This window comes from Arthrobacter sp. BG3, from assembly GCF_056680185.1.
In genome coordinates, this window is sequence record NZ_CM155270.1 from 4050252 (window position 1) to 4499353 (window position 449102).

A 449102-nucleotide genomic window follows, 5' to 3' on the forward strand; every position below is an offset into this window, starting at 1 on the left:
GCCGTCCGCTGCCGGTGCCCAGCATGTCCACCTCGGCCGCGGTGAACCAGCCCGCCGCCGCGTATTCCCTGAGCCGCTGGCGGGTGAGCCGGCGCTCGGCGACCCGCAGCAGCACGATGACCAGGACCGCCAGCAGGAAGATCGGCACCTGCACCAGCAGGTACTGGGCCAGGAAGTTCTGCCCCATGCTGTTCCAGCCGCTGTGCAGCAGCATCGCGGGAACGAGGCCGACGGCGAACGCGAGCACGGAGAGCCCGTTGTTCCAGCGGCGCGCGGCGAAACCCATGACCAGCCCGGTGGTGCCCGTGAAAATGGCGTGCGCGAACGGTGACATCACCCCGCGGAGGAAGAACACCACCGCGAGGTCCGTGCCCGGCTCGCTCGATTCGGCGATCGCACGGCCGAAGTAGAGGATGTTCTCGGTGAACGCGAAGCCGGCCGCAATCGTGAAGGCGAACACCACACCGTCCACCGGTCCGTCGAAGCTTTTCCGGGCGAAGAGCAGGAGCAACAGCAGTCCCAGGGACTTGGCGAATTCCTCCACCACCGGTGCCTGGACCGTCACGGCGAAGGTCTTGTAGTCCAGGCCGGACGCCGGTCCGGCCACGAACGAGAAGTAGGGCTGGAGCAGCATCGTCACCGCAACCGAGACCACGGCTCCCCAGACAAACGCGAAAAGCAGCAGCGCCCTGGGTTCGGGTTCCCAGCGGTCGATGAAGCGCACCGTCAGCAGGACTGTACCCAGCGGAACCAGCGAGGCGAGAAAGCCGATGGCGAATCCGGTAATCCCGGTGCTGCCCAGCAGGAACGGCAGCACCAGGAAGAGGCTGAGGAACGCGAGGAAACCGCCGGCCAGCGCGAGCCCGAGGACGCCGGCGGAGCGGCGGCCCCGCGGCGCCGGCGGGAGGGCGGGCAGGGGTGCCGGCCGGCCCGGGCCGTGGCGGCTGGCAGGAGCCGGCCGGTAATCCTCCGGCCGGACCTGCCCCAGCCACGTCGGGTTGGCCTGCTGGGGAAGCGGGGGCCGGCCGCCGGGGGAGAACCCCGGGTGGTCATGGCCCGGCGGCGGCTCGTTCGTCATCATGGTCCCGAGCCTATGTCCGTGTGAGGTTAAACGCATGCCGGCGGGGCCGGGGCGTCAGTCCCGCTGTGGTAATTTGGGAGGGCAAACCATCCTTTTTTAATTCCGTCCCGTGAGGCGGGGAAAGGGGAGACGAGCGTTGACTTCTGTTCCAGAAGCACCGGTTCCGGCCAAGGTTGTTCTTACCCGAGTGGTACTCAACCAGGCGGACATCGACCGTGCACTCACTCGTATCGCCCATGAGATTCTCGAGTCCAACAAGGGCTCCCAGGACCTGGTCCTGCTGGGCATCCCGCGGAGGGGCTACCCCCTCGCCGTCCGGCTTGCCGCCAAGATTGCCGCCGCCGATCCCACCGTGGACCCCGCAGCGATCGTGGGCCAGCTCGATGTGACGATGTTCCGCGACGACCTTTCCCACCAGGCCATGCGCCCGCCGTACCCCACGCAGCTTCCGCGCACCGGCATCGACAACAAGGTGGTAGTGCTGATCGACGACGTCCTGTACTCCGGCCGGACGATCCGCGCCGCCCTCGACGCGATCATCGACCTCGGCCGTCCCCGCATCGTGCGCCTCGCGGTGCTCATCGACCGCGGGCACCGGGAACTGCCGATCCGCGCGGACCACGTCGGCAAGAACCTCCCCACCTCCTCCGCCGAGAAAGTCCGGGTCCGGCTTGAGGAAACCGACTCCGTCGACGGCGCCCCGGTCAACGAAGTGGTCATCGAGGCCACCGCGTGAAGCACCTGCTCTCCACCGAAGACCTGAGCCTGTCCGACGCCGTCCGCATCCTCGACACCGCCGAGGAAATGGCGGCCGTTGGGGAGCGTGAGGTCAAGAAGCTCCCCACCCTGCGCGGCCGGACTGTGGTGAACCTGTTCTTCGAGGACTCCACCCGCACCCGCATTTCCTTCGAGGCGGCCGCCAAGCGGCTCTCGGCCGACGTCATCAACTTCTCCGCGAAGGGCTCCTCCGTCTCGAAGGGCGAATCCCTCAAGGACACTGCCCAGACGCTCTCCGCGATGGGGGCCGACGCCGTCGTCATCCGGCACTGGGCCTCCGGCGCCCCGCACCGGCTCGCCGCCACGGACTGGATCGACGCCGCCGTCATCAACGCCGGCGACGGCACCCACGAGCACCCCACCCAGGCGCTGCTGGACGCGTTCACCATGCGCCGGCACTGGTCGAAGCTGGCCGGCACCCCGTCCGCGGGGGCAGACCTCACCGGCATGCGGGTCGCGATCGCCGGGGACGTGCTGCACTCCCGGGTGGCCCGCTCCAACGTCTGGCTGCTGCGCACCCTCGGCGCCGAAGTCACCCTGGTCGCCCCGCCCACACTGCTGCCGATCGGCGTCGAAAAGTGGCCATGCAGCGTCAGCTACGACCTCGACGAGACCCTCGCCCGCGGCGTCGACGCCATGATGATGCTGCGCGTGCAGGGCGAACGGATGAACGCCTCCTTCTTCCCGACCACCCGCGAATACTCGCGCCGCTGGGGCTTCGACGACAACCGGCTGCGCGCCCTGGACACCCTGGGCTTCAAGGACACCATCATCATGCATCCCGGGCCGATGAACCGCGGCCTGGAGATCTCGTCCGCCGCCGCCGACTCGCCCCGCTCCACGGTCCTGGCGCAGGTCCGCAACGGCGTGTCCATCCGGATGGCGGCCCTCTACCTGCTGCTCTCCGGGGACACCCGCGAACCGGCCGGCCGCACGAGCACCACCTCTTCCACCCCCGCAGAGACCACCTCCGCCCACGCCCCCAAGGAGAGCCACTAATGGCATCACAGCAACAGGACGCAGGCACCGGCGCCTACCTGATCCGCGGCGCCGCCATTCTCGGCGGAGCCGCCGAAGACCTCCTGATCCGCGGCGGCATCATCGCCGAACGCGGCCAGAACCTCCCCGCCGACGGCGCCACCGTCATTGAGGCCGCCGGGCTCGTGGCCCTGCCCGGCATGGTGGACATCCACACCCACCTGCGCGAACCCGGCCGCGAAGACGCCGAAACGGTCGAGACCGGCACCCGCGCCGCAGCCCTGGGCGGCTACACGGCCGTGCACGCCATGGCGAACAGCACCCCGGTGGCGGACACCGCCGGCGTCGTCGAACAGGTCCTCACGCTGGGCCGCACCGCCGGCTGGGTGGATGTCCGCCCGGTGGGCGCCGTCACCGTCGGCCTGGCCGGGGAGCAGCTCGCCGAACTCGGCGCCATGGCCGACTCCCGCGCCCGGGTCCGGGTCTTCTCCGACGACGGCATCTGCGTCCACGACCCCGTGCTGATGCGCCGCGCGCTGGAATACGTCAAGGCGTTCGACGGCGTCGTGGCCCAGCACGCGCAGGAACCCCGGCTCACCGCCGGTGCGCAGATGAACGAGGGCGAAGTCTCCGCCGTCCTCGGACTCACCGGCTGGCCCGCCGTCGCCGAAGAGAGCATCATCGCCCGGGACGTCCTGCTCGCCCAGCACGTCGGCTCGCGGCTGCACGTCTGCCACGTCTCCACCGCCGGATCGGTCGAGATCATCCGCTGGGCCAAATCCCGCGGCGTCAACGTCACGGCCGAAGTCACCCCGCACCACCTCTGGCTCACGGACGAACTCGCCCGCAGCTACGACCCGGTCTACAAGGTCAACCCGCCGCTGCGCACCGACGCCGACGTCCAGGCCCTGCGCGCCGCGCTGGCCGACGGGACCATCGATGTTGTGGGCACCGACCACGCCCCGCACCCGAGCGAGCACAAGGAATGCGAGTGGGCCCAGGCCGCCATGGGCATGACCGGCCTGGAAACCGCGCTGTCCGTGGTGCAGCACACAATGATTGAAACCGGGCTGATGGGGTGGGCCGACTTCGCCCGGGTCACCTCCACCGCACCCGCCGCCATCGGCCGGCTGACGGACCAGGGACGCCCGCTCGACGCCGGCGAACCCGCCAACGTCACACTGGTGGACCCGGCTGCGCGGTGGACCGTGGACCCTTCTAAGATGGCAACCATGGGCCGTAACTCTCCGTTTGCCGGCCGGGAACTCCCCGGCAAGGTGGTGGCGACCTTCTTCAAGGGCCACCCCACCGTCCTGGACGGCAAGCTCAACACCCCGTACCGCTGGCTCCCGGAGCAGGCAGAGTTGCCCGGCACCGCAGCGGCAGGCCACTGATGGACAAGCTGCCCTTCCTCCTGATCATGCTGGCCCTCGCCGCCGGGGTTTTCGCCCTGCTGGCGGTCGGCTGGCGGAACCGCCTGCGCCGCCAGGCCGACGTCGACCCGCTGCCGGAGGTCCCCGCGGAACTGGGCGCGGCGCTGGCAGTCGCCGACGGCCAGTACGTTGCGTCCACCACCGCCGGTGACTGGCTGGACCGGATCGCGGTCCACAACCTGGGGCTCCGCACCAACGCCGAGCTCAGCGTCCACCCGGAAGGTGTGCTCTTCGACCGCGCCGGCGCCGGCCCGGTCTTCATCCCCGCGGCCCGGCTCACCGGGGTGCGGCAGGAGAGCGGCATGGCCGGAAAGTTCGTCGAAAAGGACGGGCTGCTGGTGCTCAGCTGGATGCTCGGCACCCGCGAACTGGACTCCGGCTTCCGCACCCGGCACGCCGGCGACAAAACCCTCCTCCTCAACGCCCTGCAAGATTTGATCCCCGCGGCCCCTCAGGCCGATGCCGATAGTGGAAAGTAACGACGTGACGGACTCCAACGAAGTTTCAGCAACAGCAGTTTCAGCAACAGCAGTTTCAGCACCAGCAGCAGCATCCACCCCCGCGGCCCTCGTGCTTGAGGACGGCCGGATCTTCCGCGGCACCAGCTACGGCGCCACCGGAACCGCGCTCGGCGAGGCCGTGTTCGCCACCGGCATGACCGGCTACCAGGAAACCATCACCGACCCCTCCTACGCCCGCCAGCTCGTGGTCCAGACCGCCCCGCACATCGGCAACACCGGCGTGAACAAGGACGACGCCGAGTCCCGGCGGATCTGGGTGGCCGGCTACATCGTCCGCGACGCCGCCCGCCGCCCCTCCAACTGGCGCTCCGAACGCAGCCTCGACGACGAACTGGTCGAACAGGGCATCGTCGGCATCCAGGGCGTGGACACCCGCGCCATCACCCGGCACCTGCGCGAGCACAAGACCATGCGCGCCGGCATCTTCTCCGGTGACGCCGCCCGGGCCACGGACAAGGAACTCGTCGGCACCGTCCTGGCCAGCGCCCCGATGGAAGGCTCACGCCTGGCCGAAGAAGTCAGCGTCGAGACGGCCTACACGGTGGAACCCAAGGACTGGGGCTGGGACGGCGAACCGCGCTTCAGCATCGCCGCGATCGACCTGGGAATCAAGCGGATGACCCCCATCCGCTTCGCCGAGCGGGGCGTCCGCGTGCACGTGCTGCCCGCCACCGCGACCCTGGCCGATGTCCAGGCGGTCAACCCGGACGGCTTCTTTATGTCCAACGGCCCGGGCGACCCCGCGACCGCCGACAACCAGGTCAAGCTGCTCCGCTCGGTCCTGGACGAGAAGATCCCCTACTTCGGCATCTGTTTCGGCAACCAGATCCTGGGCCGCGCCCTGGGCTTCGGCACCTACAAGCTGCGCTACGGCCACCGCGGCATCAACCAGCCCGTGATGGACCGCCGCACCGGCAAGGTCGAAATCACCTCGCAGAACCACGGCTTCGCCGTCGATGCCCCGCTCGACGGCGCCACCCAGGCCCCCGAGGAGCGCTTCGGCCGCGTCGAGGTCAGCCATGTCAGCCTCAACGACGACGTCGTCGAGGGCCTCTCGTGCCTGGACATCCCGGCCTTCTCCGTGCAGTACCACCCCGAGGCCGCTGCCGGCCCGCACGACGCCGCCTACCTCTTCGACCGCTTCATCCAGCTCATGGCGGACACCAAAACCTCCACCGATTCCAACACTGAGGACAAGAAGTAATGCCTAAGAGAACTGACCTTAAGAGCGTCCTGGTCATCGGTTCCGGCCCGATCGTGATCGGCCAGGCGGCCGAATTCGACTACTCCGGCACCCAGGCACTGCGCGTCCTCAAGGAGGAAGGCCTCCGCGTCATCCTCGTCAACTCCAACCCGGCCACCATCATGACCGACCCGGAGTTCGCCGACGCGACCTACATCGAGCCGATCACCCCCGAGGTGGTCGAGAAGATCATCGCCAAGGAACGCCCGGACGCGCTCCTGCCCACCCTGGGCGGGCAGACCGCGCTGAACACCGCCATCGCGCTGGACAAGAACGGCGTGCTGGAGAAGTACAACGTGGAACTGATCGGCGCCAACATCGCCGCGATCGAACTCGGCGAGGACCGCGAAAAGTTCAAGGGCGTGGTGGAACGCTGCGGCGCCGAATCGGCCCGCAGCCACATCATCCACACCATTGACGAGGCCCTCACCGCCGCCGAGGACCTCGGCTACCCGATGGTGGTCCGGCCCTCCTTCACCATGGGCGGCCTCGGCTCCGGTCTCGCCTACGACGAGAACGACCTCCGCCGCATCGTGGGCCAGGGGCTGCAGTACAGCCCCACGTCCGAGGTGCTGCTCGAGGAGAGCATCCTGGGCTGGAAGGAATACGAGCTCGAGATGATGCGCGACAAGAACGACAACGTCGTGGTTGTCTGCTCCATCGAGAACTTCGACCCGGTCGGCGTGCACACCGGCGACTCGATCACCGTCGCCCCGGCACTGACCCTGACGGACCGCGAATACCAGCGCCTGCGCGACATCTCCATCGCCGTCATCCGCGAGGTCGGCGTCGACACCGGCGGTTGCAACATCCAGTTCGCCGTCGAGCCCGACACCGGCCGCGTCGTCGTGATCGAGATGAACCCGCGCGTCTCCCGCTCCTCCGCCCTGGCCTCCAAGGCCACCGGCTTCGCGATCGCCAAGATCGCCACCAAGCTCTCCCTCGGCTACACCCTGGACGAGATCCCGAACGACATCACGCAGAAGACGCCGGCGTCCTTCGAGCCGACCCTGGACTATGTCGTCGTGAAGGTCCCGCGCTTCGCCTTCGAGAAGTTCCCGGCGGCGGACCCCACGCTGACCACCACCATGAAGTCGGTGGGCGAGGCCATGGCCATGGGCCGGAACTTCACCGAGGCGCTGCAGAAGGCGCTGCGGTCCCTGGAGCAGAAGGGCTCCCAGCTGGACTTCAGCCACGTCCCGGAATGGGAAGTCCCGGAGCTGATCGAGAAGTCCAAGCGGCCCACCACGGACCGCCTGCACCAGGTCCAGCGTGCCCTGCTCGGCGGCGCCACCGTCGAACAGCTCTTCGAAGCGACGAAGATCGACCCCTGGTACCTGGACCAGCTCCAGCTCCTGAACGAGATCTCGGTCGAAATCCGCCAGGCCGCCGCGCTGACCCCGGAGATGCTGAAACGCGCGAAGCGCCACGGCTTCTCCGACGAGCAGATCGGCGCCCTGACGCACAACTCCGAGGACGTCGTCCGCGGCGTCCGGCAGGCCCTGGGCATCCGGCCGGTCTACAAGACGGTGGACACCTGCGCCGCCGAATTCGCCGCGTACACGCCGTACCACTACTCCTCCTACGACGAGGAGGACGAGGTCGCGCTGCACGCCAAACCCTCCATCATCATCCTCGGATCCGGCCCCAACCGGATCGGCCAGGGCATCGAGTTCGACTACTCCTGCGTCCACGCCTCGATGGCGCTGCGCAAGGCCGGCTACGAGACCGTGATGGTCAACTGCAACCCCGAGACCGTCTCCACCGACTACGACGTCTCCACCCGGCTGTACTTCGAGCCGCTCACGCTCGAGGACGTGCTCGAGGTCATCGCCGCCGAGGAGCGGACCGGCGGCGTGATGGGCGTCTTCGTCCAGCTGGGCGGCCAGACCCCGCTCAAGCTCGCCCAGCAGCTCGCCGACGCCGGCGTGCCGATCCTCGGCACCTCCCCGGAAGCGATCGACCTCGCCGAGCACCGCGGCGCCTTCTCCCAGGTGCTCGACAAGGCCGGCCTGATCTCGCCGAAGAACGGCACCGCCGTGTCCTTCGAGGACGCCAAGAAGATCGCCGACGAAATCGGCTACCCGGTCCTGGTCCGCCCCTCCTACGTCCTCGGCGGCCGCGGCATGGAGATCGTGTACGACGAGCCCAACCTCTCGCGCTACATCGCCAACGCCACCGAGATCACCCCGGACCACCCGGTGCTGATCGACCGGTTCCTTGAGGACGCCGTCGAAATCGACGTCGACGCGCTCTACGACGGCACCGAGATGTACCTCGGCGGCATCATGGAGCACATCGAGGAGGCCGGCATCCACTCCGGCGACTCGGCCTGCGTGCTGCCGCCCATCACCCTGGGCAACAACGTGCTGGAGCGGGTCCGCACCGCGACGCTGGCGATCGCCGAGGGCGTGGGGGTCCGCGGCCTGATCAACATCCAGTTCGCCCTGGCCTCCGACGTGCTCTACGTCCTGGAAGCCAACCCGCGGGCCTCCCGCACCGTGCCGTTCGTCTCCAAGGCGACCGGTGTGCAGATGGCGAAGGCGGCGGCCCTGATCGGCACCGGCGTCACCGTCAACCAGCTCCGCACGGCCTACAAGATGCTGCCGGAAACCGGCGACGGCTCCACGCTGCCGCTGGACGCCCCGGTCTCGGTCAAGGAAGCCGTGCTGCCGTTCAGCCGGTTCCGCACCCCGGAGGGCAAGGTGGTGGATTCGCTGCTCGGGCCGGAAATGCGCTCCACCGGCGAGGTCATGGGCATCGACAAGCACTTCGACACCGCCTTCGCCAAGAGCCAGGCCGCCGCCAACAACGCGCTGCCCACCGAGGGGAAGATCTTCGTCTCCGTGGCCAACCGGGACAAGCGCTCGGTCATCATGGGCGTGAAGCGGCTCTCCGACCTCGGCTTCGAGATCGTCTCCACCGGCGGCACCGCCGATGTGCTGCGCCGCAACGGCATCCAGGCCACCCCGGTCCGGAAGGTCGCCGAGGGCTCCAGCGCCGAGGGCGAGGGCACCATCGCGGACCTCATCATCGCCGGCGAGATCGACATGGTCTTCAACACCCCCTCCGGCGGCGAGGCCCGCAGCGACGGCTACGAACTGCGCGCCGCCGCGACGTCGATCGGCATCCCCTGCATCACGACGGTGGCGGAGTTCAACGCCGCCGTCCAGGCGATCGAGGCGCTGCGCACCTACGAGTGGTCGGTGACGAGCCTGCAGGAGCACGCCGCGGCGCTGGCGGCATCGCAGAAAGCAGCCTCGCAGGAGCGCGTCGGGCAGGAAGCGAACTCGCATGCCTGAGGCCGTTGCCGCTGCCGGCCGGGAGTCCTTCGGCTCCCGGCTGGGCCGGGCCATGGCGGACCGCGGTCCGTTGTGCGTCGGGATCGATCCGCACCCGGCGCTGCTGCAGGGCTGGGGACTGAACGACGACGTCGCCGGGCTGGAGCGCTTCTCGCTGACCGTCCTGGAGGCGGTGGGGTCCCTCGCTGCCGCGGTCAAGCCGCAGGTTGCACTGTATGAGCGGCACGGCTCGGCTGGCATGGCCGTCCTGGAGCGCACCCTCGCCGCGGCGGCGGGGGCCTCGGTCCTGACCATCGCCGATGCCAAGCGCGGCGACATTGGCTCCACCATGGCCGCCTACGCCGACGCCTGGCTGCGGGACGGTTCCGCCCTGGCCGCCGACTCGGTCACGCTGAGCCCGTACCTGGGCTTCGAATCGCTCCGTCCGGCCCTGGACCTCGCGGCGGAAACCGGCCGCGGCGTCTTCGTCCTGGCGCTGACCTCCAACCCCGAGGGCGCCTCCGTCCAGCACGTCGGCGGCGCGGACTCGGTAGCCCGCCGGATCGTGCAGGCGGCAGCGGCGGAGAACCGCCGCTACGCGGGGAAGCTGGGGTCAACCGGCCTCGTGGTCGGCGCGACCGTCGGCTCCGCACTGACGGACCTTGGCCTGGACCTCGCCGCGGTGCGCGGCCCGATCCTCGCCCCGGGCCTCGGTGCCCAGGGCGCGACGGCAGCTGACCTGCGCCGGACCTTTGGCAGCGCCTACAGCCAGGTGCTCGGAACGTCCAGCCGGGACATTCTCGGCGCCGGACCGCGGGTCCAGGACCTGCAGGACGCTGCCAGGCGCACCCTCGAGGAGCTGCGCGCGGCCTAGTACTACAGTTGCGTTTAATTTTGGCTGTATCGGCGGTTTAACCGGACTTTCCGCTCGCGGCCTGTTAATCGTTGGTGGTGAGTGATGATATTTGTGTGGCGGACGTAGAAGAGTGGGCCGAAGGTCTGGAAGAAATCGGCGATCTGATTGGGCACCGGTTTGCCCGGTCCGAACCGCGGCGAAACGCTGTGGGGTATGTGCGAGGGCTGCTGTCGGACGAGGAACGCAAGAACTCCTGGACCCTGTCCGAACGCGCCGGGCACGGCACCCCGGATGGCATGCAACGCCTGCTCTCGACCACCGACTGGGACCCGGACGCCGTGCGGGATGACCTGTATGCCTACGTCAACCGCCACCTGGGCGATCCGGACGGGATCCTGATCATTGACGAGACCGGATTCCTCAAGAAGGGTGCCGCCTCAGCCGGGGTCGCACGCCAGTATTCGGGCACCGCCGGGCGCGTGGAGAACTGCCAGATCGGGGTGTTCCTGACGTACTCCGCCCCGGCTGGGCGCACCCTGCTGGACCGGGAACTCTACCTGCCTAAAGCCTGGGCCGATGACCGGGAAAGATGCGCCCGGGCCGGGATCCCCAAAACCCGGGAATTCGCCACGAAACCGGTACTGGCAGCGGACATGATCGACCGCGCCCTGGATGCCGGGATCCCTGCCCGCTGGGCCACCGGGGACGCGGTCTACGGGCAGCACACGGGGCTGCGCCGCCGTCTGGAAGCCAAGGGGTTGCACTACGTGCTGGCGATTCCCATGAACCAGAACGTCATCGCCCCCACCACCGGGATCGGCGAGCAATGGCGCGCCGATAGGCTCATCGCCTCGCTGCGCGCCAATGCCTGGCGGACCCGGACGGCCGGGGCCGGGACCAAGGGCGACCGCCGGTATTCCTGGGCACGCACCCGCATCAACGGACCCGCCGAAACAGGGGAACACTGGCTATTGGCCCGCCGCTCCCTGAAAGACCCCTCCGATCTGGCTTACTACATCTGCCATGGCCCGAACCGGGTCTCGCTGGCCGAGCTGGTGAGGATCGCCGGCGCCCGCTGGGCCATCGAGGAAACCTTCCAAACCTCCAAAGGGGAAACCGGACTGGACCACTACCAAGTGCGCCAATACACCGGCTGGTACCGCCACATCACCCTCTCCATGTTCGCCCAGGCCTTCCTGACTGTGGTCCGCTCCAAAAAAGGGGCCCTGCCGCCGGAGACATGGAACTGATCCGGCTCTCGCTGCCCGAAATCAGGCGGCTGCTCGTCCGGCTCGTCTGGCACCGCACCACCAGTCCAAAGCGCGTCCTGGAACACTCAACCTGGCGACGAAAACACCAACACCGCGCACGACATAGTCATTACAAAGCCCGCGGACATACCCCATAAACGCGACTGTAGTACTAGGGCGTGTCTCCCAATTGGGTCTCGTCTGCTTTGGCATGCTTGAATCATGTCGCGTACTGCCGTCCTGACCGATGCCCAATGGGAGCGGATTGAATCCTTGATGCCCAGCTCCGACGGGAGCCGTGGGAGACCGTTTCAAAACCACCGGCTGATCGTTGAAGGCATCATCTACCGTTTCCGGGCGGGAATTCCCTGGCGCGACCTGCCGGAGACCTTCGGCCCGTGGCAGACAGTCTGGAAACGCCACCGCCGCTTCAGTGGCGACGGAACCTGGGACAAAATCCACTCCCGGATCCTGGCGGAGGCCGACGCGGCCGGGATGATCGACTGGGAAGTCTCCGTGGACTCCACGGTCAACCGGGCCCACCAGCACGCCACGAACCTCACCCGCCACACAGGGGGACCTGTCGAATTACATGAATCTGTTAGAGGAACCGCCTGACCACGGGATCGGCAGGTCCCGCGGCGGGCTGACAACGAAGATCCATCACCTCTGCGACGGCAAGATGCGCCCGCTGGTCATGCTGCTCGGTCCCGGGCAGGGCGGGGACTCCCCAATGTTCCCGCACCTGCTGGACTCCCTCAGCGTTCCCCGGCTGGGTCCGGGCCGGGCCCGTTCCCGCCCGGCCCGGGCCCTGGCGGATAAGGCGTACTCCTCAAAGGCCAACCGGGATCTTCTGCGCCGGCGCGGCATCCAGGCGGTGATCCCGGAACGCTCCGATCAGGAAGCGAACCGCAAACGCCGCGGCAGCAAAGGCGGCAGACCAGTAGGGCTGGACACGGAAGCCTACAAGCGACGAAACGTCGTCGAACGGTCCTTCAACATCTTCAAGCAATGGCGCGGACTCGCCACCCGGTACGACAAGCTCGCCCTGACCTACCGCGGCGGAGTCGTCCTCCGCGCCATCACCATCTGGCTCAAGGAATTAGGAGACATGCCCTAGGCGCATTACCCGCGGAGGTGGGCGGCCCGGGCACCGCGGACAGCACCCGGTTGACGCAAAGGGCCGCCATTGGGCGCGCCGTGGCGGCCGGTCGTGTCAGCTGGCCGCCGCGTGCGCCGCGGACAGCGTCCAGTTGACGCAAGTGGCCGCTATTGGGCGGGGTTTGGCGGCCATTCGTGTCAGATGGCCGCCGCGTGCGCCGCGGACAGCGTCCAGTTGACGTAAGTGGCCGCTATTGGGCGCGCCGTGGCGGCCGGTCGTGTCAGCTGGCCGCCATGCCGCACCGCGGACGGCGTCCAGTTGACGCAAGTGGCCGCTATCGGGCGCGCCGTGGCGGCCGGTCGTGTCAGCTGGCCGCCATGCCGCACCGCGGACGGCGTCCAGTTGACGCAAGTGGCCGCTATCGGGCGCGGTTTGGCGGCCATTCGTGTCAGATGGCCGCCAGGCCGCACCGTCATTGACCCGCCGCCTGGCCGCCGCCGCTACGCGGACAGCATCCGGTTGACGCAAGTGGCCGCTATCGGGCGCGCCATGGCGGCCATTCGTGTCAGATGGCCGCCACAGCAACGTCGTGAGCCGCCGCCTGGCCGCCGCCGCACCGCCGTCGGCCGTTCCGGAGGGCTGCTGCGGCGAACTTGTCCATTGATTTCTGCCTCGCCGAGACGGTAGGTTCAGGACAAGGCCGCGGTGCCGGCCGGGGTGCTGTTCGGCCCGTCAGGCCGGGCCGTTTGCGCGGCCCGCCCGACAATGCAGGGAGGCATTCAGTGAGTTTGCGACCCCTCACTCCGCAGGAGCGTGCCGACGCCCTGGCCAAGGCGGCGGCGGCCAGGACCACCAGGGCGGAAGCCAAGGACCGGCTCAAGTCAGGCAAGCTTACGATCGCGGACTTACTCAGCGCCGGGGAGACCGACGATGCGATCGCCCGGATGCGGATTGTCGAACTGCTCGAAGCGCTGCCGGGCATCGGGCGGGTGCGGGCCGCGGCGATCATGGAACAGCTCGGCATTGCGGCATCGCGGCGCGTCCGTGGCCTGGGAATTCACCAGCGCCGGGCGCTGGTAGATTTTATAGACGACAAACAGCCCGGTCCGCCGCGCTGACCCCAAACCCCGCCTGAAGGAATATGTGAGCAAGAAACCGGGACTGACAGTCCTCGCCGGCCCGACGGCTGTTGGCAAAGGCACCGTGTCCACCTACATCCGGGACAACTATCCCGGCGTCTGGCTTTCCGTTTCGGCGACCACCCGCCCCCCGCGGCCCGGCGAGATCGACGGCGTCCACTACTTCTTCAAATCAGCCGAGGAATTCGACGCCCTGGTCGAGAACGGGGACCTCCTGGAGTGGGCCGTCGTCCACGGACGCAACCGCTACGGAACCCTGCGCAGCAGCGTGGACGCCGCGATCGCCGACGGCCGTTCGGTGCTGCTGGAGATCGACCTGCAGGGTGCGCGTCAGGTCAAGGAGGCTGTGCCGGAGGCCCAGTTTGTCTTCCTCGCACCCCCGAGCTGGGACGAAATGGTCCGCCGTCTTGTGGGCCGCGGCACGGAAACAGCGGAAGAACAGCAGCAGAGGCTGGAAACCGCTAAACTAGAACTTGCCGCTGAACCGGAGTTTGACCACACCGTCATCAATGATGACGTTCGACGGGCAGCGGACGAGCTTGTTTCACTCATGGGGCTGACCCCGAACCCACGCTAGGCGCCGGGACGTATCGGCCCGTTAGAATTTGGAGAATTCGTGTCCACGAACCTTGAAGGCATCATCAACCCGCCGATCGACGAGCTGCTGAAGGCTGCCGATTCGAAGTACGGACTGGTGATTTTCGGCGCCAAGCGCGCCCGTCAGATCAACGCCTACTACGCCCAGCTGCACGAGGGCCTGTTCGAGTACGTCGGCCCGCTGGTCGACACCAAGCTGAACGAGAAGTCGCTCTCCATCGCGCTGCGCGAGATCAATGAAGGCAAGCTGGTTTCCACCCCGATCCAGCCTGCAGAGTAGTTCCGCAGACGCAGACGGAGTTCACGTGCGCATAGTCCTCGGAGTCGGGGGAGGGATCGCCGCCTACAAGGTGGCGTCGCTCCTCCGGCTTTTTACTGAAGCTGGCCATGACGTCACAGTCGTCCCCACGGAGGCCGCGACCCGCTTCGTCGGCGTCGCCACCTGGGAAGCGCTGTCCGGCCATCCGGTCAGCAACAGCGTCTTCGACGAGGTGCACACCGTCAATCACGTCCGCCTCGGACACGAAGCCGAACTGATCGTGGTGGCCCCCGCCACCGCCGACCTGCTGGCTCGCGCCGCCGCCGGCCAGGCCAGCGACCTCCTGAGCAACACCCTGCTCATGGCCGGCAGCTGCCCGGTGCTGATGGCCCCCGCCATGCACACCGAGATGTGGCAGCACCCGGCGACCCGGGCCAACGTCGAGACGCTCCGCAGCCGGGGCGTCACGGTGCTGGAGCCTGCCTCCGGCAGGCTGACCGGATCCGACTCCGGGCCGGGCCGGCTGCCCGAACCCGAGGCCATCTTCGAAGCGGCACTGGCCCTCGCCGGCGCGCCGGCGGGGCCCGCGGCCGACGCGATGCCGGCGTCGGAAGCCGAAATGTCAGCGCATCCGCGTCCGCTGGCCGGGCTCACCGTCACGATCAGCGCCGGAGGCACCCGCGAGCCGCTGGACCCCGTCCGGTTCCTCGGGAACCGCTCCTCCGGCAAGCAGGGAGTGGCGCTGGCCGCCGCCGCCCGCGATGCCGGTGCGAAGGTCCGGCTGCTGGCCGCCCACATGGACGTCCCGCCGCCGGCCGGCGTCGACGTCGTCAAGGTCGAGACCGCCCTGGAGCTCCGCAAGGCGGCCCTGCACGCCGCCGCCGATTCCGACGTCATCATCATGGCCGCAGCCGTCGCGGACTTCCGTCCGGCCGATGTGTCCGGGACGAAGATCAAGAAGCGCGACGACGTCGCCGACCCGGTCATCTCGCTGGTCCGGAACCCGGACATCCTGCGGGAACTTGTTGAGGTCCGCGACGCGGCGTCCCGCAACCAGCTGATTGTGGGCTTCGCGGCAGAGACCGGCGACGCCGACGGCGACGTCCTGGACTATGCCGCGGCCAAGCTGCGCCGCAAGGCGTGTGACCTGCTGGTGGTCAACCATGTGGGGCAGGACAAGGTCTTCGGCGAGGACACCAACTCCGTAGTCATCCTTTCCCGCTCCGGCTCCGAACCTCAGGAGGCGTCGGGTTCCAAATCCGATGTTGCGGCCGCCGTGATAGACCGTGTCAGTGCCGAGCTGAGCCGGGTCGTCCCGCCAGCCTGAACCTGGCGTAAGCAACGTCTCCTTAGCACGGGGACACACGCCGCCGGACGTCCGTTTTCCAACCAGTAAGGTAGTTGAGTGACTTTACCGCTGCACATCCCTGATTTCCACGGGTCCACGCCCGCCTCGCTCCGGCTCTTCACGTCCGAGTCGGTGACCGAAGGACACCCAGACAAGATCTGTGACCAGATCAGCGATGCCATCCTCGACGCCCTGCTGGCGAAGGACCCTGAGTCACGGGTCGCCGTGGAGACGCTGGCCACCACCGGGCTGGTCCACGTTGCCGGCGAGGTCACCACCGACGCGTACGTCGAAATCCCGCAGATCGTCCGCGAAACCATCCTGGGCATCGGCTACGACTCCTCGGCCAACGGATTCGACGGCGCCCGCTGCGGCGTGTCGGTCTCCATCGGCCAGCAGTCCAACGACATCGCCGGCGGCGTCTTCAATTCGCTCGAGGCCCGCGAGGGACGCCAGGAGGACGACTACGACCTCCAGGGCGCCGGGGACCAGGGCCTCATGTTCGGCTACGCCAGCGACGAGACGCCGTCCTACATGCCGGTTCCGATCTGGCTCGCGCACCGCCTCTCCGAGCGGCTCACCGAGGTCCGCAAGAACGGCGAGCTCGCCTACCTGCGCCCCGACGGCAAGACCCAGGTCACCGTCGGCTACGACGGCGACCGGCCCGTCTCGGTCGAGACCGTCGTCATTTCCAGCCAGCATGCCGAAGGCGCCAGCCTCGACCAGCTCCGTGCCGACCTTGCCGCGCACGTGGTTGACCCCGTCATGGCGCTGTCCAACCTGGACATCTCCCGGGCCAGGAACATCCTGAACCCGGCAGGTGCCTTCGTCATCGGCGGCCCGGTCGGCGACGCCGGCCTCACCGGCCGCAAGATCATCGTTGACACCTACGGCGGCATGGCCCGCCACGGCGGCGGCGCCTTCTCCGGCAAGGATCCGTCCAAGGTGGACCGCTCGGCGGCCTACGCGATGCGCTGGGTGGCCAAGAACGTGGTAGCCGCCGGTCTCGCGAAGCGCGCCGAAATCCAGATCGCCTACGCGATCGGCCAGGCCCGCCCGGTGGGAACCTATGTGGAAACCTTCGGCACCGAGACCGTGGACCCGGCGCGGATCAGCGCCGCGATCGCCGAGATCTTCGACCTGCGCCCCCGGGCCATCATCGATGCCCTCGACCTTAAGCGCCCGATCTACGCCAAGACCGCGGCCCACGGCCACTTCGGCCGCGAGGATCCCGATTTCACCTGGGAGCGGCTTGACCGGGTCGATCAGCTGAAGGCTTTCTTCAACGCCTGAGGCTCGCCGACCCCGTGGTGGACTGCTGTCCTGGACTGCAGCCCTGAATTAATGTCACTGGCCTGTGATGTGCTGTAGCCAGGCCGCCGATCCCGGCGGCCTGGCTATTCTTCGTTGAACCGGCGCTTCCGGGCCGGCACTGACCCGTTGCTGAAGGGAGGACACCCGCGATGAACCCGATCCACGGCGCCCCCGCACAGGACGAGCCGTTCCAGCTGTCGCTGCTCCAGGGCTTTCCCGCCTCCGCTGCCGCAGCGCCCGGTCCGGCCCTCGCGGCCCGGCTCCCGGTGGCACGGGTGCGGCTGGAGTCCTCCCTCCCACATCTGGACCGGCCGTTTGACTACAGCGTGCCCGCCGCGCTGGACGCCGCGGCGCAGGCCGGCGTCCGGGTGAAGGTGAAGTTCAACGGCCAGGAGCTTGCCGGTTACCTGATGGAGCGGGTGGCGGAATCCGACGCCGGCCACTCCCTCGTCCCGCTGCACAAGGTGGTTTCCCCGGTGCCGGTACTGACCGGACCGGTCGCGGACCTGGCCTTCCGGGTCGCGGCCCGTTACGCCGGGAACGTCAGCGATGTGCTGCGTGTTGCGGTGCCGCCGCGGATGGCAAAACTCGAGAAGGACCTCGCCCCCGACGGGGTCCTGGACCCGGCCCGCTTCGCTGACTCGGCCGCCGAGGACGGGGCCGGGGCGGCCATTCCTGCCGGTCTCGAGGCCTCGAGCTGGTCCTCCTACCGGAACGGTGCAGCCTTCCTCCAGCATCTCGGCGCGGGGGAGTCGCCCCGGGCCGTGCTGGGTGCGCTGCAGGGCTACGGCCCCGCAGGGTGGCCCCGGATGATCGCCGAGGCCGTCGCGGCGGTCCGCCTGTCCGGCCGCGGCGCCATCGTCGTCGTGCCCGACTACCGTGACCTGGACCGGGTCGAAGCCGCGCTCCTGCAGCTCCTGCCGGCCGGGGACGTCGCCCGGCTCACCGCCGACGACGGGCCCACCCCCCGCTACCGCAGCTTCCTGCGGATCCTCAGCGGTGCCGCCGGGGTGGCCGTCGGCACCCGGTCCGCCGCCTATGCCCCCGTCCGCAATCCCGGCCTCGTGGTGTGCTGGGACGACGGCGACGACCTGCACATCGAGCAGCGCTCACCCTACGCCCACACCCGCGAAGTCCTGCTGCTGCGCGCGGAACAGGAGGGCACCGCCTGCCTGCTCGCCGGGCACACCCGGAGCACCGAAACGCAGCGCCTCGTCGAGGCCGGGTGGGCGTGGCCGGTGGAGGCGGACCGGACCATCGTCCGCCGGACCGTTCCGCGGGTGCTCAACACCGCGGACAGCTACGAACTCGAGCACGACCCGCTGGCCAGGATCGCCCGGCTGCCCGGCGCCGCCTGGCGCGCCGCCAAGGAGGGGCTCGAACGTGGGCCGGTGCTGGTCCAGGTGGCCCGGGCCGGCTACGCGCCGTCGCTCGCCTGCGAAAACTGCCGCGAGCCGGCGCGCTGCACCGCCTGCAGCGGGCCGCTGGCCATTGCCGGGGCCAGCGGGAGTTCCGCCGTGCCTCAGTGCCGCTGGTGCTCGACCCCGGCGCCGGACTGGCGCTGCGGTACCTGCAACGGGGTCCGGCTCCGCCGGGGAGCGACCGGGGCGCTCCGCACGGCCGAGGAACTGGGCCGCGCCTTCCCGGGTAAGCCCGTGGTCACCTCGTCCGGGGACCGGGTGCTGGCCACGGTTCCGGACTCGAAGGCCCTGGTCGTGGCCACGGTCGGCGCGGAACCGGTTGCGGACGGCGGCTACGCGGCGGCCCTGCTGCTCGACGGCGATTCGCTGCTGCGGCGCGAGAACCTGCGGGCGGGGGAGGACGCCGTCCGGCGCTGGTTTAACGCCGCCGCCCTGGTCCGCCCTGCGGGCGAGGGCGGACTCGTCGTCATCACCGCGGACGACGCGGCAGGCGTCGGGGCCCTGCTGCGCTGGGATCCGGCCGGCTACGCCCAGCGGGAACTGTCCCTGCGCCAGGAGCTCCACCTCCCGCCCGCTGTCCGGGTCGCCTCCATCACGGGCGGACGTACCGCTGTCGGACACTTCAGCGGCGCGGTCGAACAGCAGCTTGGCCCGCAGGGCATCGTGCTGCGGACCGCCGGACCGGCACCCCTGGTGATCGCCGGCGCGCCGGGCCAGGGCGGTGCAGCGGGGGCCGCCGTCGAGGACGTCCGGACGCTGCTGTTCATCCCCTATGCCCAGGCCACTCAGGTCACCCGGGTGCTACGGGCGGTCAAGGTCGCCGCCGCGGCCAAACGCACGGACGACCCGGTCCAGCTGCGGCTCGACGGCGTGGACGTGCTCTAGATACCTGGCCCCGATACGACCGGCCAAGCGGTGCACGTAGTGGCGTGCTCGCCGGTATGCTTCGGGGTCGCCGTTTCGTTCCGGCGACCCCGCAGCGTACCGGCGAATCCGGCGCGGAGGGTCGTCGTGCCGGCTACGTCCGGTCCGTTTCCTTGGGTTCCCCGGCACGGCGGGCACGCAGCGCCACGGCCTCTTCGGCGGCGGCCAGCAGCCTGCGGGCGGAGTCGTCCCAGCTGAAGTCCGCGGCACGTTCCACCGAGCGGCGGGAACGGGCCTTCCAAAGCCCAGGCTCCTCAAGAGCCCGGACCGCCGCGGCGAACTCCGCCGGCGAATCCGGATGCACGTAGCTGACGGCGTCGCCGCCCACCTCCCGGAAGATCGGGATGTCGCTGGCAATCACCGGCGTGCCGTGCGACATGGCCTCCACAAGGGGCAGACCGTAGCCCTCCGCCCGGGACAGGCTGATCAGGGCTGTGGTGCGCCCCAGCATGGCCTCATACTCGGCGTCGGTCACGCCGTTGTGGAAAACAATGTCCGCGCCGGCCGGGGCCAGGGCCTCGAGTTCCGCCCGGCGTTCCGGCGTGATCCGGCTGAGCAGGTGCAGGCTGAGGTCCGGGAGCTCCGCCATGCCCCTGATCATGGTCTCCACGTTTTTGTACGGCATGAAGGAACCCATGTACAGCAGCGTCTTGTCGGACCCCGCCCCGGGGTCCCGCGGGGTGTGGCCGTGCTGCGGGGCGTTGCCCACGATCCGGACGGGACGCCGGGTGAGCCGGTACTTCGAGATCAGTGCCGCCGTCGTGGAGCTGATGGTGGCGACGACGTCGGCGCGGTTCAGCAGGAGCCGCTGCGGCCAGAATGCTTTGTGGTACAGCCGCCAGAGGACCCGGACAGGGGCGGGCAGGAAACCGGGAGGGGCCGGGTGTTCGTAGTAGATCAGGTCGTGCAGTGTCAGCACCAGGGCGTACTTCCGGCCCCAGCTGCCCATGGTCTGCATCGGACAGACCACCACGTCGGCGCCGAGCTTGTTGACCTTGCCGGCGACGAACAGCTCCGCCGGGGACAGCGGGCTGTTGATCAGCGTGTACGGCACGTCCGGGAGCAGGGCCAGCTGGCGGACGTCGCTGATGAGCATGGAGACGTCGGCGATCTTGGCCGTGGCCTCGATCAGGCTGGAACCGTAGCGGCTGATGCCGTCATGGTGGTCCAGCCGGGTGAAGCGGGCATCGATGAGGATTTTCACGCGGAGTGGTCCTTCAGGAAGCGGCGGATAAAGCCCGCGGCGGGTTCCGGGGTTTCGTAATGGATCAGGTGGCCGACACCAGGGATCACGTCCAGGTGCGCGTCCGGCAGCAGGGCCAGCAGTGTGTGCTGGTCCGGCAGCGCGGCGATCTCGTCCATTTCCCCGGCGATCAGCAGCACGGGAAGGGTGAGCCGGCGGGCCACTTCCGCGACGTTGCTGCCGACCGAGGCCTTGAACGCCTCCAGCAGGCTCTCCCGGTCCGCGAAGGCGGAGAAATAGGCGCTGTGCTGGGCATGGACGAAGCGGCGGATCTCCTTGTCCCGGGTCTTCGCCATCGTCTCGCTCATGACCCTGACGATCAGCTGGCTTCGCAGCAGGCGCTGTCCCAGCCGGCGGGGAAGCCGGGCGGCCGCCTCGTAATACAGGATGGCGAGTTTGGTCATGAGCCCCTTCGGACCCTCGAGGGCGGGGGCGGCGATCGGGTTGACCAGGATCAGTTCCGAGACCGTTCCGGGGTGGCCGGCCACATAGTGGCTCGCGATGATGGAGCCAAATGAGTGCCCCAGCAGGACCGTGTCGGGGCCCAGGCCCAGGGCCGCCATGAAGTCGGCGATGAACCGGCCGTAGCGTTCAACGCTGTGTTCGGCACCGGCGAAAGCGGCAGAGCTGCCGAAACCGGGGAGGTCCGGCATGATGAGCCGCATCTCCGGGAGCTGGTCCGCCACCCGGAGCAGGCCATGGTGGTCGCCGCGGAAGCCGTGGATGACCAGGATGGTCCGGGTTTCCGGGGCCACGCGGACCGGCTCGTACGTCCAGTACGCGACCCTGGCGCCATCGAGGACTACCTCCGCGGCATGGGAGCGGGACTCAAGACCGCCGCTGAACAGGGGAGGGGTGGGGGAAGGCTCGGTGGCCACGTGTTCCATTCGATGAGTCCTAATTGACGGTGTCCGGGTGGGAGCCGGTGCGGAAGCCGCGTTCCAGGCCGGCCAAGGCGTCCATGGCGGCGCCGTCGAGGCTGAAGCCGAAGACGTTCAGGTTTTCCCTGATCCGGGCATAGGAACTCGCCTTGGGGATGGCGACGTTGCCGAGCTGCACATGCCAGCGGAGGATGATCTGCGCCGGGCTCCTGCCGTGCGCCGCTGCGAGGTCCAGCACCACCGGATCCTGCAGGACCTGGCCGCGGCCCAGCGGGCTCCACGCCTCGGTGGTGATGCCGAGTTCGCCGTGCAGGGTGCGCAGTTCCTCCTGCTGGAGCCAGGGGTGCAGTTCGATCTGGTTGACGGCCGGGACGACTTCCGCGGTCTGCAGGAGGCGGTCAAGGTGGGCCGGCTGGAAGTTCGAGACCCCGATGGCCCGCGCCCTGCCTTCCCGGTACAGCGTCTCCATGGCCCGGTAGCTCTCGGCGTACAGCCCGCGCTGCGGACACGGCCAGTGGATCAGGTACAGGTCCACGTATTCCAGTCCGAGGTTGGCCATGGACGTGTCGAACGCGCGCAGCGTGGCGTCGTAGCCCTGGTCCTCGTTCCAGAGCTTGGTGGTGACAAACAGGTCCTCGCGCGAGAGCGAGGGGGAGGCCTCGCCGGAACCGCCCCGGGCGCTGTCGGGGCTCACGAAACTGGACAGCGAGCCGATGCCCCGGCCCACCCCCGTCTCGTTGCCGTACATGGCGGCGGTGTCGAAGTGCCGGTAGCCGGCCTCGAGCGCCATGGTCACGAGTCCGGCGGCGTCGGCGGGTGGCACCTTGTAGAGTCCGAACCCCAACTGGTCGATCAGGACACCGTTGTTGAGGCTGAGCCGGGGCGAGGGTTTCATAACAACGACTTTACCGACTCCGCCGCCGGGGCTCCGCACGGCAGGCCGGCGCCCGCCGGTTGCGCCCGGGCGCCGGTCCCTACCGGGGCTGCCCGGTTCAGGACGCGCCCGGCACAGGACGCGCCCGGCTCAGGACGCGCCGTCGAAGCTGACCAGCCGCCGGGCGCTGGCCTCGTCGAGGATGAGGTCGGTGGCCAGGCCCGCGGCGAGGGCGCCGCGCAGGCCGTTGATCTTGGAAGCGCCGGACACCACGCAGATCCGACGGCGCACCTGGCGCAGCTGGGCAAGGTCCGGGCCGGTGGAGCGTTCGTTGAGGGTGATGCCGTCCGCGGAGCCGTCGGCGCGGAAAAACACGGTGGCCACATCGCCCACCACGTCGGAGGTCGCCAGCACGTTCAGGTCGTCCTCGTCGAGATAACCGCCCGCATAGACATGGCTGGGGTAATCGGCGTCGACCGATCCCACGCCGAAAATCGCGATGCTCATCCGGGCCTGGAGTTGGAGGATGCGCTGCACACTGCGCTCATTCCACATGGCCTTTTTCGTCGCGGCGTGGTCGAAGAACGCCGGGACCGGGAACTGTTCCACCCGGGCCCCATAGGCGCTGCCAAAGCGGCGCATGATATCGGAGGCGTAGGTGATGCCGGTGGTTTGCATGTTGCCTGCGCCGTTGAGCTGGACGATCACGCTGTCGTGGGTGATCTTGCGGGTCAGGTGCCGGCTGACGGCGCTCAGGGTCGAACCCCAGGCGACGCCGATGATCGCATTGGAGTCGACCAGGGGGCCGATGGTGCGTGCGGCCTGCATCGCCACGCGGTCCAGTGTTTCCGCCTCATTCAGGGTGTCCACGACCGGAACGACGTGCACATCGACCTTGTATTCGGCACGGATCATGCTCGCCAGTTCCGGGCCGGTGTCCAGCGGACTGCGGATCTGGATCTGCACCAGCCCGGATTCCCGGGCCGAGGACAGCAGCCGCGACACGGTGGACCGGGAGGTGCGCAGCTCGCGGGCGATCGCGTCCATGGTCAGGTCCTGCAGGTAATACAACTGGGCCGCGCGGAGGGCGTCCGAGCTTCGTGAGGGCGTCATCCCATTTCCCTTCTGCACGTTTGTGCATATTGCTTGACTCCATTTTCCATTAGTCCAAAGAATAGTGTTGAACGGCGCCGCGCCGCGTGGCGCGCCGCACAGGACTTAACCCAAAGGAGCAGTTCTTGGGACAGAAGGATTCAGCCCGCAACCAGGCATCAGCCGGCGAGCGAGCATCGGTGCACAGGCTGCGGACGCGGCCCCACGCCCAGGTGCTGATCATCGGCGGCGGCATCAACGGGGTGGGCACGTTCCGGGACCTGGCCCTGCAGGGTGTGGACGTCGCCCTGGTGGAGCGGGGCGACTACTGCCAGGGTGCCAGCGGCGCCTCCTCGCACATGATCCACGGCGGCATCCGCTACCTCGAGAACGGCGAGTTCCGGCTCGTCCAGGAATCCGTGGTGGAACGCAACCGGCTGCTGCGTATCGCGCCGCACTACGTGAAGCCGCTGCAGACCACCATCCCGATCTTCAGCACGTTCTCCGGCGTCCTCGCCGCCCCGCTGCGGTTCCTCACCCACAAGCAGCAGGGCACGCCCACCGAACGGGGCGCCTTCCTGATCAAACTCGGGCTGAGCCTGTACGACTTCTTTTCCCGCGACGGCGGCGCCGTGCCGCGGCACCAGTTCCGCGGCCGCAAGCGCGCCCTGGCGGAACTGCCGCGGCTGCACCCGGGCATCAAGTACGCCGCCACGTATTTCGACGCCTCCGTCCACAACCCGGAGCGCCTGACCCTTGACGTGCTGCAGGACGGTGAGAAGGCCGGGGCCGCGGGCAACAGTGACGCCCGCGCCAGCAACTACCTCTCGCTCGTCGCCGTCCGGGACGGGGCGCGGCCCGGGCAACCCGGCAGCACCGTGGAACTCCGTGACGAACTCACGGGCGAACTGTTCGACTTCTCCGCGGACGTCATCGTCAACACCACCGGTGCCTGGGTCGACCTGACCAACCAGGCGATGGGCGCGCCGTCGGCCTTCATGGGCGGCACCAAGGGCTCGCACATCGTGCTGGACCACCCGGAACTGCTGGCCGCCTGCAACGGCCGCGAGATCTTCTTCGAACACACCGACGGCCGGATCGTGCTGATCTATCCGATGGGCGACCGGGTCCTGGTGGGCACCACCGACGTCGACGCCGACATGGCCGAGGACGCCGTGTGCACCGAGGCGGAGATCGATTACTTCTTCGACCTCGTCGGCCACGTCTTCCCGGACATCGCCGTGGACCGGGAGCAGATCGTTTACACCTTCGCCGGCGTCCGCCCGCTGCCCAGGCACGACGCCACCCAGCCCGGTTTCGTCAGCCGTGACTACCGGATCGAACGCCACGCCGCTGCCGGCCCCGCCGTCAAAGCCGGCCCCGACGTAGTCGACGGCCCCGACGGCCCCGCCGGGACGGGCCACGGCGCCGTCGTGCTCAGCCTTGTCGGCGGCAAGTGGACCACCTTCCGGGCCCTCGCCGAACACCTGAGCAACGACGTCCTCACCGAACTCGGCATGGTGCGGAAGGTTTCGACGGCGAAACTCGCCATCGGCGGCGGCGCCGGGTTCCCGGGCAGCGAGGACGGCGTGCAGCGCTGGATCAAGGCGCACATGGCGGCCGGCCGCGACGCGGACCGCACCGCCGGTCTGCTGACCCGCTACGGCACGCGCGCCGGGGAAGTCATCAGCTTCCTCGACGGCGCCCCGGACCGGCGCCTGCACTCGACCCGCGAGCTGAGCGTCCGTGAACTGGAGTTCATGGCGCGGAACGAGCAGATCGGGCATCTGGTCGACGTGCTGATCCGCCGCACGTCCCTCGCTTTCCGGGGACTGGTGACCGGCGAGCTCCTGAACGAGGTTGCCGACATCCTCGCCGGCCCGCTGGGCTGGGACACGGCAACGCGGTCCTCCGAAATCAGCCACGCTCAGGAGGTGCTCAAGCGATTCCACGGCGTCCAGGTCCACAGCCTGGTCTCCTGATGGACCTCGGCGGCCGGACGGGGGACGTCCGGCCGCAAGGACTGCGTGGTCCCTACGGGGGACCGACGCAGTGGCCGGCCGGCAGCGCCAACACGGTGCCGGCCCAACAGCCCTTCAAACTCACGACGGGCTGACAACAGAAAATAGAGGAGTCAAAGATGTCTCTCGGAATAGTTTTCTTGTCCGAAGTATTCGGCACCGCGATGCTGACCCTGCTGGGTTGCGGCGTCGTGGCAAACGTTGCACTCAAGGGCACAAAGGGCAACAACGGCGGGTTCCTGATGGTCACCTGGGGGTGGGGCATCGCGGTCTTCTGCGGCGTCTACGTCGCAGCCAAGTCCGGCGCGCACCTGAACCCCGCCGTGACCTTCGGCCTGCTGCTCAACGGCAAGAAGGAGTACGCCCCCGGCGTCCCCGTCGATCTGGCCTCCACTTTCACGTACTTCGGCGGTGAACTCCTCGGTGCCTTCCTCGGCGCCGTGGTGATGTGGCTGGCCTACAAGCAGCACTTCGACGCAGAGCCCGAGCCCGCCAGCCAGCTGGCAGTCTTCTCCACCGGACCGGCCATCCGCTCCGCCCCGTGGAACCTGATCACGGAGATCGTCGGCACCTTCGTCCTCGTCTTCGTCATCCTGACCTTCGGCGGGACGCCCTCAGGTCTTGGCCCGCTCGCCGTGGCACTCCTCGTCGTCGGCATCGGCGCCTCCCTCGGTGGCCCCACCGGCTACGCCATCAACCCGGCCCGTGACCTTGGCCCCCGCATCGCCCACGCCCTGCTCCCCATGAAGGGCAAAGGATCCTCCGACTGGAGCTACTCCTGGATTCCGATCGTCGGACCGCTGGTCGGCGGCGGCCTCGCCGGCCTCGTGGCAGCAGTCGTGCCGATCATCGCCACCGCTGCCGGCTAACCCTTCCTAACTACGCACCCATTCACCTGCCAGCCCCAAGACAAGGACGTCAACATGAACCAGTATGTAATCGCCATCGACCAGGGCACCACCAGCACCCGCTCGATCGTGTTCGACCACAGCGGCAACATCGTCTCCTCGGGCCAGATGGAGCACGAACAGATCTTCCCGCAGGCAGGCTGGGTGGAACATGACCCGGCCGAGATCTGGAACAACACCCGCGAGGTCATCGCCTCCGCGCTGTCCAAGGCGAACCTGACCCGCCATGACATCGCCGCCGTCGGCATCACCAACCAGCGCGAAACCGCCGTCGTCTGGGACAAGACAACCGGCAAGGCGATCTACAACGCGATCGTCTGGCAGGACACCCGCACGCAGCCGATCGTGGACGAGCTCGCCAAGGACGGGGGACCGGAGCGCTTCAAGCAGAAGGTCGGCCTGCCGCTGGCCACGTACTTCTCCGGCACCAAGATCAAGTGGATCCTGGACAACGTCGAGGGCGCCCGGGCCAAAGCCGACGCCGGGGACCTGGTCTTCGGCAACACCGACTCCTGGGTGCTCTGGAACCTGACCGGCGGGACCGACGGCGGCGTGCACGTCACGGATGTCACCAACGCCTCGCGGACCATGTTCATGGACCTCGAGACGCTCTCCTGGGACCAGGAGATCCTGGACGCGTTCGGGGTTCCGGCCTCCATGATGCCGGCTATCAAGTCCTCCTCCGAGGTCTACGGCACGGTGCACACCTCCCAGCTGCTGCGCGAAGTGCCGGTCGCCGGCATCCTCGGCGACCAGCAGGCGGCGACGTTCGGCCAGGCCGCCTTCGGTGCCGGCGAAGCCAAGAACACCTACGGCACGGGCTGCTTCCTCATCTTCAACACCGGTGAGGAGATCGTGCACTCCAAGAACGGGCTGCTGACCACGGTCGGCTACAAGCTCGGCGACGCCAAGCCGCATTACGCACTGGAGGGATCCATCGCCGTCACCGGTTCGCTGGTGCAGTGGCTGCGGGACAACCTCGGCATGATCAGCAGCGCCGCGGAAGTGGAGACGCTGGCGGCCTCGGTCGAGGACAACGGCGGCGTGTACATCGTCCCGGCGTTCTCCGGCCTGTTCGCCCCGTACTGGCGCTCCGACGCCCGCGGCGCGATCGTCGGGCTGACCCGGTTCGTGAATAAGAACCACATCGCCCGCGCGGCGCTGGAGGCCACCGCTTTCCAGACCCGCGAGGTGCTCGACGCCGTCAACGCGGACTCGGGTGTGCCGCTGACGGAACTGAAGGTCGACGGCGGCATGGTCGCCAACGACGCGCTCATGCAGTTCCAGGCGGACATCCTCGGCGTCCCGGTGATCCGGCCCAAGGTCGTGGAGACCACCTCGCTGGGTGCCGCCTACGCCGCCGGGCTGGCCGTCGGCTTCTGGAAGGACCTCGGCGAGTGCTCCGCCAACTGGTCCGAGGACAAGCGGTGGGAGCCGAAGATGGAGCAGGCCGAGCGCGAACGCCAGATGCGCCTCTGGAAGAAGGCCGTCACCAAGTCCATGGACTGGGTGGACGAAGACGTCAAGTAGCCTTCCGCCCCGAATGGGGCTGGTGATCCCCGCCCGCCACACCCCGGCGGGGGTCACCGGCCCCTTTTCGGCCGTTGAGGAGTTTGGTGCGCTAAAGTAGTCCTATGCGTGCGATCCTCCTGCTTAGCTAGCCGCCCGGCATCCCGACGCGAACTCGGATTGCCGAGCGGCAGCCCCTCCGTGTCGAGGGGCTTTTGTGTGTCTGGACCCTTTTGGGCGGACGGCAGGGGAGCGGGCGGGGCAGGACAGCCTCCGCCTGGGAGATTTGACGGTACAAGACTTGACGGACCATCAGGCTTGACAGAACAGAAGAGGCCAGCAGTGAGCGTTCAGCCGGAGACAGAGACCGGAACACCAGCAGTCGCAGCGGAGACCCCGGAAGAGGGTGCCTACAGCTTCGCCGCCATGGAGGCCAAGTGGCCGCAGGTCTGGGAAGACCTCAAGGTCTTCACCCCCGTCGATGACGGTTCGAAGGAGCGGCGGTACGTGCTGGACATGTTCCCGTACCCCTCCGGGGACCTCCACATGGGCCACGCCGAAGCCTTCGCGATGGGCGACGTCGTCGCTCGCTACCTGCGCCAAAAGGGCTATGACGTGCTGCACCCGATCGGCTGGGATTCCTTCGGGCTGCCCGCCGAGAACGCGGCCATCAAGCGCAACGCCCACCCCAGCGAGTGGACCTACGCCAACATCGAGACCCAGGCGGCGTCGTTCAAGCGCTACGCCATCTCCGCCGACTGGTCCCGCCGGATCCACACCTCGGACCCGGAGTACTACCGCTGGACGCAGTGGCTCTTCAAACGCTTCCACGAGCGCGGCCTGGCCTACCGCAAGAATTCCCCGGTCAACTGGTGCCCCAACGACCAGACCGTGCTCGCCAACGAACAGGTGGTCAACGGAGCCTGTGAGCGCTGCGGCACCCCGGTGACCAAGAAGTCCCTGAACCAGTGGTACTTCAAGATCACCGACTACGCCGACCGGCTGCTCGAGGACATGGACGAACTGCGGGGCCACTGGCCCGAACGTGTCCTGGCCATGCAGAAGAACTGGATCGGCCGGTCCGAGGGTGCGCATGTCACCTTCGTGATCGAGGCCGACGGCGGCAAGGCCGCCAAGGACGTCACGGTGTTCACCACCCGCCCGGACACCCTGTACGGCGCGACGTTCTTCGTCGTCGCCGCCGACGCGCCGATCGCGGTCGAGCTGGTCACCGGGGAACACGCCGCGGCCCTGGACGCCTACCGCGAACAGGTCAAGGCGCTCTCCGAGATCGAACGCCAGTCCACCGAGCGGGAGAAGACCGGCGTCTTCACCGGCCGCTACGCGATCAACCCGCTGAACGGCGAGAAGCTGCCCGTCTGGGCGGCCGACTACGTGCTGGCGGACTACGGCACCGGCGCCATCATGGCCGTCCCGGCCCACGACCAGCGCGACCTCGACTTCGCCCGCACCTTCGACCTGCCGGTCCGCGCCGTGCTGGACACGGGCGAGGAAGATCCCGCGGTCAGCGGCACCGCGACCTCCGGCGAAGGAACCCTGATCAACTCCGGCGCCCTGGACGGACTGCCCAAGGCAGACGCCATCCCGGCCGCCATCGAGATCCTGCAGCAGCAGGGCACAGGCGAGAAATTCGTGAACTTCCGCCTGCGCGACTGGCTGCTCAGCCGGCAGCGCTTCTGGGGCACCCCGATCCCGATCATCCACTGCCCCGCCTGCGGCGAAGTCCCGGTCCCGGATGACCAGCTGCCCGTTACCCTGCCGGCCGACCTGCGCGGCGAGGACCTGTCCCCGAAGGGCACCTCGCCGCTGGCCGCCGTCGAAAGCTGGGTCAACGTCGAGTGCCCCAGCTGCCACGGCCCGGCCAAGCGGGACACGGACACCATGGACACCTTCGTGGACTCCTCCTGGTACTTCCTGCGCTTCGTCTCGCCGCAGTACACGGACGGCCCGTTCGACCCGGCGAAGATCAACGACTGGATGCCGGTCGGACAGTACGTGGGCGGCGTCGAGCACGCCATCCTGCACCTGCTCTACGCGCGGTTCTTCACGAAGGTCATCCACGACCTGGGCATGATCGAGGCCGACGAGCCGTTCAGCGCGCTGCTGAACCAGGGCCAGGTGCTCAACGGCGGCAAGGCCATGAGCAAGTCCCTGGGCAACGGCGTTGACCTGAGCGAACAGCTGGACAAGTTCGGCGTCGACGCCGTCCGGCTCACCATGATCTTCGCCTCCCCGCCGGAGGACGACGTCGACTGGGCGGACGTGTCGCCGTCGGGCTCCGCGAAGTTCCTGGCCCGCGCCTGGCGGCTGGGACAGGACGTCACCAGCGCACCCGGCGTCGACTACGCCGCCGGTGACCGGGCCCTGCGCACCGTCACGCACCGCACCATCGCCGACGCGGAAGCGCTGCTGGACCACAACAAGTTCAACGTGGTCGTGGCCAAGCTCATGGAACTGGTCAACGCCACGCGTAAAACCATTGACGCAGCCACCGGAGCCGGCGGCGCCGACCCGGCCGTCCGCGAAGCCGTCGAGACCGTCGCGGTCATCCTGAGCCTCTTCGCGCCGTACACGGCCGAGGATCTCTGGAACGTGCTGGGGCACCCCGCCTCGGTTGCCAACGCGGGCTGGCCGACCCACGACGAAGCCCTCCTCGTGCAGGACACGGTGACCGCCGTCGTCCAGGTCCAGGGCAAGGTGCGGGACCGCCTGGAGGTCTCGCCCGGGATCAGCGAGGACGAACTGCGTGAACTGGCGCTGGCCTCGGAGAACGTCCAGCGCGCCCTTGACGGGCGCGGGATCCGCACGGTGATCGTGCGGGCCCCTAAACTGGTCAACATCGTCCCGGCCTAGCCGGGGGTGGGCCGGCCGCCGGTGCGAACCGGCGGCCGGCCATCAAAGCGTGTCCCGACAGCAAGTGCAGACACCAGGAGGTGCTTCGTGCCCCACCGCGACCCCGCGGGGTGGCTGTGGCTGAAGGAGCGCCTCATCCCGCTCCGCCAGGCCAGGCGCCCCGCCGCGCCACCCGGTGCCGCCCCCGCCGCTGTCCGGACGGCCGTGGTGACCGACTCCGCCGCAGCACTGCCGGCTGACTGGGTCCGGGCTTTCGCTGCTGATGGCCTGCTCACGGTGGTTCCGATGCCCGTGATGGTGGGCGAGGAAATCTACGGCGAAGGCGAGGACGACATCGCCGACACGATTGCCGTGGCCCTGGCGAGCGGCAGGCCGGTGAAGACTTCGCGCCCTTCCCCCGGGCAGTTCGAGCAGGCCTATCTGGCAGCCCAGCGCCGGGGCTTTAAATCCGTCGTGTCCGTCCATATTTCCGGCGAACTCTCCGGAACGGCTGACTCGGCCCGCCTCGCCGCCGCGCGCGTGGGTATCCCGGTGGACGTAGTGGACTCGCGCACCGTCGGCATGGCGCAGGGGATGGGCGTCCAGGGTGCGGTCGTCGCCGCGTCCGACGGCAGGACGGCGGCGGAAGTGCGGGAGTTCGCTGAGCAGCAGCTCGCCCGCACCAAGGTGTACTTCTACGTGCCGAGCCTCGAACAGTTGCGGCGCGGCGGACGGATCGGCGCTGCGGCCTCGCTCTGGGGGACCATGTTTTCGATCAAGCCCATCCTCGCGGTCGAGGAAGGCAGGGTGGTTCCGCTGGAGAAGGTGCGGTCGGCGGCGAAGGCCATCGCGCGGCTCCAGGAGATCGTGGTGGCCGACGCTGCGGGCCGCCCCGCGGGCCAGGCCCGGCTCGCCGTCCAGCATTTCGGCAACCCGGCCGAGGCCGAACTGCTGGCGGCGCGGCTTGCCGGTGCGGTTCCGGGCTGTCCGCCGGTCGAGGTCAGCGCGCTCCCGGCCGTGCTGGCAGCCCATGCCGGACTCGGTGTGCTGGCCGTGATCGTGGGGGAGGGCGGCACCCCCGCAGACCCGGAGACGTCCGCCAGGTCGTAGCCGGCGCGGAGTCCGAAAATCCAGCCGGCGGTGAATCCGAAAATCCACCCGGCCGCGCCGGCCCCGGCACCGGGGACACGCGCGCGTCCCGTGGCCGAGGGCCGGCGCGCGTCGTGGTATCCACATAGGCGCTGCCGCCCCTGAGCCGTGCGTGTGACGCTTCGTAGGATGGGCGCATGGGGCGCCACGATCCGGGAGAACCACCCAGCGACGAACCGGGCCATGCCGGCCGCAGGCTGGCAGCCGCCGCGGGGACCGCCGGGCTTGACGGTCTTCCCGGAGGACCGCCGCTGATCCCCGGGCCCGCAGGGAGGGGTGGCGCGGGCGATTCGACGGGGAGCCGCGGATCTGACGATTTGCCTGTCCGGCGCACCCCGGATGATTCGATGGGGAGCCGCGGACCCCGCCTCCGGTGGCGCACCGGACGGCGGGCCGCCACGCTGTTGTGCCTGGTCGCCATGGCGCTGCTTGGCTGGTTCTGGTGGCAGGCAGCGAACGTCACGGCCGCCGTCAGCCCGCCGGGTTCCGTCAACGTGGCCGCAACCGGGGACGGGCCGGGGCCGGCACCCGACACCGGGCTGAGCCCTACGGCCGGCAGTTCTCCCGGCGGCAGCGGAGCCGGGGCCACCGGAAAGATCATCGTCCATGTGGCCGGCGCCGTGGTCCGCGGCGGAATTGTGGAGCTGCCGCAGGGCAGCCGCCTCCACGAGGCCATTGCCGCGGCGGGAGGAAGCGCCCCGGACGCGGACCCCGGCCAGCTCAATCTCGCGGCTGTACTCCAGGACGGGCAGAAGGTCCTGGTTCCGCGGCGGGGTGAAACTCTCCCGGCCGGGAGTGCCCCGGGCGGCGATTCCGGTGTTCCGGGCAGCGCGACGGGCGCCGCCGGACCCCCTGCCCCAGCAGGGAGGATCAACCTGAACACGGCCGGAGCCGACGAACTGGCCACCCTCCCGCGGGTGGGTCCGGTGCTGGCCCAACGGATCGTGGACTGGCGCACACAGCACGGCCACTTCCAGCGGGTCGAGGAACTTGACGCCGTGGACGGGGTCGGGCCCAAACTGCTCGCGGCCCTGTTGCCCCTGGTCCGGGTCTGAGGGGCCCGGCCATGGGACGGCGTAGCCACTGGCAACATTACATCGACGCCGCGGTGGGCCGGACGCCCGGTCCTCCCGGCCCTGCGGCGGACGCCCGGAACGTGGCAGACCGCCGGCACGCCGTCGGGCAGCACCGGGGGACCCGGCTCCTTGGCCGGCTCCGGTCGTTCGCCCTTCCGCAGCGCGCCCCCGAAGCCCGGGACGTGATCCTGCGCAGGACCGATGTGCGGCTGGTCCCCTCCGCCGTGCTGGTGTGGGCGGCAGCCGCTGCCGGATACTACCTGGATCCCGGAGCGCTGGCAGCGCTGCTTCTTCTTCTCGTGGCAGCTTCGGCGTTGCTCCTGCTCCGGGCCTCGTCCGGCGCAGGGGCACGGCCGTCCGGCGCCGGGACACGGGCGCCCGCCGCCGGGACACGGGCGCCCGGGGGACAGGGCCGCCGAAGCTTCCTCGCGACGATGGCCGCAGCACTGCTCCTCGCCGCCGCAGCAGGCGGGCACACCGCCGTCGACTCCTCCCGGCGGCACGAAGGTGCGGTGGCCGCAGCGGCCGCCGCCCAATCAGCCGTCGCAGTGGAGGTGGAGATCACGGGGGCGCCGCGGCGGCTCAGGAAGCCCGGCAGCTCCGGACTCGCGGACCGGTGGGCGGTACCGGCGACGCTGATCGAAATGAACGTGGGTTCACGCCGGGTGCAGGACCACGCCAAGCTGCTGGTTATGGGCGGCGCCGGCTGGGAACAGGCAGCCCCCGGGCAGCGGATCAGGACAACCGGCAAACTCGCCCCTTCCGCGCCGGGCCAGGCGGAAGCGGCTGTCCTCTCGGCCAGTTCCGCCCCGAACACCATCGGAGCGCCCGGGCTCTGGCAGCGGGGTCCGGGCGAACTTCGAGGCCGATTCGCCGCCGCCGCCGGGCAATTCGAGGGCGACGCCCGGGGACTCCTGCCGGGGATGGTCACCGGCGATACCAGCTCGCTGGATCCCGGGCTGGACGAGGCAATGAAGGCCGTCGGGATGACCCACCTGACCGCGGTCAGCGGGGCCAACTGCAGCCTCATCCTGGGCGCACTGCTGCTGGCCGCGCGCAGCCTGCGGCTCACTCGGGCGTTGGCGGCCGTCCTCGGCATCGTTGGGCTGGGACTGTTCGTTCTGATGGTCGGCCCGGATCCCAGTGTCCTGCGCGCGGCCGTAATGGGCGCCATCGGGCTCGTCGCCCTGTCCGGCGGCCGGACCGGACGGGGCCTGAGTCTTCTGTGCGTTGCCGTGATCGGATTGGTGCTGGCCCAGCCGGAGCTGTCCGCCAGCTTCGGATTCCTGCTGTCCGTGCTCGCGACAATCGGCATCGTCGTGACCGGGAGGCCGATCATGGCATGGTTCCCGGCAGGCGTGCCCCGCTGGGTGGCCGCGGGGGTGGCGGTTCCGCTGTCCGCCCAGGCCTTCTGCGCTCCGCTGATCGTGCTGCTCCAGCCGCAGTTCTCCAGCTATGCCCTGCCGGCAAACATGGCCGCCGCGGTGCTCGTCGCCCCGGTCACGTTGCTGGGGACCGCGGCCGTCCCGCTGGTGCCGCTGGCCCCGGTCCTCGCCGCCGCGCCGATGGGCATCGCTGCGGCCTTTGCCAGCGGGGTGGGAGGAATCGCCCGCTTCTTCGCCGGGCTCCCTGGCGCAGTCCTCCCATGGCCGGAAGGGGCATACGGGGCCAGCACGATGGCGCTGTTCACGGCCGTCTGCTTCGCCGCCTGCTGGCTGGTCTTCCACCCCGCCCGGACGGTAGAGCTGGTCCTGGCGGCGCACCTGCGGACGGTTGCCCTGCTCGGTCGGATGCCGCGGCTCCCCGCCGGCGTGCGGGCTGCGTCGGGGTTCCCCGCCGGTGTGGGAGCTGTACGGGGAAGGTACGGGTCCGGCTTGTTGCACCGCGCGGGGCGTGGCACGCTTAGAGCCTGCAACCAAACTTCCGGGAGGAAACCTCAGTGCCTGCTGCCCAGACTCCACGCGCCCGGCCCGCGGCATCGAAGACCGCCACCTGGCGTGATGTGACCCCGGCTGCCGTTGTGCTGGTCGGCGGACCGGAAGACTATCTGGGGTCGCGTGCAATGGACCGCATCCGGGTGCAGGTCCGGGCTGCAGCTCCCGATGTCGAAGTCACGAGGATGAATGCCGGCAACTATGAGCCGGGCTCCCTCGCCATGAACGTCAGCCCGTCTCTCTTCGGCGAACAGAAGCTCATTGAGGTGGAAGGCCTGGAGGGCATGAACGATGCTTTCCTGGCCGACGCGCTCAAGTACCTGAGCCGGCCCGAACCTGACGCTGTGCTGGTCCTCCGCCATAGCGGCGGCGTGCGCGGCAAGAAGTTGCTGGACGCTGTCAAGGCCGGCGGGTGGCCGGTGGTGGACTGCCAGCCGTTGAAGAAGGACGCGGACAAGATTGCCTTCGTGACGTCCGAGTTCAAGGCCGCGTCCAGGCGCATCGATCCCGACGCCGTGCACGCCCTGGTCAATGCCGTGGGCGCCCACCTGGCCGAACTGGCGGCTGCGTGCAGCCAATTGATCGCCGACGCGGCCACCGGAGTGGACTCCGCCATGGTGGACCGGTACTACGGGGGCAGGGTGGAAGCCACTGCCTTCAAGGTCGCCGATGCGGCAATGGCCGGGAATGCGCCACTGGCGCTCTCCACCCTGCGCCACGCCCTCGCGACGGGTGCGGACCCGGTTCCGCTCGTGGCTGCACTTGCCTCGAAGCTCCGCACCCTTGCCAAGGTCGCCGGCGCCCAGGGATCCTCGTCCCAGATTGCCAAGCAGCTGGGCATGCAGCCCTGGCTGGTGGAGCAGGCGCAGCGGGAGGTCCGGCGATGGACTCCCGAGGGACTCGTCCGGTCCATCCAGGTGACCGCCGAGGCGGATGCCCAGGTCAAGGGCCTGTCCCGGGATCCGGTCTACGCCGTGGAACACGCCGTGACAGTGATTGCGACGTCCGTGCGGCGGTGAGTGTGCCCGCTGTGTGTGCCTGAGTTTGCGGCTTAACTGGAAGTGGCCGGCACCCGAGGGTGCCGGCCACAATCATCAGTTCACTTGAACTGGAAACCTTTAGAGCGCGTTGACCTTCTTGGAGATGGCCGACTTGCGGTTTGCAGCGTTGTTCTTGTGGAGAACGCCCTTGCTGACAGCCTTGTCCAGCTTGCGGCTGGCAGAAAGCATTGCGGCAGCCGCAGCATCCTTGTCGGTGGACTCAACGGCGGTGTTGACAGCGCGGATGGCCGTCTTCAGCTCGGACTTGACTGCGTTGTTGCGCAGGCGAGCCTTCTCGTTGGTGAGGATGCGCTTCTTCTGGGACTTGATATTAGCCACGTGTGAACTCTCTTTTTCAATGCGGAAAATGGTCTAGAGGGCTTTCAGATTGGCCATTGACTGAGCGGCGTGGGGATACCTATGGCGACCAACCATATGTGGCCGTCGACCTGCACGGACACACAGCTGCCAATAATAGCAGAGACGCCGGCAGGGTGACGATTTTGTGGCCGTTCAGCGCCAGCCGTGGCGGGACTGCAGGCCGGCAGCGATGATGCTGAAGCTTCCGACGTCGAGGATGGCGCCCTCGCGACGGACATCCTGCGGGTTGATCTGGAGGATGCGGTCCATTTTCGCTTCGCTCGGGCGCCCCTGCCCGTCCCAGGGCCCGGTGCCTATGTCTACGTAGTCGTCTGCCCGGCGCGGGTCGCCGTCGTGGTCCTTGCTGGTCAGCATGAGGCCGAGCAGAAAGCGGCCGCTGTTGCCCACCAGTAGCACCGGGCGGTCCTTGCCGCGCGAGTGGTCCTCTTCATAAGGCACCCAGGTCCATACGACTTCGCCCGGCTCGGGGCGGCCGTTGGGGGAGGGTGCGTAGGTGACTTTGGCCGCTCCGCGGAAGTCGCCGGGATAGACGCCGGTCAGGCCGGCGGTGGCGCGCTGCCCGGCGCCCGGGCGTCCGCCGGTCGTCGTGCCGGTCCGCCGGGACTTCGCCCTCGTTCCGGACTTGCCCTTAGTGCCGGCCGGCCCGGCCGTGCGGGAGCTGCCGGGCGCGGAGCCGGGTCGCCCCTCCAGGAAGCGCAAGGTGCTGCGGATTGCATTGCCGATCGAGCGTAAGTTCCAAGCCATGGGGAAACACTACCGGCAGCCGGCCCCGGCAGCCGGCCCAGGCGGCCGGCTGCGGGCCGGCTGCCGGCCGGGAGGGGGTCGGTCCGCGGTCAGGCCTTGCGGGGAGGAACCGTCGGGGAGGATCGCGGCGGGAAACCAAGACCGCAACGGAGGGCGGGGATGCAATTCCACCGGCCCGGACGTGGGAGACTAGAGGTTCAGGGATGCGGCACGTCGCAGGCTGGGAAACCAGCCGCCGCGCCGATCTCTGGAAAAGCCAACAGTATTGCCAACAGTAAGGACCCTGCGTGTCTCCCATGGCCCGCACCGCCCCGGTGCCCGCGGCAACAGATCCGGCCATCATCCGGAACTTCTGCATCATTGCGCACATTGACCACGGCAAGTCCACACTGGCCGACCGGATGCTCCAGTACACCGGCGTTGTCCAGTCCCGTGACATGAAGGCCCAGTACCTGGACCGCATGGACATTGAGCGCGAACGCGGCATCACCATCAAGTCCCAGGCCGTCCGTATGCCCTGGGAGCTCGACGGCATCAGCTATGCGCTGAACATGATCGACACGCCCGGACACGTTGACTTCACCTACGAGGTCTCCCGCTCGCTCGCGGCCTGCGAAGGCGCGATATTGCTCGTGGACGCGGCCCAGGGCATCGAGGCCCAGACCCTCGCCAACCTCTACCTGGCGATGGAAAACAACCTCACGATCATCCCGGTCCTGAACAAGATCGACCTCCCGGCGGCCCAGCCCGAGAAGTACGCGGCGGAACTCGCCAACCTGATCGGCGGCGACCCCGACGAGGTGCTCCGCGTCTCCGGCAAGACCGGCATGGGCGTCGAGGTCCTGCTCGACAAGATCGTCCGCGACCTTCCAGCCCCCAAGGGCGACCCCAACGCCCCGGCCCGCGCCATGATCTTCGATTCGGTCTACGACACCTACCGCGGCGTGGTCACCTACGTCCGCGTGGTCGACGGCATGCTGCACCCCCGCGAACGCATCCAGATGATGTCCACCCGCGCCACCCACGAACTCCTCGAGATCGGCGTGAGCTCCCCGGAGCCCACCCCCTCCAAGGGCCTCGGCGTCGGGGAGGTGGGCTACCTCATCACCGGCGTGAAGGATGTCCGCCTGTCCAAGGTCGGCGACACCGTCACCAACCTGGCAAAACCCGCCACCGAATCGCTCCCCGGCTACGCCGATGCCAAGCCCATGGTCTTCTCCGGCCTCTACCCGCTGGACGGCACGGACTACCCGGTGCTCCGCGATGCGCTCGAGAAGCTGATGCTCAACGACGCCGCGCTGGTGTACGAACCGGAGACGTCCGCCGCACTGGGATTCGGCTTCCGCGTCGGTTTCCTGGGCCTGCTGCACCTGGAAATCACCCGTGAGCGGCTCGAACGCGAATACAACCTGGACCTGATCTCCACCGCGCCCAACGTGGAATACGAAGTGACCTTGGAGGACAAGAGGGTCGTCCACGTCACGAACCCCAGCGAATACCCCACCGGCAAAATCGCGGAAGTCCGCGAACCGATGGTCGCCGCCACCATCCTGGCGCCGAACGAGTTTGTCGGCGCCATTATGGAGCTGTGCCAGAGCCGGCGCGGCGTGATGGGCGGCATGGACTACCTCTCCGAGGACCGGGTGGAAATCCGCTACCGCCTGCCGCTGGCCGAGATCGTCTTCGACTTCTTCGACATCCTCAAGTCCAAGACCCGCGGCTACGGCTCGCTGGACTGGAAGGCCGACGGCGACCAGGTCGCCGACCTCGTCAAGGTCGACATCATGCTCCAGGGCGAACAGGTTGATGCCTTCTCCGCCATTACACACCGTGACAAGGCCTACGCCTACGGTGTCATGATGACCGGCAAGCTGCGCGAACTCATTCCGCGGCAGCAGTTCGAGGTGCCCATCCAGGCCGCCATCGGCTCGAGGATCATCGCCCGGGAAAGCATCCGGGCCATCCGCAAGGACGTGCTCGCCAAGTGCTACGGCGGTGACATCACCCGGAAGCGCAAACTGCTGGAGAAGCAGAAGGAAGGCAAGAAGCGCATGAAGATGGTGGGCCGCGTCGAGGTCCCGCAGGAAGCGTTCATCGCCGCCCTTACCACGGACGAGTCCAAGGACAAGGCCAAGAAGTAGCGGTGCTGGTGATGACTGTCCCCATGCAGGCAGGCGGGGCCCGTGCCTAGCGCCCTTCCGCTGGGCGACCCGGCGCCGCCGGACGGGCTGCTGCCCGGCCAAGCGCTCGACGGCGCCGCGGCCCGGGCCTTCGGGCTCTACGTGCACATCCCGTTCTGCGCCGTGCGCTGCGGCTACTGTGACTTCAACACCTACACCGCCACGGAGCTTGGCGGCGGTGCCTCCCAGGACGCCTACGCCAGTACCGCCGTCGCCGAAGTCAACTTCGCTGCCGCGGTCCTGAGAAACAGTGGCCTGCCGGCCCGGCCGCTCAGCACGGTGTTCTTCGGCGGCGGAACGCCGACGCTGCTCCCGGCGCAAGACCTGGCCCGCATCCTCACCGCCGCCGTCAGTGCGTGGGGCCTCGAGCCCGGCGCCGAGGTCACCACGGAAGCGAACCCGGACTCGGTTACGCCCGAATCCCTGCAGTTGCTCTCCGACGCCGGTTTCACGCGTGTGTCCTTTGGCATGCAGTCCGCGGTGCCGCATGTCCTGAAGGTACTGGACCGGACCCACACCCCCAGCCGGGTGCCCGAGGCCGTCCGATGGGCCCGGGAAGCGGGCCTCGCCGTCAGTCTCGACCTGATCTACGGAACGCCGGGCGAGTCGCTGTCCGACTGGCGCTACTCGCTGGAAACGGCGTTGTCCTACGGGCCTGACCACATCAGCGCCTACGCGCTGATCGTCGAGGAGGGCACCAAGCTCGCCGCGCAGATCCGCCGCGGCGAAGTGCCGGGAATCGACGACGACGACCACGCGGCCAAATATGAACTCGCCGACGAGCTCATCTCAGCCGCCGGGCTTTCCTGGTACGAGGTCAGCAACTGGTCCCGCACCCCGGAGCAGGCCTGCCGCCACAACCTCGCCTACTGGCGCGGGGACGACTGGTGGGGGATCGGCCCCGGCGCACACTCGCACGTGGGCGGCGTGCGCTGGTGGAACGTCAAGCACCCCACTGCCTATGCCAACCGCCTGGTTTCCGGGCTGTCGCCTGCCGCCGGACGGGAAACCCTCGATTCCGAGACCCGCAACGTCGAGCGCGTCATGCTGGAAGCCCGCCTCAACTCCGGGCTGGAGATCGCCAGCCTGGGGGGACTGGGTGACACCGGCCGTCACGCCGTCGCCGGACTCATCGCCGACGGACTCGTGGACCCCGCGTCCGCCTTCCACGGCCGCCTCGTTCTGACGCTCAAAGGCCGGTTGCTCGCCGACGCCGTGGTCCGCAGGGTGCTGCCGGACTAGAGAGCTCTCGACGTTTGTCTGCCCTGTCTGACGCGGCTCGCACGATTTGTTCAGGCGCAGTGGCGCAGGAAGGATTCGGGGTAGGCGTCCTCGAGTGGCTCTGGCCAGTAAAGGTCCTCCGGGTATACCGGATCTTCCGGTTCAGCGGCGGGGAATCCGTGTGCGGCCGTGAAGAGGTGCCAGTCCGGGAAGGGGTCTTCGGGGAGTGCCTGGTCCGCGTCCGCGTCCGCATCCAGGTCCGGGAACGTGAACGTGTTCGTGTCCGTGTTCGCGTCGGTGGGTGTGGTCAGGAGGCCGGGTGGCCAGTGAGGTGGCCAGTGGGGTGGTTCCCAGTCCTGTTCTTCGCTGGGGTAGTACCGTCCCGAGGGTGAGGTCCACCCCGGTGGTTTGTCTTTGCTGGCCCCGGAGGGTGTCCACGCCGAGCCGTGTTTGAGTCTGTGGTGTCTGGGGCAGGGCTGGCCGAGGTTGGAGATCCCGGTGGTCCCTCCGTCGGCCCAGGCCAGGAGGTGGTCCGCGTCGTTATCCAGGGAGGCGTTGTTGCAGCCCGGGAACGGGCACTTCCCGTCGCGCAGGCGCAGCCACCGGCGCTGGGCTTTGGTGAGGCGGTAGCGGGTCCGGCCGATTTCCATCGGGGCCCCGTCCCGCGGGTCGGTCAGGACCCGGTAGAACGACCCTGCACCGTCCGCGATGAGGCGCCGGGCCATCGAGGGCGGGATCGGCCCGTACCCGTCCAGGACCGCCGGTTCCCCGGTGACACCCAGCAGGGACAGGACCGGGACAGTGATCAGGACCTGCGCCCGCGGCACCGGAACACCCCCGCGCCCGGCCCCCGTGTCCCCGCCCAGCCCGGTGCCGGCGAGAAGCAGGGTCGCGGCGATGTCGGCGCGCAGCTGGGCCAGGGTGCGGGCCTCGTCCGGGCCCTGCAGGGCCCGGGCGGCCGCGGTGGTCCGGTCCCAGATCCCCGCGGCGGTATCCGCCGGCAGGTACGCGGAGAACCAGGCCATCCCGTCCCGGTCCGGGCGGAACTCGACCCGCCGGTCCGCGGCACCCTTGGTATGGCGGTGTTCGATGCTGACGGGGTGGTGGCGTTCCCGCCAGGCACGTGTTTTGGCCCGGAACCGTCCCGGGACAAGCTCCCCTACCGGGCACCCCCGGGCCGGGTTCGGTGCGTCAGGGTCCAGGAAGTGCGCTTCCAGCCCCGCCGCCCCGGCCGGGTCCAGGTTGGTGGTTTCATCGACCATGATCCGGGCGTGCTGCCAGGAGATGGTCCCGGCCTGCAGTGCCGCCAGGGTCAGCGGCAGTGACGTGGTCAGTGCCTGGCAGTCGCCCAGGAACGCGTCCGCGGTCCGTTCGCTGACGGTCAGGACACCGGCGACCTCCGCGGTCACGGCCATCTCCTGGACGGAGTCCAGCAACGACGGGGGCGTCAGGAGCCGGGCGGCCCGCACATAGTCCGCGGCCAGCCGCACCTTCAACGCCGCCGTCCCCGCCTCCAGCCGCGCCACCCCCGCCAACGCATCCAGGCAATCATCGGCCAGATCCCGCAACGGATCGATGCCCCGGAACGGATCCGTGTCCCGCGGCTTCGGGCCGTCCGCGCCCGCCCCGATGAACGCAGCAAGCGCAGCCGTGGACGCGGCGACAGCCGCCACGGCCGCCCTACTCTCCCCACTCCAGGATGTGCTTCTTTCCATACCCCAAGCGTAAATCTGGGCTCCGACAAAAAGATGAGGCATCGTCACGGGTTAGCAGTCCGGCGTCGGCGAGCCTGCTGAGGCCGTCAACGGGGATTTTCGAGGCGATCCGTTGTTCCGACCCGGCCTGGAACTGACGTAAATAGCCGCGGCCGCCAAGCATCACATCACGCTGCACCAGGAGGCTTCACCGGTCACCAAACACCTCAAAGGTGGATGAGCGGGCATAAGTTCGACTGCGGCTCCAGCACCACGCATCTCCCCGGACTGCTTGCAGGTAACCAGCTGCCTGCGCTACGGTCGGCGCAGCGGGTGCAGACTGCAAGCGGTTGAGGCTGACCGTTTCGCGTGCCGCCTCCAACGCCCGACCATGACCAAGGAGCCCGATGTCACTCGTTCGCGTTCACAACTTCTCCGTCTCGCTCGACGGATTCGGTACTGGTGAGGGGCAGGAGCTGGACGCACCTTTCGGGCACGCCGGGATGCGCCTGGTCGAGTGGGCTCTTCCGACGCACACTTTCAAGCAGATGGGGCTCCACGGCGAGGAGGAGGATGGTTCCAGCGGCATAGACGAAACCTTCGCAAGCCGATGGGCCTCCGGCATTGGGGTGGAGATCATGGGCCGCAACAAGTTCGGGCCTCAGCGCGGCCCGTGGGCCGACGAGGAGTGGCAGGGCTGGTGGGGCAACAACCCGCCATTCCACACCCCGGTGATCGTCCTCACCCACCATTCACGCCCGCCACTGACTATGAACGGCGGCACTACCTTCCACTTTGTGGACGCCGAACCCGCCGAGGCGCTCGAACAGGCACGCGACCTCGCCGGCGGCCTCGACGTGCGAATCGGCGGCGGCGTCACCACGATCCGCCGGTTCCTCGATGCCGACCTGATCGACCAGATGCACATCGTTCTTATCCCGATCTTTCTCGGACGTGGCGAACGACTCTGGGACGGCCTCGAAGGACTCGAGCAACGTTTCCACATCGAGGCAGCACCCTCACCCAGCGGTGTCATCCACCTGACCTTCGCCCGACACAACCGAGCCGTCTAGCTGCCACAGTGGGGGGAACCCCATAGAAATGTTCTTGATGGCCATTGGCTGATTAGTCTTCAATGCTGACAAAGTCGGGAAGTCACTGTCGCTGGAGTGGGTGCAGAAGTCCAACGGCCGTTCCCGGATCGGTCAGCAAACCATAGCGCTCCAGGATCGGCCGTGAGTATTCTGGCCGTTCTTAAAGGCCTGTCCGGCGGGCGTCAAGGGGTTCGGGAAAAAGAAGAACGTCACCCGGACGTAGGCGGCCGCGGACAGGGTCAGTAGCGCTGGGTCCCAGAATTCCTTCCCTCTCATCCCTGAGTTCCTGAGTTCCTGAGGGGTGCTTCCTACGAGGACGTTTAAGACGACCGACGCCGTCACCAGCCGCCACGCGTCGGCGTATGTCCCTTTCGGGCATCGTCGGGCATTGCCATTTCGGCGCGCACGCCCAGGAGTCGGATGGGACGGCCCGCATCGATTCCGGCGGCGAGGTCCAAGGCCTGCGCGAGGATTTCGTTCCGGTCGGATGTCTCGGGAATCTTCCGCCCGTGGGTTGTGGTGACGAACGGTGCGTACCGGACCTTGAGGGTCAGCCCCACCACGGGCCGTCCTTCGGCCACAACATCCTCAACGACACGCGCCGTCAACTCCCGCACGGCGTCGTCCACCTGGGCGGGCTCGGTCAGGTCCCGCAGGAAGGTGGTCTCCCGGCTGTGCCCGCGGGCAACCCACGGGGTGGCCTCCACAACGCTGGCGCCGTCCCCGCGTCCGAGTTTCGCGTACCAAGGACCCATCCTGGGGCCGAACTCAGGGACCAGGTCCCGGGGGTCGGCCGCGGCGAGCTCGGCGACTGTTTTGATGCCGAGTTTGGCCAGCCGGGCCGACACCTTGGTTCCGACGCCCCACAGTTCCCTGGTGGGCCGGCTGCCCATGACGTCGAGCCAGTTCCCGGCCGTGAGACGGAAGACGCCGGCCGGCTTGCCGAACCCGGTGGCGACCTTGGCCCGGACGAGGGTGTCGCCGATGCCCACGCTGCAGTGCAACTGCGTCCGCTCCAGGACAGCGGCGTGCACCTGCCGGGCGTAGGCTTCCGGATTCTCTGTCTCAATGCCTACAAAAGCCTCATCCCAACCCAGCACCTGCACGGTGGCGCCGGGCTGCGCGCGCAGGGTAGCCATAACTGTTTCGGACGCCGCGAGGTAAGCCTCCTGATCGACGGGAAGGATCACAGCGTCGGGCACTTTCCGGGCCGCAATGCGTAAAGGCATTCCGGAACCCACACCGAACGCCCTGGCTTCGTAGGATGCGGTCGAAACCACAGCCCGTTCCATGGGGCCGCCCCGACCGCCGACAATGATCGGCCTGCCCGCAAGCTCCGGCCGCCGGAGCACCTCGACCGCCGCGATGAACTGGTCGAGATCGACATGCAGCACCCACCGGATTCCGTTCACGCCACCAGTCTGCCCTAAACCACCGCTGCAAGCACCGGCTCTCCACCGGGATGGGCCGCCGGGCATGCAGCCTCTGCTGACCTTCGTTGAACCCCCGGAAGCGCGATGGATGTACTCAGGCGGAGCGGGCGTTTCGGCCTGCGTGGCACCGGACTGCCTGGACAGTCACGCCGACGCTGAGCACGAAGCTAAGGAACAGCGCCATGAGGCCGGCCGCAGCGGCGACGTAGAAGCTTGCCGGATCAGGCACTGTATCGGCCACCGGCTCCATGTAGAACCAGATGGTGGAACCGGCGCTCACACCAAGTAGTGCGATCACGACCGTCAGGACCCAAGCGGCTACAGCAAGAATGACCATTTTCGCAACAATAGACGACTTCCTGGCTCGGAAGCGGACCCGCTCACCGGCGGCGTCCCGGCTCGCGCCGTCCTACTTGATCCAGCGAAGGTTGAACTCGTAGCGGTGCGGCTGGCCGCGGTTGACGTGGATGCCTGCCGCCACCGAGAAGCACGTCACGGCAATCCAGATGACCGTGGCCAGGACGGCGAAGATGTTGCCCACCACCGGCACGAAGACCAGCAGGTTGCACAGCAGGGCCGCAATCGTGGGCGGCAGCGTGAAATTGAGGGCTTCCTTGGACTCCTGCGCCGTGAACGGGCCGCGGTCCTTGAAGATCAGGTAAATCAGCAGCGACGGAACGCAGCCCAGGATACCGCCGAAGTGTGCCAGCGTGGCCCACTGCCGGTCCTCGTTTGCTGTCAGCGGCAGTGCATTTGCGGGAACGCCGTGGTACGGAGGCTGGCCATGGCCGGCCTGGTTGCCAGTGTGTTCGCGTGCGTCATCTGCCACGGTGTCGTCCTTCGGATTGCGCTGGTGCGTTGGTGCCTGGAATTGCCAGGGCTGCGCCTGGAGCACAGCCGCCGTACCAAGAATACTTGCTCGGGCGCGGAATGAGGGATCGGCCCGCTGGCGGGCGGACCGCGGATGCCCGCCTCAGGGAACGGTCAGGAAGTCGATGACCTCTTCCACCCGCCCCAGCAGGGAGGGCTCCAGATCCGCATAGCTGCGCACCGCACCCAGGAGCTTCTGCCAGCCCAGGCCGATGTCCTCCTTGGTGCTGTGCGGCCAGCCGAACGCCGTCAGGATGCCGGTCTTCCAGTCCATGCCACGGGGGATGACCGGCCACTTCTCGATTCCCAGCACGGCGGGCCGGATCGCCTGCCAGACGTCAACGTAGGGGTGGCCCACGATCAGCACGTTCCCGGCGGCCCCGGGGGAGGCCATCACGGCCCGGGCAATCCGGGACTCCTTGGAATCCGGCACGAGGTGGTCCACCAGCACGCCGAGCCGGCGCCCGGGGCCGGGCCGGAAGGCGGCCACAGCGCCGGCGAGGTCGTCAATGCCGTGCAGCGGCTCGACGACGATGCCCTCCACCCGGAGATCGTCACCCCAGACCCTCTCGACGAGTTCGGCGTCGTGTTTGCCTTCCACCCAGATCCGGCTTGCTTTGGCGACCTGCGCGCGCTGGCCCTCCACCCGGACGGAACCGGAGGCGGTGCGTGTTCCTGCGGCCGCCGCGGCGGCCCGGGGCGCTGGCGGCATCAGCCGGATCGGCTGTCCCTCCAGCAGGAAACCGAAGCCGAGCCGGAAGGACCGGGACTTGCCGCGGCGGTCCTCCAGGGCGACGACGTGCATGCCGCCGGACTTCTCCACCCGGGTGACAGCACCGACCCAGCCGGACTGCACATCCTCGAGCACCATTCCGCGCTCCACGGGCACCTCGGGCAGTTGGGCCTTGGCAGGGGCGGACAGGTCCTGCGGGCCCCAGTTCTGGTACGACATCGGTTTACACACTGCTTTGCACTCGGATTGCTGCGGCGGGCTGTGCCCGAAAACACCAGCCCCGGGAAGAACGCCTGGAGCGAATCCAATGCTAACAACGCGGCGACTCATATTAGACTGGTTAGCACTTAGGCATGTCGAGTGCTAATAAAAGCGTATCCGGAGCGGCCGGCGAATGGCGGCATCGGATGCGGACAGTCGAATGGAGGTGGAACGTGAGCGAACCGCGCAAACTTGAAGTGCTGCGCGCCATCGTGGAGGACTACGTCCATTCGCGGGAACCCGTCGGCTCCAAGGCCCTTGTCGAGCGGCACCACCTTGGCGTGTCCAGCGCCACGATCCGCAACGACATGGCGGCCCTGGAAGATGAGGGCCTCATTACGGCGCCGCATACCAGCGCCGGGCGTATTCCCACCGACAAGGGCTACCGGCTCTTCGTGGACCAGATTTCGGCGGTCAAGCCGCTCTCACCGGCGGAACGCCGCGCCATCCAGGCCCTGCTGGAGGGCTCCGACGATCTCGACGACGTCCTGGACAGGACGGTCCGGCTGCTGTCGCAGCTGACCCACCAGGTTGCCGTCGTGCAGTATCCCCACCTCAGCCGGGCCAGGGTGCGGCACATCGAATTCGTCCTGCTGGCGCCGCGCAAGGTGCTCGCGGTGCTGATTGCGGACACCGGCAAGGTGGAACAGCGGGTCATTGACGTGGGACAGGACCTTCCCGAGGAAGCGCTGTCCGATCTGCGGACGCGGTTCCTCGGCGGCCTCTCCGGGACACCCCTGAACCTGCTGGGGCAATCGCTGAAGTCTGTCCTTGCCACCTGCCCGCCGGCCCGGCGCGCCGACGCCCAGGCGCTGGCCCGCGGCCTGGAAGCGCTGGCCGCCAGCAGCCGCGAGGAGCGTATGGTCATGGCCGGCACCGCGAACCTGGCCCGCTCCAACGTGGACTTCCCGCTGAGCATCGGCCCGGTCCTGGAAGCCCTCGAGGAGCAGGTGGTCATGCTCCGCCTGCTGGGCGACATGGCCGCGGACCCGCGGGGCGTGACGGTCAGCATCGGCCGGGAGAACCCGTACGACGGGCTCGCGGAGGCCTCGGTGGTCGCGACCGGCTACGGACCGGACGCCACCGCGAAAGTCGGTGTCCTCGGCCCTACCCGGATGGACTATCCGACCACCATGGCCGCCGTCCGGGCAGTGGCCCGTTACCTGTCCAGGATTCTGGGCCCGTGACGGACCGCGGCCAACCGTCCGGCACCGGCAGCTAAGCACCGCACGCCCACCCCCAAATGACTTCTTGCCCCTAACCGGCAGTACAACCAGGAAGAGATACAAACTTTGAGCAGCCACTACGACGTTCTTGGAGTCTCCCGTGAAGCCACGGGCGAAGAGATCAAGAAGGCCTACCGCAAACTGGCACGGAACCTGCACCCGGATGTCAATCCCGGGGATGACGCCTCGGACCGTTTCAAGGCGGTCACGCACGCTTACGAGGTGCTGTCCGATCCGCAGAAGCGGCGGATCTACGACACCACGGGCAACGAAAACGGCACCGACAACGGCTTCGGCGGCGGCAGCTACGCCGGCCAGGGCTTCGCGTTCCAGGATATTTTCGACACGTTCTTCGGCGCCGGCGGCCAGTCCGGCCCGGCCTCCCGGGTCCGCCGCGGCCAGGACGCCCTGATCAGCGTCCGGATCGAGTTGCGCGACGCCGTCTTCGGGGTCAACAAGAAACTCGAAGTCGACACGGCCGTCACCTGCCCCACCTGCGAGGGCTCCTGCTGCCAGGAAGGCAGCCACCCGGAACGTTGCGACATCTGCGGCGGCAGCGGCCAGGTCCAGCGCGCCGTGCGCTCCATCCTCGGCCAGGTCATGACGGCGGCCCCCTGCGGTTCCTGCGGTGGCTTCGGCACCGTCATCAAGGATCCCTGCAACGAATGCGCCGGACAGGGCCGGATCCGCAGCCGGCGTTCCCTGACGGTTAAGGTTCCCGCCGGCGTCGCCACCGGCACCCGCATCCAGCTCTCCGGCCAGGGCGAGGCCGGACCCGCCGGCGGACCCGCGGGCGACCTTTATGTGGAGATCCGGGTCAACAGCGACGCCACCTACGTCCGCGACGGCGATGACCTGCACGCCAGCCTCAACATCCCCATGACGGCCGCCGCACTGGGTACCGAGGTCACCCTCGAAACCTTCGACGGCCGGCAGGAGATCGATGTCAAGGCCGGCACGCAGTCCGGCGAGGTCATCACCCTCCGCGGTCTGGGCGTCACCCACCTGCGCGGCTACGGCCGCGGCGACCTCAAGGTCCACCTGCAGGTGGACACCCCCGCCAAGCTCGACGCAGCCCAGGAGGACCTGCTCCGCCAGCTCGCGAAGCTGCGCGGCGAACAGTTCACGGAGGGCAAACTCGCCGCGAGCGGCGGGGTCTTCTCGAAGCTTCGGGACCGGCTCGGTAACCTGTAGCGGTGAGCAACCCGGTCTTCTTCGCTTCCCCCGGCAGCCTGGACGGGCTGGCTCCCGGTGACGTCTTCGTCCTTGACGGACCCGAGGCCCGCCACGCGGTCACGGTCAAGCGCCTCGCCGTGGGGGAGGGTGTGGACATCGCCGACGGTGCCGGCAAGAGGCTGACCGGCACCATAACCGCCGTCGCGCCCAACGAACTGACGGTGGAATGCTCCGGGCTTTCCGAGGAGCCCCGGCCCGGGGTCCGGCTCGTCCTGGTCCAGGCCCTCGCGAAAGGGGACCGGGACGAACTCGCCGCCGAAACCGCCACGGAACTGGGGATCGACGCCGTCGTGCCCTGGCAGGCGGAACGGTCGATTGTCCGCTGGAAGGCGGAGCGCGCGGCCAAGGCCCACGCCAAGTGGCAGTCCGTCGTCACGGCCGCCGCCAAGCAGGCGCGCCGGGCCTGGATCCCGGAGGTCCGCCCGGCCGTTGACGGCGCCGGGCTGCAGGCGGCAGTGGCCGCTGCCGATCTCGCCGTCATCCTGCACGAGGACGCCGTGCGGCCACTGCGGCAGGTGCTGGAGGCCTGGCGGGGTGCCCTGCCGGCCGGTGAAGCAGACGGGGGACGCGAGGTGCTGCTGATCGTGGGCCCCGAGGGGGGCATCAGCCCCCGGGAAGTCACCAGGCTCTGCGACGCCGGTGCAGTGACGGCCCTGCTGGGGAACCACGTGCTGCGCTCTTCCACGGCCGGTCCGGCGGCAACGGTCCTCGCCAGCGACATCCTGGGCCGCTGGTAGCGGCTGCCGCGCCGGCCCGGCAGCTGCGAAGCGAGCCGGCCAGCCAGCCAGCCGGTTACTTAGCCGGTTACTTAACCGTGAACCCGCGGGTGTCGACGTTCAAATCCTCGGCCGGGTTGCCGTCCTCAAACTGGGAAACCCGCACCTCGTAGTTGCCCGGCGCCAGATTGACCGACAGGCTGAAGGCACCCGATTGTCCGGCCTCAGCCGAGGCGGTCATCGTCCCGTTCAGGTACGAGGTCTTGGCGCTGCCGTCGGTGCGCAGGACCTCCCACCGAAGCTTGCCGCCCGCGGCGGTGCTCCGGCCGGAGATCTTGACCGCGCCGTCCGCCACCGAAGTCCCTTCCTGCGGATCAATGATCCACACCGGGGCGACCATCCCGGCGCTGCGTGCGGTCGGGGAACCGAGGCGGACGTGGTTGAAGGCAACAAAGTCGGTATGCCCGTCCACCAGCACCACCACCTGGATCTGCTGGCCGGAGTCGATCAGTCCCGCGCTGGCAGCTGCCGCCGTGGCGGTGTAGACGAGCTGCTGGACCGCGCGCTCGGCCATGGCAGGATCGACGTTGCTGTTGAAAGCGTCCGCCGAGAGGTCCACCGTGATGACGTTCTTGCCCGAAATGGAGCTCGCCAGCTTTTTCGGGTTCTGCCACGGAGTGAAGAAATCCGGGTCAAGGGGTTTCTGGGACATCATGACGCGGAGCGCCCTCGTGACCGGGTTGTCCTGTTCCGGAACATCACGGAACTCCCGGTAAAGAAACGTTTTGTCGTTGCTTCGCCCGATCCAGTAGACCGGAGCCTTGTTGGACGCCTGCGTGGTTTCCAACGGCGCGCTCGTGGTCGGCGCCTGGGCGGACAGGACCTGCGAAGGAGAGCCGGCGTCCGTGATGCCGGGCTGGGGAGTGGCCACGCAGCCGGAGAGTGTCAGCGCGGCGGGCAGCATCAGAAGCAGCAGGGCCGGACGTAGCCGCCTGCCTGCTGTGATCTGGTCAACCCTGCGGTGCCTGATTGCGCTGCCCTTTCAGCTTGGTTTTCCTCTGGCCCAACTGTGTGCCGGCTGGCTGGAAATCCCATGCCAACGTCCGATTTCCAGCATGGCACACGGCCCCTGCGCCAAAGGGTGGATTCAGCCGGCAGACCGGAACTGCAACGGGAACGATATGAGGCCGATACGAAGTTGATACCTAAATGCGGGAATCCCGTCATGTGGGGGGTCAAAGGGCCGCCGGCAGCGCGGCGTGCGGAGGCCTCCACTGGCGTAGGATAAGAGGACCCGCTGACAACCGGAACCAGAAGGCGAGCACCGCCGTCGGGCCGGATCACGGGACAGACCATTTCCTTGACTGGAGGGGACCAGAGGCCCGCGGGCCAACACCATGACTGAAGCAGCGAACGGCAAGGCCCGGATCAGCGCCGGAGAGCGCTCCGCAGGGGAATTCCCCCACTCCCTACCAGGGCTGCGGACGGAGGTAGTCCTGTTCGACAGCTCCGACCAGATGGTCCAGTCCCTCGGCAGTCATGACGAAGCACTGCGTTTCATCGAGACCCAGTTCCCGTCCGTCGACTTCCATGTCCGCGGCAACGAGCTCGCCATCAGCGGGCCGGCTGCGGACGTGCCGCGGATCATGCGCCTGCTCAACGAGGTCCGGGGCCTCGTCGCCCGGGGCACCATCATCACTCCCGCCGTCCTGCAGCAGCTCGTGTCCATGCTCCGGAGCCAGTCGCTGCAGAACCCGGTCGAGGTGCTCACCCACAACATCCTTTCGAGCCGCGGCAAGACCATCCGGCCGAAGACGCTGAACCAGAAGAACTACGTGGACGCGATTGACGACAACACGGTGATCTTCGGGATCGGGCCGGCCGGCACCGGCAAGACGTACCTGGCGATGGCCAAGGCCGTCCAGGCCCTGCAGCAAAAGGAAGTCACACGGATCATCCTGACCCGTCCCGCCGTCGAGGCGGGGGAGCGGCTGGGATTCCTGCCCGGCACCCTCAGCGACAAGATCGACCCGTACCTGCGCCCGCTCTATGACGCGCTGCATGAAATGATGGACCCCGAATCCATCCCGCGGCTGATCGCCGCCGGCACCATTGAGGTCGCCCCGCTGGCCTACATGCGCGGGCGCACACTCAACGACGCCTTCATCATCCTGGACGAGGCCCAGAACACCACGCCGGAGCAGATGAAGATGTTCCTCACCCGTCTGGGCTTCGGCTCCAAGATGGTGGTCACCGGCGACGTCACGCAGGTGGACCTGCCCTTCGGGACCCGGTCGGGCCTGCGGATCGTGGAGGACATCCTGCAGGGCATCGAGGACGTCAACTTCACCATCCTGGACGCCTCCGACGTCGTCCGGCACCGCCTGGTGGGCGACATCGTCAACGCCTACAGCGTCTGGGACGAGATCCAGCGGAACCGGGTCAAGCATTCCGTGGCCCGCGACAAGCGGGGAGAGCACGCATGAGCATCGAGGTCAACAACGAATCCGGCGTCACGGTCGATGAGGCCCAGCTGGTGCAGCTCTCCCGGTTCATTTTCGAGCGGCTCTTCATCCACCCGCAGGCCGAGCTGTCGATCCTGCTCGTGGACGAGCCGGCCATGGAGAAGCTGCACCTCGAGCTGATGGACGAGCCCGGCTCCACCGACGTGCTCTCGGTGCCCATGGACGAGCTGACGCCGGGCACCCCGGACAAACCCACACCCCAGGGCATGCTCGGTGACATCGCCATCTGCCCGCAGGTCGCGGAGGTCCAGGCTATCAATGCCGGCCATTCCACCCAGGACGAAATGTTGCTGCTCACCACCCACGGCATCCTGCACCTGCTCGGCTTCGACCACGCCGAGCCGGAGGAGAGGGAGGAGATGTTCGGCCTGCAGCGCGAACTTCTCTCAGCCTTCACCGGCCGGGACGCCCCGTCCGAGACGATTCAGTGACGCCACTGATCCTTGCCGGCATGGCGCTGGTGTTTCTTGGCTTTGCCGCTTTCCTGACTGCGGCTGAATCAGCTTTCAACTATCTGTCGCGGCATGATGCCGAAGCCGCGATCCTGCACAGCCGCGGCAACGCGCTCAAGCGCATCATGGCCCAGCCCGTGGCGCACATGCGGTCCCTTCGCTTTTGGCGCATCTGGTTCGAAATGGCCTCCGCCGTCGCCGTGACGGTGCTGCTGACCAGTCTGCTTGACAACGTCTGGATCTCGGGGCTGATCGCCACCGGAATCATGGCGCTGCTCGGCTTCGTGATCGTTGGCGTGTCCCCGCGGCAGATCGGCCGGGTGCATCCGGCCGGCCTGGTCCGCTTCAGCGCCCCGCTGATCCGCTGGCTGTACTGGGTGCTGGGACCGATTCCCGGCTGGCTCGTCAACGTGGGCAGCGCCGTGGCCCCCGGCGCCCCGGCCGACAACGAGGCCTTCTTCAGCGAAGAGGAATTCCGGGAACTCGTGGACCGCGCCACGGAGTCGGACGTGATCGAGGACAACGAGGCCGAGCTGATCCAGTCGGTCTTCGACTTCGGTGACACCCTGGTCCGCTCGGTCATGGTGCCGCGGACCGACATCCTCAGCATCGACTCGGGATCAAGCCTGCACCGGGCGATGTCGCTGTTCCTGCGCTCGGGCTATTCCCGGATCCCCGTCATCGGCGAGAACACGGACCAGGTCCTCGGCATCGTCTACCTCAAGGACGTCGCAGCGGCCATCCACAACCTCGGCCCCGGCGAGGAGCCCCCGGTCGTTGACGAACTCGCCCGCGAGGTGCGCTACGTGCCGGACTCCAAACCGGTGAGCGAACTGCTGCGTGAACTGCAGAAGGAATCGACCCATGTCGCCATCGTGATCGACGAGTACGGCGGCACCGCCGGGCTCGTCACGCTCGAGGACCTGATCGAGGAAATCGTCGGCGAGATCGTCGACGAGTACGACACCGAAAGCGCGGAGGCGGTGGAACTCGGTGACGGAAGCTACCGGGTCAGCGCGCGGATGAGCATCGATGACCTCGGCGAACTCTTCGACCTGGAGCTCGACGACGACGAAGTGGACACCGTGGGCGGCCTGCTCGCCAAGGCCCTCGGCCGGGTGCCGATCGTCGGCAGCACCGTCGAGGTCCACGGGCTGTCCCTCCGCGCCGACCGGCTCGAGGGCCGGCGGAACCGCGTCAGCCACATCATTGCGGCCGCCGTACCAAAAGAAGAAACTGACCTTGAAGACCTTCTCGACGAGGCCGCACCAATCCAACAGGGAGTCTCACGTGAGCAAGCAGAATAAGTCCGACGGCGAAGCGGCCTACGGCGGCTACCGGGCAGGTTTCGCGGTGCTGGTTGGGCGGCCCAACGCCGGCAAATCCACCCTGACCAACGCCCTGGTCGGGCAGAAGGTCGCGATCACCTCGGCCAAGCCGCAGACCACGCGCCACACCATCCGCGGCATCGTGCACCGGGACGACGCGCAGCTGATCCTGGTGGACACCCCGGGGCTGCACCGTCCGCGCACCCTGCTGGGGAAGCGGCTGAACGAACTCGTCGCCGACACCCTCGCGGAGGTCGACGCGATCGGCTTCTGCCTGCCGGCCAACGAGAAGATCGGCCCGGGCGACAAGTTCATCGCCGCCCAGCTCGCCGCCCTCGGCAACAAGCCGATCATCGCCATCGTGACGAAGTCCGACACGGTGGACCGGCAGGCCCTCACCGAGCAGCTGCTCGCCGTCGACACCCTGGGCCGCGAGGTCCTCGGCGAGGAGGGCTGGAAGGACATCGTCCCGGTCTCCGCCACCGACGGGTTCCAGGTCGGGACCCTCGCCGACGTGCTGATCGGCCACATGCCGCCGTCGCCGCCGCTGTACCCGGACGGTCACCTCACGGACGAGCCGGAAGCCATCATGATCGCCGAGCTCATCCGGGAGGCGGCCCTCGAAGGCGTCCGCGACGAGCTGCCGCACTCCCTCGCGGTCGTCGTCGATGAGATTGTTCCGCGGGAAGGCCGGCCCGAGGACCGGCCCTTCCTCGACGTCCGGGTCAACCTGTACGTGGAACGCCCCTCACAGAAGGCCATCATCATCGGCAAGGGCGGCGCCCGGCTCCGCGACGTCGGCACCACCGCCCGCAAGGCGATCGAGGCGCTGCTCGGCGCCCGCATCTACCTGGACCTGCACGTGAAGGTCGCCAAGGACTGGCAGCGTGACCCGAAACAGCTTGTGAAGCTCGGCTTCTAGGCCCGCCGCCAGCCGCAGGCGGCGCCCGCGGCGCTCCGATGGGGCGCCGCCATCGGGGAATTCCCAGATTCGGCCTCTAAAATGGGCGGACCCCTTTCGTGAAAGAAGGCTCAACTGTGTCTCGACCCCGTGAAGACCGTGCAGACGGAACCGGAAACCCGGTTCGGTCAGGTTCTGCTGCCCGGCACACGGATGATCCGGCTCTCGGTCCGGCCCGGCACCTGGGTGCGCTCCGCGGCATGCCCGGGTGGCTGAAGATCGGCGCGGCCGTCGTATCCATCCTGCTCGTTGGTGTCCTTGCGTTCGGTGCCTACTGGGTTATCCGCCTGCAGGGCAATATCAGCAAGGAAGCACTCTCGGCCGGCAGCGGCAAGAGTGAGGGTGCGGTGGACGACTCACGGGACCGGATGCAGATCCTGGTTCTGGGCTCGGATACCCGTGACGGGAAGAACTCCCAGTACGGCACGTCCGACGACGCCACCGGTTACGGGCACTCCGACGTCATGATGCTGCTGGACATCTCGGCGGACAACAAGCGCGTCAACGTGGTCAGTTTCCCCCGAGACCTGCTCGTGGATACCCCGAAATGCACGGACCAGAAGACCAAGAGGGAATTCCCGGCGCAGAAGAACGTCATGATCAACGCGGCGATGTCTGAAGCCGGCATTGGCTGTGCCGTGGATACGGTCAACAAACTCACCGGCCTGGAGATCGACCACTTCATGATGGCGGACTTCAACGCCGTCAAGGAACTCTCAAACGCCGTGGGCGGCGTCGAGGTCTGCATCAGCGACGCCGTGTATGACCCGGACTCGAAACTGCGCCTGCCCAAGGGAACCTCCACGGTCCAGGGCGAGCAGGCGCTGGCGTTCCTGCGCACCCGGCACGCCTTTGCCGACGGCGGCGACCTGGGCAGGATCAAGGCGCAGCAGGGGTTCCTGTCCGCGCTGACGCGCAAGATGAAGGATGACGGGACGATGTCCAACCCCGGCAAGATGCTGGAAATCGCCGACGTCGTCACCAAGAACCTGACCATCGACGACGGGCTCGCCTCCATCCCGACCCTGCTGACGGTCGGGAACCGGCTGAAGAACATCGACCTCGGCAAGGTCGCCTTCGTGGCGGTCCCGACGGTTCCGGCGGCCAGCGACCCGAACCGCCTGCAGGTGGCGGAGCCCGCAGCATCCCAGCTCTTCGCCGCAATGCGCAAGGACATCGACCTGACGGACCCGACGGCGACGCCAAGCCCCTCCGCCTCCCCGGACGCCAGCGCCAGTGCCAGCGCCGCGCCGACACCCAGCGAGACGGCGCCCGCCTACGACAAGACGCTGCAGCCCATCACGGTGGCGAACGGTTCCGGGGCCCCGGCGCGGACCCAGGAGATCATCCAGGCCCTCACCGCCGGCGGGTTCACCCAGCTCGCGCAGCTGGCCGCCCGGCCGGCCACGGCCACTGCGGTCTACTACGGTGCGGGCTTCGAGGATGTCGCCGCCGACGTGGCCGCGCTGCTGGGGATTCCGGCGGCGCAGGTGCTGCCGGCCGCCGGAGTCGCCGGCGTCCAGGTCTACCTGGGCAGCGACCTCGTGGGAGGCACCCCGAGCGGGGACGCCCCGGTGGAACTTCCCTCGGACATCGTCAACCAGACCGCCGGTGACGTCGTCTGCCAGCAGGCCAACCCGGAGCTCATCGTCCGCTAGGGTCCATTACCAGGGACCCCGGACCCAAAGAAGGGCCGGCCGCGGGAACTTTCCCGCGGCCGGCCCTTCTTTGTGGCCGGCCCTTACTCGTAGCCGGCTACTTGTTGCTGAGGGTTGCCGCCCGGGACGGTTACCAGATGCTCACGCGCTCGGCAGCGGGCATCCACATGCCATCCTGCTCCGCCGTGCCGAACGCCTCGTGGAAAGCGTCGAGGTTCCTGGCAATCTGGTTGGTGCGGAACTCGTTCGGCGAATGCGGATCGGTGGCGAGCCTGCGGATCGCTTCCTCGTTCCGCATCACCTGCCGCCAGCCGGCAGCCCAGGAGGCAAAGAAGCGCTGCACTACGGTCAGGCCGTCCAGCACCGGCGCTTCCTGGCCGTCCAGGCTGATCAGGTACGCCTTGTACGCGATGGTCAGGCCGCCGAGGTCGCCGATGTTTTCACCCAGGGTCAGTTTGCCGTTGACGTGGTGCCCCGGCGCTGCGGTGGGGGAGAGCTCATCGAACTGCGCCACCAGCCTGGACGTCAGCGCCTCGAAGGCCGTGCGGTCATCCTCCGTCCACCAGTTGCGGAGCAGGCCGCTGCCGTCGTACTGGGAGCCTTGGTCGTCGAAGCCGTGGCCGATTTCGTGGCCGATGACGGCGCCGATGCCGCCATAGTTGACGGCATCGTCGGCGTCGGCCGTGAAGAACGGCGGCTGCAGGATGGCCGCCGGGAAGACGATCTCGTTGAGCAGCGGGTGGTAGTACGCGTTCACCGTCTGCGGCGTCATCAGCCACTTCTCCCGGTCCACGGGCTTGCCCACCTCGTCGAGGTGCCGGTCCACGTCGGCGCTGTGCGCCCGCTCCACATTCCCCAGCAGGTCCGAGGGGTCGATCCCCACCGCGGAATAGTCGATCCACTTGTCCGGGTAGCCGATCTTGGCGCGGAAGGAATCGAGCTTCTTGAGCGCCTCCTGTTTGGTTTCCTCGCCCATCCAGGCCAGGCTGGTGATGGATTCGCGGTACGCCTCGATCAGGTTCGCGACCAGCGACTCCATGCGCGCCTTGTGGGTTTCCGGGAAGTGCCGGGCAACGTAGATCTGGCCCACGGCCTCGCCGAGGGCGTTCTCGACGACGGCGACCCCGCGCTTCCACCGGTCCTTGTTCCGCGGAGTGCCGCTCAGCGTGGTGCCGTAGAAGGCGAAGTTCGCATCCACGAACGCGGCCGAGAGGTACGGTGCGGCGGCGCCCACGACGCGCAGGGCAAGCCATTCCTGCCAGACATTCAGCGGCACGGAGTCCAGCAACGACGCGGCCCCCGCGAAGAAATCCGGGGTGCTGACAATAAGTTCGGTGCGCTTGTCCGGAGCGATGCCCGCGGCGTCGAACCAGGTGGTGAGCAGCGGGAAGAGCTGCGTCGCCTCATCGGCGGATTTCAGGTTGTAGGTCTTCTGCGGGTCCCGCAGGGTGACCTTGTCCCAGTGGTGCGAGGCCAGCGCCGTCTCCAGGCTAACGACCCGGCTCGCGGCCCCCGCGGCGTCGGAGACTCCGGCGAGGCCGAGGACCGTCTTCACGTGGTCCGTGTAGGCCTGGACCACCGGAGCGAACTTCTCCTCGCGGTAGTACGACTCGTCCGGCAGCCCCAGGCCGCCCTGTCCGGTGTACAGCAGGATCCGGTCCGGGTTTCCGGCGTCGGGGGCGGGATAGATGTAGAAGAGGCCGCCCACGTCCGCGCGGAACAGCCGCCCGGCCAGCGCCACGAGTCCGGCGACCGACTCCGTGGAGAACACTTCGTCAAGCCGGGCCCTGATCGGGTCCAGTCCCTTGGCTTCCACCGCAACCTCGTCCATGAAGCTGTTGTAGAGGTCGCCGATCTTCTGCTCGATCCCGGTGGACTCCGCGCCGCGGGCGGCCGCATCCTCAATGATTTCCTTCACCGCGAGTTCCGAACCGTCCCGCAGAGCCGTGAACGTGCCCTCCAGGGGCCGGTCATCCGGAATTTCGGTGTTCTTGAGCCAGGTCCCGTTGACGTGCTGGTACAGGTCATCCTGCGGCCGGACAGAGAAGTCGATGTTGGACAGGGCGATCCCCGAAAGTGGCACGGATGCTCCTTTGAGAGGCAGCCCGGCGCAGCCTTGTTACGGGTTACCGGTCTGCATGGTGGACGTTACGAAGGTATGGCTCCTTCATCTTACGCACCCGTGTTACTGTGAAATGGTGCGCGCAGAACTGCTTCTTCTTAGCTGCCGCGGCGAGGCCTCAGACGCGATCTAGCGCAAGGCCCACCCTCGCTGCGGAGTTTGTGTTGCCCGGCCACCCTTTCACCAGGAATCACAGAAAAGGCCCCGATTGTAATGCGAAACGCACAGAAATCCTCAGGAATGCCCGTCCACCGCTACGTCCCGTTCCAGGACCTGATCACGGTTGAACTGCCGGACCGCACCTGGCCGGACAAGGTCATCACCAAGGCCCCGCGCTGGTGCGCCGTGGATCTGCGTGACGGCAACCAGGCCCTGATCGACCCGATGAGCCCGGCACGCAAGCTGAAGATGTTCCAGCTGCTGGTCCGGATGGGTTACAAGGAAATCGAAGTCGGGTTCCCGTCCGCGTCGCAGACGGACTTCGACTTCGTCCGGCAGCTGATCGAGGGCAACCACATCCCGGACGACGTCACCATCCAGGTGCTGACCCAGGCGCGCGAGCACCTGATCGAGCGGACCTACGAGTCCCTCGTCGGCGCCCGGCAGGCCATCGTGCACCTGTACAACTCGACGTCGGTCCTGCAGCGCCGGGTTGTCTTCAACCAGGACGAAGACGGCATCCTGGACATCGCCCTGCAGGGCGCCCGGTTGTGCAAGAAGTACGAAGAGACCCTCCAGGACACCCACATCACCTACGAGTACTCGCCGGAATCCTTCACCGGGACCGAGCTGGAGTACGCCGTCCGGGTCTGCAACGCCATCGCCGACGTGTTTGAGGCCTCCGCCGACAGCCAGGTCATCATCAACCTGCCGGCCACCGTGGAAATGGCCACCCCCAACGTGTACGCCGACTCCATCGAGTGGATGAGCCGCAACCTGCACCCGCGGGAGGGCATCATCCTGTCCCTGCACCCGCACAACGACCGCGGCACGGGCGTGGCGGCCGCGGAGCTGGGCTACCTGGCCGGCGCCGACCGGATCGAGGGCTGCCTGTTCGGCAACGGCGAGCGGACCGGCAACGTGGACCTGGTGACGCTGGGCCTGAACATGTTCGTCCAGGGCGTGGACCCGATGATCGACTTCTCCGACATCGACGAGGTACGCCGCACCGTGGAGTACTGCAACCAGCTGCCGGTGGCCGAGCGGGCACCGTACGGCGGGGACCTCGTGTTTACTGCTTTCTCCGGCTCGCACCAGGACGCCATCAAAAAGGGCCTTGAAGCGCTCGAGAAGGACGCAGCCGCCGCCGGCAAGGAGGTCGCCGACTACCCCTGGCAGGTCCCGTACCTGCCGGTCGACCCGAAGGACCTCGGCCGCAGCTACGAGGCCGTCATCCGGGTCAACTCGCAGTCCGGCAAGGGCGGCGTGGCCTACCTGCTCAAGAACGAGCACAACCTGGACCTGCCGCGGCGCGCCCAGATCGAGTTCTCCGGGGTCATCCAGAAGCAGACAGACACCATGGGCGGGGAAGTCAGCGGCGCCCAGCTCTGGCAGGCCTTCCAGGACGAGTACCTGCCCTCCGGCACGGCTGACGCGCAGTGGGGACGCTACGCCCTCGGCCCGTTCAGCACGGAGACGGACGAGGACGGCTCCATGACGCTGCACGCCGCGCTCAAGGTCGACGGCACCCCGGTCCAGCGGACCGGGACCGGCAACGGTCCGATCGCTGCCCTCCTGAGCATCCTGCGCGAGGACGGCGTCGACGTCCGGGTGCTGGACTACAGCGAGCACGCCCTGTCCGAAGGCGGCAGCGCCCTCGCCGCGGCCTACGTTGAATGCGCCGTGGGGGAACGCGTGCTGTGGGGCGTCGGGATCGACGCCAACACGTCCACGTCCTCGCTCAAGGCCGTCATCTCGGCCGTGAACCGGGCCATCCGGGACGCCCGCGCCTAGGCAGCCGGTCACTGCGCCGCCGGATCCTCCGGCGGCGCAGTGCTGCTTTCCCCAATGGCGGCGTTTCCCGTTAGACAGTGCGAAGATTAACCGTGGCCCAACCTTCCTCCTATGCCTCCCGCGCCTACCGCGATGACGGCGTCGTGCTGCGTACCCACAAGCTGGGCGAAGCGGACCGCATCATCACCATCCTGACCAAACACCACGGCCAGGTCCGCGCGGTGGCCAAGGGTGTCCGGCGCACCAGCAGCCGCTTCGGCGCCCGGCTCGAGCCCTTTATGGTCGCGGACCTCCAGCTGATTTCCGGCCGGACCCTGGACGTGGTCACGCAGGCTGTCGCCAAGGGCGCCTACGGCGGCAACATCGCCGCGGACTACGGCCGGTACACCGTGGCTGCCGCCATGACGGAGACAGCGGAAAAACTCACCGACGTCGACGGTGAGGCGGGCACTGCACAATACAATCTTCTCGTCGGCGCCCTGGCATCGCTGAGCCGCGGCGACCACACCCCTGAACTCATTCTGGATTCCTACCTGCTGCGCGCTCTCGCCACCGGCGGCTGGGCGCCAAGCTTTACCGGCTGTGCCCGCTGCGGGGCCCGCGGGCCGCACACCGCGTTTTCGGCACCGCTCGGCGGCATGGTCTGCGCCGACTGCCGGCCGCCCGGGTCCCCGGCGCCGGCCGCGGAAACGGTCCTGCTGCTCGGCGCGCTGCTGACCGGGGACTGGACGACGGCGGACGCGTCCGTCCCAATACACCGCCGCGAGGCCGCCGGCCTGGTGGCCAGCTACCTGCAGTGGCATCTGGAACGTGTCCTTAAATCCCTCAAGCATGTGGAGCGAACGTAACTGTGGCGTTGGGTAAGAAGAAGAGTCCGGTCCGGCAGCGGAGCACCCCCGTGGCGAGCCCGTACCCGCACCCCTCCGGGGCTGTCCCGCCGGCGATCCCGGCGGAGTTCATCCCGCGGCACGTCGCGATCGTCATGGACGGCAACGGGCGCTGGGCAAACCAGCGCGGCCTGCCGCGGATCGAGGGCCACAAGGCGGGGGAGCCCGCCCTGCTGGACGTGGTGGCCGGAGCGATCGAACTCGGCATCGAGCATGTCAGTGTCTACGCCTTTTCCACGGAAAACTGGCGCCGCTCACCCGAGGAGGTCCGCTTCCTGATGGGATTTAACAAGGACGTGCTACGACGGCAGCGCAACCAGCTGGATGAGTGGGGCGTCCGGATCCGCTGGTCCGGCCGGCGGCCGAGGCTCTGGGGCTCGGTGATCCGCGAGCTGGAGGAGGCCGAGGACTTCACCCGCGGCAACAGCACCTGCACCTTGAACATGTGTGTTAACTACGGGGGACGCGCCGAGATCGCGGATGCCGTGTCTGCGATCGCGGAAGAGGTGGCAGCGGGACGGCTCAAGCCGGGCGCCATCACCGAGAAGACGATCCAGAAATACCTTGACGAGCCGGACCTGCCGGACGTCGACCTGTTCCTGCGCAGCTCCGGGGAGCAGCGGCTCTCCAACTTCATGCTCTGGCAGTCGGCCTACGCCGAATTCGTCTTTATGGATACGCTGTGGCCCGATGTGGACCGGCGTACGCTGTGGGATGCCGTTGAGATTTATGCCCAGCGGGACCGCCGCTACGGCGGGGCGGTCGATGCGGCCCCCGCCGGCCCGGCCTGATCACCGACGGACAACGGCCTGACGCCTGGCTGATCCCGCCTGGTTCCCGTCTGACCACGGATTGCTTCCCGCCTGGTTCCTGCCGGGTCTCAGGGGCGGCGGGCTCCCGGCCGGGCGCAGGAACGGTCAGCCAGGGTAGAGGCTCAGCCAGAGGACGAGATCGTCGTAGGCTTCCTGCCGCACCGCGCGGCGGGACAGGAAGATATCGTGGATGGCCCCAGGGTACCGGAAGACGGCCGCCCGGCGGCCCAGCCCGAGCGCCCGCCGCGCCGTTTCCTCGACATCGATCACGGCATCGACTTCCATGAGTTCCTCGGACCACTCGGCCTGGATCCGGGTGCGTCCGGACAGCATCACCAGCACCGGCGCCTTGACGTCGAGCCGCTGCGCCACGGCAGCGTGGCCGGCCATGACAGCCTTCGTCCAGCCGGGCCTGACGGGGAACGCCTCCCGGGGCCGCCACACGGGATCCAGCAGCCATTCCCCGTGCGCCGTGCCGCTCACGCTGTCCCAGTAGCCGGGCATGCTGGGCAGCAGGAGCGGCCGGCGCGGGTCGGTCCGCGCCAGCGGTTCCACCAGGTGCATCGCGATGTTCCGGATCAGGCTGCTGCCCTGCAGCTCCAGCCAGGGCGCATTGAGGATCAGGGTGCCCAGCTGCCCCGGATTCCGGTCCGCCCACAGCGCTGCCACCAGGCCGCCGAGGGAGTGCGCCAGCAGGTGCACCGTCGGGGCCGCGGAGCCGCCGGAGCCGCCGGTGCGGCCGGCGATGTCTGCGCCGATCGCCGCCAGCGCCGCCGCGATGTCCTCGTCATAGACGGCCAGGTCGGCCGTGTAGCCGGGGGTCTGCCACTCGCGGAGGCTGCGCCCGAACTTCCGCAGGTCCAGGGCGTAGAAGTGGAATCCGCTGGCAACGAGGTGATCGGCGAGTTCGGCCTGCAGGAAATAGTCCGCCCAGCCGTGCAGGTAGAGGACCACCTTCTCCGGGGCACACGAATCCCGGTCGGCCGGGGCCTCCGCTGCCACCGCGGCAAGGTCCCGGCCCGGGCCGGTATGCCGCACCAGGGTTGCGGCAACAGGGCCTTCGTCGTCTGCGGCCAGGGGCAGCTCCAGGCTCTCAAAGCGGTCGCCCAGCGCATCTTGCCGCCACAGCGGCCGCAGCACGGGAACCCTCATGCGGTGCCGCTGTCGTCCAGCACATAGGCGCGGAGCCAGCGGGCCAGCCGGGCATAGGCGTCGGCGCGGACGCGCGGGGCGGACAGGAACACGTCATGCAGGGCGCCGTCGATCCGTTCCAGTGTGACGGTGCGGCCCAGGCTGAGGGCGCGCAGGGCGATGGTGTTGACGTCCAGGACCGCGTCGGTGCGCCGCATCGATTCCTTCCAGAACATCCCGTTGGCGCTGGCCCCGGAGATCAGCACGAGGATGGGGACATCGATGTTCAGCCCCCGCGCCACCCGGGACTGGCCGATGAGGACGGCGCTCAGCCAGCCGGCGCGGACGGGGAACGCCCGGGGCGGGCGGTACGTGTCATCGAGCGTCCATTCGCCTTCGGCCGCGCTGGAGATGCTGCGCCAGTAGAAGGAGCGTTCGGGGAGGCGGATGATGGCCTCGGGCCAGAACCGCGCCAGCGGTTCCACCATGGTCCGGGCGGCGCGGCGCACGGCCGGGCTGCCGTGCATTTCCAGCCACGGGCTGTCCAGGATCAGCTGCGAGACCACCCCGGGATGCCGGCTCGTCCAGAGCGCGGCGATCAGCCCGCCGGTCGAATGCCCCATCAGGGCCACGGAGGGTGGCGCATCGCCCGGGTGCAGGGAGGCGATGATGCCGATCGCCGCGGTGATCTCGGCGTCGTAGTCGTCCAGGTCTGCCACATAGCCGCCGTGTGTGTCCGCGCGGAGGCTTCTCCCGTGGTTGTGCATGTCCAGGGCGAAGAACGCGAAGCCCTGGCCGGTCCAGAATTCGGCGAGTTCCTCGTTGAAGAAGTAATCACTCCAGCCATGCAGGAACAGCACGGCCCGGGCCCGGTACCCGCCGGCCAGGCCGGCGCCGGCGCCGGGAACGTGCCGGACCAGGGTGGCCGTCCGCTCGACACCGTCCGGGCCGGCCGCCGGGAAGGCGCAGGCCTCGAAGTCGTCGCCGAGGATATCGGGTACCCATTCCATGGCAGGCTCCTAGGCTGACGAGGCCGCGGCGCGGCCGGCCGATCGCCCGGAAAAGAGGCAGCCGCCCAGGAAGGTTCCCTCGAGGACGCGGTAGCCGTGGATCCCGCCGCCGCCGAAGCCGGCAGCTTCCCCGGCGGCGAAGAGGCCGGGGACCGGCTGCCCGGATCCGTCCAAAACCCGGGACTGAAGATCGGTGTGCAGCCCGCCCAGGCTTTTGCGCGTGAGCACCGAGAGGCGCACCGCCAGCAGTGGCCCGTGCCTGGGGTCCAGCATCCGGTGCGGGGGTGCCACCCGCATGATCCTGTCGGTGGTGAAACGGCGGGCGGCGCGGATGGCGGCGAGCTGCGGGTCTTTGCCCAGGCCGCTGTCGAATTGCCGGTCCCGGGACCGGATCAGCCGGTCCAGTCCGTCCGGGTCAACCAGCCGCCGGCCGGTGAGGGAGTTCATTGCGGCGGCGAGTCCGGCGGGGGTGCCGGCCTGCAGGAAGTCGACTCCGTGGTCCAGGAAGTGCTGCAGGGGGCCGTCGCTGCCGGGCTTCAGCCGGGAAACCAGGAGCCGGACGTCCTTGCCAGTTAGGTCGGGATTCTGTTCCGAGCCGGAGAGGGCAAACTCCTTGAGGGCGATCGTCCTGTTGAGCACGAACCAGGAGTGGTCGTGGCCGGTGCCGAGGATATGGCGCAGTGCCCCCAGCGAGTCGAAACCAGGGAACAGGGGAGCGGGGAGCATGCCTCCGGTGGCGTCCAGCCACAGCGAGGAGGGTCCGGGCAGGATCCGGATGCCGTGCCTGGGCCAGACCGGCGAATGGTTGTGGATGCCTTCGGGGTAATGCCACATCCGGTCCCCGTTGATGAGGCTGCCGCCGGCACGCGCAGCGGCGGCCAGGAACTCGCCGTCGACCGAGGCCGGCACGCCGCTCAGCATCGTCCGGGGCGCGGGGCCGCCGGCCCACTGCTGGCGGACGGTGGCGTGGTTGCCGCCGATTCCGCCGGTGGTCACCACCACGGCAGCCCCGGCCGCTTCAAAGCTGCCGACGGCGGTCCGGGAGGAGGCCTCGCCGCGGGCCGCGCCGCTGGGCTCCAGGATCTCGCCCTGCACCCCCGTGACCCGCCCCGCTGCCGTGACGAGGCTTAACCCGCGGTGGCGGAAGTGGAACGTCACCCGGCCCGTGGCCTCGCCCTCGCGCAGCTTCGCCAGGAACGGCGCCACCAGCGCGGGACCGGTTCCCCAAGCGACGTGGAAGCGCGGGACGGTGTTGCCATGGCCGTCGGGGCCGTAGCCACCCCGTTCCGCCCACTGCACGAGGGGGAACAGCCGCACGCCAAGGGAGGCGAGCCAGGCACGTTTTTCTCCGGCCGCGAAGTCCACGTAGGCGGCGGCCCAGTCCCGTGCCAGGGCGTCCCCGGGCCGGTCGAAGGCGGCGGAAGACATCCAGTCGGCCAGGGCAAGTCCGGCACTGTCCCTGACGCCCAGCCGTCGCTGTTCGGGGGAGTTGACCAGGAAGAGCCCGCCGAAGGACCAGTGCGCCTGGCCCCCGGCCGAAGCCTCGGGCTCCTGGTCGAGTACAGCCACCCGGCGGCCGGCCGCGTAGGCCTGTGCGGCGGCAACGAGACCGGCCAGTCCCGCCCCGACCACCACCACGTCGGCGTTGATCACTGATCCGGCAGCCCGCATGGGCGTCGTGCCTGGGGTTCCGCCGTCGCTGGTCATGGCTTCATGCTAGCGCCCGCAGGCGCCCGGGTTTGGTCTGGACCGCCGGAACCGGAAAACTAGAGCCATGCGCGTATATCCGACTTTCTTCCGCCTGGCCTTCTCATGGATGGACGCCGAACGCGCCCACAAGATCGGCTTCAAAGCCATCCGACTCGTCCACTCCTGCGGGGCCGGACGGGTGCTGGAAAAGCTCACCGCGCCGGCGGCGTCACTGCAGACCCAGGCGTTCGGCCTGACGTTCCCTTCGCCGTTCGGCCTGGCGGCCGGCTTCGACAAGGAAGGCCACGGCATCGAGGCGCTGACCGAGCTGGGCTTCGGCCACGTGGAGGTCGGCACCATCACCGGCCGGGCCCAGCCCGGCAACCCCGCCCCGCGGCTCTTCCGCCTGGTCGAGGACCGGGCCGTCATCAACCGGATGGGCTTCAACAACGATGGGGCCGCCGCGGTGGCGCCCCGCCTGAAGTCCGCCCGGGCGGCCCTGCAGCGCCGCCACCCTGGGGTCCGCCCGGTCATCGGGGTCAACATCGGCAAGAGCAAGGCCGTGGAACTTGAGGACGCGGTGGCCGACTACCTCATCAGCGCCCGCAGCCTGGCCCCCGCCGCAGACTACCTCGTCGTCAACGTCAGCTCCCCAAACACCCCGGGCCTGCGGCTGCTGCAGGATGTGGAGACACTGCGCCCGCTGCTTACCGCGGTGGGGGAGGAGGCGGACAAGGCTTCCGGACGCCACGTTCCGCTGCTGGTCAAGATCGCCCCGGACCTCAGCAACGAAGACATCGACGACGTCGCGCGCCTGGCCCTGGACCTGGAACTCGATGGAATCATCGCCACCAACACCACCATCGCCCGCGCCGGTCTCACGTCCAGCCCGGAGAAAGTGGCCGCCTGCGGCGCGGGCGGGCTTTCCGGGGCCCCCTTGAAACAGCGGTCGCTGGAAGTGCTGGCCCGGCTGAAGGAAGCAACCGGCGGCAGGCTGACCCTGGTCTCGGTGGGCGGCGTCGAGACGGCACAGGACGTCCAGCAACGCCTCGACGCCGGCGCCACCCTGGTGCAGGGCTACACGGCGTTCCTCTACGAAGGTCCGTTCTGGGCGGCCCGCATCAACCGGCTGCTCGCGAAACACCCCTCCCGGCGCTAGGCACGGCGGCCCCAGGGCCCCCGGCCGCGCGACGTGGGACGACAGAGCCCCCGGCAGTCCTGCTGCCGGGGGCTCTCCTTGATGAGTGTGTGAATCAGGCGGGGTATTCGCCGCGCTTGACGAGGGGCTTGGGAAGACGCAGCCGGCGGTACTGGAGGGAGCGCATGGAGCCGTACCAGATGGTGCCGCGTTCCACGTCGCCGAACTTCTGCTCCAGGCGCTTCTTGAGCTTCCGGGACAGGATGAAGACGTCGACGAAGACGGCCAGGAACATCACCCAGAATCCGCCCAGGACGTAAACCATCTCGGGACTGGACGCCGGGACGAGGAGTGAGACGACCACGAAGAGCAGGGCGCCGAACATCAGGTACTCGCCGAGGCTGAAGCGTGCGTCCACAAAGTCTCGGGCGAAGCGCTTCTGCGGGCCCTTGTCCCGCAGCGGCAGGAACTTCTCGTCGCCGGTGTCCATGGCATGGCGCATCTTGAGCCGCTGCTCCTGGACCGCTGCGCGCTCTGCGGCCTTGGAGGCCTTGCGGTCCTCCGGCACGAGCGGCCGCTTCCGGGCAGCCACTTGCGCGCTGCGCTTGGGCGTGGGCGCGCCCTTGCCGGTGGCGGAGTCCCGGGCTGCTGCCCCGACCGCCTGCTGGTCAACACTGTCCTGCGCCGCTGGCGCTTCTTTTTTACGTCCAAACACCCCTAAAGAATACCCCGGGGCGGGGTGCGCGAGACCCGGCCCACACTAGGCAGGAGACGCGGCGGCCCTGTTTGAGGTGATCCGCGACACGGGTAGTGTTCTGGCCATGACTTCATCACCCGCGGGGAACCCGCAAACCGCTGCAGGCCGTGTTGGAAACGTCTCCACCGAGGCCCTCCGCCAGGCCGTCTCCGAATCCTTCGACACCACGATCGCCCGGTTGAAAGAGCTCGTCGCCATTCCGGGTATCGCATGGCCCAGTTTCGACCCCGCCCCGCTGAACGCCAGCGCCGACGCCGTCGCGGAACTAGTGCGCGGCAGCGGCTTCGGCGACGTCCGGATCCTGCGCTGCGACAAGGAGGACGGGACCCCCGGCGGTCCCGCCGTCGTCGCACGCCGTCCGGCCGCCGCCGGCAAACCGACGATCCTGCTCTACGCGCACCACGACGTGCAGCCCACCGGCGACCTGGCCTTGTGGGAGACGGAGCCGTTCACCGCCGTCGAGCGCGACGGGCGCCTCTACGGGCGCGGCGCCGCCGACGACAAAGCCGGAATCCTCGCCCACATCGCTGCCTATTCTGCCGTGACGCGGGTGTTGGGGGACGATCTTGGCCTCGGGGTGACCTTTTTCTTTGAGGGCGAGGAGGAAGCTGGCTCCCCGACCTTCCGTACCTTCCTGGAAACCCACCGCGAGCTGTTGAGCGCCGACGTGATCGTGGTGGCCGACTCCAGCAACTGGAAGGTTGGCATCCCCGCGCTGACCACCAGCCTCCGCGGCCTGGTCGACGGCACCATCGAGGTCAGGGTCCTGGACCACGCGGTCCACTCCGGCATGTTTGGCGGCCCCGTGCTGGACGCGCCGACTCTGCTGTGCCGGCTCATCGCCACCCTGCACGACGACGAAGGCAACGTCGCGATTGCCGGTCTGGTCAGCCGGGACGAAGTCTCGGTCGACCTGCCGGAGGAGGAATACCGCGCCGACGCTTCGGTGCTCGACGGCGTCCGGCTCGCCGGCACCGGCACGATTGCATCGCGGATGTGGACCAAACCCGCACTGTCGATCATCGGCTTCGATGCCCCGGCCGTGGACGTTGCGTCCAACACCCTCCTGCCCCGGGCGCGGGCCAAGTTCAGCATGCGGCTCGCTCCCGGCCAGGATCCGGCGGAGGCCATGGAGGCCGTCCGCAGGCATGTGGAAGCCAACGCGCCGTTTGGCGCCCACGTGGTCTTCACCCCGGGGGAGAGCGGCAACTCCTTCCGCACCGACACCTCGTCCAAGGCCGCCAGCGTCGCGATGTGGGCGCTCGGCGAAGCGTGGGGCGTCCCGGCCGTGGAGACAGGGATCGGCGGCTCAATTCCCTTCATCGCCGACCTGACCGAGCTGTACCCGGACGTGCAGATCCTCGTCACGGGCGTCGAGGACCCCGATTCGCGGGCGCACAGCGCCAACGAATCCCTCCACCTTGGGGACTTCCGCAACGCCATCGTGGCGGAGGCGCTGATGCTGGCCCGGCTGAATGAGGAAGGGCTGGCGTGAACGGCCGGGCCGGCCGTGTTCCGCAGGGAACATCCAGCCGGCCGGGACGGTTACGTCAGGAGTTAGAGCTACAGTGCCGATCGACGTAGCATGTAGCTATAGCCCGTACCGTTAAAGTAGGGGCGGGTGCCGCGGGAGCGGTGCCGCCACCACCGTCGTCAGAAGGTAGGCCATGAGCACTACAACCAATGAAAACAGCGCCGACACCACCGCCACGGCGGGCGAGGAACTGGCCACGCACGAGGTCAAGCTGACCGACGTCGCGGCCGGCAAGGTCCGCAGCCTGCTCGAGCAGGAAGGCCGCACGGATCTGCGCCTCCGCGTCGCCGTCCAGCCCGGCGGTTGCTCCGGCCTCATCTACCAGCTCTACTTTGACGAGCGGCTCCTCGACGGAGACGCCGTCCGCGACTACGACGGGGTGGAAGTTGTGGTCGACAAGATGAGCGTCCCGTACCTCAGCGGTGCCAGCATCGACTTCGAGGACACCATCTCCAAGCAGGGTTTCACGATCGACAACCCCAACGCCGGCGGCTCCTGCGCCTGCGGCGATTCCTTCCACTAAGGCCGGGCAAACTGCCCGGCCTTAGTGCCGCAGGATGCCCAACGAACGGGCGCCGCAAAAAGGTCCCGACGCACGGCGCGGACATGTGGGCGAAAACTCGCGCGGAGCGGTAAGCTCTACACCGAGTAGTAAAACTTTTAGTGTGCCCTGACAGCCAGTTTCCGGCCCGGGGCAACAGCAACAAGTAGGAAGGGCCGTCTGTGAGTTCGCAGAACCGAACCGGCAGCCGACGCAAACAGATCACTACGATCACTGGCTTGGCACTCGCCGGCGCGTTGGCTTTGACTGGATGTTCACCAGAGGTACAGAAAGGGTGGCTGCCCACCGAGCGTGGCACCACCAACCACACTGACCGCATCATGGACCTCTGGGTCAACTCATGGATTGCCGCGCTGGTCGTGGGCGTCATTACCTGGGGCCTGATGATCTGGTGCATCGTCGCCTACCGGCGCCGCAAAGGCACCGTGGGTTTTCCCCGGCAGAACAGCTTCAACCTGCCGCTTGAGGTCTTCTACCTGACGATTCCGCTGTTTATGGTCCTGGTGTTCTTCTACTTCACCGACCAGGACCAGCAGGCAATCGACAACCGTTCCCAGCCGGCCGACGTCGTCGTTGACGTCCGCGGCAAGCAGTGGGCCTGGGACTTCAATTACAAGCAGGGCGACGTGATCCCCACGGATGTCCACGAAGCCGGCGTCCAGGCGCACCTCACCGGCAACAACATCGACAAGGAAAAGCTGCCCACGCTCTACCTTCCGGTCAACAAGTCGGTTGACCTCGAGCTGAACGCCCGCGACGTCATCCACTCCTTCTGGGTTCCCGCCTTCCTGCAGAAGCGCGACATGATCCCCGGAAAGACCAACTACATCAGGTTCACCCCCACCAAGGAGGGGACCTACGACGGCAAGTGCGCCGAACTCTGTGGCGAGTACCACTCCGAAATGCTGTTCCGCGTAAAGATCGTCTCCGACGCCGAGTTCCAGGCGCACCTGGAAAAGCTGCGCCAGGACGGCAACACCGGCCTGCTCGGCGAAGAGTACGACCGCAACCCGGCCCCGACCGAAACCAAGTAAGGGGAGCGACGTGGCAACTACCTATTCCCAGCCCACCGGGATCCTTGAGGCTCCCGTAGTACCGAAATCCAAGGGGCGCATCGTCGTCAACTGGATTACCACGACCGACCACAAGACCATCGGGTACATGTACCTGATCGCGTCGTTCATGTTCTTCTGCTTCGGCGGAGTCATGGCGCTGCTGATCCGCGCCGAACTGTTCGAACCCGGCATGCAGATCCTGCAGACCAAAGAGCAGTACAACCAGCTGTTCACCATGCATGGCACCGTGATGCTGCTGATGTTTGCAACGCCGCTGTTCGCCGGTTTCGCCAACGTCATGATGCCGCTGCAGATCGGCGCCCCCGACGTCGCCTTCCCGCGGCTGAACGCACTGGCCTTCTGGTTCTTCCTCTTCGGCTCCACCATCGCCGTCTCCGGCTTCATCACCCCGCAGGGTGCGGCATCGTTTGGCTGGTTCGCGTACGCGCCGCTGTCCAACACGACGTTCAGCCCGGGCGTTGGTGGGGACCTCTGGGTCTTCGGCCTGGCGCTCACCGGCTTCGGCACCATCCTCGGCGCGGTCAACTTCATCACCACGATCATCTGCATGCGTGCCCCCGGCATGACCATGTGGCGGATGCCGATCTTCACCTGGAACATCCTCGTCACCTCCATCCTGGTCCTGATGGCGTTCCCGCCGCTGGCCGCGGCCCTCTTCGCCCTCGGTGCGGACCGCCGTTTCGGAGCGCACATCTTCGACCCGGAGAACGGCGGCGCCGTCCTCTGGCAGCACCTGTTCTGGTTCTTCGGGCACCCCGAGGTCTACATCATCGCCCTGCCGTTCTTCGGCATCGTCTCGGAAATCTTCCCGGTCTTCAGCCGCAAGCCGATCTTCGGCTACAAGGGCCTGGTCTACGCCACGATCTCGATCGCCGCGCTGTCCGTGACGGTCTGGGCCCACCACATGTACGTCACCGGCTCGGTCCTGCTACCGTTCTTCTCCTTCATGACGATGCTGATCGCCGTTCCGACCGGCGTGAAGTTCTTCAACTGGATCGGCACCATGTGGCGGGGTTCCATCACCTTTGAGACCCCGATGCTGTGGAGCATCGGCTTCCTGGCGACGTTCCTCTTCGGCGGACTGACCGGCATCATCCTGGCCTCCCCGCCGCTGGACTTCCACGTCTCGGACTCCTACTTCGTGGTCGCCCACTTCCACTACGTGGTCTTCGGCACCGTGGTGTTCGCGATGTTCGCCGGCTTCTACTTCTGGTGGCCGAAGTGGACCGGCAAGATGCTCAACGAGCGCCTCGGCAAGATCCACTTCTGGATGCTGTTCCTGGGCTTCCACGGCACCTTCCTCATCCAGCACTGGCTGGGCGTCGAGGGCATGCCGCGCCGCTACGCGGACTACCTGCCGGAGGACAACTTCACCTGGATGAACCAGTTCTCCACGTACTCCTCGTTCCTGCTGGGTGCCTCGCTGATCCCGTTCTTCTGGAACGTCTACATCACCTGGCGCAGCAACGAACGCGTCACGGTCGATGACCCGTGGGGCTTCGGAGCCTCGCTCGAATGGGCGACCTCCTGCCCGCCGCCGCGCCACAACTTCACCTCGCTGCCGCGGATCCGCTCGGAACGCCCAGCGCTGGACCTCCACCACCCCGAACTGTCCCAGTCCTACACCATCGACTCGCCTGCCCCGGCAGCGGCAGCGCTCGGTAACGCCGACCAGAAGGATCAAGCCAAGTGAAAATCGAATCAAGACTTTTCGGATTCGGAGCCTTCTTCTTCATCCCGGTGGCAGCGGTCTACGGATTCCTGACCGGCTGGACTGAATGGGTCGGTGCCCTCGGCATCCTGCTGCTTGGCGGCCTGGCCGGCATGGTCGGCGCCTACCTCGCCTTCACGGCAAAGCGCGTCGGAATGCGCCCCGAGGACCGCAGCGATGCGGAGATCCACGAGGGTGCCGGCGAGCAGGGCCACTTCAGCCCGTGGAGCTGGTGGCCGCTGGTTCTCGGCCTGGCCTGCGCGGCCGGATTCCTCGGCCTGGCCGTAGGATTCTGGATCGTCTACATCGCGGGCGGAATTGCAGTCGTCGGTCTGGTCGGCTGGGTTTACGAATACAGCCGCGGAGACCACGCGCACTAACGTCCGCAAGGACACCAAACGAGTCAGCAACGACGGCGGGCCCCACCAATTGGTGGGGCCCGCCGTCGTTGGTGCTTCAGGGAGTGGTGCTGCAGGCAGTGGTGCAGACATTTGCCGGCGGGAGCGCGCGGCTACCGCACCAGAGCCACCGGTGGGCGCTCAGCAGGAGCGGGCGGACTCCAGCAGGTCTCTCAGGCCGTCCAGGGCGTTCTCGACGTCGCCGGGGCTGTAGCGGGCCGGGACAGCCTCCGGAGCGACGGCGAGCTGCGCCACGCAGCCGCAGTGGAAGTCCTCGGTCATGACCTCGAGCAGGGAGCGGGCGTCCACACCCTGCCGGCCTTCCTTGCTGATCGTGACGGGCAGCCCGGATTCATGGACGGCGCGGACAAACAGCGCCGCAGGCCGTGCGTGCAGTCCGACGGCGGCCTGCACGATTGCGTTCCGAACTGGCAACGGGACTCCCTCGTCTCTCATGGGGTTCGACGGCCGGCGGGACACCGGCGGATTTAAGCGTAGCCGGGGCCGCGTTCAGGTGCGAACCAAGAGGGCCGTGTGGTCTAGACCTCTCCGCCGTGTGGCTTAACCTAGAGGTATGACTCATTCCGGAAGGCAGCGCAATGGCGCCCTCTGACGCGGCAGGCATGGCAGGCGAAATCGACCGGCACAACGGGACGCCCATCTACGTCCAATTGAGGGAAATCCTTCGGGCCCACATTGCGAGTGCCTGCCCGCCGGGTTCGGCGTTGCCCTCGGAGCGGGACCTCGCCGAGCGGTTCGGGCTGGCCCGGATGACGGTGCGCCAGGCCATCGATGCGCTCGTCGGCGAAGAGGTCATCGAGCGCGTGGTGGGCCTGGGGACGTTTGTCCGCAAACCCAAACTGGATCTGCAGGTCAAGCTGACCTCCTACAGCGAGGAAATGCAGCGCCGCGGCATGGTCCCGGCCGCCAAGGTCCTGAGCTTCGAGCAGATCGGTGCCAGCGCGTTCCTGGCCCGGGAACTCCAGCTGGAGGAGGGGACGCCGCTGGTGCGGTTCCGCCGCCTTCTGCTGGCGGACAACGAACCCATGAGTGTGGACGAGAACTTCATCCCTGCCCACCGGGTGCCCGGGCTGCTCGACGGTGAGCCGCCGACGTCGCTCTACAACGTCCTGAGCGAGCGCTTCGGGCTGGTGATGGAGTGGGGCGAGGACATGATCGAGGCGACGGCTGCGTCGCCGTCGACGGCCCGCCTGCTCAACGTCGAGGTGGGGTCGCCGCTGCTGAAGATCCAGCGCCACGCCTTCGTCGCCCGGGCCATGGTGGACTACTCGGTGTCCTATTACCGGGCCGACCGTTACAAGCTCTGGGTGCCCCTGCAGCGTCCGGGCGTCCGCCCGACACGAAACTACGCCTCCGGATACCGCCCCTAACCCCAACGCGGGGTCACATCGCGCCCATCCCGGACTCGCCGATGGGCGCGATGTGACCCCGCGTTGGTTGGTGGGTGGTGCCAGGGATGCAGAAAGGCCCGGTCCTAAGGGACCGGGCCTTTCTGGTGTCTACTGCAGCCGGTTAGTGGCTGAGCGTCTTCTGGCTCTCGCCAGATTCGATAGCCTCGTGTTCGCCGTGGTGGCCATGGGCCGCCGCGAGTTCAGCGGGCGTTGCCGGTGCAACCCGGTCCTCGAAGAACCACTGGGAGAGCTTCGCACGGCGCTTTTCCTTGCTGTCGACGACGCCGTTGGCGTTCGGCTCTGCAGGCAGCGGAGAGGGCGACTCGAAGCCGACGAGCTTGTAGCGCTTGTACTCGTCCAGCGGTGCGTGGACCTCGATGAACTCACCGTGGGGCAGGCGCACGATGCGGCCGGTTTCGCGGCCGTGCAGTGCAATTTCGCGGTCCTTGCGCTGCAGGGCCAGGGCGATGCGCTTCGTGACGACGAACGCGATGACCGGGCCGATGAAGAACAGTGCACGCAGCCAGTAGGTCACATCGTTCAGCGACACGTGGAAGTGCGTGGCGATGAGGTCCGAGCCGGCAGCTGCCCACATCACGCAGTACCAGACGAAGCCGGCCATGCCGATCGCGGTCCGGGTCGGGGCGTTCCGCGGACGGTCCAGTACGTGGTGCTCGCGGTTGTCCTTGGTGATCCAGCGTTCGATCCACGGGTAGGTGAAGAGAACGGTGAAGATAATGCCCGCAGGGACCAGGGCCGGGAGCAGCACGTTGAAGGTGAAGACATGCCCGAACCAGATCTGTTCGACCTTCCAGTCGCCGATGATGCCCGGCATCAGGCGCAGGGCGCCGTCCACGAAACCGATGTACCAGTCAGGCTGGGTGCCCGCCGAAACGGGGGAGGGGTCGTAGGGGCCGTAGTTCCAGATCGGGTTGATGGTGAAGAAGCCCGCCATGAGGGCGATGACACCGAACACGATGAAGAAGAAGCCGCCGGCCTTGGCAGCGTAAACCGGGCCGAGGGGGTAGCCGACGACGTTGCCGTCGTTGCGTCCCGGACCGGGGTACTGGGTGTGCTTGTGCACGACCACCATAAAGAGGTGCATCACGATCATCAGAAGGATGAGCGCGGGAACCAGCAGGATGTGGAGCATGTACAGGCGCCCGATGATGGCCGTGCCGGGGAATTCCCCGCCGAAGAGGAAGAACGAGATGTACGTTCCGATCACCGGGATGGACTTGATCACGCCGTCGATGATGCGCAGGCCGTTGCCGGAGAGCAGGTCATCGGGGAGCGAGTAGCCGGTGAAGCCGGCAGCCATCGAGAGGATGAGCAGCACGCCGCCCACCACCCAGTTCATTTCGCGGGGCTTGCGGAAAGCGCCGGTGAAGAACACGCGGAGCATGTGCACGGACACCGAAGCCACGAACAGCAGGGCCGACCAGTGGTGGACCTGGCGCATGAACAGACCGCCGCGGACATCGAAGGAGATGTTCAGCGAGGAGCTGTAGGCCACGGACATTTCAACGTTCTTCAGGGGCATGTAGGAGCCCGCGTAACGCGTCTCCGCCATGGAGGGGTCAAAGAAGAACGTCAGGAACGTGCCCGAGAGCAGCAGGATGACGAAGGAATACAGGGCCACTTCACCGAACATGAACGACCAGTGGTCCGGGAAGACCTTGCGGCCAAATTCACGGAGGATCCCGGAGCCGCCTACACGCTCGTCAACGAAGTTGGTAATGCGGCCGCCCTTGGTCTTGGCGACGAAGGCGGGGGCATCAGGCGTTGCGGTTGCGCTCATGCTCATCACGCTCCCAATAGCTAGGTCCAACAGGTTCTTTGAAGTCGCTCGTGGCGACCAGGTAGCCCTCGGAATCAACTGCGATTGGCAGCTGGGGGAGAGGCCGGCTGGCCGGGCCAAAGATGACCTTGCATTCCTGGGTCAGGTCGAAGGTTGACTGGTGGCACGGGCACAGCAGGTGGTGGGTCTGCTGCTCGTACAGGGCAACAGGGCAACCAACGTGGGTACAGATTTTCGAGTACGCGACAATTCCGTTGTAGCCCCAGTTTTCGCGGCCGGGTGACGGGTTGAGTGACTCGGGGTTCAGGCGCATCAGCAGAACGACGGCCTTGGCCTTTTCGTTCAACTTGCCTTCGTGCAGCTCGTTCAGGCCTTCCGGAATGACATGGAAAGCTGAGCCGATGGTGACATCGGCGGCCTTGATGGGGGTGCCGTCAGGGTCACGGGTGAGCCGCTTGAGCTTGCCGTCCTGGGGAGCCCACATGGTGTGTGCCAGTGTGTTGTCAGGACGCGGACCCAGGTCTCCGAAGACGGCGAGGGCCGGCAGGGGAGCCAGCGCCACGGCGCCCAGAAGGGTGTTGCGGATCAGCGGCCGGCGCTTGATGCCGGTTTCCTCAACGATGTCGTCGACGATCCGGACAGCGGCAAGGCGGTCTTCCTCGGTGCGGATGGCATGGCGCTCTTCCGAGACTTCATGGTCCGGCATGAGGGCCTTGGCCCAGTGCACGATTCCGGTGCCGATCCCGAGCATGGCGAACGCGGTGCCGATGCCCAGCAGCGCATTCTGCAGCCGGATCGTCGCGATCGACGTGTCATCCCCCAGATCGATGGCAAAGTACGCCACCAGGAATATCAGGGTGCCAACGACCGAGCTCCCGAAAAGAAGGGCTACCTGCCGTTCTGCTCGCTTTGCGGCCTTCGGGTCCGTGTCAGCCAGGCGCAAACGATGCGGGGGAATTCCAGGATCCTGGAACTTCTCCACCTCATTCTGACCAGCCGTAGCTACGGTGCCCGAGCGGTTCGGACTGCCGTCACTATGGTTGCCCATAATTCGCCTCATCCCTCTCTCGTCTCGGCAAGTGCCGAGTTAGCTTTCAATTCAGACTGCTGACGGGTCAGCAGAAAACTTTTACAGGTGCAGCAGGTGGGCTTAGGACGTCCGGGACGTAAGCCAGATGGTGAAGGCAATGATGACGCCCAAACCGGCGATCCAGATGAACAGACCTTCGGAGACCGGGCCCAGGGCGCCCAGATCCGCGCCGCCGGGTGAACCGTTGGCTTCGATCTGCTTCAGGAAGGTGATGATGTCGCGCTTGCCCTCGGGGGAGATGTTGGCGTCGCTGAAGACCGGCATGTTCTGCGGTCCGGTGACCATCGCTTCATAGATGTGCTGGCCGGACACCCCCGCCAGTGCCGGAGCAAATTTGCCCCGGGTCAGCGCACCGCCCGCAGCGGCGGCGTTGTGGCACATCGCGCAGTTCGTGCGGAACAGCTCGCCACCGGCAGCGGCGTCGCCCTTCTCGTCGAGAACACCTGCCTCCGGAATGGACGGGCCCGGGCCGAGCGAAGCAACGTAGGCTGCGAGCTGGCGCGTCTGCTCCTCGTTGAACTGTGCCGGCTTCTTGTAGGCCTGCGGGCCGTTCATCTGCATCGGCATGCGGCCGGTGCCGACCTGGAAGTCAACGGCAGCGGCGCCGACGCCAACCAGGGAGGGGCCGGACTGGGAGCCGCTGGCGCCCATGCCGTGGCAAGTGGCGCAGTTGGCCGCAAAGAGTTTGCCGCCTTCCTCTGCGTCATTTGCGTTGGTGCTGGTGGTGGCTTTGGCCTGGTTGACGGTGCTGGCAACGGCGTACAGCCCACCAGTGACCAGGAGGCCCATCAGCAGCAGCGCTATTGCTGCCAGAGGGTGACGTCGCTTCTGCGAGAGTGCCTTCACGTGGTGGTTCCTTTTTTCGATCCTGCGTTGGCTCCGGGAGCCGCTTCTTGAAATTCTGCCTCTTGTAGAAAAAGAGTCAAGTCTTGCTACTTGAGGACGTAGATGACCAGGAAGAGGCCGATCCAGACGACGTCCACGAAGTGCCAGTAGTACGAGGTGACAATCGCGGAAGTTGCCTCAAAGTGGCCGAACTTCTTTGCAGCGAAGGATCGGCCCATGATGAGGAGGAAGGCAACCAGGCCACCTATAACGTGCAGGCCGTGGAAGCCGGTAGTGATGTAGAACGCCGAACCATAGGCGTTGGAGGAGAGCGAGACATGCTCGGAAACGAGCATGGTGTACTCAGTCGCCTGGCCGGCCACGAAGAAGGAACCCATGATGAAAGTCAGGGTGAACCATTCGTTCATTCCCCAGCGGGTGAAGCTGAGGCGGCCGCCGCTTCGACGCGGCTGAAGCCGCTCAGCAGCGAAGACGCCCATCTGGCAAGTAAAGGAACTTGCCACGAGGACGATCGTGTTTACGAGCGCAAAGGGAAAGTTGAGCTTGGCTGTCTCTTCGGCCCACATCTGTCCGGAAGTCGAACGGAGTGTGAAGTACATGGCAAAGAGACCGGCGAAGAACATCAACTCACTGGACAGCCAGACTACGGTTCCAACAGAAACCATGTTCGGGCGGTTCAGCGTCGGGTGCGCCGGGGTACTGGGGGCATGGGTCGCAGATGTCACATAGACATTATGTCTATAAAACTCGCCCGTGCCCAACGCAAACCGCCTTTTCGGGGGACTTTTTCTACAAAGACGCGAATTCGCGCGGAAAAGTTCCCGGCCCCGTTCACATTGGTCATTGCACTGCGCACCTCGATAGCATCAGAAGGTGACTTCTCAGGCATCTGCACAGGCGGCAGGCAACACCTGGCCGCGGCTCATCAACGCACTCATTAACGGTACGGATCTCTCCACCGGCAATACGGAGTGGGCGATGAACTCGATCATGTCCGGTGAGGCCACTCCCGTCCAGGTCGCCGGTTTCCTCGTGGCACTGCGTTCCAAAGGCGAGACGGTGGACGAACTTGTCGGCCTGGTCGCGGCAATGATCAAGAACGCAAGCCCCATTGAGATCGCAGGCCAGAAACTGGACATCGTCGGAACCGGCGGCGACCAGCAGAACACGGTCAACATTTCCACCATGGCCGCGCTGATCGCCGCCGGCGCCGGCGCCAAGGTGGTGAAGCACGGCAACCGCGCAGCTTCCTCCACCTCCGGTTCCGCCGACGTCCTGGAGGCCCTGGGGGTCCGGCTGGACCTGCCCGTGCCGCGTGTGGCCCTCAATGCCGACGAGGCGGGAATTACGTTCTGCTTTGCGCAGGTGTTCCATCCCTCGATGCGCCACGCCGCCGTCGCCCGCCGTGAACTGGGCGTACCGACGGCCTTCAACTTCCTGGGTCCCATGATCAACCCGGCGCACGTGCAGGCCTCGGCGGTAGGTGTCGCCAATGAGCGGATGGCCCCTCTGGTGGCCGGGGTGCTGGCCAAACGCGGCAGCCGCGGGCTGGTGTTCCGCGGGGACGACGGACTCGACGAGCTGACGACGACGGGTCCGTCCCGCGTGTGGGAAATCCGGAACGGCGCGGTGAATGAGGAAATGTTCGAGCCGGGCGATCTGGGCATCCGCCGCGCGACCCTGGAAGAGCTGCGCGGCGGGGACGCTGCCGCCAACGCCGCCGTCGTGCGGTCAGTACTGGCCGGCGGACGGGGTTCCGCCCGCGATGCCGCCCTGCTGAACGCGGCTGCCGGACTCGTTGCGTTTGACCTGGATGCCGTCGGCCCGCTGCGTGAGCGGATGGCCGCCGCGTTCAAGCGTGCGGAAGAGTCCATCGAGTCGGGATCGGCCGCGGCCGTGCTCGACCGCTGGGTCGCGCTTTCGCGCAGCTGAATGCCGCGGCAGCGGGACGCTGCCGCGCCGCCCGCTGAGCCCTGAGGCCGACGGCTGTACCCTGCTCCTGAACCCTGCGGCCGAACGCTACTGTTCGAAGCCGAGGGCGAAGGCCGCGTCCAGGTCGTGCTGGGAATATGCGCGGAAAGCTATCTGCGTGGTGGTGTGGACAACGCCGGGTACCTTGGAAAGCTTGTCCGCGATGACGTCTGCGAGATCTTCATGCTTGGGGACCCGTGCGATCGCAATGAGGTCCCACTCGCCGGTCACGGAGTAGACCTCGCTGATGCCCGGAATGGCGGAGATTTCTTCCGCGGTCTCCGGGATGCGGGAAGCGTCTGTCTTAATCAGGACGAATGCGGTGACCACGTGTGACCTTTCCGGATCTGTTGCGCCGTTGCCGGCCAAGCAAAGCCGCCCTGGTGGTACTCCGGGGGCCTTGGCCATGTCCCTGCAAGCCTAGTCCATCAGGCCCCGCGGCGGCGTGTCTTGCGCCGCCGGACAACCGCGGCCAGAAGACGGTATCCGAGCAGGAAGAGTCCCAGGCTGAGCAGGGCCACGATGACGAACGGCAGGACCACGGTCTGTCCGGTGACGGCCCGCAGGAGCATGCCACCGGTGACCGCGCCGAGCCAGACACTGACTCCGGCGGGCCAGAGGGACAGGGGCGAGCGCCACAGCCGCAGCACCAGCCAGGACAGTGCCGCGCCGGCGAGGAAAGGCCAGGCGGTGGCAAACACGCCGGTGATGACGTCCCCGCGCTGATGGGCGTCGCGGCCAATCGCGGCAAACACCAGAATCAGGGCGGCGTCGGCGCAGAGGGCGAACACCGTGGCGCGCCTGGCCGCCTCCGTTTCCGCAGATCCGGTCGATACGGGGCGGGGAAGTGGCGGGGTTGAAGAAGGCATACCTCCAAGCCTAGCCGCGCATGGCCCGGGGGCCGTCGTGTCCGACCTGCCGGGACGCTGCGACGGAGTTGGCCGTTGCATCTTGCCGTCAGTTCGTTGCAGGGTGTCAAATCCAAATAGACAGCCGCATTCCAAGCGGAGGCTGGCGGGTTAGGCCGGCCGACGGATGCAAACCGGGAGGTTCACATGCCTGCGAAAGATGCCAAGGTTCCGGCGAAGACCGCTGCGCGGGGCACGGCTGAACTCCGGCGGTCCGACGCCGACGAGGCCCTGCCGCCCGAACGGCCGGAGCAGATCCGGAACGTGGCGCTGGTTGGTCATTCAGGATCCGGGAAGACAATGCTGGCTGAGGCGCTGCTGGCTGCAACCGGTGCCATTGCGCGGAAGGGTTCGATCACCGAGGGCACCACCGTCAGCGACTCGGAGCCAGCCGCGATCCACCAGCAACGCTCCGTCGCGTTCTCCGTGGTGCCGGTAATGGTTGAGGGCCTCAAAGTGAACCTGCTCGACACGCCGGGCTACCCGGACTTCGTCGGCGAACTGCGGGCCGGGCTGCGCGCGGCGGACGCGGCGCTGTTTGTCCTCTCGGCGGTGGATGATATTGATGCCGCGACCACGGCCCTCTGGGCAGAATGCCAGCGCGCCGGGGTGCCCCGGGCGGTGGTCATCAGCCGGCTGGACCACCCCCGGGCGGACTTCGATGCCGCCCTCGGGAGGTGCCAGCGGGCATTCGGTGACGCGGTGCTTCCGCTCTACCTTCCGGTCCGCGCCGGAGCGGAGGTCACCGGTCTTCTTGGGCTGCTCTCGGGCACTGTTTCAGAGCGCCCGACCGACGGCGCACCTGCCGTGCGCCGGGACGCCCTCGACGTCGAACTCGTCTCCTCGGAGCCCGCGCGGGGTGCGCTGATCGAAGGGATCATCGCCGAAAGTGAGGACGAGTCATTGATGGACCGGTACCTCGGCGGCGAGGAGATCCCTTTTGAGGTCCTGGTCGGCGGCCTGGAGACGGCGGTCGCCAGGGGATCCTTCCATCCGGTAATCGCGACCTCCGCCGAGACCGGGGTCGGGCTGGCGGAACTCCTGGAAACGGTGACGCGGGCGTTCCCCTCGCCGGCTGAACATGTACGGCCGCCGGTGTCCCACCTCGATGGCACGCCGGCCGCCTCACCGGACTGCGACCCGGCGGGGCCGCTGCTCGGCGAAGTGGTGCGGACCACGGTCGACCCGTTCCTGGGGCGGGTCTGCTTGCTCCGCCTCTTTTCCGGCACCCTGCGGGAGGACTCGTCTGTCCATGTGGCCGGCCACGGCCTGGCGGACCGGGGCCACCCCGATCACGACAGCGACGAGCGCGTCACCCACCTGTATTCGCCACTGGGGGCAAGCTTGCGGCCGGTGCCGTACAGCGTCGCCGGCGATATCTGCGCCCTGACAAAACTCGGGCCCGCCGAGACCGGTGACACGATTTCGGCGAGGGAGATGCCGCTGCTGATCCAGCCGTGGGAGATGCCGGACCCGCTGTTGCCTGTTGCGATCGAGGCCGCCTCCCATGGCGATGAGGATGTTCTGGCCCGCAGCCTGGGAAAGGTCGCGGCCGGGGATCCGGCGCTCCGCGTGGAACGGAATGCCGAAACCCATCAGCTGATCCTCTGGTGCATGGGTGAGGCCCACGCGGACGTTGTCCTTGGCAGGCTGCGCGAGCAGGGCGTGAAGCTGCAGACGGTTGACGTGATTACGCCGCTGCGGGAGACGTTTGCCGCGCCCGCTGCGGGCCACGGCCGGCATGTCAAACAATCAGGAGGCCATGGCCAATACGCGGTCTGCGATATTGAAGTTGAACCGCTGGAGCGTGGCAGCGGCTTTGAATTTGTCGACAAGACCGTGGGCGGGGTGATCCCGGGGTCCTTCATCCCCTCGGTGGAGAAGGGCGTCCGGGCACAGATGCAGAAGGGCGTATCCGCCGGCTTCCCGGTGGTGGATATCCGGGTGACCCTGCTTGGCGGAAAGGCCCACAGCGTGGACTCTTCGGACGCTGCCTTTCAGGCCGCCGGCGCGCTGGCCTTGCGGGAGGCCGCGGCAGGCGGGCGCATCCAGCTGCTGGAGCCCGTCTCGGCAGTGACGATCACTGTTTCGGACGAGCACGTGGGCGCGGTGATGAGTGACCTTTCGTCGCGCCGGGCGCGCCTGACGGGAACGACGTCGACCGGCGGAGACCTGACCGAAATCACTGCCGAAGTGCCGGACCAGGAGCTCTTGCGGTACGCAATCGAGCTGCGCGCGCTGACCTCGGGAAGCGGCCGCTTTGGCCGGCGCTACCTGCGTCATGAGCCCGTGCCTGCGGCCGCTGCCCGTGCCGCCACAAAGGACTGACGAAAAGTCCGGGGAGCATGGCCGCAAGGCCAGGAGCGTGCTATTTGAGGACTGAGCTTAGGGGCACGTATTTGAGGTTGGAGACGTGGCCGCCGGAGTTGGACTCGTCATGGACCACCAGAAGCCCCTGCTCGAACCCCGGGCCGGCGTTGTTGGTGGTCACGTCCAGCCCGTCCGTGCCCGTCGCGGCATCGACCGCGCCGTTGGCCCCCACGGAGAAGCTTTTGCGGAAAGTGTTGTTGCCGGACCGGTCGTAGATGGCGATGGTGGAGTTGCCCTGGCTGGATACGAAGAGGTACCCGGCACCGTCTGTGCGGTAGGCGATGCTCATTCCCTCGATGTCGGCTTCCAGATGGCCGGCCCCCACCGCATCCACTGAACTCCGTTCGTCACCGGTGTCAGGTTCGGCGCCGTATTTCCAGATACCGACGTCCTCCTGGCCGAGGTACAGGTGTCCAAGCTCGTCGTCAGCGACGCAGCTTTCGGTGATGCTGTCTATCGGCAGGGTTCGCACGAGGGTGGCGTCCACTTGTCCCGCTCCGTTGTCGAAGAGTTCGAATTGCTGGACCGACCCGGGTCCGTTGGGCGTCACGAAGGCGTAGAACTTACCGCTCACCTTGCTGTGGTAGCTGCAGAAGCCGTAATTGGGCGCGAACGTGGCGATGCTGCGTGCCGCCACTGGTGACAGGGTTCTGGTGGTTGTGTCCAGTGTCCACAATGCCAGCGTGTTCTCTGACCTGTTGTTGGCACCGACCAGGACCGTGGGTTTCCCGGACAGCGGGAAACCCGGCCTCAGGTCCACGTTGCCGATTTTTCCGTCCGGTCTGAACTGGAGGAGTTTGCCGCTCATGTCGAAGACACCGATGCCCCCGCCCGACTTCGCCTTGTCGTCAGCAATGACAACGCTGTTGGCAGGGGCGGCCGGATCAACCCATATCGCTGAGTCATCTGAGATGTCGCCCGAACCCGAAAATTCCTCCGTCTCAAGTCCGGGGAAAGCACTCGGATCGGTCAGTGCGGGAGCGGCGGGTTGCGCGGACGCGGGAGTTGCGGCGGTGTCCGGCGTGCGGGGAGGGGCGGACGGGGATGCGGAGGAGGGGGTCGTTGGGGAAGGGGGCGTGGATCCGCAACCGAACAGGGCCGGGACGGCCAGTGCGGCCACCGCGAGCAACATCACCGATGACCGGAGGGAGCTGGGCCGGAGACCGGACGCCCGCCTCCGCACGGTCAAGGCGCCCCCGGGGCCACCGGATGGCCGACCGGCGCAGCAGCGGCCACTGATTTAATGAAGGCCTGGTCCTGGGGGTCGAGGGCGAGCTGGCCGTTTCGGTCCACTCCTTCCAGGCGGCTGTCCGGGCCGCCCGCCCGAACGAGCGCTTCGGTCACACTGCGTGGAAGGATGACACTGCCGGGATTGGCGCGCAGCCATTCCTGGGTCTTGGAGTCCAGCTTGTCCCAAAGGTTCTCTAAGATCGGATTGCTCACTGTTCCTCCAACTGGGGACGACCGGAAGCCAGGAATCCCGGACCGGCCCCGCAACGGCTTCCAAGGATGTAAATACCGGTACCAGAAGTGCGCCAAAAGCTCTCAAACCATTCTTGCGCCTGCCGGCATGGTGCTCAAGGCCCGCGCGACTCATCCGGTCATGGGGCCCAACCTAATGCCGGGCACCCGGGCTGTCTAGGGGGCAGCCCGGTCCGCTGCCAGCGAGGCGTGGGCTGCGACCAGCGCCTGCGGGGCTGCCTGTTTCATCCGGGTCTGGAGCCAGCGCAACTGGGTGGCGGTTTCGCCGTCACACCGGGCGACGACGTCGAGCAGTTCGCGGTCTCGCAGGGCCGAGCCGGCTTGTTTGACCATGGTCCAGGTGACGTCGACGAAGCTCGCCAGCAGGTAAAGATCCTGAAGGTCCCGCAGCAGCCCCACCGGGCCCTGGCGTGTGGTGGAGAGGCCTTCCGCGTGGAGCCGTTCGGGTTCGCCGTCGGAACGGTCCTCGCCGTACCGCTGAACAACGGGGAGCAGCCGGCGGCTGTGCTCGTCGCACTGCTGTGCCAGCGTGCGGCACAGATGGTGCACGTCGGGTTCGGCGCCGTGGCCCTCCGCCACCTGGCGGAATGATTCCGCCAGGGTTTGTTCTGCCTGATGGAGCATGCCGAGATAGATGCTCAGGTTCATGGCCTGCCGTCCTGTCCGCTGCGGCCGATGGCTTCGGGGAAGCGGGGCGGCGGGGCCCCACCGATCCGTTCCGTGGCTTGACCTTCCCTCCCGCCGGCCGTGGGCTGCACGGACCGCGGCCCTGCTGCTGCGGCCGACGGCCGGGACGCCGTGGTGCTGGGCGCCGGGGCGGGACCGGTGGCGTCGCCGATCTTTTCCACTTTCACGGCGGCATTCTTGAAGACGGGCTGCTTGGACACCGGGTCCCATTCCGTGATGGTCAGTTCGTTGGCGGTCGTCGGGTGTTCGCCGGGTGAGCCGTCCCGGTCCCAGTAGCCGTAGTGGAACGGTGCGAAGATGGTGCCGCTTCGGATATCACTGATGCGGGCCGGGACCTCGATCCGGCCGCGCCGCGACGTCACCCGGACAAGGTCGCCTTCCCCGATCCCCAGCCGCCCGGCGTCGTGCGGGGAGAGCTCGACCCAGGCGCTGGGTGCGGCGCGCGTCAGCGGGCGTGATCTCCCCGTTTTGGTGCGGGTGTGGAAGTGGTAGGCCGTGCGGCCCGTGGTGTACCGCATCGGATATTCGCCGTCGGGCTCCTCGTGCGGGGGATGGTACTCCGCGGCCTTCAGGATGGCGCGCCCGCCCGGGGCGCGGGCGCGGAAAGCGTCCGGTCCCACCGTGGCCCCGGTCAGCAGATCGTGACCGTAGCTCTCGCAGTAGTCCGGGTCAGTGGGGAACACCCCGTCCCCGTAGAGCCTCACCCTGCCATCCGGGTTCTCGTCGTTGCAGGGCCACGGAATGCCGCTCCCGCCGCGGAGCCGCTCATAGCTGATGCCGGTGTAGTCGCAGGGACGGCCCCGGGAGCATTCCTTCCACGCCTCAAAGCCGTCCTCAGGACCGGCCCAGGACAGCAGGGGTCCGCCCTCCAGCGTGGTGAACTCCATCCTGCGCGCGTACTCGAGGAAGATCTCCAGGTCACTGCGCGCCTCCCCGGGCGGTTCGACCGCTTTGTCAGAGAGGTGGACGGTCCGGTTGACGTTCGTGAAGGTCCCGGTCTTTTCACCCCACCCCGCTGCCGGCAGCACGACGTCGGCGGCCAGCGCCGTCTCTGTGAGGTAAAGGTCCTGAACCACCAGGAAAAGGCCAGGCTTGGCCAGGATGTTCCGGATGCGGGGGAGATCGGGCATCGAAACAGCCGGGTTGGTTGCCGAAATCCACAGGAATTCGATGGAACCCTGTTCGGCGTAGCGGAAGATCTGCATCGCATGGGTGGGCGGCGCCCAGTGCGGGATGGTCAGGGGGTCCACGTTCCAGAGCCTTGCGAGCTCGCCGATGTGTTCCGGATTTTCCCAGTTGCGGAAGCCCGGAAGGTCGCCGTCGGCGCCGCATTCGCGGTTGTTCTGGGCGGTCGGCTGACCGTTCATCTGCAGAATTCCGCAGCCGGGCCGCCCCAGCAGCCCGCGCAGCAGGTGCAGGTTGTTCACCTGGCAGGACGATGCGGTGGCCTGGGCGGACTGGTAGAAGCCCTGCAGTACCGTGGAGAGCACCCGTCCGGAGGTGCCGAAGATCCGGGCCGCTTCCCTAATGTCGGCGGCGGGGACGTCGCAGATCGCCGCGGCAGCTTCCGCCGTCCACGGCTCGACCGTCGCCCTGAGTTCATCCAGCCCGAGGGTATGGTCCCGGACGTACGCCTCGTCGAGCCAGCCGTTCGCCAGGATCTCGCGGACCAGGGCATTCATCAGGGCGAGGTTGGTCCCTGGCCGGACGGCCAGGTGGACGTCCGCGTAGCGGGCGACCTCCGTATCGCGCGGATCGACGCAGACGAGTCTGGGCCGGTCCGGTCCTGCGATGCGGTCCAGCACCCGTGACCACAGCACAGTCTGCGTTTCGGCCATGTTGTGTCCGTAAAGGAAGATCGCGTCGCAGCTGTCGATGTCGGTGTAGTCGCCGGGCTGGCCGTCAGCTCCGAATGATTCCTTAAGTGCCGCCGCTGCCGTTGCGGTGCAGAGACGGGTGTTCCCGTCCATATGCGGCGTGCCGATCCCGGCCTTCCCGATGACAGCCAGGGCGTAGTACTCCTCGAGGAAGAGCTGGCCGCTGGTATAGAAGCCGTGGCTGAGCGGCCCGCGGTCGTGCAGCAGCTGCCGGCTCCGTTCCGTGATCCGGTCCATGGCGGTGTCCCAGTCGCATTCGACGAGCCGGCCGTTCTCCCGGATCAGCGGTCGCTTGAGCCGTTCCCCGCTGGACATGCCCTGCCAGCTGGCGAACAGGCCCTTGGGCCCCATCCGGCCGTGATTGACCAGATCGCCGGCCCGGCCGCGGACGCCGACCATGGCTCCATCTTTCACCGCGATGTCGCATGCGCAGCCGTTGCTGCACAGCACACAGGCGGACTGCACCCAGCGGTCGACGTCGGCCTCGGTGACGCCCTCCTGCAGGGCCTGGTCCACCCGGACCGGCCACAGCCCGTCCTTCGGATACGGGGTCCTGGTGCCCCAAATATCGGCGATCCGGTCAACCACGGTCATCCTCCTTACTAAGCACCCGCCGGCACTAATCACCTGCCGGCACTAATCACCGGCCGGCGCGTCCGGCGCTCCGGGGAGTGGCCGCTAATGGGGCTTCGTGCCGGTCTTGACAGCACAACAAATATCAGCATGCTTAGCAATAGTCCATAGGAAACCGGCTGGAACCGGCGGGGGAGTACATGCCGGGATACCCTCGGGCTCAATTAACCAGGCGTTCTCCCGGTTCTCCCGGTTCTCCGGCGAAGGCGACCGAGATCTCAGGGACTGATGTCAGTGAGTTGTGCACGGTGCAGTGGGAGGCGACGGCGAGCAGGGCCTCGCGCCGTTCGGCGGGCACGCCGTCGGGGATGGTGAGGCGCACCTCGATGCGGGCAACGCGTGCGGGGCGTGAGCCCATGCGGAAATCGGCCTCCACGGCCAGGCCCTCGGTGGGCAGGGCGTGCCGTTCCAGGTAGCGGCGGGCATAGAATGCGACGCAGCCGGCGAGGCTCGCGATGAACAGCTCCGTCGGGGTGGGGCCGGTGTCCTCCCCGCCGTCGCTGACCGGCTGGTCGGTCCGGATGACGTGGCCGCGGATGTTGATATCGAAGCGGTCGCCGCCCAGGTGCGCGACCCGGACCGGCTGGCTTCCCCCGGGCGCGGGGCCTCCGGTGGCCGTTGCGCTGCCGGCGGCTGGGATGACTGGTTCGCTGCTCAAGGTGTTTCTCGATCCGTCGGTGGGGCATGCCCGGGAAGCCCCGGCCGGGGGGCCGGGGCGGGGGTTCGTTTTATTTCGAGGAGGCCGGTGCGGCTGCCACTTTCGCCCGGACCTCTTCCATGTCCAGGTCCTTGATGCCCGTGATGAGCTGTTCCAGCCCGGCCGCGTTCATCGCCCCCGGCTGGGAGAAAACGAGGATCCCGTCGCGGAAGGCCATCAGGGTGGGGATGGAGGTGATGCGGGCGGCAGCGGAGAGGCCGGGTTCGGCCTCGGTGTCCACCTTCGCGAAGACGACGTCCGTGTGGTTCTCGGATGCTTTGCTGAACGTGGGGGCGAACATCCGGCAGGGCCCGCACCAGGCTGCCCAGAAGTCCACCAGGACGATGTCGTTGCCGGTGATGGTGTCGTTGAAGGTCGCTTCAGAAATGTCGATGGTTGCCATAGGGAAATATTATACCCCTAGGGGTATCGTAGCAACGGGGCGGTGTGTGGGGGGTTGGTTTGCTCTAATACCCCGTGGGGTATCATTATGGAAGGGGTACCTCAGTTCTTTCCTGCAGCGCAACAGCGCCGTCCTACCGAAAGGTCCAGTACATGGAAATCACCCCAGATCAGCTCGCGGAGCAGCTCAAGAGCGGCAGCGACGCCCAGATTGTCGATGTCCGGGAAACCGCTGAAGTTGCCGGGGGCATGATCGCCGGCGCCAGGCACATCGCCCTGGGCGAACTGGCCGGCCGCCTGGACGACCTGGACAAGGCCCGGCCCGTCATCGCCATCTGCCGCAGCGGACGCCGCAGCGCAGCGGCCGCTGACCAGCTCACGGCCGCGGGCTTCACGGCCTACACCGTGCCTGGCGGAATGCTCGATTGGACGGCTGCGGGCTTCCCCGTCAGCTGACCCACCAGACCGCCCGGGCGGCATGCCCCCCAGTTGCCGCCCGGGCTTCCACCTGCCCGGACCCGGTCCCTTTAACCCTGGGAACCGGGCGGTGGACGGCGGCTACCCGCAAACGCGGGGCCGCCAGCAGAAATGCTCGAAGATGTACCGAAATTGTTCCAAGATATTCCGAAAGAGATTATGACTTCCTTGAAGAGCACCCCCGTTGAATCAGCCCCGCAGTCCATCGATGCCTCGACCCTGAAGGCCTGGGAAGACAACCACGACGACCTGATGATCATCGACGTGCGCGGCGGCGCAGAATTCGATTCCCTGCACATCAAGGGCTCCTACCATGTGCCGCTTCCGATGCTCAGTGAGCACACCGAAGAATTCGCGGCAAAAATGGGCACCCGCGTGGTCCTGGTCTGCCAGTCCGGCAACCGCGCCGAGCAGGCCCGCAAACACCTGGACTCCGTGGGCCTGGCCAGCGCCAGCGTCCTGACCGGGGGAGTCCCGGCCTACGCCGCCGCCGGCGGCACCGTGGTCCGCGGCCGCGGGCCCTGGGCCCTGGAACGCCAGGTCCGGATGACCGCGGGATCCCTGGTCCTCGCCAGCATCGTCGCGGCGAAATTTGTCTCACCGAAGCTGGGACTGCTCGCCGGCGGCATTGGCGCCGGGCTGACGTTCTCCGCCGCGACCAACAGCTGCGCCATGGGCCAGATGCTCTCGAAGATGCCGTGGAACCGCTCCGCCAACGAGCCCACCGCGCACCAGGCCCTGCAGAACCTGGACGCCCGGGCATGATCCTCACCGCGGCGGCGTTCGGGCTGATCGTCGGCGCCCTGCTGGGCCTGGTCGGAGGCGGCGGATCCATCCTCGCCGTCCCCGCCCTGGTCTACGGGGTCGGGCTGCCGCTTGCCGCGGCCATCCCGACGTCGCTGGTCGTCGTCGGCGCGTCCTCCGCCGTCGCGGTACTGCCCCGGCTCCGGACCGGGGTGAACTGGCGGCTCGCGCTGATCATCGGCGCCGCAGGAACCGCCACCGCCTACCTCGGCGCGATGGTCAACCGGCTCCTGGACCCGAAGATCCTGCTCCTGGCCTTCGCCGCGATCATGGTCTTCGCCGGCATCCGGATGCTGCTGCCCTCCACCTCCGCGGGCGGCTCCTGCGCCCTGCCCGGAGGCGGGGTCAACTGGCGCAGCTGCCTGCCCAAGGCGATCGCCACCGGCGCCGTCGTCGGGTTCCTCACCGGCCTGCTCGGCGTCGGCGGCGGCTTCCTGATCGTCCCCGCACTGACCCTGGTCCTCGGGCTCCCGATGGCCGTGACGGTCGGGACTTCCCTGGTGATCATCGTCATCAACTCCGCCGCCGGCTTCGCCGCCCACCTGGGCGACCTGCAGATCGACTGGGCCGTCACCGCAGCCTTCGCCGGGGCCGCGATGGTCGCCTCCCTCGCAGCCGGCCGGATCGGCACCAGCATCCCGGACAAGGCACTCAAACGCGGCTTCGGCATCCTCGTCCTCGTCATCGCCGCCTACGTCGCCGTACAGGCACTCCTGTCCTAAGAGTGCCCGTGACGGGATGAGGAAAAACACCGGGGCCGGAAGCTTTCGCGCATCAGGGGAAGCAGTTGCACCTACAACAGGGTTGCCAGGGCCAGTCCGGCGGCCGTGGCGCCGACCGCGCCGACCGCGGTGCCGATTCCGTTAACGAGGGCCAGTCCGGTGCGGCGGGACTGGATGAGCCGGACGGTCTCGACGCTGGCGGTGCTGAAGGTGGTGTAACCGCCCAGGAAACCGGTGCCGGCGATGGCCTGCAGCTCGACGGGTGCCGCGTGGACAATCACGGCCCCGGCGACCAAGCCAAGCAGGAACGATCCCGTGACGTTGATGGCGATGGTTCCCACCGGCAGTGCCGTGCGGACTCGGGAACGGACCAGCCCGTCGACTACAAAACGGGTTCCGGCGCCGAGGCCGCCGGCGAGGCCGAGCAATAGTATGGTCAGGACGTTCACCGGCTGCCCTCCGCACGCCCGGAGCGTACGGCTGCTTCCCGGCGTCGGGCGTTCCCGCGGTGACGCCCGACGGCGACCCGGATTCCGGCCACTGTTGCCAGAGCGCCGCCGAGCAGCGTCGCGGCGAGGTACACCAGGGCGTCGGCCGGGCGTCCCGACCCGAGCAGGGTGTTCGTTTCCAGGGCCAGGGTGCTGTAGGTGGTGAAGGCCCCGATAAAGCCGGTGCCGGCGAGCAGGCGGGCCGCCCTCAGCCGTCCGGCGTCCGGACCGCGCCTGACCAGTGCCTCCAGCAGAACGCCGAGGAGGAATGCCCCGGCCAGGTTGATGATCAGGGTCGGCAGCGGCCAGCCTCCCGGGGACGGCAGGACGGTGCTGAGACCATACCGGGCCAGGGCGCCAAACACCCCTCCGGTGATGACGACCAGCACGAAGCCGGGGTGCAGGTGCACTGGGCGATGGGCGCGGGCCTCGCCCAGGGTGCCCGCATCCGTTTCGGCACTGGCGGTCGGCGCCGCATCAGCGTCGGCGGGCGGCCTTCCGGCGCCTGCCGCCCCGGACTTTTCGGAAGGACGGGTCTCGGAAGGACGGGCGGGGGCTGTGGACTCGGGGGAGGGCGGTTCCATCAGCGGCCCTCCTGCCGATGTTGTTTGCGGTGCGGGGCGAGCGGGACGACCAGGACCGGCCGGTGCTGGCGGTGGGTAAGGTGGACCGCCACGGAGCCGACGAGCAGCTCCTCCAGCCGGGCTCCGAGTCCGCGTTCGCGGGTGCCCACCACAATGACGGAAGCGTCGGCGGACTCTGCCAGCCGTCCGAGGGCCCGGGCCGGATCCCCGGCGAGGGTCACGAAGGACCAGTGGACCCCGCTGCCGGCCAGGGCTTCCTGCAGGCGTTCTTTGATGCCTGCGCTGATCCCTTCGATGTCGTCGTCGATCCCGTCCGGATCAATCGGCAGCGCGCCGGCCCCGCCGTCGGGCTCTTCAGCCAGGTAGGTGGTGACGTCCACGTACGCGCAGATCAGTTTGACGTTCAGGCTGTGGGCCAGTTCCGAGGCCCGGTGCACGACCGCCAGGGGCTGGCCAGGTACCACACCCATCAACACCGGTCCGGTGATTCGGCGCGGGACGTTGGGGGTCGCCCCGGTGCCGGCCTGGGCCTTGTCGGCTGGCTGATTCATGGCCCTCCTGTCGCTGGGTGTCGGCGTCGATATGGTCCGGGTGGTCCGCGGGAAACTGAAGCGGCGACTTCCAGCCGTCGGTTGTATTTGGCAGAGGGCTTCCGGAGCCGGGCCTGGCTGGCCGCTGCGGGATCCGCCACGAACGTATCACCTGTTCCCCGGACAGGCGCACTTCATCGCCGCGTACGTCGGGCCCGGGCCCAACCCGCAGCAGCATTACACCGTTTTCCGTTGCAGCGTGGTGCCACTGGACAGCCTGTGATCTGGGCCCACGAGTCACGGCGGCGCAGCCGTCAGGCAGGGCAACTCAATGTCTCCGGTGTTGAGATTGTTGAAGAACGAACCCAATGGAGTGAGCAGGGGCCACAGCACCAGGACGTTTCGAGTCAGGGCGAACGCAACCGCATAGAGGACACCGAGCCCAAAGAGGAAGATCATGCCTTCGCCGCTCATCCCGTAGCCGACGTGGTACGCAGCGTACAGTGCTGCAGCGATTGCAATGCCGGCGGCCTGGCCGAAACTGGCGCTGAGGCGGGTCTGGATGAAACCGCGGAAGAACACGGTTTCAAATGCGCCGACGGTCAGAGACATCACAAGCAAGGGCACCCAGGCAACTGGTTCCGGAAGAGGATAGCCGACGAGTGTGATGGCGAACTGAATGGCCGCCAGAATCAGTCCCAGGGCTACCGCCGGCTTCCAGTTACCGAGCCACAGCCCGAGGTCGGCGGGCGGCCGCCCCCGGCCAACCGTGTAGAAGACAGGGCCCGCTACCCCCACGACGAGCCCAGCGCCGAAGCAAGGAACAGGCCCAGCACGTTCGTAACAGTAAAGACGGTAAAGGCCACACGGAACAGCGCTGTGACCGCCAGATAGAGCGCCGCCACCACGGCCAGATCCAACCTGTCTATTCCCTGCCGCCGCAGGCAGCGGGCCCGGAAACCAGAGCCAGACAAAGCGCCGAAACGGGCACACCAGACCGTAAACCGTCAGGTCGAGGAGCGCCAACAGCATCATCGCCGCGACCAGCCACGAGCACCACATCCAGGTGCGCCAGCTTTGAACCCCCTGCACGCTCATCGGGGCCGTCCTTTCGCATCAACTTCAGTTTGGTGCCAGTGGGCCCAAGTCGGTAGAGGCATTCGAACGTGACGGTGTCCTTGTCGACAGCTGGTCTCGGGCAGCCGGGCGCCATCTCCGCCAGTCGTCGTGGATCCGCTAGAGGTCGCCCGTGAGCAGGATCGGCGACGGCAACCCGAAGCGGCAGCCGCTGAACGCCGTGGCTGGGGGAGCGTCGGCCATTTTCATGCCGCGGGGGAGAGGAACCTGGTAGCCGGGCTTCGTTCGACGGCCGACCGGCTGTTCCAGCGGCTCGCAGGTTGTGCATATTCGGCCTTGATGGGCCACCTTGGCATGGACATGGCGTACCGTCACCCTCATGGGGACAGGACCGGAAGGCAGCTACCGCATCCGGGGTGCGCCGCGGCGAAAAGGGAAGTTCACGGTCGGCTTGCTTGCCCTGATCCTGGTCATTGTGAACGCCGTCGTAACGACCCTCGCTTCCATCGCAGTAGGTCCTGGTCCGCAGGGGCTGGGATTGGGCGGCCTCTTCGTGTTTTTTACCATTCCGCTGACCCTGTATGCGGTCTTCCTGGGGATCCTCTCCATCACCGGGAAGCAAGGAAGGCTCCCCGGGGCCATCGCTTTGGTGGTCACCGCCGGGGCGTTTCTGTACGGCATCTACTCCATGGCGCTTGAGGGCATGTCCTGAAGTTTCTGGGCCAAGCAGAAAAGGCGGGTGCGATGATCCACGCCCGACTTTCTGTGGTTCGTATCCGTCCTGGTCCAGCCAATCTGGGTCGGCGGGGAGTACCGCGGCGCAAGCCTTTTCGGATGCTGGCCTGTCTCAAATATCCTGACCCATCAGGGCCTGCATTTACGCGGTTGGGTCAGTCGTGGTGAGACAGCATGACTGCCCTTGTCTCACTACAGCTGACCCAAATCGCAGAATCTTGCCTTCGTTATGCGGCTCCAGGCCACAGCTGGCGACCTTCGACGCTGTCTGCGCCCGCCGGCGCGTTGCCGAATTGGGTCCCGTTCGAGGTTATGCGCATTGGCGTAGTCGGCCAAAGCGTCCCGCACGAATGCACGACCTTGTCCAGGCCCCGGCAGCCGACGTAGGTGTGCCCCGGAGTTGGCGGGTCCTGCGCTTGCACTTGGGAATCGTCAACTGCGTGAACCTGTTCTTGGCGGACTTCCCCAACCAGAACACCCCATGTACTCGCGGACGCTCACGCACCCGGCATCCTGAGCGGGGCCGCAGCCGCCCGGGCAGTGAACCGGGGCAGCGGACCGTCGCAACGAAAGAGGACGACGGCGGGAGGTCCCGCCGTCGTCCTCTCCATCCCGTCGGTGCGTCAGACGAGGCTGTCTTCATTCTCGCGCTGGGCTGCCCGGATCGCATGGGCGGGCGCCGCCGTGTGCGTGGGGTGCGGTGCGTGGCCATGGTGCCCGAAGGGGTTGAACCGGCTCAGGGCGAGCTCGGCGAAGGCGTAGGCGCTCTCGGCGTGTTCGGAGCGGTCCACACCGGCGATCTCGTCCTCGTGGCTGACCCGGAATCCGAGTGTCTTGTGGATGGCGAGGCCGATCACGGCCGTTCCGAGCCCGGACAGGGCAACCGTGATGAGCACGGCGACAGTCTGCGCGACGAACTGGTGGAGGCCGCCGCCGTAGAGGAGGCCCCCGCCTTCGCCTTTGACCGGAAGGGCGATGAAGCCCAGTGCCAGGGTGCCGAGGAGGCCGCCGCCAAGGTGGACGCCGACGACGTCGAGCGAGTCGTCGAACCCGAACTTGTACTTCAAGTCCACGAACACCGCGCAGGCAGCGCCGGCGAGCAGGCCCAGGCCCAGTGCGGCGAGGGGGCTGATGTTGGCACACGAGGGCGTGATCGCGACCAGGCCGGCGACGGCGCCGGACGCTGCGCCGAGGGAGGTCGGGTGGCCGTGCCGGATCTTCTCCGTCACGAGCCAGCTGATCACGGCTGCGGCCGGGGCGGCCAGGGTGTTGACCCAGATCAGGCCCGCCTGCTGGACGGTGGTGGCGGCGCCGGCGTTGAAGCCGAACCAGCCGAACCACAGGATGCCCGCGCCCAGCATGACGAACGGAATGTTGTGCGGGCGGTGGGCCGGGTCTTTGCCGAAGCCGTGCCGGTTTCCCAGGATCAGTACCAGAACGAGTGCCGCGGTGCCGGAGCTGATCTCAACGACGGTGCCGCCGGCGAAGTCGATGACCTGGCCGAAAACGGAACTGACCGCTCCGCCGGCGCTCATGAGGCCGCCACCCCAGACCATGAAGGCGAGGGGGCAGTACACGGCGGTGATCCAGATGGGGACGAAGATGGCCCAGGCGGTGAACTTGGTCCGGTCAGCGATGGCGCCGCTGATCAGGGCCACGGTGATGATGGCGAAGGTTGCGCTGTAGCCGGCCTTGATCAGGTCCGGCGAACCGATGATGTTGCTCAGCCCGAAGCTGGTGAACGGGTTGCCGACCACGCCGAGGATGCCAGTGCCGGTGGTCATGGAATAGCCCCACAGGACCCAGACGACACCGACGATCCCGACAGAGACAAAGCTCATCATCATCATGTTCAGCGCAGCCTTGGCCCGGGTCATTCCGCCGTAGAAGAGGCCGAGCGCCGGGGTCATGAGCAGCACGAGTGCCGCCGAGACCATCATCCAGATGCTTCCCGCAGTGAATTCCACCTGCGTGTCCCTTCCTGTCGTACCGCCATACCGGGACATGTCGCCGCCGGCCCCCGATCCGGATTCAATTTTCGCCGAGCCATGTTTCGGTTAAGGGGGAGAAAAGTTGCGGGCACGTTACAGGAATCGCCGCGGCGTGAAGATCACGTGACAGCCATGTTTCGGGAATGTTAACGGGGCCTCTCCGTCAACCCTTACGGGTGCACCCACGCGGGGCCGGACCCCCGGAATGGCGGGGGCCGGTTCCATTAGACCTGCCCGGTGGGCGCGTTGCGTCTGAGCCGCGGAATCCTGGCGCCCACGCGGCGGCCATCAGGTGCCGACGGGGTCGAAGGGTCCGTGCGGGGACCACCCCCTTGGGTGATGTCGACGCTGGTCCGGTCCAGGAGAACTTTGGGGCGGCGTGAGCGGGCGGTTTTGGGCTAGTGCCTGTGCGCAGGACCCTGGTTGCCTGGAGCACGTCCTCGTCCGCTGGCTTCACCCGGGTGTCCGGGCGGGTATCGAGCACAACGGAGGACCCGTCACCACGGCGGACGAAGTAGTCCGGGACGCGGGGATGCTGGGGGAGTGGCGATGGTATGGCTTGGAGATCGGACCGGTGAAGGGTCTATCCGGGTTGGGCCCATGCCTTGAAGCGCCGTGCCGGGAGGATTTTTGGCTTGTTAGGTCAGTTGCCCTGTCGAGTACAGACCCGGCAACCATCGCGGCCCGCCCCACGATTCGGGCCTTTGAATGGCTTGCAGAAAACGTGCCGGGCAAGACTTGGATCCCCGTCGTTGATCTAATGGGGCGCCCGAATGCCAGACCCATGGACGCCTCGGACTGGTTCAACCGGAATCCGTGACTGGGGTCCGGTCCTAACTCCTGTAACGGCCCGGACTCAGGCGCCCCGGCACGCAAAACCGGGGAGAGCGTTCAGCGGGTCCCAATCTGCAGATTCTGCAATCAAATAACTTCTACTTTACATAATGTTGATTATCGGCGTTATTGAAGAGGGTGCGGAGAGGGCTCAGTTGCACCCGTTCCATGCGGCGGCAGCCTAGCGGCCGCAGCCCGGTTCCCATCCGGTTCCCGGCGTGGTCCATTGTCTTCTGGACCGCCCGCACAGAGAATGAACCATGACGGTCTACCTGAGGTCCCTGGAAACTGCTGTCCCGCCAACTGTTTTGATCCAAACCGAAGCCCGGGACGTTTTCGCGGCCCAGCCGGGGCTCAGCAGGCTTGGCACCCGGCTGGTCGGCACCTGCTTCGATTCCGCGGCCATCGACACCCGCCACACGGCTGTTGAGGAAATGACCAAGGACCACCGGGCCGAGAGCCCGGTGTTTTTCGACGCCGACACAGGCCTGCTGCTCAGTCCCAGCACGAAAGTGCGCAACGACCTCTTCGCCACCGAGGCCACCAAACTCTTCATCGAGGCCGCAAAGAAAGCCCTGGCGGCCTGCCCTGAAATCACTTTACTTGACATAACTCACCTCGTTACCGTGTCCTGTACGGGTTTCTTCAACCCCGGACCGGACTACAAAATCGTCCGGGCCCTCGGCCTGAATCCCGCGGTACAGCGCTACCACCTGGGGTTCATGGGCTGTTATGCGGCGTTCCCGGCGCTCCGGGCCGCGAAGTCGTTCTGCGAGGCGGACCCGGACGCCGTCGTGCTGGTGGTCTGCGCCGAGCTCTGCTCGCTGCACGTCCGGACCTCCAACGATCCGGACACCATCATGGGATCTGCGCTGTTCGCCGACGGCGCGGCAGCGGCAGTCGTGACCGCGCGTGAGTTCCCGGACGATCCTGCACTGCTGCGACTGGACCACTTCGAGACGGTCCTGACGCCGGTCGGCGAGGAATCCATGGCCTGGAATATCGGCGACGAAGGCTTCGAGATGGTCCTGGGCAACTACGTCCCGCACATCATCGATGACCACATCATCGGCGCCCTGGAGCCACTCCTCTCCCGGGAAACCTCCCTGCAGGGGCTCCCCTACCGCGATATCCGGCACTGGGCCATCCACCCGGGAGGCCGCAGCATCCTCGACAAGGTCCAGTCCAGGCTGGACCTCAGCGACGAGCAGCTGGTGCCGGCCCGCGAGACCCTGCGCAACTACGGCAACATGAGCAGCGCCACTGTGCTCTTCGTGCTCCGCCACATCCTTGATCTGCCATCGGCCGACCGGGCCGACGACGGCGGCGAACGGATCTGTTCCATGGCATTCGGGCCCGGTCTGACCGTGGAAACGGCGCTCTTCACCAAAATCAGCAGCCGCGGCATCGGGACGGCGGCCTTGTCCGGGGACGCGGCCGCCCGGTCCGCCCAGCCCGAATCGGCCCTGGCCTGAGAAGCAGAGGTGGACCTACTGCGGGACCGCGCGGCGCACGCCGTCGAGGAGATGGACCTGCCCGGCTGCGATCCGGTCCGGCTTGACCGCACCTACGCCCAATTTGCGCTGGTCAACCGCACCGTTTCCGGCTGGCGCGGCATTTATCTGCGCCAGCTCAGGCCGCTCCTGAGCCGCAGCACGCCGGCCACGTTGCTGGACATCGGCTGCGGGGGCGGCGATGTGCCGGTCATCATCGCCCGCTGGGCCGCCCGCGACGGCCTCCGCCTGAAAATCACAGCCATCGATCCGGATCCGCGTGCCAGCCGCTTCGCCGCGGAGCGGCACCAGGCCGCGGGCGTGACGTTCCGTCAGGCCATGGCAGCGGAGCTGGCCAGCGAAGGCCTGAGCTTTGACCTGGTGGTGTCCAACCACGTCCTGCACCATCTGGCGGAGCACGAACTTCCCGTGTTCCTGGCCGAATCCGCCGGGCTCTGCCACGGCCGGGTCATCCACAACGATCTCCGGCGCAGCCCCGCCGCCTACGGTCTCTTCTTCGCCTCCTCCTGGCCCTTCACCGGCTCCTACATCAGGCAGGACGGCCTCACCTCGATCCGCCGCAGCTACACCACGGCCGAACTCCGGGCCGCCGCTCCCCCGGGCTGGAGCGTCCGCCGCCAAGCGCCGTTCCGCAACCTGCTGATCCTGGACAAGGGCAGCGGCCGTGGCTGACGTCCTGGTGATCGGCGGCGGACCGGTGGGACTGTTCATGGGCGCCCTGCTGCTCCAGCACGGCGTCAGCGTCCGGATCCTGGAACAACGGACTAGCCCCGAGCCGCACTCCCGCGCCATCGGCATCCATCCCCCGTCGCTGGACGCGCTTCAGGGGATCGGCGTCGCAGAGGACCTCGTGGCCGAAGGGGTCCCGATCCGGCGCGGCATCGCCCTCGGCGGTGGCGCCCGGCTCGCCGAGATGTCCTTTGCCGGCGTCTCCGACCGCTTCCCGTTCGTCCTCGCCCTGCCGCAGTCCCGGACGGCGGCGGTGCTCGAGGAACGCGTCCGCCAACTCGACGCCGGGGCCCTGCACCGCGGTGTCCGGGTCACCCGGCTGCATCACGACGGCGGCCGTGTCACCGCGGAGGCGAGCACCGGTGGCACTGGCACCGCCATCCGGCACTCGGCGGCCCTAGTGGTGGCCGCCGACGGCGTCAGATCGACCGTCCGCTCCCAGCTGGGCACCGCCGTGCGGGCGAAGAACTACCCGGACAGCTACTTGATGGGAGACTTCACCGACAGCACCGGATTTGGTCCGGACGCGGCACTGTTCCTGGAATCTGCAGGAATCGTGGAGTCTTTTCCGTTGCCAGGAGGGCTGCGCCGCTGGGTGGTGCGCCTCGCAGGCCCCGGGATCGGGCGGGACGCCCGCTGGCTCGTGAAACGGATCGGGGAACGCACCGGGATTGACGTCGACCCCGCGAGCAACAGCATGCTGAGCAGCTTCGGCGCACGCGCACGGCTGGCACGCAGGATGGTGAACGGCCGGACGGTGCTGATCGGCGACGCCGCCCATGAGATCAGTCCGATCGGTGGCCAGGGCATGAACCTGGGCTGGCTCGACGCCGTCGCCCTGGCGCCGGTGATTCTCGCCTCGCTGCGCGGCGCGGACGTGGGGGCGGACCTCCGAAACTTCGAGGTGAGCCGCCGGGCGGCAGCAGCCCGGGCGGCACGCCAGTCCGAAATCAACATGGCGCTGGGGCGGCCGCTGCCGGCGGGGCCGTTGTCAGTGCGGAACCGGGCCATCGCCGCGGCCGCGGCCATGCCGGCCCTCAACGGACTCGTAGCCCGCCGCTTCACCATGCAGTGAGTGCCCCGCCGGGGCTGCGGGCCCTCCCGCCCGGGGTCGCTCAGGCGGGCGTGAAGTAGCAGTCGTAGCTGTCCTGGCTGATAATTCTGCCGTCCCGGACCTCAAAAACGGCCGCAATCCTGGCGCGGATGACCTCGCCGGTGTCCCAGTGCGGAAGATCCATCAGCAGCGTGGCTGTCCAGTCGGCTTCCACCACCACACGGGTGCCTTCACACGTCGTGCGCCGCACTTCGAAACGCTGCCCCGAGATGACGTCCTGGGCTGCAGCCGCCCCCGCCAGGACCTGCCCGCGGTTCCGGATTGCCCCGGCCGGTGCCAGCAGATGGGGCGCCTCGTGCAGGGTGTAGTCCTCGGCCAGGAAGGGCAAGATATCCTTCGCTCCGCCGCCCGCCTCGAGAGCGCGCAGCAGGGCCAGAACGGTGTCCAAGGGGGCCAGCGAAGTCATGGAACGAGACTAGCCGACGGCGCCCGGCACCCCGGGTACCCATGCTGCCGCCGGGAATACACTTTCCCCATGGGCTGCTCTTCCCCGCCGCTCCGGCTCCCGGCCGGCGGAACGCGAATCTTCACGGTATGCGGTCTGGCTGCCGCCGTGGTCGGCCTCGCCATGACGGTTTCCTGCAGCGCAGCTACTTCCGGCGCCGGCACACCCTCGGCGCCAGCCATGGCGACGCCGGAGGCAGTTCCTGCGGCCGTCCCGGTCACCGCCGAGATCAACCAGCTCCGCGACAACTACAGCAACCAAATCATCGCCATCCAGTTGACCAATACCACCCCCGCCCCGGTGACGGTCCGCGGCGCGGGCCTGGCCAGCCCGCTCTTCGCCGGCACCATCGAGTGGCAGGCGACTCCCGGCGGGATCGAACTCCCGCCGGGGCAGACCAAGATGCTGCCGGCGCAACTGCGCGCCCCGGAATGCGGACTCCAGACAGAACCCGTGGGCGAGGGGCCCGCGCTGGTCCTGCGGCTTGCCGACGGTCCGGGGACCGGGTCCACGGCCACAGTGCGTCCCACTGATCCGTACGGGGTGCTCAGCCGCAACAACGCGGAAATGTGCCTCAGCCAGGCGGTCTCTGCGGTCGCCGGAATCCGGCTGGAACCGGAACTCGAGGTGGCCGCCGGCGGGCAGAGCGCAGTCATGAAGCTAACGGTCACGCCGCGAAGCACTCCCGGCGCCGTGAATCCCGGCTCAACGGGATCCCTGACGATCAACTCGATCGATCAGACCACCCTGCTCGAAGAGGACGCGTCCGCCCCGTGGCCCCGATCCGTTTCGTTCAGCGCCGGCGGCACAAGCCAGCAGCTCCGGTTGGGGATCCGGCCCGCACGCTGCGATCCGCACGCCGTAGCGGAGGACAAGGTGGGGACGCTGCTGCCGCTCAGGGTGTCCGTGGGCGGCCGGGACGGCATCCTGAAGGTCGACGCCGGAGCCGTGCTTCGTGGACGCATTTACGAATTCATTACGGCAGCTTGCGGACGCCAGTAGTCTGTTGCCATGTCACCAGACGCCAGGCCCACTGACTTCAGCGCCGCCCGCATCCATGAAACCGTCCAGCACCTACTGGCCGCCGGGGTGCTCCCCTCCATCGTCCAGGCCGGACATCCGGTGCTCCGGCAGCTCGCCGCGCCCTTTGACGGCCAGCTGAGCGACGCCGAACTTGGCCAGCTGATCGACCTGATGCGCAGTGTTATGCACAAGGCGCCCGGCGTCGGTCTGGCGGCCCCCCAGCTGGGAATCCCGCTGCAGCTCGCGGTGCTCGAGGACCAGTTCGAGGTCGATCCGGAGGTCGCCGCCGTCCGCGGACGGGAGCCGTTGCCGTTCTTCGCCATGCTGAACCCGTCCTACCAGCCACTGCCCGGCCCCACCGCGGCGTTCTACGAGGGATGCCTCTCACTGAACGGAGTGCAGGCGGCCGTCTCCCGCCCCGAGTCGGTCCGGCTCGACTTCACCGCTCCGGACCTAAGCCGGCAGCAGCGGGAGTTCAGCGGCTGGCAGGCGCGGATCGTCCAGCACGAAGCCGACCACCTGCACGGCATCCTCTACCTGGACCGCGCCGAGCTGCGGTCCATCAGCACCAATGCCGAATACGCTGCGCGCTGGTCGCAGCCCGATATCAGCCTCGCCCGGCAGGAACTCGGGTTCCTGCCGGACGCCTGAATCAAGTCACCGGGCCGCAGAGGCCGGGTTCGCCGTGGTCGGAAGGTACCGGGCCCACCACGCCAGGATCTGGTCGAAGCGCTGTTTGCGGTGGTGGGGCGTGCCGGCGCGCGACAGCTCATGGTTCTCCCCTGGGAAGACCAGGAACGCGGCCTCCACCCCGAGCTGTTTGAGCGCCGTGAAATACCGCTGCCCCTGTTCCACCGGGCACCGGAGATCGTCCTCGCTGTGAATGACCAACGCCGGGGTGCGCACCTGGTCCACCCGGGCCATCGGGCTCTGCGCCGCCATCAGTTCGGCCGAACGCCCGGTGTACTCCCCGCCGAAGAACCAGCCGATGTCGGAGGACCCGATGAAACTCACGGGATCCAGGAATCCGCGTTCCACGATGGCGGCCCTGAAGCGGTGGTCATGGCTGATGGTCCAGGCAGTCAGGTAGCCACCATAGGAACCTCCCATGATGCCGAGCGACCCGGCGTCGAGCTCCTCGAACTTGCCGAGCGCGCCGTCGAGGAAGGCCAGGACGTCCTGCATGTCCAGGGTGCCCATCTTCTCCTTGATGGCCCGGCCGTGGGCCTGGCCATAGCCGGCGGAGCCGCGCGGGTTGCACATCAGGACCGCGTAGCCCGCCGCGGCATAGACCTGGGCCTCATCGAAAAGCGCTCCGGTGAACTGGGCGAACGGGCCGCCGTGGATGTTGAGCAGGACCGGGTGCGGGCCCTCGCCCGGCGGCTTCACGAGCCAGCCATGGACGGGGTAGCCGTCGCCGGAAGCGACCGTGAGCTCGAGCGGTTCGATGATTCCGGCGTCCGCACGCAGTGGGGCGGAAAAATCGGTCAGGGTGCGGGGTTGCCCGCCGTCGAGCACCGCAACATCCCCCGCGGTCGCCGCATCGGCGAAGCTGACCACGACCGATCCGCCGCCGGCCGCGGCACCGGTGACCACCCGTTCGCCCTTGACCAGACGCCGGTGGTTCCCGGCGGCCTGGAATTCTAGCAACTCAACCGTTCCCCGGGTGTTGTTCAGCAGCAGCGCCGAGCCAGACCCGGCCAGTTCGATCCGGCCGTTGCAGCCGAGGTCCATCGTCTCGGCGTCGCTCAGCCGCGCGGCGTCGCCGCCGCCGGCCGGCAGCACGTAAAGCGCGGTGTTGCGTGCCACGAAGTCCTGTCCCGACCCGCCCAGGTCCTGGGCGAGGAAAAACAGCCACTGCCCGTCCTGCGACTGCCGGACGGCGTGGACGCTCTGGCGGCCGGTGTTGGCCGGGGCGACGGGTTCCGGCTCCGATCCCCCGGTGCCTTCCCCCATAGCGCCCTCTTCCAGAGCGCCCTCCCCCACGGCGATGCGGTAGATGCCGCTGGCGAGATCGGCGTCGCTGCCCTCGTGCAGGGCTGCCGTGAAGTAAATGTTGTTGCCGTCGGTGCTGAAGCTGGCGCCGTTGTGGTCAGTGGCAGCGGAGGTGAGCTGCCGCGCGACCGGCAACAGGCCGGGCGGGTTGCTGCCGTGAACAGCTGAGGTGCGGTCCTTCAGTGCCCGGCCGGCCGGCGCCACTTTGGGTTCGGATCCGAGTGCGGGCAGCTCGAGCAGGAAAAGCTGCACCGGCTTGTCCGCGGTATAGCCGACGCCGTTCATCCGGTACTGGTAGTCGGTGATCAGCCGCGCGTCCTCGGATCCCGCGGAGACCCCAGCGGTATCGCCGTAGCGCCCCTCCTCCGGAGTCCGGGCACTGTAGACGACGCGCCGCGAGTCAGGCGACCATGCGAACGCCGACACCCCCAGCGGGGCATCGGTGACCGGCTGCGGCTCCCCGCCGCCCGCCTCCACGATGTGGAGCTGGGGTTTGCCGCCGGCAGCGGCGCGCAGGAACGCGAGCACCTGTCCGTCCGGGGAGAAATCCGGGGCCGTGTCGCGGAATCCGCGGGTCAGGCGGCGTGGAGGCTGGTCCGGGTCCAGCGGGACAGTCCACAGCTGGCCGACGTAGGCATCGGCGTCGAAGTCGGGCCGGAGCACGGACACCACGGCACGCGTGCCGTCCGGATGCACGGCGGGAGCGGAAACGGAATTGATCAGCGGGAGATGTTCTGATTTCACCTGTGCGAGCCTAGCCCCAGTTCCCCCGGCTGTGAAACAGCTCACCCCGGCGCGCCGGACGCCGTGGCAGCGCGCCCACGCCGTGCCGGGTGCGCCGCCCCTAGGATGGACACTATGCCCCCCGTCCCCGCCGCCGCCCTGCTGTGCCCGGTCTGCCGGAACCGCCTCGGATTCAGCGACGGCGCCGCCCGCACCTTGGTATGCCCGGCCGGCCACAGCTTCGACGCGGCGAAACAGGGGTACTTCAATTTCCTGGTGGGCAAAGGCACGGTGTTCGAGTCCGACACCGCCGACATGGTCGCCGCCCGCTTCGACTTCCTCTCCGCCGGCCACTACCGTCCACTCGCCGGCGCCGTGGCGGAGCTGGCCGCCCCGGTGCTGTCCGGCGGCACGGCGCAGAATCCCAGGACGGTGCTGGACGCCGGTACCGGCACCGGCCACTACCTCCGGGCCCTGCTGGACCGGATGGCTGCCGACGGGGCGCCCACGGCGGCCGTCGGCCTGGACATTTCGAAGTTCGCGCTCCGCCGGGCCGCCAGGCTGAATCCGGAGGCCGTGAACCTCGTCTGTGACGTCTGGCAGCCGCTGCCGGTCGCTGACGGCGCGGCCGACGTCGTCACCGTGGTTTTCGCGCCGCGCAACGCGGGCGAGTTCGCCCGGGTGCTTCGTCCTGGCGGCCGGCTCATCGTGGTGACCCCCCGGCCGGGCCATCTCGGGGAGATCGCGGGGCGCGCCGGGATGCTTGGGATCGACCCGGCGAAGGACGAGCGGCTCGCGGCGTCGCTCGAGGGACATTTTTCAGCGCTGTCCGCCGACAATCTGGACGTGCCGCTCCGGCTGGCCCCGGACGACGTCGCCAGGCTGGCCCTCATGGGGCCGGCCGGACATCATCTGGACCGCGGAGCGTTGGCGTCCCTCGCGGCCTCCCTGCCGCCGCTGACATCTGTGTCGGCCCGTTTCCGGATCAGTGTTTTCGAGCCGCGCCGCTAGTCCTGCGGTACTCCAGGTAACGGCTTGGCCACTTTCGCCGGCGGCCCTCCGCGGTCCTCGGCAGGCGTTGCCCTTCGGCTTAGGATGGAATCACAGTTACTGAGGGTCTGCGCCCGCAGCCCCCGGTGCGAAGGGGGAAACGATGTTTGAATGGCTGCCCGAAAACTGGTGGGCCCTGTGGCTCACGGTCTTCCTGGTGTTCGCTGTGGTGGAGATGCTCACCCTCGACCTGTTCTTCATCATGCTCGGCGGCGGGGCCCTGGCAGGTCTGGTGGCAGCCTTCGCGGGCGCGAACCCGGGCCTGCAGATTGTGGCCTTCTGCGTGGTTTCCCTCCTGATGATCGGCTTCGTGCGGCCGGTTGCGCTCAAGCACCTGCACAAGGGCCCGGCGGACCGCCGCAGCAACGTTGAACGGCTGATCGGCGAATCCGCCCTCGTGATGGAGCCGGTCAGCGCGAGCGGCGGCCTGGTCAAGATCGGCGGGGACGTCTGGAGCGCCCGTTCCGAGACCGGCGTCCTTGCGCCGGGCCAGCGGGGGATCGTCAGCGCGATCGACGGCGCCACCGCCGTCGTTGCCCCGCAGCCGGAAACCGCCATCCAGTAGCAGGCGCAAGAATTCCGGCGGCCGCCAGCGGTGCCGGGCACGCGGCGGGACACCGCCGCGCACCATAGCAAGACCAATCTGGGGAATAGGTGATGTATGGATATCGCAGTCGCAATCGTGCTGCTGGTTCTCGTTGCGTTCGTAATAATCGTGCTGGTCCGGTCGGTGCGGATTGTCCCGCAGGCCCGTGCCGGCGTCGTCGAACGGCTGGGCAAGTACCAGCGGACGCTGAACCCCGGCCTCACGATCCTGATCCCGTTCGTGGACCGGCTGCTGCCGCTGCTTGACCTGCGCGAACAGGTGGTCTCCTTCCCGCCGCAGCCGGTCATCACCGAGGACAACCTGGTTGTCTCGATCGACACGGTCGTCTACTTCCAGGTCACCGATGCGCGGGCGGCCACGTACGAGATCGCCAACTACATCCAGGCGGTGGAACAGCTCACCACCACGACGCTCCGCAACGTCGTCGGCGGACTGAACCTCGAAGAGGCCCTGACCTCCCGTGACCAGATCAACGGGCAGCTGCGCGGCGTGCTGGACGAAGCGACCGGCCGCTGGGGCATCCGGGTCTCCCGGGTGGAGCTCAAGGCCATTGATCCGCCCCACTCCATCCAGGACTCGATGGAGAAGCAGATGCGGGCAGAGCGCGACCGCCGCGCCGCCATCCTGACCGCGGAAGGCACCAAGCAGTCCGCCATCCTGACCGCCGAAGGACAGCGGCAGTCCTCGATCCTGAAGGCCGAGGGTGACGCGAAAGCGGCGATCCTCCGGGCCGACGGCGAGGCGCAGGCCATCCAGAAGGTGTTCGACGCGATCCACAAGGGCAACCCGGACCAGAAGCTCCTGGCCTACCAGTACCTGCAGACCCTTCCGAAGATCGCCGAAGGATCCGCCAACAAGCTCTGGATCATCCCCAGTGAAGTCGGCGAAGCCCTCAAGGGCATTGGCAACGCACTCGGCGGCAGCAAGGACGGCCAGTTCAACGACGGGCTGTTCGGCCCCGGATCCGACGCCGCGGCGGAACCCGCTGCCACCCGCCCGGCAAGACCCGCCACCGCTCCCGCGCCAGCCGCCACAACCGCTGCCACAGCTCCTGCGGCAGCGGCCGACGCCGGTCCGACAGGCTTCCCGGGGCAGCCGGAGGCCTAAACTCCCGAACGAAAGGGGAGGCAGCCGCGCCGCGGGTGCCTCCCCTTCCCCGTGGGCGGAACCGCCCGTGTTTCCGTGGGCGGAACCGCCCGCGCGGACCCAGCAGGCTTTACCAGAGGTGCCCTGTTCCCGTATACTTGAATATTTGTCCGGCTCGTTCAGTCGGGCGGAACAATTAAGCTTCGCGAAGCGTTTCATACAGTGACGATTTGTCCGGTATGGGTCCGGTTGAGACGGCGCAACGCAAACAACAGTCCGGTGCGGCCTCACGGCCCCCGGCAAACGCAGGGCATGACCCTGCGAACCGAATAGAGGGAGAAAAGATGAGCGATCGCAGCCTGCGGGGTATGCGCCTCGGCGCACAGAGTATGGAGACTGAATCCGGCGTCGAACCGGCTCCGCGCCAGCGGGTTGAATACCGTTGCGCGGACGGCGAGCAGGTATTCGTGACCTTCTCCTCCGAAGCGGAGATCCCCCCGGTATGGGTGTCGAAGACCGGCAAGGAAGCCTTGCTCGTCGACGGCGAACGCCCCGTGAACCTCAACGAGAAGGCAGTCCGCACGCACTGGGACATGCTCCTGGAACGTCGCTCACTGCCTGAACTCGAGCAGATCCTCGCGGACCGCCTGACGATCCTGCGCGAACGCCGCGGCGAACGGCGCTCAGCCTAGCCAGCCCGCGCACCCGCCACTTCAAACAACGCGGGGTCACTTACAGCCCATCCTGATGCCTCGGATGGGCCGGAAGTGACCCCGCGTTGTTTTGGTTTAAGGGCCGGCGCACTTATGCCGGCGCCGGCTAGGCCTTCTTGCCGGGGAGCTTCCCGGCGAGGGTGTTCCAGCGGGCGGTCAGGCCCCACCGGGTGACATTGATCATGGCTTCGACCACGATGTTTCCGCTCATCTTCGAGTCGCCCAGTTCCCGCTCGACGAAAGTGATGGGGCGCTCCACAATCGTGAGACCGAGCTTCGCCACCCGCCAGGCCAGGTCCACCTGGAATCCGTAGCCGACTGAATCGACGGTGTCCAGGTTCAGTTTTTCCAGGGTGCCCCGGCGGAACGCGCGGAAGCCTCCGGTGACGTCCTTAATCTTCAAGCCAAGCATGAGCCGCGCGTAGGTGCTCCCCACCCGGGAGATCGCCTGCCGGTACAGCGGCCAGTTCACGACGCTGCCACCGGGTACCCAGCGCGAGCCCATGGCGAGGTCGGCGCCCTGTTCCACGGCCTCGAGGAGCTGGGGAAGCTGCTCGGGCTGGTGCGAGCCGTCGGCGTCCATCTCCACGAGGACGTCGTATCCGGCCTCGAGCCCCCACCTGAAGCCGGCGATGTACGCGGCCCCGAGGCCGGCCTTGCCCGCACGGTGCAATACGTGGACCTGGCTGTCCTCCGCGGCGAAGCGGTCCGCCAGCTGCCCGGTGCCGTCGGGGCTGTTGTCGTCGACAACCAGGACATCGGAGCCCGGCACAGCCGCGCGGAGGCGCTCGAGGGTCTTGGGCAACGATTCCAGCTCGTTGTAGGTCGGGATGATCGTGAGGACACGCACAGCGAGGCCTTTCCTTGAAGGGAGCGGTCAAACGCCGGGCGGACTGTGGTGAGCTGACACCAGGCGCAGCTCTCCATTATAGGGAGTCGCCGGAGCGTCCCGGGGCCATCCAGGGCCCGTCCCCCGGCCCATCAGGGTCCTCCCGGGCGGGTCCACCCGCTGCGGGCCAGTTTCGGCAGCCCGTGAAATAAGCCGCCGGAACCGTTTTCTACTGCGAAGTGGACCCGCCCCCAGGGAGTACCCATGGCCACGACCAGGGAAGCTGCCGCGCTAGCGGCAACCTGAAGCTGACCGGGGGACGTCCGGAGGCTGCGGTCCCCGCAACCCTCCGTTGACCCTCAATGCTACGGGCAGGCCCTGATCTGTCAACCGCTCCGTGACCTGCCGTTTCATCCATCGTCGCAGGTCAGGGCCGTGTTGCGGCGGGAAAAGTTTCGGGACGGGCCCGGCGGCCGGGGTCCCGGCCGTCAGGCCCGGAGTGCGCCGCTGGAGTACAGTTCCCGGCCGTCCCTGACCGTCTGCAGGCAGCCCGGCTCGGCGCCGGTGTCCAGCGCCGGCAGCAGCGGCGTCCGGGCCCGGGGGTCCGTGCTCCACGACTGGACCCGGCCGTCGGACACCTGGACCATCAGCTCCTCGACCTGCCACACGGCGAAGCTCGCGGGGGCGCCGGGTACCAGCTGGCCCGCCATCGGGTTCCGGTACCGGGCAGCCCGCCAGCCCGCCCGCGTGTGTCCGAGGAACGCCGCACGGGCAGAGATCTGCTCCGCCGGGTTGTTGTGCTGCAGGCACGCCCGGACGCTTGCCCAGGGACGCAGTGGCGTCACCGGGCTGTCACTGCCAAAGCAGATCGGGACGCCGGCGGCGTAGAAGGAGGCGAACGGGTTTATCCCGGCGCGCCGGGAGCCCAGCCGCTGCTGGTAGAGACTGCCCTCACCGCCCCAGGCAGCGTCGAAGCCGGGCTGGGCACTGACGGAAACGGAGTACTTGGCCAGCCGGCTGATCGCCTCCGCGTCGGCGAGCTCGACATGTTCGAAGCGGTGGCCCGCGGCGCGGACCTTCTGCTCCCCCACCTCCGCAGCCGCCTGGTCCAGGGCGTCCAGCGCGGCGTCGAGGCCGGCGTCGCCGATCACATGGAAGCCTGCCTGGATCCCCAGCATCGAGCACGCTGCCAGGTGGGCCGCCGCTTCCGCGACCGAGAGGTACAGGCTGCCGCGTTCGCCCGGGGCGTCGCTGTAGTCCGCCCGCAGCGCCGCGGTCCGCGAACCGATTGAGCCGTCGATGTTCAGGTCCCCCGCGAGGCCGAGCACGGACACGCCCAGGCCCTCCAGGATCGACTGGGCATGTTCCGCCGAGTCGGCCAGCTGGCCCCAGTACGGCAGGATCTCCGGGACCGCGTCCGGCCCCGCGTTCCAGGCCGCGGCGAGCTGCAGGTCCTCGGTGCTGCCGATGTGCGGCGCCGCCATTTCAGCCAGGGCCACGTAGCCGTTGGCGGCCGCTTCGGCCAGGGCACGCTGCTGGTAGCCGCGGATCGCGGCGGCGGGCACCCGGCGCGCAGCCAGCCGCGCGGCGGTGTGCGCGGCACTTTTGACCTGGCCGCCCGCACCGGCGCCCTCGATCCCGTCGAGGCCGGCGGTCCCTGCCAGCGAGGAGGACACAAGGGCGGAGTGCACGTCGACCCGCGAGAGGTACACCTGGCGCCCGCCGGAGGCGCGGTCCAGGTCTTCCCGGGACGGCAGCGTGGAGTCCGGCCACTGGGTCTCGTCCCAGCCGTGGCCCAGCACGGTGCCGCCCGCGCCGGAAGCGGAGGCGCTGAAGCCGGCGACGGCGTCGAGCAGTTCCCGGGCGGAGCGCACCCCGCCCAGCTGCAGGGAGTCCAGTGCGATGCCGGTCTCGGTGAGGTGGACGTGGGAGTCGACGAAGCCGGGAGCCAGGAGCGCGCCCTGCAAATCGATGACCTCCATTGAGGAATCGGCAATCGAGGTCGCCGCCTGTTCCGAGCCAACCCAGGCGACGGTGTCGCCGTCGACCAGCATCGCCGTCGCGAAGGGGTCGGCGGCGGTGTAGACGGAACCGTTCCGGTACAGCGTCACCTTGTGCGGCGCGGGGGTGGCTGGTGAATCGGTCATGGGGCGGTGACTCCTTGGGGCTGGTGTCCGGCGCGGGCCGGACGGTTTCAACGGTGCTGGCATGGTCCGGTGCTGGCATGGTCCGGTGCTGGCCTGATCCGGTGGTGGCATGATCCGGTGGCGGCATGATCGGCGCGAGGGCCGGGCCGCGGCGGTCAGGCCACGGAGGAATACGCGACGACGCCGCGCTTGATGAGCTTGATGGCTTCGCCGCACAGCCGCGCCACCCGCGGGTCCAGCGACGGTATTTTGGCCAGCTGGTCCAGCAGGTCGATGACCTGTTTCACCCAGCGGACGAAGTCGCCCGCGGCAAGGTCAGTGCCGCTGAGGACGTCCTGCAGGTGCCGGCCCCTGGCCCACTTGAAGATCGGCCAGACCAGGCCGAGCTCGGGTTCGCCGGTGAGCGGTAGCTTGCTGGCCTCCTCGACGTCCTCCAGGGCGGACCATTCCTGCACCACGATGTCGATGGCGGACTCGAGGGACACGCTCGGCATCTTGGGCCGGAGCCCGCGGTCCTCACGTTTGGCCTGGTAGACCAGGATGCTGGCCAGGGCAGCGACCTCGGCGGCGTCAAGGTCACTGAAGGCCCCCAGCCGCAGGGACTGGGAAATCAGCAGGTCCTTCTCGCCGTAGATGCGGCGCAGCCGCTGCCCGTCGGCGCTGATGGTGAGCACCCCGGCGTCGGAGGTTTCCAGGTAGCCGTAGCTGGACAGGACGCCGCACACCCGGTCGAAGGTCTTGGCAATGGTGTTGGTGCGGCCCTGGATCTGGCGGACCAGCCCGTCGGTCTCCTGGCGGAGCTTCCAGTAGCGCTCAGACCAGCGAGCGTGGTCCTCGCGTTCACTGCAGCCATGGCACGGGTGGGCGCGGAGTTGGCGGCGCAGCTCGGTGATCTTCTTTTCAAGGTCCGGCTGGGCTGCGGCGCGGCCAAAGTCCTCGTTCCGGTTTGGCGGCGCCGGGGGCCGGTTCTCGCGCAGGGCATTGCGGACCGAGGACGCCAGATCCCGCCGTGACTTGGGCACCTTGGCATTGAAGGATTTCGGGATGCGGACCCTGGTGATCGGGGCCAGCGGCCCTTCCACGTCCTGGGTGCCGATCCGCCGCAGCTGGTTGTCCAAGGTCATCACGGCTGGCCGCGGCTCGCGGGAGTGGTGGTCGGAGCTGAGGACGACGGCGATGCCGGGTGCGCGGCCGGTGGGTACGTCCACCACGTCCCCGGGGAGCAGCCGGCTCAGGGAGTCCTCGGTCACGGATTTCCTGGCCCGTGAGCTGGTTTGGGAGGCGTTCTTCTCCGCGTCGGAAAGCGCACGGCGGATCCGGGAGTAGTCGGTGAAGTCGCCGAGGTGGCACGTCATCGCCTTGCTGAAGCCCGCCAGGGATTCCTCGCGGCTGCGCACCTGTTTCGCGAGCCCGACCACGGAGCGGTCGGCCTGGAACTGGGCGAAGGAGGACTCAAGGATCTCCCGCGCCCGGGGCCGGCCGAACTGTGCGAGCAGGTTGATGGACATGTTGTACGTGGGCCGGAAGCTGGAGTTCAGCGGGTACGTGCGGCGCGAGGCGAGGCCGGCGACGGCGGCGGGATCCGTGCCGGGCTGCCACAGGACCACGGCGTGGCCCTCGACGTCGATCCCGCGGCGGCCGGCGCGGCCGGTCAGCTGGGTGTACTCACCCGCGGTGATGTTGACGTGTGCCTCGCCGTTGAACTTCTCGAGCTTCTCCAGCACAACGGAGCGGGCCGGCATGTTGACGCCGAGCGCCAGGGTTTCGGTCGCGAACACGGCCTTGACCAGCCCGTCGACAAAGAGCTTTTCAACGACTTCCTTGAAGGTGGGCAGCATCCCGGCGTGGTGGGCTGCCAGTCCGCGCAGCAGCCCGTCGCGCCAGCTCCAGAAGCCCAGGATGTCCAGGTCATCGGAGGGGATGTCCTGCGCCGCCTCATCGACGCGCCGCGCAATGATGAGCTGCTCCTGCTCGGTGGTCAGCCACAGCCCGGCGGCGACGCACTGTGCCACGGCCGCGTCGCAGCCTGCGCGGGAGAAAATGAAGGTGATGGCCGGCAGCAGGTCCTGCCGGTCCAGGCTGGCGATGACCTGGGGGCGGCTGGCCTTCCGGACCGGGCTGCGCGTGCCGCCCTGGGGGGCCTCGTCGCGCTGGTTGTGCTGGCGCCGGACGTTCCGGCCACCCTTGCTGAAGCGGCCTCGGAAGTTCATCTGGCTCTCGGCGCGGGCCATGGAGAGCAGCTCGGGGTTGACCTCGAACCCCGTGCGGGCAGTCAGGTCCGCCGTTTCCGCGGTGGCGGCGGACGAGGCCGCCGCGCCGGCCGGGGCGATCTCATCGAAGCTGGTGTCGCCGGCGAAGAGGTCCACGATCTTCCGGCCCACCATCACGTGCTGCCAGAGCGGCACCGGCCGGTGCTCGGAAACGATCACGTCGGTCTGGCCGCGCACAGTGTCCAGCCAGGCGCCGAATTCTTCGGCGTTGGACACCGTCGCACTGAGCGAGGCCACCTGGACTTCGCTGGGCAGGTGGATGATGACCTCTTCCCAGACGGCGCCCCGGAACCGGTCCGCGAGGTAGTGGACTTCGTCCATCACGACGTAGCCGAGGTCGCCGAGGGTGCTCGAATCCGCGTAGAGCATGTTGCGGAGCACCTCGGTGGTCATCACGACGACGGGGGCGTCGCCGTTGATGGATGTGTCGCCGGTCAGGAGGCCCACCCGGTCGGGACCGTACTTGTCGGCCAGCTCCGAGTACTTCTGGTTGCTCAGGGCCTTGATCGGGGTCGTGTAGAAAGCCTTGAGCCCGCGCTGCAGCGCCAGGTAGATGGCGAACTCCCCCACGATCGTCTTGCCGGCACCGGTGGGGGCGGCCACCAGGACGCCCCGGCCGGCCTGCAGGGACAGGCACGCCTCGCGCTGGAAGTCGTCGAGTTCGAAGGCAAGCGAACGGATGAAGCCGCCCAGATAGGTTTTGGCTTCTGCGGCCCGCTCGGCGCTGGCTCGGTAGCGGTCAGACGGCGATTCCGGCCCGGGTAGTGAGGACATGCTTCCAGCCTAATGCGCCAAGGGCTAGAGATTCTCCAGCTCGGAGCTGGGAGTCCCCTGGTCCGCGGTCGCTTCGGTCTCGGCGGCCCTTTTGACGGCACGCCGTTCGCGGCGGCGGTCGTTCAACAGGCACAGGCCGATCGCGGCGAAGAAGAGAATGAGCATGGGTCCGGCGAGGTAGAACATACTCATCGCGTCCGCGCCCGGTGCCGCCATGGCGGCGAAGAGGCAGACCAGGAACACGGTGATGCGCCAGCTCTTGAGGAGCTGTTTGCCTTTGATGATCCCGGCCAGGTTCAGCCCGACGAGGACCACCGGCAGCAGGAAGGCGATGCCAAAGGCCAGCAGCAGCCGCAGCACGAAGGAGAGGTACACCTGGGCGCTGATGAAGTTCGAGCCGCCGGCAGGGGTGAAATCGGTCAGCACCCGGACCGCGTTCGGAAGCACCAGCCACGCCAGCAGGACGCCGCCCACAAACAGCGGAACGGCGGCAGCGACGAAGGACAGCGCCATCCGGCGTTCCTTCTTGTGCAGGCCGGGAACGATGAAGGCCCACAGCTGGTAGAGCCAGACGGGGCTGGCGACGATCAGGCCCAGGAAGACGGACACCTGGATCATCAGGTCAAAAGAACTGGCCACACCGTCAAAGTTCAGCGTCGCCTGCCGGCCTTCATGCGTGTTGAGGTCGCTGATGGGTTTGATCAGCGCCGCAAGCATGGGCTGGTAGACGAGGAACCCGACGACGGTGCCCAGGAGTACCGCGATCGCGGACTTGAAGAGGCGGTTCCGCAGTTCCTTCAGGTGATCGAGGAGCGCCATCCTCCCCTCGGGGTTCGACCGGCGGCTCATGGTTACTGCCACGCGGTGCTAGGCGCGGTTCGGCGGCGGAACGTCGGTTCCGTCTGCGGCGCGGGTTTCCGCGCCGTTGGACTTCGGGTGGTTCACGACCCGGCCCTCGACCGGCTCGGAGCCGTCGGCGGCGTCCGTGGAGCCGTCTTTTTTCATCTCCCGGACTTCCGACTTGAAGATGCGCATCGACTGGCCCAAGCTTCGGGCCATGCCGGGCAGCTTCGGTGCAGCGAAAAGCACCAGTGCCAGAACGATGATGATGATGAGATGCCAGCCTTCAAGCCTCATGACAGGAGGTCCTTTCGTTTGAATACATCCTATGTCTAACTGAATTCGATGTCGCGCAGCCGCTGGGGCTGGCCGCGGTCCAGTTTGCGCTGGACGCGCCGCTTGCGGCGGGCTTCCTGACGGGCAAACTTGGCGGCGCGGTAGTCATGCCCCATTTGCGCGGGTGAGGCAAAAACCGCGGATCCGGGTTCCGGCAACGGTCCCTGCGCGTCCTGAGTCCCGGCCGCGGCGCCCGCGTCCCCGGCCGCCTGGGCTGACGCCTGGGGGGCCGACGGGAAGGCGGAGAACCGCTCCCCCGCTTCCCCGAGGTCCTTGAGTGTCGCCATGAACTTCCGGAACAACCGGACGCCGAGCACAACGAAGAACAACAGCGACAGCGCGACAAGCGCTATCCAGATTACGATCCAGGACCACCAAGGCATGCTGAGTAGTCTAGCCGCCGCGCTGGCTAGTCTTCATATTGGGCCAGAGCGGCGGCCAGCCACTGGCGGGAAGCGTCGGCGAGTTCTTCGGGCTGCAGGATCCGGGCGGTCCCCCCGTGCTGGGCCACGAACATCGGCAGCCAGTCGGTGCTGCCGAAGCGGATTTCAGCCAGCAGCCCGCCGTCGGGCAGTTCCGCCGTCCGTTCCGCGTAATATTCGTCGGCGAGGCCGGCGCCGCGGCGGGTCAGTTCAACCACCACCACCGTGTCGTCGTCGTTGGGGGTGAAGAGTTTGACGGGGTAACTCCCGCCGGGCGTGGCCGTCTCCGAGACGGGCAGGCCGGTGGTTTCGAGGGCCTCGATCCGGTCCAGCCGGAAGTTGCGCAGGCCCTGCGCGGAATGGCAGTAGGCCTCGAGGTACCAGGTGTTGTCCAGCGAATACAGCCGCAGCGGGTCGATGCTGCGTTCGGAGACGCTATCGCGGAGGGGGGAGAAGTAGCGCAGCCGCAGCTGGGCGCCGGTCCGGATGGCTTCGCGGGCGGTTTCCAGGGCTGCCGAGTTGCCTGGGCCCACCTCGGGTCCGGACAGTGCCGCCGCCTTGAGCCCCTCCTCCCCCGCTGCTGCCATGAGCTTGAGCGTGACCGATTCCAGCGCGCTGCCTTCGGCAAGCTGAGGCAGGCCGTTGAGCGTTTCCAGGCCGGTCAGCAGGGCACAGGCCTCCTCCACGGTGAAGCGGACGGGGCGGTTCAGGTCGAGGTCCTGGCTGATGGTGACGTGGTCGTCGTCCCACTGGATGTCCAGCAGGTCGTCGGGGTAGCCTTCCGGCAGGCCGGAGCAGATCAGGATCCGCAGGTCCGCTTCCAGTTCGTTGCGGGTGATTCCGAACTTCGCTGCGACTTCGCTGATGTGGAGGCCCTGGTTGTGCACCAGGAACGGCACGAGCTGCAGCATCCGGGCCAGCTGGTCCTCGGACGTGCGTTTGCGGCCGCGCCGGGCCGCCGGGATAGCGGCCGCCGGGAAGGAGATCGCCGGGACCGGCGCGGCGGCAAAGTCGGCTGCGGCCGCCAGGCGGCGCCGCACGGATGCCACGAGTTCAGGCGGGGAGACCACCAGGACCCGGGGCCCGTAGGAGGCGAGTTCCTCGGCGAGGGTCTCGGCGTCCCGGTACGGCACGCCGAGACGGTCCCGGCCGGTGTGGGGCGGCCCGGCAGGGCCTTCCGGGATGGCGGCGCCGGGGGCGGCCCGTTGGCGCAGACCGTGCAGCCTGCCCGCCTGGACGTCGACGACGGCGGTGCGGACCGGCAGCTCCGCCAGCCCGGCGAGTTCGGCGCGGACGTTGAAGTCCGCCGGCGGGGCGAAGTGTTCCTTGTCCAGGACGGTCACGGCCGAGGTGAGGCGGGAGAGCCGGAAGAAGCGCTTCTCCCCGCGGGTCCGGTCCCGGGCAACGAGGTACCACTGGCCGAAGCGGCTGCCGAGGCCCCACGGCTCCACGAACCGCTGCTCCTCCTGGCCGGTGCTGCCGGCGAGGTAGCGGAAGCTGACCGGGTGCTGGGCGTGCATGGCGGCGACCAGGTCCTCGAAGGCCTGGCCGGCGGGGCGGATCCGCGGCTGGACCCCGGCGGGGAGTTCGGCGTCGACGAGGCCGCCGGAGGCCTGCAGCTTCCGGACCGCGTTGACGGCGGCGGAGCCCAGGGCGGCGTGTTCCCAGAGCTGGGCGGCGAGGATGAGCACGGTGCACTCTGCCGGGGTGAGGCTGACGTCCGGAAGCCGGTTGGAGTCCTTGCCAATCCGGTAGCGGGTGGTGGCCGGATCATCCGAACCCCAGCCCTTGTCCCGGACCGTCTCGACCTCGAAACCGAACTGCCGCAGCTCGCCCTTGTCGCGTTCGAACATCCGGCCGAAGGCGACGTCGGTGCTGGTGGTGTCGTGGTAGACCTTCTCGCGCAGCTCACCGCGGCGCAGCCCGTATGTGGTGTTGAGCAGGGCGATAAGCAGGTTCAGGAGGCGTTCTGTACGTGAGGCTGACACCCCGCAAGGGTACTAAAGTCCCTGCCCGAAACTGACAAAAGCGCGGCAACAGCCGGAAGAAGTTTTCCGATTGTTGCCGCGCTTTGTGGAGCCGGACGGCGCCGGGCCTGGACGGCCCGGGCCGGGGCCGGTGGGTGCTAGCGGACGCCGACGAGGTCGACGACGAAGATCAGGGCCTCGTTGGGGCCGATAGCCCCGCCGGCGCCGCGCGAGCCGTAGGCCAGCTCGGAGGGGATTTCCAGCCGGCGTCGGCCGCCGACCTTCATGCCCAGCAGGCCCTGGTCCCAGCCCTGGATGACCTGGCCGACGCCGACGCGGAAGTCGAGCGGCGCGCCGCGGCTCCAGGAGGCGTCAAACTCTTCGCCGGTGGACCAGGCCACGCCGACGTAGTGGGTGGAGACGGTGTCGCCGGCCTTGGCCTCGGCGCCGTCGCCTTCGATCAGGTCGGTGATGACCAGCTCGGTGGGAACGTCGCCCTGGGGGAAGTCAATTTCCGGCTTCTGGCGGTCAAGGTTGCGCTGTCCAAATGACATGGTTGCTCCTTCTGGTGTGGTTTGGGGTTGGTGCGGGTATGGGGTTACTTGACGCCGAGGATGTCGACGACGAAGACGAGGTCGCCCTGCGGACCCTTGCTCGGGTCGGGGTTGCCCAGGGGCGCAGGAATGACTAGAAGAACCCGGGACCCGACGGTCTTGCCTGTCAGGCCTTGGGTCCAGCCTGCGTAGACTTCCTGGAGGCTGAAGGACGCGGGCTTCCCCTTGTCATAGCTTGAATCAAATTTCTTGCCGTCAGCGAGCGTCACACCAACATAGTTGGCTGTAATCTTGTCGCTTGCCTTGACCTCCGGGCCCTTGCCCTTGATGAGGTCCTGGGACACGAGCGCGGTCGGGGCGGCTACCCCAGCCGTGGTGATCTCCGGGATGCCCTTGTCATTGTCCTTGACGGTCGGCAGTCCGGCCGGCGGGGTGACAGCCTCGCCTTCGGGCTTGGCCAGGACCGGGGGTGCGTCCTTGGCGGAGACCACCTTGACGACGAGGAGCTGGGTGGGCTGTGCCTCTGCGCCTTCAGCGGCTGCGTTGCCGGGAACGGCAAGGGCCAGGACGGAGCCGGTCTTGGCGCCGACGAAGGCGTTGTAGATGAAGCCACTGCTGGTCTTGAGCTCATCGTTCAATTCGAGCTCGTCGGGATCCTTGGGGAAGGTGTCCTCCAGGGTGGAGCCGTCCTTACCGCTGACAGCAAGAAAGGAGTAGAAGGCGATCTGGTTCGCCTTGACCCGGTCGCCGTCGCCCTCCGTGACCACCTTGACGGTGGGTTCCTTGACCTCGAGGGGCTGGGTGAATTCGACACCGGGGGCCTTCTTGTCGCCGTTCTCCGTCAGCTTGAGGGAGTCCAGCTTGGCGGTCTCGCCGGCGGACTGGCTGGTCGGTTCCGGGGCGGCCGGTTCGCCGCCGCCGCAGGCAGTCAGCAGCAGCAGTCCGGGAAGAAGAATTGCAAGTAGTCGGCGCACTTAAGAACTTTCGTCGGGGCAGGATGGACGCCTCGCCGGGCAGTTGCCAGCGGCAAAGCAAGCGTTGGCCGCGAACGGCAACCCCTCCAGAATAACGCGGAAAGCTGGGTATCAGCCCATAGAGCTCAGCAGGGCATCCACCCGCTCGTCCACACTGCGGAACGGGTCCTTGCACAAAAGGGTCTGGTGGGCGCGGTCATTGAGCTTCAGATGGACCCAGTCGACGGTGTAGTCGCGGCCCAGTTCCTGCGCGCGCCGGACGAAGTCGCCCCGGAGTTTGGCGCGGGTGGTCTGCGGCGGGGCGTCCACCGCGTCCTTGACCGCGGTGTCATCGACCACGCGGCGCACGGCGCCGCGTGACTGGAGCAGGTAGTAGAGCCCGCGGGTACGCGAAATGTCATGGTAGGTCAGGTCCAGCTGGGCGATCCTGGGTGCGTCGAGGCCCAGTTTGTGCCGTTCGCGGTAGTTGTCCATGAGCTTCTTCTTGATCGCCCAGTCCACTTCGGTGTCGATCCTGCTGGTGTCGCCGCTTTCGATCGCATCGAGCGTGCGTTCCCAGAGGTCCAGGATCAGCGGAACGTGCGCATTGTGGGCGCCCTGCTCGGCGACGAACGCCGTGACCTTGCCCAGATATTCGCGCTGGATTTCCAGGGCGGTGAGCTGGCGGCCGTTCGCGAGCCGGACGAGGGCGCGGCCGCTGAGGTCGTGCGAGATTTCCCGGATGCTGCGGATCGGGTTCTCCATCCGCATGTCGCGCATGATGACCCCGGCTTCAATCATCCGCAGGATCAGGTCAACGGTTCCGACCTTGAGCAGCGCCGTGGTCTCGGACATGTTGGAGTCGCCCACGATCACGTGCAGCCGGCGGTAGAACTCCGCGTCGGCATGCGGCTCGTCGCGGGTGTTGATGATCGGCCGGGACCGGGTCGTGGCGGAGGAGACCCCCTCCCAGATGTGGTCCGCGCGCTGGGAGAACGCGTACGTGGCCCCGTGCGGGGTCTTCAGGATTTTGCCGGCGCCGGCGATGAGCTGCCGGGTCACCAGAAAGGGAATCAGGATCTCGGCAAGCCGGGAGAACTCGCCGCGGCGCGGGATGAGGTAGTTCTCGTGGCTGCCGTAGGAGTTCCCGGCGGAGTCGGTGTTGTTCTTGAACAGGTAGACGGTGCCGTTGAAGCCCTCCGCCGCGAGCCGTTCCTGCGCCTCGTCGACGAGGTCATCGAGGATCAGTTCCCCGGCCCGGTCGTGCGCGATCAGCTGGGCGAGGTCGTCGCATTCCGCGGTGGCGTACTCCGGGTGGGATCCGACGTCGAGATACAGCCGGGAGCCGTTGGTCAGGAACACATTGGAGGATCTCCCCCAGCTGACCACCTTGCGGAACAGGTAGCGGGCCACCTCTTCGGGGGCCAGCGGGCGGGACTCCGGGCTCGAGTAGGAAATTCCGAACTCGGTCTCGATGCCGAAAATGCGCTTGTCCATCTCAGTTCTCCTCAGCCAGCAGTGCGGTGATGTCTGCGTCTTCGAGCCGGCGGAAGGCGCGTCGGGTGCCGCGGCTGCTTTCCGAGCCGCGGTCCAGCACCGCCACCTCCACGGCCGACGCCGGCAGCGTGGTGGTCTCCTTGTCGGCCACGAGGCCGGCCAGGGCAAGCCTGATGGCGCCGGCGAAGTCGAGGTCGCCCTGCCAGCCTGCGGCGACGGCCTCCGACACCTTGTCCGCCTGGCCGCCCATCACAACGAAGCCGTTTTCGTCGGCGATCGACCCGTCGAAGGTCAGCCGGTAAAGGTGGTCCAATTCCTGGGAAGGGCCCACCTCGGCCACGGCGAGCTCGACTTCGAAAGGTTTCTGTTCCGCAGTGAAGACCGCCCCCAGGCTTTGCGCGTAAACGCTCGCGAGGCCCCTGGCCGTGACGTCCTCCCGGTCGTAGGAATAGCCGCGCACATCGGCGTAGCGCACCCCGGCCTGGCGGAGGCTTTCAAATTCGTTGTATTTGCCCACGGCGGCAAACGCGATCTTGTCGTAGATCTCGCCGATCTTGTGCAGCGACGGGGAGGGGTTCTCGGCCACGAGGGCGATCCCGTCGCGGCAGCTGATGACAACCACGGAGCGCCCGCGCGCGATGCCTTTCCGCGCGAAATCCGCGCGGTCCTTCATCAGTTGTTCGGGCGAAACGTAGAACTGCTGGGTCATCTCAGGCCTCCCGCTGGGCCACGGCCCTGGATTCTATGATGGTGCCGGCCATGGCTGCGAGCTCGCGCTCCGGAACCCGGAAGGCCCCGGTCCGGTTGACGATGTATACCACCGGCCAGAGCTGCCGGACGGGGTCCGGGCCGCCGGTGGCGGAGTCGTCGTCGGCGGCATCGTAAAGCGCCTCGACGGCGACGGCGACGGCCTGCTGTTCCGTGAGGTTGGGCCGCCAGAGCTTTTTGAGGGCGCCGCGGGCGAACATCGAGCCAGATCCGACCGAGTGGTGCTCCTGCTCCTCGTACCGTCCGCCGGTGACGTCGTAGGAGAAGAGCCGGCCAACGCCGGCGGGACGGTCGAAGCCGGCGAACAGCGGCACGACGGCCAGGCCCTGCATCGCCATCGGCAGGTTGCTGCGGATCATGGCGCCAAGCCGGTTGGCTTTGCCGTCGAGGCTGAGGAGGGTCCCTTCGATCTTCTCGTAGTGTTCGAGTTCGACCTGGAAGAGCCGGGTGATATCGAGCGCGATTCCCGCGGTCCCGGCGATGCCCAGCACCGAGAACTGGTCGGCCGGGAACACTTTCTCGATGTGCCGGCTGGCGATGACGTTGCCCATTGTGGCGCGCCGGTCCCCTGCCATCAGCACGCCGCCGGCGTAGCTCATCGCCACGATCGTGGTCCCGTGCGGCACCTGCAGGGGTGTGGCCGGGTTGCCCGCCGGAAGCTGCTGGCCCTGGCTGAAGGGCAGTTGCTGGCCGAAAGGCGATTGGCCGAAAGGCAATTGGCCGAAAGGCAATAAGTCAGGCCGCTGGCGTTGCAGATGTTCAGTGAAGGAGGACGTGGCGTTGGCTGCTACCTGGTTGGCGGTGGTTTCCTGCACTGGTGCACTCCCTCAACGTAGTGAATCAACGGCTTCCGGCCCTCAGCCCTGTGTCGGCGCAACCCGTGGGCCGCCGCGGTCCGGCGGTGCTACTGGCCGCCCTTTTGGACAAATGCGCGGACGAACTCCTCGGCGTTGGACTCCAGCACCCCGTCAATCTCGTCCAGCAGATCGTCGACGCCCTGGGTGGCGGCTGACGCCTGCGCCTCCGCGGGGGCGGGAGGTGCGGCGGGGACGTCTTCTTCGACTTCGGTGTCCCGCGACTGCGGCTGCTGCTGCTCCTGGCCTGCCATTGTTTTCTCCTTTTGTCCGTCCCTTTTTCGCAAGGGACATCCTGTAAGCCATATTGCCACGCCCGGGGCTCCGGCGGGGCTCCGGCGGGGCCCTTTTCTTCAGGAACCGGGCGGGAGTCCCAGCAGTTCGGCGAGGAAGGGCCCGGCTTCCCGGTGCCGGGCAAAAAGGCCGCCGGTGAGTGCCTCGGTGCCACGCAGCGGTTCGCGTGTGGGGACCCGCTGAAGCCTGCCGCGGCCGGGCACATCGAAGATCACGGAGTCCCAGCTGGCGCCGACGACGCCGGACCCGAAACGGCTGACGCAGCGGCCCCGGAAGTAGGCGCGGGTGTCCGACGGCGGTTCGGTGACCGCCCGCTGGATCAGGCCGTCGTCGACGATCCGCTGCATGCGGTCCCGTGCCAGCAGGCGGTAATAGAGCCCCTTTTCGGGCCGGATGTCAGCCCACTGGAGGTCCACGAGCCCCAGCCGGGCGTGGCCCCAGTCGAGCCCGTCGCGTTCCCGGTAGCCGTCCAGCAGGGAGAGTTTCGCGAGCCATTCCACGGAGGACGCGGCGGCCGCCCGGTCGCCGGCCAGTTCGGTCAGCGTCGCCGACCAGCGTTCCAGCACTTCGTGGGTGTGCCCGTCCCCGTCCACGGCGTCGGCGACGCCGGTATCCTGGGCGTGCTTGGCGGCAGCCTCGTAGTAGATCCACTGCAGGTCCAGGGCGGTGAGCCGCCGCCCGTCGAGCAGCCGGACGGTGGCTGTGAGCGAGGTGTCGTGGCTGACGGACTGCAGCGCGGCGACCGGCTCGTGGACTTCGATTTTGGGGGCCAGGCCGGCCTCGATCAGGCTCAGGACCATCGCGGTGGTGCCGAATTTGAGGAAGTTGGAGGCCTGGCTGAGGTTGGCATCACCGATGATGACGTGCAGCCGGCGGTACTTGTCCGCGGTCGCGTGGGGTTCGTCGCGGGTGTTGATGATGGGACGGCGGATCGTGGTTTCGAGCCCGACCTCGGTCTCGAAAAAGTCTGCCCGCTGGCTGATCTGGTAGCCGTGGCGGGAGCCGTCCTGTTTCATGCCGACCCGGCCGGCACCGCAGATGATCTGCCGGGTGATGAAGAACGGGGTCAGGCCGCGGACAATGTCCCCGAACGGCACCGACCGTGGCATCAGGTAGTTCTCGTGGGACCCGTAGGAGACGGACTTGTTGTCGGTGTTGTTCTTGTAGAGGTTGACCGGCGGCAGATCCGGGTCGGCGGCCAGCCGCCGCACCGCCGCCAGCGCCACGAGGTCTCCGGCGGCATCCCAGGTGACGGCGGCGCGCGGGTTGGTCACTTCCGGGCTGGAATACTCGGGATGGGCGTGGTCGACGTAGAGCCGGGCGCCGTTGCCGAGGACCATGTTCATCAGCAGCGTGCCGGACTCGTCCTCGCCGTCGGCCTCGAGTTCCTGGCGCCCGTAGGCGAGGGCGACGGCCTCGGCGTCGAGGACAGGCGGCTGGTCAGTCAGCTGATCGGGGTCGGCCTGGCTGCGCTCCAGTGTCCAGCCGCGGGCGTCGTGCAGCGGTTCCTCGTCGGTGTAGTCCCAGCGGGTCTCGGCGCCGCCGGCGGCTCGCTGCCGGGTCACCTGGGCGTACGCCTGGATCACCCGGGCGGACATCATCGTGGCGTTGGCCCCGGGCGCGGAGGGCGCGTGGATGCCGTATTCGGTCTCCGAGCCCATCACCCGCATGGCTCCGCCTACCGGCAGGGCACCGGGAAGACCGGCCGGCCTGCCGGGAACAGCCGACGTCACAGGTACTGGCCTGTGCTCGGCATCGTCTCGATGGACTTGCCGGGCTCCTGCCCGGCCTTGCCCTGGACGATGGTGCGGATGTACGTGATGCGTTCGCCCTTCTTGCCCGAGATCCGCGCCCAGTCATCCGGATTGGTGGTGTTGGGCATGTCCTCGTGCTCGCGGAACTCGTCAACGACTGCCCGCAGCAGGTGGTCGATGCGGATGCCCTTCTGGCCCACGGTGAGCAGGTCCTTGATGGCGTACTTTTTGGCCCGGTCGACGACGTTCTGCACCACCGCGCCGGAGTTGAAGTCCTTGAAGTACAGCATTTCGGTGTCACCGTTGGCGTAGGTGACCTCGAGGTATTCGTTGGACTTGTCGGTGGAGTACATGGCCTCCACGGTGCGCTGGACCATCGCGTCCACGGTGGCCTGGACGTCGCCGTGGTGCTCGGCGAGATCGGACTCGTGGAACGGAAGGTCGGCGGTGATGTATTTGTTGAAGATGTCCGCCGCGGCCTCGGCGTCGGGGCGGTGGATCTTGACCTTGACGTCCAGGCGGCCCGGCCGCAGGATCGCGGGGTCGATCATGTCTTCGCGGTTGGACGCGCCGATCACGATCACGTTGTCCAGCCGCTCCACGCCGTCGATCTCGCTGAGCAGCTGCGGGACGATGGTTGTTTCCACGTCGGAGGAGATGCCGGTGCCGCGGGTGCGGAACAGCGAGTCCATTTCGTCGAAGAAGACCACTACGGGGCTGCCCTCGGACGCCTTCTCCCGGGCGCGGGCGAAGATCAGCCGGATGTGCCGTTCGGTCTCGCCGACGTACTTGTCCAGCAGCTCCGGTCCCTTGATGTTCAGGAAGTAGCTCTTCATGTCCGTCTTGCCGGTGCGTTCGGCGGCCCGCGCGGCGAGGGAATTCGCGACGGCCTTGGCGATCAGCGTCTTGCCGCAGCCCGGCGGACCGTAGAGCAGGATGCCCTTGGGTGCCTTGAGGCCGTGCTCGCGGTACAGGTCCGGATGCAGGAACGGCAGCTCCACGGCGTCGCGGATCTGCTCGATCTGCGGTCCCAGGCCGCCGATGTCCTGGTAGGTGATGTCCGGCACTTCTTCGAGGACGAGGTTCTCCACCTCGGAGCGCGGGATCTTCTCCAGGGCGTAGCCGGTGCGCGAATCAATGGAAAGGGCATCGCCAACCCGCAGCTTCTGCGCCAGCAGGGCGCCGGAGAGCCGGACGACGCGTTCCTCGTCCGCCCGGCCGACCACCAGGGCCCGGTCCGCCCCCAGCATTTCCTTCAGGGTGACGAGGTCCCCGGCCCGTTCGTAGCCCAGCCCGGCGACCACCATCAGCGCCTCGTTCAGGAGGACTTCCTGGCCGACCGCGAGCTGGTTCATGTTGACCAGCGGGCTGATCCCCACCCGCATTTTGCGCCCGGCGTTGAAGATGTCCACCGATTCCTCGGTGGCGGCTTGGCCGCCGTTGGCGGTGGAGGGATGCCGTTTCGGGTTCAGCTGCAGCACGGTGCCGAAGCTGTAAGGCGGCTGGCCCTCCTGGTCGAGGGCGTTCTTGAGCCGGAGAATTTCCGCTTTCGCGGTCTCCAGCATGCCCACAAGCTTGGAGTTGTTCTGCGTGGCGGCGGCGAGCTGGCGGTCAATATGCCGGAGTTTGTCCCGGAGGATATTGACCTGCCGCTCGGCCACGGAGAGTTCGCTGGCGGCGTAGCGGCCACCATCGGTGGCGTGCGCCTGTCCCGCGGCGGCCGCCGCGTCCTCTGCCGGCGTCTGGCCCGGATCAGTGTTCGGAGTCTCCATCGTGCATCAGCCCCTTCCTACGCTTCTATTAAGACATTAGCCCCAAGAAGCCGGACCCCGCTGAAGACTTCCGAAATGCGGACTACTTTGTAATATCCGGATCGTCCTTGACGTTGGTCCCGGCGATGGCGTCCCGGGCGGCCCGGCGCAGTTTCTTGTCCGAGACGGCGCGCTCCCCCACGGCACCCGGCGTCCAAGCGTTGACGTCCTCTTCGTTGAAGCCGGTCTTGGACGGGCGGCGCTTCACGGAGATGCCCGTGACGCCGTCGGCCAGCCGCCGGGTCACGAGGAGGAAGCCGGTGTGCGCGACCATGCGGTGGTCGGGGCGCACCGCCAGGCCCTCGAGGTGCCAGCCGCGGACCATGGATTCCCAGGCGTCGGGTTCGGTGAAGCGGCCGTCGGCGCGGATGGCCTCCGCGGTCCGGGACAGTTGTGTCACCGTGGCGACATAGTTGATCCAGACTCCGCCCGGCGCCAGGACGGTGGCGACAGCGTCGAGGCATTCCCACGGTGCGAGCATGTCCAGGACGACGCGGTCCACGGAGCCCGGCTCCTCGGTGCGGACCACTTCCTCCTGGAAATCGCCGATGGAGATCTGCCAGGCCGGGTGCGGTCCGCCGAAGATCGTCTCGACATTGCCGCGGGCGATGTCGGCGAATTCTTCCCGGCGTTCAAAGGAGTGCAGGTAGCCGTTATCCCCCACCGCACGGAGCAGCGAGATGGACAGCGCGCCGGAGCCCACGCCGGCTTCGACGACGCGTGCGCCGGGGAAGATGTCGGCCATGGTGACGATCTGGCCGGCGTCCTTGGGGTACACGACGGCTGCGCCGCGGGGCATCGAGAGGACAAAGTCCGAGAGCAGGGGGCGGAGCGTCTGGTACTGCTGGCCGACGTTGTTGACCACGACGGAGCCGTCGGGCTTGCCGATGATCTCGTCGTGGTTCAGGAAGCCACGGTGGGTGTGGAACGCTCCGCCGGCTTCGAGGCTGATGGTGTTCATGCGTCCGCGCTCGTCGGTGAGCTGAACGCGCTCCCCTTCACGGAACGGTCCACGGCGGCGTGCGGCGCCGACGGGGGCGGCGGCCGCGCGTGCCGCGCTGCCCGCCGGGGCGGCCGTGTGGATGGCTGCGCTGCCGGCTGTTGCGGCGTCGTCGGGGCTGGTGCTGGCGGCGGTGTCGCTGCTCATGAAGATGTTCCTCGCTTCTGTAAAGCTGGGTGGCCGTGCATGGTGCCGGCGGTCTGGCTGCTGGTGCCCGGGGCCTGGTGGCGGGGCCGGAAATACACGACCGGCAGGTAACTCTACCGGTTTTGGCCGAACATCCGCTTGCCGGCACCGGCGCCCTTGCCCGTGAGGGCGGCCAGGACAGCTGATTGCCGCAGAAGTCCGGTGACTGTGCCGTCGCGGTCCACGACGGCATACTCCAGTCCGTCGAGTTGGGCCAGGTACTGGATCAGCTCCTGCCCCTTGGACCACTCGGGCACATAGGCGCCGGTGCCGAGGGCGTAGGACACGGCCGTGAGGGGCGTGGCGGCGGCGGCGGCCGCGGAGACCGTGGCGACGGCCCCGGCGTCCACCACGGCAGTCGGCCGCCCGTCCGGGCGGTACAGCACGACGGCGGGACTCGCCCCCGTGGCGGGATCCGGGGCCAGTGCCAGCACTTCGGCCACGGACGCCCCTTCCGGGAGGCCCACTGCCGGTTCGGCCAACGCGCCGGCTTCCACGAACGGCAGCCGGCTCCGCAGCCGGGCCTGTTCGATGGAGGCGGTGGCCCCCATCCAGAGGAAGCTGCCGACGAGGACCGTGATGAGCATCAGGGAGATGTCCGGCCGGTCACCGCTGAGCACGGGCAGGACCACGAACCACGCCACGAGGGCGATCACGATGATCCGCCCGCCCCAGCCGGCCGCCACGGTCCCCTTTTCCTGGCTGCCGGTCAGTTTCCAGACGGCGGATTCAACCAGCCGGCCGCCGTCCAGCGGCAGCCCAGGCAGGACGTTGAAGATGCCGATCAGCAGGTTGGCCCAGACGAAGATGTTGGCCAGGATCCCAGGCACCCCGGTCAGATCGCCCCCGGTCCGCAGGAGCCAGCCTGCGCCGGCAAGGACGAAGTTCGCCGCCGGGCCCGCCATCGCAACCAGGACGGAGCGACCAGGAGAGGCAGTGAAGCTCTGGAACTCGGTGTGGCCGCCCCAGAGGTTGAGGACAATTTTCTCCGTGGGCCAGTGGAACAGCTTGGCTGTCAGGGCGTGCGCGAGCTCATGCACGAGGACAGAGATCAGCAGCAGCACCGCGTAGGCGAAGGCGACGAAGAAGGCGGTGACGCCGAGGCGGGGATAGTCGCTCTGCAGGACGGGCCCGAACGCGATCACCGTGAACGCGGCGATGATGAACCACGAATAGGCGAGGATCACCGGGATGCCGGCGATCCGCCCCAGCGGGATTCCCTCCTTGCGGCCCTGCTTCTGCGGATCCCGCCCGCTGCGGCCGCGGGTGTCGGTATCAGTCATGGACCGGCACCCTAGCCGCACCGCGTCCCGGCCGGCCGCCGGCGCCGGCGCCGCTGGCCAGGCCGAAGGTAGCGTCCGGGAATTCGTGGCGCAGCGCGACGAGTTCTTCGAGGTCGGCCACGGTGCGCCCGGCCAGGGTGTCCCACATGGCGTGGCGCGGATCATGCGGCAGCGGCACGATATGCGGGATGGCGACGGTCAGCACGCCGGAGGCGACGGCAGCCGCGACGCCCGGCCCGGAGTCCTCCAGTGCGATGCAGTGATGCAGGCCCAGCTCCGGGTCCTGCTCCTGCAGCAGCCCGACCGCCTTGAGATAGGCCTCGGGGTGGGGCTTGCCCTGCGTGACCGAGTCTCCGGTGACGAGGAAATCGAAGTAGGGCCTGGGCAGGCTGGCCACGATCTCCCGGGCCAGCGGGGCCTCGGACATGGTCACCAGCGCGCAGCGGATCCCCGCGGTGTGAAGCTCCTCCAGCAGTTCGCGGGCCCCGGGCCGCCACGGCACCGAAGTGCGGACCTGGCTGATGACGTGGGAAGTCAGGATGTCGATGATCTCCCGGCGCTCCAGCGCCACCCCGGCATCCTGCAGGATGCCCGCGGAGAAGACCAGGGACTGGCCCACCAGCTGCATGGCCTGCTCATGGGACCACTGCCCGCCGTGCGCGGCCACCAGGGCGTGTTCGGCCTCGATCCAGTACGGCTCGGTGTCGACGATGGTGCCATCCATGTCCCAGAGCGCGGCTTTGAGCAGGGGCTGGGGAGCTGAGGATTGCATGCTTTCCAGTCTACGGGGCGGCCCTGTGAGGGGCCTGATACTACGCCTACGGCGAATATCGGCCGCGGACCGCCGTTTTCCGGCGCTTCATTCCCTGCGGGGGCCGGGTCCTTGGACGTAGGGTGAAGGGATGAATAGCTTCGAGGTAGACCCCGCGGAAACGGGCGACGTGCCCGAGCCGGAACGGCTGCTGCAGCCCGTACCCGAGGGCCGGCGCATCACGGTGATGCTCGCCGCCTTTGAAGGCTGGAACGACGCCGGGGAGGCTGCGAGCGATGCCTTGCGCTACCTCAACAAGCTCTGGGGCGGCAAGAAGGTCGGTTCGGTCGACGCCGACGAGTACTACGACTTCCAGTTCACCCGGCCCACGATCCGCCGCACGTCCTCCGGTGAGCGGAAGATCAAGTGGCCCTCGACCCGTATTTTCAAAGCCAGCGTTCCCGACTCCAACGTGGATGTCATCTTCGTCCAGGGCACGGAGCCGTCCTACAAGTGGCGGGCCTACACGGCTGAACTGCTGGTCCACGCCGAGGCACTCCACGTGGACTACGTCATCCTTGTCGGCGCCCTCCTCGCGGACGTGCCGCACAGCCGGCCGATTCCGGTGAGCACCTCCACGGACGACCCCGCGCTACGCGAGCGGATGGACCTTGAGGCCTCGCAGTACGAGGGTCCGGTGGGCATCGTCGGGGTCCTCGCCGAGGTGGCATTGCTGGCGGGCCTGCCCACGGTCTCGCTCTGGGCCGCCGTGCCGCACTACGTGGCCCAGGCGCCCTCCCCCAAAGCGCAGCTCGCGCTGCTGCACCGGATCGAGGAGCTCCTGCAGGTTCCCCTCGACACCGCGGACCTCGTGGAGGAGTCTGACGCCTGGGAGCGCGGCGTCGATGAGCTGGCCACCGAGGATCCCGAAATAGCGGCCTACGTGCGTCAGCTGGAGGAGGCGAAGGACACCGCCGACCTCCCCGAGGCCAGCGGCGAATCCATCGCCCGGGAATTCGAGCGCTACCTCAAGCGCCGCGGCAAGGACAAGCCGTAACGTCCGGCCCCGGGGTTCGACGCCTAGAGTTCGACGCCGAGCAGCGCGTTGACGGCGTCGCTCACCAGTGCGGCGTCCGTCGGGGACCCGGCCCTGCCGTCCATGAGTGCCGCCCTGGCCCAGTCATCCACGGCCGCGACGGCCCCGGGGGCGTTCAGGTCATTCGAGAGTTCGGCCCGCAGCCGGGACAGCAGCCCGGCGGCGGAGCCTTCCGGGGCCACGGAGAGGGCGGCCCGCCAGGTGCGGAGCCGCTCCTTGGCCGCGGCGAAACCGGCGTCGGTCCAGGACCAGTCACTGCGGTAGTGGTGGGCCAGGATGGCCAGCCGGATCGCAGCCGGTTCCTCGCCGCCGGCACGCAGCCTGGACACCAGGACTAGGTTTCCCTTGGACTTGCTCATCTTTTCGCCGTCGAGCCCCACCATGCCCGCGTGGGCGAAGTGCTGCGCCAGCGGCACTCCGGACAGGGAGTAGGCATGCCCGGCACCCATTTCGTGGTGCGGGAAAATCAGGTCCGAGCCGCCGCCCTGCACGGTGAACGGCGCGGGAAGGTACTTCTGCGCAATGACGGTGCATTCGATGTGCCAGCCCGGCCGGCCCTCTCCGAGCTCGCCGCCCGGCCAGCTCGGTTCGCCCTCGCGGGCAACCCGCCAGAGCAGCGGATCCAGCGCCTGGCGTTTGCCGGCCCGGCCGGGGTCGCCGCCGCGCTCGGCGAAGAGTTCCAGCATCTCGGCGTCGGACAGGCCGGAGACGGAACCGAGCGTCCAGGCGTCGGTGGCGTCAGCGGAGTGCTTGCCGGCCGCTTCGACGTCGTAGTAGACATCGCCGTCCGGTTCGCCGGCACTGCCGGTGACCCGGTAGGCCAGACCCCGCTGCACGAGCCGCTCGATGGCGGGCACGATCAGGGGGATGGCTTCCACGGCGCCCACATAGTGGTCCGGGGCCAGGACGTTGAGCGCTTCCATATCTGTCTGGAAGAGTTCGATCTGGCTGGCGGCGAGATCGCGCCAGTCCACGCCGGTCGCCGTCGCGCGCTCCAGCAGTGGGTCGTCGACGTCGGTGACGTTCTGCACGTAGGCGACCTGCTGGCGGCCGTCGCGCCAGGCGCGGTTGAGCAGGTCGAAGGCGACGTAGCTGGCCGCGTGCCCCATGTGGGTGGCGTCATACGGGGTGATTCCGCAGACGTACATTGACTGTTCGCCTGCCGCCCCCAGGGTGACGACGCTGCCTTTGGCGGTGTCGAAGAGGCGCAGGGCAGCCATGCTGCCGGGGAGCTGGGGAACGGGGCGGGAGATCCAAGACTTCACAGCCCAAGCCTAGTGCTAGGCGCTGATGACGCCGAAACCGAGCAGCAGGTAGAGGGCCAGGCCCAGCAGAATCCGGTACCAGACGAAGAGCCGGTAGCTGTGGGTCGAGACGTATTTCAGGAACCAGCCGATGATGACGTACCCCACCACGAAGGCCACGGCGGTGGCGAGGGCCGTTTCCGGGAGGCCGTAGGGGCCGGTGATGCCTTCCTTGGAGACCACCTTGTAGAGCTGGTACAGGCCGCTGCCGAACACGGCCGGGATCGCCAGCAGGAACGAATAGCGGGCTGCCGCTTCCCGGGTGTAGCCCATCAGCAGTCCGGCGGTGATCGTCCCGCCGGAGCGGGAGACACCGGGGATCAGGGCCATGGCCTGCGCCAGGCCAAAGAGGATGCCGTGCTTGTAGCTCAGCTGGGTCAGGTCGCGTTCCTGGCGGCCGACCGCGTCGGCCACGGCGAGGATCATGCCGAACACGATCAGCATGGTGGCGACAAGCCAGAGGCTGCGGAGCACGGACTCGATCTGGTCCTGGAACAGCAGTCCGAGGACGATGATCGGCAGGCTGCCCAGGATGACCAGCCAGCCCATCCTGGCATCCGGGTGCTGCCGGGAGACTTTTCCGGCGAGGGAACCCGCCCAGGCTTTGACGATCCGCACGATGTCCCGCCAGAAGTACACGATGACCGCGGTTTCTGTCCCGAGCTGGGTAATGGCCGTGAAGGCCGCCCCGGGATCGGCGGCGTCGGGCAGGAAGGAGCCGACGATCCGCAGATGGGCGCTTGAGGAAATAGGGAGGAATTCTGTCAGTCCCTGCACGAGGCCCAGAAAGGCCGCTTCAAACCAGTTCACGTTTATAGACCCTACGTCATGAAGCAATCCGAATCCCCGTAAGCTTGCTGACATGCAGCAGCGTTATGTCGGCAACAGTGGGTTGCGTGTGTCCTCCCTTTCCCTCGGCACCATGTCCTGGGCCCGGGAAACCGATGAGCAGGACGCCTCGGCGCTGCTCCGCACCTTCGTGGACGGCGGCGGGACCCTGGTCGACACGGCGGCGTCCTTCGGCGACGGCCAGGCTGAGGCGATGCTGGGCGGAATGCTCGGCGACGTGGTCGCGCGCTCCGAGGTGGTCATCTCCACGAAAGCCGGACTGTCGACGTCGGAGGGCCGGCGCAGCGTCGACACTTCACGGAACGGGATGCTCTCCGGCCTGGACGCGAGCCTGGCCCGGCTCGGCACCGATTACGTGGACCTCTGGTTCGCGCAGGCCTGGGACCCCAACGTCCCACTGGAGGAGACCCTGTCCGCGCTTGATTATGCTGTGCGCTCAGGCCGCGCCCGCTATGTGGGTGTCTCCAACTTCAACGGCTGGCAGACGGCGAAAGCGGCCGCTGTTGCGGGGTTCCCGCTGATCGCGAACCAGTCGGAGTATTCCCTGCTGCACCGCTCCCCCGAGGCTGAGCTTATTCCGGCCATCGAGGACGCAGGCCTGGGACTGATGGCGTGGGGCCCGGTGGGGCGCGGGGTGTTGAGCGGCAAGTACCGCGGGCACATTCCCGCGGATTCGCGGGCGGCCCATTCGCGGCTGGCCGGCTATGTGGAGCCGTACCTTGAGGGGACCGCGTCCAGCGTGGTGGAGGCCGTTGCGATGGCGGCGAAGGGTCTGGGGCGCTCCGCCCTGGACGTCTCGCTGAGCTGGCTGTTGTCCCAGCACGGTGTGGCGACGGCGATCGTGGGCGCACGCACGCCGGTGCAGCTCAAGGAAATCCTGGATTCAACGCTCGCGCCGCTTCCGCCGCAGATTGCCCAGGCGCTCGAGGACGTTTCCAGCCTCGCCTAGGTTCCTGGCACCGCCCAATTTCCAGCACTGCCTCACAGGCCCTGTAGCCGGGCTGACGGCCGGGCTTAGTCCTGGAGGATCTCGAGGTCTTCCTCGTCGTCGACGTCTTCTTCCTCGTCCTCATCGCTGTCGTCTTCGATCACCTCAAGAGGGGTCACTTCGCCGTAGGCTTCGTAGAGCGAGTCGTCGTAGACTTCAAAGGCATCAGCAACTGCAAAAAAGGCTGCCTCGACCGCAGGGTCCCCGGGGCCCCGGCGCGCCGACGCCGCGACGAGATGCTCTTCGAGTGCAGCCGTCAAGGATTGAAGCGCGACACGCGGATCGATGCTCATGACTTCACGTTAGCCGGAAAAGGTAGAAAATGGAGAGCAATGAAGGAACATTTTCTCAGCAGTTCAGTCCGGCGGGAACGGGACTTTTTGAGGCAGTACGAGTACCTCGTACTGACGGTCGGTCCTGAGGATTCCCTGCCGGAAGCACGCCGCCGCCTGGTCGAACACTCCGAGTACGGGAAGTGGGAACTGGAACGCAGCGTGCTGTATCTTGGCGGCGGCCGCCGGTTCTGGCTCCGCCGCAGGGTCACCCAGGTCCAGCGGACCGTCTAGGCCCCCCGGGGGCCGGCGGACCGTCTGGCCCGTCCGGGACCTTGCGCGCATGGTTCAGCTTGTCTCGAGCGGTCCCAGCCAGGCATTGGCCACCGTGTTGTGCGCCGACTCGTCATCTGAGGGGTGGAACATTCCCGCCAGCACGTCCCGGTAGAGCCGTTCCAGCTCGGAACCACGGAAATAGCTGGATCCGCCGGACACCCGGATGGCCAGGTCCACGACCGTGCGGGCTGTCTCCGTCGCACTGACCTTCAAGCCGACCAGCTTCGGGAACCACTGTCCCCCATGATCGGCCAGCCCGTCGACGTCGGCGGTGACGCTCGACAGCTGGGGATAGAGCGCGTCCATCGCCATCGCCGCGTCGGCCACCTTCCACCGGATGTCAGGATCCTGGGCGTAGCTGCGCCCGCCGTTCTTGAACGAGGTCCGCCGCTTCACGGCCTCGATGCCGAGGGCGAGCGCCCGTTGGCCGATGCCCGTGTAAACCGCAGCCAGCAGCGTCTCGAAGCACGCGAAGATGGCGAAGATCAGCGTGTCCGCGTTCGGTCCCACCGGCAGTTTCCGGAAAATCCGCTCCGCAGGCACCACCGCACCGTCCAGGACCGTGGTGTTCGACTGGCTGGCCCGCATCCCCAGGGTGTCCCAGTCGGCCAGGATCTCGTACCCGGGGGTGTCCCTGGTGATGAACCCGTGGACCAGTTCCCCGGCACCGTCCCGGGCCGAGGCGTCCTTCCCGAAGATCCCCAGCCGGGTCCACGCCGGCGAGAGGCTCGTGAAGATCTTGCGGCCGGTGAAGGCGTAGCCGCCGCCGGCCAGCGGGACGGCTGCAGTGCGGGAGTCGAAGAGCACCGAGTCGTTCCCCGCCTCGGAGTTCCCGAACGCGAAGATTTCGCCCTGCCCGGCCTCCCGGAGGACAAAGTCGAGCGAGGTGTCGCCCCGTGCTGCCAGGACATGCGCGACGCCGGTCCATACGAGATGCATGTTGATCGCCAGCGCGGTGGCCGGGGCAGCCGTCGCGAGCCGGCGCTGCAACTGAGCGGCCGCCGCAAGGCCGAGGCCCAGTCCGCCGTCGGACGCCGGAACGAAGATCTTCAGGTAGCCGGCGTCCGCCAGTTCCGCCAGATCCTCGTGGAAGAAGGCGTTGTCCCGGTCATAGCCGGCGGCGCGCCCGCGGATCCGTTCCAGCAGGGCATCGGGCAGGACGTCTTCAGGGTTCATGGGCGGTCTCTTTCAGGCGTCAGTAGTTCGTGAGCAGGGTATCCAGGACCCGTGCACCAAATTTCAGGGATTCGGCGGGGACGCGTTCGTCCACGCCGTGGAACATGCCGGTGAAGTCCAGTTCGTCCGGGAGCTGGAGCGGGGCGAAGCCGTAGCCGGTGATGCCCAGCCGGCTCAGGGATTTGTTGTCCGTGCCGCCGGAGAGGGTGTAGGGCAGGACCTTGGCCCCTGGGTCCTCGGCGTGCAGCGCATCGATCATTGAATCCACGAGGTTCCCGGCGAACGGAACCTCCAGGGAGACGTCGTTGTGGATGTAGCTCACGTCCACGCCCGTGCCGGCGAGTTCGCGGACGATTTCGAGGACGTGCTGCTCCTGGCCGGGCAGGGTCCGGCAGTCGATGAGGGCCTCGGCCGATTCCGGGATCACATTGTGCTTGTAGCCGCCCTTGAGGAGGGTGGGGTTGGTCGTGTTCTGCAGGGTGGCGCCGACGAAGCGGGCCACGGTGCCGAGCTCCTTGAGGATCTTCTCCGGATCGTCCGGGTCGAACTCCACGCCCGTGAGTTCAGTCACACCGTCGAGGAACTGCCGGGTGGTGGGAGTCAGCTCGACCGGCCACCGGTACTCCCCGATCCGGGAAACGGCGCTGGCGAGCCGGGTGACGGCGTTGTCCGTGTTGATCTGCGAGCCGTGCCCTGCGCGGCCGTGGGCGACGAGTCGGAGCCAGGAGAGGCCCTTCTCGGCGGTCTGGAGCAGGTACGTGCGCTGACCGCCGATTGTGGCGGAGAATCCCCCGACCTCGGAAATCGCTTCGGTGGCGCCGTCAAAGAGTTCGGGCCGCTTCTCGATGGCATAGCGGGCGCCGTAGGTGCCGCCGGCTTCCTCGTCTGCGAAGAAGGCAAAGATCAGGTCCCGCTTGGGCTTGCGTCCGGTGCGGGCAAAATTCCGCAGCACGGAAAGGATCATGGCGTCCATGTCCTTCATGTCCACGGCGCCACGGCCCCAGATCATGCCGTCCTTGAGCTCCGCGCCGAAGGGGTCCACGGACCACTGCTCGCGGAGCGCGGGAACAACGTCCAGGTGCCCGTGGACCACGAGCGCGCTGGCGGACGGGTCCTCGCCGGCAAGCCTGGTCACCACGCTGGCGCGGCCCGGCGCGGCCTCAAAGATCTCGGCGTCCAGCCCCACTTCGGTCATCAGCCCCGCGGTGTATTCAGCAGCCGCCCGCTCCCCCGGGCCGGACCCGTCACCGTAGTTGGAGGTGTCGATCCGGATCAGTTCCTGGCAGATTCTGACGACTTCGTCCTCGGGCCTGATTTCAGTCATGTTTCACTCCTCGTGGGGTCGGCTCTTTTGCTGGCTTCAGCCTACCCACATGCCCGATCACGCCCCGATTATTTGTTTCGGGAAACTTCATGCTAGAGTCTTTCTCGCTGCTTCGGAGAAAACCAAAACGCTGAAAGGCGAAAAGGTTCACCGAATACCACCTGCGCGGGTGGCGGAATGGCAGACGCGCTAGCTTGAGGTGCTAGTCCTCGAAAGGGGGTGGGGGTTCAAGTCCCCCTCCGCGCACTAAGGGAAAACCCCTAGAATCCAAGGATTCTAGGGGTTTTTTTCTGTTCCCGCCCACGCGGGCTCCAGCTTCACCCACGCCGATGCCGAAAAGCGACACCCGCCGGGCCGACGTCCGCATAGTGGTTTTGTGGCTTACTTCGAAGATAGAAAATGCAAAGACGGATCCATTACCTACTACGTGCGGTGGATCGGTCCCGACACCAAACACCGTGTGGGCCAGAAAATGGACTCAAAGGGCAGCGCCAACTTGCAGCTCACGGTTCTCAAAGCGCACGGGAACAACATCGACGCGGCCCGCGACGGCGGCCGGCCCTACCTTCAGATACTGGTCGGGGCGAGGGGCAACCAAACAGCGTCGCGGATGCTGTTTTTCACCTGGTCCCGCCACACCGAGCAGGCGCGTCGCTACGCCGACGAAACGGACATTGCCCTCTTTCACTGCAAGCTGGACGGCGGAATGGAAGCGGTCAACAAGCCGGCCGCAGGCTTGCTGAAAGCCAAGGACCGGGCTGCGCGGAACCTGAGTAATGATGTGCCGATCGGGGCGAAGAAGAAGCCCGTTCAGTACCGGGTGACCCATCCGTTCACGCATGCCGCTGGCTGGTGGCTCGTCGCCCTCTCAGCACTCCTGTTCCTCATACAGTTGTTCGTGCCGGGGCATCAGGTCAACCTTCTTGTGGCATCCGTTCTCGGCGTGGTGCCTGTGCTAGTCGGGCCGGCATATCCTCCAAGCCCGTTTCAGAACCGGACACCCCGGTCTCTCCGGCAGTCCGGTCCGAATCCTCATAGAATGACGCCAATGGATACCGTCATGCCTGAATACGCCCGCCTGCGCGCCGCCATCACCGAGCGCCTGAACGCCCACGACCTGCTCGGCGTGATGGACCACGGGGCGCCGGAGACCGGATACGACCCGGAGATGGAGGACTTCGCCGCGCTGATAAGCGCCGGCGGTGCCATCACCCCGGAAGTCGTCGCGAGGGTCTGGCACAAATGGTCCGGCGACAGCCTCGGCAACATCGACAGCGGACCGGAAGAGCCCACCGCCAGGATGGCGGCGCTGGCCGCTGACCTGCAGACCATCCAGGACGGCTTTCTGCAGTACTAGCCGGCTGGCTCCGCCGTTCAAGGTGCAGCCCGCCGGCCGCCGGGGCGAGCATGCCGGTCAGTGCTGGGCGATGAGGCTGAGGGCTGCCAGATGGGCGGAGAGCGCGTCAGGCATCTCCATGGCCAGTCCGTCTTACGACCACCATGGGCAGCGCTGTCAGGACCGAGACCCAGACGGGCCGCCCGCTCAGTCGTGCCCACACGGCGGAGCCCGCAAACGCCAGGGAGCCGAGGAGGATCAGGCCGCGGCCTTCCGCTTCGATAGGTGAGAGGACGAGGAAGCTGGAGTTCAAGGCCAGCCCGCACGACATCAGCGCGGCAGCCAGCAGGACAAGCAGTGCCCATGCCCTGTCGGCCCAGCGGACGCGGAGCATCATCGGGCGGCCCGGGCCGGCTACGAGTAGTTCAGGCTGAGGAGCATGGCCTTCAGTTGCGCGTACTGCTCGGATCCCATCCAGGCTTTCGCTGCGGCGGGCGAAGCGAAGGGAGGCGTGGTCGCTGATCCGCCGAAGATGACCCGTGCCGTCATGACTCCGTTGGGCAGCAGCACCTGGTTGGTTCCTGAGTTGGTCTGGGTTGGCTGGAATTCGTGGGCGCGCCTGACGTCCAGGTGGTAGTACGGTCCATCGGAGGATCCCGGGAGCTCGTCATAGGCGAAGCCGACCTCGGTTGCCTCACCGGTCGTGTCGATGATCCCGGGCACCGGGGTGTGATCCAGGACGGTGCGCTTGACGGGGCCGGCCGCTCCGTCGCCGTACATGCCGCTGAGCACGTGAGCCATTTCAGAACCGGAGGCGTCGAGGACGGTCGCATCGAAGGAGGTCTTCTGGGCCTCCGGGTTGAGGGCGGGACCGGGCTTGACCGTGACGGTCCAACCGGCCGGGTGGGTGAAGGAAATGTGGCCGTCCGGGAACGTGAACGTCTCCGTTGCCGCAGCCTGCGGTGCCTCGGGAGCCGGCGCAGCATCGCTCGGAGCGGCCGGCGGGGTGGCAGAGGTGGTAACGCGCAGCTCGGGCGCTGTGGTGGCCGGCGTGGCGGCAGACGGCGTTGTGCTGTTTTGTGGTGCCGTACTGCCCTGAGGCGCGGCGCAGCCCGTGGTGAGCAGGAAGCAGGCCAGCGTCCCGGCGGCCAGTGTGGAATGGACGGTGTTGTGCTTCAAGTGTTCCCCCAATAAAAATGTGCTGATGCTGCGTCTACGGCGGTGCCGTGCGGACGGCTCCCCCGCCATCAAGCATGCGTAGACTAAGGCCCGGATGTCGAGACGTTCGCCGGAGAGTCGCGAAGCCAGCCGAGCAACTTTCCACGGTCCGGGACCGCATCGTGGGTCCCGCGGGCAGTTGCAGAACCTGGCATTCTCTAGGGCGAAGCCGAGTAGTGCGCTCTCCGGGGCGCGGGATGGGCGGGGCTAGCCTGCGCGGGCGATCGTCCAGAACCTTGACGTGCCCCTCATCCAGACGAACCTGGTCCACCCGTCGCGACCAACGGCACGGCCAGCTATCCGGTCACCGTCGTACAAACATCACCCTGGCGCCAGCCTCCAGCCAGATCTTCACCCTCGACTACCAGCTCCAGCCGTTGGACCCGGTTCAGCCTGGTTACCCGCCCAAACCGGTGCCCATCCGGTATCCCCTGGACTTCGACAGCGCCGGTACCGTCACCGAATACACTGCAGCGGCCGTCCGCACCTTCTGAGCATGCGGCAAGCCGCGCCACGCGGCGCCCAGAATTCCCTCAGATTGCGCGTGTAGGTTCGAATCATGTCGGCGGCGGTGATCGCCGCGAGGTTTCCCCCATTACTTCGAGGGCATCCCGCCGCCGGCTCACAGCCCAAGGTCCACCTCGCCGGGTACTGGCCCCATGACAAACATAGATCCTAGGGCAGCAATGGTCCTTAACATCGTGTCCGAGGGCGTGGCCAGGAACCGGACCGTCACTTCTCAGCTGTGAGCCCTCCGGCGTCCCGCGGAGGCGGGGCGCCGGCGCGTCCCGCATGTGCTGGCGGCAAAGCCCGTCTCCCGGCTCGCCGGAGTTAGTCGCAGCCGCCTCCACCATCTCCTCCTCCACTGTCGCACCCGCCGAAGCTGTCTCCGCCAGAGCTGGAACCGCTGTAGCCTTGGTCTCCGCCGGATCCGGTGCCCGTGCCACGCGTGGGCATAACCCCGAACAGCAGCACGCCGGCTGCATTGGGGTCTCCTCCTGATTTCGCGAACACTGCCCGATTCTGTCTGCCGTTGCCCCAGATGATCCCGAAAAATAGAGCGATCGACAGCCCAATGCCGGCGATCTTTTCGGCCGGGTTCCCGGAGCCGGACCCCTCGGTGTTGAAGACATGGGTCAGCGTCACACTGAATAACAGTCCGACGGGGACGACAAAGACCAGCCTGCGCACGAGCGCCCACCGGAGTTTCGAAACCGAAACCGGGAGCTCCCTGGGAGGGCGGCGGCGTGTGCCCTTGCTTCTGGATACCGCAATCTTCGACGTTGCCATGGCCTCCACCATACGGTCAGCGGTACGGGACGGAGACGTGACTGGGCTCAGAAGTTGCGGCGCTCCCGCGACAGCCCGAGTCCCATGACGATGAGAACCGGCCCGGCCAAAACGACGGCGGACAGAAGCAGCGCGGCGCCGTAGTACGGGACGGCCGAGCCGATGTGACCGAGGAGAAGGGTGAGGCCGGCAAAGCACAGCGATGTTACCGGAGCCCCTCGGCGGCGCTGGCGTTGGTGAGCCAGCAGGATGATGCCCGCCGTGATGTTACCCAGTGCTGCCACCAGGACAAGGAACGCCATAAAAACGACCCCGCCCTCTTTTTGGAAACCGGCGATGGACGGCACCAGGAACCAGAGGCCGCAGGCGATGCCGACGATTCCTGCCGCGACCCGGAATCCTGACGATTTGGGGCGGTGCGGATCCCAGCCTCGGGTCGCCCTGGCGTACATACCGTGCAGCTGCTGTGGGTAGGCAGCAAAGGGCTGCGGCTGTGGTTGCTGGAAGTATGGCTGCGGGGCCCGCTGCGGATAGGCCTGGCTGGCCGGGTGCTGGGGAGCGGACTGCGGCGGCCCGTAGCCTTCAGGAACCTGAGTGCCCCGGTACAGGGGCGCAGGCGGAATTGGCGGAATATTGTCGTTCATGGGTCCCCCAAAATGAGCAGTGTGCGGATCTGGGTCAGAATACAGCCGCTGCATCGGCTATTTCAGTAGCTCGGCCATGCCCGTGGCTTCCCGGTCGTTGTCCGTCAGCGGGTCCAGGCCCCAGGCGTCTTCAATCGTGCGCAGCAGGGAATAGTGGGTGAACCGGGTTTCCGAGGTGTAGTCCTTCCGCGCGGCGGGTCCGGCGAAGACCGTGGCAACCTGGCTGGTCGAACCGTCGCCCTCGTCATAGGTGACCACGAGGAGCGAATTCTTCGTGGTGAACGCCGGTGCGGCGAGGATTTTCGGGACCTGCCGGGACAGCCAGTCGTCGCCGGACTGCACCGGGCAGTCGTGGGTGTCGCTGCACATGTCGGGGGTGATGAAAACATAGTCCGGCAGGCTTCGGTCGGTCTTCAGGTCTTCGTCCAGCCAGCTGAAGGGCACCACGCGGTCGGTGCACAATGCCCGGTCCTCGGTCACCGAGGGGTAGTACATGAACGGGTTGTGCTTCACCGCGTATCGGCCGGAGTCCTCGGCCTGGCAGGGTTCGGGCATTCCGTCGGCGTACATCCGCCATTTCCGCCCCGAGTTGCTGATTTCGTCGGCAATGGTGCGCACGTCCGCCTCGCAGCTGTTTGCCTCGGGGGCGCAGTTGCTCGTGATGCCGGCGGTGGTGCCGCTGGTCAGGGCGAGGTAGTTCGGCAGGCTGGGCCGGGTGATCGCATGGTAGTTGGCCGCCACGGCGTTCTCCCGCGCGAGGCTGTTCAAGTAGGGCGCGTCATCGGCTCCCAGAATGCGGCTGGCGGCTTTGTTCTCCATCACGATGATGACGACGTGATCGATCGCGGCCGCCTGAGCCGTTCCGGTCGGTGACGGACTGGCCGACGCCGCCGGGCTGTTCGACGACGGTGTGGCCGTCGGGGGCGGCGACGACGGTGTGGCCGTCGGGGGCGGCGAGGGCGCCGGGCCCGGTGCCGTGCAGCCGGCCAGAGCCAGCACCAGGATGACGGCCAGGATGGGTCTGCCCACTCGCCTCATCGCCTCATGCTAACCGGGCACGGAAAGCCCTGCCATGGGCCGGTAGTCCGGGACCGCCTCCGGATCATTGGGTGCCCCAATCCCTCTACCCGTCCCGGTGCAGCGCGGACTTGATGGTGCCGACGAGCGACCGGAAGCCCGGGTCGTCCTGCAGCGCGTCAAGCAGGACGGGTCCCCGCGGACCGGCCAGGGGGATCCGCCAGTTGGGGTACTGCGTGCTGGTCCCGGGCTGGTTCTGGGTCCGGGTCTCGCCCACCGCATCCACCAGCGCGACGCCCAGCAGGGATGAGGGCGTCAGGGTGGTGAAGGCGTACAGCGCCTCAACGGTGCGCTGCACATCCTGGTGCCCCGTCCCGGGCAGCAGACCGCGCTCCCGAAGGAGTCCGAACACCGCCTGCTGCTCGGCAGCGGCCTCGGCGCGTTCCTCCGCCACCGGCCGCTGCAGCAGTCCCAGGGATTCGCGGAGCGTGACGTGCTCGCCGGCCAGGTACCCGGCCGTCGGCGGCAGATCGTGGGTGTTGACACTGGTCAGGCACTGCTGCCGGTACAGTTCCGGCGCGATCGGGCCGTCGGCGTCATGCTCGAACCAGAGGATCGAGGTGCCAAAGATCCCGCGGCCCGCCAGGTAGTCTCGCACCCACGGCTCAAACACCCCCAGGTCCTCACCGATCACCACCGCTCCGGCCCGCTGCGCCTCCAACGCCAGGATTCCGATCAGCGCCTCGTGGTCGTAATAGACGTAGGTGCCCTCCTCCGGCCCGGCGCCCTCCGGGATCCACCACAGCCTGAACAAGCCCAGGATGTGGTCCACCCGGATCCCGCCGGCATGGCGCAGCACCGTGCGGAGCATGTCCCGGTAGGCGGCATACCCCGATTCCGCGAGCCGGCCCGGGTGCCAGGGCGGCTGTGTCCAGTCCTGGCCCTGCTGGTTGAACATGTCCGGTGGCGCGCCGACGGTGACGCCCCGGGCCAGGACACCGGCCAGCGACCAGTCGTCCGCGCCGCCCGGTTTCACGCCGACCGCAAGGTCGTGGATGACGCCGATTTCCATGCCCGACCGCCGGGCCGAGCGCTGGGCGGCTTCCAGCTGCTGGTCGCAGAGCCACTGCAGCCAGCGGTGGAATTCGATCCGCCCGGCGAGCAGGGCCCGCTGCTCCTTGCAGTAGGCGGTGTCCGGTGCGGACGCGGCCCCGGCCCATTGCGGGGCGTCCGGGGCGAGTTTCTCGGCCAGGGCGCACCAGAGGGCGAAGTCGTCGAGCCCCGGCCCCTCCCCGGCGCAGAATTCGGCAAAGGCGCGTGCGCGGGCGGGGTCGCGCGGAACGGCGAAGATCAGCTCGAGTGCGCTCAGTTTCGCCCCGTAACTGGAGTTGCGGTCCAGCAGCCCGGTGGAGTGGTTCGCGGCGTGCTGCCGGGCGGCCAGCCGCTCCACTTCCGCCCGGCCGGCCGGGTCGAGGTAGCCGTATTCGGGGATCTCCTCCACCCGCAGGTAGAGCGGGTTGAAGTAGCGCCGGGTTGTGGGCAGGTACGGCGAGTCTTCGACCGGCGGCCGGGGCTCCGCGGCGTGCAAGGGGTTGACCAGCAGGAAACCGGCGCCCTCCTGCCCTGTGATCGTTGCGAGGTCCGCGAGGTCCGCAAAGTCACCGATGCCCCAGGACCGGGAGGACCGCACGGAATAGAGCTGGGCGGTCAGTCCCCAGTTCCGCCGTCCGGCGAGCGCCTCGGTCGTTTGGAGCCGCTGCGGTGTGACGACGAGCGGACACTGGGTTTCCGTGCCTTCGTTCTCTGCCAGCAGGGTGTGCCAGCCGAGCGGAACCCGGTCCGGGACCGTGAAGGTCGCCCGTCCCGTGAGGACGCCGTCGACGGCGACCGGCGCGTCCCAGTTCTCCTGCTGCGTTAACTCGTACCGGCTGCCGTCTTCTGCGGCGATCCACACGCTGACGGCCGTGCCGTGCGGGACATGGACCTGGACGCGGAGTTCCTGCCCCTCACGGGCCACGGCGACCGGCGGCAGCATCCGCCGCCACGGCGCCAGCCTGGCTTCAGCCAGGGAGTGTTGCATGTCGTCCGGGTCCCCGGCGGGGACACCCAGCGCGGCGAGGACGCCGCGCAGTGTGCGGTCCGCAACGGAGCGTTCGACGCCGTCCCAGCCCCAGTAGGTTGTCCCCACGCCGTGGGCTGTTGCGAGTTCGCGCAGCAGTGCGGCTGAGCTGGTCGTATTATCCTGGTCCATTCCATCCGCCATGGGGCCACTCTAGACGCTGTCCCCGTGCACCGTCCCGTGTTGATGGACGTGCGTTTCCCCGACCAGTTCGTGCAGGCCCTCGACTGCGCGTGCCAGGGACAGGTCCGGGGATGCCGCGATGAACGGCATCAGGAGCCTGTTCTCCTTGTCCAGATGCAGGGCGAAGATGTTCCGGATGGAGCCGGCAGCCACGGCGGCATCCACCCCGCTCGAGCCCCGCAGTTCCTCGAGCAGGCCCACAATCACCTGGTGCTCGGCCAGCATCCCCTCCACCAGCAGCCGGCCCTGTGGCATGTTCCGGGGCCCGCCGTACAGTGGACCCTCCTCTGCCAGCGCATGGGGAACGAGATCGTTCTCGCACCACTCCACCAGCACCTCATGGGCGTCGTGCTCCGCCACGGTGTCCCCGGACCGGACAGCATGGGTGAGCGTCGCCGTCAGCGCGTTGAGCCGCTTGAGCATGCCCGCATGGTGCTGCTCCACCGCCGCCAGGGCTCCGGCTTCCTCGTCGGGGTTTTTCAGGGTGTTGGCCGCTGGCTGATCCATGACGCCTCCTGGGTCTGCTGGATAGGGGCGCGCAGTAGGGCACGCAGGCTCCCCTCCCACTGTACGGCGGAGACTCCCCCGGACTCCCGGGCCTTTCGGCCCACCGCGGCCACCGCCCACCGGGGCTCCGGCCCACCCCGGTTCCGGCCGGCTGCGGCCCACCCTGGTTCCGGCCGGCTGCGGGTTTCGGCGGCGGATTTAGGCACGGCCGCGGCGTCCGCGCTAGCCTTGCAGCCTATGGTCGACGTCGAACGGTTCCGGAATCTCCTGCACGAGGAGCGCCGCCGGAAGCTTGCCCTCCTTCCCGCGCTGCGCCAGGACATCACCTCGGTGAACCTCGCCCGGCAGGACTCGAACGTCGACGACGAGCACGATCCCGAGGGCGCGACGATTGCCTTCGAGCTCTCCCAGGCTGCGGCACTGCTGGAGCAGAGCCGCCAGGGCCTGGCGCAGATCGAGGCAGCCCTGGAGCGGATCGACGCCGGCCGTTACGGCAGCTGCGAAGTCTGCGGTGAAGAAATTGCGGAAGGCCGGCTGGAGGCCAGGCCCTGGACACCGTATTGCATCAGGCACAGCTCGGGCCCTTCCGGCCCCTCCAGAGCCACTGCACGGACCACACCATGACCGGCGCTGCCGAAACCTGGTGGGACCGGATCGTTGCCGGATTCACCCAGTCCCCGGTACCGCAGGTCACCGGCACCGAACTCGCCCTGGTGGTCCTGATCGCCGTCGCGCTTTCCCTGCCGCGGGTGAGCTGGCGGTACTTCGGGCTGCTGGCCACCGTAACCCACGAGCTCGGCCACGCCTTCGCCGCGCTCATGACCGGGCAGCGCCTCGGCGGCATCCGGCTGGGCCTGGACCACTCGGGCACCACCACCACCTACAGCCGCCGCCCCCTGGCGGCTGTCTGGTCCACTTTCTGGGGCTACCCCGTCCCGGCCGTCGTCGGCGCCGCCATGGTCTGGAGCGGCTTCAACGGCTGGGGCCCGGCGGCGATGTCGGTCGGGACCCTCATCCTGCTGGCCTCGTTCCTGTTCATCCGCAACGGCATCGGGCTGCTGATCACCGCCGGCGCGGTCCTGGCCGCCGTGCTGCTGGTGCTGTTCGTCCCGCCGGAATTCACCGGCCATGTCATGATCGTGCTCGGCCTGGCACTGCTGGTCGCCGCCGTCCGTGACCTCGGCAAGCTGGGCAACGTGCACCTGCGGCACCGGGACCGGCTGGCGACCTCGGACGCCTATCTGCTCGCCCGTGCCACCCACCTCCCCGCCGCCGTGTGGATCGTGCTGTTCGCCGCCGTCGTCGGTGCCGCCTGGTGGTTTGCCTGGCAGCCGGTGTCGGAAGTGTTCGCAGCAGCCCAGGGCGCAATGCTGCCATGACCCCTCGGGATCCGGGCATAGGCTGGGACCATGAGCCAAACACACACGGACGACCCCGGATTCAGCACGAAGGGTTCCTACGTCACCGGCGGCGAGGAGTTCACCCGGGACACCAACTACATCGAGGACCGGATCACCCGCGACGGTGCCCCCGGCCGGAACGGTGAGCCCGGCTGGCCGGTCGAGCCGGGACGTTACCGGCTGGTAGCGGCCCGCGCCTGCCCGTGGGCCAACCGGACCGTGATCGTGCGGCGGCTCCTTGGCTTGGAGGACGCGATTTCCCTCGGCCAGCCCGGACCCACCCATGATGCGCGCTCTTGGACGTTTGACCTGGATCCCGGCGGCAAGGACCCGGTGCTCGGGATGGAGCGGATCCAGGAGGCATACTTCCGCCGCTTCCCGGACTATCCCCGCGGCATCACCGTCCCGGCCGTCGTCGACGTCGCAAGCGGCCAGGTGGTGACCAACAACTTCCCGCAGATCACTCTGGACTTCGCCACCGAGTGGACCGCGCACCACCGGCCGGGCGCGCCGGAGCTGTATCCGGAGGCCCTGCGCGGGGAGATCGACACGGTCAACAAGAGGGTCTTCACCGAAGTGAACAACGGCGTCTACCGCTGCGGGTTCGCCGGCTCGCAGGAGGCCTACAACGCCGCCTACGACCGGCTCTGGACTGCCCTGGACTGGCTGGAGGAACGCCTCACCGGCCAGCGGTACCTTGTGGGCGACACGATCACCGAGGCCGATGTCCGCCTCTTCACCACGCTGGCGCGCTTCGACGCCGTCTACCACGGGCATTTCAAGTGCAACCGGCAGAAACTCAGCGAAATGCCCGCGCTGTGGGCCTACGCCCGGGACCTGTTCCAGACCCCCGGATTCGGCGACACCACCGACTTCGTGCAGATCAAGCAGCACTACTACATCGTCCACGAGGACATCAACCCCACCGGGATCGTTCCCGCCGGGCCGGCGCTCGGCAACTGGCTGACCGCGCACGGCCGCGAAGCCCTCGGCGGACGCCCCTTCGGCAATGGAACGCCGCCCGGCCCGGTCCGGGCCGGCGAGGAAGTGGCCCCGGGGCACGGGGCGGACTGACCGGAACACCCCGCCCGGCCGGGGTTCGTCCACTTGTCGCAGCAATATCTCCAGCCTAGGGTGAGCCGGGATGACTAGAACAGAAGAGGAAACGCGCACCGGAGGGCCGTCCCTGTTCCGGCGGCTGTGGCGGATGGTGGCCGGCAATGTCTCCACGGCGCTGCTGTGGCCACGGCTGCAGCTGGCCATGAAGGCAGGACTCGCCGCGGGCATTGCCTTCGCCATCGCCCCGCTGATGCCCGGTTCCGCGGCCGATTATCCCTACTATGCTCCGCTGGGCGCCCTGGTGGCGATGTACGAGAACGTCGCCGGCTCCATAAAGCAGGGAGCGCAGACGCTCGCGGGCCTGGCGATCGGGATAGGACTGGCCTTCGTGCTGTTCATCCTCGGCAGCCCGTCACCGCTGACGGTCGGCATCGTGATGGCCTTCGGCGTTGTCCTGGCCGGACTCCCGAAGATCGGCGCGGGCCGGGACTGGATTCCGACGGCGGCGCTCCTGGTGCTGCTCGTGGGCGGCCACAACCCGGACCAGTTCTCCTTCGGCTACCTCCTGCAGATGGGGGCCGGCGTCACCGTGGGCATCCTCGTGAACCTGCTGGTCTTCCCGCCGCTGCACTTCCGCGCCGCCGAGCTCAGCATCGCGGAGCTGCGCCTGGCGCTCGCCCGGCAGCTCTGGGACATGGCCAAGGCACTGAAGGAGAGCTGGCCGCCGGAACACGAGGACTGGTCCAGGCGGTCCGACTCTCTCGAAGCCTCCGCCCGCGCCGTCCGGCTGGCCGTGGAAAAGGCGGACGCCAGCCGGCGGGCGAACCCCCGGCGCCGGCTCCACCCCCGTGACATCGGACTGGACTACCGCAACCTGCGTGACCTCGAAAGGTTGACCTTCCACGTCCAGGACGTGACGCAGGTGCTCTCGGATGTCATCTGGGCCACGGACACACCGTTTGTGGTGCCGGACGAATATGCTGCACCGCTTGCCGACGCCATGTCCGCCGTCGGTGACATCCTGCGCTCAATCGAGGAGGAGAGCCCGGAGAAACAGTTGGAGAATATCGAGGCGGCCGACACTGCCGTCAAAGCGCTGACGGGACGGATCGGCGCCGAGCAAACGGCCACCGACGCCCCCAGCGCGGTCGAGTCGATCCTGATGAGCCTGCACAGGATGCTGCGCGTGGTGAAGACATCGGCCGTCAGCGCCTGACCGTCTACAGTGCGGCAACCGCCCCGCTGAAGTGCCTGCGTCCGGACCGTGAGTTCCAGGCGACGTAGTCTGAGCGTTCCCACGCCCCGTCGGTCCCCTCCACGGTGCTGATGTCCAGCGCCACACTGGCCGGCAGGAATACCGGCGCCTCGAAGGCAACCGTCCAGCTGAACGCGTCGCCCTTGGCGGTACCCACGTCCGCCAGCGCCCTCGATGCCAAGTACATGCCGTGCGCGATCGACCGGCGCAGCCCCAGGGCCCTGGCCGAGAGGACACTCAGGTGGATCGGGTTGAAGTCGCCGGACACGGCCGCGTAGGCGCGCCCGGTGTCCACACCCAGCTGCCACAGTGCGGTGGGATCCGGCGCCGAAAAAGCCGCCGGGACCGCAGCAGCGGTGGGCTTGTCGATCCCCGGCAGGAACACGCCCTTCGCCAGATAACTGGAGACGCCGCGCCAGCGGAGGTCGTCCTCCCCCGCCCCGCGCACCTCGGTGACGAGGTCCAGCTGGCTGCCGGACCGGTGTCCGCGCAGGTTCTCCGCCCACGCCCGAATGTCCAGGGCCTCGGTGAAGCGGCTGGGCGCGGACTGCACCACTCGGTTTTCCAAGTGGATCATCCCCAGCAGGGGCAGCGGGAAATCATCCCGGTTCATCACGCTCATGGCCAGCGGGAACGCCAGCGCATGGATAAAGCCGGCCGGCAGCACATCACTCGCGGTCTCGCCGATGAGGTGCTGGTACGCCGTGAGGTTCTCCACTGCCGCCTTCACGTCGCGGACCTCATGCCGGGTTTCCGGGAGTCCGGCGCCCGCGTCCGTGCCCAGTACCCGTCGGCGGGCCGCGGCCGCTGCCGCATTCAGGTACAGCTTCGACAGCGACGGCATCTCGCCCAGGATGACCGGCTGCGAAGGGGTCATGCTCCCACCAGGTTCTGCCCGCAGACCCTCAGTACCTCGCCGGAAATGCCGCCGGCCGCGTCACTGGCCAGGAACGCGATGGCCTCGGCGACGTCGCCCGGCTGGCCGCCCTGTTGCAGGGAGTTGAGCCGGCGCGCGACTTCCCGGGTGGCGAACGGGATCTTCGCGGTCATCTCGGTTTCGATGAAGCCGGGGGCGACGGCGTTGATGGAGCCGCCGTGCGTGCCGATCAGCGGTGCCGTGGCCCGGACCATGCCCATCACGCCGCCCTTCGAGGCGGCATAGTTGGTCTGGCCGCGGTTGCCGGCGATGCCGCTGGTGGAGGCGACGGAGACGATCCGCGGGGAGTTCCGGAAGTGTCCGGACGCCAGCAGGGCTTCGTTGATCCGAAGCTGCGCGGCGATATTGACCGCGATCACCGGGGTCCAGCGCCCTTCGTCCATGTTGGCCAGCAGCTTGTCCCGGGTGATGCCGGCATTGTGGACCACGATGTCCAGCCGCCCGTGGCGTTCCACGGCGTGGTCGATGATCCGCTGCCCGGCATCCGTCCGGCTGATGTCCAGCTGCAGCGCCGTGCCGCGCACCTCGTTGGCCACCGCGGCGAGGTGGTCTCCGGCCGCCGGGATGTCAACGACGACGAGCGTGGCGCCGTCGCGGTACAGGGTGCGGGCAATCGCCGCGCCGATTCCGCGCGCGGCGCCGGTCACGACGGCGACCTTGCCTGCGAGCGGCTTCCCGGCATCGGCCGGCAGTTGCCCTTCGGCGGAGCTGACGGTGAGGAATTGACCGTCGACGAACGCGGAGCGGCCGGACAGGAAGAACCGGAGTGCGCCGAGGGTGCTGGGGCTGGTGGTGCGCACGCCGCCGGCCAGCAGGATGCCGTTGCCGGTGGCCCCGGCCCGGAGCTCCTTGGCCAGCGAGCGGAGCAGCCCGTCCACCCCCTGGCGGGCGGCCGCAACGGCCGGGGATGCCATGTCAGCGGCGGTGCGGGAGACGGTGATCACGCGGGAATTGGGGGCCAGGTCCCGCAGCGAGGTGGCTGCGGTGAGCACCGGCCGGGCGAGGTCTTCCGGACGGCCCAGCTCATCCAGCACAAGGATGATGGCGCCGAGTTTTTCCTTCGGCACCGCGTGGCGGCGCACATCGAGGTTCCAGGACAGCAGGGTCGCGGCCAGCTCATCCGCGCCGGAGCCGGCACCCTGGACCAGAACGGGTCCGGTGACCAGCGGCTGGTCCGGCTGGTAGCGGCGCAGCACCACCGGCTGGGGCAGCCCAAGCTTCCTGGCGATATCCCTGCCGGGGCCCTTGCTCACCAGCTGCGTGTACATATCAGTCATCGGATCCCCCTAGTGTGCTTCAAGAATAGCGACGACGCCCTGGCCGCCTGCGGCGCAGATGGAGATGAGTCCGCGGGCGGGGCGGCCGTCGACCCGGCCCCTGCTGTGCAGCATTTTGGCGAGCGAGGCGACGATCCGTCCGCCGGTGGCTGCGAAGGGGTGGCCGGCCGCGAGCGAGGAGCCGTTGACGTTGAGCTTGGAGCGGTCGATGCTGCCGAAGGCTCCGTCCAGGCCCAGCCGGGTGCGGCCGAAGTCCTCGTCCTCCCATGCGGCCAGAGTGCTGAGCACCGTTCCGGCGAAGGCCTCATGGATTTCGAAGAAGTCGATGTCGTCCAGGCTGAGCCCGTTGCGGGCCAGCAGCCGCGGCACCGCGAAGGCCGGCGCCATCAGGAGGCCGTCCTTGCCGTGGACGAAGTCGACGGCCGCCGCCTCGCCGTCGACGACGGTGGCCAGCTTGGGCAGGTCGTGGGCGTCCGCCCACTCCTCGGACGCAAGCAGCACGGTGGACGCCCCGTCGGTCAGCGGGGTGGAGTTGCCGGCCGTCATGGTCGCCGCCGAGCCCAGGTTTTTGCCGAAGACGGGCTTGAGGGTGGCCAGTTTTTCGAGGCTGGTGTCGGCCCTCAGGTTGGAGTCACGGGTGAGTCCGCGGTAGGGGGTGAGCAGGTCATCGAAGAAGCCCGCGTCGTAGGCGGCTGCCAGATTGCGGTGGCTGTTGAAGGCCAGCTCATCCTGCGCCTCGCGGGTGACCTTCCACTGCGCCGTGGTGAGCGCCTGGTGCTCGCCCATGGACAGGCCGGTGCGGGGTTCGCCCGTGTTGGGCGCGTCCGGGGTGAGGTCCTTGGGCCGGAGGCGGCTGAGGACTTTCAGCCGCTGCGGCATCGTCTTGGCACGGTTCAGGTCCAGCAGCACCTCGCGCATGCCCTCGCTCACGGCGATGGGGGCGTCCGAGGCGGAGTCGACGCCGCCGGCGATGGCCGAATCGATCTGTCCGAGCTTGATCTTGTTGGCCAGGCCGAGGACCGTTTCCAGTCCGGTGGCGCAGGCCTGCTGCAGATCGTAGGCCGGGGTTTCAGCGGACAGGGCGGAGCCGAGCACGGCTTCACGCGTCAGGTTGAAGTCACGGGAGTGCTTGAGCACGGCGCCGGCGCCGACTTCCCCGATGCGCTCGTCCTGCAGTCCGAAACGTGCGATCAGCCCGTCCAGGGCGGCCGTCAGCATGTCCTGGTTGGAGGACTTGGTATAGGCGCCCCCGGTCCGGGCAAAGGGAATGCGGTTGCCGCCCACGATGACCGCCTTGCGCAGCTGCGCCGCTGCCGGAGCTGCAGCGCTCCCGCCGACCGGACGGGCCGCCGGCGCGGCTGCTGCGTGCGGGGCAGCAGGCGCTGCCTCGGGGGTCGCTGCGGGGGTTAAATCCTTTGGTCCGGATGCGGACTGTCCGTTGACGGACATGGGCTGTCTCCTTCGATCAAAGCGGGTTACCGATACCCAGCGTACCTGATACGCTGGGTATCGTGAACATCCCCCAGACAGGTCTTCCCGGTGGTAACCCGGCCGGCTCCGCTGCCGCCGGTGGCGGCGGCGTGGACGGCCGCGACTCGCGCTGGCAGTCGCACCGGGAGGAACGGCGCCGCGAGCTGATCAAGTCGGCCCGCAAGGCCGTGCACGCGCTGGGCAGCGACGCCTCGATGGAGGAGATCGCGGCAGCGGCCGGAACCTCCAAATCCGTGTTCTACCGCTACTTCGGCGACAAGGCCGGGCTGCAGCAGGCTGTCGGCGAGGTGGTGCTGAGCCAGATGCAGCGCCGGATCCAGGAAGCCGCCCAGAGTGCCCAGACTCCCCGCGAGGGGCTGTTCGCGATGGTCTCCGCTTACCTGCAGATGGCGGAAACCAGCCCCAACGTGTACACGTTCGTCACGCGCTACACCCCCGGGGAGGCGGACGCCACCAACGGAACCATCGCCACTGCGGGTGCCCTTGGTCATTTTTTTGCGGCGATCAGCGACATGATCGCCCGGCCCATGCGCAGCCACCTCGGGGACTCCGCCGGGCGCGAGGCCGTGATCGGCTACTGGCCGAACGCGGCGATCGGCCTGGTCCGGAACGCCGGCGAACAATGGCTCGCCAGCCCGGCCTCCCCTGCCAGGCCCGACCAGGAGGCGATGGCGCGCCAGATTACCGACTGGCTGTGCCTTGGGATTGCCCCGGAGCTCCGCACGGTCCCCGTCCCGGAGCGGCCCGCCCGGTCATCCGCGGGGCCGGACTCCCCGGGGCCGGACCAGGCTCCAACCAGCCACGACGCCACTACCGACTTGTCAGAACCAGAGAAGGAAACGACATGACCGAAACAGTCGATCGCACTGCGGGCGCCACTTCGAAGAAGACTGCCCAGACGCGCGCTGCGTCCCCCAAAGCGGCAGCTCCCAGAGCGGCAGCTGCCGAAACGGCCGCCTCCGGAGCGCCGGTCCCCGTCGTCGACGTCGCGGCGCTGGGCGAACTGCTCCTTGGAAAGTGGGCCGACACGCGCCGGACCGCACGGGCGCTGGCGGCGCGGCCGGAGCTGCACAAGACAGAGGGCCTGACGCACACCGAACACCGCCAGCGCGTCTTCGGCCAGCTGAAGATCCTGGTCGAGAACGGCGCCGTGCACCGCGCCTTCCCCGCGTCCGTCGGGGGCGCCGACGAACACGGCGGCAACGTGGCCGGCTTCCAGGAACTCGTCATCGCCGACCCCTCGCTGCAGATCAAGGCCGGAGTCCAGTGGGGCCTGTTCGGCTCTGCCGTGAACCACCTCGGCACCGCGGAGCACCACGCCAAGTGGCTGCCCGGCATCATGAACCTGGACATTCCCGGCTGCTTTGCCATGACCGAGACCGGGCACGGCTCGGACGTCGCCAGCATCGCCACCACTGCCACCTACGATCCGGCGACCGAGGAATTCGTGGTGCACACGCCGTTCCGCGCGGCGTGGAAGGACTACATCGGGAATGCCGCCACGGACGGCCTCGCCGCCGTCGTCTTCGCCCAGCTCGTGACGGGCGGCGTGAACCACGGGGTCCATGCCTTCTACATGGACCTCCGCGATCCTGAAACGAAGGCGTTCCTGCCCGGCATCGGCGGCGAGGACGACGGCGTCAAGGGCGGACTGAACGGCATCGACAACGGCCGGCTGCACTTCACACACGTCCGGATCCCGCGCACCCACCTGCTGAACCGCTACGGCAACGTCGACGCCGACGGCAGCTACAGCTCCCCCATCGCCAGCCCGGGCCGCCGCTTCTTCACCATGCTCGGCACCCTGGTCCAGGGCCGCGTCTCGCTCGACGGCGCTGCCGTCACCGCCTCGAAGCTGGCCCTGAAAACGGCGATCCAGTACGCCACGGAACGCCGCCAGTTCAATGCGTCGTCGCAGACCGACGAGGAAGTGCTGCTGGACTACCAGCGGCACCAGCGGCGGCTGTTCACCCGCCTGGCCAGAACCTACGCCGCCGGTTTCGCGAGCGAACAGCTCCTGGAGAAATTCGATGACGTCTTCTCCGGCCGCGCCGACACGGACGAGGACCGCCAGGACCTGGAGACCCTCGCCGCGGCCCTCAAACCGCTCAGCACCTGGCATGCCCTCGACACGCTGCAGGAATGCCGCGAGGCCTGCGGCGGCGCCGGGTTCCTGATCGAGAACCGCTTTGCCTCGCTGCGCGCCGACCTCGACGTCTACGCCACCTTCGAAGGTGACAACACCGTCCTGCTGCAGCTGGTCGCCAAGCGGCTGCTGGCCGACTACGCCAAGGAATTCCGGAACGTGAACTTCGGGGTGCTCACCCGCTACGTGGTCGGCCAGGCCACCGGTGCCGCCATCCACCGGACCGGCCTGCGCGGCGTCGCCCAGTTCATGGCCGATACCGGGTCGGTGCAGAAGGCGGCCATCGCGATCAAGGACGAAGCGAGCCAGCGCGCCCTGCTGACCGACCGGGTGCAGACCATGGTCGCTGACGTCGGTTCGGCCCTGAAGGGCGCCAACAAGCTGCCGCAGCAGCAGGGGGCAGCCCTGTTCAACAGCCACCAGAATGAACTCATCGAAGCTGCCCAGGCGCACGCCGAACTGCTGCAGTGGGAGGCCTTCACTGCAGCCCTCTCCAAGGTCACCGACCCGGGAACCAGGAAGGTGCTGACCTGGCTGCGCGACCTCTTCGGGCTGTCCCTGATCGAGGAAAACCTGTCCTGGTACCTGATGAACGGCCGGCTCTCGATGCAGCGCGCCCGGACCCTGGGCGGCTACATCAACCGTCTGCTTGTGAAGATCCGCCCGCACGCCCTGGACCTGGTGGACGCCTTCGGGTTCGGCCCCGACCATCTCCGCGCCGAGATCGCCACGGGTGCCGAAAGAGTCCGCCAGGACGAGGCGCGCGGGTACTTCCGCGCGCAGCGGGCCAGCGGCGACGCCCCGGTGGACGAGAAAATCCTGCTGGCCCGCAAGAGCCACGGGTCACACGGGTCCAAGGCGCGCGGCGCCTGACCCTGCCGGAGTGCGACGACGGCGCCGCCCCCTTGGCCGGGGCGGCGCCGTCGTCGTCTGCTCTTTTGTGCCTGTTTTTCCGTGCCGGCCCTTCCGGTGCCGGCCGTCAGGAACCCGCGGGGAGCACCGAGCGGTAGACCTCGAGGGTGGTTTCCGTGATGGATTCCCAGGAGAAGTGCTCCTCAGCCCGGCGCCGGCCGGCCTCACCCATGGCGCGTGCCCGCTCGGGATTGGACACCACCTCGATCAGCGCCTCGGCGAAGTCGGTGACGAATTTCTCCGGGTCCAGGGGGATGCCCGTGCCGTCCGTGACCTGCTCGATCGGAACCAGCAGTCCGGTCTCGCCGTGCTGGACCACTTCGGGGATTCCGCCGGTGGCGCTGGCCACTACGGCAGCGCCGCAGGCCATCGCCTCGAGGTTCACGATGCCCAGCGGCTCGTAGATGGACGGGCACGCGAACGCGGTCGCGTGGCTGAGCACCTGGACGACTTCGTTGCGGGGCAGCATCCGCTCGATCAGGATGACTCCGCTGCGCTGGCTCTGCAGCTCCTCGATCAGGCGGGCCGTCTCGGCTGCCAGTTCCGGAGTGTCCGCGGCACCCAGGCAAAGGACCAGCTGAACGTCGGCCGGGAGCTTGGCGGCCGCCCGCAGGAGATACGGTACGCCCTTCTGCCGGGTGTTCCGGCCCACGAAGACAACGCTGGGCCGCTCCGGATCAATGCCGAGTCCGCGGATGATGTCATCACCCTCATCCCGGTTCCACTGGCTGACATCGATGCCGTTGTGCACCACCTTGACCTTGGCCGGGTCCACCTCGGGGTAGCTGCGCAGGATGTCCTGGCGCATGCCCTCGGACACGGCGATGATCGCGGCCGCTGCCTCGTATGCGGTTTTTTCCACCCAGGAGGACAGGGCGTAGCCGCCGCCGAGCTGCTCGGCCTTCCACGGACGCAACGGTTCCAGGCTGTGGGCGCTGAGCACATGCGGAATGCCGTGCAGCAGGGAGGCAATGTGCCCCGCCATGTTGGCGTACCAGGTGTGGGAGTGCACCAGGTCCGCGCCGGCGATGTCCGGGACGATTCGCAAATCAACCCCCAGGGTCTGCACTGCGGCGTTCGCCCCGCCGAGATCCTCGGGCACGGCGTAGGACGTCACCGTGGCACCGTGGTACTCCGGCTCACGGGGCGCGCCAAAGGCGCGCACCTGCAGATCCACGTGTTGGGCCAGCACCCTGCTGAGCTCGGCCACGTGGACCCCGGCGCCGCCATAGATTTCGGGCGGGAATTCTTTAGTCACAATGTCTATACGCACAAACCCCAAGGTAGTCGTTACGGTGTAACTGATCTAGTGTGAAGACGTTCGGGCGTGCCGGACAGTTTTGGGGAAGTACAAAGGCGTTCAGGAGCGATCACCATGCCGAATAAAAAAGTTCTGGCCATCGTCCTCGCAGGTGGCGAGGGAAACCGGCTCATGCCACTGACGGCGGACCGGGCCAAACCCGGCGTGCCGTTCGCGGGAAGTTACCGGCTCATTGACTTTGCGTTATCCAACCTGGTCAATTCCCGCTACCTGCAGATTGTCGTCCTGACCCAGTACAAGTCGCACAGCCTGGACCGCCACATTTCCGAAACCTGGCGGATGTCCACGCAACTGGGCAACTACATCGCTTCGGTCCCCGCGCAGCAGCGGGTGGGCAAGAGCTGGTTCCTCGGCAGCGCCAACGCCATCTACCAGTCCCTGAACCTGATCCATGACGCCAACCCGGACATCGTCGTCGTCGTGGGCGCTGACCACGTCTACCGGATGGACTTCGCGCAGATGGTCGACCAGCACGTCGCCAGCGGCGCCAAGGCCACGGTGGCGGCCGTCCGCCAGCCGCTGCACATGGCGGACCAGTTCGGTGTCATCGAAGTGGACCAGAACAACCCGGAGAAGATCGCGGCCTTCGTCGAGAAGCCGTCCTCCACGCCGGGACTGGCCGCCGACCCCAGCCAGTTCCTCGCCTCCATGGGCAACTACGTCTTCAATGCCGACGCGCTCGTCGAGGCCCTGCACGTCGATGCCGAGCGGCTGGACACCAAGCACGACATGGGCGGGGACATCATTCCCTACTTCGTCGACAAGGGCGAGGCCGGCGTCTACGACTTCACCCTGAACGAGATCCCCGGCTCCACCGAACGCGACCGCACCTACTGGCGCGACGTCGGCACCATCGACTCGTTCTACGATGCGCACATGGACCTCATCTCGCCCGTGCCGGTGTTCAACCTCTACAACTCGGAGTGGCCGATCTACACGCGGCAGAGCATCTCCCCGCCGGCCAAGTTTGTCCGTGGCCCGAAGAACACCGTCGGCACCGCCCTGGACTCGATCGTCGCCAGCGGCACCGTGATCTCCGGCGGCATCGTGGAAGGCTCCGTGCTCTCCAATGACGTCTACGTCGGAACCTCCAGCCGGGTGCTCGACTCCGTCCTGATGGACAAGGTCAACATCGGTGCGGGCGCCGTCGTCAAGCGCGCCATCATCGACAAGAACGTCAAGGTCCCCGCCGGCGCCGCGATCGGCCTCGACCACGAACTGGACCGGGCCCGCGGTTTCAAGGTCACCGATTCCGGCATCACGGTGCTTTCCAAGGGACAGCTCGTTCCGGAGCCCGGCGATGCCGAGCGTGAGTTGTCGGCCGCCAACCTGATCCTGGTGCCGGATGCGGTCAGGGCCGCCACCGAGCACTGGCCTGCCCTGCGGGATTCCGTGGACAAGGTCGCGGAAGTCCAGGCCGCCGCCGTCGGCGTCATGGGCCCACGGTCCACCAACGCCCTCCAGGGCTGATCTGCCGCAGCGGGGGCCCGGCGTCGGCCCGGGCTCCCCGCAGGCTGTAAAATTGGGGCAATGAGCTCCCCCGATCTGCCGTCCGATCTGACACCCGAGGAAATCCAGGCCTGCCTGAAGGTCCTGAACACCATCCACGTCTACGACGAGGAGCACCCGGACTACGTCTCGGTGCGTCGGGCCACCGGAAAGATGTTCAAGGCCGTCAAGCGCCACCGGCGGGTCAGCAAGCGGGATCTGATCGCGGACGCGGACCGCGCCGTGATCGCCCAGACCGCGACGGCGGCCCCGGACCGGATCGACGATGAAACCCGCGGCAACAAGCTCGCCCCCTCCACGACGGGGAGCATCGCCGGGCACCTGATCAAGTCCCGGCCGTGCTATGTCTGCAAGCAGCACTACACCCAGGTGGACGCGTTCTACCACCAGCTCTGCCCGGACTGCGCGGCCTTCAGCCACAGCAAGCGCGACGCCCGCACGGACCTGACCGGGCGCAGCGCCCTCCTGACCGGCGGCCGGGCCAAGATCGGCATGTACATCGCGCTGCGGCTGCTCCGCGACGGCGCCCACACCACCATCACAACCCGCTTCCCGAAGGACGCCGCCCGGCGCTTCGCCGCCATGGAGGACAGCGGCGACTGGCTGCACCGGCTGCGGATTGTCGGCATTGACCTGCGCGATCCGTCCCAGGTCATGGCCCTGACCGATTCCCTGGACGCCGCGGGCCCGCTCGACATCATCATCAACAACGCAGCCCAGACCGTCCGCCGCTCCGGCAACGCCTACAAGCCGCTGGTCGACGCCGAGGACGAGCCCCTGCCCGCCGCCCTCCAGGCCGCCAACGGCGGCCCGGAACTCGTGACCTTCGGCCACGCCCACGACAAGCACCCGCTGGCCCTGGCGAGCACCGTGCTGGAGCACCCGGTCCTGGCCGGGGACGCGATCACCTCGCTGGCGCTGTCCACCGGCTCCGCGTCGCTGGAGCGCATCGCGTCCGGCACCGCGATCGACGCCGGCGGCCTGGTTCCGGACGTGGCCAGCATCAACAGCTGGACCCAGGTGGTGGACGAGGTGGATCCCCTCGAAATGCTCGAAGTCCAGTTGTGCAATGTCACCGCCCCCTTCCTGCTGGTCAGCCGGCTCCGCGGTGCGATGAAACGCTCAACCGCGCGGCGGAAGTACATCGTGAACGTCAGCGCCATGGAGGGCCAGTTCTCGCGCGCCTACAAGGGCCCCGGCCACCCGCACACCAACATGGCCAAAGCGGCGCTTAACATGATGACCAGGACCAGCGCCCAGGAGATGCTGGACGCCGACGGCATCCTGATGACCGCCGTCGATACCGGCTGGATCACGGATGAGCGCCCGCACTACACGAAGGTGCGCCTGATGGAGGAGGGCTTCCACGCTCCCCTGGACCTCGTCGACGGGGCCGCCCGGGTCTACGACCCGATCGTTATGGGCGAGGCCGGCGAGGACCAGTTCGGCGTCTTCCTGAAGGACTACAAGCCGAGCCCCTGGTAGCCCGCTGCCATTACCAGAGTCCGCCGGGCGCGCGCTACGGGCCTTATGGCCCTAATGAGGGGACCGGACAGAACGTAACGTGGGTCCACATGAACACAGAGACGACTCCTGCGCCCGAATTCGGGCTGTCTATTGACCAGTGCTGGGTGCTGCTGGACACCGAGGTCGTGGGGCGCATCGCCCTGATTGTGGACGGCCATCCGGAAATCTTTCCGGTGAACTTTGCGCTGGAGCGCCGCTCGATTGTCTTCCGCACCGCCGGGGGCACCAAGCTGTGGGCGGCGATGACGGCCAAACCCGTCGCCTTCGAAATCGACGGCTACGACACCCACGAAAAGCAGGCCTGGAGCGTGGTGGCCCGCGGCGAGGCCGTGCTGATCGAAAGCAAGGAAGAGAAAGCCACCGTCGACGCCCTGCTGCTTGAACCGTGGCAGCCGGGAGACAAGGACTACTACGTCAGGCTTTCCCCCAAGGCGCTGACGGGGCGCCGGTTCACAGTCAACAACCCGGACCTGTGGAGCACCCGGCTTTCGGATCCGCGTCGGGCGTCGTTCGAATAGGGCGTCCTTCGAATAGGCGGCGCTCGAACGAATAGGCAGCGCTCGAACGAATAGGCAGCGCTCGAAATAGAACATCCTTTGAAGAGGGCAGCGCTCGAATCGGGGCTGCCCGGGCGGACCGCCCGGGCAGCCTTCGAACTACTTGTCTGCCTTGGCTGCCGGGGAATGGACGACCAGGACCGGGCAAAGGGCATGGGCCACCAGGGCCGAGCTGACGGAGCCGATCAGCATTCCGCCGAAGCCTCCGTGTCCGCGGCGTCCCACCACCAGCATGTCGGCGTCCCGGCTGGCTTCGATCAGGGTGTGCCGGGGGTGTCCCTGGACGAGGCGGGACTCGACATTGGCTGGCTTTTCCGCCCCGAAGGCCTTTTCCACCGTCTCCTGCAGGATTTCCCCGGCCCGCACGTCGAAGTCGTCGATGCCCATGGCAACATAACCGTCGTAGACCGGAGGAACGTCCCAGCTGGCCAGCGCCACCAGCTTCGCTGAGAGCGGCACGGCCAGGCTCTGGGCCAGCCGCAGCGCCTCCACCGATGCATCGGAACCATCAACCCCCACCACAATGGTCCGGATGTCCCTGGCTTCGGTCATGGCAGATCCCTTCGTCATACAGCTGGCGCGTCCAGCCTACAATGCCGCTCCGGCCAGGGGATGAGGTAGGGCCAAAGGTCATGGGGAAACGGCTGGCTCCTGTCCCGGCAGGACCAAGGACCCTTGTCGGGGCCCCGGGCAGGGAGGATTATTGCAGTCGTCGGTAACGCAGCCGGCTGCTGGACGGCCCACACGAGCGGACGGCCGCATGACCGGCCGGGCCGAATGAGGGGACAATGGGGAGCACGGGGTCAGCTGGAGTGGCGAAGGAGGCAGCTGCGCCAGCAACAATGAACGACAAATGGAATTGCGTTGGCGACAATGAACGACAATGGATTCAGCAGGCATGACCCGCTGCCGGGATCCGTTGAGCAGGCTGGGGAGCACCGCACCATAAATGGCAGCGCAAGCTGCCGGACAGGAGAATGATGATTGCCTGGGCAGACGCAGGTCTCGCTGCACCCGACGGGGCGCCGACCGTCATCCGTGTGTTCATCCTGGATGACCACGAACTCGTCAGGCGCGGACTTCAGGAGCTCCTCGAGGGCGAGGGCTTCGTCGTGGTGGGAAGTTCCGGTTCCGCCGTCGAGGCGACCCGCCGCATCCCCGCCCTACATCCGGATGTCTGTGTCCTCGACGCCCGGCTGCCGGACGGGACCGGAATTGAGGTCTGCCGCGACGTACGCTCGGTGGACCCCTCGCTGAACTGCATCATCCTGACAAGCTTTGACGACGAGCAGGCGCTGCGCGGGGCCGTGCTGGCCGGCGCGAGCGGCTATGTCCTGAAGGAAATCGGCGGCACGGACCTGATCGGGGCACTGCGCCGGGCGGCAAAAGGTGAGTCACTCTTCGCGGAAGGCGTCGCCGCGGGCATCGTCGACAGTCTGGTCGAGGCCGACGAAGTGGACCCCCGGACCTCGGCCCTCACCCCCCAGGAGCGGCGGGTGCTGGAGCTGGTGGGCGGCGGGCTCACGAACCGCCAGATCGCCGCGGAAATGTTCCTCGCAGAGAAAACTGTCAAGAACTACGTCTCCTCGCTGCTCGCCAAGCTGGGCTTCGAACGGCGGACCCAGGCGGCGGTCTTCATCGCCGGCCCTTCCTCCCCCGCGTCCCCCGGGGGCCATGGCGAAGACAGCCGGGCCCACAGGGTCCGCTAGCCGGCCTCCGTCCCGGTCCGGGACGCGCTGCTAAAGCGGCACGGTCCACTCGAGGCTTGTGCCGGCGTCGGGGGCGCTGGTGATGGTGCATTCCCCGTCCAGCATGCGGGCGCGGTCCTCCAGGTTGGCCACTCCCCTGCGTTTCTCCGGTTCGGCGAAGCCCGCACCGTTGTCCGTGATGACCACGGTCACCTTGCCCTTCACCACGCCCACCGACACCGAAATGGCGTCCGCGCCGGAATGCCGGATGGCGTTGCTGAGGCCCTCCGAAACCACGGCCACCACATTGTCCGCCTTGTCCGGCGTGACGGCGTCCACCGGCCCGGTAATGATCAGCCTCGGAGTGAACGGCATGGACTTCGCCGAGCTGCGGGTCACCCGCCGGATCCGGCCGCTGAGCAGTTCCGTTTCGCCGCTGCTGCTCTTGAGCGAGTAGATTGTGTCGCGCAGACTCCTGATCGCCTCGTCCAGCTCGCCGGTGATATTGCGGATCCGCTCGGTGGCCAGCTCATCCTTGGTGAAGCGGGTCAGGCTCTGGACACTCAGCCCCGCCGCGAACAGCCGCTGGATCACGAGGTCGTGCAGGTCGCGGGCGATCCTGTCCCGGTCCGTGAACACGAGCAGTTCCTCGCGGAGCCGGTGGACCCGGGCGAGTTCCAGGGCGAGGGCCACATGGGAACCGAAGACGGCGCCCATTTCGATGTCCGTCCGCGCGTAGCGGAGCGCGTCCGGATCCCGGACCAGCAGGAGGAGCCCGTGATCCGCGCCCTGCGTGCTCAGCGCCACCGCCAGCAGCGGTCCGGTGATCCCGCCGTCGATCTCCCCGAACAGGGCCGAGGCGCTGTCCAGGACCACCGGCTCGCCGCCGTCGAGGACACTTTGAAGTACGGGTGAGTCCATCGCCAGCGACCGCCCGGAGAACTGGGAACTGAGCTTGCCGGCCGCGCCGATGACAACATGGCCGGCGCCGTCACCGGCCGGGGCCACCAGCAGTGCCAGCTGCGAGGCTGACTCCTGCAACGCCCGGCTTGCGATGGGATCCAGCCCGCCGGAAGTGTAGTCGCGGTCGCTGCTGAGCATCAGTCCCGAGACGTCCATGCACGCTTCCAGCCAGCGCGCGCGCCGGCGGGCGTCGTCGTAGAGTCGGGCGTTTTCAATGGCAACCCCGGCGGCGGCGGCCAGGGCCACGGCCAGTCCCTCGTCCTCGGTGGTGAAGTCGCTGCCGTCTTCCTTCTCCGTCAGGTAGAGGTTGCCGAAGACCACGTCCCGCACGCGCACCGGGACGCCGAGGAAGGACTGCATGGGTGGGTGGTTTCCCGGGAAGCCGTAGGATTCCGCATGTGTGCGCAGGTCATGCAGCCGGAGCGGCCGGGGGTCGGAAATCAGCAGGCCCAGGACGCCGTGGCCGGTTGGCAGCGGCCCGATCCGGTGCGCCAGTTCTTCGTCAATGCCGACCGTGATGAAATGGCTGAGCGCAAGGTCGTCACCGATCACGCCCAGGGCGCCGTAGCGGGCATGGAGCAGCCGGCAGGCGGACTGCACAACGCGTTCCAGGACGGCGTCGAGGCTGAGGTCCTCAGCGACTGCGACTACCGCTTCAAGCAACCCCGCCATGCGCTCCTGGGACTGGAGCAGTTCCTCGGCCCTGGAGACAAAACCCTTGAGCACACTGTCGATCTTGTGCTGCGGCTCATTTTCGGTCTGGTCCGGACGTTCCTGCATTGAATGCATGCTCATGGCCCCAATTCGATACTACGGACACAACGATCGTCGACACTGACGATGGTCTTGCCAGAATACCGCGTAGCGGCAGCAAAGGACCTAGACCGGGGACCATATTGCCTTGGATTGTGACCTTCTGCCCTACCAAGGCGACACGGGCTTGGCGTAGGCTCGGCCCCATGAGTACTGATCCGAACCCGGGCGCACACCCCCAGAAAAACCAGCGGCCACATGACGTCGAGAACCTTGACCACCACGAATGCTGGCGGCTGTTACGCAGCGTCTCCGTGGGCCGGCTCGCGGTGTGGGTGGATGACCACCCCGACATCTTCCCGATCAACTACAAGGTGGACCACGGTTCCCTGGTATTCCGCACGGCGGACGGCACCAAACTCCAGGCGGCCACCGGCGACACCCCGGTGGCCGTGGAGGCCGACGGCGTGGACGCGGACAGCGGCATAGCCTGGAGCGTGGTGCTCAAGGGACAGGCCGCCCCGGTGCAGAACCAGCAGGAGGTCCTCGACACCGTGGGGCTCCTGCTGTTCCCCTGGCAGGCGGGCAAGAAGGAGCATTTCGTCAGGATCACCCCCGAAACCGTCACCGGTCGCCGGTTCAAGGTGGTCCCGCCGCTGACCTGGTGGACACCCCTGGACGACGCCACCCGCTCCGGACTCGAATAACAAGAGCGGAAACACCGATGCGCTGTCAGATTGCGTTGCCCTGAGACCGGCGGAACCGGGTCAGAACAGCAACAACTGACAGCGCATCGGCGGGCGCGGGCTGGGCGCCGGAGGTCAGGCCAGCCGGGTGATTTCCACGCTCACGCTGAGGGCGGAGCCGCCGCCGCCGGACAGGATCCCCTTCAGCGGCGGCACGTCGCGGTAGTCACGGCCCCTCGCGACGGTGACGTGGAAGTCGCCGGCCGGTTTGTGGTTGGTGGGGTCCCAGCTGCGCCACTCGCCGTCCCACCATTCCAGCCAGGCGTGTGACTGCCCGGCAACCGTCTCGCCGAGTTCCGCCGTCGACCGCGGGTGCAGGTAACCGGACACATAGCGGGCCGGGATGCCCCGGCTGCGCAGCGCGCCGATCGCGAGGTGCGCCAGGTCCTGGCAGACACCCTGGCGCTGGTTCCAGGCTTCCTCGGCGTTCGTGGTGACGCCGGTGGAGCCCTTCATGTAGGTCATTTCCCCGCGCATCCATTCAAAGACCGCCATTGCGGCTTCGTGCGGGTTGCGGCCCTCGACGACGCCGGGAATGATTCCAAGCACTTCCGTGCCCGGCCCGGTGAGCTGCGACTGCGGAATCCAGTCGCTGAACTTGTTCAGGGTCTCCGGGGCGCCGAGCTCCTCCCAGCCGACGATGTCCGCCTCCGCCGGGATCCGTTCCGCCCGGTGCACTTCGACGGTGGTGGTGGAAAGCACCTCAAGGTGCTCGTGCGGCATCTGCATGTCGAAGCCGGTGACCCGGGTGCCCCAGTAGTCGCGGTAGCTGCTCAGGGCGGCCTGCGAGGGCGAGACCTTCAGGGAAGACTCCAGGACCACCTGCTGGGGATCCGTCAGCGGGGTCATGCGGGCCTCGTTGTAGGAGAGCGTGACCCGCTTGTTGTACTTGTACGCGGTCTTGTGGATGATGCTTAGCCGGGTCATGAAACTTCTCCCACCCAGGCCAGTTCGTCTGCCTGATTGAAGTACTTACGGGAAATGGCGTCCGAGGCCTGCGAGACGGCCTTCTGCACGCGTTCCATGTGCTCGGGCAGTTCAGCCATCAGGTCGTCGGTGCGGTGGAACTCGAGGAAGGTGCGGGCCTGGCCGACAATCCGCCGGGCGTCGTTGATGAAGCCGACGCGCTGGGCCGAGGGGTCCAGCATGGCAAGGCACTCGTCGGCATCCCGCAGCGCGTACACGATGGACCGGGGGAACAACCGGTCCAGCAGCAGGAACTCGGCGGCGTGCTGGTCGCCGAAGGCCGCCCGGCGGGTCCGCAGGAACGATTCATACGCGCCGGCGCAGCGGAGCATGTTGACCCACGACATGCCCGCGGAGAGCACATCCCGGGTGGAGAGCATCCGTGCGGTCATGTCGGCGCGTTCCAGCGAGCGGCCCAGGACCAGGAACTGCCAGCTCTCGTCGTGGCTCACCGTGGTGTCCGCGAGGCCGCTGACCATGGCCGTGCGCTCCAGCACCCAGTTGCAGAAACGGTAGGTGCCGACGACGTCCTTGCGGTGCTGGTTCAGCCCGTAGTACGTCGTGTTCAGGCTCTCCCAGAGACCGGAAGACACGGTCTCGCGGGCCCGGCGGGCGTTCTCCCGCGCCGCCCCGAGGGAACCGGCGATGGAGGTTGCGCTCTGCTTGTCGTAGGCGAGGGCGTTGAGCAGTTCGGGCAGACCGAAGTCCTCGCTCTGCGCCCGGGCGCCCATGACGGCCAGGAGTTCCTGCGCCACGCTGCGCTGTTCCTCCATCGGCAGGTGGTTGAGCCGCTCGAGGTGGACGTCGAGGATGCGGGCGGTGCCGTCAGCCCGTTCCACATAGCGGCCGATCCAAAACAGTGACTCGGCGATACGGCTAAGCATTCGCGGTTACCTCCAGCGCATGGGAAATCTGAAAAAAGCTTGTCAGCGGATAAGTGCAGGACGTGGTGCCGCGGCTCATTGCTGCTGCTCCTTCTGGCTGTCGCGCCAGTTGCTTTCCACAGGCCAGACGGAGACGCGTTCGCGGACCGTGATGGCCGGACGCGGAAGGGCCTCGACCGGGACCTGCGGGGAATCGGCAAGGACCCAGGTGTCCTTGGAGCCGCCGCCCTGGCTGGAGTTCACGATCAGTGAGCCCTCCTTCAGAGCCACCCGGGTCAGGCCTCCGGGCAGGACCCAGACGTCGTCGCCGTCGTTGACGGCGAAGGGGCGCAGGTCCACGTGGCGCGGGCCGAACCTGTCGCCGCTGAGCGTGGGCACGGTGGACAGCTGCAGGACCGGCTGCGCGATCCAGCCGCGGGGGTCCGCGATGACGCGCTTGCGCAGGGCCTCGAGCTCGTCCTTGGAAGCGTCGGGGCCAATCACCAGGCCCTTTCCGCCGGAACCGTCCACAGGCTTGACCACGAGTTCGGCCAGGCGGTCCAGGACCTCTTCCCGGGCCTCTTTTTCTTCGAGCCGGAAGGTGTCCACGTTGGCGATCATGGGCTCTTCGTTGAGGTAGTAGCGGATCAGGTCCGGGACGTAGCTGTAGACCAGCTTGTCGTCGGCGACGCCGTTGCCCACGGCATTCGCGATGGTGACTCCCCCGGCGCGGGCGGCGTTGACCAGGCCCGGGCAGCCGAGCATGGAGTCGGCGCGGAACTGCAGCGGATCCAGGAACTCGTCGTCGATGCGTTTGTAGATCACGTCCACGCGCTGCTCCCCCGCGGTGGTGCGCATGTAGACGCGGTTGCCGCGGCAGATGAGGTCGCGCCCTTCGACGAGTTCCACGCCCATCAGGCCGGCGAGCAGGGTGTGCTCGAAGTAGGCGCTGTTAAAGACACCTGGGGTCAGGACCACCACAGTGGGGTCGTCGACGCCGGATGGTGCCGTCTTGCGCAGGGCGGACAGCAGCCGGCGGGGGTACTCTTCGACCGGCCGGATGAGCTGCTGGCCGAAGGCCTCGGGCAGGCCCTTGGCCATCGCCCGGCGGTTCTCCAGGACGTAGCTGACACCGGAGGGGACGCGGACGTTGTCCTCCAGGACGCGGAAGGTCCCCGCAGCGTCGCGGACGACGTCGATGCCGGAAATATGGACGCGGACGCCCCCTGCCGGCTCGAAGCCGTGCACCTGGCGGTGGAAGTGGGCGCTGGTGGTGACCAGCTGGCGCGGGATGACGCCGTCTGTCACCACGGTCATCTTGTCGTAGACATCGTTGAGGAACGCCTCAAGCGCCCGGACACGCTGCGCCACGCCCTTCTCCAGCACCGCCCACTCATCGGCCGGGATAATCCGGGGCACGATATCGAGCGGGAAAGGCCGTTCTTCCCCGGCGAAGTCGAAGGTGACGCCCCGGTCCAGGAAGGTCCGGGCCATCGAGTCGGCGCGGGCAGTGACATCAGCAAGGGAAAGTTCACGCAGTGCGTCGGCAACCTGGCCGTACGACTTCCGGGCCTGTTGCCCGGGGGTAAACATCTCGTCGTAGGCGCCGGATCGTTCGGCGGCCACGGAGTAATCCTGGAATAGGTCAGACATGGTCACTAGACAACCACCTTTTTGTTGCGAAATCATTTCCGAGCCCCCGGCAGCGTGGCGGCGGCGGGCAGCCGGCAACGACCGCTGCCGGCCGCAGGGGTGCGGGGCAGGGCGCAGAAGCTGCCGGCCACCGCGCCGATGGCGGCTTTTCCGGGCCGTTGCGGCAAGGTAGTTGGGTGCCCCCGTTTACTCTCAAGCCGCTGTCCGGCGGCAGGCCGCTGTCCGGCGGCAGGCCGCTGCCGGACCTGCTGCCTGGCCTGCTGGCCGCCGCGGCCGCCGTCGTGCTGGCCCTTGCCGTCCACTCCCTGGTTCCTGTGCTCCCGGCCATGACGCTGGCGGTGGCAGCCGGGCTCCTCGCCGCCAATGTTCCGGGGCTGGCCGGCTGGACCGCCGGACCGGGCCGGACGGGCCTGGATTTCGCCGGCAAGCACCTGATGCGCGCCGGGATCGTGGTGCTGGGCCTGAAGGTCAGTCTCGTGGACGTGCTCGGTCTCGGCTGGCCCGCGCTGCTGCTGATCACCGGGGTGGTCCTGGCCGCTTTCGCCGGAACGTACGTGATCAGCAGGCTCTTCCGCCTGCCGCCGCCGGTCTCGCTGCTGATTGCCACCGGCTTTTCCATCTGCGGGGCCTCAGCCATCGGGGCGATGGCCGCGGTGCGCCGGATCCGGCAGCCCGACACCGTGCTCCCGGTGGCCCTCGTGACCCTGTGCGGCACCCTCGCCATCGGTGTGCTGCCGCTGCTTATCCGCCCGCTGGGGCTCAGCCCCGAAGTGTTTGGTGCCTGGGCCGGCGCCTCCGTCCACGACGTCGGACAGGTGGTGGCCACCGCGCAGACCGCGGGGGCCACGGCGCTGGCTGTCGCCGTCGTCGTGAAACTAACCCGGGTGATCCTGCTGGCGCCCATCGTCGCCGCCGCAGCGCTGCACCACCGCAGCAGCACCGACGCCGGCGACGGACTGAAGCGGCCGCCCCTCGTCCCGTTGTTCGTGCTCGGCTTCGTCGCGCTGGCAGCCCTGCGCACCACCGGCTGGCTCGCCCCCGCCGTCCTCGACGCCGCCGCCGTGCTGCAGGACATTCTGCTGGGGATGGCGCTGTTCGGCCTCGGCTCGGCCGTACGGGTGCGCCAGCTGCTGCACACCGGAACGCGCGCCCTCCTGGCGGCGCTCGCGTCCTGGCTGCTGATCGCCGGGCTGGGGCTGGGCGCCGCGTTCCTCATGATTAGATAGCGGGGTGTCGAACCAGAACCTGCGCCGCGATGAAGCCGCCACCCGCTCAGCCCTGATCACCACTTACAGCTACGACGTCTCCCTGGACGTCCGGCAGGCGGCGGATCCGAAGGTCGCCGGTTACACGAGCCGCAGCGTCATCAACTTCTCCGCCGGCGAACCAGGGTCCGCGACGTTCCTGGACTTCATCAGCAGCGAGGTGCACAGTGTCATCCTCAACGGTCAGGAACTCGCCGTCGCCGATGTCGTGGACGGTTCCCGGATCCGGCTCGACGGGCTCCAGACGGAGAACCAGGTCACGGTCACGGGCACCGCGCTGTACAGCACTTCCGGCGAAGGCATGCACCGCTTCTTCGACCCCGCCGACGGCCAGTGCTACCTGTACACCCAGTACGAGCCCGCCGACGCCCGCCGGGTCTTCGCCAATTTCGAACAGCCCGACCTCAAAGCGGAATTCACCTTCCACGTCACGGCGCCCTCGGCCTGGCAGGTGTCCTCCAACGGCATCGAAACCCGGCGGACGCTCCTCACCAGCGACCCGGGCTCGAGCCGCTGGGACTTCGCCCCCACCAAGGCCATGTCCACCTACATCACGACGGTGCTGGCCGGCCCGTATTTCAGGGCCGAGGACTCCTGGAGCACGACGCTCGACGACGGCACCCGGCTGGAGGTCCCGCTGGCCCTTTACTGCCGCGCCTCGATGGCGCCGTCCTTCGACCCCGACGCACTCTTCACCCTCACCCGGAACGGCCTGGACTTCTTCAATGAACTCTTCGACTTTCCCTACCCGTGGGGCAAATACGACCAGGCGTTCGTGCCCGAGTACAACCTCGGCGCCATGGAGAACCCCGGCCTGGTGACCTTCACGGAAGGCTACGTCTTCACCTCCCGCGCAGCCGATTCGCAGTACCAGGCCCGCGCCACTACCCTGTTGCACGAGATGGCGCACATGTGGTTCGGCGACCTCGTCACCATGCAGTGGTGGGACGATCTGTGGCTCAAGGAGTCCTTTGCGGACTACATGGGGACCCTCGGCGTGGACCGCACCACGGACTGGGCGACGGCGTGGGTGAACTTCGCCAACAACCGCAAGGCCTGGGCCTACGTGCAGGACCAGCTGCCGACCACGCACCCGATCGTCGCCGACATTCCCGACCTTGAAGCCGCCAAACAGAACTTCGACGGCATCACGTACGCCAAGGGCGCCTCGGTCCTCAAGCAGCTCGTCGCCTACGTGGGGTTCGAGGCCTTCGTTGCCGGCTCGCGCCAGTACTTCAAGGACCACGCCTACGGCAACACCACGCTGGCTGACCTTTTGGCCGCGCTCAGCGACGCCTCCGGCCGGGACCTCGCGGACTGGGCGCGCCAGTGGCTGCAGACCGCCGGCATTTCCACCCTCAGCAGCGAGATCGAGGAGCGCAACGGCGTCCTCGGCACAGTCACCGTCATCCAGGACGCCGAGGACCCGGCAACGGGCCGGCAGGAGCCGCGGCCGCACCGGCTGAGGATCGGCCTCTACGAGCACGTCGCCGGGGCCCTGGTCCGCACCGACAGCATCGAGACCGATATCAGCGGGGCACGGACCGAGGTTCCCGCCCTGTCCGGCAAGGCCCGGCCTGCCTTGATGCTGATCAACGACGATGACCTCAGCTACGCCAAGGTCCGGCTGGACCCCCGCTCCGAAGCCACCGTGCGGAGCTCCCTGGGCGCGCTCAGCGATCCGATGGCGCGGGCCCTCTGCTGGACCGCACTCTGGGATTCGGCCCGGGACGCCGCCACACCCGCGGCCCGCTACGTCGACGCCGTCCAGCGTTTCGGCCCCACGGAATCCGGCATCGGCGTGCTGCTGAACGTCCTGGGCAACGCATCCATGGCGATCGAACGCTACGTGCCCGTGGCCGGGAGGGCCGGCGTCCGCCTGGGTTTCCTGGCCCTCGCGGCCGATGAGCTGCACCGGGCCGCACCCGGCTCCGACCAGCAGCTGGCGTGGGCGCGCACGCTCGCCGCGAGCAGCCGCTTCGACGGCAGCCGGCTGGACCTTCTCCGCGGCATCCTGGACGGCAGCACGGTCATTGCGGGCCTGTCCGTGGACGCAGAACTCCGCTGGAACCTCTGGCATGCCCTGGCCTCCAACGGGAAAGCCACCGTCGCCGAGCTTAACGGGGAGCGGCTCCGGGACAACACCGCGGCTGGCAAATCCGGGCATGCCACCACCCTCGCTGCCCGCCCCGATCCGGCCGTCAAGGAAGCAGCCTGGCAGGAGGCGGTGCACGGGACCTCGCTGTCCAACCAGCTGCTCAGCGCCACGATCGCCGGTTTCAACACGGGGCCGGCGCCGCTGCTGCGGGGATTCATTGAACCCTATTTTGAGCGCCTGGAGGAGGTGTGGGCAGGGCGGAGCATCGAAATCGCCAGCCGGATCGTCCGCGGGCTCTACCCGGCAGGGCAGGACCTGGACGGCGGCAGCCCGGAAACGCACCCCGTGATCGTGCGGACGGACCACTGGCTGGCCGGGCACAAGGAGGCCCCGCGGGCGCTGCGCCGCATCATCATCGAACAGCGCAGCCACCTGCACCGTGCACTCAAGGCCCAGGCCCTATAGACGGGCTTCAGGGCACCCGGTGCAGCCACTCCGGCGTGCCAAACTTGGCCGAGACCCGGTGGTGGGCGGCGGCGAGCTCAGCCTCGGTCAGCTCCGAGGGCGTCGCCGCATAGCGTTCAGCGAAGACCTCCATCATGGCCGCAACGATCTCGGCCCGAGCCAGTCCGGTCTGGCGCCGCAGCGGATCCACCCGCTTCCTGGCGCTCCGGGTGCCCTTGTCGGAGAGCTTCTCCTTGCCGATCCGCAGGACCTCCACCATCTTGTCCGCGTCGATGTCGTAGCTCATGGTCACGTGGTGCAGCATGCCGCCGTTCGCGAGCCGCTTCTGCGCGGCGCCGCCAATCTTGCCCTGCTCCGTGGCGATGTCATTGAGCGGCACGTAAAAGGCGTTGATCCCCATCTTCTCGAGGGCCGCCATCACCCAGGCGTCCAGGAAGCCGTAGGAGTCGGCGAAACTGAGGCCGTCCACCAGGGTCTGCGGGAGGTACAGCGAATAGGTGATGCAGTTGCCGGCCTCCATGAACATCGCTCCCCCGCCGCTGATCCGGCGGACCACGCTGATGCCGTGGCGTTCGACGCCGGCGGGGTCGAGCTCATTGCGGACGGACTGGAAGCTGCCGATCACCACTGACGGTTCCTCCCAGTCCCAGAAGCGCAGGGTCGGGTTCCGTCGCCCTGCGCCGACCTCTTCAGTCAGGACCTCGTCCAGGGCGACGTTCACGTGGGTGGGCAGCACGGAGGGCGCAATGATGTTCCAGTGGTGGTCTGCCCAGCCGGTGGCCTTCGCGAGGGCGCGCCGGACGGTGACCGCCACGGCGTCGGCCGAAAATCCGAACAGGACGGCTCCGGCGGGCAGCGCCGCCGACACTGCGGCGGAGAGATCCGCGGCGGTGGCGTCCGCCGGGAGGCCCGTGAGCGCCCGGTTGATCACCGGCAGTGCCTCGTCCGGCTCAAGGAAAAAGTCCCCGCTGAGCGAGACGTTCGCGAGCACACCGCCGACGACGTCGAGATCGGCGACGACAAGTTTTCCGCCGGGGACCTTGTACTCCCCGTGGTGGCGGGCGCCGCCGTCGTCAGTGCTGCTGGAGCCGGGGACCGGGGGAAGGGATGTCATGGCCTTAATCCTGCCACGCAGCGGCCCCGCCGGAGTTGCCGCACGGAGCGGTTCAGCGCAGGACGCAAAAAGCCCGCACCGTCACCGGTGCGGGCTTTTCCAAAAGACCTTGGGGAGAAGAAGTTACTTCTTGCCGCCGAAGCCCTTGAAGCGAGCGTTGAAGCGCTCGACGCGGCCTGCAGAGTCCATGATGCGCTGCTTGCCCGTGTAGAACGGGTGCGACTCGGAGGAGATTTCGACGTCGATGACCGGGTAGGTGTTTCCGTCTTCCCACTCAATGGTCTTCTTGGAAGACACGGTGGACTTGGTCAGGAACTTGACGCCGGAAGCCAGGTCGTTGAAAACAACAGCTTCGTACTTCGGGTGAGTATCAGACTTCATAATTGGACCTTTGTTCGCACAACTGGATTTTGCCAGTTGCCAGGTATGAATGGGATGGCCGGCGGAATGCACCGGACGGCCAGCTATCAATCATAGCGGAAAGTCGGTGCCCCCGCCGCCTGACCAGCGGCGCGGTCAGTCGCGCGGGCGCAACTCCCAGAAGGCGACGGCGGACGCCGCGGCGACGTTGAGCGAGTCAACGCCGGCACGCATGGGGATCTTCACGGCGAGGTCGACGGCGGCGAGGGTGGCCGCGCTCATCCCGGCGCCCTCGGTGCCGAGCACGAGTGCGAGCTTCTCCGGCCGGCGGGCCGCCAGCTCATCGAGGTCCACGGCGTCGTCGGTGAGCTCCATGGCGGCCACCGTGAAGCCCTGCCCGCGGAGCCGCTGCAATGCTGCCGGCCAGTCCTCCAGCCGGGCCCAGGGCACCTGGAACACCGTCCCCATGCTGACCCGGACACTGCGCCGGTACAGCGGGTCCCCGCAGCGCGGCGAGACGAGGACGGCGTCGACGCCCAGGGCCGCGGCGGAGCGGAAGATCGCGCCGACGTTGGTGTGGTCCACGATGTCCTCCAGGACGGCGACCCGGCGTGCCCCGGCGAGAAGCTCGTGCAGCGGCACAGGTTCCGGCCGCTGCATGGCCGCCATGGCGCCGCGGTGCAGATGGAAGCCGGTGATGTCCTCCAGCAGCGCGGCGGAACCGATGTACGCGGGGACATCCGGGAACTGTTCAAAGACGTCAGCGAGGTCGTCCAGCCATTTTTCCGCGAGAAAGAAGGAGCGCGGCCGGTGTCCTGCGGCAAGGGCGCGCCGCAGCACCCGGGAGGACTCCGCGATGTACATGCCTTCGGCGGGTTCCCGGAGTTTGCGCAGGTGCACGTCGGTCAGCCGGGTGTAGTCGGAGACACGGGGGTCGTCGGCGGAGTCAAGGCGGTGGAAGGTCATGGGGAGGCCGTTTCAGCGGTGATGTGAGCGGTCATTGGAACAGGTCGCCGGAACGGGTCACTTGAACAGGTCGCCGGAACGGGTCACTTGAACAGGTTGGCGATCATGAAGCCCAGGGCGACGAGGCCCAGGACGAAGATGACGCCGCGCAGGACCACCGGGGACAGCCGGCGGCCGACCTTGGAGCCGACCAGGCCGCCGATCAGCGAGCTCACCGCGATCAGCCCGACGACGGGCCATTCGATCCGGCCGAAGGCGAAAAGCAGGTAGGAGGCCGCGGCCACGACGTTCACGCCCAGAACCAGGATGTTCTTCATGGCGTTGGCGTTCTGGATGGTCCCCGTCATGAAGATGCCCAGGATCCCGACCAGCAGGATGCCCTGCGCCGCGACGAAGTAGCCGCCGTACACGCCGGCAAGGTACACGAGGACCACGAGGATGATGCCGTGGCGGCGGTCCCGGATGGCGTGCTCGGGGTTCTGCTCCCGGTTCCGGACCCACTGCTGCAGCCGGGGCTGGAAGGCCACCATCAGCAGTGCGAGCACGATCAGGACGGGGGCGGCGTAATAGAAGACCTTCTCGGGGAGGTGCAGCAGCAGGTAGGCCCCGGTGATGCCGCCCAGCAGCGAGGCGGGCAGCAGCTTGAGCAGCTGGTTGCCGCGACCCTTCAGCTCCTTGCGGTAGCCCCAGGCTCCGGCGGCATTGCCGGCGACCAGCCCCATCGCGTTGCTGATGGACGCGGTGACCGGTGCGTAGCCGAGGGCGATCAGCACCGGGAAGGTCACCAGGGTGCCGGAACCGACAACGCTGTTGATGGTGCCGGCCCAGAGCCCGGCGAAGAAAATGAGGACGCTATTGAGGAACTCCATGCGCGGTCAGCGGCCGGCTCAGCGGCGCGCGGTGGCCGTGTACCGGCCGGCGGTGACGCTGACATCCAGCGGCAGCCCGAAGGTCTCGCTCAGATTCCCGGCGGTGAGGACATTTTCGATCGGGCCCTGGGCGACCACGCCGCCGTCGCGCAGCAGCATGGCGTGGGTGAATCCCGGCGGCACCTCTTCGAGGTGGTGGGTGACCAGGACGATGGCGGGGGCCGCCTCGTCGCGGGCGAGTTCACTGAGCCGGTGCACGAGGTCCTCGCGGCCGCCCAGATCGAGTCCGGCGGCAGGTTCGTCGAGGAGCAGCAGTTCCGGGTCCGTCATGAGTGCCCGGGCGATCTGGACGCGCTTGCGCTCCCCCTCGGAGAGCGAGGCGAACGGCCGGTTGAGCAGCGGTCCCATGCCCCACTCGTTCAGCAGGGCGAAGGCTCGGCGTTCGTCGTCCTTCTCATAGCCCTCGCGCCAGCGCCCGGTGACGCCGTACGCGGCCGTCACGACGACGTTGAGGACCTTTTCGTGTTCCGGGATCTGGTTGGCCAGCGCGGCCGAGGACAGGCCGATCCGCGGCCGGAGTTCGAAGACGTCGACGGCGCCAAGAATCTCCTCAAGGATGCCCGCCATCCCGCTCGTCGGGTGGATCCGCGCGGCCGCCACCTGCAGCAGAGTGGTCTTGCCGGCGCCGTTGGGACCCAGGATCACCCAACGCTCGCCTTCCCGGACCTGCCAGTCGACCTTGTCCAGGAGCGTCTTCGCCCCACGTACAACGCTGACGGCGGCCAATTCAAGAACATCACTCATAGGAGTAGACACTAGGACAAAACAACGGATGACTGATAACCGGAACCCAGGAGCCGTGCCGGGTGCGCGCTGACGGGCGGCCGGGTGCGTCACCGGAGCGCAACGAATTCGGGGCCTCCTTTGCCGGATCGCTAGGATTGCACCCATGACCCTGAACGTGACTGCAGTGAGCTATGCCCCGAAACTGACCCTTCCCGAGGTGCAGCAGCTGCGGTCGCTGCTCAACGCAGCGGGACTCGCGCTGGAGACAGAAGCCCGCACGGGAGACGCCCGCTTCGAGGTCTACACCGCTGACGGCAGCTTTGACCCGGACTCCACCCCGGATCACTCGGCGGCGCTGGCCGAACTGCGCCGGACGGCGGCAGCCCAGAGCCCGGCCGGAGTGGACACGGCAATCGTCCCGGCCGCCCTGCGCAGTGCGCAGCGGAAGTTCCTCATCATGGACGTGGACTCCACCCTGATCCAGCAGGAAGTGATAGAGCTCCTGGCCGCCTATGCGGGCAAACGTGAAGAGGTGACGGCCGTGACTGAGGCCGCCATGCGCGGGGAGCTGGACTTCGCCCAGAGCCTGCATGCGCGGGTGGCCGTGCTCGCAGGGCTGCCGGCCGACGTCATCGATTCCGTCCGAGCCGAAGTGAAATTGAGCCTCGGGGCGGCGGAGCTCGTGGCCGCCTTCCAGGCGGCCGGGCATGTGGTGGCCGTGGTCTCCGGCGGCTTCAACCAGATCCTTCGCCCGATCGCGGAGGGCCTGGGCCTCAAGTACTGGGTTGCCAACGAACTCGAAATCGCCGACGGCGCACTGACCGGAAAGGTCATCGGCGAGGTGATTGACCGGGCGGCGAAGGAGAAGTACCTGCGCGAGTGGGCCGCCAGGGAAGGCATCCCGATGGAGCACACGATTGCTGTCGGCGACGGCGCCAACGATCTGGACATGCTCGGTGCGGCGGGGATCGGTGTGGCGTTCAACGCCAAGCCTGCTGTCCGCGCGGTGGCCGATGCCGCAGTGAACCTGCCGTACCTCGACGCCGTCCGGTACATCGCCGGCGTCTGAGGCGGGGCATCACACGGAAGGCCGGGGCAACAGCCCCGGCCTTCCATGTGATCCGTAGATAACGCTGGTGCTTAGTTGTTGCTCTTGTCGAAGTAGTCGGCCCCGCCGACGTACTCAGTGTGGCCGCTCTCGACGTCGGCGGTGACCATCTTGGCGACCTCCGCGGCGAACTCCTTGACCGAGTACAAGCGTCCGGCCTCGGCGCGGCGGGCCTCGATGGCGCCCGGGTTGGAGCGGTCCAGCAGGGTGGCGGTGACGGTGCCCTCAATCATGTCGCCGGAGACGACGACCAGGGAGATGCCCTTCTCGGCAAGGTTCGGAATAAGTTCGCGGAGTGCGTCCTCCCCAGCGCGCTTGCTGCGTGCCACCGGCTCGTAGTTCTCCATGGTGGGCACCGTGTTGATGAAGTGGGCCTGGTGGCTCGTCACGAAGACCACGCGGGAGCCCTCGGGCATCAGCGGCACGGCAGCGTTGAGCATGTTGATCTGCGCGTCGCGGTTGAGCTTGAGCGCGTAGTCCTCCGCCATGCCGGATTCCATCCCGCCGGAGGCGTTGAGGACCAGGACGTCGAGCGAGCCGAAGTTCTCCATCGCGGCGCTGGCCAGGGCCTGGACGCCTTCCTGGGTGGTGAGGTCGGCCCCGACGGCAGCGGCACGGCCGCCGGCCGCCTCGATCTCCGCAACAACCTTGTTGGCGCGGGGTGCCTTCTGGCGGTAGTTGACGACGACGGCGGCGCCCTCGGCGGCGAGGAACTTGGCGACTTCAGCGCCGATGCCCCTCGATGAACCGGTCACGATTGCGGTCTTGTTGTCCAGCAGTCCCATACGAGCTCCTTTGTTCCAAACGTCCAAAAACGGTGGGTCTGCAGTCCATCATGCCAGCGGTGCAGTGGTTTTCCGTTGTTCGTGTTCCACAAAGAAGCCGCGGCAGCCTAGTGGCGGCCCGGCCAGCGGTGGCAGGCTCGCCGGCATGGAAGCTCCGCGCGGCAGTCGCCGGGAGGCTGTGCATCAGGAGACCCGGTGCCGCGGGGCGTGAGCGGGGAATCCACCCCGGAGCTGGTCTTCAGCGGCTCCCCCCGCGGCCTGGAACTCTTCCGTGCGGTGGAGAGGATGCTGGCCGCGCACACCCCGCCGGCGATCCGGGCGACGAAAAGCCAGGTGGCCTTCCGTGGCAGGCGCGGCTACGCGTACGTCTGGTGGCCCGGCCGTTATCTGGCCTCCGAAGTGCCCGCCGTACTGTCGATTGCCCTGCCGCGGCGCATCGACTCGGCCAGGTTCAAGGAGGTAGTGAGTCCCTCCCCCGGCCTGTGGATGCACCATCTGGAGCTTCACGACGAAGAGGAACTCGACGCCGAGGTTGCCGAATGGCTGCGTGAAGCCCGCGCGGCAGCGGGCTGACGCCGGTTCCGGGCGCCGGACGCCGGGTGGCCCCGTTAGGAGACATAACGGGGCGGACGGACCGATTCTGTCCGCCCGCCGGGGGCGTCTGTTGCTACATGTGCTCGATCCTGATTTTTTTGGTCGTGGTCTCCGGGGCAGTCACCGGTGCTGGCGCGCGGACCTCAAGAACGCCGTCCTTGTACGTCGCGGTGATGTCCTCTTCCTTGGCACCGGGCGGCAGCGCAACACTGCGCGCGAAAGAGCCATAGCGGAACTCCGAGCGGTAGCCGTCCTTGCTCTTATGCTCGGATTTTTCCTCGCGTTCCGCGCTGATGTGAAGCATGCCCTCACTGACGGAGACGTCGACGTCCTTGTCCGGATCGATCCCCGGAACCTCAGCGCGCACCACCAAAGTGGTTCCGTCGAGGAACTGCTCCACCTTGATGGACGGTGTCATTGTCAGGTCGCCGTCGAGGAAACGCTTGATCGGCTCCAGCACGTCCGACGGCACCCACTTGTTAAGTTCAGCCATGATTGTCCTCCCGGATCCATGCCCTTGCCTTTGTGTGGTCAGGGCTGTAGCCCCATTACATACCCGGGCGCATCTGGTGCGCAGGGCTGAAAGTCCCATCGTTTGCCGCACCAGGGTGGTCGGACAGCGCAGGCCGGCCCCCGCCGTCGTCGGCATGCGGGGGGAACCTGAGGCTTCGGACACAACGACCCGGACACCCGTCTTTTGCAGACGGGCACTCCTTGGGGTGTTGTCCGTTCCGGCGTCGCACCGCTACGCGGCCGATGCCGAAATTTTGTCGGTGGCCCGTTCTATTCTGAAAGCATGGGAAGCAGCACATCCTGGAGTGTGGAGAGCAGGGCGGCCGTGGCGGCTGTCTCGGCGTCCACGGCTGCGCTTGCTGCCTTCATCGGGGCCGGTGTTGACTGCCCGGAGCTTCCGGGCGCCGATGCCCTGCGGGACGCGGACCTGCTTCGGGATGCGGTGGCCGTCCGGGACACGGATCCGTTCCGGGGCATCGATCCGTTGCGGGATCTGGCCGATGATTGCCTGGATGCGTTGGCGGGGGTGGCGCGGCTGGAGGCGGGGACGGCGGCGTTGAAGGTGCGGCTGGCCGCGGAATACGTGCAGGCCACCAGGGCCCTGACGCCGGCGTCGTTGCTGGACTCCGTCCAGGATATGGCCGTGACCGCGGAGGTCGCCGGTGTCCTGACCGTCAGCGAACGGACCGCGGATGCGTTCCTGGGCGACTGCCAGGCGCTGACCACGTCTCTGCCGCTGACCCTGGCGGCGCTGCAGGCCGGGACGATTTCCTGGCAGCACGCCCGGATCATGGTCGATGAAACCACCAACCTGGACCGGGCCGGGGCGGCCGGGCTGGAAGCGCACTTCCTGGACGCGCACGCACCGAACCCGGCCCGTGGGTGTCCGGCCGGGGAGCTTGTCCCGGGACGGTTCCGGGCCAAAACACGTGTTTGGCGGGAACGCCACCACCCCGTCAGCATCGAACACCGCCATACCAAGGGTGCCGCGGACCGGCGGGTGGAGTTCCTCCCGGACCGGGACGGGATGGCCTGGTTCTCCGCGTACTTGCCGGCGGATACCGCCGCGGGGATCTGGGACCGGACCACCGCGGCCGCCCGGGCCCTGCAGGGCCCGGACGAGGCCCGCACCCTGGCCCAGCTGCGCGCCGACATCGCCGCGACCCTGCTTCTCGCCGGCACCGGGCTGGGCGGGCACACGAGGGCCGGGTGCGGGGATGTTCCGGTGCCGCGGGCGCAGGTCCTGATCACTGTCCCGGTCCTGTCCCTGCTGGGTGTCACCGGGGAGCCGGCGGTCCTGGACGGGTACGGGCCGATCCCGCCCTCGATGGCCCGGCGCCTCATCGCCGAGGGTGCAGGGTCGTTCTACCGGGTCCTGACCGACCCGCGGGACGGGGCCCCGATGGAAATCGGCCGGACCCGCTACCGCCTCACCAAGGCCCAGCGCCGGTGGCTGCGCCTGCGCGACGGGAAGTGCCCGTTCCCGGGCTGCAACAACGCCTCGCTGGACAACGATGCGGACCATCTCCTGGCCTGGGCCGACGGAGGCACCACCGGGATCTCCAACCTCGGACAGCCCTGCCCCAGACACCACAGACTCAAACACGGCTCGGCGTGGACACCCTCCGGGGCCAGCAAAGACAAACCACCCGGCTGGACCTCACCCTCGGGACGGTACTACCCCAGCGAAGAACAGGACTGGGAACCACCCCACTGGCCACCCCACTGGCCACCCGGCCTCCTGACCACACCCACCGACGCGAACACGGACACGGACACGGACGCAGATATGGACGGAGACGCACTCCTGGACCAAGGCTTGCCCATGGACCCCGGCCCGGATCCCGACCAGGCACTCCCCGAGGACCCCGTCCCGGACTGGTACCTGTTCATGGTCGAGCACGAGTTATCCGCCAACGAGCCGGAAGATCCGGAAGACCAAGACTGGACAGAGTCCTTTGTGGACCCACGCCGGGAATCCTTCTTGATCCACTTCGCGTGAACAATTGCACGCCGTTCCAGCGCGGTAGCAGCACCGCGCTGGTGACACACCTGGGCCTGATGTGTCCGCGCCGAGGACCAGTTTCAGGCGGGGGCGGTGGAGGTGGCGTTCCTTAGTGACCCATGCCGAGGCCGCCGTCGACGGGGATGACGGCGCCGGAGATGTAGGCGGCTTCGTCGCTCGCGATCCAGCGGACCACGTTGGCGACCTCCGAGGCTTCCGCGAAGCGGGCGGCAGGAACCTTCGACAGGTAGTCCTTCTGGGTTGCTTCGGGCAGTTCTGCCGTCATGTCGGTGTTGATGAAGCCGGGAGCCACCACGTTCGCGGTGATGCCGCGGGAACCCAGTTCGCGGGTCAGGGAGCGTGCGATGCCGACGAGCCCGGCCTTGGACGCCGAGTAGTTGATCTGGCCGGGCGCACCATAGAGGCCGGAGACGGAGGAAATCAGCACCACGCGGCCCTTGCGGGCCCGGATCATGCCCTTGGACGCCCGCTTGATCACACGGAAGGCACCAGTGAGGTTGGTGTCGATGACCGAGGTGAAATCATCCTCGCTCATCCGCATCAGAAGGGTGTCCTTGGTGATGCCGGCGTTCGCCACCAGTACCTCCACTGCGCCATGGGCGGCTTCCACTTGAGTGAATGCGGCGTCTACAGAGGCCTCGTCCGTGACGTCGGCTTTGACGCCGAGGATGCCCTCCGGGAGCGCCGATTCACTGCGGAAGGTGACGGCTACCTTGTCGCCGTTGGCGAGGAAGGCTTCGGCGATGGCGAGGCCGATTCCGCGGTTTCCGCCGGTGATCAGAACACTGCGGCCGGTGGTTGCTGTTTCAGTCATAGTGGAGCTCCGGAATTCTGCGGCGGGACGGCGCCGCGCTGTGGGCTGGATTTTTCCTGCCTCCGATCTTAGCGCCCGGCACCGCCCCGTTTGGGCGGCTCTGCCGATGGTGAGAGAATTGCCTTAAGCCTTGGGAGCGTGATCTGACAGCCTTGACACTCAAAAACAGACCCGGTGTACCTGTGCCCGGGAACCCGGACCTACCCTCCGGTGATTCCGAGGTTCACAGCATTACGGACGCCGCCGCCGCACACTCCGAAGAGATGCGCCAGCGGATGGTCAAGTACGCCGTGGCGATGGGTATCCGCATGGTGTGCCTGATCCTGATTTTTGTGGTGGACGGCTGGCTGAAGATCCTCCCGGTGATCGGGGCCGTGTTCCTGCCCTGGTTTGCCGTCGTCATCGCCAACGGCAGTGACAAGGCGGAAGTCCACGCGGATTCGTTGCTGGATTACGCACCGCTGGCGCAGATCGATGCGCCGGCTGCCGGGCCCGGTGACTCGGCTGAGACGGTGTCGGACGACCCGTCGCTGACGCTGCTGCAGGGCGAACTCGTCGAGGATGAGGACGTCCCGAAGGAAGAGGGCGGCGCCCCGGGCGGACACGACGACGATGGCGACCACGGACGGGCAGCATCATGAACCTTCTTGACCTCACTGGCAACGGCGGCACAGCCGGACCGGCGGAAGCCCTGTGCTCCCGCAAAGCGTGCCGGAGCGGCGCCGAATGGCAGCTGCTCTGGAACAACCCAAAGATCCACACCCCCGAACGGCGGAAGATCTGGCTGGCCTGTGGAGAGCACCGGGCCTGGCTCGAGGACTATCTGCAGACCCGCGGGCTCTGGAAGGACACCGTGGCGCTGGACCCGGCAGGCAGGGCAAACTGAATGTACCGTTTTCTCTTTTCCAGGAAGTGGCTCGGTTACCTGGTGCTGGCCGCCGTCTTTGCGGCCGCCTGCGTCGGACTGGGCCGCTGGCAGATGGACCGCCGCGCCGAGACGCTGGCCGAGATCAACCGCGTCACCTCCAATTATTCGGCCACGCCCGTCCCCTTTGCCATGGTCAAGGACCAGTTCCGCTCGCTCGCGGCGGAACGGGAGTGGACCCAGGTGGAACTCAAGGGCAGTTACGACGTCGCCGGGCAGCGTATCGTCCGCAACCGGCCGCTCAACGGCCAGCCCGGCTACGAAGTCGTGGTTCCCTTCCGCGTGGACTCGGGTGAGACCGTGGTCATCGACCGAGGCTGGCTGCCGATCGGCAACAACAATCCGGGCAGCCCCGATTCGGTTCCCGCGCCCCCGACGGGCCCGGTGACCGTCGTTGCCCGGCTCAAACCGGCTGAGCCTGCCCTTCAGCGCGGCGCCCCGGACGGCCAGCTGGCCTCGATCGACCTTGCCGCCTATTCCGGCCAGCTGGGCTACCCCCTGCTGACCGGCGCCTACGCCCAGCTCGCGTCAGAGAGCCCGGCGGTGGCAGACATGCCCTTCCCGTTCCCCAAGCCGACCACCGATGAGGGCACCCACCTGTCCTACTCGCTGCAATGGTTCGCCTTCGGGGTGCTGATGTTCATCGGCTTCGGGTACGCGGCCCGTCAGCAGGCGCGAAACGCTGCCATAGACGCCGAAGACGCCGAGACGGCAGAGACCGACGGCGGCTTCATGCACTCCAGCGGCCCGGTGGCCCGCCGCCGCCCGGTTCCCCGTCAGCGGAAGAACGCGACCGCCGAGGAAGAAGAAGACGCCATCCTGGACGCCCAGGGGTTCTGAGGGATGGCCACGGTGTTTTCGGAGCCCGTGGTCCGGGTGAAGCACGCGCTCTCCGCCCTTGGCGCGGAGGACACCGTGACGGTCCTTGATTCGAAAGTCCCGACGGCGGCTGCGGCGGCCGCCGCGCTGGGCTGCGGCGTTGCCGCGATCACCAACAGCCTAGTGTTCGACGTCGGGGGCTCACCGCTGCTGATCCTGGCCAGCGGCGCCGCGCGGGTGGATGTCCGAAAGGTCGCCGCTCAGCTGGGCGCCGGAAAGATCCGCAGCGCCTCCCCCGGGTTCGTCCTGGAACACACCGGCCAGGAGGTAGGCGGAGTGGCCCCGGTCGGTCATCCCGAGAAGATCAAGACGCTGCTGGACGAGTCGCTGAAATTCCACGAGGTCCTCTGGGCCGGAGCAGGAGACCACCACTCGATGTTCTCCATCAGCTATGGGGAGCTGCGCCGGATTACAGACGCGGTGGAGATGCCCGTTCGCTAGCGAGAGGAAGCCCTCTGCGCGGGTGGCGTGGGCAGCCTAGGCCAGCGTAATCAGGTCCAGGTAGTCTTCGTTCCAGTGGTCCTCGATGCCGTCGGGCAGCAGCACGACGCGCTCGGGGTTCAGTGCGGCGACGGCGCCTTCGTCGTGGCTCACGAGGACGACGGCGCCCGTGTAGTTGCTCAGGGCCCCGAGGATTTCGGCGCGGCTGGCCGGGTCGAGGTTGTTTGTGGGCTCGTCGAGGAGCAGCACATTTGCGCTCGAAGCCACGATGGTGGCCAGGGCCAGCCGGGTCTTCTCGCCGCCGGACAGCACACCGGCGGGTTTGTCGACGTCGTCGCCCGAGAACAGGAACGAGCCCAGGATGTTGCGGACTTCCGCGTCGTTCATGTCCGGGGCGGAGGAGCGCATGTTCTGCAGCACGGTGCGGTCCACGTCCAGCGTCTCGTGCTCCTGGGCGTAGTAGCCCACCTTCAGGCCGTGGCCAGCCACGACCTCGCCGGTGTCCGGCTTGTCAACGCCGGCCAGCATGCGCAGGAGGGTGGTCTTGCCGGCGCCGTTGAGGCCCAGGATGACCACCTTGGAGCCGCGGTCGATGGCCAGGTCCACGTCGGTGAAGATTTCCAGCGAGCCAAAGGACTTGCTGAGTCCGTCCGCGGTGAGCGGGGTCTTGCCGCAGGGTGACGGGTCCGGGAAGCGCAGGGCTGCCACGCGGTCGGTGGCACGCACGGCCTCGAGCCCACCGAGGAGACGCTCGGCGCGCTTGGCCATGTTCTGCGCGGCGACGGCTTTGGTGGCCTTGGCGCGCATCTTGTTGGCCTGGTCGAAGAGGACCTGGGCCTTCTTCTCCGCGTTGGCGCGCTCCCGCTTGCGGGCCTTCTCGTCCGTTTCGCGCTGCTGGAGGTAGCGCTTCCAGTCCATGTTGTAGAAGTCGATCTGGGCGCGGTTGGGATCCAGCAGGAAGACCTTGTTGACGGTGGCTTCCAGAAGCTCGGTGTCGTGGCTGATCACGATCAGACCGCCCTGGTGGTTCCGCAGGAATTCCCGTAGCCAGGTGATGGAGTCGGCGTCGAGGTGGTTGGTGGGCTCATCGAGGAGCATCGTTTCGGCGTCCGAATACAGGATGCGGGCCAGCTCCACACGTCGGCGCTGTCCACCGGAAAGGGTCTTGAGCGGCTGGTTCAGCAGACGGTCCGGGAGCGCCAGGTTCGAGCAGATCGCCGCGGCCTCGGCCTCGGCCGCGTAGCCGCCGGCGGCCAGGAACTCGGACTCGAGCCGGTCGTAGCGGTTCATCGCCTTGCGCTGGACCTCGGCGTCGTCGCTGGCCATGTCCTCATGGGTCTGCTTGAGCTTGTTGACGGCGACGTCCAGGCCCCGGGCGGACAGGATCCGGTCACGGGCCAGCTGCTCCATGTCCGGGGTCCGGGGATCCTGCGGCAGGTAACCGATCTCGCCGCTGCGCGTGACCTTGCCGCCGGCGGGCAGGCCTTCGCCCGCGAGTACCCGGGTCAGTGTGGTCTTGCCTGCACCGTTACGGCCCACAAGGCCGATCTTGTCTCCCTTGTCGATCCGGAAGCTCACCTGGTCCATAAGGAGGCGGGCGCCGGCGCGCAGTTCGAGATCCTGGACGGTAATCAATGCAGCTAAGGCCTTTCACAACAGGGAACGCCGCGGCACAACGGTGGAATCTGGAGGGGGCCGGGGCAGTGCGGCCGAGAGAACGGCCTCTCCAAGTCTACCGGTCCAGCATCCGCCTGATGACAAGCTCCCGCCGTTGGCGGGAATCGACGGACGACGACGGCGCCGCCCGGACAGTGCCGGGGTCCGCCCGGGCGCCTTTGGTGTGGGCCTCCAGCTGGCGCGGCCCTGCTTAGTAGGGCACCTACAAAAAACGCCTCCCCGCATGCTCGTAGAGTCGGAATCAGCAGCAGTCCCCCATTTACTTGCGATTGGATCTCCCATGACGAAGACCGACGGCAGCATTGCCGCCACCCCCGCCCGGCAGCGGAGCCGCTGGAACGCCACCGACCTGGGGCTGATCGCCGTCTTCGCCGCGCTCGTGGCCGGATCCGCCCTGATTGCCGCCATACCGGTGGGCGGGATGGGTGTCCCCATCACGGTGCAGACGCTCGCCGTGATGCTCACGGGCCTTGCCCTGGGCCCCGGCAGGGCCTTCGCCGCCGTCGGGCTCTATGTGCTCCTCGGACTTGCCGGGCTGCCGATCTTCAGCGGCGGGCGCAGCGGGCTCGGTGTCCTGGCCGGTCCGTCGGCGGGCTACATCGTCGGCTTCGTGGGTGCGGCGGCCGCCGTGGGCTGGCTGACCGTCGTCGTGCTGCGCCGCACAGCGGGCCGTCCCGGCAAGGTCCGCGCGGTCCTGCTGTTCGCCGCGGCGATGGTGAGCAGCATCATCTTCGTCCACGGCCTCGGCATCCTTGGCATGATGGTCAACGCGAAGCTGGACTTCTCCAAGGCGTTCCTCGCCGACCTGGTCTTTTACCCCGGGGATGTGATCAAGAACGCACTTGCCGTGACCGTTGCGCTGGCGCTGCATAAGGCGTTTCCGGATCTGCTGGTCCGCCGGGTCCGGACCGGAGCGGCTGTCACCCCTGCGGCCGCCACACACACCGCCGACGCCAAGGTGGATCACCGGCCGTGAGCACCATCGTGCTGGACCGGGCTGCTGTGCGGGTGGCCGTCGACGGCCGCCCCGCGCCCAAGACCCTGCTTGAGGAGCTGACCCTGCGGCTCACCGAGCAGCGGATCGGCGTGATCGGGGCCAACGGTTCCGGCAAGTCCACCCTGCTGCGGCTCCTCAACGGACTCGTGGCGCCCAGCAGCGGCACCGTCACGGTGGACAGGTGGGACACGGTCCGGGCGGTGCGGGAAGTCCGACGGCGCGTCGGCTTCGTCTTCACGGATCCGCTGTCCCAGCTGGTGATGCCGACCGGGCGGGAGGACGTGGAACTGTCGCTCCGGCGGTCTGTCCGGAACGGCCGGGAACGCAGCCGCCAGGCGGAGGCGACCCTGGACCGTTTCGGGTTGCTGGCACTGGCCGACCAGAGCATCTACGAGCTTTCCGGCGGGGAGCGCCAGCTCCTTGCCCTCGCCGCCGTCCTCGCAGTGGACCCCGAAGTGCTGGTCCTGGACGAGCCGTCCACCCTGCTGGACCTGCGCAACAGGGAACTGCTGCGCCGCACCCTGGCCGGGCTCAGCCAGCAGGTCATCCTCTCCACCCACGACCTTGAGCTCGCCCTGGACCTGGACCGGGTGCTGGTGGTCGACGCCGGTGCGGTGGTGTTCGACGGCGGCCCGCCCGCCGCCGTCGCGCATTACCGGGCGCTCTGCGCGGCGGGGCTCTCTTCGTCCGGCGCGGCCGGGGACCGGCCGGCCCCGGAGAATCTGCATTTGGTGCAGCGGCAGCCGGAGCGGCCGTGAGCGGCCACGGATTCCTGCTGGCCAACTACGTGCCGGGCAACTCCCTGCTGCACCGCGCGCCGCTGTGGCTAAAGTTCCTGCTCGTCCTCGGCTGCGGCATGGCGTCGTTCCTGATCGTGGACTGGGCCGCAGCGGCCGCGGCCCTGGCCGTGATGTGTACCCTGTTCCTGCTCAGCGGCGCGGGCCTGCGGAGGCTGTTCCGGGCGGTGCGGCCCGTGCTGCCGGTCCTGGCGATGATCGGGCTGTTCCAGTGGTGGCAGCTCGGCGGACCCACCGCGGCGCGGATTGTGCTCAACGTGCTGGTCTGCATTGTTGCGGCATCGATCCTCACCGCCACCACGCCGGTGCAGCGGCTGCTGGACGGGGTGGCTTCCCTGGCGCGGCCGTTCCGAAGCTTCGGCGCGGATCCGGAGCGCTTCGCGCTGACGATCGCCATTATGCTGCGCAGCATCCCGTTCATCGCCGGTGCCTACAGCGACGTCCGGGATTCCGCCCGGGCCCGCGGCCTGGAACGCAACCCCCGCGCCCTGATCCTCCCGGTCTTCATCACCACCGTGGCCTTCGCCCGGCAGACCGGCGACGCCCTCGCCGCGCGCGGCCTGGGCGACGTCGAGACCGAGGCCGAGACATGGTCCGGTCCCGAACCCGAGACCCAGACCGAGGCCGAGAAGCCCGCGCAGCCCGCCGCCCCCGGGGGGGACATGCCCTCCCGTGACCCGGGGCGCGGGACATAATCCCACTATGTCCACTGGCTGAGCCCAGGAAGGGGCATGTCCACCTGGGGGACGGGCCCGGCAATGGGCATGTGCCCCTCCCCCGGCGGCAGGGCTGCTAGGACAGGATCTGGTACTCCAGCAGCGCGGCCGTGCCCATTCCGCCGGCGATGCTGATCATTGCCAGGGCCAGTTGGCCGGCGACCGGGCTGCGGCGGGCCTGGGCCAGCAGCCGGGTGACGAGCACCGCGCCGGACGCCCCATAGGCGTGCCCCAGTGCCAGGGCGCCGCCGTCGAGGTTGGCGCGTTCCGCGGGGATGCCGAGCCGGTCCAGGCACGCGAGGGTCTGGGACGCGAATGCCTCGTTGAACTCCACCAGCCCCAGTTCCGCAGCGGTCACGCCACAGCGTTCCAGCAGGCGTGCCGCGGCGGCGGCCGCCCCGATCCCGAGCAGTTGCGGATCCACGCCCGCGCTGTCCGTGCCCCGCACCAGGAGGCCGTCGCGGGCGCCCAGTGCGCGGGCGCGCTCGACCGTGGTGATCACGACGGCGGCGGCGCCGTCCGCGTCGAAGCAGGAGTTCCCTGCGGTCACCGTGCCGCCCGCGGCAAACACGGGAGGAAAACGGGCGAGCACGGCCCCTGTGAGGCCACGGCGCGGCCCGTCGTCGGCACTGACCAGGCGCGGCCCGTCGTCGTTATTGACCGCCGGTGGCCCGTCCGGTCCGGGACCGCCGTCGAGCGGGACGATCTCGGCGGCGAAGAACCCCGCGGCGGCGGACGCGAGGGCGCGCCGGTGGCTGCGCAGCGCAAACCCGTCCTGCCGCTCCCGGCTGATCCCGCAGCGGGTGGCCACTTTTTCGGCGGCGACCCCCATGTCCGGATCCCCGAGGGCCAGGGGTGAGAACTGTGCCCGGGCGAAGAATGCCGGGACCCCGTCCGCGTCCCGGCGGGCGCGCATGGGTGCGGTGCTGATGCTCTCCACCCCGCCAGCCAGGTACAGGCCATCGCCGCCGGCGGCCACGAGCCTGGAGGCCAGCACAATCGCGTCCAGTCCGGAGCCGCACTGGCGGTCCACGGTCAGGCCGGGGACGCTGACGGGCAGCCCGGCTTCGAGGGCGGCGAGCCGGGCCACGTTGCCTCCGCCGCCGACGGCGTTGCCAATCACCACGTCCGTCACGGATACCGGGGGCACGCCGTCCCCGCTGCGAAGTTCGGTGAGAAGTGCGCGGATCACAGGGGCGAGCAGTTCGTGGGCGGGCACGGACTTGAGCGCACCGTTGGCGCGGCAGATCGGAGTCCGGCGTGCGGCGATGATGACCGGCTGCCGGTCCCCGGGCAAGGCCCAGGGCTGCCGCTCAGACAAGGCGCCGGATCCGGGGGTCGTTGCGGTCAATCCAGTCCAGCAGCAGGTCCCGGCTGAGCTTGCCGCGGTCCGTCAGCGGTAGCCCGGCCAGGACGAAGTATTCCATGGGCCGCTTGTTGCGGGCCAGCACGTCCTCGATGCCCGCCTTCAGCTGGGTGGCGGTCAATCCGCCGTGTGAGGGGACAATACCGGCGATGACCTTCTGGCCGCGGAGATCGTCCGCGCGGCCGGCGGCCACGGCGGCTGCCACACCGGGGACGGAGGCCAGCGCCAGCTCAACCTCATGGGGGTAAACGTTGCTGCCTGCGGTGACGATCATGTCCGAGCGGCGGCCCAGCATGTGCAGGACCCCGCCGTCGAGGAAACCCTGGTCCCCCACGGTGTGCCAGCCGTCGAAGCTCTGCAGGGCCTGGCCGTCGTCGCCCCAGAGGTAGCCGTCGCTGACCATTCCGCTGCGGACGCAGATGTTGCCGTCCGTGCCGTCGGCCAGCTGGACGCCGCCGTCGTCGAGAATGCGGATGTCGACGCCGGGAAACGGCTTCCCGATGCCGGTGCCGCCCTGCTCCGGCGGCCGGCCGGGCGGCAGGCCCGCCCCGGAGACGAAGCTGAGCTCCGAGGCGCCGTAGTACTCGAAGATGGTCGCGTTGGGCGCCCAGCGGCGGGCAGCTTCCAGGGTCCGCGCGTCGAGCTTCGAACCGGCGCAGATGATGCTCCGGATGCCCGAGGCATCGACCCCGCCGCTGAGTCCCCGTTCGCTGAGGAGACGGAGCATTGTTGGCACGAGGACCAGCCGGGTGATGCCATCATGGCTGACCGCGGCGTGGGCGTCGCCGACATCGAAACGGGCCAGGGTGTGGAATTCCGAACCGGCGTACAGGCATTCTGCCAGGGCGTAGAGGTTCAGGCTGGCCGCGAGCGGCCCGGGCGCCAAGGTCCTGTCATCCGCGGCGAGGCCAAAAAATTCGACCGACGCGTCAAAGGACAGCCGCCAGGAGCGCCGCGAGCGGGTGAAAGCCTTGGGGACGGATGTGGTGCCGGAGGTGAGGCCGATCAGGAAGGGGGTATCCGGGAGCCCGTCGGCGAGTTCCAGCCCGGCCGCGGGGCCGGCCGCGGGCACGGGGTCTGCCGCGGCCGGGACGGTGTCCCGGATCCTGTCCCTGATCCCGTCCTGCAGCTGCTGCGGCCAGGACGGGTCCAGCACGGCGCACTGCCGGTCCCCGGCGACGGCGGCAGCGAACGCGACGGCGAAGTGCAGCGAATTCTCCTCGGACAGCACGCTCACTGCGGGCGTGCCGGGCAGCTGCCCGGCGGCCGCGTCGCGCAGTTCCTCCCAGCTCAGGCGTTGCCCGGCCACGACGACGGCGGTCCCGTCGGGGCGGTCATCGGCCCAACGCTGGAGGCTGTCGAGAAAAGGCATCAGGCCAACTTTACCGGCCTTGGGCGGCCCGGACGCGGGTACGCGATATTGTGACAAGCATGAGTTTCAATGACAATGTCCAACTGGACCCTTCCCAGGTCCAGGACCGGCGCGGCATGGGCCGCGGGGCCAAAGTCGGGGGCGGGATCGGCGGCGGCATCATCCTGCTGATCGCGGCCCTGCTCGGCATCAATCCGAGCCTTCTCGAAGGCCTGGGCGGCACCACCCAGGGTCCCGCGTCGCAGAGCCAGGGCACTGACCCGGCCTGCGTCAGCGGAGCCGACGCGGACGCCCGGCTGGACTGCCGGATCGTCGGCACGGTCAACAGCCTGAACGCGTTCTGGCCGGCCTACCTCGCCCAGTACAAGACGCAGTACCCGCAGCCGAAAACCGTGATCTTCACGGGCGGCACCAACACCGGCTGCGGCGCCGCGACGTCGGAAGTGGGGCCGTTCTACTGCCCCACGGACACCACCGCGTACTTCGACCCCGGATTCTTCCAGGAACTCGTGGACCGTTTCGGCTCCTCCGGCGGACCGCTCGCGCAGGAGTACGTGGTCGCCCACGAGTTCGGCCACCACGTCCAGAACATCCTCGGAAACCTGGACCGGGCCCAGCAGGATCCCCAGGGACCCGAATCCGGGGGCGTCCGTGTGGAGCTCCAGGCTGACTGCTACGCCGGGCTGTGGGTCCGCTACGCCACCACGCAGAAGGATCCCAAGACCGGGCTGCCGTTCCTGGATCCGCTGAAGCAACAGGACCTGCAGGATGCCCTGTCCGCCGCCTCGGCGGTCGGCGATGACCGGATCCAGAAGGCCGCGACCGGCCGGGTCTCACCCGAGTCCTGGACGCACGGTTCCAGCGCGCAGCGGCAGAAGTGGTTCTACCAGGGCTACACGAGCGGCGACATCAACCAGTGCGACACCTTCGGAGTCGCGACCCCCTGACAGCCTTTCGGTTGCTCTGTCACGGCCGTTTCGACGGCCCGTAAGTCAGTTGCGGAGCAGCCGATTCCACCCGGTACGACGACGGCGGGCCCACCTCTGAAAGGTGGGCCCGCCGTCGTCATACCGCGTCAGGGACGCAATGGGGAATCAGATGTTGAAGCCGAGGGCGCGCATCTGGTCGCGGCCGTCCTCGGTAATCCGTTCCGGGCCCCATGGCGGCATCCACACCCAGTTGAGGCGCCATTCGTCCACAACCCCGTCCAGGGCCTTGCCGACCTGCTCCTCGATCACGTCGGTGAGCGGGCAGGCGGCCGTGGTGAGCGTCATGTCGATCAGCAGGGCGCCGTCATCGTCTGAATATTTCAGCCCGTACAGCAGCCCCAGGTCAACGATGTTCACGCCCAGTTCCGGGTCGATCACATCCATGAGTGCCTCTTCGACATCCTCGAGGCTGGTACGGGCCACATTGAGTTCGGTCATGATGAAGTCCTAACTAGGCCTGTGCTGCGGCCGAAGCGGCAGCGATGGTGGCTGCCCCGGCGCCGGTGGCGTAGCGGTCGTAGCCTTCTTCTTCGAGGCGGTCCGCGAGCTCCGGGCCGCCTTCTTCGACGACCTGGCCATCAACGAACACGTGGACGAATTCCGGCTTGATGTAGCGCAGGATCCGGGTGTAGTGCGTGATGAGCAGGGTGCCCATGTTGCCTTCGGCGTGGGCACGGTTGACGCCCTCGGAGACAACCTTGAGTGCGTCGACGTCGAGGCCGGAATCGGTCTCGTCCAGGATGGCGAACTTCGGCTTGAAGAGCTCCAGCTGGAGGATCTCGACGCGCTTCTTCTCGCCGCCGGAGAAGCCCTCGTTGACGTTGCGCTGGGTGAAGTCGGCGTCGATGCGCAGCTGGGCCATGGCGGCCTTGACGTCCTTGGTCCACGTGCGCAGCTTGGGGGCTTCGCCGTCGATGGCCGTCTTGGCGGTCCGCAGGAAGTTCGTCATGCTGACGCCGGGAACCTCGACGGGGTACTGCATGGCGAGGAACAGGCCGGCGCGGGCACGCTCGTCGACGGTCATCGCGAGGACGTCCTCGCCGTCCAGGGTGATGGTGCCGGAGGTGACGTTGTAGCGGGGGTGCCCGGCGATGGTGGACGCGAGGGTGGACTTGCCGGAACCGTTCGGTCCCATGATGGCGTGCGTCTCGCCCGTCCTGATGGTCAGGCTGACGCCCTTCAGGATTTCCTTGGTGCCCTGCTCGGTGTCAATGCTGACGTGCAGGTCCTTGATCTCAAGAGTCGACATGTGTCTTGTTCTCCTCTGCACCGTGCCCTGCGGCACTGTGCGGTTTCTGGTCGATAAGTTTTTCTAAGACTGGCCGCTGGCTACTGTGGTGCCCGGGCAGTCAGCTGAAGTTCGGAGCCTCGGCGCCGTTCAGGACGTTCGTGAAGTCCACGTAGACCTCGTCATCCAGGACGGTCACCGCAAAGACGGGAACAGGGTCATAGGCGGGCAGCTGCAGCGGCTCGCCGCTGCGCAGGTCGAACTGGGACCCGTGGCCCCAGCACTCGATCTTGCAGCCCTCCACTTCTCCTTCGGAGAGGGAGATGTCCGCGTGCGAGCAGGTGTCGCCGATGGCGTGGATTTCGCCCATCGAGTCCTTGACAATCGCGACGGGGTAGTCATCGATCAGGATCCGCAGCGCCTGCTTGAGTTGGATCTCGCTGGCGTTGCAGACCAGCTCGCCCTTTGGCCGTTCAGTCATTGGTGGTTTCCGTGTTCTCTGGTGCTGTGCACTAGTGGTTGGTTGCCGCGAGTTCGCGTTCGACGGCGGCCGTGAGCCGCTCTTCGATGGCCGGAACCTTGATCTGCTGGATGATCTCGTTCAGGAAGCCGCGGACCACCAGACGGCGGGCCACCTCTTCCGGAATGCCGCGTGCCATCAGGTAGAACAGGTGCTGGTCATCGAAGCGGCCGGTGGCGCTGGCGTGGCCGGCGCCGGCGATCAGGCCGGTCTCGATTTCCAGGTTCGGCACGGAGTCCGCGCGGGCGCCGTCGGTGAGAACCAGGTTGCGGTTGGCCTCGTAGGTGTCGGTGCCTTCTGCTTCCTTGCGGATCAGGACGTCGCCCACCCAGACGGTGTGCGCGTTGCGGCCCTGCAGGGCGCCCTTGTACAGGACGTTGGACTTGCAGTTGGCGACCGAGTGGTCCACGAAGAGGCGCTGCTCCAGGTGCTGGCCGGCGTCGGCGAAGTACAGCCCGAACAGTTCCACTTCGGCGCCCGGGCCGGTGAAGCGTGCCGACGGGGTGACCCGCACGAGGTCGCCGCCGAGGCTGACGACGATGTGCTTGAACTTGGCGTCGCGGCCCAGCTTGGCCTGCTGCGAGGAGGCGTGCACGGCGTCGTCGTTCCATTCCTGGAGCGAGATGACGGTCAGCTGCGCGCCGTCCTCCACGAGGATCTCGATGTTCTCCGCGACAACGGCGGTGCCCTGGTGGTCCAGGACCACAACGGACTTGGAGAACTTCTCCGCGACGATCACAACGTGCTGCGCGGAGGCCCCGGTGCCCTGGCCGGTCAGCAGGACGCTGACCTCGCCGTCGACCTGGACCTCGGCCGGGACCGTGATGACGGTGGCCTCGGTGAAGTTCTCCCAGGCGTTCGCGGACACGCGGTCCTCGGGGATGGCTGCCGAGCCGATCCGGCGGTCGTCACGGCCGACGGTCTCCACGGTGACGCTGTCCGGAGCGGTGACGCTCACGGACGGGGCGGCGCCGTTGAGGACCTCGGTGTGCAGGCCGCGGAGGCGCTTGAGCGGGGTGAACCGCCAGTCCTCCTCCATGCCGGTCAGCGGTTTGAAGTCCGCCAGCTTGTAGGACGTGAGGCGCCCGGCGCGTGAGCTGTCCGGAATGCCGACGCCGCCGCCGTGCGAGTGCCGCTTCACGGCCTCGCCGGCCAGCGGGGACTTGGACGCCGTGGCGTTGACCGGTGAAAGGCTTTCGCCTTCCTCCGTGAAGCCGTTGATGAACGGCTGGGAGGGCGCGCCGATGCGGGCCTTTTCAGTAGTCATGTCAGTCATTAACCGACCGATCCTTCCATCTGCAGTTCAATCAGTCGGTTCAGCTCGAGGGCGTATTCCATCGGCAGCTCACGGGCAATCGGCTCGATGAAGCCGCGGACGATCATCGCCATGGCCTCGTCTTCGCGCATGCCGCGGGACATCAGGTAGAACAGCTGCTCTTCGCTGACGCGCGAGACCGTGGCCTCGTGACCCATCGTGACGTCATCCTCGCGGATATCGATGTACGGGTAGGTGTCCGAGCGGCTGATGGTGTCCACCAGGAGCGCGTCACAGCGGACCGTGTTGGCGGAGTGCTTGGCGCCTTCGCGGACCTGGACCAGGCCGCGGTAGGCGGCACGGCCGCCGCCGCGGGCCACGGACTTGGACACGATCGAGCTCTTGGTGTTCGGCGCGATGTGGACCATCTTGGAGCCGGTGTCCTGGTGCTGGCCTTCGCCCGCGAACGCGATGGACAGGGTCTCGCCCTTGGCGCCCTCGCCGACGAGGTAGACGGCCGGGTACTTCATGGTGACCTTGGAGCCGATGTTCCCGTCGATCCACTCCATCGTCGCGTTTTCTTCACAGATGGCGCGCTTGGTGACCAGGTTGTACACGTTGGTGGACCAGTTCTGGATGGTCGTGTAGCGGACGCGGGCGCCCTTCTTCACGACGATTTCCACGACGGCGGAGTGCAGCGAGTCCGAGGTGTAGATCGGCGCGGTGCAGCCTTCGATGTAGTGGACGTAGGAGTCCTCGTCCGCGATGATCAGCGTGCGCTCGAACTGGCCCATGTTTTCCGTGTTGATGCGGAAGTAGGCCTGCAGCGGGATGTCGACGTGGACGCCCTTGGGCACGTACACGAAGGAGCCGCCGGACCACACGGCCGTGTTCAGCGACGCGAACTTGTTGTCGCCCACCGGGATGATGGTGCCGAAGTACTCCTGGAAGATCTCCGGGTGCTCGCGCAGCGCGGTGTCGGTGTCCAGGAAGATGACGCCCTGCTGTTCCAGGTCCTCGCGGATCTGGTGGTAGACAACCTCGGACTCGTACTGGGCCGCGACACCGGAGACGAGGCGGCTGCGCTCGGCTTCCGGGATGCCCAGCTTCTCGTAGGTGTTCCGGATGTCCTCGGGGAGGTCTTCCCAGCTGTTGGCCTGCTTTTCGGTGGACCGCACGAAGTACTTGATGTTGTCGAAGTCGATGCCGGAGAGGTCAGCGCCCCAGGTCGGCATGGGCTTGCGGTCGAAGTACTTCAGGCCCTTGAGGCGCAGGTCCAGCATCCATTCCGGCTCGCTCTTCTTCGCCGAAATGTCGCGGACGACGTCCTCGTTGATGCCACGGCGGGCGTTGGCGCCGACGTCGTTCTTGTCGGACCAGCCGTACTCATAGGTTCCGATTCCGTGGAGCTCGGGATTCTTTTCCAGAATCTCCGAGATCACAGTGGATTCAGCAACCTTCTTCTCTGATAGTTGGTCCGTCATCACGGCCTTTCTTGCAGATGGTTGGATACTTCGTCCAGGCTGCCCGGGGTGGTTGCGGGGCCGTGAGGCCCCCTGGCCGCCGGACGGCCTGTAGGTATGTGGGTGGTGCAGACGTGGCCGCCGCGAGCCAGCGTGGAGAGCCGGCGGACGTCGACGCCGACGAGCCGGGAGAACACGTCCGTCTCGACGTCGCAGAACACCGGGAACTGCGCGGCGAGCTGCTGGATGGGGCAGTGTCCCTGGCAGAGCTGGACGCTGGAGAGCGCCGCCGGCAGGGGTGCCTTGGCCTCGATCGACGCCGTGGAGGCCACGAAGCCGTCCCGGCTCAGCGCCTCGGACAGCGCCTGCGCCCGGGCGGTGATATCCGGGCCGGCGGCGTCAATTTCCGGCGCGTAGCGGCGTTCCATCTCACCGAAGCGTTCGACGGCGAACTGCCGCACGGCTTCGGGGCCGGCGATTTCACCGAGGCGCTGCAGGGCGAGGGTGGCGATGTCCAGGTAGTCGTTTCCGAGGCTGGACTGGCCCTGGGAGCTGAGGACATAACGGCGGGCGGGACGCCCCGCCCCGGCGCCGGCACGGGCGGCGCGCTTAATCTCGATGACCCCGTTGCGGGAGAGGTGGTCCAGGTGGCGGCGGACGGCGGCGGGGGTAAAGCCCAGCAGATCACCGAGTTCCGCGGCGCTGATGGGACCGTGTTCCAGCACCGCGTTCAGCACGCGGTCCCGGGTGCGCTCTTCGGCGTCGGCTGCCGGGAACGCGGCTGCGGCCCTGGCTGCAGCGGCGCCCGCCGGCCCGGACACAGCGTCAGACGCCGCGCGTGAGCTACCGCGCCCGGCAAGGGCGACAGAAGAGGTGGGTCTCATGGAATACACAACACTATGATGTCGTAATTTAGTCCCCCGATCCAGTAAGGCATGGCTATCCCCCGTCACGCGGCGGGCGGGGCCGCCCGGGACGGCCCCCGGGACGCCGTCGGATGCCGGCCGGATCGGGGCGTACTACATCCCGTAGAATGCTGTGGTGCGATCTCCCGAATCCCCCGTCCTGTCCATCAGCGGGCTAGTCAAGGACGTTGGTCCACTGCCCACCCTCGACGGCAAGATGCTGCGGGTGGTCAGCGGCGTTTCCCTCGTCGCTGAACCCGGCCAGGTCACGGCCCTGCTCGGAGCCAACGGCGCCGGCAAGACCACCACCATCGAATGCGCCCAGGGGCTGCAGAAACGCACCCACGGCAGCATCAGCCTGCTGGGCCAGGACCCGGACACCGCCGGGGCGGCACTGCGCGCCCGCGTCGGGGTGATGCTGCAGGATGGCGGCCTGCCGCCGTCGGCCCGGCCCATCCCCCTGCTCAAGCACATTGCCGGCATGTACGCGGACCCCTGGCCGGTCGGGGAACTCATTGAGCGCCTCGGCATCGACAGCTTCAGCAGGACCTCCGTGCGGCGGCTCTCCGGCGGCCAGAAGCAGCGGCTCGCGCTGGCGGCCGCCCTTGTGGGCAACCCCGAGGTGCTCTTCCTGGACGAGCCGAGCGCCGGACTGGACCCGCAGTCGCGCCAGCTCGTGTTCGAGCTCATCTCCGAACTCCGGAACCGCGGGATGGGGATTATCCTCACCACGCACCTGATGGATGACGCCCAGCGCCTCGCCGACTACGTGTACATCATCGACGCCGGCCGCAATGTCGCCGAGGGGACGGTCGCGCAGCTCCTGCAGCATCCCCTGCCGGCGGACGCCGGGGAACAGCACATCCGCACCCTGCTGTTCGAGACCGAACCCGGGCTGGACTTCTCCGGGGTGCTGCCCGACGGCGTCAACGTCACCGAAGCCCGGGCCGGCAGCTACGCCGCCACCGGCGCGCTGACCGCCGCTGACCTCGCGGCGATCACCGCGTGGTGGGCCGCCCGCGGGATCATGCCCCGTTCGCTGAGCCTTGAGGCCCGCAGCCTTGAGGACGTTTTCCTCGACATCTCCGGAAGGGAGATCCGATGACCCGCCACAGTGCCGCCCTGGGGAACGCGCTGCCCGGCAGCGGCCGGCAGGGCCGCCCCCTCGGCAGCGCACCGGCTCCGCTGCTGCGGCGCATCGTGCTGCAGGGCAAGTACGAGACCATCACCATGCTCCGGAACGGCGAACAGCTGATCCTGGCGATTGTGCTGCCGCTGCTGGCCATGGTGGGCCTGACGGTGATGCCCCTGCTGGACGGGTTCGGTGCGAGCCGGATCAATGTCGCCGTGCCGGGCATCCTGGCCCTGTGTGCCATGTCCACCGCGTTCACCGGCCAGGGCATCTCCACCGGATTTGACCGCCGCTACGGCGTCCTGCGTTTCCTCTCCACCACTCCCCTGGGCCGCACCGGGCTGATCGCCGGAAAGATCCTCGCGGTCCTCGCCGTGCTGGCCCTGCAGGTGCTGGTGGTCACGGCGGTTGCCCTGGTCCTGGGCTGGCAGCCGGATCCGCTGGGCTGGGCCCCGGGGCTGGCCCTGCTGGTCCTCGGCGCCGCGGCCTTCACCGCACTGGGCCTGCTTGTTGCCGGCACGGTCCGGCCGGAAGCGACCCTCGCGATCACCAACCTGCTGTGGATCCTGCTGGGCGCCCTCGGCGGGATCGTGATCCCGGCCGAACGGCTGCCCGCCCTGCTGCAGACGATGGTGCACTTCCTCCCCTCCGGCGCCCTGGGGCAGGCCCTGAGGGAGGCCTTCCTGGCCGGCAGCGTCAGCCCCGGCCCGGTACTTGTCCTGCTGCTCTGGACGGCGATCGCCGGCGGCGCAGCAACCCGTTGGTTCAAATGGAATTGAGAAAACTGTGAGCACGGACTCCCGCACTCCCCGGACCGTTTCCCGTAACGTCCCCTGGCTGCCCGTCATCGTCAACAGGACGGTGCAGCGGCTGGCGGTCCTGTCCCTGATCGGACAGACCCTCCTGATCGTCACCGGCGGCGCCGTCCGCCTCACCGCCTCCGGCCTGGGCTGCCCCACCTGGCCGCGCTGCACGGACTCGTCCCTGGTGAACACCCCGGAAATGGGGATCCACGGCATCATCGAATTCGGGAACCGCCTGCTGACCTTCGCGCTGGCCGCCGTCGCCGTCGCGATGCTGGTGTACCTGTGGAACCTCCGCAGGGAGCGCCGCGACCTCTTCCTGCTGGCCCTAGGCCTGCTCGCCAGCATCCCGGCGCAGGCCGTCATCGGCGGCATCACCGTGCTGACCCAGCTGAACCCCTGGGTGGTGGGCCTGCACTTCCTGGTCTCGATGGCCCTTGTGGTGCTGGCCACCCTGCTGGTCAACCGCGCCTACGGCCGGACAGGGAAATTCCGGGTGGCGGAACTTGCCCCCCTGCCGGGCATCGCCCGCCCGCTGATGAGCGCCGTCGCGCTGTTCGCCGCCGTGGCCGTCTGCCTGGGCGTCGTCGTCACCGGCGCCGGCCCCCACGCGGGCGACGCCGATGCCCCGCGCAACGACCTGGACTGGGACCTGTTCGCGCACATCCACGCGGTGCCGGCGTACCTGGTGACCGCTGGGGCGCTGCTCGCCGTGTACCTCGTGATCCGCGGACGGATTCCGGGCCCGTTCCGCACCGCCGTCCTGATGCTCCTGGGCGTTACCGTGCTGCAGGCCGTCATCGGCTTCACGCAGTACTACAACGGCATCCCGGCGCTGCTGGTCGCGGCGCACATGCTGGCGGCGGCGCTGCTGATGAGCGCGGCCACCAACGCTGCCGACCTCGCCCGCAGCAGCCCGGTCAAGTAGCCCGCCCCCACAAACAACGCGGGGTCACTTACCGCCCATCCGGAAGCTCTGGATGGGCCGTAGGTGACCCCGCGTTGCTGTTATTGGGCGGCGCTGCTCGCCGTGTGCCCCGTGCATCGCAGCCGGATTCCGGGCCCGTTCCGCACCGCCGCCCTGATGCCGCGAACGCTGCCGACCTCGCCTGCAGCAGCCCGGTGAAGTAGCCCGCCCCCCACAAAGCGTCAAGCACCCGCCCCATACAAACAACGCGGGGTCACTTACCGCCCATCCGGAAGCTCTGGATGGACCGTAGGTGACCCCGCGTTGCTGTAAGGCTGTGGGTGGGAGGGGGCGGCGGCTAGCCGGCCATGATGGCGGAACCGACGAACGGGTCGATGGCCAGGGCGATGAAGAGCAGGGTCAGGTAGCTGATCGAGCCGTGGAAGACCTTCATGGCGCCCTTGTTGGACACGTCGCCGGCCTGGGCCCGGCTGTACAGCGCATGCGATTCGTAGAGGAACCACGCGCCGGCGAGCACTGCAGTCACGGTGTAGACCCAGCCGGCGCCGCCGGCCGGAACCAGCAGCAGCGAGCAGGCCACCATCGCCCACGCATACAGGACCACCTGGACGGAGACCACCTTGGCACCGGCGATCGCGCCGAGCATGGGCACGTTGGCGTTGCGGTAGTCCTCGCCGTAGCGCATGGACAGCGGCCAGTAGTGCGGCGGGGTCCACAGGAAGATGATCATAAAGAGCACGACGGCGGGCCACTGAACCGTGTTGGTCACCGCGGCCCAGGCAATGAGTACCGGGAAGCAGCCGGCCGCCCCGCCCCAGACGATGTTCTGCGCCGTGCGGCGCTTGAGGATCATGGTGTAGATGACCACGTAGAAGACAATCGCGCCGACGCCGAGCCACGCCGCGAGCGGGTTGGCCCCGAACCACAGGATCGCGATCGCTGCCGCGCCAAGGAGCCAGGAGAAGACCAGCGCCTCGCGCGGCGTGACCTCGCCCGTGACCAGGGGCCGGTTCTCGGTGCGGTGCATGAGCTTGTCGATGTCACGGTCGATGTAGCAGTTGAAGGAGCCCGCGCTGCCGGCGGCAAAGGCGCCGCCGACGAGCGTGGCCAGGATCAGGCCGATCGAGGGGAAGCCGCGTTGCGCGTAGATCATGGTCGGCAGGGTGCTGACCAGCAGGAGTTCGATGACGCGGGGTTTCGTGAGCGCCAGGTAGGCCTTGGCTTTACGGGCGAAGCCGATGCTTCCGCGGGTGGGGGAAGCGTTCAGCGGGGTATCTGTTGTGCTCACGGTGGCAGTCACTCTGTTCTGTCTGGCTGTTCAGTCCGGCTGGTTCCGCAACGCGGGGTGCATCTCGGAGGGGTCCGCGCGCAGCGCACAGGCGTGTCCCCGCCCCCGTTGGTAGCCACGACCCATCATACCGCGCAGGCACAGCCGCCCCGGTCGGCGGATCCGGCCGGCCTATATGGTCGCAGGATATGTCCGCCGGGCGCCCATGATGCCAACAGGTTAACGCGGCTTCACCGCGGCCGCGGACACCGGTGATTCATATAAGCGACAAAACCGGTCCATTTGGTGAGATATACCGCACCCGGCCGGTGGAATGGGGCTAAGCTGTCTGCAGATCAGCGCGCACGGGCCACGGCCAAAACGGCCGTCCGGTTGTCTGCGGTATCTGCCTGCAGTGACTGCAGACGTGCATTTGCACACGCGACTGAATGCTAGATCAACGTTTCGATGGTGAACGGCTGGTACGTACCGCAGCGGGCACCGAACTGTGCCCCGGGCGGGACTGACCATACCACCCGCCGTCAGCACAGAGAGGGGCCCGGTTTTCGTGCCACATTTGGAAGAGCAAGAACTGTCATGGACCAGTTTGGACCAGCGCGCCGTGGACACGGTCCGTGTGCTGGCCGCCGACGCTGTGGAGAAGGTCGGTAACGGCCACCCCGGCACCGCGATGAGCCTGGCCCCGGCCGCTTACCTTCTCTTCCAGAAGCTGATGCGGCACGACCCGAAGAACCCCGACTGGCTGGGTCGGGACCGGTTCGTCCTCTCCCCGGGCCACACCTCCCTGACGCTGTACATCCAGCTGTTCCTCTCCGGCTACGGCCTGGAGCTGAAGGACCTTCAGGCCCTGCGGACCTGGGGTTCGCTGACCCCGGGGCACCCTGAGTACAAGCACACCGCCGGCGTGGAAATCACCACCGGCCCGCTGGGCCAGGGCCTGGCCTCCGCCGTCGGGTTCGCGTACTCCCAGCGCCGGATGCGCGGGCTGTTTGACGCCGACGCCGCCGAGGGCGCCAGCCCGTTCGACCACACCATCTGGGTCATTGCCTCCGACGGCGACCTGCAGGAAGGCGTGACGTCCGAGGCGTCCTCGCTCGCCGGGCACCAGGAGCTTGGCAACCTGGTGGTGATCTACGACGAGAACCACATCTCGATCGAGGACGACACCGACGTCGCGTTCACCGAGGACGTCCTGGCCCGCTACAAGGCCTACGGCTGGCACACCCAGCGCGTGGACTGGACCCGGACCGGCGAATACAAGGAGGACGTGGCCGAACTCCACGCCGCCCTGGTGGCCGCCAAGGCCGAGACGGGCAAGCCGTCCATCGTCTCGCTGCGCACCATCATCGGTTACCCGGCCCCGAAGAAGCAGAACACCGGCAAGATCCACGGCTCCGCCCTGGGCGCCGAGGAAGTCGCTGCCCTGAAGAAGGTCCTCGGATTCGACCCGGAGCGTTCCTTCCAGGTCGACGACGACGTCCTGGCGCACGCCCGGGAAGCCGTGGACCGCGGTGCTACTGCCCGCAGCGAATGGCAGGAAGCCTTCGAGGCCTGGCAGTCGTCCAACCCCGACGGTGCGGCCCTGCTGGAGCGCATCGAGGCCCGTAAGCTCCCGGCCGAAATCGACGCCGCCCTGCCGGTGTTCGAAGCCGGCAAGGACGTCTCGACCCGCGCCGCGTCCGGCAAGGTCCTGAACGCGATCGGCCCGGTCATGCCGGAGCTCTGGGGCGGTTCGGCCGACCTCGCCGAGTCCAACAACACCACGATCGAGGGCTCGCCCTCGTTCATCCCGGTCTCCCGCTGCACGGACGCCTGGAAGGGCAACCCGTACGGCCGGGTTCTGCACTTCGGCATCCGCGAGCACGCCGCAGCGTCGATCGTCAACGGCATTTCCCTGCACGGCCGCACCCGCGCGTTCTCCGGGACCTTCCTGATCTTCAGTGACTACCAGCGCCCGGCAATCCGCCTCGGCGCCCTCATGGGGGTCCCGTCGCTGTACGTCTGGACGCACGACTCGATCGGCCTCGGCGAAGACGGCCCGACCCACCAGCCGGTGGAGCAGCTCGCCGCCCTCCGCGCGATCCCGGGCCTGGACGTGGTCCGCCCGGGCGACGCGAACGAGGTCGCGGCCGCCTGGAAGGTCATGCTCGAAAACCACGCCAACCCCGCCGGCATCGTGCTGACCCGCCAGAACATCCCCACCTATGCCCGCGGAACGTCCGACGCCGAAGCCGACACCTTCGGTTCCACCGCCGGCGTCGCCAAGGGCGGGTACGTCCTGGCCGAAGCCTCCCGGGACGGCAGGACCGCCACGGCTCAGGTCATCCTGATCGGCACCGGGTCGGAGGTCCAGCTGGCCGTGCAGGCCCGCGAGGCCCTGCAGGCCGACGGCATTCCCACCCGCGTCGTCTCCATGCCGTGCGTGGAGTGGTTCAACAAGCAGGACCCCGCCTACCGCGAAGCGGTGCTCCCGGAGGCCGTTAAGGCACGGGTGTCCGTCGAAGCCGGGCTTGCCCTGGGCTGGCGCGAATTCGTCGGCGACGCCGGCCGTTCCATCAGCCTCGAGCACTTCGGCGCCTCGGCGGATTACAAGCGCCTGTTCCAGGAATTCGGCATCACCGCGGAGGCAGTCGCCGCCGCGGCCAAGGAATCCCTCGCAGGCCTCCCGGCCTGACCCCCACCCCACGCTTAACCGGGCCGCCGCCCCAGAATCGCGGTGGCGGCCCCAGACTTCAGGAGTCACACATGACCACCCCCACGCAACAGCTGTCCGATGCCGGCGTTTCCATCTGGCTTGATGACCTTTCCCGCGGCCGCCTCGACACCGGCACCCTGCGCAAGCTGATCGAGGAGAAGAACGTCGTCGGTGTCACCACCAACCCGTCCATCTTCCACGCAGCCATCACCACCGGCCACGACTACGACGCCATCATCGCCGCCAAGGCCGCCGCCGGCGCCAGCGTCGAGGAGACCGTCTTCGCGATCACCACCACCGATGTCGCCGACGCCTGCGACCTCTTCGCCCCGGTGGCAGCAGCCACCAAGGGAGTCGACGGCCGCGTCTCGATCGAGGTTGACCCCCGCCTGGCCTGGGACACCGCCGGCACCATCACCGAGGCCAAGGAACTCTACGCCCAGGTCAACAAGGACAACGTCCTGATCAAGATCCCCGCCACCCTCGAGGGCCTGGAAGCCATCACCGCCACGCTCGCGGCCGGCATCAGCGTCAACGTCACGCTGATCTTCTCCCTCGAGCGCTACCGCGCCGTCATCAACGCCTTCCAGTCCGGCCTCGAGCAGGCCAAGGACAACGGCCACGACCTCTCCCGGATCCACTCGGTTGCGTCCTTCTTCGTCTCCCGCGTGGACTCCGAAATCGACAAGCGCCTCGACGCGATCGGCACCGACGAGGCCCGCGCCCTCAAGGGCAAAGCCGGCGTGGCGAACGCCCGCCTGGCCTACCAGGTCTACGAGGAACTCTTCTCCACCGAACGCTGGGCCCTCCTGGCCGACGCCGGCGCCCTCCCGCAGCGTCCGCTCTGGGCCTCCACCGGCGTCAAGGACCCGGCCTACCCGGATACCCTCTACGTCACCGAACTCGTCGCCCCCGGCGTCGTGAACACCATGCCGGAAAAGACGCTCGACGCCACGTTTGACCATGGCACCGTCACGGGCAACACGATCAGCCGCGGCTACGACGACGCCAACGCCACGCTGAACGCCCTCGATGCCCTCGGCATCTCCTACAACGAGGTCGTCGCCGTCCTTGAGTCCGAAGGCCTCGACAAGTTCGTGGCCAGCTGGAAGGAACTCCTCGCCGACGTCGAGGTTGCCCTCGCCGCCGCACGGAAGGGCGCCTAGTCCCCATGACCACTCTCAGCTACGACGCCACCGGCGCTGCCCGCCTGGCCCACGAACAGCACCTGCCCGCCCTGCTGGCAGACAAGGTCGCCACCAGGATCTTCGCCAAGGACGCCACCTTGTGGGGTCCCGACGCCGAGGCCGAGGCTTCCGTCCGGCTCGGCTGGGTCGAGGCGGCCACCGTCTCCCAGCCGCTGGTTGCGGACATCCTGGCTCTCCGCGACACGCTGCACGCCGAGGGCGTGAGCCGGATTGTCCTGTGCGGCATGGGCGGTTCCTCACTGGCACCCGAGGTCATCGCCGGAACCGCCGGCGTCGAGCTGACCGTGCTGGACAGCACCGACCCGGAGCAGGTCGCCGCCGCCGTCGCGGACCGGCTGGCCGAAACCGCCATCGTGGTGTCCTCGAAGTCCGGTTCCACCCTCGAGACCGATTCCCAGCGCCGGATCTTCGAGCACGCCTTCACCGAGGCCGGGATCGACGCGAAGAGCCGGATCGTCATCGTCACCGATCCCGGGTCCCCGCTGGACAAGGCCTCGCGCGAGGCCGGGTACCGGGCCGTGTTCAACGCCGACCCCCACGTCGGCGGACGCTACTCGGCGCTGACCGCGTTCGGGATGGTGCCCTGCGGCCTGGCCGGCGTGGACATCCAGGCGTTCCTGGACGAAGCGGAGGAAGCCGCCGAGGTCCTCAACGAGGACGGCGAGGAGAACATCGGCCTCGCCCTCGGTGCGGCGCTGGGCGGCACCAGCCCGCTGCGCAACAAGATCGTCATCGCAGAGGACGGCTCCGGCATCAAGGGCTTCGCGGACTGGGCCGAACAGCTCATCGCCGAGTCCACCGGCAAGCTCGGCACCGGCGTCCTGCCGGTCGTCGCCGGGCCCTCCTCCCCGGAGGCCACCCTCGGCGCCCCCGACGTCCTGGTGGTCCGCCTCGTCGCGGCGGACGCCGACGTCGAACTTGGTGAAAACGAGGTCGCGATCGGCGGCGGACTTCCCACCCAGATGATGACGTGGGAGTTCGCCACCGCCGTGGCCGGCCGGCTGCTCGGCATCAACCCCTATGACCAGCCCGACGTCGAGGCGGCCAAGGTGGCCGCCCGCGGCCTGCTCGACGCGCAGCCGGAACCGACGCCGGCCGCGTTCACCGACGGCGCCATCGAGGTCCGCGGCGGGGACTGGCTCAGGGGTGCCACCACCGCGGCCGGGGCTGTCAGCGCCCTGCTGGGCGAACTGGGCCCGGACAGCTACCTGAGCGTCCAGGCCTACTTCGACCGGCTCGCCTACGCACCGTTCGAGGGTGTCCGGGACCAGCTGGCAGCGCTCAGCGGCCGTCCCGTGACTTTCGGCTGGGGTCCGCGCTTCCTGCACTCCACCGGCCAGTTCCACAAGGGCGGACCCGCGATCGGTGTCTTCCTGCAGGTGAGCGCAGCGGCCGCCACCGACCTGGCCATCCCGGACCGTCCGTTCAGCTTCGGCGAACTGATCTCGGCCCAGGCCGCCGGTGACGCGCAGGTTCTCTCCGACCACGGCCGTCCGGTCCTGCGTCTGCACCTCACGGACCGCGCTGCCGGCGTCCGGCAGCTGCAGGAGATCATCTCCACGCTGGCCGGCCAGGCACTCCCCTCCTCCGAAAGCTAAGGCACCCAAGCAACCATGCCAGAGAAATACAACAGCGGCCGGTCGTCCGCGGGCCGGGGGCGCAATCCGCTCCGGGACCCGCGGGACCGGCGCCTGAACCGTATTGCGGGACCGTCGTCGCTGGTCCTGTTCGGGGTCACGGGGGACCTCGCCCGCAAGAAACTCATGCCGGCCGTATACGACCTGGCCAACCGCGGGCTGCTGCCGCCGAGCTTCGCCCTGGTGGGCTTCGCCCGGCGGAACTGGGAGAACGAGGACTTCGCGGCCGAGGTAAAGGCCGCGGTCAAAGCCTACGCCCGCACCCCGTTCGATGAGACGGTGTGGGAACAGCTCGCGCAGGGCGTCCGCTTCGTGCAGGGCGAGTTCGACGACGACGATGCCTTCAAGCGGCTGTCCGAAACCATTGACGAACTCGATGAGCAGCGCGGAACGCGGGGCAACCACGCGTTCTACCTCTCCATCCCGCCGAAGGCCTTCGAACTGGTCTGCCGGCAGCTCTCCAAGCACGGGCTTGCCCAGGCCGAGGGCGACAAGTGGCGCCGCGTCGTGATCGAGAAGCCGTTCGGCCACGACCTCGAGTCGGCCCGGCAGCTCAACGACATTGTGGAGTCGGTGTTCCCCCCGGACGCGGTCTTCCGGATCGATCACTACCTGGGCAAGGAGACGGTGCAGAACATCCTGGCGCTGCGCTTCGCCAACCAGCTCTTTGAGCCGCTCTGGAACGCGAACTACGTGGACCACGTCCAGATCACCATGGCCGAGGACATCGGCACCGGCGGCCGGGCGGGATACTACGACGGTGTCGGCGCGGCCCGCGACGTCATCCAGAACCACCTGCTGCAGCTCCTGGCGCTCACCGCGATGGAGGAGCCGATTTCCTTCAACGCCGATGACCTGCGCGCCGAAAAGGAAAAGGTCCTGGCCGCCGTCCGGCTCCCCGAGGACCTGTCCACCCACTCGGCCCGCGGGCAGTTCACCGGCGGCTGGCAGGGCGGCGAGAAGGTGGTCGGCTACCTGGAAGAGGAAGGTATCCCGACCGACTCCAAGACCGAGACGTTCGCCGCGATCCGGGTGGACATCCACACCCGGCGCTGGTCCGGGGTGCCGTTCTACCTGCGTGCCGGCAAGCGGCTGGGCCGCCGGGTGACGGAGATCGCCGTCGTGCTCAAGCGCGCCCCCAACCTGCTCTTCACGGACCACGGCGAGGACGACTTCGGCCAGAACGCCGTGGTGATCCGGGTCCAGCCCGACGAGGGTGCCACCATCCGGTTCGGGTCCAAGGTTCCCGGCACGCAGATGGAAGTCCGCGACGTCACGATGGACTTCGGCTACGGCCACTCCTTCACAGAATCCAGCCCGGAGGCCTACGAACGGCTCATCCTCGACGTGCTCCTCGGCGAGCCGCCGCTGTTCCCCCGCCACGCCGAAGTGGAGCTGTCCTGGAAGATCCTCGACCCGTTCGAGGACTACTGGGCGTCCCTGGACGAACAGCCCGAACCCTACGCCCCCGGAAGCTGGGGACCCGCCTCCGCCGACGAGCTCCTTGCCCGTGACGGACGAACCTGGAGAAGGCCATGATCGTAGATCTTCCCGACACCACCACCTCCAAGATTTCCAAGAAGATCATGGCCCTGCGCGAGCAGGGCGGCGTGATTGCCCTGGGCCGGGTGCTGACCCTCGTGGTCGTGACCAAGTCCGGGCTGGAAGAGGAGGCCATCGAGGCCGCCAACGAGGCCAGCCGGGAGCACCCCTGCCGGATCATCGTCCTCGCCGACGCCGGCGCCAAGGCACCGACCCGGCTCGATGCGCAGATCCGGGTGGGCGGCGACGCCGGAGCCTCCGAGGTCATCCTGCTGCGCGGCTACGGCGAACTGGCGGAGGAAAGCGAATCGCTCGTCGCGGCGCTGCTGCTGCCCGACGCCCCGATTGTGGCCTGGTGGCCGCACGGGGCCCCGAAGGCCGCCTGCGAGACGTCCATCGGCCGGATCGCGCACCGCCGGATCACCGACTCGGCCAACGAGTCCGATCCGCAGCGCGCCCTGGACAACATCCGCCGCACCTACAAGGCCGGCGACACGGACCTGGCCTGGACCCGCCTGACCAACTGGCGGATCCAGCTCGCCGCGGTCCTGGACCAGGTGGACGGTTCACCGGTGACGGCCGTCGCCGTCGAGGGGGCGTCGGACTCCCCGAGCACCATCCTGCTGGCGGCGTGGCTGACCCTGGCCCTCGACGCGCCGGTGACGATTGTCGCGGACCCGGCCGGCACCGGGATCCGGCGTGTCCGCCTGACCCGCACCGCGGGCGACGTCCAGCTGTTCCGGCCGGGCCTGACCGTGGCGGAACTGAGCCAGCCCGGACAGCCGGTGCAGCGGATCTCCCTGCCGCGCCGGAGCCTGAAGGACTGCCTCGCCGAAGAACTGCGCCGCCTTGATCCGGATGAAGTGTTCGGTGAAGTGATTACTATTGGACTGCCACGTACCAATCTAAGGAGTGTCCGTCCCAGTGAGCGCTGACCCCAGAGTAAGCATCCATCCCGACTCGTCCGTCCTCATGGCCGCCATCGCGGCCCGCCTGATCACCAAACTGGTGGACATCCAGGACAAGTACGGTGAGGCGACGGTGGTGCTTACCGGGGGATCGATGGGCATCGGCTCGCTCAAGGCCGTGGCGGAGTCGCCGGCGTCCGGCGCCGTCGACTGGTCCAAGGTCAATTTCTGGTGGGGTGACGAACGCTTCGTCGCGGCCAGGGATCCCGAGCGCAACGCAGTCCAGGCCCAGGAGGCGCTGCTCGCGCACATCAACGCGGACCCTGCACGGATCCACGTGCCAGGTTCCACCGAAGAATTCGGTTCCCCGGAGGAGGCGGCCGCCGACTACGCCCGCCGGCTCGGCGAGGCAGCTGCAGCGGAACACGCCGCGGACATGTCCGATGACCGGCCCGAACACCCGGCACCCCTCCCCCGCTTCGACATCGTCCTGCTCGGTGTGGGACCGGACGCGCATGTCGCGTCGCTCTTCCCGGAACAGGCCGGCATCCGGGAGAAGGAACTCTTCGTCGTGGGGGTCCGCAACTCCCCCAAGCCGCCGCCGGAGCGCATTTCGCTGACGCTGCCTGCCATCAACACGGCGTCGGAGATCTGGATGGTCGTTGCCGGCGAGGACAAGGCCGGCGCCGTGGGGCTGGCCCTCGCGGGCGCCAACCCGGTGCAGGTGCCGGCTGCCGGTCCGCGGGGCCGGATGGAAACGCTCTGGCTGATCGACGAGAACGCAGCTTCCCGGGTTCCGCAGCAACTGGTCCGCAAGAGCTAGCCCGCGGCGGCCGGTCCGCGCTGCGGCTAATTCCGTGCGCTATTGCCTGCGGCTATTCCCCTGGGAGGCTCCGGCTTGCCCGCAGTCTTTCGAGCGCTCCGGCCAGCACGTCTTCGGCGTCCTGGCTGGAACGCCGCTCTTTAACGTATTCCAGGTGGCTTTTGTAGCCTTCCACCGGTACGTCCTCAAGCGCGAACTGCGCCTCGTCCCGGGTGGCCGTTCCGCCGCAGCGGCGGCAGTCCCAGACGCCGGGGATCTGGTCGTCGGGCAACTGCGCGAAGACCAGTGGCGTCTCGTGGCCTTTGGCACACCGGTAGCTGACGCGGATGCGGGGCGTGCGGGCAGCGGTGCCATCGAGCGGTTCGTGCCGGGGCGTGGCCCCTTCGGTGGCTCCTACTCGGATGCCCCGGAATCCGGAGGCGGAATGCAGCATCGGGAACTCCTGGCTACTCAGCGGGCGGAATGCGCATTGCAATCAGCCAAAGTGTAGTTCGCAGTTCCCGATGCCGGGGAGGGCCATAAGGACCCCTTATGAAGTTTTCAGGCAGCGTGCTAGGAGTCTCCGCCGCCGCTGAAACGCATGATCAGGCCAAGGCCGATGATGACGACTCCCCAAGTGACGCCGAGGATGACCGTGAAGCGGTTCAGGTTCCGCTCGGCCACGCCCGAGGAGCTGAGGCCGGAGCTCATGCCGCCGCCGAACATGTCGGACAGACCGCCGCCGCGTCCCTTGTGGAGCAGGATGAGCAAGGTCAGCAGGAGGCTGGTGATACCCAGGAGAACCTGCAGAATGACATGAAGAACGTCCACGACGGCCTTTCAGAAGATTTGGATTGCGGGGGCCACGATTGTGTCCGGACTAATCCGTCAGCAGGTGACTCTCGAACCTGACAATATTAGCAAACTCGGCGGCGTCCAGGCTGGCACCACCGACGAGCAATCCGTCCACGTCGCGTTCCTTGAGGATTGAGGCGGCGTTGTTGGCCTTGACCGAGCCGCCGTACAGCAGCCGGGTCTTTGACGCGACGCCCGACCCGAAGAGGGTGGCGAGCTCGGCGCGGAGGGCGGCGCACATTTCCTGGGCGTCGTCCGGTCCAGCGACCTCGCCGGTCCCGATGGCCCAGACCGGCTCATAGGCGACGACAAGCTCAGTGGCCTGCTCGGGGGTGAGGCCCTCGACTCCGGCGCGCAGCTGCGCCAGCGTGTGGTCGACGTGCGTCCCGGCCTGCCGGATCTCCAGTCCTTCGCCGACGCAGAGCACGGGGGTGATGCCATGCCGGAAAGCCGCCTTCGTCTTGGCGTTCAGCACCTCGTCGGATTCGTGGTGGATGGTGCGGCGTTCGCTGTGGCCGACGAGGACGTAGCTGCAGCCGAGCTTGGCGAGGAACTGGCCGGAAATGTCCCCGGTGTAGGCGCCGGAATCGAACGGGGAGAGATCCTGGCCGCCGTAGACGACCTTGAGTTCATCGCCCTGAACCAGGGTCTGGACACCCCGGAGGTCGGTGAACGGCGGGAAGACGGAGACCTCCACACGGCTGTAATCGTGCTTGGCGTCGGACAGGGTCCAGGCGAGTTTCTGCAGGAGTGTGATGCCCTGGACATGGTCCATGTTCATCTTCCAGTTGCCTGCAATGAAGGGCGTGCGGTCGAATTTGCCGTTGGTTGACGTAGTCACGTGGTCTCCAAAATGTTCGTAGCAGTGGAACAGCCGGCAGGGCGCCCCGTCCTGGGACAGGCGCCCTGCCGGCTGGCTGGTTTAGCGGTCCAGGATGCTCAGGCCGGGGAGTTCCTTGCCTTCAAGGTACTCGAGGCTGGCGCCGCCGCCGGTGGAAATGTGCCCGAACTGGTCATCGGCGAAGCCGAGGGTCCGGACCGCGGCTGCGGAGTCGCCGCCGCCGACCACGGTGAATGCGCCGGTCTCGGTCAGTGCCTGGGCGATGGCCCGGGTGCCGGCGGCGAAAGCCGGGAACTCGAACACACCCATGGGCCCGTTCCAGAACACCGTCCTGGCGCCCTTGATCCGTTCCGCGAAAGCAGCGGCCGACTCCGGTCCGATGTCCAGGCCGATGCCCTGGGCGCCGAAGCTGCTTTCTTCAATCGCGTCGGCTCGCACGGTTTCATGCTGGGCGTCGGCGGCGAACTTGCTGGCCACCACGACGTCGGTGGGAACCACGAACTCCGTCCCGGCGTCCGCTGCGCGCTTGAGGTACTCCTGCACGACGGGGACCTGGTCCGCCTCCAGCAGGCTGCCGGCCACCTTGTGTCCCGCGGCGGCGAGGAAGGTGAACAACATGCCCCCGCCGACCAGGATGGTGTCCGCCTTGCCGATGAGGTTGTCGATCACGGCGAGCTTGTCCGAGACCTTGGAACCGCCGAGCACAACGACGTAGGGGCGCTGGGTGTCGGTGGTGAGCTTGCGCAGCACCTCGACCTCGGTGCGCACCAGGTCGCCCTGGTAGGACGGCAGCCGGGTGGCGACGTCGTAGACGGACGCATGCTTGCGGTGCACGGCGCCGAACGCGTCGTCCACGAAAGCGCCGTTGGATCCGGTGAGGGCCACCAGTTCATCGGCGAACGCGCCGCGCTCTGCGTCGTTCTTGGAGGTTTCGCGGGCGTCGAAGCGCACGTTCTCCAGGATGAGGGCTTCGCCGTCCTGCAGTGCCGCGGCGGACGCCTTGGCGGCGTCGCCGACGGTGTCTTCCGCGAGGGAGACCTTGAACGGGGCGAGCTCCGCCAGCCGGGCCGCGGCGGGCTTGAGCGAATACTTCTCCTCCGGGGCGCCCTTGGGGCGGCCGAGGTGTGCTGTGACCAGCACACGGGCACCGGCGTCCGTGAGCTTCGCCAGCACTGGAAGGGAGGCCTTGATGCGGCCATCATCAGTCACTGCAGAGCCGTCGAGCGGCACGTTCAGGTCACTTCTGACCAGAACGTACCGCCCGCGGACACCATCAGCGATCAGTTCGTCGAGGGTGTGGAATGTCATGAGTCTTACCCTAGCCCAGCTTGGCTGCGACGAGCTCCGTGAGGTCCACGAGGCGGTTGGAGTAGCCCCATTCGTTGTCATACCAGGAAACAACCTTGACCTGGTTGCCGATCACCTTGGTCAGGCCGGAGTCGAAGATGGAGGAGGCCGGGTCACCGACGATGTCCGAGGAAACGATCGGCTCGTCGGTGTAGGTCAGCAGGCCCTTGAGTTCGGGGGTCTCGGAGGCAGCCTTGAGGGCGGCGTTCACTTCCGCGACGGTGGTCTCGCGGGAGACGACGACGGTCAGGTCAGTTGCGGAGCCGGTGGGCACCGGCACGCGGATGGCGTAGCCATCGAGCTTGCCCTTGAGCTCCGGCAGGACCAGGCCGATTGCCTTGGCCGCACCCGTGGAGGTGGGGACCATGTTGATGGCGGCGGCGCGGGCCCGGCGGAGGTCCTTGTGCGGGCCGTCCTGCAGGTTCTGGTCGGCGGTGTAGGCGTGGATCGTGGTCATCAGTCCGCGCTCGATGCCGAAGGCGTCGTTGATCACCTTGGCCAGCGGGCCGAGGCAGTTGGTGGTGCAGGAGGCGTTGGAGATGATGTGGTGCGCGGCGGGGTCGTAGAGCCCGTCGTTCACGCCCATCACGATCGTGATGTCCTCGTCCGAGGCGGGGGCGGAGATCAGGACCTTCTTGGCGCCGGCATCGATGTGCTTCTGCGCGTCGGCGGCCTTGGTGAAGAAGCCGGTGGATTCGATCACGACGTCAACGCCGAGCTCGGCCCAGGGCAGCTTGGCCGGATCGCGCTCTGCGAGGACCTTGACGGTCTTGCCGTCGACGACGATGTTGCCGTCCTTGACCTCGATGGACTCCTTCAGGCGTCCGCCCACGGAGTCGTACTTGAAGAGGTGGGCCAGGGCTTCCGGGCTAGTGAGGTCGTTGACGGCAACGATCTCGAGGTCTGCCCCCTGGGCGAGTGCGGCGCGGAAGTAGTTGCGGCCGATACGGCCGAAGCCGTTAATACCAATACGGGTGGTCACGTTTTCAGTCTCCTTGGTGCTTCTTCAAAGCACGATTAGTTGAGAAGGCGCTCAAGCCAACTAACAGATCCCGCACGCCATTGGGCAGAGATGATTAACAGATCGGAGGGCGACCAGCCACATTGCTGAAGGCTAACCGCCTTCCGTGACCTATCTTACGTTTAACTTGGTCTGCCCCCGCAAGTGCAGGGGCAGACCGTCCACAATTTGAGCCGAACGGGCGTAATTGTGAGCTTTGTTACAGGCGTGTGAACTGCGACATGCTCAGGGCGCCCCGGCCGTGTTAGAGCGTGACGAGGCCGGTCGCGTTTTTGCGGGCCCCGTCGAAGCGCTTGGCGACGTCGGCCCAGTTCACGATGTTCCAGAAAGCCTTGACGTAGTCGGCCTTGACGTTGACGTAGTCCAGGTAGAAGGCGTGCTCCCACATGTCCAGCATCAGCAGCGGGGTGGTGCCGACAGCGACGTTGCCCTGCTGATCGTAGAGCTGCTCGATCACGAGGTTGCCGCCGATGGGCTCGTAGGCCAGGAACGCCCAGCCGGAACCCTGCAGGCCCATGGCCGCCGCGGTGAAGTGGGCACGGAACGCGTCGAAGGAGCCGAACGCGTCGTCGATGGCGGCTGCCAGCTCACCTTCAGGCTTGTCGCCACCGTCCGGGGAAAGGTTCTTCCAGAAGACAGAGTGGTTGATGTGGCCGCCGGTGTGGAATGCGAGGTCCTTGGAGAGGCGGTTGATGTTGGCGAAGTCGCCTTTGTCACGTGCTTCGGCCAGCTGGGCCAGGGCGTTGTTGGCGCCGGCCACGTACGCGGCGTGGTGCTTGCTGTGGTGCAGCTCCATGATCCGCGCGGAAATGTGGGGCTCCAGCGCTGCGTAGTCATAGCTGAGGTCAGGCAGTACGTATTCGGTCACAAAATCCTCCAATGTCGTGGACTGGTTGTCCGTTTGGTAACTCTCGGATTGTGCATCCGGATGTGGTGGCACCCGGAAGTTTCTGGATCGGAGTCCAGTGGGCATAGCCTCCGGTCCCCCTGAGGTATTCCCGCCGGCCCGATCCGATTCTGCAGTTGATTCCCGGCAGAGGCTACTCGTCGAGCATTTCCGGCGTCACATTGGCCTCTGTGCCGGGGATGCCGAGGTCCTGGGCGCGCTTGTCGGCCATGGCCAGCAGGCGGCGGATCCGGCCCGCGATGGCGTCCTTGGTCATCACGGGGTCCGCCAGGCGGCCGAGCTCGTCGAGGCTGGCCTGCTTGTGCGCGACCCGCAGTTCCCCGGCGTACTTCAGGTGGTCCGGTACATCGTCGCCGAGGATTTCCAGGGCGCGGTCCACGCGGGCGCCGGCAGCGACTGCCGCCTGCGCCGAACGGCGCAGGTTCGCGTCGTCGAAGTTGGCCAGCCGGTTGGCGGTGGCACGGACTTCCTTGCGCATCCGCCGCTCTTCCCACACCATGAGCGCATCGTGTGCTCCCATCCGGATCAGCAGCGCGGCGATGGTGTCACCGTCGCGGATGACCACACGGTCCACCCCCCTGACCTCGCGGGCCTTGGCCTGGATGCCGAGCCTGCGGGCCGCGCCGACGAGGGCGAGGGCGGACTCGGGGCCGGGGCAGGTGACCTCCATGGCGGAGGACCGGCCGGGCTCGGTGAGGGAGCCGTGGGCAAGGAAAGCGCCGCGCCAGACGGCCTCGGCGTCGGCGGCGGATCCGTTCACCACCACCGAGGGCAGGCCGCGGACGGGGCGCCCGCGGGCGTCCAGCAGGCCGGTCTGGCGGGCGAGGGCTTCGCCGTCGCGCACCACCCGGACGACATAGCGGCTGCCGCGGCGCAGTCCGCCGCCGGAGACGACGATGATTTCGCTTTGGTGCCCGTAAACCTCGGCGATGGCGGCCCGGAGCCGCCGCGCGGTCGAGGCGAGGTCCACTTCGGCCTCGATCACGATCCGGCCGGAGATGATGTGCAGTCCCCCGGCGAAGCGAAGCATGGCGGACACTTCAGCCTTGCGGACCGAGGACTTCTTGATGTCCAGCCGGGAAAGTTCTTCCTTGACTGATGCTGTCAGTGCCATGGCACTTTTCCTACCTGTTCCCGAAAATGTCGTGGTACGCCGTTGCCAGACGCAGCGGGTCGTGGATCGGCCGGCGGCTCGACGCCCCCACTTTACCCAACACCACCTCGGCGCCGAGCATCCCGGCCGCCTGTTCGAAGTCGGCGCGGTCGGAGACGGAGGCCGGATCGGCCAGCACGACGTCGATCGTGAAGTCCGGCGCGTACTCCCGGAGCACCCGCAGATGGTCCGCGGCGGACATGCCGAGGGTTTCCTTGGTGTCCGTGGCGAGGTTCATGGTGAGGCAGCGGCGGGCGGCCGTGTTGCACAGCGCCTCGCGCATTTCCGGCAGCAGCAGGTGCGGCAGCACGGAGGTGTACCAGGACCCGGGTCCGAGGATGACCCAGTCGGCCAGCTCGATGGCCGTGAGAGCCTCAATGCAGGCGGGGGCGTTCTCCGGCAGCAGCCGGACGCGTTCCAGCGAGCCGGCGACAGCGCAGTTCGCCTGCCCGGTCAGGGTCTGCAGCGCCGAGGTGCCGTCCGGGGCGGTGACCCGGACCTGGCCCTCGATGGTCAGCGGGATGCTGGACATCGGCAGGACCTCCCCGCGCGCACCCAGCAGGGCGCCGGCCCATTTCAGGCCCGCCACGGTGTCGCCCAGGAGTTCCCAGAGCGTCACGATCAGCAGGTTGCCCATCGCGTGCTCGTCGAGCGACCCGCCCCGGCCCTTGCCGGGCGCAAAGCGGTGCTGCATGACGTCGCGCCAGGTGCGGCCCCAGTCGGTGTCGTCACACAGCGCGGAGAGCGCCATCCGGAGGTCGCCGGGCGGGAGGACACCGTACTCTTCGCGCAGCCGTCCCGACGAGCCGCCGTCGTCCGCGACGGTGACGACGGCGGTCAGCTCGGAGGTGAGCAGGCGCAGGGCCGACAGCGACGCGGAGAGGCCGTGGCCGCCGCCCAGCGCGACGACGGACGGGCCTTTGTCCTGCTGGCTGGCGAAGGCAGCGCTGGCCGGAGGGACGAGCGGGAGCGGTCCGGTGAGCAGCGCCATTACTCGCGGCCCAGATCCCGGTGCGTGGTGGTCACGGTGACGCGCGGGTACTGCGCGAGCCGGCGGGACAGTTCGACGGCGACGGCCACGGAGCGGTGCTTGCCGCCGGTGCAGCCGACGGCGATGGTGGCGTAGTGCTTGTTCTCGCGCCGGTAGCCGTCCAGGACCGGCTCCAGGGCCAGCACATAGCGCTCCACGAAGTTGCTGACGCCCTGCGCTTCCAGCACATAGTCGCTGACGTCCTTGTCCAGCCCGGTGTGCGGCCGGAGGGCCGGGACCCAGTGCGGGTTGGGGATGAAGCGGGCGTCGGCGACGAAGTTGGCATCGACCGGAAGCCCGTATTTGAAGCCAAAGCTCATCACGTTGAGCCGGAGCGCCACGGGACCGGTCTCGCTGAAGAGCTCGGTGATCGCGGTGGCGAGACCGTGGACGTTCAGCGTCGAGGTGTCCAGGACGATGTCGGCGGAGGTGCGCAGTTCGTGCAGCAGTTCGCGTTCGGCGGCGATGCCGTCAAGGATCCTGCCGCCGCCCTGCAGCGGGTGCGGGCGCCGGCCCTGCTCGAAACGCCGGACGAGGACGTCGTCGGTGGCGTCCAGGAACAGCACCCGGAACCCGACGCCGCTGGCTTCCAGGCTGCGCAGGGTGGTCCTGATGTCTGCGAACAGCTCCTTGCTGCGCACGTCCATCACGACGGCGAGCTTGGAAATGGAACCGGGGGCGTGGGACACGATTTCCGCGAGGGTGCCGAGCATCTGCGGGGGGAGGTTTTCCACGACGTACCAGCCGTGGTCCTCCAGGGCGTCCGACGCAGTGCTCCGGCCGGCTCCCGACATGCCCGTCACTACGAGCAGTTCGGCCTCAACGGGTTTGACCGGCGTCATGCCGTCCGACTCCGTCCCGGATCCTGCCGTCGACTCTGCCATCAGTGAAGCCCCGTTCTGCTGTGCTGTTGTGCCGTGGAACGGCCGTGGTGCGGCCGAATCGCCGCGTGCGCCTTTCCCCAAGTTCTTACCCTAGCTAAGATTGCCGGTGCTGACTAAGTCTCCAGGATTTCGCCGGTGGTCATATTGATGGCGGGGGCGGCGGCATCGCCCTCCCCCTCGGTGAAGTGCTGGACGATGGCCGCGGCCAGGGCCGGGCCGATGCCCTTGGCGCCGGTGAGCTCCTCGACGCTGGCCGTCCTGATGCTCTTGACCGAGCCGAACTGGGCCAGCAGGGCCTTGCGCTTGGATTCGCCGAGCCCGGGCACGCCGTCGAGCGCCGAGACGGTCATCGCCTTGCCGCGCTTCTGCCGGTGGAAGGAGATCGCGAAGCGGTGCGCCTCGTCACGAATGCGCTGCAGCAGGTACAGCCCGGCCGAGGCCCGGGGCAGGATGACCGGGAAGTCGCTGTCCGGCAGCCAGACCTCCTCAAGCCGTTTGGCGAGGCCGACGACGTACACATCGTCGATGCCCAGTTCGGCCAGGGCGCGGGCGGCCGCGTTGACCTGGGGCTTTCCGCCGTCGACCACCACAAGGTTGGGCGGGTAGGCGAATTTGGTCCGCGGCGCCGGGGTCGTGGTGTCGGCGACGGCGACTGAGGTGGAAGCCGGGGAGGGAGCCGCGACTGCTGCCTGCGCCACGGCGTTGAGCATGGCCTGGTGGCCGGGCTGCCGGGCTGCGTCCGCCTGGACGGCCTGCTCCTGCAGGTAGTTCCGGAAACGCCGCGTGAGCACGTCATGCATGGCCGCCGTATCATCGGTGGCGGCGGCGCCGGTGACGGAAAACTTCCGGTATTCGGACTTCTTCGGCAGCCCGTCCTCGACCACCACCATGGACCCGACGACGTTGGTGCCCTGGACGTGCGAGATGTCATAGCATTCGATCCGCATCAGCGCGACGGGCAGCTCCAGGGCCTCCTGGAGTTCCTGCAGCGCCTGGGACCGCAGGGTCAGATCACCGGCGCGCCGGGATTTGTGGAGCCTGAGGGCGTGCTCGGCGTTGTCCCGGACGGTGGACAGCAGGGCGGCCTTGTCCCCGCGCTGCGGCACGCGGATGTCAACCCTGGCTCCACGCAGCCCGCTGAGCCACTGCGCCAGCTCCTCGGCGTTGCTGGGCTCCGCCGGGACGAGGACCTCGCGGGGCAGCCTGCCCTGCAGGCCGGCCTCCTCGCCATAGACCTGCTGGAGCAGGTGCTCGACGAGGTCGGGGGTGGCGGAATCCTCGACTTTTTCCACGACCCAGCCGCGCTGGCCGCGGATCCGCCCGCCGCGGACGTGGAAGACCTGCACGGCGGCCTCCAGCTCGTCCTCGCGGAGGGCGAAGACATCGGCGTCCGTGCCCTCGGCCAGGACGACGGCGTTGCGTTCGAAGACCTTTTTGAGCGCGACGATGTCGTCACGGATCCGCGCCGCCCGCTCGTAGTCAAGCTCCGCCACGGCGGCGGCCATCTCCTTTTCCAGCCGGGTGACGAACGGCTTGGCTTCGCCGCCCATAAAGGTGCAGAAGTCCTCGGCCAGGGCGCGGTGGTCCTCTGCCGAGATGCGGCCCACGCAGGGTGCCGCGCACTTGTCGATGTAGCCGAGGAGGCAGGGCCTGCCACTCGCCTCGGCCCGTTTCAGGACACCGGCGCTGCAGCTGCGGACCGGGAACACCCGGAGCAGGGTGTCCATGGTGTCCCGGATGGCTCCGGCGGTGTACGGGCCGAAGTAGCGGGTCCCCTTGCGGCGCTCTCCGCGCAGGACCTGGACGCGGGGGTACTTCTCCCCCATCGAGACCGCGAGGTACGGGTAACTCTTGTCATCCCGGAACATCACATTGAACCGGGGCTTGAATTCCTTGATCCAGGTGTATTCCAGTTGCAACGACTCGAGTTCGCTGCCGACGACGGTCCACTCCACGCTGCTGGCCGCATGGACCATCGCATACGTTTTAGGGAGCAGCCCGGCCGGGTTGGCGAAGTACGAGTTCAGCCGCGAGCGGAGGTTCTTGGCCTTGCCGACATAGATGACCCGGCCGTGCGGGTCGCGGAAGCGGTACACGCCCGGATTGGTCGGAATCTCACCCGTCTGGGGTCGGTAACTCGCTGGATCTGCCACAGTTCAAGTCTACTGAGCCGGCGGGCGTGCCCCTGACGCCCACCGGCCCGGGGGTGCTATTCGACGGTCTTGCTCTGGTTGTAGCTCGTGGAGCGTTCCTGGCCGCTGAGGGCGGCGATCGCGTCCATGATGCGGTCGGTGGCCTGGCGGCGGGCGGGCAGGGAGTGGTCCGGCCCGGTCTTCTCGAAGTACAGCGGTTCGCCGACCTTCATGGTGAAGTGCTGCGGCTTGACCGACTTGCTGTCCGCGGGCTGGAGGTTTTCCGTTCCGATCAACCCGACCGGGATGACGGGGGCCCCGGTGGTCAGGGCCAGCCAGCCGACCCCGGTGCGGCCGCGGTAGAGGATGCCGTCGCGGGAGCGGGTACCCTCCGGGTAGATGCCGACGCCCTTGCCCGAGTCGAGGATCGCCAGCAGGGTTTTCAGGGCCTGGACGCTGGCGGCCTGTTCGCCGCGTTCCACCGGGATGGAGCCGACAGCTTCGAAGAAGGATTTCATCGCCCTGCCCTTGATCCCGCCGGTGGTGAAATATTCCGCTTTGGCGAAGAAAGCGACGGGCCGGGGCATGAGCGCCTGGACGATCACGCTGTCCAGGAAGGACAGGTGGTTGGGCGCCACGATGAACGGGCCCTCCTTGGGCACGTTGTCCAGTCCGATGACCGTGGGCCGGCACGTCGAGCTGACCAGACCCCGTGTGGTCCAGCGGATTGCATCAAACATTGCCATCGGTGTGCACCTCGTCTTGGGCTTCGGTCAACAGGAAAGGGATCACTGCGGTGGTTGTCACGGGGTGCGCCGCACAGCGGCGGACCGCAGAGTGTCCCGGCGGGCCACGGCGTCGTGCAGGGCCGCGCTGCTGTGCACGATCTCCACGGCACCGGCCGTGTGCAGTTCACCGTCCGGAGCGAAACCCCAGCCTACGCCGATGCAGTCCAGGCCGTTGGCCGCCGCTCCGGCCACATCCTGGGCACGGTCCCCCACCATCACGGCGTGGTCCGTGTCCCGCCCGTGGCGGGTGGCGAGGTCGGCCACGGCTGCTGCCACGATTCCGGCTTTTCCCGACGGCACACCGGCGGCTGCCGCCTCGTCGGCCGCCGAGCCGCGGATGGTGTGGAACAGGGCCGCTATGCCGTGGTGCTCCAGCACTCTCCGGGCCAGGCCCTCGGGCTTCTGGGTGGCGACGGCGATAGGCCGGCCGGCTTCGGCAAAGGATTCGAGCAGGGCACGGATGCCGGGGTAGAGCCGGCTTTGGGCGATGCCCGTGGCGAGGTAGTGCGCGCGGTAGATCCGGATGGCGTCCTCGAGTCGGCCGGCGGGGACCCCGGCGATGTCCGTGAGGGAATGGCTGAGTTTCGGGCCGATCATGGCATCCATTTGGGCCTTGCCGGGAATACCGAGTCCGAGCTCCGTCAGGGCCGCTGTGATGCCGTCCGAGATTCCGCCGGCCGGATCGACAAGAGTGCCGTCTAGGTCGAAGATCACGGGCACTGTTGTTTGGGTCACCGGCTTAGTTTCTCACGAGTGAACGGATGCCCGAAACTCGCATGCCCCGCAGGGAATATACCGGGAATATATGTCCGGGCAACGCACCGGGGTATCCGCTGCTGCGGCGGACGCCCCGGTGCGGGGCAGGCGTCAGGCCAGGATCTCGGCCAGGAAGGCTGCCGTGTGGCTTTCCGTCGACTTGGCTACCTGTTCCGGCGTTCCCGAGGCGACGATGCGGCCGCCGCCGGACCCGCCGTCGGGGCCCAGGTCCACGATCCAGTCCGCGCTTTTGATGACATCAAGGTTGTGCTCGATCGTGATGACCGTGTTGCCCTTTTCCACCAGGCCCTGGAGGACCAGGAGCAGCTTGCGGATGTCCTCGAAGTGCAGGCCCGTGGTGGGCTCGTCCAGCACGTAGATGCTGCGCCCGTTGGAGCGTTTCTGCAGCTCCGCGGCGAGCTTCACCCGCTGCGCCTCGCCGCCGGAAAGCGTGGTGGCGGGCTGGCCCAGCCGGACGTAGCCGAGTCCGACGTCGACGAGGGTCCGCAGGTGCCGGGCGATCGGGGAGAACGCGGCGAAGAACTCGGCGCCTTCCTCGATCGGCATGTTCAGCACATCGGCGATCGTCTTGCCCTTGTAGTGGACTTCCAGGGTTTCGCGGTTGTACCGGGCGCCGTGGCACACCTCGCAGGGCACGTAGACGTCCGGCAGGAAGTTCATTTCGATCTTCAGCGTGCCGTCACCGGAGCAGGCCTCGCAGCGGCCGCCCTTGACGTTGAACGAGAACCGGCCCGGCAGGTAGCCGCGGATCTTGGCCTCGGTGGTGTCGGCGAACAGCTTGCGGATGTTGTCAAAGACACCCGTGTAGGTCGCCGGGTTGGAGCGCGGGGTGCGGCCGATTGGGCTCTGGTCGACGTGGACCACCTTGTCGAGGTGCTCAAGCCCCTGGATCGACTTGTGCCGCCCCGCCACCTGCTTGGCGCCGTTGAGCTTGTTGGCGAGGACTTTGTAGAGGATCTCGTTGACCAGGGTGGACTTCCCGGAGCCGCTGACGCCGGTCACCGCGGTGAACAGGCCCAGCGGGAACGTGGCATCCACGTTCAGGAGATTGTTCTCCTTGGCCCCGACCACCTTGAGTTCGCGCTTCTTGTCGTACTTGCGCCGCTTCTTGGGGATCTCGATCTGTTTCCGGCCGGAGAGGTAGTCACCGGTAAGGGATTCGGTGTTCTTGAGCAGGTCCTGGTAGGAACCGGAGTGCACCACCATGCCGCCGTGCTCGCCGGCTCCCGGCCCGATGTCCACCACCCAGTCGGCTTCCTGTATGGTGTCCTCGTCGTGTTCCACCACAATCAGGGTGTTGCCGAGGTCCCGCAGCCGGGTGAGGGTTTCAATCAGGCGGCGGTTGTCGCGCTGGTGCAGGCCAATGGACGGCTCATCCAGGACGTAGAGCACGCCGACGAGGCCGGAGCCGATCTGGGTGGCCAGCCGGATGCGCTGCGCTTCGCCGCCGGACAGGGTGCCGGAGGGACGTTCGAGGTTGAGGTACTCCAGGCCGACGTCGAGCAGGAAGGTCAGGCGGGCCTGGATCTCCTTGAGGACCTGGTTCGCGATCTGGGCTTCGCGGCCGGTGAGCACCAGGTTGTCCAGGAAGTGGGCGCATTCCCGCATCGGCAGGGCCGCGACCTCGGCAATGGACTTGCCGTTGATCAGAACCGAAAGCGACGCCGGGTTCAGCCGGGCGCCCTTGCAGGCCGGGCACGGAATCTGCCGCATGTACTCCTCGTAGCGGTCCCGGGCCGAGTCCGAGTCCGTTTCCAGGTGTTTGCGGTGGACGTACTGGATGACGCCCTCGAAGCCGGTGCTGTATTTGCGTTCCCGGCCGAAGCGGTTGCGGTACTGCACCACGACCTTGTGGTCCTTGCCGTGCAGCACCGTCTGGCGGGCGTCCTCGGAGAGCTTGTCCCACGGGGCCGTCATCGAGAAGCCGAGTTCCTTGGCGAGTCCGCCGAGCAGGCGGTTCCAGTACTCCGTCGTCGCGGTGCCGAGTGACCAGGGTGCGATGGCCCCTTCCGAGAGGGACAGTTCCCCGTTCGGAATGATGAGTTCCTCATCGACCTCCAGTTTGGTGCCGATGCCGCTGCAGGCGGAGCAGGCGCCGAAGGGGTTGTTGAAGGAGAAGGAGCGCGGTTCGATCTCGTCGATCGCGAGCGGGTGCTCGTTGGGGCAGGCAAGGTGTTCGGAGAACGCCCGGATGCGTTCCGGGTCGTCGGCGTCAAGGTCGACGAATTCGGCGAGAATCCGGCCCTCGGCCAGGCCGAGGGCGGTTTCCACCGAGTCGGTGAGGCGCTGGCTGATGCCTTCCTTGACCACGAGGCGGTCCACGACCACTTCGATGGTGTGCTTGAACTGCTTGCCCAGCTTGGGCGGATCGCTCAGCTGGATCAGCTTGTCATCGACCCGGGCCCGCGAGTAGCCCTTGGCGGTGAGTTCCTTGAACAGCTCGACGAATTCGCCCTTGCGGCCGCGGACCACCGGGGCCAGGACCTGGAAGCGGGTGCCCTCGGGCAGTTCCAGCAGCTGGTCGACGATCTGCTGCGGGGTCTGCTTCGCGACGAGCTCCCCGCAGATGGGGCAATACGGGCGGCCGACGCGGGCCCACAACAGGCGCATGTAGTCGTAGATCTCGGTGATGGTGCCCACGGTGGAGCGGGGGTTCTTGCTGGTGGACTTCTGGTCGATGGACACCGCGGGCGAGAGCCCCTCGATGAAGTCGACGTCGGGCTTGTCCACCTGGCCCAGGAACTGCCGGGCGTAGGCGGAGAGCGACTCGACGTAGCGGCGCTGGCCCTCGGCGAAGATCGTGTCGAACGCCAGGGAGGACTTGCCCGAGCCGGAGAGTCCGGTGAAGACGATCATGGAGTCCCGGGGCAGGTCCAGGTCCACGTTGCGCAGGTTGTGTTCGCGGGCGCCCTTGACGACAAGACGGGACATGTCCGGGCGTTTCAGCGCGGGGCGGGGGTCCTCCCCGCGGCCCGGTGTTGCCGGACTCATCGGAACGGAGGTCGGGGAGTCAACGGCTGGATCTTCAGCTACGGCTTTAGGCACGCTACCAATGCTAATCGAAAACTTCTTCGAACTTCCATTCCCCGATGTGCCCCCGGCCGGCAAACGCCACCCGGAATGCACTCGCCGCCGCTAGTCGCGGTCGTAGGCGGCGGCGAGCAGCTGCACAGCCTCGGCGAAGCTGGCGCCGCGGGCCTTCGCCGCGGCGGCGAACTCAGCGGCGGCAGCGGAAAGCGAGCTCCAGGCTTCGTCCCGGGCGCACACCACCGTCCCGTTCCGGCCCCGGGTCACCACGACCCCGGCGGCCTCAAGTTCCTTGTAGGCGCGGGCCACCGTATGGGGGGCGACCCCCAGCTCACCGGCGAGGCTCCGGACGGCGGGGAGCCTGGTCCCGGGCGCCAGGGTCCCATTGTCAGCCCGTTCAATGATGTTGAGCCGGAGCTGTTCAAACAGCGGGACGGAGCTGGCCGGATTGGGCCGCCATGCGCCGGGGAACGGCGTGGTTGAGGTTTCGGTGGATGTCATTGTCCGGGCTCCTGGGCATGTTCGGGTTGTTCGCGGCGGGCGAACTGCGCCTCGTACAGTTTCCGGTACAGTCCACCCCTATTTATCAGTTGCTCGTGGGTCCCCTGCTCAACGATCCGTCCCTGGTCCATGACCAGAATTAGATCAGCGTCCCGGACGGTGGACAAACGGTGGGCAATGACGAAACTGGTGCGACCCTGCCGGAGCCGGTGCATGGCCTGCCGGATCTGCGCTTCGGTGCGGCTGTCCACCGAGCTGGTCGCCTCGTCGAGGACGAGGATGCTGCGCCCGGCCAGTTGGGCCCGTGCGATCGAGATGAGCTGGCGCTGGCCGCGGCTCAGCGAATCGCCGTCGTTGCCGAGCATCGTCGCGTAGCCGCCGGGCAGGGCCCGGACGAACTGGTCCACGTGGCTGGCCTGCGCGGCGGCCGTGACCGCGGCGTCGTCGGCGCCGGGGCGTCCGTATTCGATGTTGTCCCGGATGGTGCCGGTGAACAGCCAGCTGTCCTGCAGCACGGTGCCGAAATTGGAGCGCAGTTCGTCCCGGGTCAGCTCCGCGGTGTCCTGGCCGTCGACGGTGATCCGGCCGGAGTCCGGTTCGTAGAAGCGCATCAGGAGGTTCACCACGGTGGTCTTCCCGGCCCCGGTCTGGCCAACAATCGCGACGGTCTGCCCGGGCTGTACGGCAAAGCAGAGGTCCTGGACCACGGGTGAGCCCGGGTCGTAGCCGAAGCTGACGTGCTCGAAAGTCACCCGGCCGGCCCCAGCAGCAGGACCGGTAGCAGCTGGACCGGCGGCGGGGGCACCAACAGCTGGTGCCCTGCCCCTGGCAGCCTCGGTCGGAACTGCAGTCGGCACCGCAGTCCGCACCCCCGTCGGGACCTCAGCCGGGACCTCCGGCGCATCCAGGAGTTCAAAGACCCGGCCCGCCGAGACGAGGCAGGACTGCATGAGGGTCAGCATGCCGCCGATCTGCCCCATCGGCTGGCTGAAGAGCCGGCTGAACTGGATGAAGGCCTGAAGCCCGCCGATGGTCATGGCGCCGGCGAGGACCTGGAGCGCGCCGACAACCGCCACGGCGATGTAGTTGAGGTTGGACACAAAAACCATCAGGGGCTGCACGACGCCGGACAAGTATTGCGCACGGGCACTGGCCCGGCAGAGTTTGTCGTTGCCGGCCTTGAACCGGGCCGTGGCTGCCTCCTGCCGGCCGAAGGCCTTGACGACTTCGTGGCCGGTGAAAAACTCCTCCAGCTGCGCGTGCAGCTCCCCCGTGCTCCCCCACTGCTCGGTGAAGTGGGCCGAGGATTTCCGGGCCACCAGGACGGTGATGAGGGTGGACACCGGGACGGAAACCAGTGCGACCAGGGCCAGGACCGGTGAGAGCCACAGCATCATGGCCAGCGCCCCGGAGAGCATCAGCAGCGAAAGGATGAGCTGGTTGAGGAGCTGGTTGAGGGCCTGCGCGATGTTGTCGACGTCGTTGGTGGCGCGGCTCAGCACATCCCCGCGGTGCTGCTCGTCAAAATGGCCGGACGGCAGGACATGCAGTTTCTCCTCCACCGAGGCCCGCAGCCCGTAGCCCAGCCGCTGCACGGCGACGGCCGTCAGGGTCCCCTGGACCCAGCTGAAGAGGGAGGCCCCCAGATACATGACGGAGACCGCCGCCAGCAGCGCGGCCAGTTTTTCCTGGTTGAAGGATCCCCCCACCACACCTTCGACGACGACGTCGGTGGCGTCACCCAGGACTTTCGGTGCCGCCACGTTAAGCGTCACGAAGGCGCAGGTGGCGGCGATGACGCCGGCCATCCGCCACTTCGAGGGCCGCAGGAGCCCGAGCAGCCGTCCACCGGTCCGCCAGCGGAACCGGCCGCCCTTCGGGGGCTCCTCGGTTGGCACCCCCGGGAGGGCTTCGCTGCGCCCGCCGGACGGGGCGTCCACCAGCGGCTGGTCTCTGGCATCGCGCTCGCTGGGGGCGGTGGGGGCGGCGTCGGTCCCGGTTTCGACCGACTGTTCCGGGGTCACAGGGTCTCCTCCAGCACAAGCTGGGAGGCAGCGATCTCCCGGTAGCCGGGCGATGACGCCATCAGTTGCTGGTGTGTCCCCTGCGCCACGATCCGGCCCCCTTCAAGGAGCAGGATCAGCCCGGCGTCCACAATCGTGGCGATCCGTTCAGCGACGATCAGGACCGTCGCGGCACGCAGCAGCGGCCGCATCGCCTCCCGGAGCCGGTAGTCGGTGCCGTAGTCCAGCGCCGAGAAACTGTCATCGAAGAGGTATACGGGCGCCTCTCGGAGCAGGGCGCGCGCGATGCACAGGCGCTGCCGCTGGCCACCGGAAAAATTCGTGCCGCCCTGGTTCACCGGCGCTTCCAGCCCCTGCGGCAGTTTCCGCACAAAATCCGCAGCCTGCGCGCTGGCCAGGACGCGCCAGAGCTCGTGGTCCGTCGCCGCGGGCGCCGCCATCCTCAGGTTCTCGGCGAGCGTCCCGGAGAACAAATAGGAATGCTGGGGAACGACGGCGACCAGGCTCCGCAACGCGTCCAGGGGCAGCCGGCGCACGTCGCAGCCGCCAACCCTGATCTCGCCGTCGGTGGCCGACAGGAAACGTGGCAGCAGGTTCAGCAGAGTGGTCTTGCCGCTGCCGGTGGCGCCAATGACCGCGGTCACCGTCCCGGGAACGGCCGTGAAGCTGATGTTGTCGAGGACCGGGGACTCGGCGCCCGGGTACGCGAAGGAGACGTTCCGGAACTCTACGGCGTTGCCCTCGGGCGTGGCGCCGCCCGGACCGTCCGTAATCCCGGGCGCCGTGTCGAGGACGGCCTGGATCCGCTCCGCACAGGCGGCGGCGCGGGGCGCGGTCATAAAGACGTACATCGCCATCATGATCGCGATCAGGATCTGCAGGATGTAGGCGATGAACGCCGTCAATGCACCCAGCCGCATTTGCCCGGACTGGATCCGGTGCCCGCCGAACCAGACCACACCAACAGAGGACAGGTTAACGACCAGCATGATCAGCGGCATCATGCCGGCGACCAGCAGCGCGGACCGCAGGTTGTTCTGCGTCAGGGCCCTGTTGACCCCCTGGAAGCGGCGGATTTCGTGCCCCTGGCGGACAAAGCCGCGAATGACGTTGGCGCCAATGATCTGCTCACGCAACACCCGGCTAACCCGGTCGATGAGCTCCTGGCCCTGCCGGTAGAGCGGAACGAGGCGGCGCACGATCAGGAACATGATGACCGCCAGCACCGGAATCACAGCGACCACGATGGCCGACAATGCGACGTCCTGCTGCAGGGCCAGCACGATGCCGCCGACGAAGATGGCGGGTGCGGCGACCAGCATCGTGAACACGAGGACCGCAAGGTTCTGGATCTGCGCGACGTCGTTGGTGGCCCGGGTAACCAGGCTGGCAGCGCCGAACGCGCCGACTTCCTGCGAGGACATGGACTGCACTTTGGCAAACATCTCCTCGCGCAGCTGCCGGCCGACCTCCATGGCCACCACCGCGCCCAGGTACCCGGCGGCGGCCGCAGCCGCGACCTGCACCACGGCGATCGCGGCCATCCAGGACCCCAGATTCAGAATCTGCGGGACGTTGCCGCCAACGATCCCGTCGTCGATGATGGCCGCGTTCAGCGTGGGGAGGAGGAGGTTGGCCGTGGTCTGCACGAGCTGCAGGACAACGATGGCCAGTACGGTCCCTTTGTGGGCGGCCAACTGCCGGCCCATCAGGCCAATAAGCACCAAACCTCCATCGCTGGACCAGGGCGTGGATCCAGGTTCGTCAAAGACAGCCGCCCCCACGCTGCTCCGTCATTGTAAGCACGATCACACACTGCTTCGTTGTCATGCGGTGTCCGGCCTGCCTGCCGGTCCTGCTGCCGGCTTGCCGCCGGTCCGGAGGTGCCGGCCGCCGGGTCATTCCCGCTTGCGGGCCACGGCGAAGATCCGGCGGAACGGGAACACGGTGCCATGCGGGCCGGCCGGGTAGGCCTCGGCGAGCAGCGGCGAGTATTCGGCTTCAAAATCCCGGGCGTCCTCGGCGGACAGGGCGGCGAGCACCGGCCGGAGTCCCGTGCCGCGGACCCAGTCCAGCACGGGGTTCGTGCCGGGGAGGAGCTGATAGTACGTGCTCTCCCACGCGTCCGCGTCGCAGCCGGCGTCGAGCATGATGTCCAGATAGTCCTCCGGCCCGCCCACGTCGTCGTGGCGCAGCACGCCGGCGAGCCGGCCGGCCCACGCCCCGGACTCCGTGAGGCCGCGCATCAGCGTGTGCGAGGGGGCGTTGAAGTTCCCGGGCACCTGCAGGGCGAACCAGGCGCCGGGTTTGAGCGCGGCAAGCCAGTTCTTCAGCATGTCCCGGTGGCCGGGAACCCACTGCAGGGCCGCGTTGGTCACCACGACGTCGGTGTCCTCCGACGGCATCCAGTGGGCGATGTCCGCCTGGCCGAAGGCGAGATTGGGCAGCCCGTCAGTATGGACAGCGGACCGGGCCAGCATCTCCGCGGAGGAATCCAGGCCCGTGATCTCCGCCCCGGGCCAGCGCTCCGCAAGCGTGGCTGTCAGGTTCCCGGGGCCGCAGCCAAGATCGACGACATGCCGGGGAGCGTCCGCATGGACCCGGGCCGTCAGGTCAAAGTACGGCCTGTCCCGGTAGTCGCCGAACTCCACGTACTTGGCGGCATCCCATTCCACTGCTGTCCTCCAGTCACCGGCAAACGATGCGAGGTACGAAGCCTAACCCCGAACGGAACCACGGCGCAGGGGGCCGGCGCCCCTACCGCCCCGGCGCCGGCGCCAGCTCCGGCCACTAAGCTGGTGAGCAATGAAACTTGTAGATCAGCTCCCCGCCCCGGCCGCCCGGGTCCCCAGCCGCGCCGGACTCGACCCGGACGAGCTCTACACCCGCTTCGTCGAGTGGACGGAAACCCGCGGGCTGGCCCTGTACACCGCCCAGGACGAGGCCATCATGGAGCTTGCCTCCGGCGCCAACGTGATCCTGGCGACCCCCACCGGTTCCGGCAAATCCCTGGTTGCCATCGCCTTGCACTTCCAGGCCATGGCGCGCGGACAGCGCAGTTACTACACCGCCCCCATCAAGGCGCTCGTCTCGGAGAAGTTCTTCGCCCTGTGCGAGATCTTCGGCGCCGAGAACGTCGGCATGATCACCGGCGATTCCGGCGTCAACCAGGACGCCCCCATCATCTGCTGCACTGCGGAGATCCTGGCCAACATCGCACTCCGCGAGGGTGCCGCCGCAGAACTCGGCGCCGTAATCATGGACGAGTTCCACTTCTACTCCGACCCGCAACGCGGCTGGGCCTGGCAGGTCCCCCTGCTGGAGCTCCCGCAGGCGCAGTTCCTGCTGATGTCCGCCACGCTCGGCGACGTCAGCCGGTTCGAAGCCGGCATCACCGCGCTGACCGGCCGCCCGACGACGACCGTCAGTTCGGCGGAGCGGCCCATCCCGCTGCACTACTACTACGAGCAGACGCCGGTGCACGAGACGCTGGAGGAACTCCTCGCCACCAAGCAGGTTCCCGTCTACGTGGTGCACTTCAGCCAGGTCGAGGCAATTGACCGGGCCCAGAACCTGATGAGCATCAACGTCTGCACCCGCGAGGAGAAGGACAAAATTGCCGAGCTGATCGCCGGGTTCCGCTTCGCGGCCGGCTTCGGCAAGACCCTCAACCGGCTGGTCCGGCACGGCATCGGTGTGCACCACGCCGGCATGCTGCCCAAATACCGCCGGCTGGTGGAACAGCTCGCCCAGGCCGGGCTGCTCAAGGTCATCTGCGGGACCGACACGCTCGGTGTGGGCATCAACGTCCCCATCCGCACCGTGCTGTTCACCGCGCTGAGCAAGTACGACGGCGTCCGCACCCGGCTGCTGAACTCCCGCGAATTCCACCAGATCGCCGGACGTGCCGGACGGGCCGGCTACGACACCGCCGGCACTGTCGTGGTGCAGGCCCCGGAGCACGTCACCGAGAACGTCAAGGCGATGGCCAAGGCCACGGCCAAGTTCGGCGACGACCAGAAGAAGCTCCGCCAGGTGGTCAAGAAGAAGCCGCCCGAGGGCTTCGTGTCCTGGGGCGAACCGACATACAAGCGCCTTGTGGAATCCGTCCCGGATCCGCTCACGTCCAGCTTCACCGTCACCCACGCGATGCTGATGAACCTGATGGAACGGCCGGGCGATCCGTTCAAGGCCGCCCGCCGGCTGCTCACCGAAAACCATGAGCCGCGTTCATCCCAGCTGCAGCTGATGAAGCGGGCCCTGGGCATCTACCGCGAGCTGCTGGCCGCCGGCGTCGTGGAACGGATCCCGCTTGAGGAGCAGGGCGGGGACGGCCGCACGGTCCGCCTGACGGTCCATCTGCAGGCCAACTTCGCCCTGAACCAGCCGCTGTCCCCCTTCGCACTCGCGGCGCTGGAGCTACTGGATCCGGAGTCGCCGTCGTACGCCCTGGACGTGGTGTCCGTGATTGAGTCCACGCTGGAAAAGCCGCGGCAGATCCTCTCAGCGCAGCAAAAGAAGGCGCGCGGTGACGCGATCGCCGCGATGAAGGCCGACGGCATCGAGTACGACCAGCGCATGGCCATGCTGGAGGAGGTCACCTACCCGCAGCCGCTCGCGGAAATCCTCGGGGAGGCCTTCGATGTCTACCGCCGGGCCGCGCCGTGGATCGGCGATTTCGAGCTGGCGCCCAAGTCCGTGGTCCGGGATATGTACGAACGGGCGATGAACTTCGGGGAGTTCGTCCAGTTCTACGGACTGGCGCGCTCGGAGGGCATCGTGCTGCGCTACCTTGCGGACGGCTTCAAGGCGCTGCGGCAGACCGTCCCGCAGGACGCCCTCCGGGAGGACCTCGAGGACCTCATCGCGTGGCTCGGCGAACTGGTCCGCCAGGTCGACTCCAGCCTGCTCGATGAGTGGGAGGAGCTCACCTCCGGTAAGGCCCCGACGCCGCACGACGCTCCCCCGCCCCCGCCGCCGTCCCTGACCTCCAACGTCCGCGCCTTCCGGGTGATGGTCCGCAATGAGATGTTCCGGCGGGTGGAACTCTTCGCGGACGAGGACGCCGCCGCCCTCGGCGAGCTTGATGCCGGATCCGGCTGGGATTCCGAGCGCTGGGAGGACATGCTGGATGACTACTTCGACGAACACAACGACATCGGCACCGGGCCGGACGCCCGCGGCCCGGGCCTGCTCATCATCACTGAGGAGCCCGGGACGTGGAAGGTCCGGCAGATCTTCGAGGACCCTGCCGGCAACCACGACTGGGGCATCTCCGCCGAGGTGGACCTCGCGGCATCCGACGAGACCGGCACCGCCGTCGTGCGGGTGACGGACGTCAACCGGCTCTAGGCCTGCCGGCAACCTCGGTCCGGCAGCCCCCGACCGCCCCGGGTAAACTCGGACCATGAGCGTAATCCGGCCCGCGACGGCGAACGACGTCCCCGCAATCCTGCAGATGATCCATGACCTGGCAAGCTACGAGAGGGAACCGGATGCCGTCCGGAACACCCCCGGGATGCTCACCGAGGCCCTGTTTGGCGAGAACCCGCGGGTGTTCGCGGCGATGGCCGAAAACGACGACGGGGACGTCCGGGGCTTCGCCCTCTGGTTCCTGAACTATTCCACCTGGGAGGGCGTCCACGGCATTTACCTGGAGGACCTCTACGTCCGGCCCGAGGCCCGCGGCGAAGGCCACGGCAAGGCCCTCCTGCAGCACCTGGCCGCCACCGCCGTCGACCGCGGCTACGCCCGCGTCGAATGGAGCGTGCTGGACTGGAACGAGCCCTCCATCAATTTCTACCGGAGGCTCGGCGCCGCTCCGATGGACGGTTGGTCCACCTTCCGGCTCACCGGCGAGGCGCTGGAAGCCTTTGGCGCCGACCGCAAGGCCCAGGCCCGTGGCTGACCGGCCCGTGGCGGACCGGCCCGTGATCGGGTCTGGCGCCGCGGATCTGCTGGAGGCTGCGCGGCCCGCGGTCCCCCACACCATCAAGGCCCGGTACGAATACCGCGGAATGCGCACCGCGGAACACTACTTCGAGGTGCCGCTGGACCACTTCGGTGGCGGGCCGGCCGGCGAGACCATCACCGTCTTTGCCCGCGAATACGTCTCTGCCGAGCACAGCGCGGAAGAAGCGGCCCAGCTCCCGTGGCTGCTCTACCTCCAGGGCGGCCCAGGCGGGCGCGGCAACCGTCTCCCGGCGCTCGGCGGCTGGAGCAAAGCCGCCGCGAGGGACTTCCGCATCCTCATGCTCGACCAGCGCGGCACCGGCCTCTCGTCCCCTATCGACCGCAACACACTGCCGCTGCGCGGGACCGAGGCCGACCAGGCGGACTACCTGGCGCATTTCCGGGCGGATTCGATCGTCGCCGACGCCGAGGCGCTCCGGCTGGCCCTGGGCTCCGGGCCGTGGACAATCTACGGCCAGAGCTACGGCGGCTTCTGTGCGCTCAGCTACCTCTCCTTCGCCCCCGAGGGCCTGCGTGAGGCCCTGATCACCGGCGGCCTCGCTCCGCTCTCGGGGCCGGCGGACCGGGTCTACCAGTCCACGTTCCGCCGGGTGGCGGCGCGCAACGCCGAATACTTCGGACGGTATCCCGATGACCGGGTGGCGGTCACCCGGATCGCCCGGCACCTCCGCGGTACGGAGGAATTCCTGCCCGACGGAGAACGGCTCACCGTGGAACGCTTCCAGATGGTCGGGTCCTTCCTGGGCGGAAATACCAGGGTGGATGCCCTGCACCACCTGCTGGAGGATGCCTTCGTTGCCACACCCGGCGGCGACCGCCTTTCGGACGCCTTCCTTGACCAGGTCCGCGGACTGGTGTCCAGGTCCGCCAACCCGCTCTACGCGGTGATGCACGAATCCATCTACGGCCAGGGCGAGTCCACGGACTGGGCCGCGTGGCGGGTGCTGCAGGACTTCCCGGAGTTCTCCCCGGACGCCCCTGAGCCGCTGCTCACCGGCGAAATGGTCTACCCCTGGTACTTCGAGCAGGATCCCGCCCTCCGGCCGCTGCGGAACGTTGCCCGGCTCCTCGCCGAAAAGGACGACTGGGCCCCGCTCTACGATCCCGACCGGCTCGCGCGCAACACCGTGCCGGTGGCCGCCGCCGTGTACAGCGAGGACATCTACGTCGACCGCGATCTCTCGCTCGAGACGGCCGCGGCCGTCCGCGGCCTGCAGGTCTGGGAGTCGGCGGACTTCCACCATGACGGCATCGCGGACGACGGGGAGGGCATCTTCTCCCGTCTCCTGGGCTTGACGCGCTCCGTCCGGGACTGAACCGTACTGAAAGAGCGGGACGGCCCGGGCCCCGGGCTACTGCGCCAGGGTCCCCGCTGATGCGCTGCGGCCCTGGGCTACGGCGCCAGGGTGCCCGCTGATGCGCTGGGGCCCTGCGCGGCGGCGCGGAGGGCGACGGCGAACACCACAGCCGCGACGGCAGCGGCCGCCAGATTGAGGCCCTGGTAGCCGGCACCGGCCATCACCACTCCGGAGAACCCGGCGCCGACCGCGCCGGCGACCCCCATCATGGTGTCCGAGACGCCCTGGACAAGGACGCGGTCCTCGCCGCTGACGCTTTCGGCGAGCAGGGTGGAACCGGCGATGGTGGCCGCGGACCAGCCCAGCCCGAGCAGCACCAGGCCGGCCGTCACCAGGACCGGCTGGGCCTGGCCGAAACCGGCCACGAGGACCGACAGCAGGATCAGGCCGTGGCCCAGCAGGATGACCGGGAGCCGGCCGGCCTTGTCCGTCAGCCAGCCCATGACCGGTGAGAGCGCGTACATCCCGGCGATATGCAGCGAGATGGTGAATCCGATCAGGACCAGCACGTCGGTGCTGGCGGCGTGGGCGTGGCCGGCCGGCATGCCGGCCGGGGGCCCCTCGCTCAGCAGTTGCAGGTGCAGGGGCGTCATCGACATCACCGCGGCCATGCAGCCGTGCGCTGCGATGACGGCAAGGAGGGCCAGCGCGGCCCGCGGTGAGGCGCGGATGGCCCGCATGCCGTGACGGAGGCCGTGCCGCCCGCGCGTCCTGCTGGTGCCTGTGGCCGCGGCTGGGGTGGCCGCTGCGGCACTGCCTCCGGCGGCGGGCTGCTGCCCCCCGCCGGTGCGGAGCCGGGCGGCCAGCAGCAGCGGATCCGGGCGTAGGCCGATGAGCAGCAGCAAAGCGGCCGTTGCCAGCCCCGCCGTCGAGAAGACAAAGGGTCCGGCCAGCGCCGGCAGGCCGAGGGCCTCCCCGACCAGGGCGCCGGGGCGGATCAGGTTCGGGCCGGCGACAGCGCCGATGGTCACGGCCCACACCACGATCGCCAGGGAACGGCCGCGGTGTTCCGGTTCGGCGAGGTCGACGGCGGCGAAGCGGGCCTGCAGGTTGGCGGCCGTGCCGAGTCCCAGCAGGGCTGCGGCGAGCAGCAGGACCGGGAAGCTGCCCGTGACCGTGGCGACGATCACCAGCAGGGCCCCGGCCATGGCGGAGAGCAGACCCGTGATGAGGGAGGCCCGCCGGCCATGCCGTCCGGCGAGCCCGGCGAGGGGCAGGGCTGCCGCCGCGGCTCCGAGGGTCATGGTGGTGGTGACTGAGCCGGCCCAGGCGTTCGAGCCGGAGAGCTGGACCGCCAGCAGGGACCCGACGGACAGGCTGGCCCCGCCGCCACCCCGCTGAGCAGCTGGGCCGTACTCAGCACCCAAACGGTACGGCGCTGGACCCGTTGCGGGTCCAGCGCCGTACCGTGTACTGCTGCAGCGTCAAATATTTTCACGGTCCGAGCCTAGCCGAACCGTGAGGCTACTCGGCGTCGCTCAGGCTCTTGCGGGAGTCCTCTTCCAGCCGCGCGTCCAGCTTCGACTGCGAGGACTTGGAGCTGATCAGGCTCGCGATGACGGCGATGATGATGGTGCCGATGATCACCCCGAGGGAGACGTACGTCGGGATCTCGGGCGCCCACTCGATGTGCTGGCCGCCGTTGATGAAGGGCAGCTCGTTGACGTGCATGGCGTGCAGGACCAGCTTCACGCCGATGAACGCCAGGATCACCGAGAGTGCGTGCTTCAGGTAGATCAGGCGTGTCATCAGTCCGCCGAGCAGGAAGTAGAGCTGCCGCAGGCCCATCAGGGCGAAAATGTTGGCGGTGAAAACGATGAAGGCGCTCTGGGTCAGGCCGAAGATGGCCGGGATCGAGTCCACCGCGAAGAGCAGGTCCGTGAGCCCGATGGTCACGAAGACGATCAGCATGGGGGTGAAGACCTTCTTGCCGTCGACGACGGTGCGCAGCTTGCCGCCGTCGAACTTCTCCGACATGGGCAGGACCTTGCGGATCCGGGCGATGAGCGGATTTTCCTTGTCCTCTTCATCCTCACCGTCGTCCTGGGCCTGCTTCCAGGCGGTCCAGAGCAGGAAGACGCCGAAGATGTAGAAGACCCAGCTGAACTGTTCGATCACGATGGCGCCGAGCAGGATGAAGATGCCGCGGAGGATCAGCGCGATGATGATGCCGACCATCAGCACTTCCTGCTGGTACTTACGGGGTACCGAGAAGCGGGCCATGATGATGATGAAGACGAACAGGTTGTCGATGCTGAGGCTGTATTCCGTGACCCAGCCGGCGATGAACTGGCCGCCGTACTCAGGGCCGGTGAAGGCGAACATGGCTCCGGCGAAGAGCAGGGCGAGGGCAATGTAGAAGGACACCCACAGGCCGGCTTCCTTCATGGAGGGCTCGTGCGGACGTTTTAGGACCAGCAGCAGGTCAATGGCCAGGATGATGCCGAGAACGACAAAGGAGCCGATCTCGAACCAGACGGGAAGTTCGGGCACGAAGGTTCCTTTCGCAGGGTGTGACTCATCGGTGTAAGTCTCTCCGACTGGCCCGCATGTCCGGTACAACGTACCTGGTACTGCGTGGCTGCCCGCTACGCCCGGCAGGGCATCTGTGCCATACGTGTTGACGATCGTAGCGCTTGGGATACTCCCCTACGTCTGACCCACATTACCCTAGGCGTGTCCGGCGGCCTGCATCTGGCGCAGTTCCTTCTTCAGCTCCCCCACCTCGTCACGCAGCCGCGCGGCGAGTTCGAACTGGAGCTCCCCGGCGGCGGCGTGCATCTGTTCGGTGAGCTGCTCGATCAGGCCCACGAGGTCCTCGGCGGGTGCCGCCGCCAGGCCGTCCGCCCGCACCTTGGTGGCGCCCTTGCCCTTGCCGCGTGCCTTGCCGGCGTTGGCGAGGAGTTCGCGGGTGTCGGCGTCCTCCTTGGCGATCTGGTCGGTGATGTCGGCGATCTTCTTCCGCAGCGGCTGCGGGTCGATCCCATGCTTGGTGTTGTAGGCCACCTGGATCTCGCGGCGCCGGTTGGTCTCGTCGATGGCCTTGGCCATCGAATCGGTGATCCGGTCCGCGTACATGTGGACCTCGCCGGAGACGTTGCGGGCGGCACGGCCGACCGTCTGGATCAGCGAGGTCGCAGAGCGCAGGAAGCCTTCCTTGTCCGCATCCAGGATGCTCACCAGCGACACCTCGGGCAGGTCCAGGCCTTCGCGGAGCAGGTTGATGCCCACCAGCACGTCGAAGACACCCATCCGGAGCTCGCGGAGCAGCTCCACCCGGCGCAGGGTGTCCACGTCCGAGTGCAGGTATTCGACCTTCACTCCGTGGCCCAGCAGGTAGTCGGTGAGGTCCTCGGCCATCCGCTTGGTCAGGGTGGTGACCAGGACGCGCTCGTTCTTTGCCGTGCGGGTCTTGATTTCCCCGAGCAGGTCATCGATCTGGCCCTTGGTGGGCTTGACGACGATCTCGGGGTCGATCAGTCCGGTGGGCCGGATGATCTGCTGCACGAACCCGTCAGCCTTGCCGAGCTCATACTTGCCCGGCGTGGCGGAGAGGTAGACGGTCTGGCCCACGCGGTCCTGGAACTCGTCCCACTTCAGCGGCCGGTTGTCCATGGCGGAGGGCAGCCGGAAGCCGTGGTCCACGAGGTTCCGCTTCCGGGACATGTCGCCCTCGTACATTGCGCCGATCTGCGGCACGGTGACGTGCGATTCGTCGATCACCAAGAGGAAGTCGTCCGGGAAGTAGTCGATGAGGCAGTGCGGTGCGGTTCCGCGGGCGCGGCCGTCGATGTGGCTGGAGTAGTTCTCGATGCCGTTGCAGAAGCCCATCTGCTGCATCATTTCGAGGTCGTAGGTGGTGCGCATCCGCAGGCGCTGCGCCTCCACCAACTTGTTCTGGCTCTCCAGGACCTGGAGCCGCTCGGCGAGCTCGTCCTCGATCCGCTTGATCGCCCGGCCCATGCGTTCCGGACCGGCCACGTAGTGCGAGGCCGGGAAAACGTACATCTCGGTCTCATCCCGGATGATTTCCCCGGTGAGCGGGTGCAGGGTGTAGATGTTCTCGATCTCGTCGCCGAAGAACTCGATCCGGATCGCCAGCTCCTCGTACATGGGGATAATTTCCACGGTGTCGCCGCGGACCCGGAACGTGCCGCGGTGGAAGTCCATGTCGTTGCGGGAGTACTGCATGGAAACGAATTTCCGGAGCAGATCATCGCGGTTCATCTGGGCGCCCTTGCGGAGCGTCACCATGCCGGCGATGTACTCTTCCGGGGTGCCCAGGCCATAGATGCAGGACACGGTGGCGACCACGATCACGTCCCGGCGCGTCAGCAGCGCGTTGGTGGCGGAGTGCCGGAGCCGTTCGACTTCCTCGTTGACGGAGGAGTCCTTCTCTATGAAGGTGTCAGTCTGCGCCACGTAGGCTTCGGGCTGGTAGTAGTCATAGTAGGAGACGAAGTACTCGACGGCGTTGTTCGGGAGCAGCTCGCGGAATTCATTGACGAGCTGCGCGGCAAGGGTCTTGTTCTGCACCATCACCAGGGTGGGCCGCTGGACCTGTTCGATCAGCCACGCCGTCGTCGCGCTCTTACCGGTGCCGGTGGCGCCGAGCAGCACCACATCCTTCTCGCCATTCTTGATGCGTTCGGTCAGTTCAGCGATCGCAGCCGGCTGGTCGCCGGCCGGCTGGAACTCGCTGATGACCTCGAAGGGCGCCACGACACGGTTGATCTGCTGGGCAAGGCTCATGTATCTAATCTACCGCCGGGCTCCGACAGGATGTCCTGATTCAGCTTTGGGCAGTACCCGGACCGTTACCGTGCGGGCCCGCTGCCGCGTCTGGGACCGCCTCCGGCCCCCGCTCCGGCGCGGGGGTGATGTACGGCGGCGGCTGCCAGCCCGTGCGCCGCGCCCACCCGTCCATCCGAGGCGCGGCGTAGTTGGCGAACCAGCCTTCCTTGTCGGCGGCGTAGCCGGCGGTGGATTTGTCCACGCCGTGCCGTTTGGCGGCGCGGCGCTTCTCGGCCAGGTAGTCGGCGCGGGCGGCCGCGTCGTCCCGCAGCCAGTCGCGGAAGCACAGCGCGAACCGCCAGCCCGGGGATCCCACCGCGCGGACATGGACGTTGACAGCCCGCCCGGGGTCCGCATTGCCGTGCATCCGTTTCCGCCAGTCCGCCGGGTCCGGGTGGGAGGGCTTGGGGTTGTCGGAGGTGATCCCGGGCCAGCCGGGGAAACCGGCGTCGGCGAGCAGCGGCGCGATCCGTTCCGCCGCGGCCATGTCCTCCACGCCGAGCTGGAGGTCGAGCACGTCCTTGGCATCGAGCCCGGGGACGGCCGTGGACCCGACATGGTCCAGGGCCAGGATGTCCTGCGCGGCGGCTACGCGCAGCCGCGCCATCAGCCGGCCGGCCTGTGCGGGCCAGTCCGGGTTGGCGGGCGTGAGCACCGGGCCGCCGGTGCGCGGTGCGAGGCGGCGCCTGGCCAGGTTCCCGGCGAATGGCACCAGCCGGAACTTCCAGAGCCGGTCCACCGCGTCCTGGAGTTCGGCCTTTGACCCCGAGTTGTCCAGGACGACGTCGGCCGCGGCCAGCCGGTCCTCCCGCGTAGCCTGGGCGGCCATCCTGGCCCGGGCTTCCTCAACGGTCAGGTGCCGGTGCTGCACCATGCGCTGCACCCGGACATCGTCAGGGGCGTCCACCACCACGACCAGATGGAAATTGGCGCCCTGGCCGGTCTCGACCAGCAACGGAATGTCCTGGACCACGACGGCGCCCTTCGGCGCGGCGGCGGCCAGTGCGGCGGCGCGTTCCCGCACGAGGGGATGGATGATGCCGTTGAGCACTGCGAGGCGTTCCGGGTTGCCAAAGACGAGGCCGCCCAGCTTGGGCCGGTCCAGGCCGCCGTCGGGAGCCAGGACGGCATTGCTGAAGGCCGCGACGACCCTGGCAAGTCCCGGCGTTCCGGGTTCCACGACCTCTCGGGCCAGCGCGTCGGCGTCGATTACCACCGCCCCGAGTTCGCGCAGGCGCGCGGCAGCCACTGACTTGCCCGAGGCGATGCCGCCCGTCAACCCGATTTTCAGCACCACACCAGACTAAACTGATCCGGTGGCTGATGATGCGGTTTTCCCGGAGAGCAGGGCCACCGTTTACACCACGCTGGCGGCTGGCCGGCAGTTCCGCCACGAGATCGAAGTGAAGCGCTCCCGCTTCATCACCGTGCTGCACCGCACCGCCGATGAGGACAGCGCCCGGTCGGTCCTCGCCGGGCTGCGTAAGGAATTCCACGACGCCCGGCATCATTGCTCCGCCTTCGTGCTCGGCCCGGACCGCGATGTGCAGCGCTCCAGCGACGACGGCGAGCCTTCCGGCACGGCAGGCCTCCCGATGCTGGACGCGCTGCTGAAGCGTGAAACCGCGCCCGGCGTGACGGACCTGAGCGACGTGACCGCCGTCGTCGTGCGCTATTTCGGCGGAATCCTTCTCGGCGCCGGCGGACTCGTCCGGGCCTATTCCGAATCCGTGTCCGCCGCCCTTGACCGGGCCCCGCTGGTGCAGCGCCGCCGGCTGCGGATCTGCACGGTGACGGTGCCGCACACGGCGGCCGGACGGCTGGAGAACGACCTGCGCGCCGCGGGATATGTGATGGCCGAAACCAGTTATGAGGCGCAGACTACTGTCCTGAGGCTTGCGCTGCCGGATGACCGGGCGGACCTGGCCCGCGCGGCGGAACGGCTCGCCGCGCTGTCAGCAGGAACCGCCGAATTGCTGCCTGGAGAAACGGAGTGGATCGATGTCCCCCTCGGCTGAGCCTTCCCCCGCCGCCGTCCGCCTCCTCGACGTCTCCGACGCTGTCCTGGAGCAGCTCCTGACCGTGGCGATCCAGGACGCCGACGCCGACGAGGTGACGCCTCCGCTGGGCAGCGCCGCCGGCTGGAATTCGGAACGGATCAGCTGGTTCCGCGAATACCACCACGCGGCGGCAGGGCTCGACGGCCCCGCGCGGCAAAAAAGCTGGGCCATCAGCGCCGACGGGGAACTCGCGGGATCGATCAGGCTCAAGCGGACCGGGGCCGACTCGCTGGAAACCGGGATCTGGCTGGGCCGCGGCTTCCGCGGCCGCGGCATCGCCCGGGCCGCCCTTGGTCTCGTGATCGACCAGGCGGCCGCAACAGGCGCCGAAGTGCTGGAGGCCGACACCACCGCCGGGAATGCCGCGGCGCTGGCCCTCCTGCGCTCAGCCGGGGCCGAGCTCGTGGAGGGCGAAGCGGCCGGCGACGCCACAGTCCCGGTCAAGGCCAGGATCCGGCTGCGCTGACATCCGCGCTCGTGCACACCGCCCGGCTCCCCCACCGGACATGCCCCGCCCTGGTCATAGCGGTTGGACATAATCCCATTGTGCCCATCGGCCGGACCCACGGCTGGACATGTCCATGACCCGGCCGTGCAGCGAAGGGCAGCATCCGACTCAGGATTGCGTCGGAACCCGGTCCTTCCCCGCGATGACCGGGTCAGCCCGGCTGCCCCGACGCTATTGCGCTATCTCCCAGATGTGGCCGCCTGGGTCGCGGAAACTGGCCGTTCGGATCCCCCACGGCCGGTCCATCGGACCGTTCAGGAGCTCGACGCCGCGGCTCGCCAGTTCGGCGCACATGGCGTCGACGTTGTCGACCTCGATGGTGAACTGCATCCGGGATCCAGCCTCGGGGGCCGCCACGATGGCGGGTCCGACTAGTTCCGGAGCCTCGGACGATTTCAACAGATTGATCATGGTGTTCGCGAACTTGAAAACGGCCGAATCATCGTCCTCGAAGGCTACCGGCAGGCCGAACACATCGTGGTAGAAGCGCTTGGCAAGAGGCAGATCCTCGACAAACAAGGTGATGGCGCCGATACCCCTCGGCCAAGGCCCGATGCCTGCTGAGTCAGCCGCTTGAGGACTTCCCGAAATCTCAACCATGAGCGCTCCCCCTAGTGTGTTCCGTACAGTCAACCTGCCCAGTTTGAACGCGAAGCCAGGGCCACGTCAATGATTCCAGTTGCCAGATGCCCGAGGCGCCGGCCGGCATGCCCAGTCCCCGGAATTGCTGTTGGACATAATGCCACGATGCCCAGGGACCGCGGCCAGGACTGGGCATGTCCACCCGGCGCCACGGTCTCCGCGGCTGGAGCATGCCCCGCCGTCGTGCCTACGGTTGGACATAATGCCCATATGTCCAGTGGCCTGCCCGGGGACTGGGCATGTCCCCCTGGCCGGGCGCCCGGCACCGGGCATGTCCCCCCGTGATGAGCGCCCGCGGGGCATGTCCCGGAAACGAAAAAGTGGCCGCCCCCGCAGGGACGGCCACCTTCACGGTGTTACTTCAAGCTACCAACTGCCAAGCCCCGGGGAGCGGACTCCCCGGGATCCGTGGGCAATTAGTTGCCGGTCAGCTTCTCGCGCAGTGCTGCAAGAGCCTCGTCGGAAGCGAGCGTGCCGCCACCGGTGTTGGACTCGGCTGCAGCCGGCTCAGAGGAGTAGCTGGTGGTGCCGGAGTCGCTCTCGCCGGACGTTGCAGCTGCAGCGTCGTCGGCAGCGTGCTGGGCAACCTGCTTCTTGTGGGCTTCCCAGCGGGTCTGGGCGTCAGCGTACTGCTGCTCCCAGGCGGCGCGCTGCGTCTCGTAGCCTTCAAGCCACTCGTTGGACTCCGGATCGAAGCCCTCCGGGTACTTGTAGTTGCCCTCTTCGTCGTACTCAGCGGCCATGCCGTAGAGAGCCGGATCGAATTCGGTGGACTCGGCGTCGACGCCCTCGTTGGCCTGCTTGAGGGACAGCGAGATGCGGCGGCGTTCGAGGTCGATGTCGATGACCTTGACGAACAGCTCATCCCCTACGGAGACAACCTGCTCGGCCAGCTCAACGTGGCGCACGGCGAGCTCGGAGATGTGGACCAGGCCTTCGATGCCGTCTTCAACGCGAACGAACGCGCCGAACGGAACCAGCTTGGTGACCTTACCCGGAACAACCTGCCCGAGGGCGTGGGTGCGGGCGAAGGTCTGCCACGGATCTTCCTGCGTAGCCTTGAGCGACAGGGACACACGCTCGCGGTCCAGGTCGACCTCGAGAACCTCGACGGTGACTTCCTGGCCAACTTCGACAACCTCGGACGGGTGGTCGATGTGCTTCCAGGACAGCTCGGAAACGTGAACGAGGCCGTCTACGCCGCCCAGGTCCACGAAGGCACCGAAGTTGACGATGGAGGAAACGACGCCGGGACGGACCTGGCCCTTTTCCAGCTTGTTGAGGAACGTGGAGCGGACCTCGGACTGGGTCTGCTCGAGCCATGCACGGCGGGACAGCACAACGTTGTTGCGGTTCTTGTCCAGCTCGATGATTTTGGCTTCGATCTTCTGACCGATGTACGGAGCAAGGTCGCGCACACGGCGCATCTCGACGAGGGATGCGGGCAGGAAGCCGCGCAGACCGATGTCGAGGATAAGACCACCCTTGACAACCTCGATGACGGTACCGGTGACGACACCGTCTTCTTCCTTGACCTTCTCGATGTCGCCCCAGGCACGCTCGTACTGAGCGCGCTTCTTGGAGAGGATCAGGCGGCCTTCTTTGTCTTCCTTGGTGAGCACCAGGGCTTCGACGAGATCGCCAACGGAGACGACGTCTCCGGGATCAACATCGTGCTTGATGGACAGCTCGCGGGAGGGAATGACACCTTCGGTCTTGTAACCGATGTCGAGCAGAACTTCATCGCGGTCGACCTTGACGACGGTACCTTCGACGAGGTCTCCGTCGTTGAAGTACTTGATGGTGGCGTCGACTGCTGCGAGGAAGTCCTCAGCGGTACCGATGTCGTTAATTGCGACTACGGGGGTACCGGGCTTCTCGGTGGAGGTGATGGTCATGTAGTAGGGGCTCCGTTGTGGATAGTTAGTCGGTCAGGCAAACCGCTGCGCCCGCGTCGGCGACACGGGCACAGAACACGGCATATCGCCGGGTCATCCTGATTTGTGGATTGTAGATGCGCGCACGTAGTACACGCCCGCTTAGTCTAGTCGTATACGTGAACGCGGGTCAAAGCGCAACGGGTTGGTTGGGACCCGTTTAGAAGTGCGTCAGGCAGTGCGGTGCACGTTCGACGGCGAACATGAGTCGCGCCGTCAGCGCCGCCCCGGGCGAGTGCTCGGTTATCCGGCCGGCGGCTGCCAGCGTCACCGGGCAGACAGCGCCCAGATAGACGGACCCGAGTTCCGCGACGCCGAGGGAAAGCTCCGGAACGGCGCCGTCCGGAGCAGCCGAAACCCGTGCCTCGCCGCCGGTGACGGTCAGCGTGAACGTGCCGTCCGCGAAGCCCAAGGCATCGGTGACGCGCAGGAGCAGGCTGCCGTCGGAGGAGTAACGCCTCGCACCGAGGGCCTTGGGCGTGTCAAGGATGCGGAGCCAGAGCATGTCCCTGTTCTCGGAGGACTCGATGCAGCGCGGGTCCTCAAGGGCCCATGCCAGCGGATCATCGATGGGCGCTTCGGCCCAGGTGACGCGCTGGATCAGGTCGAGGCTGCCAAGGAACTGCCAGAGGTCCAGGTAGCCGGAATCGGTTGCCGCCACGAGGTCGATGACTTCCATGGTGTGGGGTTTGGTGTCCCAGCCGGAGAACTTGTAGGCCACATAGCCGTCGATGCTTCCGTCGGCGCCGTAGTGCAGGGCGCACCTGACCGATTCGTCCTCCGGGCCGTCCTGGCCGAGGGTTCCCGAGCTGCGCTGCCGGTAGGCATCCTGCCGCACGATTGAGCCCGGGGTGACGCGGTGCACGCGTTCGAACACCCGCGGGGCCAGTTCCAGCAGGACTTTCCGGTCGGCGATCTCCACCGGGCCGGCCGGCGTGTGCCGCAGCCGGAACCGCGGCCCGGTGTCGACCTTGATGCTGCGTTCGAAGGTTGCGACGCCAAAGCCGAAGCGGCCGTAGATAGACGCTTCCGAGGCCGTCAGCGCCGCGATGGCCAGGCCGTCGGCTTTGGACGCGGCGAGGTCCTCTGTCATCATTCGGCGCAGGATGCCCTGCCGGCGGTGGGTTCCGCGGACGGTCACGGCGGTGATCAGCTGTGCTTCGAGCTGACGGCCGTAGCCGATGTTGAGGTCCTTGCGCAGGGTCCCGAAGGTCGCCACCGGGATCTCCGCCGGGAGGGAGCGGTCCGCCACGGCGCCGGTCTGGTAGACCCCGGTCATCTCGCGGTTGTCCACCCGGTACATGGTCATGACCTTGTCGACGAACTCTTCCTTGTGCCGCTCGTCGTAGAACCCGACGCCGACGCCACGCAGCCAGTCCGCCCCCAGCGCGTAGCCGGGTTCGCCTTTGTCGGCCGCGCGGAACCGACGGATCTCATACTTCCCTGCCATGTAGTTCTCCCCCTAGAAATCCTGACAGCGCCCAACGACTAAGCGCGGAGCGACACACGCCCAACGATGCAGGGCGTCAGTGCCCTGCTTCGTACCAGCTCGAGCCGATGCCGATCTGCACGTCCAGCGGAACGGTCAGCTGCGCCGCCGAGCCCATCTGTTCCGTCACCAGCTGCTCCACGGCTTCCCGCTCCCCGTGCGCCACTTCGAGGACCAGTTCATCATGGACCTGCAGCAGCATGCGCGATTTCAGTCCCTGTTCGGCCAGAGCGCCGGAAACTCCGAGCATGGCGCGTTTGATGATGTCCGCGGCGGAACCCTGGATCGGCGAGTTCAACGCCACCCGTTCCGCGATTTCCCGGAGCTGGCGGTCGGTGCTGGTCAGGTCCGGGAGGTAGCGGCGCCGCCCCTCGATCGTGGCGGTGTAGCCGTCGATCCGTGCCTGTTCCACCACGCCGCGAAGGTAGTCGCGGACCGCGCCGAAACGCTCGAAGTACTCCTTCATCAGCGTCCGGGCCTCGTCCACGGAGATTTCGAGCTGTTTGGACAGGCCGAAGGACGTCAGCCCGTAGGCCAGGCCATAGGACATCGCCTTAACCTTGGACCGCATCGCACTCGTCACCTCGGCCGGGGGCACGTGGAAAATGTGCGATCCGACGAAGCGGTGCAGGTCCTCGCCCTCCTGGTACGCCTGGATCAGACCGGGGTCGCCGGAAAGGTGCGCCATGATCCGCATTTCGATCTGCGAATAGTCCGCCGAGAGCAGGCAGTCGTAGCCCTCGCTCACCACGAAGATGCTGCGGACCCGCCGGCCTTCCTCGCTGCGGATCGGGATGTTCTGCAGGTTCGGGTTGTTCGAGGAGATACGCCCGGTGGCGGCGACATTCTGGGCGTAGGTGGTGTGGATCCGGCCGTCCTCGGCGACGGACTTCTTCAGTGATTCGATCATCTGCCGCAGCTTCGCGGATTCACGGTGCGCCATGAGCTGGACCAGGAACTCGTGGCCGGTCTTCTCCAGCAGCGTCTTCAGCGAGGCGGCGTCCGTGGTGTAGCCGGACTTGATCTTCTTGGTCTTGGGCAGCCCCAGTTCCTCAAAAAGCACGGTCTGCAGCTGCTTGGGCGAGCCAAGGTTCACTTCGTGGCCGATCGCGGCGAACGCGAGTTCCTGGGCGTTGTCGATCACCTTGGCGAGGTCGGCCAGCTGTTCGTTCATCCGCTCCATCGACACGCCGATGCCATCGAGTTCCATCCGGGCCAGCACCCGGCTGACCGGAAGCTCCAGGCTGGTCAGCAGCTCCTGCGCCTTCCGCACCCTCAGCTCCGTTTCGAAGTGGCGGCTCAGGGCAAACACGACGGCGGCCTGCTGCACGAGCGCGCCGGCGGAGGCGTCGTCCTCTCCCCCGAAGGAAAGCTCCAGCTGGCCCGTCTTCGCGGCCGCAGTGGAGATGCTCAGCTTCAGGTGGTGCTGCGCAAGCTCGGCAAGCTCGTAACTGCGCCGGTCCGGCTGGATCAGGTAGCCGGATATTGACGTGTCATCCACGACGCCGTCCAGGCCGAGGCCCCGGGCAGTGAAGGCCTTCAGGGCGGCTTTGAAACCGTGCGTCACCTTCGCCGCCTCCGGGTCCAGCAGCCAGCCGGCCAGCACGGCCTCAGCCTCGGCGTCCAGCACCGTGAGGTCGATGTACGCGGCTGCGTCGCCGCGGAGCACGGCAATGGCCGGGGCGTCGTCGGCAATCCGCCCGGGAGCGAAGTCCACGGCGAGGGCCGAGCGGTGGCCCTTGCCGGCGTCGAAGAAGGCCTTGAGTTCCGCCGCGTCGCTGAGGGCGGAGAAGTCGGGGACCTCGATGCTGTCCTGCCCGGCATCCTCGGAGTCGCCGGCGTAGAGCGCGAACAGCCGGGGGCGGAGCGTCTTGAACTCCAGCCGGTCAAAGATCTCCTCGATCGCGTCATTGTCCGGGCGCGGCTCCTCCAGCTCCTTGAGCGAGACGGGCAGCTCCAGATCCGTGAGAAGGCGGTTCAGCCGGCGGTTCCGCTTGACGGACTCGATGTGCTCCCGCAGTGCGCCGCCGACTTTGCCGCCGATCGAGTCAAGGTTCGCCAGGATGCCTTCCAGTCCCCCGTACTGGTTGATCCACTTCGCGGCGGTTTTGGGCCCGACGCCGGGCACACCGGGAAGGTTGTCCGCCGACTCCCCGACCAGGGCGGCGAGGTCGGAATACTGCGGGGGCGTCACGAAGTACTTGGTCTCGATGGCCGCGGCGTCCATCCGGGGGATGTTGCTCACGCCGGTCTTCGGGTAGAGCACGAAGACGTTGTCGGTAATGAGCTGGAAGGTGTCGCGGTCGCCGGAGACGAGCAGCACCTCGAAGCCCGCGGCTTCGCCCTGGGCTGCGAGGGTGGCAAGAATGTCGTCTGCTTCGAAGCCGGGCATGCTGATGGTCTTGATGCCCCAGGCTGTCATGACCTTTTCGATCAGGTCGATCTGCCCGCTGAATTCCCGGGGCGTCTCGTTCCGCCCGCCCTTGTAGCCGTCGTATTCGGCTTTCCGGAACGTCGTGTCGTCGGAGACGTCGAATGCCACGGCGACGTGGGTGGGCTTCTGCTCCTTGATCAGGTTGATCAGCATCGACGTGAAGCCGTGGACCGCGTTGGTGTGCTGGCCCGTCGACGTGGCGAAGTTCTCGGCGGGCAGGGCGTAGAAGGCCCGGAAGGCCATGGAGTGCCCGTCGAGCACCATCAGCCGGGGCTGGTCGGTGATCGGGATCACCGGCGCCTCGGTGGCGGAAACCTCCGCGACCGGGCGGCGGCGCTTCTTCGCGGGCTCCGCCACGAGGACCGGCGAGGCGTCCGTGGCCGGCGCGGTGCCAGCCGCGGTTCCGGGTGCGGTGTCTGCTGTTGTCTGCGTTGCTGAGGGGGAAAGGGCCGGTTTGGTAGTTTCGCTCACAGGTGCCAGCCTAGTTCCCATGATGGACAATTTCACGCCGGGCCCGTACGCGGCCGAACTGGCGGCTGCCGGGATTCCCGAGGAAATGCACGACTGGCTGGGGCGATACGGGGTGGGCGCCCTGGTGGTGAAGATGGGGATCCATTTCCTGGAGTTGGGTCCCGAGCGGACGGTGGGCACCATGCCGGTGGAAGGCAACACACAGGTGGCGGGTATTCTCCACGGCGGCGCCCATGTGGTCTTGGCCGAGACCCTCGGGTCCTTTGCCGCTGGAATGCACGCCGGTCCGAACCGCCAGGCACTGGGGATCGACGTCAGCGCGACGCATCACCGGGCCATCACCACGGGCACTGTCACCGGGACGTGCACGGCAATCCACCTCGGGCGGACCCTGACAACGCATGAGATCGTCATGACGGACGATAGCGGCCGCCGGCTGTCCACGGCCCGCATCACCAACCTGATCCGCGACATAACCGGGTAGGGGCATCACCTGGTAGGCACGACGCCGGGGATCGGCTACGCCGGATTGCGCCCGAAACGGTAGTGCAGCTCCACGATGCCCCGCCCCATGGTGTGCGAGGAGATCAACTCCAGGGGCGCCGTCGGCCGGGACAGGGGCAGGACCGCCTTGCCGCTGCCCAGCACGACGGGAATGATCGAGATGATGATCTCGTCCAGCATGGAGGCCTCGGCAAACTGGGCCGCGAGCACCCCGCCGCCGACGATCCAGACGTTCCGGTCTCCCGCTACGGCACGGAGGTCCTCGACGAATTCGGCCACGGGGCCGCGGACGAACGTCACGTCCGCGCCTTTGGGCGCCGAGTGCTCGTGGTGCGTGAACACCCAGCACGGCGTGGTGGGGTACGGCCAGTTGCCAGGCTCGTGCTTCCTCAGCCAGGCGTAGGTTTCGCCACCCATCACGATGCAGCCGACGTCCGCCATAAAGGCGTCGTAGCTTTCCTTGCCGCCGGCGAAGCCGTCGAACTGGAGCAACCAGTCCAGGTTGTCATCGGCGGTGGCGATGAATCCGTCCAGCGAGGACGCCACAAAATACTGGAAACCAGGCATGTCCCCCAGCCTAGCCACTCCGGGCCGCGGTGCCCATCCTGCGCGCCGGGCGGAGGCCCTGCAGGGGCGCGGAGCGGCGCCGGCTACTTGCTGAAGTAGGGAATGATCAGGTACAGCCCGAACATCACAGCGAGGCCGCACAAGGCGAAGCACACGACGGCGAGCGGCCGTACCCAGACCGGCTTTCGTTCACTGACGTCACCGGCAATCGCGGTCAGCCGGACGCCCAGGGAGTACAGGACCACGACGGTCACCGCCGCGACGAGCGTTGCGCCCGCCACTTGAACCAGTTCCAGCCACTTCATGAGAGTCCGTCTTTCTGATCGTCCTTGACGCCGGTGACAACCGGTTCGTGTTCAAAGTCGCTGAGGACCTGCTCATCTTTGACGTCGCTGAGGACCGGCTCGTCCTTGGCAACGCTGGCGGCCTGCTCGCTCTTGGCGCGGCTGGCGGCAACCGCTTTCTTCTTCTTCCGGAACTGCACGGCCTGGCCGGCCTCTTCGACTTCGACGGCGTTGTGGTGCCCGACTTTCGACTTCTTCGAGTGGAGGAACATGTACGTCACGGCAGCCGTGCCCGCTACGGCGGCGATGACCACGCCAACGACGCCGGTCTGCACCAGCATGGCGGTGAGCGCACCGACGACTCCGGCAGCGGGGAGGGTGAAGAGCCAGCCGAGCGCAATCCTTCCGGCCGTTCCCCACTGGACGGTGGTGCCGCGGCGGCCCATGCCCGAGCCGATCACGGAGCCCGAGGCCACCTGGGTGGTGGACAGTGCAAACCCCAGGTGCGAGGAGGCAAGGATGGCTGAGGCCGTGCTCGTTTCGGCCGCAAACCCCTGGGCGGGCTTAACATCGGTGAGCCCGGATCCCATGGTGCGGATGATCCTCCAGCCACCGGAGTAGGTTCCGATCGCGATGGCAAGCGCGCAGGTGGTGATGACCCAGACCTGCGGTCCGGAGCCGGGCTGCTGTAGGCCGGCGGAGATCAGCACGAGGGTGATGATGCCCATGGTCTTCTGTGCGTCGTTGGTGCCGTGGGCGAGGGCCACGAGGCTGGAGGTGAAGATCTGGCCGGTGCGGAAGCCGCCGCGCTTCTGCGTCAGCTTGCTACCGGATTCCGGATCGTGCCGGGAGGTCAGCGCGTATGCCAGCTTCGTGCACAGGTAAGCGACGCCGCCGGCGATGATCGGCGCGAAGACGGCGGGGAGGATGACCTTCTGGATGAGGCTTTCGAAGTTGATCGAGTGGATGCCGATACCTGCGATGGCGGCGCCGATCAGGCCGCCGAAGAGTGCGTGCGAAGAGCTCGACGGCAGGCCCTTGAGCCAGGTGATCATGTTCCAGAGGATGGCGCCCATCAGGCCCGCGAAGATGATCTCCGGGGTGATCTGGATCCCGTCCGATCCTTCCTTGATGATGCCGCTGGACACGGTTTTGGCCACTTCCGTGGAAAGGAACGCCCCCACCAGGTTCAGCACCGCCGCGAGGGCGACCGCCGTTTTGGGTTTGATCGCACCTGTGGCGATGGGGGTGGCCATCGCATTGGCCGTGTCATGAAATCCATTGGTGAAGTCAAAAAAAAGCGCCAGCGAAATTACTAGCGCCACCATGATGGTGATTTCCACCTGTTGCCCAATCTGAAGAGTCGACGGTCAGCAGTTTCGTTCCCCGTTGCCGGCAGCGTTGTTCCAGAATTCACGGGAAAAATGTGCGGCGTTCAGCAAAGTAGCCTGACATGTTAAATCGTACGGGGGAAAGGCATCAGGGCAAAACAAGAGCAACAGACGGCAAACGCCGGGCACCACGATGGTGCCCGGCGTTCAAATTACCGGAGGCGCGTGGCGCCTCAGACCGGTTGCTTCACCAGTGCTGCCCGGCGCTCCGTCGAGGGGATGCCGTCGCCGGCCTGGCCGTACAGCCAGTCGTTGTACTGGAAGTTGTTGTCCTTCCGGCTCTTGAAGAGCAGGTTGCGCAGGGTCCGGGCCAGGCCGGAGACGTGCCAGGATTCGCCCCAGACGCGGGCGGTGCGCTGGACACGGGCGGTCCGGCCGGCACGGACGGTGTTGAATTCCCGGATCGCTCCGTCCCAGGCGTCCGGGTTGACGCCGTCCGCGGTGAAGACGGTCCCGTTGCTGGCGTCCTGCAGCACGGCGGCGTCCTCGAGGGCCTGGCAGGCGCCCTGGGCCAGGTACTGCAGCATCGGGTGCGCGGCGTCGCCCATCAGCACCATCCGCCCGGCGACCCAGTTCTCGATCGGGTCCCGGTCATACATTGGCCAGCGGATGCCGGTGGCCAGGTTCTTGAGCGCATCCTGAACAGCCGGGACGCAGTCCTTGTAGGCTGCCTCGAGCTCGTCGACGCCACCGTACTGCTCCTCGCCGCGTTCGAAGGACGCGGATTTGAAGACAGCCACGGTGTTCAGCAGCTCGCCCTTCCGCAGCGGGTACTGCACGAGGTGGCAGTCCGGGCCGAGGTAGACAATGACGTCCTCGAGGTCTGCCTTGGGGGTGTTTTCGGTGATCGGAACGGTGCCGCGGTAAGCGACATAGGCGGAGGGAACCGGCTCGTCGTTGGCCACGAGCGGGCGCAGGGTGGACTTGAGTCCGTCGGCGCCGATCACGACGTCGGCCTCGTAGTCCACACCGGCCGCGGTGTGGGCCACGCCGCGGCCGTTCACGGTTTCAACGCTCTCGACCATGACGTCGTTGATGAGTGTGACGCCTGCCGCCTCACACCCTTCCAGAAGGACCCGGTGCAGGTCGCTGCGGTGGATCACGACGTACGGTGCGCCGTAGCGTTCCGCGAATTCCCCGCCGAGGCTCTGACGGGTGAGCTCCTCGCCGGTGACAGCGTCGCGGAAGACGAGGTGCTTGGGCTGGACACCGATCTCCAGTGCCTTTTCCAGCAGGCCCCAGCGCTGGAGGACGCGGGAGGCATTGGGGGCCATCTGCAGGCCTGCGCCGACCTCGCCGAATTCAGGGGCCCGCTCCACGAGGGTAACGTTGGCTCCGTTTTCACGCAGCGCGAGGGCTCCGGCCAGTCCGGCCATCCCCCCTCCGATGACGAGGACATCGGTGGACATGGCGTGCTCAGACATTGCTTGCTCCTGTTGGTGTGATTGAGAGTTTCGACTTGAGTTTGATGCCGACGGCGGCCAGCAGGACCGCCGCGATGGCGGCTGCACCGGCGAAGGCGAGGAAATTGGAATCGACGCCCAGACCGGCGGCCAGCAGGAGGCCACCGGCCTGGGGTGCGGCGACGGCGCCGATGCGGCCCGTCCCCAGCGCCCAGCCCAGCGCGGTCCCCCGCAGGTGTCCGGGATAGTGGCTCGCGACGGCCGCGATGATGAGGCACTGCGTGCCGTGGGTTCCGACGCCGGCGAGGACCAGCATGAGGTAGACGACAGTGACCGACGGTCCGGTTACCAGCACCACGAGCGCTCCGGCGGCGACGGCGGCGGCGGCGATGGCGGTCGGCACCGGGCCAAAGCGGGTCCCCGCCCAGGCCGTGATGACGGAACCGGCCACCGCACCCAGGTTCAGGGCCAGGGCGAAGGTCAGGGCGGAGCCCAGGTTGTAGCCGGCCAGCTGCATGAGGTTGGGCAGCCAGGTGCCCAGTCCATACCAGGCGAACAGGGTGGCGATCGTCGCCAGGGCGAACAGCACACTGACCCCGAGGTAGGGTGCGCGGAGCAGGGAGGAGAAACCGGAGGGCTCCCTGATGACGCTGGCGCTCGGCCGGGCAATGCGGGCCGCCTTGCCTGTGGCTTTGTTGGTTGCACTGTCTGTGGCGCTGACCGGGGCCAGCGTCTCTGGAAGGTATTTCACTCCCAGCGGGACCACGATCACCAGGGCGAGCACGGCCGCGAGGAACATCGCCTGCCAGCCATGGGCGGGGATCAGCTGGATCCCCACGAGCGCGGCGATGGAGCCGCCGATCGGGACGCCGGACATCATCAGCGTGGCGATGGTTGACCGCCATTTGGCGGGGACCAGTTCAGCGACAAGGGCGTTGGCCGATGGCACCAGGCCGCCGAGGCCGATGCCGGCGAGGAGCCGCAGCACGCCGAAGACGGCGGCGCTGGGGGCGAAGGCGCAGAGGATCGTAAAGAGCGAGAAGATGACGGCGCAGCCCAGGATGGTGCGGCGGCGCCCCCACGAGTCGGCCATGCGGCCGGCGAAGATGGCCCCGATCATCATGCCGACAAAGGCCATGGAGCCGATGGTCCCGGCCGTGGCCTTGGTCAGGCCCCAGCCAGTGTCGTTGATCAGGGAGGACTGGACGGTGCCGTAGACAATGAGGTCGTAACCATCGAAGACCACGAGGAGCCAGCAGACGAGGACGGCGGCCGCAGAGGCTTTGGAGAACCGGGCGGCGGGGCCGCCAGCAGTAACGGGGGCCGGCGCTCCCGGCTCGGACCGTTGCGGCGTTGCAGCGGAAAGTGTGTGATTCATACCACTACCGTCGCGGCCACGGTCCGTGAACCACAATATAATTCTGATGTGCAGAACGAGCCCACCTCCCCGCCACCACCCAAGCCCACCTCCAGATCAGCCCGGAAGCCCGTGCAGAAGCGGCCAAGCTATTCCGTGGAGGCAGTCGACAACGCGCTGCAGCTTCTCCAGCTGCTGCGTGACGGCGGGGCGTTGCGGCTCAAGGACGCCGCATCCGAACTGGGCGTCGCCCCGTCCACAGCCCACCGCCTGCTGGCGATGCTGGTCTACCGGGGTTTCGCCGTGCAGGACGAAACCCGCCGCTATCTGCCTGGTCCGGCGATGGGCGTGGGGCCGGCCGGACTGAGCTGGACCAGGCTGCTCCGGTCCCTGGCCCAGCCCCACATGGAGCTGCTCTCCGCGCAGCTCAACGAAACGGTAAACCTCATGGTGCGGGTGGGCACCAAGGTCCGCTTCCTGGCCACGGTGGAAGGAAACAACGTGTTGCGGGTGGGCGACCGGCAGGGCACGGTCATGCCCGCCAACAAGACGTCGGGGGGCAAGGCGATGCTGGCCGAACTCGAACCCCAGATGATCGAGCAGCTCTTCCGCAGCCACAACGCCGAGATCGGCGGCGACACCATCCCGGCCGAGGAATATCCGGCGTTCCTGCGCGAGCTGGAGTCCATCCGCAGCAACGGCTTCGCGGCCAACTTCGAGGGCACGGAGGACGGGGTGAGTGCCCTGGGGATTGCCCTGCACAACCGGCACGGACAGGTCGTCGGGGCGCTCAGCGTCGCAACCCCGGCGACCCGCTTCCGCAGGGTCTTCGACGCCGGACTGGTCGCCGCCCTGCGGGAAAGCTGCCGGCAGCTCGAGATCGATATCGCGGCGAATCCGGCCGAGCCGGATTGAGTCCGGCGCAGGCCGGGACAAGGAATTCTGACCTGCAGAATATGCTGGGGGTCACACGGCCGGATCCGTAGAGTCGAACTACACCAAAGAACTGTTCGCCCTACCGAGGAGGCCCACGTGTCCATCAGCGCCGAGAACACGACTCATGAGTCAGTGGCCGCGGGGCACACTGCTCCGGAACCGTCGCCCGAAGAGGCTGCCCAGCTCAAAGAGCTGTACCGCGATTTTGACCGGGAGAACCTGATCCCGCTCTGGACCGAGATCGCGGACCTCATGCCGATGGTCCCGACGCCCAAGGCGGTGCCGCACGTGTGGCGGTGGAGTGATCTCTATCCGCTGGCCGCCCGTGCCGGGGATCTGGTTCCGGTGGGCCGGGGCGGGGAACGCCGCGCCATCGCCCTGGCCAACCCGGGGCTGGCCGGGACGCCGTATGCCACCCCGACGCTGTGGGCGGCGATCCAGTACCTCGGCGCCCGGGAGACCGCGCCGGAGCACCGCCACTCCCAGAACGCGTTCCGCTTCGTCGTCGAGGGCGAGGGCGTCTGGACGGTGGTGAACGGGGATCCGGTCCGGATGTCGCGCGGGGATTTCCTGCTGACCCCGGGCTGGAACTTCCACGGCCACCACAACGACACCGATGAGCCGATGGCCTGGATCGACGGCCTGGACATTCCGTTCGTGCACTATGCCGACGCCGGGTTCTTCGAGTTCGGCACCGAACGCGTCACCGACGAGGCCACCCCGGACATCTCCCGCTCCGAGCGGCTCTGGGCCCATCCGGGCCTGCGCCCGCTCTCGGGCCTGGATGACACCACAAGCTCCCCGATCGCGGCGTACCGCTGGGAATACACCGACCGCGCCCTCACCGAACAGCTCCTCCTCGAGGACGAGGGCCACCCGGCCACCGTCTCCCAGGGTCACGCCGCGGTCCGCTACACCAACCCCACCACCGGCGGGGACGTGATGCCGACCATCCGGGCCGAATTCCACCGGCTCCGCCCCGGCGCCTCCACGCAAGCCCTCCGCGAGGTCGGCTCCAGCGTCTGGCAGGTCTTCGAAGGCTCCGGCACGGTGGTCCTGAACGGCGAAACCCGGACCCTGGCGAAGGGCGACCTGTTCGTCGTCCCCTCCTGGACCCAGTGGTCCCTGCAGGCCGACACGGAGTTTGACCTGTTCCGCTTCAGCGACGCCCCCATTTTCGAACGGCTGAACTTCAACCGCACCTACATCGAAGGACGCAACAACACATGAGACTCCTCACCCTCCGCCTCCCCGTTGACGGAAAAACAGTCACCCGCGCCGTGCGCCAGGACGGGACCACCCTGACCGAGATCGACGGCTTCGCCGACGTCGGGGCGCTGCTGCGCACCGCGGACTGGGAAGCCACCGCGAAGGCCGCCAACGGCGCCACCCACCCGCTGGCGGGCGCTGACCTGGCCGCCGTGGTCCCCTCACCGGGGAAGATCATCTGCGTGGGCCACAACTACCGCAACCACATCAAGGAAATGGGCCGGGAAGTCCCCGAGTACCCCACCCTGTTCGCGAAGTACCAGGAATCCCTGATCGGCCCGAACGATGACCTGGCCCTGCCGCAGGAATCCGACACCGTCGACTGGGAATCCGAACTCGCCGTCGTGATCGGCAAAAAAGGCCGCCGGATCGCCGAAGCCGACGCTGCGGACCACATCGCCGGCTACGCCGTCCTGAACGACGTGTCCATGCGCGACTACCAGTTCCGCACCGTCCAGTGGCTGCAGGGCAAGACCTGGGAGAAGTCCACCCCGTTCGGGCCGGCCCTGGTCACCAAAGACGAGTTCAGCGGCGGCCTCATGACCACCGCGGTCGACGGCGAGATCCAGCAGCAGACCCCCACCAACGACGTCGTCTTCACCCCCGAGTTCCTGGTCTCCTACATCTCCACCATCATCACCCTGAACCCCGGAGACGTGATCGCCACCGGCACCCCCGGCGGGGTCGGCCACGCCCAGGACCCCAAGCGGTACCTGCAGGAAGGCCAGCTCCTGGTCACCACCATCGAGGGCCTCGGAGAACTGAAGAACCGCGTGGTCAAGGAAGCCTGATGGTTGCCCGCCACGACCAGAGCACGGACCCGGAGCTGCTCGCGGCGCTGCTGCAGGCGCGCCGGGGCACGGCGTTCTTCGCCCGCAAGCTCAACGAACTCACCGACGCGGAACTCGACGGCGATTCACTGCTGACCGGCTGGACCCGCCGCCACATCACCGCGCACATCGGCTACAACGCCCGGGCCATCGCCCGGCTCGTGGAGTGGGCGGCCACAGGGGTGGAAACCCCCATGTATGCCTCCACCGCGGTCCGGGACCACGAGATCGACTTCGGCGCGACCCTGCCCCCGATCGCGCTGCGGCACCTGTTCGACCACTCCGCCGTGCACCTGAATGTCGAATGGCGCGACCTGCCCGAGGACGCCTGGCACCACACCGTCCGCACCGTCCAGGGCCGGGAAGTGCCCGCCACCGAAACCGTCTGGATGCGCACCCGCGAAGTCTGGATCCACGCCGTCGACCTCGACAACGGCGCGGCCTTCCGGGACATCCCGGAACCCGTGCTCGAACGGCTCCTGACGGACATCACCGGCGCCTGGCACACCCGCGGCACCGACACCGGACTCCTCATCAAGGCCACCGACCGGAACCTCACCCTCGGGGACACCACCTCGGAATCCCCCACCCTGGTCTCCGGACCACTCGCCGCCGTCGTCGAATGGGCCGCCGGACGCGGCAGCACCGGCGTCACCGCCACCGGGACCGGCACCGCAGCCACCAACGGCACGGTTCGGGCCGCCCCGAAATGGATCTGAGCCACGCCGCCTGACCCCACCATGACCAGGAAAGCCCCCTCAATCGAGGGGGCATTCCTCATGTCCGGGCGCCGCCGCGGTTATCGTCAGCCTTGGCGGAGGTCAGGTGCCCTCCCGGCGTAGAGCATCCTCGCGATCTTCTCCTCCAGCGCGGCCAGCGTCGCGTCCGGCAGCACGATCAGCCCATCCAGTTCGCGCCGGGCGCGTTTATACGCCGTTTGCCGCTCCGCCGGGGTGGCGGCGGCATCAGAGGCTATCCGCAGCAGCTTGCGGGCCGTTGCGAGGCGCTGCCGTTCCGGGCCGGTGAAGTTGCTGTCCCTGATCCGCCGGGCTTCCCGCTCGGCGACGTCGAACGCCAGTTCAAAGCTGCGGACCGCCTCGCGGTATTCCGCCAGCGCGGCTGCCGTGGAGATATCCTCGGGGGCCCGGGGGCGCAGTCCGTCGGCCTCCCGCTTGGCGCGCAGGAACGCCACGGTCAACGGTTCGCGGACATCGGTCATAACCGGAAAGTCGATCAGTTTCCCTACGTCCAGTTCGTAGTCGAGCCAGCGCCGGTTGACGGCGTCGTGGCTTTCCATCAGCTGCCGGACCTGGGCCCGACTGGGCTGCTCCACCTCCGCGGCGCGGTTGCGGAGCTGGTAAAGCTCCACCCGGCGCCGGTGCCGGCGTTCGCTGGCCCTGGACCAGGAACGCGCCCAGCCGCCAAACAGTCCGCTCAGCGGAAAGATGAGCCACCAGAAGTGCCCGGCGTAATTGAAGAACTGATCCACTGCATCATCCTCCCATCCGCGTCCGGGCAGGCTCAAGGGGCCCGTCAAAGGGAGTGCCCCCTCGCGTGAGGGGGCACTCCCATTAGCGGTCAGCCGCCCGGGTGTCAGTCCTCGTGCTTGACCTTGTGCACCCGGGTGACGATGGTCGGGCACGGCAGATTGACGAGGACGGCGTGGGCCGTGGAGCCGAGCACCATCCGGGTGAAACCACCACGGCCGCGGCTGCCGATCACGAGGAGGCGTGCCTTCTTGCCGGCCTCGACGAGTGCCTTGGCGGGTTCGGTATCGGTCTCCAGCTGCTGGTGGACAACGAGGTCCGGGTACTTGTCGGCCAGCCCGGCCACGGATTCAGCCAGGACAATCCGGTCCTCCTCGAGGATCGATTCGGCGAGCCCGCTTTTCGGCAACTGGTTTTCGACCCAGCGAGCCGGCCGGTGGAAGGCGAGGACCACGGTCAACTCGTCACCGCCCCGGTCTGCTTCCGCGGCGGCGAAGTCAACGGCCTGCAGGGACTCTTCCGAACCGTCCACACCAACGACGACGCCGTGGTCGGCGGCGCTGCGCTTCAGCGGGATCACCGCTGCGGGTATTTCCGAGGCGGAGACGATCTGCAGGGCACGGTCCGTGAGCGGTCCGCCGTCCATCCAGTGCTTGTCATGCTCGCCGACGACCACCATGGACGCTTCCTTGGACACCTCGCGCAGAACCGAGCCGCCGCTGCCATGGCGAAGCTGGATGTCCACTTTCACGTCGGGGGCCTGCTCTGCGGCGCTGGCCTGTACCTTCTGGAGCAACTCCATGCCGGCTTGCCTGATGAGCTCGTGGTACTGGAAATCCGGGGACATCCAGCGGTCGTCCACAGCGTGAATGACGGTCACCGGAAGCTTGTCCCGGGCCGCCCGCCCAAGTGCCCATGTCAGGGCGGCTTCGCTTCCAGCTGATCCGTTGATACCGACGACGATTGGTTTATTCATTCTGAATCCTGCTCTTTTCCATGGCGGGGTCTGTTCTGCATCGCATGATCCGGGCGGCAGCACCACAAGTCCGCCGACACTTCAGTGTGCGCGCCGGGGCTACCACCGGTTAGGGCCTTAAGCCCCTCACCCGTGCACCCGCACGCAGCGTCGAGCCATTGGAGCAGAACGCGCTGCGGCCCGCCCTTGCGGGGTTGGCGTACCGGAAATGGACGCGCGCACTGGCGGCCCGTCTCCCTCGTCGATCCCGGCGTCACGGCAGCGGACGCGCCGTCCCTGCCGGACGCTGCGGGGACGGTGCCTGCGTCCTCCGGCCGGCGGACAGCAGACTAGAAGCCGGTCGGTTCCGTCTCGAACTCCGGTTCCCGGGGCGGTCCTTCGTGGTGCACCGGGCGCAGTGCGGCGGTGTGCTCGAACCAGACCAGCGCGTCATAGCGTTCGCCAATCCGGGTCGGGACGTAGTTCCCGAGCTCCCGCTCTGGATGGTAGACCACACCGATCGCCCGGTGGCCGAGCCAGGTGGAGAGCCACGGCCCCGACCTGTCCTCACCAAACTCCAGCACCGACGGCACACCCAGCGCCTCGTGCAGGAAGTCCTCATGGCTCCCCGGGCGCGCCGGCGGAACCGGCATGATCCGTTCCGGGCTGCCCCAGGCGTCCGCGGCGATCACCTCGCCCCGGTGGGAGGCGAAGCCCACCAGCATCACGCCGTCTGCGGCGTGCCGCTCGCGCAGCAGTTGGCCGACGTTGACCAGCCCGTCCTGGGCCATGTCGGTGGCCCGGGCGTCCCCCACGTGGGTGTTGTGCTCCCAGATGAGGCCTTTGGAGGCGGGACCGAGATGCCTGCTGAGCCGGTCGATGGTGTCGGCCATGTGGTGGTCGCGGATGTTCCAGGACTGGCGGTCGCCGCGGACCATGATGCGGTAGTAGTGTTCGGCGTTGGCGGCCACCTCGGCGTTCTGCACGGCGTCGAACGCCCCTTCGCCGTGGTCCCCCGGGCTGGACACCCGGTTCCTGACCTCGGTGAGGAGGGCGATGACGTCCGCTTCGCAGGACTGCGGCACCAGCCGCGTGCTCCAGGCGTACTTGTGCGGGTCCTCGTGGTGCGGCAGGAAGCACTGCCAGGCGCGCATGGCGGCGGGTACGGCGTCGGGAACGTTCTGCTCCAGCCAGCCGATGATCTCGCGGAGCGAATCCCACAGCGAGTACACGTCCAGCCCGTAGAAGCCGACACGCTGGCTCAGCGGGCGGCCGAGATTCCAGCTGCGGAGCCAGTCGAGGAAGGCTGCGACCTCCTCGTTCGCCCACATCCACGTGGGCCAGCGTTCAAAGCCGCCGAGCAACGCGTGGACACCCTGGTCCTGCCCGGCCTCGCCCCGCACCCAGCGGTTGATCCGCCAGCAGTCCGGCCAGTCGCCCTCCACGCCGATCCAGTTGTAGCCTTCCTCCTCGATCAGGCGCCGGCTGAGTGTGTCCCGCCACGTGTAGAACTCGTGCGTGCCGTGGGAGGCTTCTCCGATCGCGACGAAGCGGCAGTCAGCCGCGCGCCGGACCAGTCCGTTGAGGTCCCGGTCGGTCTTCAGCGGCCGGGCCAGCGAGTGGATTTCAGCCAGAACAGCGGATTTGGCAACACCGGAAGTCATCGGGGCTCCTCAAGAGAGATTTGTTCAAGGTGTTCCGGAACCCGAGCACGCCAGCCCAGCTCCCTTTTGATCCTGACGCGCAGGGCATCCGATGCGTCCGGTTCACCGTGGGTGATGTACGTCATCCGGGGTTCCCGTTCCGCATTCCTCATCCACGAGATGATCCCGTCCGCGTCAGCATGGGCCGACAGGCTTTCCATCTGGATCACCTCAGCCCGGATTTTGACGTCCTCGCCGTAGATGCGGAGCTCGCGCTCGCCGGCAGCCAGGGTGGCGCCGCGGGTGCCGCCGGCCTGGTAGCCGCTGAGGATCACGGCGTTCTTCGGATCCGGCCCGTAGGCGGCCAAGTGGTGCAGGATCCTTCCGCCGGTGAGCATTCCGCTGGCGGAGATGATGATCATCGGGCCGCCGCGAAGGTTCAGCAGCTTGGATTCATCGACCGAGCGGGTCAGCTTCGCGACCTTATACATGTTCAGGTATTCCGGTTCTTTGAGCCGGTGTTCCTCGGGGTGCCGCTGGTACATCCCGGACGCGTCAATGGCCATCGGGCTGTTGAGGTACACCGGGATGTCCGGGATCAGGTTTTTGCTGCGGAGGCGGGAGAGGTGCAGCATCAGGGTTTCGGCCCGCCCGACGGCGAACGCGGCGAACAATACGACGCCGCCGCGCTTGGCGACCCGGTTGATGATGTCCCCCAGTTGCTTCTCCGGATCCACTGTGGAGTGCTTCCGGTTCCCGTAGGTGGATTCCGTGACGAGCACCTCGGTCTCCCCCAGCGGGCGCGGCGGGTACATCAGCGGGTCATCCGTCCGGCCGAGGTCCCCGGTGAAGTGGACCGAATGTGGGCCGATCCGCACGTGGACCTGGGCGGCGCCAAGGATGTGGCCGGCGGGCAGGAACGTCATTTCGATCCCCCCGCCAAGGTCCAGGGGCTCGTCGAAATCGTGGATCTTGAAACTGTTGAGGGACTTGACAGCGTCGGCCGCGGTGTAGAGCGGCAGCGCCGGGCTGTGGCTGGATGATCCGTGGCGCGTCGCGTAGCGGGCCTCCTCCTCCTGCAGGTAGCCGCTGTCGGGCAGAAGCAGTTTGCACAGGTCCGTGGTGCCGTCGGTGGCGATGACCGGGCCGGTGAACCCGTCCCGGACCAGGGCGGGAACGTAACCGGTGTGGTCCAGGTGCGCGTGGCTCAGCACCACGGCGTCGATCGAGGCCGGCCGCACCGGGAAGGGCGTCCGGTTGCGCTCGCGGCTGCGTTTGTACCCCTGGAAGAGCCCGCAGTCCACCAGCACCCGTTTCCCGCCGGCCTCGAGCAGGTACCGGGAGCCGGTGACGGTGTCGGTGGCTCCGAGGAAACGGAGGGTGGGCTGCTGGTGCTTCATGGTGCTCCCGTTTCCGCGAGGAATTACCGGCATCGGTGCGAAGGGGAACGGCTGACCCGCGACGTATCCCCAGCTTCCGCCTGCGGCGGCCCTGCCCGTAGGGCCAAAGGTCACCAACGCCCGGCGCCGGCGCCGGTCCGGCGACCTGCACCGGTAGGATTTTCCGGGCAGGCTCTTTGGCCCGCTAACACCCGGCGGATTCCAGCGGCAAGGACTGATGATGAAGAAGAAATCCACGCGGACGGCGCCCAGCGGCACGGCACAGCAGCCTGCGCCGCTGTGGAGTGACCGGCCGTGGACCCGTTCCTACGGGCCCGGCGTTCCTGCGGACCTGGCCCTCCCCCAGGGCTCGCTCGTGGACCTCATGGACAGCTCCGTGCGCCGCTACGGATCGAAGCCCGCTCTGGAGTTCTTCGGCGCCCGCACGAGCTACCGCGAGCTGGGCGCACTGATCAGCCGGGCCGCCGCCGGCCTTGCCAAACTCGGTGTCAAGGCCGGCGACAGGGTTGCCCTGGTGATGCCGAACTGCCCGCAGCACATCGTTTCCTTCCATGCCGTGCTGCGCCTAGGCGCCGTCGTGGTCGAGCACAATCCGCTCTACACTGACCGGGAACTGCGCCACCAGTTCGAGGACCACGGGGCCGGCGTCGCCATCGTCTGGGACAAGGCGGTGGAGCGGGTGCGCCAACTGCCGGCCGACGTCGGGCTGCGCAGCATTGTCTCCGTGGAGCTGATTCCCGCGATGCCGCTGCTGCAGCGGCTGGCGCTGCGGCTTCCGGTTCCCGCGGCCCGCAAGGCACGCGCTGCCCTGACGGTGGGCAACAGGCAGCCGAAGGGCCAGCCGGCGCCGGCCCTTCGCCCCGTGCTGCCGTGGCGTGAGCTCCTCGACGCCGGAGAGCTGAGGAAGAAGCATCCGCGCCCCTCCGCCCAGGACCTCGCCGTCCTCCAGTACACCTCCGGCACCACGGGATTGCCCAAGGCCGCCATGCTCAGCCACGCCAATCTGCAGGCGAACGCCGCGCAGGGCCGCGCCTGGGTGCCGGGGCTCAAGGACGGCCGGGAAACCGTGTACGCGGTGCTGCCGATGTTCCACGCCTACGGCCTGACGCTGTGCATGACGTTCGCGTTGAGCATCGGCGCGAAGCTGGTCCTCTTCCCCAAGTTCGACGTCGACCTGGTGCTGAAGGCGCTCAAGAAGTCTCCGGCCACCTTCCTGCCGGCCGTGCCGCCGATCTACGACCGGATCGCCGCCGCGGCGGCAGAACGCGGCATCAGCCTGAAAAGCATCCGCTTCTCCATCTCCGGCGCCATGAACCTGCCGACGGCGACGGTGGAAACCTGGGAGAAGGCGACCGGCGGCTACCTGATTGAGGGCTACGGGCTGACCGAAACCTCACCCATCGCGATCGGAAACCCCTTCGGCCCCAGCCGCAAGCCGGGAACAGTCGGTGTCCCGTTCCCGCTGACCTACATCCGGGTGGTGGACCCCAGGAATGTCGCGCTGGACCGCGCCCCCGGCGAGGAGGGGGAACTCCTGATCCGCGGCCCCCAGGTGTTTTCCGGCTACTGGAACCGGCCGGAGGAGACCGAGGAGGCCCTGCTCGAGGGCGGCTGGTTCCGCACCGGGGATATCGTCTCGGTGGACGACGACTACTTCGTCACGATCCGGGACCGGATCAAGGAACTGATCATTACGGGCGGCTTCAACGTCTCGCCCAGCGAGGTGGAGGACGTCATCGCCACGTTCCCGGGGATCGCGGACGTCTCCGTGGTCGGGCTTCCCCGCCCGGGAGGGGGCGAAGACGTGGTCGCCGCCGTCGTGCCGATCCCGGGCACCACCATCGATCCGGAGGCGCTCCTGGCCTTTGCCCGGGACCAGCTGACCGCCTACAAAGTGCCGCGCCGCGTGGTGGTGCTCGATTCGCTGCCCCGGTCCCTCATCGGCAAGGTCCTCCGCCGCGAGATCCGCGACACGCTCGTGGCGGGACGCTGAGCCGGCGGGCTACTGCCCGCGGCGGGCGCCGGGATTGAGCCTGGCGATTGCCGTGGACAAGACCGTGGCTAATCCGCACCACAGGGCGTACGGGGCCAGGGCTACTCCCGCTGCGCGGTTCAACTGGTGGGTGCGCCGTACCAGGTCGGCGCTGCTCGCCGCCAGCACGGCGCATTCCGCCGCGGCCAGCCACGGGCGGCGGGCACGCCAGAAAAGCCAGCTCCACGCCGCATTGAGAACGAGGTTGGCGGCCAGGGCGCCCCGGTACGCACGAATCTGCTGCTCCCTGGTTTCGTTGCCCGGGGTCTCCGCCGCCTCGTGGCTGCTCAACGCGACGGCGGTTGTCACGGCGAGGTCGGCGTAGAGCGCCGTCCAGACCACGGGGAAGGCGATGGCGGGCGGCTGCCAGTCCGGCTTGCGCAGCCGCCGGTACCAGGCGCCGTCCGGATCCGTCGCAGCTCCGCCGGCCGCTGCTGTTGCGGCGGTTGCCGCCGCCGTCCAGACCGCTGTCATCGCTTTCATTACTGCTCCTCTGTTCGTGTGGTTGCCGCCGCACCGGGGCGCAGGCGTTCGCCGATAAACTCGATGGTCCGGTCCAGGGCCGCCCTCGTCGGGTGCCCGGGGGTGTCGACGAGGTCGACGGTCAGGACGCAGTGCGCGGACTCTGCTATTCCGAAGGGGTTTCCTGGCGACGAGTCGACCTCAATGCTTTCAAAACCCGTACCGAATTCGCGCCGCATGGTGGCGAAGCGCTCCGCCGGACAGGCCCGGTCATTGCTGAACCGCAGGCCGAGCAGCCGGAGTCCCTGGCTGGTCCGCGCCTTGACCTGTGCCAGCTCGCCATCGTCCAGCCCGACGGCGGCACGACGGCGGGCGGTCAGACCCGCCGGCAGCGCGGGCTGGCTCATGACCGGGGCGATGACGGCGGGGTCCAGGGCCATGGCGAGGGCGAAGCTGCCGGTCATGCACATCCCGATGGCCCCCACCCCGGGTCCGCCGCACTCCTGGTGCGCCTTGGCGGCGAGGGCCCGCAGCCAGCCCGTCGCCGGGCTGCTCCGGTTCGCCAGGACAGCGAATTCGCGGGAAATGCAGACTTTGGCGATGGACTTCACGATTCCCTCACCCGCTTTCCCGCCGGGCCGCCCGAACATGGACGGAAGGTAGACGGTGTAGCCCCGATCGATGAAGCGGCGGGCGAGGTCCAGCACCCCCGGGTGGATGCCGGGGACTTCGTGGATGAGGATCACGGCCGGGCCGGCGCCGCCCCGGAAAACCTGGTGGCTGATGCCGTCGTGGCTGAAGGTCGACCCGGTGAAGCCATCCAACGTGCCCTGGTGCTCCGCCATGGGCATCCCTTCGGTTCCGGGGCGTTGTTCCCCGGCCCACCCAGGCCGCCCGCGTACCGCACATGCTACGGAACTGTGGCGCCGCCGTCGACAGCATTTCCCTTGCGGCACTCCGGGCCGGCTGGTAGGCCTGTAATAGGCCTGAGGGTAGGGTGCGTAGTAGTTAGTGAAGCGCCGGCCTGAACAGGCGGTGGTTGCAGAAGGGAAGCACACGTGACCAGTAAGAAGCCCCTAGTCGAGGAATACGACGAGAAGGACCTCGAGGTCGGAGCCGGTCCAAAGGACTGGGCCGCCGGCATCCCGGGAGTGCTGCACTCCATGAAGCCCGCGATCGAACAGATGGGCCTGAACCGTACGCGCAAGACCGTCCTGGCGATGAACCAGAAGGACGGCTTCGACTGCCCCAGCTGCGCGTGGCCGGACCCGCACCACCGCAAGGCCTTTGAGTTCTGCGAAAACGGCGCAAAAGCCGTCACGTGGGAGGCAACCCCGGTGGTCATCGCCCCGGAGTTCTGGGCGGAGCATTCCGTCAGCGAGCTGCGGAGCCGCTCCGAGTACTGGCTGGGCCTGCAGGGCCGGCTTACCGAACCGGTCCACAAGCCGGCCGGCGCGGACCACTACAAGCCGGTGACCTGGCCCGAAGCGATCCGGATCATCGCGGAGAAGCTCAAGGGCCTGGACTCACCGGACGAGGCGGCCTTCTACACCAGCGGCCGGACCTCCAACGAGGCTGCCTTCCTTTACCAGCTGATGGTCCGCGGCTACGGCACCAACAACCTGCCGGACTGCTCCAACATGTGCCACGAATCCTCGGGCTGGGCCATGGGCCAGACCATCGGCATCGGCAAGGCGACCGTCAGTTTTGATGATTTTGCCAAGGCCGACCTGATCATCATCATGGGCCAGAACCCGGGCACCAACCACCCGCGGATGCTGACCGAGCTCGAAGCGTGCAAGGAAAACGGCGGGGAAATCGTCGCCGTCAATCCCCTGCCGGAGGCCGGCCTGCGCCGGTACAAGAACCCGCAGAAGGTCAAGGGCATCGTGGGCCACGGCACGGAGATTGCGGATCAGTTCCTGCATATCCGCATCGGCGGCGACATGGCGCTGCTGCAGGCGGTCTCCAAGCGCGTGCTCGACGCCGAAGCGCGCAAGCCGGGCACCGTGCTGGACCACGCGTTCCTCGCCGAGCACTGCGAGGGCCTGGACGAGCTCCGGGAGCACCTCAGCCTCCTCGACGATGCTGCGGTCCTGGCAGCGACCGGCCTGCGCACCGAGGAAATCGATGAACTCGCGGCCCGCTACCTGAGGGCCGAGAAAGTCATCATCACCTGGGCCATGGGCATCACGCAGCAGAAGAAGGGCGTGGCCACCATCAAGGAGATCATCAACCTGCTCCTGCTGCGCGGCAACATGGGCAAGCCCGGCGCCGGCGCTTCCCCGATCCGGGGCCACAGCAACGTCCAGGGCGACCGCACCATGGGCATCTGGGAGCAGATGCCGCAGTCCTTCATGGACTCCCTCGGCGAGGAGTTCGGCTTCGAGCCTCCCCGCGATCACGGCGTGGACGCGGTGGAAACCATCAACAAGATGCGCGACGGCGGGATCAAGGCGTTTGTGGCGCTCGGCGGAAACTTCGTGGGGGCCATTTCGGACAGCAACGCCGCCGAAGCGGCCATGGAGAAAACCGAACTCTCGGTGCAGATTTCCACGAAACTCAACCGCTCGCACACCGTGACCGGTGCCGAGGCCCTGATCCTGCCCACGATGGGCAGGACCGAGATCGACATCCAGGAGTCGGGTCCGCAGTTCGTTTCGGTGGAGGACACCGTCTGCGCCGTGCACCCTTCCTGGGGCAGTGTCGAACCGGTCTCGCACCACCTGCTTTCCGAGCCGGCGATTGTCAGCCGGCTCGGCAAAGCGTTGGTCGGGGACAGGATCAAGGCCGACTGGGACGGTTTCGAGCGGAACTACGACCTGATCCGGGACCACATCTCGCACGTCGTCGGCGGCTGCGAGGACTACAACGAGCGGATCCGGCACGAAGGTGGCTTCATCCTGGAGAACGGGCCGCGGGATTCCCGCACCTTCCCGACGCCGACGGGCAAAGCCGTGCTCACCGTCAATGAGCTGGAGCATGTGGAGAAGCCGGAAGGCACGCTGATCCTGCAGAGCATGCGCTCGCATGACCAGTTCAATACCACCATCTACGGCCACAACGACCGCTACCGCGGCATCAAGAAGGGCCGCCATGTCGTTTTCGTGAACCCGGACGACATCGCGGAACTGGGCCTGGCCGATGGAATGTTCGTCGATATCAGGGGCGAGTACCAGGACGGCGTGGAGCGCATGCTCCGCAAGTTCCGGGTGGTCTCCTACCCGACCGCGCTGGGCTGCGCGGCCGCGTACTACCCGGAAGCCAATGTGCTCGTGCCGCTGAACCACACGGCCGAAGGCAGCAACACGCCAATATCCAAGGCCGTGATCGTCAGGCTCGAACCCAGCAAGGACCAGACCCCGGACAGCTCGGCCACCCTGGCGTCAGGCTTGGCCCGCACCAGCTAGGCCCCACCCCCCACGGGACATGCCCAGCCCTGGCCGCGCCCAGTGGACATGATGGCACTATGTCCATCCGTCCGCGCAAAGGGAGGGCATGTCCCCCGGAGGTTAGTTCCCACTCCACGGGACATGCCCGGCCCTGGCCGCGCCCAGTGGACATAATGGCACTATGTCCGTCCGTCCGCGCAAAGGGAGGGCATGTCCCCCGGGGTGCTGAGGCTACTGGGCCCGCTTGGCCCAGCCCTTTTCGTCGGGGCCGCCGGACTCGCCGTGCTCACAGAGCTCAATGACCTTATTGGACGCAGCGTGGACGGCGTCCTGCGTACTCTTCCGGCCGTCGGTGGATGCGGTTCCCGCGGCGAATCCGACGATGAAGGCGCTGATGGCGTCCGCATGTGGCCCGACGGCTTTCAGCGATTCCTCCGCGACCTGGACGATCTTCTCGTGGTCCACCTCCAGATCAAGGATCTGCAGTGCCTGGATCAGGCGGGCACTCCAGTGCCGCAGCGTGCTGTCTTCGTCCCGGGGCAAAGTCATTGTTACTCCTCTTCGTAGGGTGCGTCAGCCGATAGGCTTCCCCACAAGGGTTAGCACCGACACCAGGGTTCCGCAACGCGACACAGCCAAAACACCGCACCGGAAACCGCGGTCCCGGAACTGCCTCAGCTCCACAAGGCGACGTGGAACTTCGATCCCCGGCGTTCAAGTCCCCGGGAGCCGCCGGGGGCAACCATCGCTGCGGTCGCGTCGGCGGTGCCGGCGAAGCGCTGCAGCGTCCGCGCCATCGTGGTGGTCCGGTGGTTGTTTAGGGTGCTCGCCCACCACAGGCCGGTGACGGGTGTCCCGACGACGGGCAGCCGGACGAGGATCCCGCTCTGCAGTTCGGCCCGGACGATGTGGCCGAGCGCCAGCATGATGCCCTCCCCCGCCCGGACCGCCGCCAGCGCTTCCGTCTCGCTGCTGAGCTTTATGATCTCCGGCACCACCCCCGTCGACGCCAGCCAGCGGCCCTCCTCCGAGCTCTCCTCGATGCCCGCCGGTCCGGCAAACCACGGCCGGTCCAGCAGCCGGGCCAGGGAGACCGGCCCGGGCAGCCGGGCCTGCGGATGCCCCTGCGCTGCGACCAGGGCGCGCTGGTAGCGCAGGAACGGAACGCAGTCCAGGCCCGGATGAGTCCCGGCAGTCCCGGCCGGGGCGACCGGAACCGCCGGCCGGGCACCGAGGGTGATGTCGTACGCGCGTTCCTGCAGGAGCGAGGCGAGATCCTCGGCGGACTCGACCACGACGTCCACTGAAGCGCCGGGAACACGTTTGGTGAAAAGGTCCAGCAGCCGGCCGGCCGCATGTTCGGCGAAAGGGGCGGTGGCAGCGATCTTCAGCCGGCCGGCGTCGTTCTTGGCGTGGGACACTTCCCAGCGGGCCTGGTCCGCCAGCCCGACGATGTCCTGCGCGTAGTCGGCCAGCGCCCGGCCGCCCGGGGTCAGCGCAATGCCACCCCCGGCGCGCACGAAGAGCGGGTCGCCGAGGTCCTGCCGGAGCGCCGCCAAGGCGGCGGAAACCGCGGGTTCGCTGACGCCAAGAGTCTCCGCGGCTGCGTGGAGCGAGCCCAGTCGGGCCACAAGGGCGAACGTGCGGAGCTGGCTCAACGTCATCGACACGGTCATAACCTTTCGCTTATGACGATATTGACACTCCGTATCAGGCAGGGCAAGACTGGCCTGAAATCGGTGCTGCGCGACGTTGCCAGCGCCCTGGCGTGAGGTGGGACTATGCAGATTCCGGCTCCTTTCGACTACGTGCGGGCCACTTCCGTGGACAACGCCCTGGAACTCCTCTCGCGCCACGGCGCGGAGTCACGGGTCATCGCCGGCGGCCACAGCCTGCTGCCGATGATGAAGCTCCGGCTTTCCCGGCCCGACTGGCTGATCGACATCAACGACCTCTACGAACTCGACTTCATCCTGCGCGAGGGCGACAAGCTGCGCGTCGGTGCGCTGACGCGGCACACAACGCTCCTGGAGGCGGATGAAATCGCTGCGCTCTTTCCCATCGTCCGGGACGCCGAAGCCGTGATCGCCGATCCGGTCGTCCGGAACCGCGGGACCATTGGCGGATCGCTTTGCCAGGCCGACCCGGCCGAGGACCTGTCCACGGTCTGCGATGTGCTGGGTGCCGAAGCCGTGATCCGGGGACCGGCCGGCGAGCGCATCCTGGCCATGGCCGACTTCCACCGCGGGCCGTATGAAACGGCGGTGGGGCAGGACGAACTGCTGTGCGAGCTCCGCTTCCCGATCCGCCCCCGTTCCGGCAGCGCCTACGAGAAGGTCGAGCGCCGGGTGGGCGACTGGGCCGTCGGTGCCGCCGGCGCGTCGGTGACGCTGGCCGAGGACGGCACCATCGCCGACGCCGCCGTCGGACTGACCGCCCTCGGGCTTGACCACACCGTCGCGGAGGTCGCCGGTCTGCTCCGCGGCCAGCACCCCGGGGAGGAACTTTTCGTGGCGGCCGGACGGCTCGCCGCGGACGCCTGCGACCCGGTCGCCGACCAGCGCGGCCCGATTGACTACAAACGGCATCTCGCCGACGAACTCACCCGGCGGGTACTGCGGCAAGCCTGTGCCCGCGCCGCCCGGACCCAGGAAGGCTGAAGCGGATGCAGATCAACATGACCGTCAACGGCAACGATGTCACGTCCGACATTGAGCCCCGTGTGCTCCTGGTCCACTACATCCGCGAGGTCCTCGGCCTGACCGGGACCCACTGGGGATGCGATACCAGCAACTGCGGGACCTGTGTGGTCCTGATGGACGGCCAGCCGGTAAAGTCCTGCACCGTCCTCGCGGCGATGGCTGCCGGACACGACATCCGCACGGTCGAGGGGCTCGCCAGCGGCGCCACCCTGGACCCGGTCCAGCAGGGCTTTATGGAGGAACACGGCCTGCAGTGCGGTTTCTGCACCCCCGGGATGATGCTGACCGCCCGCGCCCTGCTCGATAAGAACCCGCACCCGGACACCACCGAGATCCGGCAGGCCATTTCGGGCCAGATCTGCCGGTGCACCGGCTACGCCACGATTGTCCGCTCGGTCCAGTGGGCCGCGGCCCACCCTGCCGGCGGCGACACCGACGCCACGGTGGACGAGGTCATCGACGGCACGGACACCGTCATCGAGGACATCGCGGCGGAAACAGCAGACACTGCAGACACAGAGGTGAAGGCATGACCGTCATCCACGAACGGCCCGGCAACCCGGCGGCCGGCGACGCGAACCGCCCGATCGGCTACGGCCGGATCCAGCGGAAGGAGGATCCGCGCTTCGTCCGCGGCAAAGGCAACTACCTGGACGACATCGTCCTGCCCGGCATGCTGCACGGCGCCATCCTGCGCGCCCCGGTGGCCCACGCCCGGCTGGTCTCCATCGACACCACCAACGCCCTGGCCCACCCGAAGGTCCTTGCCGTCATCACCGGGAAGGACCTGCTCGGCCTCAATCTCGCCTGGGCCCCCACCCTCTCCGCGGATGTCCAGGCAGTCCTGGTCACCGACAAGGTGCGCTTCCAGGGCCAGGAGGTGGCGTTCGTCGTGGCCGAGGACCGCTACGCCGCCCGCGACGCACTGGAACTGATCGACGTCGAATACGATGTCCTGCCCCCGGTCATCGACGCCCGGAAGGCCCTCGACGCCGATGCCCCGGTGATCCGCGACGAGATCGAGGGCCGGACGGACAACCACATCTTCGACTGGGAGATGGGCGACAAGGCCGAAACCGAGGCGGTCTTCGCGAGCGCCGACGTCGTGGTCTCCCAGGAGATGGTCTACCCGCGGGTGCACCCCGCGCCGATGGAGACCTGCGGGGCGGTCGCCGACTTCGACGCCGTCGACGGGAAACTGACCCTCTACGAAACGACCCAGGCCCCGCACGCGCACCGCACCCTGTTTGCGATCGTCGCCGGGATCCCGGAGCACAAGATCCGTGTGGTGTCCCCGGACATTGGCGGCGGCTTCGGCAACAAGGTCGGCATCTACCCCGGCTACATCCTCGCCGTCGTCGGGTCGATCGTCACCGGCAAGCCGGTGAAATGGGTGGAGGACCGCTCGGAGAACCTGATGTCCACCTCCTTCGCCCGCGACTACATCATGCAGGGCGAGATCGCGGCCACCAGGGACGGCAAGATCCTCGCGGTCCGCACCAGCGTCCTGGCGGACCACGGCGCGTTCAACGCCACCGCCCAGCCCACCAAGTACCCCGCCGGTTTCTTCTCCATCTTCACCGGGAGCTACGACATCAAGGCCGCCTACTGCTCCGTCACGGGCGTCTACACGAACAAGGCGCCCGGCGGCGTCGCCTATGCCTGTTCCTTCCGCGTCACGGAGGCCGTCTACCTCGTCGAGCGGATGGTGGACATCCTGGCCCGCAAGCTGGAGATGGACCCGGCGGAGCTGCGGCTGAAGAACTTCATCAAGCCCGAGCAGTTCCCCTACGCCAACAAGACCGGCTGGGTCTACGACTCCGGCAACTACGAACCGGCCATGCGGCTGTCCATGCAGCTGGCTGGCTACGACGAGCTCCGCCGCGAGCAGCAGGAGAAGCGGGCGCGCGGGGAGCTGATGGGGATCGGCATCTCCTTCTTCACGGAAACCGTCGGCGCCGGACCGCGCAAACACTTCGACATTGTGGGCCTGGGCATGGCCGACGGCGCCGAGCTGCGGGTCCATCCCACCGGCAAGGCCGTCGTCCGTCTCTCCGTGCAAAGCCAGGGGCAGGGCCACGAGACCACCTTCGCGCAGATCGTCGCTGAGGAACTCGGCATCCCGCCGGAGGACATCGACGTCGTCCACGGCGACACCGACCAGACACCCTTCGGCCTCGGCACGTACGGGAGCCGTTCGACGCCGGTCAGCGGCGGCGCCGTCGCCCTCGTGGCCCGCAAGGTCCGCGAGAAGGCGAAGCTGATCGCCGCGGCCATGCTGGAGACCCGCCCGGAAGACCTTGAGTGGGAGAAGGGCCGCTGGTTCGTCAAGGGCGATCCCAGTGCCGGGAAGACCATCTCCGAAATCGCCATGGCTGCCCATGGCACCATGACGCTGCCCGAAGGGGTCGACGGCAACCTCGACGCCGAGGTCACGTACGATCCGCCGAACCTGACTTTCCCCTTCGGCGCCTACATCTGCGTGGTCGACATCGACCCGGGCACCGGGCACGTCAAGGTGCGCCGCTTCATTGCGGTGGACGACTGCGGCACCCGGATCAACCCGATGATCATCGAGGGCCAGGTGCACGGCGGACTGACCGACGGCGTCGGGATGGCCCTGATGGAGATCATCGAATTCGACGCCGACGGAAACTGCCTGGGCGGGTCCTTCATGGACTACCTGATCCCCACCGCGATGGAGGTGCCGGACTGGGAAACCGGCTTCACCGTCACCCCGTCCCCGCACCACCCGATCGGCGCGAAAGGCATCGGCGAGTCCGCCACCGTCGGCTCGCCGCCGGCGATCGTGAACGCGGTCGTCGACGCGCTGGCCCCCTACGGGGTGGTCCACATGGACATGCCCTGCACCCCGGCCCGGGTCTGGGCCGCCATGCAGGGCCGGGCAAGGCCGCCGATCTAAGATGACGCCCACTGTTGACTCACTCACGGCCCGGGCGAACGACCTCGCCTCCCGCCGTGAGCCTTTTGTGCACGCCACGGTGGTCCGCGCCCAGCATCCCACCAGCGCCCACGCCGGGGACACGGCCCTGGTCCTGCCCAGCGGTGAGATCCAGGGCTTCGTGGGCGGCAACTGCGTCGAGTCCTCGGTGCGGGAGTACAGCCTGCAGGTCCTGGCGTCACAGGAACCGCTGCTGCTGCGGGTGGTTCCCGGCGAGCCGTCCCGCAGCGCCGGGGACGGCGCGGTGGAGGTTTCCAACCCCTGCCTGAGCGGCGGGGCCATCGAGATCTTCCTCCAGCCGCGCATCCCTGCGCCCCGGGTGCTCGTGGTCGGGACCACACCGGTGGCGCAGGCCCTGGAAACCCTCGGCGCTGGCGTCGGCCTGGCCATGGAACTCACCGACGGTGAATCAGCGGTCCCGCGGGCCGATGATGCGGCGCTGATCGTGGCCTCGCAGGGCAAAGCGGAGGAAGTCGCGCTTGAGGCGGCACTCCGCGCCGGAGTGCCGTACGTCGCACTCGTGGCCAGCGGAACCCGGGGCGCGGCGGTGCTGGAATCCCTCGACGTCGACCCGGCGCAGCGCGCCCGCGTCTTCACCCCTGCCGGCCTGCAGCTGGGCGCCCGCACCCCCGGCGAGATCGCCCTCTCGATCCTGGCCCAGCTCATCCAGGAGCGGGCGAAGACCCGGCATACCGCCCCGGCAACAGCGCCGGCGGCAGAAGCTCCGGCGACGGCGATCGACCCCGTCTGCGGCATGACCGTCGCCGCCGTGGAATCCTCGCTGCAGCTCGAGCACAACGGTGTCACCGTGTACTTCTGCTCGCCCGGCTGCCGTGCGGCCTTCCGCAAAGATCCGGAGCGCTATGCCCTCACTCTCTGAACGCCCGCCCGCACCGCACCGGACGGCGGGCCTGGTCCTGGCGGCCGGGGCCTCGCGGCGCCTGGGCCGGCCCAAGCAGCTGCTCCCCTACGGCCGCGGCGTCCTGCTCGACGCCGTGCTGGCGGTGGCCCGGGACTGCGGCTTCGACCAGACGGTGCTGGTTTTGGGCGGTGCGGCCGGGGAGGTGCAGCACGCGGTCGACACCACCGGCTGCCAGATCGTGCTCAACCCGGACTTCGGCGTGGGCTGTTCCTCCTCGGTCGCCGCCGGCCTCGCCGCGCTCCACCCGGACACGGACGCCGTGGTCCTGCTGCTCGGTGACCAGCCGGGGGTCCGGGCCGACACCGTCCGGGCACTGCGGGGGCTCCTGTTCGCCGGCGGGCCAGACACCGGCGGGCCGGACACCGGCAGGCGCGCCCCCGGCATCGCCGTCTGCCGCTACGACGACGGCGCCGGCCACCCCCTGGCTTTCGGCCGGCGGATGTTCCCGGCACTGGCTGCCCTGCACGGCGACAAGGCGGTCTGGAAGCTGCTGGAGCAGCGGGCGGGCGACGTCGTCGAACTCCGGGTTCCGGGCCCCGTCCCACTGGATGTCGACACGGAAGAGGACTACCGCCGGGTCCTGGCCGGACTGGAGGGCGCGCTGTGAACACGGCGGCGCGCACCGGCGCGGAAGAGGATGTCCAGCGGCGGATCCCTGACGTCGCAGCGCTGATCTCGGCCCTGGACCGCAACGACTATCTGGCCGACGTCGGACTGGCCACGGCTCTGTTCCTGGCCGTCCGGCTGCCGCAGCCCATCCTGCTGGAGGGCGAGGCGGGCGTCGGCAAGACCGAGGCGGCGAAAGCCCTCGCCCAGCTGCTGGACACGCCGCTGTACAGGCTGCAGTGCTACGAGGGAATCGACGCCGGTGAGGCCCTCTACGAGTGGAACCACCAGCGGCAGCTGCTCGGGATCCGACTCGCGGAAGTCCGGGACGCCTCCGTCACCGAAACCGACCTCTACAGCCCGGAGTACCTGCTGCGGAGGCCGCTGCTGCAGGCGATCGAACATCCCGGGCCGCGCCCCGCCGTGCTCCTGCTGGACGAGATCGACCGCGCCGACGCCGAGTTCGAGGCCTTCACCTTCGAACTGCTCGCCGAGGCCGCGGTCACCATCCCGGAGCTCGGCACCATCCGGGCCACTCACCCGCCGATCGTTATCCTGACCTCCAACCGGACGCGGGACCTACACGACGCCCTGACCCGGCGCTGCCTCTACCACTGGATCGACTACCCCGGCCCGGAACGGATCGCGGAAATCGTGCGCCGCCGCGTGCCGGCCAGCAGCGGCCCGCTGGCCCTGCAGGCCGCCGCGGTGATCACGAAGCTGCGCACCCTGGACCTCGCCAAAGCGCCCGGGATCTCCGAGGCCATCGACTGGGTCTCCGCCCTCGCCGTGCTGGGCATCGGACAGATCGACGCCACGACGGCGGAACAGACCCTCGGCGCAGTCGTCAAGAACCGCGACGACCTGGAACTGGTCGGCGCCCGCGGGGCGGACTGGCTTGTGGCCGGAACGGGCGGGTGAGCACCTCATGGCAGGCAACCTGCAGCCCACGGCCGCCGTACTCCCCGCGGTGGAGGCGGCCGGACTGGCTGGGGCGTTCGTCTCGGCGCTGCGCCGGGCCGGGCTGTCCTGCTCACCGGACCGGGCCGTCCGGCTGGCCGAGGCGCTCCGCCTGATCCCGCCCAGCGATACCGGGAAGCTCTACTGGGCGTGCCGGGTGGTGCTGGTGTCAACCCGCGAGCAGCTGCCGGTCTTCGACGCCGTCTTCTCCGCGGTGTTCCGTGGCGGCTTCGACCCCGCCGCGCGGTCCGGCAGTCCCCTGGCCCCCGCCGCGCCACCACCCGGCGCCCCGGAGCAGGCACGCACCCGGCCCTCCCCGGCAGAGGACCGCGCCGCAGGAAACGCGCCGCCGCAGCCACGGACGGCGCCGGCGGTTGCCAGCGCAGGACCGGACGGCGGGGACCGCAACGCCCCGGAGCGGGAAGCCGTGCTGGCCATGGCCTCCACGGAGGAGCGGCTGCACCAGGTGTCGTTCGCGCAACTCTCCGACGCGGAAGTCCGGGAGATCAGGCGGCTGGCGTCACGGCTGCTGCTCGCCACCCCCCGGCGCCTGAGCCGCCGAACCCGCAAATCAGAGCACAGCAGCGCGCGGCTGGACGTCCGTGCCACGGTCCGCGCGGCCCGGCGCTCGGGCACCGACACCCCCCCGACTGCTGTACGCCCGACGCCGGGAGCAGCGCCGCAAGCTGGTCCTCCTGTGCGATGTCTCCGGGTCGATGGAAGCGTACGCGCGCGTCTTCGTGTCGCTGCTGCAGGGGGCGGTGGCAACTGCCGGCGCCGAGGCCTTCGTTTTCTCCACCCGGCTGACGCGCCTGACCCGGCAGTTGGCGCTCCGCGATCCGGACGAGGCTTTGGCCCGCGCCGCGGAAGCAGCCCCGGACTGGGCCGGCGGCACCCGGATTGCCGACAGCATCCGGCACTTCGTCGACGAACACGGCCGCCGCGGCGTGGCCCGCGGTGCAGTCGTGGTGATCTTCTCGGACGGCTGGGCGCAGGAGGACCCCGGAGAAGTGGCGGTCCAGATGGCGCGGCTGCGCCGGCTCGCGCACCGGATCATCTGGGTCAATCCGCGCAAGAGCGCCCCGGGTTACCAGCCGCTGGCGGGCGGAATGGCGGCGGCCCTGCCGTATTGCGATGCCTTCGTCAGCGGACACAACTACACGGCTCTGGCAGAGGTGGCAGCCGCAATCCGCGGCGACGGCCGGCCGTTACGCAAGGAAAGAGGGAACAGCTAATGCAGATAGACAGCACTTTCTCGGTCGTCGCACCGATCGACACGGTCTGGGACACCATCATGGACTTCGAGCGCGTGGCCGGCTGCGTACCCGGCGCAAGGATTCTGAACAAGCTCTCCCACGATGCCTACCAGGTGGGCATGACCGTGAAGCTGGGCCCTGTCAACATGCAGTACAAGGGCCTGCTGAACGTCGTGGAGCGCAACGCCGCCGAACACCGGGCCGTACTGGGCGGCAAAGCCCAGGAAACCCGCGGCCAGGGAACGGCCGAGGCCACGGTGACCCTGCTGCTGACGGAAGAGCCCGGCGGCACCACCCGGGGCACCGTCAACGCCGACCTGTCCCTGTCCGGCAAGGCCGCGGCAATGGGCAAGGGCGTGATCGGCAGCGTCACCGAACAGATGATGGCCCTGTTCGCCAGCAACCTCCAGGCCCTGGTCACCGCTCCCGCCGCCGGACCGTCGGAAGCGGGTGGGGTGCCGGAGCCCGTGCCCGCGGCCGGGCTCGACGCGGAGGCGGAGGCGCAGGCGGCCGCGGCCAAGGTCGCCGCGGCGGCTGCCCCGGCCCCGGCGTCCGAACTTCCCGGCCTGCCGCCGAGCGCCCTGCCAGCAGCGGCCCGGCCCGCGCCCGTACCCGCCCGGGCGGCTGCGGCGGCGCCCGCACCGGCGCCTGCCGGCAGCCTGGACGCCCTCAGCCTCGCAAAGGGGATCGCGGCGGAGCAGCTTTCCAGCCCCGGGAAGGTCCTGGCGCTGGTGGCGGCCGTGGCGTGCCTCTCCTACTGGGCGGGGCGCCTGTCCGCGTTCCGAATGATCCGCGCGATCGGAAGGCTGAAGATCGACCGTGCGTGATGTCCTGGCGGCCATGATGCCGGGCTGGCAGAAGGGCGACACCGCCGGCCTCGCCACCGTGGTGAGCACCTTCAAGTCGGCACCGCGGCTCCCGGGCGCATCCATGCTCGTCACCGCCGGCGGGGAAGCAGTCGGATCGGTCTCCGGCGGCTGCGTCGAGGGCGCCGTGTACGAGCTGGCCACCCAGGTCAGGGAGGACGGCATCCCGGTTCTGGTGCGCTACGGGATCAGCGACGACGACGCGTTCGCCGTCGGCCTGACCTGCGGCGGGATCATCGACATCTTCGTCGAGCCGGTCTCCCGGCACAGCTTCCCCGAACTCGACGCCGTGGGGCAGGACATCGCCGGGGAACGGCGCGTGGGGGTCGCCACGGTGATCGAACACCCGGACGCCAGCTGGCTGGGCCGGCACTTGGTTGTGCGTCCGGACGGCTTCGAGGGCGACCTCGGGTCCGAGCGGGCAAACCACGCCGTGGGCGATGACACCCAGGGCCTGCTGGCCGCCGGCCGCTCGGGCATCCTGAGCTACGGCCCCGACGGGGAGCGGCTGGACGCCGGGATGCGGGTCTTCTTCGCCAGTTACGCCCCGCCGCCGCGGATGCTGGTCTTCGGTGCCATCGACTTCGCCTCGGCGCTGGCCCGGCTGGGGACCTTCCTGGGCTACCGCGTCACGGTGTGTGACGCCCGGGCGGTTTTCGCGACCCCCGCACGCTTTCCCGACGCCGCCGAGGTAGTCAACGCTTGGCCGCACCGCTACCTCGCTGAGCAGCTGGACAAGGGCCTGGTGGATGGACGCACCGTGATGTGCGTCCTCACGCACGATCCGAAGTTCGACATTCCGCTGCTGGACGTCGCCCTGCGGGCCCCGCCGATCGCCTTCATCGGTGCCATGGGCTCCCGCCGGACACACGCCGACCGGATCGCTAGGCTGCGTGAGGCGGGCCTGGGCGAGGAGGCGCTGGCCCGGCTGCACAGCCCGGTGGGACTCGATCTGGGCGCCCGGACCCCGGAGGAGACGGCCGTGTCCATCGCCGCGGAGTTCATCGCCAAGCAGTGGAGCGGGAGCGGGGAACCACTCCGGGAGCTCGGGGAGCGCATCCACCACGACGAGCAGCATTGACCGGGCACCGGTGATCGGGAACGATATCCCGCGCTGCGCGCTGACGGCACTGCTGCTGGCAGCGCTGCTGTACGCTGCGTTCCGCGCCGGACGCAAGTCCGCGGCGGCCACCAGGATCGACTTTGGACTCCACGCGGCGATGATGGCGGCCATGGCGCTGATGCTCATCCCGGGACTCCGGTGGGTGGTCCTTCCCCAGATACTCTTCTTCGGCCTCGCCTCCTGGTGGTACATCCTCCGCACCGTCTCCCGCCATCCCGGGACACTGGCCCGGCAGCCTGTTCCCGCCGCCGGGCCCGGGACAGGCCGCAGCCCGGGCCACGCCAGCCGAGGCCGCTTGCTCTACAACGCAATGACCATGGCTGCCATGGCCTACATGCTCGCGGCCATGGACCTCCGCAGTGACCATGTGCCGGAAGCTGCCGGCATCCAGGCTGCCGGCTTCCTGGGCCAGGCCGTGCACCACGGCGGCGCCTCCGCCCCCGGGCTGCCGCTGCCGGGCCCAACCCAGGGCTGGAGCAGCCAGACCACGCTGGTTCTGGCCGTGGCAGCCGGCCTGGCAACGGCCGTGTGGAGCGTGCAGCTGCTCCGGAGGCTCGGCTCCCACCACGGCCAGAGCCGTGCGGACTCCGTCCTGGACGTCGTGGGTGCGGGGTCGATGGCGGTCATGTTCGCGGCGCTCGCGGCGTGACACTGGTGTAACACCGGAGTGAGACCGGCAAGGGCCGCGTCCGGGCAATCAGCGGCCGGCGGCGGCCGGCCGAGAGCCGGCCGGGCCGCCGTCGGGCGTAAGCTCTTCCCATGGCGAGATACTTCGATGTTCACCCCGAAAACCCCCAGGCACGCTCCATCAGCCAGGCCGTGGAAATCGTCCGTTCCGGTGGGCTCATCGCCTATCCCACCGACTCCTGCTATGCGCTCGGCGCGCAGCTGGGCAACAAGGACGCACTGGACCGGATCCGGACCATCCGCCACCTCAATGACAAGCACCACTTCACCCTGGTCTGCAAGGACTTCGCCCAGCTGGGCCAGTTCGTGCAGATCGACAATGATGTGTTCCGGAGTATCAAGGCCGTCACTCCCGGCAGCTACACCTTCATCCTGCCTGCCACCAAGGAGGTCCCCCGGCGGCTGCTGCACCCGAAGAAGAAGACCGTGGGGGTGCGGATCCCGGACAACCGGGTGGTCCAGGCGTTGCTGGCCGAGTTGGGCGAGCCGCTGCTCTCCAGCACGCTGTTGCTGCCGGATGAGGACGAGCCGCTGACCCAGGGCTGGGAAATCAAGGAACGGTTGGAGCACGTGGTGGACGCCGTGATTGACTCCGGCGACTGCGGCGCGGAGCCGACCACCGTGATCGACTACTCCAGCGGCGTGGCCGAAGTCGTCCGGCGCGGCATGGGCGACCCGTCCCGGTTCGAATAGCCCCGGTCCGGATGCCCGGTCTTGTTGCCTACGCGGTCTCGGTTGGCCCTGCGACGCCCGACGCCCGGTTGCGCAACCAGCGGCGTGTGAGGTCCACTACCGCCACCAGTCCTGCAATGGGCGTAAGTACGGCAGCGGCGTAGACGAACAGCAGCCACGTAAGCGTGGTCAGCATCGACTGGTGGTCGCTCAGCAGGGATAGTCCACCGAAGAGCCCGAGGCCCCAGAACAGGATCACTCCGGCCAGCACCGCCGCCGCGGGAAAGTACTCGTTCGTCACAGTGCTCTTCGCAGTGCTCTGCAGGATTTTCAAGGTTTTCATGGACCCTCCTCATGCCTGGCGGTGGGGAATGTCCGCCGGAGTCATCTCAAGTATGAGGCTCGCCGCAGCCGGATTTTCAACGAAAACCCGGCACGTGACGAAGCTAACATCGTGCCATGCGCGTGGCTGCCGCTTAGGGAATGAGTGCATCTTCCTCGGAAAGTTGTTGGTCTTCGTTCCCCGTTTCACCGAACGCCTCGTGACACTCATGCGGGCTATGAGCCTGTCCGGCGTCACAGCCTGCTTATAACCTATTTCCAGGTGCCTCTTCGACGCCCATGGCCATGCCGAATCGCAGCTGCCCGAAGCCGGCCAGAGCAAACGCAGCCCGCCGACGACGGCTCCGATTCCGGAACACCCCATCACCAAACCCAACCCCGAGGCACCCAAATGAAGGTCACTCCAAACCCCGGCAGCCAAGCCGAAAAGAAGTCCACCGGGCAGCGTTGACCAGGCCCTGGTCCAATGGTGTCCGTCCTTCGTCACCAAAATGGCGAGTAGCGCTTGTAGGTAGCGCTAGTCCAGGCATCTGGTAGCAAGATTCCGGGAACACGGTAGCGCCCGCCCTGGTGAACTGCTGTGCTGTGAGATGACAACGCATAAGGCGTTGTCGTCTCATTGTTAAGGGCGGGCCATGGCGGAATATCGTAAAATATTGGGGTTGTTGCTGGAGGGGAGGAGTTACCGCGAAGTTGTAGAGATCGCGGGGTGCTCGCATCGCGACGTGGCCCGGGTCCGGCAGGAGGTCCAGGAGCGGGGTCTCACCTCGGCGGTCGCGGTCAGTGACAGCGAGCTGGCGGATTGGTTCCCCGACGGGCGCCGGAAAGTGTCGGAGGAGTATGACCAGCCCGACTTGTCGCGGGTGCTGGCGTCTTTGAAAGCGAACCGGCACTTCACGTTGCTGCTGGCGTGGCGTCGCTACGTCGACACCAAGGACGCGGGGAAGAAGTACGGGTATTCCCAGTTCTGCGCCCTGTTCACTGGCTACCTGCGCACCCACGATCTGGTGGCGGTGCTGCGCCATGAGCCGGGGCGGGCGATGCTGGTGGACTGGGCCGGCGACACGATGGATGTCGTCGACACGATCACCGGCGAGGTGGTCCGGGCAATTTTGTTCGTCGCGGTGTTGCCGTTTTCGGGGCTGATGTTCTGCCGCGCATATGCGGATATGAAGTCCCCGGCGTGGCTCGACGCGCATGTTCAAGCGTTCGCGTTCTTCGGCGGCGTGACGCAGATCGTCGTGCCAGATAACCCGACGACCTCCACCCACCAAACCCATAAGGGCGATGCGGAGCGGGTCGTCAACGCGAGGTATCAGCAACTCGCGGATCACTACCAGACAGCAATTGTCCCGGCCAGAGTGAAGAAACCCCGCGATAAAGCCTCAGCCGAGAACGCGGTGAACGTGGTCAACAAACGCGTCATCGGCTACCTCGATGACGATGTCTTTACGACGCTGAGCGAGTTGAATACTGCGATCGAGGAGCGGGTGCGGGAGATCAACCACGATATCCGCCGCGCCGACGACACGACCCGGTGGGAGAGGTTCGACACCGAGGAGCGGGAGCTGCTCGGCCCTTTGCCCGATGCCGGGTTCGAGGACGTCGAGTGGAAGGAACTAAAGGCGGCCCGGAACTACCACGTCACCGCGGACACACAACGGTATTCCGTGCCCTTCGCGTTGGCGGGCAAGCTGCTGCGGGTCCGGCTGACGTCTTCCCGAGTGACGGTCTTCGACGGGCACGAGAGCATCTGCGAACACCCGCGGCTGACGGGCCGCAAAGGCCAGTACTCGACCTTGCCGGACCATGTCCCGCCGCGGCACCGCGATATTGATGGGTTGTGGTCCCGGCGGTGGTTCATCGACCGGGCGCGCAGCGTCGGGCCGGCAACAGTCACGGTGATCGAGCAGATCCTCGACGGTCAGGTGATCGAGGCGCAGGGCTACCTGTCGTGCCAGAACATCCTCGACGGGCTCGGCAAGAATAACCGGGAACGGTTGGAGGCGGCCTGCCAGGAGCTTGTGAACCGCAGCGCTCATCCGACTTACTCGACGCTGAAACGGTTGATGGCGGCGATCGATAATGATGCGAAGAAGCCCCGGCCGGTGATCCCGGCGGCCTCGACGCGCAAACGCGGCAGCACTGTCGTTTTCCGTGACACCATCTCGGACGTTTACGTTCGCGATGCCTCCCACTACGCACGCGACGAGGAGGGGAAGTGATGTTCACGAGCATCGATTACGACAAGTTCCGGGCCCTGCGGGTGACCCACGTCGCGACCCGGCTGGAGGAGCTCATCCAGGACGAAGGCAACGACACACTCACTCCCGAGCAGTTGTTTCTCACTGCGGTCGACGACGCGTTGGAGTCCCGCCGCATCAACAAGGTCGACAAACTCATCCGTCAGGCCGCCTTCCCGATCCCGGGGGCAACAGTTGCTGAGGTCGACTACCGCGACGGGCGAGGGATCACCCCGGTCAGAATGCGACGCTATGCCGCCCATGACTGGCGCTCCGATGCGACGAACCTGCTCATCATCTCGCCCACCGGAGGCGGGAAAACCTACCTTGCCTGCGCGTTGGCCATCGGTGCCTGCCAGAGTGAGCACTCGGTTCTCTACTTCCGGATGGACGACTTGGCACGGCGGCTCGTCATCGCCCGCGGCGACGGCATCGCCCACCAGAAGCTGTTGAACGAGCTCTCCAACATCGATCTGCTGATCATCGACGATTTCCTCACCGTCGGCATCGACAGCGACGCTGCCAGCGATTTGTTCGCGATCCTCGCGAACCGGGAGCACCGGCTTCCGACAATGATTGCCTCGCAGACGGGGCCAGCGCACTGGGTTGCTGAGCTGCCCGACCGGGTCGCAGCGGACTCGATCGTGAACCGCCTCGCCAACAACGCCCGGATCATCAACCTCGGTCAGATCGACATGCGCCGGCACCGCAACGACCAGGCCCGCGCCCACGAGGCCTACTGGGAGTAACACCGGCCGCGGCCCGGGCACAGCGCCCGGGCCGCTACCACCACGTCAGAACTGCGCTACCAGATGCCTGGACTAGCGCTACCATCAAGGACTACTCGCCAACCAAAACAGGACAGACAAAGCCAAGGTGGTTGTATAGGCTCGGAGCCGATGACGGAAACCGAGGTTCGTGATGCGTAGGCCACGCGCGCGTCCGAATACATTTCGCTGTTCGGATCGGTGGACAAGGCGGACGAGCAGGACCGGCGGCTTGTCGCGCACTGGGCGAAGTCGGTTACGGGTCCTGTCGTCGACGTCGGATGCGGCCCGGGTCACTGGACGGCTTTCCTGACCAGCTTGAAAGTCGATGCTGAAGGCGTCGATCTCGTTCCGGCGTTCGTGGCCCATGCCAGGGCGCAATTCCCGGATGCGATGTTCCGGGTCGCTTCGTTCACGGACCTCGGGCTCCACGACGGGCAGGTCGGGGGGGATCCGCCTACGTCTGGTCCGTTGATGCCATGGCTGCCAGACTCGTCCGCGCCGGTCTCGAAGTCGTTGCCGTGCAGACCCGGACCGGTCCAGGCCGGCGTCCTCAGACGGCGATGATCGCGCGCAGAAGCCCTTGAACGAACGCCGGCAGGCTCGGTGATGCTGCCACGGGGCCGTAGCGTCAGTTTCAATGAACCGGCATGTGCCAACGAACACCACGCTTCGATTGAGCTTCACCGGACACTGGGTTCGCGCCGATCGCCATGGCCCCGACGTTCCACGGCCTCACCGCCGGCCCGAACCAAAGCCCGGCGGAACCCATGGGCTCGGACGGGGCCAAACGTGAGCCCACGGAAGTGAGCGGAACCCGCCTCGTCACCCACGTGCGCTATCGGGTAATCCACTGACAAGCCGACACTTAATCGACCGACGTCATTCCGCGAAGGATTCGGCGCTCCAGTGTTCCGCCACCAGATGCAAACATGGGCGGAAAACGATTGCTTGCGCGGCTGCTTTTTTGACCTAATTGATCTCCGCATTTGCAGAGCCAGCAGGAGACTTCGGCAACGATATGAGAACGAATATCGGGTGGGTGTATTCGCTCGCTGCCACGCCACCAATAATAAGGAAATGGCGCTCAATCCCAAGGATCGTGTTCGAAGTCGCAGCATGCGGGTATTCATTGCGGCCGGTGTCATCCTGCCCGCAGGTGCTGCGTCCGGATGCGCTTCTTCCACAGGTAACGACGAACCGCCGTGTTTTCCGCCTTCGTTTCTAGTGAAGCCGGCGACGGCGACAGCCGGCGAGAGGGTGACTGTTACCGCGCCGGATGCCGAGTGCAATCCCCGTTATGGCGACAACGCCCGTATCCGAGTAACCGTCAACGACGCTGCGAACACGAAGGTCATCGACGTAACTGCCCCGATGAATGACGACGGCGGGTTCACCTACACCTTTGAGGTCCCATCTCAAACGGCCGTCGGCGACGCGGCGGTCACGGCAATACCGGACGACGTCGACTGGTGCGATGACACCGGCAAGAACAACCGTGCCGATGGAGTAGCTGCAACTCTGAAACGGGCATCGTGTGTGATGCCAATGAAGTCACTGAGCATCATCCGGTAGAGGGGCTCTTGGGGGAATCGGCGCGGGATGGTCCGAATTTCAGGCGCGGTCGTTCGAGTAATGAAGCAAGACCACGCCGTGTGGACTGCCCGCGTCGCCCCGAGCCTGAGGTCCATGCGGTCAGCAGGGGCCTCCAACAGCGGCCGGCGCTGCCCCAGGACCACGGGATGGACGAGAATTCGAAATTCGTCGATCAGGCCGTGCCGCATGAAGGTCGCGGCCTAAGGCCGATGTCGCCCCCGGGCTGCGCCTTCGGTTCCGCGATTTGTTCAGGCATGACGTCGTGAATCACCGTGGTGCGCCAGTCTGCATGCGTGAGTGTCCGCGAAAAGACGAATCTGGGCATCTCGCGCCAGATCCCGGCGAACTCAACGAGTTCCGCCGGGATGTCCGGGTCCTGGTCGGCGTTGGGCCAGTATCCTCCAGATGCCAGTTGATGTCCCGGTCGGCCGTCTCGAAGAATCCGTCCAAGGAGATTGACATCATGAGGATGATCTTTCGCATGCGAGTACCTCCGGTGGCGGCGAAAGGCGCGGTGTCCATCGTCCTATCTTCCAGTGGGGTAGACCCAATGTCAGCGCCCCGGGCTACACTGGAAGTATCGAACATATATTCGAATAAAGGTGTGTTGTGGGCGTAATCATCGGACCCCGCGTGATAGGCGCGGGCACTTCCCTTCTGTCGGTTCTGATCTCGCCGGTGCCGGTCGCTGCCGGCTACCCCTCCCCTGCCCAGGACTACTTTGACGGCCGGATCGACCTCAATGAACACCTCATCAAGGACATCACCAGCACCTATGTCGTGAGGGTGTCCGGCGACTCGATGGAGGGTGCCGGGATCAGCGACGGCGACGAGCTGATCGTCAACCGGGCCCTCGAGCCCCGGGACGGCTGCGTCGTCGTTGCTGTCCTCGACGGCGAGCTCACGGTCAAGAGGCTGCGCCTCACGGCGTCGGGCGTCGTGCTTGCGGCAGACAACCCCGGCTATGTCGGATCTGGTCATCTGGGGTGTCGCGACCCGCTGCCTGCACCATGTCTAAGGCCCTGCCCCGCCGGGGAAGTATCGCCCTCGTCGACGTGAACTGCTTCTATGCCAGCGCCGAACGAGCCTTCGACCCCTCCCTGGAGGGCCGTCCGCTGGTGGTGCTCTCGAACAATGACGGCTGCGCGGTCACCCGCTCCCCCGAGGCGAAAGCACTCGGGATCCCGCTGGGTGAGCCCTGGTTCAAGCTCGCCCCGCGGGCAAAAGAGTGGGGGCTGGTGGCGCGTTCCAGCAATTACGAGCTCTACGGTGATATCAGCGCCCGGGTGATGGAACTCCTCGGCCGCTACTCGGCCTGGCTGGAGGTCTACAGCATCGATGAGGCCTTCCTGGGCGTCAGCGGCACCCCGGCGGAACTGCAGCTGCTGGGCCACAGCATGAAGACGGCGGTGCGCCGGAACGTCGGCGTCCCCGTCTGCGTCGGCATCGCGGAGACCAAGACCCTGGCGAAACTGGCCAACAAGTGGGCGAAGCACAACCCGGCGTTCGACGGCGTCTGCCACTGGGATGCCGTCGCCGCCGGCCGGGCGCGAGAAGCTCATGGCGGGCCTGTCCGTGATTGAGCTCTGGGGTGTGGCGGCGCGGCTGACCAAGCGGCTGAACGGTCTGGGTATCCACTCCGTGCTGGACCTCGCGCGGGCGGACCCGGTCAGGATCAGGGACCGCTTCTCAGTGGTGCTGATGCGGACGGTCCTGGAACTCCAGGGTACTCCGTGCATCCCCCTCGAAGAGGAACGGATCGGCCGCGACCAGCTGATCTTCAGCCGTTCCTTCGCCGCCCCGATCACCACCGGAGCCGGGCTTCGCCAGGTGCTTGGCGTCTACGCCCAGCAGGCCAGCGCCCGCCTGGCGAAGCATGGGCTGCAGGCCAAGGTGCTGACGGCGTTTGCCGCCACGTCTTACTACAACCCGCAGGCCACCTCGTACCCCTCTGTGTGCGTTCCGTTGCCAATGCCCACCGCTGACCCGGTCCTCCTGGCGAGGGCGGCGTACGCACTGCTCCCCCGGATCGACGACGGCGTCAAGTACGTCCGTGCCGGGATCATGGTCACCGACCTGCGCCCCACCGGCAACCAGGCACCCCTTCCGGTCTTTGAGAATCCGCACGAGGAACGCGGCATCGGCTCGCTGCTGGAGGAGGTCAGCCGGAGGTACGGCCGGGGTTCGATCGGCCTGGGCCACGCAAAAATCCGGGGCGGCCCGGACTGGAGCATGAAGCGCGACATGCTGTCCCCCCGGTACACGACGCACTGGGCCGAGCTCCCCATCGTCAAGGCGGCGTGACAGCCTGGCAGGCACTCGCCGGCCAGGCGGGCTGGCGTCCTCCCCTTATCAGACGGCGGCCAGTGCCTGCTGCAGGAAGGAGTCCAGGACCCGGCCGGCTTTCTCCTGCAGGCGCCGGGATTCCGCCTCGGCGAGCCGGGTGCATTTGGGTCCGTGCAGCCGCTCGCCCAGGTAGAGCAGCGCCGCCAGGACTTCGGAGAGCTCGGTGTTTCCCTCGGCACGCTGCCGTAGCAGCCTCAGGTGGGCAGCCTGCAGCGCCGGCCCCGGGGCGCAGCCCAGGTCGCGGTCGAACAGGCGTCGGCAACGCTCGTACGCGGAGAGCCCCTCCACCGGCAGGCTGGCCTGCTCGTATCCCGCGATCAGAAGGGTCCAGGCCCGTTCGTTCAGCGGCTCGGACCGGATGGCAGCCTGTGCCAGCGAAATGGTCAGCTGGGGTTTGTCGAGAAAGGCCGCAGTCTCTGCCGCCAGAATCTGGGCGGCGACTTTCTCGGCAGCATGCCGCGCCCGCGCTTCCTCTGCCCAGTCGGCCACGAGCTCAAAGCCCAGCAACGGCTCAGCCGCAAGGTCCAGGGCCTGCATGGAGAGCAGGTGCGCCTCGGCCGGCGCCGACTGCCGGGCCGCTCGGACCAGCTTGCGAAACACCGAAAGGTCCAGTTCCACAAGTTGCGGGTCCAGGACATAGCCGCTGTTGGCGGTGCGAAGCGGACCTTTCTTAGTGTTGCCGGGCTGGATCGCCCTGCGGATGCCGCTGACGTAGCTCTCCAGCGTGGCGATTGACCCATCGCTTGCCCGGGGACCCCAGAGGATCTCCACGAGGCGTGTCTTGGACACGGGGGTCCCCAGATTCAGCAGGAGAATTTCGAGAATGTGCCGGGTCTTGCAGCCACCCATGTCCGCCGCCGTGAGCACTGCACCATTCCGGCGGATCTCGAATGTCCCAAATAATTGGACCGAAATTCCTGGCGTGGGACCACCCAAATTAGCCACATTGATCTCCGATTTCCCCACCCAATACGTATTCGCTTTCCGGAGAGTCGGAAAGAAATACAGGAACGTGCCGAGACTCACTTCCATCCGACTTTCTAGGGAAACCGTGCCACGCAAAACAAAGGGCAACAAGCGATGAAGCTACCCGATCCTTTAGTTTGCGGAAAGTCGAGTACACCGGGGAGCGCCACCAAGTATTCGCTGGAACTAATGTGAGTAGTTGGACCCAGGGAAAGTATTACCAAACCGCCCTGCCGCACATTTCTTCGAACTCCGGCGCGGGCCCCGCTACTCTAGGCGGTCCGATTTGGCGTCATTCGGCCTGCCGGGCGCCGGTCGTCGAAGCTGTTTCGCGAGCAGGCGCAACGCCATTCGACGGATGAGTGAGCTAAAGGGGCCAACGAGCACCCAGTAGCGGCTGAACCGGCGGCGGCTCTCGTCGTCTGTGATGGCGACACGTGTTTCTACCGTCAGGATTGAGGAGTCGTTGCCGTAGGGATCGATCCTCAGGCTGGTGGCTATCTTGGCGAAACCGGGCTCATGGAATTTCGTGAACTGTCCGGGTGTCGTTGGTGCGCCGGCGGCGGCCGCGACCGGTTTCCAGGGGCGGCTCACCTGGCCAAGGACCATCTCCACGTCCGGGGTCTCGCCGAGCAGGATCCAACCCAGACCGACCATATCCTGGAGCCGGAACGTGTGCCGGGATGCTTGGGGAGCAGTTGCCGACCTGCGCCCCCTCATGGCGCCGGCGGCACGCTGTGGCAAGGCCCGGACGCCGAGCAGCATCCGAACCAGCGGCGCCTGAAAGAGGTCCAGTTGACGAGCCGCCGCGAAGCATTCGGCGGCGGGCGCCCGGAGGACGTCAGAATGCACCACGGAGAGATCGAATCCTGGCAGGAACTGGTCTATGAGCAATTGAGAAGCAACTACACCCGCATGGACCTGTCGAGGCGGTTGCTCCGATGTCGCACTCATTAGGGCTCACTCCCTCCACATATAGGTTCCGCGCGCTGGCCCTCGCAGACCAAATGGCGCTGCCATGGACGAGCCAGATAACTCTGCGATTCACATTCGACGGCGGGGCGAAGCCATCACTTGTCGTTCATCTCCTCGGGAACGGTGAGTATCCGGATTTCCGATCCGTCCCGCAGCACCGCCAACTCCTGCGGCACACCAATCGCCTCGGCAAACAACAGCTTTTGCAGGCTCTCGGCATTGGACACGGTTTTTTCGCCGACTCTGAGGAGCACGTCGCCGGACCGGAGTCCTGCCCGCTCGGCGGGCGAGTCCGTCAGGACCTCGACAACGAGCAGCCCTTCCCGGTGTCCGGTCCGGACCACGGAGCTTGGCGGCAGCTGGACAGGGGTGTTGACGAGCCCCAGATAGGCACGCCGGACCCGTCCGTCCTTGAGCAGCGCGGCGATGATCCGCCGGGACGTGGCGTTGACAGGAACGGCCAGGCCCAACCCGGTCCCGGCCACCGCTGTGTTGATGCCAACGATCCTGCCGCGCGCGTCCGCCAGCGCCCCGCCGGAACTTCCCGGGTTCAGTGCGGCGTCGGTCTGGATCACGTCTTCGATGATGCGGCGGTTGCGTCCGGACCAGACGGGGATGGAGCGGCCCAGTCCGCTGACCACCCCTGCGGTCACGGAGCCTGAGAGGCCCAGGGGGTTCCCGACCGCGATGACCAGCTGCCCGACCCGGAGTGACTCCGCATCGCCGAGCTCCGCCGGCGTCGCCGTGGGGGCCCTGCCGTGCACGACTGCCAGATCCGAGAGTGGGTCCGAGCCGCCCGTTCCGCCCGGCGCCTGTCACTTCGAGGGCCGCCACATGGGGCGTCACCGCAGCGGCGACGCGAATCACTGTTGCGGAGTAGGAATCGAGGGGGTCCTCGGACGCGTCACGACCAGGCACCCGGCTGATCGCAGTGGCCACAGCGCACCTCCTGAACTGGTACTTATCCAAGTCAACCACCGGCATGGCAGGGGTAGTCCGGTGCCCCCTACGCCCTGAGAGAACTACGCCGGATGTCGAGCCCCCCGGGCGGCAGTTAATCCGGACGGCGTTCCGCCGCTAGGCTCAGAGGAGACCCGACTTTCAGCCACAGGAGAACCTACGTGAACCCAGCGTCCGCTTCACCCGATCCGCTGCCTCCGCTGGGCCTGAGCTGGGGCATCAAGCGCAGCTTCATCGACTACATCACCAGCCTGCCGGACGGGTCCGTTTCAGCGACCGGAGGGGCAACCGTCGCCGCCGCGTCGATTTTCTGCTTCCCTCACGAATCCTCGGACTACGACCCGGCGCGCGGCACGGGGGTGCTGCGCTTCCGCGGGGATGTCCGGCTCGCCGGCCACCACGGCATGCTGCTGGTCCGGCTCCTGGACCCCTGGATCACCTTCACGAGCGGCAGCGGCGTGCTTTCCATCAGCTCCGGCGACGGCGGCGGCCAGGACCGCACCACCGTCGGTTTCCTCAGCCCCTCCATACCGCACGAAGCCGGCGGATCCCTGGTCTGGGAAAACGTCGACGTCGTCATTTCCCCGGAGGGGTCCGAACTCTTCGACGGCCAGTATGCCGCCGGGCAGCCGATGGATCCACTCTTCATCCGGATCGTCGGCTAGCCCGCGGAACCTCAAAGGAGAACTTCAAATGGTGGAAGCCACGGACGCTGTTGAAACAGCCTGCCGGCACTTCCTCGCGCCGGGGATCTTGAGGGCGTCCGCGCCCAGATCCCCTACTTCAAGGAACTTGGGCTCAGCTACCTGCACCTGATGCCCCTGTTCCTGGCACCAGAACCGCACTCCGACGGCGGCTATGCCGTCTCCAGCTACCGTGAAGTCAACCCCAGGCTCCGGCCCCACGGAACAGCTGAGCACGCTGGCCGGCGAGCTCCGGGCCAACGGCCTCAGCCTCGTCCTGGACTTCATCTTCAACCACACCTCCGACGAACACGAGTGGGCCTGCAAGGCCTCCGCCGGAGATCCTGTCTACAGCGACTACTACTGGATCTAACCTGACCCGGACCATGCCGGACGCGTTCGAGACACAGGTGCGGGAGGTCTTCCCGGATGATCATCCGGGCTCGTTCGTGCCACGGCGGGACGGTCGCTGGGTCTGGGCGACGTTGCACACCTTCGAATGGGACCTGAACTACTCCAACCCTGAGGTCTTCCGGGCGATGGCGGGCGGGATGCTTTTCCTCGCCAACCAGGGAGTGGACATCCTCCGGATGGATGCGGTCGCCTTTATCTGGAAACAGCTGGGAATGCCCTGCGAGAACCTGCCGGAGGCCCACGTCCTGCCGCGGCCTTCAACGCCGTTTGCCGGCTCGCCGCACCCTCCCTGCTGTTCAAGTCCGAGGCCATCGTGCACCCCGACGAAGTGGCGCAGTACATCGACCCGGCCGAATGCCAGCTCTCCTGCAGCCCCCTGCGGATGGCCCTCACCTGGGAAGCCATGGCCACCCGGGATGTTTCCCTCCTGGCGCCCTGGAGCGCCGGCACAACATCCCGGAGGGAACGTCCTGGGCGAACTACGTCCGCAGCCACGACGACATCGGCTGGACCTTTGCCGACGAGGACGCCGCCGGCCTGGGACGGCTCAACGACTACGATTACGCCCTTGAGGACGGCCACGCCACAGACAGCCGGTGGGTCCACCGGCCGCATTTCCCCGCCGACCGGTATGCCCCGCGCGGTGACCCCTCCACCCCCGAAGGCGCGGTGTTTGCCGGGCTCCGGACCATGATTTCGGTCCGGTCCCGCAAGCCGGAACTGGCCGGGACGAAGCTGCTGGACTTCGCCACCGGCATCCCGGGTGTCCTCGGCTACCAGCGGCCCGCGACGGAACCCGGATCCTGGCCCTCGCCAACTTCAGCGACCTGGCGCAGAAAATGCCCGCCCTGACGCTCTCCGGATTCGCAGCTGGCGCCCTCAACGTCCTGACCGGAAACCTGGTGGGGAATTGTGCTCCAGCCCCTGCAGTTCGTCTGGCTCAGGGTAACGCCGGTGTCCGAGTGCTTCGGAAGCTCCGAACCGCGGCTCGCACTCGCTGGCTGTCCCCTATACGTCCCCGTGTGATTGCGGCACCTGCGCGGCGGAACCGAAAAGCCAGCCGGCGACGTCGCTGCGCAGCACCAAATGGGGTCCACCCGTGGCGCTGACATTGCCGGTGGGAACGTAGTATCCTCGTCCCGCGCCCGGGCCGCCCGCTGCTCGGTCGAGGGCCTCGGTGAGGTGTCTGGGCAGGTGCCCGGCCGGCCCGAGGGCCCGGAGTCCGTCAAATTCCTCGGGCGTGAGCCTTCCGAGTACTGCAGCGATATCGGCCATCGCGGATCCCTTCTGGCGGACGGTGCTTGAAGAATCAGCCTAGGACCGCGGCATGAACGCCACATGAAATCCGGACGACGATCATCGAACATAATGCGGGCACCCGGCGGCAGCCACGCACAGGTGTTGTCAGTGTCACTGCACGCAGCCCCCCTTACACCCAGCAAATTAACGGTCGGATGCTGTACCGTTCAATTCCGGGAAACCCAGAACAACGGAATCGAGAATTAACCAGGTGGCAACCGACTATGACGAAGTCCGATCCGACGTTGCGGAATCACGCAACGCCTCGCTGGAGGCGCTCCGCTCCGCGAATGCGCCGGACGCCCGAAGCGTAACCCGTGAGCTCGACGAGGCTGACACCTCCGAAGGCGTCGAACTGCCGGGCGCCGACCTGTCCGGTGAGGAACTGACGGTCACCGTCATTCCGCAGAAGGAAGACGAGTTCACTTGCTACTCGTGTTTCCTGGTCCGGCACCGCTCGCAGCTGGCCCGCGAAAAGGCAGGCCATTCGTACTGCGCTGACTGCATGAGCTAACTGCATCCCTTAGCCCCGCTTCACATTTCGACTGCTAAGACACGGGGCGTGCCATGCACCGCATGTTCCCGATACGCTCCTCTTTGACGATGCGCCGCATGCCGGCAAGTAGCCGGAGGCAGGAACCATGCGGAGCTGGAGTACTAAGCGGGACGACCCTGCTCCCACAGAGGCTGACGCCCCCGCTGATGACCGGCTCGTTATCGACAGCTTCGGCACCGGCAGGACCGGTACCGGAGCTGTTGCCGTTGGCGCGGAGGCCCGGCGCTCCGGACACAGCGGGAGCCTCAAAGCCGAATGGTCCAGGGCGTTCGCGCTCATGCTGGTGGCGCTGCTTCTCGGGGCTCTCGCGACAGTTGTCGGACTGAGGGTGGTCACAGACCAGGTCCAGGCAACGGCAGCCCGGCTGCACCGTGAGTCGGATGCCGTGGCGGGATTACGCTCCGCACTTGACGCCCATGAACAGACCGGCCATGAACTTCTGTCCAACGCGCCAGTCGACCAGCCGGCTTTCCTGCAGCAGCAACAGGACATCTCGCGCCGTTTCGACGACGCCGTCCGGATCCTTCCGACCGAGAGGGACATGCGCGCCACCGCGAGCGAGGCCCGCACCGAGTGGCAGGCTGGCCTCGAGAAACACGGCCTGTGGGGCAGCGGAGTGCAGACTCTCACGGGAAACCGCGCGGCCGAGTCACCGGACCTGGCCGCGTCCGGGGCGGGCGTGCGCGCATTGCTGGACGGGATCCAGAGCTCGGCCCTTGAAGCTCTGGATTCGGGCCTGGCGTACAGTGCCGAACTCCAGCAGATCGTGATCGCGGCCCGCAGCGCTTTGTTTGGGTTGGCCGCGGCCGGCGTCGTCTATTTCCGGAACAGGATTGTCAAATTCCTGATCCGGCCGGTGGAAGACCTGCACCGCGGTGTCCTTAAACTGCAGACCGGCGACTACACCCACCGCATCGACGTCGCCCGGTACGACGAGCTGGGCGAGCTGGCGGAGGCCTTCAACTCCATGGCCGGTGCCGTGCACCACAGCCACTTGGCCCTGACGCACCGGGCCACCCATGACCCGTTGACGGGCCTTGCCAACCGTGCGGCTTTGAGGGAGCGCCTGTCGGCAGCGTTGAGGCCCGGTTCGAACCCTGGGTCCCGGCATGAAGGTCTGCTGATGATCGACGTCGATGACTTCAAGGATGTCAACGACTCACTGGGGCACGAAGGCGGCGACCTGCTGCTGGTCCAGCTGGCGGGCCGTCTCCAGGGCTGCGTGCGGGCCACCGACCTGGCCGCCCGCCTGGGCGGGGACGAGTTTGCGATCGTGGTCACGAACGACGCCGACGGTTCCGTGACCGCCGGGATCGCCGAACGGATTCATGATGCGCTGCGGGCGCCGTTCTCCGTCGGCGAAGCCCGGCTGAAGGTCTCGGTCAGCATGGGCGCGGCACAGTGGCACCGGGAAACCGGTGATCCCGCCGAACTGATGCGGCAAGCCGACTTCGCGATGTACATGGCCAAACAAGGCGGCAAGGGCCGCTACCAGCTCTTCGACGCCGAGGGCTACAAGAAGATGACATACCACGCTGCCCTCCGGGCCGACCTTGCCACCGCAGTAACCCGGCGGGAGCTTCGACTCGAATACCAGCCGGTGGCCGATCTGCGCACCGGGGAGATCCTGGGGGTGGAGGCGCTCGTGCGTTGGATTCACCCCACGCTGGGGCTGCTGCTGCCCGCGGCTTTCATCCCCCTGGCCGAGGAGACCGGGGACATCGAAGCGATCGGCCGCTGGGTGTTGAAAACCGCCACCCGGCAGGCGGCAGCCTGGCGGGTGGCGGTCGACCACTGCGAAAACCTTTGGGTTTCCGTCAACCTGTCCACACTGCAGTTGCCCAGCCCGCGGAACCTGGCCGCGATCGAGAGCATCCTGAGGGATCCCGCGTCGCAAGCGGACAAGGTTGTCCTGGAAGTCACCGAAACCGCCCTGGCCAGCAGCATCGACGGCGGTATCACGGCGCTCCACCGGCTGAAGAGCTGCGGGGTCCGCATCGCCATCGATGACTTTGGAACCGGGTATTCCTCCCTGAGCACCCTGGCCGACCTGCCCGCAGACATCCTCAAGATCGACCGTTCCTTCCTCTCCGCCGGCACGTCCGACGGGCCCTCCGCCGCCATGCTCGAAGGCATCCTCGGACTGGCCCATAAGCTCGACCTCGAGGCGGTCGCCGAAGGGATCGAGGACCTCGGGCAGCTTGCTTTGCTCCGGGACCTGGGCTGCCGGCTGGGGCAGGGGTACTTCCTGGCCCGTCCCGGCCCGGCACCACTGATCGAGGCACTCCTCGCCTCCGGTGCCCGGCTCCAGCCGCCGGCCCGGGCCGGGGCAACAGATTCCTGAGGCGGCCCGCCGTCCGGCTTTCAGCAGGCGCAACCCGCTGGCGAGGACGCCCACGTGGCTGAAGGCCTGCGGAAAATTCCCAAGGAACTCCCCCGTATCGGGATGGATTTGTTCCGGCAGCAGACCGAGCGGGTTCGCGCGGCCGCAGAGAGCCTCGTACAGCGCATATGCCTCATCGATCCTGCCCTGACCGGCGAGGTTGTCCACCAGCCAGAAGCTGCACAGCAGGAAGGCGCCCTCGCCACCGGGCAGACCGTCGGGTGACACTTCGGGGCGGTACCGGAAGAGCAGCCCGTTGCCGGCGTCGAGCCCTTCCATTATTGCCCTCGTAGTTGCGATCATCCGCGGGTCGTCGAAGGCGATGACGTTGCGGACGGGCAGCGTCAGCAGTGCCGCGCCGAGCCCACCGGCACCGCCGAGGTTTTCGGTGAATGTCTGAAGGTCGGGATTCCACGACTGTGTCAGCGCGGCTTCGCGAATGTCTTTGGCAGCGGCTTCCCATCTCCCCCTGGGGTAGGACAGTCCGTGCTTGCGGGCGATCTGGATGCCGCGGTCCACGGCCACGTAACAAAGTGCCGCCGAGTAGGTAAACGGACGCCCCTCGGACCGGATCTCCCATGGTCCGCTGTCCGGGGTCCGCCAGCGGGCGATGGTCAGTTCGACGATGGGGACCAGCGCGGCCCAAAGCCGGCCGTCCACGCGCCCGCCGCTGTTCGACCACTGATAGGCGATATCGATGATCTCGCCGTAGACGTCGTGCTGGAGCTGATGAACGGCACCGTTCCCCCACCGGACCGGGGCCGAGCCGCGGTAGCCGCGCAGCACCGGGTCCTGGACCTCGTCCGGCGGCTGCGAGCCGTCCAGCGCATACATCACATGCGGTGCGCCATCCCTTTCAACGTTCGTCAGCACCCACGCGAGGAAAACGTCCGCATCACTGGGGTCACCGATGCGCCGGAACACATAGTTCGAGAACGACGCGTCCCGCACCCAGGTGTAGCGGTAATCCCAGTTTCGCGGCGCTCCGGGCCGTTCCGGCAGCGACGAGGTGGCCGCCGCCATGATGGCACCCGTCTCTGCATGGTCCAGCAGCTTGAGCGTCAGCGCCGATCGCTTCATCAGCTCAGCCTGCGACCCCTGGCAGTCCAGGCCGGAGGCCCAGCGCCGCCACGCGGCAACGGTCTGGTCGATGAGCTTCCGCGAATCGGGGTGCTGCCGGAGCCGGAAACGCCCCGACCAGTGCAGGGCTGCGGTGATAGTCTCGCCGGCCCGCAATGTCAGCTCCGCCGACAATCCCCGCCCATCCGGAGCCAGTTCCACTGACGACCACAGATAGACCTCCGAAACGCGGCCGCTCTCCCACTCGAAGCGCCAGCCCCCGGCGAGCTCGTCAAAAGTGACGCCGGCTTTGGGGACCAGCCGGATGCGGAGGCGCACATCCCCTCCCACCGCCTGGACGAACCGGAGCAGCTCGCTGCGGCCGGCGGGGACGGGTTCGACCAGCTCGGCGCCGGAGCGCAGTGTCAGGCAATCCGTGACTTGGAGCATGCCGCGGTCAGAGGCAAGGGTTGTGACCAGGACACAGGAATCCTCCATGTACCGCTGGGCCGATGACTGGAGGGAAACCGGAGCGATTTCGAAGAGTCCGCCATTCTCCGCGTCAAGGATTCCGGCGAGGAAGGGCGGGCTGTCGAACTCCGGGATGCAGAGCCAGGAAATTCCGCCGTCCCGTCCCACGAGTGCACAAGTGGACCCATCGCCGATGAGTCCGTGGTCCTCGATGGGCAGGTACCCGTCCCGGCGAACCATCGAACGCATGTGCGCAGCAGGGAACACTACTGCGGACTCCTTCAATCTCCTCGTGTGGTTTCCTCCCTATATTCTCCCCCTGTCGGGCCACGGAAACCACAAGTCCGACGGCGGCACGGTCCCCTGTGGGCCGGGCCTGGCGGCCGAATCCGGCTCAGCGGCGGGCGCGTGCCGCCAGTGCGTTGTCCAGAACCGCCAGGAGTGCCGGAGTGGGATTTTGGGTGCTCTCCGCGTACTGGGTGTGCTTCCCAAGGTATTTCTTGATGTACGGGCACACCGGGACAATCCTCAAGCCGGCGGCAACGGTCTCCTCGAGTGCCTGCGCCGCGAGCCGGCCGGCCAGGCCCCGCCCGCCGTGGTCCCCGTCGATGACCGTGTGGTAGAAAATCCGGTGGCCGTCCCCATCGTCCACGTACGCCGCCTGGCCGATGCGGGTGCCGCCGTCGAGCACTTCGAAGCGCAGCCCTTCCGGATTGTTGCGGATGGTGATTTCGTTCACAAGATTCTCGATTCTCGATTCTCGCTTCTCGTCGGGCGTGCGAAGTCAACGCGGGTGGACTGCCCCCGCAGTGACCGGTGTCAGGCACGGGGGCGGAGCCGGGCATTGGGCAGTGCGGGCGCCGGCAGCGGGGCGGGTTCCCCGGCAGGGAAAGTACCGAACCGCAGGCCAGCGGTTTCCGTCCCGGCAGCAGCGGGGGCGTCCTCGACGCCGATCTCCGCCTGCCACTGTGCCCGGTACCGGACGATTTCGTCGTGGCTTCGTCCCACGAAGTTCCACCACATCACGATCTGCTCGCCGAGGGGTTCGCCACCGATCAGCAGTGCCCGGAGTGGTTCGACGCCGGCCGCCAGGACGAGGGACGTGCGCCCCACCGGCAGGTAGGCGAGGTGGTCCTTGGCCACCGGATGACCGTCGAACATAAGGACCCCGGTGTCCACCAGCAAGCCATGTTCAAACGACGGATCGGTGTCCAGGCTCAAGGTGGTTCCGGCGTCCAGCAGGATCTCAACCCCGAGCAGCGGCGTGTGGGTGGTGACCGGCGAACTGGACCCGGCGATTGATCCCAGGAAGACCCGCATGGTCCAGCCGGGTCCGGACAGTGGGTCGGGGCGGTAGTGCTCAAACGTGGGCTCCATCTGCCGGGCGCTGTCCGGCAACGCCACCCACAGCTGCGCACCGTGCAGGACCTCGGTGCCGGGAGCGGAAAATTCCGAGTGGCTGATGCCTCGGCCGGCGGTCATCAGATTGACCTCGCCCGGCCGCACGGCGGCGTGGAAGCCGGCCGAATCGCGGTGTTCTATCTCGCCGGTAAAGAGCCAGCTGACCGTCTGCAGGCCCGTGTGCGGATGGCGCGGCACGCGCATGCCCCCGGACTCACCAACCCGGTCCGGACCGTAGTGGTCCAGGAAGCACCAGGCCCCGATGAGGCTTCGCTGGCGCTGCGGCAGGGTCCGTCTCACATCCATGGCCCGCGGTCCGCCCAGCGGGACCTGCCGGGGAGCGAGGATTTCCACCCCGACGCAGCTGTCGTCCGTTTCACAAAGGATCTCCTGGGGGGCCACCTCGGTATTGCTCATAAATGACAGCCTAGCGATTGAACCGCGGTAGCCGCAGCCTCCCGGAGCGTCATGATGGAGTTATGAACATCGCCGAGTTGCCCGTCACCATTGCCGTGGGTGAATCCGCCATATCGGGCGTCTACACCCGGCCCGGGAAGCCCCTTGCCACGCTCGTACTCGCCCACGGGGCCGGGGCCGGCATGGATCACCCGTTCCTTGCCGGGTTCACCCGCGCCCTGGACGGACTGGGCGTCGCCACGCTCCGCTTCAACTTCCCCTACCGCGAGGCCGGCCGGAAGTTCCCCGACAGACCTCCCGCCGCCATTGCTGCCTGGCGGGCCGCCATGGCTGAGGCCGCCGCCAGGTCCGCCGGCGAGCCGCTCTGGGCCGGCGGCAAGTCCTTCGGTGGACGCATGGCCTCGATGGCCGTAGCCGAGGGGATGCCCGCGGCCGGTCTCGTCTACCTCGGCTACCCGCTGCATCCTCCTGGCAAGCCGGAAAAAATGCGCGATGAGCACCTCTACGGGCTGAGCCTGCCGATGCTGTTCCTCCAGGGCACGCGCGACCCGTTTGCCACGCCCGAACTATTGGAGGCCGTGGTGGCCCGCATCGGCCCGTCAGCAACCCTGGAATGGCGCGACGGCGGAGGCCACACCTTCGAGGTCAAGGGAACCAGGCGCAGCCCGGAGGAGGTAGGGGCATCACTTGCCGGGCCGGCCGCGGCTTTCATCGCCTCACACCACTCCGGCTGAGGCACCCCGACACCATCGCTCCGGCTGAGGCTCCGCCGCCTCAGACCCATCCGGTCCGTCGCAGCGGGGGTTCGGTCCCGCCGGGCCGCTGGACCAGGATCTGGTTGACGCCGGTCAGTCCCGTTTCGAAGCCCAGGGCGCTGGCGGCCATGTAGAGCCGCCAGACCCGGGCACGCCCTTCGCCGGCAAGCTTTACGGCCGCGCTCCAGTGCTCCTCAAGGTTCCGCACCCAGGCCCGGAGGGTGAGTGCGTAGTGCCGGCGCAGGGCCTCGACGTCGAGCACTTCCAGTCCGCCGGTTTCAAGGGCCCCAACCATCTCGGCCAGGCCGAGCATCTCACCATCCGGGAACACATAGCGGGGGATGAAGGAGTCCGGATCCGGCGCGGTGGGTCCGGCGTTCCAGGAAATGGCGTGGTTGAGGAGCCGCCCGCCTGGCCGGAGCAGCCCGTGCAGCCGCGCGACGTACTCGGGCATCTGCTCGCGGCCCACGTGCTCGGACATGCCGATGGAACTGATCGCGTCGTACGGGCCGTCGTCGACGTCGCGGTAGTCCTGGACGCGGATGGAAACGCGGTCAGTCAGGCCGGCGTCCGCCACCCGCTTCCCCGCCATGGCCGCCTGTTCACGCGAAAGCGTCACGCCCACGACGTCGACTCCGTAGTTTTGGGCCGCACGCAGGGCAAAGCTCCCCCATCCGCATCCGACATCCAGCACCCTCATGCCGGGCTGGAGTCCCAGCTTCCGGCAGACCAGATCGATCTTGGCGTCCTGCGCGGCGTCTAGCCCGGTGTCTGCGTCCTCCCACACGGCACAGGAATAAACCATGGACGGGCCGAGGACCAGGGCGTAGAAGTCGTTGCCGACGTCGTAGTGGTGGGAGATGGCCGCTGCGTCGCGCTTCCGCGTGTGTCGCCGGCCGGCGCGGACGATTTTGGCTTCCTCCGGCGGCGGAGCAGGATTGGGGCCCAGGGCGCCGAGCAGAGCGGCATTCTTGAGGATGGTCGCCAGTTCTCGCACAGCGGGCCGGCGGAACGGCCCGGGTTCGGCGAACTTGCCGGCGGAACTCAGGGCGGCGAAGGTGGCGAAAACGTCGCCCGGGGCATCAATGTCTCCGGCAACGTAGGCGCGGCTGAGGCCGAGCTGGCCGGGGGACCACAGCATCCGGCGCAGGGCCCGCCGGGAGCGGAACTCCACGAGAGGGGCTCCTGCCGGACCGGCTTCCGAACCGTCCCAGGCCTTGAGCCGGAGCGGGATCTCCTCCGTGCCAAGGACGATGGCGAGTACTTCAGCCAGCCGTGGCGCCGCCCCAAATTCTTTCGTCATGATCATGGCCTTCCGTCCGATGCAACACTCCGTCCCAATCTAATTCGATGTTCCGCTCCAGAACAGGGGCCGGATGGCCCTGACGTCGCTTCCGTCCGGGGCTGTGCCTCTGGCGCTCACTAGGCAGGACGCCTATGGTCATTGCCATGACTGAAGCTCTCTCGTCTCTCGCGGAGACATTCAAGAATGTGGGTGTGTCCAGGGCCTACGGTCCGGCCGTCACAGTGGACGGCGAGGAGCTGATCCCGGTGGCCCTGGTGTCCTTCGGCTTTGGCGGCGGTCAATCCGCCGACGGCGGGGACGCAGTCGCTGGAAACGCCGCCGGGAGCGCCCCCATGGACGGCAGTAAGGAAAATGCGGCGGGTGGCGGCGGAGGCGGCCTTGTGCTTCCGCTGGGCGTGTACTGCCGCGGCCGGAACGGGAGGGTGGCGTTCCGGCCCAACAGCATCGCCGTACTTGCCGGACTGGTACCGCTGGTATGTGCGGTCGGAATCGCGGTACGCGGAGCACTCCGCGCCCTTCATCGCCGCTGACTCCACACCGCCGCTGACCCCATAGCGGAGCGCGCCCCCGCGGTGGCACTAATGCGGTGGCACTAAACGGACAGGGAGTTCTTCTGCCGCCGCGTCAGGACGTTGACGGCGCCGCAATTCGAGCACGTGATGCGGTAGGACCGCGAGGTGGTGAACACCGGGATAAAGAAGATGGTCAACCGGGTGGCACGTTCTGCCAGCCCGTGTTGAACGAAACGTCCGCAGCGCTGGCAGGTGGCCGGACGCCCGGGCAGCGGATGCTGCACAGTCTTGAGGCCGAAGAGAATGAACATCGTGTCCTCAGCCTTTCTTGACGAGCGGTGCGGACAGGTGCGCCGCGAGCCCTGACAACAGGATAGTCAGTCCCTCGTCCAGCTCTGCGGCGCCGTCGTAGTCGGCGAGCGCGGGGGCCAGGGCACGGAGCCGCGGGAACTCCTTTGGCGGAAGACGGTGTAGTCCAAGGCGCAGCAAGGCCTCATTTTCATCGGGGTCCACAATGAACTCCTGAAGCTCGTTGAGGATGTGGCCGTAGAGGAATCCGTAATAGGCACGGTAGACGTGCAGGGCATCGGAGGCGGTAAAGCCCGCCTCGATCAGCAGGCCCAGAATGTGCTCCAGCGGCCGGAGGGTGCCCAGCGGACGGAGCCCCAGCGGGGTCGAGAGCGGCCGGGTCACCAGCAGCGGAACCACGTTGGGGTGGCGGAGCGCGAGCAGCCGGAGATCGTGCGCGATGCGCCGCAGCTGTCCCTGCCAGTCGGGGTCGTCAGCAAAAATGGCCAGCTCGTTCAGGACAAGCTCGGTGACACCGTCCAGGAGCGCGGCCCGGTTGGCTGCGTAGCGGTACAGCCCCATGGGGTCCCGGTGCAGGGCCTGCCCCAGCCGGCGCATGGTCAACGCCTCCAGCCCCTCTTCATCGACAAGTTTCAGGGCCGCTTCCAGGACAATCTCACGGCTGAGGCGGTTCTTTCGGGTCACACTGCCGGCTTCATCACCTGCGGGTTGCTGCGGGGTTGCCATAGTTACTTGCCACTTCCTTGGGCCTTGGGCCAAGGCACCGCGACCGCGGCACCACTTGCCAATCGTTGTAGTCTACGCCTAATCTCTACATTGTAGACTTTCCCGAATGACATGTTCACGGACATGGAAACCGGGAGAGGGAAACCCCGGTCCGTCCCCTGCCTTTCGGGATCGCGCCGACTGCCTTGGGGCACGTCGGGCCCCGGAAGGCTGGCCTTCGGACCAAGACCTTCGGCGCCTTGTGCACGGAGCTGAAGTAACCGCTGCTGTAGCCACACGGCAGCATCCACTGCACAGCACGGAAGAGAGCCAACCATGGCCGCTTCACCGACAGCCCCTGCCCACATCGACCGCTTCCTCGCGGAGGCCACCATCGAAGGAACCGACGACGGCCCCTCGCTGAGGAAAGACCAGCTTTATGGCCTTTACATCAGCTGGTGCCTGCTGCACGACGCCGCACCGCACCCGGTGTCCGGCTTTTGGGCGGCTCTGAAGGCCCACCGCATCAACCCAGACCGCAGCAGGCTCCGCATGGCGGGTCCGGCGGCCACCGACTACATCCTGGCGACGTACCCTGCCCTGAATTGAGTCAACCCTGGTCCCCCGTTTCCCCGGCGGTGCGCCGGCCCGGACAAAGGCCCGGCGTGACACACTGTGGGCGTGAACAACGTAACGGACGAGCCGGCGGAAACGATGCAGGATGCTGACGTGCCCCGGTGGTGGACAGGACTCGGACTTCCAGGCCTTATCGACATCCATACGCATTTCCTTCCCGAGCGGATGCTGCGGCGAGTGTGGGCCCACTTCGATGAGGCGGGCCCCCTGGTTGGCCGCCCGTGGCCCATCACCTACCGCACGGACGAGGCCAGCAGGCTGGCCCGGCTGCGCCAGCTGGGTCTGCGGCATTTCACCGCACTGACCTATGCGCACCGTCCGGGCATGGCGGCCGACCTCACCGATTTCGCCCTCGAGCTGGCCGCCGCAGAGCCGGACTGTGTCCCGAGCGCCACGTTCTTCCCCGAGGACGGCGTCCTGGACCAGGTGCGGTCGGCGTTGGCGCGCGGGGCGCGGGTCTTCAAAATCCACGCGCAGGTGGGCGGGTTCGATCTGCGCGAGCCGGTACTCGACCCGGTCTGGGGGCTGCTGGCCGAAGCCGGTGTTCCGGTTGTGGTGCATGTCGGCAGCGGCCCGGTTCCGCGCCCCGGCTTTACCGGTCCGGACAAGCTGGAGGGGGTGCTGCGCCGCCACCCCCGGCTGACCGCCGTCGTCGCCCATCTGGGGGCACCGGAATACGGCGAATTCCTGGACCTGGCGGAGAGATACCCCCGGGTGCACCTGGACACGACCATGGTCTTCACGGACTTCTTCGAGGCTGCCGCGCCATTCCCGCCGGAACTGCTGCCGCGGCTTGCCGCGATGCCGGAGCGGGTCGTGCTCGGAAGCGACTTCCCGAATATCCCGTACGCCTATGCCCATCAGCTGGAGGCTCTGGAACGACTCCGTGACAAGGAGCCCGGTCTCGACGACGACTGGCTGCGCGCCGTCTGCTGGTTCAACGGCCAGCGGCTGCTGGGCGCCTGACGCCCGCCTAGTCCCCGTTCCTGGCCCGGCTGGGCTGCACCCGCATCGGCTCGCCCGGCATTTTCGGGAAGTCCGGCGGGAACGGCAACTCCCCCAGTCCGGCCGCGAGGTCCCGCTCCCACCACCCCAGGAGGACGTCGATCGTGCCCGGCCTCGAGTGCATGTCCGCCCACGGGTCCCCGGTGGCCTTGAGCCGCGGCGGCACCGTGATAATGGTGAAGTCCTTGGTGTCGACATGCTCCAGTTCGTCCCAGCCGATGGGGCACGAAACTGTCGCGCCAGGCAGCGCACGCGGACTGTAAGCCCCGGCCATGGTGCGGTCGCGGTTCGCCTGGTTGTAGTCGACGAAGATCCGGGTTCCGCGTTCCTCTTTCCACCACGCGGTGGTGACTGCCCGCGGCATCCGGCGCTCAAGTTCGCGGGCCGCGGCGATTACGGCGTGCCGCACCTCGAGGAACTCATGGCTGGGTTCTATCGGAGAGAACACATGCAGCCCCCGGTTGCCGGAGGTCTTGATGAACGACTCCAGGCCGGCCTCGGACAGCACGGAGCGCAGTCCCTGCGCGGCAATCACAGCGTCCTCGAATCCGGTGCCCGTCTGCGGGTCGAGGTCGATCCGGAGCTGGTCCGGGTTGTCCGGATTGCCGGCCCGCGACGCCCAGGGGTGGAACACCACCGTGTTCATCTGGACCGCCCAGACCGCGGCGGCGATCTCGTCAATCACCAGCTGGGGATGCGAGCGACCGCTGGGGTAAACCACCATCACCGAGCGCACAAACTCCGGGGCGCCCTTGGGCGGATTCTTCGAGAAGAACTGCTCGCCCTCAATATTGCCGGAGAACCGCTGCAGAGTCACCGGACGGTCGCCGTTCGCTGCCAGGAAACAGTCGCCGACGTCGATCATGTACCGTGCGAGATCCAGCTTGGTCAACCCGAGATCCGGCCAGAGGACCCGGCTGGGGCTTGAGATCCTCAGTTCGCGGTTGCCGCTGGGGCTGCTGACAGTGACGGTGACTTCTTCCCTGGCCATGGGGACAAGGTACCCCCGGACACGGGTCAACTGAATAGCCGGTCGTGTGGAAGAACTTCCTGCTGACCGTCAGGGTGCCGGGGACTAGGGTGAATCATGGACACCACGCCGGCCCGGGACGGCCGCATTACGTCCCTCTTCACTGACCATTACGAACTGACTATGCTCCAGGCGGCCCTTCATTCCGGGGCTGCGGAGCGGAGGACCGTCTTTGAGGCGTTCGCCCGGGCCTTGCCGGAGGGCCGCCGGTACGGGATCGTCGCCGGGACCGGGCGGCTGCTGGAGGGCCTTGCCGGCTTCCGCTTCGGCCCGGCGGAGCTGGAGTTCCTGGACCGGACGGGCATCGTCAACGCGGACACCCTGGCCCGCCTCGCGGACTTCCGGTTCTCCGGCGACATCTGGGGCTACCCCGAGGGAGAGGCATACTTTCCCTACTCCCCCGTCCTGATCGTGGAATCCAGCTTTGCCGAAGCCTGCATCCTGGAAACGTTTGTGTTGTCTGTCCTCAACCATGACAGCGCCATTGCCTCGGCGGCTTCCCGCATGGTCAGCGCGGCAGGAGGAAGGCCCTGCCTCGAGATGGGTTCACGCCGGGCCCAGGAGGAAGCGGCCGCCGCGGCTGCCCGCGCCGCCGTCATCGCCGGCTTCGCCGCGACGTCGAACCTGGAAGCCGGCCGGCGCTTCGGGCTCCGAACAGTGGGCACGGCGGCGCATTCCTTTACGCTCCTGCACGACACCGAACGGGATGCCTTCCGGGCGCAGCTGGACTCGTTGGGGCCCGGGACCACCCTCCTGGTCGACACGTACGATGTCGAAGCGGCCGTCCGTACCGCCGTCGAGCTCGCAGGGGACAAGCTGGGTGCCGTGCGGCTCGATTCCGGTGACCTGCTGGCGCAGGCGAGGTGGGTCCGTGACCTGCTGGACAGCCTGGGCAACGTCCACACGAAGATCGTGGTCACGTCCGACCTCGACGAGTACTCCGTGGCTGCCCTGCGCGCGGCGCCGGCCGATTCCTATGGCATCGGCACGGCGCTGGTCACCGGGTCCGGCGCACCCACCGCCGGGATGGTCTACAAACTGGTCAGCCGGACCAACGACGCCGGGGAGTTCACCGCGGTCGCCAAGAGCTCCAAGAACAAGATCAACGTCGGCGGACGGAAGCATCCGGTACGCAGGCTCGACCGCTCCGGCACAGCCACCCACGAGGTCTTGGGGGTCGGCCGCCTGCCGGCAGACGAGCCCAACGCCAGGCCCCTGTTGCAGCAGTTCATCCGCAATGGCGAACTCCTGCCGGGATGGACGGGCCCGGAGGCCGTGGCACGGGGCCGCCGCCGGCACACCGACACCATGGCCGAACTGCCGCCCGTCGTGAACCGGCTTCAGCGCGGCGAACCCGCCATACCGACGATTTACGCGTGAGGCACCCGCCTCGCGTGCCGGAATCCTGCCGGCGTCACGGCGGGCCGGCCCCGGGTGCCGTTTCGGCGTTCCAGCTCCTCGGTGACGAGCCGCAGCAGTTTCCCTGCGGACTCCGAGAGGTCCCTGCCATCGTCCGGCGAGGCCAAATCCACGCACTGCAACAGGGCCGAGCGGAGCCGCACCAACTGCGAGGAGGGCACCAGGGGCCAACGGCGGAAGGAGTCGAAAATCGATCCGGCACCATGGGCATGGGCAATGGAACCGTACCCGCCGGCCAGTTCCGGCCTCATGCCGCACGCCTTCGACTGGTCTTTCCGGCTCCGAGCAGATTGTTCCCGTGCCATCCCGAATCCCGGATCATGGCCACGGCCTGAGGATCTGCGGCGGTGAGATTCCGCAGGTCCACAACAACGCCGAGGCCATACCCGAAGGAGCCTGCCCGGCGGGCGACCGCAATAAGGCCTGGAACGTTGCGAACGGTGAGTTGTCCCACCGGTGAAACGAGTGCGGATTCCGAACTGAGGTCTACGGCAACAGTGATGCCGAGTTTGCTAGTCATAGTAAAAAAGATCCCCTGCGAAGCATGTACGGCCGACTGCATGACCTCTTCTAGGATAGCCAACGCGCAGTGGGCTGCGTCACAAACACGTAACAGCTGCCCGTAATTCAGCTCGGATTCTTGGTCCGGGCGGTCGCCGGCGCGGTCCACGGGTCCTCCGGCCAGGGATGCCTGGGGTACCGGCCGCGCATCTCGGCACGGACCTGCGCGTAGGGCCCGGACCAGAACGAGGCGAGGTCGTCCGTGACGGCCAGGGGCCGTCGGGCCGGAGATAGCAGATGGAACAGCACCGGCACCTTGCCGCCCACTAGGCGCGGCGTCCGGTCCCAGCCGAAGCACTCCTGAAGCTTGACCGCGACCACCGGGCGCCCGCCGTCGTCACCGGCTTCGGGATAGTCGATTTTCACCCAGGAACCGCTCGGCACCTCCAGCCGCTCCGGGACCAGCTCACCGAGCCGGGCGGCTTCAGGCCAGGGCAGCAGGCGCCGCAGCGGGTCTGCCAGGTCGATCCCGCTCGTGGAAGCGCCGCCGGCCAGCGCCTCGAGTTCCGGGGCCAGCCACTCGTCGAGGCGGGCCAGCAGTGCCGGCTCGGACACGTCCGGCCACGGGTCCCCGAGTTCCCGGTGCAGCAGGGCAAGACGGCGCCGCAAGGCCCCGGCCGCCGTCGACCATCCAATGGTTCCGAGCCCTTCCTTCGCCAGCGCCCGGGCGACTGCCGCCCGGCCCTCGGCGGCGGTGGGACGGACCGGCGTGGAGGAAAGCACGATCGCGCCCAGCCGGCGTTCCTTCCGGGCGGTCACCCGGCCCTGGCTGAACTGGGCCTCCACGGTGTCAGCCAGGAGGTGCCGGGCGGCGGCCTCGGCCGTGTCCGCCGTCAGCGGGGCAGCGGAACGGATGACGGCGCCGGTACCGGCCGCGTCGCGCCCCTGGGCCCGGGAGACCTCAGCGACGGCGAGCCATTCGTGCCCGGACAGCGAGCTTCCGGCCGGAAGACCCGCCCGCGTCCCGGAGCTGAGCAGGTAGCGTTCCGGCCCGTCGCCGGGGACCCGGCGCGCAACGCGGTCCGGGAACGCGAGGGCGACGACGAAGCCGACCGCCTCCCGGGGCGTGACCGCGGCGGTCAGCGGAGGGCGCTTCACGCCGGAACTCTCCTGCCGTGCGATCGCCTCCATCCGCCGGACATCCTCCTTCCAGCGCCGCGAGGCCGGCTCCTTGCCCGTGCGCAGGGCGGCCAGGAGACGTGGCAGGTCGGCACCCGGGGCGCGCTGGTCGCCGGCGACCAGCGCGACGGCTTCCGCGGCGGTGCGGCTGCCCACGGCGGCGGCCCCGTCCAGCAGGGCGCGGGCCAGCCGGGGATCGGCGGGAATCCGGGCCAGCGTCTTGCCGAGATCCGTGGCGAGGCCGTCCGGAGCCACCGCACCGAGTTCCCGCAGCACCTCAACGGCCTCGTCCATCGCGGCCTGCGGCGGCGGGTCCGGCAAAGCCAGTCCACGGCCGCCGGGCGATCCCCAGCAAGCGAGAATCAATGCCGCCCCGGTGAGGTCCGCCACGGCAATTTCGGGTGTCTGGTGGGCCGGTGCGGCGCCGAAAGTCTTCTGGTCGTAGCAGCGGACAACGCGTCCCGGTCCCTGGCGTGCCGCCCGCCCCGCGCGCTGCTCGGCGGAAGCCCGGGAGCACGACACGTTCACAAGTCCGGACATTCCGCGGCTTGCGTCCCGCCGGGGTTCGCGCGACAGGCCGGAGTCGATGACCAGCCGGACGCCTGGAACGGTCAGCGACGATTCGGCGAGCGACGTCGAGACGATGATCCGGGGTCTGCCGCCGGGTTCGCGTCCTGCGACTGCGCGGTCCTGCTCGGCCGGGCCGATCTGCCCGTGCAGCTCCAGGACCTCCGCCCGGGTCCTGCCGCGCAGGTGGCCCGCGACGTAGGAAACCTCCCACGCACCCGGGACGAACACCAGGGCGTCGACGTCCTGGCCCGACGCCAGCGCACCGGCGTGCGAGGAGGCTGCGGTGTCTGCCACATGATCAAGGAAGCCGCGCGTCACCCCCCGTTCGTCGAGCCGGGGCGCCGCCGCCGGCACCCAGTCCACCTCAAGCGGATACAGCGCGGAGGGACAGTCGACGACGGGGGCAGGGCCGCCGCCGTCGTGGTCTTCTCCGGCGTGATCCCCCATGTCCCCGCCTGCGCCAAGGAGGGCGGCGAAGCGCGGCGCGTCCAGGGTCGCGGACATGGCGACGAGCGCGAGGTCGCCGCGCAGCTGGCGGACCTCGGTGAGCATGCCGAGCAACAGGTCGGTTTCGAGGCCGCGTTCGTGCACCTCGTCGAGGATGACGGCGCTGGCGGTTTCCAGCCCCGGATCCGCGAGGAGGCGGTTCAACAGGATGCCCGGGGTGACGAATTCGATCAGGGTGCCCGGGCCGGCCTGGCGTTCGCCGCGGACTGTGTAGCCGACGCGGTCCCCGAGCCGGCTGCCGTCCAGGGCCGCGAGCCGGCGGGCGGCCGAGCGCGCGGCCACCCGGCGCGGCTGGGTGACAATGATGCGCGGCACTGCCGCGCCTGCCAGCTGACGGGCGTCCGCCAGGGCCAGGTTGGCCAGCAGCGGCGGAACCAGGGTCGTCTTACCTGTCCCTGGCGGCGCCTGCACCACAGCGGTCGCGGACGGGCCTCCGGCCCGGAGCGCTCCGGCCAGCTCCTCCAGCGAGGGCGCGAACGCCAGACCGGACCCGATGACCGCCAGTTCGAAGGGCGCCGGTGGAGGGGTCAGCGGAACAGCGGGAGAAGTCACGCCTCCATTGTGCCCACAAACGCCGGGACAGCGCGTTCCGCCCGGAGACCCCGGGACTTTTGACTCCTGCGGCGCCATGACCGGCGGGCGTAGTTTGGGGCATGAGCGCCTCAGGAATGCTCGAGGTAGAGCGAAAATACGACGTCAGCGAAGATGACCAATGGCCTGCCCTGGCCTCGTTGCCGGGAGTGGACCGGCTGGGGCCGCCCGAGGAAGAATCCCTGGATGCCGTCTATTTCGATACTGCTGGCCTGGACCTGGCTTCCCACCGGATCACCCTGCGCCGGCGGACCGGCGGCCATGATGCCGGATGGCATTTGAAACTGCCGGTGGCTGTGGGGGAACGTCAAGAGTTCACGGCGCCGTTGGGAACGGACCCCCAGGCGGTTCCGCGACGGCTGCGGCAGCTCGTGCGGGTCCACACGAGGGATCTGGACTTGATTCCGGTGGCCAGGCTGAAGACCCGGCGCACTGTGCAGCGTCTCTTCGCGGCCGATGGCAGCGCCCTTGCTGAATTCAGCGATGACCGGGTGGATTCCCAGACCCTGCTGGAGCCGAAAGCCCACGCCAATTGGCGGGAATGGGAATTCGAACTCGTCGACGGTCCCAAGCGGCTGCTCAAGTCCGCAGACTCGCTCGTGGCCGCGACTGGCCACCACCGGTCGGCGCTGCCATCCAAGCTCGCCCGCGGCCTGGGCGGACAGTATCCTCCCGGCAATTCGGTGGTCCCCGAACCGGAGCCCGAGGGACCGGCCTCGGCCGTATTCCTTTCCTACCTCAGCCAGCAGGTCGAGGCATTGAAAAAACATGACCCCGGCGTCCGGGAGGACACCCCGGACGCCGTGCATCAGCTCCGGGTGGCTGCGCGCCGGATGCGGTCCGCGCTGGCCACCTTCCGGTCACTGACCGACCCTACAACGGCCGGATCGCTGCGCTCCGAACTGCAGTGGCTTGCCGGCGCGGTGGGTGAAGCCCGGGACAACGAGGTGATGCGGGACCGGGTGCTGGGCCTGATCAACTCTGAACCATCCGAATTGCTGCTGGGCCCGGTTGCCGAGCAGGTCCAGGAGCACTTCGGTACGGACGCACGTGCTGCCCGTGCGAAGGGTCTCGCTGCACTGAATAGTGCCCGATACTTCCGTCTCCTCGATGCGCTGGATGCTTTGCTGGCCGAACCGCCACTGACCGACACCGCCGCAAAGCAAGCCGTCCGTACGGTGGGCCGGCTGGTCTCGAAAGAGCGGAAACGGTTGAAAAAGGAAGTGACTGCCCTCGACGTCGATCCAGCCGAACCAACGTTAGACGCAGCACTCCACGAAGTCCGGAAGAGCGCCAAGCGGCTGCGCTATGCGGCGGAATCGTCGGCCCCGATATTCGGGAAGCGGGCAACCACGCTGGCACGGGCCGCAGAGGAGATCCAGGAGAGCCTGGGGGATCATCATGACAGCGTGGTCACCCGGGAACTGCTGCGCAAACTCGCCGCTGAAGATGCCGGCGCCAATGCGTTCACCTACGGGCGGCTGCACGCTCTGGAACAACAGGCTGGTGAGGAAGCCCGCGAGCGGTTCTTCCGCACGTGGAGCTCGTCTCCGCCCGAGCCCCTGAGCTGGAAATAGGGAGCTCTTCCTTACGCTGCCACCTGGCTGCCGTGGCGGGACCGCATGAGTTTCTTGGCTTGGTGGCGAAGTTCCCGCCGATGCTGGTGCGCCTGGAAGGACATTTCGGGAAGGCCGCACGGGGACATTCCCTGCGGTGTTCCGGGCAACGGCGGGGCCAAGGATTGGTAGGTGTGTCCGGTGGGGGTGGTGACGTTGAGGGTGTGTCTGGGTCCGGGGCTGGGGCGGGAGGTCCAGCCGGGGGTTTCTTTGGTGTGGTTGCAGGCTTCGCAGAGTCCGGCGCCGTTGGTGTGGTTGGTGGTGCCGTCGTGGTGCCAGGGGATGATGTGGTCGAAGTGGCGGATGGGGGCGTCGCAGTAGGGTGTGCGGCAGGTGGTGTCGCGGGCGGTGAGGTAGCGGCGGAGTCCGGGCGGGAAGAGCCGGGCTCTGGAGTCCATGGCGGTGAGGTCGCCGGTGCCGGGGGCGGTGTAGAGCCGGCGGAGCCAGACGTTCAGGGCTGCGTCTTCGCCGTCCGCGGCGCGGTCCCCGGCGCTGGTGCGGACGGTGTCGCCAACTTCCCTGCCGGTACCGGCTCCAGCGCTCATGCCCGTGCCCGTTCCTTCGGTTTTGAGTAGGGTGCGGGCCCAGCTGGCGGGGACGATGCCGTAGCCGGGGAGGCGGGCGGGTTCGCTGTGGCCCTGGAAGAGGGTGCGGTCGGTCATGACGAGTTGGATTTCGATGCCGCTGATCCCGCCGGGGGTGCCGGTGGTGCGTTCGATGAGGGCGTCGGCCATGAGTTGCCCGCGGGTGCGGGGGTCTCCTCCGGCGCGGAGGGTGGCCGCGTGCCGGGTCAGGGCGGCGTGGGCGGCGACGCCGGCGGCGACGGGGAGCAGTGCGGTGAGGTAGCACATGGTGTCCGGGGCCGGGCGGAGGCTGACGTGCCGTTCGGTGGCGGCGTGGCTGGCGCGGGCGGTGACGGTGCGGGGGTCCAGCCGGTAGGCGGCGGTCCGGGCTGCGGCGATGATGCCCCGGTCCCCGGTCCCGTTGAAGGTTCCGGTGTCGGCGGCGAGTTCGTCATCCACGGCGGCCCGGTCCGTCGCGGACAGGCAGGCGGTTTCCTTCACCAGCAAGGTGGCGCGCCATTCGTTGAGCTGCCCGCTCTCCAGGGCCGCGAGGGTGTGGGGCATTTCGGTGAGGAGGGCTTGGGCCAGGCCCAGGAGCCGTCCGCCGCGGGCCGGGGATTCCCGCCGGGCCAGGGCGATCTGCGCGCCGACCCCGGACCCCAGCTCCGCCGCCGGCACGCCAAGGTTCCGCTGTTCGCGGCGCTGGAGGAGGTCGAAGGCGACAGCGATTCTCGCCTGCAGTGCGGCCGTGGCGGATTTCAGGTCCTCGAGTTCCCGGAGCTGGCCGATCAGCCCGGCACTCTCACAGGCCGGGCGGACGGCAGCGAGGGAGCGGGCCACCTCGGTGACCGCCCCACCAACCGCCGCTTCCGGAACCATTTCGGGCCCCTGCTTGCCGTCCATGGAAACACACTATCGGGCACCTGCGACATTAAAAGGGGCCCCAAAAGCGGCCACCAAACATGCGAAAGAATAGCCCAATCCGGCGCATGCCAGTGCCATTCGCCCGGCGGCGTGGAGATGGAGTCTCCGGCGGCCAGCGGCCCCACACCGGCGGTTCGCTCGGACCCGCCGGTGCCGGCGTCTGGGGTTGGGGCCGCGCGCCGGGCCACCACAGCGCGATTTCGCTACTCTTCCGGGCTGGCGACGCGCGGACGATCTGGCGCTGCCGTATACCCGCAGCGCCAGCCCGTTCCCGCGTCATAGGGCCAATGGCGCCGCGGCGACTTGAGCGGGCGGGTCAGCCGTTCTGCAGATCGGAGTGGTGGGCGGCCACCACGTTGGGGTGGGCCCGCAGCCGGTAGCGAAGGGCGTTGTCCCCATACGTTTCAAGAATTGGGCTGTTCGTCGGATCAACCGACAGGCCTCGGGCCCTGGACTGGAACTCCGGGCTCACCGCGAGCTGCGGCATCGTTGCGTTCAGTGCCGGATTGTAGAAGAACGGGAGGGAGACGCGGTCGGTGCCGCGCAAGGGTGAGATCACGCGGTGCAGCGTCGCCTTGAGATAGCCGTTCGTGGCTAGTTCGAGCATCTCCCCGATATTGACGACAAATGTCCCGGGCACCTGGGGGGCGTCGATCCACTGCCCCTGGTACTCAACCTGCAAGCCGCCCTTTCCGGGCTCCACCAGCAGCAGTGTCAGCACGCCGCCGTCGCGATGGGAACCCACACCCTGCTTCGGCTCCGGGTTGGACTCCCCCGGGTACCGCACAATCTTGAGCAGGGGGAACGCCCGGGCCGCGAAAGCGTGGTCGAATGTGTCTTCGGGTGCGCCGAGGGAAACCGCAAGGGCACGTAGGAGGCTCAGCGAGATGGCACTTAGGCGCTCGGTCCACTCCAGGACGATGTCCCGCATTTCGGGGAGGGCATCCGGCCACAAATTGGGCCCTTCAAGGCGCCAGTAGTCAGCGACGCCCGGTCCCGGTTCCACGGCAGCACGTTCGACGCCGATATCGATCTGTTCCCGCCAGTCGACCGCGCCATCCGTGAGTTCGCCACCGACCCTCGTGTATCCCCGGAACTGCGGGCTGTGGACATTCTCGACCGCTAGCTTCTGCTCCTCGGGCAGCGCGAAGAAGCGTCGGGACACGCCGAGGATGGCATCCGTCAACTCCTGCGGGATCCCATGCCCGGCCAGGTAAAGGAAGCCGACCTCGTGCATGGCGTCGCGAAGTTCGTCACGGAACCGCGAGGCCTCCTCGGGGCCGGCGCTCAAACGGGAGAAGTCCAGGACGGGCAATGTTTCAAGGGGCACCTTATTAGTCCTTTTCGATGAACTTGGCAAGCTGGGAACGTTACTTTCTTCAATGTTACGGACCGGCGTTCGCAGCGGAGATTCACATGTCGAAATGAGACGGTCGGGCACACTCCGACACGCCGGCCCCAACCATATGGCGCGGCCTTGTCTGGTGACGGACTTCGGAGGAGGATGTCCGCACACCCCAGGAGGCCCTTCGTGACAAAACTTGGCAAGTACGAAAAGTACCTGATCGAGGAATTCTTCGACGATTACCGCGCCGGCGCCATAAGCCATGGCACGTTTACGCGCCGGGTGGCATTCATCACCGGCAGCATGGCCACAGCGTCGGCGGCGATGCTGCTGGTGGGTTGCGCACCGGACGAGGTTCCGCGTGGCACCGACCCCATGCCGTCACCGAGCCCCTCGCCGTCGGGCCCGGGCAAGGGCACCGGCGCCGCGCCGGGGCCCGCGACCGGTACCGCCTCCCTCGTCCCGGTGCCTGGCGCCAAAAGCCCGCTCTCCGTTCCTGAGGGTGAGCCGGGTCTGGTGACGGAAACCGTGCGGTTCCCTGCCGACGGAACCGACATCAGCGCCTACCTTGCCCGGCCGGAGTCCGGTGCCGCCGGGCCGGCGGTACTGATCTGCCACGAGAACCGCGGACTGACCGCTCACATTCAGGATGTGGCCCGTCGCTTCGCCACAGCGGGCTACGCGGCGCTGGCCCTTGACCTGCTCAGCAGGGAAGGTGGCACGGCGAAGATGGACCGCGACGCCGTTCCCGGAGCCTTGACAGCGGCTGGCGCTCAACGGCACGTGTCTGATTTCGCAGCAGCCTTCGATTACCTGCAGTCAAAGGACTTTGTCGCCGAGGGCCGGATCGCCCTGAACGGGTACTGCTTCGGCGGGGGTATCACCTGGCAGTCGGCCACGGAACTGCCCGGGTTGAAGGCGACCGCGGCGTTTTACGGGCCGTCCCCCGATCTGGAGAAAGTCCCGGCAATCAAACCGGCGGTCTTCGGCGTCTACGCCGAGCTAGATCAGCGGATCACCGGCGCACTCCCGGCGCTGCGGGACGCCCTGGCCGCCACAGACGTCCGCCACCAGCTCACGGTGTATCCCGGCGTCGACCATGCCTTCCACAATGACACCGGGGACCGCTACGTTGAGGCGCAGGCCACCGCGGCCTGGAACGACACGCTGGCCTGGTTCGCCAGGTACGTCTGAGCACGGTGTTGCACAGCTTTTACACAGGGTTTACGTGCCGTGCCTTGTGGGCCCCGGGAGCCTGCAACAGACTGGTTGGCACCAGATGAACTGATCTTTCCGTCGGGCAGCACTGTCGCCCCGGTGGACGGGCGCGGCGGAGGACTACCGGGATGACCGTGGCGACGGGCCCTCAGACAGGATTAGGGAGGCTCGCCGTTGTTGTCATACCACCGCAGGACCCTCAGCGCCCGCAGTGTGTTCCAGCGGCTGGGCCGGCCGTCGCCGTCCTCGAGTTCGAAGTGGGTCGCCCCGGGGTGGGTGTTTTCCAGGAGCCAGCTGCCGTCGGGCTGACGCTTCGATCGAAGCAGCCCGACCGCCTCGGCAACTCGCGGGTCGGGACCATCCCCGGTGGACCGGAAATACTCCAGGGCGCGGAGAACGTCGTAGTGCCAGCGGGTCGGATAGGCGAACTCCAGCCAGGCCGGGTCAATGACTTCGCCGGTGGTCTTGCGTCGGAACAGCCTCCGTTCGAGGAGGTACTCCCCGCCGCGTCGCCGCGCGTCGATGGATTCCGCTGAACCGCCGGTTGCCTGCTCATGCGCGAGGAGCCCTTCAAGAACATTGATCGTCGTCGCGGCCGACGAAACCACTGCGCCGTGCTCCGCCCAACAGTTCCAGCCGCCGTCGTCGAGCTGTTCACTGATAAGCCGGGCCACCACGCCGTCGACGTCCTGGCCAAAATAGGCTCCCAGCCCCACCGCCATGCCGTTGATGCAGGGTTCGACTTCGCCGTCGAAAAAGGGCTGGCCACCCTCTTCCCAACGGCAGTTGTCCCTGACCAGTGCCACTGTCCGGCGCATCTGGTCACTTTCAGGGTCGACGCCGAAGTCACGCAGCTGCAGAGGCTGAAGGTGGTCGCGGTCCAGGGCTGGCTTCCGCTAGCGGGTGCTTCGGGGCCGCCGGACTGACTTTGGCCGTCCGGAGCGCCGGCTCCCTCGCAAGGTTCGACGTCGGAATGGCCGCCTTGCGCGGGGAAATAGGCGCCCCCGGCCCATTGGCCGTCCTCCCCGCGCAGCGCCAGCAAGCGGGCCCCGCACCCCGCGGTGGCAACCCGTGCACGCTCGGCAGCCACGACGTCGGCCGGGGCGCCGGCCAGATCCCGCAACGCCTGCCAGCGGACGGAGGGATCAGAATCCAGCAGCCACTCCAGCACGGTCATGCGGTGCTTGTAGTGCCCGCAGCGTTTCCTTCACATAGCTTGCTGCCACTACCTCGGCGGCGGATTGCCAGCCCGCGCCCGCAGCATCGATTCACCCCTCGCAGTCAATGCAGTACGCGTGGCCGTTCTTTTCACGCGCAATTTGGGAGCGGTGCCGGACCAGGAAACAGGAATAACAGGTAAATTCGTCTTCCGCCTGCGGGATCACCTGGACCACCAGTTCCTCGGCAACAAATTCTCCGCCCGGGGTGATCGAACCGTCCAGCGAATCCGCCTCGTCCAGCTCGCTCACCACACTGCGGGCGTCGGGAGCATTGGCGGACTGCAACGCCTCCAGGGACCTGTCCTGCGACTCCTTGACGTCGGAACGTACTTCATCGTAATCAGTTGCCACTGAGGTGATTCTCTCTTCTTCGGTTTGCTGCTCGGATAGGTGTTAAACATACAGAATCGCATCCGTATTCCCTCCGGCCAGAATTTCCTCGGTCTACCACGTGCGCCAGGACGGCCGCCAGGCCGCTTCACACCCCCATGCGCGGCCCGGTTCCTTTGGTACATTCGTTAGATATTTGGCCATATTCGGGTTGAGTTTCTTTGGGGGGAATGGTGAACAAGGCGCAACGCCGCGCCCGGGTCGAGCCGCGTTGCCGTAAATGTGGTTCAAGGGTCATACCGATCTGGAAAGACGCGCGTTCGCCGGATTCCAGCCAGCCCGACTGGCGCGTGAGCGCCCGGCAGTGCAGCCGTCAGGGATGCGGATTCGACGACGCCCCGAACTGGCCCGAAGCGTGAGGATCCAGCCTCCTGGCGCCACTTGTGATGGAGCCGTGACTGGGACATCGCCGCAAATGGAGCTTCAGTTAGAACACAGCTACTGTGAACGCACCTCGTCCGTCATCGATGAAGGCTACCGCTCAAAGGCGGCAGTAACAATCCTGATTGCTTCGTTTCAGTGCAACTGTGCGGTGGCCACGAGCCCGTAATCCTGCGAGAAGCGGCCTGCGCAAGCGGTGAATCCGCTTGCCGGTTCTCGACGGTGTTCCTGACCATACGCACCAGCATCCGCTCGCGGAACAGTTCGACGGCGTGTTCGACGGCGTGTTCGACGGCGCCGAGGCTCGCGGCGGGTGCCACCATGTCCAGCCGGGTGGCCATGGGCGTGTGGATGGCGGGATCCGGGGGAATCCGGCTGCCCGGGTGTCCGCTGCCCCCAGAAGCGCCCAGTCCAAGGTTCGGTACTCTGGAACAGAACCCACCCGGAGCGCATCACCCCGGACGTGAAACTCCACAAGCCCGATATCGCGTAGCCGCCCGGGACCTTCTCGGCAACGCCGAACGGCGCCCCGGTGGCTGCCGCCGAAGGAGTGGGTCCCTTCTCGAAGACTTCGTCCTGTTCCCCCCGCGGCCACCGCACCAGCATCCAGGCATGCTCGATCAGATGACCGGCAGTCCACGCCATGGAGGCGCAGCCGCGGGCCAGCCGGCGGACGGCCTGTGCGTAGGTCTCGACCCCAGCCCAAATTGGTTGAAACCGCAAGTGATATGACGCCGCTGTTGGTCAGGACTCCCCCGCCGGACTGCGCCCCGCTACTGGAGCGAAGCGGTCAGGCGCGCCAGGTTGTCGAAGGCTTTCTCGGACACGGGCCGCCGGATCCAGTCCTCAAGCTGTTGCTCACGACTGTTTTCCCGGTACCCGTCTTCGATTTCACGGATTGCGTCCACAAATCCGCGCCCGTGCACAAGCACGGATACTTCCATGTTGAGGTTGAAGGAGCGGACATCCATGTTGCTGGAACCGATTACGGCAACCTCCTCATCGATGGTGAAGTGCTTTGAGTGCAGCACCTGGGGAGCTCGGTAAAGGTAGATTCTGACGCCGGCCCGGAGCAGCGCCTCGTAGTAGGAGCGCTGTGCGTGGTAGACCATGCTCTGGTCTCCGACCTCGGAGACGAAAAGCTCGACGCTGAGCCCGCGCCCGGCCGCCGTGACAATCGCCATCAGGATGGATTCATCCGGCACGAAGTAAGGACTCGTGATGCTGACCCGGCGTTCGGCTTTGTGGATGAGCGTGGCGTAGAGCTTCAGATTGTTGTCGTTGTCGAAACTGGGCCCGCTGGGCAGGACCTGCGCGTCAATGAGCCCAGGCCCCTGGTTGAGGACTGCGGCACTGGAATCCAGCGGCAGCAGGACATCCGTTTCGCTGTACCAGTCAGTCGCAAACACTGCATCCAGCTCGCGGACAACGGGGCCTTCAAGGCGCATCATCAGCTCGTGCCACTGGAGCGCGCGCTTCAGGTTGCCCTTCTTGTTGTAGCTGGCGTCGATAAGGTTCTGGGATCCCGTGAATCCCACGCGGCCGTCGACGACGAGGATCTTCCGGTGATTGCGCAGGTCCGGCCTCTGCCATTTGCCCTGCAACGGCCGCAGCGGCAGCATCGGGTGATATTCCGCGCCTATGTCCTGGAGGTATCTAATAGTTTCTTTACGGCCGGGAAACATCAGCCCGGCCAGGTCATCGGATAGCACCCTGACGGCGATGCCCCGTTCTGTTGCCCGAGCCAGCGCTTCGAAAAATGGCGCCGTGGTCGGATCCAACACCAGGATATAGAACTCCACATGCACGTAGCTCGTGGCAGCATCTACGTCCGCGATCATGGCGTCGAAGGTGCCGTCATAGTCAGGCAACAGCGCCGCACTGTTGCCTTTGACCATGGGCAGCGCCCCCAGGTTGCTGTTCAATACCACCGCCGAATGCAGCCACGCCGGCCAGTCGTGGCCTTGGCTGATTAAGGGGCTCCCCTCCGTCCGCGCCAGGACCAGATCGTTGACTTCCCGCTGTTTCTCCCGGCGCGACCTGGGCAGTTTCGCATAGCCGACGAGGAGATAGGCGACTGCTCCGAGCAGCGGGATGAAGATTATGGCCAGCACCCAAGCAATGGCAGAGGACGGACGGCGATTCGTCGACACGAGGACGGCCGCTACGGCCACGACGACGATATGGGCTGCCAGCAGGAGCAAAGGGATCGTTTCGGGGTTCTGGAAGAATTCGCGCACCGCTATCTTGAGGCCCTTCTGCTGGCGACGACGGTCTCCGGGATCGGGGGGACCAGAACCGAGTTCAAACCAGCAGCCTGCTCTTTATCCTCGCAAACTCATCAGGGCTGATGGTTCCGGCGTCCAGGAGAGCCTTCGCTTTGGAAATCTCATCGGCAGGACTCGCTGTCGCGCCCTTGCGGATATAGGAATCGGCATCTTCCCGGTTCCGTCGGCTGTGTTCCACCGAGCGCTCGGCCATGCCGTCGCCCCGGGCGGCCAGGTACACCAGCAGAGACACCAAAGGCAGGAAGCAAAGGAAGAAGATCCAGACCGCTTTCCACCAGCCATTCAGCCCGTGATCGCGGAAGAGATCACCAATGATCGCGAATACGCCAAAAAGGTAGGCGAAGAAGACAGTCGCGGTGAAGAACCACCAGAAGATATCCCAAAAGTTCTCCCAGAAACTCATTTGTCTTCCCTGCTTTCAAGTAATGCAATTGTCCGCGCCACTCCGGGGATGGCCATCATCCGCGGCGGGTGAATTCCGAACAGGCAACCGGGACCGTAGAGCTCAGACAATGCCGCGCTCGGCCGCAGTCTTGAGCGCGTCGCGACGCCCCGCCGCACCCAGTTTTCGGTAGATGGACCGTTCGTGCGTCTTGACCGTGTTCACCGAAATGAACAGCGCCTCAGCAATCTCAGCCGCGGTCATCACTGAACGCATGTAGGCCAGGACCTCACGTTCGCGGTCCGTGAGGGTCCAGTACGACCTTGTCCGGAGGTGGGGTTGAACTTGCGCGTGGCGTGCCATCCGGGCCGCGATGAACGACTCATGGGTGGTGCCCCATACCGCGTGCCGGATCAGCAATTCCGCGAGTTCGCTCGTCCTCTCGGCAAAGGGGCGCAGGATGGACTGAGGCTCGGCCCGATGGACTGCATGTTCTATCCGCTCGTGTGTCGTGGCCTCATCCCTGTCCCCGTGGGCCAGGAGCGCCTCTGTCAGGCAGATACTCGTGTCGAGGTAGCGGTTGCGCTGTTGAAATGTCAGGTCCCTGGCGCAGCGCTGGGCTGCGCCGGCCTCGCCCCCGCGACGCAGGAGTTCTGCGAGCAGGGTGTCCACCAGTGGCGCATTTCCCCCGGAACCCAACGGCCGGACGATCGCCAACGCACCGTCCATGTCGCCCCTGGCTTCGGCGATCTTTGCCCTCGCGATGGTGTGGAAGGCGTTCCACGACACACCGTAAAGCCCCCGATCGTGGAAGGCATCCAGGACGGCGCTGGAGTTGGCAAGATGCGATTCGTCGCCGGTGGCGCAATCAACCAGGACCCGGTAAACGACAGACACCGCACCAAGCGTCGACAACTTGTTCCCTAGACGCAGGGCCTTGGCAAGATGGGCCCGCGCGCCCTTAAGCTCGTCGCGCCAGTAGCATGCAATTCCGCGGGCCAGCCATGCGGCAGCCATCCTGTCCTGCGAACTCCTGTCCAGCTCATCTGCCCACTCCAACGCCTGCGTCGCCAGTTCGTCAGCAGTCTCGAGATCTCCGGCCACGGCATATGCCAGGGCCAGTTCCGCCTTGGCGAATATTTCCGCCTCCTCCAAATGCTTGTCGCTTCGGTCGGCCACTGCTGATTCGAGCAACACTGTGGCCTGATACGTATTGCGGTGCAGCCGGAATTCCGCCTGGGCAAGCAGGAACAGAGCTGTCGAGTAGGTGGCGGGATGGCCTTCCGAGGGGAAGTCGGGAAGTGGCCCGCCGTCGTCGGCCGGGGGGCGCGGATCCAGCCGGCTGGCCACAGGCAACGGCTCTAGGAGGCTTCGGCAGCTGTCAAGCATTCCCCGCCGCACAGAATCCAGTTCCGAGGTGCGCGCCAACGCACGTTCACTGAGTTCCGAGGCCGCGTCATTGTCTCCGTCAAGCGCCCGGCAGACGGATCTGACCATCAGCACCTCGGAGTCCTCGCTCCACGGTGCCGGTAGGTCGAGACACAATTGCTCGAGGGCAGTGGACCCATTGCGCAGCAGGAACTCAAGCCAGTGCCTCCCGATTGACGTGACAGCCTGCCGGGGCGCATGCCCCTGCAGCGCTTGATTCACCCCCTCGCAAACGTCGGTGTCCTGGTAGTACCGTGCCGCGACGCGGTGGAGCCGCTCGGCGAGAAGCGGGTCCCGCCGCTCGAGAATCCGGCGGCATTGCGCGGCGAACAGTGAGTGCCACCGGTACATGGATTCACCGCCGCAATATTCGTGCTCCTCAATGAATAGACCGTTGCGGAGGCAGGTCTCCAGCAACAGGCCGCCCTCGGGCTGGCCGTAAAGCTCGACGGCGAGCCGGCGGCTCATCCATTCGCACGTCGTGGCCTGCAGCACAAAATCCGCCAGTGGCGGGTCCAGCTGCTCCAGCACTTCCTCCGCGATGTAATTGGAAAGAGGCAGGTTCTCGGGCGGGGTGTGCGTGATCCTGCCCGGCACGTTACGGGCCTGCGCCAGTGCGGTAAGGCTCGCGTGAACGGCGACCGGCCATCCGTCTGTCAACTCCCAGAGGGGCCCGGCGTCGAAGGATGCGTCCTGACCCAGCGAATAGGCAACCTGGGCGACTTCATCCTGTGTGAAGGCGAGTTCAGCGGCACAGAGCTCCCCGAGTCCATCCCCAAACCGGTGCCTTTCCAACTGAATGGGCGGATGGCCACGCCCGGAGAGGATCACCCGTAGGGTCGGCGGCGCTGAGGCGGCGAGCACTCCCACGATCCCGCCGGCCAGCTCCGGCCCGGCCAGGTGGAAGTCGTCGATGACCAGCGCAATCGGTTCCGTGAGCTGTTCAAGGGCTCCGAGCAGGAAGTCATAGGACACAGCGCAGTCGTCGGCCAGGCCCTGTTCCAGTGCCAGCAGCGCACTGTTGCCGGGCAACGGAAGCTGGCAGGCGGCACTCTGGATAGCCCCGACCACCCCGTGGAATAGCCTTGCTGGCTGGGCATCGAATCGGTCGAGCGACAACCACCCGCACGGCAAGTCGGTGTTGCGGGCCCAGTCGCCCAAAAACGTGGACTTGCCGTAGCCGGCAGGAGCTGTGATCACGGTCAGGCGGTGAGCGTCGACGGCCGCGGTCAAAGCGTCGCCCAGCCTCGGGCGTTCCAAGGCTCCAAGACCGCGCAGAGGCGGCCGGGTCTTGGACTGCGGACCAGGCACAAATGCGGACATTCGAGTCTCTCCCACGTGTTTCATGGTAGGAGCCCGCAACTTAGTCCGACAGGGGCATAAGGTCCTTGTGGGCCAGTCCCCGGGCCCACAATTCGGGCCAGGGCAGGGATGCCGGCGCATGCGGTCTATTTATATCTGCGCGCTATATCTGCGCGGGAGTACCATCAGTCATGGCCGCTAAGCAGGGGAGCCGGAAGGATCCGGTTTTTGTCCGTGAACTCGATAAGGCGGCCAGACGCCACGTTGTTGTCGTCGCCGTCCTGCGGCTGGCTGCCTTCGTGGCAATAGTCCTCTTTTTCTACTTTGCTTTTCCAGTAGGCGGGTTCAATGAGAACAACCCGTCCGCCGCATGGCTACGGCTTGGGGGTATCCTGGTTTTCTTCCTGATCGCTTTGGCACTTCAGTTGCGCATGATCATCGAGGCTGAAGTGCCCCAAATCCGTGCGGCTGAAGCAGTCGTCGAGTCCGTTCTGATGTTTCTGTGTCTCTTCGCCTTGCTCTACGCGTCGATGTCGACGACAGACCCGTCGGCATTCACTGAGCCGCTGACCAAAATGGATGCCCTTTACTTCACCACTGTCACGTTCGCCACGGTGGGCTTCGGCGACATTACGCCGGTGAGCCAGCTCGCGCGGGCAATTGTGACGGTTCAGATGATCGCCGGCCTTGGCGCACTGGTGATGGTTGCCAAGGTCGCCTTCTTCGCGGCGGGTCGACGTCTTCGCGGCTAATTCCCTGTTCTTGCAAAGTGCCACACCCCGCACCGGACCGGCCATCGCATTCCGGGCCCCTTTCTGCGCCGGAGTGAAACTGGGGCTCACCCCGAACGGATGAGCACGGCCCCCAACGCCCAGCCTGTTCCTCCGCCGGGGTCAGGCCGCCCCGGCGATGTCCCCGCAGACACCCGCTGCGGCCGTCCGGACATGATCCTCGAGCGGGTGAACTGACCGGGGCCCCGTCCGGTCGCAGTGCGGATTTCCTGTGCCGAAACGACAGATCACCCCGGGTGGGTGGGGTTGGGCGGACCCTCCACCCGGGACAATGAGGATTGTCCCGACTGCCCTACAGGGGAACAGGAGCTTCTCATGAAGATTGGCCCATTGGAAGTGATTATTTGTGCCTTTCCGAAACCGGTAATCGACGCAACCGTCATCAAAGCACTCAGCGAGACTGTCAAGTCTGGTGCCGTGGCCCTGGCAGATTTGGCCTTGGTGAGCCGGGACGGCCAGGGCGCGGTGCACGTCCGGGACTTGCACGATGATCTGCCTGCGCCATGGTCCGGCATGATCCTCGATTCCCGGCCCCTGGCCCTGCTTAACGACGCCGACCTTGAGTTAGCGGCGGAAACAATCGGAAACAACGAGATAGCGCTGGTCGCCGTCGTCGAACACCGCTGGGCGCAGCGACTTTCGGAGGAGGTACGGCGCTCAGGAGGTGTGACAGCACTGCAGGCGAGAATCCCGCAGGAAGATGCAGTCGTGGCCATCGAAGCAGATGGCGTCACCACCAGCTGAACGGGCTACATCGACAGAAGGAACCTCTCATGCCATTTGCCAGAAGCGGCCGCCCCGGGCTGCTCGGGACCGTTGCTCGAACGGCCTCCATTTCGGGGACTGCCCAGGCGAAGGCCAACGCTGTCAATCCCCCCGCAGCGCGGCGGGAACAAAAATCAGGGCTTTGGGATGATGCGCCTGTGGACGCGGCCACGCACGCCCGAACCCCGCCCGCCCCGGCCCCGCCAGTTGGCGGAAAGGAACTTGCTGACCAGCTCTCGCGGCTCGCCGATCTGCGCAGCTCCGGCCTCCTCACGGATAAAGAATTCGCAAGGGCGAAGGCCCGACTCCTGATGTGACATCAGCCTGGGAAGCCAGGCATCCTTACCCGAAAACAGACGTTGGAGGTGGCTCCCGTGTTGCGATCAACGATTCCCGTTCCAGTCCCCGTGCTGAAGGCCGTGCCGATCCATCCGGTCCAGTCGGGCTCGAAATTCGAGTCCGCGCGACGAAACGCAGCCCAGGCGGAGCGCCCTCATGTCACTCCATGATGACACCAAGGTCCCCGGCAGCCCGGAGCAGGAAGAAATACTCCGGTTACGCGCCGAAGTTGCCCGGCTTCAGCTCGAACGCGACGACGCCAGAACGACCAGCCTGAGACCTCCAGGGCGGGGAGCAGTTTTGGCGCGCCGGATTGTCGCCATTGTGCTCGTGGTTCTGACTGCCGTCCTGGCTTGCGCCACAGTTCCTGCCCTCTATCTGCGCAGTGAAGTACTCGATACGGACCGCTACGTGGCCACCGTTGCGCCTTTGGCCTCGGATCCTGCCATTCAGGCAGAGATCACCGACAAGGTCACCAACCAAATCACCACGGCAGTTGACGTTGAAGGCATAACCCGTGATGCGATGGCGGAACTTGGCAAAGTCGCACCGCGTGTGGCCGCAGTGATCACCGGGCTGGCGCCGGCAATTGCTGAGCAGACAAAGTCCCTAATCCATTCGGCTGTGTCCAAATTCGTCGCCAGCCCGCAGTTCCAGGATCTATGGACCCAGATCAACCGGGTGGCGCACCAGGGAATCGTCAGCCTTGCCACCGGAAACACCGAGGGCACCGTCAGCATCGACCAGAGCGGCACTGTTTCGATCTCGACCAAAGAGATTATTGCCCGGGTCAAGGCTCTCCTCATCGAGCAAGGGGTGGAAATAGCGGCCAGGATTCCGGAAGTTGACACGCAAATTGCCCTGCTGCAGTCGCCGGAACTGGTCAGGGCGACAGACGCCATCCGGACACTGGACCGGACCGCCCCGATACTGGCATGGCTGACCGGACTGAGCGCCATTGGCGCCATTGCGGTGGCGCCACGGGGCTGGAGACGGCGCACCACCAGCCGCGTCGGGTTGGGGATAGCAGTGGCCATGGCAGTGCTGGCCCTCGGACTTACTATCGGGTTGGATATTTTCCTCGGAACGATCCCATCGGCCACAGTCTCCCCCGCGGCAGCTCAAAGCCTCGTTGATGCCCTGCTCACGCCGCTGCGGACCGCCGTGCGGTTTGTTTTTGTCGTGGCTTTGCTCATTGCCCTGGGCGCTTTCCTCACCGGTCATTCGCGCCCGGCCGAGTACGTCCGTCAAGGCCTCGCCCGGACAGGAGATTACCTCACTGGAAAGGTCGGCGGAGGCCAGGCCAAGCCCTGGCAGCACTGGCTGGCCCGGTTCCGGCGGATCCTGGAAGCCGCAGTCCTCGGCGTCGCCGTGCTGGTGCTCATCCTTTGGCAGTACCCCACGGCGGCCGTGGCCATCTGGACGGCAGCCCTTGCCGGGCTGGCAATTCTCCTCATCGAACTCCTATGCCGGCCTGCCGTCGTCGCTGCGCACACGACCGGCGCTGCGGCCGCCGCCGAACCCGTGACGGGGGGGCCGCCGGAGGATTCCCAGCCAACGCCCCCCATCCTCTGAACGCATTTCAGTCCTCGCACTTTGCGGGGCTTCCACGCTTGCACGGAAGCCGCGCACGTGCTGGGCGTTCGCGGGGCTCCCGAGGTTCACCGAAGGCTTGGCGCGGTGCCGGCGCTAGGCAGCTGAGGGCGAAAACGTGAACACGTCTTCTCCACCGCCGTGCACGACGACACAGGTGGCATCCGGTACCTCCCGCCAGGCACCCCGGAGATCACCCAGTGGCTCGGAGAGGACTATGCGGGTATTGTCCGAGAGCTCCTGGAGTACCGGGTTGTCCGGATACTGGGCGCGAAGCGTGGAGACATCAGTGTTGTGGAACAGTGACCGGGACCGCCCTTCGCTGGAGTACCGGAATGCCCACGTGGTGTCGCCGTCGGTAGTTGCCACGGTCATCTGAATCGGGAACTCGATTCCGTGGCGCCTTCCGGCGTCCTCGATGAATCCAACCGCTGCGGAGACGCCTTCGCGGGGGTCCCGTTCCAGACCGAAGGTGAGTGCGAGGAAGAAGAACATTTCCGAGTCCGTTGATCCCTCGATGTCGGGATAGAGCGCGGGATCCACTGCCATGGCCAATTCACGCTTCACTGTCGGAAAGTCCGTGATGAGTCCATTGTGCATCCACAGCCATCGGCCGTGCCGGAACGGGTGGCAGTTCGTCTGTTGGACCGCGGACCCGGTAGTGGCCCGGATGTGCGCGAACACCCGGCCGGCTGATGCCTGCGATGCGAGCTCGCGCAGGTTTCGGTCGTGCCAGGCCGGCTCAGTGCTGTGGAACACTCCCGGAAATGGCGCAGTTCCGTACCACCCGACGCCGAAGCCGTCCCCGTTAGTAGTCTCAACGCCCAGGCGTGCGTGCTTGCTCTGCATGACGAGCGAGTTGGCGGGTTTGTAAAGGAGCTCATCCAGTCGCACGGGAGACCCCGAATACGCGAGCCAGCGGCACATGTCATTCTCCTTCCACTCAGTCCGGAATTCCCCCCGATTCCATCAGTGCCACGGCGCCTGCGCATCATCTTCCTCGGGTGAACCGCCCGCGGCCAGAACCCTTTCCGATTAGTGGCTGAGCACCTGCTGTTTGAAGGCGGCGAATTCTTCGGCCGTCAGTGCGCCGTCGTCCATTAAGGTCTTGGCTTGGGCGATTTGTTCGGCCCGGTTGATTCCGGCCGCGCGGCGGATATATTCCTCATAATCCTCCCTGGCCACGTCGCTCCGGGCAGCCTGCCGCAGGGACATGGACTGGCCGTGGGCTATCAGATACGCCAGACCCCCGATCACGGGCAGGAAGATCAGAAAGAGCACCCAGACGGCCTTGCTCCACCCCGTGCGGGTCGAATCAGCGAAAATGTCTTTGACGATCAGAAATAGCACCACCAGGTACGAAACGTAAAGGACAAAAGAAATCATGAGCCAAAAGAAATCCCAGAAAGTCATTTAATTCCCTTTCAGCCAACTTGCTGGACGGTTCATCCCCATCCGTTTATGCCGCCAAATATTGAAGGCAGCCCGTGCCTTTCGGCACGCCGGTTCCGGGAGTCCCGACGCCAGCCGGGATCACACGCCCCGCTCCGCAGGCAACCGCCCTGACTTGACCGCCTGCCCCAGCGCCGCATGATCGGCTTCTGTTTGGTCCGCATAACTCCTGGCCCAGTCCGCCAGCGCATCATCAAATACCTCGCCGCCGCCCAGATACCCGAGGATAAAGGCGCTGCCGGCGCTTTGGGAGTGGGCCCGCGCGAGGAGCCCTCCGCACAGCCTGCCGTAGTCCTCAGTCTCCTGGGCGTTCATTTCCGCCAGCGTGAAGGAACCCTTCATGTCACGGAATTGGCGAATGTAGAAGTCCCGTTGCCGCCCGTCGTCCCCCGTCACGTCCTTTATCCAGCCCAGGAACGGGTCGGACTGCGCCTGCAGGATTCGTTGTGCACCGACCACCCGGAATCCCTGCCCGCGTGTAACCAGGTTCTTCTCCACCGGTTCGGGCGCGTGGAGAATGCCACCGTGGGTCTCCAGGACCGACTTTCCGGCTTCTTTGGCCTGCAGAAACAGCGGCTCGCCGGCAGGACCTTCAAACAAGAGCACCCAACTGCGCGTCCCCACGCTACCGACCCCCACGATCCGCCGCGCGAAGTCCACCAGGCGGTACTGGCTCAGCAACAGGGAGGTGTCCGGCCGCAGGGTGCTCCGGTACATTTCGACGAGGCTCTCCATCGCCTCGTAATCCATAACCTCAGGATGACGAACTATCGGCGGTTGGTCGACGATTCGGGGTTCACCTGATTCCGTGGTGGCTGTCAGCTTGGTGAGCACCTGTTCAGACGTACGCTGGCGGGCCTTTTTCTCCTCGGTCTTGATTCGTTTGCGCGCCGCCGACTGGCGCGCCGCAAGAAATTCCGCGTCCACCTGGAAGTAGTAGCGTTCAGTCGCCGTATGGCTGTACAGCGTTTTGAGCGCCTGCCGATAGTTGCGAACACAGGACTTCACTGCCGTGCGGCATTGTTCCTCCGTGTGGGAACTATTGCGCCCGTTCAACCAGATGCTCGCGGCGAGGCGTTTGACGTCCCATTCCCAGGGCGCCGGGTAGGCTTCATCAAAGTCGTTGAGGTCGAAGATCAGCCGTCGTTCCGGACTGGCGAAGAGCCCGAAATTGGCCAGGTGCGCGTCGCCGCTGGCAATCAGGGTGTGGCCGGTCACCGGAGAGCCGGCCAAATCATGAGCCATAACAGCGGCGGCCCCGCGGTAGAAGGAAAACGGGGTTTCCAGCATCCTCCCCACACGCACCGGAATGAGTTCCGGAAGGCGGGTGGCATGTTGCCCTTCGAGGATTCCCACGGGGTCCCGCTCCGGCAACGTGAGGGTCGCGAAGTCACGGCGAGGCAGCAAGTTCCGTGCCTCCCGCCCTGCTGCCTGGGCGCGGGCGATCGATTCCTTGTGCGCCGGGCCCGGTTCGGTTTTCACGGCCGGCCCGTGATGTAAGGGTGCGCGAATCTACCCGCTCGAGGCTTACACAAGGCCAGGGATTTGATCAGTTCTATGGCTCGCATGTCCGCATCATTGCACAATCAACGCTGGTCCGGAACGGCCCTCCGGCCTCAATCCTGCCCGTCTCCTGCCCGGAGCGGTACGGATGAGTTGGGCATGTTTCGTGGCGCCATTCCCTGGCTGCCGCGCCGTCCGATATCACCCCCCGGGGGTGATACGCACGCCCGGCTCCGGGCTAACGATGGTTCTACCTGCCAGTGATCGGGCTGCCAGGCGAATGCCCATCTGAGAGGGGTTTCCCATGTCGAGACCACAACCAGTCCTCGCACGATTGCTGGCCATCGGTGTAACGTTCGCGTTTCTCGCCGGGTGCAGCCCTGCCAGCCCGCCGGCAGGAACTTCCAGCCCACAGGCAAGTTCGTCCAGCCCGCCGGCAGGAACTTCCAGCCCACAGGCAAGTTCGTCCAGCCCGCCGGCGAGCACTTCCAGCCCGCAGCCGACCGTTTCGCCGGCCTGCGCTTCCGCCGACGCCTTTGCGGCCGCACTCACAAGCTTCAAGGACACGCTAAAGAAGCCAAGTTCCACGTTGGAGCAGGTCCATGCGGCACGGGACCAGGTCGTGACCACGTACAACGCCCTAATCAAGGACGTGGGGAGCGCGGCCAAAGAACGTGTGGACGCAGTGACAGCGGCCGAGGACAAGTTCGCTGCCGCCGTCGCCGACGTTCCCAACGACGCAACCCTCGCCGAAGCCGTTGATTCCCTGCGGGACGAAGCAGCAAACGTCCAGGGCGCGCTGAGCGACCTTGCTGCTGAAGTCAAGTGCTAGGGCCGGATTTCTTCGAGGATCTGCCGTTCGCCCGGCCAATGCTGCGTCCGCGCAATGCCACATCAAATGAAAGTAGGAATCCAAATGAGTTTCTGGGAAAACTTCTGGGACATTTTCTGGTGGTTCTTCGTCGTCTATGCGTTCTTCGCATTTCTGTACGCCCTGTGGCTCGTTATTGCTGACGTTTTTCGTGACCATCAGCTCAACGGCTGGTGGAAGGCCGTCTGGATCGTCTTTCTGGCATTCCTGCCGTTTTTGACGCTGCTGGTGTACATGGTTGCCCGCGGCAAGGGCATGGCCGAGCGGTCCAGGGAACGGGCCCGTCGGGACCAGGAGGAAGCAGACTCCTATATCCGCAGCATCGCCGCAGCGAGCCCGACCGAGGAGATTTCCAAGGCCAAGGCTCTGTTGGACGCCGGAACCATCAGCCCTGATGAGTTCCAAAGGATCAAGACCAGGGTGACAGCCTGATCCGTCCGGTCGATCTCACAGCCAGCGGCGTCTACTCGCGAACACCATCCTCGATTCGGTTGCCACGTAAAGCACGTCCAGGAGGCTGTCCAGATGAATGAATACCCACTGATCGCCGATCATGGTCTTATCGGTGACCTGCAAACGGCGGCGCTGGTAGCCACGGACGGAACGCTCGACTGGTTCTGCAGTCCGCGTTTCGACTCTCCCAGCATTTTCGCGGCTCTGCTGGACCGTACCCGAGGCGGCCACTTCAGTACCCGGCCTCTCGACAAGGCCTTCGCCACGAAGCAACTCTATTTACCCGACACGGCTATTCTCGTTACTCGGTTTTTGACGGAGGGCGGGGTCGGCGAACTGATCGACTTCATGCCAACCACCGGCGAAACAGCCAGCGAACAGCATCGTCTGGTTCGAATGCTGCGGTGCGTGCGGGGGCAGATCTCGTTCGACGTCGAGGTGGCGCCCCGATTCGACTATGGCCGGCAGCCGCACCGCCTGAGTCTCAGCGGCGACGGCGCGATCTTCGATACCGACCAGACCCGGCTGGCCCTCAGCCTCATCCGCGAAGAGGGGGACGACCGGCCCGGCCGATATGAAGCCACAGCGGGCGGTGACCTGCACGTCTCCCTGAGCCTTGAGCAGGGCCAGATGCGCGGCGTCGTCCTGGAGACGGGTCCGGAGGTTGTGCCTCGCGTCATGCGCCCTCCGGAGGTCCAGCAACTCGTCGATGACACGGTGCACTTCTGGCACGACTGGGTCAGCCAATCAACCTATGCCGGGCGCTGGCGCGAGGAACTGGAACGGTCGGCCATTACCCTGAAGCTCCTAACCTACGCGCCAACCGGCGCCCTGGTGGCAGCGCCCACCGCCGGCCTGCCGGAACAGGTCGGCGGGGAACGCAACTGGGACTACCGGTACACCTGGATCCGCGATGCGTCCTTCTCGGTGCACACGCTGATCCGGATGGGTTTCGCTGACGAGGCTGCCGCCTTCAGCCGGTGGCTGCGCGAGCGCATTATTGAGCACCTGGAGAGCGACACCGGCCCGCTGAACATCATGTACCGCGTCGACGGCAACCCCGAACTTCATGAGGAAGTCCTGTCCGGTTGGGAAGGTTATCGGGGCTCCCACCCGGTGCGGATCGGCAATGGCGCCGCCGGGCAACTTCAGCTGGACATCTACGGCGAAGCGCTGGACGCCGTGTACTCCCTCGACCGGATCGGGGACGGCATCGGGCAGCCCGGATGGCTTGCCGTCTGCGAACTGCTTGAGTGGCTCGCCGACAATTGGGACCAGCCGGAAGAAGGAATCTGGGAGACCCGGGGCGGGCGGAAGGATTTCACTTACGGGCGGTTGATGTGCTGGGTCGCGTTCGACCGGGCCATCCGACTCGCGTCTGCTCACGGCCGTCCTGCGCCCCTCGCCCGGTGGATTGCCGAGCGTGACGCTATCTACAACCAAATCATGGCCAAGGGCTGGAGCGCCGAACGCGAGGCATTCGTGCAGCAATATGGCGACACGGTCCTCGACGCCGCACTGTTGAAGATGCCGCAGGTCGGCTTCGTGGCACCCAGTGATCCCATGTGGCAGTCGACCCTCCGCGCGATGGATACGGAGCTGGTGTCTGACAGCCTGGTTTACCGCTATGACCCGAGCGCATCCCCCGATGGGCTCCGGGGCTCAGAAGGCACGTTCTCACTGTGCACGTTCCTCTACGTGGATGCCCTGGCGCGGGCGGGGCGGGTGGATGAAGCCCGGCTCACCTTCGAGAAGATGCTGACCTATGCGAACCACCTCGGCCTGTACTCCGAGGAAATCGCGGTCACGGGCGAGCAGATCGGCAATTTTCCGCAGGCATTCACGCACCTCGCGCTCATCGATGCAGCCATCACGTTGAACGATTGTCTGGACTCCCCGGCGGGCAAAGGCAGCCGCGCCGGCCGGGCGCGGAGGATGTCCCGCGGTCCCCGCTGAAGTGGCTGCCGCGACCCAGGTTGTTTCCCCAGGCGAACGAAGGAGGGCTCAATGGGGCCGGAACCATCGGAAGCTGCTCCTCGTCCTGGACTCCCCCGTACCGCCATCGTCCTTCTCACTCTGGCCTGCGCGACTGTTGTCGCTTTCGGGCTTGCCGCGATGCGGGGAATTGTCGCCCCCGTGTTCTTCGCTTTCGTGCTCACACTCTGCGTGCATCCCCTGCGGCACTGGTTGCAAGGGCGTGGCGTTCCACGGGGAATCGCCACAGGCTCCACTATCGCTGCAGTCTTCGCCCTCCTGGCGGGCTTCGGTGCGGTGTTCGTAGCCTCGCTGGCCCAGTTCTCCGCATTGCTGCCGCAGTACGCCCCCCAAATGGCCGAATTGGGAGCGTCCATCTCCCGGCTGCTGGAGTCTGTGGGATTCGGCACCGAGCAGGCACAAGCAGCTCTGGAGGCGTTTACGCCCGGCGCCATAATCGGGTTCCTCGGAGGCCTCCTGGGCAGTATCACGAGCCTGGTGGGCGGCCTCGTCGTCATTCTGACGATGCTCATCCTCATGGCGGTCGACGGATCGCGCGTCCCTGCCCTGCTGACCCATTTGCAGTTACACCGGCCGGCCGTGGTCGCCGCATTTACGGGCTTTGGGTCCGGCGTCCGGCGGTACATGATTGCCACCACCGTCCTTGGCGTGGCCCAGGGTCTCCTCAACTGGCTTGTTTTGGTCATCCTGCAGGTTCCGGGCGCACTCCTCTGGGGTTTGCTCTCATTTATTTGCAGCTATATCCCTAACATCGGCTATTTCATCGCGATCGTGCCGCCGCTGTTTTTTGGATTCCTCAGCGGCGGATGGCCGACACTCTTCGCTGTCTTCGTCATCTACGGCGGGATCAACGGCGTCGTCCAGTCCATCATCCAGCCGAAATACGTGGGCAACGCGGTGGCCCTCAGCGAGACGTTAACCTTCGTGTCCGTGCTGTTGTGGGCCGTCATCCTGGGTCCCGTGGGCGCCATCCTTGCCGTGCCGCTGACACTCCTTTTCCGCACGATCCTCCTCGACTCAGACCCGTCCATTTCGTGGTGGCGGCCTTTGACCGGAGACACGAAGGACCTTGAGGCCCTCCTCAAGCAAGAAGACGACGCCATCCGCGCCCGCCGGACCAAGCGGGGACCGGACAGTCGCGGCCCAGACAGCTCACCGGCGGCATGACATGCCGTCGCACCATGCCCCGGGCCAGGTGATTTCCGCGTGCTGAGCCTCTTCGTGAGTCTGGTGCTGTTCGCCCTCGCGGGAGCGATCAGCACCGTGCCCGTGAGCATCACCATCATGATCCTGCTCTCCCCCGCTCCCCGCCGCGGAGCCCTGCCCTTCCTGATTGGCAGCGTTGCCGGTTCGATCGTGGTTGTCGGTTTGTCAGCTGTCGGGCTGCAGTTCCTGCCGCGTAGGCCGAAACTGGGCCAGGACGACGCCCTGGCCTGGCTCGGCCTGTTGATTGGTGCCCTGCTTATCGGCTATGCCATTTACCTTTTCGCGCACAAAACCCAGGCTGACAGCGCTGTTGTTGGCAAACTCAAAACGAGGTTTCAGTCCGCACGCGCCTGGGAGTTCGTAGTCCTGGGTCTCGGCCTGAATCTGCGCCCCAAAGCCATCCTGCTCGCAGTAACCGCCGGTGCACTGATCAGCGTCCGGGAACCGACGGCGCTCCAAGGAACCTTGTTGGTCCTCGCCTTCGCCGTCGTTGCCCAATCAGCAGTTGTCGTGCCGATCGCCGTATGGCTGCACTCCCCGGAGCGTGCCCAAGGTCCGCTGACCACCCTCTACAAGTGGATGCAGAGCAATGGTCGCAGGCTGGCCGCGGTCGCATCCCTGATGGTCGGCGTGTTCATCATCGTCTACGTCCTTGCCCAGCTCTGATCGGGGATGGGCTGGTGCGTTCAGGGGGATGCCCGGCGTTGCCCGGCAGGTGCCGTCGGCGGTTCCGCCACCGGGCCGCCGCAGGGAACGTACCCGCGGATCCGGTCGCCGGGACGTTCCTGCTGGGTGGCTCCTGTTAGACCATTACGCTGCTTTTGATCTTTTCGAACTCGTCCGGGCTGATCGTTCCAGCGTCCAGAAGAGCCTTGGCTTTCGAAATCTCCTCGGTGGGGTTCACAGAGGCGACCTGGCGGATGTACGCCTCGGAGGCCTCCTGGTCCCGGCGGGCCCGTTCCATGGTCCGTTCGGTCATGCCCTTGCCGCGCGCAATCAAGTACACCAGCACACTCAAGAAGGGTACGAAGGCCAGGAGCACGAGCCAGACGGCTTTTAACCAGCCATTCAGCTCCTGGTCACGAAATATGTCACCAATCACGACGAATAGCGCGTATAGGAAAGCGATGAATGCGTAGACACAAAGGAACCACCAGAATATATTCCAAAAGTTCTCCCAGAAACTCATTTAGCTTTCCTACTTTCAGTTGAGGCGGTTTCGGACGGCTGCCCAGCCAATGGGTGTCGGAGTGGAGGTCACCGCGTGGCAGGCTCACCCGCCTGCCGGCCAGAACACTGGCCCGGTATAAAGATTCTCTGCCCGGAATCCTGATGAGTTCCTCATCCGCTGCGGGTGAACTCCGGATGGAATCCGCCGTCTGCCACAGCTCAACCCAGGACCGTACTTTCCCCGGCACCGGAGGGCTTGGGATCCGGAAGTCTCATCATGCGGAAGGACGTGATGAGCCCCGCGAGGCCGGCCAGTATCGGAACCACCAGCGCGATCTGAAGCGCCAGGGGCCGCGCATCCGTGTTGATGTGGATAATCTCGTTGCGGACTTCCTCCGTCTGGCCGGCGAGGAGTTCCTCGAGCTGCGCATCGCTCATGACCTGCGCATCCTGTTCCAGGCTCCGCGACACCTGCTGCTGCTGGTCGGGCGCCAGGACCGGACTCGACGTCGCCATGCCAATGAAGATGGACGAGAGCGATGCCAGCATGATGCCGCCTGCAAACGCGAGGCCAAGTGATAGACCGAATGACCCTGACGCCGAATTGACGCTGGCGGCCTCACTGACCCGCTCGTCCGAGATCGGGGACAGCGTGTAGTTGTTGAGCTGCGACACCAACAGACCCAGACCACATCCGGCGATGACCAGCGGGAGAAGGAGCCACCAGCCGGAGTCCGCACGCGGAACGATCGGTATCAGCACCACCAGGCCCGCGATCAGGAGCAGAAAGCCCCACCGGATGAGGCTGGCCGGGCGGCGCGCCCCAGCCCTTTTCCCGGCGAGCATGGCCACCGCGAACATGGTCAGCGAGAGCGGCGCGATCGAGAGCCCTGCCTGCATGGCGTTGTAGCCGAGCACCATCTGAAGGTAGATGGGCAACACGATCATGGTGCCGCCGAGAGCCACCTGCTGAAGCATTTGTCCGGTGGCGCCAAAGCGGAAGGCTTTCGATTGGAACAGGTCGGGGTCCAGCAGTGCGGCCTTGTGATGGCGTTTGCGCCGCACCAGCCAGTAGACCAGGCCGCCGAGGCCGACCGCCCCCACGGCCAGGAGCGCCGCCACAGATTCGCCGCCCTCCTGCCAGACCAGGATGCCGAGCACGATTCCGCCCATCCCCACGATCGACAGCAATGATCCGACCAAGTCCAACGAGCGGGATCCCTCAAAGGGCACGTCATGGACGAGCTTAATGCCGGACAGAACAACCGCGATGATGACGGTCTCCAGCATGAAGGCAACGCGCCAGGACAGGAAGGTGGTGATGAACCCCCCGAGCAAAGGCCCAACCGCCGCGGCGATCGCTGCCGAGGCACCGACGAGGGCATAGACCCTTTTCTGTGCCGCGCCCTCGAAGTTTCCATGGATAAGGGACTGCATGGCGGGTAGCAGCAGCGAGGCACCCAGCCCGCCGACCACGGCCCAGAAGATGATGATCGGGAGCAGGCTCTGAGCCAGCGTCATCGCCACCGCGCCAACGGCATAACAGACCAGACCGATCACATAGGCGCGCTTGCGGCCGATCAGATCGCCGATTTTTCCGCCGATCAGGATGAAAGCGGCGGACACCAGCGCTTCTAGCGCTATCGCTGACTGGAGGCCGCTGACGGTGGAGTTGATGTCCTTGACCACGGCCGAGATCGAAACGTTCATGATGGACGTGTCCACGACAAGCACGAACATCGCCATGGCGAGCAGCAGCGCGAGTCTGCCGTTGAACGGCTCGGCCTGGGTGTTGCCGGCGTCTGGCGAGGTCATCTGCGGTCGTCTCCCCGACTTGTCGGATGTGCTGCTCCCCCAACGCTAGCCAGGGGGCCCGGTGGGCAAATCATTCCCGGCGGGTGAGCTTGGAGTCACGTTGTTAACGTTCCTTATCGCCGCGCTCCGTCTGCACCGCAGCCTGTTCCGCCTCCACCGCGCGGAAGACGTTACCGTGGATCCTGTTCTCGCCGATGCGCTCGATCACGCCGCCCCTTGCGAGGACGGCCCGGACCGCCGGCTTGAGCCGGGCGAGACGCAGGGTGACGTCCGACTCGCGGGCGAGGTCCACGACGTCTGCCAATTTGGCTGCGCCTTGGGAGTCCACGAAATTGATCCCCCCGCAGTCGAGAACAATGCCTGTGAGGCCCGGGGTGGAGTGGATGGTCTCACGCAGGCGATCCTCCAGTGCGTCGGCGGTGGCGAAGAAGAGGCCTCCGTCGAACCGGATGACCGCGATGCCCGGAATCACCTCGTCACCGGGGTGCTCATCGGCCTCGCGGAAAACCTGCGTACCGCGTTCACGTCCCAGGGACGGCATCTCGGGATGGGTGGCCACGCCGACAAGCCAAATCAGCGAGAGCCCGATCCCGATAATAACGCCCGCCAGCACACCGAAGACGAGCGTGCCGGCAATGGCCGCGACGGCGATCCAGAAATCAAACTTTTGCACCCGGGCCAGCCGCCGCATCTCAGGCACGTTCATCATGCCCATCACCACGGCTTCGATGATCAGCGCCGCAAGCACCGGCTTGGGCAGGATCGAGAAAAGCGGCGCCAGGAAGAGCAGCGTGAGCAGAACGGTGACGCCTGAGGTGAGGGAGGCCAGGCCGGTCTTTGCCCCGGAGTGGTCGTTCAGGGAGCTCGCTGACAGGCTCGTCGAGACGGGCATCCCCTTGAAGATTCCCGCGGCCATGTTGGCGAACGACTGCGCAATGGACTCCTGGTTGATGTCAATCTGGTAGCGGTGCTTCGCAGCGAACGCACGTGCGTCCCCCGCTGTCTGGGAAAAACCGATGAGGACCAGCGCCACCGCCGCGACGGCGACAGTTCCCGCGTGGTCCCACATCAGCTGGCCGTCCGGGATTTGCGCTGACGGCAACCCGCTGGGCACGTCTCCCACCAGGGCCACTCCCTTGGCCCCGAGATCGAACACCGCCGTCGCCAGCAGTCCACCCACCACGAGGACCAGGGCACCCGGGATTCTGGGTGCAATCGCCTTCAGTCCGAAGACGACGGCCAGCGAGACAACCCCCACGATCACGGTAGCCTGCTGCGCCTCGCCCCAGGTCCCCAGCCACGATCGCAGTTCCTGGATCGGGTTGGAGCCGCTGACCTCCGTGCCGGTGAGCTTCGGTAGTTCGCCAATCACGACATCGATCGCCGCGCCGAAGAGGAAGCCGGTGACGACGGCCCGGGAGAGGAACTGCGCAATCCACCCCATCTTCAGGACCGCAAGGAGCAGGAACAGGATGCCTGAGGCGAGAGTGATCCCCGCAACGAAGGATGCGACGTCCTGCTCGCTGGTGATGCCGGCCGCAAGCACCGCGCTCGCGGCCACCGCCGCCAGGCCGGAGCTGGGGCCCGTCGAGATCTGCCGGCAAGAGCCGAAGACCCCATACACGAGCGCCCCGGCCGCCGCCGCGTACAGGCCGTTCTGCAGCGGGACTCCCGCGATACCGGCATACCCCAGGTTCTTCGGAACGATCAGGGCCGCGACGGTCACGCCTGCGATCAGATCGCCGCGCAGCCAGGCGCGGTCGTAGGAGCGGAGCTGCCCGGCAATGGGCACCCCGGTCGGGCGGCCCCGCCACAATTTCTTCATGCCTCGTCCTACTCGTCGATTCCCTATCGGAGCTCCGTGGCGGTCCTGTCCGGTCCGGGTGCTGCGGTGTGGCCGCCGGCGCCCGTCCAACGGAACGGCGGGCGCGTCGACTGGTTCGCGTCCGGCTGGTCGGCCTCGACCGCGGCGAGGTTGCGGATCAGGACGATCAGCCAGGCGAAAACGAGCGACGCGGAGATGAGTTCAACCGCGGTGAGGTTGTAGTAGCCGACCGGAAAATACATCACGACGGCGAAGGCGATGACCGCTAGGAACACCAGCCCCAGCATGCTGAATGTTGCCGGGATCGAGGGAACCAGCGTGCGCATGCGGACAATGAGGGTCCCGAATACCACCACCATGCCCGACGCTGCCGCGGTGTGGAGCCAGAATTGCTCATCAACGGGAAACAGTCCCACTCCGGCGAGGAGAAGCCCGATCAGGATGAGACCGACTTCGAGCTCTCGCACCCGACGGCGCGATAACGCGGTCCTTGCCGTCAATTCAAGCGTCCTGGTGGAGTACCCGGCCAGGGTTGTGACCACGACGCCGGCGATGATCAACGTAAGGTTGAACGCCACCCCGGAAACATCGGAGCTCATGCCGAGGGCACTGAGGTTTTCCTGCCACCACTGAGGGTTCTCTGCCGTCAGCATGCTCGTCAGTACTCCCGTGACGAGGAAGACGGCGAGGAGCGCGGCGAGGCGGTAGGCGTTCATGGTGATTGCCGAGAGGTACGCGATGTAGGCACTGATGGCTCCTGTGACCGCGACGATGATCGCCGCTGCCAGCGGGTACAGGACTGCGCCGACAAAGGCCTGCTGGAAGAGCGAAAACAGTGCCAGCCAGCCAAGCAGGAAAATGCAGGCGTGCGCCAGGGCGAGGGCGGCCATGTCGATGGCATCGCGGGTTCGACCGCCCCCGGAGGCTAGCGGAGATTCAGGGCCCCTGCGCTGCAGGCAGCCGGTCACCACGGCTCCCGCACCCACAACCGCCGTCCCGAGCGCGGCGATGTCGCCTACCGAACCGCGTCCGGACAGTGAAACCGGCTGGCGCCCCACGAGCAGGAGTGCCAGGACACCAAGGATGAGGAATCCTCCGCTGCCGATGACGAGCGCCCGGGATTCGGAGGTGACCGCAGCGTGTTTGTTCTGGGCTGACATCGTCCACTCGCCTCGCCTGGGGCCTAAGAGTCATGGAGGGCTGCCGACGCCGACAGTTCGTCCTGCTGGGAAAAGTGTGGCGGGGCTTGGCCCTTTCCTGGTACCCCAACGCTACGACTGCCTCGGACTGGTGCCGTCACCCGGAAGGGATGAAACTCGACCACAAGGCGCCTCGTTGGACGCCGGACATCCCTCGCCGTTCCGGCACGCAGGGTGTTGAATAGTACTAGAAGCGGCGCCCCTACGGGACGCCGCAGGGCTGCGTGTTGCTTGCCGGAACTGTGGTCCGGCGCGGGACGGGGCCGGCGACGCTTGAGAGCCCTCTGAGACCGGGGTTCTCTCCCCCCAGCCGTCGTCGGCCCCTTTGGCCGTCCGTGGGCTGGTTCAGACTGCCGGGGAAAGCACGGCCGCCTGAACGGCCTCACGCATCCTCGTCGCCGGCCGGCCGATCAACGTGCTGAGGTCACCGCTGGTCACGAGCAGCTCACCGCTGGCGATGCCGAGATCGCTGTCCGCCAGGATGGCCGCATAACCCTCCGGCAGACCGGCGCCCACCAGGACCTCTGCATCCTGTTCCGCGGGCAGGTCCTGGTACTTCACCGGCTTGTCGGCGGCGGCGCTGACTTCCTCGGCCAGCTCGCTGAGGCTGAACGGCACGTCTCCGCCGAGTTCGTAGACTTTCCCGGCCTGGTCATCCCGGAGCAGCACCTTGTCGGCGCCGGCAAAGGCCTGGCGAAGAGATTCCGGGTCGCTGTAGTCGGCTGGCCGGATTCCTCCGACGCGATGCCCGGCCGGTCATCCCGCCCAGGCAGTCAGGGCCGCGGCCGCCGACACTTCCGGCCGCCGCGGGGCCCACCGGTTCGCCAGCTTCGCCATCTGGAACGGGCCATGCCGGCGGGTGGCCGCAGCCCAGTCCGTCCGGCTTCTCCTGTACCGGGCACCGGGCCGATAGCGGTCGCCCAGAGGTCCGGAGTCAGGGCAGCGGGATCGTGGCCAGGGACGCCCGGTGGAAGTCCGTGCGCCACACACCGGTGGCGTGTCCGTTGCCGTCGGTGACGAGATATTCCGGCCAGCGGTCAAAGGCGGAGCACGGGTGCGATATCCCGAAGTCGACCACATCCGTGACGCCCACCCCACTCACTCCGGTGAGGACTGTGTGATGGTCGAAAAGGTTGCGAACGACGGCGGTTGCACCCTCTTGCTGGACACCCTCGGCGGTGTGGGCCGACAGGAAGACCGGCAGTCCGGCGTCGTACGGCAGGTCCCGTTTACCGGCGCCGACGACGGCCATTCCCGTCTCGGGGGCGGACAGGACGACGGCCCGGACCGACAGCGCCGGAACCAGGCCCGGAACCGGGCTGACCCCGGCGTAGGTGCCATGATCGTGGGTGACATAGCAGCCCGACCGGAGAAGCCTTCTGGTGCCGGGCACCTGGGTGTCATCGGGCAGGTGCTCGACGACGCGGTCCGGAAAGGCCGAACCGCCCATGGAGTAGATGGGCGTGGCGGTCTCAAAATACTTTGCGGCCGCAAGATACACGTCCCGCACCAGTCTGCAGTGCCGGTCGACGGCTTCGATCGTGGACTCCGCCCGGCTGTTGGGAACCACCCCCTCGTACCCCGCAACACCGGCCAGCCGCAGCCCGGGGGTGCCGTGGACCAGCCTAGCGAGGCGAAGTCCCTCGTGGAGATCTCTGGTTCCGGTGCGGCCGCCCGGGGTTCCGACGTCGATGAGCACCTCGAGGGAAACGGCCGCTCCGGCGAAAACCCGGGCCGCCGCCTCGACGCCGGCGGCCGAGTCGACGAAACAACGGATTTCCCGCCGGGAGTCTTCCTCCAGCCAGGTGCGGAGGCGCATGAGGCCGTAAGGGTCGACGATCTCATTGGCGACGAGAACGTGCTGCAGTCCCCACTGCAGCACCGAAGCGAGCTGGTCCACGGTCGCGACGGTGACCGCCACGGCACCGGATGCCATCTGGCGCTCGATGATGGGCGCCGACATCGTTGTCTTGACATGGGGGGCCAGCTCCACGCCCCGTTGCCGGCACCACGCTGCCATCACGCGGATGTTATTTTCGAGGGCATCAATATTGAGCCGCAATTGTGGATACGCCGGGGCCGTCAACATCTGGCCGGTCAACATCCGGGCCGTGAAGTCCCCGGCGGGTTCGCTCTGGCGCTGGGTTGGGCTGCTCACGACGCTCCTTTGTAGCCATGGGACCGGTTCCCCGCCCTCCGGAGGCGTGAGCGGGAGTCCGATATGGGTGGTTGGTTGATTGTGTCATGTTGCCCAGTCCGATCCGCAGGGCACCCCGCCGCTGCCCGCGCGGGAGGATAATGGCTCGAAGAACCACACCCCGGCACGGACGAGAGGGGTCCGCATGCTTGCGCCACCGCGCATCACCGTTGAGGTGCCGGTCCTCAGCGTTGGCTCCGGGCCCTCCGACTATGAGGAACTGGGCAGCCGTGTCGATGCGCTCCGCAGGCAAAAGGGGCTCCATCTGACCCTGCTGCACATCGGCATCCTCGCGGAGTTCGCCCAAGACATCGCCGAGTGGACCAATGGCATCACCACGGCGGAGGCCGCGGCCAGCGCGGCGGTTTCCTGGCTGGCGGGGCTGCCGGTGCTGGGAGGCTTCTCCGCCATGTCCGAGAGGCTGGTCCTGCTCGGCGGCGGGCGCGTGAGCGGCCTGGAGGTGGAGGTGCCGCAACATGTGCGGGATTATCAGGTCTGCCTCGTGAAGGCGCTGCACGAGCTGCTGGACGGGCTTTTGGTGGACAATGTCGATGACTTCATCCTCAGCTCACGGGCACTCGGCTTCAGGTACCCCCGCTGGACACCCCACATTGCCGTGGGACGCCCCAAGACCAGGGACCCCGGCCCCTGGAAGATTGAGCCGTTGGCGCTCGAATTCGGCGAATCACGGATCAGGAACCGCCAGTTCCTGCCGGGGCTCGATGCCGGGACGGACGGCGGGACCGCGGTCGCCGGGCACCCCGGACAGGTGGAGGACTGATGACCATTCGGAGCGCAGGCATACTGCTCTACCGGCAGGGCCCCGGATCGGAAATGGAGGTGTGGATAGCCCATATGGGAGGCCCGTTCTGGGCCCGCAAGGACCACCGCGCCTGGTCGATTCCCAAAGGCGAATACTCCCCGGACGAGGACCCGCTGGCCGCCGCTCTTCGCGAGTTCGCCGAGGAAATGGGAACTGCGGCACCGTCCGCCGACTACATCCGGCTGGGCGACTTCCGGCAAACCTCCGGCAAGATCATCACGGTCTACACGGCCGAGTCCGACTTTGCCCCCGAACGAATCGTGAGCAACACCTTCGCCCTGGAATGGCCGAAGGGCTCCGGCGTGGTCCGTAGCTACCCCGAGATTGACGATGCCAAATGGGCCGGTGTGCCTGAAGCCCGCACCAAGCTGGTCGGCGGCCAACTGCCCATCCTTGATGGGCTTATCCAACATCTGGGGAACCGCGGCACCTGACGGGCCAGGCCCTGGTCACTCTTTCACCCTCACAACCCTTTCCTGGCCCGGCAGCGGACTGCCATCCTTGGGTAATCCGCACTCACGGCAGTGAGCGCTCCACGCACAGAGAGGGGTCCCTCGATGAACGCGGCTGAACCGACCGGACGGCGTGAACCGACTGCCCGCCAACGCGCCGAGAGCCTCAAGGAGCGCGTCTATATCAGCTTCACCAGCCTGGCCGTGGTGCTGGCCCTCAGCAGCCACGCCGACGAGACGACGCCCGGCGCCGCCGCGGCAACGCTCAGCATTGTGGTGGTCGGTTCCCTGCTGGGGATCTTCGTCGCGGACCTGCTGAGCCACCTGACCGTGCACGCCAAACTCCCCAGCGGCAACGAACTGCACCACATGATCGCGGTCAGCACTGAGGCCCTGGGCGTTTTGGTCACCCCGCTCCTGCTCCTGACGGCGGCCGGGCTCGGGCTCTGGTCGACGGCCGTGGCACTTCAGTGGGCGGTGGCAGTTCTCGTCGTCACGCTCCTCGTCATCGGCTACCTCGCGATCCGACGGCTGGAACTGCCGGTCCGCCACAAAGCCGTCATCGTATGCGCCGAAGTGGTGCTGAGCCTTCTGGTGATTGGGCTTGAGCTTCTGGCCCACAATCTCTGACCGGTGACGAGATACGCCACGGGACCGGATGTGGTGCTGCGGCTTGACCGGGCAGCCCTATGCCCGGGAGCGGCCCGGGATCAACGGGTGTCTTCGTTCGTTGGGGAAGTAGCGGCCTGACACCCACCCACCAGAAGGAGACTGCTTGCTGATCGTGCTCACCGGAATTGACGGCTCAGGGAAAACGACGGCGGCGCAGGCCATTGTTGATGCCGCGGGTCTGACGGGGACAAGCGCGCTGCTCCTCCGAAACTATGCAGGTCGCCGAAGGATGCCGCTGCTCGGCGCGAAACTGGGCAGGCGCCTGCCGCCGCGGCAGGCGGGTGAAACGGCGGTCAGCACGTTCAACGTCCTGGATTCACACCGCCGTGCCCGGCGCTATCCGGGCCTTGTCGTCATGGACCGGTATCTTCATTGCCAGCTCGCGCTCCGCGAGATGCACGGACTTCCCAGAGGACGCTTCCTTCCTTTCCTCATCCGGACCCTTCCCCGGCCCGACCCCATCATCCATCTGGAGGTCGGGCCCCTGGAGGCCCATTCGAGGGTGCTCGCGCGGGTTCAAACGGCCATCTCCGATGCCGGCGGATGACCGGAGGAGGCACTCCCCCGCCGGCTCTGGCGCCGGGGGATCCTCCCGGCCAATTCGCACAGCATTTTCACAGGCAGTCGCTATTGCGGATACAGCCGGATCCACAAGAATGGTCGAAACTGATAGAGGTATCCGCAGATTCAATGGTGACCGCGGCGTGCCGGCTTCGGTGGCGAGCGTTTTGACCTTTCGACCTGAAACCGACTAATGACGGGTTTCCGAACATGTTGACTCTGCGCAGGCATGTACTTCCATCCATTCTGGCAGTGCTGCTGCTCTCTGCAACGGCCTGCACCTCCGAGCAGGCCGCCGGATCCCCGGTAGGTTTCCCGTCCGACGGCGTGACCAGCGCCCCGACCAGCGCCCCGACCAGCGCCCCGACGAGCGGCCCGACCAGCAAGTCCACCGCCCCCAGTGCTAAGGCGTCGCGGCTGGCGCCGGCGGGCGGGGTGGATGCGCGGGCGGTGCTGGCTGATTTCAAGGGCCGGGGCATGATGGACCATCTTCAGGCGCTGCAGCGCATCGCTGATGCGAACGGGGGCAACCGCGCCTCCGGGACCAGCGGGTATGAGGAGTCTGCCCGCTACGTGGAGGGGCAGCTGCGCGCTGCCGGGTACAACCCTGTCCGGCAAACCTTCACCTTCCGCGGCGACGGCAGGAACCGCAAGCAGGTGGAAAGCTTCAACATCCTCGCCGATACCGGGGGCAGCGCCGAAAACACCGTGGTGGTGGGCGGCCACCTGGACTCCGTGCGCGAGGGGCCGGGCATCAACGACAACGGCAGCGGGGTCGCGGCCATCCTTGAGATCGCCAAGTGGATGAAGGAGAGCGGGATCACCCCGGTGAACCGGATCCGGTTTGCGTTCTGGGGCGGCGAGGAGGACGGACTCTACGGCTCCCAGCACTACGTCGACGAACTGAGCAAGACCGAGAAGGCCCAGACAGCGGCGAACCTGAACGTGGACATGATGGCCTCCCCGAACGGGGTCCGGTCCATTCACGACGGCGACGGGGCCGATTTCGGCCACGCCGGGCCGGCCGGGTCGAAGCAGATCGAGGACGTCTTCTTCCGCTTCTTCCAGGACAACTCGCTGCCGGCGGAGACCACACCCTTTGACGGCGGCTCCGATTACGACGCGTTCCTGCAGGCCGGCATTCCAACCGGCGGCCTGTTCAGCGGCGACGTGGAAAAGAAGACCAAGGCCCAGGTGCAGTCCTACGGCGGCGCCGCCGGCAAGAAACTCGATTCCTGCTACCACCAGGCCTGCGACACCATCAGCAATACCGACTCGAACCTGCTCAAGGAAATGTCCGGAGCCCTGGCCTACGCCACCGCAAGCTACGCACTGGCCCAGCGGGGCTGAGCAGCCGCGCCCCGACCGCCGGCCCGGGACCCGGGGACCCCGGACGACAGTAGGCCGCCGGGTCATTTCCGCCAGGCCATGGCCGCACCGGGGCCGAGCAGGTAGAACTGAGTCATGACGACCTCTGCCGTGGTGCTCGGCCCCATGATCCGGTACGTGGATGAGACCTCGGCGAGTATCTGGGTGGAAACCCGGTCGGCTGCCTTGGTCCTGGTCCGCGCCGGCGGCAGGGAACGGACCGCCCGCACCTTCGCGGTTCACGGCCACCACTACGCGCTGGTGGAGTTGGACGGACTTGTGCCCGGAACAGTGACGCCCTATGCCCTTGACGTCAACGGAACACCGGTTTGGCCCGACCCGGAGTCCGGGTTCCCGGCGTCGATGATTGCGACGCTGAAGACGGGCAATCCGCTGCGGATGGCCTTTGGCTCCTGCCGGACCAGCGTCCCGCACGATGCATCCGGCAACCGGACCCACGGCGTCGACTCGTTGCGCGCCTACGCGTTGAAAATGGCCTCCGGCGGTGACCTGCCGTGGCCGGATCTGGTGGCTTTCCTCGGGGACCAGGTGTACGCCGACCTAACCAGCGAGCAGATGCAGGAGTTCATCCGCAACCGGCGGGACATCAAGGCACCGCCGGGCGAGGAGCTGAAAGACTTCGAGGAGTACGCCCACCTGTATTTCCTGGCCTGGTCAGACCCCGCGAACAGGTGGCTGCTGTCCACACTGCCAAGCGCCATGATCTTCGACGACCACGACATCCGCGACGACTGGAACACCTCGCTCAGCTGGAAGAAAAAAATGGAAGCCACCTCGTGGTGGCATGAGCGGATTGTCGCGGGGCTGGCCTCGTACTGGGTCTACCAGCATCTGGGGAACCTGTCACCGCAGGAGCGCGCCGGGGACGCCATCTGGCAGCGGATCACCGCGCACACGGGTGAGGGCGAGATCGACGTGGGCGCGGCGCTGGACGATTTCGCAGATCGGGCCGATCAGGACCCGGGATCCTACCGGTGGAGCTACTGCCGGGATTTCGGGGACACCCGGCTGATTGTGGTGGACTCCCGCGCTGCCCGCGACCTGACGCCGGACCGCCGCGCCCTGGTTGATGAGGCGGAAATGGCGTGGGTCGACGCCCGGATGCGCGGCGGTTTCCGGCACCTGCTCGTGGCGACTTCGCTGCCGTTCCTGCTGCCGATGGGGCTGCACTACGTCGAGTCCTGGAATGAGGCGGTGACGCAGGGCGCGTGGGGGAAGCTTGCTGCCCGCGCCGGCGAGAAGGTGCGCCAGGCGGTGGACCTTGAACACTGGGGCGCCTTCCAGAACAGCTTCCGGGAAGTGGCGGAGATGGTGACAGAGGTCGCCGACGGCAAGAGGGGTCCGGCGCCGGAAACCATCACCTTCCTCTCCGGGGACGTCCACTACTCCTACGTTGCCCAGGTGGAGCGTGCCTCGGGCAGCCGGATCATGCAGGCTGTCTGCTCGCCCATCCGGAACCCGCTGCCCCGGCTGATGAGGTCTTTCGCTGCCGTGATGTCATACGGCCTGGCAACGCCGGTCGGCGCCCTGGTGGCGCGCTCGGCGAAGGTACCGGATCCGCCGTTCCGCTGGTCCGGTGTCAAGGGGCCATGGTTCGACAATAATCTGGCCTGCCTGGAGGTGGCGCCGGAAGGCCTGCACTTGTGGTGGCAGACCGGCGTGGTGGACGGCGGCGACCCCCTGCATCCAGGGCTGAAGACTGTCTCCTCCGTCACGATCGCTCCGCGGCGAAACGCGCCCGGCGGCGAAAGGCTGGAAATATGACCGGCGGGGAACGTCGGGGCGGGAGGCGCCGTGCCCGAATTCCGGACACGGACACCATTCTGGACACGGGGTTGTTTATTTTCAGTGGTGTGGCCGCCGTGTGGCTGGCGACGATCCTTCTGCAGGAAAGCCTGCAATGGGGCCGGTTGTGGTTCTCGATCGTCTTCTGGGCCGCGCTGGCGTATCTGGTCCTGCCCCGGATCCATCGGATCCTGACCGGGGTCTACCTTCCCGACTACTTCATTGGCCGGGCCCGGACCAGCGACGGACTGCTGGGTGACCCGGTCAACATGGCGCTGCTCGCAACGGAAGATCAGGTACATGCCGCCATGCGCCGGGCAGGCTGGACCCAGGCCGACGACGTCGATCTGGCCAGCAGCCGGCGGATAGTCGCTTCAACCCTCATGCGCCGAAGCTATGACGAGGCGCCGGTCAGCCCGCTGTTCCTCTTTGGCCGCCAGCAGGATTTCGCCTACCAGCAGGAAGTCGGCGGGAATCCGGGCAAGCGGCACCACATCCGATTCTGGCACTGCCCGCCAGGGTGGGTGCTGCCGGGCGGCGTCCGGGTCGAGTGGCTGGCGGCCGGGACCTATGACCGCGCGGTGGGGTTGTCCCTGTTCACTCTTCAGATCACGCACAAGATCGAGGAGAACACCGACGAGGAAAGGGACTTTGTCCTGGCAACCCTGGAGCGGGCCGTACCCGAAGCCGAAGTGTCCGTCATCCGGGATTTTTCCACCGGTTACCACGCGCGCAACGGCGGAGGTGACACGATTTCAACGGACGGAAACTTGCCGGTCGTGGACCTCACGCACCTTGGCACCGTCACCGCGGAGACGCACCGCTCGCGGACGGACACTGCGAACAAGCGCCCTGCCCCGACGCTGTTCGGCGGCGTTCTCCTGTGCCTGCGCGGTATCGCAGCCCTCGCCCTGGCCGTGTCACTGCAGCTGGGCGGCAACCCTACCGCGGGCGCAGGAACGGACAGCTTGCTGTTGCCGGCTGTTGTGACGGTCATTGCGGTCTTTGCGGCGGGCGAGATCGTTTTGGCCTGGCTCGTCCTCCGGGGCGGAAACCGCTCAAGGGTCACGGCCATGCTGCTCAGCGTTGTTGCCATCCTCATTCAGGCCACAGACGTGCTCAACGGCGGCCCACGTGTGGCCTTGGAGACAAACCTCGTGGGCCTCTCCCTGGATATCCTCCTTATCATCGCCCTCTCAAGCCAGCGTTTCCGCACGTTTGCGCGGAGGCACGGCCAGGGAACGGTGGCGCCGTCCGGCGTCGCGGCCGAAATCGCGTAGGAACCGGGGCATACTGCCGCCCGGCGGACCGGAATCAGGCTGAATCGCGGTGATTCTGCCGGGCCGGCAGCAGTTCGCTGTTGCGCGTTTCCGGCTCGTACCGTGCAAGGTTAGTGCCCCCGGAGACGAGCCGCCTGAGCTCGGCCAGTCCCCCGTGGACTGCGCCGGCGGCGCGGGCCTGTACCAGCACGTTGCCGAGGGCGGTGGCTTCGACCGGCCCCGCGACGACAGGTTTGCCGGTGGCGTTGGCAGTGAGCTGGCAGAGGAGCCTGTTTTGCGATCCACCGCCCACGATATGCACGACGTCGACGGCCCGGCCGGCGAGTCTTTCGGCGTCGCTGATGGTCCGGGCGTAACCGGCTGCGAGGCTGTCCAGGATGCAGCGGACGATCGCGGAGGGCTCGTCCGGGAGGACGGCCCCGGCCCTGCGGGCGGTGTCGCGGATCCGCTCCGGCATGTTGTCCGGTGCGGTGAACGCCGGGTCATCGGCGTTGATCCGCGGTCCGCCCGGGGGCAAGGTTGCAGCCGCTTCCAGCAGTTCTGCGAGTTCCGGGCGATGGCCCTCGGCGGCCCAGGTGCGCTGGCATTCGCTGAGGAGCCATAGCCCGCCGACGTTGCGCAGGTAGCGGATGGTTCCGTCCACGCCGCGTTCGTTGGTGAAATTGGCTGCCCTGCTGGCCTCGGTGAGGACGGGGTGCGTGAGTTCCACGCCCACCAGGGACCAGGTGCCGGAGGAGATGTAGGCGAAGTCCCGGGTCTCCGCGGGGACGGCGACAACAGCCGAGGCGGTGTCGTGTGACCCGACCGCGATCACCGCCGTCTCCCCCGAGAGGCCCAGCTGCTCGGCAAGGGCCGGGAGCAGGGTCCCGATGGTTTCGCCGGGCTGGATCAGCGGGGGGAACAGGTCCTTCGGCAGGTCCAATGCGGCCAGGAACCCGGTGGCCCATTCCCCCGCGACAGCGTCGAAAAGCCCGGTGGTTGAGGCATTGGTGGCCTCGGTGCGGCGCTGGCCCGTCAGCAGGAACCCGATGAGGTCCGGAATGAGGAGTGCCTGCAGCCCCGCCAGGTCGCGCCCGGTGGCGAGCTGGTAGATCGTGTTGAATTCCAGGAACTGCAGCCCTGTGGTGGCGTAGAGCCGGGCAGGGTCCAGGTCCCGGTGGACCCGGGCGACGGCGTCACGGCTGCGGTCATCGCGGTAGCTGAAGGGCGCCGCGACGAGTTCGCCGGCGGCGTTGACCAGGCCGTAGTCCACGGCCCAGGTGTCGATCCCGATACTGGCGATCCTCCCGCCCCGGGCAGCGGCCGCCGTGGCGGCGGCTGCGAGCCCGGTGAGGACCTCGGCGAACAAAGCATCGAAATCCCAGCGGAGGCCGCCGTCGAGCTCTTTGACCCCGTTGGGGAAACGGTGCACCGTCTCCAACTCGGCCCTCGCCCCGCCGGGACTGCCCGTAACCCGGCCCAGGATGACCCGGCCGGAGGAGGCGCCGATGTCGACGGCGGCGAACACACTGCAATCAGACGCATTGCTGTGCAAGGCACTGCCGGACACCGTCCCGGCCGGGGCCGTGAAAGTGTCCGCCGCGGGGGATTCCGTGTTCCTCGCAGGAAGGCCGCGGCCACGCCGGCGTCGACCGGGATGTGGAGCCCGGTGGTGTGGGAGAGCTCGCTGCCGGTGAGTACGGCGGCGGCGTTGGCGACGTTCTCGGGAAGCACTTCGGAACACCCGCGTCGTCGGCTCTGCAGTTGCCTCCGCCTCGCCGGACATCACCCGGCGCCGGGCCATCCACCCGGCCATGTTGGCAAGCATCGACGGCAGCAGCGGCGTCCACAGCTCCCGAAACGGGGACCGGGACGTCAGTCCGCCCCACGAGTACGCCTCACGGTGGCGGTCGCGGGCGTCGCCCGTCCGGTAGAACCCGGCGATGCGGCCGCGGATTGCAATGGCCGGGTGCGCCTCCCGGCACGGGGACCTCCGCTAGTCCGGGCGGTGGCTGTGGTGGTCGGTGCCGCGCATCCGGACGGCCACAAGGAGGCCCGAGAGCGCTGTCAGTCCTGCGACCACTCCCACGGCGGCCGGTATGCCGTAGGCATCCGCGAGGATTCCGGACAGCAGTGCGCCGACGGCGAAGCCGCCGTCGCGCCAGAGGCGGTAGATGCCGACCGAGCGGGCCCGCCAGGCCGGGTGGGCGACGTCGCCGATGGCCGCGAGCAGGGTGGGGTAGACCATGGCCGTTCCGAGACCCAGGAAGATGGCGGCGGTCAGCCAGATCCCGAAGTCGTGGCCGACGGCGATCATTGCCAGGGCGGCGGCCTGGACGAGCATGCCGCCGACGATCAGCGGTTTGCGGCCGTGTTTGTCCGACAGGGCCCCGGTGACGAGTTGGCCGGCGCCCCAGACGGCGGGGTAGACGGCGGCGAGGATGCCGATTTTTTCGATGGTCAGTCCGGCGGCGGCGAAGAGCACGGGGAAGAGGCCCCAGGCGAGGCCGTCGTTGAGGTTGTTGACCATGCCGGCCTGGCTGACCGAGGAAAGGGATTTGTCCCGGAAGCTGGTGAGGGTGAAGATTTCCCGGTTGCCCAGTTGTCCGTGGGCGCCGGAGTGGGCGGAGACGTGGCTGACGGCCTCCAGCCGGGCGTGGCCCCGGGTCTCCTTCACCGCGAAGACCGACAGGCCCAGGCCTGCGGCGATGTAGGCGGCGCCGAGCAGGAAGGGTCCGGGCCGGAGCCCGTAGTTGGCGGCGATGTAGCCGGTGGCGAGGGCGGTGGCGGCGACGCCGAGGTAGCCGGCGGCCTCGTTCAGGCCCATGGCCAGGCCGCGGCGGGAGGGGCCGACGAGGTCCATTTTCATCATCACGGTGGTGGACCAGGTGAGGCCCTGGCTGATGCCCAGGACGACGTTGGCGGCGACGATCCAGCCCCAGGACGGTCCGAAGATCAGCAGCAGTGGAACGGGAAGTGCGATGAGCCAGCCGGCGATCAGGACGGGTTTGCGGCCGTAGCGGTCCGAGAGGGTGCCGGCGAAGTAGTTGGTGGCGGCCTTCGCGAGGCCGAAGGCCAGGATGTAGGTCAGGGCGGAGGTGTAGAGGTCCAGGTGGAAGACCTGCCCGGCCAGCAGCGGGAGCACTGTGCGTTCCTGGCCGAGGGTGCCGCCGACCAGGGCGTTGACGGCGACGAGGAGCATGAACTGGGCCAGGTTCTGCCGCAGGCCCAGCGAGATGGCCTCCGGCGTGCGTCGGTTTTCCCGCCGGGCTCGGAGGTCCTGCGGTGAAGGGGCGTTACCGGGCGTCATCTGTTTACTCCACTTATTTTGGGACAGACGTTGGCGGCGGCCCGGTGTCCCGGACCGCCGCCAACGCATGTCAGTCAATCACTTCAGATGGTGCCTGGATCAGTTGCTGGCGAGGGACCCCAGCGGCTGCCGGGCTTCCCAGGCGGCGTAGCTGCCGTCGAGTTCGACGACGTCGTAGCCGGCGCGGCGCAGCGCGCTGGCCGCGACGGAGTTCCGCACACCGCTCTGGCAGTAGCTGACGATGGTGCCGGTCGCCGGGAGCTCGTTCAGGTTCCACATCACGCGTCCGCCGCTGAGCTGGTGGGAGCCGGGGATGTGTCCGGCGGCGTGCTCGGTGCGGTTGCGGACGTCCAGGACCATGGCGGCGTCGAAGCCGGCGAGGTCCTCGGGGGCGATGAGCTTCGGGGTGCTGACGGGCAGGCCCTGAAGATCGGTGAGGTAGCCGGCGACGTTGTCGATGCCGACGCGGACCAGGTGGTCCCACATCTCCTGCGCGGCTGCCTGGTTCGGGGCCAGGAGCACCAGCGGGTTCTTGTCGGTTTCGGGGTTGACCACCCAGGCGCCGAAGCTCGCGGTGGACTTGCCGGCGGGAACGTTGAGCGATCCGGTCACGGTGCCCTGGTGGACCTGGTCGTTGGGGCGGGTGTCGATGAACGTCACCTTGTCCGCGGCGAGGTCTTCCGCGACGGTGGCGGGGTCGAGTTCGGCCAGCGGGGCGCGTTCGCCCATCACGGCCGGGCCTTCCCGGTTTTCGCGCTTCATCCGGCCGAAGTAGGCGTGGGCGTCGGGCTGGCCGTCGAGGAGTTCGGCGACGAAGCCCTCCTCGTCGTTGGCGGCCAGGTACGGGCCCCACCAGGCGTAGAGCCGCTCGTAGCCGACCGTGGAGGACGGGATCGCACCAAGGGCCTTGCCGCAGGCACTGCCCGCGCCATGGCCCGGGTGGACCTGAACGTGGTCCGGAAGGGTCAGGAACTTATCGCGCAGGCTGGCGAAGAGCTGCTTGGCGCCGCCGAAGCGGGTGTCCACCCCGCCGGCAGCCTCGTCCAGCAGGTCCGGCCGGCCCAGGTCCCCGGAGAACACAAAGTCGCCCGAGAGCAGGTAGCCGGGGGCGTCGGCGAACGCGCCGTCAGTGATCAGGAAGGACAGGTGCTCCGGGGTGTGGCCGGGGGTGTGCAGGGCCTTGACCGTGATGTTGCCCAGGTTGATCACATCGTTGTCGTTGAGGCGCTCGGCCTCAAAGCCGTACTGCCAGTCCGCCCCACCCTCGCCCGAGACATAGGCCGTGGCGCCGGTAGCGGCCGCCAGTTCACGGGTCCCGGAGAGGAAATCGGCGTGGATGTGGGTCTCGGTGACCGCCACGATCTTCATCCCGTTCGCTGCGGCGAGGTTGCGGTAGACGTCGATGTCGCGGCGGGGGTCAACGACGAGTGCTTCGCCCTTGGCCTGGCAGCCGATGAAATAGCTGGCCTGGGCGAGGTCTTCGTCGTAGATGCGCTCGATAAGCATGTGCTCTCCTTCGTAAAGATGTGGGGATAACCCCGTTGGCTTACTACCAACAATAATACCCCAGGGGGTATCCTGCAACACCACCGACTCCCGGGCCCGCGGCGGATGGCACACGTCCGGGCCGCGGTTATAATACCCCAAGGGGTATATTTTGGAGTATAGCAACCATCGCTGGCGCTAGCTGACCGCGGCCGGCCGCTGGGCGTGCTGGTGCTTGTCGAAGCGGCCACGCGCGATGCGGCCCAGTCGTTCGACGGTGTGCCAGCTGATTCCTGCCAGCAGGAGGGTCGCCAGGATGGCCGACCACGCCACCAGCGGCGGCAGGTCGGCTGTCGAGCCGCCATTCAGCCAGAGAATGACGGGATAGTTCCAGAGGTAAACGGCGTAGGAAACCGTGCCGAGCACCTGCACCGGACGCGTCCACTTCGGCATCCCGCGGGTTCGGGAAGCGGCCAGGACCACAAGGACGGCCGCGGCCGCCATGGCCAGCGGACCACCGACGAAGAAGAAGAACGGTGTTTCGTTGGCCTTGGGGAAGAAGCCCAGCCCAGCCAAGAGAAGGGACGAGGCCAGCAGGGCCACCAGCCTGAGCCGGCGGCCGGCGAACAGGCCGAAGACATGGACCCGGTAGAGCCGCAGCGCCGACCCGACGATCAGGCCGAGGCCCCATGTCGTGGGCAGCGCGTAGACCAGGGAGTGGAGGTGCGGAGCGAAGTTCAGCATCGCCAGGACACTGGCCGTCATGAACAAGAGGACGACGGCGGCAGACCAGCCAACCAGCCGCCTCTGGCGGTTTTTCCGCAGGGCGAGCACCAACAGCGCCGGCCAGATCAGATAGAACTGTTCTTCCACCGCCAGCGTCCAGAGCGGTCCGATGGCCAGGCTGACGTCGAAGGGCAGCGGCAGGTCTTTGAGGTATCCGAACCCGGCGAGAAGGGTATAGCCGATGAGCCCCCTGGTCCGGTCCCCCAGGACGTCGGCCGTCAGTTCAACGACGGCGTACACACCAAGGAACAGGGTGAGGGCCGGCAGCAGGCGGAAAGCACGGTGCGCGTAAAAACGGCCGTAGCGGATCTTGCGGTGCTGTTCGACGTCCCTGAGCAGCACGCCCGTGATCAGGTAGCCGCTCAGCACGAAGAAGACAATCACACCGACGATGCCCGCACCCTGGAATATCGCGGGCCAGGAGTGGCCCAGCAGCACGGCACCAACGGCGGCGCCGCGAAGAACGTCGAGGCCGTCCAGCCTCGTGCGTGCGTTTGTTTGCGGGGCGGCCGTCGCGACCGCTCCACCTGCTAGCAACGTCACATAACCTCCAGAGCCTCTGCGGGGCCGGTTTCAGGGTTCGGTCGAATCAGGGCAAAAAACGACCCCCGCCTGATGAGCGGAATGGCGGGAGCCGGTCCTGCGCCTCCTTCAAGTATCCCTGCCGCGGCTGGACGAAACCTGACGCTGGAGCGGGCCGCTGGTGCAGCCGCCCGCCTGGCGGACAGGCCTCAGGTTCCGCAGAACGTCCGGTACGAACCGAAGTTTTCCGGCGCGGCGGCAGCGTACCGCTCCAGTCCGGGGCGTTCGTCGTACGGGCTGCCCACCGCGTCCAGGAGTTCCAGGAGCGGGTCCAGGTCGCCAGCCGTGGCGGCGGCGAGGGCCTCCTCGACCAGGTGGTTGCGGGGGATGTACACCGGGTTAACCCGGTCCATTGTGTCGGCATCGGGTGCCAGGGCGCCCCATCGCCGGGCCCACGCGTCGAACGCCGCCGGATCAGGGAGCATGCTCCGGGCAGCTTCAGGGTTGCCGCGGGCGGCTGCGCCGAGGCTCCGGAAGAACGAGGTGTGGTCAGCTTGTCCGGCCTGGAGCAGGCCAAGCAATTCGTCCACCAGCGGCGAGGTCACGTCGTCGAGGTGGTCGGGCAGGCCGAGCTTGGTCCGCATGCCCGCAGACCAGGCGGCGCTGTACTGCCGGCGGAAGCCGGCGAGGGCCTCCTGCGCGAGGGCGACCGACTGCTCTTGCTCGTCGTGGAAGAGCGGCAGAAGGGACTCGGCAAGCCTCGTGAGATTCCATTCCGCCATGACCGGCTGGTTGCCGTAGGCATAGCGTCCGGTGTCGTCGATGGAGCTGTAGACCGTGGCCGGGTCGAAAGCGTCCAGGAAGGCGCAGGGTCCGTAGTCGATGGTCTCGCCGGAGATGGTCATGTTGTCGGTGTTCATGACGCCGTGAACGAATCCCACGAGCATCCACTGGGCCAGTAGCGATGCCTGTGCGGCTATTACCGCCTGGAACAGCGCGAGATAGGGGTTTTTGGCCTCGGCGGCGCCGGGGTGGTGGCGGCTGATCGCGTGATCGGCGAGGCGGCGCAGGAGGCTGGCGTCGCCCGTGGCCCGGGCGTACTGGAAGCTGCCCACCCGCAGGTGGCTGCTTGCGACGCGCGTGAGTACCGCTCCGGGCAACATGGCGTTGCGGAGAACCGGGCGCCCCGTCGCCACCACCGCCAGGGAACGTGTGGTGGGAATGCCCATGGCGTGCATCGCTTCGCTCACGATGTACTCCCGCAGCATCGGACCGACTACGGCCAGGCCGTCACCGCCGCGGGCGAACGGTGTGCGACCGGAGCCCTTGAGGTGGACATCGCGGAGATGGCCCTCCGTGTCCGTGATCTCACCGAGCAGGAGCGCGCGCCCGTCGCCGAGGCGGGGGGACAGCGAGCCGAACTGGTGGCCGGCATAGGCCTGGGCCACTGGAGTGGCGCCGCTGGGGACCAGATTCCCCGTCAGCAGGAGTAATCCGTCTGGCCCCCGCAGGTAGTCGGGGTCGAGGCCCAGCCCGGTGGCCAGGGGCTCGTTGAGCACGAGAAGGCGAGGGTCCGGGGCCGGCTCCGCCTGCCAGGGAATGGCCATTTCCTCCAGCTCCCTGGCGAAGCGGGCGTCGAGGCGGCCGTCGAGGCTGACGGTGGATTGCGCTGCGGAAGTCATACGTCCAGATTATCCTGCGGCGATATCGCCGCTTGTCAGCGGTTGTTGCGTTCCAGCGGGCAAGCCGTTCGAGGTCCGTCCCGTCGGGCAGGCATGCCCAGAAGTTCAGTCCCCCCGCTCGGTACGGGTTCGATATGGGCCTGCGGGGCATGCTCCCTCAGGCTGCCGACCAGCAGGTCGCGGCGGGCCTGGAGCTGGTGGTCGAGGCCGCGAAGGTGCGTCTGCCACGCAGGTTGCGTGACGACGTCGAGAGCCGCTGCCTGCAGCACCCCGCTGACGTACATCGGTTCGGCACCCGGTCGGCCAGAATACGCTCGCGCGCCGGTCCCCGAGCGATCACGGCGGCAACGCGGATGCCCGGGGACACGCTCTTGGTCAGGGGGTGAAGCTAGACGACGTGCCGGGAGCTGTCGCCGGATGCCACGGGCACGGCGGTGGTGGTGATGCCGACATCGTGGGCCCAATCGTCCTCACAGGGCCTAGTTCGGCTGTGCATAGAACAGGCAGCGACTGCCGCGCGGCGTCCCGTGGGCGCGCCTGGCCGTTGTCGCCGGCGGGATCGTCGTCGGCTTCCCGCTGTTGACGTCGTTCGCGCTCTCCGCCGTCCCCGCCAGTCACGGCGGTCACCGCGCTGCTGCCTGCCCGGACTGCAACAACGGCAGTGCTCCGCGGCAGGGAACGCCCACCGCCGGCGTTCTGGCTCATCACCGGTGTCGGCGCGGCGGCGGCGATCGCCTCCGCCTCCGCACAGTCCGGTGGAATCGGACAGCTACACAGGTCAGATCTGCTGCTCTTCGGTGCCGTCGTGGCCGCAGCCGTTGGCTACGCGGAGGGCGGGCTGCTCGCGCGCGAACTCGGCGCCTGGCACACAGTCTCCTGGGCCCTCGTTCCCGCTTCTCCCCTGATGGTTTTCCTGGCGGCCCTCCCGATGTCCCAGCAGCCGCCCTCGGGCACGGCCCTGCAGTGGGCCGCCTTTGCCTACCTCGGCGTCTGCTGGGCCGGGCGACCGCTCGGCGAGCAGCTGGCCTGGAGGATCATCGTCGGCGGCGTGGCCGTCATTCTCTGCGCCGGTCTTGCCGTCCGCACACGGCTCAGCGCCCCTCCGTCCAACCGGCCGCAATGAGCCCGGCCGCCTTCACGCACGGTTAGCCGGGGAGTCAGCGGGCGTCCACCCTTTCGATGGACACCGTCTCGATGATCCTGGTCGATGGCTCACCGACGATCGCCGGCGCCGTCACGCCGGTTTTCCACGTATCGTTCTGCAGCCGCGCCAGGAAATCCACGGCAGCCTCCTGCGTATCGAAATCCATCTCCAGCATCACGTAGTCCTCCTGGTCGAGCGGACGCGAGATCCGATAGGAGCGCACCCCCGACGCCGCGCGGTCCAGTGGGTCGCTGTCGAAAGCCCTCCTCCACATGCCGAAGTCACGGACTCGATGTTCGATCTGCAGGGTAATCATGGGGCACTCCTGTCGACGGTTCTGGAAGCCCAACTGTAGGCCCGAAAGGCTCCCCAAAGTAAGGTGCAGGGCGGCGGCAGTATCCCGGAGCGCTGATCGTCCAGGCTCCGGAGCCGGGAGCGCTGCACACGAACTATTCGTGCTTGAGAGTCCATACCTGTGCGCGGACCATGACTTCCATGCGCGCAAGGACTTCCGGCACGCTCGCGCAACCGTGAGTACCGGGGCAGCGGCAACGGCTCGGACTGCATCCGGGCTCGTCCTGGCGGTGCTGGGCGGCAGCCAGTTCCTGATGACCCTGGACAGTTCGGTGATGAATGTTTCGATGGCCACCGTGGCCGCCGCCGGGCGTTCGCCCTCGGCCTGGTCATCTACGCAGCCGGCTCGTTAACAACGGCCCTGGCCCCCAACCTCAGCATCATTCTGCTGGGCTGGTCCCTCCTGGAGGGGATCGGTGCGGCACTGATCATGCCCGCGATCGTCTCGCTGCATTGTCCTGATGATCCTGCTGCTCCTGCGCAAAGTCGAGGACATCCCGCCGGCCAGGATCCGGCTCGATCTCGCGGGTGCCGGACTTTCGATTCTCGGGCTCGGGCTGACTGTCTTTGGGGTGCTGCGTTCCGGTGAATGGGGCTGGGTCCAGTCCAAACCCGGCGCGCCGATGATGCTCGGCCTCTCCCCCGTTGTGTGGCTGCTGATCGGCGGGATGCTTGTCCTGTATGTGTTCGTGCGGCGGACCTCGCACCTTGCTGCAATCGGAAGGGATCCGCTGATCGACCCCGGGCTTTTCCGGAACCAGCGCCTTACCGGCGGCCTCAGCGGATTCTTCGCTCAATTCCTGGTGCAGGCCGGCGTGTTCTTCACCATCCCGCTGTTCCTGTCGGTGGTGCTGGAACTGAGCGCACTGGAAACCGGGATTCGGATCTTTCCGCTATCTGTGGCGCTGGTTCTGGCCGCCACCGGAATCCCCAAGGTCAGGCCACAGGCGAACCCCCGCAGAGTCGTCCGGCTGGGGTTCTTTCTGATGATCGCCGGCATCCTCATCCTCGTTGCCGGGATGGACCCCGGCGCGGACGCACGCATTGTCGCCGTTCCCATGCTGCTGATGGGCTTCGGCCTGGGAGCAATGTCCTCGCAGCTCGGGGCCATCACTGTTTCCGCCGTACCGGACTCGCAGTCCGCGGAGGTCGGCGGCCTCCAGAACACTGCCACCAACCTCGGGGCCTCCCTGGGGACCGCCTTGATCGGATCGGTACTCATTGCCACCCTGGGCGCTTCATTCGCGGCAGGCACCCAGGACAATCCCGCCGTTCCCGCCACCGTTCAGGAGCAGGCCAAGGTCCAGCTGGCCAGCGGCGTTTCGTTCATTTCCGACACCCAGCTTCAGAGCGCGCTGGACACTGCAGGAGTGGACCAGGCGACGGCGGATGCCATCATGTCCGTCAACTCCGCCTCCCGTCTGGAGGCCCTGCGGACGGCGCTGGCCCTGACGGTGCTGCTGGCGATCGCGGCATTATTTGTGACTGGATGGCTTCCCGCGGAGCCCGTCGGCGCGCCGGACCAGCCGCCGGTCGCTGCGCACCCCGCCGACGTCGAGCCCTCCGGCGTCGAGCCCCCCGGCTACGGGCCCGGATGATTTAGCCCTTGTCGGAGAGCCCGCGTTCCGCCCGGAAGAGCCCACCAAGCGGGACGCCAGGCATGAAAATGTCACAACGGCGTGCCTGCCTGCCACTAGACTGAGACCGGCTCTCCAGTCCCCCCAGCTTGGAGAGCCGGAGCCTCCGCGCTTGAGTCCTGGACTCGCGCGGAGGCTTCCCCAGCGACCTGACCTCAAGCGCTGAAGACGGCCTGCCCCTCAGAGAGCGCGCCCATGCCGGGATGAACCGCTGCTTTGCCTAGACTCGGCGGATGTCTGATACTGCAAACCTGAAAAACAATGCCGAACACCGCTGGCCGGCAGTAATCGGGCTGCTCATTGCGCTGGGCCTCTATGCCGCCCTGCCCAGCTCCTTCCTGCCGGTCATCCGCTATACCGTGGTGGGAATCGGACTCGTGATGCTGATTCCCTTGCTGATCCTGAACCCCCGCCGCCTGCAGAAAGAGACACGCTGGTCCAAACGATTGGCCACGGGCCAGGCACTCCTCCTTGTCGCCGCCAATGGCGTCGCCCTGGTGCAACTCATCATTCTGCTGACCGCCTCCGGTGGCGGTGACGGGCGCACGCTCCTTCTGGCGGCACTGCAGATCTGGGTAACGAACATCATCGCGTTCGCCCTGGTCTTCTGGGAACTTGACCGCGGCGGCCCGGTCGCACGGAGGAACTCCCATCGGGAAAACCTCCCGGCTGCTGACTTCCGCTTTCCCCAGGACGAAGACCACGACGCCGTCACGGAAGTTGCGACGCGGTCCTCCGTCAAAAGCGGCTGGGTCGCCTCCTTCGTTGACTACGCATATTTCTCCCTGTCCAACTCCATGGCCTTCAGCCCCACCGACACCATGCCCTTGTCGCCACGGGCCAAGATGATGATGGGACTCGAAGCCGCCGGAGGATTCGTTCTCCTGGCCCTCGTCATCGCCCACGCCGTCTCCCTGCTGGGGTAGTCCTTCTCCACGGCCGTGGCTTCCGGTTTTTTGGTATAGGCCGCCGAAGACGGCGGCCGCTTCCCCCTACGCTGAAGTGCTGTTGAAGAATTCGATCAGCACCGGTGCGACAGCCTCGTCGGAGACTGCGTGGTTTTGGCCTTCCAGCTGTACTTTTCTCATGCCAGGAACGGCTGCGGCGACGGCATTGATGGCATTCCCGGCCCAGGACGGGCTCGCACCACCGTAGATTCCGAGCACGGGAACTTGAATGTTCGACAGTCTCTCCGGGACGGTTCCGTCGCTTGTCAGGGTGAGGTCATACCGCAGGGTGTGGGCAACGCCGAGGAGCGCGGGCCACCACGGCATTGTCTTGATGCCTTCATCGAAGTCAGAGCCCGTATGGCGGATGAACATTTCCACGGCGCTTTCCCGGTCTCCCTCGTTCAGTGTCTTCTGGACCCGGTCCCTGAAGTTCTTTCACGACTCTTCGGGGGCGTGCCCGGTGAGATATGGCGGTTCGTAGACCGCCAGCTTGGTTATGGCCGCTCCGCCGGCCGTTGCTTCGAGTGCCAGGATGGCACCCGAGGAGTGTCCGTAGGCGTAGGCCGAACCTCCTGCCGCAGCGATCAGCGCTTTCAAATCCTCGATTTCACGCCCCGGGCTGTAGGGAAGCGTGTCGGAGCTCTCGCCCCTCCCGCGGCGGTCGTAAGCGTAGACGGTGAAGTGCGGGGCCAGCCGAGGCACCAGCGTGTCGGTCGAACGTCGGCTGTTCAGTGCACCGCCGATGATGATCAGGGCTGGTCCTTCACCTGTCCGTTCGAAGGCGATTTCTGTGCCGTCGGCGGAACGCTGGATTTCAGTCATTTTCTGGTCCTGTTCTTCAGTGCCGGATGTCGCGCCGGTTAGCGGGAATGCTGAAGTTCATGTCATCCAAACATGTTCGATGGAGGAAGCCCAGGGAAGATGGTCAAAGACCACCCCCATTGGGCCGCCGGGGAAAATCTGGTTGCACCTCTGGCTGCCATGCGCGCTCACGGATATAGTAAGCACACTGATGATTAGTGAACATGTCGTCAGTTCCCGAGTCCAGTCAAAGGAGAGATCGTGAGCACCAAGGTGGAAAAGCGGATCCTGGTCAACGTTCCCGTCAGCGTGGCCTACAACCAGTGGACGCAGTTCGAGGATTTTCCCCACTTCATGGGCGGGGTGAAGAGCGTCAAACAACTCAGCGACGACCGGCTGGAGTGGATTGCAGAAATCGCCGGGGTTCGCCGCCAATGGCAGGCCAGGATCCTGGAGCAGGTTCCGGACCGCAAAGTGGCATGGGCCGCGACCGAGGGCGCCACCAATGCAGGGCAGGTGTCCTTCGAAGATCTCGGGGGCGGTCAGACCTCGGTTCACCTGTCGCTTGAATATGAGCCCCAAGGTCTCGTGGAAAGAGTCGGCGACAAACTGAACATCGTGGACAAACAGGCCGAGAACGACCTCAACCGGTTCAAGACATTCATTGAAGATGAGGGCTATGCGACAGGCGCGTGGCGGGGAACCGTCAGTGAAGGGGCCCCTTCGGGTGCGCCAGGCGTTGAAACGGCGGCTGCCTCCCGGGGAGACGGCGGCAAAGCCGGAGTCTCGAGCAAAGTCGTTGCCGGCGTAGGACTCGCTGCGGCGGCTGCGGTCGGCGTTGCGGCTGCAGCAGGCGCCAAAGATTCAGAAGGAGACCCTGCACCCCGGGCAGCAAAAGCTGTGCCTCCCACGGGCACCGCAGGCAGCGTCTTCCCTGGTGAGGGACTCGCCCAGGGCGCAAACCGGCCCGGGAACGAAAGGGTTGGCCGGTCCGATGCCAAGCCCTTCGATCAGACCAACGGCCTCGTTGATACTGAGGGAGATTCCGACGAGACGGCCCTGGGCGACACCTTGAGCGAGGCCGACCGCGAGAGGCGCACAGGAGGCGGACCCGGCACGGTCCCACCTGCCGGAGGAAGCCTGGGTCAGCACTGACCTTTCGATCCAGCGCGGACCGCCGGCGCCATCCGCGCGTCGGCGGGTCCCTCTGGCCCTTCAAGCCGACGACGGAGCCCGCGCCACGCTGAAAGGCGTCGCCCAGGACGGGACGGTGCAGGAAAATGGAAGTGCAACGGAGCGGAGTCAAGCCATGACTATAAAAGTCAACAATGCGGCGCTGGGTCATGCCCGGCAGCTGATCAGGGACGCCAGAATTGCCCGGGACACGCGCGACGACTGGAGCGAACATGCCCCTGACGCCGACCAGGAAAATGAGTTCATCGACAAGCACGGGTACGTCGAATACGGGAAATGGCACCTCGGCATCGACAGTGAAAAATCAAACGGGACGAAGGGACGCTACAGCTTTCCCTTTGGCGATTTCCGCCGGCTGCACCGCTGCGCAATTCTTGCCATCGAGAATCGGGCAGCCCAATACGACCACAACGACATCGCCAAAGCAGCGAAATCCCTGCTCGACGAACTCGACAAGGGCTAACCGGCCGCAGTTCCCCAAACCAGAAGAGCCCAAACCCCGCACTTATGAGCGCGCACACACTGCCGCTGCCAGTAGCGTCACGGGAAAACCCACTACGCAGCGATGCTCCCGTCCAGAGCCCAGAGCCCAGGGCAGTCCGGGCCGGGCTCCACATATATAGCTTTTGTAGCTTGCGTGATGGGGCCGTGCCGAACTCTACTTCTTGTAGGAACTTCTTCAGCTGGGCGACCGAAATCCCTACGGCAGCTCACCCGGATGCGACCCCGAACCTCACGAGGGAAAGGAATGGTTGTGGAATCTTTGCCGATGGGGCTCCTGGCGCTAATTTTCGCCGCTGCTGCGGCAGTGATCTGGGTGGCAGGAATCCAGTTGTCCAGACAAACAGATGTGATTGATGCACGCTTTCATCTTGGCTCCGCTATTGGCGGGCTGGTTCTTTTGGCAATCGCGACGAACCTGCCGGAAATTGCCATCACATTCAGTGCCGCTTCGGCCGGCAACGTCGGAGTAGCGGTCGGCAATATCCTCGGCGGCATCGCCATCCAGACCGTAGTCCTCGTTGTCCTGGATGTCTTGGGGAACAAGGGCACACAACCCCTCAGTTACCGGGCCGGGTCCCTTTCCCTGGTCATCGAGGCCATCACCGTGGTAGGTGTGCTCGGCGTCGTTGTCGCGGGGAGTCAGATGCCGCCGGGCCTGGTCCTGTTCCGGCTCACCCCTGCATCGGTGCTGATCGTGTTGATCTGGGTACTGGGCCTCTTCCTGGTGCAACGGTCCCAGAAGTCCCTCCCCTGGCACGACCAGGGCCACGCTCCTGACAGCCAGGCCCAGCGTAAAGGTCATAGCAAGACGCCCAGGCCAGGCGGCAAGAAGTCACCCCGCACGGGCAGGTCAATACTGGTCTTCCTGGTCGCGGCAGCCGCGACCCTCGGCGCGGGCGTGGCACTGGAACGCAGCGGTGATGCCATCGCAGGACATATTGGGCTCTCAGGCGTCCTCTTTGGTGCGACCTTCCTCGCGTTGGCAACAGCCCTGCCGGAGATATCCACCGGCCTGACATCGGTGAAACAAGGCGACTACAAGCTGGCTTTCAGCGACATTTTCGGCGGCAACGCCTTTCTTCCCGTGCTTTTCCTTGCAGCTGTGCTGATATCGGGCAAACCCGTTCTGCCGCAGGCGCACGCCACCGACATCTACCTCACTGCTGTCGCAATCCTTCTGACGCTCGTCTACATGCTCGGGCTGATTTTCCGGCCAAAACGCAAGATTCTTGGTATGGGCCTGGACTCACTCGTAGTCCTCGTTCTCTACCTGTTGGGTGTCGCCGGACTGTTTGCAGTTGCCGCGCCGGCGTAACGTCCGCCAGACATGGCAAAGTCACCACGAAATCCTTGAACCATGAGCCCTGGTGGTGCATTTTTGACGTTTCCTGGAGGCAGACACGCCAATGGGCGGAACAGGCGCTAGGGAAACGTTAAGACTTCACTCGCTCCGGCTGCCGCGCCGCCGGCCAAAGGTAGCGTGGGGACTACGCCGTCCCTGCAGAGTCCCCCAATGATGCAGGGACGGCGCTTTGCAGGCCCGGGAAGTCGTACTCCCCGAACACGACCGCGGCCGCGCAGCTCCTCCACTCCGCTTCCAGGTACTGGCCCGACGATGTCCTTTGCGGGGAGGACTGCGATGATTTCGAGATCTTTCAGCAGGACCAATATCTCCTCTTGGTCAGCGGTGTTCAGGTTACTCGAAGCCCCCAGCCGCCATCCACTGGGCAAAGTCGCCCGCCGGCGGCCTGGGTGCTTCCGGCGGCGGCCTGCCAAAACCCGGGCCTCCCGTCCCGGGTCGTCAACTTACCCAGCGTGCCTATGATGGCCGGGATTCCGCATCCGCCGCCCCGGTGGAGGCGTTGGCCTGGTCAGCCGGATGGTGCTGCCGGCGGCTCGCCAGCAGGAAGGGCACCGCGATCAGCTGGAGTATGCCGCCGATCGCCAGCGAGGCCGCGTATCCGGAGACATCGGCGGCCCGACCGAGCAGCGGCTGCACCACCACACCACCGCTTGAGCCCATAAGCGAGTCGAAGCTGAGCACTGTTGCCCGTTGCTTCGAGGCAATCATGTCGTTCAGGTAGGACTGCCGCACCGGGATCCCTGTTGCGTCAACGAGGGCCCACAGCGCCAGGAGTACCAGGGCCACCCAGAACAACCGGGTGAAGCCAAGCACAAGCAGGTTGATCGCGCTGATCCCGACACTGAGAATCAGCACCGTCGTGCGTTTGCGGACCAGACGCCGGATCCGGGGCGCCAGCCACCCGCCGACCACCTCGGCGCCTGCCACGATGGCCGCCGCCAGTCCGGCCACAGAGTACGCCCGCGGGTCTCCGTAAAGCGCAAGCAGGTACGGCTGCAGGGCGTAAAACACGTAGATTCCGACGCCGGCGCTGAACGGAGCGGCCAGCATCACGTAACGTACCGGCGGGTTCTTCAATCCGTTCTCCACCGACGCGGCAAGAACGGCCCGGGTCGCCTGCAGCGGGCGGCCCGAGCGTTCGGGCGTGAAACCGACGTCGTGCATCAGGCGCAGGGCCACGATGAACATGGCCAACAAGACGCCCACGCGAATCAGAAACGGCACGCCGAGATTGGTGGCCTGCGCGATAACACCGCCAGCCACCGAGCCGAAGAGCATTGCGATACCCGATACCATCACCCCGCGCCCGAGTACCGCCTCGAGGCCGCCTTCGTACCCGGAGAAGCGCAACGCGTCGACGAGCCAGGCCTCCACCGCCCCGGAGAAGAAGGTGAAGCCCAGACCGAGCAGAACAGACGCTGCCGCCCACAACCAGAACGGCGCAGAAAGCTGCCAGAGCAGGTAATACAAATACGTGGATATGGCCAGTGTCGCGGTGCCGAGCAGGAACGAGACGCGGCGCCCCCAACCGTCGGCAACCACTCCGGTGGGCACCTCAAACAGCACCATCCCGGCCGTAAAGAAGGCGTTCGCTGCAAAAGCCTCAAGGTTACTGAGTCCGGCGTCGAGCAGGAAGAGGGTGTTGATCCCCCAGATGAAGGAGGCCGCAAGGGTATTGCCCAGCGTCAGCGTGAGATAGATGCGCTGGATCTTCCGGGCGGCGGCGTTCATCGGGTTGCCGTCCCCGCCACGGCGAGGGGCTGCCACGAGCCCATTCTCGTCTCCTTCGGCGGTACGCGCCAGAGAACGGCGCGGACAGCATGCGCCAGGCCGGCAATGCCCTGCTCTGGAGAGGAATCCGGGAAAGGCGCAGATTTGCGCCGTGGGCGGAGCAGGTTAGTTCCGACATTGGGACCGAGGCAAAGGAGCGCCATGCGGACGAAAAACTGGTACTAGCGTCCGATTGAGGGGATTTACGTGGACCCCTTTGACGATTGTTTCGAAATGCAGGTGGCGTCCTGTGGACGATCCCGGAGTGCCGACACGCGCAATTACCTCCCTACCTTCACAGACGCACCTTGCTGAACGGCGCTGGATTCCAAACGGTTGTAGGTTGTGATGATTCCGTTGCCATGGTCGATTTCGACGCGACTACCACCGCCGCAGGCATGCCACCCAACTGCCCGGGCCACGCCTGCGTCGGCCGCGTAAACACGGGTCCCGCACTTTGCCGCGAAGTCCTGTCCCCCAATGAAATTCCCCGGCAGCACCACTGAGTGGATTCATTCGGATTCCAAACGGAGAAGTCGGGTTAAGGGCGTCCAACGGCGCAAGCAGCGTTCCCGCGGAGGGGCGCACGAGTCCACGGGATGCGACGGTCATTTTGCGTGTACCGTCCGCGGCGATGGTTTCGACATCGACCCGTTCAAAAGACAGGAGACCGGCAGGGTCCACGACGACAGGAGGTGATCCCATTGACGTTGGGGGCGGAGTCGCCGCACCGAAACCCTGCTACCTTCGTAGGATTAAAATTTCCGGGCCGGCGATGCGGAAGAAATGCCCGAATAGGCAACCAAGTGTGCCCTCTGAACCGGATCTAGACGGCTTTGAGCGCGGAGTGGAAAGCGGTCTGGAAACCCGCTGACGCGGGTTCGTCCTACGAAACCCAGTCGGCCTCGTCGTAGGGGCGGCCGCGGAAGTGGGCGCGGAGGTACTCCCCCACCACGGCCGCCCCGAGTTCCCCGGGCTCGGGCGCTACGACCCGGCCGTCGACGCGGCGGACCATGCGCTGGATGAACTGCTCAAGGCTTGGGTCATCACCGAGCCGGAAGAACGTGGCTTGAGTCCCGGCTCGCCCCAGGCGGTCGAGCTCGGCCACTGTGACGCGGATGGTCTCCGGGTCGGGCGGCCAGGAGAACCACGACTCGCCGTCGGCCAGCAGGTGCGCGGTGGGTTCCCCGTCGGTCACTACCAGGAGGACGGGCTGCATCGACGGGTGCTGGCGGAAGAAACGACTGGCCAGCAGCAGACCGTGGTGCAGGTTGGTTCCCTGCTCCCGCAAAGGGTGTAGGGCCGTGAGCTCGCCGATGTCCATGGACTGCGCGTACCGGCCGAACGTGATCAGCTGCAGCCGGTCCCCGCGGAACCGGGTTGAGACGAGGTGGTGCAGGGCGAGTGCGGTGCGTTTCATCGGCACCCACCGGCCCTCGGCGGCCATCGAGAACGACACGTCGACGAGCAGGACCACGGCAGCCTGGGTGCGCGCCTCTGTCTCCGTCACCTCAATGTCGGCCACCCCCAGGCGCAATCCGCGGCCCGGATCACCGCCGTCGGCCATCGTGCGGCGGATGGCGTTTGTGATGGTGCGTGTGACGTCCCAAGGTTCGGCATCCCCGAACTCCCACTGACGGCTGGAGCCGGTCTGCTCGCCGGCCGCGCCGGCGGCCCGGGTGTCGCGGCGCCCCTGCCGGCCGGACAACTGCTTCGCGGTGTCCCGCAACAGCGACCTGCCGAGCCGCCGCATCGCCTGCGGCGACAGCTGGAGGGTGCCGTCGGTCCCGCGTCGCAGGTAGCCGCCGTCCTGCATCGCCCGTTCGATCTCCGCGAGGGTGCGTCCCGTCACGGCGGCATTCTGCCCAAGCTGGCGGGCAAGGGCGTCCAGGTCCAGATCGTCGAGGCTCGATCCGTTATGGGACTGGGACAGCTGTTCGGCCAGCTCGTCGAGTTCCGCGATGTCCTGGAGCACGCCGGTGCCGTCGCCCAGCCCCAGACCTTCCTGACCCTCGAAGCGTTCGGAGCCGGTCCAGTCCTCCCCGGGGCGCAGGGCGCGCAGGCTCGAGTCGAGCTGATCGAGCTGGGCCATGAGTTCGGGCGATCCGAAGGCCTGGGCCGACAGGCGCATCAGCTCATCCCGCTGCCCGGGGGACATGGATTGCAGGAGCCGCTGGCCCGCCGCCGCGCGCTGGGCGAGGGCGTCGACCAGCTCCTCGACTGACTGCGGGTTTTCCGGAAAGAACTGGCCGTGCTGCGACATGAACTCCTGAAAGTCCGCGTCGGTGTCTTCGCCGCGCCGGTGCTTGTCCAGCAGCTCGTTGAGGTCGCGCAGCATCCCGGTCACGGCTTCGCGGTCCTCATCTGTGGCGCTCTCAAGTGCTTCCTTCATGCCGGCGAACCGCTGGTCAAGGACCTCGCGGCCCAGCAGATCCTTGATCCGGTCGAAGGCTTCGCGGGCCGTGCTCGACTGCCAGTCGTAGGAGGCCAGTTCGTTGACCGCGGCTGCGGTGGACCGGGGCAGGTTCTGCAGCTGCATCTCCCGGAACGCCCGGTCGGTGTTGTCCATCATGGCGTCCCGGGCGAGCTGCTTGCGCTCCTCCAGCACCGCGGTGTCGAGCAGCTTCTGGACCTCGGTGAGGGTGCCATCCAGCCGGTGGCGGCCCAGCAGTTCGTTCCGGCGCTGTTGAACGCGGCCGGCGAGGTCGTCGAGCCCTTCCCGGTTGCGGCCGCCGCGGCGCAGGAACTCCTGCAGGGCGCGCCGGGGCGAGTAGCCCGCCATGACGTCCTCGGCGATCGCCTCGAGCGCCTCGGCCAGGTCCACCGGCGGGGCGAGGGGATCCGGTCCTCCCGTGTACCGGCCGTACCTGGACCGGTTGTGAACGCCCATGATGCTGCCTCCCTGTCCCTGCTTCAAGCCTTGGCCCAACTGCTAGCCGTAGATGGTTTCCTCGTCGTCGAACTCCTTGGCGATCCGCCGGGCAAGGAAGAGACCCTCCAGTGCAAGTTCGATTGCGGCGGCGCGCTGGCCGTCGTTGCTGGCGCCCAGGCGCCCGCTGATTTCGTCGTAGAGCCCGGAGCCATCAAGTGCCGGAAGATTTTCCAGGAACTCCCGCGCAGTGATCTGGTCACCGGTGGCCACGGTCCTGTGCCCGTCGAGCGCCGCCACGAGTGCACCCATATCGATGCCGTGGAAGTGCGCCCGGACGGCTTCCGCGGTGGCCATGCGCAGGAGGTGGTCCAGGATGTCCTGTTCCCGCCCTTCCTCTCCGGATTCGAACTCAATTTTGCCGGTGAGGACTTCGACGGCCGCCTCCAGGTCGACAATCCGTGCCACAGCCTCGTTCTCCCCCCGCACACTGGCCCGTCGCAACGCCGCCGCGGCGACGGTTTCGGCGCCCGCGATGGCGAACCGCGCCGAAACTCCGGAGGTCTGGTTGATGGCCGGGGACTGCCGCAGCGCGCGGGTGTAGCGGGCCAGGATTTCCAGGATGACGGGCGGGACATCGGCCACCAGCCGCCCCTCCTGCCGGATGACGGCCATCTCATCCTCGAGCTCGATCGGGTAGTGGGTGCGGATTTCCGCGCCGAAGCGGTCCTTCAGGGGCGTGATGATCCGGCCCCGGTTGGTGTAGTCCTCCGGGTTGGCAGACGCGACGACAAGCACGTCGAGCGGCAGCCGCAGCACGTAGCCACGGATCTGGATATCGCGCTCCTCCATCACGTTGAGCATCGCGACCTGGATCCGTTCGGCGAGGTCGGGCAGTTCATTGATGGCGATGATGCCGCGGTTGGAGCGCGGGACCAGGCCGTAGTGGATGGTTTCCGGGTCCCCGAGCCGGCGCCCCTCAGCCACCCGCATCGGATCGACGTCGCCGATGAGGTCGGCAACGGAGGTATCCGGCGTGGCAAGCTTCTCGACGTACCGTTCCGAGCGGTGGCGCCACGCCACGCGCAGCCGGTCCCCTTCGGTAAGTGCATGGGCGCGGGAATGCTCCGTGATCGGTTCGTAGGGGTGCTCGTTCAGTTCCGATCCCTCGATCACCGGCGACCACTCGTCAAGCAGCCCGACCAGGGTGCGGAGGAGCCGTGTCTTGCCCTGCCCCCGCTCGCCGAGCAGGACGACGTCGTGCCCTGCGATCAAGGCACGCTCAAGCTGGGGAAGGACGGTGCGGCTGAAGCCGTACATCCCCGGCCACGGATCACGGCCGACGGCGAGCGCGGCAAGCAGGTTGCCGCGGATCTCGTGGCGCAGGTCCTTGTGGACGTGCCCGGCTGCACGCAATTCACCAACGGTGAAGATATCGGGGCGATCACTCACCCCTCTAAGGTAGCCTCCAACCTGGGGCGAATCGAGGGAATTTCGCAAAATTCCAGCGCGCAGGCACCCGGAACGGCATACTCTGGGTGCTGATGAGTGCAACACCGCCGTCGAAACCCCCGACACCACATTCGACACCTGAGGGCACGCTCCTCCTCCTGGTGCGGCACGGGGAGACGCCCACCACGGGAAAGGTGCTGCCCGGACGCGCCCCGGGACTGCACCTGTCCGGGCGGGGCCAGGGCCAGGCGCAACGCGTCGCTGAACGGCTCGCAGGTCTTCGCATCGATGGCGTCTACTCCTCGCCGCTGGAACGCACCCTCGAGACTGCCGAACCCACGGCGGCCGCCACCGGCCTCGGGGTGAACGAGGATGCCGGCCTGATCGAGTGCGACTTCGGCGAATGGACCGGCGCCGAGCTCGCGGGGCTGGCAGCCTTGCCCGAGTGGCAGGCCGTACAGCACAGCCCGTCAGGCTTCCGCTTCCCGAACGGGGAGAGCTTCGCGGAGATGCAAGCCCGGATCGTCGGAGCGCTCGAGGCGCTGCGCGCGGCACACACCGGGGGCGTCGTTGTGTGCTTCTCCCATGCCGACCCGATCAAGGCCGCCGTGGCCCACGCCCTGGGCACGCATCTGGACCACTTCCAGCGGATCATCATCAATCCGGGTTCGGTCTCGGTCATCGCGTATGTGGAGGGTCAGGCGCCCGCCGTGCTGACGGTGAATTCCACCCTGGAGCCATTGAGCGCTCTGAGGGCGTCGTGAAAAGGGACAGCCGTTGTCCGGACGGGAGCTGACACTGCTCGGCGAGGGCGGCGTGGAACTGCTGGGGCGCATCCCGCGCGGCAGCAACGCGGCGTTCCTCGTCCTGGTCTCGTGCGGAGACGATTCGGCATACGCAGTCTACAAACCGGAGTCCGGGGAACGGCCGCTCTTGGATTTCGAGCTTGGGCTCTACCGTCGGGAACGTGCCGCATTTCTGTTGAGTGAGCACCTGGGGTGGGGCATAGTGCCGCCCACGGTGATCCGCGAGGACGCCCCCTTGGGGATCGGGTCGCTCCAGTGGTTCGTCGAGTGCGACTTCAGTGAGCACTACTTCACCCTGTACGCGGACTCACCCGCAACCCACAGCTTCCTGCTGAAGATAGCCCTGTTCGACTGCATCGCCAACAATACTGACCGCAAGAGCGGACACGTGCTGCGCGGCCACGACGGGCGCGTCTGGGGCATCGATCATGGGCTGTGTTTCTCGGCCGGCTTCAAACTCCGCACCGTGATCTGGGACTTCGCCGGCGCACCCATCCCCGCTGCCCTGCTCGAGGACATCACCCCCCTGGCAGAGGCCGTGCCGCCCGAAGTGGCGGGTCTCCTCGACGACGCGGAAGTCGCCGCCCTGCAGCGCCGGGTGCAGCGCTTGCTGCTCAGCGGGACGCTGCCGGTTGACCGCACCGGCATGCGGTACCCGTGGCCGCTCGTGTAACGGCGTGCCCCCCACGGCGACTTCAACCCGCGGCTGGCTGGGGACGTGCAGCCGTCCGCCGGCCTGGCGTCTGCGGATTTGAGCCTGCGCGGGGATGCGGTGCTTTGATCGCGCCGATACTGTGCAACGCTGGTTGCATGGATCTGGAGGTGTCGCCCGCGCTCACGATTCCCGCGTCGGAACTGGGCTGGAGGTTCTCCCGTTCGTCCGGGCCAGGCGGTCAACACGTCAACACCTCGGACAGCCGCGTGGAGCTTTCATGGAACATCGCCGACTCTGCGGTGCTTTCGGAGGACCAACGGCTGATGCTGCTCTCGCGTCTCGGACGACGCCTTATCGCCGGGGTGGTCACCGTGACCGCCTCCGAGCGGCGCTCCCAGCTGCGCAACCGCGAGATCGCCCTGGCCAAGCTCGCCGACCTCGTGGCAGCGGCTCTTGCTCCCGAGGCTGCCCCGCGCCGGGCAACCAAACCCACCCGGGGTTCGAACCGCCGGCGCCTTGCCGCCAAGGAACAGCGGTCAGCAACGAAGCGGCAGCGGCAGCGGCCCTCCGCCGAGTAGCGCCGACAGGATCTGGCGGCATTCGCCGTTAACCTGCGTGTCCCTAACATGCGCGTCGGTACAACGTCGCCGCCTAGCCTTGGGACCATGAATCAAGCCCTGTGGCGCAAATACTCCGAGTGGCCCTTGCTCGCGGCCGCCGTTGTCTTTCTGACCGCCTACTCAATCCAGGTGATCGCAAACCTGAAGCCCAGCCAGGCCGATGCCATCGAGACCACAATATGGATCACGTGGGCAGCCTTCGCTGTGGACTACGCCGCCAACCTTTACCTGGCGCCGCAGAAACGAAGATGGTTCCTGAGAAACCTCCACGAGCTTGTGATCCTCGTACTCCCGGTCCTGCGGCCACTCAGGCTATTGCGCCTGGTGACACTACTCAGAATTCTGCACCATACGGGCGGAAACGCCTTACGCGGTCGGATCGTCACCTATGTGCTGGCTTCGGCAGCCCTGCTTATCTACGCGGGAGCACTCGCCGTGCTCGATGCAGAAGAGAACGCGGACGGCTCCAACATCACCAACTTCGCAGATGCGCTGTGGTGGGCAATGACCACGATTACGACCGTCGGATACGGCGATCACTTCCCGGTGACCCTGACCGGCCGGCTCGTCGCCGGTGGGCTGATGATCGGCGGGATCGCCGTACTCGGCGTCGTTACAGCCTCCGTCGCCTCCTGGCTCGTCGAGCACGTGGCCCTGGAGACCGCGGCCGATGTCGAAGCGAATGAGGAGCCCCTCCGCAGGGAAGTTGCCCGGCTCGGACACCAGATCGAATTGCTCACCGCCCAACTGTCCAAGGTCCAGCATCCGGAGCAACCCACCCGCGCCCACCCACCCGGGTAGTCGAGGACGCTTGACGGAAACTACCCGGCTGGGTGGTTGCGGGCCACCCGGCCCGCTGACCAGACTGAATACGGGCCCCGGGCGGACCTGCGCTGTCTTTGTCCCCGCTGTTCCCATAGGATTTTAGAGGGCCAAATGCATCCCGGCGTCCGCCGGACCACAAGGAGGTGGCGATGCCGACAGGACCACCCAGCGCGTCAAGCAAGTTCCGCGCGCCCGAGCCTGTTGGCCAGTGGGTCCGCCGCACGCGGCTGACGGAGATGCTCCACGCGGACCGGAAACGGCGGCTTGCATTGATCCACGCGCCGGCCGGTTTTGGCAAGTCGACCCTTGCTGCCCAATGGATGGAAAACCTGGCGTCCCAGGGCCTTGTGACCGTCTGGTTGTCCCTGGACCGGGACGACAACAACACCATCTGGTTCCTCTCCCACCTTCTCCAGGCAATCCGCAAAGCACGGCCCGGACTCGATGAGGAACTCCAGCAGTTGCTTGAAGAGCGGCCCGACGATGCTGAGCAATACGTGGTTCCCGCTCTCATCAACGCCATCGATGAGGGCGGCCAGGACATCGTCATAACCTTGGACGACTGGCACCTGGTCACGGAGCCCAGAACCATGGCGGTCGTGGAACGGCTGCTGGATGCCGGCGGCTCCCATCTGTCCTTCATCATCACCAGCCGTACCCGCTCCGGCCTGCCACTGGGCCGGCTGATGGTGCGGGACCAGCTTCTCGAAGTGGACGCCGTCGCGCTGAGGTTCGATGAGGAGGAATCCGAGGACTTTCTGGTCGGCATCAACCGGCTGGACCTGGATGCAGGGGACGTGGCCAGCCTCCACCGGACGACCGAGGGCTGGATCGCTGCGCTCCAACTGGTGTCCCTGTCCCTCCGGGACCACCGTGAGGCCTCGGAGCTGATCGAACGGCTCTCGGGCAGGCACGCATCCATCGGCGAATATCTGGCCGAAAACGTCCTCGACACCCTCGACCCCGAAACGCTGGACTTTCTCCTGATGACGTCGGTCCCGGAACGGTTGTGCGCGGGGCTGGCATCCGCCCTCTCGGGCGTGGAGCTGGGCCAGGCCATGCTGGAGAAGATCCAGGCACAGGACCTGTTTCTGCAGCCGCTTGACGAGGACGGCACGTGGTACCGCTATCACCACCTCTTTGAGGACTACCTGCGCCGCCGTCTGGAGCGCGATTACCCGGGCCGGACCAAGGAACTGCACCTCACTGCCGCCCGCTGGTATTCGGAAAACGGCTTCCCCAGCGACGCGGTGGACCACGCCCTCGCCGCCGGGGACGTTGAGCTCGCGGTGGAAATCGTGGAGTCCCGTGCAATGTGGCTGGTGGAACACTCCAGCATGTCGACCCTGCTGGCTCTCGTCGGCAAGATTCCGGCTGGCCACGTGGCCGGGCAGGCGCGGCTCCAGACAGCCGTCGCCTGGGCCCATACGCTGCTGCACCAATCGGCAGCGGCGCAAAGTGCCCTGGACCTGGCCGGAGCCGTGATGCCCGCGGATGCGACCCTGACCGAACACGACCGCTTTGAACTGGGCGTCGAAGGGCTCGTTGTGCAGAGCTGCATCGACATGTACAGCGACAGGGTCAATCACGTGAATGAACTGGACGGGAAGTGCTTCGCCCAGGCGGACTTGCTCCGGCCCTGGATCGTCTCCGTGGCAGCGAACGTCTCCACCTTCAAGAAGATCCACGACGGCGACTACCTTCCCGCCCTGGAGCAGCAGCGCTGGGCCGCGAAGTTCCATGGCCTCACCTCCGGCCCCTTCAGCGGTGTGTACGGACAGTGTTTCGCGGGTCTTGCCGCTTACGCCCTGCTCGATCTGGACCGCGTGGACCAGCACTTCACCGCGGCCGTGGAACTCGGCCGCCGCAAGGCAGGGCGGTATTCGCATGCGGCACGGCTCGCGGGAGCGATGATGGGCCAGCTCCTCTATGAACGCGGCGAACTCGACAAAGCGGAGAAACTGCTGGAAGAAACCCGCGAGCTGGGTTCCGAAGGCGGGGTGGTGGACTTCATGGTGTCCACGTACGCCACGCTCGCAAGAATCAAGGCACTCCGGGGGGACACCCCGCGGGCCCGGGAAATACTCGGCGAAGGCGATCTGGTGGCCGACAGCCTGGGCCTTGACCGGCTCAAACTGGTCATGAACTTCGAACGCGTGCAGTTGGGCATCAGCCCCAGGACCGTCGACGCGGCCCCCCTCGCTGACGTACCGGGCGCGGCAGGTGCCCCGGAAGCGGCGGCCAGCACCGGCCCACGGCTGGACGGACTTGCCGAAACCAGGTACCAGATCCAGCTGGCCACGCAGCTGCGGTCCGCCATGGCTGACGCAGGGCACGGGGGCACGGACTCCCCCACACTGGACACGGTGCAGGCCGCCCGCCACTTGCTGTCGCGGGCAGCAGCCTATTTGGGTCCAAGGGCAGAACTTAATGCCCGGATCCTGCTGGCGGGCGCCCTCGAACAGGCGGGAAACCGTGCGGAAGCCGAAACGACGCTCTGGCCGGCCCTGGAGACGTGTTCGCGGCTGGGCCTGGTCCGGCCCGTGCTCGACGGCGGCGCGAGCTGCCTGGAGCTGGTGCGCGCCATCTCGGCCAGGCTGCGGCGCGAACCCGCCCCGGATGGGGCCAGCCCCGAGCTGCCGCGGTTCCTCAGTATCCTCATCCGGCTGGACTCCCAGGCCAGGACCAACCGCGATGCCGGGTGGCCTTCGGAGCCGGCCGCGCCCGCCACCGGTCCGGCCACTTTGTCCGTTCCGGAACCGGGCTTGTCGCAACGCGAACAGATGATCCTGCGTCTTGTCGAGAAGGAACGGTCCAACCGCGAAATCGCCCAGGAGCTGCATCTGGGCATCGACACCGTCAAGTGGTATCTCAAAAGCCTGTTCAACACGCTCGGCGTCAGCGACCGAAGGGCCTGTGTCACAGAGGCCCGACGGCGGCACCTGCTCCCGTCGAAGTGACCGGCGGCAGCTACCCCAGGGTTTCCAGCCGTGCCAGTACCCCTTCCGGCGACGCGGCGCTGGGGATCTCGCCCAGGTAGAAGTCCCCGGCAGGCAGCGCCACGTCCGGTTCCAGCCAGAATGCTGCCGGAATATAGGCGCCCTCTGCGGCGTCCCCCTGCAGGCGGGCCCGGTCGTCGTCGAGCTGCCCCAGCGTCCAACGGTAGTTGCCGGCCAGATTGGCAACCGGAGTGTAGGCCTCCAGGGGAACGTGCACGCCGCGGGAGGCGCCGGCAGGGGTCCGGTTGTCCAACAGGAGGCCGGCGACGGGGAGCCCCGCGAACGCCCGAAGCCAGTCACTGACGTACATGGAGGCGTTCTCGGCGTTGTCGGCGTCGAGGCCGTCCGCGTTGTCGGCGCCCGAGAAGTGGTGTGTTGCAATGAGCCACGCCATCGGCGACGGGAAGCGCAGCACCACAGGCTGGCGGGCTGTCTTGGTGAACACGGTAACGAAGTCCAGCACCGCCCGGTTGAGGTCGTCGTCGCCCAGCAAAGTCCTCAGCGCGAAACCCGTCCGGGATCTGGCCGCCATGGCGGTCTCGAGCCCGGCGTTGCCGGTGGTCAAATGACCGTACAGCCGGTTCAGGTCCAGGAGCGCCACGTCCGGCCGGAGCAGCCCCTGTGCCTGGGCGAAAAAAGCCGCATATGCGGCGGCGTTGTCCCAGGGGACGGGGCGGCCGCGAAGAATCACGGAGGCTGCATACTCGTGGTGGTCGAACACCACAGCTTTCGGCCGCCCCGACGGAGGGGAGGCAACAACATCGGCGAGTGTGGTGGCAGTGGAAGTGGTCATGACGTCTTTCTCCAAACTTTGGCGGATAGCGGCCTTCAGCGCCGCACCGTCCTGAAGTCGGAGGATGCGGCGCTGAAGGCTTCTTGCATTGCTGCGTCCCGGGCCGGGACGCGTGGTAACGGGCTAGGACTTGCGGTGGACGACTTCCCCGTGCTTGAGTTCGAGCTCGCGGATGCGGTCCTCCAGGGCACTGATCTTCACTTCCCTGCGGTCCGGCAGCATGATCAGCGGCAGCTTGTCGATGGTCGCTTTGACCCGTTCCGGCCCGTTGTTGGTGAAGTGGGTGGCGGTGAGCTCCTCCGTGTCGTCCCCCCAGGACCCGTAGTAGAGCAGATCCTTCGGGGGTTCGGTCTTGACGTAGCCCTCGAGGAACTCCTTGTACGGCTTGCCGCGCGCGATCCGGGCCTGCCGCGAGTCCTGGCGCAACTGGGTGGTTGCCTCCTGGTCCACTACGAAGGTTTCCGGATCCCAGACGACGCCGTAGATGCTGGTGGCGACCTTCGGCGAAATACGGCCGAGTTCCAGATCCTTGGCCACGGCTTCCGGATCACGTTCCAGAACATCGCCGTACCCGCCGCCGGAACCCTGCGCGATCATGTACATCTCGCCGTCCTTGGCGACGTCGAACTGCAGTCCCATATGGGCGGTGGTGTATTTACCGCCCTCGTAGGGCTGCTCGTTCATGATCCGTTCCATGGACAAATCGAATTTGCTGGAGTCCTTGCGGATGATGTCGTAGATGTTGATGCCCTTGACCATGGCCAGCGGTGTCGTGCTGCAGCCGTAGCCGCCGAACATTCCCGTGACGGACGAGAACTTGGACCCCGAGGTAACGGTCATGAAGCCCCACATCGGTGTTCCCTCGGCGGCAACGATCATCTCGTAGCCCATGCCGCCGCTGTTCTTGCCGAAGCCCTGGTTGTCGCGGACGATCCGCTTGCTGACCAGCTGCATGAAAGGGACTTCCTCTTCCATGACCTCCTGTTCAGCCGTGTCGGCCATGGCGCAGAACAGCGGTGAGACGGCGTCTTCACCGTCGCGGAATGCCTTGGCGCCGCCGCCCATGCCGTTGAGGTCGGCACACAGGTTACCCACCTGGTCGCCGTGCTGGGTCAGGCCTCCCCACAGGAAGGTGTTGATCTGGTTGAACCACGGGGCCAGGACATTGGAGAACTTCTCCGGGTTGGAGAACTGCATCTTGGCAAAGGCGGTCTGCAGGGCAGAGAATCCCCGGAACGACGCCTGCAGCGACTGCCCCATCGGCGCATCGTAGCCAGCGTCGGCCCAGGTGTGTTCATCCGAGATGATGTCGATGGGCGACATCGCCGAGGTGCAGCGGGGCAGGTCAGGCCACCAGAACGCCAGGATCGCCTGCATCATCATCGACTTGACCGAACACAGCGGGGAGTTGATGGCCCGGTTGAGGATTTCCGGGCCCGTGCCCCTGAGGTCCACCGTCATTTTCTCACCCTTGACTGTCACCTTGCAGGCGAACTTGATCAGGATGTTCTCCTTGAGCGTGGAGTCCATGAACTGGTTGAAGGACACGGTCCCGTCCGGGAGTTCACTGATGCGGCGCTTGACTTCCTGCTCCACGTCTTCGACCGTGACCCGCAGGGCGGCGACGAAGGTCTCCACTCCCACTTCGTCGATGATGCTGTCGACGCGTTCCTGGATGCGCTGGACGGCACCGATCTTGACCTTCAGGTCGGCCAGTTGCAGCTTGGGGTCGCGGACCGAGTGCTGCAGGAACGTCAGCAGGTCCCGGCGCAGCTCGCCCCTCTCGACGATCTTGAACGGGGACATCCGGAGTCCGTCGTCGAACGGGGTCTCGGAGCCTGACGGCATTCCGCCGGGCTCGCAGGCCCCGTTCTCGCCTTCGTGGATGGTCGCGGCGACCCAGGCGATGATCTTTCCCTCGCGGAAGATCGGCATGATCATGGACTGGTCCGTGTTGTGGACGTTTCCATACCGGGCATCGTTGTGGATGAATCCGTCGCCGGGGTTGATCCCGACCGTCGGCTCGTCCTTCCAGTACTTCATGATGTAGCGGATCGGGTGGTGCAGGATCGCCGAGAACGCGATCACGCCGTGGCAGGACAGGTAGGTGACGTCCCCTTCCGCGGTGTAGATCGCCGTCGTCAGGTCCCCCCATTTGGCGCCGGGAGCGGCACCCATGGCTTCGCACATTTCGTAGCCCTCATCCAGGGCGCCGGCCAGGCGCTTGCGGATGCGGTCCACCTTGATCGGGTCCACACCCTTGGAGATGCACTCATCCTCATAGGCGGACCGGGACGTGATCTGGTGGCTTCGCATGATGGCCGGGTCCGGGCCGAGGAAGAGGGTGGTTTCGTCCATGAACTGGTCCACCCACTGCTGCTCCTGGGCAGTCAGGGGCTGGGAAGCGTCTCCGGCCCTATCTCCGGCTGGGCCGGACGTGCTGGGTTCATTTGCTGTAAGCGTCATTGCTGTCGAGCTCCTTCAATGGGATTAGCTGGAAGGTCTGGATGGGGATCCGCGAGGTGCGGGATCAGTCTTTGAGGAACCACACGGCGCCCTGGGAGGTCGGCTCCAGGCGCCAGGCCGGTTCGACCAGGTATGTGGTGTTTTCCGTGGTGACGATGGCGGGGCCGTGGATGACGTGCTGGTGGTGCAGGGCCTCGGCGTCGTAGACCGGGGTATCCACGGCACCGTCGATCTTCACGAAGTGGACCTGCCGCGTGCCGACCGGGGTGGGCATGGTCCTGTCATGTCCGGTGTCGATCGAGTCGAACTTGACGACGTCCCCGTCCACATAGGACGACACCCTCACGGTCTGGGCCCGGATGCCGGCCTCGGGAGCCTGGCTGCCGGCGCCGTAGCGCTTGCCGTAGATATCCGAGAACGTCCGGATCAGGTGCAGTACGTCGGCGACGCCGCTCACCCGGTTGATGTCGAACACGACGGCGGTGGTCACCAGCTGGTTGCCGTAGCGCATGTCCATTTCGAGGCTGTAGCGGATGTCGGCAGCGGCGTACCCCTGACGGACCAGGTCTTCCTTGCCCTTGGCTTCGAGCTCCTGGATGACATTGTTCAGCTCGTCGTAGCTCTGGTAGAGGCTGCGGTCCGTGGGGTTGTACAGCACGACGTGAGAGCCGCGCTCGTGGATGTGGAGGGGTTTCATGTTCCCGGCGCCGCAGGCCGAGAAGACCGAGGAAAACGGCGGCGCGAGGATTCTGCGGATGCCGGCATGATCGGCGATGCCGCAGGCGTGCAGTGGTCCGTTGCCGCCGTAGGCCAGCATGGTGAAGTCCTCCGGGAGGTATCCCCGGACCCGCAGCTCCTTTGCCATGCCGATCGCCATCTGCTCGTCGACGGCATTCTTGATGATCTTGGCGACCTGGATAGTATCCATGTTCAGGTCATCAGCGAGAACCTCGTCGATTGCGTAGATGGAACGCTTTTTGTTGAGCTTGATGTAGCCGTTGGCGTAGTTGTCCGGGTCCAGGTACCCCAGGACCAGGTCGGCGTCCGTGACCGTCGGGCGGAGGCCGCCGCGGTCGTAGCACGCGGGGCCCGGATCCGAGCCCGCAGATTCCGGCCCGATCTGCACCGCGTGGTGGATGCGGTCATAACTGGCGATCGAACCGCCTCCCGCACCCAGCGTCAGCAGGTGGATCATGGGAACCGACACCAGCCACCGGCCGATGGTCGGCTGGAAGTCGTAGTGCTTGACTCCGCCTTCCGGGACCAGGCCAATGTCGAAGGACGTGCCGCCCATGTCGGTCGAAATCACGTTTCCCAGACCGGTGCTGTGGGCCAGGTGCTGGGCAGCGCCCACTCCGGCGATGGGGCCGGAGTGGATGGTCTGCAGCGCATCTGTCGAGTTGGACTGGGCCATGCCGCCCGAGTTGTGGATGACCAGCATCGGCTTGTCGTACCCGGACGTACGCAGGTTGTTGGACAGCTGCCCCAGCGCGTGGAACATGATCTCGTGCAGGAACGCGTCCACGATCGTCGACGTCGCCCGGACGTACTCGCCTTTTCGGCCCGACACCTGGCTTCCCAGCAGGACGGGGATGGCCCCGAGCTCGTGGGCCGGGTACTCGTCGAGGATGATCTCCAGGATCTGCTGCTCATGGACCGGGTTCTCGGTCGAGTTGACCAGGGACACCACGATCGCTTCCGCTCCGCCGTCCACGAGTTCGCGCACCTGGGTGCGGACATCGTCTTCCATCAGCGAAACGACCACCTTGCCGGCCGAGTTGATGCGTTCCTTCACCGACCGGATCAGGGCGCGGGGCACGAGCGGATCAGGGCGGGTGGCATCGGGCATGTTCTGCTGCTTGGAAGGGTCCAGGCCCTCGCCGTAACCACGGCCGCGGGAAAGCGGGATGGTGTCCTCGAAGCCGTGGGTGACGAGCGCCCCCACACGCGGGCCTTTGCCTTCGATCAGGGCGTTGGTGCCAAGCGTGGTGGCATAGCGGACGGAATCGACTTCCTTCAGGACCAGGTCCCGGTCCAGGCCGGCGCGTGAGCAGGCGAGGTCGAGCGCTTCGTTGAAGCCTTGGGCCAGGTTGTGGTGCGTTGTGAGCGCCTTTGCTTCAACGTACTGGTCTTCCCAGGCAAAAAAGCAGTCGGTAAATGTGCCGCCGATGTCGACGGAGATTCGTTTCATGACCAGTGGTCTCCTTTATTCCAAGTACTAGCTGAACGAATGGGGGGAATGGTTGTGGGTGTTGTGGGAGCCGAGGGCCGGGGCGAAATCGGCGACTGCCTCTTCGCCGGGTCCGTAGTTAATGACGACCTCAGGTTTGGTGCCGCGCTTGGTCCATGTTTCGCGGAGCGAGTCGATGTCCCACAGCATGTCCACCGTGGGCGGGTGTCCCGGCGGTACGTACTCCGTTTCCAGCTGCGTTCCGCAGCCCGGGCAGTAGAACTCGAGAATCCTGCAGAAGGTGGGGTCCGGAGCGAACGTGAATTCGTACTTCTCCGGGTCCAGGATCGACTGGTGGATTTCCGTGGGGTCCCGGTCGTAGACCAGCGTCCCCTCCTTGTAGTTGCCGCGGGCCTCGCCGAGGTCCTGGTTGCATACCCTGCAGTTCCACCGCTCGGTGTCGAGGTCGATGATCAGATATTCCGTCATTGGAATTCGCATAGCGTGTCTCACCTTTTTTCTTGCTGGTTGTGTGGGGTCACTTCTGGAGGGTGTCTGTGAGCATGAGGTCGCCGGAGACCGTCACGTCGAAGACCCAGCCATGCGGCACCCTGGCCGTAAAGTAGGGGCCTTCGACGATTGCGGGGCCTAACGCCGACACCCCGGCCTTTTGGCTGTCCAGGTCGAAGACCTGCACCTCGTCCACCTTGTCCACGGCGGAGCGGACTTTTCGGGTGGAGGCGGCGACGGCGGCCGTCTTCGCCACCGATTCTGCCCGCCTGATCGATGCGTGCGGCAGCTCGTACCGGGCGGTCAGGGTCAGCATGGTGTTGTGTTCGCCGGTGCCGGGCTGCGGATCCGAAGCCAGGTACGGCAGTTCGGAAACCAGCTGGCCGTCGGCGTCTTCGAACACCACGTTCCATTCGAGCCGGCATTCGTCAATTTCGTGGCCCTCCTGGAACATGTCCCGCGTCGCCCGGGCCAGCAGCGTCGCCTTGGTTGCGCCGAAGTCCTGCGCGTCCATCCCCGCGACGTTCGCCTCGTAGGTCTGCGCAATGTCAGAAAAGCCGATTCCGAAGGCTGAGAAGACCGCGGCCATCTTGGGTACCAGGACACGGCGGACGCCGGCGATCCGAGCGGCACCGCAGGCGCTCATGGGTCCGGCCCCTCCGAACGCGGCCACTGTTGTGGCCGCCGCATCCTCGACGTCGGCGGCGAAGGACTGCGCCATGCGCTGGAAGTAGGCTGCCTCCATCCGGATCAGGGCGTCGTTCAGGGTGATCCCTAACGGTTCTGCGATGACCTCGGTGATGACGGCGCGGGAGCGTTCCGTGTCAAGGCGGAAACCTCCGTCGAGGTAGGTGTCCGGATCGAGCACGCCGAGCAGCAGATTTACATCCGTGATGGTGGCCTGCTTGCCCCCAAAACCAAAACAAGCGGGACCCGGTGCGGCTCCGACGCTCTCGGGGCCGACGGTGATGACGCCGTCGCGCAGAGTGATGATGGAACTGCCTCCCACGCCGCTGGAGTGGACGTTGCTCATTTCGAAGGACACCGGCACTCCCTGGATTGAGCCCCGGCGGTCCGTCGAGATCGTGGAGTTCCTTACCGAGCCGATGTCCGTGGTGGTGCCGCCGACGTCGATCATGAGCACGTGCGCGAGCCCATAGGCCGCCGAGAGGGCCTTGGTCCCCTCCAACCCGCCGCGGGGGCCGGATGAGTAGGTCTTCAACGCGACGGACTTGGCCACCCGTGACGAGGCTCCGTCATTGCGGTAGATGAGGAGCGGGTTCTTGACCTTGTGGTCCCGCAGCCGGTGCTCGGTGCTGTAGAGGAACCGCTCCATGGTGGGATGCAGGAAGGAGTTGATGATTCCGGACCAGACGCGGCGGGCCCGGACGGCGTCGGGCGTGAATTCCCAGGAGAACAACATGGGAACCGAGCCCAGCAGGTGGCGGGGGAATTTCCGGAGCAGAACGCCCTTGACGGCCTTCTCCTTGTTGCGGTCCGCCATGGCGATGACAAGCCGTGCGGCGCCGTCGGTCGTCAGCCGGTTGACGTGCTTGACGATTTCCTGGGCGAGCTCCTCGACGTCCTGTTCGGCGTTGATGACCGCCACCCGCGTGCCGACGAGATCTCCGAACAGCTCAGCTGCCGCCTCCCCGTCGCGGAGTTCGCCGGCCAGCGCGGGGCTGTCCGTGAGGATGCCGATACGGGGACCCTTGCGTTCGACCAGGGCGTTCGTGCCCTGGGTGGTGGAGTACCGGATGTGACGGGTGGAGTGCAAAAGCCCGGGGAGATCCTCTTCGCCGAAGATCTCCTTGGATGCTTTGGCCATGCCGTCGAAGAGACACTGGGAGAGGTCAAAGGGCGTGGTGAGGGTCTTCGTGAACGAGAAATTCTCACCGTCCCAGACACAAATATCGGTCAGCGTCCCACCGTTGTCGATGTTAATGAGCCGTTCCATTGATACTCCTTTGTATGTTGAGGCGCGGTGACACCAGCGGCGTATTCCTCGGCTTGCGACTGTGATCCAAGCCACATTGAGGACTGGTTTCAGTGTGGCTCAGCAGCCGGAGTGGCCCGCTACTACCTTCCCGGGTGGACTATTCGCGGCCCTGGGCGGCTACCCGGGTGGTCCCCGCCAGCCGGCCAAGGCTGGAGGGCCTGACTGCACTGATCGTGGCCGGCATCATCGTCGGAGTGGCCCTGTTGACCACGGGCGCTTTCGTCGCGCTGCTCTCCGGTGGAGCGCCCTTGAAGGTGGCACGGCGGCAGCTCGCCATCGCATACGGCGCAGCAGCGGTCAGCTATCTTCCCGGAATGCTGTTCGGAACCCTGTGAGTGGAAATCAGGCTCGTTTAGGGGGTCGCGGGCCGGGAGGCGAGGTTGATACTGGCGGGACCTTGGATGACTGTGCCGTCGGTGGCAAACCGGGAGCCGTGGCAGGGGCAGTCCCAGGTCACATCCGCCGCATTGAACTCGACAATGCAGCCCAAGTGCGTGCAGATCGCCGAGACCGACCGTAATTTGCCCGCCGGATCAGCGTAGACGGCGATCTTTTCGCCTTCCGTTTCGATGACCATGCCCTCCCCCGGGGCTGGAACTACTGGAGCATCCTCGTCTTCCCGGCGGGGCGCCGCCTCCGGTATCAGCGGCGGAGCCGGGACGCTCTGGCCAGCGGGCGCCGTGGCCCCTGCCTGAGGCTCCCGGTTGCTGTCGAATACACGCGCCCACGGGTTGGGCCGGCCGCACAAGGTGTCGGCGAGGATCAGGGCCGCGGCGGTGCCGTTAGTCAGGCCCCATTTCCGCAAACCGGTGATCACATGCACGTGGGCGGAGGCCGGGGACATCAGTCCGACATACGGCAGCCCGTCAATGGGGATGCCATCCTGGGTGGACCAGCGGAATAACGGCTCGCCGGTGCCGAGGCGGTCACGGCTGAAAGCGGCCAGGCGCCGGTATCGCTCTGCCGTGTCGCCGGCGTCTTCCGCCCTGTGGCCTTCGCCTCCGGCGAGCACGTAACCGGTGCCATCGACGTCAACGGCCAGAATCGAACGCATCGGCTCATCGACACTGATGTACGCCCCCTCCAGCGGCGCGGATCCCGCCCGGCTGGCGACGAGGTAGGAGCGGTGCAGGATGTTCCGTGCAGCGAAGCTTCCCTGGTCGCCGAAAGGCACATTGGTGGCCACAATGACATCCCGCGCGCGGACCGATCCCCGCGCCGTTTCCACGACAACCGGGGAACCGTCCCGGAGCGCCAGCGCCCAAGAATCCTCAAATACAAAGCTGCCCGCGCCGTCGACCGCACGGACGAGGCCCTGCAGGTATCTCACAGCGTGGAGCTGCGCCTGATTATCAAAGCGGACGGCGCCCTTGACCGCGAAGGGCAGCGGCACGTCGGCGGTAAGGACGGAAGGAAGGCCGAGCCTGGCGGCCAAAGTGGCTTCGTTCCGGACGAGGCTCAGGGCCTCGTCGGTTTCGGCGTAGGTGAAGTTGGGTACCCGGCGGAAACCGCAGTCGATGCCCTCATCAGAGACGACGCGCGCGATGTGTTCGACGGCGGCCTGGTTCGCCTGCCCATAGCTGCGCGCAGCGTCAGGGCCGTGGCGCCCTGCAAGCTCGGTGTACACAAGGCGGTGCAGCGAGGTCACCTTGCCGGTGGTGTGTCCCGTGACACCTGTACCCACACGCGCCGCCTCAATCACCGCGACCGATTGGCCGGCCCGTTTCAGCGCCAGCGCTGCAGTCAGGCCCGCAACGCCCCCGCCGATCACTGCGGTGTCGACATCGATGTCGGTGCCGATCGAGGGATAACCCGTGCCCTCCGCAGTGGCGATCCACAGGGAAATGGCCTGACCTTGCGGATTCTCACTCATACGCGTGCCCTCCTAGGAGCACACCATACTGCTGTGAACAGCGTCTTGTCCCGCGATGCCGGCTCACCGCCACGGCGGTGGATCAGATACCTCGCTGTGGCTGATGTGGACGCAATCACCATGCGCAGCGTGGGAGACGAGGGCCTCCTGGCATCGAGATGAGCACGATAACCCAAATCGATTCCGGAGGCCCCCGCCTTTCGGTCACGCCACGCTGTTCACTGGCCCATGTCGGGTTGTGGTTCTGCGGAGCGGCTGCCCCGTGTCAGCTGCAGTTCGAAACCCCTAGATTGCCTTGCCCGGGTTGAGGATGCCGAGCGGGTCAAATACCTTTTTGATGGCGTGCTGCAGCTCGAGGGAATCGCTGCCCAGTTCGTCGCGCAGCCAGTCGCGTTTCAGGATTCCAACTCCATGTTCCCCGGTGAGTGTGCCGCCCAGGCTCCGGGCTAAATGAAACATCTGACCGAGCGCGGCTTTCGCCGGTCCGTCCGTGGCGGATTGGTCTGCGTCAAGGACGATCATCGGGTGCAGGTTGCCGTCGGCGGCGTGGGCAACGGTAAAGATCCGGACTCCAGTGCGGTGTGAAATTTCCTCGATCCCCGTGACCATCTCGGCGAGACGTCCACGCGGAACACCGACGTCACCTATGCAGACGTTGCCCAACAATTCGAGGGAAGGAATGGCCTCTCGACGCACTTTCAACAGTTCGGAGGTTCTTTCCGGGTCTGTGGCTTTTTCATAGGACAAAGCGAGGGGTGCAATGGCTTGAATCAGCACCTCCTGCTCGAGGAAGGCCCCGTACCCGTCAGTCTGAGCGAGGAGGAAAGCACCCCCGCGGCTTCGATAGTCGGTCCCCAGCGCGGCATCAACGGCCGACAGGGTTCCGCCGTCCATCAGCTCCAGCACGGAGGGCGTGATGCGTGAAGCAATGATGGCCGAGGCGGCTTGGGCGGCGGTAACGATGTCGGGGAAGAATGCTGCGACGGTTGCCGTCGCCACGGGGAGCGGCCGAAGACGCAAAGTCGCCTCAACGACGATCCCGAGGGTCCCTTCGGATCCAATCATCAGGGCATTGAGGTCGTAGCCGGTGACGCCTTTAATCGTTTCCCGGCCTGTCACGAGGAGCCGCCCGTCCGGGAGGACAACCTTCAGCGCCAGGACGGACTCGCGCGTGACGCCGTACTTGGCGCACCGCATGCCGCCGGCGTTGGTGGCAATGTTGCCACCGATGGAGCAGATGGCGGTACTGGCGGGATCCGGGGCGTAAAAAAGCCCGTGCTCGCCGGCCGCGGCGTTGACCTCTGCGTTGAGGATGCCGGGCTCAACGACGATGATCTGCTCCAACGGATCCAGACGCAGGATCCGGTTCATGCCGGACAGGTCAAGGACAATCTCGCCTGCCTTCGCAGCCGAACCGGCAGCCAGGCCGGTACCGGCACCCCTGGCGACGATGGGAACGCTCCCCGCCGTCGCGCGGACCATTGTCTCAACGACGTCGTTGATGCTGGTCGCGTACACGACGCCATCCGGCAGTGTATCGGGAGTGTACCCGGACCGGTCGGTATTGACGTTCACGCGGTCGGCCTCCGCAGTCGAACCGTGCCGGGCCGCAGCGACGAGCCTCGCCCCGGCCTCTGAATTGATCTCGCTAACTTGAATGCTCACAAGGCCTGCTCCCTTTCGGTTTCTTTGATTTTTCTTGATTTGGCATAGCACCGGACACTTGTCGGCGCCCGCCAGGCTGCCGCACGGGACGCTGTCGCTTCCCTAGGGAACCATCCAGCCCAGCACCGGGGTGGACTGCAGGACAATGAGGATGGTGATAAACGCCAGCAGTGCCAGGCTCCAGCCAATGAGCTTCCGGAACAGGACGCTCTCCGCCCCGTCCAGCCCAACAGCGGCCGAGGCCACGGCCAGGTTCTGCAGGGACAGCATCTTTCCCAACACCCCTGCTGAGGAATTGGACGCCGCCATCAGGGTTGGCGAGAGGCCCGTCTGCTGGGCGGCGGTGACCTGCAGCTGCCCGAACAGTGAGTTGGACGAGGTGTCCGAGCCGGTGAGCGCAACGCCGATCCATCCCAGCAGCGGGGAGATGAAGGCGAAGAAGCCCCCGGCGGACGCCAGGGCGATTCCCAGCGAGTTGGTCTGCCCCGAGACGTTCATGACAAACGCCAGAGCCAGGACCGAGGTGACGGTCACGATTGTCCACCGCAGCTGGAAAATCGTGTCGCGGTAGATGCGGATACCCCGGAGGGGTGCCAGCTTGTACAGCGCCATGGTGATCATTCCCGAGACCAGCAGCATCGTCCCCGTGGCCTTGAGATGGTCAAGTTTGAACTTGTGAGCGGAGACCGGGTGCCCCTCAGGGTCCACGGCGTCCAACCCGGGCCATTCGAACGTGACTGACCCGACGGACGTGAGCCAAGTTTTTACAGCCGGGATTTGGGCGATGGAGAACACGGCCATAATGATCAGATACGGGGCAACAGCCATCCACACCTCGGCGTTGGGCGGCCTGACCGCGGCGCCACCGGTCTTTTCGGGCGTGCTGGCCTGTGCGGCCGCACCCCCTCGGCTCACGCCCCCCAGACCGGAGGACGTTCCATAGCCGGTGCGGGACTGCGTACCAGCGCTGACAAGCGGGACGTCGGCAGCGTCGCTGCCCGCGACGTCGTTCATTCCGATAATCTCGGCCGGCTGCCAGAACCTCAGCATGAGCAGGACCGCCGCAACGGTCAAAATTGCAGCCACGACGTCGGTGAGTTCAACCACGAAGAAGTTCGAGGCAAGGAATTGCGCCAGGCCGAAGACAATGCCTGATACCAGGGCCACCGGCCAGGTTTGCCGGAGGCCCCGCTTGCCATCAACGATGAAGACAAGGATGAGCGGGACGAGGACCGCGACGAACGGTGTCTGGCGGCCCGCCATGGAACTCAGGTCATGAAGCGGGATACCGGTAACCCCGTTGAGGGCAATGATCGGAGCGGCCATCGCTCCAAAAGCCACGGGGGCGGTATTGGCCAGCAGTGCAACGATGGCTGACTTCAATGGTTTCATGCCGGCAGCCATGAGCATCGCGGCCGAAATCGCAACCGGCGCGCCGAAGCCAGCCAGCGCCTCAAGCAGCGCACCGAAACAGAAGGCGACCAGGATCGCCAGAATGCGCAGGTCATTGGAAATGGAGCGGATGGTCCGGCCCAAAACCTCGAACCACGGCGTATCCACCGTCAGCTTGTAAACCCACAATGCGTTGACGAGGATCCACAGGATCGGAAATAGGGCATAGAAAGCGCCTTGGGCGCCTGCGCTGAGCACCTGGCCGAACGGCATACGCCAGCCCACGATGGCAAGCACGATGGATAGCAACAGGCTCGCGATGGCCGCCTTGGGCGCCCTAACCCGAAAAACCCCCAGAAGAACAAAAAGCAACAGCAGCGGAAGTGCAGCCACCATGGCTGAGATGGCGAGGGAACCCGCTATCGGATCGATGATTTGCTGAAAAGGCTCAAACCTTGGACTCACAAAAACTCCTTTGTTTTCTCCGAGCAAACGTTTGGGCTCTGCCACAGCCCCGGGCAGGAATCCACTCAGCATCTTGAATTCCGCATTGTGAAAGAAATCTTTCAGTTGATCGAGAGTACGTGCGATTCAAATCACAGTCAACAGCTGATCACCGGCGCGGCGCTGGATTCTGCCTCGCCGGGTCAGCGGCGTTGACAGGCGGGCCCGCGCTGGCTAGGTTCTATATATTGGTAGTTTATTTCCACATTACGAGAACTGTAGAAAGATGGTCGGTATGCCAAATCACTTGGAGACCAACGGGCTCAGCGTCGCCGAAGACCTCTACGCCTTCGTCCGGGACGAAGCGCTGCCTGGGACCGGGATTGAGATGGAGGCATTCTGGGCTGGCGCCGCCGGGCTCATCGCGGAGTTCTCGCCGCGGGTGCGGGAGCTGCTGGACACCCGTGACCGGTTGCAGCAGCAGATCGACGAGTACCACCGTTCACATGGCGCGACGCCCGTGGATCCGGAGGACTACGAGAACTTCCTCCGCTCGATCGGCTACCTGGTCGAGGAGCCCGGCGCCTTCACCATCACGACCGACCGGGTTGACCCCGAGATCGCCACGGTGTCCGGTCCCCAATTGGTGGTCCCGCTGCTGAATGCACGGTTCGCCGCCAACGCGGCCAACGCCCGCTGGGGGTCGCTGTACGATGCGCTGTACGGCACCGACGTCATCGACGACGCGGAGGGGCGCGAGCACACGGGCGGTTACAACCCCGTCCGCGGTGCCGCCGTCGTCGCACACGGGCGGCAGTTCCTGGATGAGTACACCAGCCTGGCGGGCGGATCTCACGCCGATGTCACCGCCTACCGGATTGCAGACGGCGCCCTCGTCGCCGAGACGCCCGACGGTCCAAGGGGGCTGGCGGATCCGCTGCAGCTCGCGGGCTACCGGGGGGCAGCCGATGAGCCCGAGGCCGTGCTGCTCGTGCACCACGGACTGCACGTGGAAATCCAGATCGACCGCGGCCACTCCATTGGGTCGGGCGACCCGGCCGGCGTGAAGGACATCGTGCTGGAGTCCGCGACCACGACCATCATGGACCTCGAGGACTCCGTGGCTGCGGTCGACGCCGAGGACAAGGTGGCGGGCTACCGCAACTGGCTGCAGCTGATGCAGGGTACGCTGACGGCCGAGGTCGCCAAGGGCGGACGGACCCAGACCCGGCGGCTCAACCCCGACCGCGTCTACACAGCACCGGACGGCTCCGAACTGACCCTGCCGGGCCGCTCCCTGCTGCTCATCCGTCAGGTGGGCCACCTGATGACCAGCGACGCCGTGCTCGACGCGGCCGGAGCACCGGTGCCCGAGGAGATCCTCGACGCCCTGTTCACCGGCCTCGGCTCCGTGCACGACCTGCGCGGGCCGCACGCCGGCCACAACTCCCGGGCCGGGTCGATGTACATCGTGAAGCCGAAGATGCACGGACCGGCTGAGGTCGCCGTGGCCTGTGGTCTGCTGGCCGGCACCGAGGCAGTGCTGGGCCTCGAACCGCTCACCCTGAAGATCGGCATCATGGACGAAGAGCGGCGCACATCGGCCAACCTGAAGGCGTGCATCTGGGAAGTACGGGACCGGGTCGCGTTTATCAATACCGGATTCCTGGACCGCACCGGCGACGAGATCCACACCTCAATGCTCGCCGGCCCCATGGTACGCAAGGCCGACATGCGTGACTCCAGCTGGATCAAGGCCTATGAGGACGCCAACGTCGACATCGGGCTGGAGTGCGGTTTCAGCGGTCGGGCCCAGATCGGCAAGGGCATGTGGGCGGCTCCGGACAACTTGGCGGACATGCTCGCACAGAAGGTCGCGCACCCGCTCGCCGGCGCCGACTGCGCCTGGGTCCCCTCGCCGACCGCCGCGACCCTGCACGCCATCCACTACCACCAAGTCGATGTGGACGCCAGGCAGGCCGAACTCGCCGGGAAGCGCCGCTCGACCCTGCGGCAACTGCTCACCATCCCCCTCGGTGACCCCGCGGAGTGGTCAGCCGATGCCCGGCGCAACGAACTGGACAACAACATCCAGAGCACGCTGGGATACGTAGTCCGCTGGGTGAACGACGGAGTCGGCTGCTCCAAGGTCCCCGACATCCACGGCACCGCACTGATGGAAGACCGCGCCACCTGCCGCATCAGCTCACAGCACGTCTCCAACTGGCTCCTGCACGGCATCGTCACCAGGGAAGAGGTGGAAGCGTCACTGCGGCGAATGGCCGCGGTCGTCGACGAACAGAACTCTTCGGACCCTGGCTACACGCCCATGTCCCCGGATTTCGATGCGGAGGCATTCCTCGCGGCCCGCGAACTCGTTCTCGACGGCGCCGCCCAACCGTCGGGCTACACCGAGCCTGTCCTGCACCGGCGCCGTGCGGCGCACAAGCACAACGACGATCTGGCGAGGAACGCATCATGAGCATCACATTGGAAACTGCAAACTCCATCATCGCCGACGCCCTCACGGCGGCCCGGCAGCACGGCTTCAAACCGCTGACCGTCGTCGTGCTCGACGCGGGCGGCCACGTCATCGCCGCCGCGCGCCAGGATGGCGCCTCGAATAATCGCTTTGAGATCGCACAGGGCAAGGCGTACGGGGCGTTGGCTCTGGGGATGGGCTCGCGTGCCATCATGGAGCGCGCCGAGCAGCAGGCTTACTTCATTGCGGCGGCGACCGCCACTCTGGGTGGCCGGCTCATCCCGGTGCCCGGTGGCGTATTGGTACGCGATAACGACGGCACGATCCAGGGTGCCGTCGGCATCAGCGGCGACAGCTCTGACAATGACGAGACCGCGGCCTCGACCGCGATCGAGGCCGCCGGTCTGACGGCACAGGTCGACTGACGAGGTGACAGCTGAGGCCCATGCCCGGACGGGGTGTGGGCCTCAGCTGCGGCGGCGATCAGGTCCGCATGCGGCGGCTCAAGTGCCACGCCCGGGCACTTGCCGGGACAAGTCCACCTGCCGCGCCGCTGGTCTGGCCGGGACATCCGATCATTGCTAGCGTGGCGGCATGACCCCGTCCAAGACCCCGGCCGAGATCCTCAACATTGCCGGCACCGAGGTTCGCATCTCGAGTCCGGACAAGGTGGTGTTCCCCGAGCCCGGGCTGACGAAGCTCGATTTGGTTCGCTACTACCTCGCCGTCGCTGATGGCGCGCTGCGGGGCGCCGGCGGACGGCCCATGGTGCTCAGGCGCTTCCCGAAGGGGATCGGCGCTGAGCCGTTCTTCCAGAAGCGCGTGCCTGACAACCACCCCGATTTCATCGGCACGGTGACGCTGCACTACGCGTCGGGGACCTCAGCCGAAGAGGCCGTCATCCGGGATGCTGCTGGCCTGGCGTGGGTCGTGAATCTTGGATGCCTGGACCTTAACCCGCACCCCGTGCGGGCCGAGGACCTCGAGCACCCCGACGAGCTCCGGGTCGACCTCGACCCGATGCCGGGCGTCGGCTGGCCGCAGATCGTCGACGTCGCCTATGTCGCGCGGGAGGTGCTCGACGACGTCGGACTGGTGGGGTGGCCGAAGACGAGCGGTTCGCGGGGACTCCACATCCTGGTCCGCCTTGCGCCCCGGTGGTCGTACCGCGACGTGCGGCTCGCCGCCGAGACTCTCGCCCGCGAGGTCGAGAACCGCGCCCCGGGGCTCGCCACCGCCCGGTGGTGGAAAGAGGAGCGCGGCGAGAGTGTGTTCGTCGACTTCAACCAGAACGCCAAGGACCGCACCGTCGCATCGGCGTACTCGATCCGGCCCCTGCCCGACGCCCGGGTCTCGACTCCGCTCACCTGGGCCGAGGTTGCCTCCACCCGGCCGGAACAATTCACGGTGCCCACGGTGCTGCAGCGCTTCGCAGCCGCGGGTGACCCCCACGCCGGCATCGACGACGCGGTCGGGACTCTCGACGGGCTCCTCGCCCTGGCTGCAGAGCTCGGCCCCGCCGAAAAGCCGCCGCGCGGCAGCGACGGCTCGGGCCGCCGGCAGTCGGCGATGCCGCTGATTGAGGTGGCACGGACCAAAACCAAGCCCGAGGCACTCGCGGCGCTCGAGGAATGGAAGACCCGGCACGCGGACCTCGTCCCGGCGCTGCATCCCGCCGACATCCTCGTCGACGGGATGCGCGGATCGAGTTCGCTCTGGTACCGGGTGCGGGTGAACCTGCAGCACGTACCCGAGAATGAGCGGCCGCCGCAGGAGACGCTCATCGCCGACTACGACCCGTGGGCCGGCAAACAGTGGCCGGGGCGCCCGGGGCCTGACACCTGATCAGTACTCGCCCTTGATCACGAAATAGGATCCTCGGATAACCCCTGCCAGTTTCGACTTCTGCCGGGCGAACTTGAAGCGTGATGCCAGTTCTTCCGGAATCCCCATGCCCTCAGCCAGTTTGAATCCCACGGCTCGCTTCCCGCCATCCTCGATGCTGTACATGATGTTGATCGACAGCCCCGACTCGTAGAAGACGTAGTCCATCCGCAAACCGTCCACTTCGAAGGCGGTCGCTTCGAGGGGGCGGGACCCGATGACGATGTCACGCTCTTCCCTGAGGACGCGGCTCACCCGGCCGACCACCTCCGGAACCTCGCTTGCAGGGCTCACGGTCAAAACGTGGTCGTACTTGTTGCGGTAGTAGCGCCCCTCATTGGCGCGCAACCCAGCGAGCGCCTCGGCGACCGGAGACGATTCCAGACCGACAGTAGAAACGCTTTCGAAGTCAACAACGTACGGCATGGCGCCTCCCGATTAGACGTGTAAGACCAACGATAACGTGGCCCCGACGACCGGAAAAATGTATCCCTTGCACCGCCCAGCCGAGTTTGTAGACTGAGCATGCATTCACCCACGCGGTAGGCAGAGGATGGCATTGAAAATGGCGACCTTCTTGGAACTCCACCACACTGCTACGCCACTCCTGCTGCCCAATGCCTGGGATATCGGTTCGGCCTTGGCATTTGCCACAGCTGGATTCCCGGCCGTCGGCACCACCAGCTTTGGCATTGCGGCAAGTGCCGGCCTGCCCGACGGGGGCCGGTCCAGCAAAGCGGCAACCGCCGCACTGGTGGCGCAGATGTGCCGCCTGCCTGTCCACGTCACGGCGGACATCGAAGACGGCTACTCCGAGGACCCCGCCGAGGTTGCGGAACTTGTGGCCCAACTGGCTGCGCTGGGCGTGGCCGGGGTCAACCTGGAGGACAGCACGGCCGGGCACCTGGTCGATCCGGCAGCCTTGGCCGACAAAGTCGCCGCCGTCAAGCGACGCAGCCCGGCCATGTTCATCAACGCCCGGGTGGACAACATATGGTTCGGTGAACAGGCCACTGTGGATGCCGTCCTGCTCCGTGCCTCGGCCTACGCCAATGCCGGCGCGGACGGCATCTTTGTCCCCGGGCTTGTGGTCCCGGAGGACATCCGGATCATCACCGCCGGCATCGGGCTGCCGGTCAACGTGCTGGCACATCCCTCGCTGACGGTTGCAGAGTTGGGTGAGCTTGGGGTCCGGCGTGTGAGTTCCGGCTCCCTGCCGTACCGCGCAGCAGTCGACGCGGCGGTGAACGTGGTCAACGCCTTACGTGACGGCAAGCCGTTGCCGCCCGCCACTCCGTACTGGGAGATGCAAACGCGTCTCGTGTCATTCCGCCAGCGCCCGACAGAGGGCGTCGGAGACTGAAGCTGAAGCGAGACGCGCCAGACAACCCTGAAAAACAGCGACGGGGCGTCGGCAGGATTCCGGGCCGGCGGGCAGCACCGGGAGGCGACTTACTTTGGGGTGGTGTTGCCCTCACGAACCGATCAATACGATGTTGACATGGAGCGACGGATCAACGACGTTTTGATTCATTACGTCGAGCACGGTCGGGGCGTGCCCCTTATTGCGCTTCACGGCGCCGGTGTTGATCACCGCGAGATTGAGGCGGCAATCGAGGCCGTCGTCCCCGGCTCGGGATACCGGCGGATCTATCCGGATCTGCCGGGAATGGGGCGCTCCACGAGCGGCCATCTGGGTTGCAACAACGATGTGGTCGCGCTCATCGCCAGCTTCATTGATCGTCTGGAGGCCGGACCGGTGATGCTGCTTGGGCATTCCTACGGCGCCTATCTTGCGCGCGGGGTGGCCGCACAGCGGCCGGACATCGTGGGCGCGCTGGCCCTGCTGTGCCCTGTCGCCGAGCGCTCACAAAATGTGCCCGCCCATGAGGTGGTCTGTCAGGACGCAAGCGCGTACGACGAACTCGAACCTGGGCAACGGCACGGTTTCGATGAATACTTCGTCGTGCGCACACCGGCCACCGCACGCCGCTACCGCAGCCATGTCCTTCCGGGCACGACGCTCGTCGACGCGACCGGGCTGGGCCGGATCTTCGCCGGATGGGCGGTCGAGGTCGGATCGGGCACCTTCCCGGCAAAGACTCTGATCGCCGCCGGACGACAGGATTCGAGCGACTCTTCTATATCTGTCAAGGCGTTGTGGATTGAGCGTGGAGGGTGTTCAGGGTCCGGTAGAGATGGCGGGCGAGATAGCGTTTGAGGCAGCGACGGATCTCGCGTCGGGTCTTGCCTTCGGCGGTGCGGCGTTCAACGTACGCGCGGGTTCCGGGGTCGTGGGTCATTCTGACGATGGTGGCCTGGTGGAGTGCCCGGTTGAGGCGTCGGTCGCCGCCACGGTTGAGCCTGTGCCGGGTCGTGTTCCCGCTCGATGCCGGTATGGGGTTCACCCCGGCCAGAGCGGCGAAGGCTGCCTCGGAGCGGACCCTGCCGGGATGGGACCATGCGGTGAGCACAACTGCAGCGATAACCGGGCCGATCCCGGTCTCGTCCAGGAGGGGCGCTGCCTCGCTGGCCTGGATAAGCTCGGCTGTCCGGCTCTGGTTGTCTTCGAGCTCCGTAGTGAGGGCGAGGACCCTCTTGGCGAGACGGACGGCCTCGGCCCGAGCGGTCGCGGGGGCGAGGCTCTCGCTGCGTGCGCGCCACCGGGCGATCTCGTCGATCTGGGCGGCGTTGAGGGGCTTGCGGGCGTCGATACCGAGGTCCACCGTCCGCACGAGCGCGAGCAGGGCGTTCACGTTCGCGGTCCGCTCGACCGTCATCTGGTCCCGGGCCGCCACCAACACGCGCAAGGCCGCGCGTGTCCCATCGTCCTGACGCGGGTGACGCAGCGCTGTGACATCGGTCGACAGGGCAGCGGTGGCGATCGCCTGGGCGTCCAGCGGGTCCGACTTGCCCAGCCCGCGGCGGGACCGCGTGTTCGTTCGCGGAGCTTCGACCGTCGGATAGCCTGCCTCCGCAGTCATGCGGGCCAGCTTGGCGCCATAGGTGCCGATGCCCTCGATCGCCCACAGCGTGGAGAGGTCCCCGACGGTGCGGCGGCCCGCCCAGTCGATCGCCCGCTTCATGCCGGCGGCAGTGGCTGGGAACTGCTCGCAGGCGAGCTGCTCGCCCGTCGACGCGGACACGACGGCGAGGGTGTGGGTGCGGGCGTGGGTATCCACGCCAATGACGAATGGGTGTGCGTGCGCGACGATGGTCAAGGTGATCGGATTCCTTCCATGAGGGGCAACAGTCCGGTCGCAAAGCGGCCGACGTCGGACTGGGAAGAGATCACTCCAAGGCAGTACTGTGACGGGCCACAACCCAAGGGTTGGGCAATCCTCTGATCAAGCCATTGAGGTGGGCCAGGTCGGCGTCGGCCGCCCACCCCGGTACGGGCAAGTCGCTAGGAAGGCACGCGAAGCGCGGCCAGTCGGATATCGAGCCACCACCGGGACAGGCAACCAACACCAACCCTGCCAGCCAGTCCCAGACCAGCCACATCAAGACTCACAGTTGGATATACCGATGCAATGGACTTACTCCAGTACTATCCGCACGCCACCCTGGCGGTAGTCGACGGCGCCGGCCACGCCCTCATCCACGAGCGGCCCGAGCTCCTCGCCGCATTGCTCGGTGATTGGCTTGACCGGGCTCGCCCTATCGACAAGTGAACACCTGCGCCCCGGGGCTCGGGCAGGCATACGGAAAGCCTACAAATGGTTGCCCTCTGCGCGGCTCCTGATCCCTTGGAGCATCCGCCGGGACATGACAAAGCTGGCCACCTCCACCGCCTCGACCAGGCACCGGGCCCACCACTGCCGGCAGGCATAGCGCTCCCGCACCAGAAGCCGCGTGGTGCCTGCGGACTGTGACTGCAGAACAAATGCCCAGGAAAAACCGAACGGCCCGGGCGGGGAACCGGGGGGAATGCGCAGCACGAGGGCGTTTCCCCGGTCCACCAGGCCGACTTCAAGGTCTGCGGAAGCAGCCGGGGCCAGGTGAAAACGGTCCCCTGCCTTGATGTCCTGCCACTCCGGATGGATACGGTCAGCACTGTGGATGTCCAGGCCGGCAAGGTTTTCAAGGAAGTCGTAGCTGTAGAGTCCGCCGCGTCCCTGACCCATCTGCGCCAACCAGGGCCACACTGCATCTGCCGGAGCATCGATAGTGATCGCCCGCGTTGACTGCAGATCGGCAAAGGACAGGAAATCGTCGCCCGGAAGTACGCCGTCGGCTTCGGCGGCGGTGGCACCCCAGCGCAACTGGAAGCGCCGGAACAGGACGCCCAATGCCACCAGCCCAGTGAACACTACGGCGGGCTTGGGAGGCTGTCTCATGTTTCGTGACTTCGTCATCGGGCAATCCTCCAGACCGCCGAGTCCGCTGTCACGGGCCATAAGCCCCAGGGCCAGACCACTCCGGGATGCACTTCCGCGGCCGCCGCTCCGCGTCAAAGCACCGAGAAGCCCGTCGGAAGACCCGGCCGGCCGGTGGCGGCGAGCAGGAGAGACCCGGCAAGACCTCCGGCTACAGCGAGGTCGGCGACTATTTCGAGAGCCTGCACGGCAGAAGTATCTGGGACGTCAGCCGGCAATCCGAGCGCTTTGGCGAGGTCCGCGGTGTGGACGGCCAACTCGAACGTGCGGGTGGGCAGGTAGTCCCGAAGCCGCATGCCGCCCACGACCGTCGTCACCAACTCGGTGCCGTCGTGGGCATCGACGAGCGGAATCACGCGTGCGGCGATCTCCGCTACGACGCCCGCGGGTTCGGCACCCAAAGCGTTTCCCGCGTCGCGTCCGCGCGCCGCGACAGCAGGGCTGGCGGCGGTGGCCCTCGTCGCGCGGAAGTATTCCGCGGCGGAAGCGACCTCGACGGCCGCGGCAGGACGGGCGAGGTAGGTCTCGACTGTCAGAAGGGAACGGCTGGTGTGGCCGACGAGGGTGCGAACGTCCCACTCGCCCAGGCCCGGCTTGTCCCACCGGCCTCCGACGAGGGCGGAGGTGTGCACAAACCATTCCGCAGCGTCGGCGAACGCCCGTCGCGATTCGTCCCATTGAAAGGCCATGCGCCCAAGTCTAGGTCTGCCCACCACATGCGCCGACCGAGACCGCCCCCGGGTTCACTGCGGCAAGCCAGCGGAAGATGGCAACATGGTGCCATGACTCCTGCTCAAGGTTTTTCCGGCTTCTCCCGGCGTCCCCAGCCCGTCAAACCCAAGGCCGGTCAAGAGTCGGTATGGGACTACCCGCGGCCGCCAAGGGTCGAGCCGCGATCCGAACGGGTTGTCGTGTGGCTTGGCGGGCAGGTGATTGCCGACACCACCGATGCAGTGCGCGTCCTGGAGACGAGTCATCCGCCTGTCTACTACCTGCCGTTGGACTCATTCCCTGCCGGGGTACTCGTCCCGGCCGAGGGCACCAGCTTCTGCGAGTTCAAGGGAGAAGCGCACTACTTCGACGTCGTTGCCGGCGGAGTCGTTGTTCCCCGTGCCGGGTGGACCTACCCGGAACCCGTCCCGGGCTTCGAGGCGCTCAGCACCCGGGTGGCCCTCTACCCGGCCCACATGGACTCCTGCGAAGTCAATGGCGAGCGGGTGACCTCCCAGGATGGTGACTTCTACGGCGGTTGGATCACCTCGCAGATCGTTGGTCCGTTCAAGGGCGGCCCGGGCACGTCCGGGTGGTGAGCACACCGATACCCCGCCGGTAAGACTTACCGGGCTGCTCGACAAATGCCTGTGTGGTGTTCCTGCGCCCCGCCGGTATCCGCGCGCCCGATCCGCTGGCCCGCGGTGAGCAGGCGCAGTTCGATGGTTTATGAGTTAACGTTCGGCGGCTATTCCCCGGTCCGTAGCTCGTCGCCGTGGGCGATGATCGCGTAGATGATCAGCACGTCGACGGCGATGACGACCAAGGACCACCATGGCTGCGCCGGGATGAGCATCAGTTGAACGACCGCGCTGATGCCCGCCACGACGACGGCAACGATTCGAGCCCACGTTGCCCCGGAGAAGAGCGCGACAGCGGTGAGGATCAAAAGCACCCCGAGAGCCAAATTCCACCATCCCCACCCTTTCGCGTCGAAGATGAAAAGCGCGCCCGGGGTCGACAAGTAGTAGGTATCGGGCCCGGTGAGCGCGACGAGGCCCTGAAGGCCGCTGAAAACGCCGTCGATGATCAGAATGACTCCGGCGAACCTGACCCAACCGGTCCAGCCAGTTGAAGCGACAGGATGATGGGCAGTACTCATTTTGTCGACCTCTTTCCCTTGAATGCTCTGCCGTCGGCCTCGTGGTCGGCGCAGTTGTGTCGTGAAGCTAGTTCCGATTCCGCTGTTGTTCCTCACATTCCGGGCCGGTCAATCGAGATCCGACGGACCGCCGCAGCTCCATCCTGCGCCCTCAGGGAAGTGCGGCACCTCATCCGCGCCGGGTGACCTCACGCACCCGGGCAGGGCTTGCGACCCTGTTCCGGCAGTTCGGCGGCGCCGGTGTGAAGGCGCCCGGAGCTCCAACTCTCTGCACAGCGATTCCACAGGCGGCGCCTATGGAGGACACAGTCGGCGAGCCCACCATAGTTGGAAGTGTTGCAACCGTGGACGCGACGCCAACCGCAAATTAAGGGACCGTCGGTGGCTCGCGGGCGAGGTCTTCCGCAGTGAGACGATCTGCACTACGCAAAGGACCTATTTGGTCAGAGCCTCGGAGACATGCCGCCGTTGACGCACGCCAGCACCCCCCCCAACCGGCGGCCGTCCGGCCCCGCGCCGTCACCAAAAAAGCCTTAGGCCCAAGCCCCCGAACAGTGAGGTGCCACCGATGTCACCAAGACGCGAACACCGCTTCTGGACCCGTGAAAACGCGCCCCTGATCATCCTTGGCATAGGCCTCATCCTGGCGCTCATCGCCGCCGGAATAGTCTTATGGATCATCAACGTTGCCCCGGTCATCTCCCGCGTAACAGGCTGAAGTGATCAGGACCAAGCCGGAATGCGCCAGGACGACATTTTCTCCGGCCGTAGCTCGTGGCATCAATAAATGCGCACGTGCAGCCTAATCGGACTACGTAGCCACGGTCGGGCCGCCCTCAGATGGTTTGCCCGCCGGCGCCGCGATGCCCCGCGAAAACGTGCGTGCCGCCCGCGAGCCTGCGATGGTGCTTGCCCCCGTGCTGATGAGCGCACCGAGGATAATGGCCGCGGGTTCTCCCGGTTCCAGCAAATGCAACTGGGAGCCGATAGTGGCGGCGGCAACCGGCACTCCCAATTGGGACGCTGTGAGCACCGCGAGCGGCAGAGGCTGGCCGAGGAGCCGAAGGCTTCCATGAACCAGCAGGGCTCCGAGGCCAAGGCAAATCCCGAGGAGAATCATTCTGGGGCTTCCCGCCAGGACGCGCAGATTGAGCGATGCCCCCAGCCAGACAAAGAAAACCGGTCCCAGAAATCCATCACTGACGGCGAAGAGTTGATGAGCCAGCCGCCGGGGTTCGCCCACCGCCGCGACCACCAGGCCGAAGGAGAACCCGGCCAGCATGATGGACACGTGGCCCGCGACGGCGAGCCCGGAGAGCGCGAAGAGCAGGGCAAGTTGGATTCTCAGCTCCAGGGCGAACTTCCGGCCCTCGGACACTTCGTGCACCCGTCCGCGCGTGCCGCTGCGTTCCAACCAGCGAAGCGCAAAGAACAAAACAGCAGCGCATACCGCGACGAGGGCGGCCCCGATGGCTGCCCTCGGCGCGTTGGATGGGTCAACAGCAAGCGGAAGCGCCACAACGCAAGCGATGTCCGCTACCGCAACCTGTGCCGTCGTCATCAGGACCTTTGGTCCCGTCAGCCGCAGCGAATCGACGATCGGCAGGACCAAAGCTGCCGAAGAGGAAGCGAGCAGAACGATGTAAAGGGGAGCATGCCCAGTGCCAAAGGCAAAGGCGATGGCGATTCCGACGGCGCCCGCGAGTACCGCGGCGATGCCGGCACGCAGGGCGCCACCACCCAGTGCGGGCCGGATGGCTGCGTCCCGCACGGGGACATGCGTCCCGGCGACGAACATGATGAGGGCGAATCCGACGTCGGCCACAAACGTGAACGTGGGGTCGGAGGAGTCCACCAGGTCCAGACCCGTGCGCCCGATCGCGATTCCAGCCAGCAACTCCCCCACCACCACGGGAAAATGCCATTTTTCGGGGAGCGCCAGCAGCGGCCCTAGGAGGGCGACAGCGGCGATCAGCGAAAGCTGAAAGAATGACACGTTCCTCCTTCTACCGGCATTGCGGTTGCCTGCGGAGGTTACCGGGGCGCGACAGCAAGTTTGAGTGGAATGTCAGTGTTTTCGTCCGTGTAATAGCTTGCGCAGACCCGGTGGTAGCCATCGGCCACATGCGCGGGAATGCCCCGGGCCAGGTCGCCCGTGACCACCAGGATGGGCGAGAGCTGCCTGCCTTCCTTGATCTTCTTCAGGTCCGAGGCCACATGGGCGTTGTCCTCGGGCAGCAGCGCCAGCCTCGCGGCCCGGAGAATGTCCTTCGCCTTACGATGCTGGATTGGGGCGACCATGAGGGAGGCGACAATGGAGGCAACGACTTCGTCCGCTTCAAGTGACGAAAGATAGGCCGCCGCGCCCGGATAATCTTGCTCCTCAGGCTGCGGCAACCACCTTACCTCGCCCTTGTTTTCGTCAGGCATGCTTTTTTACTCCTTGAGCAGCGGTAGCCGCCTGCAAATGTGGGCGGCGCCAGCCTGGTCGTCTTGCAGAAGTCCGTGCTGGTGGTGCCGGTCCTGTCCAGGCTGCCGTGCGCAGAGACTGCGAAGCGGAGTCCCTGGAACCTGCCGGACGGTCAGGAATCGGGAATCAGTGCCGCTCTTGGAATTGCAGCCCATTGCTCCTTCCCCGGCGCGGATGGATAGTGGACTCACAGTACTAACGCCGTTGTACGTGGTCAACGGCGACGCCTCGCGCGCGGTGCTGCGCGGCGCGCAGACGGCGTCCGGAACGTCAGCCCGAGGACAACAGGATACGGGCGTGGATAGCTCCAGTCACCGGTGCCTCCCCCTGTTTCCGGTAGACGTCGATGGGTCTGGCTCCCAGCTGCAGGTTGGGACTGCACATCCAAAGGATCGCCCGGGAAGGCGTGAAAGCCGCGTGAAGGTGACATACGAGGGCATCAAGGTCCGCGAGCTGAAGCCGGCCGTCGGAAATCCGGGGCCGCCTGACCCGACGCCCAGCGATTAGGGAGTTCCGAACTGACACCCAGCAGGGGCGCCGCAGCGTCGGCGCCAAGGGAGTTTACGAGCCGTTCAGCTATTGCCTTTGGACCGTAGCCAGGGGCGTGACGTAACTCCGCGAGGCTGGTGACGACCGCGGTAGCCGAAAAAACCGGTTCTTCAGCACCATGTCCTGTAGATGCTCCATGACGCAATGCTATGTAACGGCGCGGTTCTAAAGCAGTGCCACAGGACTTGGCTAGGTGGCACAGCACGCGCGCCACCGGCTCGGGGCACCACCTATTAGGCTGGCAGGATCCCTTATGGTCCCCAGTGACCAGAGAGTCAAAATGCCGGGGTTCCTGGCTCGTCGAGCGGGTATTCGCGCTGGATCTGGGCGACCTTCGGATCGTTTTCGTCGGCGCCGTAGTCCGAGCTCCGGGTGATGTCGTTCCCGTCCGGGAGCTTCATTGCATGAAAGAGCAGGGATAGCACGGCGGCAACGACGAGGTTTATCGCAAAAGCCACAACAGCGATGTAAACCTGGATGTCGGTGCCGGGGATCGCAGCGATGGAGCCGCCAAAGTTCGCTTTCGTAACGGGGTTGACGACGTTGTAGGCCGCGAAAGTACCATAGGCGATTCCCGCCGCCCAGCCGCCAAACAGCGCCCACCGGTGGAACCAGCGGGTGTATAGCCCTCCCACGATCGCCGGGAAGGTCTGCAGGATCCAGATGCCGCCGAGGAGCTGCATGTTGATCGCTGCCGATTGGTCCATGGCAATGACGAAAACCAGCGCGCCGAATTTCACGACAAGTGACGCGATCTTGGAGACCTTTGCTTCCTGGCGGGGTGTGGCGCCGGGTCTGATCAGATCGCGGTAGATGTTGCGCGTGAAGAGATTCGCCGCGGCTATTGACATGATCGCGGCCGGGACCAGGGCGCCGATGGCGATGGCGGCCAGGGCGATACCGGCAAACCAGGCCGGGAAGTGATCCAGGAACAGCTGAGGCACGACCAGCTGCGGGTTGACGGCACCGTTCAGGTCGACGGGCTTGGTACCGGCATATATAGCCGCGTAGCCCAGTAGCGCCAGGAACCCCAACAGCAACGAATACAACGGCAGGACCGCGGCGTTTTTACGGATTGTGTTCCGGCTCTTGGTCGCGAGGACCCCCGTGATGGAGTGCGGGTACATAAACAGCGCCAGGGCCGAGCCCAGGGCCAGCGTCCAGTAAGCGGAGTAACTGCCCGCGCCCGGGATGAAGATCCCGACGGGTTTTCCGGTGGCGGGGTTGACCGCACCCATTTTCGTCTCAGCGGCATCGAAGATGTTGCCCCATCCCCCGAACTTGATCGGCAGGTAAATCACCGCAACGATCACCGCCAGATAGATGAGCAGATCCTTGACAACCGCGATCAGGGCCGGAGCCCGCAGGCCCGATGTGTACGTATAGGCCGCCAGGACCACAAATGCGATGATCAGCGGCAAGTCGGTGAGCAGGACGTTCTCTGCACTTCCCAGGCCAAGCACCGTGAGCACAGCCTTGATGCCGACCAATTGCAGCGCAATATAAGGCATGGTCGCGACGATACCGGTGAGGGCGACGGCAACGGTCAGCGCCCGACTGCCGTAGCGGCCGCCTATGAAGTCCGCGGGCGTGACGAACCCGTGCCGGTGGGAGACGGACCAGAGCCTGCTCATCAGGAGGAACACGATCGGGTACAGCACGATCGTGTACGGCACCGCAAAGAAACCGCTCACCGCTCCTGTGGCCCACATTGCGGCCGGAACGGCCACAAAGGTGTAGGCCGTGTACAGGTCACCGCCCAGTAGGAACCAGGTCACCCAGGTCCCGAAACTGCGGCCGCCAAGTCCCCACTCGTCCAGGCTGTGCAGCCCTGTCTCCTCTCCCCGCCGCCACCGGGCAGCTACAAACCCAAGGGCCGCCACCAGAACGAAGAGAATGATCACAATGGTGAGTGCAACGACGTTAATGGGCCGGTCCGGAAGGGCAAACGGAACAATGCCCCCGCTCATCGCTCGTCCTCTGAGCTGGTTGTGCTCCGCACGGATGCGCGCCGGCGGCGGTCTTCTTTGCTGACCAGCCAGTAGGAGATTCCCACTAGGCTGGACGTGACCGGAATCCACGCCATCTGGTACCAGTAGAAGTACGGCATGCCGGCCAGACGCGGCTCTGCGAGGGAATACGCGGGCACGAACAATGGAATCACAATGGCGATGGTCAACAGGATTCCGGTGATGACATATGGACTGGGTCGGGCTGGTCCGCGTGTAGGCACGTCTGGGCTGGACATCGACGCCTCCTCATCGAGACGGCCCCGGAGCGGGAAGACTTCCCGGGAGATGCCGGCGGCCTGTGGACCGTGTGTCGCGGCGGTCTTTAAACACAGAGGATAGACACCAGATTCATTTTCCAACAGGGCATATGTACCCCCGCGGTACGCGGCGGTACCAGAGGGTTCTACGCCAGCTGCCGGGACACTCCCGGCGGTATGGACAATGGGTCTCAGACATACTTCATCGGATCGGGGCACCGAGTTTCTCACGCGCTGTGGCGCCCCGAGCCGAGCCGATTGGACCAGAAGCCGCCGGAGGATTCGGTCTTCCGGCGTCTGGTTCCCGCCCCTTCCCGGTGACCCGCAATAGGGTGCGAGAGCGGCGCAGTCAGGGTTTTCTTACCCCACCGATACCGATGGCGTCGGACTCAGGAACAGAGCCATGCAGAGCCGGACTCTTAGGCCGGCCCTGCATGGCTGTGACAAGGGATCCAGTTCCACACGGCGGCACCCAGATAGGCAATGTCGCTTTGTTCACCTGGAGGTAAGTGCCAGACGGCATGAGGTGCTCTTTCCTGGCTGATACCGGCCGCGTTCCTGAGGAGGCCAGCCCGTGCCGTCAGACCGCCGTGTAGCCGCCGTCGATCAGGTAGTAGGCACCAGTTACGAACGAGGCCTCGTCAGAGAGGAGGAAGCAGACCACGTGGGACACTTCCTCGGACGTGCCAAGCCGACCGAGGGGGTGCTTGTCTGCGAGAGCACCCATAACGTCAGGGCTTAGGTTGTTTTCCAAGAGCGGTGTCCGGATGTATCCAGGGCCAACGGAATTGATCCGCAGGCCCTGGGGACCGTACTCAGCAGCGGCATTTTTGGTGATGCCGACTACGCCATGTTTGGCGGCGGTGTACGCTCCGTTGCCTGGGGCAGCTACAGTGCCGTGGATGGAGGCCATGTTCACAATCGCGCAGTTCCGGGCACCGGCTTGGAGCATCTGCGGGATCTGGTAGCGCATTCCGTAGAGCACGCCGTTGAGGTTAATTCCGATGACCTTGTCCCACTCGTCCAAGTCTGTTTCGCCAGCCGGGGCAGCTTTGCCCCCCACACCGGCATTGTTGACCGCCAGGTGCAAGCCGCCATAGGTATCAACGGCGTGCTTGACCACCATCTCGGAATCCTCCTTCTTGGCGGTATCCTGCCGGACCGCTGAAGCAGTCCCGCCGGCGCCGACGATTTCTTTAACGACGCGCTGTGCAGCGTCGAAATTGATATCCGTGACGACCACGCTCGCTCCTTTGGCGGCGAGCTCCTTGCTGATTGCTTCGCCAAGGCCGGAGCCTCCTCCAGTAATGAGCGCCACTTTGTCCGTAAACTGAGCCATGTTGTTCCCTCTCCGGGCCACACCGCAGTGAGTCCGCGGTGACCACGGTTCACGCTACCGTTCCGCCCATGCCGGGGGAAGATTAGGCCGGGAGCCGTCAGGAAGTGAGGCGCAGTCAGCACAGTCGTAGGCTATTTTGGAGACCGGATATTAGCGGCTTGGCCTCGGGCACCGAAAGTAGGATTGAGTGGACAGTGATGCTGGTACGTGGTTCCTGAATCGGTCTGAGCGGGGGAACCTGGCCACTGACGTGCATGCGGGCGCTGCCGGATCGCAGTCCTGGTCGGAGGGTAACCTCGTGCGGCCGCTGATCCATGGCGCAACCTACTTCGCCCGACTGCATGAGGAGCTGACATGCCTGCAGGCGGGAGACCGGGTGTGGTTCACCGACTGGCGCGGCGACGCCGACGAGCGGCTGCTGGCGGACGGACCGTCGATCGGCGATCTGCTCGCGGGATTGGCCCGCGCGGGAGTGGAGGTGCGGGGCCTTGTCTGGAGATCCCACGGAGAGCGCGTTTCGGCCCCGATCAGCGGCCGATCCAACGAGCTGTTGAGTCGTCAGATCAACGACGCCGGCGGAGAGGTGCTGCTGGATCAGCGTGTACGCCTGTTCGGCTCCCATCACCAAAAACTCTTCGTCATCCGCCATGGTGACGATCCGTCGCGGGACGTCGCGTTCGTTGGCGGGCTCGACCTTTCCCACAGCCGCCGAGACGATGCCGACCACGCGGGAGATCCGCAAGCGGTGACCATGGATTCCCGGTACGGGAAACGACCTCCGTGGCACGATGCAACCCTCGAACTGCGTGGCCCAGTGGTGGCAGATGTGCTGGCCGTGTTCGCTGAACGGTGGAACGACCCGCATCCCCTGGACCGACGCACCCCCTACCGGATGCTGCTGCAACGTCTGGCCCGAATGCCCCGGCACCCGGAACCGCTCCCGGCCACTGCACCGCCGCCACCACCGGCGGGCCCTCACGCGGTGCAGCTGCTGCGCACCTATGGGGTGAAACGTCCCCCATTCCCGTTCGCCCCCGAAGGGGAACGCAGCATTGCCCGTGGCTACGCGAAAGCCTTCGCCCGCGCCCGCTCGCTGATCTACATCGAGGACCAGTACCTGTGGTCAACAGAGGTCGCAGCCGGAATCGCGGAGGCCCTCGACCGGAACCCCGACTTGAACGTGATCGCCGTGGTGCCCCGCTACCCAGACTCCGACGGTCCTCTCGCAGGCCCGGCAATAAGGATCGGGCAACTGCGTGCCCTCAAAATGCTGCGCCGGGCCGCGCCGGACAGGGTAGGCGTCTTCGACCTGGAGAACAGCACCGGAACTCCGATCTACGTCCACGCCAAGATCTGCATCATCGATGACACCTGGATGACCTGCGGCTCGGACAACTTTAACCGCCGATCCTGGACCACCGACAGCGAGCTCACCTGCGCCGTGCTCGACACCACTTCCGACAACGGGGATCCGCCCGGGACAAACGCCGGCCACGACACGACCCGGCCGTTGGCCCACGCGCTCCGCCTCCAACTCTGGGCCGAACACCTGGGCCTGAACCAGGACGATACCCAACTCCGCGACCCGGCGGTTGGGCTCAAGCTGTGGAACACCACCGCAGACGCTCTCGACCAATGGCATGAAACCGGGCACCGCTCCCCCCGCCCCACCGGGCACGTGCGCCACCACAATCCGGAGCCGGTGTCGCCGCGCCAACGTCTCTGGGCGGTTCCGATGAGCCGCCTCGTCGTGGACCCGGATGGCCGCCCCCGCCGGCTGCGCGGCACTGCCCAGTTCTAGGCAAGCGAGTCTGGTGCAAAGGGGACACCCTTTCCCGCTCTGACGCGTGCCACACGCGTCCTTGGTATGCGTAGTACCCGTCGAATTTCTCCGTAGGGCCCGGGGCAACCCCGCCAATCTGCAGCTCTCTCAACTCAAGCCGACAGCGTCGGGGCTCCCTCGCCGGCGGACGCCTTAGCTGGTGGCAGAGCAATTGCCGCCGGTGCCGCTCGGGTGACGGGTAGGCTCGGCATTATGACCATTGACGCTTCACCTGACCGTGTCCGACGACCAGGTGGCTGGCTGCCCGAGCAACAGGACGACCTCGAGGATTGGATCGCCGGACACACGGAACGGGTGGAGGCGCGGGGTGAAGATGTTCCCCTGCATCCCGTCATTGTGGAGTTCCAGGAACTGATTGCCAGCGATCCGGTCGTCCGTCTCTAAATGACGGAGATGATCGAGCAGGTTCCGAAGTCGAAGCCCTACCGCAAACGGCATCTCACGAGCGTTGACCAGATGCTCCGGCTGATCAACGAGGTCCTCACGATGGCCCCGGAGTTCAGCGAAGGCGGCATGGTCACCACACCGTTGACGGCGATCCTCGATTGGACCATGGGTACCGAGGCCGGGTTCGCTGCCCACCGCGATCCGCGGATCGTCGCCATGTTCCGCAAGATTCTGGACGCCTGGTGCGTGTTCCTGACCAGAGAGGAGTCGCTGTACGTCTTAAACGACTCGCCGTCCGGGTGGATGTCGGAGACAGCGCGGCAGGTCGTCGGGATGGACGACTACCAACACGACGCCCTCGCCGAACACTGGGGCTTTACATCGTGGAACGATTTCTTCGCCCGCCGGCTCACCTCGACCTCCAGACCCGTCGCTGCACCCGGCGACGACAAAGTCATTGTCAGCGCCTGCGAGTCGACCCCCTACAAGATCAGCTCCGACGTCCAACGCCAGAGCCGGTTCTGGGTCAAGAACCAGCCCTACTCACTCGAGGACCTGCTGGCCCGGGACGAGTCAGTGGATCACTTTGTCGGCGGAACGGTATACCAGGCGTTCCTGAGCGCATTGAACTATCACCGCTGGCACGCGCCCGTCGCCGGCACGATCGTGCAGGCCTACCTCAAGGACGGCACGTACTTCTCCGAGGCGGAGTCCGAGGGGGCCGACGCCGTCGAGCCGACCCTCTCGCAATCATATTTGGCCCACGTCGCGGCCCGGGCCATCATCCTGATCCAGGCCGACGACCCCGTGATCGGCCTCATGGCAGTGATCCCCGTGGGCATGATCGAGGTCTCCTCCTGCGTCATCAATCCGGAGATCGTCCCTGGCCGCCACGTGAAGAAGGGCGATGAGCTGGGGTACTTCCAGTTCGGTGGCTCAACAGAATGCCTCGTCTTCCAGCCCGGTGTCATCGACCAATTCGCCCTGACCGCTATCCCCCACCGCAGGACCCGAAACCTCGTGCGGGTTCGGTCCAAGCTTGCAACCGCCAGGTCCTGAGGTGTGTGGAAGCACCGCGGCGCGGTCCTGCAGGGCGGAGCGGCCGGCAAGCTCGGGCGGCGTGGCCTTGACTACCTGCTTGTACTGCAGGTGTTGCCGCCACTGTTCGCACCGGTGGTGGACGTCTTCGCCATCTACGGCCTGATCTTCCTGGACCCGGTCCGGATCGGGATGCTCTGGCTCGTCTTCCTTGTCGTTCAGTTCGTCATGGCCGCCTACGCGTTCCGTCTCGATGGCAGCTCATGTATCTGGTCGTCATCCAGTCGGTGGTCACTGCCTTGGCCGGTGTGCACCTGCGGTGGCACCGAATGGAGACGTATCGAAGTCTGCGCGTCCCGCCCGCACAGGTCCGGGCGTAAATCCCCAGAAACCGACACCTGTCGCGCCGTACCTTCCCGGCGCGGCAGGTGTCTGGTCGCCTGTTATCGCCAACGTCAGCATCCTCCAACTGGAACGGAGACAGCCATGGGACCGGCACCACCGCGTAAGGCCAGCGAAGACTGCGTACATCGCCGCAGGGCTGCTGGCGCTCCTGCCGGCGTACCTAATTGCCTGCTCGGGGCCGCCCCCGGCGTCGTTGCTGCCGTTGACCCAGGTCCAGGACATCGTCCTGCCCGGCGCAGCGAGCAGGCTGGACTACCAGGCCCTCGACGCGGATGCGAAGAGGCTCTACATCGCGCACCTCGGCGACGGCACAGTTCACTCGGTCGACCTGACCAATGGCATGGTTGCGGGAACCGTGCCGGGAACACCCTCGGTTCACGGTGTCACCCTCGCACCCGACAGGCACCTTCTCTTGGCCGCCGTTTCGGGAACGAACGAGGTCGCGATCATCGACACCAATACCCTCAAGGTGACCGCGCGGGTCCCGGCCGGGAACACCCCCGACGGAATCGCCTACGACCCGGTCCACGGCAAGGCCTACATCTCCAATGAACACGACCACGCCGAAACGGTGATCGACCTCGCCACGAACACGGCCAAGTCCCCGGTGGAGATCGGCGGGGAGGCCGGAAACAGCGTTTACGACCCCACCAGCGAAACTGTCCTGGTCAATGTCCAGAACCGCAACGAGCTCGTCACCATCGACGCGGCTACCGACACGGTCACCGTCAGGACCCCGGTCCCGGACTGCGCCGGCAACCACGGCCTCTATGTCGACGGGACAAAGAAGCTTGCTTTCATCGCCTGCGAGGGCAGCGCGAAGCTCCTGGTCCTGGATCTGGACACCAAGCAGGTCACCGCACGCTTCGACACCGGCGCGGGCCCGGACGTGTTGGCCTTCGATCAGGGACTGCGGCGCCTCTACGTCGCCTCGGAGTCCGGCGTCGTCAGCGTCTTCGACGAAAAGGACCGAACCCTGACGCTCAGGGCGTCCGGCGAACTTGCCGACAAAGCCCACACGGTCGCCGTGGACCAAGCCACCCACCGCGTCTACTTCCCTTTGGAAAATATCGACGGCCACCCGGTGCTACGCGTCATGGACGCCACGCAATGATCTCCGGCGGCGGACCGACCCCCATCACGCCGTGTTCCTTGATGCTGGCAATGAAATCGGGTGGGCTTCCGGTGGATAGGCGGCTCAGGTGACCGGCCAGTTTCCCTTCTCCCCTCGTTATTTTTGGCTGCACGGTGGGATGCCCCCGCGAGGCTCCAATGCGTTATCGACTAGCCCGCCGAGACATCGATCAGCACCTTACCGACGACGCTCTCTTCCACCGCTGCGTGGGCCGCAGCCGTGTCAGCCAGGCCAAAGCGATGCAGCGGCAGGCCTGCGCCCTCTCCCACCGGAAGGGCGCCGTCGGCGATGGCCGCATTGATGTCCTCGGCGGCGGCGTGCACCGCCGCCATGCCAACGGTGTAGAGCAGCACGAACTGGTAGCGGACGTTGAGGCTGAAATGCCGGCGCACGTCCAGGCTCATCTGATCGCCGCCGTTGTTGGCGTAGACCGCGACGGAACCGCGGTTGCGGATCACAGCCAGGTCGAGTTCCGCGTTCTGCGCGGGTGCCACCTCCACGATCTGGTCGACGCCCTCGGGAGCGATCCGGCGGATCGCCGCGGCCGCGGGGGTTTCCCGGTAATTGATAACGTGGTCGGCGCCGGCGGCCGTGACCAGTGCAGCCTTCGCCGGTCCGCTCACGGTCGTGATCACAACGGCGCCGGCCCACTTGGCGAGCTGGATCGCCGCGTGGCCCACTGCGCCGGCCCCTCCAGCTACGAGGACCACCTTGCCGTCCAAGGCTCCCGGGTGCAGCCGCCGCGGGCCGTCCTCGGCGATGGTCAGGGCCCGGTGGGCGGTGATCGCGGGAACGCCCAGGCTTGCGCCGAGGTCGAACCCGGCGTTCTCCGGCAGCGGAAAGATCCGCTCGGCCGGCAGGACTGCGAACTCCTGGGCAGTCCCGCCGTCGGCGCGCTGGTATGCGGCCAAGGCCAGCCAGACCCTGTCACCGACGCGGAGGTGCTCGACGCCAGGTCCGACGGCGTCCACCACTCCGGCGCCGTCTTGGTTCGGCACAACCTCCGCGAAGGGCAAGGGCTCCCCCGGCTTGGCGCCGCGGCGCGACTTCCAGTCGGTGGGGTTCACCCCGGAGACCCTGATCCGCACGCGGGCCTCCCCGTGCCCCGGGTCGTGGATTTCGCGGTCGACGAGCTCGAGAACAGACGGATCGCCGGTGGCACGGTACACAATTGCTTTCATACTCTCTCCTAACGCCCGCCTGGACCGAAAATTCCCCCGGGCGCCGGACCGATGTCGAACTGGCTCGGCGCCACCGCAGTCGTCACCGGCCTGCCCCCCGGACCCTGTCAGTCGTGGTCAGCGGGTTCTGGCGATCGGTTGAGACGCAGCAAATGCCATTGCCACGCGTCAAGTCCGACGAACAGTCCGTCGACGAGATCGTCACCGGCGCGGTCGAAACTCATGTTCCGGGTCGGGTCGGTCAGTTGCCACCGGTGACCACGCAGATCCGGCCACGGAGCGCTCACATGGCCTGTTGCGGGCGCATCGCTCAGATTCACCACGGTCAGCCACCGGGTAGGGCCGTCCCAGCTCCAGGCGACGAGGTTCTCGAAGCTGTTGTCCCCCGGCCACCCCGACCGTTCACACAATTGCCAGTGCCCGCCCCGAAAGGTCGGGTCGGCGACAGCCCCCAAGAGCCGGCGGTAAAATTCCGCGAGCTGATCATCGACCGGCTCGGCGGGGAAACGACCAAGGAACACCGGAAGGCGTACCCGCCACCCTTCCAGCTGGCCCTGGTGAATGAGCCGTGCCCCTGTCTGGGTCAGTGCCGCCACCGCCGCCGCCTGTGTACGGCTGACTCCGAACGCCGACACGGCCCGTGGCTCGTCGTGATTCTCCACGAACCGAACAAGGGAGTTCTGATAGGTGCGCTCTGCCAGCAGCATTTGCGCCTCATCCTCCGCTACACGTTCCTCGAAGCTCGGGTGCTTGACTTTGATCTCGACCATGATCGGCGATCTCCCTCTGACACCTGGAACGGGAACTTGCATCAGGTGCGGCGTCTTTACCTGCTGCGATTGTGGCCCCTGGCGTGGCCAATCGTCAACGCACTGCTGAAGGCCCTGGAGCGGGCACCACGTGCTGCCTGGGCGTGCGCTGGAGCTGGCACCAAGAAAAGCGATGTGTACTACCCGGCCGCTCTAAACGGCCGTCTCCGGGGCAGCACTACCGGCACCATCTGGCACCCCATGGCCGAAGAATACCGGCTCCCCGGGTAGCACCGGGCTGGCCGCCATAATGGTCCGGCCTCGCGCCCCGGCCGCCCACAACGGGTGCAGCAGCACGGGGTTCGGCGATGGGCCATCAGGGCTTGTAGGACTGCGGGCCGGCCCGGCATCCTCTTGGCTAGCGGCCGACGGTGATGCCGCCGGCGCCGGCAGATTACGAGCGGCAGACGAGTGTGCTGCCAGACAGGAACGGCGAGGACGAGCCCGGAACATGCAGGTTCCGGACTCGTCGTCGAGACGAAGGGAGGGGCTACGCCTCGGCGGCGCCGTTGTATTCTTCGTCGGTGATGTGCTCGCCCCAGATGGTGGTCTGGGCGGGGTCCTCGCCGTTCTGGAGCATGGCGACATGTTCCATAAAGCAGCCGGGGGCGGCAGCGTGCCAGTGTTCCTCGCCGGGAGGGGTGTACAGCGTCTGGCCAGGGTGAACGTCGATGATCTTGCCGTCGCGGCCGCCGAAGCGGCCGACGCCCTGGGTGATCCGAAGGTATTGTCCGTGCTCGTGGGAGTGCCAGGCGGTGCGCGCTCCGGGAGCGAACCGGACTGTCGCGACGACCATCGTCTGGTCGGACTCGTGGGGCAGGGCGATCGGGTCCAGCCACACGTCGCCAGTGAATTGGGCTGGCGGGTTTTTGGTAGTCGGCACATTGGGTTCGATGTTCATGATTTTCCTTGCCTGTTGTCTGTGAAAAGTTGCTTGGCGGCGCCCGTGGCAGACATGCCCCTTGGCGAGCCAGCGTAGAACCCGCAATGGGTGATGGCTTAGATGAGCTCATCCTGGGGTCACGCTGGGGTCACGCCGTTTTCGAGGGCGCGGCCGGGCCGGGAACCTCTGCCTCAGGATTCCGGGATGACCATGGCGAAGCGCTCCTCGCGGGCCTCGTCCGGGTCCGGACCGTTCCGGTTGCCGGTGTCGAGCGAGTCGATCGCGGTGAGTTCCTCGGCACTGAGTTCGAAATCGAAGACGTCGAAGTTTTCAGCGATCCGTGCCGGGTTCGTGGATTTCGGGATGGCGGAGCGGCCGTGCTGCAGGTGCCACCGGATCATGACCTGCGCCGGGGTCTTGCTGTGCGCCTGCCCGATCACGGCAAGCGTCGGGTCTTCCATCACGTTCCTGCTGTCCTCGCCCCACCCTGGGTAGAAGGTGATCCCGCCAATCGGTGACCAGGCCTGGGTGAGGATCCCGTGCTGGGCATCAGCTGCCTGGACGTCCGGCTGGGTGAAGTAGGGGTGCAGCTCGATTTGGTTCACGGCCGGGACGACGTCGGTCGAGTCCAGCAGTGGCTTCAGGTGGTGCGGCATGAAGTTGCTGACGCCGATCGCCCGCACGCGCCCGTCAGCAAGCAGGGTCTCCAGCGCCTTGTAAGCGGCGATGGTTTTTTCGAACCGGTCGGGGGCGGGCTGGTGCAGGATGAGCAGGTCCAGGTAGTCGACGCCGAGCTTGCCCGTCGCTTTGTCCCAGGCATGCAGGGTCTGGTCATAGCCGTAGTCACTGACCCAGGCCTTGGTTTCAATGAACACCTCCGAACGATCCAGGCCAGAGTTGAGGATGCCCTGACCGACCTCCGGCTCGTTGCCGTAGGCGGCGGCCGTGTCGAGGTGCCGGTAGCCCGTTGCCAGCGCGGCCTCGACGGCTGCAGTGGTCTGCTCCGGGGCGCTTTGGAAGACACCCAGGCCCAGGGCTGGCATCGTGACGTTGTTATTGAGAGTAAGTTCCATGTTCATGCCATTCACGGTATTCAGATGTGGGGCGTTGTGGGAGTGCACGTCAGTACCCCTTTGAAGTGGATGGCATCGCTGGTTCATCGTTCCTCTTGGAGTTCCGGCGCAGGGCAGCCAACTGCTGGCTCGGCGGGCGGCCAGGATTCCGGGCGGGATAAGGGCCGCGGCGGCGGCAAGGGCAAGGAGGCGAAGGACGCTGCCCGTGGTGAGTGAGACGCTGACGAATTTCAGCGGCCTGGTCCTTGCGGTCGTGATGATCGTCGCCGGCCTGGCGGCTCTCGTGCTAACCATCTATGGACGCCGCACCGCTTTCCCCACCCGCCTCTAGCAGCTGCGCGAAGGTCCAATCCCCCTCATGTGAAGATGTCCGCCACGTACCTGCCGTGGGTGCGTTCCACCTCATCCATCCACGCCCCGGCGTCCACCGCCGAGGCGCCGGTCGCCTCCCGGTAGATCTGTACGCACGTGTTGCGGACCTGCGGCGCCATGTACTCGCCGTCACCGCAGACGTAGACCGTGGCGCCCTGTTTGACGAGTTCCACGACGTCGCTGCGGTCCGACCACAGCCTGTCCTGGACGTGCTTCGGGCCATCCCCGGGCACGGTGGAAAAGACCGGCCGGAGGTCGAGGTTGGCGTCCTCTGCCCAGGAAGCAAGCTCGGCATGGTAAAGGAAATCGGTGTCCGGGGCACGGCAGCCGAAGAACAGCAGGGACCGTGCCGGCGTCACGCCCTCGGCCTGCGCCCGCAGGGCGCGGTCCTGGACGAATCCGCGGAAGGGCGCCAGCCCGGTCCCGGCACAGACCATGATGAGTGGAACCGCCAAAGAGGCTGGCGGGTGGAAAGCGGCATTCGAAGGACGAACCGTCACGGCGATCCTTGACCCGGGCCTGGCCTGGGCCAGATAGGTGGAGGAAGCCCCTTCGAAGGTGCCGCGGCCGGACCACGCCGGCGCCTGGATGACGGCGAAGGTCAAAGTGGCATGGTCTGGGCTCCAGAGCGGGGATGAGGAAATGGAGTACCGGCGGGGCGTCAGTTGGGTCAGCAGTTGCAGGAACGAGGTGAAGGACAGCTGGCATGACGGGTACGTTTCCAGCAGATCCAGGAGGGAGACGCGCTGGTCCAGGATCTCGGCCACGTACCGCCCGGGATCCTGCGCCAAGGCCTCGAGCCCCCTCCGCTGTTCAGCATCCGCGGCGACATCGGCCAGGTCTTCGAGCTGGGCACGCGTCGCGGGGACCGCAAGCTCGACGTAGCTGCTCAGCAGCTCGCCCACGGCTACGGGCGAGCCGGTGGGCAGGAAAGTGTCTCCCCGCTCCATGCTCAGCAGGACGTTCGCGTCGTAGTCGAGGTTGAAGCGCGCCAGCGCCCGCTCTACAAGTCCGCTGGGATTTAGCGGCAGCACCGCCAGGTAGTCGCCGGTCCGGTAGCTCATCCCTTCGGGGAGGGCTATCTCGACATGCCGTTTGGACCGGGCGCCGGGTTTGGCGAGGTCCACCAGTTCCCGGTTGGCGACGACGGTACCCAGTGCCAGACCGTTCTGCCGCAACAGCGGGTCCCGGACATTCCCAACGAACTGCAGTTCAAGCTGGGGCTGCGCGGCCGGTGAACTGGTCCGCTGCCCGAGGGCGGCGTCCGCTGCGGGCCAGAATCCCTCGTACCATTCATCGAAATCGCCGAAGAAATCGCCGCGGGCGTTGGCCTCACCCCGGGCATAGATCCGCACGGCGCCGGCGGCCTCGAGCCGGGCGTCGACGGCTTTAGGCACCTCCTGATACGTTCGCGCCCAGTCCTTGTTGCCGTTGCCGAAGACCGCGTACCGCACTCCGGCAAGGCTGCCAGGCCGCAGGCCCTGGGTCCAGGTGAGAAATTTCCGGGCATTATCCGGTGGCTGCCCCTCATAGGAGGAGGTTACGACCATGACGAGACCTTCCGTCGGCAGTCCGCCGGCGGCCTCGTCGAGCGGACCGATCGTCGGGCTGTAGCCGCGCCGTCCGGCGTCGTTGGCAATGCGCTGGGCGAAATCCTTGGACGTGCCTGCATTGGAACCGTAGAGCACCCGGATCGGGACACCGTTGGGGGCCGCGGCGGGCACGTCCGCCTGCCGGGCATGCTCGACGGCGGCATGGTTCGGCGCTGCGATCTTGACGTCCCGCCGGCGCACGTGGATGTACAGCCCTTCCGGCTTCATCGTCAGGGTGTGCTTGATCTGGAGTTCGTAGCCGGGGTCCGCCAACGTCACCTCAAAGCGCTGCAGCAGCTTGGCCAGGAAGAGCATGGCCTCCTGCAGGGCAAAGCCCCGGCCGATGCAGGAGCGCTGGCCGTTCCCGAAGGGCTTCCAGGCATTGGCCGGGATGGTTGCGGCCCGCTCCGGGCTGAACCGGTCCGGGTCGAACACGCCGGCGTCCTCTCCCCACGCCGCCTTGTCCCGATGCAGTTGCGGGAGCAGGACCAGGATGGGCTGTCCCGCGTTGACTTCGTAGCGTCCGCCGAGCGTCGTGTCCTCGTACGGGGCTACGTTGAACCCCGGGGCGGTGGGCCAAAGCCGCAGCGTTTCCTTGAGGATCTGATCCAGGTACCCCAGCCGGGGCAGGTGCTCGAACGTGGCGCTGTCCGAGGCAAGGACCTCGTCCACCACGGCTTGCGCTTTGGCCAGCACGCCCGGGTGGCGCAGCAGCTCGTAGAGCGTAAAGGAGAGCAGGCCGCTGGTGGTCTCGTGTCCGGCGATCAGGAAAGTGACCATCTGGTAGCGGATGTTCTCATCAGAGAGCCGCTCGCCGGTCATTGGATCCGCAGCGCTGAGCATGGTGTCGAGGATGTCCTCCCGCCCCGCGGGGCTGGGATTGCGCCGCCGGTCGCTGATAATCTGCTCGGCGACCTCAAACATCAGGGCGTTGTCGTCCTCGAGTTGGTGGCGTCGGCGCAGCATGATCTTGTTCTGCACGGGCAGCCTGCGAGCCCGGTCCCTGGATTCAACCAGGGCGCGGACCATCGCCCCAACGAACGGATGCATCTCCTCCCGATAAAGACTGTTGAACCGGTAGTTGAACGAGCACAGGGCGATCGTATCCAGCGTCAGGCGGGTGGTGTTGTCCGGCACATCGATCCGGGCCGCGGGCCCGAGCCGCTCCCATTTGAGCAGCAGCTGCTCGACGATGTCGTCCATGCCGGTGAACATCCGGCGCAGCGCTGCGGGTCCGAACGCCGGCATCAGGATCCGGTGCGCCTTTTGCCAGTTGGGTTCCTGCGTCTCCGCGGTGAACAGGCCGTCGCCGGCGAACTGCCGAACCTGCCGAAGGGCAATGCCGAGCACCTTGCCAAAGCGCGATTCATCGCAGACCTCGTTGACCAGTTCCTGGGAGGAGAGGACGACGACACTGCGGTTGAAGAACTGGATGCGGACGATGGGGCCGTACTGCTCGGCCACCTCGGCTAGCCCCAGGACTCCCTTGCTGGAGTCGATATCGGGCAGATTGCCGACGACCGGCCGTGGCGGAGGCTGGGGTATCGGAACGCTGGACGACGGCACGGGCCCTCCTAAGCGGTTCGTGAGCTCTCACGGGTGGCCGGGCAGGACGGGACCGCCCTCCCGACTCCACGATAGTCTCTACCGATTCCGGGGGAATAGGTCGAGTGGCCCGTCCGTGCCGGTGCCCGACCCGATCCGAAGCCCAAGACGGCCGCGGGCCGGGACATCCGGGGCGATCCGCTCTCGGGCAGGCGGAAGCTGCAGCATGCGTCCTGCATCCTTGCCGCCCGTTCCTGTCGTGGGCATCATGATAAAAGCACTTATGCCGCGAACTGACACAGGGAGAATGCCAAGAAAGCCGTTCAGTTTGCCGGGTATGGCGGCCCGGACGTCCTCAAAGTCGTCGACGTCGAAGAGCCCCACGCCCGCGCCGGCCAGATCCGCATCACCGTTCGTGCGGCAGGCGTAAATGCCATCGACTGGAAGATTCGCAGCGGGGCGCTGGCCGCCGTCATGCCGGTCGGTCTTCCCGCCGGGGTGGGGATGGACGCCTCGGGAGTCGTGGACGAGGTCGGCGATGGTGTGGAGGGCGTCACCGTCGGTGACGAGGTCTTCGGCACCGCCACCACGGGTGCCGCGGCCCAGTACGCGGTGCTGGCCGAGTGGGCGAAAAAGCCGGAGAGACTTTCCTTCGAAGAGGCTGCCGGGTACCCGATGTCGACCGAAACGGCGCGCCGAGCGTTGAGTCTGCTGCCGTTGGAGCCCGGCCAGACTCTCCTTGTCAACGGGGCCGCAGGCGGCGTCGGACTGGCCGCCGTCCAGTTTGCCCTCGCTGACGGAGCCACCGTGATCGGCACGGCCAGCGAAGGGAATCACGACTATCTACGCTCCCTGGGTGCCATCCCGACGACTTACGGCCCCGGTCTGGTCGGCCGAGTACGGCGTGCGGTTCACCGGCGGCCGGGGGCCGGGCCACGCGCCGGAAGCACGAGCCGAAGCGGCAGCATTGTTCGAGCAAGGAAAGTTTCGGCTGCCGGTCGCGGAAACTTTCTCGTTGGAGAATATCGGGGCCGCGCAAGCAAAAAGCGAACAGGGCCACGTGCTCGGCAAATTCATCGTGACCGTCAGCTGACAGGGAACCCGGTGGAAATCGCCACGCCGGACCTTGGGTAACCACAAGGACGTTCGGACACGCTCTTGACTCTGTGCTGTCCGGGGTGGCCCGCCCATGAGCGGGGCGCCTCGTAAAGGACAGCTTCTCGTCATTCGGGCTTTTCCCGCACACACGACGCGAGCACCGCTCCACGCCGCGAATGCCCGGCACCGCAGCGATGCGGGGCAGCTGCGGCGTTCCAGGGTTAGGGCCGCGGGGAGTTCACTTGCCGTTGGCTTGAGCGTCAGCCGGAGATGATCGGCTGTTGAGGCTACGGGGACACTGTGGCACGTGCCCCTGCACACCACCCGAGCGGAGAACACACCCCATGCTCAACCCGACAAAGCTAGGCGCTGCCGCACTTAGCGCAGCCCTGCTGCTCGCCCTCCCGTCCCCGGCCATGGCTGCCGACACCAACCCGAACGGCGGGGACAATCACTTCGATCTCCAGGCACACCGCGGAGGCATTGGGCTCACTGTCGAGTCAACGCTGGCGTCTTTCGCCAAGGGCATCGACACGGGAGTGTCAACCCTCGAGCTCGACCTCCAGATCACCAAAGACGGCCGTGAGGTCATCACCCATGACCGAAAGATCAATGGGAAGAAGTGCCTCGACACAGCACCGGTAACACAGGGAGACCCCCTTTACCCGTATGTGGGCAAGTACATCAAGGACCTGACATTCGCCCAGGTCCGCAGCCTGGACTGCGGTTCGCTCACCCTGCCGGAGTTCCCCGGCCAGGAGGCCTCTCCCGGGGCGAAGATGCCGACACTGGCCGAGGTCTTCGCCCTGGCGGACGCCCGCCACGCGAGCCAGGTGAAGTTCAACATCGAAACCAAGGTCGAAGCCGGGGCACCCGAGGAAACGGCCCCGCGCGAGCAGTTCGTCGAGGTGGCCCTGCGCGAAATCAACAAGGCCAACATGCAGCACCGGGTGTCCATCGAAAGCTTTGACTGGGGCTCCTTGCGGCTGGTACAGCAGCGGGCGCCACAGATTCCCACCGTGGCTCTGACCAACAAGGACTTCCTGCAGGCCGGCCAGCCGGGGAAATCCCCCTGGCTTGGCGGCATTGACGCGGACGACTTCGGCGGCGACATCGTCGCCTCGGCCGCCTCCCTCGGCTTTGACGCCATCTCCCCCGTGCACGGCACGCCGCAAAACGGCAGCGTCGACGACGCGGACTACGTCCCGTACGTCACGAAAGACATGGTCGACCGTGCACACGCCGCAGGCATGAAGGTCATTCCCTGGACAGCGGACGACAAGCCGACCATGCGCGCCCTGATCGCGGACGGCGTAGACGGAATAATCACCGACTACCCAAACTGGCTCCGGGACGTCATGACCGAAACCGGCTTGAAGCTGCCGCGCAGCTAACCTGCCAGCGACTGCCCGGCGGAGACCCCGGCAGCAGAAGTGGCCGATGCCAACTACGCGTATCGGCCACCTCGGCAGTTAAGGGGCCTGGCCCCGTATCGTGCTGTAGTCCGGGAGACCCCGGCCAGACTTCGCTGCGCTGGTAACCGCCGGCGGGACTATCACCTCGGAGGTCGTGGTCTCCGTCTGGCGCAAATGGTTCGGCGAGACAACGGGAGAGCCCGAGCCGCCGACCACCGGAATGGTGGCCCTGGCGGCTGACCTGAAGGCCATCCAGAGCGGCTTCGTACAGTACTGGCCAGCGCCTTCCCACCTCATATGTGCGACTGACCGAGGATCCGTAAGAACCCCAGCTGCCCCGGCCGTTCAGGCGGCGGTCATGTCCGCCGCGTAGGGTGGCCGGACCGCAGCCACCAACGTGAGGACGCACAGTGCATACCAATGAAATGTCCGGAACGACCGCCAGCCGAAGCTCACTTCTGCCGGGCCAAGTGGTCCATGTCCAGCTGGGCCCCGCCGATCTCGGCGCGGGAACCGTTGAGGAGAGGACGATAGACGGCAGCATTATCTGGATCCGCTTTGGCGGGGTGACTCCGCGCCGGATGTTCCTGGACGAAGACCCGGCGGTATTCACCGTCCTGCCGCCGGCATCTGTCCGCTAAGGCGCCCCTGACCTCCCAGCGGTTCTGTCCACGACGTACACGTGGCCTTCAGGCGCTGTCTTGTGCAATTCCGTGGTGTAGAACCGGATCTCATGTCCGTCCGGGTCAGCGAGCCCTGGCAGAATCCACCCCAAGGAGGCAACCTGGACCCCGTGGTGGGAGTCCCCCAGAAGTGATAGCCGGTTAGAGAGTGCATCGAGGGCAGCCTTGGTTGGGACGCCAATGGAAAAGAAATCGAATCCTGCCGAAGCCGATGCTTTGGCCGGATCCAGCCGCAAGGCCAGCCTCGGCCCGCCTTGCGGGTGATTCAGGGCGACACCCATTACCTTCCCGTCCTCCCGGAACTCCATTGCCACAAAATATCCGAGTCGGCTCTGGAACCACTCGCTGCTGACGTTCAGGTCCCGTACCGGGAGCTTGAGATGATGCACGCCATCGAAGAGGGGAACTTGGCTGTTCACGGCGGAGTCCTTTGCTCGACGGAGTGGTGGTCCAACGATAGGTCCGGACGGCCCGGTGGGGACAGGTCTCGAGACCACCTGGCGTAAGCGTTTCCTGTCCGGCGTTCCGTCATCCCTTGGGCCGGCCGAGGGTGCGGTATCGGGTGAACCGCGGTGCCACGATCCGCCCCTCGGTCCGGACGCGGGGTCCAGCCCTCCTCGATGAGCAGACGGGCGGGTTCCTCTCGCCTTGGGTATGAGGTCGGGATTGGCCTGGGCAACGTAGGACAGAGGCCCCCTGACGCCGGGATGAGTGTGGTATCCCAAATCGATGCCGGAGGACCTCGCCCTCTACATCACGCCCCGCTGTTCACAACATAGGTGGGAATACCCCTAGGTCAGCGTCCACGAGCGTTTTGACAGGCCGAACCAAAACCCGTCGATCGCGGTTTTGGCGTGCAGGTCGCCGGAGCCGTACGCTGCCCCGAGCGCGACATACAACGGGGCCCAATGTTCGCTTCGGGGGTGTGCCTCGCGGGCTGCCGGGGCCTTGTGCAGGAAGTCCAGGATGGAGTCGACGTCGCCGCGCGCCATGGCTTCGTCCGCCCAGTGATCGAACTCACGGGAGACCGAGGGCGGGGCGCTGTCGGGGCCGCCGGAGGGGTTGAACCAGCGCAGATTGTGCGTAGTGAACCCCGAACCGACGATCAGCGTGCCGCGGTCGCGCAACGGCGCCAGCGACTTGCCCAGATCGAACAGGCCCTGCGGATCAAGAGTCGGCATGGACATTTGCACGACCGGTACATCCGCGTCCGGGAACATCTCCTTGAGCGGCACGTAGGCGCCGTGGTCCAAGCCGCGGCTCTCGTCGCGCTCGACATGGTGGCCATGACCTGCCACGAGCTTCTCCACCTCGGTGGCCAGACCGGGAGCCTGCGGGGCGTCGTATGTTACGTCATAGTACTTCCGGGGGAACCCGCCGAAATCATAGACCAGGCCCGGGTTGCACCCGGTGGCGCTGAGTGTGACCGGGGCGTTTTCCCAGTGCGCGGACACCATAAGGATGTCCTTGGGCTTATCGAAGGTGCCGGACCATTCGTTGAGTTCGCGGGTCCAAGTGGCGTCGTCAGCCAACGGCGGAGCACCATGGCTGAGGAAGAGAACCGGAGGGCGGTCGAGCGTCGATGTCATGAAAATCAGCCTAGCCGTTTTTGCTTGAAGCTTCAAGTGTAACTTTACGTTTAATCCCCCTTGGCCGACGGCTATTCTTTGGTCTCACCCACCGACGAGGCCGCCGCCGTGAAGCACTGCCGCCTCCAGGGGCAGGTTCGCCGCAAGGCGCCGCACTGCGCTGGTGTCGAGTGGACTGTCCAGGGGCTTGGGCCCTGACTTCTTCCCGCCAGCGGCACATCGCCATCGAGTCGGCTGGACCCAAGCAGGGGGTGATGGTCCTCCATTTGGTGCTCATCTGCACTGTTTTCGTCTTCTTCGTTCAGATCTGGGCGGTCAGGCGAACCCCAGCATCACGGGTCAGGCCTCACACTCGGCATAGAACCGTTCTGGGCAGCCGTCATGGGAATTGCCATCGCGCACGACAGCATTGGGACGGCGGCTGGGGCTGCGCGTCGCGCTCCACATGCCCTTGCCAGCCCGTCCTGCAGCCGGCGCCTCCCGTCCGGGAGTTGACGGGTGCGATGGTGGGCCATCTCCCACTCGAGCGGACAGCCCTAACGCCTTCCACCGGCGGGGGTGAGGGCGATGTGTGCACGACCTGCCGGAGTCTGTGAGTTTCGTCCTCGACAGCGTTGAATACTTAATCAATCTCGAGGATGCCCGCGCAGAGGAACTCCGTAAATCATTCAGCCGGTATACCAAGGTCGCTTGTAAGATTGCGGGACAAGTTCGGACTGTTCGGCCCAGCGCCTACGACGCCTGAGAAGTTGGGCAGGCCGCCCCGTACCAGGGCATGCAGGTCAGGCCGAATCCAGGCCGGCATCGTGGAGAAGTACAACGCCGCTCACCGATAAGAGGAGCAAGAATGGCTACGTGCCCTAATTGTCAACGCGACCTGCCGGAGGATAGAGAGTCCGGTCGTTGTCCCCATTGCGGTCACGCATGGATCAGGTCGAACTTCACTGGGGCTGGCACTCTGGAAGTTACGAGGGTTGAGATCGGTTACGGAGCTCAAAAATCATGGCTTGAACAATGGGGCCAGGTGGAGAGGTCCTACGAGAAAATCCAGGACCTCTACCAAGCCGCCGCGATCGATAATCAGGAAGCGCAGACGGTGCTGGGTGATTTCTTCCTGCACGGTTCGCATCTTGGCGAATGGCTCGCAAAAGACCCGGATACCAGTGTTCAGGAGCCGGACATCAAGGCCTTGCTGGATAGCGAACCCGACATGAAGATATGCAATGCCATGGCATACACCGCCAAAAACTACAGCCGCAGCCCCGATGCGATAAGCGCTCGTGTTAGCTCACTGGTTACAAAGCCCCACGGCAAGGCAACCATCGAGATCTCCACTAACGGCGGCAAGGAAGAGCGTGACGCCCTGGAAATCGCCACGAGTTGCATGGCCATCTGGCAGAAGTTCCTTAAATCTCATGGCCTAAAAACGTAGGCCGCCAACAACCAGGAAAATGGCGCACAGTCTGACTGGTGCCGGATGTTTTCCACAGTAAGTCTGTGGATTGCTCGGGGCCACAATAAGGAATCAGGGTCAGGGGCCCTCCAACCGGCCGCGGCCACTCCGTGGGCCACGAGGGCGGGGCCCTGGCGGGTCCGCCGTAGCTGTCGAACCAGCGCAGATTGTGCGTGGTGAACCCGGTACCGACGACCAGCGTGCCGCGGTCGCGCAACGGCGCCACCGACTTGCCCAGATCGAGCAGGCCCTTCGGACCAAGAGTCGGCATGGACATCTGCATGGCCGCAGCATCCGCGTCGCTTTGCCCGCCTCTGCGTCCTAAATGACGTCCAGTTACAGGAGGTCTCGTGTCCCTTGAGCACCCTATTTTGAGGTTCTTCGGCGCCCGCAATTTAGACTGCATCCATGTCCGAAACTGAACGAACGATCACAGCCCCGGCCTTCGAAGCTGCCTACGAGGCCGCACAAAAGAGCCTCCGAGAGGGCGGCATCCCCGTCGGTGCCGCCTTGGCCCGCGGCGGGGAAGTGATTGCCAGCGGGCACAACGAGCGTGTCCAGCATGGCGATCCAATCGCCCACGGCGAAATGTCTGCGCTGCGGGCGGCCGGACGCCAGAAGAGCTACCGGGACGCAACCCTCTACACCACCCTGGCGCCGTGTGCGATGTGTACCGGGACTACCATCCAATTCAAGATTCCGCGTGGTGGTGGGCGAGGCAGAGACGTTCCCCGGCGAATTCGAACTTCTCCGCTCACGCGGCGTCGAAGTTATGGTGTTGAATGACGCCCGATGCGTCGAGATGATGCGCAGCTTCCAGAACGAACACCCTGAACTATGGGCGGAGGACATCGCCGAGTAGTCCACACACAAAAGGAACACGGTGAAACAGGTCGGACCTGGCCAAGATACAGTGCCGCTAAATCATTCGCCTATGGCCTGGCGGTCCTGTACCGCAGGTACCGCAGGCGTCCTTCCCCTTTGGCCATCTGCCGCTGGCGAAAGCCCTGACCCCGGCCTTGACTGTGACGGTGTCACTCAGAGCTACCACTACGGTCGCTGCGGCAGGACAACGGCTCGAGCCGATGAGGGCCGTTAGGACAGCCGCCTTGCTGGTTCCCAGGGCCCGCTCCGGGGGCCTCGGATCTCGCATCGTCAAGGCCGCCGGCTTTCCCAGCGAACGTCAAGGTCCACCAAGTAGTAATGGACCGAAGCTTCGGTCAACCGCTATTTGACTGGAGCTTCGCCAATTGAGCGGGGTACCGCGCGGCGTCCCATAAAGTCCGGCGGCCGCCAATCACCCGTGGCGACCGTTTGACCCTGATGCATTACCAACACCTGATTGGACCTCCATGTCTGTGCCAATTCTGGCCGCCCAAGACCTCTCCAAGACTTACGGGCGCGGGCCTGATCGTTTCGACGCGCTCAAAGGCGTTTCCCTGGAGATCGGCCGCGGCGATTCCGTGGCGATTGTGGGTAAGAGCGGCTCCGGCAAGTCAACGCTGATGCACCTTCTCGCGCTGCTGGACTCCCCCGGCGGTGGCCAAGTCCGCGTCGACGGGACTGACGCGAAGACGCTCAGCGGCCGGAGTCTCAACACGCTGCGGAACACCATGTTCGGCTTCGTGTTCCAGCAGTTCTTCCTCAACTCGGCATCAAGTGTGCTGGAAAACGTCGTGCTGCCCCTGAAGATCGCCGGTGTCGGCGCCCGCGAGCGGCGGGCCCGCGGAATGGCCGTCCTGGAACAGCTCGAACTGGCCGACAAAGCCCGCAACAAGGCCGGCAACCTCTCGGGCGGCCAGAAACAGCGGGTCGTGATCGCCCGGGCCCTGGTCAACAACCCCCAGGTGCTGTTCGCTGACGAGCCCACCGGGAACCTGGACACCGCCACCGGGCGCATCGTCGAGGACATCCTGTTCGACCTCAACACCAACCACGGCATCACCCTGATCACAGTCACCCACGACCACGACCTGGCCGCCCGCTTCAACCGCCGTCTCTATATCCGCGACGGTCTGCTGATCACCACCGACGAGGAGCACGCGGCATGAAACCGCTCGAAATCCTGAAGACCGCAATGGCGAACAGCTTCCGCAGCAAACTGCGCACGTTCCTGACCATCCTGGCCATCTTCGTCGGAGCGTTTACCCTGACCATCACCAACGGCCTCGGCACCGGCATCTCGAACTACATCGACGGCCAGATCGCCGCCGTCGGCTCCAGCAACTCCTTCACCGTGGGTAAGACGGATACCGGCGGCAATCCCGCCTCCGGACCAAAGAAATACGATGCAAGCACCAGGGTCCTGATCGCCGGCGGCCGGCCGGGCTCAACCCAGCCGGCCCTGGGCCAGACCGATCTGGACACCATCGGCGCCGTCCCGGGCATCACCGGCGTCACCCCGGTGACCCGCCTCAATCCGGACTACATCCAGTGGAACGACCACGACAAGTACCAACTCTCCGTCAGCCCCCTCGCCGGGGCGCAGCCCCAGCTTTCCGCGGGCACCGCCCTGGATGATTCCGCAACCGTACCCCAGCTAATCCTTCCCTCCAGCTACGTGGCGCCGCTGGGCTTCGCGGACAACAACCAGGCCGTCGGCCAAGACGCCACGATCGGCATCACCGACGCAGCCGGAACCCTGCACCCCCTCACCGCCCGCATCACCGGCATTGAACAAAGCGCCCTGCTCGGCGGCGGCGGCGCGTTCATCAACAAGGCCCTCTCGACCGCCCTCGCCGATGCCCAGGGCACCGGCGCCCCTGCCGCGTCAAAGACCGCATGGGCAAACGTAACGGCCACCTTCGCACCGTCCTCCGCCGCGCAGGTCGAGGACATGAAGAGCAAGCTCGCTGCTGCCGGCTACACCGCCCAGACCCTCGATGACCGGATCGGCACGGTCAAGACCGTCATCAACGGCATCATCGGAGTACTGGACGCCTTTGCCGTCATCGCCCTGATCGCCGCGGGCTTCGGGATCGTGAATACGCTGCTGATGTCCGTTCAGGAGCGCACCCGGGAAATCGGCCTCATGAAAGCCATGGGCATGGGCAGCGGGTCTGTCTTCGCGCTCTTCAGCACCGAAGCGGCGTTCATCGGCTTCCTCGGCAGCGCGGTCGGCTCCGCCGCCGCCATCGGGCTCGGTACCGCTGTCAGTGGCGCCCTCGCCCGCGGACCCCTCAGCGAACTGGAGGGCCTGCACATCCTGGCTTTCGCTCCCGGCTCCGTGGCCGGCGTCATCCTCATGGTCATGGCCATCGCATTCATCGCCGGAACCCTCCCGGCCTGGCGGGCAGCGCGGCAAAACCCCATCGACGCACTCCGCTACGAATAAGCCACGCCACGGCGCTGACCGGCTTCGACAGCGGCTTTTAGGCGTAGACCCGGGCTGGCCGCGGGCCTCTTCCGGCCGGCGCCCTGCATAGAGCGCGGGCGTCCTGACAGGCCCGGGGCGGCAGGGTTCGATAGGAAGGCGCCAGCTGGTTGGCGGACGGCCGGCGCAAGCCTGGCGGGTCGAACCGACGTACGATCCCACGCGATCAACCGCCATGCGGAGCCCTCGGCGCAGGGGCGATCGCCGCAACCAGGGCGGCGGGATCCGTTGGAACCGCATCAGGAACGCCAGCGCAGCCGCTGCAAGAAGCGTGACATCATACACGGCCGTTGAGGGGTCACCCATGAAGGATCCCTTCGAGGCCGCACCGGTTCACTCTCACCGGCCCACTGCCGGGTCCTGCGGAGTCCTCCGGGACTCACTCATGGACAGGGCCGCACTTGCCCGTTCTTCCCGGGGTGATGCCACGCTCTTTCAGGCTGGACGGCGTCGAAGAAGCGTTCGACGCCGTGGGCTGCGAAGGCGCCGTGGGCCTGGTTTCGGATGAACTGGACGTCCTCGTCCGCGAGCCGGATCTGGCCGTGGGAATCGGTGGGCCGGTTCGGCAGCGGCCCGGTTGATGCCGGCAGCGACGGCGCGGGGCACGATCGCGGTGCTGTGGTGATCCATGAGCCACTGCCGGGTGGCAGGTTCAAACTCATTCCACTGCGATCTGATGTTCATGGAAATACCCCGCCTCAGAGCCGTTCTCCCGGACCTGCGCTTGCCGACGTGCCGGTGCTAGCCGCGGGTGATGGGAAGCTTCTTCTTATCCGTCCCGGCCGTCACCGCTTCCGGCAGCGGTGTCCTGACTTCCAACACACCGTCTTTGTAGGAGGCCTTGATGTCCTCTTCCCTCACGCCCTCGGGGAGCGGGACATTCCGGGTAAAGGAGCCGTACCGGAACTCGGAACGGTACCGGTTCTTGTCCTTCTTTTCTTCCTTTTCCTGGCGCTCGGCACTGATGTGCAGGACGCCGTCGGAAATGCTCACCTCAACGTCCTTCTCAGGATCCACCCCGGGCATCTCGGCCCGGATGACCAGGGTCTTGTCATCGACGAACTCCTCCACCCGGATCGGGGCAGGACCGGCCGCGGACTCAAACATCCGGTCAAAACCAACTCTTTCCGGGACACTCCTGTCCGGGTTCATACGTCAGTCCACAGCGCCCTGCATGATCATTAGTAGAGACCAACGACCCGGGAGCCCCGGACAGTCCTGTTCGTCTGGAGAAGTACCCGGACCAACTACAAGCTGAGCGCCGAGGCGGCAGCGCGTGAATACAATCAGGCCGCGCAGAGTCTGGATGGGTGGACGAGACTGTGGCATTCACAAAATCAGCGGGAGCGTCCTGGGCGGACAGACAATGAACCCAGCACAATCCGGAGCGGAGTGACGAGGGTCCAGAGCTCCGTCGATCAGGACTTGCACGTCCGATGGCAGCACCCGGCTGCCAGGGAACTTTGACAGGCCCTAATCGAACCTGGAAGCCTCGGCGAATCCCGGTGGTCCGTTCGTCTACTTGTCGTCATAAGCAAACTGATGGACGCCGCTGGCGCACGTCCTTCACACTGATGTCATGGACGACTCGGACAAGCAGGAAACCATCGAAAAGGTCACGGCCCGGATAGTCGCCCGGCACCCCGACGCCCCCGCCGCGCTGGTCGCCAAAGTCGTCGCGGAAGAGTACGACCAACTGGCATCCAGCCGGATCCGCACCTACATTCCGACCTTGGTGGAGCATGGGGCCCGAAACAGAATCAGAAGCGAGTTCGCCGCCCGGAGCGTGGAAGAAATCTGAAGCCTCCCGCGGCCGGCCCAGGCACCGCCGCCGGCTCCCGGCCGGCCGAACCGATATTGGTCCGGTAACGCTGGAAGGGTGAGCCCGGCGTGGCAGGACTTCAGTTTCCCGTACGCAAGCCGAGCCTCGGTTTCCAGCACGGTAAATTCGGTCGATCCGTTGCCGGTGGACAGCCGGCGCGGCACCTGAAAAGAAAATCCAGACGGCGTTGCCAGCATCGGAGAGCTCATCCACGATACCAAAGCCCAGGTCCTCGTCGCCGAGCCGGACACGGACCTCCTGGCCGCGCTTGAGTTCACTTCCGTGAACGTAATGTTAACCGCCGGCGAACAGCAAGGCGGCCCCTGACAGACCGTCAAGCGGATTCGGAGGGGAGCACGCTGCTGTGGGAACGAGGAGAACCTTCCAGACATCTATGCCCGGCCGCTGACGGTTGAAATATTTCTCTAAGCCGCGCCCCGCGCAGGTAGGGGCGCGGCTTATGAACCATCCCAGGGCAGCCTTGCAAGTTTCTCGCCTGCTGGCGTATGGAAACCGTTAGGGTCCGTTCCGGAGCGGCTCCACCCGTGGTGTCATTAATCAAGAGAACACCGCAGCCGCCGTGGCGGCAATCCGATCCCAGCCAGGAGCCAGCCAGAATGAACACCACGTCCCGGATACCGGGCACGTCAGGGCGGCCCGCCGAAGCCGGTGCCGGCCGGGATTTCGTCGCGGTCGATGACAGCGGGGAGTTTTCGTATCACCGGTCCGAACAGGAGCTGATCGCGGCGTTTGAATACGTCGGCGAAGCTGCCTGCATCATTGATCGTAGCGGTTGCGCCTACCGCCTGGCTTTGGATCCGCAACGTCACCTGATGCTTGGGCCCTCGCTGGGCCCGGCGGAATTCCATTGGCTCCGCCAGGCATGGATGGACGCGCAAAACGCACACCCCGAAAGTCACCGGCTCCGGCGCTTCTTCCCCATCACTAAAGAAGAAGTGGTCTCGGATGTATTCGAAATCCTCAACCTGGAACACAGGGCGGAGGGTGCCGGGGGAACCTGGGCGCTGGAGGTCAACGGCGTCGAATCACATCCCGCCAATCTGGAGGACATTGATCACCGGCTCGCTCACCAGGACCGGCTGGAGCATGTGCGTGTGAGGGACCCTTCCGGACACATCTACCGGCCGTTGCGGCACCGCAGGCACTGGTACGTGCCAGCAAGTGCCGGATTCAATCTTTACGTTGAAATCCCGGGCCCGTCCCACTGAAATCCGGGCCCACTCCGCCGCCGCAACAGGCGGCAGCGGCCGTCCCGGACCCCGTGGTTCCCGAGCCGATCCACGAGTATCTCCTGCACCAAACACCCGTCGTGCAGGCCGACAAGGGGGCCGCGTTAGGGATCCATCAAGATTGACACCGGGCCGGCCAGCGGCGGAAGAGCCGGTGTTATCGTCGGCTGTGAACACGATGCGGGCATCGGGCGGGGAGGTACGGATGACGACGATGAGCAGGCCGCCTGCGGATCCCTCAGCGGTGCCGCCGGGAGCCAGGGAAAACTTCAGGAGCTGGCTGCTGTTCGGCCTTCAGGACGCCAAAGGCACTCATCAGGGTCCCGGCGCGGTGGGCGACCCGCATCTGAAGAAGCATGCGTGGTGGCAGGTGATGTGCCTGACCGGTGTCGACTACTTCTCCACCCTGGGCTACCAGCCGGCCATCGCCGCCCTGGCTGCGGGCGTGATCTCCCCGCTGGCGACCATGGTGCTGGTGGCTGTCACGTTGCTGGGCGCCCTCCCGGTCTACCGCCGGGTTGCCGGCGAAAGCCACCGCGGCGAGGGCTCCATCGCCATGCTGGAGCGGCTAATGCCCCGCTGGGGCGGGAAGCTCTTCGTGCTGGTCCTGCTGGGGTTTGCCGCGACGGACTTCATGATCACCATGACCTTGTCGGCAGCCGACGCCACCGCTCACGCTATCCAGAACCCCTTTGTACCAGGCTGGATGCAGGGACAGAACGTTCCCATCACATTGTTTCTGCTGGCCCTGCTGGGCGCGGTGTTCCTCCGCGGGTTCAAGGAAGCCATCGGTGTTGCGGTTGTCCTGGTCGGCATCTACCTGAGCTTGAATGTCGTGGTCGTGTTCACGACCATCCTTGAAGTGCTGACGCATCCCGCTGCCGTGGGCGACTGGTGGCTTGCCCTGACGACCTCGCACGGGAATCCGGTCATGGTGGTCGGGATCGCCCTGCTGGTCTTCCCCAAGCTGGCATTGGGTCTGTCCGGCTTTGAAACAGGGGTTGCTGTGATGCCGCAGATCCAGGGACGCCCCGGTGACACCGATGAGAAGCCGGTGGGCCGGATCGAGGGCGCCCGACGACTGTTGACCACTGCCGCCGTCATCATGAGCGCGTTCCTCATCACGACCAGCTTCACCACCGTGATCCTCATCCCGGAGCAGGAGTTCCAGCCAGGAGGGCAGGCCAATGGCCGCGCACTGGCGTTCCTGGCCCACGAATACCTCGGGGCCGGCTTCGGCACCGTGTACGACATCAGCACCATCGCCATCCTCTGGTTCGCCGGGGCCTCCGCCATGGCGGGACTGCTCAACCTCGTCCCCCGGTACCTGCCCCGCTACGGCATGGCTCCCGGTTGGGCACGGGCCGTGCGCCCTCTGGTGCTCGTGTTCACGGGCATCGGGTTTCTGATCACCTGGCTGTTTGATGCCGACGTCGATGCCCAGGGCGGCGCGTACGCCACCGGCGTGCTGGTACTGATGACCTCCGCCGCAGTGGCCGTGACACTGTCCGCCCGGCGCGGAAAACAGCCCAAACGCACCATCGGGTTCGGCGTCATCGCAATGGTGTTCATCTACACCACGGTGGCGAACATTTTTGAACGCCCCGAGGGAATCCGGATCGCAGCGTTCTTTATCGTGGGCATCATCGTCATTTCCCTGCTCTCACGCATCCGGCGGTCCTTTGAACTCCACGCCACCCACGTCCACATGGACCGCCAGGCCCTGGAGTTCATGTCCTCAAATCTGGACGGGCCGATATCGATCATCGCCCACGAACCGTTGCGTCTGAGCCCCGAGGCCTACCGGGACAAACTGGGCTCCGCCATCGAAGTCAGCCACCTTCCGGTGGACTCCCAGGCGTTGTTCCTGGAAGTGATCGTGGATGATTCCTCAGACTTTGAAACGGCACTGGAGGTCCGTGGGGTGACCCGGCACGGGTACCGGATCCTGGAAGTCCACGGACCCGTGGTGCCGAACACGATTGCCTCGGTGCTGCTGCACATCCGGGACGTGACCGGCCTGATGCCCCACATTTACTTCCGCTGGACCGAAGGGAACCCGGTGACCAACCTGCTGCGCTTCCTCGCGTTCGGCGAAGGCGAAATCGCACCCGTCACCCGCGAAGTGCTCCGCGAAGCTGAACCGGATGTGACCAAACGCCCCTGGGTCCACGTCGGCTGAGCCCCGTCGGCACCCCTCGGGCTGGACGAACTACTGGCCCGGCAACGGGCCGTCCAGCGCCGGACCTACCGGGCGTGCCCCATGCTGAAACCGCGTTGCGGCCAATACGCACCGGCGTCGTTAGTGTCTCGCACCAGCGCCGGAGGGCGAAGCTGGGCTGTCGATGTGGGGTTCATGCCGTCAGGACAGCCGTGGCAATCCTGACGCGGGTCCTTCTGTTGCCGGGACGGCACCGAGCAGGAGCCGGCCCCGGCGGCGGCTAACCGCCGCCACCGCCCGGTTAGGCAGCGGCCGAAGTGCCGTCAAGATCTCCTTCGGAGTCTGCGGAGTTCGCGCATCATGTGAGAGACGTGCTCAACGCTGTGAACGTCGACCGGGCTGAGCGGTCACATGCCGGGCTGCCCGGACATGACGGTGATCAGGGTCGAGGCTTTGAAACTGACCAGGACCACGGCGACGACGACCACGCCGAGCGTTGCCCACACCGGCGCTAGGCCGCGCCGGGGCGCGACGTCGTGAACGATAACCGAGCGGCCGATGACGTAGAGATCCCGGCTGAGCAAGGCCCAGGCCCAGTGGAACGGGCGGACAACGCCGTCCCTACGCAGTTTTTGCCAGTCCAGGTAAGCCATCAGGGCCGAGACACTGTACACGAGGACGCTGATGCCAAGCAGAAGGAAGTAAGGCAACGTAAAGATCGCCGACGGGTCCGCCGTCTGCACCCGCCGGAGACCCGTTGTCCGGATCCGCAGGACCGGGTTCCAGAACATCAAGATGACCAGCGGAATGATCGGCAACGCCACGATCAGCCAGATAAACGGATTGTAAACCGGTGTGTTCCCACTGATTTCCGGCCGGGGAGCCGGAATTGACCGTGCCGGTGGGTTAACGTACTCGGTCCAAGCGGTGCCGTCCCACCACCGGGGCCGCCTGGACCCGGCAGGGTCCGGATACCAGCCCGGTCCGGGCAGAGGGCCGGGCGTCTGGATTCCGGGCACATGATGGCCCGGCAAATCGTTGCCGGGTGTCTGGTGTCCAGGTCCTTGGTCGCCTGGCACATCATTGCCGGGCGCTTGGTTGCGGGGCGGGACGCTCATTGTATTTCCTTCTCAGACGGTTCTTCCGGGGTCGCGGCCAACGGGGCCCGGTGGGAGATCCCGAATTGATACGCCAGCCTTCTTTTGGATACGATCGGGCCACATCGCCGTCGCTTTCAAGCACTAAATATCCATTCAGCGTCGTTGCCCTAATTCTCGGATCATCGGTTGTGAATTACATCGACAATTCCTGTAAACCTGCTGTGCGTGCGAAAAGAGGTTGGAGGGGCTCCCGGCAGAGGCCTGGATCAGTCCTCCCGGAAGGGTCCAGCCGCCGACTGGTACTGCAACGGGACCGCATGATGGGGATCGGCCAAGTCTGGACTTCGCCGTACTCACCCTGTCGATGACAACCATGATCTGCATCGCGTCGGCACTACTGGGCAGGCTTGCCCGCTGAAACCGACACGGTCGAATGCTGGTCCGCCCAGAGCGCTCGCATGAGGAAAGTTCCACACCATAAGGGTCAGCACCTGGCCACTGCGCTGCCGGGCCCTCCATCAGCCCAGTCCATGGCGGCCCGGTGCTGCTATGCGGACCGGGTCTAAGGGTTTCCCTCGACCAGCGGCGACAAACGCGCTGTCGGTCTTCACCGCCGAGAAAGGTTCTGTCGTGATCTTTCCCCCAGATACGATCAACGGCTCGAGGCGGCCGTAAGGGAAGGCAATCAGTTCGGCATGCGGTAAGTTGTCGGCAACTTGTAATGCCTAGTCAGAGCCTACTTTTGTCTGGCAACGGTGGAGTCGGATGGGCGCGGCTGGCGCGGCTCACCTCCCGAAGGATGGAAGAACACGATGCCCACTGCCACCCGGAACGGTAAGGACCGCACCGCCAGGACTGGTTTCGCTTTCATTGGCGTTCTGCTCATCGCAGTTAACCTTCGGGTGTCCTTTGTCAGCGTGGGACCGGTACTGACGAACATCAGCAGCGACCTTTCGCTTTCCAGTGCCGCAGCAGGACTCCTTACAGGGCTTCCGCTTATTGTTTTCGCAGTCTTCTCACCCCTGGCGCCCGGCTTCGCTTCCCGCCTGGGTCTCGACCGGGCGCTGTGGATGTCCCTGCTGATCCTCGCCGCGGGCATCGTGCTTCGCTCCGTACCGGTGTCCGGTGTCATCTGGGCGGGGACAGCACTGATCGGCTTGGCCATCGCGTTTCTCAATGTCCTGGTGCCCTCCCTCGTGAAGCGGGACTTTCCGCTGAGGGTCAGTCAGGTCACCGGAAGCTACACTGCCACCCAGGCCGCCTTCGCCGCGATCGGGGCCGCCGTCGTTGTGCCCGTGGCCCAGACATCCCCGGGGGGATGGCGTCTTGCCCTGGGAATCTGGGTCGGGCTGGCTTTCATCGCTATGGCGGTGCTCCTGCCCTGGCTGCGCCGGCACAGGTTAGACACCGCGCACGCTCCTACGCCCAGAGTCTCCTATCGGTCGCCCTGGGGCTCGACCCTGGGCTGGCAGGTGACGATCTTCATGGGACTGCAATCGATCGCCTTTTACGTCCTCATGGCATGGCTGCCCACCATCGAACAAAGCCAAGGAGTCTCCGCCACGACTGCGGGCATCCATCTGTCCATATTCCTGCTCATTAGCGTGTTCGCCAGCCTGGCCGCAGGGGGAATCCTGCACCGGGGATCGGACCAGCGGCTCGTATCGTTCACGAGTGGCGCGCTCATGTTCGTGACGTTTCTGGGGCTGGCCCTTGCGCCGGATCTCATATTGCTGTGGGTCCTTCTTGGGGCAACCGGATGCGGTAGCCTCATTGTCATCGCTCTGTCGCTGTTCAGCCTCCGGACAACGAACTATCCGCAAGCAGCGTCACTGTCCGGCATGGCGCAATCCGTCGGCTACGGTCTGGGCGCGGCGGGGCCGGTAATGTTCGGTGGGCTCCGCGACGCGAGCGGAGGATGGACCCTTCCGCTCCTCGTCACCGCGGGCATCATGGCGGTGCTCGCCGCGACGGGCGTGTTTGCCGGACGCGACCGGGTGATCCGCCACGCTGATTGAATCAACCCGCCGTGGGATTAGGCCCGCTGAACGACGATGAGTCATGGAGTCAGGGCTACGACGTTCGTCGTCGAAGAAGGCCAAATCGCGTCCTTGTCCGGTAGTGAGACGACGTGCAACCTCAGTACAAGTCCGTGTTCGGCTAAGAAGGGCGGTCAGGAACACCAGCGGCCCTAGCTAGATGAGCCCCTGGGCGAGCATCGCGTCGGCCACCTTCGCGAAGCCCCGGCGCGGTTCCGCACAGCGTCAAGCTTTGCTCGATGTCCGGCTTCCCGTCGTCTTTGACCTCAGCCAGCGTCGATGCGCCCGGCCAGCGCCGGTACGCCTCGGCGAATGCAGTTCTCGATGCCCTGACGGCCGGTACGCCACCAGCCGCCGCCTTTCACCTGGATGGGCGCGACGCTCCCCGTTTAGCGTCTGGATCTGTCGCGGAGGAAGAAGGCAAGCAGAACCATCACAGCGACGATCAAAAGTATATGTATGGACCCTCCGCCGACGTTGGTGAGCAGGTCGAGAATCCAGAGAACTCCGATAATTATGGTTAACCAAAGCAACATGAGAGTTTGACCCAAACGCCCATGCTCCAACGGCTGGCGCAAGACCCGCTTCACGATCTCGTGGTCGTCCAGAAGGTACAAGCTCTGCCCCGGCGGTTGGTACCTTGACTGAAATGTCCTGCCAAACCATAAAAGCCGGTCGGCTCATGCACCAGTGCGAACCCGCGCTAGACCTGTCAGCCTCGAGGGGACAGCGTCCAAGCCCCGGAAAACACCTGGCGCCATTCCGTGGCTTCCCAGCAATCGGGGAGCCAGGCAATGGTGTCGTATGGTAATCAAAACACTCACTTTCTGCACAGCAGGGCGACACGACCCGATAGTGTCCCCCGCAGGATAGGAACACCAAGAAGAATTCAACTTCCAACTACCGCAACAAAGAGCATGAGCACGGCATCAAACAAGATTTGACGCCTATAGGAGCATCATACTTTCTGCCGTGGCTATCGGACCGAAATTAGACATGGAGTTCTCTAGACCCGAAGGCCAACGTGCCACATTCGGGGATCTCAAGCGTTTCGTGGCCCGCGCAGAAGCCGGCGGGTGCAGCGACCAGGGACTACAGCTCGAAGTAAACGAGAACGACGAAATCACGGGTTTCTCGCTGCATCCTGATCCGGACTCCTAAACCAACGGACGCTGCGGAAACTATTCCTCCAAAAATTCGCTCCCTTCAAGCCCCGGGAGTGTCCGCCTTAAGGGTGGATCCACGATTGGCCTTTAGTTGATTCTTCCTTCGAAGGTGATGACGAAAGCGTTCAGTGCTGGCTTCCGCCTTGTGGCGCATCGTGCCCTTCCTCTGACCACGACCACATCCTCCTGTTCAGCGGCCTTGTGGCGGCCGCCGCTGCGTTACCGGCGCCGAATCGTACGTCTTTTTCGAATACGGGGTACATGCCGCAGATCGAAACGACCCGACGAGTTCGCTGCGGTGCCTGAGCACTTCCTCTCGCCGGTCTCGGCGGACCGGCAGGCGGCGAGCATCTAATCCGACCGGCAGTCGTTGCTCAGGGAGTCTGCCACGAGCATGATGACTTGAGGGAGGGAACGGCGTGAACAAGAATCGACTGGAGGCGTTCAGCGATGGTGTGCTGGCCATCATTATCACAATCATGGTCCTGGACCTCAGGGCGCCGCACGAACCGACCTGGTCTGGTTTGGCCGCCGTCCTGCCAACCTTCTTCAGCTACCTGCTCAGCTTCGTATATGTTGGAATTTACTGGAACAACCATCACCACATGATCCACTTGGCCGACAGCGTCAACGGGGCAATCCTTTGGGCCAACCTGCACCTGCTGTTCTGGCTTTCGCTTTTCCCATTCACCACCCGCTGGATGGATGAGTCTGGCTTCGCCCAGGTACCGGTGCTGGTCTACGGGATCAACTTGTTCTGCGCAGCCATCGCGTATTTCATCTTGCAACAGTCATTGATCCGCCAACAAGGCAGGGAGGGCGCCCTCGCCCGCGTCGTCGGCCGGGACTGGAAAGGCAAGGCTTCGCCGATGATATACCTGACCGGTATTGCTTTGGGGGTCGTACAACCACTCCTGGGGCTGGCCGTCTACACCGCAGTGGCCCTGATCTGGCTAGTTCCGGACCGCAGGGTTGAAAACTTTGTCACTCAAGCGGGTCGGGGCGAGCCTGCGCCGCGTACCGACCCCGATGGTTCAACTTAGAGCACCAGCAGTCCTTAGCCGGTGGTCGCCCACAGGGCGAGAACGGCGAGCGGTGTCACAGTGGCCGAGGTCAGGGTCCACGAGCGTTTTGACAGGCCGAACCAAAACCCGTCGATCGCGGTTTTGGCGTGCAGGTCGCCGGAGCCGTATGCTTCCCCGAGCGCGACATACAGCGGGGCCCAATGTTCGCTTCGGGGTGTGCCTCGCGGGCTGCCGGGCCTCGTGCAGGAAATCCAGGATGGAGTCGACGTCATCGTCGCCCGCCGACTTCTCCAAAGAGTGCCGCGCCCTGGTTCTGGGCGCACAGCGCGGGGTCGGTGTGGTCCATCACAACCAGTGGCACAAGACCCGCTCTGAGAGGGCGGGAACTACTGGATCCGACGCGGAGCGGGTACAGGACGTCCTCCACGCGGGGGTAGGCATCGGCCGGCGGTTCTGGCTGTGCCGGTTCTCCCGCTTTTGCTGCGCCGGCCATGTGCTGGTCAATGTGTGCCGAGTCCGTCTGGGCGGCTTTGAGCACGTCGGCGTGCTTCAAGGGTTCCGACAGTGCTTTAGCTGCCTGTTCGGCGCGCGACCCGGTCCGGTTCACACCGCCATCGAGCGGGTGGTTAGCGGTCCAGCGTCGCTGTCGCGCCGTGGTGGGAGAAAGTTGTTCTCGCGTCACGTTTATTCTGTGGCGGGGTGCGCGTTTCCGGGCGGATTAAGAAGGTGTCTGCCGCGGTGGACGCCGGTTCGTCTTTGGTGCTGCAGCAGAGCCTGCCGACTAGCGTGGCGCGGAGGGCTTCCACGGGAACCGTGGATTGTTGCTTTGCGGCACGAGTGTTAGATTCCTGAATTTTCCCTGTCCTCCCCGCGGCAGACACCGATCTAGTTCACGTGCGGTGCGACCACCGGGCAGATTCTTCAGCTGCGGGACGTCCTGGAACGCGAGCACGTTAGGACCGTGGTGATGGAAGCGACCAGTGATTACTGGAAGCCGTTTTACTACCTCCTCGAAGAGACGCTGCCGGTGATGCTGGTCAATGCCACAAGGCTGCACGGAACATCCCCGGGCCGCAAAACCGATGTCTCCGACGCTGCCTGGCTGGCCCGGCTCGGCGCGCACGGCCTGCTCCGGGCCTCGTTCGTCCCGCCCGGGCCGATCCGTGAACTGCGGGACCTTACCGGCCCGGACGATTGCCATCCGTGACCACACCCGGGAAATCCAGCGCCTGGAGAAGGTCCTGAAAGGTTCCGGGATCAAGCTCTCCTCAGTGGTCTCGGACCTGACCGGTGTCTCGTCCCGGGCGATGCTCGATGCCCTCATCAATGGCGAACGCAACCCGGAAGTCCTCGCCGGACTCGCCAAGGGAACCCTGCGCTCCAAAATCCCCGAGCTCGTCGACGCGCTGACCGGCCGGTTCAAGGCCCACCACGCGTTTGTGGCCCGGCTTCACCTGGCCAGATCGATGCCCAGTCCCGGGGCGGACATGTCCCGCTTCGAAACCCCTGGCCGGCTCGCATCCTGGACCGGAGCCTGTCCCGGCTCCAACGAATCCTCCGGCCGGATAAAATCAGTGCATATCCTGCCCGGCAATAAATAATTCAAAGCCGCCCTCGGCATCGCGGCGATGTCCGCTTCCCGCAGCAAGGTCACTTACCTGGCCGCCAAATGCCGGCGCATCGCCGCCCGCCGCGGACCGATGAAAGCCATCGTCGCTATCGAACACTCCATCCTCACCGCGGCCTGGCGCCTGCTCGCCGACGGCGAATGCTACGCAGAACCCGGTGCTGATCACTTAATCCGGCTCGACCCGATCAAAGCCAAGAACAGCGCCATCAAAAAGCTCCACAGCCTCGGTTTCGATGTCACCATCACCCCGGCCACCGCAGCCTGACCCCATTACTTTCGTATTAGCTTTTCAGGGCCGCTGCCGCGTCCCTCCGGGGAGGGGGAAATAGGCGCGCTGCCGCGGCTTTGAGTCCGGCAGGTCCATCTTCCGGCGGTCTGGTGCCGGGACGATACTGGAGGGGTGTTCCGGATCCGACCCTGATCACTCGCTGGTGCCTGTGAGCCTGTGTATTAGCTTGGTGGTGGAGGGCCCTTTTCCACGGGGACCGTGGACTGTTGCCTTGAGCACGAACGTTAGATTTCTGTATCTTTTGCCCTCCGTTCCGGGACACGCCATGAATCCGATTGCGGTACGGGAGAAGGCGAGTGGGATGGATGTGCTCTGTCAACGGTGCGCAGGACTGGATGTCTCCAAACGTGACGCGAAGGTGTGCGTGCGGGTCACCGGACCCGGCGGAAGAGTAACCGTGGAGACCACGACGTGGACAGCAATGACGAACCAGGTCCGTGAACTGGCGCAGTATCTGCTCGCCGAACACGTCCAACTGGTCATTATCGAGGCCACGAGTGATTACTGGCGCCAGTTCTACTTCCTGCTCGAGGACGCCGGGCTGACCGTGGAGCTGGTCAATGCCCGCGATGCCCGGAATCTGCCCGGGCGTAAGACCGACGTTTCCGATGCTGCCTGGCTGGCGCAGCTCGGCGCTTACGGTCTGGTCCGGGGCTGTTTCGTCCCGCCGGCCGATATCCGCCGGATCCGGGACCTGACCCGGGCCCGAACAGCGATCACCGATGAACGCTCCCGCGAGATCCAGCGGCTGGAGAAGATGCTGGAGGACTCCGGGATCAAGCTCTCCTCCGTCGCCACCGACATCACCGGGGTCTCCGGACGGGCCATGCTCGAGGCACTGATCAGCGGTCAGGACGATCCGCGGGTCCTCGCTGACCTGGCGAAGACGAGGATGCGCCCGAAGATACCGGCCCTCATCGAAGCACTCACCGGACGCTTCAATGACCACCACGCCTTCATGGCCAGGCTTTTCCTGGACCGGATCGACGCCCACACCAAGGACCTCCAACGCGTCGATGCCCGGCTTGAGGAGCTGATGGCCCCTTTTCAGGGCGCCCGTGAACTCCTGGCCACCATCCCCGGTGTCTCCGGCCTCGTCGCCGATGTCATCATTGCCGAAACCGGGGCGGACATGTCCGTCTTTGCCACCCCCGGGCACCTCGCATCCTGGGGCGGGACCGCTCCCGGGGCCAACGAATCAGCCGGGCGGGTCAAGTCAACCAAAACCAGACCCGGGAACCGCTACCTCAAACGCGCGCTGGGCACCGCGGCCATGGCGGTCTCCCACTCCCAGACAACATACTTCGGCGCCAAATACCGGCGCATCAAATCCCGCAGGGGACCGATGAAGGCCCTCGTCGCCGTCGAGCACTCCGTCCTCACTGCGGTCTGGCACATGCTCACCACCGGCGAGGTTTACCGGGACCCCGGGCCGGACTACTACGCCAAACGCCAACCGGCCCGCACCCGGGCACGGGCTGTGACACAACTCGAGGAACTCGGCTACACCGTCACCCTGGAACCCCTCACCCACACCGGCCGAGACCGCGGGGACACCCTATTTTCACGTTAGGCTGGGTGGATGGCGACAGTTATTCTCGTGCGGCACGGCCGCACCACAGCCAATGCCGCTGGGCTGCTGGCCGGTCGGGCCGTCGGCGTCAGCCTGGACCAGATCGGGCGCGACCAGGCGGCTCTGACCGGAGACCGGCTTGCGGCCGTGCCCGTGGTCGGGGTGGTGTCGAGCCCTCTTGAGCGTTGCCAGCAGACCGCCCAGCTCATCCTCGATCGCCAGGCTGGCACGCCGCACGCGCCGGTCGATCTCGATCTCACCGAGTGCGATTACGGCCAGTGGCAGGGCCGCACGCTCAGTGATCTCGCGACCGAGGATTTGTGGCCGGTTGTGCAGTCGCAACCGTCCGCCGTCGTCTTTCCCGGCGGTGAATCCATGGCCGCAATGCAGGCTCGGTCAGTGGCAGCGATTCGACGCCACGATGCATCCTTCGAAGCCGAGTACGGGCCAGGGGCCGTGTGGGTGGCGGTGAGTCACGGTGACATTATCAAGTCAATCCTCGCCGACGCGCTCGGCATGCACCTTGACCTGTTCCAGCGTATTAACGTGGGCCCCGCCTCCGTATCGATCGTGCGCTACGGCGCTAGTCGGCCGAGCGTCTACGCGACCAACACCGACGCGGGTGATCTGTCGTGGCTGTCGGTCGGCATCCACTCTGGCGATGCGCCGGTGGGCGGCGGTGCAGGGCAAATGGCGCCATGAACCTCATGTGCCTAAAATATTGACATGCCTACACGTGTGCACGAGTTTGCCTGGCCTGATCGGGTCGTAGTTGGCACCATTGGCCTTCCGGGGGCGCGCACGTTCTACCTGCAGGTGCGCGCAGGGACGCAGATCGTGAGTATTGCCCTAGAGAAGCAGCAGTCGGCTCTGCTCGCGGAGAAAATCGACGAAATTCTCGACCAGCTCATCACCGTCGAGGGCAACCCCTTTAGCGTTCCCACGAGTGCTCCCATCGAACTTGTCGACAATGACCAGCTCGAGGCCGTTCAGGAGCAGTTTCGCACCGGCGCCATGAGCTTAGGTTGGGACCCAACCACGGCCCAAGTCGTCATAGAGGCCTACCCCATCACCGATGGCGACGCTGATGACAACGACGAATCGCTCGATGAGGACGGCACCAACGAGCCCGAAATGCTGCTGGTGCGAATGCCGGTCGGCACCGCCCGCGCATTCGCCAAGCGCACCCGTGAGATCGTGGGCGCCGGGCGTCCGACGTGCCCGCTCTGCGGTTACCCCATAGACGCCGACGGGCACATCTGCACCCTTCCCGAGGTCTGATGCCAGCGACGGACCTAGTGACCGCCGAGCTGACGCTCACCGGCCGCATCACGACGGCTTCAAACGCTACATTTCTGGGCAGCATCGGCGACGTGGTGGTCGTTTATAAGCCGATAGCAGGCGAAAGTCCGCTGTGGGATTTTCCCCACGGCACCCTGGCTCACCGGGAGGTGGCCGCCTACCTGGTCTCGCAGGTCTTCGGGTGGGACGTCGTGCCGCACACCTGGCTGCGCGATGGTCCGATGGGCGAAGGAATGGTGCAGCTCTGGCAGGAGCAAGACCCCGCCCAAAGGGCCGTGAACCTGGTCGCGACGGACCACGTGCCGGAGACGGGCTGGAAACACGTTCTCGAGGGACGAGATGAGAACGGACGGATGGTCGCCCTCGTTCACGAAGACTCGCCAGCGCTCAGACGCATGGCGGTGTTCGACATGGTCGTCAACAACGCCGACCGCAAAGGCGACCACATTCTTGCCATGACGGACGGACACCGGCACGGCGTGGACCATGGGCTCACCTTTCACCGTGACCACAAGCTGCGCACGGTGCTGTGGGGATGGCTGGGAGACGCTCTGACCGCCGAGGAACGCGACGGCATCGATCGTGTCAGCGAAGGACTGCACGGTGGGCTGGGCCGAAACCTGGCGGACTTGCTAAGCGCCGACGAAATCGCATCGCTCGCCGCGCGCTGCGCCCGGTTGCGCTTGGCAGGGCGGTTTCCGGCTCCGAGCGGTGAGATGTCGGCGGTGCCCTGGCCGCTGTTCTAAAGGAATTACGGCTACGGGCTTCGCAGGCTGTGTCACGTTGATGGCACGGATCTTAAGGTAGCGACGGAGCTCATCATTCCTGAGCGCGAGCTCGGCTGGGGATTTTCCTAGGAGCCAGGCCCCGGCCGGCAACCCTCTGTTCCGAAGGTTTGGGCGATGGGAGAGGTGTCGTGACAGCGGCCACATAGTGGTGCAAAGAAGCGCCACTATGGATCAGGGATTCGACGCCACCCGCACCGGAAGCCGCTGATTTTTGGCCCGCATTGTGCTTCGGGGGACACCCGTGCTGATAGTTATCTCCTCAGCGGTGGGCATATCTCCGGGCAACCCCTCAGAGGGCTCCCGCACCATGGGGCGGATGGTATTCATCCGGTTGTACCGCGAAGGCAAACTTGAACGTGACGACGTCAGCGCCACGACGTCGTGCTCTGGATCGATTTCACGGACCCGACGGCGGATGACCTCCTCGGCGTCGAGACCGTCTACGGGCTCCACCGCCTCGCCGTCGAGTAGCAGTCCACGACTTCCAGCGGCCCAAGCTGGACCGCTACCCCAACCACCTCTTCTTCTCCGCCTACCGGGCCGGACTCCAGCCCGGTACCGGGGAACTCGCCATCGACGACATCTCCGCCTTCGTCACCCGCCACGCCCTGATAACCGTGCACGGGCCCGGATTCGACACCTACAAACTCACCGCGCCGGGACGCAGAAACAGACCTGGAAGCGCACGGGGCACCCTTCCTCTTCTGGGGCCTGCTGGATCTGATCGTCGACGGGCACTTCGACGCCGTCCAGGAACTCGACGGCTACAACGACACCCTCGAAGAATCACTCTTCGATGACCACTCCCCCGACCACGACCTGCAACGGAAAACCTTCGAACTGCGCAAAACCCTGGTCCGGCTCCGCCGCGTCGTCCTGC

Annotated in this window: 391 protein-coding genes, 1 tRNA gene and 17 pseudogenes (1 of these 409 only partly in view); 200 read left to right on the forward strand and 209 right to left on the reverse strand. The window is 66.9% G+C overall.

The window, feature by feature from the left end:
- On the reverse strand, positions 1-1081 hold the 5' portion of the coding sequence (locus tag AC1MFL_RS18305; RefSeq protein ID WP_479811758.1) for a PrsW family intramembrane metalloprotease. It extends 188 nt beyond the left edge of the window; 1081 of the gene's 1269 nt are visible here — the first part of the coding sequence; it begins with the start codon at positions 1079-1081; its stop codon lies beyond the left edge, outside the window.
- A gap of 136 nt (positions 1082-1217) precedes the next feature.
- On the opposite strand from AC1MFL_RS18305, the gene pyrR reads away from it, so the two are divergent.
- The 15 genes and pseudogenes from pyrR to AC1MFL_RS18380 all read left to right on the forward strand — a co-directional run bounded on the left by pyrR (position 1218) and on the right by AC1MFL_RS18380 (position 19485).
- Complete coding sequence (gene pyrR / locus AC1MFL_RS18310) at positions 1218-1817, forward strand: bifunctional pyr operon transcriptional regulator/uracil phosphoribosyltransferase PyrR (RefSeq protein WP_301230571.1); 600 nt, start codon at positions 1218-1220, stop codon at positions 1815-1817.
- Positions 1814-2857: an aspartate carbamoyltransferase catalytic subunit gene (locus AC1MFL_RS18315; RefSeq protein WP_479811760.1), complete on the forward strand. Its 1044-nt coding sequence runs from the start codon at positions 1814-1816 to the stop codon at positions 2855-2857. The genes pyrR and AC1MFL_RS18315 overlap by 4 nt, the downstream gene beginning before the upstream one ends.
- Positions 2857-4230 carry a dihydroorotase gene (locus AC1MFL_RS18320; RefSeq protein WP_479811762.1) on the forward strand — a complete coding sequence of 458 codons (1374 nt, stop codon included), beginning with the start codon at positions 2857-2859 and terminating at the stop codon, positions 4228-4230. Before AC1MFL_RS18315 ends, AC1MFL_RS18320 begins: the two co-directional genes overlap by 1 nt.
- Positions 4230-4748: a PH-like domain-containing protein gene (locus AC1MFL_RS18325; protein ID WP_479811764.1), complete on the forward strand. Its 519-nt coding sequence runs from the start codon at positions 4230-4232 to the stop codon at positions 4746-4748. Before AC1MFL_RS18320 ends, AC1MFL_RS18325 begins: the two co-directional genes overlap by 1 nt.
- Entirely contained in the window at positions 4729-5994 is a 1266-nt protein-coding gene (gene carA / locus AC1MFL_RS18330) for a glutamine-hydrolyzing carbamoyl-phosphate synthase small subunit (RefSeq protein ID WP_479811766.1), read from the forward strand. The genes AC1MFL_RS18325 and carA overlap by 20 nt, the downstream gene beginning before the upstream one ends.
- Entirely contained in the window at positions 5994-9335 is a 3342-nt protein-coding gene (gene carB / locus AC1MFL_RS18335) for a carbamoyl-phosphate synthase large subunit (RefSeq protein WP_479811769.1), read from the forward strand. Before carA ends, carB begins: the two co-directional genes overlap by 1 nt.
- Positions 9328-10188 (forward strand): orotidine-5'-phosphate decarboxylase, encoded by an 861-nt coding sequence (gene pyrF / locus AC1MFL_RS18340; protein ID WP_479811771.1) that lies wholly within the window; start codon positions 9328-9330, stop codon positions 10186-10188. Before carB ends, pyrF begins: the two co-directional genes overlap by 8 nt.
- 95 nt (positions 10189-10283) lie before the next feature.
- Entirely contained in the window at positions 10284-11420 is a 1137-nt protein-coding gene (locus AC1MFL_RS18345) for an IS701 family transposase (protein ID WP_479811773.1), read from the forward strand.
- A 222-nt stretch (positions 11421-11642) separates the two neighbouring features.
- Positions 11643-12540 (forward strand): annotated as a pseudogene (locus AC1MFL_RS18350) (IS5 family transposase).
- 764 nt (positions 12541-13304) lie between these two features.
- Entirely contained in the window at positions 13305-13640 is a 336-nt protein-coding gene (gene mihF, locus AC1MFL_RS18355; protein WP_479811775.1) for an integration host factor, actinobacterial type, read from the forward strand.
- Between the two features lie 25 nt (positions 13641-13665).
- Positions 13666-14238 (forward strand): guanylate kinase, encoded by a 573-nt coding sequence (gene gmk, locus AC1MFL_RS18360; protein WP_479811777.1) that lies wholly within the window; start codon positions 13666-13668, stop codon positions 14236-14238.
- A gap of 39 nt (positions 14239-14277) precedes the next feature.
- Positions 14278-14538, forward strand: a complete 261-nt coding sequence (gene rpoZ / locus AC1MFL_RS18365; protein ID WP_091251816.1) for a DNA-directed RNA polymerase subunit omega — start codon at positions 14278-14280, stop codon at positions 14536-14538.
- A 25-nt stretch (positions 14539-14563) separates the two neighbouring features.
- Positions 14564-15844 carry a bifunctional phosphopantothenoylcysteine decarboxylase/phosphopantothenate--cysteine ligase CoaBC gene (gene coaBC, locus AC1MFL_RS18370; RefSeq protein WP_479811779.1) on the forward strand — a complete coding sequence of 427 codons (1281 nt, stop codon included), beginning with the start codon at positions 14564-14566 and terminating at the stop codon, positions 15842-15844.
- Between the two features lie 78 nt (positions 15845-15922).
- Entirely contained in the window at positions 15923-17158 is a 1236-nt protein-coding gene (gene metK, locus AC1MFL_RS18375; RefSeq protein WP_479811781.1) for a methionine adenosyltransferase, read from the forward strand.
- A 170-nt stretch (positions 17159-17328) separates the two neighbouring features.
- Entirely contained in the window at positions 17329-19485 is a 2157-nt protein-coding gene (locus AC1MFL_RS18380) for a primosomal protein N' (RefSeq protein WP_479811783.1), read from the forward strand.
- A gap of 133 nt (positions 19486-19618) precedes the next feature.
- Here AC1MFL_RS18380 and AC1MFL_RS18385 read toward each other — a convergent pair whose 3' ends face one another.
- The 4 genes from AC1MFL_RS18385 to AC1MFL_RS18400 all read right to left on the reverse strand — a co-directional run bounded on the left by AC1MFL_RS18385 (position 19619) and on the right by AC1MFL_RS18400 (position 23635).
- Positions 19619-20728, reverse strand: a complete 1110-nt coding sequence (locus AC1MFL_RS18385; protein ID WP_479811785.1) for a glycosyltransferase family 4 protein — start codon at positions 20726-20728, stop codon at positions 19619-19621.
- Positions 20725-21654 (reverse strand): alpha/beta fold hydrolase, encoded by a 930-nt coding sequence (locus AC1MFL_RS18390; RefSeq protein ID WP_479811787.1) that lies wholly within the window; start codon positions 21652-21654, stop codon positions 20725-20727. Before AC1MFL_RS18390 ends, AC1MFL_RS18385 begins: the two co-directional genes overlap by 4 nt.
- A 10-nt stretch (positions 21655-21664) precedes the next feature.
- Positions 21665-22543, reverse strand: a complete 879-nt coding sequence (locus AC1MFL_RS18395) for an aldo/keto reductase (RefSeq protein WP_479811789.1) — start codon at positions 22541-22543, stop codon at positions 21665-21667.
- A 129-nt stretch (positions 22544-22672) separates the two neighbouring features.
- A complete protein-coding gene (locus AC1MFL_RS18400) occupies positions 22673-23635 on the reverse strand; it encodes a sugar-binding transcriptional regulator (protein WP_301230541.1) in 963 nt (320 codons plus the stop codon).
- Between the two features lie 125 nt (positions 23636-23760).
- Between AC1MFL_RS18400 and AC1MFL_RS18405 the strand changes: the two genes are divergently transcribed.
- From AC1MFL_RS18405 to holA, 8 genes are all read left to right on the forward strand, one after another.
- Positions 23761-25596: a glycerol-3-phosphate dehydrogenase/oxidase gene (locus AC1MFL_RS18405; protein WP_479811791.1), complete on the forward strand. Its 1836-nt coding sequence runs from the start codon at positions 23761-23763 to the stop codon at positions 25594-25596.
- A gap of 158 nt (positions 25597-25754) precedes the next feature.
- The gene (locus AC1MFL_RS18410) at positions 25755-26504 is read left to right on the forward strand and encodes an MIP/aquaporin family protein (protein WP_479811793.1); all 750 of its coding nucleotides are present in this window, start codon (positions 25755-25757) and stop codon (positions 26502-26504) included.
- Positions 26505-26558: 54 nt separating this feature from the next.
- Complete coding sequence (glpK, locus tag AC1MFL_RS18415; protein ID WP_479811795.1) at positions 26559-28073, forward strand: glycerol kinase GlpK; 1515 nt, start codon at positions 26559-26561, stop codon at positions 28071-28073.
- Between the two features lie 321 nt (positions 28074-28394).
- Positions 28395-30926, forward strand: a complete 2532-nt coding sequence (gene leuS, locus AC1MFL_RS18420) for a leucine--tRNA ligase (RefSeq protein ID WP_479811797.1) — start codon at positions 28395-28397, stop codon at positions 30924-30926.
- Positions 30927-31013: 87 nt separating this feature from the next.
- Entirely contained in the window at positions 31014-32015 is a 1002-nt protein-coding gene (locus AC1MFL_RS18425; RefSeq protein ID WP_479811799.1) for a DegV family protein, read from the forward strand.
- Between the two features lie 176 nt (positions 32016-32191).
- Positions 32192-33109 (forward strand): ComEA family DNA-binding protein, encoded by a 918-nt coding sequence (locus AC1MFL_RS18430; protein WP_479811801.1) that lies wholly within the window; start codon positions 32192-32194, stop codon positions 33107-33109.
- An 11-nt stretch (positions 33110-33120) separates the two neighbouring features.
- On the forward strand, positions 33121-35136 hold the full coding sequence (locus AC1MFL_RS18435; RefSeq protein ID WP_479811803.1) for a ComEC/Rec2 family competence protein: 2016 nt from the start codon (positions 33121-33123) through the stop codon (positions 35134-35136).
- Positions 35070-36083, forward strand: a complete 1014-nt coding sequence (holA, locus tag AC1MFL_RS18440; protein WP_226761849.1) for a DNA polymerase III subunit delta — start codon at positions 35070-35072, stop codon at positions 36081-36083. Before AC1MFL_RS18435 ends, holA begins: the two co-directional genes overlap by 67 nt.
- Before the next feature lie 99 nt (positions 36084-36182).
- Here the strand turns inward: holA and rpsT are convergent, their stop codons facing one another.
- Both rpsT and AC1MFL_RS18450 read right to left on the reverse strand, forming a co-directional pair.
- Positions 36183-36443: a 30S ribosomal protein S20 gene (gene rpsT, locus AC1MFL_RS18445; protein ID WP_310049613.1), complete on the reverse strand. Its 261-nt coding sequence runs from the start codon at positions 36441-36443 to the stop codon at positions 36183-36185.
- Between the two features lie 174 nt (positions 36444-36617).
- Positions 36618-37229 carry a type II toxin-antitoxin system PemK/MazF family toxin gene (locus tag AC1MFL_RS18450; RefSeq protein ID WP_479811805.1) on the reverse strand — a complete coding sequence of 204 codons (612 nt, stop codon included), beginning with the start codon at positions 37227-37229 and terminating at the stop codon, positions 36618-36620.
- 287 nt (positions 37230-37516) lie between these two features.
- On the opposite strand from AC1MFL_RS18450, the gene lepA reads away from it, so the two are divergent.
- Both lepA and hemW read left to right on the forward strand, forming a co-directional pair.
- Positions 37517-39370, forward strand: coding sequence for a translation elongation factor 4 (lepA, locus tag AC1MFL_RS18455; protein WP_479811807.1), 1854 nt, complete (start codon positions 37517-37519; stop codon positions 39368-39370).
- Between the two features lie 42 nt (positions 39371-39412).
- On the forward strand, positions 39413-40651 hold the full coding sequence (gene hemW, locus AC1MFL_RS18460; protein ID WP_479811809.1) for a radical SAM family heme chaperone HemW: 1239 nt from the start codon (positions 39413-39415) through the stop codon (positions 40649-40651).
- Between the two features lie 50 nt (positions 40652-40701).
- Here the strand turns inward: hemW and AC1MFL_RS18465 are convergent, their stop codons facing one another.
- Complete coding sequence (locus tag AC1MFL_RS18465; RefSeq protein ID WP_479811811.1) at positions 40702-42345, reverse strand: HNH endonuclease signature motif containing protein; 1644 nt, start codon at positions 42343-42345, stop codon at positions 40702-40704.
- 386 nt (positions 42346-42731) lie between these two features.
- On the opposite strand from AC1MFL_RS18465, the gene AC1MFL_RS18470 reads away from it, so the two are divergent.
- Positions 42732-43397 carry a dihydrofolate reductase family protein gene (locus tag AC1MFL_RS18470; RefSeq protein WP_479811813.1) on the forward strand — a complete coding sequence of 222 codons (666 nt, stop codon included), beginning with the start codon at positions 42732-42734 and terminating at the stop codon, positions 43395-43397.
- 359 nt (positions 43398-43756) lie between these two features.
- On the opposite strand, the gene AC1MFL_RS18475 is transcribed toward AC1MFL_RS18470, so the two are convergent.
- The 4 genes from AC1MFL_RS18475 to AC1MFL_RS18490 all read right to left on the reverse strand — a co-directional run bounded on the left by AC1MFL_RS18475 (position 43757) and on the right by AC1MFL_RS18490 (position 46673).
- Positions 43757-44830 (reverse strand): DNA polymerase IV, encoded by a 1074-nt coding sequence (locus AC1MFL_RS18475; protein ID WP_479811815.1) that lies wholly within the window; start codon positions 44828-44830, stop codon positions 43757-43759.
- A 115-nt stretch (positions 44831-44945) separates the two neighbouring features.
- On the reverse strand, positions 44946-45188 hold the full coding sequence (locus tag AC1MFL_RS18480; RefSeq protein ID WP_479811817.1) for a hypothetical protein: 243 nt from the start codon (positions 45186-45188) through the stop codon (positions 44946-44948).
- Between the two features lie 72 nt (positions 45189-45260).
- Positions 45261-45680 (reverse strand): DUF4870 domain-containing protein, encoded by a 420-nt coding sequence (locus AC1MFL_RS18485; RefSeq protein WP_226761841.1) that lies wholly within the window; start codon positions 45678-45680, stop codon positions 45261-45263.
- 144 nt (positions 45681-45824) lie between these two features.
- Positions 45825-46673 carry a DUF3097 domain-containing protein gene (locus tag AC1MFL_RS18490; protein WP_479811819.1) on the reverse strand — a complete coding sequence of 283 codons (849 nt, stop codon included), beginning with the start codon at positions 46671-46673 and terminating at the stop codon, positions 45825-45827.
- A gap of 215 nt (positions 46674-46888) precedes the next feature.
- On the opposite strand from AC1MFL_RS18490, the gene hrcA reads away from it, so the two are divergent.
- The 3 genes from hrcA (at position 46889) to AC1MFL_RS18505 (ending at position 49914) form a co-directional block, all read left to right on the forward strand.
- A complete protein-coding gene (hrcA, locus tag AC1MFL_RS18495) occupies positions 46889-47902 on the forward strand; it encodes a heat-inducible transcriptional repressor HrcA (RefSeq protein WP_301227578.1) in 1014 nt (337 codons plus the stop codon).
- A 105-nt stretch (positions 47903-48007) separates the two neighbouring features.
- Positions 48008-49135: a molecular chaperone DnaJ gene (dnaJ, locus tag AC1MFL_RS18500; protein ID WP_301227580.1), complete on the forward strand. Its 1128-nt coding sequence runs from the start codon at positions 48008-48010 to the stop codon at positions 49133-49135.
- A gap of 2 nt (positions 49136-49137) precedes the next feature.
- On the forward strand, positions 49138-49914 hold the full coding sequence (locus AC1MFL_RS18505) for a 16S rRNA (uracil(1498)-N(3))-methyltransferase (protein WP_479811822.1): 777 nt from the start codon (positions 49138-49140) through the stop codon (positions 49912-49914).
- 67 nt (positions 49915-49981) lie between these two features.
- On the opposite strand, the gene AC1MFL_RS18510 is transcribed toward AC1MFL_RS18505, so the two are convergent.
- Positions 49982-50857: a GerMN domain-containing protein gene (locus AC1MFL_RS18510; RefSeq protein ID WP_479811824.1), complete on the reverse strand. Its 876-nt coding sequence runs from the start codon at positions 50855-50857 to the stop codon at positions 49982-49984.
- 433 nt (positions 50858-51290) lie between these two features.
- Here AC1MFL_RS18510 and AC1MFL_RS18515 point away from each other — a divergent pair, with 433 nt between their 5' ends.
- The 5 genes from AC1MFL_RS18515 (at position 51291) to AC1MFL_RS18535 (ending at position 56817) form a co-directional block, all read left to right on the forward strand.
- The gene (locus tag AC1MFL_RS18515; protein WP_226761836.1) at positions 51291-52379 is read left to right on the forward strand and encodes a PhoH family protein; all 1089 of its coding nucleotides are present in this window, start codon (positions 51291-51293) and stop codon (positions 52377-52379) included.
- Positions 52376-52849, forward strand: coding sequence for an rRNA maturation RNase YbeY (gene ybeY / locus AC1MFL_RS18520; RefSeq protein WP_479811826.1), 474 nt, complete (start codon positions 52376-52378; stop codon positions 52847-52849). Before AC1MFL_RS18515 ends, ybeY begins: the two co-directional genes overlap by 4 nt.
- Positions 52846-54177 (forward strand): hemolysin family protein, encoded by a 1332-nt coding sequence (locus AC1MFL_RS18525; RefSeq protein WP_479811828.1) that lies wholly within the window; start codon positions 52846-52848, stop codon positions 54175-54177. The genes ybeY and AC1MFL_RS18525 overlap by 4 nt, the downstream gene beginning before the upstream one ends.
- Complete coding sequence (gene era, locus AC1MFL_RS18530; protein WP_479811830.1) at positions 54161-55120, forward strand: GTPase Era; 960 nt, start codon at positions 54161-54163, stop codon at positions 55118-55120. The genes AC1MFL_RS18525 and era overlap by 17 nt, the downstream gene beginning before the upstream one ends.
- Before the next feature lie 116 nt (positions 55121-55236).
- Entirely contained in the window at positions 55237-56817 is a 1581-nt protein-coding gene (locus AC1MFL_RS18535) for an LCP family protein (protein ID WP_479811832.1), read from the forward strand.
- A gap of 130 nt (positions 56818-56947) precedes the next feature.
- On the opposite strand, the gene AC1MFL_RS18540 is transcribed toward AC1MFL_RS18535, so the two are convergent.
- Positions 56948-58900: a M13 family metallopeptidase gene (locus tag AC1MFL_RS18540; RefSeq protein ID WP_479811834.1), complete on the reverse strand. Its 1953-nt coding sequence runs from the start codon at positions 58898-58900 to the stop codon at positions 56948-56950.
- A 252-nt stretch (positions 58901-59152) separates the two neighbouring features.
- Between AC1MFL_RS18540 and leuA the strand changes: the two genes are divergently transcribed.
- The 3 genes from leuA (at position 59153) to AC1MFL_RS18555 (ending at position 62570) form a co-directional block, all read left to right on the forward strand.
- Positions 59153-60892, forward strand: coding sequence for a 2-isopropylmalate synthase (gene leuA, locus AC1MFL_RS18545; protein WP_479811836.1), 1740 nt, complete (start codon positions 59153-59155; stop codon positions 60890-60892).
- 92 nt (positions 60893-60984) lie between these two features.
- Complete coding sequence (gene recO, locus AC1MFL_RS18550) at positions 60985-61740, forward strand: DNA repair protein RecO (RefSeq protein WP_479811838.1); 756 nt, start codon at positions 60985-60987, stop codon at positions 61738-61740.
- A 2-nt stretch (positions 61741-61742) separates the two neighbouring features.
- Positions 61743-62570: an isoprenyl transferase gene (locus AC1MFL_RS18555; RefSeq protein ID WP_479811840.1), complete on the forward strand. Its 828-nt coding sequence runs from the start codon at positions 61743-61745 to the stop codon at positions 62568-62570.
- A 126-nt stretch (positions 62571-62696) separates the two neighbouring features.
- Here AC1MFL_RS18555 and AC1MFL_RS18560 read toward each other — a convergent pair whose 3' ends face one another.
- Genes AC1MFL_RS18560 through AC1MFL_RS18570 form a run of 3 tightly spaced genes read right to left on the reverse strand, consistent with a single transcriptional unit; the run spans position 62697 to position 66439 of the window.
- The gene (locus AC1MFL_RS18560) at positions 62697-63743 is read right to left on the reverse strand and encodes an alpha/beta hydrolase (RefSeq protein WP_479811842.1); all 1047 of its coding nucleotides are present in this window, start codon (positions 63741-63743) and stop codon (positions 62697-62699) included.
- On the reverse strand, positions 63740-64732 hold the full coding sequence (locus tag AC1MFL_RS18565) for an alpha/beta hydrolase (RefSeq protein WP_479811844.1): 993 nt from the start codon (positions 64730-64732) through the stop codon (positions 63740-63742). The genes AC1MFL_RS18560 and AC1MFL_RS18565 overlap by 4 nt, the downstream gene beginning before the upstream one ends.
- A 9-nt stretch (positions 64733-64741) precedes the next feature.
- Positions 64742-66439, reverse strand: coding sequence for an FAD-binding dehydrogenase (locus AC1MFL_RS18570; RefSeq protein WP_479811846.1), 1698 nt, complete (start codon positions 66437-66439; stop codon positions 64742-64744).
- Positions 66440-66506: 67 nt separating this feature from the next.
- On the opposite strand from AC1MFL_RS18570, the gene AC1MFL_RS18575 reads away from it, so the two are divergent.
- Positions 66507-67580, forward strand: coding sequence for a quinone-dependent dihydroorotate dehydrogenase (locus tag AC1MFL_RS18575; RefSeq protein WP_479811848.1), 1074 nt, complete (start codon positions 66507-66509; stop codon positions 67578-67580).
- A 94-nt stretch (positions 67581-67674) separates the two neighbouring features.
- Here AC1MFL_RS18575 and AC1MFL_RS18580 read toward each other — a convergent pair whose 3' ends face one another.
- A complete protein-coding gene (locus AC1MFL_RS18580) occupies positions 67675-68274 on the reverse strand; it encodes a DUF3043 domain-containing protein (protein ID WP_479811850.1) in 600 nt (199 codons plus the stop codon).
- A gap of 106 nt (positions 68275-68380) precedes the next feature.
- Here AC1MFL_RS18580 and AC1MFL_RS18585 point away from each other — a divergent pair, with 106 nt between their 5' ends.
- The 5 genes from AC1MFL_RS18585 (at position 68381) to AC1MFL_RS18605 (ending at position 73579) form a co-directional block, all read left to right on the forward strand.
- The gene (locus tag AC1MFL_RS18585; protein WP_479811852.1) at positions 68381-69811 is read left to right on the forward strand and encodes a M20/M25/M40 family metallo-hydrolase; all 1431 of its coding nucleotides are present in this window, start codon (positions 68381-68383) and stop codon (positions 69809-69811) included.
- A gap of 172 nt (positions 69812-69983) precedes the next feature.
- Positions 69984-70373, forward strand: a complete 390-nt coding sequence (locus AC1MFL_RS18590) for a HesB/IscA family protein (RefSeq protein WP_024368088.1) — start codon at positions 69984-69986, stop codon at positions 70371-70373.
- Between the two features lie 200 nt (positions 70374-70573).
- Positions 70574-71446 carry an aa3-type cytochrome oxidase subunit II gene (gene ctaC, locus AC1MFL_RS18595; protein WP_479811853.1) on the forward strand — a complete coding sequence of 291 codons (873 nt, stop codon included), beginning with the start codon at positions 70574-70576 and terminating at the stop codon, positions 71444-71446.
- A 10-nt stretch (positions 71447-71456) separates the two neighbouring features.
- The gene (ctaD, locus tag AC1MFL_RS18600; RefSeq protein WP_479811855.1) at positions 71457-73181 is read left to right on the forward strand and encodes an aa3-type cytochrome oxidase subunit I; all 1725 of its coding nucleotides are present in this window, start codon (positions 71457-71459) and stop codon (positions 73179-73181) included.
- On the forward strand, positions 73178-73579 hold the full coding sequence (locus tag AC1MFL_RS18605; protein ID WP_479811857.1) for a cytochrome c oxidase subunit 4: 402 nt from the start codon (positions 73178-73180) through the stop codon (positions 73577-73579). Before ctaD ends, AC1MFL_RS18605 begins: the two co-directional genes overlap by 4 nt.
- Positions 73580-73738: 159 nt before the next feature.
- Here AC1MFL_RS18605 and AC1MFL_RS18610 read toward each other — a convergent pair whose 3' ends face one another.
- Positions 73739-74032, reverse strand: coding sequence for an HPr family phosphocarrier protein (locus AC1MFL_RS18610; protein WP_479811858.1), 294 nt, complete (start codon positions 74030-74032; stop codon positions 73739-73741).
- 164 nt (positions 74033-74196) lie between these two features.
- Here AC1MFL_RS18610 and AC1MFL_RS18615 point away from each other — a divergent pair, with 164 nt between their 5' ends.
- Positions 74197-74988, forward strand: a complete 792-nt coding sequence (locus tag AC1MFL_RS18615; protein WP_479811860.1) for a GntR family transcriptional regulator — start codon at positions 74197-74199, stop codon at positions 74986-74988.
- A 142-nt stretch (positions 74989-75130) separates the two neighbouring features.
- On the opposite strand, the gene qcrB is transcribed toward AC1MFL_RS18615, so the two are convergent.
- The 4 genes from qcrB to ctaE all read right to left on the reverse strand — a co-directional run bounded on the left by qcrB (position 75131) and on the right by ctaE (position 79471).
- On the reverse strand, positions 75131-76810 hold the full coding sequence (gene qcrB / locus AC1MFL_RS18620; RefSeq protein ID WP_479811862.1) for a cytochrome bc1 complex cytochrome b subunit: 1680 nt from the start codon (positions 76808-76810) through the stop codon (positions 75131-75133).
- On the reverse strand, positions 76788-77858 hold the full coding sequence (qcrA, locus tag AC1MFL_RS18625; RefSeq protein ID WP_479811864.1) for a cytochrome bc1 complex Rieske iron-sulfur subunit: 1071 nt from the start codon (positions 77856-77858) through the stop codon (positions 76788-76790). Before qcrA ends, qcrB begins: the two co-directional genes overlap by 23 nt.
- A gap of 102 nt (positions 77859-77960) precedes the next feature.
- The gene (gene qcrC, locus AC1MFL_RS18630; RefSeq protein WP_479811866.1) at positions 77961-78746 is read right to left on the reverse strand and encodes a cytochrome bc1 complex diheme cytochrome c subunit; all 786 of its coding nucleotides are present in this window, start codon (positions 78744-78746) and stop codon (positions 77961-77963) included.
- An 86-nt stretch (positions 78747-78832) separates the two neighbouring features.
- Positions 78833-79471, reverse strand: a complete 639-nt coding sequence (gene ctaE / locus AC1MFL_RS18635) for an aa3-type cytochrome oxidase subunit III (RefSeq protein WP_479811868.1) — start codon at positions 79469-79471, stop codon at positions 78833-78835.
- A gap of 148 nt (positions 79472-79619) precedes the next feature.
- Between ctaE and trpD the strand changes: the two genes are divergently transcribed.
- The gene (gene trpD, locus AC1MFL_RS18640; RefSeq protein WP_479811870.1) at positions 79620-80678 is read left to right on the forward strand and encodes an anthranilate phosphoribosyltransferase; all 1059 of its coding nucleotides are present in this window, start codon (positions 79620-79622) and stop codon (positions 80676-80678) included.
- Positions 80679-80765: 87 nt separating this feature from the next.
- Here trpD and AC1MFL_RS18645 read toward each other — a convergent pair whose 3' ends face one another.
- Both AC1MFL_RS18645 and AC1MFL_RS18650 read right to left on the reverse strand, forming a co-directional pair.
- Positions 80766-81047: an Lrp/AsnC family transcriptional regulator gene (locus tag AC1MFL_RS18645; protein WP_479811871.1), complete on the reverse strand. Its 282-nt coding sequence runs from the start codon at positions 81045-81047 to the stop codon at positions 80766-80768.
- A 98-nt stretch (positions 81048-81145) separates the two neighbouring features.
- Complete coding sequence (locus tag AC1MFL_RS18650; protein WP_479811873.1) at positions 81146-81586, reverse strand: DUF3054 domain-containing protein; 441 nt, start codon at positions 81584-81586, stop codon at positions 81146-81148.
- A gap of 186 nt (positions 81587-81772) precedes the next feature.
- Here AC1MFL_RS18650 and AC1MFL_RS18655 point away from each other — a divergent pair, with 186 nt between their 5' ends.
- Complete coding sequence (locus AC1MFL_RS18655; protein ID WP_479811875.1) at positions 81773-83953, forward strand: elongation factor G-like protein EF-G2; 2181 nt, start codon at positions 81773-81775, stop codon at positions 83951-83953.
- A 40-nt stretch (positions 83954-83993) separates the two neighbouring features.
- Here the strand turns inward: AC1MFL_RS18655 and AC1MFL_RS18660 are convergent, their stop codons facing one another.
- From AC1MFL_RS18660 to trxA, 6 genes are all read right to left on the reverse strand, one after another.
- Positions 83994-85127 carry a phytase gene (locus AC1MFL_RS18660; protein ID WP_479815560.1) on the reverse strand — a complete coding sequence of 378 codons (1134 nt, stop codon included), beginning with the start codon at positions 85125-85127 and terminating at the stop codon, positions 83994-83996.
- A gap of 53 nt (positions 85128-85180) precedes the next feature.
- The gene (locus tag AC1MFL_RS18665; protein ID WP_479811877.1) at positions 85181-85438 is read right to left on the reverse strand and encodes a hypothetical protein; all 258 of its coding nucleotides are present in this window, start codon (positions 85436-85438) and stop codon (positions 85181-85183) included.
- A 195-nt stretch (positions 85439-85633) separates the two neighbouring features.
- Positions 85634-86125, reverse strand: a complete 492-nt coding sequence (locus AC1MFL_RS18670; protein WP_479811878.1) for a hypothetical protein — start codon at positions 86123-86125, stop codon at positions 85634-85636.
- On the reverse strand, positions 86122-88635 hold the full coding sequence (locus AC1MFL_RS18675) for a molybdopterin oxidoreductase family protein (RefSeq protein ID WP_479811880.1): 2514 nt from the start codon (positions 88633-88635) through the stop codon (positions 86122-86124). The genes AC1MFL_RS18670 and AC1MFL_RS18675 overlap by 4 nt, the downstream gene beginning before the upstream one ends.
- A 199-nt stretch (positions 88636-88834) precedes the next feature.
- Positions 88835-89332 (reverse strand): OsmC family protein, encoded by a 498-nt coding sequence (locus tag AC1MFL_RS18680; protein WP_479811882.1) that lies wholly within the window; start codon positions 89330-89332, stop codon positions 88835-88837.
- A 70-nt stretch (positions 89333-89402) separates the two neighbouring features.
- On the reverse strand, positions 89403-89774 hold the full coding sequence (gene trxA / locus AC1MFL_RS18685; protein ID WP_479811884.1) for a thioredoxin: 372 nt from the start codon (positions 89772-89774) through the stop codon (positions 89403-89405).
- Between the two features lie 152 nt (positions 89775-89926).
- Here trxA and AC1MFL_RS18690 point away from each other — a divergent pair, with 152 nt between their 5' ends.
- The 3 genes from AC1MFL_RS18690 (at position 89927) to AC1MFL_RS18700 (ending at position 91776) form a co-directional block, all read left to right on the forward strand.
- Entirely contained in the window at positions 89927-90229 is a 303-nt protein-coding gene (locus tag AC1MFL_RS18690; protein ID WP_479811886.1) for a rhodanese-like domain-containing protein, read from the forward strand.
- Between the two features lie 180 nt (positions 90230-90409).
- Positions 90410-91015, forward strand: coding sequence for a rhodanese-like domain-containing protein (locus AC1MFL_RS18695; protein WP_479811888.1), 606 nt, complete (start codon positions 90410-90412; stop codon positions 91013-91015).
- Positions 91012-91776, forward strand: a complete 765-nt coding sequence (locus AC1MFL_RS18700; protein WP_479811890.1) for a sulfite exporter TauE/SafE family protein — start codon at positions 91012-91014, stop codon at positions 91774-91776. Before AC1MFL_RS18695 ends, AC1MFL_RS18700 begins: the two co-directional genes overlap by 4 nt.
- A gap of 71 nt (positions 91777-91847) precedes the next feature.
- Here AC1MFL_RS18700 and AC1MFL_RS18705 read toward each other — a convergent pair whose 3' ends face one another.
- The 4 genes from AC1MFL_RS18705 to AC1MFL_RS18720 all read right to left on the reverse strand — a co-directional run bounded on the left by AC1MFL_RS18705 (position 91848) and on the right by AC1MFL_RS18720 (position 94476).
- The gene (locus AC1MFL_RS18705) at positions 91848-92216 is read right to left on the reverse strand and encodes a fluoride efflux transporter FluC (protein WP_479815562.1); all 369 of its coding nucleotides are present in this window, start codon (positions 92214-92216) and stop codon (positions 91848-91850) included.
- 5 nt (positions 92217-92221) lie between these two features.
- The gene (locus AC1MFL_RS18710; RefSeq protein ID WP_479811892.1) at positions 92222-92848 is read right to left on the reverse strand and encodes a fluoride efflux transporter FluC; all 627 of its coding nucleotides are present in this window, start codon (positions 92846-92848) and stop codon (positions 92222-92224) included.
- A complete protein-coding gene (locus AC1MFL_RS18715) occupies positions 92848-93399 on the reverse strand; it encodes a universal stress protein (RefSeq protein ID WP_479811894.1) in 552 nt (183 codons plus the stop codon). The genes AC1MFL_RS18710 and AC1MFL_RS18715 overlap by 1 nt, the downstream gene beginning before the upstream one ends.
- A gap of 276 nt (positions 93400-93675) precedes the next feature.
- Positions 93676-94476 (reverse strand): CPBP family intramembrane glutamic endopeptidase, encoded by an 801-nt coding sequence (locus AC1MFL_RS18720; RefSeq protein ID WP_479811896.1) that lies wholly within the window; start codon positions 94474-94476, stop codon positions 93676-93678.
- Between the two features lie 358 nt (positions 94477-94834).
- Between AC1MFL_RS18720 and AC1MFL_RS18725 the strand changes: the two genes are divergently transcribed.
- A complete protein-coding gene (locus tag AC1MFL_RS18725; RefSeq protein WP_479811897.1) occupies positions 94835-95167 on the forward strand; it encodes a hypothetical protein in 333 nt (110 codons plus the stop codon).
- A gap of 646 nt (positions 95168-95813) precedes the next feature.
- Here AC1MFL_RS18725 and AC1MFL_RS18730 read toward each other — a convergent pair.
- On the reverse strand, positions 95814-97157 hold the full coding sequence (locus tag AC1MFL_RS18730) for an ammonium transporter (protein ID WP_479811899.1): 1344 nt from the start codon (positions 97155-97157) through the stop codon (positions 95814-95816).
- A 1118-nt stretch (positions 97158-98275) separates the two neighbouring features.
- On the opposite strand from AC1MFL_RS18730, the gene AC1MFL_RS18735 reads away from it, so the two are divergent.
- Genes AC1MFL_RS18735 through AC1MFL_RS18745 form a run of 3 tightly spaced genes read left to right on the forward strand, consistent with a single transcriptional unit; the run spans position 98276 to position 101333 of the window.
- Positions 98276-99490 carry a type III polyketide synthase gene (locus AC1MFL_RS18735; protein ID WP_479811901.1) on the forward strand — a complete coding sequence of 405 codons (1215 nt, stop codon included), beginning with the start codon at positions 98276-98278 and terminating at the stop codon, positions 99488-99490.
- Between the two features lie 51 nt (positions 99491-99541).
- Positions 99542-100201, forward strand: a complete 660-nt coding sequence (locus tag AC1MFL_RS18740) for a class I SAM-dependent methyltransferase (RefSeq protein ID WP_479815564.1) — start codon at positions 99542-99544, stop codon at positions 100199-100201.
- Positions 100194-101333, forward strand: a complete 1140-nt coding sequence (locus tag AC1MFL_RS18745) for an FAD-dependent oxidoreductase (protein ID WP_479811903.1) — start codon at positions 100194-100196, stop codon at positions 101331-101333. Before AC1MFL_RS18740 ends, AC1MFL_RS18745 begins: the two co-directional genes overlap by 8 nt.
- 40 nt (positions 101334-101373) lie before the next feature.
- Here AC1MFL_RS18745 and AC1MFL_RS18750 read toward each other — a convergent pair whose 3' ends face one another.
- Entirely contained in the window at positions 101374-101778 is a 405-nt protein-coding gene (locus AC1MFL_RS18750) for a nuclear transport factor 2 family protein (RefSeq protein WP_479811905.1), read from the reverse strand.
- Between the two features lie 69 nt (positions 101779-101847).
- Between AC1MFL_RS18750 and AC1MFL_RS18755 the strand changes: the two genes are divergently transcribed.
- Positions 101848-102819, forward strand: coding sequence for a hypothetical protein (locus AC1MFL_RS18755; protein ID WP_479811907.1), 972 nt, complete (start codon positions 101848-101850; stop codon positions 102817-102819).
- 9 nt (positions 102820-102828) lie between these two features.
- Positions 102829-103491 carry a peptide deformylase gene (locus AC1MFL_RS18760; protein WP_479811909.1) on the forward strand — a complete coding sequence of 221 codons (663 nt, stop codon included), beginning with the start codon at positions 102829-102831 and terminating at the stop codon, positions 103489-103491.
- 6 nt (positions 103492-103497) lie between these two features.
- Here AC1MFL_RS18760 and AC1MFL_RS18765 read toward each other — a convergent pair whose 3' ends face one another.
- Positions 103498-105579, reverse strand: a complete 2082-nt coding sequence (locus AC1MFL_RS18765; protein ID WP_479811910.1) for a S9 family peptidase — start codon at positions 105577-105579, stop codon at positions 103498-103500.
- A gap of 114 nt (positions 105580-105693) precedes the next feature.
- On the opposite strand from AC1MFL_RS18765, the gene AC1MFL_RS18770 reads away from it, so the two are divergent.
- The 4 genes from AC1MFL_RS18770 to AC1MFL_RS18785 all read left to right on the forward strand — a co-directional run bounded on the left by AC1MFL_RS18770 (position 105694) and on the right by AC1MFL_RS18785 (position 108993).
- Positions 105694-106569, forward strand: coding sequence for a methyltransferase domain-containing protein (locus AC1MFL_RS18770; protein ID WP_479811912.1), 876 nt, complete (start codon positions 105694-105696; stop codon positions 106567-106569).
- 142 nt (positions 106570-106711) lie between these two features.
- The gene (locus AC1MFL_RS18775; protein WP_479811914.1) at positions 106712-107173 is read left to right on the forward strand and encodes an NfeD family protein; all 462 of its coding nucleotides are present in this window, start codon (positions 106712-106714) and stop codon (positions 107171-107173) included.
- Between the two features lie 96 nt (positions 107174-107269).
- Positions 107270-108322, forward strand: coding sequence for an SPFH domain-containing protein (locus AC1MFL_RS18780; protein WP_479811916.1), 1053 nt, complete (start codon positions 107270-107272; stop codon positions 108320-108322).
- 323 nt (positions 108323-108645) lie between these two features.
- On the forward strand, positions 108646-108993 hold the full coding sequence (locus AC1MFL_RS18785) for an RNA polymerase-binding protein RbpA (protein ID WP_226761285.1): 348 nt from the start codon (positions 108646-108648) through the stop codon (positions 108991-108993).
- A 127-nt stretch (positions 108994-109120) separates the two neighbouring features.
- Here the strand turns inward: AC1MFL_RS18785 and AC1MFL_RS18790 are convergent, their stop codons facing one another.
- The 18 genes from AC1MFL_RS18790 to AC1MFL_RS18875 form a co-directional block, all read right to left on the reverse strand.
- Positions 109121-109864 carry a polyprenol monophosphomannose synthase gene (locus tag AC1MFL_RS18790; RefSeq protein ID WP_479811918.1) on the reverse strand — a complete coding sequence of 248 codons (744 nt, stop codon included), beginning with the start codon at positions 109862-109864 and terminating at the stop codon, positions 109121-109123.
- Positions 109865-110331: 467 nt separating this feature from the next.
- Positions 110332-111990, reverse strand: coding sequence for an amidohydrolase (locus AC1MFL_RS18795; RefSeq protein WP_479811920.1), 1659 nt, complete (start codon positions 111988-111990; stop codon positions 110332-110334).
- Positions 111991-112145: 155 nt separating this feature from the next.
- Positions 112146-115034: a DEAD/DEAH box helicase gene (locus AC1MFL_RS18800; protein WP_479811922.1), complete on the reverse strand. Its 2889-nt coding sequence runs from the start codon at positions 115032-115034 to the stop codon at positions 112146-112148.
- A 24-nt stretch (positions 115035-115058) separates the two neighbouring features.
- The gene (gene tatC, locus AC1MFL_RS18805; protein WP_479811924.1) at positions 115059-115853 is read right to left on the reverse strand and encodes a twin-arginine translocase subunit TatC; all 795 of its coding nucleotides are present in this window, start codon (positions 115851-115853) and stop codon (positions 115059-115061) included.
- Between the two features lie 48 nt (positions 115854-115901).
- Entirely contained in the window at positions 115902-116171 is a 270-nt protein-coding gene (gene tatA / locus AC1MFL_RS18810) for a Sec-independent protein translocase subunit TatA (protein ID WP_479811926.1), read from the reverse strand.
- A 35-nt stretch (positions 116172-116206) separates the two neighbouring features.
- Entirely contained in the window at positions 116207-116593 is a 387-nt protein-coding gene (locus AC1MFL_RS18815; protein ID WP_479811928.1) for a hypothetical protein, read from the reverse strand.
- 26 nt (positions 116594-116619) lie between these two features.
- Positions 116620-118620 (reverse strand): helix-turn-helix transcriptional regulator, encoded by a 2001-nt coding sequence (locus tag AC1MFL_RS18820; RefSeq protein ID WP_479811930.1) that lies wholly within the window; start codon positions 118618-118620, stop codon positions 116620-116622.
- Positions 118621-118757: 137 nt separating this feature from the next.
- Positions 118758-119153 carry an FKBP-type peptidyl-prolyl cis-trans isomerase gene (locus tag AC1MFL_RS18825; protein ID WP_479811932.1) on the reverse strand — a complete coding sequence of 132 codons (396 nt, stop codon included), beginning with the start codon at positions 119151-119153 and terminating at the stop codon, positions 118758-118760.
- A 44-nt stretch (positions 119154-119197) separates the two neighbouring features.
- On the reverse strand, positions 119198-120127 hold the full coding sequence (locus tag AC1MFL_RS18830) for an FKBP-type peptidyl-prolyl cis-trans isomerase (RefSeq protein WP_479811934.1): 930 nt from the start codon (positions 120125-120127) through the stop codon (positions 119198-119200).
- A 111-nt stretch (positions 120128-120238) separates the two neighbouring features.
- Positions 120239-121603, reverse strand: coding sequence for a Pup--protein ligase (gene pafA, locus AC1MFL_RS18835; protein ID WP_479811936.1), 1365 nt, complete (start codon positions 121601-121603; stop codon positions 120239-120241).
- Between the two features lies 1 nt (position 121604).
- Entirely contained in the window at positions 121605-122312 is a 708-nt protein-coding gene (prcA, locus tag AC1MFL_RS18840; protein ID WP_479811938.1) for a proteasome subunit alpha, read from the reverse strand.
- A 1-nt stretch (position 122313) separates the two neighbouring features.
- On the reverse strand, positions 122314-123186 hold the full coding sequence (prcB, locus tag AC1MFL_RS18845) for a proteasome subunit beta (protein ID WP_479811939.1): 873 nt from the start codon (positions 123184-123186) through the stop codon (positions 122314-122316).
- Positions 123187-123275: 89 nt separating this feature from the next.
- Positions 123276-123479 carry a ubiquitin-like protein Pup gene (locus tag AC1MFL_RS18850; protein WP_479811940.1) on the reverse strand — a complete coding sequence of 68 codons (204 nt, stop codon included), beginning with the start codon at positions 123477-123479 and terminating at the stop codon, positions 123276-123278.
- 99 nt (positions 123480-123578) lie between these two features.
- Complete coding sequence (gene dop / locus AC1MFL_RS18855; protein WP_479815566.1) at positions 123579-125189, reverse strand: depupylase/deamidase Dop; 1611 nt, start codon at positions 125187-125189, stop codon at positions 123579-123581.
- Between the two features lie 59 nt (positions 125190-125248).
- Positions 125249-127045 carry a proteasome ATPase gene (arc, locus tag AC1MFL_RS18860; RefSeq protein WP_479811941.1) on the reverse strand — a complete coding sequence of 599 codons (1797 nt, stop codon included), beginning with the start codon at positions 127043-127045 and terminating at the stop codon, positions 125249-125251.
- A gap of 82 nt (positions 127046-127127) precedes the next feature.
- Positions 127128-128231, reverse strand: a complete 1104-nt coding sequence (locus tag AC1MFL_RS18865; RefSeq protein ID WP_479811943.1) for a tRNA (adenine-N1)-methyltransferase — start codon at positions 128229-128231, stop codon at positions 127128-127130.
- A gap of 113 nt (positions 128232-128344) precedes the next feature.
- Positions 128345-129553 carry a site-2 protease family protein gene (locus AC1MFL_RS18870; protein WP_479811945.1) on the reverse strand — a complete coding sequence of 403 codons (1209 nt, stop codon included), beginning with the start codon at positions 129551-129553 and terminating at the stop codon, positions 128345-128347.
- On the reverse strand, positions 129546-130325 hold the full coding sequence (locus AC1MFL_RS18875; protein ID WP_479811947.1) for an HAD family hydrolase: 780 nt from the start codon (positions 130323-130325) through the stop codon (positions 129546-129548). The genes AC1MFL_RS18870 and AC1MFL_RS18875 overlap by 8 nt, the downstream gene beginning before the upstream one ends.
- A gap of 130 nt (positions 130326-130455) precedes the next feature.
- Here AC1MFL_RS18875 and AC1MFL_RS18880 point away from each other — a divergent pair, with 130 nt between their 5' ends.
- Positions 130456-131361: a PAC2 family protein gene (locus tag AC1MFL_RS18880; protein ID WP_479811949.1), complete on the forward strand. Its 906-nt coding sequence runs from the start codon at positions 130456-130458 to the stop codon at positions 131359-131361.
- A gap of 23 nt (positions 131362-131384) precedes the next feature.
- Here AC1MFL_RS18880 and mshC read toward each other — a convergent pair whose 3' ends face one another.
- A complete protein-coding gene (gene mshC, locus AC1MFL_RS18885) occupies positions 131385-132665 on the reverse strand; it encodes a cysteine--1-D-myo-inosityl 2-amino-2-deoxy-alpha-D-glucopyranoside ligase (protein WP_479811951.1) in 1281 nt (426 codons plus the stop codon).
- A gap of 15 nt (positions 132666-132680) precedes the next feature.
- Positions 132681-133514 (reverse strand): undecaprenyl-diphosphate phosphatase, encoded by an 834-nt coding sequence (locus tag AC1MFL_RS18890; protein WP_479811953.1) that lies wholly within the window; start codon positions 133512-133514, stop codon positions 132681-132683.
- 52 nt (positions 133515-133566) lie between these two features.
- Here AC1MFL_RS18890 and AC1MFL_RS18895 point away from each other — a divergent pair, with 52 nt between their 5' ends.
- Entirely contained in the window at positions 133567-134502 is a 936-nt protein-coding gene (locus AC1MFL_RS18895) for an aldo/keto reductase (protein ID WP_479811955.1), read from the forward strand.
- Between the two features lie 65 nt (positions 134503-134567).
- Here the strand turns inward: AC1MFL_RS18895 and AC1MFL_RS18900 are convergent, their stop codons facing one another.
- Positions 134568-134834: a hypothetical protein gene (locus AC1MFL_RS18900; RefSeq protein ID WP_226761305.1), complete on the reverse strand. Its 267-nt coding sequence runs from the start codon at positions 134832-134834 to the stop codon at positions 134568-134570.
- A 39-nt stretch (positions 134835-134873) separates the two neighbouring features.
- Here AC1MFL_RS18900 and AC1MFL_RS18905 point away from each other — a divergent pair, with 39 nt between their 5' ends.
- Positions 134874-135107 carry a DUF5703 family protein gene (locus tag AC1MFL_RS18905; RefSeq protein WP_479811957.1) on the forward strand — a complete coding sequence of 78 codons (234 nt, stop codon included), beginning with the start codon at positions 134874-134876 and terminating at the stop codon, positions 135105-135107.
- A 54-nt stretch (positions 135108-135161) separates the two neighbouring features.
- Here the strand turns inward: AC1MFL_RS18905 and AC1MFL_RS18910 are convergent, their stop codons facing one another.
- Complete coding sequence (locus AC1MFL_RS18910) at positions 135162-136325, reverse strand: acyl-CoA dehydrogenase family protein (RefSeq protein ID WP_479811959.1); 1164 nt, start codon at positions 136323-136325, stop codon at positions 135162-135164.
- Between the two features lie 19 nt (positions 136326-136344).
- A complete protein-coding gene (locus AC1MFL_RS18915; RefSeq protein WP_479811961.1) occupies positions 136345-137649 on the reverse strand; it encodes a M20/M25/M40 family metallo-hydrolase in 1305 nt (434 codons plus the stop codon).
- Between the two features lie 163 nt (positions 137650-137812).
- Here AC1MFL_RS18915 and AC1MFL_RS18920 point away from each other — a divergent pair.
- Positions 137813-137895: transfer RNA gene (locus AC1MFL_RS18920), tRNA-Leu, on the forward strand.
- A 130-nt stretch (positions 137896-138025) separates the two neighbouring features.
- Positions 138026-139006, forward strand: coding sequence for a hypothetical protein (locus tag AC1MFL_RS18925; protein WP_479811963.1), 981 nt, complete (start codon positions 138026-138028; stop codon positions 139004-139006).
- Between the two features lie 106 nt (positions 139007-139112).
- Here the strand turns inward: AC1MFL_RS18925 and AC1MFL_RS18930 are convergent, their stop codons facing one another.
- The 7 genes from AC1MFL_RS18930 to AC1MFL_RS18960 all read right to left on the reverse strand — a co-directional run bounded on the left by AC1MFL_RS18930 (position 139113) and on the right by AC1MFL_RS18960 (position 145963).
- Positions 139113-139382, reverse strand: a complete 270-nt coding sequence (locus AC1MFL_RS18930) for a hypothetical protein (protein ID WP_479811964.1) — start codon at positions 139380-139382, stop codon at positions 139113-139115.
- 17 nt (positions 139383-139399) lie between these two features.
- The gene (locus AC1MFL_RS18935; RefSeq protein ID WP_479811966.1) at positions 139400-140164 is read right to left on the reverse strand and encodes a hypothetical protein; all 765 of its coding nucleotides are present in this window, start codon (positions 140162-140164) and stop codon (positions 139400-139402) included.
- 870 nt (positions 140165-141034) lie between these two features.
- A complete protein-coding gene (locus AC1MFL_RS18940) occupies positions 141035-141493 on the reverse strand; it encodes a hypothetical protein (RefSeq protein ID WP_479811968.1) in 459 nt (152 codons plus the stop codon).
- Between the two features lie 47 nt (positions 141494-141540).
- Positions 141541-142137: a hypothetical protein gene (locus AC1MFL_RS18945; RefSeq protein ID WP_479811970.1), complete on the reverse strand. Its 597-nt coding sequence runs from the start codon at positions 142135-142137 to the stop codon at positions 141541-141543.
- 57 nt (positions 142138-142194) lie between these two features.
- Positions 142195-143166: an alkaline phosphatase family protein gene (locus AC1MFL_RS18950; protein ID WP_479811972.1), complete on the reverse strand. Its 972-nt coding sequence runs from the start codon at positions 143164-143166 to the stop codon at positions 142195-142197.
- A 94-nt stretch (positions 143167-143260) separates the two neighbouring features.
- The gene (gene malQ, locus AC1MFL_RS18955) at positions 143261-145417 is read right to left on the reverse strand and encodes a 4-alpha-glucanotransferase (RefSeq protein ID WP_479811973.1); all 2157 of its coding nucleotides are present in this window, start codon (positions 145415-145417) and stop codon (positions 143261-143263) included.
- 9 nt (positions 145418-145426) lie between these two features.
- Positions 145427-145963 carry a hemerythrin domain-containing protein gene (locus AC1MFL_RS18960; RefSeq protein WP_479811975.1) on the reverse strand — a complete coding sequence of 179 codons (537 nt, stop codon included), beginning with the start codon at positions 145961-145963 and terminating at the stop codon, positions 145427-145429.
- 237 nt (positions 145964-146200) lie between these two features.
- Here AC1MFL_RS18960 and AC1MFL_RS18965 point away from each other — a divergent pair, with 237 nt between their 5' ends.
- From AC1MFL_RS18965 to AC1MFL_RS18980, 4 genes are all read left to right on the forward strand, one after another.
- Positions 146201-146587 (forward strand): TraR/DksA family transcriptional regulator, encoded by a 387-nt coding sequence (locus AC1MFL_RS18965; protein ID WP_479811977.1) that lies wholly within the window; start codon positions 146201-146203, stop codon positions 146585-146587.
- Positions 146584-147342 (forward strand): M50 family metallopeptidase, encoded by a 759-nt coding sequence (locus AC1MFL_RS18970; protein WP_479811979.1) that lies wholly within the window; start codon positions 146584-146586, stop codon positions 147340-147342. Before AC1MFL_RS18965 ends, AC1MFL_RS18970 begins: the two co-directional genes overlap by 4 nt.
- 30 nt (positions 147343-147372) lie before the next feature.
- On the forward strand, positions 147373-148437 hold the full coding sequence (locus AC1MFL_RS18975; RefSeq protein WP_479811981.1) for a glutathione S-transferase family protein: 1065 nt from the start codon (positions 147373-147375) through the stop codon (positions 148435-148437).
- 133 nt (positions 148438-148570) lie between these two features.
- The gene (locus tag AC1MFL_RS18980; protein WP_479815568.1) at positions 148571-149638 is read left to right on the forward strand and encodes an FUSC family protein; all 1068 of its coding nucleotides are present in this window, start codon (positions 148571-148573) and stop codon (positions 149636-149638) included.
- 4 nt (positions 149639-149642) lie between these two features.
- On the opposite strand, the gene AC1MFL_RS18985 is transcribed toward AC1MFL_RS18980, so the two are convergent.
- Genes AC1MFL_RS18985 through AC1MFL_RS18995 form a run of 3 tightly spaced genes read right to left on the reverse strand, consistent with a single transcriptional unit; the run spans position 149643 to position 153340 of the window.
- Entirely contained in the window at positions 149643-150554 is a 912-nt protein-coding gene (locus tag AC1MFL_RS18985) for a MaoC/PaaZ C-terminal domain-containing protein (RefSeq protein WP_479811985.1), read from the reverse strand.
- Positions 150551-151891, reverse strand: a complete 1341-nt coding sequence (locus tag AC1MFL_RS18990) for a 3-oxoacyl-ACP reductase (RefSeq protein WP_479811987.1) — start codon at positions 151889-151891, stop codon at positions 150551-150553. Before AC1MFL_RS18990 ends, AC1MFL_RS18985 begins: the two co-directional genes overlap by 4 nt.
- A 9-nt stretch (positions 151892-151900) precedes the next feature.
- A complete protein-coding gene (locus AC1MFL_RS18995) occupies positions 151901-153340 on the reverse strand; it encodes an acetyl-CoA C-acetyltransferase (protein ID WP_479811989.1) in 1440 nt (479 codons plus the stop codon).
- Between the two features lie 68 nt (positions 153341-153408).
- On the opposite strand from AC1MFL_RS18995, the gene AC1MFL_RS19000 reads away from it, so the two are divergent.
- Together AC1MFL_RS19000 and AC1MFL_RS19005 are read left to right on the forward strand one after the other, a co-directional pair.
- The gene (locus tag AC1MFL_RS19000; RefSeq protein WP_479815570.1) at positions 153409-154230 is read left to right on the forward strand and encodes a TetR family transcriptional regulator; all 822 of its coding nucleotides are present in this window, start codon (positions 153409-153411) and stop codon (positions 154228-154230) included.
- Entirely contained in the window at positions 154227-156401 is a 2175-nt protein-coding gene (locus tag AC1MFL_RS19005; protein WP_479811991.1) for an acyl-CoA dehydrogenase family protein, read from the forward strand. The genes AC1MFL_RS19000 and AC1MFL_RS19005 overlap by 4 nt, the downstream gene beginning before the upstream one ends.
- 106 nt (positions 156402-156507) lie before the next feature.
- Here AC1MFL_RS19005 and glgA read toward each other — a convergent pair whose 3' ends face one another.
- Positions 156508-157713: a glycogen synthase gene (gene glgA, locus AC1MFL_RS19010; protein WP_479811993.1), complete on the reverse strand. Its 1206-nt coding sequence runs from the start codon at positions 157711-157713 to the stop codon at positions 156508-156510.
- Positions 157714-157809: 96 nt separating this feature from the next.
- Here glgA and glgC point away from each other — a divergent pair, with 96 nt between their 5' ends.
- The 3 genes from glgC to AC1MFL_RS19025 all read left to right on the forward strand — a co-directional run bounded on the left by glgC (position 157810) and on the right by AC1MFL_RS19025 (position 161315).
- Positions 157810-159231 carry a glucose-1-phosphate adenylyltransferase gene (gene glgC, locus AC1MFL_RS19015; protein WP_479815572.1) on the forward strand — a complete coding sequence of 474 codons (1422 nt, stop codon included), beginning with the start codon at positions 157810-157812 and terminating at the stop codon, positions 159229-159231.
- A gap of 60 nt (positions 159232-159291) precedes the next feature.
- A complete protein-coding gene (locus AC1MFL_RS19020) occupies positions 159292-160755 on the forward strand; it encodes an SDR family NAD(P)-dependent oxidoreductase (protein WP_479811995.1) in 1464 nt (487 codons plus the stop codon).
- A gap of 89 nt (positions 160756-160844) precedes the next feature.
- Positions 160845-161315 carry a pyridoxamine 5'-phosphate oxidase family protein gene (locus tag AC1MFL_RS19025; protein ID WP_479811997.1) on the forward strand — a complete coding sequence of 157 codons (471 nt, stop codon included), beginning with the start codon at positions 160845-160847 and terminating at the stop codon, positions 161313-161315.
- Between the two features lie 138 nt (positions 161316-161453).
- Here AC1MFL_RS19025 and AC1MFL_RS19030 read toward each other — a convergent pair whose 3' ends face one another.
- Positions 161454-161906, reverse strand: coding sequence for a universal stress protein (locus AC1MFL_RS19030; protein ID WP_479811999.1), 453 nt, complete (start codon positions 161904-161906; stop codon positions 161454-161456).
- Positions 161907-162334: 428 nt separating this feature from the next.
- Between AC1MFL_RS19030 and AC1MFL_RS19035 the strand changes: the two genes are divergently transcribed.
- The gene (locus AC1MFL_RS19035) at positions 162335-163063 is read left to right on the forward strand and encodes a response regulator (RefSeq protein ID WP_479812001.1); all 729 of its coding nucleotides are present in this window, start codon (positions 162335-162337) and stop codon (positions 163061-163063) included.
- A gap of 30 nt (positions 163064-163093) precedes the next feature.
- Here AC1MFL_RS19035 and AC1MFL_RS19040 read toward each other — a convergent pair whose 3' ends face one another.
- Complete coding sequence (locus AC1MFL_RS19040; RefSeq protein WP_479815574.1) at positions 163094-164794, reverse strand: GAF domain-containing sensor histidine kinase; 1701 nt, start codon at positions 164792-164794, stop codon at positions 163094-163096.
- Positions 164795-164964: 170 nt separating this feature from the next.
- Here AC1MFL_RS19040 and AC1MFL_RS19045 point away from each other — a divergent pair, with 170 nt between their 5' ends.
- Entirely contained in the window at positions 164965-165465 is a 501-nt protein-coding gene (locus AC1MFL_RS19045; protein ID WP_479812003.1) for a pyridoxamine 5'-phosphate oxidase family protein, read from the forward strand.
- Positions 165466-165579: 114 nt separating this feature from the next.
- Here the strand turns inward: AC1MFL_RS19045 and AC1MFL_RS19050 are convergent, their stop codons facing one another.
- From AC1MFL_RS19050 to AC1MFL_RS19060, 3 genes are all read right to left on the reverse strand, one after another.
- The gene (locus AC1MFL_RS19050; protein ID WP_479812005.1) at positions 165580-166431 is read right to left on the reverse strand and encodes a transglutaminase family protein; all 852 of its coding nucleotides are present in this window, start codon (positions 166429-166431) and stop codon (positions 165580-165582) included.
- Complete coding sequence (locus AC1MFL_RS19055; RefSeq protein ID WP_479812007.1) at positions 166428-167354, reverse strand: alpha-E domain-containing protein; 927 nt, start codon at positions 167352-167354, stop codon at positions 166428-166430. The genes AC1MFL_RS19050 and AC1MFL_RS19055 overlap by 4 nt, the downstream gene beginning before the upstream one ends.
- A 75-nt stretch (positions 167355-167429) precedes the next feature.
- A complete protein-coding gene (locus tag AC1MFL_RS19060; protein ID WP_479812009.1) occupies positions 167430-168986 on the reverse strand; it encodes a circularly permuted type 2 ATP-grasp protein in 1557 nt (518 codons plus the stop codon).
- A gap of 248 nt (positions 168987-169234) precedes the next feature.
- On the opposite strand from AC1MFL_RS19060, the gene AC1MFL_RS19065 reads away from it, so the two are divergent.
- Together AC1MFL_RS19065 and pepN are read left to right on the forward strand one after the other, a co-directional pair.
- A complete protein-coding gene (locus tag AC1MFL_RS19065) occupies positions 169235-170212 on the forward strand; it encodes a YeiH family protein (protein ID WP_479815576.1) in 978 nt (325 codons plus the stop codon).
- Positions 170213-170216: 4 nt separating this feature from the next.
- The gene (pepN, locus tag AC1MFL_RS19070; protein WP_479812011.1) at positions 170217-172814 is read left to right on the forward strand and encodes an aminopeptidase N; all 2598 of its coding nucleotides are present in this window, start codon (positions 170217-170219) and stop codon (positions 172812-172814) included.
- Between the two features lie 7 nt (positions 172815-172821).
- Here pepN and lplAB read toward each other — a convergent pair whose 3' ends face one another.
- From lplAB to AC1MFL_RS19095, 5 genes are all read right to left on the reverse strand, one after another.
- Positions 172822-173928, reverse strand: a complete 1107-nt coding sequence (gene lplAB / locus AC1MFL_RS19075; protein WP_479812013.1) for a lipoate-protein ligase LplAB — start codon at positions 173926-173928, stop codon at positions 172822-172824.
- 123 nt (positions 173929-174051) lie between these two features.
- Positions 174052-174309 (reverse strand): type B 50S ribosomal protein L31, encoded by a 258-nt coding sequence (locus AC1MFL_RS19080; protein ID WP_024365679.1) that lies wholly within the window; start codon positions 174307-174309, stop codon positions 174052-174054.
- Between the two features lie 135 nt (positions 174310-174444).
- Positions 174445-175254 (reverse strand): TrmH family RNA methyltransferase, encoded by an 810-nt coding sequence (locus AC1MFL_RS19085; RefSeq protein ID WP_479812015.1) that lies wholly within the window; start codon positions 175252-175254, stop codon positions 174445-174447.
- A gap of 83 nt (positions 175255-175337) precedes the next feature.
- Entirely contained in the window at positions 175338-176123 is a 786-nt protein-coding gene (locus AC1MFL_RS19090) for a sulfite exporter TauE/SafE family protein (RefSeq protein WP_479812017.1), read from the reverse strand.
- Between the two features lie 18 nt (positions 176124-176141).
- On the reverse strand, positions 176142-176927 hold the full coding sequence (locus AC1MFL_RS19095; RefSeq protein WP_479812019.1) for an ABC transporter ATP-binding protein: 786 nt from the start codon (positions 176925-176927) through the stop codon (positions 176142-176144).
- Between the two features lie 145 nt (positions 176928-177072).
- On the opposite strand from AC1MFL_RS19095, the gene serB reads away from it, so the two are divergent.
- Positions 177073-177978: a phosphoserine phosphatase SerB gene (gene serB / locus AC1MFL_RS19100; protein WP_479812021.1), complete on the forward strand. Its 906-nt coding sequence runs from the start codon at positions 177073-177075 to the stop codon at positions 177976-177978.
- Positions 177979-178049: 71 nt separating this feature from the next.
- On the opposite strand, the gene AC1MFL_RS19105 is transcribed toward serB, so the two are convergent.
- Entirely contained in the window at positions 178050-178802 is a 753-nt protein-coding gene (locus tag AC1MFL_RS19105) for an SDR family oxidoreductase (protein ID WP_479812023.1), read from the reverse strand.
- A 207-nt stretch (positions 178803-179009) separates the two neighbouring features.
- On the opposite strand from AC1MFL_RS19105, the gene AC1MFL_RS19110 reads away from it, so the two are divergent.
- Complete coding sequence (locus AC1MFL_RS19110; RefSeq protein ID WP_479812025.1) at positions 179010-179375, forward strand: DUF5655 domain-containing protein; 366 nt, start codon at positions 179010-179012, stop codon at positions 179373-179375.
- 94 nt (positions 179376-179469) lie between these two features.
- Here AC1MFL_RS19110 and AC1MFL_RS19115 read toward each other — a convergent pair whose 3' ends face one another.
- Positions 179470-179889 (reverse strand): Hsp20/alpha crystallin family protein, encoded by a 420-nt coding sequence (locus AC1MFL_RS19115; protein WP_479812027.1) that lies wholly within the window; start codon positions 179887-179889, stop codon positions 179470-179472.
- Positions 179890-180192: 303 nt separating this feature from the next.
- Here AC1MFL_RS19115 and AC1MFL_RS19120 point away from each other — a divergent pair, with 303 nt between their 5' ends.
- Positions 180193-181911, forward strand: a complete 1719-nt coding sequence (locus AC1MFL_RS19120) for an HNH endonuclease signature motif containing protein (protein ID WP_479812029.1) — start codon at positions 180193-180195, stop codon at positions 181909-181911.
- 112 nt (positions 181912-182023) lie between these two features.
- On the opposite strand, the gene fabG is transcribed toward AC1MFL_RS19120, so the two are convergent.
- Positions 182024-182749 (reverse strand): 3-oxoacyl-ACP reductase FabG, encoded by a 726-nt coding sequence (gene fabG / locus AC1MFL_RS19125; RefSeq protein WP_301231331.1) that lies wholly within the window; start codon positions 182747-182749, stop codon positions 182024-182026.
- A gap of 152 nt (positions 182750-182901) precedes the next feature.
- Between fabG and AC1MFL_RS19130 the strand changes: the two genes are divergently transcribed.
- The 4 genes from AC1MFL_RS19130 to AC1MFL_RS19145 are packed head-to-tail and all read left to right on the forward strand — an operon-like array spanning position 182902 to position 184994.
- The gene (locus AC1MFL_RS19130; protein ID WP_479812030.1) at positions 182902-183390 is read left to right on the forward strand and encodes a DUF3099 domain-containing protein; all 489 of its coding nucleotides are present in this window, start codon (positions 182902-182904) and stop codon (positions 183388-183390) included.
- On the forward strand, positions 183387-183635 hold the full coding sequence (locus AC1MFL_RS19135; protein ID WP_479812032.1) for a hypothetical protein: 249 nt from the start codon (positions 183387-183389) through the stop codon (positions 183633-183635). The genes AC1MFL_RS19130 and AC1MFL_RS19135 overlap by 4 nt, the downstream gene beginning before the upstream one ends.
- Entirely contained in the window at positions 183636-184514 is an 879-nt protein-coding gene (locus AC1MFL_RS19140; protein ID WP_479812034.1) for an SURF1 family cytochrome oxidase biogenesis protein, read from the forward strand.
- 3 nt (positions 184515-184517) lie between these two features.
- Positions 184518-184994: a YbaK/EbsC family protein gene (locus AC1MFL_RS19145; protein WP_479812036.1), complete on the forward strand. Its 477-nt coding sequence runs from the start codon at positions 184518-184520 to the stop codon at positions 184992-184994.
- Between the two features lie 36 nt (positions 184995-185030).
- Here the strand turns inward: AC1MFL_RS19145 and AC1MFL_RS19150 are convergent, their stop codons facing one another.
- Positions 185031-186629 carry an ABC-F family ATP-binding cassette domain-containing protein gene (locus AC1MFL_RS19150; protein WP_479812038.1) on the reverse strand — a complete coding sequence of 533 codons (1599 nt, stop codon included), beginning with the start codon at positions 186627-186629 and terminating at the stop codon, positions 185031-185033.
- Positions 186630-186951: 322 nt separating this feature from the next.
- Here AC1MFL_RS19150 and AC1MFL_RS19155 point away from each other — a divergent pair, with 322 nt between their 5' ends.
- From AC1MFL_RS19155 to AC1MFL_RS19165, 3 genes and pseudogenes are all read left to right on the forward strand, one after another.
- Entirely contained in the window at positions 186952-187647 is a 696-nt protein-coding gene (locus tag AC1MFL_RS19155; protein WP_479812040.1) for a biotin transporter BioY, read from the forward strand.
- A 98-nt stretch (positions 187648-187745) separates the two neighbouring features.
- Positions 187746-188426: pseudogene (locus tag AC1MFL_RS19160) on the forward strand (energy-coupling factor ABC transporter ATP-binding protein); the annotation flags it as partial.
- Positions 188423-189043 (forward strand): annotated as a pseudogene (locus AC1MFL_RS19165) (energy-coupling factor transporter transmembrane component T family protein); the annotation flags it as partial. The pseudogenes AC1MFL_RS19160 and AC1MFL_RS19165, both read left to right, overlap by 4 nt.
- 214 nt (positions 189044-189257) lie before the next feature.
- On the opposite strand, the gene AC1MFL_RS19170 reads toward AC1MFL_RS19165, so the two are convergent.
- Together AC1MFL_RS19170 and AC1MFL_RS19175 are read right to left on the reverse strand one after the other, a co-directional pair.
- Positions 189258-190502, reverse strand: a complete 1245-nt coding sequence (locus AC1MFL_RS19170) for a thiolase family protein (protein WP_479812042.1) — start codon at positions 190500-190502, stop codon at positions 189258-189260.
- Positions 190495-191919 carry an AMP-binding protein gene (locus tag AC1MFL_RS19175; RefSeq protein WP_479812044.1) on the reverse strand — a complete coding sequence of 475 codons (1425 nt, stop codon included), beginning with the start codon at positions 191917-191919 and terminating at the stop codon, positions 190495-190497. Before AC1MFL_RS19175 ends, AC1MFL_RS19170 begins: the two co-directional genes overlap by 8 nt.
- Positions 191920-191978: 59 nt before the next feature.
- On the opposite strand from AC1MFL_RS19175, the gene ypfJ reads away from it, so the two are divergent.
- Positions 191979-192866 carry a KPN_02809 family neutral zinc metallopeptidase gene (ypfJ, locus tag AC1MFL_RS19180; protein WP_479812046.1) on the forward strand — a complete coding sequence of 296 codons (888 nt, stop codon included), beginning with the start codon at positions 191979-191981 and terminating at the stop codon, positions 192864-192866.
- Between the two features lie 147 nt (positions 192867-193013).
- Here the strand turns inward: ypfJ and AC1MFL_RS19185 are convergent, their stop codons facing one another.
- From AC1MFL_RS19185 to AC1MFL_RS19210, 6 genes are all read right to left on the reverse strand, one after another.
- Positions 193014-193346 (reverse strand): metal-sulfur cluster assembly factor, encoded by a 333-nt coding sequence (locus AC1MFL_RS19185; RefSeq protein WP_354241300.1) that lies wholly within the window; start codon positions 193344-193346, stop codon positions 193014-193016.
- Positions 193347-193359: 13 nt separating this feature from the next.
- A complete protein-coding gene (gene sufC / locus AC1MFL_RS19190) occupies positions 193360-194157 on the reverse strand; it encodes a Fe-S cluster assembly ATPase SufC (protein WP_160665959.1) in 798 nt (265 codons plus the stop codon).
- A 100-nt stretch (positions 194158-194257) separates the two neighbouring features.
- Positions 194258-194617, reverse strand: a complete 360-nt coding sequence (locus AC1MFL_RS19195) for a non-heme iron oxygenase ferredoxin subunit (protein WP_479812049.1) — start codon at positions 194615-194617, stop codon at positions 194258-194260.
- A gap of 31 nt (positions 194618-194648) precedes the next feature.
- Positions 194649-195932, reverse strand: a complete 1284-nt coding sequence (gene sufD, locus AC1MFL_RS19200; RefSeq protein ID WP_479812051.1) for a Fe-S cluster assembly protein SufD — start codon at positions 195930-195932, stop codon at positions 194649-194651.
- A complete protein-coding gene (gene sufB / locus AC1MFL_RS19205; RefSeq protein WP_301231268.1) occupies positions 195932-197395 on the reverse strand; it encodes a Fe-S cluster assembly protein SufB in 1464 nt (487 codons plus the stop codon). Before sufB ends, sufD begins: the two co-directional genes overlap by 1 nt.
- The gene (locus tag AC1MFL_RS19210) at positions 197395-198267 is read right to left on the reverse strand and encodes a helix-turn-helix transcriptional regulator (RefSeq protein ID WP_479812053.1); all 873 of its coding nucleotides are present in this window, start codon (positions 198265-198267) and stop codon (positions 197395-197397) included. The genes sufB and AC1MFL_RS19210 overlap by 1 nt, the downstream gene beginning before the upstream one ends.
- A gap of 148 nt (positions 198268-198415) precedes the next feature.
- Here AC1MFL_RS19210 and AC1MFL_RS19215 point away from each other — a divergent pair, with 148 nt between their 5' ends.
- Genes AC1MFL_RS19215 through AC1MFL_RS19225 form a run of 3 tightly spaced genes read left to right on the forward strand, consistent with a single transcriptional unit; the run spans position 198416 to position 201142 of the window.
- A complete protein-coding gene (locus tag AC1MFL_RS19215; protein WP_479812055.1) occupies positions 198416-199384 on the forward strand; it encodes an ABC transporter ATP-binding protein in 969 nt (322 codons plus the stop codon).
- A complete protein-coding gene (locus AC1MFL_RS19220; RefSeq protein WP_479812057.1) occupies positions 199381-200190 on the forward strand; it encodes an ABC transporter permease in 810 nt (269 codons plus the stop codon). Before AC1MFL_RS19215 ends, AC1MFL_RS19220 begins: the two co-directional genes overlap by 4 nt.
- A 7-nt stretch (positions 200191-200197) precedes the next feature.
- Complete coding sequence (locus AC1MFL_RS19225) at positions 200198-201142, forward strand: COX15/CtaA family protein (protein WP_479812059.1); 945 nt, start codon at positions 200198-200200, stop codon at positions 201140-201142.
- 337 nt (positions 201143-201479) lie between these two features.
- Here AC1MFL_RS19225 and AC1MFL_RS19230 read toward each other — a convergent pair whose 3' ends face one another.
- The gene (locus tag AC1MFL_RS19230) at positions 201480-202442 is read right to left on the reverse strand and encodes a heme o synthase (protein ID WP_479812061.1); all 963 of its coding nucleotides are present in this window, start codon (positions 202440-202442) and stop codon (positions 201480-201482) included.
- 544 nt (positions 202443-202986) lie between these two features.
- Between AC1MFL_RS19230 and tkt the strand changes: the two genes are divergently transcribed.
- The 6 genes from tkt (at position 202987) to pgl (ending at position 211243) form a co-directional block, all read left to right on the forward strand.
- A complete protein-coding gene (tkt, locus tag AC1MFL_RS19235) occupies positions 202987-205104 on the forward strand; it encodes a transketolase (protein ID WP_479812063.1) in 2118 nt (705 codons plus the stop codon).
- Positions 205105-205175: 71 nt separating this feature from the next.
- A complete protein-coding gene (tal, locus tag AC1MFL_RS19240; protein ID WP_479812064.1) occupies positions 205176-206291 on the forward strand; it encodes a transaldolase in 1116 nt (371 codons plus the stop codon).
- A gap of 5 nt (positions 206292-206296) precedes the next feature.
- Complete coding sequence (locus tag AC1MFL_RS19245; RefSeq protein WP_479812066.1) at positions 206297-207931, forward strand: glucose-6-phosphate isomerase; 1635 nt, start codon at positions 206297-206299, stop codon at positions 207929-207931.
- Between the two features lie 15 nt (positions 207932-207946).
- A complete protein-coding gene (gene zwf, locus AC1MFL_RS19250) occupies positions 207947-209509 on the forward strand; it encodes a glucose-6-phosphate dehydrogenase (RefSeq protein WP_479812067.1) in 1563 nt (520 codons plus the stop codon).
- Positions 209506-210447 carry a glucose-6-phosphate dehydrogenase assembly protein OpcA gene (locus AC1MFL_RS19255; RefSeq protein WP_479812069.1) on the forward strand — a complete coding sequence of 314 codons (942 nt, stop codon included), beginning with the start codon at positions 209506-209508 and terminating at the stop codon, positions 210445-210447. Before zwf ends, AC1MFL_RS19255 begins: the two co-directional genes overlap by 4 nt.
- Positions 210437-211243 (forward strand): 6-phosphogluconolactonase, encoded by an 807-nt coding sequence (gene pgl / locus AC1MFL_RS19260; protein ID WP_479812071.1) that lies wholly within the window; start codon positions 210437-210439, stop codon positions 211241-211243. The genes AC1MFL_RS19255 and pgl overlap by 11 nt, the downstream gene beginning before the upstream one ends.
- 52 nt (positions 211244-211295) lie before the next feature.
- On the opposite strand, the gene AC1MFL_RS19265 is transcribed toward pgl, so the two are convergent.
- From AC1MFL_RS19265 to AC1MFL_RS19345, 17 genes are all read right to left on the reverse strand, one after another.
- Positions 211296-211676: an RNA polymerase-binding protein RbpA gene (locus tag AC1MFL_RS19265; RefSeq protein WP_479812073.1), complete on the reverse strand. Its 381-nt coding sequence runs from the start codon at positions 211674-211676 to the stop codon at positions 211296-211298.
- Between the two features lie 119 nt (positions 211677-211795).
- Positions 211796-212053 (reverse strand): preprotein translocase subunit SecG, encoded by a 258-nt coding sequence (gene secG, locus AC1MFL_RS19270; RefSeq protein WP_226762181.1) that lies wholly within the window; start codon positions 212051-212053, stop codon positions 211796-211798.
- 49 nt (positions 212054-212102) lie between these two features.
- Positions 212103-212918 (reverse strand): triose-phosphate isomerase, encoded by an 816-nt coding sequence (gene tpiA / locus AC1MFL_RS19275; protein WP_479812075.1) that lies wholly within the window; start codon positions 212916-212918, stop codon positions 212103-212105.
- Positions 212919-212999: 81 nt separating this feature from the next.
- Entirely contained in the window at positions 213000-214226 is a 1227-nt protein-coding gene (locus AC1MFL_RS19280; protein ID WP_479812077.1) for a phosphoglycerate kinase, read from the reverse strand.
- Between the two features lie 10 nt (positions 214227-214236).
- The gene (gene gap / locus AC1MFL_RS19285) at positions 214237-215247 is read right to left on the reverse strand and encodes a type I glyceraldehyde-3-phosphate dehydrogenase (protein ID WP_301228375.1); all 1011 of its coding nucleotides are present in this window, start codon (positions 215245-215247) and stop codon (positions 214237-214239) included.
- A gap of 283 nt (positions 215248-215530) precedes the next feature.
- Positions 215531-216154, reverse strand: coding sequence for a superoxide dismutase (locus AC1MFL_RS19290; RefSeq protein ID WP_479812079.1), 624 nt, complete (start codon positions 216152-216154; stop codon positions 215531-215533).
- A gap of 172 nt (positions 216155-216326) precedes the next feature.
- Positions 216327-217307: a DNA-binding protein WhiA gene (whiA, locus tag AC1MFL_RS19295; protein WP_479812081.1), complete on the reverse strand. Its 981-nt coding sequence runs from the start codon at positions 217305-217307 to the stop codon at positions 216327-216329.
- Between the two features lie 10 nt (positions 217308-217317).
- The gene (locus AC1MFL_RS19300) at positions 217318-218337 is read right to left on the reverse strand and encodes a gluconeogenesis factor YvcK family protein (protein WP_479812083.1); all 1020 of its coding nucleotides are present in this window, start codon (positions 218335-218337) and stop codon (positions 217318-217320) included.
- Positions 218337-219260, reverse strand: a complete 924-nt coding sequence (gene rapZ / locus AC1MFL_RS19305) for an RNase adapter RapZ (RefSeq protein WP_479812085.1) — start codon at positions 219258-219260, stop codon at positions 218337-218339. The genes AC1MFL_RS19300 and rapZ overlap by 1 nt, the downstream gene beginning before the upstream one ends.
- Positions 219261-219373: 113 nt before the next feature.
- The gene (gene uvrC, locus AC1MFL_RS19310; protein WP_479812087.1) at positions 219374-221413 is read right to left on the reverse strand and encodes an excinuclease ABC subunit UvrC; all 2040 of its coding nucleotides are present in this window, start codon (positions 221411-221413) and stop codon (positions 219374-219376) included.
- Positions 221414-221469: 56 nt separating this feature from the next.
- Complete coding sequence (locus AC1MFL_RS19315) at positions 221470-222138, reverse strand: lysophospholipid acyltransferase family protein (RefSeq protein WP_479812089.1); 669 nt, start codon at positions 222136-222138, stop codon at positions 221470-221472.
- A 57-nt stretch (positions 222139-222195) separates the two neighbouring features.
- Positions 222196-222915 carry an HAD hydrolase-like protein gene (locus AC1MFL_RS19320; RefSeq protein WP_479812091.1) on the reverse strand — a complete coding sequence of 240 codons (720 nt, stop codon included), beginning with the start codon at positions 222913-222915 and terminating at the stop codon, positions 222196-222198.
- Positions 222916-223047: 132 nt separating this feature from the next.
- Positions 223048-226002 carry an excinuclease ABC subunit UvrA gene (gene uvrA, locus AC1MFL_RS19325; protein WP_479812093.1) on the reverse strand — a complete coding sequence of 985 codons (2955 nt, stop codon included), beginning with the start codon at positions 226000-226002 and terminating at the stop codon, positions 223048-223050.
- Positions 226003-226092: 90 nt separating this feature from the next.
- A complete protein-coding gene (locus tag AC1MFL_RS19330; RefSeq protein WP_479812095.1) occupies positions 226093-226485 on the reverse strand; it encodes a GntR family transcriptional regulator in 393 nt (130 codons plus the stop codon).
- Positions 226482-228293 (reverse strand): ABC transporter ATP-binding protein, encoded by a 1812-nt coding sequence (locus AC1MFL_RS19335; RefSeq protein ID WP_479815578.1) that lies wholly within the window; start codon positions 228291-228293, stop codon positions 226482-226484. Before AC1MFL_RS19335 ends, AC1MFL_RS19330 begins: the two co-directional genes overlap by 4 nt.
- A 212-nt stretch (positions 228294-228505) precedes the next feature.
- Positions 228506-230218: an ABC transporter ATP-binding protein gene (locus AC1MFL_RS19340; protein ID WP_479815580.1), complete on the reverse strand. Its 1713-nt coding sequence runs from the start codon at positions 230216-230218 to the stop codon at positions 228506-228508.
- 189 nt (positions 230219-230407) lie between these two features.
- Positions 230408-231184, reverse strand: coding sequence for a trans-aconitate 2-methyltransferase (locus tag AC1MFL_RS19345; protein ID WP_479812097.1), 777 nt, complete (start codon positions 231182-231184; stop codon positions 230408-230410).
- A gap of 130 nt (positions 231185-231314) precedes the next feature.
- Here AC1MFL_RS19345 and AC1MFL_RS19350 point away from each other — a divergent pair, with 130 nt between their 5' ends.
- The 3 genes from AC1MFL_RS19350 to AC1MFL_RS19360 all read left to right on the forward strand — a co-directional run bounded on the left by AC1MFL_RS19350 (position 231315) and on the right by AC1MFL_RS19360 (position 235798).
- Complete coding sequence (locus AC1MFL_RS19350; RefSeq protein WP_479812099.1) at positions 231315-233861, forward strand: DEAD/DEAH box helicase; 2547 nt, start codon at positions 231315-231317, stop codon at positions 233859-233861.
- A 55-nt stretch (positions 233862-233916) separates the two neighbouring features.
- A complete protein-coding gene (locus AC1MFL_RS19355; protein WP_479812101.1) occupies positions 233917-234417 on the forward strand; it encodes an N-acetyltransferase family protein in 501 nt (166 codons plus the stop codon).
- Between the two features lie 109 nt (positions 234418-234526).
- Entirely contained in the window at positions 234527-235798 is a 1272-nt protein-coding gene (locus AC1MFL_RS19360; RefSeq protein ID WP_479815582.1) for an alpha/beta fold hydrolase, read from the forward strand.
- Between the two features lie 77 nt (positions 235799-235875).
- Here the strand turns inward: AC1MFL_RS19360 and AC1MFL_RS19365 are convergent, their stop codons facing one another.
- The 4 genes from AC1MFL_RS19365 to coaE form a co-directional block, all read right to left on the reverse strand.
- The gene (locus AC1MFL_RS19365) at positions 235876-237207 is read right to left on the reverse strand and encodes an MFS transporter (RefSeq protein ID WP_479812103.1); all 1332 of its coding nucleotides are present in this window, start codon (positions 237205-237207) and stop codon (positions 235876-235878) included.
- A gap of 97 nt (positions 237208-237304) precedes the next feature.
- A complete protein-coding gene (locus AC1MFL_RS19370) occupies positions 237305-238333 on the reverse strand; it encodes a TerC family protein (protein ID WP_479812105.1) in 1029 nt (342 codons plus the stop codon).
- 177 nt (positions 238334-238510) lie between these two features.
- Entirely contained in the window at positions 238511-240592 is a 2082-nt protein-coding gene (uvrB, locus tag AC1MFL_RS19375) for an excinuclease ABC subunit UvrB (protein WP_479812107.1), read from the reverse strand.
- Between the two features lie 40 nt (positions 240593-240632).
- Positions 240633-241928, reverse strand: coding sequence for a dephospho-CoA kinase (gene coaE, locus AC1MFL_RS19380; protein ID WP_479812109.1), 1296 nt, complete (start codon positions 241926-241928; stop codon positions 240633-240635).
- Between the two features lie 22 nt (positions 241929-241950).
- Between coaE and AC1MFL_RS19385 the strand changes: the two genes are divergently transcribed.
- Complete coding sequence (locus AC1MFL_RS19385; RefSeq protein ID WP_479812111.1) at positions 241951-242652, forward strand: IMPACT family protein; 702 nt, start codon at positions 241951-241953, stop codon at positions 242650-242652.
- The gene (locus tag AC1MFL_RS19390) at positions 242636-243160 is read left to right on the forward strand and encodes a GNAT family N-acetyltransferase (protein WP_479812113.1); all 525 of its coding nucleotides are present in this window, start codon (positions 242636-242638) and stop codon (positions 243158-243160) included. The genes AC1MFL_RS19385 and AC1MFL_RS19390 overlap by 17 nt, the downstream gene beginning before the upstream one ends.
- A gap of 213 nt (positions 243161-243373) precedes the next feature.
- Here the strand turns inward: AC1MFL_RS19390 and AC1MFL_RS19395 are convergent, their stop codons facing one another.
- From AC1MFL_RS19395 to polA, 4 genes are all read right to left on the reverse strand, one after another.
- Positions 243374-243802, reverse strand: a complete 429-nt coding sequence (locus tag AC1MFL_RS19395; protein ID WP_479812115.1) for a VOC family protein — start codon at positions 243800-243802, stop codon at positions 243374-243376.
- A gap of 458 nt (positions 243803-244260) precedes the next feature.
- Positions 244261-245742, reverse strand: a complete 1482-nt coding sequence (gene rpsA / locus AC1MFL_RS19400; RefSeq protein ID WP_024367487.1) for a 30S ribosomal protein S1 — start codon at positions 245740-245742, stop codon at positions 244261-244263.
- Positions 245743-245941: 199 nt separating this feature from the next.
- Positions 245942-247231 carry a GNAT family N-acetyltransferase gene (locus AC1MFL_RS19405; protein ID WP_479812117.1) on the reverse strand — a complete coding sequence of 430 codons (1290 nt, stop codon included), beginning with the start codon at positions 247229-247231 and terminating at the stop codon, positions 245942-245944.
- 76 nt (positions 247232-247307) lie between these two features.
- Positions 247308-249968: a DNA polymerase I gene (gene polA / locus AC1MFL_RS19410; protein ID WP_479815584.1), complete on the reverse strand. Its 2661-nt coding sequence runs from the start codon at positions 249966-249968 to the stop codon at positions 247308-247310.
- Between the two features lie 226 nt (positions 249969-250194).
- On the opposite strand from polA, the gene AC1MFL_RS19415 reads away from it, so the two are divergent.
- Complete coding sequence (locus AC1MFL_RS19415; protein ID WP_479812119.1) at positions 250195-250659, forward strand: hotdog fold thioesterase; 465 nt, start codon at positions 250195-250197, stop codon at positions 250657-250659.
- Between the two features lie 35 nt (positions 250660-250694).
- On the opposite strand, the gene AC1MFL_RS19420 is transcribed toward AC1MFL_RS19415, so the two are convergent.
- The 5 genes from AC1MFL_RS19420 to AC1MFL_RS19440 form a co-directional block, all read right to left on the reverse strand.
- Positions 250695-251246 (reverse strand): dihydrofolate reductase family protein, encoded by a 552-nt coding sequence (locus tag AC1MFL_RS19420; protein WP_479812121.1) that lies wholly within the window; start codon positions 251244-251246, stop codon positions 250695-250697.
- Between the two features lie 83 nt (positions 251247-251329).
- Positions 251330-251551, reverse strand: coding sequence for a hypothetical protein (locus AC1MFL_RS19425; protein WP_479812123.1), 222 nt, complete (start codon positions 251549-251551; stop codon positions 251330-251332).
- The gene (locus AC1MFL_RS19430) at positions 251548-252873 is read right to left on the reverse strand and encodes an inorganic phosphate transporter (RefSeq protein WP_479812125.1); all 1326 of its coding nucleotides are present in this window, start codon (positions 252871-252873) and stop codon (positions 251548-251550) included. The genes AC1MFL_RS19425 and AC1MFL_RS19430 overlap by 4 nt, the downstream gene beginning before the upstream one ends.
- A gap of 221 nt (positions 252874-253094) precedes the next feature.
- Positions 253095-254345: an FAD-dependent oxidoreductase gene (locus AC1MFL_RS19435; RefSeq protein WP_479812127.1), complete on the reverse strand. Its 1251-nt coding sequence runs from the start codon at positions 254343-254345 to the stop codon at positions 253095-253097.
- A complete protein-coding gene (locus tag AC1MFL_RS19440; protein WP_479812129.1) occupies positions 254338-255702 on the reverse strand; it encodes an MFS transporter in 1365 nt (454 codons plus the stop codon). Before AC1MFL_RS19440 ends, AC1MFL_RS19435 begins: the two co-directional genes overlap by 8 nt.
- Before the next feature lie 111 nt (positions 255703-255813).
- Here AC1MFL_RS19440 and AC1MFL_RS19445 point away from each other — a divergent pair, with 111 nt between their 5' ends.
- The 4 genes from AC1MFL_RS19445 (at position 255814) to AC1MFL_RS19460 (ending at position 259435) form a co-directional block, all read left to right on the forward strand.
- Positions 255814-256596: an IclR family transcriptional regulator gene (locus AC1MFL_RS19445; protein WP_479815585.1), complete on the forward strand. Its 783-nt coding sequence runs from the start codon at positions 255814-255816 to the stop codon at positions 256594-256596.
- Positions 256597-256713: 117 nt separating this feature from the next.
- Positions 256714-257847 (forward strand): cupin domain-containing protein, encoded by a 1134-nt coding sequence (locus AC1MFL_RS19450; protein WP_479812131.1) that lies wholly within the window; start codon positions 256714-256716, stop codon positions 257845-257847.
- Positions 257844-258677 carry a fumarylacetoacetate hydrolase family protein gene (locus tag AC1MFL_RS19455; protein ID WP_479812133.1) on the forward strand — a complete coding sequence of 278 codons (834 nt, stop codon included), beginning with the start codon at positions 257844-257846 and terminating at the stop codon, positions 258675-258677. The genes AC1MFL_RS19450 and AC1MFL_RS19455 overlap by 4 nt, the downstream gene beginning before the upstream one ends.
- Complete coding sequence (locus AC1MFL_RS19460; RefSeq protein WP_479812135.1) at positions 258677-259435, forward strand: maleylpyruvate isomerase family mycothiol-dependent enzyme; 759 nt, start codon at positions 258677-258679, stop codon at positions 259433-259435. Before AC1MFL_RS19455 ends, AC1MFL_RS19460 begins: the two co-directional genes overlap by 1 nt.
- Positions 259436-259521: 86 nt before the next feature.
- On the opposite strand, the gene AC1MFL_RS19465 is transcribed toward AC1MFL_RS19460, so the two are convergent.
- The 4 genes from AC1MFL_RS19465 to AC1MFL_RS19480 form a co-directional block, all read right to left on the reverse strand.
- Positions 259522-260205, reverse strand: a complete 684-nt coding sequence (locus tag AC1MFL_RS19465; RefSeq protein WP_479812137.1) for a hypothetical protein — start codon at positions 260203-260205, stop codon at positions 259522-259524.
- A 104-nt stretch (positions 260206-260309) separates the two neighbouring features.
- On the reverse strand, positions 260310-261179 hold the full coding sequence (locus tag AC1MFL_RS19470; RefSeq protein ID WP_301228310.1) for a universal stress protein: 870 nt from the start codon (positions 261177-261179) through the stop codon (positions 260310-260312).
- Between the two features lie 329 nt (positions 261180-261508).
- A complete protein-coding gene (locus AC1MFL_RS19475; RefSeq protein ID WP_479812139.1) occupies positions 261509-262822 on the reverse strand; it encodes an erythromycin esterase family protein in 1314 nt (437 codons plus the stop codon).
- Positions 262819-264201, reverse strand: coding sequence for an MBL fold metallo-hydrolase RNA specificity domain-containing protein (locus tag AC1MFL_RS19480; RefSeq protein ID WP_479812141.1), 1383 nt, complete (start codon positions 264199-264201; stop codon positions 262819-262821). The genes AC1MFL_RS19475 and AC1MFL_RS19480 overlap by 4 nt, the downstream gene beginning before the upstream one ends.
- A 220-nt stretch (positions 264202-264421) precedes the next feature.
- On the opposite strand from AC1MFL_RS19480, the gene AC1MFL_RS19485 reads away from it, so the two are divergent.
- Entirely contained in the window at positions 264422-266194 is a 1773-nt protein-coding gene (locus AC1MFL_RS19485; protein ID WP_479812143.1) for a long-chain-fatty-acid--CoA ligase, read from the forward strand.
- Between the two features lie 9 nt (positions 266195-266203).
- On the opposite strand, the gene AC1MFL_RS19490 is transcribed toward AC1MFL_RS19485, so the two are convergent.
- Positions 266204-266716 (reverse strand): TspO/MBR family protein, encoded by a 513-nt coding sequence (locus AC1MFL_RS19490; protein ID WP_479812145.1) that lies wholly within the window; start codon positions 266714-266716, stop codon positions 266204-266206.
- Entirely contained in the window at positions 266716-267540 is an 825-nt protein-coding gene (locus AC1MFL_RS19495; protein ID WP_479812146.1) for a dienelactone hydrolase family protein, read from the reverse strand. The genes AC1MFL_RS19490 and AC1MFL_RS19495 overlap by 1 nt, the downstream gene beginning before the upstream one ends.
- A 213-nt stretch (positions 267541-267753) precedes the next feature.
- Between AC1MFL_RS19495 and AC1MFL_RS19500 the strand changes: the two genes are divergently transcribed.
- Positions 267754-270105 (forward strand): FdhF/YdeP family oxidoreductase, encoded by a 2352-nt coding sequence (locus AC1MFL_RS19500; protein ID WP_479812148.1) that lies wholly within the window; start codon positions 267754-267756, stop codon positions 270103-270105.
- A gap of 213 nt (positions 270106-270318) precedes the next feature.
- Here the strand turns inward: AC1MFL_RS19500 and AC1MFL_RS19505 are convergent, their stop codons facing one another.
- Together AC1MFL_RS19505 and AC1MFL_RS19510 are read right to left on the reverse strand one after the other, a co-directional pair.
- Positions 270319-270636: a DUF6457 domain-containing protein gene (locus AC1MFL_RS19505; protein WP_479812150.1), complete on the reverse strand. Its 318-nt coding sequence runs from the start codon at positions 270634-270636 to the stop codon at positions 270319-270321.
- Between the two features lie 125 nt (positions 270637-270761).
- Positions 270762-271751 (reverse strand): LysR family transcriptional regulator, encoded by a 990-nt coding sequence (locus tag AC1MFL_RS19510; RefSeq protein WP_479815586.1) that lies wholly within the window; start codon positions 271749-271751, stop codon positions 270762-270764.
- Between the two features lie 117 nt (positions 271752-271868).
- On the opposite strand from AC1MFL_RS19510, the gene AC1MFL_RS19515 reads away from it, so the two are divergent.
- Genes AC1MFL_RS19515 through AC1MFL_RS19540 form a run of 6 tightly spaced genes read left to right on the forward strand, consistent with a single transcriptional unit; the run spans position 271869 to position 278200 of the window.
- Entirely contained in the window at positions 271869-272747 is an 879-nt protein-coding gene (locus AC1MFL_RS19515) for an FAD binding domain-containing protein (RefSeq protein ID WP_479812152.1), read from the forward strand.
- Positions 272748-272752: 5 nt separating this feature from the next.
- Entirely contained in the window at positions 272753-273322 is a 570-nt protein-coding gene (locus AC1MFL_RS19520) for a (2Fe-2S)-binding protein (RefSeq protein ID WP_479812154.1), read from the forward strand.
- Positions 273319-275712, forward strand: coding sequence for an aerobic carbon-monoxide dehydrogenase large subunit (locus AC1MFL_RS19525; RefSeq protein ID WP_479812156.1), 2394 nt, complete (start codon positions 273319-273321; stop codon positions 275710-275712). The genes AC1MFL_RS19520 and AC1MFL_RS19525 overlap by 4 nt, the downstream gene beginning before the upstream one ends.
- 1 nt (position 275713) lies before the next feature.
- The gene (locus tag AC1MFL_RS19530) at positions 275714-276631 is read left to right on the forward strand and encodes an XdhC family protein (protein ID WP_479812158.1); all 918 of its coding nucleotides are present in this window, start codon (positions 275714-275716) and stop codon (positions 276629-276631) included.
- Positions 276615-277280 (forward strand): nucleotidyltransferase family protein, encoded by a 666-nt coding sequence (locus tag AC1MFL_RS19535; protein ID WP_479812160.1) that lies wholly within the window; start codon positions 276615-276617, stop codon positions 277278-277280. The genes AC1MFL_RS19530 and AC1MFL_RS19535 overlap by 17 nt, the downstream gene beginning before the upstream one ends.
- On the forward strand, positions 277277-278200 hold the full coding sequence (locus AC1MFL_RS19540; RefSeq protein ID WP_479812162.1) for an AAA family ATPase: 924 nt from the start codon (positions 277277-277279) through the stop codon (positions 278198-278200). Before AC1MFL_RS19535 ends, AC1MFL_RS19540 begins: the two co-directional genes overlap by 4 nt.
- 180 nt (positions 278201-278380) lie before the next feature.
- Here AC1MFL_RS19540 and AC1MFL_RS19545 read toward each other — a convergent pair whose 3' ends face one another.
- Positions 278381-278779, reverse strand: coding sequence for a hypothetical protein (locus AC1MFL_RS19545; protein ID WP_479812164.1), 399 nt, complete (start codon positions 278777-278779; stop codon positions 278381-278383).
- A gap of 62 nt (positions 278780-278841) precedes the next feature.
- Between AC1MFL_RS19545 and AC1MFL_RS19550 the strand changes: the two genes are divergently transcribed.
- From AC1MFL_RS19550 to AC1MFL_RS19570, 5 genes are all read left to right on the forward strand, one after another.
- Entirely contained in the window at positions 278842-279474 is a 633-nt protein-coding gene (locus AC1MFL_RS19550; RefSeq protein WP_479812166.1) for a vWA domain-containing protein, read from the forward strand.
- Positions 279474-280322, forward strand: a complete 849-nt coding sequence (locus tag AC1MFL_RS19555) for an SRPBCC family protein (RefSeq protein ID WP_479812168.1) — start codon at positions 279474-279476, stop codon at positions 280320-280322. The genes AC1MFL_RS19550 and AC1MFL_RS19555 overlap by 1 nt, the downstream gene beginning before the upstream one ends.
- Entirely contained in the window at positions 280315-281442 is a 1128-nt protein-coding gene (locus AC1MFL_RS19560; RefSeq protein ID WP_479812170.1) for an XdhC family protein, read from the forward strand. The genes AC1MFL_RS19555 and AC1MFL_RS19560 overlap by 8 nt, the downstream gene beginning before the upstream one ends.
- A 10-nt stretch (positions 281443-281452) precedes the next feature.
- Positions 281453-282133: a DUF5134 domain-containing protein gene (locus AC1MFL_RS19565; protein ID WP_479812172.1), complete on the forward strand. Its 681-nt coding sequence runs from the start codon at positions 281453-281455 to the stop codon at positions 282131-282133.
- 110 nt (positions 282134-282243) lie between these two features.
- Positions 282244-282864, forward strand: coding sequence for an L-threonylcarbamoyladenylate synthase (locus AC1MFL_RS19570; protein WP_479812174.1), 621 nt, complete (start codon positions 282244-282246; stop codon positions 282862-282864).
- 28 nt (positions 282865-282892) lie between these two features.
- Here AC1MFL_RS19570 and AC1MFL_RS19575 read toward each other — a convergent pair whose 3' ends face one another.
- Positions 282893-283186 carry a hypothetical protein gene (locus tag AC1MFL_RS19575; protein WP_479812176.1) on the reverse strand — a complete coding sequence of 98 codons (294 nt, stop codon included), beginning with the start codon at positions 283184-283186 and terminating at the stop codon, positions 282893-282895.
- A gap of 634 nt (positions 283187-283820) precedes the next feature.
- Between AC1MFL_RS19575 and istA the strand changes: the two genes are divergently transcribed.
- The 4 genes from istA (at position 283821) to AC1MFL_RS19595 (ending at position 287770) form a co-directional block, all read left to right on the forward strand.
- The gene (gene istA, locus AC1MFL_RS19580; protein ID WP_479810432.1) at positions 283821-285410 is read left to right on the forward strand and encodes an IS21 family transposase; all 1590 of its coding nucleotides are present in this window, start codon (positions 283821-283823) and stop codon (positions 285408-285410) included.
- Positions 285410-286177 (forward strand): ATP-binding protein, encoded by a 768-nt coding sequence (locus tag AC1MFL_RS19585; RefSeq protein ID WP_479815314.1) that lies wholly within the window; start codon positions 285410-285412, stop codon positions 286175-286177. The genes istA and AC1MFL_RS19585 overlap by 1 nt, the downstream gene beginning before the upstream one ends.
- Positions 286178-286396: 219 nt before the next feature.
- Positions 286397-286762, forward strand: coding sequence for a class I SAM-dependent methyltransferase (locus AC1MFL_RS19590; RefSeq protein ID WP_479812178.1), 366 nt, complete (start codon positions 286397-286399; stop codon positions 286760-286762).
- A 513-nt stretch (positions 286763-287275) separates the two neighbouring features.
- On the forward strand, positions 287276-287770 hold the full coding sequence (locus AC1MFL_RS19595; protein ID WP_479815621.1) for a hypothetical protein: 495 nt from the start codon (positions 287276-287278) through the stop codon (positions 287768-287770).
- Positions 287771-287916: 146 nt separating this feature from the next.
- Here the strand turns inward: AC1MFL_RS19595 and AC1MFL_RS19600 are convergent.
- A pseudogene (locus AC1MFL_RS19600) lies at positions 287917-287979 on the reverse strand (dihydrofolate reductase family protein); the annotation flags it as partial.
- Between the two features lie 421 nt (positions 287980-288400).
- Here AC1MFL_RS19600 and AC1MFL_RS19605 point away from each other — a divergent pair.
- Positions 288401-288809, forward strand: a pseudogene (locus AC1MFL_RS19605) (LexA family protein).
- Positions 288802-290095, forward strand: a pseudogene (locus AC1MFL_RS19610) (Y-family DNA polymerase). The pseudogenes AC1MFL_RS19605 and AC1MFL_RS19610 overlap by 8 nt, the downstream one beginning before the upstream one ends.
- Before the next feature lie 48 nt (positions 290096-290143).
- Here AC1MFL_RS19610 and AC1MFL_RS19615 read toward each other — a convergent pair.
- The 3 genes and pseudogenes from AC1MFL_RS19615 to AC1MFL_RS19625 all read right to left on the reverse strand — a co-directional run bounded on the left by AC1MFL_RS19615 (position 290144) and on the right by AC1MFL_RS19625 (position 293017).
- Positions 290144-290986, reverse strand: a complete 843-nt coding sequence (locus AC1MFL_RS19615) for an AfsR/SARP family transcriptional regulator (protein WP_479815588.1) — start codon at positions 290984-290986, stop codon at positions 290144-290146.
- A gap of 384 nt (positions 290987-291370) precedes the next feature.
- Positions 291371-292057: a hypothetical protein gene (locus AC1MFL_RS19620; RefSeq protein WP_479812180.1), complete on the reverse strand. Its 687-nt coding sequence runs from the start codon at positions 292055-292057 to the stop codon at positions 291371-291373.
- 116 nt (positions 292058-292173) lie between these two features.
- Positions 292174-293017, reverse strand: a pseudogene (locus tag AC1MFL_RS19625) (S1C family serine protease).
- Between the two features lie 182 nt (positions 293018-293199).
- Between AC1MFL_RS19625 and AC1MFL_RS19630 the strand changes: the two are divergent.
- Both AC1MFL_RS19630 and AC1MFL_RS19635 read left to right on the forward strand, forming a co-directional pair.
- A complete protein-coding gene (locus AC1MFL_RS19630; protein WP_479812182.1) occupies positions 293200-293703 on the forward strand; it encodes an HtaA domain-containing protein in 504 nt (167 codons plus the stop codon).
- Between the two features lie 78 nt (positions 293704-293781).
- A pseudogene (locus tag AC1MFL_RS19635) lies at positions 293782-295161 on the forward strand (alpha-amylase family glycosyl hydrolase); the annotation flags it as partial.
- On the opposite strand, the gene AC1MFL_RS19640 reads toward AC1MFL_RS19635, so the two are convergent.
- Positions 295144-295410, reverse strand: coding sequence for a hypothetical protein (locus AC1MFL_RS19640; protein WP_479812184.1), 267 nt, complete (start codon positions 295408-295410; stop codon positions 295144-295146). The pseudogene AC1MFL_RS19635 and the gene AC1MFL_RS19640 overlap by 18 nt on opposite strands.
- A 235-nt stretch (positions 295411-295645) precedes the next feature.
- On the opposite strand from AC1MFL_RS19640, the gene AC1MFL_RS19645 reads away from it, so the two are divergent.
- Both AC1MFL_RS19645 and AC1MFL_RS19650 read left to right on the forward strand, forming a co-directional pair.
- Positions 295646-295948, forward strand: a complete 303-nt coding sequence (locus AC1MFL_RS19645; RefSeq protein WP_056426952.1) for a DUF4193 domain-containing protein — start codon at positions 295646-295648, stop codon at positions 295946-295948.
- A gap of 127 nt (positions 295949-296075) precedes the next feature.
- Complete coding sequence (locus AC1MFL_RS19650) at positions 296076-298334, forward strand: putative bifunctional diguanylate cyclase/phosphodiesterase (RefSeq protein ID WP_479812187.1); 2259 nt, start codon at positions 296076-296078, stop codon at positions 298332-298334.
- Positions 298335-298433: 99 nt separating this feature from the next.
- Here the strand turns inward: AC1MFL_RS19650 and AC1MFL_RS19655 are convergent.
- From AC1MFL_RS19655 to AC1MFL_RS19665, 3 genes and pseudogenes are all read right to left on the reverse strand, one after another.
- Positions 298434-300152: pseudogene (locus tag AC1MFL_RS19655) on the reverse strand (glycoside hydrolase family 15 protein); the annotation flags it as partial.
- 145 nt (positions 300153-300297) lie between these two features.
- The gene (locus tag AC1MFL_RS19660) at positions 300298-300642 is read right to left on the reverse strand and encodes a GNAT family N-acetyltransferase (protein WP_479812189.1); all 345 of its coding nucleotides are present in this window, start codon (positions 300640-300642) and stop codon (positions 300298-300300) included.
- Between the two features lie 80 nt (positions 300643-300722).
- On the reverse strand, positions 300723-301721 hold the full coding sequence (locus tag AC1MFL_RS19665; protein ID WP_479812191.1) for a pirin family protein: 999 nt from the start codon (positions 301719-301721) through the stop codon (positions 300723-300725).
- A 62-nt stretch (positions 301722-301783) separates the two neighbouring features.
- Here AC1MFL_RS19665 and AC1MFL_RS19670 point away from each other — a divergent pair, with 62 nt between their 5' ends.
- On the forward strand, positions 301784-302455 hold the full coding sequence (locus AC1MFL_RS19670) for an alpha/beta hydrolase family protein (RefSeq protein WP_479812193.1): 672 nt from the start codon (positions 301784-301786) through the stop codon (positions 302453-302455).
- A 40-nt stretch (positions 302456-302495) separates the two neighbouring features.
- On the opposite strand, the gene AC1MFL_RS19675 is transcribed toward AC1MFL_RS19670, so the two are convergent.
- On the reverse strand, positions 302496-303779 hold the full coding sequence (locus AC1MFL_RS19675) for a class I SAM-dependent methyltransferase (protein WP_479812195.1): 1284 nt from the start codon (positions 303777-303779) through the stop codon (positions 302496-302498).
- Positions 303780-303925: 146 nt separating this feature from the next.
- Here AC1MFL_RS19675 and AC1MFL_RS19680 point away from each other — a divergent pair, with 146 nt between their 5' ends.
- A complete protein-coding gene (locus tag AC1MFL_RS19680; RefSeq protein WP_479812197.1) occupies positions 303926-304312 on the forward strand; it encodes a hypothetical protein in 387 nt (128 codons plus the stop codon).
- 62 nt (positions 304313-304374) lie between these two features.
- Here AC1MFL_RS19680 and AC1MFL_RS19685 read toward each other — a convergent pair whose 3' ends face one another.
- Both AC1MFL_RS19685 and AC1MFL_RS19690 read right to left on the reverse strand, forming a co-directional pair.
- Entirely contained in the window at positions 304375-304605 is a 231-nt protein-coding gene (locus AC1MFL_RS19685) for a zinc-ribbon domain-containing protein (RefSeq protein ID WP_479812198.1), read from the reverse strand.
- Between the two features lie 7 nt (positions 304606-304612).
- Complete coding sequence (locus AC1MFL_RS19690) at positions 304613-305329, reverse strand: TetR/AcrR family transcriptional regulator C-terminal domain-containing protein (RefSeq protein ID WP_479812200.1); 717 nt, start codon at positions 305327-305329, stop codon at positions 304613-304615.
- 315 nt (positions 305330-305644) lie between these two features.
- Here AC1MFL_RS19690 and AC1MFL_RS19695 point away from each other — a divergent pair, with 315 nt between their 5' ends.
- The gene (locus AC1MFL_RS19695) at positions 305645-305917 is read left to right on the forward strand and encodes a hypothetical protein (RefSeq protein ID WP_479812202.1); all 273 of its coding nucleotides are present in this window, start codon (positions 305645-305647) and stop codon (positions 305915-305917) included.
- Between the two features lie 72 nt (positions 305918-305989).
- On the forward strand, positions 305990-306910 hold the full coding sequence (locus tag AC1MFL_RS19700) for an amidohydrolase family protein (RefSeq protein ID WP_479812203.1): 921 nt from the start codon (positions 305990-305992) through the stop codon (positions 306908-306910).
- Between the two features lie 7 nt (positions 306911-306917).
- Here AC1MFL_RS19700 and ligD (AC1MFL_RS19705) read toward each other — a convergent pair whose 3' ends face one another.
- The gene (gene ligD / locus AC1MFL_RS19705; RefSeq protein WP_479812205.1) at positions 306918-307940 is read right to left on the reverse strand and encodes a non-homologous end-joining DNA ligase; all 1023 of its coding nucleotides are present in this window, start codon (positions 307938-307940) and stop codon (positions 306918-306920) included.
- A gap of 96 nt (positions 307941-308036) precedes the next feature.
- Between ligD (AC1MFL_RS19705) and AC1MFL_RS19710 the strand changes: the two genes are divergently transcribed.
- The gene (locus AC1MFL_RS19710) at positions 308037-309359 is read left to right on the forward strand and encodes a nicotinate phosphoribosyltransferase (protein ID WP_479812207.1); all 1323 of its coding nucleotides are present in this window, start codon (positions 308037-308039) and stop codon (positions 309357-309359) included.
- On the opposite strand, the gene AC1MFL_RS19715 is transcribed toward AC1MFL_RS19710, so the two are convergent.
- A complete protein-coding gene (locus tag AC1MFL_RS19715) occupies positions 309350-309649 on the reverse strand; it encodes a hypothetical protein (RefSeq protein WP_479812209.1) in 300 nt (99 codons plus the stop codon). The two genes, AC1MFL_RS19710 and AC1MFL_RS19715, sit on opposite strands and share 10 nt — an antisense overlap.
- Positions 309650-310025: 376 nt before the next feature.
- Positions 310026-312707, reverse strand: coding sequence for an ATP-dependent helicase HrpB (gene hrpB / locus AC1MFL_RS19720; RefSeq protein ID WP_479812211.1), 2682 nt, complete (start codon positions 312705-312707; stop codon positions 310026-310028).
- A 101-nt stretch (positions 312708-312808) separates the two neighbouring features.
- Between hrpB and AC1MFL_RS19725 the strand changes: the two genes are divergently transcribed.
- Positions 312809-314323: a CYTH and CHAD domain-containing protein gene (locus AC1MFL_RS19725; protein ID WP_479812213.1), complete on the forward strand. Its 1515-nt coding sequence runs from the start codon at positions 312809-312811 to the stop codon at positions 314321-314323.
- 11 nt (positions 314324-314334) lie between these two features.
- Here AC1MFL_RS19725 and AC1MFL_RS19730 read toward each other — a convergent pair whose 3' ends face one another.
- Positions 314335-315828, reverse strand: coding sequence for an HNH endonuclease (locus AC1MFL_RS19730; protein ID WP_479812215.1), 1494 nt, complete (start codon positions 315826-315828; stop codon positions 314335-314337).
- Positions 315829-316165: 337 nt separating this feature from the next.
- Positions 316166-317179: an isopenicillin N synthase family dioxygenase gene (locus tag AC1MFL_RS19735; protein WP_479812217.1), complete on the reverse strand. Its 1014-nt coding sequence runs from the start codon at positions 317177-317179 to the stop codon at positions 316166-316168.
- Positions 317180-317380: 201 nt separating this feature from the next.
- Here AC1MFL_RS19735 and AC1MFL_RS19740 point away from each other — a divergent pair, with 201 nt between their 5' ends.
- Positions 317381-318388, forward strand: a complete 1008-nt coding sequence (locus tag AC1MFL_RS19740; protein WP_479812219.1) for a dienelactone hydrolase family protein — start codon at positions 317381-317383, stop codon at positions 318386-318388.
- A gap of 182 nt (positions 318389-318570) precedes the next feature.
- Here the strand turns inward: AC1MFL_RS19740 and AC1MFL_RS19745 are convergent.
- The 6 genes and pseudogenes from AC1MFL_RS19745 to AC1MFL_RS19770 form a co-directional block, all read right to left on the reverse strand.
- Positions 318571-319589, reverse strand: a pseudogene (locus AC1MFL_RS19745) (prenyltransferase/squalene oxidase repeat-containing protein).
- A 91-nt stretch (positions 319590-319680) separates the two neighbouring features.
- Positions 319681-319983, reverse strand: a complete 303-nt coding sequence (locus AC1MFL_RS19750) for a DUF4193 domain-containing protein (protein WP_226761767.1) — start codon at positions 319981-319983, stop codon at positions 319681-319683.
- Between the two features lie 500 nt (positions 319984-320483).
- Positions 320484-320744 (reverse strand): hypothetical protein, encoded by a 261-nt coding sequence (locus AC1MFL_RS19755; protein WP_479812221.1) that lies wholly within the window; start codon positions 320742-320744, stop codon positions 320484-320486.
- A 432-nt stretch (positions 320745-321176) separates the two neighbouring features.
- Positions 321177-322643, reverse strand: a complete 1467-nt coding sequence (cls, locus tag AC1MFL_RS19760) for a cardiolipin synthase (RefSeq protein WP_479812223.1) — start codon at positions 322641-322643, stop codon at positions 321177-321179.
- A gap of 64 nt (positions 322644-322707) precedes the next feature.
- The gene (locus AC1MFL_RS19765) at positions 322708-323094 is read right to left on the reverse strand and encodes an SHOCT domain-containing protein (RefSeq protein WP_479812225.1); all 387 of its coding nucleotides are present in this window, start codon (positions 323092-323094) and stop codon (positions 322708-322710) included.
- Positions 323095-323196: 102 nt separating this feature from the next.
- Positions 323197-325734: a winged helix-turn-helix domain-containing protein gene (locus AC1MFL_RS19770; protein WP_479812227.1), complete on the reverse strand. Its 2538-nt coding sequence runs from the start codon at positions 325732-325734 to the stop codon at positions 323197-323199.
- 260 nt (positions 325735-325994) lie between these two features.
- Between AC1MFL_RS19770 and AC1MFL_RS19775 the strand changes: the two genes are divergently transcribed.
- The 4 genes from AC1MFL_RS19775 (at position 325995) to AC1MFL_RS19790 (ending at position 329273) form a co-directional block, all read left to right on the forward strand.
- Positions 325995-326555 (forward strand): potassium channel family protein, encoded by a 561-nt coding sequence (locus tag AC1MFL_RS19775; RefSeq protein ID WP_479812229.1) that lies wholly within the window; start codon positions 325995-325997, stop codon positions 326553-326555.
- Positions 326556-326909: 354 nt separating this feature from the next.
- Positions 326910-327338 (forward strand): DUF6325 family protein, encoded by a 429-nt coding sequence (locus AC1MFL_RS19780; protein WP_479812231.1) that lies wholly within the window; start codon positions 326910-326912, stop codon positions 327336-327338.
- 29 nt (positions 327339-327367) lie between these two features.
- The gene (locus AC1MFL_RS19785) at positions 327368-327676 is read left to right on the forward strand and encodes an SHOCT domain-containing protein (RefSeq protein WP_479812233.1); all 309 of its coding nucleotides are present in this window, start codon (positions 327368-327370) and stop codon (positions 327674-327676) included.
- A gap of 178 nt (positions 327677-327854) precedes the next feature.
- Positions 327855-329273: a hypothetical protein gene (locus tag AC1MFL_RS19790; RefSeq protein WP_479812235.1), complete on the forward strand. Its 1419-nt coding sequence runs from the start codon at positions 327855-327857 to the stop codon at positions 329271-329273.
- Between the two features lie 114 nt (positions 329274-329387).
- Here AC1MFL_RS19790 and AC1MFL_RS19795 read toward each other — a convergent pair whose 3' ends face one another.
- From AC1MFL_RS19795 to AC1MFL_RS19810, 4 genes are all read right to left on the reverse strand, one after another.
- Entirely contained in the window at positions 329388-330218 is an 831-nt protein-coding gene (locus tag AC1MFL_RS19795) for a class II glutamine amidotransferase (protein ID WP_479812237.1), read from the reverse strand.
- 108 nt (positions 330219-330326) lie between these two features.
- Positions 330327-330704, reverse strand: coding sequence for a PLDc N-terminal domain-containing protein (locus AC1MFL_RS19800; RefSeq protein ID WP_479812239.1), 378 nt, complete (start codon positions 330702-330704; stop codon positions 330327-330329).
- A gap of 120 nt (positions 330705-330824) precedes the next feature.
- The gene (locus AC1MFL_RS19805) at positions 330825-332225 is read right to left on the reverse strand and encodes a DUF2252 domain-containing protein (RefSeq protein ID WP_479812241.1); all 1401 of its coding nucleotides are present in this window, start codon (positions 332223-332225) and stop codon (positions 330825-330827) included.
- 222 nt (positions 332226-332447) lie between these two features.
- Entirely contained in the window at positions 332448-332834 is a 387-nt protein-coding gene (locus AC1MFL_RS19810; protein WP_479812243.1) for a hypothetical protein, read from the reverse strand.
- Between the two features lie 34 nt (positions 332835-332868).
- Between AC1MFL_RS19810 and AC1MFL_RS19815 the strand changes: the two genes are divergently transcribed.
- From AC1MFL_RS19815 to AC1MFL_RS19835, 5 genes are all read left to right on the forward strand, one after another.
- Positions 332869-333078, forward strand: coding sequence for a hypothetical protein (locus AC1MFL_RS19815; RefSeq protein WP_479812245.1), 210 nt, complete (start codon positions 332869-332871; stop codon positions 333076-333078).
- An 84-nt stretch (positions 333079-333162) separates the two neighbouring features.
- Positions 333163-333549 (forward strand): SHOCT domain-containing protein, encoded by a 387-nt coding sequence (locus tag AC1MFL_RS19820; RefSeq protein WP_479812247.1) that lies wholly within the window; start codon positions 333163-333165, stop codon positions 333547-333549.
- A gap of 93 nt (positions 333550-333642) precedes the next feature.
- Positions 333643-335526 (forward strand): glycoside hydrolase family 15 protein, encoded by a 1884-nt coding sequence (locus AC1MFL_RS19825; RefSeq protein WP_479812249.1) that lies wholly within the window; start codon positions 333643-333645, stop codon positions 335524-335526.
- Between the two features lie 51 nt (positions 335527-335577).
- Positions 335578-336732: an AI-2E family transporter gene (locus AC1MFL_RS19830; RefSeq protein WP_479812251.1), complete on the forward strand. Its 1155-nt coding sequence runs from the start codon at positions 335578-335580 to the stop codon at positions 336730-336732.
- Between the two features lie 39 nt (positions 336733-336771).
- A complete protein-coding gene (locus tag AC1MFL_RS19835; RefSeq protein WP_479812253.1) occupies positions 336772-337437 on the forward strand; it encodes a GAP family protein in 666 nt (221 codons plus the stop codon).
- 136 nt (positions 337438-337573) lie between these two features.
- On the opposite strand, the gene AC1MFL_RS19840 is transcribed toward AC1MFL_RS19835, so the two are convergent.
- The 6 genes from AC1MFL_RS19840 to AC1MFL_RS19865 all read right to left on the reverse strand — a co-directional run bounded on the left by AC1MFL_RS19840 (position 337574) and on the right by AC1MFL_RS19865 (position 344938).
- Complete coding sequence (locus AC1MFL_RS19840; protein WP_479812255.1) at positions 337574-337960, reverse strand: SHOCT domain-containing protein; 387 nt, start codon at positions 337958-337960, stop codon at positions 337574-337576.
- A gap of 200 nt (positions 337961-338160) precedes the next feature.
- Positions 338161-339756 carry an MFS transporter gene (locus AC1MFL_RS19845; RefSeq protein ID WP_479812257.1) on the reverse strand — a complete coding sequence of 532 codons (1596 nt, stop codon included), beginning with the start codon at positions 339754-339756 and terminating at the stop codon, positions 338161-338163.
- A gap of 103 nt (positions 339757-339859) precedes the next feature.
- On the reverse strand, positions 339860-341581 hold the full coding sequence (locus AC1MFL_RS19850) for a SulP family inorganic anion transporter (protein ID WP_479812259.1): 1722 nt from the start codon (positions 341579-341581) through the stop codon (positions 339860-339862).
- Positions 341582-341604: 23 nt separating this feature from the next.
- The gene (locus AC1MFL_RS19855; RefSeq protein ID WP_479812261.1) at positions 341605-342741 is read right to left on the reverse strand and encodes a DUF998 domain-containing protein; all 1137 of its coding nucleotides are present in this window, start codon (positions 342739-342741) and stop codon (positions 341605-341607) included.
- Between the two features lie 384 nt (positions 342742-343125).
- Positions 343126-343449, reverse strand: coding sequence for a hypothetical protein (locus AC1MFL_RS19860; RefSeq protein WP_479812263.1), 324 nt, complete (start codon positions 343447-343449; stop codon positions 343126-343128).
- Positions 343450-343714: 265 nt separating this feature from the next.
- On the reverse strand, positions 343715-344938 hold the full coding sequence (locus AC1MFL_RS19865; protein ID WP_479812264.1) for an alanine racemase: 1224 nt from the start codon (positions 344936-344938) through the stop codon (positions 343715-343717).
- A gap of 184 nt (positions 344939-345122) precedes the next feature.
- Between AC1MFL_RS19865 and AC1MFL_RS19870 the strand changes: the two genes are divergently transcribed.
- The 7 genes from AC1MFL_RS19870 to AC1MFL_RS19900 all read left to right on the forward strand — a co-directional run bounded on the left by AC1MFL_RS19870 (position 345123) and on the right by AC1MFL_RS19900 (position 351939).
- The gene (locus AC1MFL_RS19870; RefSeq protein ID WP_479812265.1) at positions 345123-345758 is read left to right on the forward strand and encodes a hypothetical protein; all 636 of its coding nucleotides are present in this window, start codon (positions 345123-345125) and stop codon (positions 345756-345758) included.
- On the forward strand, positions 345758-346234 hold the full coding sequence (locus tag AC1MFL_RS19875) for an NUDIX hydrolase (protein WP_479812266.1): 477 nt from the start codon (positions 345758-345760) through the stop codon (positions 346232-346234). The genes AC1MFL_RS19870 and AC1MFL_RS19875 overlap by 1 nt, the downstream gene beginning before the upstream one ends.
- 123 nt (positions 346235-346357) lie before the next feature.
- Positions 346358-346882, forward strand: coding sequence for a hypothetical protein (locus AC1MFL_RS19880; RefSeq protein WP_479812267.1), 525 nt, complete (start codon positions 346358-346360; stop codon positions 346880-346882).
- A gap of 145 nt (positions 346883-347027) precedes the next feature.
- Positions 347028-347471 (forward strand): nucleoside/nucleotide kinase family protein, encoded by a 444-nt coding sequence (locus tag AC1MFL_RS19885; protein WP_479812269.1) that lies wholly within the window; start codon positions 347028-347030, stop codon positions 347469-347471.
- A gap of 266 nt (positions 347472-347737) precedes the next feature.
- The gene (locus AC1MFL_RS19890) at positions 347738-348835 is read left to right on the forward strand and encodes a M20/M25/M40 family metallo-hydrolase (RefSeq protein WP_479812271.1); all 1098 of its coding nucleotides are present in this window, start codon (positions 347738-347740) and stop codon (positions 348833-348835) included.
- Between the two features lie 114 nt (positions 348836-348949).
- Positions 348950-350638, forward strand: a complete 1689-nt coding sequence (locus tag AC1MFL_RS19895; protein ID WP_479812273.1) for an alkaline phosphatase D family protein — start codon at positions 348950-348952, stop codon at positions 350636-350638.
- 71 nt (positions 350639-350709) lie between these two features.
- On the forward strand, positions 350710-351939 hold the full coding sequence (locus tag AC1MFL_RS19900; protein WP_479812275.1) for an LssY C-terminal domain-containing protein: 1230 nt from the start codon (positions 350710-350712) through the stop codon (positions 351937-351939).
- 34 nt (positions 351940-351973) lie between these two features.
- On the opposite strand, the gene AC1MFL_RS19905 is transcribed toward AC1MFL_RS19900, so the two are convergent.
- From AC1MFL_RS19905 to AC1MFL_RS19930, 6 genes and pseudogenes are all read right to left on the reverse strand, one after another.
- Positions 351974-353488 (reverse strand): rhamnulokinase, encoded by a 1515-nt coding sequence (locus AC1MFL_RS19905; RefSeq protein WP_479812277.1) that lies wholly within the window; start codon positions 353486-353488, stop codon positions 351974-351976.
- 426 nt (positions 353489-353914) lie between these two features.
- Positions 353915-355120, reverse strand: a complete 1206-nt coding sequence (locus AC1MFL_RS19910) for an MFS transporter (RefSeq protein WP_479815590.1) — start codon at positions 355118-355120, stop codon at positions 353915-353917.
- Between the two features lie 207 nt (positions 355121-355327).
- Complete coding sequence (locus AC1MFL_RS19915; RefSeq protein WP_479812279.1) at positions 355328-356734, reverse strand: MBL fold metallo-hydrolase; 1407 nt, start codon at positions 356732-356734, stop codon at positions 355328-355330.
- A 177-nt stretch (positions 356735-356911) separates the two neighbouring features.
- Positions 356912-358042, reverse strand: a complete 1131-nt coding sequence (locus tag AC1MFL_RS19920) for an acyltransferase family protein (protein WP_479812281.1) — start codon at positions 358040-358042, stop codon at positions 356912-356914.
- A 188-nt stretch (positions 358043-358230) separates the two neighbouring features.
- The gene (locus AC1MFL_RS19925; protein WP_479812283.1) at positions 358231-359703 is read right to left on the reverse strand and encodes a protein adenylyltransferase SelO; all 1473 of its coding nucleotides are present in this window, start codon (positions 359701-359703) and stop codon (positions 358231-358233) included.
- Positions 359704-359758: 55 nt separating this feature from the next.
- A pseudogene (locus tag AC1MFL_RS19930) lies at positions 359759-360175 on the reverse strand (aminotransferase class I/II-fold pyridoxal phosphate-dependent enzyme); the annotation flags it as partial.
- Positions 360176-360213: 38 nt separating this feature from the next.
- On the opposite strand from AC1MFL_RS19930, the pseudogene AC1MFL_RS19935 reads away from it, so the two are divergent.
- Positions 360214-360826: pseudogene (locus AC1MFL_RS19935) on the forward strand (EamA family transporter).
- Between the two features lie 34 nt (positions 360827-360860).
- Here AC1MFL_RS19935 and AC1MFL_RS19940 read toward each other — a convergent pair.
- Positions 360861-361163: a hypothetical protein gene (locus tag AC1MFL_RS19940; RefSeq protein WP_479812285.1), complete on the reverse strand. Its 303-nt coding sequence runs from the start codon at positions 361161-361163 to the stop codon at positions 360861-360863.
- Positions 361164-361302: 139 nt separating this feature from the next.
- Here AC1MFL_RS19940 and AC1MFL_RS19945 point away from each other — a divergent pair, with 139 nt between their 5' ends.
- From AC1MFL_RS19945 to AC1MFL_RS19955, 3 genes are all read left to right on the forward strand, one after another.
- Positions 361303-361554: a hypothetical protein gene (locus AC1MFL_RS19945; RefSeq protein WP_479812287.1), complete on the forward strand. Its 252-nt coding sequence runs from the start codon at positions 361303-361305 to the stop codon at positions 361552-361554.
- Between the two features lie 108 nt (positions 361555-361662).
- Complete coding sequence (locus tag AC1MFL_RS19950) at positions 361663-362799, forward strand: MFS transporter (RefSeq protein ID WP_479812289.1); 1137 nt, start codon at positions 361663-361665, stop codon at positions 362797-362799.
- 272 nt (positions 362800-363071) lie between these two features.
- Positions 363072-363764 (forward strand): hypothetical protein, encoded by a 693-nt coding sequence (locus AC1MFL_RS19955; RefSeq protein ID WP_479812291.1) that lies wholly within the window; start codon positions 363072-363074, stop codon positions 363762-363764.
- Between the two features lie 66 nt (positions 363765-363830).
- Here AC1MFL_RS19955 and AC1MFL_RS19960 read toward each other — a convergent pair whose 3' ends face one another.
- Both AC1MFL_RS19960 and AC1MFL_RS19965 read right to left on the reverse strand, forming a co-directional pair.
- On the reverse strand, positions 363831-364166 hold the full coding sequence (locus tag AC1MFL_RS19960; RefSeq protein WP_479812293.1) for an alpha/beta fold hydrolase: 336 nt from the start codon (positions 364164-364166) through the stop codon (positions 363831-363833).
- Between the two features lie 57 nt (positions 364167-364223).
- Complete coding sequence (locus AC1MFL_RS19965) at positions 364224-364610, reverse strand: alpha/beta fold hydrolase (protein ID WP_479812294.1); 387 nt, start codon at positions 364608-364610, stop codon at positions 364224-364226.
- Between the two features lie 240 nt (positions 364611-364850).
- On the opposite strand from AC1MFL_RS19965, the gene AC1MFL_RS19970 reads away from it, so the two are divergent.
- The 3 genes from AC1MFL_RS19970 to AC1MFL_RS19980 all read left to right on the forward strand — a co-directional run bounded on the left by AC1MFL_RS19970 (position 364851) and on the right by AC1MFL_RS19980 (position 367602).
- Entirely contained in the window at positions 364851-365744 is an 894-nt protein-coding gene (locus tag AC1MFL_RS19970) for an SRPBCC family protein (protein ID WP_479812295.1), read from the forward strand.
- A gap of 154 nt (positions 365745-365898) precedes the next feature.
- Positions 365899-366246 (forward strand): hypothetical protein, encoded by a 348-nt coding sequence (locus AC1MFL_RS19975; RefSeq protein WP_479812297.1) that lies wholly within the window; start codon positions 365899-365901, stop codon positions 366244-366246.
- A 291-nt stretch (positions 366247-366537) separates the two neighbouring features.
- Positions 366538-367602, forward strand: a complete 1065-nt coding sequence (locus tag AC1MFL_RS19980) for a sodium:calcium antiporter (protein ID WP_479812298.1) — start codon at positions 366538-366540, stop codon at positions 367600-367602.
- Between the two features lie 504 nt (positions 367603-368106).
- Here the strand turns inward: AC1MFL_RS19980 and AC1MFL_RS19985 are convergent.
- The 4 genes from AC1MFL_RS19985 to AC1MFL_RS20000 form a co-directional block, all read right to left on the reverse strand.
- Entirely contained in the window at positions 368107-369381 is a 1275-nt protein-coding gene (locus AC1MFL_RS19985) for an MFS transporter (RefSeq protein ID WP_479815592.1), read from the reverse strand.
- 320 nt (positions 369382-369701) lie between these two features.
- Positions 369702-369923, reverse strand: coding sequence for a M23 family metallopeptidase (locus tag AC1MFL_RS19990; protein ID WP_479812300.1), 222 nt, complete (start codon positions 369921-369923; stop codon positions 369702-369704).
- A 383-nt stretch (positions 369924-370306) separates the two neighbouring features.
- Complete coding sequence (locus tag AC1MFL_RS19995) at positions 370307-372310, reverse strand: vWA domain-containing protein (protein WP_479812301.1); 2004 nt, start codon at positions 372308-372310, stop codon at positions 370307-370309.
- A gap of 42 nt (positions 372311-372352) precedes the next feature.
- The gene (locus AC1MFL_RS20000; protein ID WP_479812303.1) at positions 372353-373741 is read right to left on the reverse strand and encodes a sigma 54-interacting transcriptional regulator; all 1389 of its coding nucleotides are present in this window, start codon (positions 373739-373741) and stop codon (positions 372353-372355) included.
- 92 nt (positions 373742-373833) lie between these two features.
- On the opposite strand from AC1MFL_RS20000, the gene AC1MFL_RS20005 reads away from it, so the two are divergent.
- The 5 genes from AC1MFL_RS20005 (at position 373834) to AC1MFL_RS20025 (ending at position 379607) form a co-directional block, all read left to right on the forward strand.
- Complete coding sequence (locus tag AC1MFL_RS20005; protein ID WP_479812305.1) at positions 373834-374505, forward strand: MSMEG_4193 family putative phosphomutase; 672 nt, start codon at positions 373834-373836, stop codon at positions 374503-374505.
- Between the two features lie 13 nt (positions 374506-374518).
- A complete protein-coding gene (locus tag AC1MFL_RS20010) occupies positions 374519-375220 on the forward strand; it encodes an SCO1664 family protein (protein ID WP_479812306.1) in 702 nt (233 codons plus the stop codon).
- Between the two features lie 137 nt (positions 375221-375357).
- Positions 375358-375780, forward strand: a complete 423-nt coding sequence (gene arfB, locus AC1MFL_RS20015; protein WP_479812308.1) for an alternative ribosome rescue aminoacyl-tRNA hydrolase ArfB — start codon at positions 375358-375360, stop codon at positions 375778-375780.
- 87 nt (positions 375781-375867) lie between these two features.
- Positions 375868-376623, forward strand: coding sequence for a potassium channel family protein (locus AC1MFL_RS20020; RefSeq protein WP_479812310.1), 756 nt, complete (start codon positions 375868-375870; stop codon positions 376621-376623).
- A gap of 173 nt (positions 376624-376796) precedes the next feature.
- The gene (locus AC1MFL_RS20025; RefSeq protein ID WP_479812312.1) at positions 376797-379607 is read left to right on the forward strand and encodes a helix-turn-helix transcriptional regulator; all 2811 of its coding nucleotides are present in this window, start codon (positions 376797-376799) and stop codon (positions 379605-379607) included.
- Between the two features lie 10 nt (positions 379608-379617).
- Here AC1MFL_RS20025 and AC1MFL_RS20030 read toward each other — a convergent pair whose 3' ends face one another.
- From AC1MFL_RS20030 to AC1MFL_RS20050, 5 genes are all read right to left on the reverse strand, one after another.
- The gene (locus AC1MFL_RS20030; RefSeq protein WP_479812314.1) at positions 379618-380439 is read right to left on the reverse strand and encodes a hypothetical protein; all 822 of its coding nucleotides are present in this window, start codon (positions 380437-380439) and stop codon (positions 379618-379620) included.
- Between the two features lie 123 nt (positions 380440-380562).
- On the reverse strand, positions 380563-382905 hold the full coding sequence (locus tag AC1MFL_RS20035; RefSeq protein WP_479812316.1) for a hydantoinase B/oxoprolinase family protein: 2343 nt from the start codon (positions 382903-382905) through the stop codon (positions 380563-380565).
- Positions 382906-382969: 64 nt separating this feature from the next.
- Positions 382970-385096, reverse strand: coding sequence for a hydantoinase/oxoprolinase family protein (locus tag AC1MFL_RS20040; protein ID WP_479812318.1), 2127 nt, complete (start codon positions 385094-385096; stop codon positions 382970-382972).
- Between the two features lie 27 nt (positions 385097-385123).
- The gene (locus tag AC1MFL_RS20045; RefSeq protein ID WP_264197139.1) at positions 385124-385564 is read right to left on the reverse strand and encodes an acetone carboxylase subunit gamma; all 441 of its coding nucleotides are present in this window, start codon (positions 385562-385564) and stop codon (positions 385124-385126) included.
- A gap of 49 nt (positions 385565-385613) precedes the next feature.
- Positions 385614-387542, reverse strand: a complete 1929-nt coding sequence (locus AC1MFL_RS20050; protein WP_479812320.1) for a hydantoinase/oxoprolinase family protein — start codon at positions 387540-387542, stop codon at positions 385614-385616.
- A gap of 134 nt (positions 387543-387676) precedes the next feature.
- On the opposite strand from AC1MFL_RS20050, the gene AC1MFL_RS20055 reads away from it, so the two are divergent.
- On the forward strand, positions 387677-387919 hold the full coding sequence (locus AC1MFL_RS20055; RefSeq protein WP_479812322.1) for a VIT1/CCC1 transporter family protein: 243 nt from the start codon (positions 387677-387679) through the stop codon (positions 387917-387919).
- Between the two features lie 17 nt (positions 387920-387936).
- Here the strand turns inward: AC1MFL_RS20055 and AC1MFL_RS20060 are convergent, their stop codons facing one another.
- From AC1MFL_RS20060 to AC1MFL_RS20070, 3 genes are all read right to left on the reverse strand, one after another.
- Entirely contained in the window at positions 387937-389457 is a 1521-nt protein-coding gene (locus tag AC1MFL_RS20060; protein WP_479812324.1) for an FAD-dependent oxidoreductase, read from the reverse strand.
- A 285-nt stretch (positions 389458-389742) separates the two neighbouring features.
- Positions 389743-391122, reverse strand: a complete 1380-nt coding sequence (locus tag AC1MFL_RS20065; protein WP_479812326.1) for an FAD-binding oxidoreductase — start codon at positions 391120-391122, stop codon at positions 389743-389745.
- A 102-nt stretch (positions 391123-391224) separates the two neighbouring features.
- The gene (locus AC1MFL_RS20070) at positions 391225-392910 is read right to left on the reverse strand and encodes an L-lactate permease (RefSeq protein WP_479815594.1); all 1686 of its coding nucleotides are present in this window, start codon (positions 392908-392910) and stop codon (positions 391225-391227) included.
- A 343-nt stretch (positions 392911-393253) separates the two neighbouring features.
- Between AC1MFL_RS20070 and AC1MFL_RS20075 the strand changes: the two genes are divergently transcribed.
- From AC1MFL_RS20075 to ligD (AC1MFL_RS20085), 3 genes are all read left to right on the forward strand, one after another.
- Entirely contained in the window at positions 393254-395440 is a 2187-nt protein-coding gene (locus tag AC1MFL_RS20075) for a malate synthase G (protein WP_479812328.1), read from the forward strand.
- On the forward strand, positions 395437-395865 hold the full coding sequence (locus AC1MFL_RS20080) for a GlcG/HbpS family heme-binding protein (RefSeq protein ID WP_479812330.1): 429 nt from the start codon (positions 395437-395439) through the stop codon (positions 395863-395865). Before AC1MFL_RS20075 ends, AC1MFL_RS20080 begins: the two co-directional genes overlap by 4 nt.
- Positions 395866-396034: 169 nt before the next feature.
- Positions 396035-397285 carry a non-homologous end-joining DNA ligase gene (gene ligD / locus AC1MFL_RS20085; protein ID WP_479812332.1) on the forward strand — a complete coding sequence of 417 codons (1251 nt, stop codon included), beginning with the start codon at positions 396035-396037 and terminating at the stop codon, positions 397283-397285.
- Here the strand turns inward: ligD (AC1MFL_RS20085) and AC1MFL_RS20090 are convergent, their stop codons facing one another.
- Positions 397286-397750 carry a phage tail protein gene (locus AC1MFL_RS20090; RefSeq protein ID WP_479812334.1) on the reverse strand — a complete coding sequence of 155 codons (465 nt, stop codon included), beginning with the start codon at positions 397748-397750 and terminating at the stop codon, positions 397286-397288.
- A 139-nt stretch (positions 397751-397889) separates the two neighbouring features.
- Here AC1MFL_RS20090 and AC1MFL_RS20095 point away from each other — a divergent pair, with 139 nt between their 5' ends.
- Both AC1MFL_RS20095 and AC1MFL_RS20100 read left to right on the forward strand, forming a co-directional pair.
- Positions 397890-398687, forward strand: coding sequence for an isocitrate lyase/PEP mutase family protein (locus AC1MFL_RS20095; protein ID WP_479812336.1), 798 nt, complete (start codon positions 397890-397892; stop codon positions 398685-398687).
- Positions 398688-398825: 138 nt separating this feature from the next.
- Positions 398826-399545 (forward strand): alpha/beta fold hydrolase, encoded by a 720-nt coding sequence (locus AC1MFL_RS20100; protein WP_479812338.1) that lies wholly within the window; start codon positions 398826-398828, stop codon positions 399543-399545.
- Here the strand turns inward: AC1MFL_RS20100 and AC1MFL_RS20105 are convergent.
- Positions 399475-400545, reverse strand: coding sequence for an IS110 family RNA-guided transposase (locus tag AC1MFL_RS20105; RefSeq protein ID WP_479812340.1), 1071 nt, complete (start codon positions 400543-400545; stop codon positions 399475-399477). The two genes, AC1MFL_RS20100 and AC1MFL_RS20105, sit on opposite strands and share 71 nt — an antisense overlap.
- Before the next feature lie 312 nt (positions 400546-400857).
- Here AC1MFL_RS20105 and AC1MFL_RS20110 point away from each other — a divergent pair, with 312 nt between their 5' ends.
- Complete coding sequence (locus tag AC1MFL_RS20110) at positions 400858-400998, forward strand: alpha/beta fold hydrolase (protein ID WP_479812342.1); 141 nt, start codon at positions 400858-400860, stop codon at positions 400996-400998.
- A gap of 39 nt (positions 400999-401037) precedes the next feature.
- Here AC1MFL_RS20110 and AC1MFL_RS20115 read toward each other — a convergent pair whose 3' ends face one another.
- The gene (locus AC1MFL_RS20115; protein WP_479812344.1) at positions 401038-401724 is read right to left on the reverse strand and encodes an SRPBCC family protein; all 687 of its coding nucleotides are present in this window, start codon (positions 401722-401724) and stop codon (positions 401038-401040) included.
- Between the two features lie 53 nt (positions 401725-401777).
- The gene (locus tag AC1MFL_RS20120) at positions 401778-402392 is read right to left on the reverse strand and encodes a maleylpyruvate isomerase N-terminal domain-containing protein (protein WP_479812346.1); all 615 of its coding nucleotides are present in this window, start codon (positions 402390-402392) and stop codon (positions 401778-401780) included.
- 93 nt (positions 402393-402485) lie between these two features.
- Here AC1MFL_RS20120 and AC1MFL_RS20125 point away from each other — a divergent pair, with 93 nt between their 5' ends.
- Positions 402486-403013 carry a DUF427 domain-containing protein gene (locus AC1MFL_RS20125; protein WP_479812348.1) on the forward strand — a complete coding sequence of 176 codons (528 nt, stop codon included), beginning with the start codon at positions 402486-402488 and terminating at the stop codon, positions 403011-403013.
- 149 nt (positions 403014-403162) lie between these two features.
- On the opposite strand, the gene AC1MFL_RS20130 is transcribed toward AC1MFL_RS20125, so the two are convergent.
- A complete protein-coding gene (locus AC1MFL_RS20130) occupies positions 403163-403576 on the reverse strand; it encodes a DUF7144 family membrane protein (protein ID WP_479812350.1) in 414 nt (137 codons plus the stop codon).
- 568 nt (positions 403577-404144) lie between these two features.
- On the opposite strand from AC1MFL_RS20130, the gene AC1MFL_RS20135 reads away from it, so the two are divergent.
- Positions 404145-404294, forward strand: a complete 150-nt coding sequence (locus AC1MFL_RS20135; RefSeq protein ID WP_479812352.1) for a hypothetical protein — start codon at positions 404145-404147, stop codon at positions 404292-404294.
- A gap of 93 nt (positions 404295-404387) precedes the next feature.
- On the opposite strand, the gene AC1MFL_RS20140 is transcribed toward AC1MFL_RS20135, so the two are convergent.
- The 5 genes from AC1MFL_RS20140 to AC1MFL_RS20160 all read right to left on the reverse strand — a co-directional run bounded on the left by AC1MFL_RS20140 (position 404388) and on the right by AC1MFL_RS20160 (position 410203).
- Positions 404388-405572 (reverse strand): cation:proton antiporter, encoded by a 1185-nt coding sequence (locus AC1MFL_RS20140; protein ID WP_479812353.1) that lies wholly within the window; start codon positions 405570-405572, stop codon positions 404388-404390.
- A gap of 38 nt (positions 405573-405610) precedes the next feature.
- Entirely contained in the window at positions 405611-406006 is a 396-nt protein-coding gene (locus AC1MFL_RS20145; protein ID WP_479812355.1) for a hypothetical protein, read from the reverse strand.
- 864 nt (positions 406007-406870) lie between these two features.
- Positions 406871-408565, reverse strand: coding sequence for a monocarboxylate uptake permease MctP (mctP, locus tag AC1MFL_RS20150; protein WP_479812357.1), 1695 nt, complete (start codon positions 408563-408565; stop codon positions 406871-406873).
- Positions 408562-408774, reverse strand: coding sequence for a DUF3311 domain-containing protein (locus AC1MFL_RS20155; RefSeq protein ID WP_479812359.1), 213 nt, complete (start codon positions 408772-408774; stop codon positions 408562-408564). The genes mctP and AC1MFL_RS20155 overlap by 4 nt, the downstream gene beginning before the upstream one ends.
- Positions 408775-409444: 670 nt before the next feature.
- Entirely contained in the window at positions 409445-410203 is a 759-nt protein-coding gene (locus tag AC1MFL_RS20160) for an SDR family NAD(P)-dependent oxidoreductase (RefSeq protein WP_479812361.1), read from the reverse strand.
- A 298-nt stretch (positions 410204-410501) separates the two neighbouring features.
- Here AC1MFL_RS20160 and AC1MFL_RS20165 point away from each other — a divergent pair, with 298 nt between their 5' ends.
- The 4 genes from AC1MFL_RS20165 (at position 410502) to AC1MFL_RS20180 (ending at position 414990) form a co-directional block, all read left to right on the forward strand.
- Positions 410502-412004: a phospholipase D family protein gene (locus AC1MFL_RS20165; RefSeq protein ID WP_479812363.1), complete on the forward strand. Its 1503-nt coding sequence runs from the start codon at positions 410502-410504 to the stop codon at positions 412002-412004.
- A 234-nt stretch (positions 412005-412238) separates the two neighbouring features.
- Positions 412239-412430 (forward strand): hypothetical protein, encoded by a 192-nt coding sequence (locus AC1MFL_RS20170; protein WP_479812365.1) that lies wholly within the window; start codon positions 412239-412241, stop codon positions 412428-412430.
- Positions 412431-413492 (forward strand): phophatidylserine decarboxylase associated domain-containing protein, encoded by a 1062-nt coding sequence (locus AC1MFL_RS20175; RefSeq protein ID WP_479812367.1) that lies wholly within the window; start codon positions 412431-412433, stop codon positions 413490-413492.
- 586 nt (positions 413493-414078) lie between these two features.
- The gene (locus AC1MFL_RS20180) at positions 414079-414990 is read left to right on the forward strand and encodes a YncE family protein (RefSeq protein WP_479812369.1); all 912 of its coding nucleotides are present in this window, start codon (positions 414079-414081) and stop codon (positions 414988-414990) included.
- A 170-nt stretch (positions 414991-415160) separates the two neighbouring features.
- On the opposite strand, the gene AC1MFL_RS20185 is transcribed toward AC1MFL_RS20180, so the two are convergent.
- The 4 genes from AC1MFL_RS20185 to AC1MFL_RS20200 form a co-directional block, all read right to left on the reverse strand.
- Entirely contained in the window at positions 415161-416192 is a 1032-nt protein-coding gene (locus AC1MFL_RS20185) for an NADPH:quinone reductase (RefSeq protein WP_479812371.1), read from the reverse strand.
- 107 nt (positions 416193-416299) lie between these two features.
- Positions 416300-416962, reverse strand: a complete 663-nt coding sequence (locus AC1MFL_RS20190) for a hypothetical protein (RefSeq protein ID WP_479812373.1) — start codon at positions 416960-416962, stop codon at positions 416300-416302.
- Between the two features lie 529 nt (positions 416963-417491).
- Complete coding sequence (locus tag AC1MFL_RS20195; protein WP_479812375.1) at positions 417492-417902, reverse strand: (R)-mandelonitrile lyase; 411 nt, start codon at positions 417900-417902, stop codon at positions 417492-417494.
- 173 nt (positions 417903-418075) lie between these two features.
- Positions 418076-418957 (reverse strand): aldo/keto reductase, encoded by an 882-nt coding sequence (locus AC1MFL_RS20200; RefSeq protein ID WP_479815596.1) that lies wholly within the window; start codon positions 418955-418957, stop codon positions 418076-418078.
- Positions 418958-419165: 208 nt separating this feature from the next.
- Here AC1MFL_RS20200 and AC1MFL_RS20205 point away from each other — a divergent pair, with 208 nt between their 5' ends.
- Entirely contained in the window at positions 419166-419288 is a 123-nt protein-coding gene (locus tag AC1MFL_RS20205) for a hypothetical protein (protein WP_479812377.1), read from the forward strand.
- A gap of 25 nt (positions 419289-419313) precedes the next feature.
- Here AC1MFL_RS20205 and AC1MFL_RS20210 read toward each other — a convergent pair whose 3' ends face one another.
- Positions 419314-422487: a bifunctional cytochrome P450/NADPH--P450 reductase gene (locus AC1MFL_RS20210; RefSeq protein WP_479812379.1), complete on the reverse strand. Its 3174-nt coding sequence runs from the start codon at positions 422485-422487 to the stop codon at positions 419314-419316.
- A 291-nt stretch (positions 422488-422778) separates the two neighbouring features.
- On the opposite strand from AC1MFL_RS20210, the pseudogene AC1MFL_RS20215 reads away from it, so the two are divergent.
- From AC1MFL_RS20215 to AC1MFL_RS20225, 3 genes and pseudogenes are all read left to right on the forward strand, one after another.
- Positions 422779-423559 (forward strand): annotated as a pseudogene (locus AC1MFL_RS20215) (NADP-dependent oxidoreductase); the annotation flags it as partial.
- Positions 423560-423908: 349 nt separating this feature from the next.
- Positions 423909-424958 carry a glycerophosphodiester phosphodiesterase gene (locus tag AC1MFL_RS20220; protein WP_479812381.1) on the forward strand — a complete coding sequence of 350 codons (1050 nt, stop codon included), beginning with the start codon at positions 423909-423911 and terminating at the stop codon, positions 424956-424958.
- Between the two features lie 446 nt (positions 424959-425404).
- The gene (locus AC1MFL_RS20225; protein WP_479812383.1) at positions 425405-425620 is read left to right on the forward strand and encodes a hypothetical protein; all 216 of its coding nucleotides are present in this window, start codon (positions 425405-425407) and stop codon (positions 425618-425620) included.
- Here the strand turns inward: AC1MFL_RS20225 and AC1MFL_RS20230 are convergent.
- Together AC1MFL_RS20230 and AC1MFL_RS20235 are read right to left on the reverse strand one after the other, a co-directional pair.
- The gene (locus tag AC1MFL_RS20230) at positions 425617-426081 is read right to left on the reverse strand and encodes a VOC family protein (protein ID WP_479812385.1); all 465 of its coding nucleotides are present in this window, start codon (positions 426079-426081) and stop codon (positions 425617-425619) included. The two genes, AC1MFL_RS20225 and AC1MFL_RS20230, sit on opposite strands and share 4 nt — an antisense overlap.
- 372 nt (positions 426082-426453) lie before the next feature.
- Positions 426454-427251 (reverse strand): dioxygenase family protein, encoded by a 798-nt coding sequence (locus AC1MFL_RS20235; RefSeq protein ID WP_479812387.1) that lies wholly within the window; start codon positions 427249-427251, stop codon positions 426454-426456.
- A gap of 592 nt (positions 427252-427843) precedes the next feature.
- On the opposite strand from AC1MFL_RS20235, the gene AC1MFL_RS20240 reads away from it, so the two are divergent.
- From AC1MFL_RS20240 to AC1MFL_RS20270, 7 genes and pseudogenes are all read left to right on the forward strand, one after another.
- Positions 427844-427996, forward strand: a complete 153-nt coding sequence (locus AC1MFL_RS20240; protein WP_479815598.1) for a hypothetical protein — start codon at positions 427844-427846, stop codon at positions 427994-427996.
- A 102-nt stretch (positions 427997-428098) separates the two neighbouring features.
- A pseudogene (locus AC1MFL_RS20245) lies at positions 428099-428173 on the forward strand (hypothetical protein); the annotation flags it as partial.
- A gap of 102 nt (positions 428174-428275) precedes the next feature.
- Entirely contained in the window at positions 428276-428683 is a 408-nt protein-coding gene (locus tag AC1MFL_RS20250) for a hypothetical protein (protein ID WP_479815623.1), read from the forward strand.
- Between the two features lie 429 nt (positions 428684-429112).
- A pseudogene (locus AC1MFL_RS20255) lies at positions 429113-429566 on the forward strand (nucleoside deaminase).
- 490 nt (positions 429567-430056) lie between these two features.
- Positions 430057-430755: an ABC transporter ATP-binding protein gene (locus AC1MFL_RS20260; RefSeq protein WP_479812389.1), complete on the forward strand. Its 699-nt coding sequence runs from the start codon at positions 430057-430059 to the stop codon at positions 430753-430755.
- Positions 430752-432038, forward strand: coding sequence for an ABC transporter permease (locus AC1MFL_RS20265; protein WP_479812391.1), 1287 nt, complete (start codon positions 430752-430754; stop codon positions 432036-432038). The genes AC1MFL_RS20260 and AC1MFL_RS20265 overlap by 4 nt, the downstream gene beginning before the upstream one ends.
- 461 nt (positions 432039-432499) lie before the next feature.
- The gene (locus AC1MFL_RS20270) at positions 432500-432658 is read left to right on the forward strand and encodes a hypothetical protein (protein WP_479812393.1); all 159 of its coding nucleotides are present in this window, start codon (positions 432500-432502) and stop codon (positions 432656-432658) included.
- Between the two features lie 160 nt (positions 432659-432818).
- Here AC1MFL_RS20270 and AC1MFL_RS20275 read toward each other — a convergent pair whose 3' ends face one another.
- Entirely contained in the window at positions 432819-433229 is a 411-nt protein-coding gene (locus AC1MFL_RS20275) for an Hsp20/alpha crystallin family protein (RefSeq protein WP_479812395.1), read from the reverse strand.
- A 427-nt stretch (positions 433230-433656) separates the two neighbouring features.
- On the opposite strand from AC1MFL_RS20275, the gene AC1MFL_RS20280 reads away from it, so the two are divergent.
- The 3 genes from AC1MFL_RS20280 (at position 433657) to AC1MFL_RS20290 (ending at position 437331) form a co-directional block, all read left to right on the forward strand.
- Positions 433657-433878: a three-helix bundle dimerization domain-containing protein gene (locus tag AC1MFL_RS20280; RefSeq protein WP_479812397.1), complete on the forward strand. Its 222-nt coding sequence runs from the start codon at positions 433657-433659 to the stop codon at positions 433876-433878.
- 638 nt (positions 433879-434516) lie between these two features.
- On the forward strand, positions 434517-435128 hold the full coding sequence (locus AC1MFL_RS20285) for a hypothetical protein (protein WP_479812399.1): 612 nt from the start codon (positions 434517-434519) through the stop codon (positions 435126-435128).
- A gap of 226 nt (positions 435129-435354) precedes the next feature.
- On the forward strand, positions 435355-437331 hold the full coding sequence (locus AC1MFL_RS20290; protein WP_479812401.1) for an APC family permease: 1977 nt from the start codon (positions 435355-435357) through the stop codon (positions 437329-437331).
- Between the two features lie 386 nt (positions 437332-437717).
- On the opposite strand, the gene AC1MFL_RS20295 is transcribed toward AC1MFL_RS20290, so the two are convergent.
- Complete coding sequence (locus AC1MFL_RS20295; RefSeq protein WP_479815625.1) at positions 437718-438134, reverse strand: DUF2510 domain-containing protein; 417 nt, start codon at positions 438132-438134, stop codon at positions 437718-437720.
- A gap of 81 nt (positions 438135-438215) precedes the next feature.
- Positions 438216-438428: pseudogene (locus tag AC1MFL_RS20300) on the reverse strand (DUF2510 domain-containing protein); the annotation flags it as partial.
- A gap of 794 nt (positions 438429-439222) precedes the next feature.
- On the opposite strand from AC1MFL_RS20300, the gene AC1MFL_RS20305 reads away from it, so the two are divergent.
- Positions 439223-440428: an MFS transporter gene (locus AC1MFL_RS20305; protein WP_479812403.1), complete on the forward strand. Its 1206-nt coding sequence runs from the start codon at positions 439223-439225 to the stop codon at positions 440426-440428.
- A 410-nt stretch (positions 440429-440838) separates the two neighbouring features.
- Here the strand turns inward: AC1MFL_RS20305 and AC1MFL_RS20310 are convergent, their stop codons facing one another.
- Positions 440839-440985, reverse strand: coding sequence for a DUF5670 family protein (locus AC1MFL_RS20310; RefSeq protein ID WP_479815600.1), 147 nt, complete (start codon positions 440983-440985; stop codon positions 440839-440841).
- 460 nt (positions 440986-441445) lie between these two features.
- Here AC1MFL_RS20310 and AC1MFL_RS20315 point away from each other — a divergent pair, with 460 nt between their 5' ends.
- The 7 genes and pseudogenes from AC1MFL_RS20315 (at position 441446) to AC1MFL_RS20345 (ending at position 448180) form a co-directional block, all read left to right on the forward strand.
- On the forward strand, positions 441446-441610 hold the full coding sequence (locus tag AC1MFL_RS20315; protein WP_479812405.1) for a hypothetical protein: 165 nt from the start codon (positions 441446-441448) through the stop codon (positions 441608-441610).
- Between the two features lie 424 nt (positions 441611-442034).
- Positions 442035-442658, forward strand: coding sequence for a TMEM175 family protein (locus AC1MFL_RS20320; RefSeq protein WP_479812407.1), 624 nt, complete (start codon positions 442035-442037; stop codon positions 442656-442658).
- Between the two features lie 874 nt (positions 442659-443532).
- Positions 443533-444535 (forward strand): annotated as a pseudogene (locus AC1MFL_RS20325) (IS110 family RNA-guided transposase); the annotation flags it as partial.
- 325 nt (positions 444536-444860) lie between these two features.
- Positions 444861-446132 carry an IS110 family RNA-guided transposase gene (locus AC1MFL_RS20330; RefSeq protein WP_479812409.1) on the forward strand — a complete coding sequence of 424 codons (1272 nt, stop codon included), beginning with the start codon at positions 444861-444863 and terminating at the stop codon, positions 446130-446132.
- Positions 446133-446141: 9 nt separating this feature from the next.
- Complete coding sequence (locus AC1MFL_RS20335) at positions 446142-446834, forward strand: histidine phosphatase family protein (protein WP_479812411.1); 693 nt, start codon at positions 446142-446144, stop codon at positions 446832-446834.
- 24 nt (positions 446835-446858) lie between these two features.
- Positions 446859-447413, forward strand: a complete 555-nt coding sequence (locus AC1MFL_RS20340; protein ID WP_479812413.1) for a DUF3090 domain-containing protein — start codon at positions 446859-446861, stop codon at positions 447411-447413.
- On the forward strand, positions 447413-448180 hold the full coding sequence (locus tag AC1MFL_RS20345) for an SCO1664 family protein (protein ID WP_479812415.1): 768 nt from the start codon (positions 447413-447415) through the stop codon (positions 448178-448180). Before AC1MFL_RS20340 ends, AC1MFL_RS20345 begins: the two co-directional genes overlap by 1 nt.
- Positions 448181-449102 lie beyond the last annotated feature (922 nt).

Excerpts from the sequence above, each read along its gene's own strand:
- AC1MFL_RS18320 (WP_479811762.1), top strand. The coding sequence starts at position 2,857 with ATGGCATCACAGCAACAGGACGCAGGCACCGGCGCCTACCTGATCCGC.
- AC1MFL_RS18325 (WP_479811764.1), top strand. The coding sequence starts at position 4,230 with ATGGACAAGCTGCCCTTCCTCCTGATCATGCTGGCCCTCGCCGCCGGG.
- carA (WP_479811766.1), top strand. The coding sequence starts at position 4,729 with ATGCCGATAGTGGAAAGTAACGACGTGACGGACTCCAACGAAGTTTCA.
- carB (WP_479811769.1), top strand. The coding sequence starts at position 5,994 with ATGCCTAAGAGAACTGACCTTAAGAGCGTCCTGGTCATCGGTTCCGGC.
- pyrF (WP_479811771.1), top strand. The coding sequence starts at position 9,328 with ATGCCTGAGGCCGTTGCCGCTGCCGGCCGGGAGTCCTTCGGCTCCCGG.
- AC1MFL_RS18380 (WP_479811783.1), top strand. The coding sequence starts at position 17,329 with ATGAACCCGATCCACGGCGCCCCCGCACAGGACGAGCCGTTCCAGCTG.
- AC1MFL_RS18390 (WP_479811787.1), bottom strand. The coding sequence starts at position 21,654 with ATGGAACACGTGGCCACCGAGCCTTCCCCCACCCCTCCCCTGTTCAGC.
- AC1MFL_RS18395 (WP_479811789.1), bottom strand. The coding sequence starts at position 22,543 with ATGAAACCCTCGCCCCGGCTCAGCCTCAACAACGGTGTCCTGATCGAC.
- AC1MFL_RS18400 (WP_301230541.1), bottom strand. The coding sequence starts at position 23,635 with ATGACGCCCTCACGAAGCTCGGACGCCCTCCGCGCGGCCCAGTTGTAT.
- AC1MFL_RS18410 (WP_479811793.1), top strand. The coding sequence starts at position 25,755 with ATGTCTCTCGGAATAGTTTTCTTGTCCGAAGTATTCGGCACCGCGATG.
- glpK (WP_479811795.1), top strand. The coding sequence starts at position 26,559 with ATGAACCAGTATGTAATCGCCATCGACCAGGGCACCACCAGCACCCGC.
- AC1MFL_RS18430 (WP_479811801.1), top strand. The coding sequence starts at position 32,192 with ATGGGGCGCCACGATCCGGGAGAACCACCCAGCGACGAACCGGGCCAT.
- AC1MFL_RS18435 (WP_479811803.1), top strand. The coding sequence starts at position 33,121 with ATGGGACGGCGTAGCCACTGGCAACATTACATCGACGCCGCGGTGGGC.
- AC1MFL_RS18450 (WP_479811805.1), bottom strand. The coding sequence starts at position 37,229 with ATGGCTTGGAACTTACGCTCGATCGGCAATGCAATCCGCAGCACCTTG.
- AC1MFL_RS18465 (WP_479811811.1), bottom strand. The coding sequence starts at position 42,345 with ATGGAAAGAAGCACATCCTGGAGTGGGGAGAGTAGGGCGGCCGTGGCG.
- AC1MFL_RS18470 (WP_479811813.1), top strand. The coding sequence starts at position 42,732 with ATGTCACTCGTTCGCGTTCACAACTTCTCCGTCTCGCTCGACGGATTC.
- AC1MFL_RS18480 (WP_479811817.1), bottom strand. The coding sequence starts at position 45,188 with ATGGTCATTCTTGCTGTAGCCGCTTGGGTCCTGACGGTCGTGATCGCA.
- AC1MFL_RS18490 (WP_479811819.1), bottom strand. The coding sequence starts at position 46,673 with ATGTCGTACCAGAACTGGGGCCCGCAGGACCTGTCCGCCCCTGCCAAG.
- AC1MFL_RS18510 (WP_479811824.1), bottom strand. The coding sequence starts at position 50,857 with ATGCTGCCCGCCGCGCTGACACTCTCCGGCTGCGTGGCCACTCCCCAG.
- AC1MFL_RS18515 (WP_226761836.1), top strand. The coding sequence starts at position 51,291 with ATGACTGAAGCAGCGAACGGCAAGGCCCGGATCAGCGCCGGAGAGCGC.
- ybeY (WP_479811826.1), top strand. The coding sequence starts at position 52,376 with ATGAGCATCGAGGTCAACAACGAATCCGGCGTCACGGTCGATGAGGCC.
- leuA (WP_479811836.1), top strand. The coding sequence starts at position 59,153 with ATGCGAAACGCACAGAAATCCTCAGGAATGCCCGTCCACCGCTACGTC.
- AC1MFL_RS18560 (WP_479811842.1), bottom strand. The coding sequence starts at position 63,743 with ATGAGGGTTCCCGTGCTGCGGCCGCTGTGGCGGCAAGATGCGCTGGGC.
- AC1MFL_RS18565 (WP_479811844.1), bottom strand. The coding sequence starts at position 64,732 with ATGGAATGGGTACCCGATATCCTCGGCGACGACTTCGAGGCCTGCGCC.
- AC1MFL_RS18570 (WP_479811846.1), bottom strand. The coding sequence starts at position 66,439 with ATGACCAGCGACGGCGGAACCCCAGGCACGACGCCCATGCGGGCTGCC.
- AC1MFL_RS18575 (WP_479811848.1), top strand. The coding sequence starts at position 66,507 with ATGCGCGTATATCCGACTTTCTTCCGCCTGGCCTTCTCATGGATGGAC.
- AC1MFL_RS18585 (WP_479811852.1), top strand. The coding sequence starts at position 68,381 with ATGACTTCATCACCCGCGGGGAACCCGCAAACCGCTGCAGGCCGTGTT.
- AC1MFL_RS18590 (WP_024368088.1), top strand. The coding sequence starts at position 69,984 with ATGAGCACTACAACCAATGAAAACAGCGCCGACACCACCGCCACGGCG.
- AC1MFL_RS18615 (WP_479811860.1), top strand. The coding sequence starts at position 74,197 with ATGGCGCCCTCTGACGCGGCAGGCATGGCAGGCGAAATCGACCGGCAC.
- qcrB (WP_479811862.1), bottom strand. The coding sequence starts at position 76,810 with ATGAGCGCAACCGCAACGCCTGATGCCCCCGCCTTCGTCGCCAAGACC.
- qcrA (WP_479811864.1), bottom strand. The coding sequence starts at position 77,858 with ATGGGCAACCATAGTGACGGCAGTCCGAACCGCTCGGGCACCGTAGCT.
- AC1MFL_RS18650 (WP_479811873.1), bottom strand. The coding sequence starts at position 81,586 with ATGCCTTCTTCAACCCCGCCACTTCCCCGCCCCGTATCGACCGGATCT.
- AC1MFL_RS18655 (WP_479811875.1), top strand. The coding sequence starts at position 81,773 with ATGCCTGCGAAAGATGCCAAGGTTCCGGCGAAGACCGCTGCGCGGGGC.
- AC1MFL_RS18660 (WP_479815560.1), bottom strand. The coding sequence starts at position 85,127 with ATGTTGCTCGCGGTGGCCGCACTGGCCGTCCCGGCCCTGTTCGGTTGC.
- AC1MFL_RS18670 (WP_479811878.1), bottom strand. The coding sequence starts at position 86,125 with ATGAACCTGAGCATCTATCTCGGCATGCTCCATCAGGCAGAACAAACC.
- AC1MFL_RS18675 (WP_479811880.1), bottom strand. The coding sequence starts at position 88,635 with ATGACCGTGGTTGACCGGATCGCCGATATTTGGGGCACCAGGACCCCG.
- trxA (WP_479811884.1), bottom strand. The coding sequence starts at position 89,774 with ATGGCAACCATCGACATTTCTGAAGCGACCTTCAACGACACCATCACC.
- AC1MFL_RS18690 (WP_479811886.1), top strand. The coding sequence starts at position 89,927 with ATGGAAATCACCCCAGATCAGCTCGCGGAGCAGCTCAAGAGCGGCAGC.
- AC1MFL_RS18695 (WP_479811888.1), top strand. The coding sequence starts at position 90,410 with ATGACTTCCTTGAAGAGCACCCCCGTTGAATCAGCCCCGCAGTCCATC.
- AC1MFL_RS18700 (WP_479811890.1), top strand. The coding sequence starts at position 91,012 with ATGATCCTCACCGCGGCGGCGTTCGGGCTGATCGTCGGCGCCCTGCTG.
- AC1MFL_RS18710 (WP_479811892.1), bottom strand. The coding sequence starts at position 92,848 with ATGGAACCGCCCTCCCCCGAGTCCACAGCCCCCGCCCGTCCTTCCGAG.
- AC1MFL_RS18715 (WP_479811894.1), bottom strand. The coding sequence starts at position 93,399 with ATGAATCAGCCAGCCGACAAGGCCCAGGCCGGCACCGGGGCGACCCCC.
- AC1MFL_RS18720 (WP_479811896.1), bottom strand. The coding sequence starts at position 94,476 with ATGAGCGTGCAGGGGGTTCAAAGCTGGCGCACCTGGATGTGGTGCTCG.
- AC1MFL_RS18725 (WP_479811897.1), top strand. The coding sequence starts at position 94,835 with ATGGGGACAGGACCGGAAGGCAGCTACCGCATCCGGGGTGCGCCGCGG.
- AC1MFL_RS18735 (WP_479811901.1), top strand. The coding sequence starts at position 98,276 with ATGACGGTCTACCTGAGGTCCCTGGAAACTGCTGTCCCGCCAACTGTT.
- AC1MFL_RS18740 (WP_479815564.1), top strand. The coding sequence starts at position 99,542 with ATGGACCTGCCCGGCTGCGATCCGGTCCGGCTTGACCGCACCTACGCC.
- AC1MFL_RS18750 (WP_479811905.1), bottom strand. The coding sequence starts at position 101,778 with ATGACTTCGCTGGCCCCCTTGGACACCGTTCTGGCCCTGCTGCGCGCT.
- AC1MFL_RS18755 (WP_479811907.1), top strand. The coding sequence starts at position 101,848 with ATGGGCTGCTCTTCCCCGCCGCTCCGGCTCCCGGCCGGCGGAACGCGA.
- AC1MFL_RS18760 (WP_479811909.1), top strand. The coding sequence starts at position 102,829 with ATGTCACCAGACGCCAGGCCCACTGACTTCAGCGCCGCCCGCATCCAT.
- AC1MFL_RS18770 (WP_479811912.1), top strand. The coding sequence starts at position 105,694 with ATGCCCCCCGTCCCCGCCGCCGCCCTGCTGTGCCCGGTCTGCCGGAAC.
- AC1MFL_RS18775 (WP_479811914.1), top strand. The coding sequence starts at position 106,712 with ATGTTTGAATGGCTGCCCGAAAACTGGTGGGCCCTGTGGCTCACGGTC.
- AC1MFL_RS18780 (WP_479811916.1), top strand. The coding sequence starts at position 107,270 with ATGGATATCGCAGTCGCAATCGTGCTGCTGGTTCTCGTTGCGTTCGTA.
- AC1MFL_RS18785 (WP_226761285.1), top strand. The coding sequence starts at position 108,646 with ATGAGCGATCGCAGCCTGCGGGGTATGCGCCTCGGCGCACAGAGTATG.
- AC1MFL_RS18795 (WP_479811920.1), bottom strand. The coding sequence starts at position 111,990 with ATGACCGATTCACCAGCCACCCCCGCGCCGCACAAGGTGACGCTGTAC.
- AC1MFL_RS18800 (WP_479811922.1), bottom strand. The coding sequence starts at position 115,034 with ATGTCCTCACTACCCGGGCCGGAATCGCCGTCTGACCGCTACCGAGCC.
- tatC (WP_479811924.1), bottom strand. The coding sequence starts at position 115,853 with ATGGCGCTCCTCGATCACCTGAAGGAACTGCGGAACCGCCTCTTCAAG.
- tatA (WP_479811926.1), bottom strand. The coding sequence starts at position 116,171 with ATGAGGCTTGAAGGCTGGCATCTCATCATCATCATCGTTCTGGCACTG.
- AC1MFL_RS18815 (WP_479811928.1), bottom strand. The coding sequence starts at position 116,593 with ATGCCTTGGTGGTCCTGGATCGTAATCTGGATAGCGCTTGTCGCGCTG.
- AC1MFL_RS18825 (WP_479811932.1), bottom strand. The coding sequence starts at position 119,153 with ATGTCATTTGGACAGCGCAACCTTGACCGCCAGAAGCCGGAAATTGAC.
- pafA (WP_479811936.1), bottom strand. The coding sequence starts at position 121,603 with ATGGACAAGCGCATTTTCGGCATCGAGACCGAGTTCGGAATTTCCTAC.
- prcA (WP_479811938.1), bottom strand. The coding sequence starts at position 122,312 with ATGACCCAGCAGTTCTACGTTTCGCCCGAACAACTGATGAAGGACCGC.
- AC1MFL_RS18850 (WP_479811940.1), bottom strand. The coding sequence starts at position 123,479 with ATGGCAGGCCAGGAGCAGCAGCAGCCGCAGTCGCGGGACACCGAAGTC.
- dop (WP_479815566.1), bottom strand. The coding sequence starts at position 125,189 with ATGCGGGTGATGGGCTCGGAGACCGAATACGGCATCCACGCGCCCTCC.
- arc (WP_479811941.1), bottom strand. The coding sequence starts at position 127,045 with ATGGAGACTCCGAACACTGATCCGGGCCAGACGCCGGCAGAGGACGCG.
- AC1MFL_RS18865 (WP_479811943.1), bottom strand. The coding sequence starts at position 128,231 with ATGAGCAGCGACACCGCCGCCAGCACCAGCCCCGACGACGCCGCAACA.
- AC1MFL_RS18870 (WP_479811945.1), bottom strand. The coding sequence starts at position 129,553 with ATGACTGATACCGACACCCGCGGCCGCAGCGGGCGGGATCCGCAGAAG.
- AC1MFL_RS18875 (WP_479811947.1), bottom strand. The coding sequence starts at position 130,325 with ATGCAATCCTCAGCTCCCCAGCCCCTGCTCAAAGCCGCGCTCTGGGAC.
- AC1MFL_RS18880 (WP_479811949.1), top strand. The coding sequence starts at position 130,456 with ATGAATAGCTTCGAGGTAGACCCCGCGGAAACGGGCGACGTGCCCGAG.
- AC1MFL_RS18895 (WP_479811955.1), top strand. The coding sequence starts at position 133,567 with ATGCAGCAGCGTTATGTCGGCAACAGTGGGTTGCGTGTGTCCTCCCTT.
- AC1MFL_RS18900 (WP_226761305.1), bottom strand. The coding sequence starts at position 134,834 with ATGAGCATCGATCCGCGTGTCGCGCTTCAATCCTTGACGGCTGCACTC.
- AC1MFL_RS18905 (WP_479811957.1), top strand. The coding sequence starts at position 134,874 with ATGAAGGAACATTTTCTCAGCAGTTCAGTCCGGCGGGAACGGGACTTT.
- AC1MFL_RS18910 (WP_479811959.1), bottom strand. The coding sequence starts at position 136,325 with ATGAACCCTGAAGACGTCCTGCCCGATGCCCTGCTGGAACGGATCCGC.
- AC1MFL_RS18915 (WP_479811961.1), bottom strand. The coding sequence starts at position 137,649 with ATGACTGAAATCAGGCCCGAGGACGAAGTCGTCAGAATCTGCCAGGAA.
- AC1MFL_RS18930 (WP_479811964.1), bottom strand. The coding sequence starts at position 139,382 with ATGATGCTCCGCGTCCGCTGGGCCGACAGGGCATGGGCACTGCTTGTC.
- AC1MFL_RS18940 (WP_479811968.1), bottom strand. The coding sequence starts at position 141,493 with ATGGCAACGTCGAAGATTGCGGTATCCAGAAGCAAGGGCACACGCCGC.
- AC1MFL_RS18945 (WP_479811970.1), bottom strand. The coding sequence starts at position 142,137 with ATGAACGACAATATTCCGCCAATTCCGCCTGCGCCCCTGTACCGGGGC.
- malQ (WP_479811973.1), bottom strand. The coding sequence starts at position 145,417 with ATGGCGGATGGAATGGACCAGGATAATACGACCAGCTCAGCCGCACTG.
- AC1MFL_RS18960 (WP_479811975.1), bottom strand. The coding sequence starts at position 145,963 with ATGGATCAGCCAGCGGCCAACACCCTGAAAAACCCCGACGAGGAAGCC.
- AC1MFL_RS18965 (WP_479811977.1), top strand. The coding sequence starts at position 146,201 with ATGGTCGACGTCGAACGGTTCCGGAATCTCCTGCACGAGGAGCGCCGC.
- AC1MFL_RS18970 (WP_479811979.1), top strand. The coding sequence starts at position 146,584 with ATGACCGGCGCTGCCGAAACCTGGTGGGACCGGATCGTTGCCGGATTC.
- AC1MFL_RS18975 (WP_479811981.1), top strand. The coding sequence starts at position 147,373 with ATGAGCCAAACACACACGGACGACCCCGGATTCAGCACGAAGGGTTCC.
- AC1MFL_RS18980 (WP_479815568.1), top strand. The coding sequence starts at position 148,571 with ATGGTGGCCGGCAATGTCTCCACGGCGCTGCTGTGGCCACGGCTGCAG.
- AC1MFL_RS18985 (WP_479811985.1), bottom strand. The coding sequence starts at position 150,554 with ATGACCCCTTCGCAGCCGGTCATCCTGGGCGAGATGCCGTCGCTGTCG.
- AC1MFL_RS18990 (WP_479811987.1), bottom strand. The coding sequence starts at position 151,891 with ATGACTGATATGTACACGCAGCTGGTGAGCAAGGGCCCCGGCAGGGAT.
- AC1MFL_RS18995 (WP_479811989.1), bottom strand. The coding sequence starts at position 153,340 with ATGTCCGTCAACGGACAGTCCGCATCCGGACCAAAGGATTTAACCCCC.
- AC1MFL_RS19005 (WP_479811991.1), top strand. The coding sequence starts at position 154,227 with ATGACCGAAACAGTCGATCGCACTGCGGGCGCCACTTCGAAGAAGACT.
- AC1MFL_RS19020 (WP_479811995.1), top strand. The coding sequence starts at position 159,292 with ATGAGCTCCCCCGATCTGCCGTCCGATCTGACACCCGAGGAAATCCAG.
- AC1MFL_RS19025 (WP_479811997.1), top strand. The coding sequence starts at position 160,845 with ATGAACACAGAGACGACTCCTGCGCCCGAATTCGGGCTGTCTATTGAC.
- AC1MFL_RS19030 (WP_479811999.1), bottom strand. The coding sequence starts at position 161,906 with ATGACCGAAGCCAGGGACATCCGGACCATTGTGGTGGGGGTTGATGGT.
- AC1MFL_RS19035 (WP_479812001.1), top strand. The coding sequence starts at position 162,335 with ATGATTGCCTGGGCAGACGCAGGTCTCGCTGCACCCGACGGGGCGCCG.
- AC1MFL_RS19040 (WP_479815574.1), bottom strand. The coding sequence starts at position 164,794 with ATGCATTCAATGCAGGAACGTCCGGACCAGACCGAAAATGAGCCGCAG.
- AC1MFL_RS19045 (WP_479812003.1), top strand. The coding sequence starts at position 164,965 with ATGAGTACTGATCCGAACCCGGGCGCACACCCCCAGAAAAACCAGCGG.
- AC1MFL_RS19050 (WP_479812005.1), bottom strand. The coding sequence starts at position 166,431 with ATGACCCGGCTAAGCATCATCCACAAGACCGCGTACAAGTACAACAAG.
- AC1MFL_RS19055 (WP_479812007.1), bottom strand. The coding sequence starts at position 167,354 with ATGCTTAGCCGTATCGCCGAGTCACTGTTTTGGATCGGCCGCTATGTG.
- AC1MFL_RS19060 (WP_479812009.1), bottom strand. The coding sequence starts at position 168,986 with ATGTCTGACCTATTCCAGGATTACTCCGTGGCCGCCGAACGATCCGGC.
- lplAB (WP_479812013.1), bottom strand. The coding sequence starts at position 173,928 with ATGACATCCCTTCCCCCGGTCCCCGGCTCCAGCAGCACTGACGACGGC.
- AC1MFL_RS19080 (WP_024365679.1), bottom strand. The coding sequence starts at position 174,309 with ATGAAGTCTGATACTCACCCGAAGTACGAAGCTGTTGTTTTCAACGAC.
- AC1MFL_RS19085 (WP_479812015.1), bottom strand. The coding sequence starts at position 175,254 with ATGACCTTCCACCGCCTTGACTCCGCCGACGACCCCCGTGTCTCCGAC.
- AC1MFL_RS19090 (WP_479812017.1), bottom strand. The coding sequence starts at position 176,123 with ATGGAGTTCCTCAATAGCGTCCTCATTTTCTTCGCCGGGCTCTGGGCC.
- AC1MFL_RS19095 (WP_479812019.1), bottom strand. The coding sequence starts at position 176,927 with ATGAGTGATGTTCTTGAATTGGCCGCCGTCAGCGTTGTACGTGGGGCG.
- serB (WP_479812021.1), top strand. The coding sequence starts at position 177,073 with ATGACCCTGAACGTGACTGCAGTGAGCTATGCCCCGAAACTGACCCTT.
- AC1MFL_RS19105 (WP_479812023.1), bottom strand. The coding sequence starts at position 178,802 with ATGGGACTGCTGGACAACAAGACCGCAATCGTGACCGGTTCATCGAGG.
- AC1MFL_RS19115 (WP_479812027.1), bottom strand. The coding sequence starts at position 179,889 with ATGGCTGAACTTAACAAGTGGGTGCCGTCGGACGTGCTGGAGCCGATC.
- AC1MFL_RS19120 (WP_479812029.1), top strand. The coding sequence starts at position 180,193 with ATGGGAAGCAGCACATCCTGGAGTGTGGAGAGCAGGGCGGCCGTGGCG.
- fabG (WP_301231331.1), bottom strand. The coding sequence starts at position 182,749 with ATGACTGAAACAGCAACCACCGGCCGCAGTGTTCTGATCACCGGCGGA.
- AC1MFL_RS19135 (WP_479812032.1), top strand. The coding sequence starts at position 183,387 with ATGAACCTTCTTGACCTCACTGGCAACGGCGGCACAGCCGGACCGGCG.
- AC1MFL_RS19140 (WP_479812034.1), top strand. The coding sequence starts at position 183,636 with ATGTACCGTTTTCTCTTTTCCAGGAAGTGGCTCGGTTACCTGGTGCTG.
- AC1MFL_RS19145 (WP_479812036.1), top strand. The coding sequence starts at position 184,518 with ATGGCCACGGTGTTTTCGGAGCCCGTGGTCCGGGTGAAGCACGCGCTC.
- AC1MFL_RS19155 (WP_479812040.1), top strand. The coding sequence starts at position 186,952 with ATGACGAAGACCGACGGCAGCATTGCCGCCACCCCCGCCCGGCAGCGG.
- AC1MFL_RS19175 (WP_479812044.1), bottom strand. The coding sequence starts at position 191,919 with ATGCCTTTTCTCGACAGCCTCCAGCGTTGGGCCGATGACCGCCCCGAC.
- ypfJ (WP_479812046.1), top strand. The coding sequence starts at position 191,979 with ATGAGTTTCAATGACAATGTCCAACTGGACCCTTCCCAGGTCCAGGAC.
- AC1MFL_RS19185 (WP_354241300.1), bottom strand. The coding sequence starts at position 193,346 with ATGACCGAACTCAATGTGGCCCGTACCAGCCTCGAGGATGTCGAAGAG.
- sufC (WP_160665959.1), bottom strand. The coding sequence starts at position 194,157 with ATGTCGACTCTTGAGATCAAGGACCTGCACGTCAGCATTGACACCGAG.
- AC1MFL_RS19195 (WP_479812049.1), bottom strand. The coding sequence starts at position 194,617 with ATGACTGAACGGCCAAAGGGCGAGCTGGTCTGCAACGCCAGCGAGATC.
- sufD (WP_479812051.1), bottom strand. The coding sequence starts at position 195,932 with ATGACTGACATGACTACTGAAAAGGCCCGCATCGGCGCGCCCTCCCAG.
- sufB (WP_301231268.1), bottom strand. The coding sequence starts at position 197,395 with ATGACGGACCAACTATCAGAGAAGAAGGTTGCTGAATCCACTGTGATC.
- AC1MFL_RS19220 (WP_479812057.1), top strand. The coding sequence starts at position 199,381 with ATGACCCGCCACAGTGCCGCCCTGGGGAACGCGCTGCCCGGCAGCGGC.
- tal (WP_479812064.1), top strand. The coding sequence starts at position 205,176 with ATGACCACCCCCACGCAACAGCTGTCCGATGCCGGCGTTTCCATCTGG.
- AC1MFL_RS19245 (WP_479812066.1), top strand. The coding sequence starts at position 206,297 with ATGACCACTCTCAGCTACGACGCCACCGGCGCTGCCCGCCTGGCCCAC.
- zwf (WP_479812067.1), top strand. The coding sequence starts at position 207,947 with ATGCCAGAGAAATACAACAGCGGCCGGTCGTCCGCGGGCCGGGGGCGC.
- AC1MFL_RS19255 (WP_479812069.1), top strand. The coding sequence starts at position 209,506 with ATGATCGTAGATCTTCCCGACACCACCACCTCCAAGATTTCCAAGAAG.
- AC1MFL_RS19265 (WP_479812073.1), bottom strand. The coding sequence starts at position 211,676 with ATGCTGCATTCCGCCTCCGGATTCCGGGGCATCCGAGTAGGAGCCACC.
- AC1MFL_RS19280 (WP_479812077.1), bottom strand. The coding sequence starts at position 214,226 with ATGACATTCCACACCCTCGACGAACTGATCGCTGATGGTGTCCGCGGG.
- whiA (WP_479812081.1), bottom strand. The coding sequence starts at position 217,307 with ATGGCACTGACAGCATCAGTCAAGGAAGAACTTTCCCGGCTGGACATC.
- AC1MFL_RS19300 (WP_479812083.1), bottom strand. The coding sequence starts at position 218,337 with ATGGCGCTGCTCACCGGACCGCTCCCGCTCGTCCCTCCGGCCAGCGCT.
- rapZ (WP_479812085.1), bottom strand. The coding sequence starts at position 219,260 with ATGGCAGAGTCGACGGCAGGATCCGGGACGGAGTCGGACGGCATGACG.
- AC1MFL_RS19315 (WP_479812089.1), bottom strand. The coding sequence starts at position 222,138 with ATGGCAATGTTTGATGCAATCCGCTGGACCACACGGGGTCTGGTCAGC.
- AC1MFL_RS19330 (WP_479812095.1), bottom strand. The coding sequence starts at position 226,485 with ATGACATCCACCGAAACCTCAACCACGCCGTTCCCCGGCGCATGGCGG.
- AC1MFL_RS19335 (WP_479815578.1), bottom strand. The coding sequence starts at position 228,293 with ATGGCCGGCGTCATCGCCGCCACCTGCGCCTTCGTGACGCTTAACGTG.
- AC1MFL_RS19340 (WP_479815580.1), bottom strand. The coding sequence starts at position 230,218 with ATGGGCCGGCAGTTGGCCGCCCACAAAGGGACCGTACTGGCCATCGTT.
- AC1MFL_RS19350 (WP_479812099.1), top strand. The coding sequence starts at position 231,315 with ATGAAACTTGTAGATCAGCTCCCCGCCCCGGCCGCCCGGGTCCCCAGC.
- AC1MFL_RS19355 (WP_479812101.1), top strand. The coding sequence starts at position 233,917 with ATGAGCGTAATCCGGCCCGCGACGGCGAACGACGTCCCCGCAATCCTG.
- AC1MFL_RS19360 (WP_479815582.1), top strand. The coding sequence starts at position 234,527 with ATGCGCACCGCGGAACACTACTTCGAGGTGCCGCTGGACCACTTCGGT.
- uvrB (WP_479812107.1), bottom strand. The coding sequence starts at position 240,592 with ATGAGCCTTGCCCAGCAGATCAACCGTGTCGTGGCGCCCTTCGAGGTC.
- AC1MFL_RS19390 (WP_479812113.1), top strand. The coding sequence starts at position 242,636 with ATGTCCCCCTCGGCTGAGCCTTCCCCCGCCGCCGTCCGCCTCCTCGAC.
- AC1MFL_RS19395 (WP_479812115.1), bottom strand. The coding sequence starts at position 243,802 with ATGGTTGAGATTTCGGGAAGTCCTCAAGCGGCTGACTCAGCAGGCATC.
- rpsA (WP_024367487.1), bottom strand. The coding sequence starts at position 245,742 with ATGACCATCACCTCCACCGAGAAGCCCGGTACCCCCGTAGTCGCAATT.
- AC1MFL_RS19405 (WP_479812117.1), bottom strand. The coding sequence starts at position 247,231 with ATGGCAGGGAAGTATGAGATCCGTCGGTTCCGCGCGGCCGACAAAGGC.
- polA (WP_479815584.1), bottom strand. The coding sequence starts at position 249,968 with ATGGTGCTCGACGGGCACTCCATGGCCTTCCGGGCCTTCTACGCCCTG.
- AC1MFL_RS19415 (WP_479812119.1), top strand. The coding sequence starts at position 250,195 with ATGATGGACAATTTCACGCCGGGCCCGTACGCGGCCGAACTGGCGGCT.
- AC1MFL_RS19420 (WP_479812121.1), bottom strand. The coding sequence starts at position 251,246 with ATGCCTGGTTTCCAGTATTTTGTGGCGTCCTCGCTGGACGGATTCATC.
- AC1MFL_RS19425 (WP_479812123.1), bottom strand. The coding sequence starts at position 251,551 with ATGAAGTGGCTGGAACTGGTTCAAGTGGCGGGCGCAACGCTCGTCGCG.
- AC1MFL_RS19435 (WP_479812127.1), bottom strand. The coding sequence starts at position 254,345 with ATGTCTGAGCACGCCATGTCCACCGATGTCCTCGTCATCGGAGGGGGG.
- AC1MFL_RS19440 (WP_479812129.1), bottom strand. The coding sequence starts at position 255,702 with ATGAATCACACACTTTCCGCTGCAACGCCGCAACGGTCCGAGCCGGGA.
- AC1MFL_RS19455 (WP_479812133.1), top strand. The coding sequence starts at position 257,844 with ATGAGACTCCTCACCCTCCGCCTCCCCGTTGACGGAAAAACAGTCACC.
- AC1MFL_RS19460 (WP_479812135.1), top strand. The coding sequence starts at position 258,677 with ATGGTTGCCCGCCACGACCAGAGCACGGACCCGGAGCTGCTCGCGGCG.
- AC1MFL_RS19470 (WP_301228310.1), bottom strand. The coding sequence starts at position 261,179 with ATGAATAAACCAATCGTCGTCGGTATCAACGGATCAGCTGGAAGCGAA.
- AC1MFL_RS19475 (WP_479812139.1), bottom strand. The coding sequence starts at position 262,822 with ATGACTTCCGGTGTTGCCAAATCCGCTGTTCTGGCTGAAATCCACTCG.
- AC1MFL_RS19480 (WP_479812141.1), bottom strand. The coding sequence starts at position 264,201 with ATGAAGCACCAGCAGCCCACCCTCCGTTTCCTCGGAGCCACCGACACC.
- AC1MFL_RS19485 (WP_479812143.1), top strand. The coding sequence starts at position 264,422 with ATGAAGAAGAAATCCACGCGGACGGCGCCCAGCGGCACGGCACAGCAG.
- AC1MFL_RS19490 (WP_479812145.1), bottom strand. The coding sequence starts at position 266,716 with ATGAAAGCGATGACAGCGGTCTGGACGGCGGCGGCAACCGCCGCAACA.
- AC1MFL_RS19495 (WP_479812146.1), bottom strand. The coding sequence starts at position 267,540 with ATGGCGGAGCACCAGGGCACGTTGGATGGCTTCACCGGGTCGACCTTC.
- AC1MFL_RS19505 (WP_479812150.1), bottom strand. The coding sequence starts at position 270,636 with ATGACTTTGCCCCGGGACGAAGACAGCACGCTGCGGCACTGGAGTGCC.
- AC1MFL_RS19510 (WP_479815586.1), bottom strand. The coding sequence starts at position 271,751 with ATGACGTTGAGCCAGCTCCGCACGTTCGCCCTTGTGGCCCGACTGGGC.
- AC1MFL_RS19515 (WP_479812152.1), top strand. The coding sequence starts at position 271,869 with ATGCAGATTCCGGCTCCTTTCGACTACGTGCGGGCCACTTCCGTGGAC.
- AC1MFL_RS19520 (WP_479812154.1), top strand. The coding sequence starts at position 272,753 with ATGCAGATCAACATGACCGTCAACGGCAACGATGTCACGTCCGACATT.
- AC1MFL_RS19525 (WP_479812156.1), top strand. The coding sequence starts at position 273,319 with ATGACCGTCATCCACGAACGGCCCGGCAACCCGGCGGCCGGCGACGCG.
- AC1MFL_RS19530 (WP_479812158.1), top strand. The coding sequence starts at position 275,714 with ATGACGCCCACTGTTGACTCACTCACGGCCCGGGCGAACGACCTCGCC.
- AC1MFL_RS19535 (WP_479812160.1), top strand. The coding sequence starts at position 276,615 with ATGCCCTCACTCTCTGAACGCCCGCCCGCACCGCACCGGACGGCGGGC.
- AC1MFL_RS19555 (WP_479812168.1), top strand. The coding sequence starts at position 279,474 with ATGCAGATAGACAGCACTTTCTCGGTCGTCGCACCGATCGACACGGTC.
- AC1MFL_RS19570 (WP_479812174.1), top strand. The coding sequence starts at position 282,244 with ATGGCGAGATACTTCGATGTTCACCCCGAAAACCCCCAGGCACGCTCC.
- AC1MFL_RS19575 (WP_479812176.1), bottom strand. The coding sequence starts at position 283,186 with ATGAAAACCTTGAAAATCCTGCAGAGCACTGCGAAGAGCACTGTGACG.
- istA (WP_479810432.1), top strand. The coding sequence starts at position 283,821 with ATGGCGGAATATCGTAAAATATTGGGGTTGTTGCTGGAGGGGAGGAGT.
- AC1MFL_RS19585 (WP_479815314.1), top strand. The coding sequence starts at position 285,410 with ATGTTCACGAGCATCGATTACGACAAGTTCCGGGCCCTGCGGGTGACC.
- AC1MFL_RS19595 (WP_479815621.1), top strand. The coding sequence starts at position 287,276 with ATGGCGCTCAATCCCAAGGATCGTGTTCGAAGTCGCAGCATGCGGGTA.
- AC1MFL_RS19615 (WP_479815588.1), bottom strand. The coding sequence starts at position 290,986 with ATGGGTGGCTGCAAGACCCGGCACATTCTCGAAATTCTCCTGCTGAAT.
- AC1MFL_RS19620 (WP_479812180.1), bottom strand. The coding sequence starts at position 292,057 with ATGAGTGCGACATCGGAGCAACCGCCTCGACAGGTCCATGCGGGTGTA.
- AC1MFL_RS19640 (WP_479812184.1), bottom strand. The coding sequence starts at position 295,410 with ATGGCCGATATCGCTGCAGTACTCGGAAGGCTCACGCCCGAGGAATTT.
- AC1MFL_RS19650 (WP_479812187.1), top strand. The coding sequence starts at position 296,076 with ATGCGGAGCTGGAGTACTAAGCGGGACGACCCTGCTCCCACAGAGGCT.
- AC1MFL_RS19665 (WP_479812191.1), bottom strand. The coding sequence starts at position 301,721 with ATGAGCAATACCGAGGTGGCCCCCCAGGAGATCCTTTGTGAAACGGAC.
- AC1MFL_RS19670 (WP_479812193.1), top strand. The coding sequence starts at position 301,784 with ATGAACATCGCCGAGTTGCCCGTCACCATTGCCGTGGGTGAATCCGCC.
- AC1MFL_RS19675 (WP_479812195.1), bottom strand. The coding sequence starts at position 303,779 with ATGACGAAAGAATTTGGGGCGGCGCCACGGCTGGCTGAAGTACTCGCC.
- AC1MFL_RS19680 (WP_479812197.1), top strand. The coding sequence starts at position 303,926 with ATGACTGAAGCTCTCTCGTCTCTCGCGGAGACATTCAAGAATGTGGGT.
- AC1MFL_RS19685 (WP_479812198.1), bottom strand. The coding sequence starts at position 304,605 with ATGTTCATTCTCTTCGGCCTCAAGACTGTGCAGCATCCGCTGCCCGGG.
- AC1MFL_RS19690 (WP_479812200.1), bottom strand. The coding sequence starts at position 305,329 with ATGGCAACCCCGCAGCAACCCGCAGGTGATGAAGCCGGCAGTGTGACC.
- AC1MFL_RS19695 (WP_479812202.1), top strand. The coding sequence starts at position 305,645 with ATGGCCGCTTCACCGACAGCCCCTGCCCACATCGACCGCTTCCTCGCG.
- ligD (WP_479812205.1), bottom strand. The coding sequence starts at position 307,940 with ATGGCCAGGGAAGAAGTCACCGTCACTGTCAGCAGCCCCAGCGGCAAC.
- AC1MFL_RS19710 (WP_479812207.1), top strand. The coding sequence starts at position 308,037 with ATGGACACCACGCCGGCCCGGGACGGCCGCATTACGTCCCTCTTCACT.
- AC1MFL_RS19715 (WP_479812209.1), bottom strand. The coding sequence starts at position 309,649 with ATGAGGCCGGAACTGGCCGGCGGGTACGGTTCCATTGCCCATGCCCAT.
- AC1MFL_RS19725 (WP_479812213.1), top strand. The coding sequence starts at position 312,809 with ATGAGCGCCTCAGGAATGCTCGAGGTAGAGCGAAAATACGACGTCAGC.
- AC1MFL_RS19730 (WP_479812215.1), bottom strand. The coding sequence starts at position 315,828 with ATGGACGGCAAGCAGGGGCCCGAAATGGTTCCGGAAGCGGCGGTTGGT.
- AC1MFL_RS19755 (WP_479812221.1), bottom strand. The coding sequence starts at position 320,744 with ATGGCCACCCGGCTGGACATGGTGGCACCCGCCGCGAGCCTCGGCGCC.
- AC1MFL_RS19765 (WP_479812225.1), bottom strand. The coding sequence starts at position 323,094 with ATGAGTTTCTGGGAGAACTTTTGGGATATCTTCTGGTGGTTCTTCACC.
- AC1MFL_RS19775 (WP_479812229.1), top strand. The coding sequence starts at position 325,995 with ATGGCCGCTAAGCAGGGGAGCCGGAAGGATCCGGTTTTTGTCCGTGAA.
- AC1MFL_RS19780 (WP_479812231.1), top strand. The coding sequence starts at position 326,910 with ATGAAGATTGGCCCATTGGAAGTGATTATTTGTGCCTTTCCGAAACCG.
- AC1MFL_RS19785 (WP_479812233.1), top strand. The coding sequence starts at position 327,368 with ATGCCATTTGCCAGAAGCGGCCGCCCCGGGCTGCTCGGGACCGTTGCT.
- AC1MFL_RS19790 (WP_479812235.1), top strand. The coding sequence starts at position 327,855 with ATGTCACTCCATGATGACACCAAGGTCCCCGGCAGCCCGGAGCAGGAA.
- AC1MFL_RS19795 (WP_479812237.1), bottom strand. The coding sequence starts at position 330,218 with ATGTGCCGCTGGCTCGCGTATTCGGGGTCTCCCGTGCGACTGGATGAG.
- AC1MFL_RS19800 (WP_479812239.1), bottom strand. The coding sequence starts at position 330,704 with ATGACTTTCTGGGATTTCTTTTGGCTCATGATTTCTTTTGTCCTTTAC.
- AC1MFL_RS19820 (WP_479812247.1), top strand. The coding sequence starts at position 333,163 with ATGAGTTTCTGGGAAAACTTCTGGGACATTTTCTGGTGGTTCTTCGTC.
- AC1MFL_RS19825 (WP_479812249.1), top strand. The coding sequence starts at position 333,643 with ATGAATGAATACCCACTGATCGCCGATCATGGTCTTATCGGTGACCTG.
- AC1MFL_RS19830 (WP_479812251.1), top strand. The coding sequence starts at position 335,578 with ATGGGGCCGGAACCATCGGAAGCTGCTCCTCGTCCTGGACTCCCCCGT.
- AC1MFL_RS19840 (WP_479812255.1), bottom strand. The coding sequence starts at position 337,960 with ATGAGTTTCTGGGAGAACTTTTGGAATATATTCTGGTGGTTCCTTTGT.
- AC1MFL_RS19845 (WP_479812257.1), bottom strand. The coding sequence starts at position 339,756 with ATGACCTCGCCAGACGCCGGCAACACCCAGGCCGAGCCGTTCAACGGC.
- AC1MFL_RS19850 (WP_479812259.1), bottom strand. The coding sequence starts at position 341,581 with ATGAAGAAATTGTGGCGGGGCCGCCCGACCGGGGTGCCCATTGCCGGG.
- AC1MFL_RS19855 (WP_479812261.1), bottom strand. The coding sequence starts at position 342,741 with ATGTCAGCCCAGAACAAACACGCTGCGGTCACCTCCGAATCCCGGGCG.
- AC1MFL_RS19870 (WP_479812265.1), top strand. The coding sequence starts at position 345,123 with ATGCTTGCGCCACCGCGCATCACCGTTGAGGTGCCGGTCCTCAGCGTT.
- AC1MFL_RS19875 (WP_479812266.1), top strand. The coding sequence starts at position 345,758 with ATGACCATTCGGAGCGCAGGCATACTGCTCTACCGGCAGGGCCCCGGA.
- AC1MFL_RS19880 (WP_479812267.1), top strand. The coding sequence starts at position 346,358 with ATGAACGCGGCTGAACCGACCGGACGGCGTGAACCGACTGCCCGCCAA.
- AC1MFL_RS19895 (WP_479812273.1), top strand. The coding sequence starts at position 348,950 with ATGACGACCTCTGCCGTGGTGCTCGGCCCCATGATCCGGTACGTGGAT.
- AC1MFL_RS19910 (WP_479815590.1), bottom strand. The coding sequence starts at position 355,120 with ATGCTCCTCGTCGCCGTCAACGCCCTGGTCGGCGGCACCCTCGGCCAG.
- AC1MFL_RS19915 (WP_479812279.1), bottom strand. The coding sequence starts at position 356,734 with ATGCTTATCGAGCGCATCTACGACGAAGACCTCGCCCAGGCCAGCTAT.
- AC1MFL_RS19925 (WP_479812283.1), bottom strand. The coding sequence starts at position 359,703 with ATGACTTCCGCAGCGCAATCCACCGTCAGCCTCGACGGCCGCCTCGAC.
- AC1MFL_RS19940 (WP_479812285.1), bottom strand. The coding sequence starts at position 361,163 with ATGATTACCCTGCAGATCGAACATCGAGTCCGTGACTTCGGCATGTGG.
- AC1MFL_RS19950 (WP_479812289.1), top strand. The coding sequence starts at position 361,663 with ATGATCCTGCTGCTCCTGCGCAAAGTCGAGGACATCCCGCCGGCCAGG.
- AC1MFL_RS19955 (WP_479812291.1), top strand. The coding sequence starts at position 363,072 with ATGTCTGATACTGCAAACCTGAAAAACAATGCCGAACACCGCTGGCCG.
- AC1MFL_RS19965 (WP_479812294.1), bottom strand. The coding sequence starts at position 364,610 with ATGACTGAAATCCAGCGTTCCGCCGACGGCACAGAAATCGCCTTCGAA.
- AC1MFL_RS19975 (WP_479812297.1), top strand. The coding sequence starts at position 365,899 with ATGACTATAAAAGTCAACAATGCGGCGCTGGGTCATGCCCGGCAGCTG.
- AC1MFL_RS19985 (WP_479815592.1), bottom strand. The coding sequence starts at position 369,381 with ATGAACGCCGCCGCCCGGAAGATCCAGCGCATCTATCTCACGCTGACG.
- AC1MFL_RS19995 (WP_479812301.1), bottom strand. The coding sequence starts at position 372,310 with ATGGGCGTTCACAACCGGTCCAGGTACGGCCGGTACACGGGAGGACCG.
- AC1MFL_RS20005 (WP_479812305.1), top strand. The coding sequence starts at position 373,834 with ATGAGTGCAACACCGCCGTCGAAACCCCCGACACCACATTCGACACCT.
- arfB (WP_479812308.1), top strand. The coding sequence starts at position 375,358 with ATGGATCTGGAGGTGTCGCCCGCGCTCACGATTCCCGCGTCGGAACTG.
- AC1MFL_RS20020 (WP_479812310.1), top strand. The coding sequence starts at position 375,868 with ATGAATCAAGCCCTGTGGCGCAAATACTCCGAGTGGCCCTTGCTCGCG.
- AC1MFL_RS20025 (WP_479812312.1), top strand. The coding sequence starts at position 376,797 with ATGCCGACAGGACCACCCAGCGCGTCAAGCAAGTTCCGCGCGCCCGAG.
- AC1MFL_RS20030 (WP_479812314.1), bottom strand. The coding sequence starts at position 380,439 with ATGACCACTTCCACTGCCACCACACTCGCCGATGTTGTTGCCTCCCCT.
- AC1MFL_RS20035 (WP_479812316.1), bottom strand. The coding sequence starts at position 382,905 with ATGACGCTTACAGCAAATGAACCCAGCACGTCCGGCCCAGCCGGAGAT.
- AC1MFL_RS20040 (WP_479812318.1), bottom strand. The coding sequence starts at position 385,096 with ATGAAACGAATCTCCGTCGACATCGGCGGCACATTTACCGACTGCTTT.
- AC1MFL_RS20045 (WP_264197139.1), bottom strand. The coding sequence starts at position 385,564 with ATGACGGAATATCTGATCATCGACCTCGACACCGAGCGGTGGAACTGC.
- AC1MFL_RS20050 (WP_479812320.1), bottom strand. The coding sequence starts at position 387,542 with ATGGAACGGCTCATTAACATCGACAACGGTGGGACGCTGACCGATATT.
- AC1MFL_RS20060 (WP_479812324.1), bottom strand. The coding sequence starts at position 389,457 with ATGAGTGAGAATCCGCAAGGTCAGGCCATTTCCCTGTGGATCGCCACT.
- AC1MFL_RS20070 (WP_479815594.1), bottom strand. The coding sequence starts at position 392,910 with ATGGTGGCTGCACTTCCGCTGCTGTTGCTTTTTGTTCTTCTGGGGGTT.
- AC1MFL_RS20075 (WP_479812328.1), top strand. The coding sequence starts at position 393,254 with ATGCCAAATCACTTGGAGACCAACGGGCTCAGCGTCGCCGAAGACCTC.
- AC1MFL_RS20080 (WP_479812330.1), top strand. The coding sequence starts at position 395,437 with ATGAGCATCACATTGGAAACTGCAAACTCCATCATCGCCGACGCCCTC.
- ligD (WP_479812332.1), top strand. The coding sequence starts at position 396,035 with ATGACCCCGTCCAAGACCCCGGCCGAGATCCTCAACATTGCCGGCACC.
- AC1MFL_RS20090 (WP_479812334.1), bottom strand. The coding sequence starts at position 397,750 with ATGCCGTACGTTGTTGACTTCGAAAGCGTTTCTACTGTCGGTCTGGAA.
- AC1MFL_RS20095 (WP_479812336.1), top strand. The coding sequence starts at position 397,890 with ATGGCGACCTTCTTGGAACTCCACCACACTGCTACGCCACTCCTGCTG.
- AC1MFL_RS20100 (WP_479812338.1), top strand. The coding sequence starts at position 398,826 with ATGGAGCGACGGATCAACGACGTTTTGATTCATTACGTCGAGCACGGT.
- AC1MFL_RS20110 (WP_479812342.1), top strand. The coding sequence starts at position 400,858 with ATGGACTTACTCCAGTACTATCCGCACGCCACCCTGGCGGTAGTCGAC.
- AC1MFL_RS20115 (WP_479812344.1), bottom strand. The coding sequence starts at position 401,724 with ATGGCCCGTGACAGCGGACTCGGCGGTCTGGAGGATTGCCCGATGACG.
- AC1MFL_RS20120 (WP_479812346.1), bottom strand. The coding sequence starts at position 402,392 with ATGGCCTTTCAATGGGACGAATCGCGACGGGCGTTCGCCGACGCTGCG.
- AC1MFL_RS20125 (WP_479812348.1), top strand. The coding sequence starts at position 402,486 with ATGACTCCTGCTCAAGGTTTTTCCGGCTTCTCCCGGCGTCCCCAGCCC.
- AC1MFL_RS20130 (WP_479812350.1), bottom strand. The coding sequence starts at position 403,576 with ATGAGTACTGCCCATCATCCTGTCGCTTCAACTGGCTGGACCGGTTGG.
- AC1MFL_RS20135 (WP_479812352.1), top strand. The coding sequence starts at position 404,145 with ATGTCACCAAGACGCGAACACCGCTTCTGGACCCGTGAAAACGCGCCC.
- AC1MFL_RS20145 (WP_479812355.1), bottom strand. The coding sequence starts at position 406,006 with ATGCCTGACGAAAACAAGGGCGAGGTAAGGTGGTTGCCGCAGCCTGAG.
- mctP (WP_479812357.1), bottom strand. The coding sequence starts at position 408,565 with ATGAGCGGGGGCATTGTTCCGTTTGCCCTTCCGGACCGGCCCATTAAC.
- AC1MFL_RS20160 (WP_479812361.1), bottom strand. The coding sequence starts at position 410,203 with ATGGCTCAGTTTACGGACAAAGTGGCGCTCATTACTGGAGGAGGCTCC.
- AC1MFL_RS20170 (WP_479812365.1), top strand. The coding sequence starts at position 412,239 with ATGACCATTGACGCTTCACCTGACCGTGTCCGACGACCAGGTGGCTGG.
- AC1MFL_RS20175 (WP_479812367.1), top strand. The coding sequence starts at position 412,431 with ATGACGGAGATGATCGAGCAGGTTCCGAAGTCGAAGCCCTACCGCAAA.
- AC1MFL_RS20185 (WP_479812371.1), bottom strand. The coding sequence starts at position 416,192 with ATGAAAGCAATTGTGTACCGTGCCACCGGCGATCCGTCTGTTCTCGAG.
- AC1MFL_RS20190 (WP_479812373.1), bottom strand. The coding sequence starts at position 416,962 with ATGGTCGAGATCAAAGTCAAGCACCCGAGCTTCGAGGAACGTGTAGCG.
- AC1MFL_RS20195 (WP_479812375.1), bottom strand. The coding sequence starts at position 417,902 with ATGAACATCGAACCCAATGTGCCGACTACCAAAAACCCGCCAGCCCAA.
- AC1MFL_RS20200 (WP_479815596.1), bottom strand. The coding sequence starts at position 418,957 with ATGGAACTTACTCTCAATAACAACGTCACGATGCCAGCCCTGGGCCTG.
- AC1MFL_RS20220 (WP_479812381.1), top strand. The coding sequence starts at position 423,909 with ATGCTCAACCCGACAAAGCTAGGCGCTGCCGCACTTAGCGCAGCCCTG.
- AC1MFL_RS20225 (WP_479812383.1), top strand. The coding sequence starts at position 425,405 with ATGTCCGGAACGACCGCCAGCCGAAGCTCACTTCTGCCGGGCCAAGTG.
- AC1MFL_RS20235 (WP_479812387.1), bottom strand. The coding sequence starts at position 427,251 with ATGACATCGACGCTCGACCGCCCTCCGGTTCTCTTCCTCAGCCATGGT.
- AC1MFL_RS20260 (WP_479812389.1), top strand. The coding sequence starts at position 430,057 with ATGTCTGTGCCAATTCTGGCCGCCCAAGACCTCTCCAAGACTTACGGG.
- AC1MFL_RS20265 (WP_479812391.1), top strand. The coding sequence starts at position 430,752 with ATGAAACCGCTCGAAATCCTGAAGACCGCAATGGCGAACAGCTTCCGC.
- AC1MFL_RS20270 (WP_479812393.1), top strand. The coding sequence starts at position 432,500 with ATGCCACGCTCTTTCAGGCTGGACGGCGTCGAAGAAGCGTTCGACGCC.
- AC1MFL_RS20275 (WP_479812395.1), bottom strand. The coding sequence starts at position 433,229 with ATGAACCCGGACAGGAGTGTCCCGGAAAGAGTTGGTTTTGACCGGATG.
- AC1MFL_RS20280 (WP_479812397.1), top strand. The coding sequence starts at position 433,657 with ATGGACGACTCGGACAAGCAGGAAACCATCGAAAAGGTCACGGCCCGG.
- AC1MFL_RS20285 (WP_479812399.1), top strand. The coding sequence starts at position 434,517 with ATGAACACCACGTCCCGGATACCGGGCACGTCAGGGCGGCCCGCCGAA.
- AC1MFL_RS20290 (WP_479812401.1), top strand. The coding sequence starts at position 435,355 with ATGACGACGATGAGCAGGCCGCCTGCGGATCCCTCAGCGGTGCCGCCG.
- AC1MFL_RS20305 (WP_479812403.1), top strand. The coding sequence starts at position 439,223 with ATGCCCACTGCCACCCGGAACGGTAAGGACCGCACCGCCAGGACTGGT.
- AC1MFL_RS20310 (WP_479815600.1), bottom strand. The coding sequence starts at position 440,985 with ATGTTGCTTTGGTTAACCATAATTATCGGAGTTCTCTGGATTCTCGAC.
- AC1MFL_RS20315 (WP_479812405.1), top strand. The coding sequence starts at position 441,446 with ATGGAGTTCTCTAGACCCGAAGGCCAACGTGCCACATTCGGGGATCTC.
- AC1MFL_RS20330 (WP_479812409.1), top strand. The coding sequence starts at position 444,861 with ATGGATGTGCTCTGTCAACGGTGCGCAGGACTGGATGTCTCCAAACGT.
- AC1MFL_RS20335 (WP_479812411.1), top strand. The coding sequence starts at position 446,142 with ATGGCGACAGTTATTCTCGTGCGGCACGGCCGCACCACAGCCAATGCC.
- AC1MFL_RS20340 (WP_479812413.1), top strand. The coding sequence starts at position 446,859 with ATGCCTACACGTGTGCACGAGTTTGCCTGGCCTGATCGGGTCGTAGTT.
- AC1MFL_RS20345 (WP_479812415.1), top strand. The coding sequence starts at position 447,413 with ATGCCAGCGACGGACCTAGTGACCGCCGAGCTGACGCTCACCGGCCGC.